At 67.5% G+C, this 461,373-nt stretch carries 421 protein-coding genes, 7 tRNA genes, 4 pseudogenes and 2 riboswitches (2 of these 434 only partly in view); of the genes and pseudogenes, 189 read left to right on the top strand and 243 right to left on the bottom strand.

Going from position 1 to position 461,373, the window contains the following annotated elements; all coding sequences use genetic code 11:
* Window positions 1–874, bottom strand: the 5' portion of a protein-coding gene (locus KV110_RS04080) for a sensor histidine kinase (protein WP_218473568.1). The gene continues 2,729 nt to the left of window position 1, outside the view; 874 of the gene's 3,603 nt are visible here — the first part of the coding sequence; it begins with the start codon at window positions 872–874; its stop codon lies beyond the left edge, outside the window.
* 318 nt (window positions 875–1,192) lie between these two features.
* Here KV110_RS04080 and KV110_RS04075 point away from each other — a divergent pair, with 318 nt between their 5' ends.
* From KV110_RS04075 to KV110_RS04055, 5 genes are all read left to right on the top strand, one after another.
* Complete coding sequence (locus KV110_RS04075) at window positions 1,193–3,256, top strand: AMP-binding protein (RefSeq protein ID WP_218473566.1); 2,064 nt, start codon at window positions 1,193–1,195, stop codon at window positions 3,254–3,256.
* A 223-nt stretch (window positions 3,257–3,479) separates the two neighbouring features.
* Window positions 3,480–3,866, top strand: coding sequence for a hemophore-related protein (locus KV110_RS04070; protein WP_218473564.1), 387 nt, complete (start codon window positions 3,480–3,482; stop codon window positions 3,864–3,866).
* Window positions 3,867–4,029: 163 nt separating this feature from the next.
* The gene (locus tag KV110_RS04065) at window positions 4,030–4,743 is read left to right on the top strand and encodes a response regulator transcription factor (protein WP_218473562.1); all 714 of its coding nucleotides are present in this window, start codon (window positions 4,030–4,032) and stop codon (window positions 4,741–4,743) included.
* A complete protein-coding gene (locus KV110_RS04060) occupies window positions 4,740–6,107 on the top strand; it encodes a sensor histidine kinase (protein ID WP_218473560.1) in 1,368 nt (455 codons plus the stop codon). Before KV110_RS04065 ends, KV110_RS04060 begins: the two co-directional genes overlap by 4 nt.
* A 72-nt stretch (window positions 6,108–6,179) precedes the next feature.
* Window positions 6,180–7,349: a YhgE/Pip domain-containing protein gene (locus KV110_RS04055; RefSeq protein ID WP_218473558.1), complete on the top strand. Its 1,170-nt coding sequence runs from the start codon at window positions 6,180–6,182 to the stop codon at window positions 7,347–7,349.
* Window positions 7,350–7,443: 94 nt separating this feature from the next.
* On the opposite strand, the gene KV110_RS04050 is transcribed toward KV110_RS04055, so the two are convergent.
* From KV110_RS04050 to pdxH, 4 genes are all read right to left on the bottom strand, one after another.
* Entirely contained in the window at window positions 7,444–7,803 is a 360-nt protein-coding gene (locus tag KV110_RS04050) for an FKBP-type peptidyl-prolyl cis-trans isomerase (RefSeq protein ID WP_218473556.1), read from the bottom strand.
* 42 nt (window positions 7,804–7,845) lie between these two features.
* Entirely contained in the window at window positions 7,846–9,159 is a 1,314-nt protein-coding gene (locus tag KV110_RS04045; RefSeq protein ID WP_218473554.1) for a citrate synthase, read from the bottom strand.
* 189 nt (window positions 9,160–9,348) lie between these two features.
* Entirely contained in the window at window positions 9,349–10,632 is a 1,284-nt protein-coding gene (locus tag KV110_RS04040; protein ID WP_218473552.1) for an MFS transporter, read from the bottom strand.
* 70 nt (window positions 10,633–10,702) lie between these two features.
* On the bottom strand, window positions 10,703–11,431 hold the full coding sequence (pdxH, locus tag KV110_RS04035) for a pyridoxamine 5'-phosphate oxidase (RefSeq protein WP_246634339.1): 729 nt from the start codon (window positions 11,429–11,431) through the stop codon (window positions 10,703–10,705).
* An 85-nt stretch (window positions 11,432–11,516) separates the two neighbouring features.
* Between pdxH and KV110_RS04030 the strand changes: the two genes are divergently transcribed.
* Both KV110_RS04030 and KV110_RS04025 read left to right on the top strand, forming a co-directional pair.
* Window positions 11,517–12,665 carry a citrate synthase 2 gene (locus tag KV110_RS04030; RefSeq protein WP_218473551.1) on the top strand — a complete coding sequence of 383 codons (1,149 nt, stop codon included), beginning with the start codon at window positions 11,517–11,519 and terminating at the stop codon, window positions 12,663–12,665.
* 99 nt (window positions 12,666–12,764) lie between these two features.
* Window positions 12,765–13,652, top strand: coding sequence for a polysaccharide deacetylase family protein (locus KV110_RS04025; protein WP_246634338.1), 888 nt, complete (start codon window positions 12,765–12,767; stop codon window positions 13,650–13,652).
* A gap of 39 nt (window positions 13,653–13,691) precedes the next feature.
* Here the strand turns inward: KV110_RS04025 and KV110_RS04020 are convergent, their stop codons facing one another.
* Window positions 13,692–14,363, bottom strand: a complete 672-nt coding sequence (locus KV110_RS04020) for a hypothetical protein (RefSeq protein WP_218473549.1) — start codon at window positions 14,361–14,363, stop codon at window positions 13,692–13,694.
* Window positions 14,364–14,531: 168 nt separating this feature from the next.
* On the opposite strand from KV110_RS04020, the gene serC reads away from it, so the two are divergent.
* The 3 genes from serC to KV110_RS04005 all read left to right on the top strand — a co-directional run bounded on the left by serC (window position 14,532) and on the right by KV110_RS04005 (window position 18,296).
* Window positions 14,532–15,656 (top strand): phosphoserine transaminase, encoded by a 1,125-nt coding sequence (gene serC, locus KV110_RS04015; protein WP_218473547.1) that lies wholly within the window; start codon window positions 14,532–14,534, stop codon window positions 15,654–15,656.
* 375 nt (window positions 15,657–16,031) lie between these two features.
* The gene (sepH, locus tag KV110_RS04010) at window positions 16,032–17,087 is read left to right on the top strand and encodes a septation protein SepH (protein WP_218473545.1); all 1,056 of its coding nucleotides are present in this window, start codon (window positions 16,032–16,034) and stop codon (window positions 17,085–17,087) included.
* Window positions 17,088–17,552: 465 nt separating this feature from the next.
* Window positions 17,553–18,296 carry a DUF6928 family protein gene (locus tag KV110_RS04005; protein ID WP_218473544.1) on the top strand — a complete coding sequence of 248 codons (744 nt, stop codon included), beginning with the start codon at window positions 17,553–17,555 and terminating at the stop codon, window positions 18,294–18,296.
* Here the strand turns inward: KV110_RS04005 and KV110_RS04000 are convergent, their stop codons facing one another.
* Window positions 18,297–18,581 (bottom strand): DUF2537 domain-containing protein, encoded by a 285-nt coding sequence (locus KV110_RS04000; RefSeq protein ID WP_218473542.1) that lies wholly within the window; start codon window positions 18,579–18,581, stop codon window positions 18,297–18,299.
* Entirely contained in the window at window positions 18,578–19,378 is an 801-nt protein-coding gene (locus tag KV110_RS03995) for a TrmH family RNA methyltransferase (protein WP_218473540.1), read from the bottom strand. Before KV110_RS03995 ends, KV110_RS04000 begins: the two co-directional genes overlap by 4 nt.
* Before the next feature lie 193 nt (window positions 19,379–19,571).
* On the opposite strand from KV110_RS03995, the gene KV110_RS03990 reads away from it, so the two are divergent.
* A complete protein-coding gene (locus KV110_RS03990; protein WP_218473538.1) occupies window positions 19,572–20,777 on the top strand; it encodes a GNAT family N-acetyltransferase in 1,206 nt (401 codons plus the stop codon).
* A 93-nt stretch (window positions 20,778–20,870) separates the two neighbouring features.
* Entirely contained in the window at window positions 20,871–21,272 is a 402-nt protein-coding gene (locus KV110_RS03985; protein ID WP_218473537.1) for a YccF domain-containing protein, read from the top strand.
* A 72-nt stretch (window positions 21,273–21,344) separates the two neighbouring features.
* Here the strand turns inward: KV110_RS03985 and KV110_RS03980 are convergent, their stop codons facing one another.
* Entirely contained in the window at window positions 21,345–21,782 is a 438-nt protein-coding gene (locus tag KV110_RS03980; protein WP_218473535.1) for an Rv0880 family HTH-type transcriptional regulator, read from the bottom strand.
* Window positions 21,783–21,844: 62 nt separating this feature from the next.
* Between KV110_RS03980 and KV110_RS03975 the strand changes: the two genes are divergently transcribed.
* Window positions 21,845–22,084: a DUF2530 domain-containing protein gene (locus tag KV110_RS03975; RefSeq protein ID WP_218473533.1), complete on the top strand. Its 240-nt coding sequence runs from the start codon at window positions 21,845–21,847 to the stop codon at window positions 22,082–22,084.
* A gap of 13 nt (window positions 22,085–22,097) precedes the next feature.
* Here KV110_RS03975 and KV110_RS03970 read toward each other — a convergent pair whose 3' ends face one another.
* Window positions 22,098–24,146 carry a neutral/alkaline ceramidase gene (locus KV110_RS03970; protein ID WP_218473531.1) on the bottom strand — a complete coding sequence of 683 codons (2,049 nt, stop codon included), beginning with the start codon at window positions 24,144–24,146 and terminating at the stop codon, window positions 22,098–22,100.
* A 125-nt stretch (window positions 24,147–24,271) separates the two neighbouring features.
* On the opposite strand from KV110_RS03970, the gene KV110_RS03965 reads away from it, so the two are divergent.
* Window positions 24,272–24,886 carry a TetR/AcrR family transcriptional regulator gene (locus KV110_RS03965; RefSeq protein WP_246634337.1) on the top strand — a complete coding sequence of 205 codons (615 nt, stop codon included), beginning with the start codon at window positions 24,272–24,274 and terminating at the stop codon, window positions 24,884–24,886.
* Between the two features lie 37 nt (window positions 24,887–24,923).
* Here the strand turns inward: KV110_RS03965 and KV110_RS03960 are convergent, their stop codons facing one another.
* Window positions 24,924–27,917, bottom strand: coding sequence for a sacsin N-terminal ATP-binding-like domain-containing protein (locus KV110_RS03960; RefSeq protein WP_218478157.1), 2,994 nt, complete (start codon window positions 27,915–27,917; stop codon window positions 24,924–24,926).
* Window positions 27,914–29,512, bottom strand: coding sequence for a DUF3027 domain-containing protein (locus KV110_RS41995; RefSeq protein WP_218473529.1), 1,599 nt, complete (start codon window positions 29,510–29,512; stop codon window positions 27,914–27,916). The genes KV110_RS03960 and KV110_RS41995 overlap by 4 nt, the downstream gene beginning before the upstream one ends.
* 17 nt (window positions 29,513–29,529) lie before the next feature.
* Between KV110_RS41995 and KV110_RS03950 the strand changes: the two genes are divergently transcribed.
* The 3 genes from KV110_RS03950 (at window position 29,530) to KV110_RS03940 (ending at window position 32,956) form a co-directional block, all read left to right on the top strand.
* Window positions 29,530–30,303, top strand: coding sequence for a glutaminyl-peptide cyclotransferase (locus tag KV110_RS03950; protein WP_218473527.1), 774 nt, complete (start codon window positions 29,530–29,532; stop codon window positions 30,301–30,303).
* Window positions 30,304–30,468: 165 nt separating this feature from the next.
* Window positions 30,469–32,379: an MFS transporter gene (locus tag KV110_RS03945; protein ID WP_246634336.1), complete on the top strand. Its 1,911-nt coding sequence runs from the start codon at window positions 30,469–30,471 to the stop codon at window positions 32,377–32,379.
* 64 nt (window positions 32,380–32,443) lie between these two features.
* Complete coding sequence (locus KV110_RS03940; RefSeq protein ID WP_218473525.1) at window positions 32,444–32,956, top strand: DUF2771 domain-containing protein; 513 nt, start codon at window positions 32,444–32,446, stop codon at window positions 32,954–32,956.
* A 237-nt stretch (window positions 32,957–33,193) separates the two neighbouring features.
* Here the strand turns inward: KV110_RS03940 and KV110_RS03935 are convergent, their stop codons facing one another.
* The gene (locus KV110_RS03935; RefSeq protein WP_218478155.1) at window positions 33,194–33,616 is read right to left on the bottom strand and encodes a cold-shock protein; all 423 of its coding nucleotides are present in this window, start codon (window positions 33,614–33,616) and stop codon (window positions 33,194–33,196) included.
* Window positions 33,617–33,901: 285 nt separating this feature from the next.
* On the opposite strand from KV110_RS03935, the gene KV110_RS03930 reads away from it, so the two are divergent.
* Together KV110_RS03930 and KV110_RS03925 are read left to right on the top strand one after the other, a co-directional pair.
* On the top strand, window positions 33,902–34,084 hold the full coding sequence (locus KV110_RS03930; protein ID WP_218478154.1) for a hypothetical protein: 183 nt from the start codon (window positions 33,902–33,904) through the stop codon (window positions 34,082–34,084).
* Window positions 34,085–34,501: 417 nt separating this feature from the next.
* A complete protein-coding gene (locus tag KV110_RS03925) occupies window positions 34,502–35,134 on the top strand; it encodes a resuscitation-promoting factor Rpf1 domain-containing protein (RefSeq protein WP_218473523.1) in 633 nt (210 codons plus the stop codon).
* 75 nt (window positions 35,135–35,209) lie between these two features.
* Here KV110_RS03925 and KV110_RS03920 read toward each other — a convergent pair whose 3' ends face one another.
* Window positions 35,210–35,398, bottom strand: a complete 189-nt coding sequence (locus tag KV110_RS03920; RefSeq protein WP_040731009.1) for a hypothetical protein — start codon at window positions 35,396–35,398, stop codon at window positions 35,210–35,212.
* A 107-nt stretch (window positions 35,399–35,505) separates the two neighbouring features.
* Between KV110_RS03920 and KV110_RS03915 the strand changes: the two genes are divergently transcribed.
* Complete coding sequence (locus tag KV110_RS03915; protein ID WP_218473522.1) at window positions 35,506–37,803, top strand: helicase-associated domain-containing protein; 2,298 nt, start codon at window positions 35,506–35,508, stop codon at window positions 37,801–37,803.
* Here KV110_RS03915 and KV110_RS03910 read toward each other — a convergent pair whose 3' ends face one another.
* Window positions 37,804–38,334: an LppU/SCO3897 family protein gene (locus KV110_RS03910; protein ID WP_218473521.1), complete on the bottom strand. Its 531-nt coding sequence runs from the start codon at window positions 38,332–38,334 to the stop codon at window positions 37,804–37,806.
* 296 nt (window positions 38,335–38,630) lie between these two features.
* Here KV110_RS03910 and KV110_RS03905 point away from each other — a divergent pair, with 296 nt between their 5' ends.
* Entirely contained in the window at window positions 38,631–39,455 is an 825-nt protein-coding gene (locus KV110_RS03905; RefSeq protein ID WP_218473520.1) for a hypothetical protein, read from the top strand.
* Window positions 39,456–39,461: 6 nt separating this feature from the next.
* Here KV110_RS03905 and KV110_RS03900 read toward each other — a convergent pair whose 3' ends face one another.
* The 5 genes from KV110_RS03900 to KV110_RS03880 all read right to left on the bottom strand — a co-directional run bounded on the left by KV110_RS03900 (window position 39,462) and on the right by KV110_RS03880 (window position 44,739).
* On the bottom strand, window positions 39,462–40,865 hold the full coding sequence (locus KV110_RS03900) for a M1 family metallopeptidase (RefSeq protein ID WP_218473519.1): 1,404 nt from the start codon (window positions 40,863–40,865) through the stop codon (window positions 39,462–39,464).
* A gap of 71 nt (window positions 40,866–40,936) precedes the next feature.
* Complete coding sequence (locus KV110_RS03895) at window positions 40,937–41,575, bottom strand: LysE family translocator (RefSeq protein WP_218473518.1); 639 nt, start codon at window positions 41,573–41,575, stop codon at window positions 40,937–40,939.
* A 53-nt stretch (window positions 41,576–41,628) separates the two neighbouring features.
* On the bottom strand, window positions 41,629–42,297 hold the full coding sequence (locus KV110_RS03890; RefSeq protein ID WP_218473517.1) for a DUF3239 domain-containing protein: 669 nt from the start codon (window positions 42,295–42,297) through the stop codon (window positions 41,629–41,631).
* 41 nt (window positions 42,298–42,338) lie between these two features.
* On the bottom strand, window positions 42,339–43,997 hold the full coding sequence (locus KV110_RS03885; RefSeq protein WP_218473516.1) for a DNA repair helicase XPB: 1,659 nt from the start codon (window positions 43,995–43,997) through the stop codon (window positions 42,339–42,341).
* Window positions 43,998–44,136: 139 nt separating this feature from the next.
* A complete protein-coding gene (locus tag KV110_RS03880; RefSeq protein ID WP_218473515.1) occupies window positions 44,137–44,739 on the bottom strand; it encodes a GNAT family N-acetyltransferase in 603 nt (200 codons plus the stop codon).
* Between the two features lie 105 nt (window positions 44,740–44,844).
* On the opposite strand from KV110_RS03880, the gene KV110_RS03875 reads away from it, so the two are divergent.
* From KV110_RS03875 to KV110_RS03865, 3 genes are all read left to right on the top strand, one after another.
* Window positions 44,845–45,750: a sigma-70 family RNA polymerase sigma factor gene (locus tag KV110_RS03875; protein WP_218473514.1), complete on the top strand. Its 906-nt coding sequence runs from the start codon at window positions 44,845–44,847 to the stop codon at window positions 45,748–45,750.
* Window positions 45,751–45,824: 74 nt separating this feature from the next.
* The gene (locus KV110_RS03870) at window positions 45,825–46,997 is read left to right on the top strand and encodes a pyridoxal phosphate-dependent aminotransferase (protein ID WP_218473513.1); all 1,173 of its coding nucleotides are present in this window, start codon (window positions 45,825–45,827) and stop codon (window positions 46,995–46,997) included.
* 43 nt (window positions 46,998–47,040) lie between these two features.
* Window positions 47,041–47,586, top strand: a complete 546-nt coding sequence (locus KV110_RS03865; RefSeq protein WP_218473512.1) for a dihydrofolate reductase family protein — start codon at window positions 47,041–47,043, stop codon at window positions 47,584–47,586.
* A 45-nt stretch (window positions 47,587–47,631) separates the two neighbouring features.
* On the opposite strand, the gene KV110_RS03860 is transcribed toward KV110_RS03865, so the two are convergent.
* The gene (locus KV110_RS03860) at window positions 47,632–48,330 is read right to left on the bottom strand and encodes a trimeric intracellular cation channel family protein (protein ID WP_218473511.1); all 699 of its coding nucleotides are present in this window, start codon (window positions 48,328–48,330) and stop codon (window positions 47,632–47,634) included.
* A gap of 98 nt (window positions 48,331–48,428) precedes the next feature.
* Window positions 48,429–49,073 (bottom strand): LysE family translocator, encoded by a 645-nt coding sequence (locus KV110_RS03855; RefSeq protein ID WP_218473510.1) that lies wholly within the window; start codon window positions 49,071–49,073, stop codon window positions 48,429–48,431.
* Between the two features lie 125 nt (window positions 49,074–49,198).
* On the opposite strand from KV110_RS03855, the gene KV110_RS03850 reads away from it, so the two are divergent.
* The gene (locus KV110_RS03850) at window positions 49,199–49,738 is read left to right on the top strand and encodes a class I SAM-dependent methyltransferase (RefSeq protein ID WP_218473509.1); all 540 of its coding nucleotides are present in this window, start codon (window positions 49,199–49,201) and stop codon (window positions 49,736–49,738) included.
* Between the two features lie 62 nt (window positions 49,739–49,800).
* Here KV110_RS03850 and KV110_RS03845 read toward each other — a convergent pair whose 3' ends face one another.
* Both KV110_RS03845 and KV110_RS03840 read right to left on the bottom strand, forming a co-directional pair.
* The gene (locus tag KV110_RS03845) at window positions 49,801–50,892 is read right to left on the bottom strand and encodes a 3-deoxy-7-phosphoheptulonate synthase (RefSeq protein ID WP_218473507.1); all 1,092 of its coding nucleotides are present in this window, start codon (window positions 50,890–50,892) and stop codon (window positions 49,801–49,803) included.
* Window positions 50,893–51,199: 307 nt separating this feature from the next.
* Complete coding sequence (locus KV110_RS03840) at window positions 51,200–51,670, bottom strand: carboxymuconolactone decarboxylase family protein (RefSeq protein WP_218473505.1); 471 nt, start codon at window positions 51,668–51,670, stop codon at window positions 51,200–51,202.
* 180 nt (window positions 51,671–51,850) lie between these two features.
* Between KV110_RS03840 and KV110_RS03835 the strand changes: the two genes are divergently transcribed.
* Window positions 51,851–52,015, top strand: coding sequence for a DUF5993 family protein (locus KV110_RS03835; RefSeq protein ID WP_218473503.1), 165 nt, complete (start codon window positions 51,851–51,853; stop codon window positions 52,013–52,015).
* A complete protein-coding gene (locus KV110_RS03830; protein WP_218473502.1) occupies window positions 52,015–52,644 on the top strand; it encodes a disulfide bond formation protein B in 630 nt (209 codons plus the stop codon). Before KV110_RS03835 ends, KV110_RS03830 begins: the two co-directional genes overlap by 1 nt.
* Window positions 52,645–52,659: 15 nt before the next feature.
* On the opposite strand, the gene KV110_RS03825 is transcribed toward KV110_RS03830, so the two are convergent.
* Both KV110_RS03825 and KV110_RS03820 read right to left on the bottom strand, forming a co-directional pair.
* A complete protein-coding gene (locus tag KV110_RS03825; protein ID WP_218473500.1) occupies window positions 52,660–53,538 on the bottom strand; it encodes an oxidoreductase in 879 nt (292 codons plus the stop codon).
* Between the two features lie 28 nt (window positions 53,539–53,566).
* Window positions 53,567–57,088, bottom strand: coding sequence for a non-ribosomal peptide synthetase (locus KV110_RS03820; RefSeq protein ID WP_246634679.1), 3,522 nt, complete (start codon window positions 57,086–57,088; stop codon window positions 53,567–53,569).
* A gap of 204 nt (window positions 57,089–57,292) precedes the next feature.
* Between KV110_RS03820 and KV110_RS03815 the strand changes: the two genes are divergently transcribed.
* Window positions 57,293–58,909 carry a (2,3-dihydroxybenzoyl)adenylate synthase gene (locus KV110_RS03815; protein ID WP_393538165.1) on the top strand — a complete coding sequence of 539 codons (1,617 nt, stop codon included), beginning with the start codon at window positions 57,293–57,295 and terminating at the stop codon, window positions 58,907–58,909.
* A 55-nt stretch (window positions 58,910–58,964) separates the two neighbouring features.
* Here the strand turns inward: KV110_RS03815 and KV110_RS03810 are convergent, their stop codons facing one another.
* Both KV110_RS03810 and KV110_RS03805 read right to left on the bottom strand, forming a co-directional pair.
* Window positions 58,965–60,281, bottom strand: a complete 1,317-nt coding sequence (locus tag KV110_RS03810; RefSeq protein WP_218473494.1) for a salicylate synthase — start codon at window positions 60,279–60,281, stop codon at window positions 58,965–58,967.
* 100 nt (window positions 60,282–60,381) lie between these two features.
* The gene (locus KV110_RS03805; protein WP_218473492.1) at window positions 60,382–61,146 is read right to left on the bottom strand and encodes a DUF2127 domain-containing protein; all 765 of its coding nucleotides are present in this window, start codon (window positions 61,144–61,146) and stop codon (window positions 60,382–60,384) included.
* A gap of 294 nt (window positions 61,147–61,440) precedes the next feature.
* Here KV110_RS03805 and KV110_RS03800 point away from each other — a divergent pair, with 294 nt between their 5' ends.
* The 3 genes from KV110_RS03800 to KV110_RS03790 all read left to right on the top strand — a co-directional run bounded on the left by KV110_RS03800 (window position 61,441) and on the right by KV110_RS03790 (window position 65,956).
* On the top strand, window positions 61,441–63,903 hold the full coding sequence (locus KV110_RS03800; RefSeq protein WP_218473490.1) for a glycerol-3-phosphate 1-O-acyltransferase: 2,463 nt from the start codon (window positions 61,441–61,443) through the stop codon (window positions 63,901–63,903).
* Between the two features lie 37 nt (window positions 63,904–63,940).
* Window positions 63,941–65,374 (top strand): HAD-IB family hydrolase, encoded by a 1,434-nt coding sequence (locus KV110_RS03795; protein ID WP_218473488.1) that lies wholly within the window; start codon window positions 63,941–63,943, stop codon window positions 65,372–65,374.
* Window positions 65,375–65,518: 144 nt separating this feature from the next.
* A complete protein-coding gene (locus tag KV110_RS03790; RefSeq protein WP_218473486.1) occupies window positions 65,519–65,956 on the top strand; it encodes a DUF6069 family protein in 438 nt (145 codons plus the stop codon).
* A gap of 66 nt (window positions 65,957–66,022) precedes the next feature.
* Here KV110_RS03790 and KV110_RS03785 read toward each other — a convergent pair whose 3' ends face one another.
* The 7 genes from KV110_RS03785 to KV110_RS03755 all read right to left on the bottom strand — a co-directional run bounded on the left by KV110_RS03785 (window position 66,023) and on the right by KV110_RS03755 (window position 70,242).
* Complete coding sequence (locus KV110_RS03785; RefSeq protein ID WP_218478153.1) at window positions 66,023–66,724, bottom strand: polyprenol monophosphomannose synthase; 702 nt, start codon at window positions 66,722–66,724, stop codon at window positions 66,023–66,025.
* A 280-nt stretch (window positions 66,725–67,004) separates the two neighbouring features.
* A complete protein-coding gene (locus KV110_RS03780) occupies window positions 67,005–67,190 on the bottom strand; it encodes a hypothetical protein (RefSeq protein ID WP_218473485.1) in 186 nt (61 codons plus the stop codon).
* A 178-nt stretch (window positions 67,191–67,368) separates the two neighbouring features.
* Window positions 67,369–68,622 carry a PucR family transcriptional regulator gene (locus tag KV110_RS03775; protein ID WP_246634335.1) on the bottom strand — a complete coding sequence of 418 codons (1,254 nt, stop codon included), beginning with the start codon at window positions 68,620–68,622 and terminating at the stop codon, window positions 67,369–67,371.
* 551 nt (window positions 68,623–69,173) lie between these two features.
* A tRNA-Phe gene (locus KV110_RS03770) sits at window positions 69,174–69,247 on the bottom strand.
* Between the two features lie 58 nt (window positions 69,248–69,305).
* Window positions 69,306–69,379: transfer RNA gene (locus KV110_RS03765), tRNA-Asp, on the bottom strand.
* A 29-nt stretch (window positions 69,380–69,408) separates the two neighbouring features.
* Window positions 69,409–69,481 (bottom strand) — tRNA-Glu (locus KV110_RS03760).
* A gap of 95 nt (window positions 69,482–69,576) precedes the next feature.
* Window positions 69,577–70,242: a TetR/AcrR family transcriptional regulator gene (locus KV110_RS03755; RefSeq protein ID WP_218473483.1), complete on the bottom strand. Its 666-nt coding sequence runs from the start codon at window positions 70,240–70,242 to the stop codon at window positions 69,577–69,579.
* A gap of 860 nt (window positions 70,243–71,102) precedes the next feature.
* Here KV110_RS03755 and KV110_RS03750 point away from each other — a divergent pair.
* From KV110_RS03750 to KV110_RS03730, 5 genes are all read left to right on the top strand, one after another.
* Window positions 71,103–71,175, top strand: a tRNA-Lys gene (locus KV110_RS03750).
* A gap of 193 nt (window positions 71,176–71,368) precedes the next feature.
* Window positions 71,369–71,962: a DUF937 domain-containing protein gene (locus KV110_RS03745; RefSeq protein ID WP_218473481.1), complete on the top strand. Its 594-nt coding sequence runs from the start codon at window positions 71,369–71,371 to the stop codon at window positions 71,960–71,962.
* 283 nt (window positions 71,963–72,245) lie between these two features.
* The gene (locus KV110_RS03740; protein WP_218473479.1) at window positions 72,246–73,217 is read left to right on the top strand and encodes an acyl-ACP desaturase; all 972 of its coding nucleotides are present in this window, start codon (window positions 72,246–72,248) and stop codon (window positions 73,215–73,217) included.
* Window positions 73,218–73,729: 512 nt separating this feature from the next.
* The gene (locus KV110_RS03735; RefSeq protein WP_218473477.1) at window positions 73,730–74,875 is read left to right on the top strand and encodes an acyl-CoA dehydrogenase family protein; all 1,146 of its coding nucleotides are present in this window, start codon (window positions 73,730–73,732) and stop codon (window positions 74,873–74,875) included.
* 151 nt (window positions 74,876–75,026) lie between these two features.
* Entirely contained in the window at window positions 75,027–75,893 is an 867-nt protein-coding gene (locus tag KV110_RS03730) for an SDR family oxidoreductase (RefSeq protein ID WP_218473475.1), read from the top strand.
* Here KV110_RS03730 and KV110_RS03725 read toward each other — a convergent pair whose 3' ends face one another.
* Complete coding sequence (locus KV110_RS03725; RefSeq protein ID WP_218473473.1) at window positions 75,894–76,895, bottom strand: AraC family transcriptional regulator; 1,002 nt, start codon at window positions 76,893–76,895, stop codon at window positions 75,894–75,896.
* A gap of 164 nt (window positions 76,896–77,059) precedes the next feature.
* Here KV110_RS03725 and KV110_RS03720 point away from each other — a divergent pair, with 164 nt between their 5' ends.
* The 6 genes from KV110_RS03720 to phoU all read left to right on the top strand — a co-directional run bounded on the left by KV110_RS03720 (window position 77,060) and on the right by phoU (window position 83,965).
* Complete coding sequence (locus tag KV110_RS03720; protein ID WP_218473471.1) at window positions 77,060–77,932, top strand: MaoC/PaaZ C-terminal domain-containing protein; 873 nt, start codon at window positions 77,060–77,062, stop codon at window positions 77,930–77,932.
* A 15-nt stretch (window positions 77,933–77,947) separates the two neighbouring features.
* Window positions 77,948–78,382 carry a type II toxin-antitoxin system Rv0910 family toxin gene (locus KV110_RS03715; RefSeq protein WP_218473469.1) on the top strand — a complete coding sequence of 145 codons (435 nt, stop codon included), beginning with the start codon at window positions 77,948–77,950 and terminating at the stop codon, window positions 78,380–78,382.
* A 29-nt stretch (window positions 78,383–78,411) separates the two neighbouring features.
* The gene (locus KV110_RS03710) at window positions 78,412–79,290 is read left to right on the top strand and encodes an SDR family oxidoreductase (protein ID WP_218473467.1); all 879 of its coding nucleotides are present in this window, start codon (window positions 78,412–78,414) and stop codon (window positions 79,288–79,290) included.
* Between the two features lie 189 nt (window positions 79,291–79,479).
* Window positions 79,480–80,622, top strand: a complete 1,143-nt coding sequence (gene dusB / locus KV110_RS03705) for a tRNA dihydrouridine synthase DusB (protein ID WP_218478151.1) — start codon at window positions 79,480–79,482, stop codon at window positions 80,620–80,622.
* A gap of 213 nt (window positions 80,623–80,835) precedes the next feature.
* Window positions 80,836–83,133 (top strand): LCP family protein, encoded by a 2,298-nt coding sequence (locus KV110_RS03700; RefSeq protein ID WP_218473465.1) that lies wholly within the window; start codon window positions 80,836–80,838, stop codon window positions 83,131–83,133.
* Between the two features lie 169 nt (window positions 83,134–83,302).
* Window positions 83,303–83,965: a phosphate signaling complex protein PhoU gene (gene phoU, locus KV110_RS03695; RefSeq protein WP_218473463.1), complete on the top strand. Its 663-nt coding sequence runs from the start codon at window positions 83,303–83,305 to the stop codon at window positions 83,963–83,965.
* Window positions 83,966–84,070: 105 nt separating this feature from the next.
* Here the strand turns inward: phoU and pstB are convergent, their stop codons facing one another.
* The 6 genes from pstB to KV110_RS03665 all read right to left on the bottom strand — a co-directional run bounded on the left by pstB (window position 84,071) and on the right by KV110_RS03665 (window position 90,074).
* Entirely contained in the window at window positions 84,071–84,847 is a 777-nt protein-coding gene (gene pstB / locus KV110_RS03690; protein ID WP_218473461.1) for a phosphate ABC transporter ATP-binding protein PstB, read from the bottom strand.
* Window positions 84,848–84,857: 10 nt separating this feature from the next.
* On the bottom strand, window positions 84,858–85,760 hold the full coding sequence (pstA, locus tag KV110_RS03685; protein ID WP_218473460.1) for a phosphate ABC transporter permease PstA: 903 nt from the start codon (window positions 85,758–85,760) through the stop codon (window positions 84,858–84,860).
* Window positions 85,760–86,731, bottom strand: a complete 972-nt coding sequence (gene pstC, locus KV110_RS03680) for a phosphate ABC transporter permease subunit PstC (RefSeq protein WP_218473458.1) — start codon at window positions 86,729–86,731, stop codon at window positions 85,760–85,762. The genes pstA and pstC overlap by 1 nt, the downstream gene beginning before the upstream one ends.
* An 88-nt stretch (window positions 86,732–86,819) precedes the next feature.
* The gene (gene pstS / locus KV110_RS03675; protein ID WP_218473456.1) at window positions 86,820–87,932 is read right to left on the bottom strand and encodes a phosphate ABC transporter substrate-binding protein PstS; all 1,113 of its coding nucleotides are present in this window, start codon (window positions 87,930–87,932) and stop codon (window positions 86,820–86,822) included.
* A 242-nt stretch (window positions 87,933–88,174) separates the two neighbouring features.
* Window positions 88,175–89,095, bottom strand: coding sequence for a mycothiol synthase (gene mshD / locus KV110_RS03670; protein ID WP_218473454.1), 921 nt, complete (start codon window positions 89,093–89,095; stop codon window positions 88,175–88,177).
* A 214-nt stretch (window positions 89,096–89,309) separates the two neighbouring features.
* Window positions 89,310–90,074, bottom strand: coding sequence for a winged helix-turn-helix transcriptional regulator (locus KV110_RS03665; RefSeq protein ID WP_218473453.1), 765 nt, complete (start codon window positions 90,072–90,074; stop codon window positions 89,310–89,312).
* A 196-nt stretch (window positions 90,075–90,270) separates the two neighbouring features.
* On the opposite strand from KV110_RS03665, the gene KV110_RS03660 reads away from it, so the two are divergent.
* The 6 genes and pseudogenes from KV110_RS03660 (at window position 90,271) to KV110_RS03635 (ending at window position 94,584) form a co-directional block, all read left to right on the top strand.
* Window positions 90,271–91,077 carry an LmeA family phospholipid-binding protein gene (locus KV110_RS03660; protein ID WP_218473451.1) on the top strand — a complete coding sequence of 269 codons (807 nt, stop codon included), beginning with the start codon at window positions 90,271–90,273 and terminating at the stop codon, window positions 91,075–91,077.
* A complete protein-coding gene (locus tag KV110_RS03655; RefSeq protein WP_218473449.1) occupies window positions 91,074–91,514 on the top strand; it encodes a thioredoxin family protein in 441 nt (146 codons plus the stop codon). The genes KV110_RS03660 and KV110_RS03655 overlap by 4 nt, the downstream gene beginning before the upstream one ends.
* Before the next feature lie 425 nt (window positions 91,515–91,939).
* Window positions 91,940–92,425, top strand: a pseudogene (locus KV110_RS03650) (DUF4395 domain-containing protein); the annotation flags it as partial.
* 115 nt (window positions 92,426–92,540) lie between these two features.
* Window positions 92,541–93,374 carry a sulfurtransferase gene (locus KV110_RS03645; protein ID WP_218473447.1) on the top strand — a complete coding sequence of 278 codons (834 nt, stop codon included), beginning with the start codon at window positions 92,541–92,543 and terminating at the stop codon, window positions 93,372–93,374.
* A 5-nt stretch (window positions 93,375–93,379) separates the two neighbouring features.
* Entirely contained in the window at window positions 93,380–93,685 is a 306-nt protein-coding gene (locus KV110_RS03640; protein ID WP_218473446.1) for a DUF1416 domain-containing protein, read from the top strand.
* 191 nt (window positions 93,686–93,876) lie between these two features.
* Window positions 93,877–94,584, top strand: coding sequence for a heme-binding beta-barrel domain-containing protein (locus KV110_RS03635; RefSeq protein ID WP_218473444.1), 708 nt, complete (start codon window positions 93,877–93,879; stop codon window positions 94,582–94,584).
* Between the two features lie 8 nt (window positions 94,585–94,592).
* Here the strand turns inward: KV110_RS03635 and KV110_RS03630 are convergent, their stop codons facing one another.
* The 6 genes from KV110_RS03630 to KV110_RS03605 form a co-directional block, all read right to left on the bottom strand.
* Window positions 94,593–95,459 (bottom strand): class I SAM-dependent methyltransferase, encoded by an 867-nt coding sequence (locus tag KV110_RS03630; RefSeq protein WP_218473442.1) that lies wholly within the window; start codon window positions 95,457–95,459, stop codon window positions 94,593–94,595.
* Window positions 95,460–95,751: 292 nt separating this feature from the next.
* Window positions 95,752–97,518: a thiol reductant ABC exporter subunit CydC gene (cydC, locus tag KV110_RS03625; RefSeq protein WP_246634332.1), complete on the bottom strand. Its 1,767-nt coding sequence runs from the start codon at window positions 97,516–97,518 to the stop codon at window positions 95,752–95,754.
* Window positions 97,518–99,332 carry an ABC transporter ATP-binding protein/permease gene (locus KV110_RS03620; RefSeq protein WP_218473441.1) on the bottom strand — a complete coding sequence of 605 codons (1,815 nt, stop codon included), beginning with the start codon at window positions 99,330–99,332 and terminating at the stop codon, window positions 97,518–97,520. Before KV110_RS03620 ends, cydC begins: the two co-directional genes overlap by 1 nt.
* Before the next feature lie 3 nt (window positions 99,333–99,335).
* Entirely contained in the window at window positions 99,336–100,367 is a 1,032-nt protein-coding gene (gene cydB, locus KV110_RS03615) for a cytochrome d ubiquinol oxidase subunit II (protein WP_218473439.1), read from the bottom strand.
* 9 nt (window positions 100,368–100,376) lie between these two features.
* A complete protein-coding gene (locus KV110_RS03610) occupies window positions 100,377–101,873 on the bottom strand; it encodes a cytochrome ubiquinol oxidase subunit I (RefSeq protein ID WP_218473437.1) in 1,497 nt (498 codons plus the stop codon).
* Window positions 101,874–102,086: 213 nt separating this feature from the next.
* On the bottom strand, window positions 102,087–103,007 hold the full coding sequence (locus tag KV110_RS03605; RefSeq protein WP_218473435.1) for an aminodeoxychorismate lyase: 921 nt from the start codon (window positions 103,005–103,007) through the stop codon (window positions 102,087–102,089).
* Window positions 103,008–103,190: 183 nt separating this feature from the next.
* Here KV110_RS03605 and ygfZ point away from each other — a divergent pair, with 183 nt between their 5' ends.
* The 4 genes from ygfZ to KV110_RS03585 all read left to right on the top strand — a co-directional run bounded on the left by ygfZ (window position 103,191) and on the right by KV110_RS03585 (window position 106,331).
* Window positions 103,191–104,303 carry a CAF17-like 4Fe-4S cluster assembly/insertion protein YgfZ gene (gene ygfZ / locus KV110_RS03600; RefSeq protein ID WP_218473433.1) on the top strand — a complete coding sequence of 371 codons (1,113 nt, stop codon included), beginning with the start codon at window positions 103,191–103,193 and terminating at the stop codon, window positions 104,301–104,303.
* Entirely contained in the window at window positions 104,303–104,998 is a 696-nt protein-coding gene (locus KV110_RS03595; RefSeq protein WP_218473431.1) for an MOSC domain-containing protein, read from the top strand. Before ygfZ ends, KV110_RS03595 begins: the two co-directional genes overlap by 1 nt.
* A complete protein-coding gene (locus tag KV110_RS03590; protein WP_218473430.1) occupies window positions 104,995–105,948 on the top strand; it encodes an asparaginase in 954 nt (317 codons plus the stop codon). The genes KV110_RS03595 and KV110_RS03590 overlap by 4 nt, the downstream gene beginning before the upstream one ends.
* A gap of 176 nt (window positions 105,949–106,124) precedes the next feature.
* On the top strand, window positions 106,125–106,331 hold the full coding sequence (locus KV110_RS03585; RefSeq protein ID WP_107653982.1) for a DUF3073 domain-containing protein: 207 nt from the start codon (window positions 106,125–106,127) through the stop codon (window positions 106,329–106,331).
* 194 nt (window positions 106,332–106,525) lie between these two features.
* Here the strand turns inward: KV110_RS03585 and purM are convergent, their stop codons facing one another.
* The 6 genes and pseudogenes from purM to purF form a co-directional block, all read right to left on the bottom strand.
* The gene (purM, locus tag KV110_RS03580) at window positions 106,526–107,602 is read right to left on the bottom strand and encodes a phosphoribosylformylglycinamidine cyclo-ligase (RefSeq protein ID WP_218473428.1); all 1,077 of its coding nucleotides are present in this window, start codon (window positions 107,600–107,602) and stop codon (window positions 106,526–106,528) included.
* A 159-nt stretch (window positions 107,603–107,761) separates the two neighbouring features.
* On the bottom strand, window positions 107,762–109,456 hold the full coding sequence (locus KV110_RS03575; protein WP_218473414.1) for an ABC transporter ATP-binding protein: 1,695 nt from the start codon (window positions 109,454–109,456) through the stop codon (window positions 107,762–107,764).
* A 167-nt stretch (window positions 109,457–109,623) separates the two neighbouring features.
* A pseudogene (locus KV110_RS03570) lies at window positions 109,624–110,484 on the bottom strand (ABC transporter permease); the annotation flags it as partial.
* Between the two features lie 92 nt (window positions 110,485–110,576).
* Window positions 110,577–111,587 (bottom strand): ABC transporter permease, encoded by a 1,011-nt coding sequence (locus KV110_RS03565; protein WP_246634676.1) that lies wholly within the window; start codon window positions 111,585–111,587, stop codon window positions 110,577–110,579.
* Between the two features lie 122 nt (window positions 111,588–111,709).
* The gene (locus tag KV110_RS03560; RefSeq protein ID WP_246634331.1) at window positions 111,710–113,326 is read right to left on the bottom strand and encodes an ABC transporter substrate-binding protein; all 1,617 of its coding nucleotides are present in this window, start codon (window positions 113,324–113,326) and stop codon (window positions 111,710–111,712) included.
* Between the two features lie 493 nt (window positions 113,327–113,819).
* Complete coding sequence (purF, locus tag KV110_RS03555; protein ID WP_218473403.1) at window positions 113,820–115,421, bottom strand: amidophosphoribosyltransferase; 1,602 nt, start codon at window positions 115,419–115,421, stop codon at window positions 113,820–113,822.
* A gap of 232 nt (window positions 115,422–115,653) precedes the next feature.
* Here purF and KV110_RS03550 point away from each other — a divergent pair, with 232 nt between their 5' ends.
* Window positions 115,654–116,922 (top strand): YhgE/Pip domain-containing protein, encoded by a 1,269-nt coding sequence (locus KV110_RS03550; RefSeq protein WP_218478148.1) that lies wholly within the window; start codon window positions 115,654–115,656, stop codon window positions 116,920–116,922.
* A 32-nt stretch (window positions 116,923–116,954) separates the two neighbouring features.
* Here KV110_RS03550 and KV110_RS03545 read toward each other — a convergent pair whose 3' ends face one another.
* From KV110_RS03545 to KV110_RS03530, 4 genes are all read right to left on the bottom strand, one after another.
* Entirely contained in the window at window positions 116,955–117,347 is a 393-nt protein-coding gene (locus KV110_RS03545) for a sterol carrier family protein (RefSeq protein WP_218473401.1), read from the bottom strand.
* A 44-nt stretch (window positions 117,348–117,391) separates the two neighbouring features.
* Window positions 117,392–118,855 carry a serine hydrolase domain-containing protein gene (locus KV110_RS03540; protein WP_218473395.1) on the bottom strand — a complete coding sequence of 488 codons (1,464 nt, stop codon included), beginning with the start codon at window positions 118,853–118,855 and terminating at the stop codon, window positions 117,392–117,394.
* 177 nt (window positions 118,856–119,032) lie between these two features.
* The gene (locus KV110_RS03535; RefSeq protein WP_218473393.1) at window positions 119,033–119,674 is read right to left on the bottom strand and encodes a CPBP family intramembrane glutamic endopeptidase; all 642 of its coding nucleotides are present in this window, start codon (window positions 119,672–119,674) and stop codon (window positions 119,033–119,035) included.
* Window positions 119,671–121,407 (bottom strand): alpha/beta hydrolase, encoded by a 1,737-nt coding sequence (locus KV110_RS03530; protein WP_218473391.1) that lies wholly within the window; start codon window positions 121,405–121,407, stop codon window positions 119,671–119,673. The genes KV110_RS03535 and KV110_RS03530 overlap by 4 nt, the downstream gene beginning before the upstream one ends.
* 267 nt (window positions 121,408–121,674) lie before the next feature.
* Here KV110_RS03530 and KV110_RS03525 point away from each other — a divergent pair, with 267 nt between their 5' ends.
* A complete protein-coding gene (locus tag KV110_RS03525) occupies window positions 121,675–121,965 on the top strand; it encodes a YiaA/YiaB family inner membrane protein (RefSeq protein ID WP_218473388.1) in 291 nt (96 codons plus the stop codon).
* Window positions 121,966–122,030: 65 nt separating this feature from the next.
* On the opposite strand, the gene KV110_RS03520 is transcribed toward KV110_RS03525, so the two are convergent.
* A complete protein-coding gene (locus tag KV110_RS03520; protein WP_218473386.1) occupies window positions 122,031–123,731 on the bottom strand; it encodes an alpha/beta hydrolase in 1,701 nt (566 codons plus the stop codon).
* A gap of 179 nt (window positions 123,732–123,910) precedes the next feature.
* Entirely contained in the window at window positions 123,911–126,205 is a 2,295-nt protein-coding gene (purL, locus tag KV110_RS03515; RefSeq protein ID WP_218473384.1) for a phosphoribosylformylglycinamidine synthase subunit PurL, read from the bottom strand.
* Between the two features lie 199 nt (window positions 126,206–126,404).
* On the opposite strand from purL, the gene KV110_RS03510 reads away from it, so the two are divergent.
* Complete coding sequence (locus KV110_RS03510) at window positions 126,405–127,709, top strand: glycosyltransferase 87 family protein (RefSeq protein WP_218473382.1); 1,305 nt, start codon at window positions 126,405–126,407, stop codon at window positions 127,707–127,709.
* On the opposite strand, the gene KV110_RS03505 is transcribed toward KV110_RS03510, so the two are convergent.
* The 4 genes from KV110_RS03505 to KV110_RS03490 all read right to left on the bottom strand — a co-directional run bounded on the left by KV110_RS03505 (window position 127,658) and on the right by KV110_RS03490 (window position 132,647).
* On the bottom strand, window positions 127,658–128,956 hold the full coding sequence (locus KV110_RS03505) for a M18 family aminopeptidase (protein WP_218473381.1): 1,299 nt from the start codon (window positions 128,954–128,956) through the stop codon (window positions 127,658–127,660). The two genes, KV110_RS03510 and KV110_RS03505, sit on opposite strands and share 52 nt — an antisense overlap.
* 27 nt (window positions 128,957–128,983) lie before the next feature.
* Window positions 128,984–130,354, bottom strand: a complete 1,371-nt coding sequence (locus KV110_RS03500) for a S1 family peptidase (RefSeq protein WP_218473379.1) — start codon at window positions 130,352–130,354, stop codon at window positions 128,984–128,986.
* A gap of 197 nt (window positions 130,355–130,551) precedes the next feature.
* The gene (locus tag KV110_RS03495) at window positions 130,552–131,772 is read right to left on the bottom strand and encodes an ABC transporter permease (RefSeq protein WP_218473378.1); all 1,221 of its coding nucleotides are present in this window, start codon (window positions 131,770–131,772) and stop codon (window positions 130,552–130,554) included.
* A complete protein-coding gene (locus tag KV110_RS03490) occupies window positions 131,769–132,647 on the bottom strand; it encodes an ABC transporter ATP-binding protein (RefSeq protein WP_218478147.1) in 879 nt (292 codons plus the stop codon). The genes KV110_RS03495 and KV110_RS03490 overlap by 4 nt, the downstream gene beginning before the upstream one ends.
* A 525-nt stretch (window positions 132,648–133,172) precedes the next feature.
* On the opposite strand from KV110_RS03490, the gene KV110_RS03485 reads away from it, so the two are divergent.
* Entirely contained in the window at window positions 133,173–133,559 is a 387-nt protein-coding gene (locus KV110_RS03485) for a hemophore-related protein (RefSeq protein WP_218473377.1), read from the top strand.
* 663 nt (window positions 133,560–134,222) lie between these two features.
* Here the strand turns inward: KV110_RS03485 and KV110_RS03480 are convergent.
* The 4 genes from KV110_RS03480 to KV110_RS03465 all read right to left on the bottom strand — a co-directional run bounded on the left by KV110_RS03480 (window position 134,223) and on the right by KV110_RS03465 (window position 138,620).
* Window positions 134,223–135,071: a class I SAM-dependent methyltransferase gene (locus KV110_RS03480; RefSeq protein WP_218473375.1), complete on the bottom strand. Its 849-nt coding sequence runs from the start codon at window positions 135,069–135,071 to the stop codon at window positions 134,223–134,225.
* Between the two features lie 265 nt (window positions 135,072–135,336).
* Complete coding sequence (locus KV110_RS03475; RefSeq protein ID WP_218473373.1) at window positions 135,337–136,362, bottom strand: alpha/beta hydrolase; 1,026 nt, start codon at window positions 136,360–136,362, stop codon at window positions 135,337–135,339.
* Window positions 136,363–136,669: 307 nt separating this feature from the next.
* Window positions 136,670–137,845 carry a lipase family protein gene (locus KV110_RS03470; protein WP_218473365.1) on the bottom strand — a complete coding sequence of 392 codons (1,176 nt, stop codon included), beginning with the start codon at window positions 137,843–137,845 and terminating at the stop codon, window positions 136,670–136,672.
* A 343-nt stretch (window positions 137,846–138,188) separates the two neighbouring features.
* Window positions 138,189–138,620, bottom strand: a complete 432-nt coding sequence (locus KV110_RS03465) for a MarR family winged helix-turn-helix transcriptional regulator (protein WP_218473363.1) — start codon at window positions 138,618–138,620, stop codon at window positions 138,189–138,191.
* Between the two features lie 51 nt (window positions 138,621–138,671).
* Between KV110_RS03465 and KV110_RS03460 the strand changes: the two genes are divergently transcribed.
* Window positions 138,672–139,748 (top strand): substrate-binding domain-containing protein, encoded by a 1,077-nt coding sequence (locus tag KV110_RS03460; protein ID WP_218473361.1) that lies wholly within the window; start codon window positions 138,672–138,674, stop codon window positions 139,746–139,748.
* A 223-nt stretch (window positions 139,749–139,971) separates the two neighbouring features.
* Here KV110_RS03460 and purQ read toward each other — a convergent pair whose 3' ends face one another.
* Both purQ and purS read right to left on the bottom strand, forming a co-directional pair.
* The gene (gene purQ / locus KV110_RS03455) at window positions 139,972–140,649 is read right to left on the bottom strand and encodes a phosphoribosylformylglycinamidine synthase subunit PurQ (protein ID WP_218473359.1); all 678 of its coding nucleotides are present in this window, start codon (window positions 140,647–140,649) and stop codon (window positions 139,972–139,974) included.
* Entirely contained in the window at window positions 140,646–140,882 is a 237-nt protein-coding gene (gene purS / locus KV110_RS03450; RefSeq protein ID WP_040730735.1) for a phosphoribosylformylglycinamidine synthase subunit PurS, read from the bottom strand. Before purS ends, purQ begins: the two co-directional genes overlap by 4 nt.
* Window positions 140,883–141,011: 129 nt before the next feature.
* On the opposite strand from purS, the gene KV110_RS03445 reads away from it, so the two are divergent.
* Window positions 141,012–141,656, top strand: coding sequence for an MBL fold metallo-hydrolase (locus tag KV110_RS03445; RefSeq protein WP_218473357.1), 645 nt, complete (start codon window positions 141,012–141,014; stop codon window positions 141,654–141,656).
* Between the two features lie 37 nt (window positions 141,657–141,693).
* Here the strand turns inward: KV110_RS03445 and KV110_RS03440 are convergent, their stop codons facing one another.
* From KV110_RS03440 to KV110_RS03430, 3 genes are all read right to left on the bottom strand, one after another.
* The gene (locus tag KV110_RS03440; RefSeq protein ID WP_218473355.1) at window positions 141,694–143,058 is read right to left on the bottom strand and encodes a dipeptidase; all 1,365 of its coding nucleotides are present in this window, start codon (window positions 143,056–143,058) and stop codon (window positions 141,694–141,696) included.
* A 294-nt stretch (window positions 143,059–143,352) separates the two neighbouring features.
* The gene (locus KV110_RS03435) at window positions 143,353–144,054 is read right to left on the bottom strand and encodes a DUF2334 domain-containing protein (RefSeq protein WP_218473353.1); all 702 of its coding nucleotides are present in this window, start codon (window positions 144,052–144,054) and stop codon (window positions 143,353–143,355) included.
* A gap of 158 nt (window positions 144,055–144,212) precedes the next feature.
* Window positions 144,213–146,387, bottom strand: coding sequence for a S9 family peptidase (locus KV110_RS03430; protein WP_218473351.1), 2,175 nt, complete (start codon window positions 146,385–146,387; stop codon window positions 144,213–144,215).
* A 159-nt stretch (window positions 146,388–146,546) separates the two neighbouring features.
* Between KV110_RS03430 and KV110_RS03425 the strand changes: the two genes are divergently transcribed.
* Window positions 146,547–147,461, top strand: a complete 915-nt coding sequence (locus KV110_RS03425) for an alpha/beta fold hydrolase (protein WP_218473349.1) — start codon at window positions 146,547–146,549, stop codon at window positions 147,459–147,461.
* Between the two features lie 13 nt (window positions 147,462–147,474).
* On the opposite strand, the gene KV110_RS03420 is transcribed toward KV110_RS03425, so the two are convergent.
* Window positions 147,475–147,708: a hypothetical protein gene (locus tag KV110_RS03420; protein ID WP_218473348.1), complete on the bottom strand. Its 234-nt coding sequence runs from the start codon at window positions 147,706–147,708 to the stop codon at window positions 147,475–147,477.
* Between the two features lie 174 nt (window positions 147,709–147,882).
* On the opposite strand from KV110_RS03420, the gene KV110_RS03415 reads away from it, so the two are divergent.
* Both KV110_RS03415 and KV110_RS03410 read left to right on the top strand, forming a co-directional pair.
* Complete coding sequence (locus tag KV110_RS03415; RefSeq protein ID WP_218473346.1) at window positions 147,883–149,088, top strand: sensor histidine kinase; 1,206 nt, start codon at window positions 147,883–147,885, stop codon at window positions 149,086–149,088.
* Window positions 149,085–149,750 carry a response regulator gene (locus KV110_RS03410; RefSeq protein WP_218473344.1) on the top strand — a complete coding sequence of 222 codons (666 nt, stop codon included), beginning with the start codon at window positions 149,085–149,087 and terminating at the stop codon, window positions 149,748–149,750. Before KV110_RS03415 ends, KV110_RS03410 begins: the two co-directional genes overlap by 4 nt.
* A 36-nt stretch (window positions 149,751–149,786) precedes the next feature.
* On the opposite strand, the gene KV110_RS03405 is transcribed toward KV110_RS03410, so the two are convergent.
* The 5 genes from KV110_RS03405 to KV110_RS03385 all read right to left on the bottom strand — a co-directional run bounded on the left by KV110_RS03405 (window position 149,787) and on the right by KV110_RS03385 (window position 154,865).
* Window positions 149,787–150,746 carry an alpha/beta hydrolase gene (locus tag KV110_RS03405; RefSeq protein WP_393537295.1) on the bottom strand — a complete coding sequence of 320 codons (960 nt, stop codon included), beginning with the start codon at window positions 150,744–150,746 and terminating at the stop codon, window positions 149,787–149,789.
* A gap of 157 nt (window positions 150,747–150,903) precedes the next feature.
* Window positions 150,904–151,326, bottom strand: coding sequence for an HIT family protein (locus KV110_RS03400; RefSeq protein ID WP_218473342.1), 423 nt, complete (start codon window positions 151,324–151,326; stop codon window positions 150,904–150,906).
* Between the two features lie 26 nt (window positions 151,327–151,352).
* Window positions 151,353–152,774, bottom strand: a complete 1,422-nt coding sequence (gene purB, locus KV110_RS03395; protein ID WP_218473335.1) for an adenylosuccinate lyase — start codon at window positions 152,772–152,774, stop codon at window positions 151,353–151,355.
* Between the two features lie 160 nt (window positions 152,775–152,934).
* Window positions 152,935–153,573 carry a TetR/AcrR family transcriptional regulator gene (locus KV110_RS03390; RefSeq protein ID WP_218473333.1) on the bottom strand — a complete coding sequence of 213 codons (639 nt, stop codon included), beginning with the start codon at window positions 153,571–153,573 and terminating at the stop codon, window positions 152,935–152,937.
* Window positions 153,574–153,701: 128 nt separating this feature from the next.
* On the bottom strand, window positions 153,702–154,865 hold the full coding sequence (locus KV110_RS03385; RefSeq protein ID WP_218473331.1) for a pyridoxal phosphate-dependent aminotransferase: 1,164 nt from the start codon (window positions 154,863–154,865) through the stop codon (window positions 153,702–153,704).
* Between the two features lie 54 nt (window positions 154,866–154,919).
* Here KV110_RS03385 and KV110_RS03380 point away from each other — a divergent pair, with 54 nt between their 5' ends.
* Window positions 154,920–155,897 (top strand): M23 family metallopeptidase, encoded by a 978-nt coding sequence (locus KV110_RS03380; protein ID WP_218473329.1) that lies wholly within the window; start codon window positions 154,920–154,922, stop codon window positions 155,895–155,897.
* A 63-nt stretch (window positions 155,898–155,960) separates the two neighbouring features.
* Here KV110_RS03380 and purD read toward each other — a convergent pair whose 3' ends face one another.
* Window positions 155,961–157,307, bottom strand: coding sequence for a phosphoribosylamine--glycine ligase (gene purD / locus KV110_RS03375; RefSeq protein WP_218473327.1), 1,347 nt, complete (start codon window positions 157,305–157,307; stop codon window positions 155,961–155,963).
* A 159-nt stretch (window positions 157,308–157,466) separates the two neighbouring features.
* Here purD and KV110_RS03370 point away from each other — a divergent pair, with 159 nt between their 5' ends.
* Both KV110_RS03370 and KV110_RS03365 read left to right on the top strand, forming a co-directional pair.
* Window positions 157,467–157,844: a PH domain-containing protein gene (locus KV110_RS03370; protein ID WP_218473325.1), complete on the top strand. Its 378-nt coding sequence runs from the start codon at window positions 157,467–157,469 to the stop codon at window positions 157,842–157,844.
* A 30-nt stretch (window positions 157,845–157,874) separates the two neighbouring features.
* Entirely contained in the window at window positions 157,875–158,300 is a 426-nt protein-coding gene (locus KV110_RS03365; protein WP_218473319.1) for an HIT family protein, read from the top strand.
* Window positions 158,301–158,367: 67 nt separating this feature from the next.
* Here the strand turns inward: KV110_RS03365 and KV110_RS03360 are convergent.
* The 3 genes from KV110_RS03360 to KV110_RS03350 form a co-directional block, all read right to left on the bottom strand.
* A tRNA-Thr gene (locus KV110_RS03360) sits at window positions 158,368–158,439 on the bottom strand.
* A 123-nt stretch (window positions 158,440–158,562) separates the two neighbouring features.
* Window positions 158,563–158,805, bottom strand: coding sequence for an MbtH family protein (locus KV110_RS03355; RefSeq protein WP_011207082.1), 243 nt, complete (start codon window positions 158,803–158,805; stop codon window positions 158,563–158,565).
* Window positions 158,806–158,975: 170 nt separating this feature from the next.
* The gene (locus tag KV110_RS03350) at window positions 158,976–159,809 is read right to left on the bottom strand and encodes an alpha/beta fold hydrolase (protein ID WP_218473317.1); all 834 of its coding nucleotides are present in this window, start codon (window positions 159,807–159,809) and stop codon (window positions 158,976–158,978) included.
* 165 nt (window positions 159,810–159,974) lie between these two features.
* Here KV110_RS03350 and KV110_RS03345 point away from each other — a divergent pair, with 165 nt between their 5' ends.
* From KV110_RS03345 to KV110_RS03330, 4 genes are all read left to right on the top strand, one after another.
* Window positions 159,975–160,145, top strand: coding sequence for a hypothetical protein (locus KV110_RS03345; protein ID WP_218473316.1), 171 nt, complete (start codon window positions 159,975–159,977; stop codon window positions 160,143–160,145).
* 86 nt (window positions 160,146–160,231) lie between these two features.
* Window positions 160,232–161,788 carry an alpha,alpha-trehalose-phosphate synthase (UDP-forming) gene (locus KV110_RS03340; protein WP_218478145.1) on the top strand — a complete coding sequence of 519 codons (1,557 nt, stop codon included), beginning with the start codon at window positions 160,232–160,234 and terminating at the stop codon, window positions 161,786–161,788.
* A 135-nt stretch (window positions 161,789–161,923) separates the two neighbouring features.
* Window positions 161,924–162,661, top strand: a complete 738-nt coding sequence (locus KV110_RS03335; RefSeq protein WP_218473314.1) for a response regulator transcription factor — start codon at window positions 161,924–161,926, stop codon at window positions 162,659–162,661.
* Window positions 162,658–164,124, top strand: a complete 1,467-nt coding sequence (locus tag KV110_RS03330; protein ID WP_218473312.1) for a sensor histidine kinase — start codon at window positions 162,658–162,660, stop codon at window positions 164,122–164,124. The genes KV110_RS03335 and KV110_RS03330 overlap by 4 nt, the downstream gene beginning before the upstream one ends.
* A gap of 12 nt (window positions 164,125–164,136) precedes the next feature.
* Here the strand turns inward: KV110_RS03330 and KV110_RS03325 are convergent, their stop codons facing one another.
* From KV110_RS03325 to KV110_RS03270, 12 genes are all read right to left on the bottom strand, one after another.
* Window positions 164,137–164,622, bottom strand: a complete 486-nt coding sequence (locus tag KV110_RS03325; protein ID WP_218473311.1) for a h domain protein — start codon at window positions 164,620–164,622, stop codon at window positions 164,137–164,139.
* Window positions 164,619–165,482, bottom strand: a complete 864-nt coding sequence (locus KV110_RS03320; RefSeq protein WP_218473309.1) for a hypothetical protein — start codon at window positions 165,480–165,482, stop codon at window positions 164,619–164,621. Before KV110_RS03320 ends, KV110_RS03325 begins: the two co-directional genes overlap by 4 nt.
* A 150-nt stretch (window positions 165,483–165,632) precedes the next feature.
* Window positions 165,633–167,060 (bottom strand): MCE family protein, encoded by a 1,428-nt coding sequence (locus KV110_RS03315; RefSeq protein WP_218473308.1) that lies wholly within the window; start codon window positions 167,058–167,060, stop codon window positions 165,633–165,635.
* Window positions 167,057–168,301 (bottom strand): MCE family protein, encoded by a 1,245-nt coding sequence (locus KV110_RS03310; RefSeq protein WP_218473306.1) that lies wholly within the window; start codon window positions 168,299–168,301, stop codon window positions 167,057–167,059. The genes KV110_RS03315 and KV110_RS03310 overlap by 4 nt, the downstream gene beginning before the upstream one ends.
* Window positions 168,298–169,554, bottom strand: a complete 1,257-nt coding sequence (locus tag KV110_RS03305) for an MCE family protein (RefSeq protein ID WP_218473304.1) — start codon at window positions 169,552–169,554, stop codon at window positions 168,298–168,300. Before KV110_RS03305 ends, KV110_RS03310 begins: the two co-directional genes overlap by 4 nt.
* Complete coding sequence (locus KV110_RS03300) at window positions 169,551–170,618, bottom strand: MCE family protein (protein WP_218473303.1); 1,068 nt, start codon at window positions 170,616–170,618, stop codon at window positions 169,551–169,553. Before KV110_RS03300 ends, KV110_RS03305 begins: the two co-directional genes overlap by 4 nt.
* Window positions 170,615–171,640, bottom strand: a complete 1,026-nt coding sequence (locus tag KV110_RS03295) for an MCE family protein (RefSeq protein WP_218473302.1) — start codon at window positions 171,638–171,640, stop codon at window positions 170,615–170,617. The genes KV110_RS03300 and KV110_RS03295 overlap by 4 nt, the downstream gene beginning before the upstream one ends.
* Complete coding sequence (locus KV110_RS03290; protein ID WP_218473301.1) at window positions 171,637–172,833, bottom strand: MCE family protein; 1,197 nt, start codon at window positions 172,831–172,833, stop codon at window positions 171,637–171,639. Before KV110_RS03290 ends, KV110_RS03295 begins: the two co-directional genes overlap by 4 nt.
* Before the next feature lie 4 nt (window positions 172,834–172,837).
* A complete protein-coding gene (locus tag KV110_RS03285; protein ID WP_218473299.1) occupies window positions 172,838–173,689 on the bottom strand; it encodes an MlaE family ABC transporter permease in 852 nt (283 codons plus the stop codon).
* A gap of 4 nt (window positions 173,690–173,693) precedes the next feature.
* Window positions 173,694–174,458, bottom strand: coding sequence for an MlaE family ABC transporter permease (locus KV110_RS03280; RefSeq protein WP_218473297.1), 765 nt, complete (start codon window positions 174,456–174,458; stop codon window positions 173,694–173,696).
* Between the two features lie 342 nt (window positions 174,459–174,800).
* The gene (locus KV110_RS03275; protein ID WP_218473295.1) at window positions 174,801–175,706 is read right to left on the bottom strand and encodes a 3-oxoacyl-ACP reductase; all 906 of its coding nucleotides are present in this window, start codon (window positions 175,704–175,706) and stop codon (window positions 174,801–174,803) included.
* Window positions 175,707–175,750: 44 nt separating this feature from the next.
* Window positions 175,751–175,939, bottom strand: a complete 189-nt coding sequence (locus KV110_RS03270) for a ferredoxin (RefSeq protein WP_218478144.1) — start codon at window positions 175,937–175,939, stop codon at window positions 175,751–175,753.
* Between the two features lie 156 nt (window positions 175,940–176,095).
* Here KV110_RS03270 and KV110_RS03265 point away from each other — a divergent pair, with 156 nt between their 5' ends.
* The 4 genes from KV110_RS03265 (at window position 176,096) to KV110_RS03250 (ending at window position 179,373) form a co-directional block, all read left to right on the top strand.
* Entirely contained in the window at window positions 176,096–177,289 is a 1,194-nt protein-coding gene (locus KV110_RS03265; protein WP_218473293.1) for an acyl-CoA dehydrogenase family protein, read from the top strand.
* Window positions 177,290–177,310: 21 nt separating this feature from the next.
* Window positions 177,311–178,414 carry an acyl-CoA dehydrogenase family protein gene (locus KV110_RS03260; protein WP_218473291.1) on the top strand — a complete coding sequence of 368 codons (1,104 nt, stop codon included), beginning with the start codon at window positions 177,311–177,313 and terminating at the stop codon, window positions 178,412–178,414.
* A gap of 144 nt (window positions 178,415–178,558) precedes the next feature.
* Window positions 178,559–179,023, top strand: coding sequence for a hypothetical protein (locus KV110_RS03255; RefSeq protein WP_218473290.1), 465 nt, complete (start codon window positions 178,559–178,561; stop codon window positions 179,021–179,023).
* On the top strand, window positions 179,020–179,373 hold the full coding sequence (locus KV110_RS03250) for a hypothetical protein (protein WP_218473288.1): 354 nt from the start codon (window positions 179,020–179,022) through the stop codon (window positions 179,371–179,373). Before KV110_RS03255 ends, KV110_RS03250 begins: the two co-directional genes overlap by 4 nt.
* Before the next feature lie 39 nt (window positions 179,374–179,412).
* Here KV110_RS03250 and KV110_RS03245 read toward each other — a convergent pair whose 3' ends face one another.
* Window positions 179,413–181,062: an acyl-CoA synthetase gene (locus KV110_RS03245; protein WP_218473286.1), complete on the bottom strand. Its 1,650-nt coding sequence runs from the start codon at window positions 181,060–181,062 to the stop codon at window positions 179,413–179,415.
* Between the two features lie 61 nt (window positions 181,063–181,123).
* Here KV110_RS03245 and KV110_RS03240 point away from each other — a divergent pair, with 61 nt between their 5' ends.
* Window positions 181,124–181,906, top strand: coding sequence for a crotonase/enoyl-CoA hydratase family protein (locus KV110_RS03240; RefSeq protein WP_218473284.1), 783 nt, complete (start codon window positions 181,124–181,126; stop codon window positions 181,904–181,906).
* 52 nt (window positions 181,907–181,958) lie between these two features.
* Here the strand turns inward: KV110_RS03240 and KV110_RS03235 are convergent, their stop codons facing one another.
* The gene (locus KV110_RS03235) at window positions 181,959–182,375 is read right to left on the bottom strand and encodes a VOC family protein (RefSeq protein ID WP_218473282.1); all 417 of its coding nucleotides are present in this window, start codon (window positions 182,373–182,375) and stop codon (window positions 181,959–181,961) included.
* Window positions 182,376–182,565: 190 nt separating this feature from the next.
* Between KV110_RS03235 and KV110_RS03230 the strand changes: the two genes are divergently transcribed.
* Window positions 182,566–183,564 (top strand): sigma-70 family RNA polymerase sigma factor, encoded by a 999-nt coding sequence (locus tag KV110_RS03230; RefSeq protein WP_218473280.1) that lies wholly within the window; start codon window positions 182,566–182,568, stop codon window positions 183,562–183,564.
* Window positions 183,565–183,916: 352 nt separating this feature from the next.
* Here KV110_RS03230 and KV110_RS03225 read toward each other — a convergent pair whose 3' ends face one another.
* On the bottom strand, window positions 183,917–185,476 hold the full coding sequence (locus KV110_RS03225; RefSeq protein ID WP_218473279.1) for an acyl-CoA synthetase: 1,560 nt from the start codon (window positions 185,474–185,476) through the stop codon (window positions 183,917–183,919).
* 22 nt (window positions 185,477–185,498) lie between these two features.
* The gene (locus KV110_RS03220; protein ID WP_218473277.1) at window positions 185,499–186,536 is read right to left on the bottom strand and encodes an LLM class F420-dependent oxidoreductase; all 1,038 of its coding nucleotides are present in this window, start codon (window positions 186,534–186,536) and stop codon (window positions 185,499–185,501) included.
* Window positions 186,537–186,678: 142 nt separating this feature from the next.
* Here KV110_RS03220 and KV110_RS03215 point away from each other — a divergent pair, with 142 nt between their 5' ends.
* The 5 genes from KV110_RS03215 to KV110_RS03195 all read left to right on the top strand — a co-directional run bounded on the left by KV110_RS03215 (window position 186,679) and on the right by KV110_RS03195 (window position 191,282).
* On the top strand, window positions 186,679–187,668 hold the full coding sequence (locus tag KV110_RS03215) for a Zn-ribbon domain-containing OB-fold protein (RefSeq protein ID WP_218473275.1): 990 nt from the start codon (window positions 186,679–186,681) through the stop codon (window positions 187,666–187,668).
* Between the two features lie 84 nt (window positions 187,669–187,752).
* Window positions 187,753–188,769, top strand: a complete 1,017-nt coding sequence (locus tag KV110_RS03210) for a thiolase domain-containing protein (protein WP_246634674.1) — start codon at window positions 187,753–187,755, stop codon at window positions 188,767–188,769.
* Window positions 188,766–189,932 carry a thiolase domain-containing protein gene (locus KV110_RS03205; RefSeq protein WP_218473271.1) on the top strand — a complete coding sequence of 389 codons (1,167 nt, stop codon included), beginning with the start codon at window positions 188,766–188,768 and terminating at the stop codon, window positions 189,930–189,932. The genes KV110_RS03210 and KV110_RS03205 overlap by 4 nt, the downstream gene beginning before the upstream one ends.
* 5 nt (window positions 189,933–189,937) lie before the next feature.
* Window positions 189,938–190,825 (top strand): TIGR03619 family F420-dependent LLM class oxidoreductase, encoded by an 888-nt coding sequence (locus KV110_RS03200; RefSeq protein ID WP_218478143.1) that lies wholly within the window; start codon window positions 189,938–189,940, stop codon window positions 190,823–190,825.
* Between the two features lie 34 nt (window positions 190,826–190,859).
* Complete coding sequence (locus KV110_RS03195; protein ID WP_218473269.1) at window positions 190,860–191,282, top strand: nuclear transport factor 2 family protein; 423 nt, start codon at window positions 190,860–190,862, stop codon at window positions 191,280–191,282.
* A 62-nt stretch (window positions 191,283–191,344) separates the two neighbouring features.
* Here the strand turns inward: KV110_RS03195 and KV110_RS03190 are convergent, their stop codons facing one another.
* On the bottom strand, window positions 191,345–192,646 hold the full coding sequence (locus KV110_RS03190; protein ID WP_423709999.1) for a cytochrome P450: 1,302 nt from the start codon (window positions 192,644–192,646) through the stop codon (window positions 191,345–191,347).
* Window positions 192,647–192,747: 101 nt separating this feature from the next.
* Between KV110_RS03190 and KV110_RS03185 the strand changes: the two genes are divergently transcribed.
* Window positions 192,748–193,911, top strand: coding sequence for a steroid 3-ketoacyl-CoA thiolase (locus KV110_RS03185; RefSeq protein ID WP_218473253.1), 1,164 nt, complete (start codon window positions 192,748–192,750; stop codon window positions 193,909–193,911).
* 362 nt (window positions 193,912–194,273) lie between these two features.
* On the top strand, window positions 194,274–194,690 hold the full coding sequence (locus KV110_RS03180; protein WP_218473246.1) for a helix-turn-helix domain-containing protein: 417 nt from the start codon (window positions 194,274–194,276) through the stop codon (window positions 194,688–194,690).
* Window positions 194,691–195,033: 343 nt separating this feature from the next.
* Here KV110_RS03180 and KV110_RS03175 read toward each other — a convergent pair whose 3' ends face one another.
* The 5 genes from KV110_RS03175 to KV110_RS03155 all read right to left on the bottom strand — a co-directional run bounded on the left by KV110_RS03175 (window position 195,034) and on the right by KV110_RS03155 (window position 199,593).
* A complete protein-coding gene (locus KV110_RS03175) occupies window positions 195,034–196,044 on the bottom strand; it encodes a hypothetical protein (RefSeq protein ID WP_218473244.1) in 1,011 nt (336 codons plus the stop codon).
* On the bottom strand, window positions 196,041–196,556 hold the full coding sequence (locus KV110_RS03170; RefSeq protein ID WP_218473242.1) for an ImmA/IrrE family metallo-endopeptidase: 516 nt from the start codon (window positions 196,554–196,556) through the stop codon (window positions 196,041–196,043). Before KV110_RS03170 ends, KV110_RS03175 begins: the two co-directional genes overlap by 4 nt.
* 11 nt (window positions 196,557–196,567) lie before the next feature.
* Window positions 196,568–197,683 (bottom strand): TrbL/VirB6 family protein, encoded by a 1,116-nt coding sequence (locus tag KV110_RS03165; RefSeq protein WP_218473240.1) that lies wholly within the window; start codon window positions 197,681–197,683, stop codon window positions 196,568–196,570.
* A gap of 177 nt (window positions 197,684–197,860) precedes the next feature.
* The gene (locus KV110_RS03160; RefSeq protein ID WP_218473238.1) at window positions 197,861–198,772 is read right to left on the bottom strand and encodes an SDR family oxidoreductase; all 912 of its coding nucleotides are present in this window, start codon (window positions 198,770–198,772) and stop codon (window positions 197,861–197,863) included.
* Window positions 198,773–198,804: 32 nt separating this feature from the next.
* Window positions 198,805–199,593: an SDR family oxidoreductase gene (locus KV110_RS03155; protein ID WP_218473236.1), complete on the bottom strand. Its 789-nt coding sequence runs from the start codon at window positions 199,591–199,593 to the stop codon at window positions 198,805–198,807.
* 100 nt (window positions 199,594–199,693) lie between these two features.
* On the opposite strand from KV110_RS03155, the gene KV110_RS03150 reads away from it, so the two are divergent.
* The 4 genes from KV110_RS03150 to KV110_RS03135 all read left to right on the top strand — a co-directional run bounded on the left by KV110_RS03150 (window position 199,694) and on the right by KV110_RS03135 (window position 203,259).
* Complete coding sequence (locus tag KV110_RS03150) at window positions 199,694–200,455, top strand: enoyl-CoA hydratase family protein (protein WP_218473228.1); 762 nt, start codon at window positions 199,694–199,696, stop codon at window positions 200,453–200,455.
* 91 nt (window positions 200,456–200,546) lie between these two features.
* Window positions 200,547–201,431, top strand: a complete 885-nt coding sequence (locus KV110_RS03145; protein WP_218473221.1) for a CoA transferase subunit A — start codon at window positions 200,547–200,549, stop codon at window positions 201,429–201,431.
* Window positions 201,428–202,201 (top strand): CoA-transferase subunit beta, encoded by a 774-nt coding sequence (locus KV110_RS03140; protein WP_218473219.1) that lies wholly within the window; start codon window positions 201,428–201,430, stop codon window positions 202,199–202,201. The genes KV110_RS03145 and KV110_RS03140 overlap by 4 nt, the downstream gene beginning before the upstream one ends.
* Window positions 202,198–203,259 (top strand): NAD(P)H-dependent flavin oxidoreductase, encoded by a 1,062-nt coding sequence (locus tag KV110_RS03135; RefSeq protein WP_218473214.1) that lies wholly within the window; start codon window positions 202,198–202,200, stop codon window positions 203,257–203,259. The genes KV110_RS03140 and KV110_RS03135 overlap by 4 nt, the downstream gene beginning before the upstream one ends.
* 58 nt (window positions 203,260–203,317) lie before the next feature.
* On the opposite strand, the gene KV110_RS03130 is transcribed toward KV110_RS03135, so the two are convergent.
* From KV110_RS03130 to KV110_RS03110, 5 genes are all read right to left on the bottom strand, one after another.
* Window positions 203,318–204,511 carry an acetyl-CoA C-acetyltransferase gene (locus KV110_RS03130; protein WP_393537309.1) on the bottom strand — a complete coding sequence of 398 codons (1,194 nt, stop codon included), beginning with the start codon at window positions 204,509–204,511 and terminating at the stop codon, window positions 203,318–203,320.
* A 10-nt stretch (window positions 204,512–204,521) separates the two neighbouring features.
* On the bottom strand, window positions 204,522–205,142 hold the full coding sequence (locus tag KV110_RS03125; protein ID WP_218473212.1) for a TetR/AcrR family transcriptional regulator: 621 nt from the start codon (window positions 205,140–205,142) through the stop codon (window positions 204,522–204,524).
* A gap of 59 nt (window positions 205,143–205,201) precedes the next feature.
* The gene (locus KV110_RS03120) at window positions 205,202–205,930 is read right to left on the bottom strand and encodes a hypothetical protein (RefSeq protein WP_218473210.1); all 729 of its coding nucleotides are present in this window, start codon (window positions 205,928–205,930) and stop codon (window positions 205,202–205,204) included.
* A gap of 180 nt (window positions 205,931–206,110) precedes the next feature.
* Window positions 206,111–206,914 carry an SDR family oxidoreductase gene (locus tag KV110_RS03115; protein ID WP_218473208.1) on the bottom strand — a complete coding sequence of 268 codons (804 nt, stop codon included), beginning with the start codon at window positions 206,912–206,914 and terminating at the stop codon, window positions 206,111–206,113.
* Window positions 206,911–208,116: an acyl-CoA dehydrogenase family protein gene (locus KV110_RS03110; protein ID WP_218478141.1), complete on the bottom strand. Its 1,206-nt coding sequence runs from the start codon at window positions 208,114–208,116 to the stop codon at window positions 206,911–206,913. Before KV110_RS03110 ends, KV110_RS03115 begins: the two co-directional genes overlap by 4 nt.
* 86 nt (window positions 208,117–208,202) lie before the next feature.
* Between KV110_RS03110 and KV110_RS03105 the strand changes: the two genes are divergently transcribed.
* The 8 genes from KV110_RS03105 (at window position 208,203) to KV110_RS03070 (ending at window position 216,505) form a co-directional block, all read left to right on the top strand.
* A complete protein-coding gene (locus KV110_RS03105) occupies window positions 208,203–209,756 on the top strand; it encodes a FadD3 family acyl-CoA ligase (RefSeq protein WP_218473207.1) in 1,554 nt (517 codons plus the stop codon).
* The gene (locus KV110_RS03100) at window positions 209,756–210,640 is read left to right on the top strand and encodes an enoyl-CoA hydratase (protein ID WP_218473205.1); all 885 of its coding nucleotides are present in this window, start codon (window positions 209,756–209,758) and stop codon (window positions 210,638–210,640) included. The genes KV110_RS03105 and KV110_RS03100 overlap by 1 nt, the downstream gene beginning before the upstream one ends.
* Complete coding sequence (locus KV110_RS03095) at window positions 210,641–211,825, top strand: acyl-CoA dehydrogenase family protein (protein ID WP_218473204.1); 1,185 nt, start codon at window positions 210,641–210,643, stop codon at window positions 211,823–211,825.
* Entirely contained in the window at window positions 211,822–212,853 is a 1,032-nt protein-coding gene (locus KV110_RS03090; RefSeq protein WP_218473202.1) for an acyl-CoA dehydrogenase family protein, read from the top strand. Before KV110_RS03095 ends, KV110_RS03090 begins: the two co-directional genes overlap by 4 nt.
* Window positions 212,850–213,905 (top strand): acyl-CoA dehydrogenase family protein, encoded by a 1,056-nt coding sequence (locus KV110_RS03085; RefSeq protein WP_218473201.1) that lies wholly within the window; start codon window positions 212,850–212,852, stop codon window positions 213,903–213,905. The genes KV110_RS03090 and KV110_RS03085 overlap by 4 nt, the downstream gene beginning before the upstream one ends.
* Window positions 213,906–214,021: 116 nt before the next feature.
* Window positions 214,022–214,480, top strand: coding sequence for a MarR family winged helix-turn-helix transcriptional regulator (locus KV110_RS03080; RefSeq protein ID WP_246634330.1), 459 nt, complete (start codon window positions 214,022–214,024; stop codon window positions 214,478–214,480).
* On the top strand, window positions 214,477–215,724 hold the full coding sequence (locus KV110_RS03075) for an MFS transporter (RefSeq protein ID WP_218473198.1): 1,248 nt from the start codon (window positions 214,477–214,479) through the stop codon (window positions 215,722–215,724). The genes KV110_RS03080 and KV110_RS03075 overlap by 4 nt, the downstream gene beginning before the upstream one ends.
* Before the next feature lie 28 nt (window positions 215,725–215,752).
* Window positions 215,753–216,505 (top strand): DUF427 domain-containing protein, encoded by a 753-nt coding sequence (locus KV110_RS03070; protein ID WP_218473196.1) that lies wholly within the window; start codon window positions 215,753–215,755, stop codon window positions 216,503–216,505.
* Window positions 216,506–216,510: 5 nt separating this feature from the next.
* Here KV110_RS03070 and KV110_RS03065 read toward each other — a convergent pair whose 3' ends face one another.
* Both KV110_RS03065 and KV110_RS03060 read right to left on the bottom strand, forming a co-directional pair.
* Complete coding sequence (locus KV110_RS03065; RefSeq protein ID WP_393538170.1) at window positions 216,511–217,359, bottom strand: aminoglycoside phosphotransferase family protein; 849 nt, start codon at window positions 217,357–217,359, stop codon at window positions 216,511–216,513.
* A gap of 62 nt (window positions 217,360–217,421) precedes the next feature.
* Entirely contained in the window at window positions 217,422–218,339 is a 918-nt protein-coding gene (locus KV110_RS03060; RefSeq protein ID WP_218473186.1) for an AraC family transcriptional regulator, read from the bottom strand.
* A gap of 95 nt (window positions 218,340–218,434) precedes the next feature.
* Between KV110_RS03060 and KV110_RS03055 the strand changes: the two genes are divergently transcribed.
* Both KV110_RS03055 and KV110_RS03050 read left to right on the top strand, forming a co-directional pair.
* Window positions 218,435–219,493 (top strand): saccharopine dehydrogenase NADP-binding domain-containing protein, encoded by a 1,059-nt coding sequence (locus KV110_RS03055; RefSeq protein WP_218473180.1) that lies wholly within the window; start codon window positions 218,435–218,437, stop codon window positions 219,491–219,493.
* 62 nt (window positions 219,494–219,555) lie between these two features.
* On the top strand, window positions 219,556–219,966 hold the full coding sequence (locus KV110_RS03050) for a cupin domain-containing protein (protein ID WP_218473178.1): 411 nt from the start codon (window positions 219,556–219,558) through the stop codon (window positions 219,964–219,966).
* Window positions 219,967–219,993: 27 nt separating this feature from the next.
* Here KV110_RS03050 and KV110_RS03045 read toward each other — a convergent pair whose 3' ends face one another.
* Together KV110_RS03045 and KV110_RS03040 are read right to left on the bottom strand one after the other, a co-directional pair.
* The gene (locus KV110_RS03045; protein WP_218473176.1) at window positions 219,994–220,323 is read right to left on the bottom strand and encodes a hypothetical protein; all 330 of its coding nucleotides are present in this window, start codon (window positions 220,321–220,323) and stop codon (window positions 219,994–219,996) included.
* Entirely contained in the window at window positions 220,323–221,537 is a 1,215-nt protein-coding gene (locus KV110_RS03040) for a 3-ketosteroid-9-alpha-monooxygenase, oxygenase component (protein ID WP_218473174.1), read from the bottom strand. Before KV110_RS03040 ends, KV110_RS03045 begins: the two co-directional genes overlap by 1 nt.
* A gap of 196 nt (window positions 221,538–221,733) precedes the next feature.
* On the opposite strand from KV110_RS03040, the gene hsaA reads away from it, so the two are divergent.
* The 5 genes from hsaA to KV110_RS03015 all read left to right on the top strand — a co-directional run bounded on the left by hsaA (window position 221,734) and on the right by KV110_RS03015 (window position 226,814).
* Window positions 221,734–222,897, top strand: a complete 1,164-nt coding sequence (gene hsaA / locus KV110_RS03035; RefSeq protein ID WP_218473172.1) for a 3-hydroxy-9,10-secoandrosta-1,3,5(10)-triene-9,17-dione monooxygenase oxygenase subunit — start codon at window positions 221,734–221,736, stop codon at window positions 222,895–222,897.
* Between the two features lie 89 nt (window positions 222,898–222,986).
* The gene (gene hsaD, locus KV110_RS03030) at window positions 222,987–223,865 is read left to right on the top strand and encodes a 4,5:9,10-diseco-3-hydroxy-5,9,17-trioxoandrosta-1(10),2-diene-4-oate hydrolase (protein ID WP_218473164.1); all 879 of its coding nucleotides are present in this window, start codon (window positions 222,987–222,989) and stop codon (window positions 223,863–223,865) included.
* On the top strand, window positions 223,865–224,770 hold the full coding sequence (gene hsaC, locus KV110_RS03025; protein WP_218473162.1) for an iron-dependent extradiol dioxygenase HsaC: 906 nt from the start codon (window positions 223,865–223,867) through the stop codon (window positions 224,768–224,770). The genes hsaD and hsaC overlap by 1 nt, the downstream gene beginning before the upstream one ends.
* A 20-nt stretch (window positions 224,771–224,790) precedes the next feature.
* The gene (hsaB, locus tag KV110_RS03020; protein ID WP_218473160.1) at window positions 224,791–225,357 is read left to right on the top strand and encodes a 3-hydroxy-9,10-secoandrosta-1,3,5(10)-triene-9,17-dione monooxygenase reductase subunit; all 567 of its coding nucleotides are present in this window, start codon (window positions 224,791–224,793) and stop codon (window positions 225,355–225,357) included.
* 164 nt (window positions 225,358–225,521) lie between these two features.
* Window positions 225,522–226,814 carry an NAD(P)/FAD-dependent oxidoreductase gene (locus tag KV110_RS03015; protein WP_246634673.1) on the top strand — a complete coding sequence of 431 codons (1,293 nt, stop codon included), beginning with the start codon at window positions 225,522–225,524 and terminating at the stop codon, window positions 226,812–226,814.
* Window positions 226,815–226,872: 58 nt separating this feature from the next.
* On the opposite strand, the gene dmpG is transcribed toward KV110_RS03015, so the two are convergent.
* Genes dmpG through KV110_RS02995 form a run of 4 tightly spaced genes read right to left on the bottom strand, consistent with a single transcriptional unit; the run spans window position 226,873 to window position 231,256 of the window.
* Window positions 226,873–227,910, bottom strand: a complete 1,038-nt coding sequence (gene dmpG, locus KV110_RS03010; protein WP_218473156.1) for a 4-hydroxy-2-oxovalerate aldolase — start codon at window positions 227,908–227,910, stop codon at window positions 226,873–226,875.
* Window positions 227,911–227,921: 11 nt separating this feature from the next.
* Window positions 227,922–228,833 (bottom strand): acetaldehyde dehydrogenase (acetylating), encoded by a 912-nt coding sequence (locus KV110_RS03005; RefSeq protein WP_218473154.1) that lies wholly within the window; start codon window positions 228,831–228,833, stop codon window positions 227,922–227,924.
* Window positions 228,834–228,843: 10 nt separating this feature from the next.
* Complete coding sequence (locus tag KV110_RS03000; RefSeq protein WP_218473152.1) at window positions 228,844–229,629, bottom strand: 2-keto-4-pentenoate hydratase; 786 nt, start codon at window positions 229,627–229,629, stop codon at window positions 228,844–228,846.
* A gap of 1 nt (window position 229,630) precedes the next feature.
* Entirely contained in the window at window positions 229,631–231,256 is a 1,626-nt protein-coding gene (locus tag KV110_RS02995) for an FAD-binding protein (RefSeq protein ID WP_218473150.1), read from the bottom strand.
* A gap of 104 nt (window positions 231,257–231,360) precedes the next feature.
* Here KV110_RS02995 and kstD point away from each other — a divergent pair, with 104 nt between their 5' ends.
* Window positions 231,361–233,076 carry a 3-oxosteroid 1-dehydrogenase gene (gene kstD / locus KV110_RS02990; protein ID WP_218473141.1) on the top strand — a complete coding sequence of 572 codons (1,716 nt, stop codon included), beginning with the start codon at window positions 231,361–231,363 and terminating at the stop codon, window positions 233,074–233,076.
* Window positions 233,077–233,084: 8 nt separating this feature from the next.
* A complete protein-coding gene (locus tag KV110_RS02985) occupies window positions 233,085–233,945 on the top strand; it encodes a MaoC/PaaZ C-terminal domain-containing protein (protein ID WP_218473132.1) in 861 nt (286 codons plus the stop codon).
* A 44-nt stretch (window positions 233,946–233,989) separates the two neighbouring features.
* On the opposite strand, the gene KV110_RS02980 is transcribed toward KV110_RS02985, so the two are convergent.
* The 8 genes from KV110_RS02980 to KV110_RS02945 form a co-directional block, all read right to left on the bottom strand.
* The gene (locus KV110_RS02980) at window positions 233,990–234,442 is read right to left on the bottom strand and encodes a hypothetical protein (protein WP_218473130.1); all 453 of its coding nucleotides are present in this window, start codon (window positions 234,440–234,442) and stop codon (window positions 233,990–233,992) included.
* Entirely contained in the window at window positions 234,439–235,713 is a 1,275-nt protein-coding gene (locus KV110_RS02975; protein WP_218473128.1) for a DUF58 domain-containing protein, read from the bottom strand. The genes KV110_RS02980 and KV110_RS02975 overlap by 4 nt, the downstream gene beginning before the upstream one ends.
* Before the next feature lie 67 nt (window positions 235,714–235,780).
* Window positions 235,781–236,743 (bottom strand): AAA family ATPase, encoded by a 963-nt coding sequence (locus tag KV110_RS02970; protein WP_218473127.1) that lies wholly within the window; start codon window positions 236,741–236,743, stop codon window positions 235,781–235,783.
* Window positions 236,744–236,772: 29 nt separating this feature from the next.
* The gene (locus tag KV110_RS02965) at window positions 236,773–237,270 is read right to left on the bottom strand and encodes a hypothetical protein (protein WP_218473125.1); all 498 of its coding nucleotides are present in this window, start codon (window positions 237,268–237,270) and stop codon (window positions 236,773–236,775) included.
* The gene (locus KV110_RS02960; protein ID WP_246634327.1) at window positions 237,267–238,175 is read right to left on the bottom strand and encodes a DUF4129 domain-containing protein; all 909 of its coding nucleotides are present in this window, start codon (window positions 238,173–238,175) and stop codon (window positions 237,267–237,269) included. Before KV110_RS02960 ends, KV110_RS02965 begins: the two co-directional genes overlap by 4 nt.
* 184 nt (window positions 238,176–238,359) lie before the next feature.
* Window positions 238,360–239,358, bottom strand: a complete 999-nt coding sequence (gene zapE / locus KV110_RS02955; RefSeq protein ID WP_218473121.1) for a cell division protein ZapE — start codon at window positions 239,356–239,358, stop codon at window positions 238,360–238,362.
* Window positions 239,359–239,477: 119 nt separating this feature from the next.
* Window positions 239,478–239,942, bottom strand: coding sequence for an NUDIX hydrolase (locus KV110_RS02950; protein WP_218473119.1), 465 nt, complete (start codon window positions 239,940–239,942; stop codon window positions 239,478–239,480).
* Between the two features lie 82 nt (window positions 239,943–240,024).
* Window positions 240,025–240,600 (bottom strand): TetR/AcrR family transcriptional regulator, encoded by a 576-nt coding sequence (locus KV110_RS02945; RefSeq protein ID WP_218473117.1) that lies wholly within the window; start codon window positions 240,598–240,600, stop codon window positions 240,025–240,027.
* A gap of 92 nt (window positions 240,601–240,692) precedes the next feature.
* Here KV110_RS02945 and KV110_RS02940 point away from each other — a divergent pair, with 92 nt between their 5' ends.
* Window positions 240,693–241,811 carry an agmatine deiminase family protein gene (locus KV110_RS02940; protein ID WP_218473116.1) on the top strand — a complete coding sequence of 373 codons (1,119 nt, stop codon included), beginning with the start codon at window positions 240,693–240,695 and terminating at the stop codon, window positions 241,809–241,811.
* A gap of 8 nt (window positions 241,812–241,819) precedes the next feature.
* On the opposite strand, the gene KV110_RS02935 is transcribed toward KV110_RS02940, so the two are convergent.
* From KV110_RS02935 to KV110_RS02910, 6 genes are all read right to left on the bottom strand, one after another.
* A complete protein-coding gene (locus tag KV110_RS02935) occupies window positions 241,820–242,998 on the bottom strand; it encodes a lipid-transfer protein (protein WP_218473114.1) in 1,179 nt (392 codons plus the stop codon).
* A complete protein-coding gene (locus KV110_RS02930; protein ID WP_218473113.1) occupies window positions 242,991–243,410 on the bottom strand; it encodes a MaoC family dehydratase in 420 nt (139 codons plus the stop codon). The genes KV110_RS02935 and KV110_RS02930 overlap by 8 nt, the downstream gene beginning before the upstream one ends.
* Entirely contained in the window at window positions 243,407–244,333 is a 927-nt protein-coding gene (locus tag KV110_RS02925) for a bifunctional MaoC family dehydratase N-terminal/OB-fold nucleic acid binding domain-containing protein (RefSeq protein WP_218478138.1), read from the bottom strand. The genes KV110_RS02930 and KV110_RS02925 overlap by 4 nt, the downstream gene beginning before the upstream one ends.
* Window positions 244,334–244,378: 45 nt before the next feature.
* The gene (locus tag KV110_RS02920; RefSeq protein WP_218473111.1) at window positions 244,379–245,539 is read right to left on the bottom strand and encodes an acyl-CoA dehydrogenase family protein; all 1,161 of its coding nucleotides are present in this window, start codon (window positions 245,537–245,539) and stop codon (window positions 244,379–244,381) included.
* Window positions 245,524–246,588 carry an acyl-CoA dehydrogenase family protein gene (locus KV110_RS02915; RefSeq protein ID WP_218473109.1) on the bottom strand — a complete coding sequence of 355 codons (1,065 nt, stop codon included), beginning with the start codon at window positions 246,586–246,588 and terminating at the stop codon, window positions 245,524–245,526. The genes KV110_RS02920 and KV110_RS02915 overlap by 16 nt, the downstream gene beginning before the upstream one ends.
* A 76-nt stretch (window positions 246,589–246,664) precedes the next feature.
* Window positions 246,665–248,818, bottom strand: coding sequence for an acyl-CoA dehydrogenase family protein (locus tag KV110_RS02910; RefSeq protein ID WP_218473107.1), 2,154 nt, complete (start codon window positions 248,816–248,818; stop codon window positions 246,665–246,667).
* 144 nt (window positions 248,819–248,962) lie between these two features.
* On the opposite strand from KV110_RS02910, the gene kstR reads away from it, so the two are divergent.
* The 5 genes from kstR to KV110_RS02885 all read left to right on the top strand — a co-directional run bounded on the left by kstR (window position 248,963) and on the right by KV110_RS02885 (window position 255,442).
* Window positions 248,963–249,607: a cholesterol catabolism transcriptional regulator KstR gene (gene kstR, locus KV110_RS02905; RefSeq protein ID WP_218473105.1), complete on the top strand. Its 645-nt coding sequence runs from the start codon at window positions 248,963–248,965 to the stop codon at window positions 249,605–249,607.
* Window positions 249,608–249,980: 373 nt separating this feature from the next.
* Entirely contained in the window at window positions 249,981–252,551 is a 2,571-nt protein-coding gene (gene otsB / locus KV110_RS02900) for a trehalose-phosphatase (RefSeq protein ID WP_218473103.1), read from the top strand.
* Window positions 252,552–252,735: 184 nt separating this feature from the next.
* Window positions 252,736–253,620, top strand: a complete 885-nt coding sequence (locus KV110_RS02895) for a metal ABC transporter solute-binding protein, Zn/Mn family (protein ID WP_218473102.1) — start codon at window positions 252,736–252,738, stop codon at window positions 253,618–253,620.
* Window positions 253,621–253,724: 104 nt separating this feature from the next.
* Window positions 253,725–254,576, top strand: a complete 852-nt coding sequence (locus KV110_RS02890; protein WP_246634672.1) for a metal ABC transporter ATP-binding protein — start codon at window positions 253,725–253,727, stop codon at window positions 254,574–254,576.
* Window positions 254,577–254,605: 29 nt separating this feature from the next.
* Window positions 254,606–255,442, top strand: coding sequence for a metal ABC transporter permease (locus KV110_RS02885; RefSeq protein ID WP_218478135.1), 837 nt, complete (start codon window positions 254,606–254,608; stop codon window positions 255,440–255,442).
* A gap of 46 nt (window positions 255,443–255,488) precedes the next feature.
* On the opposite strand, the gene KV110_RS02880 is transcribed toward KV110_RS02885, so the two are convergent.
* Complete coding sequence (locus KV110_RS02880) at window positions 255,489–256,010, bottom strand: hypothetical protein (RefSeq protein ID WP_218473094.1); 522 nt, start codon at window positions 256,008–256,010, stop codon at window positions 255,489–255,491.
* A gap of 212 nt (window positions 256,011–256,222) precedes the next feature.
* On the opposite strand from KV110_RS02880, the gene KV110_RS02875 reads away from it, so the two are divergent.
* Complete coding sequence (locus KV110_RS02875; RefSeq protein WP_218473087.1) at window positions 256,223–257,395, top strand: acyl-CoA dehydrogenase family protein; 1,173 nt, start codon at window positions 256,223–256,225, stop codon at window positions 257,393–257,395.
* A gap of 54 nt (window positions 257,396–257,449) precedes the next feature.
* Entirely contained in the window at window positions 257,450–258,259 is an 810-nt protein-coding gene (locus KV110_RS02870) for an enoyl-CoA hydratase/isomerase family protein (RefSeq protein WP_218473086.1), read from the top strand.
* Window positions 258,260–258,290: 31 nt separating this feature from the next.
* Here KV110_RS02870 and KV110_RS02865 read toward each other — a convergent pair whose 3' ends face one another.
* The 6 genes from KV110_RS02865 to carD all read right to left on the bottom strand — a co-directional run bounded on the left by KV110_RS02865 (window position 258,291) and on the right by carD (window position 262,838).
* Window positions 258,291–258,569, bottom strand: a complete 279-nt coding sequence (locus KV110_RS02865) for a DUF4190 domain-containing protein (RefSeq protein WP_218473079.1) — start codon at window positions 258,567–258,569, stop codon at window positions 258,291–258,293.
* Between the two features lie 113 nt (window positions 258,570–258,682).
* Window positions 258,683–259,657 (bottom strand): 23S rRNA (guanosine(2251)-2'-O)-methyltransferase RlmB, encoded by a 975-nt coding sequence (rlmB, locus tag KV110_RS02860; RefSeq protein WP_218473078.1) that lies wholly within the window; start codon window positions 259,655–259,657, stop codon window positions 258,683–258,685.
* A complete protein-coding gene (gene cysS, locus KV110_RS02855) occupies window positions 259,657–261,087 on the bottom strand; it encodes a cysteine--tRNA ligase (protein ID WP_218473077.1) in 1,431 nt (476 codons plus the stop codon). Before cysS ends, rlmB begins: the two co-directional genes overlap by 1 nt.
* A 64-nt stretch (window positions 261,088–261,151) precedes the next feature.
* Window positions 261,152–261,619, bottom strand: coding sequence for a 2-C-methyl-D-erythritol 2,4-cyclodiphosphate synthase (gene ispF / locus KV110_RS02850; protein ID WP_218478133.1), 468 nt, complete (start codon window positions 261,617–261,619; stop codon window positions 261,152–261,154).
* A gap of 2 nt (window positions 261,620–261,621) precedes the next feature.
* Complete coding sequence (ispD, locus tag KV110_RS02845; protein WP_218473076.1) at window positions 261,622–262,347, bottom strand: 2-C-methyl-D-erythritol 4-phosphate cytidylyltransferase; 726 nt, start codon at window positions 262,345–262,347, stop codon at window positions 261,622–261,624.
* Window positions 262,348–262,349: 2 nt separating this feature from the next.
* A complete protein-coding gene (gene carD, locus KV110_RS02840; RefSeq protein ID WP_011206964.1) occupies window positions 262,350–262,838 on the bottom strand; it encodes an RNA polymerase-binding transcription factor CarD in 489 nt (162 codons plus the stop codon).
* A 361-nt stretch (window positions 262,839–263,199) separates the two neighbouring features.
* Here carD and KV110_RS02835 point away from each other — a divergent pair, with 361 nt between their 5' ends.
* Both KV110_RS02835 and radA read left to right on the top strand, forming a co-directional pair.
* The gene (locus KV110_RS02835) at window positions 263,200–263,970 is read left to right on the top strand and encodes a hypothetical protein (protein ID WP_246634325.1); all 771 of its coding nucleotides are present in this window, start codon (window positions 263,200–263,202) and stop codon (window positions 263,968–263,970) included.
* Between the two features lie 100 nt (window positions 263,971–264,070).
* Window positions 264,071–265,483, top strand: a complete 1,413-nt coding sequence (radA, locus tag KV110_RS02830) for a DNA repair protein RadA (RefSeq protein ID WP_218473075.1) — start codon at window positions 264,071–264,073, stop codon at window positions 265,481–265,483.
* Between the two features lies 1 nt (window position 265,484).
* Here radA and KV110_RS02825 read toward each other — a convergent pair whose 3' ends face one another.
* Both KV110_RS02825 and KV110_RS02820 read right to left on the bottom strand, forming a co-directional pair.
* Window positions 265,485–266,174: a hypothetical protein gene (locus tag KV110_RS02825; RefSeq protein WP_218473057.1), complete on the bottom strand. Its 690-nt coding sequence runs from the start codon at window positions 266,172–266,174 to the stop codon at window positions 265,485–265,487.
* A 122-nt stretch (window positions 266,175–266,296) separates the two neighbouring features.
* Complete coding sequence (locus tag KV110_RS02820) at window positions 266,297–266,920, bottom strand: carbonic anhydrase (RefSeq protein WP_218473055.1); 624 nt, start codon at window positions 266,918–266,920, stop codon at window positions 266,297–266,299.
* A 90-nt stretch (window positions 266,921–267,010) separates the two neighbouring features.
* Between KV110_RS02820 and KV110_RS02815 the strand changes: the two genes are divergently transcribed.
* Entirely contained in the window at window positions 267,011–267,907 is an 897-nt protein-coding gene (locus KV110_RS02815; protein ID WP_281427737.1) for an HhH-GPD family protein, read from the top strand.
* A 77-nt stretch (window positions 267,908–267,984) separates the two neighbouring features.
* Here KV110_RS02815 and KV110_RS02810 read toward each other — a convergent pair whose 3' ends face one another.
* Complete coding sequence (locus KV110_RS02810; protein WP_218473053.1) at window positions 267,985–268,731, bottom strand: alpha/beta fold hydrolase; 747 nt, start codon at window positions 268,729–268,731, stop codon at window positions 267,985–267,987.
* A gap of 111 nt (window positions 268,732–268,842) precedes the next feature.
* Here KV110_RS02810 and KV110_RS02805 point away from each other — a divergent pair, with 111 nt between their 5' ends.
* The 4 genes from KV110_RS02805 to KV110_RS02790 all read left to right on the top strand — a co-directional run bounded on the left by KV110_RS02805 (window position 268,843) and on the right by KV110_RS02790 (window position 270,933).
* A complete protein-coding gene (locus tag KV110_RS02805) occupies window positions 268,843–269,157 on the top strand; it encodes an antibiotic biosynthesis monooxygenase family protein (RefSeq protein ID WP_218473051.1) in 315 nt (104 codons plus the stop codon).
* 70 nt (window positions 269,158–269,227) lie between these two features.
* A riboswitch (cobalamin riboswitch) is annotated at window positions 269,228–269,392 on the top strand.
* A gap of 34 nt (window positions 269,393–269,426) precedes the next feature.
* On the top strand, window positions 269,427–269,621 hold the full coding sequence (locus KV110_RS02800) for a CbtB domain-containing protein (RefSeq protein WP_218473050.1): 195 nt from the start codon (window positions 269,427–269,429) through the stop codon (window positions 269,619–269,621).
* The gene (locus tag KV110_RS02795) at window positions 269,612–270,406 is read left to right on the top strand and encodes a CbtA family protein (RefSeq protein WP_218473048.1); all 795 of its coding nucleotides are present in this window, start codon (window positions 269,612–269,614) and stop codon (window positions 270,404–270,406) included. Before KV110_RS02800 ends, KV110_RS02795 begins: the two co-directional genes overlap by 10 nt.
* Before the next feature lie 35 nt (window positions 270,407–270,441).
* Window positions 270,442–270,933 carry a hypothetical protein gene (locus KV110_RS02790; protein ID WP_218473046.1) on the top strand — a complete coding sequence of 164 codons (492 nt, stop codon included), beginning with the start codon at window positions 270,442–270,444 and terminating at the stop codon, window positions 270,931–270,933.
* A gap of 72 nt (window positions 270,934–271,005) precedes the next feature.
* Here the strand turns inward: KV110_RS02790 and KV110_RS02785 are convergent, their stop codons facing one another.
* From KV110_RS02785 to KV110_RS02770, 4 genes are all read right to left on the bottom strand, one after another.
* Window positions 271,006–271,446 (bottom strand): OsmC family peroxiredoxin, encoded by a 441-nt coding sequence (locus KV110_RS02785; protein ID WP_218473045.1) that lies wholly within the window; start codon window positions 271,444–271,446, stop codon window positions 271,006–271,008.
* A 254-nt stretch (window positions 271,447–271,700) separates the two neighbouring features.
* Window positions 271,701–271,823 carry an SMR family transporter gene (locus KV110_RS02780; RefSeq protein WP_246634324.1) on the bottom strand — a complete coding sequence of 41 codons (123 nt, stop codon included), beginning with the start codon at window positions 271,821–271,823 and terminating at the stop codon, window positions 271,701–271,703.
* An 81-nt stretch (window positions 271,824–271,904) separates the two neighbouring features.
* On the bottom strand, window positions 271,905–272,756 hold the full coding sequence (locus tag KV110_RS02775) for an ABC transporter permease subunit (protein ID WP_218473043.1): 852 nt from the start codon (window positions 272,754–272,756) through the stop codon (window positions 271,905–271,907).
* On the bottom strand, window positions 272,753–273,655 hold the full coding sequence (locus KV110_RS02770) for an ABC transporter ATP-binding protein (RefSeq protein ID WP_218473029.1): 903 nt from the start codon (window positions 273,653–273,655) through the stop codon (window positions 272,753–272,755). Before KV110_RS02770 ends, KV110_RS02775 begins: the two co-directional genes overlap by 4 nt.
* A gap of 161 nt (window positions 273,656–273,816) precedes the next feature.
* Here KV110_RS02770 and KV110_RS02765 point away from each other — a divergent pair, with 161 nt between their 5' ends.
* Window positions 273,817–275,274: a sensor histidine kinase gene (locus KV110_RS02765; RefSeq protein WP_246634323.1), complete on the top strand. Its 1,458-nt coding sequence runs from the start codon at window positions 273,817–273,819 to the stop codon at window positions 275,272–275,274.
* A gap of 88 nt (window positions 275,275–275,362) precedes the next feature.
* Entirely contained in the window at window positions 275,363–276,025 is a 663-nt protein-coding gene (locus KV110_RS02760; RefSeq protein WP_218473027.1) for a response regulator transcription factor, read from the top strand.
* Here KV110_RS02760 and KV110_RS02755 read toward each other — a convergent pair whose 3' ends face one another.
* From KV110_RS02755 to ftsH, 20 genes are all read right to left on the bottom strand, one after another.
* A complete protein-coding gene (locus KV110_RS02755; RefSeq protein WP_218473025.1) occupies window positions 276,026–276,673 on the bottom strand; it encodes a vWA domain-containing protein in 648 nt (215 codons plus the stop codon).
* Window positions 276,674–276,805: 132 nt separating this feature from the next.
* Window positions 276,806–279,361 carry an ATP-dependent Clp protease ATP-binding subunit gene (locus KV110_RS02750; RefSeq protein ID WP_218473023.1) on the bottom strand — a complete coding sequence of 852 codons (2,556 nt, stop codon included), beginning with the start codon at window positions 279,359–279,361 and terminating at the stop codon, window positions 276,806–276,808.
* A 418-nt stretch (window positions 279,362–279,779) separates the two neighbouring features.
* The gene (locus KV110_RS02745; RefSeq protein WP_218473021.1) at window positions 279,780–280,721 is read right to left on the bottom strand and encodes an esterase/lipase family protein; all 942 of its coding nucleotides are present in this window, start codon (window positions 280,719–280,721) and stop codon (window positions 279,780–279,782) included.
* 97 nt (window positions 280,722–280,818) lie between these two features.
* Complete coding sequence (locus KV110_RS02740) at window positions 280,819–281,415, bottom strand: anthrone oxygenase family protein (RefSeq protein ID WP_218473020.1); 597 nt, start codon at window positions 281,413–281,415, stop codon at window positions 280,819–280,821.
* Between the two features lie 128 nt (window positions 281,416–281,543).
* The gene (locus KV110_RS02735; protein ID WP_246634671.1) at window positions 281,544–282,104 is read right to left on the bottom strand and encodes an FHA domain-containing protein; all 561 of its coding nucleotides are present in this window, start codon (window positions 282,102–282,104) and stop codon (window positions 281,544–281,546) included.
* Window positions 282,105–282,385: 281 nt separating this feature from the next.
* Complete coding sequence (locus tag KV110_RS02730) at window positions 282,386–282,745, bottom strand: histone-like nucleoid-structuring protein Lsr2 (RefSeq protein ID WP_029900677.1); 360 nt, start codon at window positions 282,743–282,745, stop codon at window positions 282,386–282,388.
* A 115-nt stretch (window positions 282,746–282,860) separates the two neighbouring features.
* The gene (gene lysS / locus KV110_RS02725; protein ID WP_218478124.1) at window positions 282,861–284,360 is read right to left on the bottom strand and encodes a lysine--tRNA ligase; all 1,500 of its coding nucleotides are present in this window, start codon (window positions 284,358–284,360) and stop codon (window positions 282,861–282,863) included.
* 261 nt (window positions 284,361–284,621) lie between these two features.
* Window positions 284,622–285,044 (bottom strand): rhodanese-like domain-containing protein, encoded by a 423-nt coding sequence (locus tag KV110_RS02720; protein ID WP_218478123.1) that lies wholly within the window; start codon window positions 285,042–285,044, stop codon window positions 284,622–284,624.
* Window positions 285,045–285,055: 11 nt separating this feature from the next.
* Window positions 285,056–285,673, bottom strand: coding sequence for a cysteine dioxygenase (locus KV110_RS02715; RefSeq protein WP_246634322.1), 618 nt, complete (start codon window positions 285,671–285,673; stop codon window positions 285,056–285,058).
* A gap of 153 nt (window positions 285,674–285,826) precedes the next feature.
* Complete coding sequence (locus tag KV110_RS02710; RefSeq protein ID WP_218473017.1) at window positions 285,827–286,627, bottom strand: type III pantothenate kinase; 801 nt, start codon at window positions 286,625–286,627, stop codon at window positions 285,827–285,829.
* Between the two features lie 14 nt (window positions 286,628–286,641).
* Complete coding sequence (panD, locus tag KV110_RS02705) at window positions 286,642–287,061, bottom strand: aspartate 1-decarboxylase (RefSeq protein WP_218473015.1); 420 nt, start codon at window positions 287,059–287,061, stop codon at window positions 286,642–286,644.
* Between the two features lie 27 nt (window positions 287,062–287,088).
* Window positions 287,089–288,018 (bottom strand): pantoate--beta-alanine ligase, encoded by a 930-nt coding sequence (panC, locus tag KV110_RS02700; RefSeq protein ID WP_218473014.1) that lies wholly within the window; start codon window positions 288,016–288,018, stop codon window positions 287,089–287,091.
* Window positions 288,018–288,941, bottom strand: coding sequence for a Rossmann-like and DUF2520 domain-containing protein (locus tag KV110_RS02695; protein WP_246634670.1), 924 nt, complete (start codon window positions 288,939–288,941; stop codon window positions 288,018–288,020). The genes panC and KV110_RS02695 overlap by 1 nt, the downstream gene beginning before the upstream one ends.
* A gap of 199 nt (window positions 288,942–289,140) precedes the next feature.
* The gene (locus KV110_RS02690; RefSeq protein ID WP_218473010.1) at window positions 289,141–290,148 is read right to left on the bottom strand and encodes a DUF6779 domain-containing protein; all 1,008 of its coding nucleotides are present in this window, start codon (window positions 290,146–290,148) and stop codon (window positions 289,141–289,143) included.
* 70 nt (window positions 290,149–290,218) lie between these two features.
* A complete protein-coding gene (locus KV110_RS02685; protein WP_218478121.1) occupies window positions 290,219–290,689 on the bottom strand; it encodes a DUF3180 domain-containing protein in 471 nt (156 codons plus the stop codon).
* On the bottom strand, window positions 290,686–291,237 hold the full coding sequence (folK, locus tag KV110_RS02680; protein WP_218473008.1) for a 2-amino-4-hydroxy-6-hydroxymethyldihydropteridine diphosphokinase: 552 nt from the start codon (window positions 291,235–291,237) through the stop codon (window positions 290,686–290,688). The genes KV110_RS02685 and folK overlap by 4 nt, the downstream gene beginning before the upstream one ends.
* Before the next feature lie 73 nt (window positions 291,238–291,310).
* Window positions 291,311–291,745: a dihydroneopterin aldolase gene (folB, locus tag KV110_RS02675; RefSeq protein WP_218473006.1), complete on the bottom strand. Its 435-nt coding sequence runs from the start codon at window positions 291,743–291,745 to the stop codon at window positions 291,311–291,313.
* On the bottom strand, window positions 291,742–292,635 hold the full coding sequence (gene folP, locus KV110_RS02670) for a dihydropteroate synthase (protein WP_218473004.1): 894 nt from the start codon (window positions 292,633–292,635) through the stop codon (window positions 291,742–291,744). The genes folB and folP overlap by 4 nt, the downstream gene beginning before the upstream one ends.
* A gap of 11 nt (window positions 292,636–292,646) precedes the next feature.
* Window positions 292,647–293,252: a GTP cyclohydrolase I FolE gene (gene folE / locus KV110_RS02665; protein WP_218478120.1), complete on the bottom strand. Its 606-nt coding sequence runs from the start codon at window positions 293,250–293,252 to the stop codon at window positions 292,647–292,649.
* Window positions 293,253–293,548: 296 nt separating this feature from the next.
* Window positions 293,549–295,954, bottom strand: coding sequence for an ATP-dependent zinc metalloprotease FtsH (gene ftsH / locus KV110_RS02660; protein WP_218473002.1), 2,406 nt, complete (start codon window positions 295,952–295,954; stop codon window positions 293,549–293,551).
* Between the two features lie 436 nt (window positions 295,955–296,390).
* Between ftsH and KV110_RS02655 the strand changes: the two genes are divergently transcribed.
* The gene (locus KV110_RS02655) at window positions 296,391–297,338 is read left to right on the top strand and encodes a hypothetical protein (RefSeq protein ID WP_218473000.1); all 948 of its coding nucleotides are present in this window, start codon (window positions 296,391–296,393) and stop codon (window positions 297,336–297,338) included.
* 9 nt (window positions 297,339–297,347) lie between these two features.
* Here the strand turns inward: KV110_RS02655 and KV110_RS02650 are convergent, their stop codons facing one another.
* The gene (locus KV110_RS02650; protein WP_218472997.1) at window positions 297,348–298,184 is read right to left on the bottom strand and encodes a DUF1266 domain-containing protein; all 837 of its coding nucleotides are present in this window, start codon (window positions 298,182–298,184) and stop codon (window positions 297,348–297,350) included.
* Window positions 298,185–298,470: 286 nt separating this feature from the next.
* Between KV110_RS02650 and KV110_RS02645 the strand changes: the two genes are divergently transcribed.
* Window positions 298,471–298,731, top strand: coding sequence for a DUF2277 family protein (locus KV110_RS02645; RefSeq protein ID WP_218472995.1), 261 nt, complete (start codon window positions 298,471–298,473; stop codon window positions 298,729–298,731).
* An 18-nt stretch (window positions 298,732–298,749) separates the two neighbouring features.
* Here KV110_RS02645 and KV110_RS02640 read toward each other — a convergent pair whose 3' ends face one another.
* Window positions 298,750–300,084, bottom strand: a complete 1,335-nt coding sequence (locus KV110_RS02640; protein ID WP_246634321.1) for a PucR family transcriptional regulator — start codon at window positions 300,082–300,084, stop codon at window positions 298,750–298,752.
* Window positions 300,085–300,240: 156 nt separating this feature from the next.
* Between KV110_RS02640 and KV110_RS02635 the strand changes: the two genes are divergently transcribed.
* From KV110_RS02635 to KV110_RS02625, 3 genes are all read left to right on the top strand, one after another.
* Window positions 300,241–301,863, top strand: a complete 1,623-nt coding sequence (locus tag KV110_RS02635) for an aldehyde dehydrogenase family protein (RefSeq protein WP_218472991.1) — start codon at window positions 300,241–300,243, stop codon at window positions 301,861–301,863.
* Complete coding sequence (locus KV110_RS02630; protein WP_218472989.1) at window positions 301,860–302,693, top strand: SDR family oxidoreductase; 834 nt, start codon at window positions 301,860–301,862, stop codon at window positions 302,691–302,693. The genes KV110_RS02635 and KV110_RS02630 overlap by 4 nt, the downstream gene beginning before the upstream one ends.
* A 435-nt stretch (window positions 302,694–303,128) precedes the next feature.
* Complete coding sequence (locus KV110_RS02625; RefSeq protein ID WP_218472987.1) at window positions 303,129–304,022, top strand: LysR family transcriptional regulator; 894 nt, start codon at window positions 303,129–303,131, stop codon at window positions 304,020–304,022.
* A gap of 6 nt (window positions 304,023–304,028) precedes the next feature.
* On the opposite strand, the gene KV110_RS02620 is transcribed toward KV110_RS02625, so the two are convergent.
* Window positions 304,029–305,621, bottom strand: a complete 1,593-nt coding sequence (locus tag KV110_RS02620) for an amidase (RefSeq protein WP_246634320.1) — start codon at window positions 305,619–305,621, stop codon at window positions 304,029–304,031.
* 255 nt (window positions 305,622–305,876) lie between these two features.
* Between KV110_RS02620 and KV110_RS02615 the strand changes: the two genes are divergently transcribed.
* Genes KV110_RS02615 through KV110_RS02605 form a run of 3 tightly spaced genes read left to right on the top strand, consistent with a single transcriptional unit; the run spans window position 305,877 to window position 311,334 of the window.
* The gene (locus tag KV110_RS02615; RefSeq protein WP_246634319.1) at window positions 305,877–308,378 is read left to right on the top strand and encodes a serine/threonine-protein kinase; all 2,502 of its coding nucleotides are present in this window, start codon (window positions 305,877–305,879) and stop codon (window positions 308,376–308,378) included.
* The gene (locus KV110_RS02610; protein WP_218472977.1) at window positions 308,375–310,618 is read left to right on the top strand and encodes a serine/threonine-protein kinase; all 2,244 of its coding nucleotides are present in this window, start codon (window positions 308,375–308,377) and stop codon (window positions 310,616–310,618) included. Before KV110_RS02615 ends, KV110_RS02610 begins: the two co-directional genes overlap by 4 nt.
* Window positions 310,615–311,334 carry a cyclase family protein gene (locus KV110_RS02605; RefSeq protein WP_218472975.1) on the top strand — a complete coding sequence of 240 codons (720 nt, stop codon included), beginning with the start codon at window positions 310,615–310,617 and terminating at the stop codon, window positions 311,332–311,334. Before KV110_RS02610 ends, KV110_RS02605 begins: the two co-directional genes overlap by 4 nt.
* Before the next feature lie 24 nt (window positions 311,335–311,358).
* Here the strand turns inward: KV110_RS02605 and hpt are convergent, their stop codons facing one another.
* The 4 genes from hpt to KV110_RS02585 all read right to left on the bottom strand — a co-directional run bounded on the left by hpt (window position 311,359) and on the right by KV110_RS02585 (window position 315,756).
* Window positions 311,359–311,910 (bottom strand): hypoxanthine phosphoribosyltransferase, encoded by a 552-nt coding sequence (gene hpt / locus KV110_RS02600; RefSeq protein ID WP_069165896.1) that lies wholly within the window; start codon window positions 311,908–311,910, stop codon window positions 311,359–311,361.
* 54 nt (window positions 311,911–311,964) lie between these two features.
* Window positions 311,965–312,978 carry a tRNA lysidine(34) synthetase TilS gene (gene tilS, locus KV110_RS02595; RefSeq protein WP_218472973.1) on the bottom strand — a complete coding sequence of 338 codons (1,014 nt, stop codon included), beginning with the start codon at window positions 312,976–312,978 and terminating at the stop codon, window positions 311,965–311,967.
* A gap of 185 nt (window positions 312,979–313,163) precedes the next feature.
* Window positions 313,164–314,288, bottom strand: a complete 1,125-nt coding sequence (locus KV110_RS02590) for a zinc-dependent metalloprotease (protein ID WP_218472971.1) — start codon at window positions 314,286–314,288, stop codon at window positions 313,164–313,166.
* Window positions 314,289–314,301: 13 nt separating this feature from the next.
* Window positions 314,302–315,756 carry a D-alanyl-D-alanine carboxypeptidase/D-alanyl-D-alanine-endopeptidase gene (locus tag KV110_RS02585; RefSeq protein ID WP_393537335.1) on the bottom strand — a complete coding sequence of 485 codons (1,455 nt, stop codon included), beginning with the start codon at window positions 315,754–315,756 and terminating at the stop codon, window positions 314,302–314,304.
* A 158-nt stretch (window positions 315,757–315,914) separates the two neighbouring features.
* Between KV110_RS02585 and KV110_RS02580 the strand changes: the two genes are divergently transcribed.
* Window positions 315,915–316,406 carry an inorganic diphosphatase gene (locus KV110_RS02580; RefSeq protein WP_218472969.1) on the top strand — a complete coding sequence of 164 codons (492 nt, stop codon included), beginning with the start codon at window positions 315,915–315,917 and terminating at the stop codon, window positions 316,404–316,406.
* 61 nt (window positions 316,407–316,467) lie between these two features.
* On the opposite strand, the gene KV110_RS02575 is transcribed toward KV110_RS02580, so the two are convergent.
* The gene (locus KV110_RS02575) at window positions 316,468–319,530 is read right to left on the bottom strand and encodes an AfsR/SARP family transcriptional regulator (protein ID WP_218472959.1); all 3,063 of its coding nucleotides are present in this window, start codon (window positions 319,528–319,530) and stop codon (window positions 316,468–316,470) included.
* Between the two features lie 273 nt (window positions 319,531–319,803).
* Here KV110_RS02575 and KV110_RS02570 point away from each other — a divergent pair, with 273 nt between their 5' ends.
* Together KV110_RS02570 and KV110_RS02565 are read left to right on the top strand one after the other, a co-directional pair.
* Window positions 319,804–320,994 carry a serine hydrolase domain-containing protein gene (locus tag KV110_RS02570; RefSeq protein WP_246634318.1) on the top strand — a complete coding sequence of 397 codons (1,191 nt, stop codon included), beginning with the start codon at window positions 319,804–319,806 and terminating at the stop codon, window positions 320,992–320,994.
* Window positions 320,995–321,058: 64 nt separating this feature from the next.
* Window positions 321,059–322,582, top strand: a complete 1,524-nt coding sequence (locus KV110_RS02565; protein ID WP_246634317.1) for an alpha/beta fold hydrolase — start codon at window positions 321,059–321,061, stop codon at window positions 322,580–322,582.
* A gap of 45 nt (window positions 322,583–322,627) precedes the next feature.
* Here KV110_RS02565 and KV110_RS02560 read toward each other — a convergent pair whose 3' ends face one another.
* The 5 genes and pseudogenes from KV110_RS02560 to KV110_RS02540 all read right to left on the bottom strand — a co-directional run bounded on the left by KV110_RS02560 (window position 322,628) and on the right by KV110_RS02540 (window position 327,881).
* Window positions 322,628–323,272, bottom strand: a complete 645-nt coding sequence (locus tag KV110_RS02560) for a response regulator (protein WP_218472955.1) — start codon at window positions 323,270–323,272, stop codon at window positions 322,628–322,630.
* Entirely contained in the window at window positions 323,260–324,519 is a 1,260-nt protein-coding gene (locus KV110_RS02555; RefSeq protein WP_246634316.1) for a sensor histidine kinase, read from the bottom strand. Before KV110_RS02555 ends, KV110_RS02560 begins: the two co-directional genes overlap by 13 nt.
* Window positions 324,520–324,606: 87 nt before the next feature.
* Window positions 324,607–326,442, bottom strand: a pseudogene (locus tag KV110_RS02550) (MDR family MFS transporter); the annotation flags it as partial.
* A 22-nt stretch (window positions 326,443–326,464) separates the two neighbouring features.
* Window positions 326,465–326,971 carry a MarR family winged helix-turn-helix transcriptional regulator gene (locus KV110_RS02545; protein ID WP_218472951.1) on the bottom strand — a complete coding sequence of 169 codons (507 nt, stop codon included), beginning with the start codon at window positions 326,969–326,971 and terminating at the stop codon, window positions 326,465–326,467.
* An 88-nt stretch (window positions 326,972–327,059) separates the two neighbouring features.
* Complete coding sequence (locus KV110_RS02540) at window positions 327,060–327,881, bottom strand: crotonase/enoyl-CoA hydratase family protein (RefSeq protein WP_218472949.1); 822 nt, start codon at window positions 327,879–327,881, stop codon at window positions 327,060–327,062.
* Window positions 327,882–328,062: 181 nt separating this feature from the next.
* Between KV110_RS02540 and KV110_RS02535 the strand changes: the two genes are divergently transcribed.
* The 3 genes from KV110_RS02535 to KV110_RS02525 all read left to right on the top strand — a co-directional run bounded on the left by KV110_RS02535 (window position 328,063) and on the right by KV110_RS02525 (window position 329,601).
* The gene (locus KV110_RS02535) at window positions 328,063–328,383 is read left to right on the top strand and encodes a 2-oxo-4-hydroxy-4-carboxy-5-ureidoimidazoline decarboxylase (RefSeq protein WP_218472947.1); all 321 of its coding nucleotides are present in this window, start codon (window positions 328,063–328,065) and stop codon (window positions 328,381–328,383) included.
* A 53-nt stretch (window positions 328,384–328,436) separates the two neighbouring features.
* Entirely contained in the window at window positions 328,437–328,913 is a 477-nt protein-coding gene (locus tag KV110_RS02530) for a YbaK/EbsC family protein (RefSeq protein ID WP_218472946.1), read from the top strand.
* 136 nt (window positions 328,914–329,049) lie between these two features.
* A complete protein-coding gene (locus KV110_RS02525; protein ID WP_343224165.1) occupies window positions 329,050–329,601 on the top strand; it encodes a flavin reductase family protein in 552 nt (183 codons plus the stop codon).
* 19 nt (window positions 329,602–329,620) lie between these two features.
* On the opposite strand, the gene KV110_RS02520 is transcribed toward KV110_RS02525, so the two are convergent.
* Window positions 329,621–330,940 (bottom strand): aminotransferase class V-fold PLP-dependent enzyme, encoded by a 1,320-nt coding sequence (locus tag KV110_RS02520; RefSeq protein WP_218472944.1) that lies wholly within the window; start codon window positions 330,938–330,940, stop codon window positions 329,621–329,623.
* Window positions 330,941–330,987: 47 nt separating this feature from the next.
* Window positions 330,988–331,101: riboswitch (SAM riboswitch) on the bottom strand.
* Window positions 331,102–331,235: 134 nt separating this feature from the next.
* Between KV110_RS02520 and KV110_RS02515 the strand changes: the two genes are divergently transcribed.
* From KV110_RS02515 to KV110_RS02505, 3 genes are all read left to right on the top strand, one after another.
* Window positions 331,236–331,883, top strand: a complete 648-nt coding sequence (locus tag KV110_RS02515; RefSeq protein ID WP_218472942.1) for a LysE family translocator — start codon at window positions 331,236–331,238, stop codon at window positions 331,881–331,883.
* Between the two features lie 349 nt (window positions 331,884–332,232).
* Window positions 332,233–336,150, top strand: coding sequence for a Pls/PosA family non-ribosomal peptide synthetase (locus KV110_RS02510; RefSeq protein ID WP_218472940.1), 3,918 nt, complete (start codon window positions 332,233–332,235; stop codon window positions 336,148–336,150).
* Window positions 336,150–337,484 carry a M1 family metallopeptidase gene (locus tag KV110_RS02505; RefSeq protein WP_218472938.1) on the top strand — a complete coding sequence of 445 codons (1,335 nt, stop codon included), beginning with the start codon at window positions 336,150–336,152 and terminating at the stop codon, window positions 337,482–337,484. The genes KV110_RS02510 and KV110_RS02505 overlap by 1 nt, the downstream gene beginning before the upstream one ends.
* A gap of 5 nt (window positions 337,485–337,489) precedes the next feature.
* On the opposite strand, the gene KV110_RS02500 is transcribed toward KV110_RS02505, so the two are convergent.
* The 3 genes from KV110_RS02500 to KV110_RS02490 are packed head-to-tail and all read right to left on the bottom strand — an operon-like array spanning window position 337,490 to window position 338,671.
* Window positions 337,490–337,678: a hypothetical protein gene (locus KV110_RS02500; protein ID WP_218472935.1), complete on the bottom strand. Its 189-nt coding sequence runs from the start codon at window positions 337,676–337,678 to the stop codon at window positions 337,490–337,492.
* 57 nt (window positions 337,679–337,735) lie between these two features.
* Complete coding sequence (locus tag KV110_RS02495; protein WP_218472933.1) at window positions 337,736–338,200, bottom strand: DUF2752 domain-containing protein; 465 nt, start codon at window positions 338,198–338,200, stop codon at window positions 337,736–337,738.
* Window positions 338,201–338,254: 54 nt separating this feature from the next.
* Entirely contained in the window at window positions 338,255–338,671 is a 417-nt protein-coding gene (locus KV110_RS02490) for a glyoxalase superfamily protein (protein WP_246634315.1), read from the bottom strand.
* A 281-nt stretch (window positions 338,672–338,952) separates the two neighbouring features.
* Between KV110_RS02490 and KV110_RS02485 the strand changes: the two genes are divergently transcribed.
* Window positions 338,953–340,005, top strand: a complete 1,053-nt coding sequence (locus KV110_RS02485) for an alpha/beta fold hydrolase (protein ID WP_218472931.1) — start codon at window positions 338,953–338,955, stop codon at window positions 340,003–340,005.
* A 345-nt stretch (window positions 340,006–340,350) separates the two neighbouring features.
* Window positions 340,351–341,604, top strand: a complete 1,254-nt coding sequence (locus tag KV110_RS02480; RefSeq protein ID WP_218472929.1) for a lipase family protein — start codon at window positions 340,351–340,353, stop codon at window positions 341,602–341,604.
* 368 nt (window positions 341,605–341,972) lie between these two features.
* On the opposite strand, the gene KV110_RS02475 is transcribed toward KV110_RS02480, so the two are convergent.
* Window positions 341,973–342,048: transfer RNA gene (locus KV110_RS02475), tRNA-Thr, on the bottom strand.
* Window positions 342,049–342,164: 116 nt separating this feature from the next.
* The gene (locus KV110_RS02470; protein WP_393537341.1) at window positions 342,165–343,382 is read right to left on the bottom strand and encodes a DNA polymerase III subunit delta'; all 1,218 of its coding nucleotides are present in this window, start codon (window positions 343,380–343,382) and stop codon (window positions 342,165–342,167) included.
* A gap of 107 nt (window positions 343,383–343,489) precedes the next feature.
* Between KV110_RS02470 and KV110_RS02465 the strand changes: the two genes are divergently transcribed.
* Window positions 343,490–344,035, top strand: coding sequence for a DJ-1/PfpI family protein (locus KV110_RS02465; RefSeq protein WP_218472927.1), 546 nt, complete (start codon window positions 343,490–343,492; stop codon window positions 344,033–344,035).
* A 6-nt stretch (window positions 344,036–344,041) separates the two neighbouring features.
* Here the strand turns inward: KV110_RS02465 and KV110_RS02460 are convergent, their stop codons facing one another.
* The 3 genes from KV110_RS02460 to KV110_RS02450 all read right to left on the bottom strand — a co-directional run bounded on the left by KV110_RS02460 (window position 344,042) and on the right by KV110_RS02450 (window position 348,049).
* Window positions 344,042–344,545 carry a DinB family protein gene (locus KV110_RS02460; RefSeq protein WP_218472926.1) on the bottom strand — a complete coding sequence of 168 codons (504 nt, stop codon included), beginning with the start codon at window positions 344,543–344,545 and terminating at the stop codon, window positions 344,042–344,044.
* A 66-nt stretch (window positions 344,546–344,611) separates the two neighbouring features.
* Window positions 344,612–347,464 (bottom strand): type I DNA topoisomerase, encoded by a 2,853-nt coding sequence (topA, locus tag KV110_RS02455; RefSeq protein ID WP_218478112.1) that lies wholly within the window; start codon window positions 347,462–347,464, stop codon window positions 344,612–344,614.
* A 378-nt stretch (window positions 347,465–347,842) separates the two neighbouring features.
* Window positions 347,843–348,049, bottom strand: a complete 207-nt coding sequence (locus KV110_RS02450; protein ID WP_011206895.1) for a cold-shock protein — start codon at window positions 348,047–348,049, stop codon at window positions 347,843–347,845.
* Window positions 348,050–348,485: 436 nt separating this feature from the next.
* On the opposite strand from KV110_RS02450, the gene KV110_RS02445 reads away from it, so the two are divergent.
* Window positions 348,486–350,858, top strand: coding sequence for a DEAD/DEAH box helicase (locus KV110_RS02445; RefSeq protein WP_218472925.1), 2,373 nt, complete (start codon window positions 348,486–348,488; stop codon window positions 350,856–350,858).
* Window positions 350,859–351,171: 313 nt separating this feature from the next.
* Here KV110_RS02445 and KV110_RS02440 read toward each other — a convergent pair whose 3' ends face one another.
* The 7 genes from KV110_RS02440 to ssd all read right to left on the bottom strand — a co-directional run bounded on the left by KV110_RS02440 (window position 351,172) and on the right by ssd (window position 356,553).
* Window positions 351,172–351,552 carry an Rv3654c family TadE-like protein gene (locus KV110_RS02440; protein WP_246634314.1) on the bottom strand — a complete coding sequence of 127 codons (381 nt, stop codon included), beginning with the start codon at window positions 351,550–351,552 and terminating at the stop codon, window positions 351,172–351,174.
* A complete protein-coding gene (locus KV110_RS02435) occupies window positions 351,549–351,863 on the bottom strand; it encodes a TadE family type IV pilus minor pilin (protein ID WP_218472924.1) in 315 nt (104 codons plus the stop codon). The genes KV110_RS02440 and KV110_RS02435 overlap by 4 nt, the downstream gene beginning before the upstream one ends.
* A gap of 62 nt (window positions 351,864–351,925) precedes the next feature.
* Entirely contained in the window at window positions 351,926–352,126 is a 201-nt protein-coding gene (locus KV110_RS02430; RefSeq protein WP_218478110.1) for a DUF4244 domain-containing protein, read from the bottom strand.
* A gap of 135 nt (window positions 352,127–352,261) precedes the next feature.
* A complete protein-coding gene (locus KV110_RS02425) occupies window positions 352,262–352,885 on the bottom strand; it encodes a type II secretion system F family protein (RefSeq protein WP_218472923.1) in 624 nt (207 codons plus the stop codon).
* A gap of 303 nt (window positions 352,886–353,188) precedes the next feature.
* Window positions 353,189–353,980 (bottom strand): type II secretion system F family protein, encoded by a 792-nt coding sequence (locus KV110_RS02420; RefSeq protein ID WP_218478108.1) that lies wholly within the window; start codon window positions 353,978–353,980, stop codon window positions 353,189–353,191.
* A gap of 133 nt (window positions 353,981–354,113) precedes the next feature.
* On the bottom strand, window positions 354,114–355,298 hold the full coding sequence (locus KV110_RS02415; RefSeq protein ID WP_218472922.1) for a TadA family conjugal transfer-associated ATPase: 1,185 nt from the start codon (window positions 355,296–355,298) through the stop codon (window positions 354,114–354,116).
* A 142-nt stretch (window positions 355,299–355,440) separates the two neighbouring features.
* Window positions 355,441–356,553 carry a septum site-determining protein Ssd gene (ssd, locus tag KV110_RS02410; protein ID WP_218472921.1) on the bottom strand — a complete coding sequence of 371 codons (1,113 nt, stop codon included), beginning with the start codon at window positions 356,551–356,553 and terminating at the stop codon, window positions 355,441–355,443.
* Between the two features lie 473 nt (window positions 356,554–357,026).
* On the opposite strand from ssd, the gene KV110_RS02405 reads away from it, so the two are divergent.
* Entirely contained in the window at window positions 357,027–357,833 is an 807-nt protein-coding gene (locus KV110_RS02405; protein ID WP_218472920.1) for an HAD family hydrolase, read from the top strand.
* 551 nt (window positions 357,834–358,384) lie between these two features.
* On the opposite strand, the gene KV110_RS02400 is transcribed toward KV110_RS02405, so the two are convergent.
* The 5 genes from KV110_RS02400 to KV110_RS02380 all read right to left on the bottom strand — a co-directional run bounded on the left by KV110_RS02400 (window position 358,385) and on the right by KV110_RS02380 (window position 364,467).
* The gene (locus KV110_RS02400) at window positions 358,385–359,131 is read right to left on the bottom strand and encodes a Fic family protein (RefSeq protein WP_218472919.1); all 747 of its coding nucleotides are present in this window, start codon (window positions 359,129–359,131) and stop codon (window positions 358,385–358,387) included.
* Window positions 359,132–359,217: 86 nt separating this feature from the next.
* Entirely contained in the window at window positions 359,218–360,927 is a 1,710-nt protein-coding gene (locus KV110_RS02395) for a dipeptide ABC transporter ATP-binding protein (protein WP_218472918.1), read from the bottom strand.
* A complete protein-coding gene (locus tag KV110_RS02390; protein ID WP_218472916.1) occupies window positions 360,924–361,901 on the bottom strand; it encodes an ABC transporter permease in 978 nt (325 codons plus the stop codon). Before KV110_RS02390 ends, KV110_RS02395 begins: the two co-directional genes overlap by 4 nt.
* Complete coding sequence (locus KV110_RS02385) at window positions 361,894–362,820, bottom strand: ABC transporter permease (RefSeq protein WP_218472914.1); 927 nt, start codon at window positions 362,818–362,820, stop codon at window positions 361,894–361,896. Before KV110_RS02385 ends, KV110_RS02390 begins: the two co-directional genes overlap by 8 nt.
* Window positions 362,821–362,877: 57 nt before the next feature.
* Window positions 362,878–364,467 (bottom strand): peptide ABC transporter substrate-binding protein, encoded by a 1,590-nt coding sequence (locus tag KV110_RS02380; protein WP_218478106.1) that lies wholly within the window; start codon window positions 364,465–364,467, stop codon window positions 362,878–362,880.
* A 414-nt stretch (window positions 364,468–364,881) separates the two neighbouring features.
* On the opposite strand from KV110_RS02380, the gene acs reads away from it, so the two are divergent.
* From acs to KV110_RS02360, 4 genes are all read left to right on the top strand, one after another.
* Window positions 364,882–366,834: an acetate--CoA ligase gene (gene acs, locus KV110_RS02375; RefSeq protein WP_218472913.1), complete on the top strand. Its 1,953-nt coding sequence runs from the start codon at window positions 364,882–364,884 to the stop codon at window positions 366,832–366,834.
* 202 nt (window positions 366,835–367,036) lie between these two features.
* Window positions 367,037–368,254: a Na+/H+ antiporter NhaA gene (nhaA, locus tag KV110_RS02370; RefSeq protein WP_218478104.1), complete on the top strand. Its 1,218-nt coding sequence runs from the start codon at window positions 367,037–367,039 to the stop codon at window positions 368,252–368,254.
* Between the two features lie 39 nt (window positions 368,255–368,293).
* Window positions 368,294–368,800, top strand: coding sequence for a phage holin family protein (locus KV110_RS02365; protein WP_218472911.1), 507 nt, complete (start codon window positions 368,294–368,296; stop codon window positions 368,798–368,800).
* Between the two features lie 46 nt (window positions 368,801–368,846).
* The gene (locus KV110_RS02360; protein ID WP_218472909.1) at window positions 368,847–369,782 is read left to right on the top strand and encodes an alpha/beta fold hydrolase; all 936 of its coding nucleotides are present in this window, start codon (window positions 368,847–368,849) and stop codon (window positions 369,780–369,782) included.
* Here KV110_RS02360 and KV110_RS02355 read toward each other — a convergent pair.
* From KV110_RS02355 to nth, 4 genes are read right to left on the bottom strand one after another with little or no spacing between them, the layout of a single operon-like run.
* Window positions 369,775–370,968 carry a MarP family serine protease gene (locus KV110_RS02355; RefSeq protein ID WP_218472908.1) on the bottom strand — a complete coding sequence of 398 codons (1,194 nt, stop codon included), beginning with the start codon at window positions 370,966–370,968 and terminating at the stop codon, window positions 369,775–369,777. The genes KV110_RS02360 and KV110_RS02355 overlap by 8 nt on opposite strands.
* Window positions 370,965–371,681, bottom strand: coding sequence for an NUDIX hydrolase (locus tag KV110_RS02350; protein ID WP_218472906.1), 717 nt, complete (start codon window positions 371,679–371,681; stop codon window positions 370,965–370,967). Before KV110_RS02350 ends, KV110_RS02355 begins: the two co-directional genes overlap by 4 nt.
* Window positions 371,682–371,700: 19 nt before the next feature.
* Entirely contained in the window at window positions 371,701–372,336 is a 636-nt protein-coding gene (locus KV110_RS02345) for a TlpA disulfide reductase family protein (protein ID WP_218472905.1), read from the bottom strand.
* Entirely contained in the window at window positions 372,333–373,166 is an 834-nt protein-coding gene (gene nth, locus KV110_RS02340; RefSeq protein WP_218472904.1) for an endonuclease III, read from the bottom strand. The genes KV110_RS02345 and nth overlap by 4 nt, the downstream gene beginning before the upstream one ends.
* 106 nt (window positions 373,167–373,272) lie before the next feature.
* On the opposite strand from nth, the gene KV110_RS02335 reads away from it, so the two are divergent.
* Together KV110_RS02335 and KV110_RS02330 are read left to right on the top strand one after the other, a co-directional pair.
* The gene (locus tag KV110_RS02335) at window positions 373,273–373,500 is read left to right on the top strand and encodes a hypothetical protein (protein WP_218472903.1); all 228 of its coding nucleotides are present in this window, start codon (window positions 373,273–373,275) and stop codon (window positions 373,498–373,500) included.
* A 184-nt stretch (window positions 373,501–373,684) separates the two neighbouring features.
* On the top strand, window positions 373,685–374,359 hold the full coding sequence (locus tag KV110_RS02330; RefSeq protein WP_011206875.1) for a Crp/Fnr family transcriptional regulator: 675 nt from the start codon (window positions 373,685–373,687) through the stop codon (window positions 374,357–374,359).
* Window positions 374,360–374,431: 72 nt separating this feature from the next.
* Here the strand turns inward: KV110_RS02330 and KV110_RS02325 are convergent, their stop codons facing one another.
* The 3 genes from KV110_RS02325 to sp36 are packed head-to-tail and all read right to left on the bottom strand — an operon-like array spanning window position 374,432 to window position 375,908.
* A complete protein-coding gene (locus KV110_RS02325) occupies window positions 374,432–375,223 on the bottom strand; it encodes an MBL fold metallo-hydrolase (RefSeq protein ID WP_218472902.1) in 792 nt (263 codons plus the stop codon).
* Between the two features lie 44 nt (window positions 375,224–375,267).
* A complete protein-coding gene (locus KV110_RS02320; RefSeq protein WP_218472901.1) occupies window positions 375,268–375,735 on the bottom strand; it encodes a RidA family protein in 468 nt (155 codons plus the stop codon).
* Between the two features lie 11 nt (window positions 375,736–375,746).
* Window positions 375,747–375,908: a Sp36 family protein gene (gene sp36 / locus KV110_RS02315; RefSeq protein ID WP_014981181.1), complete on the bottom strand. Its 162-nt coding sequence runs from the start codon at window positions 375,906–375,908 to the stop codon at window positions 375,747–375,749.
* Between the two features lie 439 nt (window positions 375,909–376,347).
* Between sp36 and bagA the strand changes: the two genes are divergently transcribed.
* Both bagA and bagB read left to right on the top strand, forming a co-directional pair.
* The gene (bagA, locus tag KV110_RS02310; RefSeq protein ID WP_218478103.1) at window positions 376,348–377,367 is read left to right on the top strand and encodes an ATPase BagA; all 1,020 of its coding nucleotides are present in this window, start codon (window positions 376,348–376,350) and stop codon (window positions 377,365–377,367) included.
* Entirely contained in the window at window positions 377,364–378,494 is a 1,131-nt protein-coding gene (gene bagB / locus KV110_RS02305) for an ATPase BagB (protein ID WP_218472900.1), read from the top strand. Before bagA ends, bagB begins: the two co-directional genes overlap by 4 nt.
* Before the next feature lie 97 nt (window positions 378,495–378,591).
* Here the strand turns inward: bagB and KV110_RS02300 are convergent, their stop codons facing one another.
* The gene (locus KV110_RS02300; protein WP_014981178.1) at window positions 378,592–378,915 is read right to left on the bottom strand and encodes a WhiB family transcriptional regulator; all 324 of its coding nucleotides are present in this window, start codon (window positions 378,913–378,915) and stop codon (window positions 378,592–378,594) included.
* A gap of 431 nt (window positions 378,916–379,346) precedes the next feature.
* Between KV110_RS02300 and KV110_RS02295 the strand changes: the two genes are divergently transcribed.
* Window positions 379,347–381,644: a penicillin-binding protein gene (locus KV110_RS02295; RefSeq protein ID WP_246634669.1), complete on the top strand. Its 2,298-nt coding sequence runs from the start codon at window positions 379,347–379,349 to the stop codon at window positions 381,642–381,644.
* Window positions 381,645–381,704: 60 nt separating this feature from the next.
* Here KV110_RS02295 and KV110_RS02290 read toward each other — a convergent pair whose 3' ends face one another.
* A complete protein-coding gene (locus tag KV110_RS02290; RefSeq protein ID WP_218472898.1) occupies window positions 381,705–382,169 on the bottom strand; it encodes a GatB/YqeY domain-containing protein in 465 nt (154 codons plus the stop codon).
* 158 nt (window positions 382,170–382,327) lie between these two features.
* Here KV110_RS02290 and KV110_RS02285 point away from each other — a divergent pair, with 158 nt between their 5' ends.
* From KV110_RS02285 to KV110_RS02265, 5 genes are all read left to right on the top strand, one after another.
* Window positions 382,328–383,290 (top strand): metallophosphoesterase, encoded by a 963-nt coding sequence (locus tag KV110_RS02285; protein WP_218472897.1) that lies wholly within the window; start codon window positions 382,328–382,330, stop codon window positions 383,288–383,290.
* A 38-nt stretch (window positions 383,291–383,328) separates the two neighbouring features.
* Window positions 383,329–384,987 (top strand): DUF8017 domain-containing protein, encoded by a 1,659-nt coding sequence (locus tag KV110_RS02280; protein ID WP_218472896.1) that lies wholly within the window; start codon window positions 383,329–383,331, stop codon window positions 384,985–384,987.
* Window positions 384,988–385,070: 83 nt separating this feature from the next.
* Window positions 385,071–385,144: transfer RNA gene (locus KV110_RS02275), tRNA-Pro, on the top strand.
* Window positions 385,145–385,333: 189 nt separating this feature from the next.
* A complete protein-coding gene (locus tag KV110_RS02270; protein WP_218472888.1) occupies window positions 385,334–386,074 on the top strand; it encodes an SDR family NAD(P)-dependent oxidoreductase in 741 nt (246 codons plus the stop codon).
* A gap of 198 nt (window positions 386,075–386,272) precedes the next feature.
* Window positions 386,273–386,773 (top strand): GNAT family N-acetyltransferase, encoded by a 501-nt coding sequence (locus tag KV110_RS02265; RefSeq protein ID WP_218472887.1) that lies wholly within the window; start codon window positions 386,273–386,275, stop codon window positions 386,771–386,773.
* Between the two features lie 60 nt (window positions 386,774–386,833).
* Here KV110_RS02265 and KV110_RS02260 read toward each other — a convergent pair whose 3' ends face one another.
* From KV110_RS02260 to KV110_RS02250, 3 genes are all read right to left on the bottom strand, one after another.
* On the bottom strand, window positions 386,834–387,814 hold the full coding sequence (locus tag KV110_RS02260; RefSeq protein WP_218478102.1) for an SCO2521 family protein: 981 nt from the start codon (window positions 387,812–387,814) through the stop codon (window positions 386,834–386,836).
* A gap of 3 nt (window positions 387,815–387,817) precedes the next feature.
* Entirely contained in the window at window positions 387,818–388,831 is a 1,014-nt protein-coding gene (locus tag KV110_RS02255) for an SCO2522 family protein (protein WP_218472886.1), read from the bottom strand.
* A 172-nt stretch (window positions 388,832–389,003) separates the two neighbouring features.
* A complete protein-coding gene (locus KV110_RS02250; protein ID WP_218472885.1) occupies window positions 389,004–389,687 on the bottom strand; it encodes an arsenate reductase ArsC in 684 nt (227 codons plus the stop codon).
* A 159-nt stretch (window positions 389,688–389,846) separates the two neighbouring features.
* On the opposite strand from KV110_RS02250, the gene atzF reads away from it, so the two are divergent.
* On the top strand, window positions 389,847–391,568 hold the full coding sequence (atzF, locus tag KV110_RS02245; protein WP_218472884.1) for an allophanate hydrolase: 1,722 nt from the start codon (window positions 389,847–389,849) through the stop codon (window positions 391,566–391,568).
* A 100-nt stretch (window positions 391,569–391,668) separates the two neighbouring features.
* Window positions 391,669–392,907: an FAD-dependent monooxygenase gene (locus tag KV110_RS02240; RefSeq protein WP_218472883.1), complete on the top strand. Its 1,239-nt coding sequence runs from the start codon at window positions 391,669–391,671 to the stop codon at window positions 392,905–392,907.
* A 57-nt stretch (window positions 392,908–392,964) separates the two neighbouring features.
* On the opposite strand, the gene KV110_RS02235 is transcribed toward KV110_RS02240, so the two are convergent.
* Both KV110_RS02235 and KV110_RS02230 read right to left on the bottom strand, forming a co-directional pair.
* Window positions 392,965–393,555 (bottom strand): TetR/AcrR family transcriptional regulator, encoded by a 591-nt coding sequence (locus KV110_RS02235; RefSeq protein ID WP_218472882.1) that lies wholly within the window; start codon window positions 393,553–393,555, stop codon window positions 392,965–392,967.
* Entirely contained in the window at window positions 393,552–394,778 is a 1,227-nt protein-coding gene (locus KV110_RS02230; RefSeq protein WP_218472881.1) for a cytochrome P450, read from the bottom strand. Before KV110_RS02230 ends, KV110_RS02235 begins: the two co-directional genes overlap by 4 nt.
* Window positions 394,779–395,463: 685 nt before the next feature.
* Between KV110_RS02230 and KV110_RS02225 the strand changes: the two genes are divergently transcribed.
* Complete coding sequence (locus tag KV110_RS02225; protein WP_218472880.1) at window positions 395,464–395,874, top strand: hypothetical protein; 411 nt, start codon at window positions 395,464–395,466, stop codon at window positions 395,872–395,874.
* Between the two features lie 128 nt (window positions 395,875–396,002).
* Here KV110_RS02225 and KV110_RS02220 read toward each other — a convergent pair whose 3' ends face one another.
* Window positions 396,003–397,490, bottom strand: coding sequence for a catalase (locus KV110_RS02220; protein ID WP_218472879.1), 1,488 nt, complete (start codon window positions 397,488–397,490; stop codon window positions 396,003–396,005).
* Window positions 397,491–397,544: 54 nt separating this feature from the next.
* Window positions 397,545–397,982 carry a Fur family transcriptional regulator gene (locus KV110_RS02215; RefSeq protein ID WP_218472877.1) on the bottom strand — a complete coding sequence of 146 codons (438 nt, stop codon included), beginning with the start codon at window positions 397,980–397,982 and terminating at the stop codon, window positions 397,545–397,547.
* A gap of 295 nt (window positions 397,983–398,277) precedes the next feature.
* On the opposite strand from KV110_RS02215, the gene KV110_RS02210 reads away from it, so the two are divergent.
* The 3 genes from KV110_RS02210 (at window position 398,278) to KV110_RS02200 (ending at window position 402,378) form a co-directional block, all read left to right on the top strand.
* A complete protein-coding gene (locus tag KV110_RS02210) occupies window positions 398,278–399,525 on the top strand; it encodes an APC family permease (protein WP_246634312.1) in 1,248 nt (415 codons plus the stop codon).
* A gap of 76 nt (window positions 399,526–399,601) precedes the next feature.
* The gene (locus KV110_RS02205; RefSeq protein WP_218472876.1) at window positions 399,602–400,954 is read left to right on the top strand and encodes a serine hydrolase domain-containing protein; all 1,353 of its coding nucleotides are present in this window, start codon (window positions 399,602–399,604) and stop codon (window positions 400,952–400,954) included.
* Between the two features lie 65 nt (window positions 400,955–401,019).
* Window positions 401,020–402,378 carry a serine hydrolase domain-containing protein gene (locus tag KV110_RS02200; RefSeq protein WP_218472875.1) on the top strand — a complete coding sequence of 453 codons (1,359 nt, stop codon included), beginning with the start codon at window positions 401,020–401,022 and terminating at the stop codon, window positions 402,376–402,378.
* Window position 402,379: 1 nt separating this feature from the next.
* Here KV110_RS02200 and KV110_RS02195 read toward each other — a convergent pair whose 3' ends face one another.
* On the bottom strand, window positions 402,380–402,913 hold the full coding sequence (locus KV110_RS02195) for a PaaI family thioesterase (RefSeq protein WP_218472874.1): 534 nt from the start codon (window positions 402,911–402,913) through the stop codon (window positions 402,380–402,382).
* Window positions 402,914–402,989: 76 nt separating this feature from the next.
* On the opposite strand from KV110_RS02195, the gene KV110_RS02190 reads away from it, so the two are divergent.
* Window positions 402,990–403,619: a TetR/AcrR family transcriptional regulator gene (locus KV110_RS02190; protein ID WP_218472873.1), complete on the top strand. Its 630-nt coding sequence runs from the start codon at window positions 402,990–402,992 to the stop codon at window positions 403,617–403,619.
* Window positions 403,620–403,651: 32 nt separating this feature from the next.
* Here the strand turns inward: KV110_RS02190 and KV110_RS02185 are convergent, their stop codons facing one another.
* Complete coding sequence (locus KV110_RS02185) at window positions 403,652–404,566, bottom strand: aminotransferase class IV (protein ID WP_218472872.1); 915 nt, start codon at window positions 404,564–404,566, stop codon at window positions 403,652–403,654.
* Window positions 404,567–404,698: 132 nt separating this feature from the next.
* Between KV110_RS02185 and KV110_RS02180 the strand changes: the two genes are divergently transcribed.
* Window positions 404,699–405,313, top strand: a complete 615-nt coding sequence (locus KV110_RS02180) for a TetR/AcrR family transcriptional regulator (protein ID WP_218472871.1) — start codon at window positions 404,699–404,701, stop codon at window positions 405,311–405,313.
* Window positions 405,314–405,453: 140 nt separating this feature from the next.
* Window positions 405,454–407,895, top strand: coding sequence for a glycoside hydrolase family 3 protein (locus KV110_RS02175; protein WP_218472870.1), 2,442 nt, complete (start codon window positions 405,454–405,456; stop codon window positions 407,893–407,895).
* A gap of 73 nt (window positions 407,896–407,968) precedes the next feature.
* Here the strand turns inward: KV110_RS02175 and KV110_RS02170 are convergent, their stop codons facing one another.
* The 5 genes from KV110_RS02170 to KV110_RS02150 form a co-directional block, all read right to left on the bottom strand.
* Entirely contained in the window at window positions 407,969–408,226 is a 258-nt protein-coding gene (locus KV110_RS02170) for a Txe/YoeB family addiction module toxin (RefSeq protein ID WP_218472869.1), read from the bottom strand.
* On the bottom strand, window positions 408,223–408,471 hold the full coding sequence (locus tag KV110_RS02165) for a type II toxin-antitoxin system Phd/YefM family antitoxin (protein ID WP_218472868.1): 249 nt from the start codon (window positions 408,469–408,471) through the stop codon (window positions 408,223–408,225). Before KV110_RS02165 ends, KV110_RS02170 begins: the two co-directional genes overlap by 4 nt.
* 114 nt (window positions 408,472–408,585) lie before the next feature.
* On the bottom strand, window positions 408,586–409,620 hold the full coding sequence (locus KV110_RS02160) for an aspartate-semialdehyde dehydrogenase (protein ID WP_218472866.1): 1,035 nt from the start codon (window positions 409,618–409,620) through the stop codon (window positions 408,586–408,588).
* Between the two features lie 3 nt (window positions 409,621–409,623).
* Window positions 409,624–410,889 (bottom strand): aspartate kinase, encoded by a 1,266-nt coding sequence (locus KV110_RS02155; RefSeq protein ID WP_014981150.1) that lies wholly within the window; start codon window positions 410,887–410,889, stop codon window positions 409,624–409,626.
* Between the two features lie 83 nt (window positions 410,890–410,972).
* Window positions 410,973–411,434: an SgcJ/EcaC family oxidoreductase gene (locus tag KV110_RS02150; RefSeq protein WP_218472865.1), complete on the bottom strand. Its 462-nt coding sequence runs from the start codon at window positions 411,432–411,434 to the stop codon at window positions 410,973–410,975.
* 96 nt (window positions 411,435–411,530) lie between these two features.
* Between KV110_RS02150 and KV110_RS02145 the strand changes: the two genes are divergently transcribed.
* Together KV110_RS02145 and KV110_RS02140 are read left to right on the top strand one after the other, a co-directional pair.
* Complete coding sequence (locus tag KV110_RS02145; protein ID WP_218472863.1) at window positions 411,531–412,013, top strand: MarR family winged helix-turn-helix transcriptional regulator; 483 nt, start codon at window positions 411,531–411,533, stop codon at window positions 412,011–412,013.
* An 18-nt stretch (window positions 412,014–412,031) separates the two neighbouring features.
* On the top strand, window positions 412,032–412,448 hold the full coding sequence (locus KV110_RS02140) for a secondary thiamine-phosphate synthase enzyme YjbQ (RefSeq protein WP_218472862.1): 417 nt from the start codon (window positions 412,032–412,034) through the stop codon (window positions 412,446–412,448).
* Between the two features lie 11 nt (window positions 412,449–412,459).
* Here KV110_RS02140 and KV110_RS02135 read toward each other — a convergent pair whose 3' ends face one another.
* Together KV110_RS02135 and KV110_RS02130 are read right to left on the bottom strand one after the other, a co-directional pair.
* A complete protein-coding gene (locus KV110_RS02135; protein WP_218472860.1) occupies window positions 412,460–413,032 on the bottom strand; it encodes a dihydrofolate reductase family protein in 573 nt (190 codons plus the stop codon).
* 26 nt (window positions 413,033–413,058) lie between these two features.
* Window positions 413,059–413,634, bottom strand: coding sequence for a dihydrofolate reductase family protein (locus KV110_RS02130; protein ID WP_218472858.1), 576 nt, complete (start codon window positions 413,632–413,634; stop codon window positions 413,059–413,061).
* 58 nt (window positions 413,635–413,692) lie between these two features.
* Between KV110_RS02130 and KV110_RS02125 the strand changes: the two genes are divergently transcribed.
* The 4 genes from KV110_RS02125 (at window position 413,693) to KV110_RS02110 (ending at window position 416,619) form a co-directional block, all read left to right on the top strand.
* Window positions 413,693–414,280, top strand: coding sequence for a TetR/AcrR family transcriptional regulator (locus tag KV110_RS02125; protein WP_218472856.1), 588 nt, complete (start codon window positions 413,693–413,695; stop codon window positions 414,278–414,280).
* A 64-nt stretch (window positions 414,281–414,344) separates the two neighbouring features.
* Complete coding sequence (locus KV110_RS02120; RefSeq protein ID WP_218472855.1) at window positions 414,345–414,530, top strand: DUF1918 domain-containing protein; 186 nt, start codon at window positions 414,345–414,347, stop codon at window positions 414,528–414,530.
* Window positions 414,531–414,846: 316 nt separating this feature from the next.
* Window positions 414,847–415,317: an SRPBCC family protein gene (locus tag KV110_RS02115; protein WP_218472854.1), complete on the top strand. Its 471-nt coding sequence runs from the start codon at window positions 414,847–414,849 to the stop codon at window positions 415,315–415,317.
* Between the two features lie 90 nt (window positions 415,318–415,407).
* A complete protein-coding gene (locus KV110_RS02110; protein ID WP_218472853.1) occupies window positions 415,408–416,619 on the top strand; it encodes a low temperature requirement protein A in 1,212 nt (403 codons plus the stop codon).
* Here KV110_RS02110 and KV110_RS02105 read toward each other — a convergent pair.
* From KV110_RS02105 to KV110_RS02090, 4 genes are all read right to left on the bottom strand, one after another.
* The gene (locus KV110_RS02105) at window positions 416,597–417,439 is read right to left on the bottom strand and encodes an ion transporter (protein ID WP_218472852.1); all 843 of its coding nucleotides are present in this window, start codon (window positions 417,437–417,439) and stop codon (window positions 416,597–416,599) included. The two genes, KV110_RS02110 and KV110_RS02105, sit on opposite strands and share 23 nt — an antisense overlap.
* Window positions 417,440–417,531: 92 nt before the next feature.
* Window positions 417,532–419,178: a GMC oxidoreductase gene (locus tag KV110_RS02100; protein ID WP_246634311.1), complete on the bottom strand. Its 1,647-nt coding sequence runs from the start codon at window positions 419,176–419,178 to the stop codon at window positions 417,532–417,534.
* Between the two features lie 191 nt (window positions 419,179–419,369).
* Window positions 419,370–420,992 (bottom strand): alpha/beta hydrolase, encoded by a 1,623-nt coding sequence (locus tag KV110_RS02095; protein WP_218472851.1) that lies wholly within the window; start codon window positions 420,990–420,992, stop codon window positions 419,370–419,372.
* A gap of 93 nt (window positions 420,993–421,085) precedes the next feature.
* Entirely contained in the window at window positions 421,086–421,853 is a 768-nt protein-coding gene (locus tag KV110_RS02090) for a sulfite exporter TauE/SafE family protein (protein WP_218472850.1), read from the bottom strand.
* 268 nt (window positions 421,854–422,121) lie between these two features.
* On the opposite strand from KV110_RS02090, the gene leuA reads away from it, so the two are divergent.
* On the top strand, window positions 422,122–423,915 hold the full coding sequence (gene leuA, locus KV110_RS02085; RefSeq protein ID WP_218472849.1) for a 2-isopropylmalate synthase: 1,794 nt from the start codon (window positions 422,122–422,124) through the stop codon (window positions 423,913–423,915).
* A gap of 391 nt (window positions 423,916–424,306) precedes the next feature.
* On the top strand, window positions 424,307–425,941 hold the full coding sequence (locus KV110_RS02080; protein ID WP_218472848.1) for a MinD/ParA family ATP-binding protein: 1,635 nt from the start codon (window positions 424,307–424,309) through the stop codon (window positions 425,939–425,941).
* Window positions 425,942–425,969: 28 nt separating this feature from the next.
* Here the strand turns inward: KV110_RS02080 and KV110_RS02075 are convergent, their stop codons facing one another.
* Window positions 425,970–426,941, bottom strand: coding sequence for a LysR family transcriptional regulator (locus tag KV110_RS02075; RefSeq protein ID WP_218472847.1), 972 nt, complete (start codon window positions 426,939–426,941; stop codon window positions 425,970–425,972).
* A 154-nt stretch (window positions 426,942–427,095) separates the two neighbouring features.
* On the opposite strand from KV110_RS02075, the gene KV110_RS02070 reads away from it, so the two are divergent.
* From KV110_RS02070 to KV110_RS02025, 10 genes are all read left to right on the top strand, one after another.
* Window positions 427,096–428,046, top strand: a complete 951-nt coding sequence (locus tag KV110_RS02070) for an EamA family transporter (protein ID WP_218472846.1) — start codon at window positions 427,096–427,098, stop codon at window positions 428,044–428,046.
* Between the two features lie 192 nt (window positions 428,047–428,238).
* On the top strand, window positions 428,239–430,014 hold the full coding sequence (locus KV110_RS02065; protein WP_218472845.1) for a hydroxysqualene dehydroxylase: 1,776 nt from the start codon (window positions 428,239–428,241) through the stop codon (window positions 430,012–430,014).
* A gap of 41 nt (window positions 430,015–430,055) precedes the next feature.
* Entirely contained in the window at window positions 430,056–430,706 is a 651-nt protein-coding gene (locus tag KV110_RS02060) for a pyridoxamine 5'-phosphate oxidase family protein (RefSeq protein ID WP_393538180.1), read from the top strand.
* Window positions 430,707–430,786: 80 nt separating this feature from the next.
* The gene (locus KV110_RS02055; protein ID WP_218472844.1) at window positions 430,787–432,064 is read left to right on the top strand and encodes a MurT ligase domain-containing protein; all 1,278 of its coding nucleotides are present in this window, start codon (window positions 430,787–430,789) and stop codon (window positions 432,062–432,064) included.
* Window positions 432,061–432,771, top strand: a complete 711-nt coding sequence (locus KV110_RS02050; RefSeq protein ID WP_218472843.1) for a type 1 glutamine amidotransferase — start codon at window positions 432,061–432,063, stop codon at window positions 432,769–432,771. The genes KV110_RS02055 and KV110_RS02050 overlap by 4 nt, the downstream gene beginning before the upstream one ends.
* 183 nt (window positions 432,772–432,954) lie before the next feature.
* Window positions 432,955–433,644, top strand: coding sequence for a DUF2637 domain-containing protein (locus tag KV110_RS02045; protein ID WP_343224163.1), 690 nt, complete (start codon window positions 432,955–432,957; stop codon window positions 433,642–433,644).
* 58 nt (window positions 433,645–433,702) lie between these two features.
* The gene (locus KV110_RS02040) at window positions 433,703–434,137 is read left to right on the top strand and encodes a hypothetical protein (protein ID WP_135234392.1); all 435 of its coding nucleotides are present in this window, start codon (window positions 433,703–433,705) and stop codon (window positions 434,135–434,137) included.
* 143 nt (window positions 434,138–434,280) lie between these two features.
* Window positions 434,281–435,168: an ABC transporter permease gene (locus KV110_RS02035; protein WP_218472841.1), complete on the top strand. Its 888-nt coding sequence runs from the start codon at window positions 434,281–434,283 to the stop codon at window positions 435,166–435,168.
* Window positions 435,165–436,232: a taurine ABC transporter substrate-binding protein gene (locus tag KV110_RS02030; RefSeq protein WP_218472840.1), complete on the top strand. Its 1,068-nt coding sequence runs from the start codon at window positions 435,165–435,167 to the stop codon at window positions 436,230–436,232. The genes KV110_RS02035 and KV110_RS02030 overlap by 4 nt, the downstream gene beginning before the upstream one ends.
* Complete coding sequence (locus KV110_RS02025; RefSeq protein ID WP_218472839.1) at window positions 436,229–437,026, top strand: ABC transporter ATP-binding protein; 798 nt, start codon at window positions 436,229–436,231, stop codon at window positions 437,024–437,026. Before KV110_RS02030 ends, KV110_RS02025 begins: the two co-directional genes overlap by 4 nt.
* Before the next feature lie 12 nt (window positions 437,027–437,038).
* Here KV110_RS02025 and KV110_RS02020 read toward each other — a convergent pair whose 3' ends face one another.
* The 4 genes from KV110_RS02020 to KV110_RS02005 form a co-directional block, all read right to left on the bottom strand.
* Entirely contained in the window at window positions 437,039–437,413 is a 375-nt protein-coding gene (locus tag KV110_RS02020; protein ID WP_218472838.1) for a type II toxin-antitoxin system VapC family toxin, read from the bottom strand.
* Window positions 437,410–437,667, bottom strand: a complete 258-nt coding sequence (locus KV110_RS02015) for a type II toxin-antitoxin system Phd/YefM family antitoxin (RefSeq protein ID WP_218472837.1) — start codon at window positions 437,665–437,667, stop codon at window positions 437,410–437,412. The genes KV110_RS02020 and KV110_RS02015 overlap by 4 nt, the downstream gene beginning before the upstream one ends.
* 102 nt (window positions 437,668–437,769) lie before the next feature.
* Complete coding sequence (locus KV110_RS02010) at window positions 437,770–438,687, bottom strand: transglutaminase family protein (RefSeq protein WP_218472836.1); 918 nt, start codon at window positions 438,685–438,687, stop codon at window positions 437,770–437,772.
* Window positions 438,684–441,344 (bottom strand): circularly permuted type 2 ATP-grasp protein, encoded by a 2,661-nt coding sequence (locus KV110_RS02005; protein ID WP_425518167.1) that lies wholly within the window; start codon window positions 441,342–441,344, stop codon window positions 438,684–438,686. Before KV110_RS02005 ends, KV110_RS02010 begins: the two co-directional genes overlap by 4 nt.
* Window positions 441,345–441,635: 291 nt before the next feature.
* Between KV110_RS02005 and KV110_RS02000 the strand changes: the two genes are divergently transcribed.
* Window positions 441,636–441,842 carry a hypothetical protein gene (locus tag KV110_RS02000; protein ID WP_218472834.1) on the top strand — a complete coding sequence of 69 codons (207 nt, stop codon included), beginning with the start codon at window positions 441,636–441,638 and terminating at the stop codon, window positions 441,840–441,842.
* A 25-nt stretch (window positions 441,843–441,867) separates the two neighbouring features.
* Complete coding sequence (locus tag KV110_RS01995) at window positions 441,868–442,512, top strand: hypothetical protein (RefSeq protein WP_218472833.1); 645 nt, start codon at window positions 441,868–441,870, stop codon at window positions 442,510–442,512.
* 12 nt (window positions 442,513–442,524) lie between these two features.
* On the opposite strand, the gene KV110_RS01990 is transcribed toward KV110_RS01995, so the two are convergent.
* The 3 genes from KV110_RS01990 to KV110_RS01980 all read right to left on the bottom strand — a co-directional run bounded on the left by KV110_RS01990 (window position 442,525) and on the right by KV110_RS01980 (window position 444,182).
* Window positions 442,525–443,142 (bottom strand): LysE family translocator, encoded by a 618-nt coding sequence (locus KV110_RS01990; protein ID WP_218472832.1) that lies wholly within the window; start codon window positions 443,140–443,142, stop codon window positions 442,525–442,527.
* 69 nt (window positions 443,143–443,211) lie between these two features.
* A complete protein-coding gene (gene recR, locus KV110_RS01985) occupies window positions 443,212–443,820 on the bottom strand; it encodes a recombination mediator RecR (protein WP_218472831.1) in 609 nt (202 codons plus the stop codon).
* Window positions 443,821–443,840: 20 nt separating this feature from the next.
* Window positions 443,841–444,182, bottom strand: coding sequence for a YbaB/EbfC family nucleoid-associated protein (locus tag KV110_RS01980; protein WP_218472830.1), 342 nt, complete (start codon window positions 444,180–444,182; stop codon window positions 443,841–443,843).
* Window positions 444,183–444,475: 293 nt separating this feature from the next.
* On the opposite strand from KV110_RS01980, the gene KV110_RS01975 reads away from it, so the two are divergent.
* Genes KV110_RS01975 through KV110_RS01965 form a run of 3 tightly spaced genes read left to right on the top strand, consistent with a single transcriptional unit; the run spans window position 444,476 to window position 446,249 of the window.
* Window positions 444,476–445,012: a hypothetical protein gene (locus KV110_RS01975; protein WP_246634310.1), complete on the top strand. Its 537-nt coding sequence runs from the start codon at window positions 444,476–444,478 to the stop codon at window positions 445,010–445,012.
* Window positions 445,013–445,067: 55 nt separating this feature from the next.
* Window positions 445,068–445,883, top strand: a complete 816-nt coding sequence (locus KV110_RS01970; RefSeq protein ID WP_218472828.1) for a MerR family transcriptional regulator — start codon at window positions 445,068–445,070, stop codon at window positions 445,881–445,883.
* 15 nt (window positions 445,884–445,898) lie between these two features.
* Complete coding sequence (locus KV110_RS01965) at window positions 445,899–446,249, top strand: VOC family protein (RefSeq protein ID WP_218472827.1); 351 nt, start codon at window positions 445,899–445,901, stop codon at window positions 446,247–446,249.
* 174 nt (window positions 446,250–446,423) lie between these two features.
* Here KV110_RS01965 and KV110_RS01960 read toward each other — a convergent pair whose 3' ends face one another.
* Complete coding sequence (locus KV110_RS01960) at window positions 446,424–446,858, bottom strand: SRPBCC family protein (protein WP_218472826.1); 435 nt, start codon at window positions 446,856–446,858, stop codon at window positions 446,424–446,426.
* Between the two features lie 207 nt (window positions 446,859–447,065).
* Here KV110_RS01960 and KV110_RS01955 point away from each other — a divergent pair, with 207 nt between their 5' ends.
* Window positions 447,066–448,505 (top strand): FAD-binding oxidoreductase, encoded by a 1,440-nt coding sequence (locus KV110_RS01955; RefSeq protein ID WP_218478098.1) that lies wholly within the window; start codon window positions 447,066–447,068, stop codon window positions 448,503–448,505.
* Window positions 448,502–449,818 (top strand): class I SAM-dependent methyltransferase, encoded by a 1,317-nt coding sequence (locus KV110_RS01950; protein ID WP_218472825.1) that lies wholly within the window; start codon window positions 448,502–448,504, stop codon window positions 449,816–449,818. Before KV110_RS01955 ends, KV110_RS01950 begins: the two co-directional genes overlap by 4 nt.
* A 20-nt stretch (window positions 449,819–449,838) precedes the next feature.
* Here the strand turns inward: KV110_RS01950 and KV110_RS01945 are convergent, their stop codons facing one another.
* The 5 genes and pseudogenes from KV110_RS01945 to KV110_RS01925 form a co-directional block, all read right to left on the bottom strand.
* A complete protein-coding gene (locus KV110_RS01945) occupies window positions 449,839–453,402 on the bottom strand; it encodes a serine/threonine-protein kinase (protein WP_218472824.1) in 3,564 nt (1,187 codons plus the stop codon).
* 357 nt (window positions 453,403–453,759) lie between these two features.
* Window positions 453,760–454,860 (bottom strand): esterase-like activity of phytase family protein, encoded by a 1,101-nt coding sequence (locus KV110_RS01940; RefSeq protein WP_218472823.1) that lies wholly within the window; start codon window positions 454,858–454,860, stop codon window positions 453,760–453,762.
* Window positions 454,861–454,986: 126 nt separating this feature from the next.
* On the bottom strand, window positions 454,987–457,122 hold the full coding sequence (locus tag KV110_RS01935) for a 3-hydroxyacyl-CoA dehydrogenase NAD-binding domain-containing protein (protein ID WP_218478097.1): 2,136 nt from the start codon (window positions 457,120–457,122) through the stop codon (window positions 454,987–454,989).
* A 61-nt stretch (window positions 457,123–457,183) separates the two neighbouring features.
* Entirely contained in the window at window positions 457,184–458,398 is a 1,215-nt protein-coding gene (locus KV110_RS01930; RefSeq protein ID WP_218472822.1) for an acetyl-CoA C-acetyltransferase, read from the bottom strand.
* A gap of 1,842 nt (window positions 458,399–460,240) precedes the next feature.
* Window positions 460,241–461,373: pseudogene (locus KV110_RS01925) on the bottom strand (DNA polymerase III subunit gamma and tau); its annotated part runs 460 nt beyond the window's last position; the annotation flags it as partial.

Here is a 461,373-nt window from a genome sequence, read left to right as displayed (position 1 = left end):
TCGCGCTGTCGATGTCCTTGGTCGCCCTGCTCACCACGAGCTCGTAGACCGCGAGGCTGTCGGTCAGCGACTTCTTCAGCTCGCCGACCGGAATCTGACCGGCCTGCGACTGCGCGCTACTCAGCAGCGCCACTCGGGTGTCGATGCCCGCGCGCAGGTCGGCGATCGAGGTGTCGCCGTCGGAGAACCGGTGCGACAGCACGCCGAGCAGCGAGCGTTCGGTGTTGGCCGCGGTGAGGAAGCCCTGCACGCCGGTGCTCGGATTGCGCAACACCTCGGGGAAGGCGGCGACTTCACCGACCAGCGTGGCACGGGTGTTGAGCGAGTCGACGAGGCGCAACTTGGCGGTGTCGACCGCGGTATCGCTCACCTGGCCGACCGTCGTCTCGACGATCCGCACACTGTCGTTGCGGACCCGGTCGATCAGGCCGATGGCGTCGGAGGTCGGGCCCTTTCTTACGCCCTTGCCCTGCGCGCGAACGGCTTCCGCCTGGGTGAGCATGCTGTCCAGCGCCGCACGGGCGCCGGAAACACCATTGAGTCGGTCGGCCGACTTCTTCGCGTTGGCGATCGCCTTGTCGAGATCGGCGAGGTTTTGATCGGTCACCACGGACACGTCCTTGGCGACTTCGATCATCTGTGAACCGACGGTCGTCGCCGTCTGCGCACTCAGTGCGGTGACGGCAGGGATGGCCCCGACGTTCTCCGCGACTCCGGCAAGCCGACTCGAGTCGGCGAACTCCGATGAAATCCTGGACACGCCGAGCCCTACCGCGACTGCCAGCGGAACGGCAAGGACTGCCGTTACCTTCCAGCGCAGGTCCCAGTTGCCGAGCGCCCAGCGCCTTCTGCCGGACCTTGCGGCGTCACGCATCTCCCACTCACTTTCCAAACTGGCCCCAACCACGCGCCATCAGCGAACCTCCACACGCATACTGGCTCGACAGGCGGAGCGCTGGCCGAGAACTGCGGCTGGCCGAGAAATTGCGTCTACGACGGCCCAAATAAGTGACATCAGATTCTAACGGATCAATAACTTCTTGGGTGACTCCGAGTAAGCATGCGCCCCTTGACCTGCCCGTTCCAGGCAAAACCAATGGTCACAACACCCACCCGGGCGTCGCGTGAAGTCTGCCACAATCAACCAGATCTATCGAGGCGGGCATCGAGGCGAGGCTAGGGAGTCACGGGTTTGAACGTGCGGCACGAGTACCGACCGGTCTATCAGACCAGCTTGGTCGACCCCGCCGAGTTCTGGGCCGGGGCGGCTGAAGCGATCGACTGGGCGGTCCCGCCAACCCAGATCCTCGACCCCGCCACACGCCCGGTGGCCAGGTGGTTCACCGATGCTCGCCTCAACACCTCCTTCAATGCCCTCGACCGGCATGTGCACGGTGGCACTGCGACGGAGGGGGGCCTCGCGGATCAGCCCGCCTTAATATACGACTCCGCTATGACCGGCGCCAGAGGCGTTTTCACCTACGCCGAACTGCTGGAAAAGGTTGCCAGGTTCGCCGGCGCGATGGCCGGGCTCGGTGTCTCCGCGGGCGACCGCGTCGTCATCTACCTGCCGATGATCCCCGAAGCGGTGATCGCCATGCTGGCCTGCGCGCGGATCGGCGCGGTGCATTCGGTGGTGTTCGGCGGCTTCGCCGCACCCGAGCTCGCCGCCCGCATCGATGACGCCGAGCCAGTGTTGATCATCACAGCATCGGGCGGACTGGAACCGGGCAAACAGCTCGAATATCCGCCGATTGTGTTGCAGGCGTTGGACCTCGCCGAGACGACGGCGCCGCGCACGGTGATCGTGAAGCAGCGGCCGCAGTTCCCGACTATCCACTTCCCCGCGCCGCAGGCCGCGACCGAATCGCTGCCGAGTTCCACGCAGACGGTCGCGGCGCAATGGCTCGATTGGGACGACGCCGTCCGAGATGCGCCACTGGCCGAGCCGGTCTCGGTCGCCGCGACCGATCCGCTCTACATCCTCTACACCTCGGGCACCACCGGGAAACCGAAGGGCGTGGTCCGGGACAACGGCGGACACGCGGTTGCCCTCGCCTGGTCCATGCGCAATATCTATGACGTAGGCGTGGGCCAGGTGATGTGGGCCGCCTCCGATGTCGGCTGGGTCGTCGGCCACTCCTACATCGTCTACGCGCCGCTGCTGGTCGGCGCGACAACGCTGCTGTACGAAGGCAAACCGATCGGCACACCGGACGCGGGCGCCTACTGGCGGGTGGTCGCCGAACACGGGGTGCGGGTGCTGTTCACCGCGCCGACCGCGCTGCGCGCCATTCGCAAGGCCGACCCGGACGCCGCGCTGGCGCACGGCTACGACCTATCGTCGCTGCGCGCGCTGTTCTGCGCGGGCGAACGACTAGACCCGGCCACCTACGCGTGGGCCGACGAAGTCCTGCTCGCCGATCGATCGGACTGCCCCGTCGTCGACCACTGGTGGCAGACCGAGACCGGCTGGCCGATCTGCGCGAATCCGCTTGGTCTGCAACAACTTCCGGTCAAGTCGGGTTCGGCGTCGGTGCCGGTACCCGGTTACCGGCTGCGGGTGCTCGACTCCGAGGGCAACGCGGTGGCGCCGAATACCGAGGGCAACATCGTGATCGGGCTACCGCTGCCGCCCGGCACGCTCACCGGGCTGTGGAATGACGACGAGCGCTACAAGCGCTCATACCTATCCGCCTATCCCGGCCACTACCTAACCGGCGACTCCGGCTACTTCGACGAGGACGGCTACCTCTACGTCCTCGGCCGCAGCGACGATGTGATCAATATGGCCGGGCACCGATTGTCCGCGGGCAGCATCGAGGCGGCCATTTCGGGACACCCCGCGGTCGCCGAGTGCGCGGTGATCGGTCTGCCCGATGAACTCAAGGGCCACCGGCCGCTGGCGTATGTGGTGCTCAAGTCGGGGGTGGAGGTCGACCCCGCGCAGCTGCGCGATGAGCTGATCGAGCGGGTGCGCACGCAGATCGGCGCGATCGCCACGCTGCACGACGCGGTCATCGTGTCCGCGCTGCCGAAGACCAGGTCCGGCAAGATCCTGCGCAAGACGATCCGGCAGATCACCTCCGGCGATCAGTACGAGGTGCCGTCCACCATCGAGGACCCCGCCGTATTGGACGCGTTGGAGGCGCAGATTCGGGCGACCAGGCCGCTGCGGGAAGAACCGGTTGCGGGGAACCCGGACCAAGTGGCTGCGCCGGGCGTGGACGCCAGCCCCGCCTCGCCACGTAGTTAGGCCTCAGCAGCCGCGAACTGCGGCAGCGCGGTATGGGCAGGTCAGCCGGTACCCGGCGAGTTACCTGCGTGCTCACGAGATTGGTTGTCCTGCTGGATATTTCCGCTGCGCATCGCCGCATCAGGGTCGACTGCTCAGAGATTCCTTAGGGAACGTTCAAACGGGTGCCAGTGGGGCAGCCTAGCGTCGAGTCCACAATCGCTCGACAATCTGGAGGCACACCATGAAGCGTTCCGTAGCCCGTCCTGCCGTCGCCGCACTCGCCGCGGGCGGACTGGCCACCGTGGCCGTCTTCCTCAGCCCGGCGCTGGCCGCCGCCGACCCGATGCGGCTCGCCGAACCGTTGCTGAACTCCGACTGTTCGTTTGCTCAGGTCGACGCCGCGCTGCACGACAAGGCGCCGCAGCTGGCCGCCATGCTCGACGCCAACCCGACGCAGAAGGCCGAGCTGCAGCGCAGGTTCGATCAGCCGGTCGAGCAGCGCCGCGCGCAACTGCAGCAGGCCATCGACGAGAACCCGGACGCGGTCCAGCAGGCCCAGAACGACCCCCGCTACGCGCAACTGCGCGACACCATCCGCGTCGTCGCCGACAGCTGCCAGAACTACTGAGGGGCCTGACATCGCAGCAGTCGTTCAGACCGGCTGATCGCGTGAGCACATGGGTAACTCGCCGGGTACCGGCTGACCTGCCTGTTACCTCACCGCCGGGCGCCAACGCCACGGTCGCGACACACGAGTCTGGCTTGAAGTCGCGAAGAGGCGGGGGAGCACAATGAACGATGTGGCAGCCAACTCGACTCCGACCGTCCTCGTCGTCGATGACGACGAGGACGTGCTCGCTTCGGTCGAGCGTGGGCTGCGGCTGTCCGGGTTCCATGTGCTGGTCGCACGGGATGGGGCGCAGGCACTGCGCAGCGTGAACGAGCATGCGCCGGATGCGATCGTGCTCGATATGAACATGCCGGTGCTCGATGGCGCGGGGGTGGTGACCGCGTTGCGCGCGATGGGCAACGAGGTGCCGATCTGTGTGCTCAGCGCGCGGGCCTCGGTGGACGATCGGATCTCCGGGCTGGAGTCCGGCGCGGACGACTATCTGGTGAAGCCGTTCGTGCTGGCCGAACTCGTCGCACGGATCAGGGCGCTGCTGCGCAGGCGGACCGATACCCAGTCGCCCACTACGCCGGGCGCGATCACGGTCGGCCCGCTCGAGGTGGACGTCGCCGGGTATCGAGCCTTGCTCAACGGACGCGAAATCGAGCTCACCAAACGGGAATTCGAGCTGCTGTCCACGCTGGCGCGCAATGTCGGTGTGGTGCTGAGCCGGGAACGCCTGCTGGAACTGGTGTGGGGCTACGACTTCGCGGCCGACACCAATGTGGTGGACGTCTTCGTCGGCTATCTGCGGCGCAAACTGGAGGTGGACGGCGCGCCCCGGCTGCTGCACACGATCCGCGGGGTCGGGTTCGTGCTGCGGGCGCCCAAATGACCCAGTCCGCACCGAAAACCCGGCGGCGCCGGGCGTTTTCGCTGCGCACCCGGGTCGCGGGCGCGGCGGCGGCGGGCGCGATCGTGATCGTCTCGGTGATCAGCGTGATCAGTATTCGCGCGATCGAACGCAACAATGTGCAGCAATCCGATCAGCAGCTCGCGATCGCCGCGCGCATCGTGCTGATCGAACCGGTCATCGCGGTGCGGTTCGTCAGCTTGACGGGGCTCAACAACGACATGGCCGTCACGGTCCGGGACGACGGCCATGTCACGGCGAGCACCCCGACCCAATTGCCCGAGCTGGCACCGGGTTCGCGGACCGTCCCGGTCGGCGGCACGCCCTATCGGATCCTCTCGACGACCGAGAATCAGCCTGCGGGCCGGGTGGTTTCGATCGGCATCCCCGCCGCCTCGGCCGCCGAGGCGACCGCCGAGCAGCAACGCTGGGTGCTCGGCGGCGCGCTGCTCGCCATCGCCGCGGCGGCAGCTTTGGGGTGGCTGCTTGCCGGGCGTGCGGTGCGCCCGATCGTCCGGCTCACCCGGCAGGTGGGCGCGCGCAGCGGCCTGCCCGATCCGCAGAACCCGCCGACGCCGGTGGACGGGTCGGGCGTGCGGGAAGCGGAAAAGCTGGCAGACGCGGTGAATACGATGCTGCAACGGGTCGACCAGGCACAATCGGCGACCGCGGCCGCACTGGAGACCGCGCGCGATTTCGCCGCCGTCTCCGCGCACGAGCTGCGCACTCCGCTCACCGCCATGCGCACCGATCTGGAGGTACTGCGCACCCTCGACCTGGACGAGGCGCAGCGCGCGGAGATCCTCGGCGACCTGCAGCGCAGCCAGGGCCGGGTGGAGACCACCCTCGCCGCACTGGAGCGGCTCGCCACCGGCGATCTGACCAACGAACGCGACCACGTCGCCACCGACGTCGGCGACCTGTGCGATCAGGCCGCGCACGACGCCATGCGGCACTTCCCCGGTTTGGTCGTTCGCATCGACAGCGACGCCGAACTCGTCACCCGCGGCCTGCCCGCCGGGCTGCGCCTCGCGGTGGACAACGCGCTGGCCAACTCGGTCAAGCACGGCCGCGCCACCCAGGCACTCGTCTCCGCGCACCGCGCACCGAACGGCCACATCGTGATCACCATCGACGACAACGGCCGCGGCATCCCCCCGCACGAGCGCCAAGCCGTGTTCGACCGCTTCTTCCGCGGCAGCCAGGCCAGCAAGGGCGGCTCCGGCCTCGGCCTCGCCCTCGTCGCCCAGCAGGCCCAACTACACGGCGGCCAAGCCTATTTCGATGACGGCACGCTGGGCGGCATCCGCCTGGTCCTCGACCTCCCCGACCGCACCGCCCGCTGACCACCGGGTCCTTAACGAACTCTCATAGAAACGCCAGGGGCGGGGTTGGGGTGGGGTCCTAGGGTTTGGCTGGTGATTGGGAAACGCGCCCGGTGGGCACTTCTTGCCGTTGGTCTTGTTGCCGCGGGCGCGCTCGGCGCCGGGATTACCGCATGCGGTCGGTCGGATGGCGGGCCGACCGGTATTGCGCTGGTCAATGCCGATGCGGGGCCTACGGGGGCGCGGGTGGTGCAGGCGCTGAAGGAAGCGGGTGGGTACGAGTGGGCCGCGGTCAAGGCGGACGAGGCAAGTACCGATGACTATGCGGCAGTGATCACCCTGCCCGCCGATCTCACCGAATCCATGGGCACCCTGGCCGGTCCGCAGCCGCGCCGGGCCAAGGTCACCGTGACGACGAACAAGGATGCGGACGCCGAGCTGGTGAACGGCGCGGTGTCCGAGGTGACGCACCGGGTGGGTGCGTCGGGCGTCGACGCTGCGCTGGCCGCAGTCGGACAGGCGCGTAGCCAGATGTCGCAGGTGCAGTTCACCGCACAGTTGCTGAAGGCCGGGGTGAACACGGCGGCCGCGGGCACCGAACAGTTCAGCTCGGGCGCCGATCAGCTGCTCGGTTTCCTGAACTTCGCCAAAGAGGGTTCCGCGCAACTGACTTCGGCCATCGCGCTGCTGAACTCGACCGTCGATGGCGCGGCCGAGCAGGCGAATCAGCTTGCCTCCGCGTTGGATTCGACCGGCATCACGATCGCGCAGGTGGAGCAGACGGCGAATACGGTCAGCTCCGGCCTGGATCAGATCTTGCCGCTACTGCGTGCGCTGCCCTTCGCCAATGATCCGGCGCTGGCCGACATCATCAAGAAGCTCGAAGCGCTGCAAGGCATTTCCGGCCAGGCGGGATCGCAGCTCACCGGTCTCGGCGCACTGGTCGGCGGCGCGGTCGACCCGAACACCGACCTGGGCACCCTACTCCGCACCGTGGTCGACCGATTGACCAGTGCCAGTGCGCAATTGAACGAGGGCGCGAAACTGGCCGAGGGTCTGCCGAAGCTCGCCGATGAGGGCGGCGCCCAATTGGTCAGCGCCATCACCCAACTCACCGGCGGCGTAACCCAGCTGCAAACCATCGTCAACAACCTGAGCACACAGACCGACAAGGCCGTCGCAGCCCTCCCCCAACGCAGCTCGGCCCAGCAGTCCGCCCTCGCCCTCGCACTCACCGACCCGGTCGAAATAGTCCGCCAGTAGCACGACAGTGGCCCGTATTCCGTTAGTACGGAACACGGGCCACCAAGCCCAACCACAACGCGCGAGTCTTACGAGCGCCCGCGCGGCCGATAATTCAGCTGGCGTCCAGCAGGTCGATGACGAAGACCAGCGTCTTGCCCGCCAGTGGGTGCCCCGCACCGGTCGGACCGTAGGCCAGCTCCGGCGGGATGGTGAGCTGACGGCGGCCGCCGACCTTCATGCCGGGGATGCCGTCCTGCCAGCCCTGGATCAGGCCGCGCAGCGGGAAGTTGATGGATTCGCCGCGGTTCCAGGAGGAGTCGAATTCTTCACCGGAGTCGAACTCCACGCCGACGTAGTGCACCTCGACGTTGCCGCCGGGCACGGCTTCCTTGCCTTCGCCTTCGATGATGTCCTTGATCACCAGCTCGGCGGGCGCGGGGCCGCCCTGGAACTCGATCTCCGGCTTGGTCATTCGGCTATCCCCTTCGATAGGTGATGGTGGGTAACGGTGAAACTAACGGTTGGTGATCTCGCGGTAGTCGCGGGCGCCGTAGCCGGTGTAGATCTGCCGCGGGCGGCCGATCTTCAGTGGCTCGCTGTGCATTTCGCGCCAGTGCGCGATCCAGCCCGGCAGTCGGCCCATGGCGAACAGCACGGTGAACATGCGAGTGGGGAAGCCCATGGCCCGGTAGATGACGCCGGTGTAGAAGTCGACGTTCGGGTACAGGCGCCGCTCGATGAAGTAGTCGTCGGTGAGTGCGGCCTCTTCGAGCGCCTTGGCGATATCGAACAGCTGGTCGTCGCCGCCGAGCTTGCTGAGGATCGCGTCGGCGTGCTTCTTGGCGATCGAGGCGCGCGGGTCGTAGTTGCGATAGACGCGGTGCCCGAAGCCCATGAGCTTCACGCCGTCTTCCTTGTTCTTGACCTTGCGGATGAATTCCTTGACGTCGCCGCCGTTGGCCTTGATGCCGTCGAGCATCTCCAGCACGGCCTGGTTCGCGCCGCCGTGCAGCGGGCCCCACAGGGCGTTGATGCCGCCGGATACCGAAGTGAACAGGTTGGCGTCGGAGGAGCCGACCAGCCGGACCGTCGAGGTGGAGCAGTTCTGCTCGTGGTCGGCGTGCAGGATCAGCAGCATGTCGAGCGCCGCGGCGACCTCGGGGTCGACCTCATACGGCTCGGCCGGGAACCCGAAGGTCATCCGCAGGAAGTTCTCCACCAGGCTCAGCGAGTTGTCCGGGTAGAGGAACGGCTGGCCGACCGACTTCTTGTACGAGTAGGCCGCGATGGTGGGCAGCTTGGCCAGTAGTCGGATGGTGGACAGCTCGACCTGTTCGGGGTCGCGCGGGTCCAGCGAGTCCTGGTAGTAGGCCGACAGCGCGTTCACCGCGGAGGAGAGCACCGGCATCGGGTGTGCGTTGCGCGGGAAGCCGTCGAAGAATCGCTTCAGGTCCTCGTGCAGCAGGGTGTGCCTGCGGATCCGGTCGGTGAAGTCTTCCAGCTGGGTCTGCGAGGGCAGCTCGCCGTAGATCAGCAGGTAGCTGACCTCGATGAAGGTCGAGGACTCGGCCAGCTGGTCGATCGGGTAGCCGCGGTAGCGCAGGATGCCCGCTTCACCGTCGATGTAGGTGATCGCCGACTTGGTCGGGGCGGTGTTCATGAAGCCCGGGTCGTAGGTGACGTACCCGGTGCTGGCCAGCAGCTTTCCCAGCTCGATTCCGTCGTTGCCCTCGGCGGCTTTGGCGACCGTCATCGGGAATTCCCCGCCGGGATAGGAAAGGACCGGCTTGGCGTCTTCGTCGACGTTGATGATGTTCTCAGCGGGCACGGAAGGATCCCTCTCAGGCTAGAACCGTAGGCACCGTCGCGGTCGGCGCACGATGCACTTGTCTCAACGCTAGACGTTCACCGACGCGGACAACCACGGAGGGTAGTCCTGTGCGCCCTCACAAACACCTCGTGGCCAAGTGAGGTCGGAACCGCTCGCCGAACAGCAGTTGCCGGATATTCGCAGGCCTCATCGTGCCACTATTTCCGCATGTGCGCGGCCTACCCGGTATCGCACGAATGCCGGGAATGCCACGGCGGCGATCACCACACCGATCACTACCAGCCCACCGCCACCCGCCGCGGCAACAGCGGTACCCAGACTGGCCGCCGCGAAACCGTGGGCAACATCACCGATTCGCGGCCCACCTGCGACAACCACGATGAACACACCCTGCAATCGGCCGCGCATCTCGTCGGTGGCGACCTGCTGCAGCATGGTCATCCGCAGCGCGGCCGAGATCATGTCCACCGCGCCGCCGAAGGCCGAGCAGAGCAGCGCGAGCCACAGCCCGACGCCGAGGCCGAGACCGTGACCGGTGAATCCGACGGCCGCGCCGAAGCCGACCATCGCAAAACCCCACAGCACAATGCAGACGATCACAGCCAGGCCCTGACGCCGGATCCGCGGGATCCAGCCGGAGAACACCCCGCCGAGCACCGCACCCGCCGACATGGACGCGAACAGCAGACCGAGCGCGACACCGCCGGTGGCCGGATCGCCGAAGGTCTCGTGCGCGATCTGCGGGAACAGCGCCCGCGGCATGCCGAACACCATCGCGATCACGTCCACCGCGAACGAGGCGAGCAACACCCGCTGCGTCGCCAGATAGCCGAAACCGTCGAGCACCGTGCGGAATCCGGCCTTGCGCGCGGTCCCGGTCGGCGGCAACGCGGGCAGCCGCCACACCGCCCACACCGTGGCGAGCAGCGCGATGGCGTCGATCAGATAGAGGGTGGCCAGTCCGACCACCGGAATCAGCACGCCCGCCAGCACCGGCCCGGCGATGGCGCCGAACTGCATCACCGTCATGCTGAGCGAATTGGCCGCGGCGAGTTGGTCTTCCGGCAGCAGGCGCGGGATGGCCGCGCTGCGCGTCGGCTGGTTCACCGCGTAGAACGCCTGCTGTGCCGCGAACAGACCGAGCACCACCCACACGTTGTCCACGCCCGCGGCGGCCTGCGCCCAGAACGCCACCGCGGTGAGGCCGGTGCCCGCATTGGTGATGAGCATGAGCTTGCGCCGGTCCATCACATCCGCGAGCGCGCCGCCCCACAACCCGAACACGATCAGCGGCACCAGGCCGAAAAGACCTGCCAGACCGACATATCCGGAGCTGCCGGTGAGCTGGAAGATCTGCTGCGGCACCGCGACGATGGACAGCTGCGCACCGATCATGGTGACGATGCCCGAGGTCCACAGGCGCCGGAAGTCGCGATGTCGCAGTGGTGCGGTGTCGGCGAGCACTCTCACCGGCGGGAGCGTATCCAGTTGCACCCGTTCGGCTCGACCGGATATTCATCACCCGCCGGTCGGGAATATCTCAGGGCTGTAGTCGCTGCACCTTCATCGCACCGTCGGCGATGAGCACCCGAATCCGGTTGTGCAGTCTGCCGCGGCGGCCCTGCCAGAACTCCACCTCGTCGGGGCGCAACAGGAAACCACCCCAGTGCGGCGGCACCGGAATCTCGTCGACATCGTCGAAGCGCGCGATCGTCTCGGCCATCGTGCGGTCCAACTCGGCACGCGACCCGATCGGCGCGGACTGCCTCGAAGCCCAGGCACCGAGCTGCGAGTCACGCGGGCGGGAGCGCCAGTAGACCGCGGTGGTCTCGGCGGGGACCCGCTCGATCGCGCCGCGCACATGCACCTGCCTGCCGAGCGCGGGCCAGACGAAGGTGGCGGCGGCGAACGGCACCGCCGCGAGCTGGCGGCCCTTGTCCGAGTCGTAGTTCGTGTAGAAAGTCACACCCTCGGGGGAAAGACCTTTACACAGGACGGTCCTGGCGACCGGTCTCGGCGTGCCGTCGGCCAGTGACACGGTGGCCAGCACCATCGCGTTCGGCTCCGCGACACCGACCGCGGTCGCCTGCTCGATCCAGTGGCGCAGCAACGGCTCCCAGCCGCCGGCCAGCCAGGTTTCGTCCAGATCGACGTCTTCGCCACTACCGAAGGGGGCACCGCCGTACTCGGCGCGCATGCCCGCGAGGTCGCTGAGCGGCATGGAGTCGGCCGTTTCCTGGCCGCCGGGTGAATTGTCCAGGTCACGCATGGGCCAGACGTTACTCCGGGGTAGCAAGGAGCTAAGGTTTTGGTGATCGGCATGTGCTCGGCGAAGTGCAAGGAGAAGTCACAACATGACTACCAGCCCCGCGGCGCCCACTGGGCAGACCGCCGTACCCAGCGATTTCGTCAGCGGCCTGGAGGGCGTGGTGGCTTTCACCACCGATATCGCCGAACCCGACAAGGATGGCGGCGCGCTGCGCTACCGCGGCGTCGATATCGAGCACCTGGTCGAGGGCCAGGTGACCTTCGGCGATGTGTGGGCGCTGCTGGTGGACGGCGAGTTCGGTCGCGGCCTGCCGCCCGCCGAGCCCTTCCCGCTGCCCGTGCACACCGGTGACGTGCGCGTCGACGTGCAGGCGGGGCTGGCGATGCTCGCCCCGATCTGGGGTTACCAGCCGCTGCTGGACATCGACGACGAGACCGCGCGGGACAACCTGGCGCGTGCCTCGGTGATGGCGCTGTCCTATGTCGCGCAGTCCGCACGCGGCATCTACCAGCCCGCGGTCCCGCAGAAGAAGATCGACGAGTGCTCCACGGTCACCGAGCGGTTCATGACCCGCTGGAAGGGCGACCCGGACCCGAAGCACACCGAGGCGATCGACGCCTACTGGGTATCGGCCGCCGAGCACGGCATGAACGCCTCCACCTTCACCGCGCGGGTGATCGCCTCCACCGGCGCCGACGTCGCCGCCTCGCTGTCCGGCGCGATCGGCGCGATGTCCGGTCCGCTGCACGGTGGTGCGCCCGCCCGGGTGCTGCCGATGATCGAAGAGGTGGAAAAGACCGGCGACGCGCGGGCTTTGGTCAAGGGCATCCTGGACCGCAAGGAAAAGCTGATGGGCTTCGGGCACCGGGTGTACCGGGCCGAGGACCCGCGCGCCCGCGTGTTGCGCGCCACCGCCCAGCGGCTCGCCGCCCCGCGCTACGAGGTGGCCGCCGCGCTGGAGCAGGCCGCGCTGGCCGAGCTGCGCGAGCGTCGTCCGGACCGCGCCATCGAGACCAACGTCGAGTTCTGGGCCGCGGTGATCCTCGACTTCGCCGAGGTGCCCGCGCACATGATGCCCGCCATGTTCACCTGTGGCCGCACCGCCGGTTGGTGTGCGCACATCCTCGAGCAGAAGCAACTCGGCAAGCTGGTTCGCCCGGCCGCCATCTACACCGGACCGGCGCCGCGCCGACCGGAGGAAGTCGCGGGCTGGGCCAGCGTCGCCCACGCGTAATTCCGTCGAGAAGTAGCTGTACCGCGAGCCGAATGTCCTGCACCACCGGGGCATTCGGCTCGCGCCGCATCCGGACGACGTCGGAAGGGTAGCTAACGGATGCTGGAAAAACGAGTGTCGCGTCGGCAGGTGTTCGGCATCGGCGCCGCGCTGGCCGCCGGGTTCGCCGCCACCGGATGCGGCACCACGCAGCGCACTGTCGCGACCGACCAACCGAGTTCGACGACGACCGCTGCGGCCTCGGCCACCGGCGATCCCGTCATGGTTTCCCAGGCCGCGCCACCGCCACCGCCGGACAACTCCCCTGCCGCGGTGGTCGCCAGGCACGCGGCCGAACAACCGCAGCGGTGGGGCACGGAGATGCCCGGCATCATCAGCACTTTCGCGGCCACCGGCAAGCAGCTGGCACTGACCTTCGACGCGTGCGGCGGGCCGGGCAACAACGACATCGACGAGTCGCTGGTGAATTTCCTGATCACCCAGCAGATTCCGGCCACCTTGTTCCTGAACAAGCGCTGGATCGACGCCAACCCGGCACGGGCCGCCCAACTCGGCGCGAACCCGCTGTTCGAGCTGGCCAATCACGGTGTGGCGCACAAGCCGCTGTCGGTGACCGGCCGCGCCGCCTACGGCATCGCGGGAACCGGCTCGGCACAGGAAGCGGCGGACGAGGTCTGGGCCAACCATGAGCGGCTGACCGAACTGCTCGGCAGGCCGCCCCGCTTCTTCCGGGCTGGCACGGCGCACTACGACGATGTCGCGGTCGCCATCGTCAACGAATTGGGGGAAACCCCGGTCGGTTTCAGCATCAACGCCGATTACGGCGCGACCGCCAGCGCCGCCAAGGTGCGATCCGCGATGAACGCCGCCGCGCCGGGGGCGATTTCGCTCGCCCACATGCATCGCCCACAAGCGGGCACCGGCGCGGGCATGATCGCCGTTCTGCCTACCCTGCGCGCCATGGGCTTCACCTTCGTCCACCTCTGAACCGCTGCCGCACGTCGGCACCGCGGGCGGCGAACGCGGTCAGTCCTCGCCGAGCGAGGCGGGCCAGTCGACGGCCACCGATTCGCCGTGGTCGACGGTGAAGAAGGCGACCTCGAGGTGCTGACCGAGGTCGATCAGGCCGATCGCGGCCAGTGGGACCGGTTGGACGAGGCGGACGTGCCACGGGTTCGGCTCGTCCCAAGCGCGCAGTTCCAGGTCGAGGCGCAGTACCGGGTCGTCGTGGCCGGAGTAGTCCGCAGCGACCGGCGTCGCGGCGAGCACCGTGGCGTCGGCACGACGGCCGTCGGACAGGATCTTCGAGATGCTGGCCCGGCCGGTCTCCGCGAAATCGGGCACATACAGCACCAACCGATCCCGATCACCCGGGTCGATCCGGCAGCACACCACATCGCCGGGCTGCATCCACTCCAGGTTCGCCTCGGATACCCGCTGCCGCACCCTGGTCTCGTAGGGCGGCATCCCTTCGACCTCGACCCGAACCCAGAACACGTGCCCCGGCTCCACGCCGTTCCCGCCCGGCTCGGTCGCCTTCGAACTCGGCCGCACCCCGAGGACCGTCGCCGAACCAAGAGTTCCGCGCAGCAGCAACTCTCGGCGCGCCGCATCCGACATCGCGGTGATCCGCAACCCGAAGGTGCGTGGTCGTCGACCGAGCAATCGCCACCCCGAATTAGCCGACGCCATGTTCATGGGCGCAAAGGGTAGCTGGCGTGTGGTCGAGGACACAGCAATACCACCGCAACCCGACCGGACCATGATCGAATCGGCGGCGTCGGCCCGCGCGGCCGCCGGTGGCCGAGGGCACAGCTGCCGACCCACACGAACCGGGCTGGTCCGACACGCTTTACCCTGTTCGGCATGACCACTGCGTTCCCGACGATTCCCGACGACCTCAAGCCCGCCGACGGACGGTTCGGCTGTGGCCCCTCCAAGGTACGACCGGAGCAGTTGCAGTCTCTGGTGAATGTCGGCGCCTCGGTGTTCGGAACAAGTCATCGGCAGAAGCCGGTGAAAGATGTGGTCGCGCGGGTGCGTTCGGGCCTACGCGAACTGTTCGGGCTGCCCGACGGTTACGAGGTGGTACTCGGCAACGGCGGGACGACAGCGTTCTGGGACGCCGCCGCGTTCGGTCTGATCCGCGAGCGTTCGCTGCACCTGACCAACGGTGAGTTCAGCTCGAAGTTCGCCGCGGTGGCCAAGGGCAACCCGTTCATCGGCGACCCGATCGTCATCAAGGCCGAGCCGGGCAGCGCGCCGGAGCCGGTGTCGGATCCGTCGGTCGACCTGATCGGCTGGGCACACAACGAAACCTCCACCGGTGTCGCCATTCCGGTGCAGCGCCCGGCGGGTTCGGAAAACGCGCTGATCGCCATCGACGCCACCTCGGGCGCGGGCGGGCTGCCGGTGAACATCACCGACGCCGACGTCTACTACTTCGCCCCGCAGAAGTGCTTCGCCGCCGACGGTGGCCTGTGGGTCGCGCTGATGAGCCCGGCCGCGCTGGCCCGGGTCGAGGAGATCAAGGGCTCGGGCCGGTGGACCCCGGAGTTCCTGTCGCTGCCGATCGCGATCGACAACAGCACCAAGGACCAGACCTACAACACCCCCGCGCTGGCCACCCTGCTGCTGTTCGCCGACCAGATCGAATGGCTCAACGGCAACGGCGGCCTGGACTGGGCGGTCAAGCGCACCCTGGATTCGTCCTCGCGCCTGTACAACTGGGCCGAGTCCAGCGAATACGCCACCCCCTACGTCACCGACCCCGCGCACCGCTCCCAGGTAGTCGGCACCATCGACTTCGCCGACACGGTGGACGCCGCCGCCGTCGCGAAGATCCTGCGCGCCAACGGCATCGTCGACACCGAGCCCTACCGCAAACTGGGCCGCAACCAACTCCGCGTCGGCATGTTCCCCGCCATCGACCCGGAGGACGTCACCCAGCTCACCCGCAGCATCGACTGGGTGGTCCAGAACCTGGGCTGATCACCCGGGGGATCACACTTCGGGCGAGTCACGAACGCACCGTTCGCGACTCGCCCGACCGCGTGCGCCTCGAGTGATATCGGCCACTCCCACCCAACCACCACAGCGCGAGTCTTACGAGCGCCGTTCGCGGCCCGTCTCGCGTCCGAGTAGCCGAAGCGCACGCGCCGCAGGCGCAAGTCTCGGCTGCTCGGACGCGAGACTTCCAGGGGCCGCGAACACGCCGCGGCCACGCGGCCAATAGAGCAGATTAGCGGGGCGCGTCAGTGTCCGAAGTGATTTCCGCCCCGCGTGTCTTGCCCCACGGATCCCAGAAGTGCACTACTGTTTCGGAAAGTGGGCGGTGTCGCGAGTCGACGCGGTAAGGAGGTAACGGTGCGTGAACTTCGAGTGATCGGGGTGACGCCCGACTCCACGCACATCGTGTGTATCGACACCGAGTCCGGAGCGAAGTACCGGCTTCCCGCCGATGACAAGCTACGAGCCGCAGCACGCGGAGACCTTGCCCGATTCGGCCAGATCGAGATCGAAATGGAAGCAACTATGCGTCCTCGCGATATTCAGGCTCGTATCCGTGCAGGCGCCTCTGTCGACCAGGTCACCGAAGAATCCGGCATGCCGGCCAGCCGCGTCGAGCGGTTCGCCTACCCGGTGTTGCTGGAACGTGCCCGTGCGGCCGAACTCGCGCAGAAGGCGCATCCCGTTCGCCCCGACGGCCCCGCCGTGGAAACCCTCATCGATGTCGTCACCGCAGCCTTCACCGAGCGGGGCCACAACATCGAGGGCGCGGAATGGGATGCCTGGAAGGACGAGAAGGGCTTCTGGGTCGCCCAATTGCAGTGGCAGAACGGGCGTTCCGAAATCGCCGCGCACTGGCGCTACCAGCCGGACGCGCACGGTGGTTCGGTGTCGCCGCTCGACGACCCGGCTTCCGATCTGATCGATCCCGACTTCGGCCGCGCGCTACGCGGCCTGGCGACCATCCTGCCCGCCGAGCCCGAGGCGCCCGCGCCGCAGCCGGAGCCCGCGGTCGAGCCACGGCCGACGCCCCCCGCGGCCACGCCCGCGCGCACCACCGCACGGCAGCAGAGCCAGCCGACGCTGGACGAGTACTACGAACAGCGTGCCGTCGCGGCCGGTGGTGCGGGCACACCCGCCATCACCGCGGGCGCGAGCGCTACCCCTGCTGCCGCGACTACCGCCACGCCCACCGCGGCGAATCCGGCACCGAGCACGCCCGCACCGGCCCCCGCCACTCCCGCGGACACCGCCCCGCCCGCGCCCGCCGCGTCGACGAAGCAGGCCGCCGAGGAACCCGCCAAGCCCGCCAACGGCAAGGCGCCCGCCAAGCAGGCCCGCACCAAGCGCGGCAAGGCGCCCATGCCGTCCTGGGAGGACGTCCTGCTCGGGGTGCGCAGCTCAGGCCACTGAGGCTCGGCTAGCCCGCCTCTCCGCGTATCCAGGCCAGACATAGGCGCGCTGCCGGTTGCGTTGGCGGCTGGCGGTGAGGTGGTGGCTGGGTTAGCCGGTTCCCGGCGAGTTACCCCTGCGCTCGCGAAATCAGTTGGCACGCTGGGGATCCGCTGCGTGCCCAGGATGGTCCTGCGATAATCCTGATCTCCCTTGACTTTCCCCGCTTTGCCGATCTTCCGAGCGCTCAGCTCGACTGCGGCCGGTTCGCCGAGGGTGCGGTGGAAAGCGATTCCGAGGCTCGCTGGCGTGTTCAGGGGCGGAAGGTCCGCCGAGAGCGGTTCAGGGCGAGTAGATTTTTTGGTGTGTTGTCGACTGCGTGCGACGGCGTCCTGCGGTTCACGAACGCGGTGAATTGTTCGACACCGCAGTGCGTTGCTCGAAGTTCGCGGAGCTGATTCGTGCAACCATCGGGAGGTGCCGGAAATGCTATCGAAAGCTTCGTCCCTCTGGTATGTCGACGCACCCGATCCGTTGACGGTACTGCGGGCCAATCATGATCCGGATCCCGATGCCGCACTGGCGCTTGCGAAGCAGCTGTACAGCGACCGAGACGTGCTGCCGATCATGGTCGGCACCCTGGCCGGCTGTGCCGGTCCCGACCTCGACGAGGTCTACATCGGTTGCTACCCGGGCGTGACAGTGGTGTGTTCGGCGCAGGCCGCCCGCATTCACCCGACCGAGCTCCCCGAATTGCTGGTCCGTCCGCTCGCCTCCGAGCACACCTACCTGGTGTCGTTCGACACCGCGCACGGCTGGGGCGCGTTCGCCCATTGGGAGCGCGGCGAATTCCGCAGGGCATTCAGTTCCAGCCGGGTGAACATCTTGGAGGACGAGGGTCTGCCGCTGGTGTGGGAACGCCCGTACTGGGCGGGCGAACATCCGGTGCGCTGGCAGGCCGGGGAACTGCCCGACCCGCAGACGCTGCCGTTCGACCCGCCCGATTTCGCCGACGCCGCGAACAACGAATGGCTCGGCTTTCACTACCGCGCCCCGGCCGCAGAGGGCGCGCTGGTACCCGGTGATGTCGCGGTGTGCGGGTTCACGCTGTATCCGAAAGGCCAAGCGCCCGACCCGGCCACCCTCATCCCACCGGAGCACGAGCCGGACGGTGCTCGGCCCAAACGGGGCCTGTTCGGGTGGCTGCGCGGTCACGACCGTGTCTCCTGATCAACCTGCCAGACCGGTCATCAGCAGCGCCAGCCAGCCGAGCAGCACGCCTGTCGCGCTACCGCCGACCACCCATCTGGTCACCGGCGCCCACCGCATCCGCCAGGCGGTCGGCGCGGCACCGCCCGCCGCGACCAGGTTCACCGCCACCGCGACCAGCGGATGCACCTCGGCGAGCGCGCGGCCGAAGGCGAATACCGCGACCGCGACCAGCAGCGCGACCATGCTCGCGACGGTGATGCCCGCGCCCCACGGGGTCGGATCATGATGGGGCGAACAACTCATGTCCGCACCCGCTCGTAGAACGCCATCGCGGCCGCGGTGGCCACATTGAGCGAGTCGGTGCCCGGCGACATCGGAATGCGCGCCCGCACATCGGTGGCTCGCATCGCGTCCTCACTCAACCCCGGTCCTTCGGCGCCGAGCAATAGCGCCACCCGCTCCCCCGTCATCGCCGTGGCCAGCCGCACCGCCGCCGGGTTCGGCGTGAGCGCGATGATCTGGAACCCCTTGCGCCGCAGTATATCCAGACCTTCCGGCCAATCGGGTACCGAAGCGAACGGCACCCGCAGCACGTGGCCCATCGACACCCGCACCGCCCGGCGGTACAGCGGGTCGGCGCACCGATCCCCGAACAGGATCGCCGCCGCCCCCAGCCCCGCCGCATTGCGGAACATCGAACCGAGGTTCTCGTGATCGTTGACGCCCTCCAGCACGGCCACCGTCCTGGCCGGTTCGAGCACCTCGTCCAGGGTGAGCGGCGTGGGCCGCGGCGCCACCGCGAGCACGCCGCGGTTGAGGTGAAATCCGACCACCTCCGCCATCACCTCGGCGGACGCGCGGTAGTACGGCACCTCGACCTCGGCCAGCTCGTCCGCCAGCTCCAACCGACGTTTCTCCACGCCGAGCAATGCCGTCGGCGCGAACCGGGAGTCAAGCATCCGCTGCACGACCACCACGCCCTCGGCGATCACCAGTCCCTTGCGTCCCGGCAGATCGGGTCGGCGGTCGGCGGACTTGAGGTCGCGGAAGTCATCGACCCGCGGATCGGCGGGGTCGTCGATATCGATCACTTCGGCCACCGCTACATCCTGCCGGTTGGCGTCGCACCGTGCGGCGACCGGTGTTCGGTGCGCCGGTGCGAAGCCGCTCCGCGCGCACCGCATCCGCCCCAGCGTGCCGCGATGAGGCACACCGAACGGGGAAAGTCCTGGTAGCGCACGCGCGGCGGTAATTCGAGTGCGGCACGGCGTGACGGCGTGCGAAGGTCGAGCGATGACGCTGACGAACGGCATCACTATTCGATCCGCCACCCCCGATGACACGCCCGCGATCCGGACCCTGGTGGCTACCTCCTTCGGCGGTCGACCGGACGACGACGAGATCGCCCGCATTCGGCAACTGTTTCCGGTAGAGGACGCGATCGTCGCGGTCGACGGCGCGCGGATCGTCGGGCATGTGCAGTCCAGGACGATGACGGTGACCGTGCCGGGTGAGCGGGCGGTCGATGCCTGCGGGATCTCGGCGGTCGGGGTGGCGCCGACCCATCGGCGGCGCGGGATCCTGCGCGCGATGTACACCGAGCAGCATCGGCGCACCGAGGCCGCAGGGTTGCCGCTGACCATCTTCACCGCCAGCGAAGGAACCATCTACGGGCGCTTCGGTTACGGCCCGACGGTGCGGGAGAACTCGGTCACCATCGATCGCCGCTTCGCCGAATTCCTGCCGTCCGCACCGGATCCGGGTGGGGTGGAGCTGGCCGCGCCGGACGAGGTCATCGATCACATCAAGACCGTCTACGACCGGTGGCGCAGGTTCGTTCCCGGCGTGCAGGTGCGCCCGGATGCCTCCTGGGCCGCGCGGTTCGCCGACCCGGAACGCAACCGTGGTGGTGGCACAAGTCTTTTCGCGTTCACCCACCCGGACGGCTATGCGCTGTACCGGTATCACTATCGGGAAACCGGCATGACCGTCGATGTGGTGGAGCTGCGGGCGGTTACGACCGAAGCCCATGCCGCGCTGTGGCGGGCGCTGCTCGGGCTGGATCTGGTCACCGAAGTGGCAGCCGTCCTCAGCGACAACGATCCGCTGCCCTACCTGTTGACCAACACCCGCCTGGTTCGCACCAAGGCACGCTATGACGGACTGTGGTTGCGGCTCATGGACATTCCCGCGGCGCTCTCGGCTCGCTCGTATCAGCGCGACCTCGATCTCGTTCTCGCGGTGACCGATCCGTTCCGCGACGCGGGCGGCACCTTCGCCCTCACGATCCGCGACGGCGTCGCCGAATGCACCCCGACAACCCGAGCGCCCGACATCGAACTGGGCATCGACGTACTCGGCAGCATGTACCTCGGCGCCTACCCCGCCCGAGTGTTCGCCGCCGCCAACCGCCTGCAAACGAAAGCCGCCGCCCACCTCCATCCGCTGGAAGAAGCCTTCGCCACCGACCGCGACGCCGTCCTGGGCTGGTTCTTCTGATCCGACCGTCGAGTGGCGCGGCCATGCGCCACTCGACGGGATGTGATCGAGGAGAAATGTCCGGATCGGCGGGCGGCTGGCATGCTGGTTGGCATGAAGCCGATTCAGCTCGTCCTCAACATCCTCTGGCTGGTGTTCGTCGGGTTCTGGATGGCACTGGGTTACATCCTGGCCGGAATCATCTGCTGCATCCTGATCATCACCATCCCGTGGGGGATCGCGTCGTTCCGGATCGCGGCGTACGCGCTGTGGCCGTTCGGCCGGACCACGGTGGAGAAGCCGGGCGCGGGCACGGGGTCGCTGATCGGCAACATCATCTGGGTCGTCGTCGCGGGCTGGTGGCTCGCGCTCGGACACCTGCTGACCAGCATTCCGCTGTTCATCTCGATCATCGGAATCCCGTTCGGCTGGGCCAATTTGAAGCTCATCCCGCTCTCGCTGTTCCCGCTCGGCCGCGACATCGTCGACAGCGACCAGCCGTTCGGGGCGCGCTAGGCGAAGCCGACGGGGTGGGTGAACGCTAGGGGGATAGCAGGAGGCGAAGCCGACGGGGTGGGTGAATACGGTTCACTCGGATTCGGCGACGATCTGCTTCATGATGCCGACCGCGCGGGTGAGCACGGCGATCTGCTCCTCGGTGAGGTTGGAGAGCTGTTCGGTCATCCAGGCTTCGCGAGCATTGGTTTCGTCGGCGATAAGCGCGCAACCCGCGTCGGACAGCGAGACGATGATCTGGCGCCCGTCGGTGGGATGCGGTTTGCGCTCGACCAATCCCAGATCGGTTAGCGAGGCGATGACCCGGGTCATCGACGGCGGCTGGACGCGTTCCTTGGCGGCAAGCGCCCCGGGGGTCATCGCGCCGTCGCGAGACAGGGTCGCGAGGGCGGAGAGCTGGGTCAGCGAAATCTGGGCGTCGGCACGGCGACCGCGCAGATGACGCGTCAGTCGAACCACCGCCAGTGAGAGCTCACCAGCGAGGGCTCGGACATCGGATGGCGTTGTCACAGAGGTGAACGATACGGGACCGGTGCGCGTCGGACGCGTGTTCTCGCCCGTAGGCTATAGCTGTGACTCAGAAAGTGCCGCAGATCCCGCCGCGGCTGACCGATCCGCGCCCGGTGCTCGCGGTCGGCAGCGCGCTGTGGTTGCTCGCCACCGTGGTCGTCCTGGCCACCGGCGATCGGTGGGCATCAGTGCTGCCGGTTTGCCTGATGGGGATGGTGGTCGGCGTGCTGGCCCTCGGAATTTTTCTGATCCAGCGGCGCGGCGCGCGCCGGGGCGACAAGGGGGCGCAGACGGGGCTGTGAAGCCCGGTAGGCGTCAGCGCACCTCGAAGTCGTTGGTAGTTCCGGTGAACGGGTGCAACGCGCCGTCGGGGCGCAGGCTGTCGGCGTAGTGCTGGAACCGATACCGGCCCGGCGTGGCGTCGGCGGGGATGTGCCAGGTGAACCGCGCAACGGATTCGGCGGTGCCACGCTTGCTCCAGTAGAACTTCACCGCCCACTCGCCCTCGTTGGCCACCCGCACCCACGCCCCCGCGGCGTTCTGCCGCTGCACCTCCAGGAAGGTGCTGTTGCGGCGGGTGTTGTGTTTCGGGTGGGCGGAAACGAATTCGGCGGCGACCTGCGCACCGAGCGGGTAGGCGGCCGCAGGTTGGGTGAGGACATCGCCGAAGTCGCGACCGGGCGGGGTGGCGTCCGGGCCCGCTCCCGGCTGGAAGTTCGGCTGCAGGTTGGACACGTCGCGCGGGGCCGGGCCGCGCGGGACGAGTTGGCGCGCGGCGAATGCCGTTGCCAGCCGGGTGAATTCCTGCTGGTAGGCGCAGAGCGTGTAGCGGCCGAACAGGGTCGAGGCGCCCTCGTACTGCTGCGAATCGTATTCCTCAGGGGTGGTGACGTATTCGTGGTAGGCGTTCGCGTAACCCTGCATGAGCACCTGCTCCAGCGGCACGCCGAGCGCGTCCGCGACGGCACGGCGCACGCGCAGCCCGGAGGTGATGGTGAACTCCCCGCCTGCCGCGGCCAGGTAGAGCTCGCCGATCCGAACCAGCTGAATCGGCAGCACATTCGGCACCCACGCCACCGGCGGGAGCAGGCCGAGCGGCGCGGCAATGGCCTTGGGCGCCTGGGCATCAGCGAGCCAGGCGGGCGCTGGCGCCGCGGGGTCGCCCAGCGCCTGGAGGAACGGGTTGCGCACCCCCTCCGGGATGGGCACACCGGGCACGCCGGGTCCGTCCTCGATGCTGCCCGCGATGAGTGAGACGCCCGCGGCGGCGGGTGCGGTGTGCCTCGGCTGCCCGTCAGGGGTGAACCGGCCGTCCACGGCGACGTCGGCCAGGTCGACATAACAGAGCATCGCGTCGACCGGCCCGCCCATCGACCGGGCCTGGGCCAGCGCGGCTTTCGACGCCCAGTACTGGCGCTCGCCGATGATGCGGGTGTTCTCGAACTCGTCCTCGGTGGGGCCGGAGCCGGGCCGCAGGTTCAGGTTCGGGGACATGTCGCCCGCGTTGGTCTGCGCGAAGGCGGCGACGAAATCCGGTGCGCCGTCGAGGTAACGGACCCCGTGTTCGATGTGCTCGTAGGAGAACGACGCGTAACCCTTGTTGTCCGCGCTTATCAGCCGGTTCTCGTTGGTCATCGAGGTGTTGTGGGTGGCGAACCAGGTGATGGCGCCGACCTGCCGACCACCCTTGACAAGCGAAAGGACCGTCACCGCCGGGTCGATGGCCTCGGGAAAGTGTTGTTTGTCCGCAACCGGATTGAGCTCCCAGGCGACCCGCGACCGGTTGACGCTCGCGTTGTGCAGCTCACCGCGACCCAGCGCGAGCGAACCGGGGCCGAGGTCGGCGTGGGCCGCCGCGATGGCCTCGACGATGCCGTCCACCTCCGCGTCGTACACCTGCTGCTGAAAACCCAAGATGGACAGGTTGTATGCGTAATCGTTGCTGGAACCGCCGCAGGTCGCGTGCGAGTGCGTCGAGGTGAGCAGCACGTTCTGCTCGGTGTACCGATCGCCGAACCGGCGGGCCAACTCGGCGAGGACGCCGCGGTGGACGGACTGGAAAATCATGCCGTTCTCCGCCACCACGAACACGATGCGCTGCCCGGCGCTGCCGATGATGAAAGCCCTGGCCCGCGGGCGCAGGTGGATGCCGGCGGTCTGCTGTTCGAGCTGGGAATAGCCCATCATTCCGCATTCGGCGGCCGGGCCGGTGATGTCGGAAAGCCCGACACCGATCTCGTAGCCACCGGAACCGGGAGCGGCCGCCGCCCGCGCGCCGGACATCGCGGGCACCGCGGCCGCGGCGGCCAGCGTCGCCGAACCGACAACGGTTCGGGTAAGAACGGTTCTGCGCGACACCGACATACGCGTCTCCTTCGATCCTGATGGCAGCGAACCATACAACTGGTCACTCGTCCAGTCCAGATTTTTCGAGCGACGAATTGACTGCACGCTCCTCGGGCGCTTAACTCCCTTGGGTGTCCTCCCGATTGAGCGTCGAAGAAAGACGGGCCCACCTTATCGAGGCCGCGATCGGTCTTGCCGAAAAAAAGGGCGTAGCGGGCGTGACCACGCGCGATGTCGCCCAAGCGGCGGGCGTCTCGCTTGGTGTGGTGCATTACTGTTTCGAAAACAAGGACGCGCTGATGACCGAGCTGGTCAAGGCGTTGTCGATGGAATTACGCGATTCCGTCGACGCCAATGAAACGGTATGGCAAGACGTCGGAAGTGGAAAAGAAGCACTTCAAAAATTGATCCGCGCCGGGCTGGAACTGATGTGGCTCAACATAGAAGCCACTCCGGAACGCCAACTGCTCACTTACGAAACCACCACTTACGCGTTGCGCGAGGGTGAGCAAACTCCGGCGAAACTCGCGATCGCCCGCGAGCAGTACAACTTCAACGACTCCACCGTCGCCGACATCCTGGAACACGCGCGCGACGCGACCGCGAACCAGTGGTCGGTCCCGCTGACATCACTGAGCCGGTTCACCCTCAATGTGATCGACGGGGTCGTGCTGCGCTGGCTGGTGGACAACGACAGCGAAAGCGTGCGCGCACAGCTGGATCTGCTCAGCCAGATGATCGCGGAATACGCGGCTTGACCGTCGGCGGCGGTGCGGCGCATGCGGATTCGCCGAACTATTGCTGAATCTCGGGCACCCGGACGTGCACGGTGTTGCCGTCGCGCCACCACGGGACGGACGCCGTGACCGCTACCGCGCCGTGCAGGCGCACCTTCAGGTCGTCGTGCAGCACCAGATCGCCGTCCTGCGGGGGCAGGGAGAACAGTTGGCGCAGTATCACGCCGAGCGGTTCGGAGGACCAGGGGCCGCGACGGCCCGTGGTCAGCACCTCGGCGGTGACGGACTCCGAGACCAGCGGCAAGTCGAGCAGGGTCGCCAGCGCGGGCGCGGTGTCGGTGTCGCCGACTACCAGGCGATTCGGGGGCAGGGCGAAGCCGAACCAGGGTTGGTCGAGAACAAAAGCTGCCGCGGGGTCGACGACGGATCCGGATAAGGCACGCACCCGGTCGGGCAGGTCGAGATCGGTGAGGTCGAGATGATCCGCGGCGACGGCGGCGGCCAATCGTGCGTGCGTTCGCGAAACCACCTCGGGGGTGGGCGTTTTCGATGGATCCGCGAGCGCGTCGAGCAGGGTCGCGGCCAACTCCGGGGTGAGCACCACTGGATCGGCGAGTACCGCGCTGATCGCGGCTGCATCGTCCGCGAGACCGGGAACAGCGAATGTCGGTAGCAGACCAGCGAATTCGGTATCCGTGGGATGTCGAAACAAGCCGAGCGGGATGCCATCGATGCGCGCGTGGGTGCGCAACCACCACGCGGTGTAGCCGTCGCGGTCGGTGAGCAGGGGGCGGGTGCGTGGCGTGGAAGCCAACTGCCACAACGCCTCCGGCCATGCCGCATCGTCCACCAGGTCGAGATCGCGGACGGCGGCCAGCTCCGGCGGGTCTGCCGTCAGCGTCGACCACCAGCGGTCCTCGTCGTCCAGATCATGGTCCGGGCCGGTCGGGTCGACCTCGACGACCACGCTGAAGTCCCAGCCGACACCGACGGCCCGCAGTGCTTGTGCGCCATAGCGTTCCACCAGCGCGGGGTCGATCGAACTGAACGGTGAATCCTCGACCAGCAGCTCGCGCAGCGGCGCGTCGGGCAGCAGCAGTTCGTCGGCTGGGCGCAATTCGCCCTCGGCGTCGGGTAATTCGAGCAGCCCGAGCCAGGACGGCAGTGCGGCGGGGTCGGCGTGCGCGGCCAAGCGGAGCACGGCATCGGTGGTGTCCGGGTCGTCCGGGTGATCTTCCAGCTCGGCCTGTAAACCGGGCTCGCTCAACAGATCCGCCGCGGTCGCCGAACGCGCCCCCAGCCGGGCCAGCAGCGGGTGCGCGGCCTCGGGATGCACCAACCTGGCCCAGTGCACCGGAATCGCGACCTCGAGCTGATCGTCGAGCACCACCGTGCGCGGCCCGGTGACCAGCCGCCCGTCGGCCAGCGGCACCGCGAGCGCACCCAACTCCTCGGCGGCCAGCGGATCCACCACGAACGGCTCCAGCGCCGCATACAGCGAATACCACCACTGTGGCGCCCGCTCCAGGCCGCCAGACAGTTCCGCGAGCCGCGCCAACCCCAGCCGATGCACATCGAGCACACCCAACGCCTCGGCCTGCCCGCGCCCCGACAACTCCGGAATCACCAACGGCCCGACCACGTCATCGAGCAAGCGCGCCAACTCGTCGGTCAGCCCGGTCAGCGCACTCGCCCGCGTCGGCACCGCGACGTCGACGGTTGAGTCGCCGGGCGCGGCCGCGCGCGGTGGGTCGAATGAGCCCGAGTGGGCAAGTGCTGCAGCATCGTCCTCAGGCGCGGCCGACGCATCACCGGGCCACACCGCGGCGCTCGCCCCGCCGGACGAGGACGACGGTGCCACGTCTTCGGGGCTGTTCGCCGGTCCCGCGGGCGGGACGTGTTGCGGCATCGGATCGTAGAAATCCTCGGCCCCGCCCGCACCCGCGAAAGCCGTGGGGACGACCGGTAGCCAGGGGTGGGTTTGGAGTTCGCGGACGACGGCTTCGCGGAGCAGGCCATCGGCCTCGCTGCGAGCGAACGCCGGGGCGGGGACCAGGACCAGCCGGTCGCGGGCCGGTAGCGCGCGGGCGAAATCGGCGTAGCCGACAGCCAATTCGGCGAGGCGGGCACCCGGCAGGAGGCGGCGGCGGTCCGGCTGCATGGCGATGTCGGCGACCAGCAGGGCCGGGAGGGACAATTCCTCATCGGAGCGAGTCGGTGCGCGCAGCACGTCCGGGGCGGCGGCGGTCAGCCTGCCATTGCGAATCGGAAGGAGCCAGCGGGCGCGGGGTGCACGGTACTGCCACCAGACTCGATGCTCGTCCGGGCCGGTGATCCGCACCTCGTGCACACCGTTGCCGAGATCGGCGGTGATGCTGGTGAATTCGGCCGCCTCGATCGTGATGCTGTGCAGGGCGGGCAGTTCCAGCAGCAGGTCGACGGCTTCCGCGTGCATGCCCGCGAGCAGTGCGTCGGCGGCTATGTCGGGGCGCAGCCGCAGCACCACCTCGGTAGCGAAGGCCTCCGGTGGCGCAGCCTCGATCGGCCAAGCCATCCGCAGCACCGGCGGTGCGAATCCGTCGGCCGGGCTGTCCGGGATATGGATGTTGTTCTGCCGAAGCGCATCCCAGGTCAGCTCGCGGGAGAAGCGGAGTGACCCGGTGGACGAGCGCAGTTCGATCTCGTCACTGACCGAAAGCACCGCGGTAAAGCCGACACCGAACCGGCCGACCGCCGTGACATCCGACTTGCCGGATGCCCGCAGTGCGGTCAGCGCGTGAACTCCCGAGAGATCCAACGGCGCACCGGTATTGGCCAGCCGCAGATCGCGCCCGTCGAGCCGGACCACCAATCGGCCCGGGACACCCACCTTGGCAGCGGCATCCGCGGCGTTCTGCGCCAGCTCGGTCAGCAGCCGATCGCGGTAACCGGCACGCACCAGATCCGCCTCGGTCGCCGCGTCTTCACGCAACCGGGTCGGCGAATCACGCCAAGCGGCAATAACTCCCGCCCGCAACGCCGACGTGCCGAACGGATCGGCCGTCTCGGTCAGCTCTGTGGCGATGACTCGACCGCCCGGCCCCCGGCCGCCTCGGCCTCGCCACCGACAACCGGCTCGTCCGCCACGGCATCCGTACCTTCCGCGGCGACGTCGGAGCCACTGTCAGCGTCGATGGTTTCTGCCTCGCTCGGCTCAGCTGCCTCGACGCTCGACTCGGCTGCCGCCACCGCAGCACCGGCCGCCGCGTCCTGACCGGTCGACGCGGACTCGATTCCCGCAGCAGCGGCGGCACTCTCGCCACCGCCCCGCGCAGCCGCACTCAACGCGTCAGCAACGCCGGGCGCGACCTCGAGACCCTCGACAACGCTGCCGGTTTCGACGGCAGCCGCGGCATCCACATGCGGCACCTCTACGACATCTGCGGCATCGACCGACCCGGCGACGGTGTCGGACGCGTCCACATTCGATACAGCTTCCGAACCCGGCACAGCTGGAGCATCTGACGATTCGACGTCCGTGGACGACGCCTCGGTGTTCGGCGCCGCATCGGTATCGTTCGGGGCAACTGCTACATCGGTCGAGTCAACCTCGGCGGCAGGCGCTTCCGCAGCAGCGACCGCGTCGACATCCGGCGTAGCCGTCGCGTCTGCCGTCGCGGCGTCGGCGACAGCCACCTCCGCAGTCGGCGCAACCTGGGCAGCGGCTGCGGATTCGGCCTCGCCACCGGGCGCCTCCGCGGCGACATCCTGCGCGGCGGCAAGCTCAGTCGGCTCGACATCAGCAGCAGTGGCTGCCGCGGACCCGGTGTCCGGTGCGGCCGTCGCATCACTCGGCTCGACCGCGGCGGGGGTCGAATCGGCAGCGGGGGCCGCCTCGGCCGGTGCCTCCGGCGCGACCAGCGCCTCGGTCGGGATGATTTCCACTGCCGCGTCGTCGAACGCTTCGTACAGCGGCGAACCACCGCCGGTGGGGGCGACGGTGTCGGAATGGGCGCCGCAGCCGTATTCGGCGTGCACGACGTGTCCGTCGGCGCCCATGGCGTTGCCGCAGACACCGAAGGCCGCGCGCAGGGAACCGGCGAGCGGGAGGTAGAAGCCGCAGAGGCCGCAGGTGGACGGCGCCGCCTTGGCCATCTCGGTGTCGGGTCCGAACTCGGCGTACCAGCGCTCAGCGGCCGCCAAGCGGCCATCGAGGCTCATCACCTGGGTGCGGCCGAGGCCGATCTCTTGGGCGACCTCGTCGACAACCGGGTCGCCGGTGGCGACGTAGCCGGGCACCAGGCGCGGGTCGTTCGGCGGCGGGGCGAGCAGATCACCTGGCGCCAGATCACCGGGCCGGATCCGCTGATCCCACGGCACGAAGTCGGGCGCGACCAAGGCATCCGGGCCGGGTAGCAGCGCCGATTCACTCACCGTCGCATAGCCGGCGTCGGGTGCTGCCGCCACCACGACCGCCCACTGCCAGCCGCGATAGCCGGGCAGGGTGGCCTCGAAACGGTGGGTTGCCGCGCTGTCGTCCTCGGCAGCCACGCCGAGATGCGCCCCGACACCGGCTGGTTCCAACTCCAGGAGCGCACGGCGGGCCAGATCGACGGCATCGGCCAAAATCGGCCTGACACCGGACTCAGAAACAGAAACTGCGCTCACGGCCTACATTTTGCCGTATGAAACGCAATCGGCGTTCGTTGGCCATAGGTGTGCTGGTCGGTCTGGTCATCTGGAGCGGGTGCGGCGCCGCTGAAGAAGCGTCGCCCACGATGAATATCGAGGTCGTGGCCACCCGGTCGCACGATCCGCGAGCATTCACCCAGGGGCTGGAAATCGACGGGGATGTGCTCTACGAAGGCACCGGGTTGTCGGGCGCGTCGAGCGTGCGGGCGACGAACCTGCACACCGGCGTCGAACTCGCCAGGGCCGACCTGCCCGCGCCGTACTTCGGCGAGGGACTGACGGTGACGGAGGGCACGCTGTGGCAGCTGACGTGGCAGGACCACGTCGCATTCGCCAGGGACCCGGTGACCCTGGCCGAACGCGGCCGGGTGCCTTACGAGGGCGAGGGGTGGGGTCTGTGCACCCGCTCAGGTCGGCTGGTGATGAGCGACGGCACCGACACGCTGACTTTCCGTGATCCGGTGACCTTCGCGCCGACCGGCTCGGTCCGGCTCACCAGTCACCAGACCGCGCGGCTCAACGAACTCGACTGCGCCGAGGACGGTTCGGTGTACGCCAACGATTGGCCGACCAACAACATCCTGCGCATCGATCCGGACACCGGCGACGTGCTCGCCGTGATCGATGCGAGCCCGCTGGTCCCGCCGATCCCGCTGATGGGTGAGGACGCGCTCAACGGGATCGCCCAGATCCCCGGCACCGACCGGTTCCTGCTCACCGGCAAGAACTGGCCGACGACCTTCGAAGTCCGGTTCGTCCCCGCCTGATCGCGGGAACAGGTGACTCTCCGCACGCCGATTCGCATGCGATTCGCTGTGCGGGGAAGTCAATGATGCATGCACCGCCGTCTGCGACGCGATGAACGTCACCTTCCGCCGACACCTTCGAGAGCGAGTGAACGCCCAGCACCGAAGTACGACAGAATTGAGGACGTGACTACTCCGCGCGAACCCTCCGGTCCCGACCGTGATCGGTGGGACGGCGCGGCGTACCCGCCGATCGACCGGCATCCGGGCTTCGACCGATATCCGCCACCGAACGCGCCGTCCCCGCGCAGGCCGCTGCCGCCGTTGAACCCCGACCGGTCGGTACCGCCGATCGACCGGCACCAGCCCGACCTGTCGGATGCCGAAACGCGCCGCCACGCGGTGCCGCAGGCGCAAGCCCGGCAGCTGCCCGGCGGCCGTCATGAGCCCGACCCGGTACCCGCCAAGACGCCGCGACGGGTCTTCCCGCATCGCCCGCAACCGCCGCACCCGCCGGAGCCGGAATATTCGGCCCCGCCGCCCACCGAGCCGCTACCCGAGCAACCGGACATCGCCGATCCCGACGAATCCCCCGTTCCCCCTGGTAGCCAACGTGTTCCGCGCAAACTCACGGTCACCCGCGTCGCCGCCATGCGCGGGCGCGAGCTGACCGAACGAGGCATCGCCACCTTCCAGCGCGCGGCGAAGGCGGACGGCGCCGACAAATCCGGCCTCACCGCGCTGACCTACGCGACGATGGCGAACTTCGCCCTGGACGCCGCGGTCGCCGTCGCGCTGGCCAACACCCTGTTCTTCGCCAGCGCCACTGCCGAGAGCAAGACGAAAGTCGCGCTGTACCTGCTGATCACGATCGCGCCGTTCGCGGTGATCGCCCCGCTGATCGGCCCGATGCTCGACCGGCTGCAGCACGGCCGCAGGGTGGCGCTGGCGACCTCGTTCGCATTGCGCGCGGTGGTCGCGGTGGTGCTGATCCTCGAATTCGACAACTGGGCGCTGTATCCGCTCGCGCTGTGCATGATGATCGGCAGTAAGTCGTTCTCGGTGCTCAAGAGCGCCGTGACACCACGCGTGCTGCCACCCGATATCGACTTGGTGCGCACCAACTCTCGGCTCACGGTCTTCGGCTTGGTCGGTGGCACGATCGGCGCGGGCGCGATCGCCGGGATCGTCGCCATGCTCGCCGACTCCAAGGGCGCGCTGATCTTCGCGGCGCTGATCGCCTGCGCCGGTGCGTATCTCAGCCTTCGGATCCCGTCCTGGGTCGAGGTCACCGAGGGCGAGGTGCCCGCGACGCTGAGTTATCACGCACGCACCGAGGCGCTTTCGCCGGAAAAGGAAGCCGCGACGCCGCCGCGTAAACGCAGGCAGCCACTCGGCCGGTCGGTAGTGACCGCGCTGTGGGGCAACAGTGCCATCCGAGTACTGACCGGGTTTCTCACCTTCTACGTCGCCTTCGTCGCCAAGGCCACCGAGCACCGGCCGGTCCAGCAGGCCGCCATGCTCGGGGTGGTCGGCGCCGCCGCGGCGGTCGGCAACTTCACCGGTAATGCGACCGGTGCCCGGCTCAAGCTCGGCAAGCCGACGCTGATCGTGCTCGGCTGCACCGCGGCCTGTGCGCTGGTCGCGCTCTTCGCGACGTTCACCAACAATCTGCTCGGTGCGGCGCTGGCCACCCTGGTCGCGTCGGGTACCAGCGCGCTGGCGAAGGTGTCGCTTGATGCGTCGATCCAGGACGATCTGCCGCCCGAGTCGATCGCGTCCGGTTTCGGCCGTTCGGAGACCGTGCTGCAGCTCAGCTGGGTCGTCGGCGGCTCGGCGGGCGTACTGCTGCCGACCGACTACTGGAAGGGTTTCGGGGTGATCACCGCGATACTGGTGATCGGCCTGGTGCAGACCTTCGTCAGCTACCGCGGCCATTCGCTGCTGCCCGGGCTCGGCGGAAATCGCCCGCAACACGCGGAACAGGAAGTCCCCGCGACCCGTCCGATGCCACAGACTTCGACATACCGCCGACCGGGATCGAGCGGCGGCGACCCGACGCGTATCCAACGAGGGATAGGAGATCCCAGCCAGTGAGCGAGCGAACCATCGACACCGCGGCCGTGCGCCCGGCGGCGCCGAGTGGCAGCGAGGCGGCAGCATGAGCAAGCCCAAACCCCGCACGGTCGTCGCCCTGGTCGTAGCCGCATTGCTCGTGGCCACCGTCGCCTTCGTCGGCATCCTGGTGGTGCTGGTCCGCAACGCGGAGGAGCACGACCCCGTGATCACCGCCTACGCCCACGGCAAGACCGTGAACGTCACCCCGTACGTCTACTGCTCGGTGAAGATGGAGGACTGCCGCTACGGCAAGACCGTCCAGCTCATGGTGCCGCCCGACTACCCACTGCAACTGTCCCTGCCGAAGCAGATAGCCGACGCGCCGTGGCTCGCCCAACTCGTCTACGCGCTCCCCAACGGCGAGCGCATCGACCGCGTCATCAACCACACCAACTACCCCAAGGGCGCGATGGCCGTAACCATCGACTCACACCCCGAACCGGACCTACGCCTCGTCGGCCTCGAACTCCAGCTGCCGATCCTCGCCAGAGACCAAGACACCGGCAAAGAGTTCTACATCCCGCACGCAGCTTGGTCGATCAGCACGGCGGACTGAAGCCGGTACACCCACTCGCGACCGTCCCTCGCCACCCAACCACCACAGCGCGAGTCTTACGAGTGCGTTCGCGGCCCGTCTCGCGTCCGAGTGGCCGAAGCGCATGCGCCGCAGGCGCGAGTCTCGGCCGCTCGGACGCGAGGCCCACCCGTCGCCCGACCACCGCCCCTCATCGAATCGCTACGCGATGCTGACATTCAGGGGCCGCGAACACGCCGCGGCCACGCGGCCAATAACTCAGTGATCGAGTTCCCGCGCGACCGCGCGAACAACCTCTGAAATCCGCTGCGCCGTCTTACGATCCGGGTACTTCCCCTTACGCAGATCCGGCTGCACCGTCGCCTCCAACAGGGTGATCATGTCCTCGACCATCCCGTGCAGTTCATCCGGCGTGTGCTTACGCGCGACGGGCTCTTTGCGAACGCGCTCACGTTCCTGCCCCTGCCGCACCGACGGCGGCGCTTCGAGCAGCTTGAGGCTCAGCGCCTGCGGTCCGCGACGTCCCGCGGCCATGCCGAATTCGACGCGCTGCCCCGGCTTGAGTCCTTCGACACCGTCGGGCAGCGCGGACGAACGGACATAGACGTCCTCACCCTCGTCCTGGGAAAGGAAGCCGAAGCCCTTTTCGACGTCGTACCACTTCACCCTGCCGGTCGGCACTGCGCTCACCCGTTCATCATCGAAAACTCGGACCCCATCGGCCCGAGCACATTTGTTTGCGTAACCCGCTGCGGCACAACGCCGCGAACAGGTCCTTTTCTGTTTGCGAAAAGAACGCGCCCAGCAGAGATGCGGGACGCGATCGTCTATGAGTCTACCCCGGTGCGAATCACGCAAGCACATCAGTTTTACGGTCGTGCGGTGACGAACCCTTCCGCTTCACCGCCGCCCGAGGGCGGGCGTCCCGCGCCGACCGGCGGCGGGCAGCGCAGGCCGGGTGACTGGTTGCTGCGACTCGCGCTAGGCCTGTTCGCGCTGGGATTGCTGGCGATCATCGCGATCTTTCTGACGCCGGTGGTGTCCGACGGATCGCCGGGGCTGTGGCTCTACTTCACCGCACTGCTCGCCCCCCTCGGATTTCTGCTGGCGGTGGTTTTCGCGCTCCGCTCGGGTAGACGTTCGCGCTGATCCGTGGCGCGGTGACCCGGAGGTCGCGAGCAGGCTGCGAACCGGTTACCCGAGTCTGTCGTTACCAAATCCGAGTTGTGATCCTCGTCACATAACGGGAAGGTCACGAGCCGGTGACGGCCCGGCACGGGCCTGAGCGCACCGCTTCTAGCTGCGAGGAAGGGCTGACCCCTACACCGAGACCGCATCGAGACCCGTCCGTACACGCCGGTTACCAAATGGTGATTTTTCGCGGCGATCGTCGTACGGTTCTTACCGAGCCGGGACAACCGGCAACCACCGGCCCGCCGCACCGAACCTCGCCCCGCGGGACCCGGAAACCCGACGGAAACGTAGGGGCGAGGGCGGGCATGACGACCTCTCAGTCCAGCCCGACCGATGACCTCGCAGGTGCGTCGAGAGGAAGACGAACCCGATATGAGTGGACGCCATCGCAAGCCAAGCTCCACCGGGCGCACGGTTGCCAAGGTTGCCGTGACCGGCGCCATCATGGGCACCGCAGGTGTGGCCCTCGCAGGCAACGCCAGCGCGGCACCCGACTCCGACTGGGATCGCCTCGCACAGTGTGAGGCCGGCGGTAACTGGGGCATCAACACCGGCAACGGATACCAAGGCGGACTGCAGTTCTCGCCGAGCACCTGGAAGGCCCACGGCGGCGGCGAGTACGCGGCCAGCGCCAACCAGGCCACCCGGGAGCAGCAGATCGCGGTCGCCGAGAAGGTGCTCGCCTCCCAAGGCTGGGGCGCCTGGCCCAGCTGCTCGTCCAACCTCGGCCTGAGCAGCGCACCCACCCCGCGTTCGGCCCCCACCACCAACGACACCCCGCGCTGGAACCCCGCGCCCGCGCCGCAGGCCGCTCAGGCCGCGCCGGACAGCACCCAGCAGGTCTTCTCGGCCGTCGACCGCGCCCTCGAGGTCGTGCAGAACCAGGGCGTTCAGGTGCCCAAGGAAGCCTTCGACTTCTTCAACGCCGCCAAGGCCAGTGGCACCAAGCTCGATCCCGCCATCGTGAACTTCTACGAGGCGAACAAGGGTCTGCTGCCTTCCTGATCAATCACGAATAAGGGCCCCGCATCCTCGGATGCGGGGCCCTTATTCGTATCTTCGGACTTTTCCGTCCGGAAATCAGCGGTTGATCACCGTGTTCGGGTGCATGTAAGGCAGCTGATCTGCCGGGACCGGAAACTCGGTGTCCTCACCGTACGGCGAGAGCCCACCGGAACGGGTCGACGAGAGCTCGGTGACCGCGTGGTCTCCCTCGGCGACCTTCGGCCACCCGTTGTCGACATAAGGTTTCTTCGATTTGTTCACCACGCGCCCATGCTAGCTAACCCGCCGCCGGTTCCGCCTCTGGTGTGTCGTCAGGCCGGACGGATGCTCCGCACCGGCGGGCAACGATCCGGCACCGTAGGCTGGATCGGATGACCGCGACCGACTCCTTAGCCGGATGGCTCGGTGGACGTAGTGATGCCCAGTTGGTCACGCTGCTCGAACTGCGGCCCGATCTGGCCGTGCCGCTGCCGTCTTCGATGGCGGTGCTCGCCGCTCGCGCCGAGCAACGTGCCTCGGTGCTGCGTGCCACCGATGACCTCGATACGCTCGATTTCGCGATCCTGGAAACCCTTGCGGTGCACGGGGTGACGCGGACCGACAGCAATGGCGCCCCGCTGGGCCGCGACGAGTTGCACGTGCAGCTGCGCGACCGCGTGCCCGCCGCCGCGATCGATGCCGCACTGGCGCGCTTGTCCGCCCGGGCGCTGGTCTGGACCAGCGGCGACGACCTGCACCTCGTTACGGCCGCCGTCGAAGCGCTGCCATGGCCGATCGGCAGCACCACCGAGATCCCCGACTCGCTCACCGAACCGGAAGTCCGGGACGCGCTGCCCGAGCTGACCCCGGCCGCGCGGGCCCTACTGGACAAACTGGCGACCACCGGACCACGGGGACGCACCAGGGATGCCGCCCCCGGCACCCCGGCCGACCGGCCGATCCAGCAGTTGCTGGCCCGCAGGCTGTTGAACCGGATCGACGACGAGACGGTGGAACTGCCGGTCACCGTCGGCCAGGTGCTGCGCAACGAGCCGGTGACGCACCCACACGCACTGACGCCGCCCGCACCGAAGCCGAAGAAGCAGACTTCCGGCGAAGTGAACGCGGTAGCGGCGGGCGAGGTGGGCGAACTGCTGCGGCACTGCGCCGCCATCCTCGACGTCCTCGGTCAGGCACCCGCCCCGGCATTGCGCGCGGGCGGGCTCGGCGTGCGCGAGCTGCGCCGCATCACCAAACAGACCGGCATCGACGAGCCGCGAGCGGGTTTGCTGGTCGAACTGCTGGCCGCCGCGCGACTCATCGAAAAGGGTTTGCCGGACCCGCCGCCGGAGGTCGATTCGACCGAAGACTTCTGGGCGCCGACCCCGGCCGTGGATGCCTGGCTGGAGGCGCCGCCGGCCCGGCGCTGGGCCGCGTTGGCCATCGCATGGCTCGAATTGGACCGGATGCCATGGATGATCGGCATGCGCGACGCCAATGACAAACCGCTGGCGGCGCTCTCGCTGGAGCTACGCGCCCCGCACGCAGCGCGCGACCGGCACGCCATCCTCGGTCTGCTCGCCGAGTATCCGTCCGGCAGCGCGCTCACCCCCGCCGATATCGGCCGGGTGCTCGCCTGGCGGCAACCGCGCTGGCGCAGGCACTTCCGGCTGGAGGCGGTGGAAAACACACTCACGGAGGCCGCGGCGCTCGGCTTCATCGGACGCGGCGCCCTCGCCTCGCCTGCCCGCGCGCTGCTGCACGGCGCGCCGAACAGTGCCGCCGACGCCGAGGCGGAAATGGAGTCGGCGCTACCCGCGGCGGTCGATCATGTGCTGGTCCAAGCGGACCTGACGGTGATCGCCCCCGGCCCGCTCACCGCGGATCTACAGCAGCGGATCGCTTTGGTCGCCGATGTCGAATCCGCCGGTGCGGCAACGGTGTACCGGATCAGCGAAACCTCGGTGCGGCGGGCGCTCGATGCCGGGCTCACCGCGGCCGAACTGCACGCGCTGTTCACGAAGCATTCGCGGACCCCGATTCCGCAGGCACTGACCTACCTGATCGATGACGTCGCCCGGCGGCACGGGCAACTGCGCGCCGGGATGGCGCAGTCGTTCCTGCGCAGCGACGACCCGGCGCTGCTCGCCCAGGTGCTCGCCGCACCGGTGGCGGGGACGCTCGCGCTGCGCGCCATCGCGCCGACTGTGGCCATCGCCCAGGCGCCGCTCGGCGAGGTGCTCGACCAGCTGCGGGCGGCCGGTTTCGCACCGGCGGGCGAGGATTCCGCGGGCATCATCGTGGATCTGCGGCCGCGCGGCGCCCGGATCTCCGTGCGACCCAACGCCAGGCAGTCGTGGCGGCCGACGCCGCCCAGCACCGAACAGCTGCAACTGCTGGTCACGGAGCTACGCGCGGCCGAACGCGCCACCATCGCCCGCTCCGGCCAGTCGGTGCGGATGGACGGCACCCGGACCAATACCGCGGCGACCCTGGCCCTGCTGCAACTGGCCGCGCGGGTGCGGCGGTCGGTGAATATCGGCTACGTCGACGCTTCCGGCGTCGCGACGCAGCGCGTGGTGGAACCGCTGAAGGTCGGCAACGGCCAGCTGGACGCGCTGGACCCGGTGACGGGCGCGGTCCGGCACTTCACCTTGCACCGGATCGCGTCCGTCGCCCTGCTCGAATGATCAGGCCTTGGCCTTGGCCAAGCAGAAGGTGATCTTCGGGGCCTCGGAGATCAGGCGGAAGCTGTCCGCGTCCGCGCCACACAGCAGTTCGTCGGCTTCGCCATCGATCCGCTTCACCACCTTGAAAGTGGCCTCACTGGAGCCGCACTCCACGTGCTTGTAGCCGGTGGTGCTGCTCTCGTTGTAGCAGCTGCCCTGCTTGAAGTTGGGCGCCAGGCACAGGAACGCGGTGGTACCGCCGGCCAGGGTCTCCTCGTAGGACGTGTAGTCGGTGGCGCATTCGGTCTTCTTGTCGGACGACTGCACGATCTTGTAGACGGCCTTCTCCGACGAGCAGTCGACCGGCTCGGTCTTGGCATCGGTCGAGGAACCCTTGATGACATTGAGGCAGTCACCCACATTGGCCTTGGCCGAGTCGGACTTGCTCGCATCCTTGGCCGCCGAACACCCGACCACCGTGACCACCACCGCGGCCACCGCTACGAGGGCAAGCACCACGCGTGCCAGCAGCCTCGCTCCTGGAAACTTCACCTGAAAACCTCTCTCACCGAAGACATTCACGCCGCTCGCGAACGCGGTGAGGATACCCGGCCGCGCAACGCGACCGCATCAGCTCTACGGGTGATATCGAAGGGTCCGATCGGCTTACCAGTGGCCCCACAGGCCGAGCAGCGCGTACCCGAGGATGCTGGGAAGCAGACGGCCGAGCAGTTGGAATCCAAAGTTATTCACTAGCAATGCCTTTCGCGTATGACCCATAACGTGGACATTCGTCCAATACGTGGGTTCTTTCGCTTCCACCGACCATGTCGTTACGCTTGGCAAGTATGACGCTGGACGACGCTGCCCGCGACTTGTACGGACTCGCTCCGAGTGAGTTCGTCGCGGCCCGTGCCGCCAGGGTCAAGGAAGCCAAGGAAGCGGGCGACAAAGAACTCGCCACCGCCATCGGCAAGCTGCGTAAACCCACGGTCACCGCGTGGACGGTGAATCTGCTGGCCCGCGAGGCGCCCGACGACGTGGACGCGCTGCTGCAACTGGGTGCGGCACTGCGCTCGGCGCAGCAGAAACTGTCCGGTGACGAGCTGCGCACCCTCACCGGGCAGCGTCAGCAGGCGGTCAACGCGCTGGCGAAGAAGGCGGGCGCGCTGGCCGCCGAACACGGACATCCGGTGAACGAGGGCGTGCTGCGCGAGGTCGGGCAGACGTTGACCGCGGCACTGGCCGATCCGGACGTCGGCGAGCAGGTGCATGCCGGGACGGTGGCCACCGCGGCGACCTACGAGGGGTTCGGCCCCGCCGGTCCCGGCTTGGCCGCGGTCGCGGCGGCACCGAAGGACGACTCGCCGAAAGCAGACGCGCCAGCGGACAGCCCGCGCCAAGAACTGGACGACGCGCTGGAGGACCTCGAATCCGCGCGCGCGGCACGGGATTCCGCGCACGAGGAGGTCGAACGCGCGGAAGATCAGTTGGGCGACATCGACTCTCGGATCACCGAGTTGAAGGAACAGCTCGCGCATGCCGAGCAGGAGCGGCAGTTCGCTCGCACGGCCGAACGCGCGGCGCAGGACCAGTTGCGTTCGGCGCAGCGGCAACTCGACCGGGTCGAGCGGTGGGTGGAGCGGGCACGCGAACGCGTCGACGGCGAGTGAGGTAGGTCAGCCGCGCAGGCTGCCGGGGAAGAGATATTCGTCCGGCGGTGGCGTGGTCTGGTTGAGCCAAGCGTCGAAGAAGCCGGTCAGGTCGGTCGGCGACATGGCCTGGACGAACGCGCGGAACTCCGGCATGGACGCGTTGCCGTAGGCGTGGCGTGCGTTGAAATCCCGTACCGCCGTGAAGAATACGTCGTCACCGAGCTGCTTGCGCAGTGCGTGCAGGAACAGCGGGCCACGGTAGTAGACGGACGTGAATTCGCTACCCGCACCCGGATTTTCCAACGGCACATGCCAGAACTCGCTGTTGTCCAGGTACTTCCGGACGGTCGTGCGGTACTCCGCGTCGACGTCCCTGCCTTCCTTGTGCTCCGGCCACAGGTAGTCGGCGGTGTAGCTGGCGAAGCATTCGTTCAGGCAGATATCGGACCACTGGCGCACCGAGACCGAATCGCCCCACCACTGGTGCGCGATCTCGTGCACGACGGTCGGCAGGTCGGTCCACGGTGCGTAGATCGGACGGGTCTGGGTTTCCAGCGAAAACATGATGTCGGCGTCGACGTAGATGCCACCGGAAGTTTCGAACGGGTAAGGGCCGTAAAGGGATTCGATGAAGTCGAGGATTTCCGGCAGGCGCTGCTCGGTCTCCCGGTTGCGTTCCGCGTTCGGGGCGAAGGCGCTGATCAGCGGGGTGCCGTTGGCGCGCTGCTGGTCCAGGAAGCTGAACTTGTCGATCGCGATGGTGGTCAGGTAACCGAGCACCGGCTGGCGCACCTCCCAGCTGACGGTGCGGCGGTCGCCCTGCACCGCGTCCTGGGTGCGCAGGCCGTTGGAGACGACTTCCCATTCGGCGGGGACGGTCGCGTGCACCGCGAAGGTGGCCTTGTCCAACGGGGTGTCGTTGAGCGGGTACCAGGTGGTCGCGGAATGTGGTTCGCCCGCGGCGAACGCGCCGCCGCTGGGGGCGTACGTCCAGCCGTTGCCTTCGGTGTTGGCGGCGGCGCCCGCGTAGTCGACGGTCACCGTGAACGGCAGGCCGGGTAGCAGCGGCAGCATGGGCGTCACCGTGAGTTCGTGCTCGCCGTTGCGGTCGAACGCGGCGGGCAGGTTGTTCACCGACACCATCCGCACGTCCGGCCCCGCGAAGTCGAGGTTGAACGCGCGCAGTGCCTGGGTCGCGACGGCATCGATGCGGGTCGTCCCGTTGAGCTGGTGGCTCGGCGGGTCGTAGTCGATGGTGACGTCGTAGTGGCGGGCGTCGTAGCCGCCGTTGCCGTCCAGCGGGTAGTACGGATCGCCTAAACCGGCCGATCCGGTGAAGGGATCAGCGGGCGGGTCGGCGGCAGCGGGCACCGCGGCCACGACGAGCCCACCCACGATCGCGGCACACATCCAGCCGGACAACCTCATTCGACCACGACCCCTTCTCCGCCCCGCGATTTTCCAGTACACGCGTACCGCTTCGATGGATGGTAGTCGGTTCAGTCGGCGCTGCCGCTCAGCGCCACCGACGCGCCGAGGCCGACGATCATCATTCCGCCCGCGCCGCCCACCGCCTCCAGCCTGCGCGGCGAGCGAGCGAACCAGGCCCGCGCCGAGACCGCCAGCAGCGCCCACGCACTATCGGAGACCACCGCGACGGCCAGGAAGACAGAGCCGAGGATGAGGAATTGCAGCGGCAGCGACCCGGCGGCGGGCTCGGCGAAATGCGGCAGAATGGCCGCGAAGAAGATGGTCGCCTTCGGGTTGGTGAGCCCGACGATGACGCTCTGCCGCAGCACCTTGGCATCGGGTGTGCGCGGGATCTCGGTGCCCAGTGCCGCACGCAGCGACTTGCGCTCACGGATCGCCTGGATGCCCAGGTAGATCAGGTACAGCGCGCCGGCGAACTTGATCACGGTGAGCGCGAGCGACGACGCCATCAGCAGCGTGCCGAGCCCCACCGCGACGAGCAGCAGCACGATGAAGACGCCAACGCAGTGCCCCGCCACCGATAACAGCGCGGCGCGCCTGCCGAGGGTGAGCGCCCGCCCGATGGTGAACAACACACCGGGCCCGGGGACGATGATGATGACGATCGCCGCGGCGAGAAACGCCAGCAGGTTGGACAGCGGAACCATTTACGGAGTCTATGCGGCGGCGCAACGGGAAAAGGGCAAGATCGCCATCGGACTCAGGAGCCGAGATCGCCAGGCAACTGGTGCGGATCGAGCAGCAGGCGCTTTGCGGGCGCGCGCCGCACCTTGTCGGTGAGCGCGAGATTGTCGGTGAGCAAACGCCATTCGGCGTCGCTGATGGCGGCGCGGGCGCGTTCGATGACCGCTTCATCGGTGGTGCCCCACGCGATCGGCATGGCACTGACCGACTGCCAGCGCTCCCCGACCTGTCGCGGCGCCCGGTCGGTACGCACCGCGACCGCGGGTACCCGCTCCCCCGCCTCGGCCACATGGCCGGGCAGCGCGCGGACCCGGCGGATCACCAGCGCGTATCGCGAATCGGCAGTGCCCGGTTTGGACACGTCGACCAGGGCGAGCAGCACCACACTCGACGGATAGGTCTCCGAGACCACCGCGGGCACGAGCTCGCCGTCGGTGTACAGCTTGTCGATGCTGGCGTGCCGAGCGGTCCAGATGGCCACCCACAGCGCCACCACCGCACCGAGCACGAAGGCGACGGCCAGCAGATAGGCCCACGGATGGCGCAGCCAGATCAAATAGGCCGCGCCGGTCGTCGCGATCACCGCGGCGGCAATCGCCATGATGCGTAGTCGACGCTGGTCGGCGAAGACTTCGTTGACCGCGTGGGCATGTTTGCGGTCCACCGGGAATTCGAAGCGTCGCACGTCCCTATTCCTAGCACAGTTTGCGGAGGAAAAGCCTCCGCTTATCCGATGGTTGGGCCGAGCAAGTCGTCGGCATCCATAATGCGGTAGGCATACCCTTGTTCGGCGAGAAAACGCTGGCGGTGCGCGGCGTACTCGGCATCGAGCGTGTCCCGGGCCACCACCGAGTAGAAATGCGCTTGGCCGCCATCATGTTTCGGCCGCAGCAGTCGGCCGAGGCGCTGTGCCTCCTCCTGGCGAGACCCGAAGGTGCCCGAAACCTGCACCGCCACCGAGGCTTCCGGCAAATCGATGGAGAAGTTCGCCACCTTGCTCACCACCAGCACCGGGATCTCACCCTGCCGGAACGCCTCGAAGAGTTCTTCGCGCTCTTTGGTTTTCGTCGAGCCCTGAATCACCGGGGCGCTCAGCGCGACACCGAGCTCGTCCAACTGGTCGAGATAGGCGCCGATCACCAAGGTCGGCGCGTCCGCGTGGTTGGCAAGGATCGACTGCACGACCGGAATCTTCGTGCGCGCGGTGGAGCACAGCTTGTAGCGCTCCTCCGGTTCGGCGGTCGCGTAGGCCATCCGCTCGGCATCGGTCAGCGTCACCCGCACCTCGATGCACTCGGCCGGCGCGATCCAGCCCTGCGCCTCGATGTCCTTCCATGGCGCGTCGTAGCGCTTCGGGCCGATCAGCGAGAACACGTCGCCCTCCCGGCCGTCCTCGCGGACCAGGGTCGCGGTGAGGCCGAGGCGGCGGCGCGATTGCAGGTCGGCGGTCATCCGGAAGACCGGAGCGGGCAGCAGGTGCACCTCGTCGTAGATGACCAGGCCCCAGTCGCGGCTGTCGAAGAGCTCGAGGTGCTTGTATTCGCCCTTGGTGCGGCGGGTGATCACCTGGTAGGTCGCGATGGTGACCGGGCGGATCTCCTTGCGCTCGCCGGAGTACTCGCCGATCTCCTCCTCGGTCAGCGAGGTGCGCGCCAGCAGCTCACGCCGCCACTGCCGGCCCGCCACGGTATTGGTGACCAGGATCAACGTGGTCGCCTTCGCCTTCGCCATCGCGGCGGCGCCGACCATCGTCTTGCCCGCGCCACACGGCAGCACCACCACACCGGAGCCGCCCGCCCAGAACGAGTCGGCGGCCATCTCCTGATAGTCGCGCAGGTGCCACTTGTCGTCGGTGTAGTCCAGTTCGATCGGGTGCGCTTCGCCGTCGACGTAACCGGCCAGGTCCTCGGCGGGCCAGCCGATCTTCAGCAGCATCTGCTTGATCCGGCCGCGCTCGGAACCGTGCACGACCACCGTGTCGTCATCGAGGCGGGCCCCGAGCATCGGCGCGATCTTTTTGTGCCGCAGCACCTCCTCGAGCACCGCCCGATCCAGGCTGACCAGGGTGAGCCCGTGCGCCGGATGCTTGACCAGCTGCAACCGCCCATACCTGGCCATGGTGTCCACCACGTCCACCAGCAACGGCTGCGGCACCGCGTACCGCGAGTAGCTGACCAGCGCGTCCACCACCTGCTCGGCGTCATGCCCCGCCGCCCGCGCGTTCCACAGCGCCAGCGGCGTCACCCGATAGGTGTGCACATGCTCGGGAGCCCGCTCCAGCTCGGCGAACGGCGCGATGGCCTGCCGCGCCGCATCGGCCAACTCGTGGTCGACCTCCAACAGCAGCGTCTTGTCACTCTGCACAATCAGCGGACCGTCCGTCACAGCCCCTCCTCGCATCGGTTCCGGCCCATTCTCCCTGACCCCCCTGACACCCCCGCACGGCCGGTCCGCTGACCACGACAATCGATGCTCGACGAGGCGTCCGGCGCGCGATCCGGACCCGGCGCGCAGGTGCCCGGATTCAGCGCGGTCCCGGCGCTCGATGAAGGGCCCGGTCGAACTCGGCGGGCCAGCCTTCGGCGGGGCCGGGCGGGTCGGTCGGCAGGCGGGCCGCCAGCCAGTGGTCGCGGCGGATGCCGCGTTGCAGGCTGCCGAGCCGAGCCATGCCTTCGTAGCGGAAGCCGGTGCGGCGGGCCACGGCGGCGGAAGCGTAGTTGCCGACGAAGGCGCGCCAGCTGATCCGCTGCAGGGCCATGCCGTCGGGGCGGAAGCCGTAGTCGCAGACCAGGTTTACCGCCTGCGTCATCAGACCGCGGCAGCGTTCGGCCGGCGCCAGCCAGTAGCCGATCTCGGCGGCGGATTCATCGCGTTCGCCGAGGCCGATCATGCCGACGACGGGGCCGTTTTCGAACAGGCGCAACGCCCAGGTCGGGCTGTGGCCCGCCCAGCCGGGGCGGACGATGTCGTCGATGAAGGTTTTGGCGTTCTCCCGGGTGTAGGGCACCGGGATGGTCACCCACTCGCCGATGGACGGGTCCTGGCAACACTCGGTGATGGCGTCGACGTCGTCCGCGGTGGGGATCGATAGCCAGACTGTTCCGTTCGAGAGCGCTTGTGCGTCCATCGAGTCATGTTGTCACGAATCGCCCTGCCGGATCATCCTGTTTGCCGTGCGTTCAATCGGACGCCGTGGTAAACCGACCGGCGCGGAGATCGTAGAATCTTCCTGATGGTTGCCGCTCTGCTTGCCGGATTGTTCGAATCACATCGAGCGCATCTGCTCTCGGTCGCGTATCGGCTGACGGGCAGCGTCGGCGACGCCGAGGACGCGGTGCAGGAGAGCTGGCTGCGGTTGGCCGGCGCCCACCAATCCGAGATCGACGACCTGCGCCCCTGGCTGACGACCGTGGTGAGCCGCATCTGCCTGGACCGACTGCGCAGTGCCGCGGTGCGCCGGGAAAGGTATGTGGGGCAATGGCTGCCGGAGCCGGTGGTGACCAGTCGCACGCCGTCGAGCAGACCTGATCCGTTGGAAGCGGTGGCCCGCAAACCGGAGTGCCGACTCGCGGCCATGGTGGTACTTGACACGCTGACCCCGCCGCAGCGGGTGGCTTTCGTGCTGCACGACGGGCTTTCGATGTCGTTCGACGAGATAGCCGACATCCTCGATATTTCCGCCGATGCCGCGCGAGAGCTCGCGGTCGAGGCCCGCACGGCCGTCGCGGACACGCCACCACCGGTGCCGGATGCCGAACACGAGGCCGCCGTGCAATGCTTCCTCACCGCACTGCGCTCCGGTGACCTGAGCGCGGTTACCGCTGCGCTGCACCCGGATTCGGTGGTGATCGGCGACGCCGACGGCACCACGTCCACAGCCGAGAACATCCTGTCCGGCGCGGACCGGATCGCCCGCTTCTACTTGGGGCTCGTCCGCAAGTACGGGTTGGACAGCGCCGAGGTGGATCCGGCCTACAACTACGAATTCGCCTCTGTCAACGGGCAACTGGGCCTGGTGGTCACCGCCGACAGCGGCCGCGCCGCCCGCGTCATGGGCTTCACCATCCGCGACGGACTGGTCTGGGGCACCTACGACCTCGCGAACCCCGCCAAACTGACCGGCATTCGACTCGGCTGAGTCCGCGCGTACCACGTCGGTCTCCCGGCTAACACGGCGCGGCCCGCTCGCGGCGGCTGAGCTAGTCTCCGGATATGCCTCCGCAACCCGCCACCGTTGCCCGACTGCGCCCCTTCGCCTCCACGATCTTCGCTGAGATGACAGAGCTCGCGGTCCGGTACGACGCGGTCAACCTCGGCCAAGGGTTTCCCGACACGGACGGTCCGGCGAGCATGCTCGATGCCGCCAGGCAGGCCATCGCCGACGGTCTCAATCAGTACCCGCCCGGGCGGGGCATGCCGGTGCTGCGCCGCGCCATCGCCGACGACCGGGCCCGCCGCTACGGCACCCACTACGACCCCGATACCCAGGTGCTGGTGACGGTCGGGGCGACCGAGGCGATCAGCGCCGCCATGCTCGGCCTGGTCGAGCCGGGCGCGGAGGTCGTGCTGATCGAGCCGTATTACGACTCCTACGCCGCCGCCGTCGCCTTGGCGGGTGCGCGGCGGCGCACCGCGCGATTGGTAGCCGACGGTGATCGCTTCGTCCTCGACCTGGACAGCCTGCGCGCCGCGATCACCCCGGCGACCAGGATGCTGGTCGTCAATTCGCCGCACAACCCGACCGGCACCGTGCTCGGCCGCGCCGATCTGCAGGCGATCGCCGAAATAGCTTGCGAGCACGACATTCTGGTGCTCACCGACGAGGTCTACGAACACCTCGTCTACGACGGCGCCGAGCACATCAGCCTCGCCACCCTGCCCGGCATGGCCGAGCGCACCATCGTGGTGTCCAGTGCGGCAAAGACATTCAGCGTCACCGGCTGGAAGACCGGTTGGGCGTGCGGTCCGGCGGAATTGATCGACGGCATGCTCGCCGCCAAGCAGTTCATGACCTTCGTCGCGGGCGGACCGTTCCAGCCCGCGGTCGCGCACGCGCTGAACCACGAGCTCGATTGGGTCGCCGCGCTGCGGGACACATTGTCCGAGAAACGACTTCGCCTCGCCGCCGCGCTCACCGACGCCGGCTTCCTGGCCACCTCCAGCGCGGGCGGTTACTTCGTCTGTGGCGACATCACCCCGCTCGGCGCGTCCGACGGCCTCACCTTCTGCCGCGAACTGCCCAAGCGGCTCGGCGTCGTCGCCGTCCCGATCAGCGTCTTCGCCGACGACGCGGCCGCATGGAGCCACCTGGTGCGCTTCACCTTCTGCAAACGCGACGAAACACTCGACGAAGGCATGCGCCGACTGCGGGCGGGCGCACAATAAAACTTGACATACCCTGTCAGGGTTCGCTGACAGGGTGGTGTCCATGGCTACCCAATACTTCACGGCAACCAGCCTCGACGGCTACATCGCGGACGAGCACAACTCGCTCAGCTGGCTGTTCGAGGTCGACGACGACGGCACCAGCGAGCGCACCATCGCCGAGTTCATCAGCGGCGTCGGCGCGATGTGCATGGGAGCGACCACCTACGAGTGGATCGCGGCCAACGAACCGCCGGAGAACTGGCACAAGAGCTACGGCAACATCCCGTGCTGGGTCTTCACCCATCGGACGCTGCCCGCCATACCTGGCGCAAATCTGCGCTTCGTGTCCGGCGCGGTCGAGCCGGTGCACAAGGAAATGGCGGAAGCCGCAGGCGAACAGCACATCTGGGTTCTCGGCGGCGGCGAGCTGGCGGCCAAGTTCGCGGATGCCCGGCTGCTCGACGAGATCATCGCGAGCATCGCGCCGGTGACACTGGGCAGTGGTGCGCCGGTGCTGCCGCGCCGAATCCTGTCCTCGCGAATGAAACTCGTCGACGTCGCGCAGATGAATCAGTTCGCCCAGCTGCGATACCAGTTGGCGGACTAGCCACGACGCCGCACCGTTCTCCCGCGTACCCACGTGCGCGGGAGATCAGGACGGGTGCGGCAGTGTCGGATCGGCCGGTGGGCGGGTGCGGGAATACCGGCGGGCTTGCGGCGCATGCCAACCGAAACGGAGCGCGAGCAATCGGAAGGCGATCGCACCCGACGCGGCCAGCGCCCCGGTCCACGCCTGGTAGACGCCGAAATGCAGCAGCGCCGCCGTGGCGATGGCACCCGCCAGTGCGGGCAGCGCGTAAATCTGGTCGGGCCGAAGCACATTCGGCGTCTGACCGCCGAGCAGGTCCCGGATCACCCCGCCGCCGATCGCGGTGACCAGGCCGAGCAACGCCGCCGAGGGCGCACCGAGCCCGCGCGAATAGGCAATGACCGTCCCTGTCACACAAAACAATCCGAGGCCGAACGCGTCGGCGACCTCGAGCGGACCGCGAGTCAACCGCCGGGGCGGATGCCAGAAGAAGATGATCACCGCGGCAAGCACAGCCGTCCACAGATAACTGAGATCGACGAACGCCGCGGGCGGCGTGCGACCGATCACCAGGTCCCGGATGATGCCGCCACCGAGCGCGGTACTGCACGCAAGCACCACGATGCCGAAGATGTCGAAATCCCGCCGCACGGCGAGCAACGCCCCCGAACTCGCGAACGCGAACACCCCGAACAACTCCCCGACGCGCTGCACCGCATCCACCGCCGACCCGAACTGAGCAGCCCAAACCCCATCCACCATGGCGCTAACCGTCGCACACCCGCTGTCAACTGCCCGTGACTGGCACACGACCGCGGCAAACGCCGAGTAGCCCCGTCAGTGGTGTGCCGCTCGCGGCCTCAGGCCGGGGTTGGGCGGGCGCGATCCGTCGCGACCAGGACGGCGATGGTGCCGAGCATGGTGCCCATGAGGTAGCGCTGGGCGCGGAGCCAGAGGGGTCGTCCGATGAGGAAGGAGGTGACGCTGCCCGCGCCGAGGACGATCAGGCCGTTCACCGTTAACGCCACGGCGATCTGTACCGCGCCGAGGCAGAGGCTCTGCAACCAGACTTGCCCGTGGTCGGGCTGGACGAACTGCGGGATCAGTGCCATGTACATGATCGCGATCTTCGGATTCAGCAGGTTGGTGACGAACCCCATCATGAACAGTCGCCGGGTGGGATCCGCGGGCATGGCGGCGGGCGCGAAGACCGACACTCCGCCCGGACGTAACGCCTGCCAGGCCAGCCACAGCAGGTACGCGGCTCCTGCCAACTTCACTGCCAGATACAGACCGGGCACCACCGCGAACACGGCGGTGATCCCCACCGCGGCTGCCACCAGATACACCCCGAACCCCGCGGCGACACCGCCGAGCGACACCAACCCGGCCCGCCGCCCCTGCGCTACGGTCCGCGAAATCAGATACATCATGTTCGGCCCCGGCGTCAGCACCATTCCCAACGCCACGGCCGCTACTCCGAGCACCGCCGCCATCTCGATCACGCTGTCGATCCTCACCCGCCCGGGGTCGCCGCGTCTCGGTCCACTTACAGGTTGCTGGCCTCACGCGCAGCCTGCTGTCGATCGATAGCGCGGACACCGCGCCGGGTTCGTCGTACATTGCGGGGATGGTTGATGACCAGCGGTTCGCCTGGATGGTCGACATCATGGATGTGCGGCCGACCGACCGAATCCTCGAAATCGGTCCGGGGTCGAGTAATTCGATCGCCTACCTGACCGCAAAGCTGGACGGTGGGCTCGTCGTGGGTGTCGACCGCTCCGCCACCGCGATCGCCCGCGCCACGAAACGCCATGCCGCGCTGATCGATTCAGGACAGTTGCACCTGGAGCAGGCCGAGCTGGCGGACCTTGACCCGCAGCGGCTACTCGACCGGATCGGGCCGGGCGCAGCGGGTTTCGACAAGATGCTGGCCGTCAACGTCAACGTGTTCTGGACAAAGCGTCCCACCGCCGAACTGGCACTGATCCGCCGATTGCTCGCACCCGGCGGCACGCTGTACCTCTTCTACGGCTACGGCACCCCCGCGGCCGCCACCAGCCCGAAGCCCGCCCCGGGTCGTCTGAACGAATACCTGTCCGAAGCCGGATTCGCCGTCGAAATCGTCTCGTCCGGTGACCTACTCGGCGTAGTCGCCACTCCCGGGTAACTCCCGCATTTTCAGCCTCCCGCCCGGATCATCCGCGCGGGAAGCTGAAACCGGAACGGCGATCAGGGATTACGACGACGCTGGACCGCGTCGGCCAGCCGGTCGAGCTGACGGGCGGTGGTGTCCCAGTCCAGGCAGGCGTCGGTGATGGACTGGCCGTAAGTGAGTTCGTCGGCGTGGCCGAGGGTGAGATCCTGCCTGCCCGCGACGAGGAAGCTCTCCAGCATCACGCCGACGACGCCGGGTTCGTTCGCGGCCAGCCGCGTCGCGATGTCGGTGACCACATCGACCTGCTTGTTGTGGTCCTTGTTGCTGTTGCCGTGGCTGGCGTCGACAACGAGCCGCTGCGGCAGCCCGGCCTTCTCCAGCCGAAGGCACGCCTCGGCGACCGACGCCGCGTCGTAGTTCGGGCCAGCGGTGCCGCCGCGCAAAATGACGTGGCAGTCGGGGTTGCCGGTGGTGCGGATCAGCGCGGCGCGCCCGTCCAGGTCGGTGCCGGGGAAGACGTGGCTGGCCGCCGCGGCACGGACACCGTCCACGGCGACCTGCACATCGCCGTCGGTGCCGTTCTTGATGCCGACCGGCATAGATAGCGCGCTGCTCAGCTGGCGGTGCACCTGGCTGGCCGCGGTGCGGGCGCCGATGGCGCCGTAGGAGACCAGGTCGGCGATGTACTGCGGGGTGATCGGGTCGAGGAATTCGCAGGCCACCGGCAGGCCGAGCGCGGTGATGTCGACCAGCAGCTTGCGGCCGAAGCCGAGGCCGGTGTTGACGTCGAAGGAGCCGTCCAGGTGCGGATCGTTGATCAGCCCCTTCCAGCCCAGGGTGGTGCGCGGCTTCTCGAAGTACACCCGCATCACCACGTGCAGCCGGTCATCGAGCTCGGCGGCCTTGGCGGCCAGGCGGCGGGCGTAGTCGAGGGCGGCGGCCGGGTCGTGCACCGAGCACGGGCCGACGATCACCATCAGGCGGTCGTCGACGCCGTTCAGCACGTCGACGGTGGCCGCGCGACCCTTACGGACCGTATCCGCGAGCGGATCGGTGATCGGGTGCACGTGGCGCACCTCGGCAGGTGAGCGCAGCGGGCTCACGCTCAAGGTGCGTTGATCATCGAGATCGGAGTGCCGCGCGTCGACGTCGGCTGCGGTAGTCATGTCGTGGGTTCCTTTTCTTCGGCCGACCCACGGACGTGAAACCCGTCGAGCCGGTCCAATCCGGCTCGGGGTGGAATGTCGTCAGCGCAGGCGGTTGCCGCAGACCAGCCCACCCAGGGCCGGCTTGCTAAACCAGAAATACACGCGCTGCACGTCGGCGACTGTACCAGGCATGTACCAAGCGATGAATCGACCGTGCCGCATGCCACAGCGCGGGCCGGTCGGCCTGCCACGGTGCGCGCCGACCGTCATGCCGGTCGCCCGGCATGACGTCGTTCGCTCCCGAGGCATCGCTGACGTGGTGATCTCAGCCCCACTGACCCGGCACGTAGTCACCGGCCGGAGTGCGGGCGATGACGTTCATCCGGTTCCAGGCGTTGATCATCGCGATGGCGGCGATCAGGGCTGCGGTCTGGTCGTCGTCGTAGTGCTTGCGCACCTCCTGCCACACCTGGTCACTGACACCACGGCCGTCGCCGATCCGGGTGGCCTCCTCGGTCAGCGCGAGCGCGGCGCGCTCGGCCTCGGTGAAGACGGTGGACTCGTGCCAGGCGGCGATCAGGTTGAGCCGCACCGAGGTTTCGCCCGCGTGCGCGGCGTCCTTGGTGTGCATGTCGGTGCAGTAGCCGCAGCCGTTGATCTGGCTGGCGCGAATCTTGACCAGCTCGTAGGTGGCGGCGGGCAGGGTGGAGTCGTTGATGACCTTGGAAGCCATGGTGAGTCGCTTGACGAAGCTGCCCGCGACGGGGTTGGCGTAGAGGTTGATCCTGGCGTCCATGATGGGCCTTCCTAAGTGGTTGTTCTGTGTGTTCACAGAGAGGACGACACGGACCGCCGATGTGTGACTCGAATGTTGGAGTGACCTGTCTCTCACTTCCCCTGCGGGATCGTCAGTGCAGGTCAGGGCGCGGCGTGTCCAGGGCGAGCGTCGCAACACCCCAGGTAATGTCCGACCGCTATGGACACGCTCATCTTCGGCGGGTTGCTCGCGGTCTTGGTCGTCCTGTGCGGGCAACGTTCCCGGCGGGTGGTGCTCGGCGCTTGGTGGGTGCTGTTGATCGCGACGATCCTGCTGATGGCCCACCACATCACCAGCGGTCTCGGCCTCGGATTGAACTACTGATGGCCACCGAGGCCGTGCCGGCCCGCGCGGCGGGAACCGTTGCCGGACAGCTCCAGTACTGGCTTGCCGTCATTTTCGTGGTCGGCTGGACCGGGGTGATCTGCGGCGGGCTCGGCGTGCAGTTCGGCAGCTGGGACTATCCGTGCCCGCTGTGCATGGTGCAGCGCATGTTCATGGCCTTGGCCGCGCTCGGCGCCGCGGTCATCGTGCGCAAGGGCATGACGGGAGCGGTCGCCGCCCGCGACTACGCGATGGGCTGGGGCCTGGCCGTAGTCGGCTGTGTCGCAGGCGGATTCACCTCCTGGCGGCAGACCATGCTGCACATCCTGCCCGGCGATCCCGGCTACGGTGCGCCGGTGCTCGGGCTGCACCTGTACGTCTGGGCGTTGATCCTTTTCGTCGCCGCGATCGCGACCGTCGGTGCGGTGCTGTCGTTTTCGCACAGCACCGCCGCGCGGACGATCCCGGCGAGGCCGCATCGGATCATCGGGCTGATCGCGCTGTGGTTCCTCGGCATCGTGCTCGCGATCAACCTGGTGTCGGTCTTCTTGTTGGAAGGCTTTCACTGGTTCCTGCCGGACGACCCGAGCCGGTATCAGTTGTTCTACGACCTGCACATCCTGGGCTGACGCAGCAGGCGCGGCCTACTTCGTGAAGTGGTAGGTGACGCCGGTCAGCTTCTCCGACAGCTCCCACAGTTTGCGGGCGACGCCCTCGTCCCGCGACGCCTTCGACGAGCCCGAGACACCCGGATAGCCGCGCAGACCGCGCCAGCTGGTCGGTCCGTAGTAGCCACCCGGCTCGACCTGCGTGGTCGCGGCGTACAGCGTTGGCAGCGCGCCCATTTCGGCACTCTGCGCGATCAGTTGATTGCCGAGCCGCATCACCGTGTCCAGGATCGACTCGGTGTGCGACTGCAATTCGGTCGACGCGTAGCCGGGATGGGCGGCGACCGAGAGCTTCGATGAGCCCGCCGCGGTCAACTTGCGCTGCAACTCGTAGGCGAACATCAGGTTGGCCAGCTTCGCCTGTCCGTAGGCGGCCCAGCGCTGGTACTTGCGCCGCTCCCAGTTGAGGTCGTCGAGGTCGATCTTCCCCATGGTGTGCGCGCCGCTGGCGACGGTGACGATCCGCTCCGAAATCTTGTCCAGCAGCAGGCCGGTCAATGCGAAGTGACCGAGATGGTTGGTGCCGATCTGCATTTCGAAGCCGTCGGCGGTCCGCAGCTCCGGCAGCGCCATCACACCGGCGTTGTTGATCAGCACGTCGGCCCGGTCCGTCGCCTCGGCGAAGGCCCGCACCGAGGCCAGATCCGCGAGGTCCAGCTGCCGCACCGTCGCACGCTCGCCCAGCGGCGCGGCCACCTGCTCGCCCTTGGCCACGTTCCGGCAGGCCAGCACGACCTGCGCACCGGCTCCCGCCAGCGCGCGCACCGTGGCCGCCCCCAGTCCGCTGTTCGCACCGGTCACGATGAACGTGCGACCGGTCTGGTCAGGCAATTTCGAGGTGTCCCACCGGCTCATACCTGCGAGTCTAAGCCGAAATACCGGCTCACATCTGGGCCAGCACCTCGTCATCACTCATCGCGGCGACCTCGAGGTAGAGCTCGGCGACGGCGGCCAGGCGGTCGGGGGTGCCGAGTTCGGTTTCCCTGGCCACCAGCCGCTGCGCGAGGTCGGCGACGGTGCGGCCGATCAGGAGATCCGCGACCAGCGCGTGGTCCACGTCGAGCCATTCGCGCACCCGGGCGATGGCCGTGGTCGCCAGCACCGAATCGCCGCCCGCGGCGAAGAAGTCGTCGTGCACGCCGATGCGGTCGATGCCGAGCACTTCGGCGACGATGGCGACCAACGCGGCCTCGAGCGGTCCGCTGGGGTTCGCGTCCAGCGCCTCGGTGGCGGCCGGTTCGAGCAGGGCCAGTACGGCGCGCCGGTCCAGCTTGCCGTTGTCGGTCAGCGGCATTCGCTCGAGTATTTCGATGCGCGTCGGAATCATGTAGCTGGGCAACAGATCCGAGATCGCCGCGACGATCTCCTCGGCAGTGCCGGTGGCACCGGAGACGGCGGCAACCAGTTTCGGGGCCTCCGCACCGACCACCGCGGCGACGGCGTGCCGGACTCCAGGGGCCGTGCGCAATCCGCTCTCCACTTCACCGAGCTCCACCCGGTAGCCGCGGATCTGCACCTGATGATCCGCGCGGCCGAGGAATTCGATGGTGCCGTCGGGCCAGTACCGCGCCATGTCGCCGGTCCGATACCAGCGGATGTCGTTGTGCACGACGAAACGTTCGGCGGTCCGTTCCTGGTCGTTGCGGTACCCGGCGGCGACATTCGCACCGCCGACCCAGAATTCACCGGGCACCCAGTCCGGGCAGTCCCGACCGGCCGCGTTGACCACCCGGCAGCGCACGTTGCGCAATGGCACGCCGAACGGCACGGTCGCCCAGTGCTCCGGCGGGTCCGTGACCTCGCAAATGGTGTTGTGGATGGAGGTTTCGGTCGCACCGCCGAGTCCGGCGAATCGGCAGCCCGGCACCTGGCGGGCCAGCCTGCGCGCCAGCTCGGCGCCCACCCAGTCGCCGCCGAGGGTCACCGCGCGCAACGAATCGCCCAGCCGGTCGCCGCCGACCTCCAGGATCATGTCTAGCATGCTCGGCACACAGTTGAGGATCGAAACCCGATGCTGGCGAAGCAGTTCCACCCATGTCGTCGCTTCGGCGCGCTGGTCGGCATCCAGCGCAACCACGGCGCCGCCCACCGAGAACATGCCGAACATGTCGTAGACCGAGGCGTCGAATTCCAGCGCGGACAGCGCGAGTACCCGGTCGCTCGCGTCGACCTCGAACCAGATGTTCACCGCGTCGATGGTGTTCATCGCGCCGCTGTGCGGCACCTCGACACCCTTCGGCGTGCCGGTGGAACCGGAGGTGAACAGGACGTAGGCGATGGCATCGGTAGCGGGAAGCACGGGCTCCCGCAGCGGATTCGGATGACTTCGCGCCGCGGACAGCGGCAGGCAGGTGATCTCGGGGCGTCCCATGTCCGCACCGTCGACGGTGAGCGCCGCCACCACATCGCCGGTGCGCAGAATCTCCGCCCGCCGCCCGACCGGTTGGTCGAAGCCGATCGGGACGTAGCAGGCACCGGCGGCCAGCACACCGAGCACGGCCAAGATCTGGTCGGGCCCCTTCGGCAGCTGTACCGCCACCGCCTGCCCTTGGCGCACTCCGTTGTCCCGCAACGCACCCGCCACCGCGAGTGCCTGAGCGGCCAGCTCACGGTAGGTCCAGCCGCCGTCGACGCCGCCGAACTGCCACAGCACCGCCATGGCATCGGGGGTGGCTACCGCGTGCTCGAAAAAGCCTTCGTGCAAAGCGCGTCCGCTGACCGGCCCGTCCGTGGCGTTCACCGCGGCCCGCACCGCTGCCTGCGAAACCGGCAGCCGCACAGCGGCTTCGGCGCCCCACCCGGCCTCGCCCGCACCGAGCCTGCCGATCGCGTCGGTGTAGCTGGCGAACATCGCGTCGATCATGCCCGCCGGGAAGGCCGATTCCCGGACATCCCAGTTGAGCAGCAGACCGCCGCGAACCTCGGTGACCTGCGCGTCCAGCAGCACCTGCGGACCCTGCGAAATGATCCAGACCGGCTCGCCGAAGGTGTCGGTGACCGAGGTGGCGAACAATTCGCCCAGGTTGAGCGCGCTGGTGTAGACAATCGGGGCGAGCACCGGCTCGCCGCGCTGCCGCCCGAGATCCCGCAGCACCTCCAAGCCGGAATAGGCGGTGTGCGCGCCACTTTCGTGCATGGCGCGCTGTAACGCCTTGGCCCGCTCCGCGACCGTCACGTCGGCGCTGACATCGACCTCGAGCATGATCGATGAGGTGAAGTCGCCGATCACCCGGTCCACGTCGGGGTGCACCGGTTCCCGATGGAACAGCGGCACATTCAGCAGGAACCGGCTCTGTGCTGACCAACCGCCGATGGTCTCGGCGAACACCGCGGCCAGCGCCATCGCCGGGGTGATCCCGCGCGCATGGGCCGCGGCGAGCAGGCGCTGCTTCGCCTCCGGTGCGAGCCAATGGTCGTATCGGACGGTTCGGTGCGGGTCGGTGCGCTCGCTGACCGGAATCGTCGGCAGCTCCGGCGCTCCGGGCAGTTCGGGCAGTCGCTGCTGCCACCACTGCCGGTCGGCCTCCCACGCCGCGGTGTCCACCGGGCGTTCGGTGCGGTAGCGCCGATAGCTGTAGCCCTGCGGCGGCAGCGACGCACCGTGGTAGAGGTCGGCCAAGTCGGCGATCAGCACGCGATAGCTCATCGCGTCACCGGCCAGCATGTCCACATCGAGGTGCAGCCGGGTTCGATCGTCGGCGAGCAGGGTGAGCGTCACGTCCAGGACCTGGCCGTCCTCGACGGCCAACCGCTGATGCGTCTTGGTGTCGCGCAGGCGGGCCAGTTCCGCCTCGGCCGCGTCGGCGGCCTGCCCGCGCAGATCGACCACCGAGAAGACGGGACGACCGGGCGCGGGCATGGTCTGCTGGGTGCCGTCCGGCAGGAACCTGGTGCGCAGCATCGGGTGTGCGGCGACCAGGTCGTCGACTGCACTCGCCAACCGCACGGGATCGACAGCGGCGCCGTCGAATTCGACGTAGAGATGGGCGGCGACACCGCCGAGATCTTGCTCGTCGGAGCGGCCGATCCAATAGGCGTGCTGCATGGTGGCCAGCGGGAAGGGTGCGGATTCGTCCTCGGCTGTGGCGGGCACGTCCGATATTTCGGCGGCGCTGCCGTTCGCGGAGCCGTCGGCGGCGCTGCCGTTCGCCGAGCCGTCGGCGGCGCTGCCGTTCGCCGAGCCGTCGGCGGCACCGAGCAGGCGCGCCCACTCGGCGACCGTCGGAGCGGCCGCGAGCTGGGCGAAATTCACCTGGGCGCCCTGCTTGCGCCAGCCACCGGCCAGCTTCATCGTGCGGATGGAGTCCAAACCCAGCTGGATGAGGTCCGCGTCGTCATCGATCGTGTCGACGGCGACGCCGAGGTGCTCGGCGATCGCGGCGCGAATGGCGGCGCGCGCGATCATCGGCCCACCCGCTGTGCGTTCCTTGCGATCTGCCCCGTCCCCCGGTCGCTGTGCTGGCTCCATCTGGTGCTGTCACTCCTTGGTTGCCGCCGGGACCGGCGGATCGAGACTGCTCAGCCGTAGCATATCGCACTGAGATAGGGTTGCCTTACCTATGTTCAACAAGCTCGGCTCGAGTTATCTGTGAGGCAGACCGTGACTTCGATACCCACCACGTCGTCCACGCATCGTGACGGCTACGTGCCCTTCCCCGCCGAAGCCGCCGACGCCTACCGAGCCGCCGGCTATTGGACCGGCCGACCGCTGGACGACCTGCTGCGCGAAACCGCCCGGCGGCATCCGCACCGGCCCGCGCTGCTCGATGCCGACGGCGCACGCAGCTATGCGTGGCTGGACGCGGCCGCCGATCGGATGGCGCACGGGCTGCTCGCGCTCGGGATCGCGCCCGGTGACCGGGTGGTGGTGCAGCTGCCGAATGTGCCGGAATTCCTGACCGTGCTGTTCGGGCTGCTGCGGGCCGGAATCATTCCGGTGCTGACGCTGCCCGCGCACCGGCGGGCCGAAATCGAGCATCTGGCCGCGCTTTCCGGCGCCGTCGCCTACATCGCCGTCGACCGGCTCGGTGATTTCGACTACCGCGAGCTGGCCGCCACGGTGCGGACAGCGGTGCCGTCGCTGCGCCATGTGCTGATCCTCGGCGAGGCCGGATCCGACATCGAACTGAATTCGGTACCGCGCGAAGGTGGTTCGCTCCCGGCGATCGACCCGAGCGATATCGCGCTGATGCTGGTCTCCGGCGGCACGACGGGACTACCGAAGCTGATCGCCCGCACGCACGACGACTACCTGTACAACGCCACCGCGAGCGCCGAGGTGTGCGCACTCACCGAGGACGACGTCTACCTCGCGACGCTGCCCGCGGCGCACAACTTCCCGCTGGCCTGCCCCGGCATCCTCGGCACCGTGAGCGTCGGTGGCGCGATCACCTTCGTCACCGATCCGAGCCCGGAGAGCGCCTTCGCCGTCATCGAACGGCACCAGGTCACCGTCACCGCCGTGGTCCCGCCGCTGGCCCAGCTGTGGTGTGCGGCAACCGAATGGGAGGAAGCCGACCTGAGCTCGCTACGGCTGCTCCAAGTCGGCGGCGCTCGGCTGGCCGAGGTGAACGCCCGCGAGGTCACTCCCGCACTCGGTGCCACCCTCCAGCAGGTGTTCGGCATGGCCGAGGGACTGCTCAATTACACCCGGCTCGACGATGCGGCCGAACTGCTGCACACCACACAGGGGCGAGCACTGTCCCCCGCTGACGAGATCCGGGTGGTGGACGCGGACGGCAACGATGTCGCCCCGGGCGACGAGGGCGAACTGCTCACCAAGGGCCCGTACACCATTCGCGGCTACTACCGCGCGCCCGAGCACAACGCTCGCGCCTTCACTCCCGACGGCTACTACCGCAGCGGCGATCTGGTGCGCAGGCTGCCGAGCGGACATCTCGTGGTCTCCGGCCGGATCAAGGACGTCATCAACCGCGGCGGCGAGAACATATCCTGTGACGAGCTCGAGGAACATCTGCTCGCCCATCCGGCCGTCCGGCACGCCGCCGCCGTCGGACTGCCCGACGCCGCGCTCGGCGAAAAGGTCTGCGCCGTCCTGGTTGTCGACGATGCGATGCCGACCCTGGCTGAGATCAAGACCTTCCTGACAACGCGCGGCCTGGCCACCTACAAGCTCCCCGACGTGTTGCGCCAGGCCACCGAACTCCCGATCACCGCCGTCGGAAAGATCGACAAGAAGGCCCTGCGGGCCGTTGAGAGCGCCTGAATGCCGACGGGCGGCGCATCTTTCGATGCGCCGCCCGTCGGCATCGATCAGGTCGTTACTGCGCCCGCACCACGTAAGGCGCGATGCAACCGAGCTTTTCGCAGGTCTCTTCGAATTCCCGCTCCGGCCGGGACTGCCCGACGATGCCCGCGCCTGCACGCAGCCAGGCACCCTCGGTCGTCTGGTAGACCGCGCGCAGCACCAGCGTCGCCTCCAGCGCACCGGTAGGCGAAACGGTCACCACCGCACCGGAATACAGCCCGCGCGGGTCATGGTCGAGGCGGAATACCGAGTCGACGCCTTCGCGCTTGGGGATCCCGGACGCGGTGACCGAGGGGAACAGCACCTCGACCGCGTCCCAGCTGGATCGATCGGCGGCCAGCTTGCCCTGCACGGTGGAGGCCAGATGCTGCACGCTGCCGCGTTCGCGCACCGCCATGAAGTCCGAGACCACCGATGTGCCGGGATCGGCCACCGAGCTGATCTCCGCGAACGACGTCCGGACCGAAATCGCGTGCTCCACGATCTCTTTGGGGTCGCTGATCAGATCTTCCCGCGCCGCCATGTCGACCGCCGCACCACGGCCGAAGGCACGCGTGCCCGCGAGCGGTTCGGTGGTCACCACCCGATCGGCGTCGACGGCCGCGACCAGCTCCGGGCTGAAGCCCGCCGCCTCGAGCCCGCCGAGCCGCAGCAGGAACGACCGCGCCGGGGTGTTGTGCGCGCGCCCGAGCCGATAGGTCGCGGGCACATCGACCACGAACGGCAGGTCGACCTTCCTGGACAGGATGACTTTCTGGTAGCGGCCCGCCTGGATCTCGCCGACGGCCTCGGCCACCCGGTCCTGATAGCCGGTCGGGTCGAGCCGGACATCCGCCGGATATGGCTGCGGCAGTTCGGTTTCCTGCGATTCGGCGATGAGGTCGTGGATGTCGCCGGTCTCCGCCGGGGTGGCGCCGGACACCCGGATGCCGAATTCGCCGACCCGCACCTCGATCCGCGGAATCATCAACTGCACCAATGTGGTCCGCGGTTCCAGGTACTCGGTCGCGTCGAACGCCCAGGCGCAGAACTCGAAGCCGATCCAGCCGTAGGCATTCCGGCCGTCGAGCGGCAGCGCGGCGAGTGCGCGGTCGACCACGCCCGCCGGGCGGCCGTCCCATTTGGTCGTTGTGGTCTGACCCGCCCAGGTGACCCGCAGTTCCTCGACGTCCAGTTCGATCCCGCCGATCGGGTCGGCCGCGAACACCCACTCACCCGGACGCTCGTACATCACGTACTCGCCGAACCGGTCCGCCCCCGCCAGCCGGGACATCGCTGCCGCCGGATCGGTCACATACTCCACCCGCAAGCGTTCGTCCGTGGTCGACAACGATCCTCCAAAGTTCTAGCTGTCCCAACTTGGAGGTAAGGTTAGCATTACCTGATTAGCGCGGTACTGTGCGTGCAGACACAGCCCAGGCCGCACATGATCAGGTAGCCGGGACAGCCAGTGCCGACCGTTCGACGCTCAGCAAACTCTCCGCACTATGTTCCGCGTGATAGGCGGCGGCGCCACCGCGCAGGCCGAACAGCCGCTTCGAATAGAGCAGCCAGACCACCGCGGCAACATTCACCACCAGCGCGCCGATCCGCAACGCGGTCACCTTCTCGGTCAACTCGTAAATCTCCAGCGGCAGAAACAGACTCGTCGCCACCACCGCGAAATACTCGCCCCACCGCTTCACCAACCACAGGCCGAGCGCCTCGATCCCCTGCAAAAGCGCGTAAACGAAGATGCCGATGGCCACCCACAGCAAGGTCGTGTTCGACAGTGAGAACGCCTCATCGATCAGATGCACGATCTTGGACCGGTCGATATCCCAGCCGATCTGGTCGGCGAACGGGCGCAGCAGTGGCAGATCCTGATCGAAGGCGGCCCGCATGGTCTCCCGCGACGAACGGAACTTCACCACCCCCACCGCGGCGACCACCAGCAGCAGACCGCGCAGCAGCCGCTCGATCGCCAGCGCGCGCATCAGCCAGCGATCCCGCAGCAGCCGCCCGCGCGGCACCTCGGGCGCGTGATCGGCCGGACCGGACCCGACCGGCTCACCAGGCACGAAGGTCCCGCAACGCAGGCACCGCCACGCCACCCCCGCCACGGTGTCCACCCGCAACCGGTCGGCCAGGTCCGGCTCATCCGGTGCGTAGGTGTAGTGACCGTGCCAGCCGCACGCGCGTAAGGCCCAATCCATCTGCGCAGCGTAATTCGCGCACGCGGTGGAACGCGGGATTGACCTGGTGCCACGCGCCGCCCGCTTGATCCCGACAACTGATGATCCTGTCCGCCGCAACGCCTTATGATCAGGCAACAACCGATCCTGTCTAACGCAACTGCTGATTACGCGAGAACATGGGTAACTCAACGGGCACGGGCTAACCCGACCCACTCCTAACCGCAGGTCGCCAACGCAACCCGTGACGGCACCCGAGTCTGGCTTGAATACCCGGAGAGGCGGAACAGGATCGTCAGGCGGAGGGACTAAGTCATGATCGAGCACCGTGGCGGATTGCCCGCGGATATCCAGCGAGCGTCTGCACCGGGATCGGTGGTGGCGCTGGTCGACGCGGTGTCCGGGGTGGAGCGCGAACTCATCGGAAACTGGTTGACCGAGGGCGGAATCGCCAAGGAATTCGGCACCGACGCCCCCATCACCCAGTTGGATCTGGACGCGGGCGCCGTCGCTGCCCGACTGGTCGGCAGGCACGACGACCCACTCGTGGTACCGGTGCGGGTGCTCTGGCTGCCGCCCGAACGTGACGGCGTTCGCCGGATCACCTTCGCGGATTTGGCCCTACTCACCAACCCGCGCAAGCCGAACCGGCTGGCGCAGCGCAAGCTGGTCGGCCAACCCAACCGGCACGTGGTACTGACCGGGCAGCCCGCGCTGCTCAGCGAGTTGCGCACGAACCACCCGGAAGCGGCCGCGCTGGTCCGCAAGGGCACCGCCGAGCCGTTCGCCCGCGCCATCGTGCGCGCCGCGGTGGTGGCGCTGGAGCGGGCCGAACGCACCATCATCGGCGACCGCTACAAGGTTCCGCGACTGGTCGCCGAGGAGATCCTCGACTCCCCCGACTTCGTGCGCAGGCTCGAGCTCATCGCCGACCAGATCGGGGCGAGCCCGCACGAGGTGTATCGCCGCGCGGAGAAGGCGTTGAACGAACTCGTCGCCGCGCAAAGCAGATTGGTCTCCGATCTGTTCACCCAGGCGATGCGGCCGGTGCACGCCTCGACCTGGAAAGTGGACTCCGACGATTCGGGGCTGGCCGCGCTGCGTGACCTCAATCGCCGCTACCCGCTGGTGTTCCTGCCCTCGCATCGTTCCTACGTCGACGCGTTCGTGCTCGGTGACGTGCTGGCCCGCAATGACTTTCCGCCGAACCACGTGATCGGCGGCGCCAATCTCGGCTTCTGGCCGATGGGACCGATCGCCCGGCGCACCGGAACCGTGTTCATCCGGCGCAGTTTCGGCGACGACGAGGTGTACAAGGCGGTGGTCGAGGAGTACTTCGCCTACCTGCTCGCCAAGCGATTCAACCTGGAATGGTATTTCGAGGGTGGCCGCACCCGCACCGGCAAGCTGCGCCCGCCCCGCTACGGACTGCTGAATTACCTTGCGGCAGCGGTCCGTGCGGATCGAGTCGAGGACGTCATGCTGGTACCGGTGTCGATCACCTACGAGCGGCTGAACGAACTCGGCGCCATCGCCACCGAACAGGTCGGCGGCAAGAAGAAGCCGGAGGGACTCACCTGGCTGGCGCGCTACATCCGGAGCCAGCAGCATTCGGCCGGGCATGTGTATGTGCGGTTCGGCGCACCGCTTTCGGCGCGCGATCGGCTCGCGGCGCACGGCGATCCGCTCACCACGCCGCCGCTGACCATCCCGCTGCACCGCACCGAACCCGCGCCGCCCGGACGTACCGAGACCGGGCAGGGCGAGACCGAGGCGCCCGAGATCGCCGAGTTGGAGCGTAAGGCCGTGCAGCGGTTGGCGTTCGAGATCGCGGTCGGCATCAACACAGTCACTCCGGTCACGGTCAACGCGTTGGTCACCCTCGCGCTGCTCGGCGTGCACGAGCGCGCCCTGACGCTGGGCGAGGTGCGTACCGTGCTCGCGCCGGTGCTCGGCTATATCGAGAAGCGCGATCTGCCGCACGGTGAGCTCGCCGCGCTGTGCGACGACCAGGGGCTTGCCGTTGTGCTGGAACAACTCTCGCTGGCCAAGGTGGTGACGGTGTATCGCGGCGGGCTGGAGCCGGTGTACTCGATCGAGGCGGGCGCGCACCTGGAGGCCGCGTTCTACCGCAACAGCGCGGTGCACTGGTTCGTCAACCGCGCCATCCTCGAACTGTCCATCCTGGCCGCACTCGACAGCGACGGCGCGGACCAGCTGAGCACCGGCTGGGACGAGGCATTCCGGCTGCGTGACCTGCTGAAGTTCGAGTTCTTCTTCCCCGAGCGGGCCGAGTTCGCCGAGCAGATAACCGCCGAGATGCTGCTGCTGGATCCGCAGTGGCGCAGCCACACCCGGGACAACACCCTGGGTTCGGAGGTGATGGCCAAGCTCACCGACTCCGGATTCATGATGGCGCACCGCGTGCTCCGTTCGTTCTTCGACGCACAACTGGTGGTCGCCGAACGGCTGGCCGACCGCGACCCGGCGGCCGAACTCGACCGCAAACAGTTCATCGCCGAATGCGTTTCGGTCGGCAAGCAGATGATGTTGCAGCAGCGGCTGCACAGTCCGGAATCGGTTTCCACCGAATTGTTCACCAGTGCACTGAAACTCGCCGACAACTACGGCCTGCTCGAACCGGTGTCCCACGATTCGGCCAAGCGCAGGGCGGAACTGACCGAGCGCAGAGTGGAATTCGCGAATCGGCTGCGCGCCATCGGTGCCCGTATCTCGCAGGCGGCCGCGCTCGATCCGTCCAATCGGGCGACACGGTGAGGCGGAGTCCTGAACCCCGCTACCCACAGGAGGTTCCATGACGGTGCCCAGTGCCGATCTCGAGGCCGCGATCGCCGCGATCCGTTCCGGGCCGCAAGGTCCCGGGGTCGCCGCGATCTTCGACTTCGGCGGCACCGTCGTCGACGGATTTCCGCGACGCGGCCTGTTTCGGCGCCTGTTCCGCCATCGTGACACCGAGACTGTCCTGCTCGGCGGCATCCGCAACGGCACCACCGACGGCGCGTACGGCCGGTTCCTGCACCAGCTCACCGATGTGCTTGCGGGCAAGCCGGAGGGCGAACTGGACGCGCTGGGCGTGCGTCTGTTCCGGCGTGCCGTCTACGGCCGCCTGTATCCCGAAGCGTGGCAACTGATCCGGACACACCAGGCGGCTGGACACACCGTGGCGCTGGCCAGCTCACTGACCCGGTTCCAGGTGGCGCCTATGGCATCCGCGCTGGGCATCGAGCACATGCTGTGCACGCCGATGGCGGTCCAGGACGGCATCCTCACCGGGCACGTCGATGGGAAGACGTTGTGGCGCAATGGCAAAGCCGAGGCGGTTCGCGAATTCGCCGCCGACAGCGGCGTGGATCTGGCGCGTAGTTACGCCTACGCCGACAGCGCCGCCGATCGCCCGCTGCTGTCCCTGGTCGGTCGACCGGTCGCGGTGAATCCCGATCAGCAGCTCACCGCGATCGCCGCGGAACAGCAGTGGCCGACACTGCGCTTCCACCCCCGACAGCCGCCCCGCCCGGCCGACTATGCCCGCACCACAGCGGGATTCGCCGGACTGCTCGGTGGCGCGTTCTATGGCGTCGCGGTCAAAGCGCCGACCAGGGACCGCAGGCAGATGGCCGACGCGCTGTTGGCGCACGCGGCAGGCAACACCCTGCGCATCGCGGGCGTGCGGCTTCGGGTGACCGGCGCCGAGCACGCGCGCGCACCACGGCCCGCGGTGTTCCTGTTCAACCATCAGAGCCAGTTCGACATCATCATCGTCCCCGAGGTGCTCGGCGGCGGCGTCACCGGCATCGGCAAGAAGGAGCTCACCCGCAACCCGATCTTCGGGCCGCTCATGCGCTTCGTCGGCGTGACCTTCATCGATCGGTCGAGCACCGACAAGGCCAAGGCCGCGCTCGCACCGGTGGTCGAGACGCTGCGCAACGGCTTGTCGATCGCCGTCGCCCCCGAGGGCACCCGCTCTTACACGCCGGACGTGGGCCCCTTCAAGAAGGGCGCGTTCCACATCGCCATCCAGGCGGACGTGCCGATCATCCCCATCGTCATCCGCAATGCGGGCGAAATCTGTTGGCGCAACTCGATGGTCGCGCGCAAGGGCACCGTGGATGTCGCGATCCTCGAACCCATCGATGTGCGCGATTGGGATCCGAACGACATGGGCGACAAGGTGGCCGCGGTCCGTCAGCTCTACCTGGACACGCTGCTGAATTGGCCGAAGCCCGACTGACCGACGCGAACCCCGGCGCAGCGCGCCGAATTCCATTGCCGCTGAGTGATTCAGCCCATACCACTTCGAATTGACCTCAACAATTGTTCAGGTTTAACGATGTTCTCAGTACCGAAGCACACAGCTGCTGATGAGGAGAACATCATGACCGCCATCCAGGCCACCACCCCCGCCCTGCGCATCCCCGCCGTCAACCGTCCGGTCGCGATCATCGGCAGCGTCGCTGTCGCGGTCGTCGTCAACCTCGCCGTCTGGCTGCTCGGCGAAGCCGCAGGCGGCTCGTTCGAGGTGGTCGAGAAGGGTGTCACCAACTACGTCGGGGGCGTCGGGGTGATCCTGTCCTCCGCGGTGCCGCTGTTGATCGGCATGACCCTGGCCGCGCTGATCTCCTACCGCTGGGTGGGGGTGCTGCGGGTGGCTCAGGTCGTCGGCAGCGTCCTCGCCATCGCGACCATCGGCCTCACCGTCTCGGCCGCGTTCGATACCGCGAGCACCGTCGCCTTGTCCGTCATGCACGTGGTGCTGGCGCCGGTCCTGGTGATCGGACTGGAAGCGATGCGACGTGGACTGACCGCCAACTGAAGCACCCCCGAATGCCGCAGGGCCCCACATCCATCGCGGATGCGGGGCCCTGCGGGGCGTCGGGGTTCAGACGGAGCGGCCGAAGAGCAGCTTCCACGGCATCAGCGCCGATTCCAGCTGCACCTTCAGGCTCATCTTCGAAGCACCCAGGGTGCGTTCCTCGAAGCGGATCGGCACCTCGGCGATCTCGATGCCCTTCTTGACCGTCCGGTAGTTCATCTCCACCTGGAACGAGTACCCGTTGCTGCGGATCGAGGCGACGTCGATGGCGCGCAGCGTGTCCGCCTTCCACGCCTTGAATCCGGCGGTGGCGTCCTTCACGTGCAGTCGCAGGATCAGGTTCACATAGAAGTTGGCCCACGCGGACAGCGCCTTGCGGTACCACTTCCATTCGGCGGCGGTGGAGCCGCCGGGCACATAGCGCGAGCCGAGCACGACACCGGCGTCGGTGGTCGTCAGCTTCTCCAGCATTGCCGGAATCACCTCGGCCGGATGCGACAGGTCGGCGTCCATCTGGATCACCACATCGGCGCCCTCGTCGAGCGCCCGGGTGATGCCCGCGATGTAGGCCCGTCCGAGACCGTCTTTCTCGGTCCGGTGCAGCACGCCCACCACATTCGGCAGCTCGACGGCCAGCTTGTCGGCAACGTCACCGGTTCCGTCCGGCGAGCTGTCGTCGACCACGAGCACGTGCAGGTCGGGCACCGGCAGCGCGGTCAGCCGCTCCACCGCAACCGGCAGATTCTCCCGCTCGTTGTAGGTCGGCACAACAACGGTAACCCTCAAGGGTCGCCCTCCCTGCTGATCCTGGTCCAGCCCGCAGCCACGACAGGACCCCGAGCATTCGTCTGATTTCTGAGAAACCGTACTTGATCGAACTGAAGGAGGCTCCCCCGCCTCTCCGGGCCTCAGGCCAGGCTCAGGATGCGCTCGAGCAGCGTTGGCGACCGGCGGCGGGGTAGTGGATGAGTGAGCTGGTACCCGACGAGTTACCCATGTTCGCACGAAATCAGTAGGCACGCAGGAACACTGCTAGTTGCCAATTCGGTCACTCGCCATCATCGCGCCATGATTTATCCCCTGCATCCGCCTGCGCATTGCGCGCCTTGACGATCTCCAGCGCCCGCTCCGCGGTCGCCTGATCCGGATACGGCCCCATCCGATCCTGGAACCAGCACTGCCGCCCCTTCTCGGCCCGCTTGTGCTTCAAGCAGTAATACCAGCGCTCAGCCATACCCCCAGCATCCCATCCGCGCCGCCCGCCCAGGGCACTTTCCAAGGTCAACCGCCGCACTTGCCATCCCACAAGCCGCCCACCCACGTCCGCCGCCCACCCGAGCGCCTTTGGCTGCCGCGAGCGGGACATGACAGCGGGCCTACTCGCGATTTGCCGCAGCCAGGTCCCGCTCGGGCTATGACCCTGGTTTGCCGACTACCGAGAGGCGGGGCTCGGTGGCGGGTGGGACGTCGTTTTCGCGACGTTCGGCGCGGTAGGAGCGGGCTATCAGGGCGGAGCGGAGGTACCAGAGGCCGGAGGGTTGGGCGGGGTCGAAGCCGGTCAGCTGGCCGATCCGCTTGAGCCGGTAGTCGACCGTGTTGGTGTGCACGTGCAGGAGACGCGCGGTCCGCTGGCGGTTGAGGTTGTTGCCGATGTGGATTTGCAGGGTCTCCAGCAGTTCGGGATGCTCGTCGAGGGGCGTCAGCGCCGCGCCGAGGTGTTCCCGGCCGGGACCCGGCCGGGTGAGCTGGTATTCGAGGGCGAGTTGCTCGAATCGGTACAGGCCGGGCACCGACTGCAATCTCTGAACCATGTCCAGCAGTTCGTGCGCCTGGTCTACCGCGCGCGGAATCTCGTCCGCTGTCGCCGCCACGACTGCCGCGGTGATGCCGACCTGCGCCGCGTGCGAGAGACCGTCGACGAGTTCGTCGAGTGCCGTCTCGCCGTGCGGCTCGACGGGAATGAGGATCGTGCCACCGTCGACGCTCAGCAGCGAAAGCGCCTGGCCCCCACACCGAGCCGCCAGCTCGGCCTGCGCGCGGCGCAGCTTACGGCGGGCCACCACCTTTCCGTCGACGGCCGGGTTGCGTTCGTCGCTGTGCCGCGGAATGGCCACCGCCAGCACCAGATACGACTCCGCGATGGCAATGCCGCATTCGCGGGCCATCGTCGACGTCGGATAGCCGCCGAGCAGCGCCGAGGTCAGCGTGTGCACGGCCGTATGGTGTTCGCCGACAACCGATCGCAGTTCCCGGAAGTAGGCGCGCGAGATCGCCGTGGTCAGCGTGTCCAAGATCTCGATGTTCGTCTGCGACCCCTCGACGAAGCTGTCGAAATCCTTCACCGTCAGTTTCGACACGATCAACGCCATGCCCATCTTGAACCCCTCATGGATGGCATGCAGCACCGTATCGATCGGCACCCCCTCCCGCGCCCACGCCGCGGCAGCCTCCTCCACCTGCCCCAGCTTCTCCGGGATGTTCTCCCCATCCAGCATGCTCGCCGACAGCTCCAGGCAAACCCGAGTGATCGTCGTGATATCCCCGTTGATCGCGTCCCCCGGCATCGTCCCGCACGGCACCACGTTCTCCACGAAATGCCCCACCATCTGCCGAGATAAGGCTCGAAAGTCCCGCAACGGCGCGGACATCACTGAACTGTCGACCATGACAGCCCCTTTCCTCGGAACTACCTGAACCTTCGATTCACACTAACCACCCAGTAACCGCCCCATCCCCTTACCAGCGGATTTGTGAAAAGAAAGCCCCCCAGCAACCCATCCCCTGTGACCAATCACAGTCCCAACGCTCCACCCAAGAGAGTTGACGAACCAACCCCTACCGATCGGGAGGCGCCTCGCACAGCGACGATTCGAATAGCGAAGACCGTCAACCGGACAAGAAGGGCTTCCCCACGGGCACACGACACTCAGGGCAAACGCCGCCGAAAAGCGCGCCCCGTCAGGGGTACGCGCAGCGCAAAGCACCGCCGAGCGGGTTCACAACAGGGGGAAGATTCGGCGCGCAAACCCCCAACCAGCGAGTCCACAACGGCCAGACATTCGGAAGGCGAAGCCCGCCGAACGGGCACCCGTGGGACGGAGGGGGTTCGGGGGGCGAAGCCCCGCCGAGCGGGGCGTGGGGGTTGCACCCCCACAAGAAACGAACGAAACGAGCCCCGCACGCGCATTCCGCGTGCAGGGCTCGCCTACGAGTGGAGTGGCCAGGGCCGGGATCGAACCGGCGACCTTCCGCTTTTCAGGCGGACGCTCGTACCAACTGAGCTACCTGGCCGCAGGCACCCGAGTTGAATGCCATACGCGAAACGCCGGATTGCTCCGGCGCTCACTTGCGACCCTGACGGGACTCGAACCCGCGACCTCCGCCGTGACAGGGCGGCGCGCTAACCAACTGCGCCACAGGGCCTTGCTGTGCTTCCAACGATCCGAAGACCGTACCCCCTACGGGATTCGAACCCGCGCTACCGCCTTGAAAGGGCGGCGTCCTAGGCCGCTAGACGAAGGGGGCTCGTCTCCGGATTTCTCCGGAACCGGCTTCAACGGCTGTCCGTTGGGAGCCCGGTTAGCTTATGACAGACCGGACTCGATTCCCAAACCGGCTGGTCAGAGTCCCAAACTGAGCTCCTCGAGGCGCGCGTGGGTGCGCCAGCCATCGTTGCGGAACTTCTCGGTCCACTCCGGGGTTGCCATCGATTCGATGATCACCTCGAGCGCTTCCTCGAAGCGGGCCCGCAGATCGATGCCGCTGCCGTGTGCGTCGATCATGTATCGCTGGCCGGCCAGCGCGGCGGTCAGCGTGCGGGTGAACCGGTCGGCGTCCGCGTCGGCGCGCAGTTGCCCTTGGTCGATGGCGCGGACCGTGAGCGCGCGGGTGGCGCGCCCGAGGATCCGGCCGCCGCCGGTTTGCACGTCCCGGTAGAAGTCGGGCTCGATGATCAACCGGTATTCGGCCTGCACGATGATGTCGTGCTCGAGCCGTAATGCCATCTCGTCGATCATGCCGTGCATGATGTCCAGTGGTCCGAGATCCGTTCGGCCGACCCAACGCTCGGCCGAGGCGCGATAGCGTTCGACCGCCGTCTCCAGTACGGCGCGCGCGAGATCTTCCTTGGAATCGAAATGGAAGTACATGGCGCCCTTGGTGGCACGCGACCCTTCCAATATGCGGTTGAGCGATGCAGCGGCATAGCCGCTCTTCCCGAACTCAACGGCGGCGGACCTGATAATCGCCGCACGTGTCCGGCGGGCCCGCTCTTGCTGCCGTGCCATGCTCGAAACGCCTCCGAAGCCTACTCGCCGCCAAACAGCCACCCCCAAAGGAACGGGCCCTTGACGCGAAGTTATGAGTTTTATCAATACTTCAAACCGGGTTTTCGCCCAGTTTCAAACTTTCGGTACGAAAACTTGCGAAAAACCTGAAACACACCAGCTGGTATAGTTTTCCTGCCCGGGTGCGCCGCAGGGGGTGCGCACCCGGGTATTTCTTCGTCTCGGATCTGCCTCCCGCGGCGTCGTCTCCAGGTGAGCCACGATCGGCCGGACCGGTCGCGACACGTTCGGGCACATCAACGATAAGCCGAATTCCGAATCACCGGACGAGTCGGCGATTCTTCCGGAATTCATCAAGTGGTTACCGTACCCGGAAACCCCATCCGACACGCGGCAAACCGACGAGTCAGGTAACTGACCGAGCCGGTTTACTGTTACAGCAAACATCGCGCAACCAAGCTTCCCTGTCTGCTCGAGCCCCCAAATCGACAGCGTCCCAGCGTCGTTCACCCGAGTCGACCGGCCGACCGGAACACCGGCCATCGCCCGCAGCCCGCCCGCTCACCCCACCGGCGTGCGCCCCCGAGCTCGGGCCACTCACCCCCCGCAAATCCAAAGACATTGCTAGCCAACATGTTTCGATGATATCCAAATCTTCGTTCAATGAACAAAGTTGGGTACCAAATGTTTACCCGCAAGATCGCGTCCCACGCATCCCGCGTTACTAGGCGCGACAACAAGTCTCGGCGTCAGGTTGCCACTACCCGCCGACACCCGCGATCGGCGGGACACCTATCCCGCGCCGCGCCGCACTCCCCCATTTGGGTCATCGCGCCGCGCCTACTACACTGGCCCACCGCGCCCCTATAGCTCAGTTGGTAGAGCTACGGACTTTTAATCCGCAGGTCGTAGGTTCGAGCCCTACTGGGGGCACACCCATCGGGCGCCCGGTCTCACCGGGCGCCCGCACTCGTTTCCTCGGGCTATTGCACGCGCCATCGCGACGTTCATACTGACAACGCGCCCCCGGCGCGCGAGACTCGAAAGACCACACTCCATCCGGGCATTCCCCTACTGTGAGCGCGACACGGGCGATCCCGGGTCATCCCTCGACAAGGCGGAGCTGATGACTTCCTTCGATGATTTGCTCTCCCAGGTGCCCATCGCCCAGATCGCCGCGAAGCTCGGCGTCGACGAGAACACCGCGACGACCGCGGTCCAAGCGGCGCTGCCCACGCTGCTCGGCGGGCTGCAGGCGAACGCAACGAAACCCGAAGGCGCCGCCTCGCTGGTCGGTGCGCTGGACAACCACGGCGACCTGGTCGAGGGCGAGGGTGCGGTCGACATCGACAAGGTCGACGTCGCCGACGGCTCGAAGATCGTCGAGAACGTTTTCGGTGACGAGAAGAACACGGTGATCAGCGCGCTCGGCGCGACCGATGGCACCGGCGGCAGCGACCTGATCGCCAAACTCATGCCGATTCTCGCCCCGATCGTGCTCGCCTACCTGGCCAAGCAGATGACCGGCGGCAGCGGCAATACGGCCACGCAGCCGCAGCAGCAATCCGACGGCGGCGCACTCGGCGATCTGCTCGGCGGCCTGCTCGGCGGCAGCAGCAAGAGCGGTGGCATCGGCGGAGCGATCGGCGAGGCACTGGCCAAGAACGCCGGTGGCGCACTGGGGAACGTGCTCGGCGGGCTCTTCGGCGGAAAACGCTGAGCGGGGCGGCTCATGCGTTTCACCTCGGCATGTGCGGTGCGGCACGCCGAGCTAACACTCTCCGGCCGGTCGCGATATTCCCCTCGCTGCGGGCCGAAGTCATACACTCGAGGGTGGGCGCCGAACGCCGACGAGGGCGTATGACGTGCATCACGGGGCATGAACGGGCAATCGGATGCGCTTCGCATCACACCTACGGTGCCGTAAGGTATGGCCGCACGACATCGGTCTACCTTGGGGGGATGACCTGCACGACCGGACGCACAGACTGAAGGGTTCATACATGGCAAGGGATCTGACTCAACTCGAGCTTCTTACGGAGTTGGAGCCGGTTGCCGCAGAAAACGTCAACCGGCACTTCTCTTTGGCAAAGGAATGGCATCCGCACGACTACGTCCCGTGGGATGAAGGCCGCAATTTCGCCGCACTCGGGGGCATCGATTGGGACCCGGAGCAGTCCCGGCTGGGCGAGGTCGCGAAGGCGGCCATGATCACCAACCTGCTGACCGAAGACAACCTGCCCTCGTACCACCGCGAGATCGCCGAGAACTTCTCGCAGGACGGTGCCTGGGGCACCTGGGTGGGTCGCTGGACCGCCGAAGAGAACCGGCACGGCATCGTGATGCGCGACTACCTGGTGGTCACCCGCGGCGTCGACCCGGTCGCTCTCGAAGAGGCCCGGATGATCCACATGACCAACGGCTTCGCGTCGCCGACCGAGGCCGACGCGGGCTTCCTGCACTCCGTCGCGTACGTGACCTTCCAGGAACTAGCCACCCGAGTCAGCCACCGCAACACCGGCAAGGTTTGTGACGACCCGATCGCCGATCGCATGCTGCAGCGCGTCGCCGCCGACGAGAACCTGCACATGATCTTCTACCGCAACATGTGTGGCGCGGCCCTTGACCTGGCCCCCGACCAGACCATCGAGGCCATCACGCTGATCCTGGAGAACTTCCAGATGCCCGGCGCCGGCATGCCGAACTTCCGCCGCAACGGCGTCCTGATGGCCAAGCACGGCATCTACGATCTGCGCCAGCACATGGAAGAAGTGGTGCAGCCGGTGCTGAAGAAGTGGAACATCTTCGACCGCGAGGACTTCACCGCACGCGGTGAAGCCTGCCGCGAGCGGCTCGCCGCGTACCTCGACAAGCTCGGCAAGGACGTGCTGAAGTTCGAAGAGCAGCGCGACCGGATGCTCGCCCGCGAGGCCGCCAAGGCCGAACGCCAGATGGCAGGCAGCACCGCGAGCTGAGCTCGCACCCGATACACCTAGAGCCGCCGCCCGGTTACCCGGGCGGCGGCTCGCGTATGTCCGGCTAACGCCGAGTCCAGCTATTTCCTACTTCGAAGGTTTATTGCGTCGAAGATTCGCTTCGACGCGATAAACCGGCAAAGGGCCACTCACTTCATAGGCCCGCTTACTTCAACGGACCCCGCATTCCGCGCCGTCGCGCTGTTCGAGTTGACGAACGCATTCGCCTTGTAGATGTCGCCCTGCTCGAAAATGACCTTTGCGGTGACCGGCAAGCTGCCCGATGGTATTGGACTCGACCGGGTAATGAGTGGATATCTGCTCGGCCTTCCGCTCGTCGGCCGCTCGTGCAGTTTCGTTCGGCAGAATCGCCGCGTGCCGACCCGAGAAACCCGGCCTATGCGAGAGCGCTGCGGTCATCGGATTCGGGCGGCTCGGTCCTACCCGGACGACCTTGCGGTTCCTACCGTGAATGCACGACGACGGCGTCGGATGGGAAAGGGACTGGCGACATGGCAAAGCACCGCTCACGCTGGATGGACGCGGAGATGGACGCGCTGGCCGAGCTGTCGCGCGACTTCTTCGGCAAAGAATGCGCGCCGCACGAGGAGCGGTGGGCGCAGCAGCAGCACATCGATCGCGAGGTCTGGTTGCGGGCGGGCGAACTCGGCCTGCTGTGCCCCAGCATCCCGGAGGAGTACGGCGGCGGGGGCGGCGACTTCCGGCACGACGCCGTGATCGCCATCGAGCAGGTGCGCGCGCTGGCGCCCAGCTTCGGCGGGCCGGTGCACAGCACCATCATCGCGCACTACATCGCGGGCTACGGCACCGACGAGCAGAAGAAGACCTGGCTGCCGAAGCTGGCCTCAGGGGAGATCGTCGCGGCGATCGCGATGACCGAGCCGGGCACCGGATCGGACCTGCAGGCGATCCGCACCACCGCGACCGTGCAGGGCGACGAATACGTCGTCAACGGCGCCAAGACGTTCATTTCCAATGGTTTCCTGGCCGACCTGGTGCTGGTGGTCGCCAAGACGAACGAGCAGGGCGGCGCGGGCGGGCTTTCGCTGATCGCGGTCGAGACGAGCCGCGCCGGTTTCCGGCGTGGCCGCAATCTGCACAAGATCGGCCAGCACGGGCAGGACACCTGCGAGCTGTTCTTCGACGAGGTGCGGGTGCCGCGCGCGAACCTGATCGGCGAGGCCGAGAACATGGGCTTCATCCAGTTGATGCAGCAGCTCGCGCAGGAGCGGCTGATCATCGCGGTCACCGCGATGGCGACGATGGAGAAGACGGTCGAGTTGACACTGGAGTACACCAGGGAGCGAAGCGCCTTCGGCAAGCCGCTTTTCGCGTTCCAGAACACCAAATTCACGCTCGCCGAATGCGCTACGGCGGTCACCGTGGGCTGGAGCTTTCTGGACGATTGCATCGAAAAGCACGTCACCGGCGACCTGGACATTCCCACTGCGGCCAAGGCCAAGCTGTGGCTGTCCGAGCAACAGAACATCTTGGCGGACCGCTGTTTACAGCTGTTCGGCGGCTACGGGTACATGGCCGAATATCCGATCGCGCGGATCTTCACCGATTCGCGGATCCAGAAGATCTACGGCGGCACCAACGAGATCATGAAGGAGATCATCGCGCGTGGTCTCTGATCCGGCGAGTCCCGCTCCGCCGCTTCGTGATTGCCGAATCCGCCGACGATCCGCGCGGGAACGCCGACACTGAGGACAGTGCGCCGCGCCGGTCGGGGTATTCGCCGACCGGCCGTGCTCGCTCGGATCACGCAGCGGAAAGGCCGAGAACATGACCAGTGCACCGAAGGACGAGCACCCGCTCGCGGGGAAGGTCGTCGCGATCACCGGCGGGGCCCGCGGGATCGGCCGGGCCACGGCCGAGGCATTCCTCGGGGCGGGCGCCGCGGTCGCGATCGGGGACATCGACGTGGAACTGGTGGCCAAGACCGCGGTCGAGCTCGGGGCCGACCCGGCGGCCAGGATCATCGGCCTGCCGCTGAACGTCATCGACCGCGACTCGTTCGCCGCGTTCCTCGATGAGGTCGAGCAGCAGCTCGGGCCGCTGGACGTGCTCATCAACAACGCGGGCATCATGCCGACCGGATTGTTCGCCGACGAGGACGAGGCGATGACCGACCGGATCCTCGACATCAACCTGCGCGGGGTGATCCACGGGTCGCGGCTGGCCACCAAGCGCTTCCTGGCGCGTGGCAGCGGGCACCTCATCAACATCGCGTCCCTGGCTGGCACGCAAGGCTTTCCGGGCCTGGCCACCTACTGCGCGAGCAAGCATGCGGTGGTGGGCTTCACCTCGGCGCTTCACCTGGAACTGAAGGAGCACGGCGTGCGGGTCTCGGCGGTGCTGCCCGGCATCGTGCGCACCGAGCTGTCGGCCGGTGCGAACATGCCCGGCTGGATCGAGCCGATGACCACGGTGGATCCCGAGGACGTCGCGCAGGCGATCGTGCGGACGGTGGTCCGGGGCAAGCCGATGGTGACGGTGCCGCGCCGGTTGGCCGCGATCATCAAGTCCGCGCAGCTGCTGCCGTACCGGGCGCAGCTCGGCGTCGCGCGGATCACCGGGGCGACAACGGCTTACGCGCAACCCAACCCGGAGATCAGAGAGAAGTACCACCGGCGCCTGCGCGGCGAATAGCTAAGGCGCGGAACCACGATAGGAACCCGGCGGGCTGCCGGTCCAGCGACGGAACGCGCGCCGGAACGCACTGGGTTCGGAGAAGCCGAGCCGGGCCGAGAGCGCCTCGACCGTCTCGTCGCCGCGCACCAGGCTGGCCACGGCCGCGTCGCGCAGGATGTCCTCGCGGATCTGGGTGATCGAGGTGCCCTCGTCGCCGAGCTTGCGGCGCACCGTCTGCGGGCTCATGGCCAGTCGCCTGGCCACCTCGTCGGCGGTCGGCCAGTCACCACGCAACCCGCGAGCGAGGATCTTGCGCACCTGCTCGGCGAGCGAGGTGCCGTAGTCGCGGCGGGACAGCACGTCGGTCGGCGCGTTGCGCGTCCACGCGATCAGATCTTCCTCGGTGCGGGCGATCGGCGCGGCGAGTAGATCGCTGTCGAAGGTGATGGCCGCGGTGGCGGCATCGAAGACGAGCGGGGCGCCGAAGACCAGGTCGTAGTCGTCGATATTGCGTGGCCGTGGATACGGAAACTCCACCTGACGCAGGGCGACTCGGCGGCCGATGCCCCAGGAGATCATGCGGTGCACGCCCGCCAGCAGGAAGACGGTGAGCAGCTCTTCGCCCTCGTCGAGCACGCTGGTGTCGATCGTGTATCTGGTGAGTTCGCCGGTCGTGGTCACCGCCATCGGCGGCAGGCCGGGCAGCAGTCGCCGGTATTCGATGAACCGGTGGATCGCCGAGCCCAGATCGGGGCAGCCGACCACGCCGAAGCCGACCAGCCGAATCGACCCGCGCGGCACGGGTGCCGGGCCGAGGCCGAACAGTTCGTCGTCGCTGATCCGCCAGAGTTGGCGCACGGTCGCGGCCATCTGCTCGACGGTGACGCGCGCTCGATCCTGAGCCAGCAGCTCCGGTGCGACGCCGACGCTGCCGAGTAGCTGCTCGATGTCGACGCCTTGCCGCTCGGCGGTGGCGACGGCGGAACGCACGAAGTCGATCGGCACCGTCCTCGCCGTCACCGATACCTCCTGCGTCCCTGGTCGAGGCGAACCTACCAGGCCGGATGCGGTGAGCGCGGCGGTCACCGAACCTGCGCCGCGCGGTCATCCCGGCTGCCGCCGCCGGTTTCTAGCGTTGCGGTATCGGGCAACGACGCCGACCCAGGAGGCCGGGTGAAACACCAGTGACGGACGGGACGAGCTTCGATCTGGAGCGGTTGGGCAGCTGGGGTGCGCGCGGCACGTTCGAGGTGGATCGGCGGCGCACGATCGCCTATGCCGCCGCGACCAACGATCCGATCCAACAGCATCTCGACGGCGTTTACGCGCCACCGGTTTTCGCGGTCGTACCGGCCACGGTGCTGATGGCCGATGCCGCGATGTCGGTGGTACCCGATGAGCTGATGCTGCGGATCCTGCACGGCGAGCACGACTTCCGGTTCCACCGGCCGATCGAGCCGGGCGAGACGCTGGAGGTGCGCGCCCGGCCGACCGGGATCGAGGGCAAATCATCAGGCGTGGTCGTCACCGCACACCTCGAGACGCACAGCGTGAGCAACGGCGATCTGGTCAACGAGCAGTACTTCATCGGATTCTTCCGTGGTGGCCGATTCGACGGCGCCCGAGGCGAACCGAGTCCGGCCCACTTCTTCGACGAGAACCTGCGGGCCAGGGAACCGGACTTCACCGTGTCGCAGACCTTCGACGCGGACCAGACCTTCCGGTACGCCGAAGCGGCGGGCGATCCGATGCCGATCCACCTGGTCGACGAGTTCGCCAAGGCAATGGGGCAGCCGGGGATCATCATCCACGGCCTGTGCACGATCGCGTTCATCTCCCACGCACTGATCACCCGGATCAGCCCGGACGATCCGGCTCGGCTGAAAAGGCTTGCGGTGCGGTTGAGTTCGCCCGCATTCCCGGGGCAGACCATCACCACCGCGACGTGGGCGACGGGCAACCGGGATGGCAGGGACCGCTACGTCTTCGAAACCTGGTCCGACAGCGACCAATTCGTCATCCAGGACGGGCTCGCCGAGTTCGTCCCGGCAACCTGAGCAAGGAGCACCACCGTGGCACAAGCAAAGGTATCCAAGGAGTTTCCGGCCGCACCGGAGCAGGTGTGGTCGGTGCTGTCCGATCCGAACCGCTTCGAGGAGTGGCTGACGGTGCACACCAAGTGGAAGGAGCCACCGCCCGCACGGCTGTCCATCGGGGCGAAAATGACCGAGGTGCTCACCATCCTGGGAATGGCGAACACCATCACCTTCACCGTGGACGATTACGCCGCCCCGACCACGACGAAGTTCTCCGGCACCGGCCTGGCGGGCGCGACCATCAGCTTCACGCTGACCGTGCGGCCCAGCGGCGACCGGGCCGCGCTGGTCACCATCGACGCGGAGTTCATCAGTCAGATGATGGTCGGCGCCATCGGCGGCGCGATCGAACGCGCCGCCACCAAGGAACTCGACGCCTCCCTCGCCAACCTCGCCGGTCTGCTCGACTGACCGCCCTCACCCGAATCGAAAGGAACGACATGGGTTCGCTGGACGGACGCGTCGCCATCGTCACCGGCGCCGGCCGCGGCATCGGCAGGGCGCACGCGCTGCTGCTCGCCGCCGAGGGCGCCGCCGTCGTGGTCAACGACCTCGGCGGCAACAACGAGGGTGTCGGCGCCGACGCCGGGCCCGCGCAGCAGGTGGTCGACGAGATCATCGCGGCGGGCGGGCGCGCGGTCGCCGATACGGCTGACATCGCGGCTTGGGCCGGTGCGAAAGCCCTTGTCGAGCAGGTGATCACCACCTTCGGCGGGCTGGACATCCTGGTCAACAACGCGGGCATCCTGCGCGACGCGTTCATCGCCGCGATGGACGAGGCGCAGTGGGACGCGGTGATCGCGGTGCACCTCAAGGGCCACTTCGCGGTGCTGCACCACGCCGCCGCGTATTGGAAGGAACAGTCGAAAGCGAGCAGGCAGGTCGCGGCGTCGGTGATCAATACCGCCTCGGCGTCGGGCACCTTCATGCCCAACCCGGGCCAGGCGAATTACGGCGCGGCCAAGGCGGGGATCGCCGCGCTGACCCAGGTCGCCGCGCTCGAACTGGAGCGATACGGTGTGCGCGCCAACGCCATTGCCCCGGTAGCCCGCACCCGGCTCACCCTGGCCACGCCTGGCATGGGCGCCGTGTTCGCCGCCGAGGTTCCCGAGGGTGAGTTCGATGCCTTTGCCCCCGAGAACATTTCGCCGATCGTCGGCTACCTCGCCTCGGAAGAGTGCCCGATCACCGGCAAGGTCTTCGCGGTACAGGGCGGCGCGATCTCCGCACTCGACGGCTGGACCGCCACCGCGACCATCGAAACCGACGGTCCGTGGCAGCTGGCCGATCTGGCCGAGCGCCTACCCGGCCTCGGCTGACTCGACGCACTCGCCGACACCGGCACGCCACCCGCCGACGGCGCGGCCAGGTGAGGTACGCCACATCCGCCGCCCAACGGAGCGCTTCCGCATCGCTGCGGCCTGCACGGTTGCCCGGTACCGCTGTTCTCGGTCAACGACCCGAGCAGGCCCCTTACGTGCGGAAATGAGACACTGGACGGCGTGACGATGACTTCCGAGGCGACCACCGACCTGCGGATCGGACCGTATCCGGTCGATCCGGCGGTGGTGCTCGCGCCGATGGCGGGCATCACGAATCTGGCGTTCCGCAAGCTGTGCCGCGAATTCGGTAGCCCGACCTCCATCTACGTCTGCGAGATGATCACCGCGCGGGCGGTGGTCGAGCGCAACGAGAAGACGCTGCACATGATGTCGTTCGACGCCGACGAGAGCCCGCGGTCGATGCAGCTGTACGGCGTCGACCCGGCCACCCTCGGCGAGGCGGTGCGGATCATCGTCGGCGAGGGTTGGGCCGATCACATCGACCTCAACCTCGGCTGCCCGGTACCGAAGGTCACCCGGCTCGGCGGCGGTGCCGCGCTGCCCTACAAGCGGGCGCTGTTCAGCCGGATCGTGCGCGCCATGGTGCAGGCGGCCGAGCCCGCTGGCGTCCCGGTGACGGTGAAGTTCCGGATCGGCATCGACGACGAGCACCTGACCTACCTCGATGCCGGGCGCATCGCGGAAGCCGAAGGGGCGCAAGCGGTTGCGCTGCACGCCAGGACCGCCGCGCAGCGGTACTCCGGGCAGGCCGACTGGTCGGCCATCGCGCGCCTGAAGGAAGCCGTCCGCACGATTCCGGTGCTCGGCAACGGCGACATCTTCGCCGCCGCCGACGCGGTCCGGATGATGGACGAAACCGGCTGTGACGGTGTCGTGGTCGGCCGCGGCTGCCTCGGCCGCCCGTGGCTGTTCGCCGAACTCCAGGCGGCGCTGCGTGGCGAGCCACTGCCCGAGCCGCCGAACCTCGGCCGGGTCGGCGAGGTGCTCTACCGGCACGCCACGCTGCTGTCCGAGCACCTCGGCGAGGACAAGGCCATGCGCGACCTGCGCAAGCACATGGCCTGGTACCTGATGGGCTTCCCGGTCGGCGCCGACCTGCGCCGCGCGTTCGCCACGGTGTCGAGACTCACCGAGTTGGAAGACCTTGTCGGGCAATTGGATCCGACGGCGCCGTTCCCCAGGGACGCCGAAGGCCCACGCGGCAGGCAGGGTTCGCCTGGCAAGGTCGCGCTGCCACACGGCTGGCTGGACGATCCGGAGGACCCCGCGGTGCCGCACGGTGCCGACGTGATGCACAGCGGCGGCTGAGCTTCAGGCGCTGAAACATCCAGCCGCTGGGACATCCAGCCGCTGGAATATCCAGGCGCCGCGACCGAGATCCGGGTATCCAAACGACACGGTGGCCTATTCGATTTCGCACTCAGGTGGCTCGCCGTGGCGGAATCGTTATCATTGCGGAATCGGTCAAGCCGGTCGAGTTCGGCCCGAGGCGGCGACGAAGACGAAAAGCGAGGTTCGTTGGTGGGTGACGATCGGCACGGGCATTCGCCACGGCCCGGAGGTCGCGCCCCGTGGGAGCGCTATCCCACGGAGGATTACAGCGAACGAGACGGCTCCCGGTCGTCCCGACGGTCCCGGCATACCGACGCCACCGCGGACCCCGGTGCGGCCCCACTCACCGTGCAGGATCTGGTCGAGAAGGTGGACAACGAGCGCTCCGGCCGCCGGGGACGGCGCGCCGCCGCGCCCGACGACGCCGCCGCGCCGAGCCGGGGAACCCGGCGCGGTGAACCGGCACCGCCCGCCGCGGACCCCGCGCGCACGCGCCCCGCCGAGCAGTCCGCACGCCGCCCGGCCGACCAGCCCCGCCGTCCAACGGACCAGCCGCGCCCACCGGAGCAGCCGACCCGGCGCCAAGGCGATCCGGCCGCTCGACGCCAACCCGCACCCGGCCACCCGGCCGAGCAGGCTCAGCGCCGCCCGGCCGAGCAGACTCAGCGCCACCCGGCCGAGCAGACTCAGCGGCGCTCCGCTGACGGCCCACCGCCGCGCACGGCCGGTTCACCGGTAGTCCAGGACATCGCGGGCACCCCCGCCGCGCGAACCCCGAACCGGCGCGGTCCTGCCGAGGACAACAGGCAGGCCACCCCGGCCGCCCGCGCGAAGCAGGAAACGGCCGAAGAGGTCACCGATATCCTGCCGCCGCTCGCCGAGACCAGCCGGGCCAAGCGCAAGAAGACCGACTGGCCGACCAGCGAAGCCGGTGCCGCCCAACCCAAGTCGGTCGGCGCCGCACCACTGTCCCGGCTGGCTGCCAGCAAGCAGCGCCGCAACAAGCGGCTGCGGCTCATCGGGCGTAGCGCCATGGCGGTCTTCGCGGTGCTCTGCCTGCTCATCACCGGCGGCGGCTGGAGCTATCTGCGTTCCACCGGCAACGGGTTCACCCAGATCTCGGCGATCGACAACAACAGCGAAGACGTCGTCGACTCGAACGCGCAGCTCGGTGACGAGAACTACCTGCTCGTCGGCACCGACACCCGCGCCGGGGTGAACAGTCAGGTCGGCGCGGGCACGCTCGACGATGCCGAGGGCTCCCGCGCGGACACCGTCATGCTGGTGAACATCCCGAAGAACCGCTCCCGCGTAGTTGTCGTCTCGTTCCCCCGCGACCTCGATGTCACCAGGCCGCAGTGCAACGGCTGGGACAACGAGAAGGTCCAGTACACCAACGAGGTCTTCCCCTCGGCCATCGGCGACAAGCTCAACGCCGTCTACGCGCTCGGCGGCCCCAAGTGCCTGTTCACCACCATCCAGCGGATGACCGGCAGTGCGATCAATCACTTCATCGCGGTCGACTTCGCCGGCTTCGAGGCCATGGTCGATCAGATCGGCGGCGTCGAGGTGTGCGCGCCGAAGCCGATCACCGACGAAGTGCTCGGCACCGTGCTGGAGAACCCCGGCAAGCAGCGGGTGAACGGCTCGACCGCGCTGAACTACGTGCGCGCCCGGCACGTCTACGGCGAGGAGCGCAGCGATTACGACCGGATCAACCGGCAGCAGCGCTTCATGGCCTCGCTATTGCGCGGCGCGCTATCGAGCCGAGTGCTTTTCGATCCGGGCAAGCTGAACGGCTTCATCAACGAGTTCACCAAACACACCTGGGTCGACAAGGTGCAACCCTCCGATCTGCTGACCCTCGGCCGCTCGCTGCAGAAGCTGGACGCGGGCACCGTCACCTTCCTGACCATCCCCACCGCGGGCACCACCTCGTACGGCAACGAGATCCCCCGCGAATCCGACATCAAGGCCATCTTCAAGGCAATCCGCGACGACCAGCCACTACCTGGCGAGAAGAAGGTGTCCCCGGCCCCTGGATCCATCCCGTCGGCCCCGCCGACCCCGCCCAAGCTGACCGCGGCCGATCCGAGCACGGTGTCGCTGCTGGTTTCCAATGGCTCGGGTGTCGGGGGCGCGGCTCAGCGGGCGGCGACCAAGCTGGGCAACCAGGGTTTCCAGATCTTCAACACCGGCAACTACTCCGGCGGCCAAGAGGTGACCTCCAAGGTTCGCTATGGGCCAGGGCAGGAAGCCGCCGCGGCAACGGTAGCCAGCTCGATACCCGGCGCGCTGCTGGAGTCGGCGAACGATCTCGGCGGCATCGTCGAGGTCGTCATCGGCGCCGACTTCACCGGCACGGTGCGCGCTCCGGCGCCGGTCGGCGAGCCGATCTCGAACATGCCCGCCACTGCCGCTGCGACGCCGGTCACGCTGCCCTCGGATCTGGAGCACGTCAACGCCGCGGACGACACGTGTAAGTAAGCGCACCCTCGGCTTCGCTCCGCTATTCGCGGTCCGCAGCCGGACGCCGCCCAGCTGCGCCTGTCGGGCACCCGCCGTCACCTGCGGCAACACCCGCGCTAACCTTTGGCACCGGGCATTCACCCTCCGTTCGTGACTTGGTCAGCGCTGGGAACTAATGTCTGGTTTCATGCGTGTCATCTACAACGAGCAAATGGCGGATCTCGCCCACCTCTTGGGCGAGATGGCCGGTCTGGCTGGTTCGGCCATGGATCGGGCCACCCAGTCACTGCTCCAGGCCGACCTCACCCTGGCAGAGCAGGTGATCACCGAGGCCGACCGAATCGCCGAGCTGATCCAGGACGCCGAGGAGAAGGCGTTCGCACTGCTGGCGCTGCAGGCGCCGGTCGCGGGCGACCTGCGACAGGTGGTCAGTGCGATCCAGATCGTCGCCGACGTCAATCGGATGGGCGCGCTCGCGCTGCACGTGGCCAAGGTGACCCGGCGGCGCCACCCCAACCACGCACTACCCGAGGCGGTCAACGGCTACTTCGCCGAGATGGGCCGCATCGCGGTCAACATGGGCGCCGGCGCCAAAGAGGTGCTGGAGACGCGCGACCCGGAGCGCGCCGCGCAGCTCAACGAGGACGACGAGGCGATGGACGACCTGCACCGTCACCTGTTCACCCTGCTGATGGACCGCGACTGGAAGTACGGCGTGGCCGCCGCCGTCGACGTCACCCTGCTCGGCCGCTACTACGAGCGCTTCGCCGACCACGCCGTCGAGATCGGCCGCCGCGTCATCTTTCTGGTCACTGGCGTGTTGCCGCCGGACCCCGACGTCGAATCGTGAATGCCGACTGCCTGCCATCCGATCAGGATGGCAGGCAGTTTTATCTTGTCGAGCACACGAGAAAGGCCCGCGCTGCACAGCGCGGGCCTTTGCTGCCGAGACCGATTACCCGAAGCGGCCGGAGATGTAATCCTCCGTGGCCTTCTTGCCGGGGTTGGAGAAGATCTTCTCGGTGTCGTCGATCTCGACCAACCGGCCGGGCTTGCCCTGGGCCTCCAGGTTGAAGAAGCCGGTCTGGTCGCTCACCCGGGCAGCCTGCTGCATGTTGTGGGTGACGATGACGATCGTGAATTCCTTCTTGAGCTCGGTGATCAGGTCCTCGATCGCCAGCGTCGAGATCGGGTCGAGGGCCGAACAGGGCTCGTCCATCAGCAGCACGTCCGGCGATACCGCGATCGCCCGGGCGATGCACAGTCGCTGCTGCTGACCGCCGGACAGGCCGCCGCCCGGCTTGTCGAGGCGGTCCTTCACCTCGTTCCAGAGGTTCGCACCGCGCAGCGAGCGCTCGGCGACCTCATCGAGCTCCTTCTTGTTGCGTACACCCTGCAACTTCAGTCCGGCCACCACGTTGTCGCGAATCGACATGGTGGGGAACGGGTTCGGGCGCTGGAACACCATGCCGATGGTGCGGCGCACGCCGACCGGGTCGATCTGCGAGCCGTAGATGTCCTCGCCATCGAGCAGCACCGCACCCTCGACGCGGGCGTTCGGCGTCACCTCGTGCATGCGGTTGAGTGACCGCAGCACGGTGGACTTACCGCAACCCGACGGTCCGATGAAGGCGGTGACACTGCGCGGCAGCACGGTCAAGTCCACATCGGCGACCGCGTGGAACTTGCCGTAGAAGATGTTCAGGTCTTTGACGTCGATCCGCTTGGCCATCTGAGTCTTCCTATCGATTCCGCGTGAGCAGCTTGTTGACGACCGCGGCCGCCGCGTACAGCAGCGCGATGAGCAGGATCAGCGTCAGCGCCGCGCCCCACACCCTGGCCCGTCCCTCGGGCTCCGGGTTCGCCAGCTCCTGGTAGATCAACAGCGGCAGCGAGGCCATGTTGCCGTCGAAGAGGTCGGTGTTGATGGACTTGCTGTAGCCGACGAGCACCAGCACCGGAGCGGTCTCACCCATGACCCGGGCGAGGGAGAGCAGGATGCCACTGATCATTCCGGGCAGCGCGGTCGGCACCACGATCCTGGCGATGGTCTTCCACTTCGGGACGCCGAGCGCGTAGGAGGCTTCGCGCAGTTCGTCCGGCACCAGCTTCAGCATTTCCTCGGTGCTGCGCACCACCACCGGCAGCATCAGCAGCACCAATGCCAGCGACACCGCGAAGGCGCTCTGCGGTGCGCCGAAGGTGGCGATCCACAGCGCGAAGATGAACAGCGCCGCGACGATGGACGGCACGCCCGCGAGGATGTCCACCATGAAGGTGGTGGTCTTGGCCAGCCAGCCACGGCCGTATTCGACCAGGTAGATGGCGGCCATGATGCCGAGCGGCACCGCGATGACCGCGGCGATCGCCGACTGCACGATGGTGCCGTAGATGGCGTGGTACACACCGCCACCGGACTGGTCGGGCAGGATGCCCTTCTGCGACTTCTGCCACCAGTCCACCGAGACAACGGATTCGAAGCCCTTGCTCACCACCATGATGAGCACCCAGGCCAGCGGGATCAGCGCGATGGCGAAGCACAGCCAGACCGTGCCGGTCGCGATGTTGTTGCGGATCCGCCGCCCGGTGCTGACGTGCCGGAAGGTCGGCGCCTTGATCGGCTTGTCGAGTGTGGTCGAGGTCATCACCCGTTCACCCTTCCGCCGGCGGCGAGCCGGGCCAGCGCGTTGACGACGAAGGTCAGCGCGAACAACACGAAGCCTGCCGCGATGTAGGCGCCGGTCGGCAGCGGCGAACTGAATTCCGAAGCCGCGGAGGCGATCTTGGACGCGAACGTGTAGCCGCCGTCGAATACCGACCAGTGCCCGGCCTGCGCCGAGGTCCGCAGCACGACCAGCACCGCGATCGTCTCGCCGAGCGCGCGGCCGAGACCGAGCATCGAACCGGCGATCACACCGCTGCGGCCGTAGGGCAGCACGGTCATCCGCACCATCTCCCACTTGGTGGCGCCAAGCGCGTGGGCGGCCTCGATGTGCGCGGGCGGGGTGAGATTGAAGACCTCACGGGAGACCGAGGTGATGATCGGCAGAATCATCACCGCGAGCACCACGCCCGCGGTGAAGATGGTGCCGCCACCGGCGATCGAGACGTTGCCGTCGGAGAACAGGAAGAACCAGCCGAGTTTTTCGTTCAAGAACTTCTGCGCCGGTTCCAGCTGCGGTGCGAGCACCAGGAATCCCCAGAGACCGAACACGATCGACGGCACCGCGGCGAGCAGGTCGACCAGCGTCGCGAACGGCCGCGCCAGCAGCTTCGGCGCGTAATGGGTCAGGAACAGCGCGATGCCGACGCCGATCGGCACCGCGATCACCAGCGCGAAGATCGAGCTCAGCACCGTCACCATGAACAGGTCACGGATGCCGAAGCGCAGGTTGTCGGCGTTGGAGGTGTTGAACTCGGTGCTGGTGAAGAAGTTCGCGTCGTTCGCCATGACCGAGGGCACCGCACGGATCAGCAGGAATAGCGCGATCAACGCGATGGCGGCGACGATGGTAGCGCCCGCGGCGGTGGCAAGAGACCGGAAGATGATCTCGGCCCGATTGCTGTGGGCGGGGCGAGCCTTTTTGGCCGGCTCGGTGCTCGGTTCACTCGACATGGGTGGAATGTCTCCGGCCGCCCGCCGGCCCGTCGAATCCGACGAGCCGGCGGCGGTCACCTCAGGGTGCACGGTCATGGCGGTGCGATCAGGAGATGGCGTTGATCGCGGTGGTCAGGCGGGTCTTGAACTTGTCCGGGATCGGCACGTAGCCTGCCTCGTCCAAGCCCTTCTGGCCGTTGCTGACCGCCGAGGTCAGGAATGCCTTGACCGCCTTGGCGGTGTCGGCGTCCTGGTACTTCGAGCACACGATCTCGTAGGTCGGCAGGATGATCGGGTAGGCGCCCGCCTCGGTCGGCTTGTAGAACGAGCTGGTGTCCAGCACCAGGTCGTTGCCCTCGCCCTTGATCTTCGCGCTGTCGATGGCCTTGCCCGCGGACGCGGTGTCCAACTTCACCGGGGTCTTGGAGGCCGAGGTGATGATCTGCGCGATGGACAGGTTCTGCGCCTTCGCGAACGACCACTCGTTGTAGGTGATCGAGTTCTTGGTGTTCTTCACCGCGGCCGAGGAGCCTTCGTTGCCCTTCGCGCCCTCACCGACACCGCCGGTGAACGCCTTGCCCGCGCCCTTGCCCCAGGCGCCGTCGGACGCCGCGTCCAGGTAGAGCTGGAAGTTGTCGGTGGTGCCCGACTCGTCGCTGCGGAAGATCACCGCGATCTTGTCGGAGGGGAGCTTGGCGTTCGGGTTGAGCGCCTTGATCTCCGGGGCGTCCCAGGTGGTGACGGCGCCGTTGAACACCTTGGCGGCGGTCGGGCCGTCGAGCACGAGGTCGGTGACGCCGTCGATGTTGTAGGTGATGGCGATCGGGCCGAACACGGTCGGCAGGTTCCAGGCCGGGGCGCCGCAGCGCTCCTGTGCCTTGGCCGGCTCTTCCTTCTTGGTGCTGAGCGGGGAGTCGGAGCCACCGAAATCGGTCTGGCCGCCGATGAACTCGTTGACGCCCGCGCCCGAACCGCTCGACGTGTAGTTCAGCGTGTAGCCGTCGCAGTTGGTCTCGTACGCGGCGACGAAGCGGTCCATCGCGTTCTTCTGCGCCGACGAGCCGCTGGACTTGAGCGCCTTCTTGCCACCACAGTCGATGTCCGACTTGGCGGTGTTGCCATCGCTGCTGGACGTGTTGTCGTCACTGCCACAACCCACGAGCGTCATGGCACCAACGGCCAGCACACCCACGAGGGCGCTGCTGCGCTTCAGATTCACTATTCCTCCGACAAAGGCGTCCTACTCGTCCGGTCCCTCACCGGCCCGGACGGGTGATGTGGTGCTGTTCGCGGGGAACTTGCGCACCAGGCAGCCGTGGGCTGCCCACCACTCAACGTAAAGTCACGTGGTTGACAGTTGGACCGACCTGAGTGAACGGCGAGTGAACAGCCAAGCGCGATTGGGGCGTTATGTGTGACATTAGCCGCAGTTTTACTCGCACACCCCCGGCGCGGCCCCTGCTATTCAGCTGAGGACGCGGAATAGGCCACGTCGACGTGTGCCGGAGCGAACCCCAACCGGGTGTAGGTGTGCACGGCCGCGGTGTTGTCGGCCTCGGTGTAGAGCAACACTTCGGCGAGCCCGCGATCGCGTAAATAGTGCAGGCCGACCAGGGTCAGCAAACGGCCGAGACCGCGGCCCTGCGCGGCCGGATCGATGCCGACCACGTACACCTCGCCGACGGCCGGATTCTCCTCGTAATGCACCTTGGTCCAATGGAATCCGAGGACCCGGCCGGGATCGGTGGTGTCGGTCGCGAGGAACAGGCCCGCAGGGTCGAACCACGGCTCTTCGCGGCGTACCTCGATGTCGCGTTCGGTCCACCCGCCCTGCTCCGGATGCCAGGCGAAGGCGGCATTGTTCACGCGCAGCAACTCGGCGTCGTCGGCGGGGCCCGCGTAGGTGCGAACGGTCACCCGGCCGCGGGCACCCAACTCAGGTAGCTCGGGCGTTGCTAGTGCCCGGCGCATCTGCCAGAGCTCACGGGCGGTGAACAGGCCGAGCCGGGCCGAAACGGCCTTGGCGGCGGGCAGGTCGCCGTGCGCCCAGACCCGGGTGCCCGGCCCGCCCTCGGCGAGCGCGGCGGCGACCAAGCCGGTGCCGATGCCGTGCCCGCGCGCGGCCGGATCGACCGCGACCTCGGCCATCGCCGGGTGTTCGCCATGTGCCGGAACGAGATTCGCGTAGCCGGTGATCACATCGTCGCGCACCGTGAGCAGGTGCCGAACGGTCGGGTCATCGCTCGCGCTCAGCGACAGGACCGCCTGTTCGGAGACGGGGGCGACGCCGTCGGCGGCGGTCGCGCGTTCGAGCAGTTGCCGAACGGCGGCCGCCGCGTCCGAATCCAGCCGCCCGGTCCACTGTGTTGCCGCGCCGGTCATCGGGCTCCATTCCTCGCACTACGCGGAATCCCGGGTGGGATTCCTACCCGGACAACGTCATCGGGTAGTCCGGCATTTCGCGGCGGCGCGGGGTTCGCCCGCGCGCTTCGATGACCGCCGCGGACGTTCCGAACACCGTGCCCGACGTCTTGAACACGGCGCGAACACAAAATGACGCACCGGTATTTCGGATTGGGCGACAGGCCCGCCGAGGTCACTGCACGGAGCCGTTGACCGGAGCGAGCGGCGAGTCGTCCGTACCCTCCGTCTCGTCCTCCGGAAACGGGACCGCCTCACCCTTGGTCGCGGACCTGGACGGCCGCACGGCCTTATAACCGACATTGCGCACGGTGCCGATGAGCGATTCGTATTCGCTGCCGAGCTTGGCGCGCAGCCGCCGGACGTGCACGTCGACGGTGCGGGTGCCGCCGAAGAAGTCGTAGCCCCACACCTCTTGCAGCAGCTGAGCCCTGGTGAACACCCGGCCCGCATGCTGAGCGAGGTACTTGAGCAGCTCGAATTCCTTGTAGGTGAGATCGAGCGGACGCCCGCGCAGCCGCGCCGTGTAGGTGCCCTCGTCGATCACCAACTCGCCGAGGGTGATCTTGCCGGAGTTCTCCGGGCTGGCCACGCCGCCGTTGCGGCCGACGAGCAGCCGCAGCCTGGCGTCCAGCTCGGCGGGACCGGTGCCGGGCAGCAGGATGTCGTCGAGTCCCCAGTCCGCGTTGACCGCGACCAGACCGCCTTCGGTGAGCACGGCGACCACCGGCACCGACGATCCGGTGCTGCCGAGCAGGCGGCACAGACCACGGGCGGCGGCGAGGTCGGTGCGCGCGTCGACCAGGGCGACATCCGCGGTACCCGCCTCGAGCAGCGAAGAGACCTCGGTCGGCACCGGACGCACGTTGTGCGCCAGCAGCGCCAGCGAAGGCAACACCGCCTCGGGATTGGGGTCGGAGGTCAGCAGGAGCAGCTCCACAAGCTCTCCTCCCATCTCGTAGCTCCGAGGACAACAGCCGCACTGCCGGGGGCCACGTCGCTGATCACAGGTAATTCGGATGCAAGATTAGCGCGTGAACCCCGATGACCTCGCCATCCGGGTGGTCGAGTCACGTCGAGTGATATGTCTGATACCAGAAATACACCGTCAGCCGTAGGGCCGATAAGGTTCACGAATGCGCAAGCTCATCATCGGGCTGCTGATTCTCGCGGGACTCGCAGTAGTCATTGATTTCAGCGTCGCGGCCTACTCGGAATACCGGGTGTCGCGCGCGCTACGCGAGGGCGCCGATCTGCCCGCCGATCCCGCGGTGGCCATCGGCGGGATTCAATTCCTCGGCCAGGGCATCGACGGTCGCTACGACAGCGTGCTGATCAGGGCAAGCGGAAACCAACCGCATACGCCGGGCGAATACGAGCTCGAAGCGCTGCTGACCGGCGTGCGGCTGCCGCTGAGCGACCTGGTCGACGGCAGCCTGCGCAACGTGCCGGTGGAGCGGGTGGAGAGCTCGCTGCGGATCGGGCCGACCGAGCTCGGCAGGTTGTTCAACATCCCCGACCTGCAGGTGCAGGGCAGGGTGGCGGACAAATCCGATGGCACCGGCGGCTCGGGTGGCTCGGGGTTGACCGCGGCGGACGACGAGCCGCTGTGCCTGTTCGGCAAGCTGCCGGAGTTCTCCGGCACCCAGTACGGCGGCGGAAAGGTCGCCGTGCAGGCCGATCTGCTGCTCGACGGCGACCGGCTGAACGTCGTCGCGACCGGCTTCTGCCCCAAGACCGGGAACGAGAAGACGATTCCGGCCGCGGCGATCCCGGCGACCGAGCACCCGGCGGTGCTCGCGCGGTTCACCCGTACTATCGACATCAAGGAATTGCCGTTCGGTGTCCATCCCACCAAGGTCCGCACGGACGGCGGGTGGATCGTGGTGGAGGGCAAGGGTGTGAACGTGACGATCGACCTCGACCGATTGCAGCGACCATGATCGAAATCACAATTCTGGCAGTGGTGTTGCTGGCCGCCGTGGCGGTGGGCGTCGTGCTGCGCCGCCGCGAGGGCAAGGTCCGCGCCGCGGACGTGATCGAAACCCACTCGGCGCGTGCCGGTTTGCTCGCCTCCGTCGGCGTGACCGGAACCGGCCCCGCCGTGCTGCATTTCTCCGCCGACTGGTGCGGGCCGTGTGCCGCGGTGCGCCGCGTCGTCGCCGATGTCACCGGGCAGCTGGCCGAATCGGCGCAGCCGCCGCTGGACATCGAAGTCGACATCGATGCCGAGCCCGTGCTCGCCAAGGAACTGAACGTGCTCTCGCTGCCGACCACGTTCGTCTTCGATAGTGAAGGCCGCGAACGCTTTCGGATCTCCGGCGTGCCGAAGGTGACCGATCTGCGCTCCGCGCTAGAGCCGCTGACCATAGCCGCCTAGGCGTACCTCCGCATTCGCTCCGGCCATGCGCGGGCTGATGACGGACTGACGTCCGGCTGCGCCTGTTCTGCGTACCTCCGCATTCGCTCCGGCCATGCGCGGTCTGACGACGGACTGCGTCCGGCTGCGCCTGCTTAGGCGCCTTGACAAGTTCCCCGGACACCTGTGATCAACCCGGGGTCCAATTCTCCCGCCCGATTAGGTAAACTGCGTTCGTGCTTTCCAACCACGAGCTGATGCTCACCCGACGCCGCACAGTTGACCTGTGCCGCCTCGGTGGTTGTTGCTGCCTGTGCCGCTGAGCGGTCGGCTCCTTCAGATTTCCTGACGCCGACCTCTGTCCGCCGCGCGAGTGATCTCGTTGATCCCCCGGCGAACTGGCAATTTTCCAGCCAACAGACGCATCCAGCGCAGGAGTACGCACAATGCCCACCGAAATCGGTAATACTTCGCATAATCAGCCAATTCCCAACGGACAGGTCGACGTTCGCGGCCCGCGCTTCGCCGCGTGGGTGACCACCGCCGTCCTGGTCCTGGTGCTGATCGCCGCCATCTTCTCCCCCATCGCCGCCGCGGTGCTCATCGCCATTCAAGCCGTCGTCTTCGCGATCGGCGCCGCCTACGGACCGCGCAAGCATCCGTACGGCCGCCTGTACGCGAAGTTCGTCGCGCCGCGCGTGGCACCGACCACCGAGACCGAACCCGTGCCGCCGCTGAAGTTCGCGCAGCTGCTCGGCCTGGTCTTCGCGGCGGTCAGTCTGCTGGGCTTCGCGCTCGGCTCCACAGTTGTCGGCGTGGTGTTCGCCGGCTTTGCCCTGTTCGCCGCGTTCTTGAACGCGGCGTTCGGGATCTGCCTGGGTTGCCAGATCTATCCCCTGGTAGCCCGTTTCCGCCGGACTACTGCCTCCACTGGCGGTGTTCACGGGCCCTCCGTGGTTACGCAAGCTACCGCCGCCGGGCCTGACGATCACACCGCCGGGTCCCCGGCACCGAACTGATCCGCAAGTCATCTCTGAAAGGAACAACATGGCTCGCTCCGATGTCCTGGTCTCCGTGGACTGGGCCGAAGAGAACCTCAACGCCCCCGGCGTCGTCTTCGTCGAGGTAGACGAGGACACCTCCGCCTACGACGGTGGCCACATCGAGGGCGCCGTTCGGCTCGACTGGAAGAAGGACCTGCAGGATCCGGTTCGTCGTGACTTCGTGAATCAGGAGCAGTTCTCCGATCTGCTCTCGGCGCGCGGCATCGCCAACGACGACGAGGTAATCCTGTACGGCGGCAACAACAACTGGTTCGCCGCGTACGCCTACTGGTACTTCAAGCTGTACGGCCACAACAACGTCAAGCTGCTCGACGGTGGCCGCAAGAAGTGGGAGCTCGACGGCCGCCCGCTCTCCACCGAGGGCGTGAACCGCCCGGCCACCCAGTACAAGGCCGCGGCTCCCGATGTGTCGATCCGTGCCTTCCGCGACGAGGTCATCGCCGCCATCGGCAGCAAGAACCTGGTCGACGTCCGCTCGCCCGACGAGTTCTCCGGCAAGATCCTGGCCCCCGCGCACCTGCCGCAGGAACAGAGCCAGCGTCCCGGCCACATCCCCGGCGCCATCAACGTGCCGTGGAGCAAGGCCGCGAACGAGGACGGCACCTTCAAGTCCGACGCCGAACTCGCCGAGCTCTACAAGGAAGCCGGCCTGGACGGCGAGAAGGACACCATCGCCTACTGCCGGATCGGCGAGCGTTCCTCGCACACCTGGTTCGTGCTGCAGGAACTGCTCGGCCACAGCAATGTCAAGAACTACGACGGGAGCTGGACCGAATACGGCTCCCTCGTCGGTGCACCGATCGAGTTGGGAGCGTAATCAACATGTGTGCAGCACCTACCCAAGGCCAGGCCATCCCCGCGGGCGTCGATGTGGAGAAGGAGACGGTCATCACCGGCCGCGTCCTGAGCACCGACGGCCAGCCGGTCGGCGGCGCGTTCGTGCGCCTGCTCGACGGCAACGGTGACTTCACCGCCGAGGTCGTCGCCTCGGGCACCGGCGACTTCCGCTTCTTCGCGGCGCCGGGCTCGTGGACCGTGCGGGCGCTCTCCTCGGCCGGAAACGGTTCCGCGGAGGTTCGTCCCGACGGCGCGGGCATCCATCCCGTGGACGTCGCCGTCGCCAAGTAAGACGACCGTACGCAGCTAACGGCCCCGGGTTTCCCCAGTGTGGGGGGAAGCACCGGGGTCGTTTGCGTACGAAGGGCCGGATGTCGTTAGACTCCGAATGTGGTCGTCTTCTTCGAGATTCTGCTGGTGGCCGTTGCCATCCTCATCGGCTGGTTCGGCCTTTACGTCTTCTACCGGCTGTTCACCGAGTCATGAGCGAGCTCGCGAGCGAGGGTTCCGATCCAGCCGAGCGAGCGAGTGAACACATGAACGGCAACGCTCCGGCCGATTCGGCTGGTCGCCGGAGCGGCGATCAAGCCGTGTCCGAGGCCGTCGAGCGGGCGAAGGCGACCGGTGCCCGCAACATTCCGGTGCTACCCGATCTGCCGCTGCCCGAGGACACCGCCAACCTGCGGCTCGGGCCGGATCTGAGCTCCTCCATGCTGGCGCTGCTGCCGATGGTCGGTGTGTGGCGCGGCGAGGGCGAGGGCAATGACCCCGAGCGCGGTGACTACCGGTTCGGCCAGCAGGTCATCGTGGCGCACGACGGCGGCGACTACCTGTCCTGGGAGTCCCGGTCCTGGGTGCTCGACGCCGAGGGCAATTACGGCGGCCCCGACCTGCGCGAGAGCGGCTTCTGGCGGGTGGGCATCGACGGCAACGACGAGGTCATCGAACTGCTGCTCACGCACAGCACCGGCATCGTCGAACTCTTCTACGGCCAGGCGCTCACCCAGTCCTCCTGGGAACTCGCCACCGACGTGGTGATCCGCAGCCAGTCCGGCATCGTCGTCGGCGGCGCGAAGCGGCTGTACGGCATTGTCGAAGGTGGCGACCTCGCCTATGTCGAGGAACGTGTCGTCGCCGACGGGCCGTTGGAGCCGCGGCTGTCGGCTCGACTGCAGCGCTACATCGGTTAGGTCGCGGTTTACGGCACCCTGGCGTGTGCGATCGCGGAGAAGCTCATGATCGGGCGACGAGCTCCGGGCAGATGACGGGCAAGCTCCCGCGGTCCGGCGTTGTCGATGAGCCGTAGGCCACGTTCGGCCAGATGGTCGGCCAGGGTTGCCGGGTCGAGGCCGGATCGCGCTGGTTCGCCGCGTGCGGCCAGTCCGCGAAAGAATTTCTCCCCCTCGGGATATGGGCACGGTCGGTCGAAGACGTCCCGGTACCAGTAATCGAAGACCACACTGGAGCCTGTGGCGAAGCGGGCGATCGCGGACAGGGTCGCGTCGACCTCCGCCGATGTCAGGTAAGGGGTGACGCCCTCCCAGAGGAAGACCGTGGGAACAGCGCGGTCCACTCCGCCATCAGCCAATGCGTCGTCGAGGGTGCCGGTGCCGAAGTCGACCGCGACGAAACCGACGCGATCCCAGTGCGCGTCGGGCAGGTTGCGCAACCGTTCCCGCTTCCAGGCGCCGGTCGCGGGATGATCCACTTCGAAGACCTGAGCGTCACCGAGTGCATCGGACAGTCGGTATGCCCTGCTGTCCGCTCCGGCCCCGAGGATCACCACTTGTTTTGCGCCGCTTCGGGTTTCGGTGAGCAGCAGCTCATCTAGGTGTTTGGTGCGTGCCGTGACATAGGAGTACAGCCCCGGCATGCGGCGTTCGATCTGCCACAGCAGCACTGCCCGCATCGGCGGTATACGGGTGCCGAGGCGGTATCGCAGACCGATCAGGTGCTCGGCGAGATTGTCCGGGTTTCGTAGCGCTGGATCTCGCTCGCGCGCACCCGCGGCGCGCAATGCGGCCGCGCCTTCCGCCGTACGGCTCCGCTGCGAGTCCCCATCCACGCCACCGAGCTTAATCGCCGCCCGGCGAAATATGTTGCAGCGCAAGAATTACAAACACGCCTACAAAAAGGGACGACCCCCGAGCTGTAACCGGTGCGGGGTTAATCGCACGGTCCCGGTCGGACTAGACCGGGGGCTCGGGGGCCGGGTGGCTGCCTGGTATTCGCTCAGCGCTCGCGCGAACGGAAACCGTTGCAGCGGTGGCGCTAGCGGACAGCCACCTCACAAGTCCTATGAACATACATTCGTCGAACCACCTCCTTCCTTGTGTACTGACGAATCTAGCGAGGAGTCAGCGGGTCGGCAACGGAATTTCGCGGTGGGCGGAAGTGGGTATCGCCCGAGCCACGAAATCGGTCGTCACCTGCGCCGATGCGTCGACCCGGACGATTACGTCGGCGCGGTTGTCCGGCGGCAGCTGATGTGTGACGACCACCACAGTTCGATCGGGTTCGACCAGTCCGCTGTCGGCGTCGAGCAGGTCGCGCAACAGCTGTGCACCCGCCTCGGCCTCGAGATGCTCGGTCGGTTCGTCGAGCAGCAGCACCCGAGCCGGTGACACGAGTGCGCGGGCGAGCAGAATGCGGCGGCGCTGGCCGCCCGAGACGGCGGCCGCGCCACCGATCAGGTCGGTGTGCACTCCGTGCGCGAGGGTGTCCAGCCAATCGCCGAGTCCGACTGTGCGCAAAGCCTTTTCGGCCTCCTCCGCAGTGAGGTCACCGCGGGCCACCCGGAGGTTCTCCAGCACGGAGGTGCTGAACAGGTGGGCGTCCTCGGCGAAGAACGTGACGCCAGGGCGCGGGGTATCGAAGAGCCCGGCCCAGACCATGAGCAGGGTGGTTTTTCCGGCACCGCTCGGGCCGACCACCGCGATTCGGCGGCCCGGGGGTAGCTCTGGAAGTTGTTGCGCCAATGCGCTTTCCAATGCTCCAGCGTCCGTACGTGCGCCGAGATGGGGACGTACCGCATCCCCTGGTTCGACACCTTCGGTCGCGGCGCGGTCCCGGGCCGCACCGTCGAGCTGTGTCAGCCGATGCAACGCGGCGCGGGCGGTGGTCAGCGACTGAGCCGCCGCGGGCAGCGGGCCGACGGCTTCGAACGCCGACAGCGGGAGCAGAACCAGCACGGCGAGCGCCATGGGTGTCATGGCCCCAGGTGCGCCACCGGACGGGCCGTACAGGGTGATCCCGATGAGCAAGGCCCCCAGCACGCTCGCGCCGATCGAGAGCGGCGTCGCCGCGGCCGACCAGGCACTGCGTGCCGCTGCCGCGTCTTCCGCCGCGACCGCACGTTGTGCCGCCTTGGTGGCCGCGCCGAGCGCCGCGCCGAGCCGACCGGCGACGCGTAGTTCCGCCGCGTGGTCGAGCACCGTGAGTGCCTGCGCAGTGAACTCGGCACGGTCCGCGCGCACCGCCCGTTCGGCCTCCCGCGCGGCCTTCGCGGACAACCAGGGGGCCACGACACCGGACAGTGCCAGTGCCCCGGCCAGGATCGCGGCCGCGGCCACCGAAATCGTGCCGAGCAGGCCGATCGCAACCGCGGACAATATGACGGCGACCGCGACGGGGACGAACACCCGCACCACGACGGCACCGAGATCGTCGATGTCACTACCGATTCGGACGAGCAGGTCGCCGCGCCGCAGCGGCGCGGGAGCACCGCCACCCTCCGCTGCGGAAGCGGGCGACCGCCGCTCACCGGTGGGCCGACGCAGCCAGAGGTCCGAGCGGGCCAGCGTCCGATAGACCGTGGTGCGCGCCGTCGCCATCGCCCGCAGCGCGACGTCGTGGGTGGCGAGCCGCTCCAGATACCGGCACAGGCCACGCGAGATCCCCAGCGCCCGCACCGTCACCACCGCGATACTCAGGTCCAGCACCGGCGGCATCTGCCAGGCACGGGCGATCAGCCACGCGGCCAGCGCCGCCAGCCCCAGTCCGCTGCCGAGGGCAAGCACGCCCCACGCCACCGCCACGACGACCCGCCACCTGGACAGCGCGAGCAATGCCCACATCCGGCGCAGATCGCCGAGCAGGGTCGTGTTGCCCGCTGTCGTGGCCATCAGATCCCCACCTCGGTCAGATCGTCTGCTGTGGCGTGCACGGGAACAATATGATCGCCTGCGGCGAGAACCGTTGGGCGGTGGCCGATCACGATCACCGTCGCGCCGTCACGGGCACGCTGCTTCAGGGCGGTGAGCACGGCGGCTTCACTCTCGGAGTCGAGATGGGCGGTCGGCTCGTCGAGCAGCAGGACCGGACGGTCCGCGGCGAGCACCCTGGTCAGCGCGAGCCGTTGGCGCTGACCGAGCGAGAGGCCGACGCCGCCAGGACCGACCACGGTGTCCCAGCCATCGGGCAGCTCGGCCAGCACCGTATCGAATCCGGTGGCGACACAGGCGGCTTCGAGATCATCGACCACGCGGGCCGGTCCGTGCGCGGCCGGATACTCGGCCTTCGCGCCGAACAGTTCGAGGTTTTCGCGCAGCGTGCCCGGCACCAGGACGGGGCGCTGCGGCAGCCATGCCACGCGGCTCCACCATTCGTCCTGATCCACTTCGCGCACATCGATGCCGTCGACGGTCACCGATCCACGATCCGGCTCGAGCAAACCCAGAATGGCTTGCACCGCCGTCGATTTCCCGCTGCCGTTCGGACCGGAAAGCACCGTGACAGCACCGGGCCGCAACTGTGCCGTCAATGCCTCGGGCGCAAAGCCGTTGCGCGCTCGGACGGACAGGTCGCGCAGTTCGACGACCCCCGCGAATCGCGGTGCCGCTGTGCCACCGGACACTGTTGTTCCCGGTGCGGACTCGAGGACGGCAAAGGCCTTGTCGGCGGCCGCCATTCCGTCCTGTGCGGCGTGGAATCGCTCCCCCACCATCCGCAGCGGCAGATACACCTCGGGGGCCAGCACCAGGGCAACCAGGCCCGCGTACAGGCCCATCTCGCCGAACACCAACCGCAGTCCGATGGACACCGCGATCAGCGCCACGCTCAACGTCGCGAGCATTTCCAGCACCATCGAGGACAGGAACGCGATCCGCAGCGCCCGCATGGTCCGCTGCCGCAGCGCGTCGCCGAGCTCGCGCACGCGTGGTGCCATCGTGCCCGGCCGCGCGTCCGCCGAATTCGCCACGCCCGTCGCGGAACTTGCCGTGGCAGTACCGCTTCCGGTCCCCGAGTCCGTACCCTCGCGCCCAGATTCCGCCGCACCCGTCTCGCGGCCGAGGGCTCGCAGTGTCGGCATCCCCGCGAACAGGTCGAGCAACTGATCCGAAAGCCGGGTGGTGGCAGCGAGCGTGGCCTCGGCACGCCCCTGGGTCAGCAGGCCGATCAGGATCATGAAGATCGGAATCAGCGGCAACGTGACAACCACGATGAGCCCGGAAATCGGATCGTGCATCGCGATGACCGCGAGCACGATCGGCGGCACCAGCAGGGCGAGCAGCAGGGCCGGAACATAGCCGACGAGGTAGCCGCGCAGTCCGGACAGGCCGGTGCCGACCACGACCGCGAGTTCGGTTCTGCGGGTTTCGAGTTCGCGTGGCGTCAGCCGGGCGCCCGCGGTGAGCACGGCGGTTTCGAGCTCCGCCACCACGCCCGCGCCCGCCCGGTGCGCGAGCCGCGATTGCAGCCAGGTGGCGAGCACCCGGCAGCCGATGGCGAGCGCGAGCACCAGCAGTTCCGTCGTCCACGCACCGAGCGTGCGCCGGCCGGGATCGGTGACGACCCCGGCCAGCACCCGGGCCAGCATGACCGCCGCGACCACGATCGAGCCGGTGATCACCAGCGACAGTGCGACACTCAGCGCCAGGTAGCGGCGGGCCGAGTGGGCGTACCGCCACAGGCGCGGGTCGACGGGCGGGCGGGCCATGCCTCAGTCCTGCACGGGGCCAAGTGGCAACCCCACCGGGGCCGGAATCTGTTCGACCGTGATCCGCTTGCGGAACACCCAGTACGTCCAGCCCTGGTAGACCAGCACGACCGGGGTGACGAGCACCGCCGCCCAGCTCATCACCTTCAGCGTGTACGGCGTGGACGAGGCGTTGTGAATGGTCAGGTCGAACGCGGCATCGATGGTGGACGGCAGCACGTTCGGGAACAGCGACCCGAACAGCAATGCGGTCGCCGCGGCCACGGCGAGGGTGGTGCCGGTGAAGGCCCACCCGTCGCGGTCGGCGAACACCGCGACGGCAGCGGCGACGAGGCCGAACACCGCGAGCCCCAACGGAATCCACGTCCACCCGGTGCCGTAGGCCAACTGGGTCCAGAAGCCGAACACACCGACCACGACGGCGGTCGGCGCGAGCAGCAGCTTGGCGGTGCGCTGCGCGTCGTCACGCACCTCACCACCGGTCTTCAGCCCCAGGAAGATCGCCCCGTGCAGGGCGAACAACAGTCCAGTGGTCAGCCCGCCGAGCAAGGCGTACGGGCCGAGCAGATCCCACACCGACCCGGCGAACTGCTTCTTCTCGTTCAGCGGTACCCCGCGCACGATATTGGCGAAGACCCAGCCCCAGGCGAGTGCCGGTATCCAGGAACCGATGCCGATGCCGAGGTCGCACCGGGCCCGCCAGCGCGGGTCGTTGATCTTGCCGCGATATTCGATGGCACAGATGCGCAGGATCAGCGCGACGAGCAGCAACAGCAGAGCCAGGTAGAAACCGGAGAACATGCTAGCGTACCACTCGGGGAAGGCCGCGAACATGGCGCCACCCGCGGTGATCACCCACACCTCGTTGCCGTCCCACACCGGGCCGATCGTGTTGAGCACCACCCGCCTTCGGGTGTCCGAGCCCTTGCCGAGGATCGGCATCAGCATGCCGACCCCGAAGTCGAAGCCCTCCAGCACGAAGTAACCGGTGAACAGCACCCCGATAAGCACGAACCAGAACTCTTGCAAACTCATCGTCGGCTCCTAGTAGGCGAACGAAAGTTGTTCGACGGCAGGCTCTTCGGCGCGATGCCGACCCGGACCACCGGTATCGTCCTGCTCGACATCGACGGCGGCGGGCTTGGCCGGATCCGGTCCGTGGATCACGTAGCGCCGCATCAGGTAGAACCACACGACCGCGAGCGCGCCATACAGCAGCGTGAAGACGACCAGCGAAAAGAGCACCACGCCTGCCGAATGGTTCGAGACGCCCTCCTGCACGGTCAGCCGCAGCGCGAGATCTCCCGTCGGGTTCGGCGCGACAATCCAAGGCTGCCTGCCCATTTCGGTGAACACCCAGCCCGCGCTGTTGGCCAGGAACGGCGTCGGAATGGCCAGCAGGCTCAGCCAGGAGAACCAGCGCTGGTCCGGCACCCGGCCGCGCCGGGTGAACCACAGCCCGGCGAGCGCCAGCAGCATCGATCCAGCCGACAGGCCGATCATCGCCCGGAACGACCAGTAGGTGACAAAGAGATTCGGCCGGTAATCACCGACGCCGTACCGCTCGTTGTACGTCTTCTGCAGATCGACGACGCCATCCAGGGTGACTCCGCTGAATTGGCCCTTGGCCAGCCACGGCAACACGCCGGGCACGTCGATGACGTGGGTGACGCTGTCGCAGTTGTTGTGCGTGCCCACGGTCAGCACGGAGAACTCCGGGTCGGTCGCGGTGTGGCACAACGATTCCGCCGAAGCCATCTTCATCGGCTGCTGCTCGAACATCAGCTTGCCCTGGACGTCGCCGGTGTACACCAGCGCCGCCATCGACACCACACTGAGCAACATGCCCACCCGGGCCGCGGGACGCCACATGCTGCGCGCCTCGGCGAGCTTGCCCTGGTCGCCGCTGCGCGCGTTGCGGACCATCCACCAGCCCGCGATGCCTGCCACGAAAGTGCCTGCCGTCAAGAAAGATCCGGCGACGACGTGCGGAAAGGCGGCCAACAACGTGTTGTTGGTGAGCAGCGCGACGATGCTCTCGAGCTCGGCGCGTCCGGTCTCCGGGTTGAACCGCGCCCCGACCGGATGTTGCATGAACGAGTTCGCGGCGACGATGAAGTACGCCGAGGCGTTCACGCCGATGGCCACCATCCAGATCGCCGCGAGGTGCGCCAGTTTCGGCAGCCGGGACCAGCCGAAGATCCACAGTCCGAGGAAGGTCGATTCCATGAAGAAGGCCACCAGGCCTTCCAGCGCGAGCGGCGCGCCGAACACATCACCGACGAAGCGGGAGTACTCGCTCCAGTTCATCCCGAACTGGAACTCCTGCACGATGCCGGTGGCGACGCCGAGCGCGAAGTTGATCAGGAACAGCTTGCCGAAGAACTTGGTCAGCCGGAGCCAATGCTCCTTCCCGGTGATCACCCACGCCGTCTGCATGGCGGCGACCAGCGGCGCGAGGCCGATGGTCAGCGGCACCAGCAGGAAGTGGTAGACCGTCGTGATGCCGAACTGCCACCGCGAGATGTCGAGCGCGTTCAACCCGGCCTCCTAGTCGTCTACGACGTGACGTAGTAATACTACGTCGGAGGCCGGTGCCAACAATGAGTCCTACGCCACGACACACCGGGCCTTCAGGCCCTCAGCAGCGGTTTTCCGAGCTCACAACCGCCGCGCGGCCGGGCGAGTAGGACGCAGATCACGAGGCGGGGTTTCACTGCGAGGGCCATGGCAGATCAAGTCACCGCGGTCCCCTCACCACTCGTGTACGGCGCCCGCCCGCTCGATGCCGCGATCGACCAGATCGATGATCTCCTGGGCGTTGTCCGGCGCGGACATCCGCAGCCCGTCCAGCGAATTCACCCGCGCCGCCAGCGAGACGCTGGACATCATCCACACGCTGTCGCAGGTGAGCAGGTCGGCGGTGAACAGCGACTTGTAGATACACTCCCACCCGGCCTTCTCGGCCTCGATGAACAAGGCGCGCTGGGTGACTCCCGGCAGCACACCGTTCTTCGCGGGCGGCGTGATCAGCTGCTTGTCCCGCGCGATCACCACCGACGAACGCGGACCCTCCAGCACCCGGTTCTCGGTGCTGGTGAAGATCACGTCGTCGGCGCCCATCCGCGCCGCGAACCGCAGCGCCGCCATGTTGGACGCGTAGGACAACGTCTTGGCGCCGAGCAACTGCCACGGCGCCGCCTGCGCCAGGTCGATCGAGATGCCGCGCGAGAGGGTCACCACCGCAACGCCTTCGGTCCGCGCCTTCTGCACCCGAGCCGGCACCGGCAGCACCAGCACGTAGGCGGTCGGCACCGGCACGGCGGCCGCGAGATCACCGGTGGTCACCTTCTCGGCCACCCCCGAGAGCTCGGAGTCGCGCCCCCGGGTGAGCACCAGCCGCATCAACCCTTCGCGGTCGCTCCCCCATTCCTTCGCGGCCCGCTCGACCGCCTCCCGCCACCGCCCCAGTTCGGGCTCGGGTAGATCCAACGCCTGCGCCGAACGACGCAGCCTGCCTAGATGAAATTCGATCGCGCACGCGTTCCCCGCGCGCACCAGCACCGTTTCGAAAATACCGTCGCCGCGCAATACACCGATATCGTCGGCATACAACAACGGCGCGTCCGGATCCCGGACCGCGCCGTCGAGTGAGACAAGAACCCGATCTACCATGCGTCGAGAGTAGGCGGTGTTGCTGCGCCGCGCCTACGTCACGGCAGACTTCGCGGCATCTTTTACCGCCCGCTGCTCGAGGTTCACTCGGGAGTCGGTCCGACGTCTCGCACCGGACATAGCGAAGGGCTCCCCGTAGCCCCGGTTCGGACACCCGACTCCGGCCCCGCCTACAGTGGAAACGTGTCCGTGGTCGTTGCGCCCAGCCCTGTCCTCGCTGTTTCGGGAGCCGTCGCGGGAGCGCCGGAGTCACCCGACGCCGCCGTCGCGTGGCACTACGGTGATCCACTCGGTGAACAGCGCGCCGCGGTGGAACGCGCGGCGGTGGTCGATCGCTCGCACCGTTTCGTCCTGAGCATCACCGGCGCCGAGCGGCTGACCTGGTTGCACACCATCACCAGCCAGCACATCGCCGAGCTCGGCGACGGGCAGTCGGCGGAGAACCTCGACCTCGATCTCAACGGCCGGGTGCTGAACCACTTCGTGCTCACCGAACTGGCAGCCACGGTGTGGATCGACACCGAGGGCGACCGCGGCCCGGCCCTGCTGGACTTCCTGCGGAAAATGGTCTTCTGGGCCGACGCGCAGCCGACCGAGGCCGAGTACGCGGTGCTGAGCCTGCTCGGGCCGAAGGTCGCCGAAGTGCTTGCGACGCTGGGCATCGCGAGCCTGCCCGGCACCTACCAGGCGGTGGCACTGCCCGGCGGCGGGTTCGTGCGCCGGATGCCGTGGCCGACCGCGGACTCGTTCGATCTGCTCATCCCCCGCGCACAGCTCATCGAATGGTGGACCCGGTTGACCGAGGCCGGTGCCGAACCCGCGGGTATGTGGGCCTTCGAGGCACTGCGGGTCGCCGCGGTGCGGCCGCGGATCGGGCTGGACACCGACGAACGCACCATCCCGCACGAGGCACGGTGGATCGGTGGGGTGACCGAGTACGGCGCGGTTCATCTGGACAAAGGGTGCTATCGCGGCCAGGAGACCGTGGCGCGGGTGCACAATCTCGGCAAGCCGCCGCGCCATCTGGTGCTGTTGCATTTGGACGGTTCGGCCGACGAGCGTCCCGCGATCGGCGACGACATCACCGCGGGCGGCCGCACGGTCGGCCGCCTCGGCACCGTCATCGACCACTACGAACTCGGGCCGATCGCGCTCGCCCTGATCAAGCGCACCGTCCCGACGGACACCGCGCTGACCGCCGGACCCACCGCCGCCGCCATCGACCCCGATTCGGTGCCGGCCAACGACGCACCGCAGGCCGGCCGGCTCGCGGTCGATCGGCTCCGCGGCCGCTGATGCGACGCGGTGATAGCGGCCAGGTGCTGGCCGTGTGTGTGGTGCATGCCGAGCTCGAAGTGCCGACCAGGGTCGGCCGGACCGCGATCGACAAGCGGCCGCTGCCGGGCCGGGTGCCGGTGCGCACCCTCGGCCTGGACGGAGACCACGTGTGCGACGTCAAGCATCATGGCGGCGTGCACCAGCCGGTCTACGCCTACGCCGAGGAGGATGCTCGGCGCTGGGGCAGCGAACTCGATCGGGAGCTGCCCGCGGGCTGGTTCGGTGAGAACCTGCGCATCGCCGGGCTCCCGGTCAGCGACGCGGTGTTCGGTGCCCGCTTGGCCATCGGCGACACCCTGCTCGAGGTGAGCGCGCCCCGGGTGCCGTGCGCCACCTTTCAGCACTGGAGCGGAGAAGCCCAGTGGGTCAAGCGATTCGCGCGGCAAAGCGATACCGGCGCCTACCTGCGGGTGCTGACCGAGGGCACGATCGGCGCCGGCGACGAGGTGTCGGTGGTGCATGTCCCCGACCACGGCATCACCGTCCGTGACCTGTTCACCGGCAACGACCCGGAGTTGCTGGCGACCCTGCTCACGGCGGAGCCGACCATCTCCGACGACGTGCGGATGCAGATCGAACGCCATGCCCGCAGGCACGCGAAGAATCCGGCCACTCGACGTGGCGCCGAACTCGACATGGGAGCGCAACTGTGAGTGTGGAACTGGTCGAAGTAGTCCGCTCCGGCTTCCGCGAGTGCGTGCACCGCGGCTCGGCCGTCATCCTCGATTCCCAGGGCGAGCCGATGCTCGAACTCGGTGAGGTGCACCTGCCGATCTTCCCGCGCTCCACCAACAAGCCCATGCAGGCGATCACCCTGCTGCGCCACGGGTTCGAGCCGCTCGACGACGCGGAGCTGGCCATCGCGACCGCGTCGCACTACGGCGAACCGGATCACGTCGCACTGGTGCGCCGTCTCCTCGACCGCTTCGGTTTCGACGAGAAGTCGCTGGAATGCCCGCCGGATCTACCGGTCGACGACAAGGCGCGCGCGGCCGTGCTCTCGGGTTCGCAGGAACCGCGCCGGATCTACATGAACTGTTCGGGCAAGCACGCCGCGATGCTGGCGACCTGTGCGATCAACGGCTGGCCGACCGAAGGCTATCTGGACGAGGCACATCCGTTGCAGCAGGCGATCATCGCCACCGTCGCCGATCTCACCGGCGAACCGGAGACCGATCTCGGCATCGATGGTTGTGGCCTGCCGATCATTCCGGTCTCGTTGATCAACCTCGCCCGGGTGTTCGCGACCATGGCAACGGCCGCGCCCGACGCGCCGGAGCGCCGGGTCGCCGACGCCATCCGCGCCCATCCGCGAGTGATTTCCGGCACCAACGCACCCGATCTGCTGGCCATGCAGGCCACCCCGGGACTGGTCTGCAAGATCGGCGCGGACGGCGTGCACGCCGGTGCGCTGCCCGACGGAACGGCGTTCGCATACAAGATCGACGACGGGCACGACCGTGCCCGAATGCCCCTGACGCTGGCCATTTTGCACCGGATCGGAGTGGACTGGAGCGATGCGCACGCGGAGCTCGCGGCCCCCGCGGTGCTCGGCGGCGGTGCCCGGGTCGGCGTGATTCGCGCGATCCCCGGGGTGCTCTAGCCGGACCGGCCGAGGGCGACAACCGGGCAAACGGAACCTCTTCAAGAGTTCTTCACCCACTCCTGGAAGCGAGACCGCCGGACACACGCTAAAGTGTCTGTCAGGAAGAGTATTAATTCGAACGGGGCCGCCAACCAAACCCCAGGCCGCCCCGCAGTGACGCGAGGGGGTCAGCCATGGGCCGTGGCCGGGCTAAGGCAAAGCAGACCAAGGTCGCACGCGAGCTGAAATACAGCAGCCCGCCGAGCGACTTCGCGAGCCTTCAGCGCGAGCTTTCGGGAAGCCCCAACTCTCAACGGAGTGGTGTGCTGTCCGATGAGCACGACGCGGACAAGTCCTCATCCAAGTGGGAAGAGGACGACTACGACGACTGGCGCCGCTGACTCGGAGCAACGTCTGAAGGGGGAGGTCGACGTACCTCCCCCTTCAGGCGTTGCCGCGCGTTGACGGATACCGCCGAAAAGGCTTACAACGCACCAGCGTCCCGCATCTGAACGATGCGGGACGCTGGTGTTATTTGCCGCGCGGGCGCGGCGTGTTCGCAAGACTCGCGCTGTGGTGGGTGGGTTGTGCTGGACTAGAACCTCGGGTGTTCGCCGACGAGGACGGCGCGTAGGGCGTCGGCGTCCTTTGCCTTCTTGACGGTGCCGAGGGTCCAGCATTCGATGTGGCGCGCGGTCAGCACGGCCAGGGCTCGGTCGACGTCTTCGGGGGCGACGATGGCTACCATGCCGACGCCCATGTTGAAGGTTTTCTCCATCTCGACGCGTTCGACCCGACCGCGCTGGGCGATCATCTTGAAGACCGGGGCCGGGTTCCAGGTGCCGCGATCCAGTTCGGCCACCATGCCCGCGGGCAGCACTCGGCCGAGGTTGGCGGCGAGTCCGCCGCCGGTGACATGGGCGAAGGTGCGCACGTCGGTTTCGGCGATCAGGGCCAGGCAGTCCTTGGCGTAGATCCGGGTCGGCTCCAGCAGCTCCTCGCCGAGGGTGCGGCCGAACTCCTCGATATGCCCGGTGAGGGACATGCGATCGATGTCGAGCAGCACCTTGCGGGCCAGGCTGTAACCGTTGGAGTGCAGGCCGGACGAGCCCATCGCGATCACCACGTCACCGGGACGCACCCGGTCGGGACCGAGCACCGCGTCGGCCTCCACCACGCCGACACCGGTCGCGGACAGGTCGTAGTCGTCCGGGTCCATCAGGCCGGGATGCTCGGCGGTCTCGCCGCCGAGCAACGCGCAACCGGCCCGGACACAGCCCTCGGCAATGCCGGAGACGAGTTCGGCGACCTTCTCCGGCACGACCTTGCCGATGGCGATGTAGTCCTGCAGGAACAGCGGCTCGGCGCCGCACACGACGAGATCGTCGACGACCATCGCGACCAGGTCGAGTCCGACGGTGTCGTGCTTGTCCATCGCCTGCGCCACCGCGATCTTGGTGCCGACCCCGTCGGTGGAAGCGGCGAGCAGCGGTTCGCGATAGCCGCCCTTGAGCGCGAACAGTCCGGCGAACCCGCCGAGGCCACCTTGGACCTCGGGTCGGCTCGCCTTCTTCGCCAATGGCCCGAACAACTCGACTGCGCGGTCACCTGCCTCGATATCCACGCCTGCCGCGGCGTAGGAGGCACCACCACTGGGGGTCTGTTCAGTCATTTTCGGGGAAAGCTCCAAACCGAATCGGCGGATAGATGCCTGCTCACGCTACCGGAACCCGATAACGACCCTGCAGCTTGTCCCGCCTCCCCGCGCCTTTTGCCGGGCGCGAGTACCGCGAGACTTGTCAACCGGGCTGGGCGTAAGTTGCCGCTGCCCTTATCCGCTCCGTTCGGTAGCGAACAAAGCCGCGGTTTCCGCCCGGCGTCTGCGCTGCTCCACCGGATCGGGCACGGGCACCGCGGCCACCAGACGCTGCGTGTACTCCTCTTGCGGAGCGCGCAGGATGCGATCCCGATCGCCCTGCTCGACCACCGCGCCATTGCGCAGCACCACGATTCGGTCGGCCAGCTGATCGACGACCGCGAGATCGTGACTGATGAACAGGCAGGCCCAACCACATTCGCGTTGTAGCTGCCCGAACAGTTCCAGCACGGCGGCCTGCACGGAGACGTCGAGCGCACTGGTCGGCTCGTCGGCGACCAGCAGATCCGGGTCCAGGACCAGGGCCCTGGCCAGGCTGGCGCGCTGGCGCTGACCACCGGACAACTCGTGCGGATACCGCCGCTCGGTGCCCTCGGGCAGTTGCACATCGTCGAGCAGTTTGCGCACCCGCGCCTTGATCTCCGCGGTGCTGCCCATCTTGTGCACGATCAGCGGCTCCGCGACACACTCACCGACGGTGAGCCGCGGATTCAGCGAGCTGGCCGGGTCCTGGAACACGAACCCGAAGCGCCGCCGGATCGGCCGCAGCTTGCGCCCGGACAATCCGGCGATGTCTTGCCCGCGCACCTTCACCACACCCGAGGTCGGCCGTTGCAGCGCGGCGACACAGCGGCCGATGGTCGACTTGCCCGACCCGGATTCGCCGACCAGGCCCAGGGTTTCACCGGGCCCGATCCGGATGTTCACGTCGTCGACCGCGCGGAACGGCGGCCTGCCGAACGAGCCAGGGAATTCGACAACCAGGTCGCACACCTCGAGCACCGGCTCGGCGGACGGCGCGACCTCTTCGGCCGGGCCGTGCGCCAGTTGCTCGGTGCCGAGGTGCGGAACGGCCGCGAGCAGTGCCCGGGTGTAGTCCGCCTTGGGACTGGCGAACAACTCGTCCACCGGCGCCTGCTCGACCACCCTGCCGTTGCGCATCACCACGACCCGGTCGGCCAGGTCGGCCACCACGCCCATGTTGTGCGTGATCAGCACGATGGCGCTGCCGATCCGGTCGCGTAGGTCACGCAACAGCTCAAGGATCTCCGCCTGCACCGTCACGTCGAGCGCCGTGGTCGGCTCGTCGGCGATGATCACCTTCGGCTCGCAGGCGATCGCGATGGCGATCACCACGCGCTGCTTCTGGCCGCCGGAGAGCTGGTGCGGGTAGTAGTTCACCCGATGCTCGGGGTCGGGAAGGCCGACCATGCGCAGCAGTTCGATCGCGCGAGCCTTCGCGTCCTTCTTGCTCATCTCCGAATGCGCGCGCAGCGCCTCGCCGATCTGGAAGCCGACGGTGAACAGCGGGTCGAGCGCGAGCCCGGGCTCCTGGAACACCATCGAGATGGCACCGCCGCGCACCGCGGTCAGCTGCCGCTCGTTCATCGAGGTGATGGTCTCGGTGCCGAGGGTGACCAGACCGCGCACCCGCGCGGTCAGCGGCAGCAATCCCATCGCGGTGCGCGAGCTCACCGACTTGCCGGAGCCGGACTCGCCGACGATGGCGAGCACCTCACCCGGGAACACCTCGTAGGAGACGTCGGAGACCGCGTAGACGGGTCCGGCGTCGGTGGCGAAGGTGACCGACAGCGATTCGATGGACAGCGCCGGTTTGCTCCGGTCGGCCACCGCGGATGAGTTGATCATGTGGTCTCCTTCCCGGCAGTGCCGTCCTTCACCAGATCGACATCGTTTCCGGCGGGCTTCGCGCCCGCGGACTCGACATCGGCTGTGTCGGTGCCACTCTCGAGTTCGGTCGGGGCGACTTCGATGCCTGCGACGGTGATCGCGTCGCCGGGTGCCGCCGCGACCGAGCGGCGGGTACGCAGGATCGGGTTGAGCACCTCGTTCAGGCTCTCGCCGACCAGGGTCATGCCGAGCACCACGAGCACGATGGCGAAACCGGGGAAGATACCGGTCCACCAGATGCCGTTGGAGACATCGGACAGAGCCTTGTTCAGGTCGTAGCCCCACTCGGCGGCCTGGGTCGGCTCGATACCGAACCCGAGGAAGCCGAGCCCGGCCAGGGTGAGGATGGCTTCGGACCCGTTCAGGGTGACGATCACCGGCAGCGACTGGGTGACGTTGGCGAAGATGTGCCGGAACAGGATTCGCGTGGTGGACGCGCCGGTGACCCGGGCGGCATCCACGTACGGTTCGTTCTTCACCGCGATGGTGGCGTTGCGCACCACCCGGAAGTATTGCGGCACAAAGACGGCCGTGATCGCCACCGCCGCCGACAGCACGCCGCCGAAACTGGTCGACCGGCCGCCCGAGACCACGATGGACACCACGATCGCCAGCAGCAACGTCGGGAAGGCGTACATCGCGTCCATGAACAGCACCAGCACGCGGTCAAGCCAGCGGCCGATGTAGCCGGACACCAAGCCGAGCGGCACACCGATAAACAGTGAGAGCACCAGCGAGATCGCGATCACGAACAGCGCGGTGCGGGCACCGAAGATCACCCGGGAGAACACGTCCTCGCCGCGTACCGAGGTGCCGAACCAGTGGTCCGCCGACGGCGCCTGCTGTCGCGCGAAATCGACGCCGTCGGCGGCGCTTTGCGCGAAATCATAGGGCGCGATCAGCGGCGCGAAGATCGCCGCGAGCACGAAGATCGCGACCAGGGTCAGGCCGAAGATCAGGGTCACCCGTTGCAACCCGGCGGTCATCGAGAACAAGCGCAGACCGGGCACGCCCCGGCGAACCGCGGGCGGTACCGGCGGCACGATCACCGGCTCATTGAGCAATTCCGGTGCGGTCATCAGAACCTCACCCTCGGATCAATCAGTGCCACCAGGGCATCCACCAAGAAGCTCATCACAGCGACGACCAGCGCGATGAACGCGACAATGCCCTGCACGGCGATGAAGTCACGCGCCGACAGATACGTCGCGAGCTGATAGCCGAGACCCTTCCATTCGAAGGTGGTTTCGGTCAGCACCGCGCCGCCGAGCATCATGGCGATCTGCATACCCATCACGGTGACGATCGGAATCATCGCGTTGCGGAAGGCATGTCGTCCGGTGACGACCCGCTGGGAGAGGCCACGCGCCCGCGCGGCATCCACGTAATCGGCACGCAGCGTCTGGATCAGGTTGATCCGCACCAGCCGCAAGAAGATCCCGGCAGTGAGCAGACCGAGCGCGATCGCCGGTAGCACAGCGTGTTCCAGCACATCGAGCAGATATCCCGCGTCACCGTAGAGGATGCCGTCGATCAACATGATGTTGGTCTTCGGCGAAACATGTTGCAGCTGCAGCTCGACATTGGTGCTGGCCCGGCCCGCCACCGGCAGCCAGCCCAGCTTGACCGCGAAGACCAGCTTGAGCAGCAGACCGACGAAGAACACCGGCGCCGCGTAGGCCAGGATGGCGAACAACCGCAGACCGGTATCGGTCGGCGAATCACGCCGGGTCGCGGCGTATCTGCCCAGCGGTACACCGACGGCGAAGGCCACGATCAGTGCCCAGAACATCAGCTCGAGCGATGCGGCGCCATAGGTCATCACCACTTCGCTGATCTGCCGATTGTCCTGCGATTTGCCGAAATCCCCGCTCAGTAGACCGGTGATGTACTCCCAGTACTGAGACAGGATCGGCCGGTTCAGCCCCGCCGCCTCCTTGCGAATCTCGATCTGCTCCTGGGTCATTCGCCCACCCATGGCAGCGCTGATCGGATCACCGGCCACGCGCATCAGGAAGAACACGACGGTGACCAGAATCCACGCGGTCACCGGAATCAGCAGCAGCCGCACGCCCAAGTAGCGCAGCAGTGCGAGCTGGCGAGAATCGCTCCCGCCCTTCCCTTTCCGTGGCACGCCGAAGCGCCGGGCCCGGGCCGGCGCTGGCTTCGTTTCTGGAGCAGCTATCGTCCCGGGCCCGGCTTCGCCGGATGTCACTTGCTCAGCACCGTGTAACGGAACTTGAACGAAGCGTCGAGAGTGTCCTCCACTCCCTGCACGTTCTTACCCGAGACGGCGATCTGCTTGCCGGACAACAGCGGAACGATCGGCAGGTGGTTCTGCGCGAGGTCACGCTGCACCGTGGCGAGGAGCTGGAGCCGCTTGGCCTTGTCGCTTTCGGTGGCCTGGCCGATCAGCTGAGCGTTGATGCTCGGGTCCTCGAAGTGCGACTCGAGGAAGTTGTTCGGGCCGAAGAACGGGCTCAGGTAGTTGTCGGCGTCCGGGAAGTCCGGGAACCAACCGAATTGGTAGAGCGGGTACGAATCGCGCGCCCGTTCCCGCTGGTAGCTCACCCATTCGGTGGACTGCAGGTTCACCCGGAACAGCCCACTGGCTTCCAGCTGCGACTTGATCGCGGCGTATTCCTCGGAGCTGCTCGAACCGTAGTGGTCCGGGTTGTACTGCAGGTTCAGCTCGACCGGCGTCGCGACGCCGGCGTCGGCGAGGAACTTGGCGGCCTTGTCCTTGCTCGGATCAGCGCCGTAGATCTCCTTGAACGGCTCCGTCGCACCCGGAACACCCTGTGGCACCGACGAATACGCCGGCGTGTAGGTCCCCTTGTACACATTCTTGGCCAGCGCTGCCCGGTCGACCGTGGACGCGAGGGCCTTGCGCACGGCCAGCTTCTGCTCCGGGGTACCGCCCGGCATGGTGTTCATGTTGAACACGATGTACCGCAGCTCGCCGCCGGGGCCCTCGTGCACGGTGACCTTGCTGTCGCCGCGCAGCGAATCGATATCGGTGGGCGTCAACGAACGGTAGGCAACATCGAGCGACCCGTTCTGCAGGTCGAGCTTCATGTTGTCGGTGGTGGCGTAGTACTTGGTCGACACCGTCTTGGTCTTCGGTGTACCGAGGATGCCGTTGTAGTCCGGGTTCGCCCGGTATTCCACCAGCTTGTTCTTGTCGTAGCTGGCGATGGTGTACGGGCCCGAGTAGCCCTTGTTCTTGACCACTTCCTCGTCGGCCATCACCCGGTCCGGCGCGTACACCTTCTCGTCGACGATCGGACCCGCCTGGGTCGGCAGGATCGCCGGGAAGGTCTGGTCGTTGGCGACCTTCAGCGTGAAGTTGACGGTGCGGTCGTCCGGGGCATCGGTCTTCTCGAGGTTGCTGAGCAACGCCGCGGGACCGTTCGGATCGTTGATCTTGACCAACCGGTCGAAGGAGAACTTGACGCTCTTGGCGGTCAACGGGTTTCCGTTGGCGAACTTCAAGTTCGGCTTCATGGTGCAGCTGTACACCGTCGGGCTGGTGAACTCGCACTTCTCCGCGGCGTCCGGCTTCGGCGTCGCGTCGCCGGGCGCGAAGTTCAGCACGTACTGATAGAACTGCGTTTCCGCGACCAGGGAGCCGTTGTCGTAGGCGGCTGCCGGGTCGAGCGAGAAGATTTTGTCCGTGGTGCCGGCCAGCAAGCCGCCACCGTCACCACCATCACCGGTCCGGCCGGAACCGCAGCCCGCCAAGGCGGACGCCACCAGCGACGCCAGGCCGACGGCCGCGATAGTTCGCGTCCGGGTCCGGCCCCCAGGTGTCCTTGAAACCAACATCAGGGCCCCACTTCTCGAGCGCCGCACCGCGTTGTCCTGGATCGCAGGCCCGGTGCGGACACAATGAACTTCCGATCTGACGGGCACCGTACCCACGAACCATTTCCTGCACGTTGCGTTTTCACAGAAAAAATCACCGGGGTGTTAGCAGGCGTTGCAAATAGCGCACCAGGGGGGCCGGATCACCGGACGAATGTCCAGGATTGCACTAGATCATCAGCTGTAGTGTCCCGAGGACGCCATGGCACGTCACCGGACAGGAACCCGCTCGCACCGGCGACGCGCACGCTCGACCCGCCGTACGCATCCATGTTCCGGGCGTGACTCAGCGCCCTGAATCGGTGATCACCAAAGAGAAGTATTCGCCCCACGTTCGAATCGGCGGGGCATATTCTCCGGCCATGACGCGGCTACAGACCGCATCCGACTGCGCGCAAGGGATGTCGGGGTTCCCGGCATTTATGGACGGTGATGAATCATGGACGAGCCATGATCACGGACGGCTCAGCGCGCTCGCATTCGCGTTCTCGCCCAGCAGCATTGCCTCGGGCTGCCCGGTGAGCATGCCTTCCAGCAGGTTCTTGCCGATGGCCGCCTCGGTGGGCAGCGCGATCGGGTAGCTGCCGTCGAAGCAGGCGCAGCACAGCCGGGAGCGCGGTTGTTCGGTGGCGGCGATCATGCCCTCGGTGGAGATGTAGCCGAGGGTGTCGGCGCCGATCGAGCGGCGTACGCCCTCCACCATCTCGTCGAAGCTGCCTTCGGCACCTGAACCGTTGGCGATCAACTCGGCGGGCGAGGCGAAGTCGATGCCGTAGAAGCACGGCCACTTCACCGGCGGCGACGCGATCCGGACGTGGATCTCCAGCGCGCCCGCCTCGCGCAGCATGCGGATCAGCGCGCGCTGGGTGTTACCGCGAACGATCGAATCGTCCACCACGATCAGTCGCTTGCCGCGAATGACCTCGCGCAGCGGGTTGAGCTTGAGCCGGATGCCGAGCTGACGGATGGTCTGGCTCGGCTGGATGAAGGTGCGCCCGACATAGGCGTTCTTCATCAGGCCCTGGCCGTAGGGCACGCCGGAGCCCTGTGCGTAGCCGACGGCGGCCGGGGTGCCGGATTCGGGCACCGGGATCACCAGATCGGCCTCGACCGGATGCTCCTTGGCCAAACGGCGGCCGATCTCGACCCGGGTGGCGTGTACCGAGCGGCCTGCGATGGTGCTGTCCGGCCGGGCCAGGTACACGTACTCGAAGACACAGCCCTTGGGCTCGGGGTTGGCGAAGCGCATCGACCGCACACCGTCGGCATCGATCGCCAGCAGTTCGCCGGGTTCGATCTCACGGACGAACGCGGCGCCGACGATGTCCAATGCCGCGGTTTCGCTGGCAACAACCCAGCCACGGTCCAGCCTGCCGAGGCACAGCGGGCGGACACCGTGCGGGTCGCGCGCGGCGTAGAGGGTGTGCTCGTCCATGAAGGTCAGGCAGAACGCGCCACGCAGCGTCGGCAGCAGCTCCATCGCCGCCTGCTCGATGCTCGAATCCGCGGACGCGTGCGCGAGCAGCGCGGTGATCACGTCGGAGTCGGAAGTCGCGGCGATCGGCTGCGGGCGGCCGTTCGCGACGGTGGCGCCGATGAGTCCGAGTTCCCGTGCGCGACCGGCCAATTCGGCGGTATTGACCAGATTGCCGTTGTGGCCCAAGGCCAGTCCGGAACCGACCGAGGTGGTGCGGAAGATGGGCTGGGCATTTTCCCAGGTCACGCCGCCGGTGGTGGAGTAGCGGCAGTGACCGACGGCGATGTGGCCCGGCATGGCGGCCAGCGTCTGCTCGTCGAATACCTGACTGACCAAGCCGAGATCCTTGAAGACCAAGATCTGCGAACCGTCGGATACCGCGATGCCCGCCGCCTCCTGCCCGCGGTGCTGCAGCGCGTACAAGCCGTAGTACGTGAGCTTCGCCACGTCCTCGCTCGGCGCCCAGACTCCGAACACGCCACACTCTTCGCGTGGCTCGTTCTCGACCTGATCGGGGGTGGCGGTTGAGCCATTGACATCGGAGATCGGGCTGTCGACCGGCAGTTCGGCGTTGGTCACCGTTTGCTCCCTGTTCGGGCGGGCTGGGGGCACGTTTCATTCTACGGGTGAAACTTCGTTCGCGATCACCGCTACCGCATACGAGCAGCAATCGGCGCGGCGCACGGGTCGGGACGTCGGCGCGCCAGCTGTTACGGTGCGAGCCGTGACGACTACCGACAGCGCGGACACCGGCAGCGGGGCGGGATCGAACACAGGAGCAGCGGCGCCGCAGCGCCGACCATGGGCTCGCATGGTGCTGTTTCCCATCGGAGTGCTCACCCTCCTGACGGCTCTGCTCGGCATCATGTACCTGGATTACGTCGTCGATCCGGAGAAGAATCTGCACGATTTCCCCATCGCGCTGGTGAACCAAGATGTGGGCGATGTCATCGGCACGGCCGATCGGGCGCAGCAGGTGAATTCCGGTAACCAGATCACCGACGCGCTCGTCAAGGGGGTGCCGTCGGACAAGGTCGACCTGCATGTGATCAGCATCAGCGAGGCCGAGCGGCAGATGCAGTCCGGTGAGGTCTACGGCGCGATCGTCATCCCGAGCGATTTCAGCAAGCGGCTCGGCATTCTCGGCGTCGGCAGTGTGATTCCCGGCGACATGGAGCGCCCGATCATCACCCTGCAGACCAATCCGCGGACCGGCGCGTTCGGCACCCAGATCGTGCTCCGGGTTGGCAATCAGGCGCTGACCGAGGTGAACAAGCAGGTCGGCAAGCAGCTCACCGACCAGGTGACCGAGCAGCTGAAGCCGCAGCCCGGCGGGCCGCCCGCGCCCGAGCTGTCCGGTGCCAGCAGGGTCGCTCTGGCCGATCCGGTGAAAGTTGTTGTCCAGCAGTATCATCCATTGCCCGATGGCACCGGCCAAGGCCTCACCGCGTTCTTCTACGCGCTGCTGTTGCTGCTCGCCGGGGTGGTCGGCGCGATGGTCATCCACACCATGATCGACGCCCAACTCGGCTTCATCCCCACCGAATACGGGCCGTGGTTCGTGCACTACCCGCCCACACCCATCTCGCGTTTCCGCACCCTGCTGATCAAGTGGGGCGTCATGGTGGTGACCGCGAACATCGTCTCGGCGGTCTTCCTCATCGTCGGCAAGGCCCTGGACATGCCGATCGACCACCCGCTGGCACTGTTCCTCTACAGCGCGCTGGCCATCATCGCCGTCGGCATCACCGGCCTGTCCACGCTGGCCGCGATCGGCTCGGCCGGCCTGCTGGTCAACCTGATCCTGTTCATCATCCTCGGCCTGCCCTCCTCCGGCGGCACCGTCCCGATCGAGGCAACCCCCCAGTACTTCGGCTGGCTGGCCTCCTTCGAACCGATGCACCAGGTCTTCCTCGGCATCCGCGCCATCCTCTACTTCGACGCCAACTTCGAGTCCGGCCTCGCCCGCGGCGTCTGGATGGCCCTCGCAGGCCTAGCCATCGGCCTCACCTTCGGCGCCCTCATCACCCGCTTCTACGACCGCAAGGGCCTGCACCGCAGCAACCGCGTGACCACCTGACCGCAAGTGGGCCCGTGCGTGGTGCGGGATCGTCAGTCGGGGGTTGGGCGGGTTATGGGGAGCCAGTGGGCTACTTCGGGGGCGCGGCTGCCGGAGGCGGTGAGGGTGCCGGAGTCGAGGGCGGTGGTGAAGTCGAGTAGGCCGGTGGCCAGGAGGAGCCAGGTGCGGGGGTCGGTTTCTACGACGTTCGGTGGGGTGCCTCTGGTGTGGCGGGGGCCTTCGATGCATTGGACCGCGACGAACGGGGGGACGCGTACCTCTACCGAATGGCCGGGGGCTGAGGCGGCCAGGGTTCGGGCGGTGGTGCGGACGGCTGCGGCGAGTTCGGTGCGCGTGGGGGTGGGTGCCGACTCGTCCAGCAGCCAGTCACTCACCGCATCCACCGCCGACCTGAGATCGGCCGGGCTCACTGTTTGTCGCGCCACGTCGCCGAGATTACCGGGGGCCCGGCCCTATATTTCGCGGACGATCAGTTGGTGGCCTGTTTCGGGGTAGCGCGCATGCCGACGTAGCAGGCCTCGGTGCCGTCGGCGAGGGTGGCGAAGACGATGGGCATGTAGTCCTCGCTGAAGGAGGGGCCAGCGCCGGAAGCGGCGAAGACCGTCTCCGAGACGGGGGTGAGTTCCATGCTCAGCGGCGGGGACATGTCCTTCATGTCGTCGACGAATTCGTACAGCATGTGACCGGAGCCGTCGTCCTGCTTGCTGACCGTGATGACGACGCCAGCCCGCTGGTATGTGCCGACGAACGGCGCGATGTCCACGGGGACCGGCGGAACGGCGGGGCCGAACGGGTCTGGCATCCGCACCCCGGCCAGTTCGGCGAGCAGTTCCCGGAACAGCGCCGCGTAAAGTTGGCGCGCGCCACCGCCATTGGTGAGCAGTGCGACGGCGACACCGGCTTCGGGGATGGCCCGCAGGTAGCCGTACTGGCCGATCGCGGCGCCGTCGTGGCCGAAGCCCTTGATGCCGTTCCAGTCGTACAACGTCCAGCCGAGGCCCCAGCCGTCGGCGCTGACGGTCCACTTGTCCGGCACGTCGATCGCTCGATGCTGCATTGCCGCAACGGATTCGGCGGACAGCACGGTGGTGCCGTCGGCGGCGCGACCACCCTCCAGGTGCATCCGGGCGAAGCGCACCATGTCACCGGCCGTGCTGATGACCCGTGCCGCGGGCGCGACGGAGCGCGGCATGATGTCCCACTCCGGCGCGGGATCCGGGTACTGCCCCGGTGCGCCGAGATGGCTCATCGCGGTGCGGAACCGCAGCGCCTGCTCGGGCAGCGTCACCAGATGGTCGAGACCCAAGGGGACGGCGAGCAAGTCCCGCACCGCCTCGTCGAAGGTCTTGCCGGTCAGCACCTCGATGACCCGACCGAGCACCACATAGCCGAGGCTGCCGTATGACATCGCCGTGCCCGGTTTACAGTCCAGCGCGACTTCCCTTGCGGCCCGGACATATTCGGCGAGACAGTTGTCGCCGCGGCCGCCGTCGTAGTTGAAGTCGTTGGTCACGCCGCCGGTGTGGCTGAGCAACCGCCGGACCGTGATCTGCTGCGTGGCTTCCTCATCCGGCGTGGCGAACTCGGGCAGCACCTCGACGACGGGCGCGTCGAGATCGAGCTTGCCCTCGTCGACGAGCCGCATGATCAACGTCGCGGTGTAGACCTTGGCGATCGAGCCACACAGGAACACCGAGTCGGTGGTGACCGGCACGCCCGTGCCCCGATGCAGGACACCGCTAGCGATTTCGTAGACCTTGCCGTCGACCAGAATCGCCAGCGCCGCGCCGGGCACATGGTGGGCGGCCCGGAGTTCGTCCAGCCGCTGCTGCCAGCGAGCCAGCGCGAATTCCCGACCGGTCGAATCGGTGGTGCCCCAGTCGCCCTGCACCTTCCAGTCGCCGTTGGTATCCCAGTTCACGTTGTTCGACATGCTCTTTCTCCTGCTCGATCCCGTTGGGGCGTACGCCGTTCTCTCGTTGCGAACACTGTACGCAGACAGGAACGCTGTGCGCAAGTGGGCAGGTTTCAGCCACTCCGGTCCTGCAACAATGGGCGCGACCGCTACAGACAGCCGATGAGCCCGAACCTGGGCGTGACGCCGCCCCGGTCAGGCTTGCGTGCGCGGGGTTCCGAAGAGCCTGGCCAGGCGCGGCGCGATAGCACCGCCCGCATTGGTGGCGAAGTGAAGCAAGGCCGGGGCGGTGACGCTCCCGGTGCGGCGGCGCAGCCAGCCGAGCACAAAGCCACCCGCAGCGGTGGCGGCGACCGTGGCCGGGACACTCTCACCCGCCGCGCGAGCCGGGTGGATATGCCATAGGCCGAATGTCAGTGCACCGAGCAGCGATCCAGCACGGGAGCCGAAAGCGTTGTCCAGCAACGGATCCAGTGCAGCGCGGAAGACCATCTCTTCGCTGTAGACAGTGCCGATCGGGATGTGCACCGCGATCCATTCGGCGTCGGACACCTCCGGCCCGCGGTCGGCGAACTCGCGCAACCCCTCCCGCACCGGCGGAATAGCGAGGGCCACACCGTAACCGGCTGCAACAAGCGCAGCGGAAACTATGCCGTACCGAAATCCCCTCGCTGAGAACCAGTTCGGATCGTCATCGAAGACGAGCGCGTAGGCGGTGGCGAATCCCGCATTGGCGGCTGTCCTACCCCGGACACCGAGTCCAAGCCCGGGCAGCAACCAATTGCTCCATGCCAGTGGAATGCCAACGGCGACAGCAACTTCCGGAACTCTACTCACTTGGTCTTCCGCTCGAAATCCTCGGCTACTTCCAGCTCCGCCCTGACCCGGTCGGACAGGCCGGCGGTCCAGTCCGGCGGCGCGGCGATTGCCGCCCACCCGTCGAGCACGAGACTGCCGTAACGGTGCCCGTGTCCATCGGTGACCGCTTGGGCATTGGTGAGGTCGGCGGCCACCTGCCAGAAGGTGACGAACGGCCACCATCGCATCTGTGACGACACATCCGCGCCGCGCGGCTCGGACAGCCAATCCGGTTGCGAGAAAATGAGATCCGTCGACCACCAAACGATCGGGTCCGACGCGTGCTGCAGGTAGGCAATCCTCGGCGGCCGCCACTCGGTGGACGGGCGCGCGAGATCGGCACTGTCGGAGGCGAATCGCACGACCAGCCCGTCGGCGTACACCGGCTGGATCTCCCGCGAGCCGGGATCGCGCCGCGAAACGAACTGCTTCCACAGTCGATTCGAGTTCGGCGGACCGACCCACAGCGCGCCGTCCACCTTCGTCCGCAGATCGGCGAGCCCGTCGAAGGCCGCTTCGGAACCCTGCGAGCCGAGACTTTCCCCGTATACCAGCAGCTTCGGCCGCTGCTCCCGCGGCCGCGCCGCCCAGTGCCGGTGGATCGCGTCGAACATCGCCCGGCCCGCGGTCATCGCCTTGCTCCGGTCCGCGAGGAACGACAGCACGCTGGGCAGGTACGAATACTGCGAGGCGACGATCGCGCTGTCGCCGCCGTACATGTATTCGATGGCCCCGGCGGCCATGGCATTCACCCACCCGGTGCCGGTGGTGGTCATCACCACGAGCACCTTGCGATCGAACGCGCCGGTCCGCTCGAGTTCCGCGGCCGCGAGTTCCGCCGGGTCCTCGCCTGGCTCGACCGATTCCAAGCCGACGTAGGCGCGGATCGGTTCCCGAGCCGGTCGGCCGGTCACCTCACCGATCTTGCTCGCGGTCGGCCCATGCGAAACGAACCACCGGCCCTCGTAGCCGAGGGTTTCCCATTTGGCCAGCGAGGCGGGGCTGCCGGAGCGTTCGGGTTGGACGGGCTGGATCGCGTTCACCGAGGTGTGGTCGTTGCGCACGCTGAACGCCGAGTTGGCGACGGCAAAGAAGGCCCGCGAGGCGACGCCGTTGAAGATGGTCACGGCCAGCACGACGAGCACGAGGAACCCAGCGGCCGGTGCCAGCTCCCGCGGCACCCGCACCCAGTGGTTGAGCAGCCGGGCCAGAAACCGGATGGTCTCGCGCACCGTCCGGTACACCGCGACCACCGCCGCGCCCACCGCCAAGCTGAGCAACCCGGTGCGCAGGTAGGCGGGCGTCGTCGTGCCCGCCATCCCCATCAGCGCGGTGATCTCCCGCTGCCAGCGCGCCGACTGGACGAGCATCAATGCCGCACTCAACGCGGCGGTGAACAGGACCGCGGACTTCACTGCGTAGCGCACCCAGGTGGGCGGCGGCGCAATCCTGGTCAGCCGCGGCCGCACCCACAACCGGAACAGCCACTCCAGCACACAGCCGACGCCGTAGCCGAGCGCGGCGTTGATCCCGCTGATCAGCCCCTGGAACAGCCAATCGCGCGGCAGCAGCGACGGGGTCACCGACAGCGCGAAGAACACCGTCGCGACGACGAGCCCGACGTAATTCAGATCGATGATGTCTTCCACGCGCCGCACGATGACGATGCCGCGCGCACGCAGCTTCGTCAGGGTGGTGGCGGTCTCGAGCACGAGAACTCAGCGCGGGCGGGGGTCGGGCGCGGACGGCGTCGGCGGGTCCGTAGCGATCATCACCCGAACAGTATGGCGGTCCGGTACGGTCGGCGGCGCGTTGCCCGGGCCGCCGCGCGGCGCATCGCCGCGCACCGCCATCGGCGGCACCGCGGCCCGGCGGCACCGCTGAATCGGCCAGGTTTCGGCGGCGGTCGGCAATTACCCAGACCGCTCGAGTAGTTGTACGCGGTTGCGCGCGAACGCGTGTCGGCAGACTTCTTACCCATGAGCACTCCCAACGCACAGCCGAAAACCACTTCGGCGTTCATCGCGCAGGCCGCGATCGCGTTCGGCGTCAGCTTCCTCGGGGTGGGCGTCGGAATCTGTTATCTGCCACTGGATATGTGGCAGCGAGGCTTTCTCGCCATGTCCATGCTCTTCCTGGTGACCAGCACCTTCACCTTGGCGAAGGTGGTGCGTGACCAGCACGAAGCCGCGACCGTGCACGGTCGCATCGATCAGGCGCGGATGGAAAAGCTGCTCGCCGAGCACGATCCATTCAATTCCGTCGCCTGACGACGCTCCTGGGCGGGCCTTGTGCACGAGGGGTCCTGGCCCGCCCAGGTTCGCGTCCTATCCACTCACTTGAGTGAGCGTTCCCGAACGGCCGACTGTTCCAAGTAGTTTCGGATCCGGTCCGACAGTTCGGCCGACCAATCCGGCGGCTCGGCGAGGGCGGCCCAGGCATCGAGCACCAGCGTGCCATAGCGGTGGCCGTGCCCGTCGGTGACGCCCTGCGCGTTGGGCAGGTCCGCGGCGACCTGCCAGAACGTGACGATCGGATACCACGCCATGGTCGGCGACACATCCGGTCCGCGCGGCTCGCGCAACCAATCCGGTTCGTCGAACAGCAGATCCGGCGACCACCAGACCACCGGGTCGGACGCGTGCTGCAGGTAGGCGATGCGCGGCGCGAGCCAGGTGCCCGGCGGCCGCCACAGATCGCCGCGGCTGTCGGCGAACCGCACCACCAGGCCGTCGGCGTAGGTCGGCAGCACCTCGGGTGAGCCGGGGTCGCGCCGGGCGACGAATTCGCCCCACAGCCGATTCGAGTTCGGCGGACCGACCCACAGCACCCCGTCGGACTTCGTTCGCAGATCGGACAGGCCGGTGAAGGCACCCTCCGACCCCTGCGAGCCGAGACTCTCGCCGTAGACAAGCAGCTTCGGCCGCGCCTGCGCCGGCCGTGCCGACCAGTGCTCATACACCTTGTCGAACACCAGCTTTCCCATCCGCGTCGCCTTCTCCTTGTCCGAGAGGAAGGACAGCACGCTGGGCAGATACGAGTACTGGGTGGCGACGATCGCGGTATCGCCGCCGTACATCATCTCGACGGATTCGGCGCTGGTGGAGTCGACCCAGCCGGTGCCGGTGGTTGTCACCACGACCAAGGCCTTGCGGTCGAAGGCACCGGTGCGCTCCAGTTCGGCGACGGCCAGCTCGGCCTGGGCTTGCGGACCGTCCGCCGATTCCAGGCCGGTGTAGACGCGAATGGGTTCGCGCGCGGGTTTGCCGGTGACCCTGGCGATGTCGGCGGCGGTCGGCACATAGGAGACGAACCAGCGCCCTTCCGAGCCGAGCGTCTCCCACTTCGCCAGCGAGGCCGGGCTGCCTGACCGTTCCGGCAACTGCGGCTGGGTGGCATTGGGTGAGGTGTGGCTGTTGCGCACGCTGAACGCCGAATTCGCCACCGAGAAGAACGCTTTGGCCAGCACGCCGTTGAACAACGTGACGGCGACGATGGTGACGATCAGGAAGCCGATGGGCAGCGCGAGTTTGCGCGGGATGTGTACCCGCTCGATGAGTTCGTTCGCGACCCACCGCACCAGCCACCGGACAGCACGGAAGACCCCGATCACCACCGCGATCACGGCGGCGCTCAGCGCACCGGTGCGCAGAAAGCCCGTGGTCGTGATGTCGTCCATCCCCATCAGCGCGGTGATTTCGCGCTGCCACCGCGCCGACTGAATCAGCATCACTATCGCGACGATCACGCAGGCGACCACCACGAGCACCTTGATCGCGCCCGGCAACCAGGTGGGCAGCTCGGCGAATGTCTCTGTCACAGCAGCGGGCAGCCGCACCCGGGGCCGAATCCATCTGCGGTACGCCCACTCCAGCAGGCAGCCGACGCCGTAGCCGATCGCCGCGTTGATCCCGCCGACGAGCCCTTCGAACAGCCAATCCCGCGGCAGCAGCGAAGGAGTCAGCGATAGCGCGAAGAACAGCGTGGCGACTACCACCCCGAACAGCGAAAAGGACAACTGATTTCGCACGAACATGGGTAACTCGCCGGGTATCAGCTGACTCAGCCGAATCCCAGCCGCCGGACGCCGACGCTCCTCTCCCCGCACCTAGGCCTGGCCTGAATACGCGGAGAGGCGGGGGAGCTCGGCGGCGCCGACGATTCGGCCGGCGCCGCCGCGCTCAACTACTGAGACCGCTCCAGCCCCAGGCGGCATCAGACCGCACTTGCTCCGAACAACTTCGGCAGCGTGCCCTCGTGTGCGGCACGCAGCTCGTCCATGGGGACGGAGAACTGCCCTTGCACCTCAATGGAATCCGTACCCTGGTCGACCACACCGATGCGCGTCCACGGCAATTCGCGGGCGGTGCACATCTTGGTGAACCGGGTCTCCTCCGAGCGCGGCACCGCGACGAGTACCCGTCCGGCCGACTCGGAGAACAATGTCACGAACGGGTCGGCATCCTCGGGAAGCAGGATGCGGCAACCGGTTTCGCCGGCCAGCGCGGCCTCGACGACGGTCTGGACCAGCCCGCCCTCGGAAAGGTCGTGCGCCGCACTGATCATGCCGTCGCGCGAGCCAGCGGTGAGCACCTCGGCGAGCAACTGCTCGCGGGCGAAGTCGACCTTGGGCGGCACGCCGCCGAGGTGGTCGTGCGCGACCTGCGACCAGATCGAGCCACCGAATTCGTCGTGCGTCTCGCCGAGCAGGATCAGCGTCTCCCCCGGCTCCAGGCCGAGCCCGGTCGGGATGCGCCGGTGCACGTCGTCGATCACGCCGAGCACGCCGACCACCGGGGTCGGCAGGATGGCCGTCTGCCCGGTCTGGTTGTAAAAGCTGACGTTGCCGCCGGTGACCGGGATGCCAAGGGCCACACAGCCGTCCGCGAGACCGCGGACAGCCTGCTGGAACTGCCACATCACGCCGGGATCCTCGGGGGAACCGAAGTTGAGGCAGTTGGTGACGGCCTTCGGGGTGGCGCCGGTGGTGGCGACATTGCGGTAGGCCTCGGCGAGCGCGAGCTGCGCGCCGGTGTACGGGTCCAGCTTCGTGTAGCGGCCGGACGCGTCGGTGGCCAGCGCGATGCCGCGGCCGGTCTGCTCGTCGATCCGGATGACGCCCGCGTCGGCGTGCTCGGCGAGCACGGTGTTGCCGCGCACGTAGCGGTCGTACTGCTCGGTGATCCACTTGCGGCTGCACAGCTGCGGGCTGGCCAGCATTTGCAGCAGCGTCGCGCGCAGCTCGTCGCCGGTCTTCGGGCGGGTCAGCTTGTCGGTGCTGTCGGCGATCAGCGCGTCCTGCTCGTCCGGTCGCCGCACCGGCCGTTCGTACACCGGGCCCTCGTGCGCGACGGTGCGCGGCGGCACGTCGACGACGGTTTCGCCGTGCCAGGTGACGATCAGCCGGTCGCCGTCGGTGACCTCACCGATCACCGTGGCGAGCACGTCCCACTTGCGGCACACCGCCATGAACGCGTCCACGTTCTCCGGCGTCACGACCGCGCACATGCGCTCCTGCGATTCGCTGGAGAGCACCTCGGCTGGGGTCATGCCGGTGGCGCGCAGCGGTACCCGGTCCAACTCGATGTGCATGCCGCCATCGCCCGCGGCCGCCAGTTCGGAAGTGGCGCAGGACAACCCGGCGCCGCCGAGGTCCTGGATGCCGACCACCAGCTTGGCCGCGTACAGCTCGAGACAGCACTCGATGAGCACCTTCTCGGTGAACGGGTCGCCGACCTGCACACTGGGCAGCTTCTTGCGACCGGTGCCCGACTCGTCACCGGAGAAGGTGTCCGAGGCCAACACGGAGACGCCGCCGATGCCGTCGAGGCCAGTGCGCGCGCCGAACAGAATGATCTTGTTGCCGGTGCCGGAGGCGAAGGCGAGGTGCAGGTCCTCGACCCGCATCACGCCCGCGCACAGCGCGTTCACCAGCGGATTGCCTTGGTAGGACGCGTCGAACACGGTCTCGCCGCCGATGTTGGGCAGGCCGAGCGAGTTGCCGTAACCGCCGACGCCGCGCACCACACCGTCGACCACGCGCCGGGTATCGGCAGCGTCCGCCGCGCCGAAGCGCAACTGGTCCATCACCGCGATCGGCCGTGCGCCCATCGCCATGATGTCGCGCACGATGCCGCCGACACCGGTGGCCGCGCCCTGATACGGCTCGACATAGGACGGGTGGTTGTGGCTTTCCACCTTGAAGGTGACCGCCCAGCCGTCGCCGACATCGACGACGCCCGCGTTCTCCCCGATGCCCGCCAGCATCGAGGCCCGCATCTGCTCGGTGGTGGTCTGGCCGAAGTAGCGCAGGTGCACCTTCGACGACTTGTAGGAGCAGTGCTCGCTCCACATCACCGAGTACATCGCCAGTTCGGCGTCGGTCGGCCGACGGCCGAGGATTTCCTTGATGCGGGCGTACTCGTCGTCCTTCAGACCCAGCTCTTTATAGGGTTGCGGCACGTCGGGAGTTGCTGCGGCTGCGCTGACGGTGTCGACCTGCGAAGTCACGGGATACCAGGGTCCTTTCGGGCCGGGAGCGCGAAGCTGGGGATTCGCCTGGAAGTTTAGCCGTGACGGTTGGTGGGCACCGGGCCGCATAGGCGTCTCGCCCGGTTCGCCGGATTCCTGTGCGCCCGGTCACAAGCCGTGCTAGTGACCGCGCGCGCCGACGGCGGTCACATCGAGGCACACCGATACTCTGGGCCCCGTGAACGAACGATCGGGGTTTGCGGATTCCGCTGAGCCGGTTGCCTCGAAGCACCCGCGCGCCGCCGCGAGCTCCGAGCCGACCGCCCCGGCACGCATTCCGATGTCCCGTGAGCAGCTGCGCTGGCTGCTGATCGCGGTCGGCCTGTTCATCGCCTCGGCGATCCTGTCGCTGCTGGCCCACTGGTGGTCCGGGTACATCGATCTACAGGTGTATCGCAACGGCGCCCGGGTCTGGCTCGACGACGGCGAGCTGTACGGGCCGATGCCGCCGGTCGCGGGCATCGGATTACCGTTCACCTATCCCCCGCTCGCCGCGCTGTTCTTCGCGCCGCTCGCGCTGATGCCGTTGCTGCTTGCCGAGGTGCTGGTGCTGGTGACCTCGCTGGCGAGCCTGGCCGTCACGCTGTGGGTGGTGCTCGCGCGGATCCGCCCCGAGCTGTCCCGGCTGAGCACCCTGACGATCGTCATCGGCGCGGTCGCGCTGCTGCAGACGTTCGAGCCGTTGCGCCAGACCTTCGGCTTCGGCCAGATCAATCTGGTGCTGATGGCCGCGATCACGCTGGATTGCCTGGTGCGCAAGCCGTTCTGGCCGCGCGGCATGCTGATCGGCATCGCGGTGTCGGTGAAGCTGATCCCCGGCGGGTACCTGCTGTACTTCCTGCTGCGTAAGGACTGGAAGGCGGCGGGCACGCTGATCGTCTCCGCCATCGCGGCGGTCGGCCTCGGTTTTCTGCTGTTCCCCAGCGATTCGACCGAGTACTGGTTCCACACGCTCGCCGATACCGGCCGGATCGGGCCGCCGTACTTCGCGGGTAACCAGTCGATCAAGGGGATGGTTTTCCGGCTCGGCGTCGCCGACTCGGTGGCCACCCTGCTGTGGATCGCGCTGTCCCTGGTGGCGATCGCCCTGGCGGCCGTCTGGATGCGCAGGCTGATCGACGCGGGTGCCACGGTGGCCGCGCTGTTGGTGAATGCCGCGGTGGTGCTGCTGGTTTCGCCGGTGTCCTGGTCGCACCACTGGGTGTGGATCGCACCCGCGCTGGTGGTGACCGCGGACGTCATCGTGCGCGGCAGGCGCAGCCCGCTGTTTCTCGGCTGCGTCGGCGCGCTGACCCTGATGTTCCTGATCGGACCGCAGTGGTTGCTGCCGCACGCCGCGGACAAGGAGCTCGGCTGGGCCTGGTGGCAGCAGCTCATCGGCAGCAGTTACGTGCTCGCCACTCTCGCGGTGTTCGTCGTGGCGGTGGCGACCTATCGCCCGGTGACGGCGGGCGTGAGGAAGGCGGCCAGCGCCGCGGCGTAGGCCGGAACATCTGCGGCGCCCATCATTTCGCGCGCCGAGTGCATCGCCAACTGGGCCGCGCCCACATCGACCGTCGTCATGCCGGTGCCCGCGGCCGTCATCGGGCCGATGGTCGATCCGCACGGCAGATCGGCGCGATGGACGTAGCGCTGCAATGGAACTCCCGCCTGTGCGCACGCCAGCGCGAACGCCCCCGCGCCCACCGCGTCGGTGGCGTAGCGCAGATTCTGGTTGACCTTCAGTACCGGCCCGCCGTTCACCTCGATGCGGTGCGCGGGCTCGTGCCGGTCGGAGTAGTTGGGGTGCGTCGCGTGCGCCATATCGCCGGAGGCGCAGACCGAACCGGCCAGCGTGGCAAGGAATTCGGCGCGATCGCCGCCGCGGGTGAGCACGATCCGCTCCAGCACCGTCGGCAGCAGATCGGACTGGGCGCCGCGGTCGGACTGGCTGCCGACCTCTTCGTGGTCGAACGTGGCGAATACCGGAATGGCCGCGCCGGGCTCCTCGACGGCGGCGAGGAAGGCCTGCAGGCCCGCGTAACAAGTGCCCTGGTTGTCCAGCCGAGGCGCGCTGACCAGATCCTGGTCCCGGCCCACTATCCGGCTGGGCGCCAGATCGTGCGTCATCAGCTCCCAGCCGAGCACCGCGGCCGGATCGAGCTCCGCATGCTCGGCGACGAACGCGAGGAATGAGCGCGGTTCGCGGCCGACCCCCCAAATAGCGTTGACGTGGCGCTGCGGATCGAGCGTGACGCCCTTGCGGTCATCGGACAGGTGAATGGCCAGCTGCGGCACCCGCAGGATCGGCTCGTCGATGCGAACCAGCTGCTCGCGCACCGCGTCTCCGTCGAGAACGCTCAGTCGCCCGGAGATGCCGAGCTCGCGATCCAGCCAAGAATTGAGCCAGGCGCCGCCGTAGGGCTCGAGGCCGACCAGCTGCCACCCGGCCGACGCCAGATCGGGGTGCTGTTTCACCCGCAGGTTCGGGCTGTCGGTATGCGCGCCGACCACCCGGAACGGTGTGCTGCCCGCCGCGTCCGCCGTCGCCCAGGCGATCAGCGATCCACCACGCACCACGTAGTGCTTGCTCGGGCCGTCCGCCGGCCACGGCTGCGATTCGGTGAGCCGGGTGAAGCCGTTGGCCTCGAGTTCGCCCGCCACCGTGCGGCAGACGTGGAAGGGCGAGGGCGACGCATCGATGAACGCGCACAATCCGGTGGCGGTGGCGGCGGTGGCGGAAACGGGCATGATCGCGATCTTAGGGGCACCGGCAGATCAGCTGGTGCGGACTTTCAAGCCCGGGTGCTCCCGCAGCACCGTGCTGAGCGGCTGACCGAGCAGCACCGGCAGGTGCCCGCAGGCGCCGTCCAACAGCGTGGTGGTAGTGACGATGGAGCTGTTGATGCCGACCGCCTTGGTGCCCGCCATGATCGGACCGCCGCTGTCACCCTGGTGACCGCACAGGGTGGTGAGGAACATTTCCTCGAACCGGACCGGCGTATCGCCGTGGCCGGGCACGTCGTTCAGCCAGGCGGTCTGGCCGGACGCGAGCACCATGCCGCAGGAGTAGCCGGACCGGAATCCGGCCTTGCACACCACGCTGCCGTCGATCGGATCGGCGGTGCCGTCGATGCGCACGACATCACCCTGCCGTGCGGCTTCCGGCGCTGAGCCGGGGCTGCTGCCGGTATCCAGCGTGGGCGGCACGATCGACGGGGTCGGCGGCGAGAGCTGTCCGGCCGAGACCAGGTTGTTCCGGAACCGCGGCGCGGCCGCCTCGTTGATCCGCAGGATCCCGTAGTCGTGCGGGCTGAAGCTGGACGCGTCGAAGTAGCCGAGTTCGGCGCCCAGCTTCGGCTTTTCACCGGGCACGTACCGTTCGTCGGAGGTGCCACGCACGGTAAAGATGCGCTGTGGTTCGCGCGTTCGCTTCGCCTGCACGACAAGGTTGTTTGGGTCGCAGTGGCCGGCGGTGATGTTGACCGCATTGCCCTTTTCATCGGTGGCGTTGAAGCCGAACGAGCACCGGTGGGCCTCGCCGTCGACCTGGAAGGCGTAGGACTGGCCGCCGACGATGGCGCCGTCGGGCTCCTCGGCCGCAATCGACCGCACCTCGTCGGTGCTGTTGTCGGGCCGCGTTTCCGGCATCGTCGCCGTGATCGATCGAACCGGCCCCACCTCGGCGGGCAGTTGGATGTCTTTGGCGACGCGCACCGCGAAACTGTTGTGCGCCACATCGATTCCGTACCCGAAGATCGACTGGGCGACCGCGCGGGTCTGCCCGGCCAGCCAGCGCTCGAACGCGGCTCGTCGCTCCCGCAGGGTGGCCTCGCTGACGGAGACCGTTTCCACGGTGAACCCCGCCGCCTCGGCGGCCGCCCGCGCGTGCCCGGAACTCACCCCGTCGGTGAGCGAGACGACCGGGCGGGCGCCGTCCATCCGGATACCGGCGAAAGCTGCCGGGTGTGCGATCCGGGCCGACCTGGCGTAGTCGGACAATCGATGCGCCACCTCGACCCGGTGCAGGTATTCGTCGGCGTCGATGCCGAGGTCGCGCCGTAAGGCTTCGATCAAGCTCGGCGGCAGGATGGCTGCCTCGGCAGGCGGGGCGGCCGAGGCCGGGATGGTGACCGACCCCGCGGCCATTGCGACACAGCACATCACTACTGCACGTCGGCAGCAACGTAGTGCTGTGCCGCCACGTAGTGCTGTATCGCGTAGACGGGGACCGAACGCCATCGAGATGCCTCCTGACCGAACAGACAGTGGGTGCAGTCGCCGATGTTATAGTCACACCAGTCACAAAACGGACTATCCGGTCCGGTCGCGTGTCTATCGACGTTTCACTTTGCGTTCGCGCGAAGGGCGGTGCGCACCGAGACTCGGCTGCCGGTGAGCAGGATGGCGTTGCCGTAGATCCGACCGGCCAACCGGGCCACCACCGCGATGGTCAGCACCATCGCGACCAGTGCGCCCGTCATCTGCCAGCCGGGCACGTCGTAGGCCACCCGCATCGGCATCACCACCGGAGACAGCAACGGAATCATCGACAGCACCGTCGATGAGGTGCCGTGCGGATCCGCCGGAACGATGGACTGTCCGATCAGATAGGCCGCGATCACCACAACGGAGATCGGAACCGCCACCGACGCGAGATCCTCCTGCCGCGACACCAGCGACGCGGCCGCCGCGATCACCAGGGCATACAGGAAGTAGCCGAGCAGATACCACACGATCGCCCACCCGACGACGCCGCTGACCATCGCGGTCGAAAGTTCCAGCACCCCGGTGGCAAAGGCGCTGGTCATCCCGGCCACGGCGACCACCGCGACCTGGATGATGGTCACCAGCCCGATGCCGACCACCTTGCCTGCCAACAGCTCCCACGGACGGATCGTCGCGAGCAGCAGCTCGACAATGCGATTGGCCTTCTCCTCGACGACACCCTGCCCGGTCAGCTGGATACTGATCAGCAGCATCACGTAGCTGAGCACACCGATCACCGCCGCCATGCCGACGCGCGCACCACGATGCTCGTCGACCGGTTGCAGCGGTTGCACATCGACCTTCGCCTCGGCGATCGCGCGCTCCACCGTGGCCGGATCGCCACCGAGCCAGGTGATTTCCTGATGCATCGCGGCCTGGCGGACGACCAGGCCGAACGCGGTGCGCAGGCCGTCCGGCAGCGCGGATTTCACCACCACCTGCAGCTGCCCGTTTGCCGCGCCGACGAGTAACGCCGTCAGATCGCCCTGCTGGACCTGCTGCTCACCGGCGTTCCGGTCGACCACGGTGGTCTCGATCGGCTGCCCCGACGCCGCTCCTGCGGCGACGAGCAGCTGCTGGAACTGAACCGTATCCGGCGTCACCCCAACCTTTTCCGCCTCGGCGGTCGCGCCCTTGTCGAGGAAATGGAACAGCAGCACCGTGCCGACGACGGCGAGCACCAGGACGGCTGTGATGGCGGCAAAGGCCTTGGATCGGAGCCGGACCTCGATCTCCCGCGCCGCGACGATTCGCATCGCCTGCGCCGACGAGAGGCGCTCGGCGGTTCGCTCCCTCATGCCGCCGCCTCTACGGACGCGACCGTCGCGTCATCGACCGTCGAATCGACCGTCGCGTCTCGGAACAGATCGGTCAAAGTGGGTTGTACCCGGCCGAATTCACGTACCGGCCCGGCCGCGAGCGCGGTGGCGAGCACCAGATGGTCGTCGACGTGATCCTCCAGGCGCAGGACCCACCGGGACTCCTCGCGTCCGTCCACGGAGACACCGGGCATTCGGGTGATCCAGTCGTCGTCCAAGCCGGGCGCATCGATGGCGATCAATGCCGGTCCGCGACCGCGCAATTCATCAACTGCCCCACAGGCCACCATGGTCCCATTACGGACGATTCCGACACGGTCGCATAACCGTTCGACCAGATCGAGTTGATGCGAGGAGAACAGCACCGGGCTGCCCTTGTCCGCACTGCGTTCGCGCAGCACCGAACTCATCACGTCGACCGCAACGGGATCCAAACCGGAGAACGGTTCGTCCAGCACCAGCACGTCCGGGTTGTGCACCAGGGCCGTCGCCAGCTGCACGCGTTGCTGATTGCCGAGACTGAGCTTCAGGACGTCGTCGTCGGCGCGCTGTTCGATACCGAGCCGCATCATCCACAGCTGTGCGGCGGCCGACGCCTCGAAATCCGAAAAGCCGTGTAGCCGAGCGAAATATTGCAGCTGCGCACCCACCTTCATCCGCGGGTACAGGCCGCGCTCCTCCGGCATGTAGCCGATGCGCCGCCGCGTCACCAGATCCACTGGACGGCCATCGAACCGGACCGAACCCGCATCGGCAGCGATCACCCCCATGATGATTCGCATCGTGGTCGTCTTGCCCGCGCCATTGGAGCCGACAAACCCGAACAACTCCCCCGGGCGCACATCGAACGTCATGTCGGACAACGCGACAACGTCACCGTAGCGCTTGGTCAATCCCGAAATTTCCAACACGTGAGATTCGTACCTTCCACTCGTCGCACGATCGTCTTCGCGTACACGAGGCAGCCCGGCCGGCCGGATCGAACTCCGGCGAACGCCGCTCAGGGCACGGCGACACCATGCCAGAAACGACGTGATCCGCCCGCTCAACACACCGAAAGGCCGGTGCGCTCGTGAATCCACTTCTTTGCCTGCGGTTTCGCGAGCACCCCGCAGACGTGCCGGATGCGCTTATGCCGCACATTCTTCCGACTAAATACAACAACCGCTCAGGCTGTCGCGGAACGCGACGGCCTACCGTACTCCGTACCGCCATTCTTTCGTCACGGTGACGTCGCCGGATCGCGCATTCGTCCCTTGCGCAAGAACTTTCGACACAATCCACGCGGTTCGTTCTCGTGATGTCGGCACTTTGTTGAGTAGCATCACCGCCGGGTCACCGACCCTGGCAGCCAGACCAACTATACGAAGGGTCACTACATGAAGATGCGTAAAACCCGATACACGATCGCCGCTCTCGCCATCGGCGCGGTTTCCGCGGGCACCGCATTGCTCGGGGCCGGCACCGCCGCCGCCAATCCGATCGATGACATGGTGGGCCTGTTGGTGACGAAATGCTCGTTCAGTCAGTTCGACACAGCACTGCACGACGTGGCACCGGAAGCAGCAGCCAAGCTCGACGCCTCGCCGATCCACAAGACAGCACTGCAAATGACGCTCTCAGCGCCTGCCGATCAGCGCGCGGCGATTTTCGGGATGCTTACCAACCACCGGGCGCAGATCGAGGCGATGACCGACACCAGTGCCGCCAATGCCGAATCGGGCGCGGTGATGAGCAAAGTCGCGGCCTCCTGCCACCGTTACTGAGCTCGACCGCACCACCCGCCGGTAATCCTTGGCACGACCGGCTTTTCGACGATGCCGGTTGAACGAATGTCCAGCGTGGAAATCGAGCGATTGAACGGTTGCTTAGAAAGGTCAGATGTCGCGAAATTTCCGACACGCCGGAACAGTTCAACGTCTGCCAGGCCACACTTGGCATGATCTCTCTTGCTAGACCACACTCAACCGACCAACGAAGGAGTACCTCGTGCTGCTTTCCGTTACTCTCCCCCTCGGCCTCGGCGTCGGCCTCACACTCGCTCTGGTTGTCTCCGCGCTGGGCTTGCTCTAACAGCAGCCGACGGGAACTCGGAATCTGGCGTACGCAGGAGGAACGCCAGACTCCGTTTTTCTCGAATTCCACGAATCCGCTGAGGCGGATTCAGGTCGTTTTTACTGGACACACCCACCCGACTAAAAAGGAGTACTACCATTATGCTGCTCTCCGTTACCCTCCCCCTCGGCATCGGCCTGGGCGCCGTCGTAGCGATCGCCGTCTCCGCGCTGGGCCTGCTGTAAACCCAGACCTAGAAAATGCGGGGCCGAGCGACTGCAGACGCTCGGCCCTGCATTTCGTTTATGCCAGGCTTTACCGGAACTATCCGGTGGCCGCACCGATCGGCCCGGCCACCGACAGATGTCGCTACGTCACGACGGGGACAACCGGAGCACACCGGCCCACGGCCGGCCCGCGGTATTGCGAGGGTCCGGCTCGAGCAGCGGAGCGAGCAACCGCATCTTGAGCGGCAGGCGACCCGCGCGGCGCGCTGTGGTGTACACGGATTCCACGTCCGTTGCCGCCCAACCCCGTTCTTCCAGATATGCGATCGGATCATCCGAGACGAATCGGAACGGCGCATTCTCGAACATGGTTCCGTAAGACTTCTCCATGCCGGTCTGCATCGTCGTATTCATGACGTCCACGATCCACCAGGCGACGTTCGCGGCGCGCAGCGCGGCGGCCAGCTCGTTCACCTGCTCGTCCTCGAGGTACTGGATGAGCCCTTCGGCAATGACCAGGGTGTGGGCGGGATCCACCACCGCGGAATCCAGGAACGAGCGCATGGTGGCCCCATCGGACAGGTCCACCTGATGCCGTTCCAACCGGCACTTGGGCGTCTCGTCGGCCAGAAGTTGCTCCTTCTCGGTGAGCAACCGGGGCAGGTCGGCTTCGATCCAGGTCAGCTCAGCGGGCAGATCGAGGCGATACGGACGGGTGTCGAGGCCGGCGGCAAGGTTCAGCACCCGAGTGCAACCCCGCGCCAATGAATCCTGGATAAGGTCGTCGATGATCTTTGTCCGGACAATGACGCCGAGTCCGCTCCGCACTTTCTTCGGAGCCGCGTTGATTATCTCGTAGCCACTGGGTCCGGCCATGCGATCGGCGAATGGATCACAGATTAGCGCGTCTTTTCGGGACGATTCTATGGCCCGATATGCTGCTGCCCATCGTGCCGTGTCGGAAACATCGTTGATCAGGGGCTCTGTAGATACCATGCAGGCAGGATATACGGCCGATCGGCCGGGTCCCTGAGCAACGCGGCGTGTCCATCGGGCGAATAACGGCGTAAATGTTACCTATTTATACTTCGCATTTTCGTGCCGCCGCGCCGATCTTCGCTGAGTCACCGAGTAGTACATTTCGGACAACCAGCGGACAAATCGCAGCTGTATCACACGTCGAAATACCGAAGCGGGGCCGACGGCTATCCGGAGATAACCATCGACCCCGCCACGAACACCGCAGACCGACCGAGGTTCGCTACTCCGACAAACCCATGCTGCGGGACAGGAACGCCCAGGACCGCTTGAACTCGTCCTGCCAGTAACCCCACGAATGCGTACCGGAGGCGTAGCGGAAAGTCGCCGGAATACCGAGCGACTCCAGCCGCTGCTGCATGTTGCGGGTACAGAAGTTGGTGACGGCCTCGATCGCGCCGCCGACCGCGATCTGATTGATCAGCGTTTCGATGCCGAGCTGATTGTCGTCCCCATCGATCTGGGTCCGGCCGCCGCCGAGCTGTTCGGCCCGTCCGTCGATCGTGTCGTATTTGCCCGGGCTGCCGTCGCCCGACGACAGGTACAGATCCACTCCGCGCAATTTCTCGGCATTGATGTATGCGTCGTTTTCCAGCCATTCGGGCGAGCCGGGTGGGCCCCACATGTTCTCTACGTCGCCGCCGCCCATGCCGACCACCGACTTGACAAAAGCCGTGCCGAGTTTGTCGCTGGTCTGCGCGCAGCCACTGTAGGCGGCCACGGCCTTGTAGAGGCCCGGCTTCGCCATGGGGATCGTGAGCACGCTGGTGCCCGCGGTGGAAATTCCCGCGATGGCATTGACGCCATTGGTGCCGAGTGCCGCATCGATCAGCGGTGGCAACTCTTCGGTCAAATATGTCTTCCATTTGTTGCGACCGAGTACCGGATCATCCTTGATCCAGTCCGCGTAGTAGCTGAACGGCCCGCCCACCGGAATTACCAGGTTGGCGTTCTTGTCCGCCATGAACTTCGGAATATCGGTCTGCGCCTGCCACGACGCCAGGCCTTCGCCACCGTCGGCGCCATTCAGCAGATAGAGCGTCGGCCGGGGCCGGGAGTTATCGGCCGGGCGGACGACGTCGACCGGAAATGTCTTGTCCATCGCCGCGGAGTGCACCTGGAGCCGGATGCTGTGGTCATCGATTTGTTCGACACCGGTAATACGCGAACCATCCGGGGACACCGCGTTCGTGGGAATCCCGGATACGCTCGGCGCCGCCGAAGCGGACACCGCGCCGAATCCGGTCATAACACCGACAAGCAGCCCTGCTACCGCGGTACCGGCCACAAATGTGCGGCGGGGCCCACGCCTTTCTACGCTCGGGGAAGTCGATTCCATGGGCACCAGCATCGACCATAGCGGTCGTCTATCGATGCAACGACACACCTTCTTATCGCACTGACCATGCATAACCGGAACCCTTCTGTTTCTACAGATTTCGCCGATTCGGCGCGCACTGGCACCACGCGTTCGGCCGGTATCTCACTGCACTCACGCATTTGTCGCACAGAAACTCGGTGGTGCGCGGTACACCTCGCACCACTGTCTGGAAACGCTAGTTCTGGCCCGTCGTGGCGGGTTCGATCCGAGCAAGAAAGGTATCGATGGCCGCGAGCATCTCCCGGTTGATCTGGAGGTGCCGGCCCGTACCGACGATCATCTTATAGTCCACTCGATTGGCGGCGAAACGGGCTGCCAATGCCGCGTGCAGCGGCGAGGGTACCGAGATGTCGGTCGCGTTGACGAGCAACAAGATCGGCGCATCGTAACCACTGGTCGGCAGGCCGAGGTACGCGGCGAGCACCTCGTGAAAGTGCCTGTTGGTCAACGGCTTCGACAGCAGCTGGCTGAGCCGGACGGCACCGACGTGGTCGATCATCCGGTCCTGGCACAGCTGGCCGACGGTATCGAGAACGTCCCGGCCGCGCGGCGTCAGGTAGCTGTCCATGTTCGCGTCCGGCCGGGCGGCCCGCAGTCCCGCGAGCACGCTGGAGACGAACACGGTGAGGGCCTGACCGACTTCGCTGGGCAGGTCGGGACCCCACGGTCCGGCCATCGGCAGCAGGTTCTCCGCGTCGGACGCGGGGTCGATCGCGATCGCGCCGCGGAAGTCGAGCTCCGGGGCATAGGTCCGTTGCAGGTGGGCGGTCCCCAACGCGGCGTGCCCGCCCTGCGAACCACCGAGGACCACCCAGGTCCGGGACAACTCGGCAAAGTGCGACCTGGCCGCCCTGACGAGATCGATGGTCGCGGTGGCCTCGGTCTTCAGTTCGAGGTAGGGATGCGGGCCGGTGTCGAACCGGCCGAGCCCGAGATAGTCCGGCGCCACCACGGCGAACCCCTTGGACAGAAAGCTCGCCACGAATTTGTCCTCGGCCACACGTAGCTCGGGCCAGGGGCCGCGGGCCGGATCCGACTGGGCGCCGCAGCCCGGACCGAGGCCGAAGCTGCCATGGTCGAAGGCGAGAATCGGCCAGCCGCCCCGCGGTGCCGGACCGGGCGGAATGAGTACCGCACCGCTGGCGGGTTTCGGGGTGCCGTCCGAACCGGTCATCCAGTATTCGACGACCGAGCCATTGCTGACGCCGCGCCAGCCCTCGGGCTGCGGCAGCACCGAGATCATCGTTCCCACGGTCGCCGCGTGCGCCGGTGCCGTGATCACGCCGGACACGAAACAGACCGCCACCCCTGCCGCCAGGGCCGCGCGTTGCGAAGAACCGAACAATCGCATCGGACACCACTTTCCGTTTCGGCGGAGACGAACGTGCGCGATGGTGCAGATCGAGATCTTGGTCCGAGCGGAACGATAGTACGCGGCAGGAGTCACGGCTTGCGACGCACCAGGCGAGCCGCGAAGCGCCTCGGACACGCGGGAGCACCTCTGCTGTCGAGCTGCGGCCACGGCGGCTACACAGACGCCACAGAGCGGCCGCGCATAGCAAAGTTCAGGATTACCAGTACTTCGGATTTACTATGACGGGCGGCCACATTAATTCCATTTGGCACCGTGCATAGATGGCCGCACGAGCGGCCGGGGAGGTACCGGACTTCGAAAATCGTCGGACGAATTCCGCCTACTCAGGGTTCGCGGAAACCAGTTCCAGTAAACGCATGAGTTCGGTATAGCGGCGCGCACCGATTCGCGTCCGCAGTTCCTGCTCCGCCCGTGCCTCCTCGGCGCGCACCGACGAGACCAGCTCCGCGCCGAGTCTGCTCAGGCCGATCAGGATCCGCCGGCGGTCGTCCTGGGCCGCGAGCCGGAAGATCAGACCGCGCTCGGCCAGGTAGTCCGCGTGCCGGGTCGCGGAGGACGGCGCAAGCTGTGACCTGGCCGCGAGCTCGCTCATGGTGATGCCGGTCTCACTGGAGAGGTTCGACAACATCGACCACTGGTCGGCCGTGAGCTGCCTGGCACACAGTGCGGCATCCAAGTGACGCAGCCAACCGCGTTCCGCGGCACGCAGCGCACCATGCAGCGTCGAATATCCGCTTACAATGGTCGTCATTGTTATTCCTGCCTGCCATGAATTTCGCTCGAACGAGAAGAAGAGTACCGAATGTCAGCGTTCGGCGAGAGCCCAGAGGGCACTATCGAGATCCTGAACATAGTTCCGATGCAGGGTCCTGGCGGCATCGTGGCTCCTTCCTGCGATGCCGCGATTTCGCTTGCCGTCGACGAAATCAACCGGGGCACAGGAATTCTCGGGCGCGAAATTCGTACTACGAATATTGATGGCGGGCGTCCGCCGCACGAGGTGGCGAGCGAGGTTTCGGCACTACTGGCGACCGGCATGGTGGACGCGATCACCGGCTGGCACACCTCCGCGGTGCGGCTGGCGGTGGCCCGTGCCACCGCGAGCCGGGTGCCCTATTTATTCGCCACCGGACACGAGGGTCTGACCAACGAACTCCCCGGTGTCCTGATGCTCGGCGAGCACCCGGCGGGCCAGACTTTGCCCGCCCTGCGCTGGCTGGAGCGCGAGCACGGCGTGCGGCGCTGGGCCATCATCGGCAACGACTACATCTGGCCGCGGGAGTCGGCCAAGGCGATCCGCAACAGCCTGACCGACCCGGATGCCATCGTGCTCGAGCGGTTCGTGCCGCTCGGCGCGCCCGACTTCGGCGACTTCCTGTCCCATCCGGCGCTGGACCGGGCCGACGGCGTGGTGATCCTGATGGTCGGCGCGGATGTGTCCCGGTTCAACCGGCAATTCGCCGCCACCGGACGGGCCGCGTCCCAGCTGCGGATCAGCCCGGCGGCCGACGAGAACGTGTTGCTGGCCGGCGGTCCCGGCGCCAACCACAACTTCTATGCGGCATCCAGCTTCTTCATCGACGAACACACGCCGGACGGCCGGGAGCGGGTGTCGCGCTATCGCAAGCTGCACGGTGAATTCGCGCCCGCACTCACCAGTTTCAGCAACATGACCTACGAGGCCATCCACACACTGGCCGGGCTCGCGCACGCGGTGGGCTCACTGCGGGTGCCCGACGTCCTCGGCGCGATCGACCACGGCGTGCTGCTCGAAACCCCCGGTGGGCAGCGCGCTTTCCAAGGCAACCAGGCCATCCAGCACGGCTACATCGCCCGCGCCAACGGCGTCGAGTTCGACATCGTCGCCAGAATTACCTGAGTTTTTGGCCGCGTGGCCGCGGCGTGTTCGCGGCCCCTGAATGTCAGCATCGCGTAGCGATTCGATGAGGGGCGGTGGTCGGGCGACGGATGGGCCTCGCGTCCGAGCGGCCGAGACTCGCGACTGCGTCGCATGCGCTTCGGCCACTCGGACGCGAGACGGGCCGCGAACGGCGCTCGAAAGACTCGCGCTGTGGTGGTTGGATGGCGAGTGATCGGCTCGATCAGGCTGTGACCAGGGTGTCCAGCACCGAGAGGAACAGGCCGAGGCCGTCGTCGCTGGGGCCGGTGAGGGGTTCGGTGGCGTGTTCGGGGTGCGGCATGAGGCCGACGATGCGGCCGTCGGCGGAGGCGATGCCGGCGATGCCGCGCTGTGAGCCGTTCGGGTTCTCGCCCGCGTAGCGGAAGACCACTCGGCCTTCGCCTTCCAGCTCGTCGAGGACCGCGGTGGTGGCTTGGAAGCGGCCCTCGCCGGACTTGAGCGGGACCAGGATCTGGGCGCCTGGCTCGTAGCGCGAGGTCCACACGGTCGAGGCCGATTCCACCCGCAGCCATTCGTCGCGGCAGATGAAGTGCAGGCCCTCGTTGCGGGTGAGTGCGCCGGGCAGCAGGCCGGCCTCGCACAGCACCTGGAAGCCGTTGCAGATGCCGAGCACCGGCAGGCCGGTCTTCGCGGCGCGCACGACCTCGCCCATCACCGGCGCGAACCGAGCGATGGCACCGGCGCGCAAATAGTCACCGTAGGAGAAACCGCCGGGCACGACGACCGCGTCGACCTGCTTCAAATCGGCGTCGGCGTGCCAGAGGCTGACCGCCTCGGCCCCCGCCAGCCGCACCGCCCGTGCCGCGTCGACATCGTCGAGCGTGCCGGGAAAAGTAATGACCCCGATACGCGCAGTCATGGCAGCCGGGTTACCTTCCACTCCTCGATCACCGTGTTGCACAGCAGCGATTCGGCGATCTGCTCGAGCTCGGCGTCCCCGACACTGTCGTCGACGTCGAGTTCGAATCGCTTGCCCTGCCGTACATCCGAGATGCCCTCGAATCCCAGGCGCGGGAGCGCACCGACGATGGCCTGTCCCTGGGGGTCCAGGATCTCGGCCTTCGGCATCACCTCGACCACGACTCGTGCCACGCGTTGCTCCTCATGTGGTGGTGGGGGGTTACCTGAGCAGCGTAGTTGTGCAGGTTGCCCGCGGCGTCTCCGGGGTCGGCCAAAATTCTGCTCCGTGCCCGAATTCCGGTCGCGCAATAACATGGCTGGATGCGCATAGCTCACTTCGGCCACTCCTGTCTGCTCGTCGAGCTACACGGCAAGAAGGTGCTGTTCGATCCGGGCACCTTCTCGCACGGCTTCGAGGGCCTCACCGGTCTGGACGCCATCGCGATCACCCACCAGCATCCCGACCACATCGACCCGAACCGGATCGAGGCACTGGTCCAGGCGAATCCCGGCGCTCGCCTGCTGGCCGACCCGCAGACCGCGCAGCAGCGCGGCGAGCCGTGGGAGGCGGTGCACGCGGGCAACGTCCTCACACTCGGCGACCTGCGGATCACCGGGGGCGGTGGCAGGCACGCGGTGATCCACCCGGAGCTGCCGGTCATCGACAACACCGTGTTCCAGCTGGGCACCCCGGACGATCCGGCGCAGCTGGTGCATCCCGGCGACTCGCTGTGGGTGCCGCCGGTCCCGGTCGGCGTGCTCGCCATTCCGGCGGCGGCGCCGTGGATGCGGATCAGCGAGACGGTGGACTACCTGCGGGCGGTCGCGCCGCGCACCGCGCTGCCGATCCACTACGGCATCATCACGCCGGAGGCACAGGGCATCTACTTCGGCAGACTGTCCGAAATGGGCCCGGCCGGTACGGAATTCACCGTCGTGGAACCGGAAGACCAGCGCGAGTTCTAGCGCGTCCGCGGCGGGAGCTACCCGGGTCGCGCGGTAGCTACCAGGGTTGTTCGGCGTAGTTCTGCAAGAACAGCGCCTCGGCGAGCGCCATGTGCTCGATTTCGGCGGGATCCACGCTCTCGTTGGGAGCGTGGATCAGGCACTTCGGTTCCTCGACACCGAGCAACATGATCTCGGCGGCCGGGTAGGTGTCGGCGAAGACGTTGCACAGCGGAATCGATCCGCCCTGGCCCTGGGTGGTGGCCGCGCGGCCGTACGAGGCCGCCAGCGCCGCCTCCATCGCCTCGCGGGCCGGACCGCCGCTGCCGGAGCGGAACGGCGCGCCGCTGCCCTCCAGTTCGACGGTGAGCTCGGCATTCCAGGGGGTGTTCGCCTCGAGGTGCGCGACCAGTGCCTTGTGCGCCTGCACCGGATCGGTGCCCGGCGGAATACGCAGATTGAGCCTGGCGCGTGCCGACGGCTGGATGGCAGCGGCCGAGCCGACCACCGGCGGTGCATCGATGCCGAGGACGGTCAACGCCGGTCGGGCCCAGAGCATGTCGGCGATGGAGCCGTCACCGGTGAACTCGACGCCGCGCAGCACACCCGCGTCGGTGCCGAACTGGTCCTCCGGGTACTGCACACCCGGCCAGCGCTGATCATTGGGCAGCCCGGCCACCGTGGTGTTGCCGTGTTCGTCGCGCAGCGTGGCGAGCAGGTGAATCAGCGCGGCGAGCGCGTCCGGTGCCGGTCCGCCGAACATGCCGGAATGCAAAGGGCCCGCGAGGGTTTGCACGGTGACGATGACATTCACGTTGCCGCGCAACGTTTCCGTCAGCGTCGGTACGCCCGCGGCGAAGTTTCCGCAGTCACCGATCAGAATGGCGTCGGCGCGCAACAACTCCGGGTTGGCCTCGACGAAGCGCTCCAGCCCGCCGGTGGACTGTTCCTCGGATCCCTCGGCGACCACCATGACGCCCAACGGCAGCTCGGGACCCAGCGCGCGCAGCGCGGTCAGGTGCATGACGATATTGCCCTTGCAGTCGGCGCTGCCGCGGCCGTACCAGCGCCCGTTCTTCTCGGTCAGCTCCCACACCGGCGTGCGCCAAGCCGCGCTGTCCAGCGGCGGCTGCACGTCGTAGTGGCAGTACAGCAGCACGGTCGGCGCGCCAGCGGGGGCGGGATTGGCGGCGATGACGGCCTTGCTGCCGTCCGGCGTCTCGTGCAGCCCGACCCTGGTCAGTCCGGCCGCGACGAACGCGTCGGCGACCCACTGCGCGGCCCGCTCGCACTCCTCCGGCGGGAACTGGCGCGGGTCGGCCACCGACTTGAACGAAACAAGCTGCGCCAGATCGGTTTTCGCCTGCGGCATGAGCGCGGCCACCTTCGCGCGTAGCTCGGCGGTGCGGGAATCGTCGGTCATTGCCAGCGCCTCACTTCTTCGTGTTGTCGCACACCTGGTCAAGGATGCCGAGACGGTCCGGACAGGGCGGCGGCAGCGCCGCTCGTCCACTGTGGCACAAACCGATCAGTACGAAGGTTGAAATGTAGTCGACCGAACGGTCCGTGTCGCCCGAGTTCGGCCAAGCGCCCGGCCTGTCGCCGCGCGCCGCCGCCCGATTACGCCATTCACGAGCGGCGACGCCGATCGGCCACGCTCGGCGGTGCCGATCACCACCCGGCCGCGGTGCCCGACCACACCACGCCGCGGCGTCCTTCAGGCCGCACGCGCGATGGCGGGCGGCTCCCAGCGGTATACCTGACCGAGCGCACCATGGAACAGAGCGAGGTCCACCGCGTCGAGCATCGCCTGGTGCGGTCCGGAGCGCTCCAACTGTGCGGCCGAAACCGCAAGGCGCAGTAGACCACCGCGCCGCGCGGTGCGCGCGGCGCCCATCACCAGGGCCCGGCACCACCACGGTTCGGCGCGAAAGCCCTCGCCGATGCCGTACACCCGGACCTTCTGCGCCACATTGTGTTCCAGGTCCAGGATGGAGGTCAGGCCGAGCGCGACCCGGAAACCGACCTCGGACAGCGCCTCGATGGCGCCCGCGGAGGCGTCCCAGCGCGGGGCGGCGAACAGCCTGGTGCGCAACTCGACCTGCTCCATCACCCGATCCGCCGCAGTGAGCCGCAACCGGGCCTCATGCCTGGGCAGTGTGGCGAATTCGGCGCGGCGACGTTTGGTCGCCGCCTGGTCGTAGCCGTGCAGCACGATCGCGTCGCCGCGGGCCCGGCGCCCGCGCAGCCACGCCTGCGTCGCGGGGTCGTCGACCAGCCGGTACTTGCCTTTCAACCGGGGCGCCACGAGCAGCGACAGTGGCACGCCGCGCTGATCCATCTCGGCGGCGAACTGGATCGCCGCGTCCCGAGTGGTGTCCCTGATCCCGGAAATCGATACGATCAGCTCAGCGTTCATGAACTCACGGTGCCAGCGGCAGATGTACTGGGCGTGCAGGTGGGATGACCGTGCGACGAACACCCTGACACACGTTCTCTCCGCATCATCACAAATGCGCTATGGCAGCGTGCCGGGGGAACTGGTGGCCGGTCAGCGCGACCGGCCACCAGTGGAGATCAGGCGTCGGCGAGGCCGACCCGGTCCAGCACCCAGGCGTACTCGAAGGCGACTTCCTTCCACTTCTCGTACCGGCCGCTGACGCCGCCGTGGCCCGCGCTCATTTCGGTCTTGAGCAGCAGCGGTGCGTCACCGGTCTTGGTCGCGCGCAATTTCGCGACCCACTTGGCCGGTTCGACATAGAGCACCCGGGTGTCGTTGAGGCTGGTGATGGCCAGGATGGCCGGGTAGTCCTTGGCTTCGACGTTCTCGTAGGGGGCGTAGGACTTCATGTAGTCGTAGACCTCCTTGTCCGCCAGCGGGTTACCCCACTCGTCCCATTCGATGACGGTCAGCGGCAGGGACGGGTCAAGAATCGAGGTGAGCGGATCCACGAACGGGACATTCGCCAGGATGCCCGCGAACAGCTCCGGGGCCAGGTTCGCCACCGCGCCCATCAGCAGGCCGCCCGCGCTGCCGCCGTCGGCGATCAGCCGGTCCGCCGAGGTGACGCCGGTGTCGATCAAATGCTTTGCGCACGAGACGAAATCGGTGAAGGTGTTCATCTTGGTGAGAGTCTTGCCGTGCTCGTACCAGAGCCGGCCCATCTCGCCACCGCCACGCACGTGCGCTACCGCGAACACCATGCCGCGATCCAGCAGCGACAGCCGCGAGACGGAGAAGGATGGGTCCATGCTGGCCTCGTAGGAGCCGTACCCGTAGAGCAGCAAGGGCTTCGGCGCGTCCACCGCGACGTTCTTCTTCCACACCAGCGAGATCGGGATCCGGGTGCCGTCCTCGGCGACCGCCCAATCCCGGTGCTGCTCATAGTCGTTCGCGTCGTACCCGCCGAGCACCGGCTGCTCCTTGCGCAGCAGCAGGTCGCCGGTGGCGGGCACGTAGTCGAACACCTGGACCGGGGTGATGAACGAGGTGAGCCCGATGCGCAAGGTGGGCTGCGCCCACTCGGGATTCGCGCCCGCACCGACCGCGAAGAGTTCCAGATCGAATTCGAGTTCGCTCCGTTCGCCGTACCCGTCCTTGGTCAACGGCCAGATCGCGACGCGGGTCAGTGCTTCCCGCCGGTAGCTCAGCACCAGGTGGTCGGCGAAGGCGTCGATGTCCTCCAGCCGCACGTCGTCGCGGTGCCCGATCAGCAGCGTCAGGTTCGACGGATCGGCGACCGGGGCGTCGGCGAGCACGAAGTTCTCCGCCTTGACGCCGTCGACGACGTCGTTGTGCAGGATCAGGAACCGGTCCTCGCCGCCGACCACAGCGTGCTCGGCCGAGTATTCGACACCTTCGCGGCGCGGCAGGATGACCCGGAATTCGCCCTCGGGGTTGTCGGATTCGAGCACCCAGCCCTCGGTGGTGATCTTGGAGCCGACCCAGATCATCAGATACCGCTCCGAGCGGGTCGAGGTGATGCTCACCCAGTAGCGCTCGTCGGGCTCGTGGAAGACCTTCACGTCGGTGTCGGTCGGTGCACCGAGGCGATGCCGCCACACGGTGTCGGGCCGCCAGGATTCGTCGACCGTCTGATAGAAGACGTGGGTGCCGTCCAGCGACCACGTCGCGCCCGGCGCGGTCTCGGTGATCTCGTCCGGCAGCATCTCCCCGGTGCGCAGGTCCTTGAAGCGCAGTACATACCGCTCGTCACCGACGGTGTCCACCGAGTAGGCGAGCAGGTTGCCGTCATGGCTCAGCGAGAAGGCACCGAGTGCGAAGAAATCGTGTCCCTCGGCGACCTCGTTGCTGTCCAGCAGCACCTGTTCACCCGGCACCGCTGTCCCGGCCTCTAGCTGCGGCGGGGTCCACGCATCGATGCCATCGGCATCGGCCGCGATCGGACACCGGCAGTGCACGCCGTACTGCTTGCCCTCGAAGCTGCGCGAGTAGTACCAGTAGTCGCCCATCCTGGTCGGCACGGACAGGTCCGTCTCCTGGGTGCGCGACTTGATCTCGTCGAAGATCGTGTCGCGCAGCTGCGCCAGGTGTGCGGTCTGTGCCTCGGTGTAGGCGTTCTCCGCCGCCAGGTGCGCGATGACCTCGGGGTTGTCCTTGTCCCGCAGCCACTCGTACTCGTCGACGAACACATCGCCGTGATGCACGCGTTCGGTGGGCACCGTCTTGGCGATCGGCGCCGCCACCCCGTCCAGGTTCGAAATCGTTCCGGTACCGCTGTCGAGAGCCATGCGCTCCACCGTAGCCGCGGGCACCGCACCCGTCCCAGCAGGACCCGGCAACGCCGCTGATCAGCTGCCGCACCGCGGGATCACGGTCCAGCCGCCCGTGGTGGCGGCCAAGCGAAAATCCGGTGCGCCCGGGCCCGCAGCATGATCATGATGGTGTTCATGAGCGTGTCTGTTGATGAGCCCGCCCGGCTCGGCACGACCGAGCTGCCCGACGGTCGGTTGCTCGGGTGGGCCGAGTGGGGGCCGCTGGACGGTGTGCCGGTACTGCTGTGCCCAGGTGCCGCGACGAGCCGGTGCCTCGGGTTCGGTACCGATGTGCTCGAACCGCTCGGGGTCCGGCTGGTTTCGGTCGACCGGCCGGGCCTCGGTGCCTCGACACCGGCGCCGGGGCGGACGTTCGTCGATTTCGCCGAGGACATGCGCGCGCTGGTGACGGCACGCGAATTGGGTCTCCCGGCGGTGGTCGGCAATTCGCAGGGAGCGCCGTTCGCGCTGGCGTGCGCGGAGGCGGGCCTGGCCGCGGCGCTGGCCATCGTCTCCGGTGCGGATGAGGTTGCCGCGCCGGAGTTCGCGACCGCGTTGCCTGCGGCACTGCGCGACATCGTCGACAAGGTCGCGCAGGATGCCGCGGCGGCGGAGCGATTCTTCGCCGGGTTCACCGCGGACGCCATGTGGGACATGGTGGTCGGTGGGAGTCCGCCGTCCGACGTGGCCGTGTATCGACTTCCGGCGTTCGAAGCCGCCTATCACCGGGCGTTGACCGAGGCGTTCGCACAGGGTTCAGCCGGGTACGCCCGCGACACCGTGCTGGCCATGAGTCGGTGGCCCTTGCGCCTCGGGGAAATCGCTGTACCGGTGGATATTTGGTACGGCGCGCTGGACACTAGCCACTCGCCCGACAACGGTGCCTGGCTGGCCACTCGCATTCCCGGCGCACACCGCCACATCGTCCCCGAGACGGGCGGCGCGCTGCTGTGGACGCATGCCGAACAGGTGCTGAGCACCCTGCTCGACCGGCTCGCGGCCGGAACCAGCGCGGTCCGACCCGCACCGAGCGATGTCGGCCGCGGGTAGCGCGGCACCCGGTTCACTCACCGAAGGCCTTCGCCTTGTTGTTGGCGCGGTCCGCGAGCACCGCGCCTACGGCCGCTATGCCGATAAGGACCGCGAGTTGGCCGGTCCAGCCGCCCGGCACCCAGTCGAGCAGGCCCCAGACCTGGGATTTGCGGTGGTCGATGAGCAGGCGGATGACGGCTTGGGCCGAAGCGACCAGCAAGACTATGCCGACGACCTGTAGTCCGACCCAAACGTTCTTGCCCATCACATTCTCCGTTTCGTGTTGCCCGGTGGGGTGTTGCCTGTCGCTTCCCATCGTTGCTCCGGCGCACGTCACGGCACATCGGCCAGCGGTCGACGGTCGGTTCATCCTTTGGTCGATCCGAATTCGCCCTGGCGGCCGATGCGCGGGTGGACAGCCGCCACCTACAGTCGCGGCATGTCCACCGCACCGCTGTCGTCGGCGCCGCCGCTGCGGCCGTGGTCGCACGCCTGGCGGCTGGCGGCCGCGGCCGCCATCGGTCTGCTCGCCTGGTCGGGCGTCAACGCGGAGATGGCGCCGCTCGACGGGGCGTTGCTGACCTGGTTCCACGTCGGCGACCCGCTGCTCGGTGTGGCCTGCATCCTGCTCACGCTGTGGCGGCGCAGGTATCCGGTGCCGATCGCGGTGATCGTCATGGTGGTGTCCACCGCGTCGGTGAGCGCCAACGGCGCCGCGGCGCTGGTGCTGTGTTCGCTGGCTACCCGGCGGCGCTATCCCGAGACGATCGCGCTGTCGATCGTCTGCATCGGCACCGGCTTGCTCACCGACAGCTTGGTCTATCCGAAACGTCCTGGTGCGCAACCGGATTGGTATGGCCCGTCAGTGCTGACGGTCAGTGTCGCGGCAATTGTCGCGATCGGCTTCGCGGTCGGTGCGCGGCGAGACCTGGTGTGGTCGTTGCGCTCTCGCGCCGAGACCGCCGAACGTGAGCAACACGCCAGGGCTGCCGAGGCGCGGCTGCTGGAACGCAATCGCATCGCGCGGGAAATGCACGACGTACTGGCGCACCGGATTTCGGTGGTGGCGATGCACGCGGGTGCGCTCGGTTTCCGCACCGACCTGACCAGGGAGCAGACCACCGCGACCGCGAAGACCATTGCCGAGAACGCCCATCTCGCGCTGCAAGAGTTGCGTGAGGTACTCGGTGTGCTGCGCACCAGCGACGACACCGCGCTCACCGACACCCCGGAACCGCCACAGCCCACGCTTGCCGATCTCACCCGGCTGGTCGACGAGGCACGCGCCGCGGGCATGGACGTGTCGATGACCGACACCACGACGGCCGACCTTCCGGCGACGAGCGCGCGCACGGCGTACCGCATCGCCCAGGAGGGGCTGACCAACGCGCGCAAGCACGCCCCCGGCGCCTCGGTCCGGGTGCGCGTCGACGGCGGGCCCGGCCACGATTTGATCGTCGACGTGGGCAACGCCGCCCCGGTGCACGCCGGTCTTTCGCTGCCGTCCTCCGGCTACGGGCTGCTCGGACTCACCGAACGCGCCGAATTGGTCGGCGGCACACTCGATTACGGTCCCGATCCGGCGGGCGGATTCCAGCTGCGCGCCACGTTGCCGTGGCCGGTTGATGTGGAGAGCGACCGGTGAATGCCCGCATCCGTGTGGTCGTCGTCGACGACGAGCCGCTGGCCCGCTCGGCGCTGACGCTGATCCTCGGCGGTGACCCGGAGTTGGAACTGGTCGGCGAGGCCGCCGACGGCGAGCAAGCGCAGGCGGTGGTCCGCGAACAATCCCCCGACGTCGTGCTGATGGATATCCGGATGCCGGTGCGTGACGGGCTCGACGCCACCCGCGAGCTGCTGAGCCGGGCCGATCCGCCGCGCGTGCTGGTGCTCACCACGTTCGACGCCGATGACATGGTGTTGCGCGCGCTGCGGATCGGAGCGCACGGATTCCTGCTCAAGGACACCCCGCCCGCCGATATCGTCGCCGCGGTCAAGCAGGTGGCGGCGGGGCGCCCGATGCTCTCGCCGAGCGTTATCGCGCAACTGATCTCGGTCGCCACCGCCGCGCCGAGCGAGGACGACCAGGCCCGCGAACACGCCCGCCGCGCCCTGAGCACGCTCACCGATCGGGAACGCGATATCGCCGAGGCCATCGGCCGCGGCTTGGCCAACTCCGAGATCGCCAAGGAACTGCATCTCAGTGTCGCGACGGTGAAATCGCATATCAGCAGGCTGCTGGCCAAGCTCGACGCCGAAAACCGGGTCCAGATCGCGATACTCGTGCTGAACGCGGGCCGCGACTGACGGAATCCGCTGTGCCCGTGCGGGGCTCGGCGCCGGTCAGGCTCCGATGGCGGGTGCGATGGTCGGCCAGGACGCGTGCAGGGTGTCCTGCCAGTAGGACCACGAGTGAGTTCCGGTGCCGCTGTAGTCGACTCGGGCCGGGATGCCGAGGCCACGTAGGCGCTGTTCGAACGCGGCCACGCAGGTGTTGACGCCGACCTCGACCGGGCCGCCGAGGAAGATGTTCTCGGCCAGTTGAGGTTTGATCTCCGTCTCGTGCGGGCCGGGAATGCCGGTGCCCGAGGACAGATAGATTGTCTTGCCGCGCAAACGTTCTGCCAGCTGTGCTGGATCGTGTTCGGCCCAGGCCGGGCTGCCGGGTGCGCCCCACATATTGAGCGGGTCGCCGCCGCGATTGGCGATGGAGAACATCACCGCGCCCATGGCAAGACCGGTGTCGGGGCAGGCACTGTAGCCTGCGACGGCTCGGTACAGCCACGGATTGCGGGCGGCCAGGATGAAGGCCGCGTTGCCGCCCATCGAGAGTCCGCCGATCGCGTTGACGCCGTTGCCGTTGAACCAGCCGTCGATCAGTGGTGGCAGTTCCTCGGTCAGGAAGGTCTCCCACCGGTAGCGGCCGAAGCGGGGGTCGTCCTGCTGCCAGTCGGTGTAGTAGCTGGCCTGGCCGCCGACGGGCAGCACGACGTTGACGTTCGAACCGGCGAAGAATCGTTCCGCGTCGGTGGCGTTGGTCCAGGTGCTTTGGCTGAGGCCCGGATCGAGCCCGTCCAGCAGGTAGTAGGCGGGGCGCGGACCGCCGCCCGCCGGGTGCAGCACCTGAACCTGAATGGTGCGGCCCATCGCCGGTGAATAGACGAACATCGCCGAACGTGTCGGGGTCAGGCGATCGAGCCGTTCGATCTGCGCGGCGGACGCCGGGGCCGGTGCGATCATCGCCGAGCCGAGCAGCGCAAGCGCAAAGGTCAGCACCGCAACAGCAACCTTGGTTCGCCGCACGTCCCCACCTCCATTACCGCATGCCAATGGGTTTCAACATAGCTCACCGAGAGTATGCGCGGAAGAGTTTTCTACGTCTCGGCGCTCGCTCAGCAAACTATCCTGAAGGCAACTCGGCTCCCACCAGCCTCAGCAGCCCCATGGCGAACCGGCTGATTCAGCGAGCGAGCGCACCCCGGATCGACCCTGCCAGATAGTCCAGATCGGCCCGCCGCGGACTGGTCGGCCGCCCCCGCAACCCGAACCCGTCGCCAACCGTCCGCGGAATGACATGCAGATGCACATGGAACACCTCCTGCCCCGCCGTCACCCCATCGGCCAGAAAGAAGTTCACCCCATCACACCCGACCTCACTGTCCCGCAACGCCGCCGCCACAAGCTGCCCCACCTGAAACAACTTCCCCCCGACCACCGGATCCAGCTCCGCCAAACTCCGCGCAACCACCTTCGGCACCACCAGCACATGCCCCGGCGTCATCGGCCGAATATCCATGAACGCCAACACATCATCGTCCTCATACACCCGACTGGCAGGCGCCCGCCCAGCAATGATGTCAGCGAAAATCGAATACGGATCCACGGCCGAAACCCTAACGGCTGCTCCCGCTAGAGGATTGGGGATGGGGTGTAGTGGGCGGCTTCGGGGTATTGGTCGACGAGTTTTTGGACTGCGGCGATGACGTCGGAGACCTGGGCTTCGGCGGCGCCGATGAAGGCGGACTTGTCGGCGAGTGCGGTGTCCAGGGCGGCTCGGTCGAGGGGCAGCCGGTCGTCGGCGGCGAGGCGGTCGAGGAGGTCGGGTTCGCGGCCCTGTTCGCGCATGGCGAGGGCTACGGCTACGGCGTGTTCCTTGATGACCTCGTGGGCGGTTTCGCGGCCTACGCCGGTGCGGACCGCGGCCATCAAAATGCGGGTGGTGGCGAGGAAGGGGAGGTAGCGGTCCAGTTCGCGGGCGATGACGGCGGGGTAGGCGCCGAATTCGGCGAGCACGGTGAGGAAGGTTTCCATCATGCCGTCGATGGCGAAGAAGGCGTCCGGCAGCGCGACGCGGCGGACCACCGAGCAGAAGACGTCGCCCTCGTTCCACTGCGCGCCGGCCAGTTCGGCGGCCATCGAGGCGTATCCGCGCAGCACCACCTGTAGACCGTTGACGCGCTCGCAGGAGCGGGTGTTCATCTTGTGCGGCATTGCCGAACTGCCCACCTGGCCGGGCTGGAAGCCCTCGGTGACCAGCTCGTGCCCGGCCATCAGCCGGATGGTGTGCGCGAACGACGACGGACCGGCACCGACCTGGACCAGGGCGGAGAGCACGTCGTGGTCGAGCGAACGCGGATACACCTGGCCGACGCTGGTGAGCACGGTCGCGAAGCCGAGATGCCTGGCGACCTGCTGTTCCAATGCCGAGAGCTTGGCCGGGTCGCCGCCGAGCAGGTCGAGCATGTCCTGGGCGGTGCCCATCGGCCCCTTGATGCCGCGCAGCGGGTACCGGTCGATCAGCTCACGCACCCTGGCGAGGGCGATCAGCAGTTCGTCGGCGGCCGAGGCGAACCGCTTGCCCAGTGTGGTGGCCTGCGCGGCGACATTGTGCGAGCGACCCGCCATCACCAGCGTTTGGTACTCGGCGGCCCGCTCGGTGAGCCGCGCCGCGATCGCGACACCGTGTGCGTGCACATGCTCGAGCGAGAGCCGGATCTGCAGCTGCTCCACGTTTTCGGTGAGGTCGCGGCTGGTCATCCCCTTGTGCACATGCTCGTGCCCGGCCAGCGCGTTGAATTCCTCGATGCGCGCCTTCACGTCGTGCCGGGTGACCCGTTCGCGCTCGGCGATGGAAGCCAGGTCGACCTGGTCGATCACCCGCTCGTAGTCGGCGAGCACGCCTGCGGGCAGGTCGATTCCGAGTTCCGACTGAGCCCGCAACACCTCCAGCCAGAGCCGCCGCTCGAGCACGATCTTGTTCTCGGGCGACCACAGCCGCACCAGTTCCGGGCTGGCGTATCGGGTGGCCAAGACATTCGGGACGATGCTCACGACTGCGCCTCGCTAACGCTCGGCTCCGTCGTGCCCATGGGCGCTGTGTCTATGGTTCCCTCGCTGCGCTCGCTCACGACTGCGCCTCGCTAACGCTCGGCTCCGTCGTGCCCATGGGCGCTGTGTCTATGGTTCCCTCGCTGCGCTCGCTCACGTTTGGTCAGTCTAATGCGCGGAAACGGTCCACTTGCTGGGGCGTCGCGGGTGCGACGATGTCGATGACCTCGAGCAGTGCGCCGCGCGCCATTCGGCGGGGTTCGGGCTCCAGTTCGGTCAGTGCCGCGACCACCGCACCGTCGACCACCGCGACCAACCTGCGTAGTTGCTCCGGTCGCACCAACCTGTCGGAGCGGCGCAGCACGTCGGCGAGCAGTTCGTCGAGCTGAGCGCGCAGTCGCAGCTGCACCTCGCGCAGCTCGGGGTGCCGCGCGGACGCCACCGACCGCTCGTACCGGGCGATCAGCTGCCCGCGCGCGCCCTCGTCGTGCCCGTCGGTGCCCACCAGCAGATCGAGGACCAGGTCGACGGTCGCCTCGGCGCCGCGGCGGCGATGGCTCACTTCGCCGACCCGGCGGCGCATCGCCTCGAGTTCCACATTGCCGCTGAACTCGACCGCCCGCGCGATCAGGTCTTCGAGCGATTCGAAGTAGTAGGTGGTCGACGCCAACGGAAGGTCGGCGCGGGTAGCGACCGACCGATGCCGCACCGCCTCGAACCCACCTTCGAGCAACAACTCGGCGGCGGCAGCTACCAGAGCTTGGCGACGCCGTTCGCCTTTCGGGGTGGTCGCGGTGATCACCGTGCCATCGTGCCAGTCGTCATCAGTTCTTCCAGGGGAAATCAGCGAGGAAAAGCAACCATCGATGTTCTACCGTATCCGCGCCGCCACGGTGCCGAACTGCGGAAAGTTGTTGCCGGACACGACGATCAAACACCCAGATAGTGCCCTAGACGAACCAGCGCCGCCTCGATGTCCGCGGTGGCCCCCGCGAAGGAGAAGCGAACTGTCCGATTTCCGTGCACGGTGTCGAAGTCGATGCCCGGCGCGAGCGCGACGCCGGTGTGGTCGAGCACGTCGGCACACCACTTGCGCGCGTCGTCGGTGAGGTGGCCGATATCCGCGTAGGCGTAGAAGGCACCGTCGGCGGGGGCGAGCTCGGTGATGCCGATCTTCGGCAGTCCGTCGAGCAATAACTGCCGGTTGACGGCATAACGGCGGACGTGGCCGTCGAGTTCGGCCTTCGCCTCGGCGCCGAACGCGTGCAGCGCCGCGTACTGCGAGATCGCGGGCGGGCACACGGTGAGATTGGAAGCCAGCCGCTGCAGCGCGGGACGCAAACCGCTCGGCGCGAGCATCCAGCCGAGCCGCCAGCCGGTCATCGAGAAGTACTTGGATACCGAGCCGATGACCACCGATTCACGGGAGGTCTCCCAGGACGAGGAGGTCCCGGTGTCCGAACTGGCGTAGGTGATGCCGTGGTAGATCTCGTCGGAGATGAGCAGGGTGCCGTGCGCATCGCACCAGCGGGCCAGCGCGGCCAGTTCGGTGGGCGCGATCATGGTGCCGGTCGGGTTGGCCGGGCTCGCGACCACCAGTCCGTCCGGCGGTTCGGGCAGCGCGTCGAGCATGGCGACCGTCGGCTGGAACCGGGTTTCGGCGCCGCAGTCCAGTTCCACCACCCGGCAGCCGAGCGCGGTGAGCGTGTTGCGGTAGGCGGGGTAGCCAGGGCGGGCCACCACCACGGTGTCGCCGGGGTCGAAGGCGGCGAGGAAGATCAGCGAGAACGCGCCGGACGATCCGGTCGTGACCACCACGTCGTCCGGCTCGACGGCGTAGCCGTAGGTTTCGGTGTGGTGCGCGGCGATCACTTCACGCAGCGGCAGGATGCCGAAAGTTTCGGTGTAACCGAGCAATTCGGACTCGATCGCGGTCTTGGTCGCCCGCAACACCGGGATCGGCGCCGGCGTCGAGGGCTGTCCCGCGGCGAGGACCAGCACATCCCCGTGGGTCCTTGCCCGTTGCGCGGCAGCTTTCCAGACGTCCATCACGTAGAAAGGTGGAATGGTCGACCGGCGAGATTCTCTGGACACCCGACAGACGGTAGACGGTGTCACACCCCGCCCGCCGGGGTTATGGTCGGCTTGATGCTCGAGAATGCTCGACGGGCTGGACTCGACCGAGTGCGCGGAGTGGGTGGCATCGGGGTCATTCCGCGGGATTGGCGTGCCCAGCTACCCCAACGACCGACCCACGTCCTGCTCGATCGGCTGAACGTCCAGGAGCTACTGCGACGACGCCCCGATCCGCGGGAACTGTGGCGGCGGCGCGCCGAGCTGCGCGCCAGATGGGAAAAACGACCGGACCGAGACGAACTCCTCGCACTGCTCCGCAAGCATCGCGTGCTGCTGGCCGGGCTCGCCGCGACCGCCGTCTTCGCCGCGGGTGACGCCACTTACGCGGGCGCGATCAGCTATCGCGTTCCTGACCCGGATCACGTGCAGCGCGTCGCCGTGGCCTATCCGCTGCAGGTGCAGGCCACCCCGCCGTCGGTGCGCCGGTATCTGAACGCCATCGCCAACGGCGAACGCCTGCGCGAACAGGCAGTGGTCGCGGCCGCCGCGCGCGCCACCCTGGAACGCGCCAAGGCCGAGGCCGCCGCCGCGGCCGCGGGCGAATGGCAACCGTGGATGTCCGGCGGCACGACGACGCCACCGGGCGCGGTCCTGCCGGGCCGCACCGGTTTCGCCATGCCCGCGCGCGGCATCTTCACCTCCGGGTTCGGTTCCCGCTGGGGCACTTTCCACAACGGCATCGACATCGCGGGGCCGATCGGCACGCCGATCTACGCGGTCGCCAACGGTACCGTCATCGACGCGGGCCCGGCCGAGGGTTTCGGGCTATGGGTGCGGATCCGCCACGACGACGGCAGCATCACCGTGTACGGCCACATGTACGACTTCTTCGTCTCGCGCGGCGAGCGAGTCCCGGCCGGAATGCAGATCGCCCGCATGGGCAACCGCGGCGACTCCACCGGCCCGCACCTACATTTCGAGGTCATCGTCGGCGGCCAGCACGTAGATCCACGGCAGTGGCTGGCCCTACATGGCCTCAACTTCGGCTAGACCTTGCTCGACGCAACAACTGATTTCGCCAGCACATCGGTAACTCACCGGGTACGAGCTAACTCAACCGACTACGTCGCCGTCGGCCGCCGACGCCACCGTCACGGCTCCTGAATCTGGCCTGAATTCCCGGAGAGGCGGAACCGTGATGCGATCTTCGACGGCGGCGAGGCCGATGTCGGTGCGGTAGTGGCTGCCCGGCAGTTTGATCGAGTCGATGCGCGCATAGGCGTGCGCACGGGCCTCGGCCAGGTCGGCGCCGACACCGACCACATTGAGCACGCGGCCACCCGCGGAAACCAGAGCGCCGTCCTCGCGCAACGCGGTGCCCGCGTGCAGCACCGCGGCGGAATCATCGATGGCACCTTCGCCCGCGCCGGAGATCACGTCGCCGACCCGCGGGCGGCCCGGGTAATTCTCGGCGGCGACCACCACGGTGATCGCGGAACCGTCGCGCCAGCGCGGCGGAGCCACCTGGTCGAGCGTGCCGGTGGCGGTGGCGTTGAGCAGCTCGCCGAGCGGACTTTCCAGCAGGGCGAGCACGGCCTGCGTTTCCGGATCGCCGAAGCGGCAATTGAATTCGACGACCGCGGGTCCGGCGGCGCCCATCGCGAGGCCGGCGTAGAGCAGGCCGGAGAATCCGCTGCCGCAGCGAACCAGTTCGGCCGCAACGGGTTTCACCACATCCTCGACGATGGCGGTGACCGCTTCGTCGGACAGCCAGGGCAGCGGCGTGTAAGCGCCCATGCCGCCGGTGTTCGGGCCGGTGTCGCCGTCACCGACCCGCTTGTGATCCTGCGCGGGCAGCAGCGGCACCACCGTCTCCCCGTCGACCAGGCAGAACAGCGAGACCTCCGGCCCGTCCAGGAACGATTCCAGCAGCACCGGGTGGCCCTGCTCGAGCAGTTCGGCGCCGTGATCGCGGGCGGCGGAACGGTCGGCGGTGACCACCACACCCTTGCCCGCGGCGAGACCGTCGTCCTTCACCACCCAGGTGGGGCCGAACCGGCTCAACGCGGCATCGAGGTCGGCCGGGGTGTCCACGATCTCACTGTGCGCGGTCCGCACTCCCGCCGCGGCCATCACGTCCTTGGCGAACGCCTTCGAGCCTTCGATCCGTGCGGCCGCGGCCGACGGTCCGAAACAGGCGATCCCGGCGGCCCGCACCGCGTCGGCGACGCCGAGCACCAGCGGCACCTCGGGCCCGATCACCACCAGGTCGGCCGCCGTCTCGGTGGCCAGCGCGACCACCGCCTCCGCCGAACACGGATCGACCGGCCGGGTCTGCGCGTGCTGCGCGATGCCCGCGTTGCCCGGAGCGGCCACGATGGCGCGCACCGCGGGGTCACGGCGCAGCGCAAGGACGAGGGCATGTTCACGGGCTCCGGAACCGATGACGAGTACGCGCACGGCAGACAGCTTAGGTGAAGCCGCAGGAAGACATGCCTCGGCCAGGAACCTTGGCCGACCATCGAATATCGGTCTCGCGGCATGGATGATGGAAAGGGATGGTTCGGGCATACCGCAGCCGGACCACGCCACCCACACCGCGCGAAGGATGTGCACACGATGGGTCTGATCGACGGACTGATGGGCAATGCCGGGCGGATCGATCCCGGCCAAGCGCAACAGGAATACGCGAAACTGATGGGCAACGGCGAACAGATCTACGCCGCTTATCTTTTGGTCCGCGACGCGATCCTGTTCACGAACCGGCGGCTGATCCTGGTCGACAAGCAGGGCATGACCGGCCGCAAGGTGAGCTATCACAGCGTCCCCTACCGCGCGATCACCCACTTCGCGGTGGAAACCGCGGGCACCTTCGATCTGGACGCCGAACTCAGCATCTGGATCTCGGGTAGCAACGAGCCGATCCAGAAGCGTTTCAACCGCCAGGTCGACATCTACGAGGTGCAGGGCATCCTGTCGCACTTCGCGGCGGTGTAGCCGGCGGCGGCCCGGACTAGTCTGCGAGACATGGCTTCCGTATTCAGCGCGATCATCGCAGGTCAGATTCCGGGTCGATTCGTCTGGGAGGACGACGAATTCGTCGGCTTCCTCACCATCGCACCGGTCACCCCCGGGCACACGCTGGTGGTGCCGCGCAAGGAGATCGATCAGTGGCAGGACGTGGACGCCGAGACGTTCGCGCGCCTGACCGGTGTCGCACAGAAGATCGGGCAGGCCGTGCGGGCGGCGTGGGACGCGCCGCGGGCCGGTCTGCTGATCGCCGGTCTGGAGGTGCCGCACCTGCATGTGCACGTCTTCCCGGCGTTCACCATGGGTGACTTCGACATCTCCGGCGCCGACCCGAATCCGAGTCCCGAATCGCTCGACGAGGCGCAGTCGAAGATCAAGCAGGCACTGCGTGACCTCGGCCACGGAGCGAACGTCCCCGACTGAACTCTGGTCCAGCACATAAGAAAACGGGTGGTCGGACCGATTCGGTCCGACCACCCGTGCTGACCGGAGCCCCCTGTCAGGATTGAACTGACGACCTTTCGCTTACAAGGCGAGTGCTCTACCACTGAGCTAAGGAGGCGGGTGCCTGCTGGAAAGCGGTTGCCATCATAGCCGGGCACACCGACTGCGTGACACCGGCTTTACGGCATCACGCAGTCGGCGGTCGTTCGAGTGTCCCGGCGCAGTATTCAGCTACCGCGGTTCAGGACTGGGCGCCCTGACGGGCCGCGTCGTCCGCGGCCATCGCGTCACGCAGGCTCTTCGGACGCATATCCGTCCAGTTCTTCTCGACGTATTCGACGCATGCGGCGCGGCTGTCCTCGCCGAACACGACTCGCCATCCGGCCGGGACCTCCGCGAAGGCAGGCCACAGGGAGTGCTGTTCTTCGTCGTTGACCAGGACGAAGAAGCGGCCGTCCTCATCATCGAAGGGGTTGGTGCTCAATTTCACCTCACTGGATACTGGCGCTATGTACGGGATCGCTCATGGATCGCCCGGCGCCGGTCCGACGAACCGAGGTTCCACGGACTTGCGCGCCGTTTGGAGTCCCGAGCGTTGTTTCGACCCTAGCAAGGGAGACGTTACGCCTGGGCGGTTACCTCGGGCCGGGAAACTCAGCTCGCGAAAAAATCGAGCAGAATCTTGTTCACCGTCTCGGGTCGTTCCAGGTAGCCGAAGTGGCCGGCGTCCGGAACTTCCTGGTAGCGCGCGCCGGGGATGACCTCGGCGATCTCCCTGGACAGGTAAGGCGGGATCATCCGGTCGTCGGCGAACCCTACGGCCAGGCACGGCACGGTGATCGCGCGGTAGGCCTGCACCCGTTCGAAGTCGTGGTCCATCCGCCGCTGCGCGCGAATGCCCGGCGGCACCGGGCCACCGGTGAACTCGAACAGGTCCAGCCAGTCGCGGGCCGAGTTCGGTTCGGCCATCGTCGCGGGCGAGAGGTTCATCACCGCGGTCAGCGCGGCCTCGTACTTCGCGGGCAGCTTGATTCCGCTGGCGTCGAGTTCGTGTTCGCCGAGCGAGAGCGTCTTCTGGAACTGGTCGAGGCGCCCGTGACCCGCCATGAAGACGGCTTTGCGGACCAGTTCGGGCCTGGCCAGCGCGAGTTCCTGCGCGACCCGTGCGCCCATCGAGGTGCCGACCACCAGCGCGGGACCTTCGTCCAGGAACTCGATCAGCGCCGCGGTATCGGCGACCAGCTCATCGAGGGTCATCCCGGAGGCGGCCTCGTAGGAGGGCGCGATCCCGCGATTGTCGAAGGTGCACACCCGGTATCCCGCGGCGACCAGTGCGGGCACCTGATGCAATTCCCAGACCCGCCCTGGGCTGCCGGTGCCCATGATCATGACCACAAGCGGCGCCGAACCCTTGACATCGGTACCCCGCGCGCGGTCACCTTTGACCTGGTAGTTGAGGGAAATTCCGTTCACCGTGGCCAGCGGCATATCGACCCTTTCGTGGAGTTGATGCTAAGTCCCACGGTATAGGGACGGATGGGGTCGGCACACCGGCCGGGGGCCCGTGCGACGCGGGTGCCACCCGGCCTCGGCGGCGCCAGATACCATTGACTATTCGCACGTACGAGCGTAGTGAACCGGGAGGACTTGAAGATGGCCGCGAAGGGCAGCGCGAACGACATCGCGGACGACGATCTGGAACCACTCGCCGACGAAACCGCGCGTCAGGCGCAGCGCGTTGTCGCGGCCTACGCCGAGGACGCCGACGAGTGCCGGATGCTGTTGTCGATGCTCGGCATCGGTCCGAGCTCCCGGGGCGAATAGAGCAAGCCTTTCGACGCCAACGGCGACGTCGACACCAGATTTCCTGGGGGACCCAGCGACGCGCAAAGGATGCGTGAGTGGACCAGATGACTTCGTCCGACGACTCCGAGCCCGCCCTAGACACACCGACCGACGAGAGCACGAAGACGACCACCGGCCCGGCCGAAGCCGGCTCCGGCTTCGTCGTCGTGGCCAACCGGCTGCCCGTCGACCTCGAACGCCTGCCCGACGGCACGACCCGCTGGAAACGCAGCCCCGGCGGTCTGGTCACCGCGCTGGAGCCGGTGCTGCGCAACAACAAAGGCGCCTGGGTCGGCTGGGCGGGAGTCCCCGACGCGGACGTCGATCCGATCATCGAGGACGGTCTCGAACTGCATCCGGTGCCGCTGTCCGCGGACGAGGTGGCCGACTACTACGAAGGTTTCTCCAACGGCACGCTCTGGCCGCTCTACCACGACGTGATCGTGCGCCCGGTCTACGACCGCAAGTGGTGGGCCGCCTACGTCACGGTGAACCGCCGCTTCGCCGAGGCGACCGCGAAGGTGGCCGCCGAGGGCGCCACCGTGTGGGTGCAGGACTACCAGTTGCAGCTGGTGCCGAAGATGCTCCGGATGCTGCGGCCCGATCTGACCATCGGTTTCTTCCTGCACATCCCGTTCCCGCCGGTCGAGCTGTTCATGCAGATGCCGTGGCGCACCGAGATCGTCGAGGGGCTGCTCGGCGCCGACCTGATCGGCTTCCACCTGCCCGGCGGCGCGCAGAACTTCCTGTACCTGGCCCGCAGGCTGGCCGGTCAGCCGACCTCGCGCGGCACCGTCGGGGTGCGCTCCAAGCTCGGCGTCGTGCAGGTCGGATTCCGCACGGTCCGGGTCGGCGCTTTCCCGATCTCGATCTCCTCGGCCGAACTCGACGAGCACTCGCGGCGCCGGTCGATCCGCGAACGGGCCACGAAAATCCGTGCGGAACTGGGCAATCCGAAGAACATCCTGCTCGGCGTCGACCGCCTCGACTACACCAAGGGCATCGACATCCGGCTCAACGCGCTGGAGGAGCTGCTGCTGGACGGCCGGGTCGATCCGTCCGAGACCGTCATGGTCCAGCTGGCCACCCCGAGTCGTGAGCGGGTGGAGAGCTATATCCAGATGCGCGGCGACATCGAGCGTCAGGTCGGCCGGATCAACGGCGAGTTCGCCAGGGTCGGCTACCCGGTGGTGCACTATCTGCACCGCCCGATCCCCCGCGACGAACTGATCGCCTTCTTCGTGGCCGCCGACGTGATGTTGGTGACGCCGCTGCGTGACGGCATGAACCTGGTCGCCAAGGAGTACGTCGCCTGCCACAGCGGCCTCAACGGCGCCCTGGTGCTCAGCGAATTCACCGGTGCCGCAGCCGAATTGCGCCAGTCCTACCTGTGCAACCCGCACGACCTGGACAGTGTCAAGGACGCCATCGTCTCCGCCGTGGAAGACGATCGCGACACCAAACGCCGCCGCATGCGCTCACTGCGCCGCCAGGTCCTCGCCCACGACGTTGACCGCTGGGCCCGCGCCTTCCTCGAGGCGCTGGCCCAGGGCCAGGTCGCGGGCAGCGCCCTACTCACCGACGACGACGTATACCCGGAGGACAGGCAACCGTCCCGCTGAAATCGCAGCTCTACGGCCCTGAATGACCACCACGCGCGAGTCTTACGAGCGCCGTTCGCGGCCACGCGGCAGATACACAGGAATCGCCCAGGGTTGGTCCAGCAAGTTCGCAGGCGGATGGCGGACCATGAAGCCATGAGTGGTGCGCCTGCGGAGCAGGCACCCGAGGCGCGGGTGCTGGTGGTCGACGACGAGCCGATGATCGTGGAGCTGCTCGCGGTGAGTTTGCGCTACCAGGGCTTCGCCGTGGACACCGCCGCCGATGGGGCGCAGGCGCTGGACAAGGCGCGCAGTTTCCGGCCGCAGGCGCTGATCGTCGATGTGATGATGCCGGGCATGGACGGCTTCGGCCTGCTGCGCCGTCTGCGAGCGGACGGCATCGATGCCCCCGTGCTGTTCCTGACCGCACGCGACGAGGTGCAGGACAAGATCACCGGCCTCACCCTCGGCGCCGACGACTACGTCACCAAGCCGTTCAGCCTGGAGGAGGTGGTCGCCCGGTTGCGGGTGATCCTGCGTCGCGCCGGGCACACCGCGCCGGAGCGGGAGAGTTCGCGAATCCGGTTCGAGGACATCGAACTCGACGACGACACCCATGAGGTGTGGAAGGCGGGCGAGCCGGTCGCCTTGTCCCCCACCGAGTTCACGCTGCTGCGCTACTTCATGGTCAACGCGGGCACCGTGCTGAGCAAGCCGCGCATCCTGGATCACGTGTGGCGCTACGACTTCGGCGGCGAGGTCGGCGTCGTCGAAACCTACGTCTCGTATCTGCGCAAGAAGGTCGACACCGGCGACGAGCGCCTCATCCACACCCTGCGCGGCGTCGGTTACGTCATGCGCGCACCGAGCCGCAGCCGGTCGGCCGGGAAATGAGCGGGGGGCGGGTCGCGACGATCCGCGCCAAGGCCTCCGACGTGCTGTCGGCGATCCCGTTGCGGGTGACGCTGATGGTGGTGCTGGTCCTGACCGCAGGGCTCGGGCTGCTGATCTCCGGGATGGTGGTCACCTCCAGTTTAGAGCAGTCGCTGACCGACCGCACCGACCAGCAACTGCGCGAGGGCGTGCTGGAGTGGTCGCGGCGGGCGCGGATCCAACCACCGCCGGTGCCGCCGCCGGATCCGCGGCATGCGCCGAGCCAGTTCTACGTCCGCTCGGTGGGGACGACGGACGGACCGACCTTCTTCCTCAATGCCTTCGGCGTGGATGCCCAACCCGCCCTACCGGATTCGCCCGGCCCCGTCCCGGTGACCGTCGGTTCGGTGGGTGGCGGGCCGATCGAGTGGCGAGCGTTGACACTGCGCACCCCGGACCGCATCACAACCGTGGCGCTACCGCTCAACCAGAACAATGACACGGTCAATCGGTTGATCATGCTGCAACTCGTCGTCGGACTGGTCGTGCTCGCCGCGCTCGCGGTGGTCGCCTACTTCGTTATCCGGCGCAGCCTGCGTCCGCTGCGCCGGGTGGAGAACATCGCCGCGGCCATCGCCCGCGGCGAGATGTATCGCCGAGTTCCGGTGCGCGGCAACAATACCGAGGTCGATCGCCTGTCCCAATCCTTGAACGGCATGCTGGCTCAGATCCAGCAGGCGTTCGCGAAGACCGAGGCGTCCGAGGCGGCCGCGAAGAGTTCGGAGGCGAACATGCGCCGGTTCATCGCCGACGCCAGCCACGAATTGCGCACCCCGCTCACCACCATCCGCGGCTTCGCCGAGCTCTACCGCCAGGGCGCCACCACCGATCCCGACCTCTTCATGGACCGCATCGAACGCGAGTCCCAGCGGATGGGCATCCTCGTCGAGGACCTACTGATGCTGGCCCGCCTCGACGCCCAGCGCCCGCTGGAACAGGGCCAGGTCGACCTGCTGGCGGTGGCCAGCGATGCCGTGCACAGTGCCCGCGCCATGGCGGCGGCCGCCGACCCGGACGCGCCCTGCCGCCGCATTCAACTCGAAATTCGTTCTGGTGAAGGCACGTTGGAGGTAATCGGTGACGAGACCCGACTCCGGCAGGTCCTGACGAACCTGCTCAACAACGCGCTCACGCACACTCCGGCCGACGCCTCGGTCACCGTTCGCCTCACCCCCGCCGACGATGAAGTGCTGCTCGAGGTCGCCGATACCGGCCCTGGTCTACCTCCCGAGGAGGCCGACCGCATCTTCGAACGCTTCTACCGCACCGACAGCTCACGCACTCGCGCCAGCGGCGGCACCGGCCTCGGGCTGTCCATCGTGCAAGCCCTGGTCACCGCGCACGGCGGCACGGTGAACGTGCGCAGCGTCGAAGGCGAAGGGACCACCTTCACCGTCCGACTGCCGCGCGAACACGCTGCGTGACAGCCTCTTTCGTCAGACCGGCGTGACCTGGTCGACCAGCCAGCGGTCGCCGTCCTTGTCCAGGGTGGCGCGGACGCGGCTGCCGGTGGTGGTGCCCTCGGGTGAATCCTTGCTGGTGGTCACCTGATTCAGGAACAGCAGGACCACCACATGGGACTTGTCGGCGGAGACGACACCGCCCGCCTGGGTGGTGGCCTTGACGGAGAGTTGCTTGTCCTTGGCGCCCGGGGCGATGGCCTGCTCGATCAGCTTCAGGTAGTCGTCACGGAACTTCGGCGAGAGGTTGTCGGCCGCCTTGGGCAGTTCGGTGTCCACCGTTTGGTAGTCGTAGGTGAACATGGCCGAGACCGTGCGGTCGGCGGCGGTCAGCGCGTCCTTGCGCGCCTGTTCGGCTTGTTTGTCGTCCCAGATCCGGAATCCGCTGACGCCCAACACGATCAAGGCCGCGAGGGTGACCACGCTCAGGGCCGCCAGCAGGATCTTGCCACGCGTTTTCATGCCACGAACTCCACTTTGGATACGGACAGCCCGGAGTCGCCGCGGCTCACGGTCACCCGGAAGCGATAGAACCGCGTCTGCGGTCCCTCCTGCCCGGCGTTGGTCAGCGTCTGCTTGGCGGCCACCAGCACCTTCGCGGAATCCTTGTCGTCGCTTTCCACCGCCGCCTCGACGATCTCGCCGTGGGAGACGACCTTGGCCTGCTGCACGATGTTCATGAATGGGTCGACCCGGCCGTCGAATTCGTTTTTGAACTGGCCGGAGGCCACCGCGAGGATCCGGTCGATGTCTTCCTTGGCCGAATCGGCGCGGATGGTGGTGAGATTCAGGATGGCCTGCCGGGCGGTCTGCACGTACTCGGTGCGGCGGGCGTCGCGGGTGTCGATCGAGTGCGCCTGTACCGCGGCGAGGCCCGCGCCGGCCAGCAGTGCGAGGACGAGGACCGCGGCGGCGGCCATGGCGGCGATGCGCCCGGCCCCGACCCGTTTCTTCGGATCCGTCGAGTTCTGTGCGTCGGCGTCCTGCTCGTCGGCAGCTGGCACGGTCGGTGTCTTGGCGAGGTCGACAGTCTTGTCGTCCGCCGCCACGGGTTCGACAACGTCGTCGGTCCGCGCCGCGCTCGCATCCGGTGCGGGGGCGGCCACCTTTTCAGCGTCGGTGTCCGACTGCGCGGCCGAGACCACGGCACTTTGCTCGTTGCCCGGCTGCTGCTCCGGTTCCGCGGTACTCGCCTGCCCAGCGCCCACGCTATCGGCCGGAACCGACGTCACACCGAGGCTCGCCGTCTCCTCGGCCGGTGGCCCGACCGAGCGCACCGCACGTCGTCGCGTGCGGCGGTGATCCGTGTTGCTATCACTCATGACTGCGCCTCGCTGACGCTCGGCTCCGTCATGCGCGATGCACGCTGCCACATGGCTCGCTCACTTCGTTCGCTCATGACTGCACCTCGCTGGCGCTCGGCTCCGTCATGCGCGATGCGCACTGCCACATGGCTCGCTCACTTCGTTCGCTCACTGTTGCTGCTCCTCGAGCATTGCCTGCCAGCTCGACGGTACCGTGCCCGAACCGCCCGGTCCGATATCGCCCTGTCGGTAGGTGCGGCCGTCCGGGCCGATGTACTGGCCGGTGGACGGGTCATAGGATCTCGCGGCAGCCGGCGTGCCGGTGCCGTACGCGGCGGGTGCCACCTGCGCCGGACCGGGCGCGACCGGCGCGGACGCGGGCGCAACCGGTTGCGGCGGGCCGAACGGGGGGTTGTTGCCTTCCGGGACATAGCCGGTCCGGCACAGCTCGGGCGTCGGCGCCCGCACGCCGGGGAACTCCGCGCACGGCGTATTGCGAATGCCGCGCACCTCGATCGGCGAATCCTGCGGCACCTTGCAGTACAGACCCGGCGGGGTACCGACCGAGTCCAGCTCGCTCGGCGAGCGCCGCTCGTTCGGCGGCAGGAACCCGGTCGTACACGCGGGCGGGTCGTTGACCACGACCATGAAGTCGACCATGGCGCCGTACTCCGCGGGTCCGCGGATGACCGTCTTCAGCGCCGCGATCAGCGGCGGGAAGACCACCAGGAGTTGTTCCAGCCCAGCGTGATAGGTGACGCCGACCTGTCCGACGCTGACCAGGTTCGTCAGCAGCAGCGGCAACGTCGGACGCAGCGATTCGAACTGCGCGTTCACCCGCTGCATCGCGGAAGGGCCGTCGCGCAACACGTTGCGCAGCGACGGATCGTGCGCGCGCAGCTGATCGGTCACCGTGGCCAGATCGCTGGTCCACGACCGGATGGCCGCGTCGGACCGGATCTGCGTGTCCAGCAACGGCCCGATCTGGTCCAGCAGCTTCTTCGTCGGTTCCGCGCTGTTCTGCGCCTCCTGCACCAGCAGCGCTGCCGAATCGATGAACCGCTGCAAATCCGGACCCGCGCCGTTGAACGCCTTGAACGCCTCATCGATCACCTGCCGCAGCCGCGTGTCGGCCACGCTGGACAGCAGCCGGTCGGACTGGTCGAGCAACGAGCCGACATCCTGCGGCAACTTGGTGCGTTCCACCGGGATCACCGCGCCGTCGGCCAAATTGCCGCCGGTGGGGCGGTCGGCCGGAATCAGGTCGACGTACTGCTCACCCACCGCAGAGACGCTGCGCACCCACGCCGTCACATCCGCGGGAACCTTGTAGTCGCTATCGATGGACAGCTTCGCCTCGACACCGGTCGAGGTGAGCAGAACATCCTGCACCACACCGATATTCGTGCCCCGGTAGGCGACATTGGCCGTCGGGTAGAGACCGCCCGTCGCCGCCAGCTGCACCGTGACGTCGTACCGGCCGATGCCGAACATGGCGGGCAGCTTCACATACACCCCGCCCATCACCGCCAGGCCGATCACCGTCAACACGGCGAAGATCGACAGCTGGACGCGGACGAATCGGGTGAGCGTCATCGGCCCGGACCCCCTTGTGGCGCAGTGTCTCCCGGCATCGGCACGGTCAGCCCGGGAATGGCGGGCAAGCCGGGAATCGGCGGCAGACCGGGAATGGTCGGCGTCGGCTGCGCATCGGCGGCGGGCGGTGGTTGCAGCGGGCCGGTTGCCGGGTTGCCGCTCTGCGCGGCGGTATCGGGCGCGAAACTGCCGATCACGCCCTCGACACCGCCGAACCGGCCGCCGAGTGGCGTGCCGGTCAGCCAGTTGCTGTCCAGCCGCTTGCCGGTCAGGTCGACCGTGATGAACAAGTTGAGGTAGTCGCCCTTGATCGCCTTGTCCAGGTTCTTCATCGGGAACGGGAAAGTCGGGATGATCTTCATCGCCTCGATCAAATTGACCCCGGTGTCGGCCAGCGTCTGCAGCACCGGCGCGAGACTGCGCAGGTTCGCCTTCAGGTTGTCGCCGCTGGTGGCGATGAGCCGATCCGTGACGTTGCTGAGGTCACCGAGCGCGTTGATCGCCGCGGTGATGTTCGCGGTGCGGTCGGCGAGCACGGTGAGCGCGGGATGGATCCGCTCGATGGCAGCGGCCACCACGTCGCGCTGCCGCACCAACTGGCCGCCGAGACGATCCAGCCCGCTCATCGCCGCGATGATGTCGTTGCGCTGCTTGTCCAGGTTCGTGGTCAGCTCATTGAGCTGCGGCAGCAGATCACGAATATCGTTCTCCCGGCCGACCAGCGCGGAATTCAGTTCGCGGGTAATCGTTTCCAGCTGCGAGATGCCGCCGCCGTTCAGCACCACCGACAGCGAGGACAGCACCTGCTCCGTGGTCGGGTAGGCCCCGGCCCGCTCCAGCGGGATGACATCGCCACCCTTCAGCTGTCCCTGCGGCGCGGTGTCCGTCGGCGCGGCCAGTTCGACGTGATTACTGCCGAGCAGACTGGTCTGCCCGATCTTGGCGACGGCGTTGGCGGGCAGCCGCACACTCGGGTTCAGCGTGACCGTGACCAGCGCGTGCCAGCCTTCCACCTCGATATTCGACACCGTCCCGACCGTGACGTCGTCGACCCGCACCGGTGAATTCCTGGTCAGCGTGGTCACATTCGGCATCTGGATGCGCACCCGGTACGCGCCGTCCATGGTGCCTTCGGTGCCCGGCATGGGCAGTGAGTTCAGGCCGTCCCACTCGCAGCCGGAAATTCCCAGCGCCACTGCGAGTCCCACTACCAGGGTTGCCATCCGGCGAGGTCGTGTCATCGCCCTCCTCCCGGGATAGCGAGTCCGGCAATGCCATTCGGCACCGTCACCGGCGGCGGCCCGGGCGGCGCCGCCTGCTCGGCCAGACTCGGCGGGCTGAACTTCAGCTGGTCCGGGAACGCGTGCACCCCGGTGGCCGGATTCAGCATGATCGGCGCGTAATTCATGGCCAGCGAACTGATCACCGGCGCGAGATACTGCGCGCACAGATCGGCGGAGCGATCGGAATCGTTGGTCTCCAGCGCCCGCACCGAGCCGCAGAGGAAGCTGAGCGGATCGGCCGTGTTGTTCAGCGCGACCGCGCCGCTGAGCGTGCCCTGAGCCGGCTTGTAGATCTGATAGAAGTTCACCAGCGCCGTCGGTCCCGAGTGCAGCACCCGCTCCAGTTCGGGGCGCTTGTCCACCAGCTGCTGCGTTACCTCGGCCAGCCGCTGCACACCCTCGGTGAGCTCGGCGCCGCTGCCTTCGAGGAAACGCTTCACATCACCCAGCGCGGTATCCAGATTGTCCAGTCCCGCACCGAGTTCCTCCGACGTATTGGCCAGCACCGAGGACACCGATGCGAGCCTGCCACCGAACTGCACGATCTGTTCGTTGCTCGCCGACAGCACGTCGACGAACTTCTGCAGATTGCGGATGGTGCCGAACAGATCGGTGCGCCCGTCCGACAGCGTGTTCAGGGTGGCGGACAGCTCCCGCAGCGTGTCGCGCAGTTTCTGCCCGTTGCCGTCCATATTGTCGGCGGCGGTGTTGACGAAGCGGCCGAAGGAGCCCTGCGTGTCGTCGCCGACCGGTCCCAAAGTGGTTGCCAGCTTGGACAGTTCGGCCTTGATGTCGTCCCACTCCACCGGCACGGCCGTGTGCTCGAGCGGAATCTCCGCGCCGTCGGCCATTTTCGGGCCGCCGGTGTAGGCCGGTGCCAGCTGGATGAACCGCGCCGACACCAGCGACGGCGAAATGATCACCGCGCGTGCGTCGACGGGTATGTCGATCCCGCGGTCCAGGGTCATCTTGACCTGCACCCGGTCCTTGCCCGGATCGATCGAATCGATGCGGCCGACGCTCACGCCGAGCACCCGAACCTCGTCACCCTTGTACAGGCCGGAGGTCGACGGGAAATACGCCGTGATCGTGGTTTTCCCGAGCCGGGTGACACCGCTGTACCCGGCGGCCAGCACCAGCGCGGCGACCAGCACGCCCGCGACCGCCAGCACCCAGCGCGGTAGGTTTCGAGCTCGTTCCAGCATGTTCATCGCGGTGGCTCCTGAAGGGCGGGCCCGATCGACGGCGGTGCCGGGTTGGTGAAGACGTTGCGGAGGTCTTCGGGCAGATGCTCCGGCCACACCAGCGCATCGACCAGCGGCTGCAATTCCGCGCTGCTGGCGTTGACGACGTAGGCGTTGAACCACGGGCCGTTGCCGACCTGCTCACCGAGCGCCGCCGCATAGGGGCCCAGGTTGTCGAGCGCTTCGGAGATGTTCTGCTTGTTGCGCTGCAGCAGGGCCAGCACCGAATTCAGTTTGTCCAGTGCGGGTTTGAGCAGCGGCTCGTTGTCCGATACCAGGCCGGACAGCTGCTTGGACACCTCGTTCACGTAGACGATCAGCTGGCCGATCGCGGCGCGGCGCCGGTCCAGCTCGCCGAGCAGGTTGTTGCCGTCCAGCAGCAGCGCGTTGATCTGGTTGCTCCGGTCGGCCAGGATCTTGGTGACGTTCTGCGCCCGGACCAGCAAGTCGGACAGGGCTTGGTCGCGCGCATTGATGCTGCGCGACAACGCCGTTACCCCGTCCAGCGCCGCCCGCAGCGGAGCGGGAGTGTCGGCGAAGGTCGCCGAGAGCGTATCCAGCGTCTTGTCGACCTGCGCCAGATCCAGTCCCTGCACCGTGCGGCCGAGATCACCGAGCGCTTCGTTGAGCGAATACGGAGAGGTGGTGCGGTCCAACGGAATCGTGTCGTCGCGCCGCAGCGCACCCGATCCGGTCGGCGTCACCTCCAGCGACTTGCGGCCGAGCACGGTGTTGGTCTTGATCGCGGCGGAAGTCTTCTCGCCGAGCACAATCGACTCATCCAGGGTGAAGCGGACCAGCACCCTGGCACCGTCCAGTTGGACATCGTCCACCCGGCCGGTCCGCACCCCGGCCACCTGGACCGGATCGCCCGGCACCAACCCGCCCGCGTCGGCGAAGTGCGCGGTGTAGGTCGCGCCGCCGCGGATGAACGGCAGCCGGTCGAACTGCAGGGCCGACAAGGCCACACACACCGCGAGCACCAGGCCGACGATGCCGATGGTGACGACACGTGATCGCTGCTCGTTCATTCGGGTGCGCACCTTCCGGTCGTCTGCTTACCCGGCAGGTTCACTTGCAACGGCTGCCCGTTCGGGCCGTCCACCACCAAATTGGTGCCACAGATGTAGAGCTGGAGGAACGAGCCGTAGGCGCCGATCCGGATCAGCTTCTTGTAGGTCTCCGGCAGCCGGTCGAGCACCCATTGCAAGGTGTCCGAGCCGTTGTCCAGGTTGGTGGACAATCGCCCCGTCTGCTCGATGGTGGAGCGCAGATCCGGGCGCGCCTGCGCGAGCAGGTCGGTCAGGTCGCGGGTGGCGCCCGCGATCCGCGGCAGCGCGTCGCCGATCGGATCACGGTCGGCGGCCAAACCGCTGACCAGCCGCTGTAATTCGTCGAGGGTGGTGGCGAACTGGTCACCGCGTTCATCGATGGTCTGCAACACCGTGTTCAGGTTGTTGATCACGTTGCCGATCAATTCGTCGCGGTCGGCCAGCGTCTTGGCAAAGGAGCCGCCGCTGTTGAGCAGCGACACCAGCGTGCCGCCCTGGCCCTGGAAGATCTGCAGCAGCGCACTGGTCAGGTCGTTCACCTGCGCGGGATCCAACCCGCGCAGCAGCGGGCGGAACCCGCCGAGCAGCATGTCCAGGTCGAGTGCGGGCGCCGTCTTGTCCTTGCCGATGGTGCCGCCGTCCGGCAGCACATCCGCCGAGCCCGGGCCCTCCAACAGCTCCAGATACCGGTCACCGACCAGGTTTTCGTATCTGATCGTGGCGCGGGTGCTGGTGAGCAGCCGGTACTTGCGGTCGACATCGAACTCGACGTGCGCGAGATGGTCCTTGCCCACCTTCACCGAGGAGACCGAGCCGACCGGCACGCCGGCGATGCGCACCTTCGAGCCCGGCAGCATCCCCGACGAACTGGTGAACACGGCGTGGTATCCGTACTCCCTGGCGAAGCGCATCTGGCTGAACACGATCGTCAGCCCGGCGAAGACCAGCGCCATCACCAGCGTGAAGATGGCCAGTTTGACGGTCGTCGCGGTGTTCTTCACAGCCTTCCCACCCCCGGCAGCCCGGCGAACAGCAGCTGGAACACCTTGGGCGCCTCATTGGGCTTCGTGAAACCCGTGTTCGGCACGTACGGAGCTCCCTCGTTCGTGTCGGTGACGACATAGTCGGCGTGACTGCCCGGCACCCGATCCACCACGCCAGCGCAGTGCGGGCCGCCGGTCGCGTTCACCTTGGGCAGGTCGTCCGGATAGGTGTACGGCTTCGCGCCGAACATGAAGTTGGTGTTCATCCCGATGCCAGGCAGCACCCCGCCGAACACGTCCTCGGCGAGCGGCATCATCGGGCCGAGGCCGTCGATCAAACAGCCGAGCGCGGGAGCGTACTCGAACAACAGGCTCGTCGTCGGCCGCAGCAGATCGAGCGCGGTGCTGAAATCGCCGGTGTTGTCCCGCAATACCGAGCCGGTGGTGTCGGCGAGGCCGACCACGTTGGCCAGCACGTTGTCCAGGCTCTGCTGCTCGTCGACCAGGCTGGCGCTGGTCACGGTGGCGTTGTCGACCGTGCGCAACAGATCGGGGACGGTGTCCGCGTACAGGTTGGTGACCTCGCCGGTCTGCACCAGATCCTGTTGCAGCGTCGGCAGATACGGGTTGATGTCGCGTAGGTAGGCGTCGCTGCGGGCGAGCAAATCGCCCAGCTTCTCGCCGCGGCCCTGCAGCGCCGTGCCGAGCGCGGACAGCGTCGCGTTCAGCTTCTCCGGCTCCACCTTGGCCAGCACATCGGACAAGTGCTGGAACAGCGTGTTGAACTCGACGGTCACCCGCTGCGCCGTCACCGTCGCACCCGGTTGCAGCGAGGTCGGCGAAGGTTGTTCCGGCACCGTGAAGTTCACGTACTTCGCGCCGAACACGGTGGTGGACCGGATATCGACGCCCGCGTTGGCCGGAACCAGTTTCAGCTGTTCTGGATTCACCGCCAGCTTCAGGCTCGCGCCGTCGGGTGTCTGATCGATCGCGACGACCCGGCCGATCTCCACCCCGCGCACCTTCACCTTGGCGTCGGGATCGAGCACGAGCCCGCTGCGCGGCGCGTCCACCGTGACGGTGGCCGTCGACGCGAACCCGCCGACGAACATGATCAGTGCGATGGCGACGACGGCGACCAGTGCGAGCACCATCGCGGCACCGGCCAGTTTGAGACCAAGTGCAGCGCGCAATTGCTTCGAATCCGCCATTCGCTTACCCGGAGAGATGGAAGTTGCCGGAGGTGCCGTAGATGGCCAGCGAGATCAGCAGGGTCACCGTGACCACCGCGACCAGCGAGGCCCGCACCGCGTTGCCGACCGCGACGCCGACCCCGACCGGTCCGCCCGCGGCATGGAAGCCGTAATAGGTGTGGATCAGCATGACGGCCAGCGCCATGAAGATCGCCTGCGCGAACGACCAGAGGATGTCGCTCGGGATCAGGAAGGTGGAGAAGTAATGGTCGTAGACGCCCGCCGACTGCCCGTAGATGACGACCGTCGCGAACCGGCTGGCCAGGAACGACGCGATCACCGCGAGCGCGTACAGCGGCACGATCGCGATCATCCCCGCCAGCACCCTGGTCCCGACCAGATACGGCACCGGCCGAATCGCCATCGACTCCAGCGCGTCGATCTCCTCGGCCACCCGCATGGCGCCGAGCTGCGCGGTCGAACCCGCCCCGATGGTGGCGGCCAATCCGATGCCGGAAATCACCGGCGCCGCGATGCGCACATTGATGAATGCCGCGAAGAAGCCGGTAAGCGCCTCGACGCCGATATTGCCGAGCGAGCTGTAACCCTGCACGGCGATGGTGCCGCCGGCGAACAGCGTGAGGAAGCCGACGATCACCACGGTGCCACCGATCACCGCCAAAGCACCGCTGCCCATGCTGATTTCGGCGATCAGCCGAATGGTTTCGGTTCGATAGTGCGTCATGGCGCGCGGAATGGCCCCAAGAGCCTGGGCGTAGAACACAGCATGTTTACCGACAGAATCGAGCGAGTCCGACATCCGACGCACTCGTCGCACGGTACGCGGGAAGCGGGATTCGATCACGAAGGCCATGCGGTCACCGCGCCGTGAACTTGATGCCAACCGCGGTGACCACCACGTTCACCACGAACAAGGCCATAAAGGCGAAGACAACGGTCTGATTCACCGCGTCACCGACACTCTTGGGACCGCCTTTGACATTCAGACCCAGATAACAAGCCACCAGCCCGGCGATCAGCCCGAACAATCCGGCCTTCACCTCGGAGATGACCAATTCGGGCAAATGGGTCAGCAGCGTGATGCCGTTGACGAACGCGCCCGGGTTCACGTCTTGCAGAAACACCGAGAACAGAAATCCGCCGACGATGCCGATAGTGCACACCAGGCTATTGAGCATCAGCGCGACGAACATCGAGGCGAGCACCCGCGGCACCACCAGTCGTTGCACCGGGTTGATGCCGAGCACCCGCATCGCGTCGATTTCCTCGCGAATGGTGCGAGCGCCCAGGTCAGCGCAGATCGCGGTGGCACCGGCCCCCGCGACGATCAGCACGGTGACGATCGGACCCACCTGGGTGACCGCGCCGAATGCCGCGCCCGCGCCGCTGAGGTCGGCCGCGCCGATCTCGCGCAACAGGATGTTCAGCGTGAAGCTCACCAAAACGGTGAATGGAATCGCGACCAACAGCGTCGGCACGATCGAGACTCGCGCGATGAACCACGACTGGTCGATGAACTCGCGCCATTGAAATGGCCTGCGCACGCTGGAGCGTGCGACTTCGGCGGTCAGTTCGAAGAACCCGCCAACGGCCCGCAATGGCACGGCAAGGACCTCGTTCATCAGCGAACCTCCTTGCTCAAACCTGCGTACAAGCTCACGGCACGATTCTTCACCGAGGCCGCACCGCCTCCACGATTAGAACACGTTCATTGCGTTGCCGGAAGATGTTTGCCACTTTTGAGCTGCACTTTTTCTTTGCATCGGCATATGAATTTGAAACGAGTGTCAGCGAGATTGATCCCACCTTTGTGCGGCGGCACACATCTCGACCACCAATGTCTACCAAGTGCCAGACCCGTGATCAACAGTTGGACAGTCGATCAGCAGCTCCGTGTCACCGGGCCTTGCAGTTGTCGATCCTCGCTGAGCTTGTTTCGCTCGCCCGGTCGAGCTCTTCCGGACTCAGCCCAGATCCAGCAGGGCCGAGGCCGAGAATGTCTGCCCCGCAGGGCGTTCGGCGAAATAGCCGCCGAGGGTCGCGGCTAGATCTCCGGCGGACCACTGGCCACCAGCGGCGTCGAAGCGTTGCTCGACAACCGGTGCCGCCATGAGCGCCACCATCCCGCCGTAGACCACGAACAGTTGACCGTTCACCGCGTCGGCGGCCGGCGAGGCGAGGTAGGCGACCAGCCGGGCCACATGATCGGGCGAGAGCGGGTCGACCTCGCCCTCGGGCGCCGCACTGAACACGGCCTCGGTCATCGCCGTCCGCGCGCGGGGCGCGATCGCGTTGGCGCGCACGCCATACCGGGACAGTGCGCGGGCGGCCGACAGGGTCAGGGCGGTGATGCCCGCCTTGGCGGCGCCGTAGTTGGCCTGCCCCTCCGGCCCGAGCAGTCCGGCCTCGGACGAGGTGTTGATGAGCCTGCCGTAGATCGGTGCGCCCGCCGCTTTGGACTTGCCGCGCCAATACGTCGCCGCGTTGCGGGACAACAGGAAATGTCCGCGCAGGTGGACCGCGACGACCGCGTCGAAGTCCTCGTCGGACATGTTGAACAGCATGCGGTCCCTGGTGATGCCCGCGTTGTTCACCACGATGTCGACGCCGCCGAAGGCTTCGTCGGCGGTGCGGATCAGCGCGTCCGCCGTCGTGCGTTCGGCGATGCTGCCCGCGACGAACTCGGCCTTCGCGCCGAGCGCACGGATCTCGGACAGGGTGTCGGACACCGCAGCCGATTCCGACAGGTCGTTGACCACCACCGAAGCGCCTGCTCCGGCCAGCGCGAGCGCCTCTGCCCGCCCCAGCCCGGCACCGGCTCCGGTCACGATCGCTACCCGGCCCGCCAGACTCACATCGTCATCACTCACGAGCCGACCCTAGAACGTGTTCCAATCTATGGCAAGGCCCGGTCTCACTGGAGTCGCAGGGCCGCTTTCGGGCATTGCGCCACCGCGTCCTCGACGTCCGCGAGGCGGTCGGCCCGCACGTCGGCTTCGAGGATGTGCAACTGGTCCTCATCATCGAGTTCGAACACGTCGGGGGCGATTCCGACACAGATTCCGTTCGCTTCACACTGGTCCAGATCGACGCTTACCTTCATCAGAACTCCTTTACCGCGATCCTGGTCGAAGCCTAACAAGCCGATGCCGCCTCGCGCGGCGCCATCGACCGGATTCAGCAGCAATACTGGAACATGTTTCAGTCGATATGCAATGATCGGTGCAACCCACCCCGACGAAGGCCTGAGGTATTTGCCATGCGCATTGCGTACACGCCGCAGCAGGAGGAGCTACGCGCGGAGCTGCGCGACTACTTCGCGCGACTCATCACCCCCGAGCGCAGGGCCGCGCTCAGCGCGCAGACCGGCGAGTACGGCCAAGGCAACGTCTACCGCGAGGTCGTGCGGGAGATGGGCCGCGACGGCTGGCTCACGCTGGCCTGGCCGAAGGAGTTCGGCGGCCAGGACCGGCCGACGATGGACCAGCTGATCTTCACCGACGAGGCCGCCATCGCGGGCGCCCCGGTGCCGTTCCTGACCATCAACTCGGTCGCGCCGACGATCATGCACTACGGCAGCGAGGAGCAGAAGCGCTTCTTCCTGCCCAAGATCGCGGCGGGCGAGCTGCACTTCGCCATCGGCTACTCCGAGCCGGGGGCGGGCACCGACCTGGCCAGCCTGCGCACCAGTGCGGTGCGCGACGGCGACGACTACGTGATCAACGGCCAGAAGATGTGGACCAGCCTGATCGCCTACGCGGACTATGTCTGGCTCGCGGTGCGCACCGATCCGAATGCCAAGAAGCACAAGGGCATCAGCATGCTCATCGTGCCGACCACGGCCGAGGGCTTCTCCTGGACGCCGGTGCACACCATGGCCGGGCCCGACACCAGCGCGACCTATTACCAGGACGTGCGGGTACCCGCGAGCGCACTGGTCGGCCAGGAGAACGGCGGCTGGTCGCTGATCACCAACCAGCTCAACCACGAGCGCGTCGCGCTGACATCGGCCGGGCCGCTGGGGCTTGCCGTGAGTCAGACGGTCGAGTGGGCGCGTAACACCAAGACAGGCAACGGCACCCGGGTGATCGACCAGGAGTGGGTGCAGCTCAACCTTGCTCGCGTATACGCCAAGGTCGAGTACCTGAAGCTGCTGAACTGGGAGATCGCCAGCCGTGCCGACGCGGGCGGTGACGCGGCGCCACGGCCGTGGGATGCCTCCACCTGCAAGGTGTACGGCACCGAGCTGGCCACCGAGGCTTACCGGCTGCTGATGGAGGTGCTCGGCCCACAGGCATATCTGCGGCAGGACTCCCCCGGCGCCGAGCTGCGCGGACGGCTGGAGCGGATGCACCGGGCCGCGCTGATTCTCACCTTCGGCGGCGGCACCAACGAGGTGCAGCGCGACATCATCGCCATGACCGCCCTCAAGCAGCCCGCCGCGGCGCGCTGAGTTGGAAAGCAGGTAGCAGACATGGATTTCACCCCTACCGAAGCGCAACTCGACCTGGCCCGGTTGACCGGCGAGGTGTGCGGCAAGCTCGTCACCGCCGACCGGCTGCGTGAGCTCGACACCGCGGCTGAGCGATTCGACGAAGCCCTGTGGAGTTCGCTCGCCGAGACCGGTGTGCTCGCGGCGGCGCTGCCGGAGTCCGTGGGCGGCAACGACTTCGGCGTGCTCGAGCAGACCGCCGTCCTGCGTGAGCTCGGCAAGTACGTCGCCGCGGTGCCGTACCTGTGGTCGATCGTGGTCGGCGCGGGCGCACTGGCCCGGTTCGGCGATGCGGCGCAACAGGATCGGGCCACCCAGGCCGGTGCGGGTCGGGTGATCCTGACCGCGGCGCTGTCCGAAGAGCACAATTGGGAGCCTGCCCGGCCGACCACCACCGCCGTCGAGGCGGATGGCGGCTGGCGGCTCACCGGCGCCAAGACCACCGTGCCGTTCGCCAACCGGGCCGACCGAATCCTGGTCCCGGCCACGGTGTCCGGCGCTGCCGCGGTGTTCCTGGTCGATCCGGCGGCGGCGACGGTGACCGCGCAGCAGGTGGTCGACCGCAGCCCCGAGTACGCCGTCGAATTCGCCGACACCCCAGCCGAACTGCTCGGCACCGTCGATAACGGCGCCGAGATCCTGGACTGGATCCTCACCCGTGCCTGGCTCGGCCTCAGCGCCCTGCAACTCGGCACCGTGGAGCGGGCCCTCGACCTGGTCGCCGAATACGCCCGCGAGCGTGAACAATTCGGCAAGGCCGTCGGCAGTTTCCAGGCCGTGGCCCAGCGCCTCGCCGACGCCTACATCGACGTCCAGGGCCTGCGCCTTGCCGTCACCCAGGCCGCCTGGCAACTCTCCGAAGACCTCCCCAGCGCCGCAGCCGTACACACCGCCAAGTTCTGGGCCGCCGACGCGGGCCACCGAGTCGCCCACACCGTCGTCCACATCCACGGCGGCGTCGGCATCGACCGCGACCACATCGTCCACAACTACTTCACCGCGGCCAAACACCACGAATTCGCCCTCGGCGCAGGCACCGACCACCTCCGCGCCCTCGGCGCCCTACTCGCCGCCACCCCATCCTGAACAACCCCAACCCAATCGGCCCGCCGCTCCAATCGGCGGGCCGATTGCTGTTAGGGACCTACCACGTCCGCGTTCACCATCGCGAACTGAGCTGGGCCGTTGACGACTACTGAACTAATTCAGAACTACCTGTAGAATGGGCGTATGAGCTCGAAGACCTTCCCGTTCAGTGACCTGATCCGCAAGCAGACCTCGGTGTTCCCGGCCCTCGATGACGCCGATGTGATCCTCGAGCGCCGCGACGCGGAGAACCTGGTGCTGTCGCGGTCCGAGCGATTCGAAGCCAAAGAGACGGCTATCCGGCTGCTCGCCCGGACCATCGCCATCATCGCCAAGACGAATCGGAACCTGGCGGAGGAAGTCTTCTCGGAGGAACTGCCCTGGCTGAAGTGGCTACCGGAGACCGGACGGACCGAGGCCGTCACCGAACTGCTCGATCACCTGATCGCCGGAGCCGATACGGGCCTGTTCACTCCCTTCGCCCGCGACCTGATCGCGTGGCAGCACACGGCCGAGATCTACGCTCAGCCGGAATTGGCGCGCCGCCTCGCTGGCCCGTTCGAGCCCGACGACTTCACCGAGGTGACCCGCCCCGGCGGCACGGAATGAAGCTCCGCAAAGGCGATGAGGTTCCACGCCCGCGCCCTTGGCGAGTGGTCGTGCACAACCTCAATGCGGCGCGCGGATGGGCCGAATTGCTCGCCCAAGCACCCGGCAATCTCGATCGCGCGTGGGTCGACATCACCAGCGACCCACGCAGCGTTGCGAACCCATCCCGGCAGCATCGCCTGAAGTACGAGTTGAAGTCGATCAATCTAGGCGGCTCCGAACTAGAGCAATGGCAATACGAGATCACTGGCGGTGGCCGGATCTGGTACGCGATCGATGACGCGAAACGGACCCTGTACTTGACCCTGGCAGGCACGGGGCATCCTCGACAGACCGATCGTCGACGCTGATTCGGCTGACCGGGCAGGCAAAGCCGAAGGGCAGTGGCTCTACTTCGAGCTCGCTTCGACGTGCTCGTCGGCTGGGCGGTCCTCGGTTTGCGCTTTGGCCCAGCGGTAGTCGGGCTTGCCTGCGGGGTTGCGCTTGATCTCGTCGACGTACCAGAGGCTGCGGGGGAGTTTGTAGGGGGCGATTTCCTGGGTGAGTACGGGGCGGAGTTCGTCGAGGGTGGGGCGTTTGTCGCCGCGGCATTGGACTACCGCCGCGACGCGCTGGCCCCAGCGCTCGTCGTCGACGCCGACGACCAGGGCGTCGAAGACGTCGGGGTGACACTTCAGGGCGCCCTCGACCTCCTCGGGGTAGATCTTTTCGCCGCCGCTGTTGATGCTGACCGAGCCGCGGCCGAGCATGGTGACCGTGCCGTCCTCCTCGACCCTGGCGTAGTCGCCGGGGATCGAGTAGCGAATGCCGTTGAGCACCTTGAATGTTGCGGCGGTCTTGGCCTCGTCCTTGTAGTAGCCCAGCGGGATATGACCCTTGCGGGCGATGAAGCCGACCTGACCGGAGCCGGGCACCACCGGGTTGCCGTCCTCGTCGAGCACCGCCGTAGCTGCGTCGATCTTCACCCGCGGTCCGCCGGTGTGGTTCATGCCCTTGGCAACGACGGACAGTCCGCCGAACCCGGTCTCCGAGGAACCGATGGAGTCGGTGATCATCCGGGTCGGCAGTAGTTCGAGGAACTTGTCCTTGAGCGTCGGTGAGAACAGCGCAGCACTGCTGGCGATCACGTACAGACTCGAAAGATCGTACGGCGCACCGGTTTCCGGATTGCCTTCGAGCAACGCGTCGACCATCGGCCGCGCCATGGCGTCGCCGGTGATGAAGATGAGGTTGATCTTGTGCCGATCGATGTGCTGCCACACCCCGTGCCCGGTGAACTCCGGGATCATCACGGCCTTACCGCCGTCGAACAGGCTGTGGAAGGTGGCCGTCTGCGAGCCACCGTGGATCATCGGCGGAATCGGGAACCGCACCATCTGCGGATTACCGGCACCCAGCTTGGACTGATGCCATTCGTCCTGCACGTATTCCCCGTTGAGGAAGTTGATGCCGCCGCCGAGCACCCGCCACCAATCCTCGTGCCGCCACATCACGCCCTTCGGCAGGCCGGTGGTGCCGCCGGTGTAGAGCATGAAGATGTCGTCGGGCGAACGCTCGCCGAAGTCCCGCTCACCGGACGAGGCCGCCAGCGCCGCTTCGTACTCCACCGAATCCGCTGCGGTGGGAACGGTGCCGGTCGTATCGTCGTCGATGACGATCACGGTTTTCAGCAACGGCGTATTCGGGCGGACCCCGGCCACCCGGTCGCTGTAGCGGCGCTCGTGGATCAGCGCGACCATGTCCGAATTGTCGAAGATATATTGCAACTCGTTCTCGACGTATCGGAAGTTCACGTTGATCATCACCGCGCGCGCCTTGAACACCGCGACCATCGCCTCGACGGCCTCGATCGTGTTGCGCGAGTAGATGCCCACCTTGTCACCCGGCTTGACGCCGTGTTCGAGCAGGTAGTGAGCCAACTTGTTGGCGCGCTCCTCCAGCTGTGCGTAGGTCACCTCGCGGCCGTCGTCAGCGAGCGCGACGCGGTCGGGCATCAGGTCGATGGAGTGTTCGACAAGGTCCGCTATGTTGTAGCTCACAAGGCTAAAAATAGAACGTGTTACTGTTCCTGGCAAGGCTCAGAAGTCAGGAGATTCGCCAATGCCACATTGCCTCGTCGAGAAGCGCGACCACGTCCTGATCGTCACGATGAATCGCCCCGAGGCGCGCAACGCGCTGTCGGCGGAGATGATGGCGATCATGCGCGACGCCTGGGATCAGGTGGACAGCGATCCGGACATCCGGGTGGCGATCCTGACCGGCGCGGGCGGCGCGTTCTGCGCGGGCGCGGATCTGAAGGCGATGACCGCGCAGCACCCTGGCGATTCGTTCGCGGGCGGCGGCTGGGACCTGTCGAAGATCGAGGCGCTGCTCAAGGGCCGCAGGCTCACCAAGCCGTTGATCGCGGCGGTCGAGGGCCCTGCCATCGCGGGCGGCACCGAGATTTTGCAGGGCACCGACATCCGGGTGGCCGGCGAAAGCGCGAAATTCGGTGTCTCCGAGGCTCGGTGGGGGCTGTTCCCGCTCGGTGGGTCCGCGGTGCGGCTGGTCCGCCAGATTCCCTACACCGTGGCCGCCGATATCCTGCTGACCGGCAGGCACGTCACCGCCGCGGAGGCCAAGGAGATCGGCCTGATCGGGCACGTGGTGCCCGACGGCAGCGCCCTCGACAAGGCGCTGGAACTCGCCGCGCAGATCGCCGCCAACGGCCCGCTGGCGGTCCAGGCCATCCTGCGGACCATCCGGGAAACCGAGGGCATGCACGAGGAAGAGGCGTTCCAGATCGACGCGAAACTCGGCACGGCCGTCTTCCGCTCCGCCGACGCCAAAGAGGGCCCCAAGGCCTTCGCGGAGAAGCGCAAGCCGACCTTCACCGGCAGCTGAAAACGCAACGCCCCCGGCACCTTCCGGTGCCGGGGGCGACCCCTCGTCGGGCTCAATTGCCCGCGTAGTCCATCCAGAACGGCTCCCACTGGTGGCCGTCCGGATCGAGGAAGGTGCGGCTGTACATGCCGACCTGCTCCTCCTGCGCCCGCTTGTCCTCGTTGACCTCCTCGGTGGCGCCCGCGGTCAGCGCCGCCGTCACGAGAGCGTCCACCTCCGCGACACTGGCCAGCGCCAATCCATAAGTGGCGCCGACTTTCTCGGTGGTAATGGCGACCGGCCGCTTGCTGAAGGTGGTGAAGAACTGTCTGGTCAGCAGCATGATGCAGATGTTGTCGTCGATCACGATGCAGGCCGCGTTGTCGTCGGTGAACTCCTGGTTGACCTTCCAGCCGACCGCCTCGTAGAAGTTCTTCGACCGTTTGAGGTCGGCGACGGGGAGATTGAGGAAAATCATCCGGCTGGTCATCTCGGCACCTTTTCGTAGTCCGCCTGTTTAGTTGCGCACCAATAGAGACGAATCGCGGCCGCGGAACTCATCGCCACAGCCCGCGGATGTGACCGCACCCACCGCGGCGAACCCGTCGATGATCTTGCCGCCGCAGGTAGCAGGCTTTTGGGTCTGGGATGTGTCGGTGGCCTGTGGCAGGGTGACACCCATGAACGACCCGTCCGGCCAGTCCGCCGGCCTCGCCCCCGATGTGCTCGAATCCTTCGAGAAGCACCGCAGGGAATTGTGCGCTTACGCCTACCGCATGCTCGGCTCGTCCTTCGAAGCCGAGGATGCCGTCCAGGAGACCTTCACCCGCGCGTGGAAGTCCTACGACTCGTTCGAGGGCCGCGCGAGTCTGCGCTCCTGGCTGTATCGGATCGCCACGAACGTCTGCCTCGACATGCTCGACGGCCCGCAGCGGCGGGCCAGGCCGATGGACCTGTCCGGGCCGTCGCGACCGGACTCACCACTACCCGCGCCGCAGCCGGACTACGTCTGGATCGAGCCGATCCCGAACGCCCTCGCGTTCGGCGCCGACCCGGCCGACCACGCCTCGGCCAAGGACACGCTGCGGCTCGCCTTCGTCGCGGCCTGTCAGCACCTGCCCGCCACCCAGCGCGCCATCCTGATCATGCGTGAGGTGCTGCGGTTCTCCGCCAACGAGACCGCCGAAGCCCTCACCATGTCCCCCGCGTCGGTGAACAGCGCACTGCAACGCGCCAGGGCAACCATGTCGAAGGTGCAGCCGACGACCACCGACAACTACGACGAGTCCAACGAGGACCAGCGCAAGCTGGTCGACAACTTCGTCAAGGCGTTCGAGGCCTACGACATGGACACCCTCACCACGCTGCTCAAAAAAGACGTGGCCCTGTCCATGCCGCCGATCGAACTGTGGATCTCCGGCCCCGAAAACGTGGCCGCGTTCATGCTCGGCACCGGCAGCGCCTGCCGCAACTCCCGCATGGTCCGCCTGCCCGGCGCCAACGGCCACCCCGCCTTCGGCCATTACAAGCCGAGCGGCGAACCGGGCGTGTGGATTCCGTGGTCGATCACCGTGCTGGAACTCGACGGCGACGCGGTGTCCGGGCTGAACTTCTTCCTGGATACGGAGAAGCTGTTTCCGTTGTTCGGGCTGGAGCCGGAATTGCGCGAGGCGGTCTGACCGGTCCCCGGCCCGCCTGCCGGAAAGGTTTGGCAGGCAAGGCAAGCGACGCTTGGGAGGAGAGCTCGCAGACGTCGTGTGCGGCCCACAGAGAGTGCATACGGTTCACAGGGGTCAGAGCCCCTGTGAACCGTATGCATGGTCTGTGGGTGCCGCTCGAATCCGCACCTCGCACCCCTCCTGGAGGGCTCGACGACGCCACCACAGCCAGATGACCACGCCGGAACCCGACACCGAGCACCTGACTCGAGGTGAAAGCCGGGTACGGCACCCGACGCGCCCAGCACTACTCACGAGAAAACCTGGGTAGGTCTTCAGCTCACCGGATTGATCACCTTGGGCGTCCGAACACTCAGGACGCCGGAACGTACCGCTCACGAAGTTTGCGCTTGTACAGCTTCCCATTGGGATCCCGGGGCAGTTCGGAGAGATAGTCGACCGACTTCGGCATCTTGTACTTCGCCAACTGCGTTGCGGCAAAGGCCAGCAGCTCGGCGGTGAGCTCATCGGTGCCTTCGACGCCCTCGGCAGGCTGCACGACCGCCTTGACCTCGGCGCCCCAATCCGGGTGCGGGATACCGAAGACCGCGACGTCGGCGACCTTCGGGTGGGTGATCAGCACGTTTTCGATCTCGGCCGGGTAGATGTTCACGCCGCCGGACAGGATCAGGTCGGAGCGGCGGTCGTGCAGGTACAGGTAGCCGTCCTCGTCGAGGTGCCCGATGTCGCCGACGGTGAACAGGTCGCCGACGCGGGAATCCTCGGTCTTGGCCTTGTCGTGGTGGTACTCGAAACTCGAAGCGCCCATGCGCATGTAGACCAGGCCCGGCTCACCGACGGGCACCTCGGAGCCGTCCTCTTCGCTGAGCACCTTGATCACCGACCACGGCCACGCCTTGCCGACCGAGCCGGGCTTGCGCAGCCACTCGGTTCCGTTGATCACCGTGCCGCCGCCCTCGGTGGCCGCGTAGTACTCGGTGACCGTAGGTCCCCACCATTCGAGCATCTTCCGCTTGGTCTCCTGCGGGCACGGGGCGGCCCCGTGCACCATGCTGCGCAGCGAGGACACGTCGTACTTGGCGCGCACCTCTTCGGGCAGCGCGAGCAGTCGGTGGAACTGGGTCGGCACCATGTGGCTGTGCGTCACCCGGTACTTGTCGATCAGCCGCAACATCTCCTCGGCGTCCCAACGATCCATCAGAACGAGCTTGTGCCCCAACTGGATCGAGATGGTCGCGAAGTTCAGCACCGCGGTGTGATAGAGCGGTGAGCCGCAGATGTGCACGTGATCGTCGTACGGCGCCAGCTCGAACAGACCGAAGAACGCGGTGGTGTGCGGCGGAACGACATCCGGGTCGGCCCCGGTGAGCGGGCGGCGAACGCCCTTGGGCCGCCCCGTGGTTCCGGAGGTGTAGAGCATCGGCGCCCCGGTGCTGCGGTCCGTCGGGCGCCCGGTATCGGCCGCGCCGAGCCAGGACACCGACTTGAAGCCCTCGATTTCACCGACCGAAAAGCGCGCCGTCGCAGGCAGTTTCGCCTCGTCGGCGGCGGCCTTGGCGGTGGCGGCGAAGCGATCGCTGGCCAGGAACGCCTTCGCCTCGCTGTCCTGCAGGATGTAGGCGACCTCGGGGCCGGTGAGGTGCCAGTTCACCGCGACGATGTACAGCCCGGCCTGATACGCCGCGAAGTAGGCGGCGATCGCCTCGACGCAGTTGTGCACCATGCTCACCAGCACGTCGCCGGTTTCCAGGCCGAGCCCGCGCAGGCCGGTGGCGTATCGGTCGGCCAGCGTGGCCAATTCGCGATACGTCACCTCCCGGCCCGCCGGATCGACCATGGCGATCCGATCGGGTTCGGCTTCGGCGATGTTCCACAGACCGAGAATGTTTACTGACTCCTGCGTCGTCGTCACAGTATTGAATCTAGAACGTGTTCTACATATCGACAAGGGGTGCGAGCCGACGTAATTGCGCGACATCGGGGACCGACACCAGCAGCATGGTGACACCGGCCGCCGACCAGACCCCGAGTTGCTTACGGACGTGTTCCTCGTCGCCGATGATCGCGGTGTCGAGAATCAGCTCATCCGGCACCACGGCGGCCGCCTCCGCCTTCTTGCCCGCCTGGAACAGCCTGCCGATCTCGTCGACCTCGCGCTCGTAGCCCATCCGCCGGTAGACCTGGGCGTGGAAATTCTGCTCCGGCGCACCCATACCGCCGATGTAGAGCGCCATGATCCAGCGCAACCGTTCGATCTCGCTCGCCGCATCGTCGGTGATCACCACCTGGCAGCTCGCGGCGATCTCGAAGTCCGCCCGCGACCGGCGCGCACCCGCCCTGGCAAAACCTTCGTCGAGCCAGTCGTTGTACATGTTCGCCAGTCGGGGCGCGTAGTAGATCGCGAGCCAGCCGTCCGCGATCTCCGCGGTCAGCGCCACGTTCTTCGGGCCCTCCGCGCCGAGCCAGATCGGCAAATCCGCACGTAGCGGATGCACTATCGGCTTGAGCGGCTTGCCGAGACCGGTAGACCCCGGCCCCTGATAGGGCAGCGGATAATTCGGCCCATCATTGGTGACCGGCGCCTGCCGCTCGAGAATGCGCCGGATGATCCCGACGTACTCCCGGGTGCGCTGCAACGGCTTGGCGAACGGCTGCCCGTACCAGCCCTCCACCACCTGCGGCCCGGAGACGCCGAGCCCGAGGATGGCCCGGCCGCCGCTGAGATGGTCCAGCGTGAGCGCGTGCATGGCCGTCGCGGCGGGCGTGCGGGCCGACATCTGCACAACGGAAGTACCGAGCCGCACCCGCTGCGTCGACGATCCCCACCAGGTCAGCGGGCCGAAGGCATCCGATCCCCAAGATTCCGCGGCGAATACGGCGTCGAACCCCGCATCCTCGGCCGCGATCACCAGCTCGCCCGCATTCTGCGGCGGCTGCGCCATCCAGTACCCGAGTTGCAATCCGAACTTCATGCGCCACCCTTTCCGAGCCAACTGCTTGCCAGCAGAATAAGAACCTGTTCTACTCGACATTGTGACTCAGGGGAATACTGCATCCGGCGTAATCGCCGATGAGAGAGGGGCGAAATTGAACACAGCGTCGCGCAGTGACTCCATGAGGGGCGGCGGCCGGGCGGCAGATGTGCACACCGCACCCGATGTACTCAGTGCGCCCCTGCGAATGCGATTCGACTACACCCGGTCCGTCGGGCCGACCATCGGCAATTTTCTGACCAACCTGCGCGCCCGCAAGCTCGTCGGCGCGCGCGGCTCGGACGGGCGGGTGCTCGTCCCGCCGCCGGAATACGATCCGATCACCGCCGACCCGCTCACCGAGTTCGTCGACGTCGCCGACACCGGCACCGTCGAATCGTGGACCTGGGTGCGCGAACCGCTGCCCGGCCAGCCGTTCGACCGGCCGTTCGCGTGGGCGCTGATCCGGCTGGACGGCGCGGACACCACGCTGCTGCACGCCGTCGACGTCGCCACGCCGGATGCCATCCACACCGGCATGCGGGTGACCGTCCGGTGGGCCGCCGAGACCACCGGCAGCATCCACGACATCGCCTGTTTCGAACCGGGCGAAAAGTCCGGCGCACCCGCTGAATCCGCGTCCGACGGCGAACCGATCACCATGATCACCACGCCGGTCGACCTCGCCTACAAGCACACCGCGTCGCCGCAGGAAACCGTCTACCTGCGCGGACTCGCCGAAGGCAAACTGCTCGGCGGACGCACCGACGCCGCGGGCAAGGTGTACTTCCCACCGCGCGGCGCCAACCCCACCGACGGCAGGCCCACCGATGAGATCGTGGAGCTGCCCGACCGCGGCACGGTCACCACTTTCTGCATCGTGAACGTGCCGTTCCTCGGTCAGCGGATCAAGCCACCGTATGTCGCGGCGTATGTGCTGTTGGACGGAGCGGACATTCCGGCGCTGCACCTGGTACTCGGTTGCGAGGCAAGCGAAGTGCGGATGGGCATGCGGGTGCAAGCCGTGTGGAAGCCGCGCGAGGAGTGGGGCTTCGGGCTGGAGAACGTGGACCACTTCCGCCCCACCGGCGAGCCGGATGCCGACTACGAGACCTACAAGCACCACCTCTGAGAGAGGCGCACGTTGACTGACAAAGCTCCGTCTACCCGCCCCGCCGTCTCCGCGGGCTCCGACGGCTACCGTCCCCCTAGTGACATCGCGGTCGTGGGTTTCGCCCACGCGCCGCACGTGCCGGAGACCTTCGGCACCACCAATGGCGTGGAGATGCTGGTGCCCTGCTTCCAGCAGCTCTACAGCCAGCTCGGCATCACCAAGTCCGATATCGACTTCTGGTGCTCCGGATCCTCTGATTACCTTGCCGGACGCGCTTTTTCGTTCATCTCCGCAGTCGATGCGATCGGCGCGGTGCCGCCGATCAACGAATCGCATGTCGAGATGGACGCCGCATGGGCGCTGTACGAGGCATGGGTGAAACTGCGCTCCGGACAGGCGAAGACCGCACTGGTGTACGGCTTCGGCAAGTCGTCGGCGGGCACGCTGCGCCAGATTCTCACCATGCAGCTCGATCCGTACCTGGTCACGCCGCTGTGGCCGGACGCATGGTCCATCGCGGGCCTGCAAGCCAGGGCCGGACTGGACGCGGGCCGCTGGACCGAACGCGATATGGCGGCGGTGGCCGCAGGCGAGGGGGGCGACGTCGAAAGCCTGCTCGACACACCGTATGTCGCCGATCCGCTGCGGGCCCACGATATCGCGCCGATCACCGATGGCGCCGCCGCGATCGTGCTCGCGGTCGGCGACCGGGCGCGCGAACTCTGCGAACGTCCGGCGTGGATCACCGGGATGGCGCATCGGGTGGACACCCCGACGCTCGGTGCCCGCGATCTCACCGTCTCCCCGTCGACTTCGGCTGCGGCACAAGCGGTTACCGGCGGCAACACCAGCTTCGATATCGCCGAGCTGCACGCGCCGTTCAGTCATCAGCAGCTGATTCTCGCCGAGGCGATCGGCTTGACGAATGGCACCAAGGTGAATCCGTCGGGCGGCGCGCTTGCCGCGAACCCGATGTTCGCCGCCGGTCTGGAGCGCATCGGTTTCGCGGCCGAGGCCATCATGGCTGGTTCCGCGAATCGCGCACTCGCCCATGCCACCAGCGGCCCCGCGCTGCAGCAAAACCTTGTGACTGTCTTGGATTCGGAGGCGCGCCGATGAATTTCCCCGCTGCGGTGCTCGGCACCGGACAAACCCATCACGTGACGAAACGAACCGATGTGTCGATGGCAGGCATGTGCCGCGAAGCCATCGATCGCGCGCTCGTCGACGCCGGCCTCACCATCGCCGATATCGACGCGGTGGTGGTCGGTAAGGCGCCGGATCTGTTCGAGGGCGTCATGATGCCCGAGTTGTATCTGGCGGATGCGTTGGGCGCCACCGGAAAACCGCTGCTGCGGGTGCACACCGCCGGTTCGGTCGGCGGCTCTACCGGCGTGGTCGCCACGAATCTGGTGCAGGCTGGGGTGCACAAACGTGTCCTCGCGATCGCCTGGGAGAAGCAGTCGGAGTCGAATGCCATGTGGGCGTTGTCGATTCCGGTGCCGTTCACCATGCCGGTCGGCGCGGGTGCGGGCGGCTACTTCGCCCCACACGTGCGTTCCTACATCCGGCGCTCGAACGCGCCGAGCCATATCGGCGCGATGGTCGCGGTCAAGGATCGCCGCAACGGCGCCAAGAATCCGCTGGCCCACCTGAAGCAGCCCGACATCACGCTGGAATCGGTGCTGGCCTCACAAATGCTGTGGGACCCCATTCGTTTCGATGAGACCTGCCCGTCATCGGACGGCGCGTGCGCCATGGTGATCGGCGACGAAGAAGCCGCTACCGCCGTCGAAGCCACCGGCAAGAAGGTCGCCTGGGTGCACGGCACCGCGATGCGGACCGAGCCGACCACCTTCGCCGGCCGCGATCAGGTCAACCCGCAGGCCGGGCAGGACGCGGCCGCCGCGCTGTGGCGAGCGGCGGGAATCAGCGACCCGCTCAACGAAATCGACGTGGCCGAGATCTACGTGCCGTTCTCCTGGTTCGAGCCGATGTGGCTGGAAAATCTCGGCTTCGTGCCGCAGGGTGACGGCTGGAAGCTGACCGACAAGGGCGAAACCGAGATCGGCGGCATTCTGCCGGTCAACCCGTCCGGCGGCGTGCTCTCGTCCAACCCGATCGGCGCATCCGGGCTCATCCGCTTCGCCGAGGCCGCCAAGCAGGTGATGGGCCGCGCCGGTGCCTACCAGGTCGAAGGTGCCCGCAAGGCCTTCGGCCACGCCTACGGCGGCGGCTCCCAGTACTTCTCCATGTGGGTTGTGGGGTCGGAAAAGCGATGAGTCCGCTGAAGTTCACCCTCGGCATCGCGCTGAGTCCGCTGGATCAGTTGCCCGAGCTGGCCAAAACGGCTGAGGAGTGCGGTTTCTCGTCGATCGCCCTGCCGGATTCGCTGTTCTATATGAAGTCCGCGGCGGCGAAGTATCCGTATACCGCGGACGGTAGCCGGTTCTGGGGGCCGGAGACGCCCTGGGTGGACCCGCTCATCGGGACGACCGCCATGGCCATGGTGACCAGCCGGATTCGGTTCTACACCAACGTGCTCAAGCTCGGTTCGCGCAATCCGCTGCTGCTGGCCCGGCAGGTGGGTTCGGTGGCCAATCTGTCCGGTAACCGCTTCGGATTCGGTGTCGGGATCGGCTGGGCACCGGAGGAATTCGAATGGTGTGGTGTGCCGTACGCACGGCGCGGCGCTCGGGTGGACGAGATGATCGAGGTAATCAAGCTGGTGCTGGGCGGCGGCATGGTCGAATACCACGGCGAGTTCTTCGATTTCGAGCTGCTGCAGGTGAGCCCCGCGCCGACCGAGCCGGTGCCGTTCTACATCGGCGGGCACACCGAGGCGGCGCTGCGCCGGGCCGCCCGCGTCGGCGACGGCTGGACCTCGGCGATGATGACCTACGACGAGCTGTGCCGCACCATCGGCAAGCTCGACGCGCTGCGTGCCGAATTCGGCCGGGGCGATGCGCCGTTCGAGATCCAGGCGGTGTGCGTCGACCGGTTCGGCCGTTCGGGTTATCAGGAGCTGGCGGATGCGGGCGTGACCGACGCGATCGTGGTCCCCTGGCTCACCGAAGGCATCGGCTTCGACGGCGAGCTCGCCGCCAAACAGGACTCGCTGCGCCGATTCGCCGCGGCGCACATCGAGGATCCGATCGTCGCCGCCGCGCGGTGAACGCCGACTCCCCCGCAGACCACAAGGAGCGACCATGACCGCTACCACCACCGACCATCCGGCCCGCGCGGCCGGACTGGCTTCGCAGGCCGCGGTGCGGGCTCGGGACAAGCAGGCGTGGGTGGCCCTGTTCGCCGAGGACGGCATCGTCGAAGATCCCATCGGCCCTTCGGGTTTCGACCCGGAAGGCAAGGGACATCGCGGCAAGGCGGCGATCGCGGAATTCTGGGACAAGGCGATCGCGCAGACGACGGCGATCGAGTTCCTGTTCGGCGACTCGTTCGCGTGCGGGAACGAGGTGGCCTTCACCGGCACCATCCGCAGCACGCTCGGCAGCCATCAGATCGACGCCGATGGCGTATTCACCTATCGGGTGGACGAGTCGGGCAAAATCGCCGCTCTGCGGGCCTTTTGGGAGGTCGACCGCGCAATGGCCACCGCCAAGAAAATCAGCTGAACCAACGGGCGAAAGGCCCTCGAACCGGCGTGGGGACTGCCGGGACGAGGGCCTTTTCGTGGTCAGTGGGCGACAGGACAGGTCTTGTAGTCGACCGGAAACTCTTTGATCCCGTTGAGCCAGCCGGACCGGAGCCGCTTCGGCTCACCGATCTTGGTGATATCCGGCAGATGATCGGCGATGGCGTTGAAGATCAGGTCGACCTCCAGCCGGGCCAGGTTCGCACCGACACAGAAGTGCGCGCCGGTACCACCGAAGGACAAGTGCTGGTTGTCCTTTCGCATGATGTCGAACTTCTCCGGATGCTCGAATACGTCCTCGTCGAAGTTGGCCGAGCGGTAGAGCATGACCACCCGCTGCCCCTTCTTGATCTGCACGCCACCGAGTTCGGTGTCTTCCAGCGCGGTCCGCTGGAACGAGGTGACCGGAGTGGCCCACCGGATGATCTCATCGGCGGCGGTGGCCGGGCGTTCCTTCTTGAACAGCTCCCACTGGTCCGGGTTCTCCATGAAGGCGTTCATCCCGTGCGTGATGGCGTTGCGGGTCGTCTCGTTGCCCGCCACGGCCAGCATGATCACGAAGAAGCCGAACTCCTCCTCGCTGAGCTTGTCGCCGTCGACGTCCGCTTCGATCAAGGTGGTGACCAGATCGTTGGCCGGACATTCCTTGCGCGCCGCGGCCATTTGGTATGCGTAGCCGAGGATTTCGGCCGAGGCCATGACCGGATCGGCGTCGTTGTCCGGGTCGTCGTAGCCGGTCATGTCGTTCGACCAGGTGAAGACCTTCATCCGGTCTTCCTGCGGGACGCCGATCAGCTCGGCGATCGCCTGCAGCGGCAGTTCGCACGCGATTTGTGCGACGAAGTCGCCGGTCTCGGACTCGGCCGCCGCTTTGACGATCGACTCGGCCCGGGCCGAGAGTTCGGCGCGCAGACCGTTGATCGCGCGCGGGGTGAAGCCGCGGGAAATGATCTTGCGCAGCTTGGTGTGTTCGGGGGCGTCCTTGTTGATCAGGACGAACCGTTGCAGTTCGATCTGCTCGCGGGTGATGTCGTCGTTGAAGCGCGGGATGGCGGTGTTCTCGAAGGTGGAGAACACGTCGCTGCGCCGGGACACCTCTTTGACATCGGCGTGCTTACTGACCACCCAGAAGCCCTCGTCACGGAAGCCGCTGACCTCGGCGGGCTGCGGATTCCACCAGATCGGGGCGGTGCGGCGCAGCTCGGCGAACTCTTCGACCGGAACCCGCTCGGCGTAGATGTCGGGGTCTGTGACATCGAATCCGTCCGGCAGATTCGGCCGGATATTCCGAGGGTCTACCACCAGATGTCTCCTTCGACAAACTGAAACACGTTCTATAATCATTGAAGCATAGGCGGCAGTATGAGGAAAGAAACCGGACAGAACCGCCTTCGAAAATCATGGAGAACTCGTTTCAGTTTTCTGTCCCATACGAAAGGTTGGACATGGGCACACCCGTCATCGTCGAGGCCGCGCGCACTCCCATCGGCAAGCGCGGCGGCTGGCTGGCCGGACTACACGCCGCCGAACTACTCGGCTTCGCCCAGCGCGGGCTGCTCGAACGCGCCCATCTGGACCCGGCGCAGGTCGAGCAGGTCATCGGCGGCTGCGTCACCCAGGCGGGCGAGCAATCCAACAACGTGACGCGGGTCGCCTGGCTGCACGCCGGACTGCCCTGGCAGGTCGGCGCGACCACCATCGATGCGCAGTGCGGCTCGGCACAGCAGGCCAACCACCTCATCGCCGGACTCATCGCCACCGGCGCGATCGACATCGGCGTCGCCTGTGGCGTCGAGGCGATGAGCCGAGTTCCGTTGGGCGCCAATGTCGGCGAGCACGCCGGTCCGCGCAGGCCGGCGTCCTGGAACATCGACCTGCCAAATCAGTTCGAGGCGGCCGAGCGGATTGCCAAGCGGCGCGGCATCACTCGCGCGGACGTCGACGAGTTCGGCGCCCGTTCGCAGCGCCTGGCCGGGCAGGCGTGGGCGCAGGGGCACTTCGACCGCGAGGTGCTCACCGTCACCGCGCCCGCCGTCGACAAGGCGGGCAAGCCGACCGGCGAGAAGCTGGACGTGTCGCGGGACCAGGGACTGCGCGAGACCACCGTCGAGGGCCTGGCCAAGCTGAAGCCGGTACTGGAGGGTGGCGTCCACACCGCCGGGAGTTCATCGCAGATCTCCGACGGTGCCGCCGCGGTGCTGCTGATGGACGAAAAGGCCGCGCAGCGAGCAGGTTTGCGACCAAGAGCACGAATCGTCACCCAAACGTTGGTCGGCGCGGAACCGGAATTTCACCTCGACGGGCCGGTGCAGGCGTGCTCCCGCCTGCTGGAGCGGTCCGGAATGACCATCGGCGACATCGACCTGTTCGAGATCAACGAGGCCTTCGCGTCGGTGGCGCTGTCCTGGGCCGCGGTGCATCAGCCGGACCTGGACCGGGTCAACGTCAACGGCGGCGCGATCGCGCTGGGCCATCCGGTGGGCGCTACCGGATCCCGGCTGATCACAACGGCTTTGCATGAGCTGGAGCGAACCGGCCGCAGCACCGCCATGGTACTGATGTGTGCCGGTGGCGCATTGGCGACAGGGACGATCATCGAGCGGCTGTAGGGCCCTCGACTCCCGAAAACCGGATTGTTGAACGTTCATCCCCCAGGCCCCGAAACGTGTCGTACGCCACATCTTCCGGAGGACCGACAACTAGATGAGACGTCAGCTATCTTTCCGCTATCAAGCGTGTATCGTAGAAGACCTCCAGGACGGGCCAGAACCGGTCCGTACCTCGGCTTCTCGAGAGCCGTTGGGGCGACCCGCAAACGCAACGGTCCCAGTACCTTCGCCGGACTGGCACCTAGAAGCTTCAAGGAAATCCGGAATCAGGCGTAGGTTTTCAGTTACTGAGCCGCTAATATCAATGATACGTATCCGAGATAACGACTGTTAGTACAGCGAAGGGAATTGGGCGGCTCACAATGGCTGATTTCGCGGCGCGGCTGAACAAGCTGTTCGAAACCGTGCATCCCCCGGGGCGTAAGCCGCACACCAACGCGGAGGTTGCGGCTGCGCTGACGGCCTCCGGACATCCGATCTCGAAACCGTACCTGTCGCAGTTGCGGTCGGGACAACGGACGAACCCGTCCGATGAGACGGTGGCCGCCCTGGCGAAGTTCTTCAAGGTCAAGCCGGACTACTTCTTCAACGACATCTATGCCGCCAAGATCGATCACGATCTGGAGTTGCTGTCCCAGCTGCAGGGCTACGGACTGCGACGGCTGTCGAGTAGAGCGTTCGACCTGCCCGAAGAATCTCAGAACCTCCTCACGTCCATGGCGGAGAAGTTGCGGGCAAGCGAAGGCTTGCCCGAAATTCCTCCGGATGGCACCGAATAGGTTCTCTTGCACGGAAGCACAGTGCGACCCACAGGGTCGCACTGTGCTGTGTTATGTGCGCGTCCGGCCGGGCAATGCGCATAGGCGGTACAGCCGTGCCCAGGGAAATAGGGGCTTGTCCGTCAAGGGGTACTGACAACGCCCGATCACCGGCTGATGCAAGCACATTCGAGAATTTTGGAACTAGTCGACGCACAAGGGTTTTCTCGGACAACTGATTTCGTGAGTACATGGGTAACTCATGCCGGAGACCCGGAACTCAGACGCCCGCTCGCTGTCGGCCAGCAACGCACATCTCGCGGCACTCACTAGTGCGCTGAATACCCGTCAGCGGCGCAACAGCTCAATTTCGAGCGGGTTCGAGTGTTGTCGCGTCATAGGCCCTAGCGATGGCCTGGACCCAGCCGCGCGGACTAATCCCCTCCGGCGGAGCAATCCACCGTGCGTCGAGCACCACATCGCCCAAGGGATTTCGCGCCCACTGCGCCACGACGTCCGCCCGCTCCGCGATCGACGGTGGCGGCGACGCCACTGCGGCGAGCACCACACCACCGCCGGACTGGAGGTAGAGGGCGTCCATGATCTGCGCCACTTGATCGGACGCGCGCAACTGAGTCGACGTACCGGTCTGGTCATGCGCGACCACTTCAGGAAACCGACCGATCATGATGCGGTGCAACAGCCGAATCTGGCGCAGTAGCACCCGCGCTCGCACCCACAGCTCCACCACGATCCACACCGCGCCGAACGCGATCAGCAGGCTCGCCACTTCCCATGCCTGCCATGCCCAGTTCGGTTGGCCAGGAGCCACCGGCGGCGCCTCGGTGAACGCGCGCCGGATCTCCAACATCGCGAGCCCGGCGACGACCGCGGTGCCTGTGGTGTAGATCGCAATGCCCCGACCGAGCGTGGTCCAGTCGAGGTTGCGGAGACCGGTGACGATGATGAAAACCGCGCCGAGCGTGACCACCTCCCAGCCGAAGGTGAACGACCAGGCGAGGGTGGCGACCACCGTGACGACACCGAGGCTGTAGATGGCCATGGCGACCTGACGCAGGTTCTGCCGGGAGCACACCGGCCAAGCGGCGAAGGCGACCACCGAGGTGGCCGTGACGAAGGTGACCCAGGCCGAGACCACCACGCCGTCGGACAGCCAGCCGGCCCGCACGCCCTGCGGACGCAGGTTATCCAGCGCCACCGCGATCTCGGGAACCGCGACGGTGGCGGCCAGCGCGACCGCGGCGACCGCGATCACGATGGCCACCCGCGCCGTTGTCGCGGGTTTGACCAGCACGCGCCCGACCCGCGCGCCTGCCGCCATCCAGACCAGCAGAGCCGTCAACCAGAGGGTCATCCCAACGCCTCATCGAATCGAAGGACCGAGACGCCTGCGCCCCGGGAGTTGAACACGCGCAGTCGGGTCATCAGCATGGCGGCGAAGGTCTCGGCCTCCCACTCGGCGAGCTCGTCCGCGCCGTCGTCGAGGATCTGCTGGTGCGCCCGCTGGCTCAGCATGTAGGCGATCAGATCGTCACTGGCCTCGATCGTCACCTCATCCGCCGGCGCGCCCTCGTGGTTGAACACGATGTGCCCCAACTCATGTGCGAGGGTGTGCTCGCGGCTCGGCAGCGATTCGGCGAGCACGATCACGTCCCGATCGGGATAGAGCCTGCGCTGGCCGCATACGCCCGGACCCAATTGCGCACTGGCGATTTCGATTTCGCGATGCCGCTCGCTCGCGATGGCGAGCACCACCTCGTCGAGGGTGGTGGCGTCGAAGTCCGCGGCGACGGCGCACACGGCGTCGACCGCGGCGGCGACCCTCCGGTAGGACCGCGAGCTGTTCTGAGTCTTGCTCTCACTCATGCCATCACCCCTCACGGCCTCGGGAAGAACATGGCACGGGCGGCGTCGACTCTGGCCTGCGCGGCCGCGGCGCTCTGGAAGCTGACCGCGCCGGAACCGGCTCCCGCCAACCCGAGGGCGATCAGACCGCCGATCACCGACAGCAGCTTAGGTTTCGGGAGCCCGTCGTCGGCGCTGGTGGGCCGCACGTCGGGGTTCGGATTGGCGGGTGCCGCCTGCACCGAGGGTGGTGGCGGTGACGGCGGAGGTGGCGGCGGAGGTGGCGCAGCGGGAACCGCCGCCGGAACCGGCACGAGTACGGGGAGCGCCGGAATGGCCGGGACCGCCGGAGCAGACGGAACCGGAGGGATCGTGACCGGCGGAACCACGGGAGTCGGCGGCGCGGGAATGGGGATCAGGAGCAACAGCAGCGGAGCGGCCGAGCCGACGGCTGCCGAGCCCACCGCAGCGGAACCCACTGCGGCTGAACCTGTTCCGGCCGAACCGACACCGGCCGAACCGACCCCAGCGGAACCGACACCAGCGGAACCCACTCCGGCCGAACCGACGCCCGCGGAACCGACGGCCGCCGAACCCGTTGCGCCGACACCGATCCCAGCGGATCCCACCGCCGCGGAACCCGTTGCCAAGGCACCGATCCCGGCGGAACCCACCGCGGCGGAACCCGTTGCCAGGGCACCGGCTCCCGCGGAGCCGGTGAGGCCGAGCGCGGCCGAACCGGAGCCGAGGACGACGCCTAGTCCGGCCGAGCCGGTACCGAGCGTCACCCCGAGCCCGGCGGAACCGGTACCCAAGAGCGCACCGAGCCCAGCCGAACCAGCGGCGGCCGCCGAACCCGCCGCGGCGGAACCACCGGCCGCGGCGGAACCTCCCGCAGTGGATCCTGCGGCAGCGGATCCTCCGGCGGCCGCCGAGCCCGCCGCGGCGGAACCGGCCGCCGAACCCGAGCCGATAGCGGGGTTGGTCGGCACGGCGCTGACGTCTGAACGTTGCCCGGGGACGGACAGCGGATACCAGGGTTCTCCGGTGTCGTAGGGCGGCGGAGCGGGGTCCGCGGCACACTGCGGGCAGCCGCCTCCGGGCTGCGCCTCGGCCGCGACAGGACCGAGTAGCGCAAAGCCGGCCACAGTCCCAGCTACTGCAACCACACGGATTGTGCGACCAATGGCCATGCGCCGAGCCTTCCCCTCAGTTGTAAAGCGCAGATCTTGCCCGGTCGCGACTCTCACACGGGACTTTTAACGGATAAGGGCCCATGTTAACCCCCGTCCGTTATCGGCGCAGGAAGAAGGTCGGATGCCCGGTCAGGCCCCGTACACCGGCTCGGGCGGCATACCCTTGGCTACCAGGTCAGCTACCACCGGGCCGAGCTCGCCCGGCGACCACCTGGCACCGCGATCGACCGCGACGCCGTGCCGCCATCCGTCGGCCAGCGCGATCTTGCCGCCCTCGACTTCGAACATGCGTCCGGTGACCGCGGCCGATTGTGGGCTGCCGAGCCAGACGACGAGTGGGGAGATGTTCTCCGGGGCCATCGCGTCGAAGCCCTCGTCCGGCCGGGCCATGGTGTCGGCGAAGACGGTCTCGGTCATCCTGGTGCGGGCGGCGGGGGCGATGGCGTTCACCGTGACGCCGTAGCGAGCGAACTCCGCGGCCGCCGTCAGCGTAAGTCCGGCAATACCTGCCTTCGCCGCGCCGTAGTTGCCCTGGCCGACGCTGCCTTGCAGACCAGCGCCGGAACTGGTGTTGATGACGCGGCCATCGACCGGACGACCGGCCTTGGACTCGCCGCGCCAGTATTCGATCGCGTGCCGCATGGTGACGAAATGACCCTTGAGGTGCACGCGGATCACCGCGTCCCATTCCTCCTCACCGAGGTTGACCAGCATCCGGTCGCGCACGAAACCGGCATTGTTGACCAGCACGTCCAGCCCGCCGAAGGTGTCCACGGCCTGGCGGATAAGCCGTTGGCCGCCTTGCCAATCCGCGACGTCGTCGCCGTTGGCCACGGCCGTGCCGCCGAGTGCCTCGATCTCCGCGACGACCTGTGCCGCGGGGGTCTCGGCGGTCGCCGCGCCGTCGAGCGCCGAACCGAGGTCGTTGACCACCACCTTGGCCCCGGCCGCGGCGAAGGCGAGCGCGTGCGCGCGGCCGATGCCACGGCCCGCGCCGGTGACGATGACGACGCGGCCTGCGCAGATCTGCTCGGAATCCATACCTGTGTCCTCTTCGTGTGTGTCCGGTGTGTTCAGGACTGCTGCCCGGCGGCCGCGGTGGACGCGGCCAGGAAGGCGGGCCGCTCGCCACCGCCGTGCACCAGCAGCGAGGCGCCGCTGACGTAGGATGCCAGCGGGGAGGCCAGGAAGGCGGCGCAGCGGCCGATGTCGTCCGGGTGGGCCATCCTCCCGAGCGGGATCGTCTCGCCCACTGCGTCGACGCCGTCCTGGTCGCCGTAGTGCAGCTGGCTCAGCTCGGTGTCGACCGGGCCGACGACGAGGGAGTTGACCCGGACCTTGGGTGCCCATTCCACGGCCAGCGAGGCGGTCAGGCTGTCCATCCCGGCCTTGGCGGCGCCGTAGGCGGCGGTACCGGGCGACGGCCGGTGACCGCTGACGCTGGAGATGTTGACGATCGAGCCGCCGTCCGGCTGTCGCTGCATCACCGCATTGGCCGCTTGCGAAACCAGTAACGGCGCAAGCAGATTCAGCTCGACGATCTTGGCGTGAAAATTCTTGCTCGCGGTGGCCGCCAGGGCGAACGGTGCGCCGCCCGCGTTGTTGACGAGGTGGTCGAGGCGGCCGTGGCGTTCGACGACCGTTTCGATCAACGCCCGCACCGCGTCGGCGTCGCGAATATCACAGGACAGGAATTCGATGGCACGGCCGTTCACCTCGATCGGTGCGTCGGCGGGCCGCCGGGCACACGCGATCACGGTCGCCCCCGCCGCGAGGAATGCCCTGCTCACCCCGGCCCCCACCCCGCGCACGCCGCCGGTCACCAGAACGACGCGGTCGGCCAGATCGATTTCGAGTGCCACCGTGCTAACCTACCAAGCAACTGCTTGCTTTGCCAACGCTGGGCTTATGCCGAGCCGGATTGATCACGATCGGGCTGGGGCCATCACGAAGGGATAGGCGATGGGGATCAACCGTCACTCCGAATCCACCGGTATCACCGTGGTCACGGTCGACTATCCGCCGGTCAACGCCATACCGACCGACGGCTGGTTCGATATCGCGGACGCGATCCGCGCGGCGGGGCGGGACAAGGAGACGCGAGTCGTGGTGCTGCGCGCCGAGAATCGCGGTTTCAACGCGGGCGTGGACATCAAGGAGATCCAGAGCAAGCCGGGCCATCAGGCGCTGATCGACGCGAATCATGGCTGCTTCGAGGCATTCGCGGCGGTATACGACTGCCCGGTGCCGGTGATCGCGGTGGTCCAGGGGTTCTGCCTCGGCGGCGGCATCGGCCTGGTCGGCAACGCGGACGTGGTGATCGCCTCGGACGACGCCACTTTCGGCCTGCCGGAGGTCGATCGCGGCGCGCTCGGCGCGGCCACCCACCTGTCCCGGCTGGTGCCGCAGCACCTGATGCGGGCGCTGTTCTACACCGCGAGCACCATCACCGCGCAGCAGTTACAGCACTTCGGCTCGGTGTATCAGGTGGTGCCGCGGGCCGAACTCGACGCCGCCGCAATGGAAGTCGCCAAGAACATCGCCGCCAAGGACGGCCGGGTGATCCGCGCGGCGAAGCGGGCCCTCAACGGCATCGACCCGCAGGACGTGCACCGCAGCTACCGGTACGAACAGGGATTCACCTTCGAACTCAACCTCGCCGGTGTCGCCGACGAGATCCGCGCCCGGTTCGACGACGATCTGGCGGCGCGTAAGGCCGAGTAGTAACGGCGGCGTGAGCGCAGGCCCGGAGGCGGCAGCTTGCGTAACCACGGAGGGACCGGGAACGCCGCCAATTAGACAGGGATCAGAAGTCATGCGAGACAAGCGAATGTCGCTGGACGAGGTCGTCGGCGAGTTGCGCAGCGGAATGACCATCGGCATCGGCGGCTGGGGGTCGCGGCGCAAGCCGATGGCGCTGGTACGGGCCATCCTGCGGTCGGACCTCAGCGATCTGACGGTGGTCAGTTATGGCGGGCCGGACCTCGGGTTGCTGTGCTCGGCAGGCAAGGTGAGCAAGGCCTACTACGGGTTCGTATCACTGGATTCGCCGCCGTTCTACGACCCGTGGTTCGCGCACGCGCGTACCTCCGGTGCGCTGGTGGCGCGCGAGATGGACGAGGGCATGCTCAAGTGCGGGCTGGAGGCGGCCGCGGCCCGGTTACCGTTCCTGCCGATCCGGGCGGGGCTCGGCTCGGATGTGCCGAATTTCTGGGACGGCGAACTGCGCACGGTCACTTCGCCTTACCCCGATGCCGAGGGGCGGACGGAAACGCTGATCGCGATGCCCGCGTTGAAGCTCGATGCCGCGCTGGTGCATCTGAATATCGGCGACCGGCACGGCAATGCCGCTTACACCGGTGTCGACCCCTATTTCGATGACCTGTACTGCCTGGCGGCCGAGCGCCGGTACGTGTCGGTGGAGCGAATCGTCGAGACCGACGAGTTGGTGAAAACCGTTCCCCTGCAATCGCTGCTGCTCAACCGGATGATGGTGGACGGCGTTGTCGAGGCGCCCGGCGGAGCCCACTTCACGCTGGCCGGGGACAGCTACGGCCGGGACGAGAAGTTTCAGAAGCACTACGTGCAGTCGGCGAAAAGCCCGCAGACTTGGCAGGAGTTCGTGGACAAGTATCTGGCCGTTTCCGAAGACGAGTACCAGGCCGCTGTTCGCGAGTTCGCAGAGGAGGCGCAGAAATGACAGCGACGGGCGGGCACAGTACCGAAACCATTACCCGGGCCGAGGTGTGCGCCGTCGCCTGCGCGGAGATCTTCAGTGGCGCGGGCGAAATCATGGCGAGCCCGATGTCGCCGATGTCGATCATCGGTGCGCGCTTGGCCAAGCTGACCACCGAACCGGATCTGCTGCTCTCCGACGGCGAGGCGCTGTTCTTCGCCGAGACGCCCCCGCTGGGCGGCAAAGGCCCGATCGAGGGTTGGATTCCGTTCCGGCGGGTGTTCGATGTCGTGGCCTCCGGCCGGCGGCACGTGGTGATGGGCGCCAACCAGATCGACCGGTACGGCAATCAGAATCTTTCCGCGTTCGGTGCGCTACAACAGCCGACCCGGCAGATGTTCGGGGTACGTGGCGCGCCGGGTAACACGATCAATCACGCCACCAGCTATTGGGTTTCGCGGCACACCAACCGGGTGTTCACCGACCGGGTCGACATCGTCTCGGGTGTCGGCTACGACAAGGTGGATCCGGCCAACCCGGCGTTCCGGTTCCACCACCTGCACCGGGTGGTGACCAACCTGGGCGTCTTCGATTTCGAGGGCCCCGGCCACACCATGCGCGCCCGCAGCCTGCACCCCGGCGTTACCGCCGCCGAGGTGGCCGAGAACACCGCGTTCGAGATCGACGGACTCGCCGATGCGCCGGAAACCCGGCTACCCACCGCCGAGGAACTGCGACTTATTCGGGAAGTGCTCGATCCCAAGAAGATTCGGGAAACGGAGGTGCCGTCATGACCGCCCGGCTGCGCACCCCGCTGACCGATCTCGTCGGTGTCGAACACCCCATCGTGCAGACCGGAATGGGCTGGGTGGCGGGCCCGAGCCTGGTCGTCGCCACCGCAGAGGCGGGCGGGCTGGGCATTCTGGCGTCGGCCACCATGACCTACGCGGAGCTGGCAGCGGCGATCGCTAAGACCAAGGCGCACACCAGCAAACCGTTCGGTGTGAACATCCGCGCCGACGCGTCCGACGCTCCTGAACGCATCGACCTGTTGATCCGCGAGAAGGTGGCGGTCGCGTCGTTCGCGCTCGCGCCCAAGCAGGATCTCATCGCAAAGCTGAAGGATGCTGGCGTGGTGGTGATTCCATCGATCGGCGCGGCCAAGCACGCGGTGAAGGTGGCGTCCTGGGGCGCCGACGCGGTCATCGTGCAGGGCGGCGAGGGCGGCGGGCACACCGGCCCGGTGGCCACCACCCTGCTGCTGCCGTCGGTACTGGACGCGGTCGATATCCCCGTGGTCGCCGCGGGCGGCTTTTTCGACGGCCGGGGCTTAGCCGCGGCGCTGGCCTACGGGGCGGCGGGTGTCGCGATGGGCACCCGGTTTCTGCTCACCAAGGAGAGCACCGTGCCCGAGGCCGTCAAGCAGGAGTACCTGCGCAGGCAGTTGCAGGACACCGTGGTCTCCACCAAGGTCGACGGCATGCCGCATCGGGTGCTGAACACCGAACTGGTGCAGCGGCTGGAGCATTCGGGCCGGGCCCGCGGTCTCGCCGCGGCGGTGGCCAATGCCGCCAAGTTCAAGAGCATGACCGGCATGAAGTGGTCCACCCTGGTCCGCGACGGGCTGGCCATGCGAAAGACCAAGGGCCTCACGTGGTCTCAGGTCGTCATGGCGGCCAACACGCCGATGCTGTTGCGCGCCGGTCTGGTCGAGGGCAACACCCAGGCGGGGGTGCTCGCCGCGGGTCAGGTCACCGGCATCATCGAGGACCTGCCCAGCTGCCAGGAACTCATCGACCGCATCGTCACCGACGCGATAACCCGCATCGAGGAGCTGCGGAAGGTGCTCTGAACACCAAGGCTGATGCCCCGCTCCATCCAGGGAGCGGGGCATTTCGCGTTTGCGCTACTCAGCTGCCGAGACGCTCGATGATGGTGACGTTGGCCGTGCCGCCGCCCTCGCAGATGGTGAGCAGACCGTAACGGCCGTTGATCCGCTCGAGTTCGTTCAGCAGCGAGGCGAAAAGCTTTGCGCCGGTGGCGCCGAGCGGGTGGCCGAGCGCGATGGCGCCGCCGTTGACGTTGACCCGCTCCGGGTCCGCGCCGGTCTCCTTCAGCCAGGCGAGCACGACGGGGGCGAAGGCCTCATTGATTTCCACCACGTCGATGTCATCGATGGTGAGACCGGTCTTTTCGAGCGCCCACTTGGTCGCCGGGATCGGCGCGGTGAGCATGAAGATCGGATCGGCGCCACGCGCGCTCACGTGATGGATGCGCGCTCGCGGCGTCAAACCGTATGCCTCGACGGCCCATTCGGAGGCGAGCAAGGTGGCGCTCGCGCCGTCGGATATCTGACTGGCCACGGCCGCGGTCAGGGGGCTGCCCTCGGCGAGCGGGGGCAGCGACGCCATCTTCGCCAGGCTGGTCTCGCGCGGTCCCTGATCGATCCAGAAGTCACCGACCGGAACGATCTCCCGATCGAAGCGGCCGTTCTTGATGGCATCGCGCGCCCGCTCGTGGCTGCGCAATGCCCAGCGCTCCATGTCTTCCCGGCTGATCCGCCACTTCTCCGCGATCAGCTGGGCGGCGTGGAATTGGGTGACCTCGGCGGTGCCGTAGCGATGATCCCAGCCCGCGGAACCGACGAACGGTGAGTCGAATCCGTACTCCTTGCCCGCGTACATGGCGGCGGAGATCGGGATGGCGCTCATGTTCTGCAGCCCGCCCGCCACGATCACCTCGGCCGTGCCGCTCATGATGGCCTGCGCCCCGAAATTGATGGCCTGCTGGCTGGATCCACACTGCCGGTCGACGGTGACGCCGGGCACCGCTTCCGGGTATCCGGCGGCCAACCACGCGGTGCGGCCGACGTTTCCGGCCTGCGGACCGACATTGTCGACGCAGCCGATGATCACGTCATCGACATTGCCGGGATCGATCGGGCTGCGGTCCAGCAGTCCGCGCAGCGCGGCGGCGCCGAGGTCGGCGGGGTGCACGGCGGCCAGCGCGCCGCCGCGCTTGCCGACCGGGGTGCGCACCGCATCGATCACGTAGGCGTCCCGCAGCGGGGCGTACGGGCGGCGGGGTGTGGCTGGTACTGACATCGAAGAACTCCTACGTGGTGCGCTGTTCGGACACGGTGAGCCCGTCGAGCACGATGGTCAGGTACTGCTTGGCGAGGTTGTCTACGGTGATCGGGCCGCCGGGCTGGTACCAGCGCACCGCGACCCACACGGTGTCGCGCAGGAACCGGTAGGCCAGTTCGACGTCGATTTCGGGCCGGAAGCTGCCGTCGGTCACGCCGTTGGTCAGTACGCGGTGCCAGAGCTCGCGGAATTCGCGGTTGTAGTCGGCGATGTAGGTGAACCGCTCGGCGGTGCGCAGCCGTTTGGCCTCGGCCTGGTAGATGGCCACCGCCGCGTGGTGCCGATCGAACGACTGGTACGACGCGATCACCAAGGCCTCCAAGGTGTCTCGCGAGCTGAGCCCGGCGGCGACGATCTCGCGGTAGTGCCCGAACAGATCGTCGAGGAAGCCGCGCAGGATCTCGTCCACCATCGACTCCTTGGAATCGAAGTGGTGATAGAGGCTCCCCGATAGGATCCCGGCCGCGTCGGCGATATCGCGCACGGTGGTGGCGCGCAGGCCTCGCTCGGCGAAGAGTTCCGCCGCCAGCGTGAGCAGTTCATTGCGCCGTGCTGATTTCGAAGCGTCGGGTGTGGTCACATCGGCCATAATACAACCAAGCATTTGCTTGGTACAGGGCCGCAGGTGGTATGTCCTGCTTCAGCTGCTCAGCGGACCGAATATCGCAGCGGCGAGGACATGGATAGGTCGGCTAGCAGCCGGTCACAGATCACCACGGGGGCGACGCCGGCTCTGGCCATCCGCGCCACCAAGGCAAGACGTCTTTCGCAGCTGTCCCATTCGACGGTGAGCTGACCGCGGCCGGGCCCGGCATCCACCGTCGCCATCACCCGCGGCGGGCCGTAAGCCACCGGCTCTTCCTTCAGCTTGAGCACCATGCCGCGCTGCCACGCCTGGTAGGTGTCCATGTCCGCGCCGATCACCAGCTTGTCGGTGGCGGCGCACAGGCCCTGGGCGATCTCTTCGTCGAAGGCGACGCGGTCGAAGCGGAACTTCCGGCATTTCGCCACCACGTCGAGCAGGTCCGCCCGCACCTCGCACAGCAGGGCGGTCTGCCGATGTCGGCGCCGGTCCTGCTCGGTCTCCTGGCAATCCGAACCGAGCCCGATCTGCTTGGCTCGCGCCCGATCTCGCGCCATATCGGCACGTAGCGCGGCGCGTGGGTCACGCGCGACCTCGCGCTCGTCGACGGCGTACTGCTCGAGAATTTGGGCGGCGCGCATCGCGGTCGCGCATTCGGAGGTGTGCTCGATCAGTTCGGCGCCGAGCGTCAGCGCGGCGAGCACCATGCTGTCCAGTCTGCGCCGGGCCAGCACGACTTCGCGCACCAATTCGAGTTCCAGTTGTTCGCGGGCAGCTGGGCTATCCAGGCCCATAGCTATCGCCCCTTTGGAGAGTGCGGGATCCGATGTCACCCAGCATGGCACACCCCGGCGATATCTGGCGCGGCCTTTTCTACCTGATCAGCCGCCCATTTGCTCGATATATGCGGGATGCTGGATGGCGATCGCACTCTGGCGCGACGGTTCGGCGTGGTCCCGGTAAACCGAACCGCCTCAGGCGCGTTGACTGCTGACCGAGACCACCTCGCCGGTCAGATACGAGGTGTAATCACTGGCCAGCATGGCGATGGTGGCGGCGACCTCCCACGGCTCGGCGGCCCGGCCGAATGCCTCCCGCTCGGACAGCCGGTCGAGCAGTTCGGTCGAGCTGACCTTGTCCAAAAAGGCGTGCCTGGCGATGCTCGGGGCCACCGCGTTGATCCGCACGCCGAGTTCGGCGGCCTCGACGGCACTGCACCGGGTCAGCGCCATCACGCCCGCCTTGGCCGCGGCGTAGTGCGCCTGGCCGTGCTGCGCGCGCCAGCCGAGCACGCTGGCGTTGTTGACGATCACGCCACCGTGGCCCGCGTCGCGGAAGTAACCGAGGGCGGCGCGGGTGCAGCGGAAGGTGCCGTTGAGGGTGATGTCGAGAACGCGGTCCCACTGCTCGTCGGTCATGTCGACCACCGGCGTCTCGCCGCCGAGACCGGCGTTGTTGACCATGATGTCGATCCGGCCGATTGCGTCGGCCGCGCCGCGCACCAATGCGTTGACCTGTTCGGTGCTCTGCACGTCGCAGACGATCGAGCCGATCTTGCGGTCCGGGAATTCGGCCGCGAGTTCGGTCGCCGTCTCGGCCAAACGCCGCTCGTGCCAATCGGAAACGACCACGTCGGCGCCCTCGGCGAGCAGCCTGCGCGCGGTGGCCGAGCCGATGCCGGTGCCCGCGGCCGCGGTGATGACGGCGGCACGTCCGGTCAGCAGGCCGTGCCCGGGAATCGGCTGCGGCGCAACAGACAGATCGGCTCGCTCACTCATGGCCGCGCCTCCCGCGGTAGGCCGAGCACGCGTTCGGCGATGATGTTGCGCTGCACTTCGTTCGAACCTCCGTAGATGGTGTCGGCGCGGGTGAACAGATACAGCCGCTGCCATTCGTTCAAATCGTCCGCGTCGGCCACCAGACCCGACGGGCCGAGCACGGCCATCGCCAGTTCGCCGAGACCGCGATGCCAGTTGGCCCACAACAGTTTCGCGACCGAGGCCTGTCCCCCGTCGTCCACGCCCGCACCCTCCATGGTGCGGATGGCATGCGCGCGCAGCACCCGCAGTCCGACCCAGGCGCGGTCGATCCGGTCGGCGATCAGCGGGTCGTCGGCGGCGCCGGTCCGGCGGGCCAGCGCCTCGACATCGGCCAGTTCCCTGGCGAACCTGATCTGCTGGCCGAGGGTGGAGATGCCGCGCTCGAAGGTCAGCGTGCCCATGGCGATCCGCCAGCCGTCGCCCGGCGCGCCGATCACCAGATCCGCTGCGGTGCGCGCGTTGTCGAAGAAGACCTCGTTGAACTCCGAGGTCCCGGTGAGCTGGATGATCGGGCGGACGTCGATGCCCGGCTGTTTCATCGGGACCAGCAGGTAGGACAGGCCCTTGTGCCTGGTCGAGCCGCGCTCGGTGCGTGCGATGACGAAGCACCAGTCGGCGACGTGGGCCAGCGAGGTCCAGATCTTCTGGCCGTTGATCGACCATTCGTCGCCGTCGAGGTGCGCCGCGGTGGTGATCGCGGCCAGGTCCGAGCCCGCGCCCGGTTCCGAATAGCCTTGGCACCACAGCTCGCTCACCGTGCGGATGCCGGGCAAGAAGCGGTCCTTCTGCGCCTGCGTGCCGAAGGCGAGCACGGTCGGGCCGAGCAGTTCCTCACCTACGTGCGAAACTCGGGCCGGCGCGTTCGCTTTCGCGTACTCCTCATGGAAGATCACCTGCTGGCGCACGGTCGCCTCGCGGCCGCCGTACTCCGTGGGCCAGCCGAGACAGGTCCAGCCCGCGGCGGCCAAGTGCCGGTCCCAGGCAAGGCGCTCGTCGAATGCCTCGTGTTCCCGGCCAGGCCCACCGAGACCGCGCAGGTCGCGGAATTCGCCGTTCAGGTTCTCCGCCAGCCACTCGCGCACTTCGGCGGCGAATTGCGCGTCTTGCGTCGCGGAAAACCGCCCGCCGGCCGCGACGGTGTCGGATTCTGAGGTCTGGATCGCACCCACGCCGGTAGGATAACCTACCAAGCACTTGCTTTGTAGGGCGCTTGCATAAGTGCCCGCCACAGACGGTAAGGACAACCGTGACAACCCCTGCACAGACGACACCGCTGGCACTGCAGCACGCCGCGCGCACCTTCGGCGCCGCCCCCGCCCTCGCCGACGGCGCGGTCCGGCTGGACTGGACGCAACTGCTGGCGGCGGTGCAGGAGGTGGCGCGGGCGCTGATCGCCCGCGGCGTGCAAGCGGGCGATCGAGTCGCGATGTGGGCGCCGAACACCCACCACTGGGTGGTCGCGGCGCTCGCCGCGCACTATGTCGGTGCGGCGTTGGTGCCGTTGAACACCCGCTATGTCGCCGACGAGGCCGCCGACGTGCTCGGCAGGGTCGACGCGCGGGCACTGTTCATCGCCGGAACCTTCCTCGGCCGCGACCGGCTCGCCGAATTGCGCGCGGCCGCACCGGCACTCGACATCGAGACGGTGGTCGTCATCCCGGTCGAGCCGGACACCACGACCGGCGACGCGACCGCGTTCAACTGGTCCGAGCTCGCCGGAGTCGCCGAGAAGGCCACGCTCGCCGAGGCGGAAGAGCGCGCGGCGGCCGTCAGCCCGGAAGACGTTTCCGACATCCTGTTCACGTCCGGTACCACCGGGCGCAGCAAGGGCACGCTGGTGGCCCACCGGCAGGCGCTCTCGGTCGTCCGGGCTTGGGCGGAGTGCACCACGCTGAACGGCGACGACCGCTATCTGGTGGTGAGCCCGTTCTTCCACAACTTCGGCTATAAGGCGGGCATCCTCGCCTGCCTGGTCACCGGGGCGACGATCATTCCGCAGGCGGTGTTCGACGTACCGGCCACCATGCGGCTGGTGAGCGCGGAAAAGATCACCGTGCTGCCCGGGCCGCCGACGATCTACCAGACGATTCTCGACTACCCGGACCGCGACAAGTTCGACCTCAGCACGCTGCGGGTCGCGGTGACCGGAGCGGCGACTGTGCCGGTGGTGCTGGTCGAGCGGATGCGGTCGGAACTCGAATTCGATGTCGTCATCACCGGTTACGGCCTCTCCGAGGCGGCCGGTTTCGGCACCATGTGCCGTGCCGATGACGACGCCGAGACCATCGCGGGCACCTGCGGCCGTCCGATCGCCGACTTCGAACTGCGGCTGGCGGACAACGGCGAGGTGCTGCTGCGCGGGCCGAACGTGATGCTCGGCTATCTCGACGATCCCGAAAGCACCGCGGCGGCCATCGATTCCGACGGCTGGCTGCACACCGGCGATGTCGGCACGGTGGACGAGCGTGGGTACCTGAAGATCACCGACCGGCTCAAGGACATGTACATCTCCGGCGGCTTCAACGTGTACCCGGCCGAGGTCGAGCAGGCCCTGGCCCGGTTGGACGGTGTCGCCGAGTCCGCCGTGATCGGCGTGCCGGATACCCGAATGGGCGAGGTGGGCAAGGCATTCGTGGTCCGCAAGCCGGGCGCGACGCTCACCGAGGACCAAGTGCTCGCCCATGCCACCACCGTGCTGGCCAACTTCAAGGTGCCGCGGTTCATCGAGTTCCGCGACCAGTTGCCCTACAGCGCCGCCGGGAAAGTGCTCAAGCGTCAACTACGTGAGGAGATTTCGTAATGTCGGAACCGATCCCGGACGAGGGTGACGTCGTCACGTACGAGGTGCGTGGCCGCACGGCGATCGTCACGCTGAACCGGCCGGACTACCGCAACGCGCAGAACTCGGTGATGACCTACGCACTGGACGCCGCCTTCGAGCGGGCCGTCGAGGACCCCGAGGTCGGCGTGATCGTGCTGGCGGGCAACGGCAAACACTTCAGCGCCGGGCACGATATCGGCACCCCGGGCCGCGATCATCACATCCACTATCCGAACAAGGCCGCGCTGTGGTGGGACCACGTCGACAAGGTCGGTGGCGACCAGCGCTTCGCTCGTGAGCTCGAGGTCTATCTCGGCATGTGCCGCCGCTGGCGGGAAATCCCCAAGCCGACCATCGCCATGGTGCAGGGCGCCTGCATCGCAGGTGGGCTCATGCTGGCCTGGGTGTGCGATCTGATCATCGCCGCCGACGACGCGTTTTTCTCGGATCCCGTTGTGCGCATGGGCATTCCGGGCGTCGAGTACTTCGCGCACCCCTGGATGATGGGGCCGCGCGCGGCGAAGGAGTTCCTGTTCACCGGGGACCGGTTCGGTGCGGCGCAGGCCAAGGAGTGGGGCATGGTCAACCGGGTCGTGCCGCGCGCGGAGCTAGAGGCAGAGACGCTGGCATTGGCCGAAAAGATCGCCACCATGCCGCAATTCGGCCTCGCGCTGACCAAAAAGGCGGTGAACCAGGCCGAAGACCTGATGGGCATGCGCAGCGGGATGGACTCGGTGTTCGGCCTGCACCACTTCGCGCACGCACACAATGCCGAGGTCGGCGCCGACTCACTGGGCGGCATGAACGCCAAGACGATGAAGGCACAGGCGACCGGCGAGGCTACGCAGAACGGGGCGACCTAGGTGGATCTCGATATCGATCAGGCGACGCGGGAATTCCAAGCCGAAGTCCGCGAATTCCTGGCCGCCAACAAGCCCGCGCAACCGCTGCCCTCGATGGACACCACGGCCGGATTCGAGGCACATCGAGCCTGGGAGCACACCCTCGCCGACGCCCGCCTCTCGGTGGTCGCCTGGCCCGAGGAGTACGGCGGCCGCGACGCCTCGCTGCTGGAATGGGTGCTGTTCGAACAGGAATACTATGCGGCGGGCGCACCGGGACGGGTGAGCCAGAACGGCATCTTCCTGCTGGCGCCAACGCTTTTCGAGCACGGCACCGCCGAGCAGCTGGACCGGATCATGCCGCGGATGGCGCGCGGCGACGACATCTGGGCGCAGGCCTGGTCGGAACCGGAGGCAGGAAGCGACCTCGCGGGCATCCGGTCGACGGCCCGGCGTACCAACGGCGGCTGGTTGCTGAGCGGGCAGAAGACCTGGAGTTCGCGAGCGGCCTACGCGGACTGGGCCTTCGGGCTGTTCCGCAGCGATCCGGAAGCCGAGCGGCACAAGGGACTGACCTATCTGATGTTCCCACTGACCGCGGATGGCGTTTCGGTGCGCCCGATTCCGCAGTTGGACGGCGAGCCCGGCTTCGCCGAGATCTTCCTCGACGAGGTGTTCGTGCCCGATCGCGATGTGATCGGCGCGCCCGGAGAGGGCTGGCGGGTGGCGATGAGCACGTCGAGCAACGAACGCGGCCTGTCGCTGCGCAGCCCCGGCCGGTTCAGCGCCACGGCACAGCGGCTGATCGACCTCTGGCTCGACACCGGCGACCGGACCAACACCGCGCAGCGCGATGCCGTGGTGGACGCGTGGATCGGCAGCGAGGCGTACCGGCTGCACACCTTCGGCACGGTGACCCGGCTCAACGAGGGCGGCAAGCTGGGCGTGGAATCCTCGATCACCAAGGTGTTCTGGTCCGAGCTCGATATCGCGATGCACGAGACGGCACTGGAGGTGCTCGGCGCGGCCGCCGAGCGGTCCGGGCCGTGGACCGACGGCTATCTGTTCTCGCTGTCCGGCCCGATCTACGCGGGCACCAACGAGATTCAGCGCAATATCATCGCCGAGCGGCTGCTCGGACTACCTAGGGGGTCGGCAGCCGGCGAAGCCGGCGGGGTGGGTAAGCACAGAGGGAGCAGCCGATGAGATTCGCGCTCAGTCCGGAACAACTCGACTTCGGCACCAGCGTGCGCAAGCTGCTGGACGCGGGCCGCACCCCCGGCGCGGTGCGCAGCTGGGCGACCGGCGATCCCCGTCCGGGGCGCGCCCTGATCCGCCAACTGGCGGGTGCGGGCGTGCTCGGTCTGGCCATCGAGGAAGAGCACGGCGGGGTCGGTGCGGAGCCGATCGATCTGGTGGTGGCGTTCGTCGAGCTGGGCCGGGCCGCCGCGCCGGGCCCGCTGGTGGAGACCGCGGCCGCGATACCCGCGCTACTGCAAGCACTGCCGGACAAGCGCCTGGCCGCGCGCTGGCTGCCGGGCTTCGCCGAAGGTGCCGCGATGGGCACCATCGCTTTCGCGTCACCGGATCAGCACAGCGTGGCGTTGGACGCCGATTCGGCCGAAGTGGTGCTGCTCGCGGACGGCGCGCAGCTGTACACCGGACAGCGGGCCGGACTGGTGCGGTCGATCGATCCGGCTCGCCGACTGTTCGCGGTCACGGCCGACGAGCCGATTGCCGAGGGCGACGAGGTACTGGACGCCATCGCTGTCGCGTTCGACACCGGCGCACTGGCCGGTGCGGCGCAAGTACTCGGCGCGGGACGCGCGCTGCTCGACGCCACCACCGGATATGCCAAGCAGCGCAAGCAGTTCGGCAAGCCGATCGGTGAGTTCCAAGCCGTCAAGCAGAAGCTCGCCGATGTGCTGATCGCGCTGGATCTGGCCGAACCGCTGCTCTTCCGCGCCGCGCTCACCATGGATGAACCGACGCGCAGCCGGGATGTGTCGGCCGCCGTGATCGCCTGTGGCGATGCCGCTTACCGGGCGGCCAGGGCCGCTCTCCAGGTGCACGGCGCGATCGGCTATACCGCCGAATACGATTTGTCGCTGTGGTTGAGCAAGGTGACCGCGCTCCGTTCTGCTTGGGGCACAACGGATCTGCACCGCTCGCGGATCGCCCGCGCGCTCCGCGACGAAGCGGTGCTTGCCCGCCAATTGCGGGGGACGGCATGACGAGTACCGAACATCAGGAGTTCACCGCCTCGGTTCGCGCACTGCTCACCAAGCACGCCGGGTCCGCCTCGGTGCGCGCGGCAATGGACACCGACCTCGGTTACGACCCGGCGCTGTGGCGGCTGCTGTGCGAGCAGATCGGCGTGGCGGCGCTGGCCATTCCCGAGGAGTACGGCGGCTTCGGCGCGAGTCTGGTCGAATCCCTCGTGGTGGTCGGTGAACTCGGCCGGACCCTGGCCGGTGTTCCCATGCTCGGGTCCGCTGTTCTCGGTGCACAGGCCGTGCTGCTGTCCGCCGATCCGGAAGCGTGCGCCCGGATACTCCCCGAGGTCGCGGCGGGCACTCGCACGCTCGCGGTGTGCTGGGCGAGCGAAAGCGGCTGGGAAGCACCGGGTGTGCACGAGTCGAGCGGAACACTTACCGGCACAGCCCATTACGTTCTCGACGGCCACAATGCCGACACACTGATCGTGGTTACCCCGACCGGTTTCTTCGAGGTCGACCCCACCGCGACCGGAGTTGCCCGGCACGTCGTGCGGACCATGGATCCCACGCGCAAACTCACCCGGATCACCTGTACGGCTGCCGTTGCCCGCCGTCTCGGCACCGGCGATCACGCTTCCGCGATCACGCGGCTGCGCGAAATCGCCTGGGCCGCAGTCGCCGCCGAACAGGTCGGTGCCGCCGAGCGGTGCCTGGAGATGACCGTTGAATACACCAAGTCCCGAGTCCAGTTCGGCCGCCCGATCGGCAGCTTCCAGGCCCTGAAGCACCGCATGGCCGACATGTACGTGCTGCTGGAATCGGCCAAGTCCGCCTCGGCCGCCGCCACCGTCGCGGTAGCCGAGAACAGCCCCACCACCGCCGAAGACGTCTGGGTCGCCCGCCTGCACTGCTCGGACGCACTGACCACGATCGTGGCCGAAACCGTCCAGCTGCACGGCGGCATCGCCATCACCTGGGAGCACGACGCCCACCTGTTCTTCAAACGCGCCCACGGCACCGCGCACCTCTTCGGCACACCATGCCGCCCGGTGCCGCTCAACGCCTGAACACCGGTTCAAAGCCCCGGTATGCCCTGCGTACCGGGGCTTTGGCGTTCCGTGATCGAGTTCACGAGATATAGATAGTTAGCTTATGTAATAATATCTGAGTGCAGCAGGTCCCGGTGAACACAGCGGATGACATCGTCGTCGATCTACTCGTCACCGCGGGCAGGCTCACTCGGCTGGCCGGGGTGATCAGCGGCGACGATTTGCCGCGTGCGGTGTTGCGGGCACTGGCGGTGCTCGACGAACACGGCGCCGTGCGGGTCAGTGAATTCGCCAGGATCGACCGTTGTTCCCAGCCGGCGGCAACGACGCTGATCGGCAGGTTGGTCGCGGACGGTTTCGCGACCCGACGCAAGGACTCGGCGGATTCCCGGGCCGTCGTCGTCGAACTCACCCCGGCCGGACGCACCCGGCTCACTCAGGCGCGTCAGGCCTTCGCCGCCGCGCTCACCACGCGGCTGGACGGCTTCGACATCGCGCGCCTCGCGCGCCTGGACACCGATTTGAACGAACTGCTGGAGGCCCTGAAAACGGCTACCCGACAGCACAATCCGATATCGAGGGAACATCGATGAGCACTACGGCTCCGCAACGCGCCGCGGGCGCGGACACCAGCGAGACGACCCGGCAACCGAAAGCCGTGTGGGCCGTCGCGTTTGCCAGCGTCATCGCCTTCATGGGCATCGGGCTGGTAGATCCGATTCTGAAACCCATCGGTGAACAGCTGAACGCCTCGCCTTCGCAGGTTTCGCTGCTCTTCACCAGCTACATGCTCGTCACCGGCGTCGCCATGCTGATCACCGGCGTGGTGTCCAGCCGGTTCGGCGCCAAGAAGACATTGCTGGCCGGCCTGGCCATCATCATCGTGTTCGCGGCATTGGCGGGGTTGTCGGACACCGTCACTCAGATCGTCGGATTCCGGGCGGGCTGGGGTCTCGGCAACGCCCTGTTCATCGCCACCGCGTTGGCCACCATCGTCGGCGCGGCCAGCGGCGGTGTCGCCCGCGCGATCATCCTCTACGAGGCCGCGCTGGGCATCGGCATCGCCACCGGCCCGCTGCTCGGCGGCGTGCTCGGCGGAATCAGCTGGCGTGGACCATTTTTCGGTGTCTCGGTATTGATGGCTGTCGCGTTGGTCAGCATCGTCGTGCTGCTGCCCGAGGGGCCGAAGCCGACGCACCACACCTCGATCGCCGCCCCGTTCCTCGCGCTGCGCCATCGTGGGCTGCTGACCGTCAGCCTCACCGCGCTGCTGTACAACTTCGGTTTCTTCACGCTGCTCGCCTACACCCCGTTCCCGCTGGACATGGGCACCTACGCGATCGGCTTCATCTTCTGCGGCTGGGGCGTGCTGCTCGCGCTCGCGTCGGTGTTCCTGGCGCCGCGATTGCAGCGCCGGTTCGGTTCGCTGCCGATGATGGGGTTGTCGCTGGCGCTGTTCGCCGCGGACCTCGCGGTGATGGCGGCGTTCGCCGAGCACAAGCCGGTGCTGATCATCGGTACCGTGCTGGCCGGGCTGTTCCTCGGGGTGAACAACACCCTGATCACCGAGGCCGTGATGATCTCCGCGCCGGTCGAACGGTCGACCGCTTCGGCGGCCTACAGCTTCGTCCGCTTCGCCGGTGGCGCGGCCGCGCCGTACCTCGCGGGCAAGCTCGGTGAGCACAGCATCGCGCTGCCGTTCTGGGTCGGCGCCGCCTGCACCGCGGCCGCGGTACTCGTCCTGCTGACCGGTCGCACGGCGCTCGCGCACATCGACGACCACGATCCCGCGCCGCACAGCATCGACGAAGCGACAGCGATCACCGTGGGCGACTGAGCCGATGGCGGGAGTACCGTCGAGTGGTATGGGCGATGCGCAGCGCGGGCGGGTAAAGGTCGAGGCCAGCCAGAAGCGAGTACGGGTATTTCTCGGTGGCCGCGTGGTGGCCGATACGGCACGGCCGGTGCTGGTGTGGGAGAGCCCGCACTATCCGACGTACTACATACCCGCCGCGGATCTGCACGCGAAACTCGAGCCGACCGGCAACACCCGCCACTCCCCCAGTCGCGGTGATGCGACGGAATACGACGTGGTCGTCGATGGCGCCACGGCCGCCGCTGCCGCACTGCGCTACCACGATTCACCGCTGACCGAGCTGAACGAGCTGGTGCGGCTCGAATGGAACAAGATGGACGAGTGGTTCGAAGAGGACGAGCCGGTCTATGTCCACCCTCGCGACCCCTACTCCCGGGTCGACATCCTCGCCAGCTCCCGGCACGTGCGGGTGGAGATCGACGGTGTCACCGTCGCGGACTCGCACTCTCCGCACATTCTCTTCGAAACCGGGCTGCCCGCAAGGTATTACCTCCCGATGACCGACGTTCGGATGGAGCTGCTGCAGCCGTCCGACACCCACACCAGCTGTCCCTACAAGGGCACCGCCGACTATTGGGCCGTCCGCGTGGGCGACAACGAATACCGGGACTATGTGTGGGGCTACCGCACGCCGCTGCCGGAGAGCCAGAAGATCGCCGGGCTGGTCTGCTTCTACAACGAGAAGGTCGACACCTACGTCGACGGCGAACTTCAGGAACGTCCGCACAGTCCGTTCAGCTGAGTGGTTCAGCGGTAGCCGGTCAAGCCGTCCGCGAGCTCTTCGTCGTCGCCGTCGCGGTAGGCGGCGAGGGCCTGCTGGAGGGCGAAAGTGCCTTGGATAGCAGCTATTCGGGCGACGAGGTCGCCAGTTGGGCCGTCGGTGTGCGCCAGCACCCTGCGCAGTACCTCTGGGCCGTAAGCGCCGACGGCAGCGAAGTCCTCGGCCGGGTCACCGAGACAGACATCGTCCCAGTCGACGACGCCGCGCAAGGCGGGTAATCCATCGACGTTGTCCCACAACAGGTTTGCACCGCCGAGATCGCCGTGGACAACCGCGCTGCTCAGCTGCGGGAGAGCTTCGAGCGCCGTCAATTCGCGCTCGGCGCGGGTCCGCCCGCTGGCATGCATGAGTGGATACAGCTCGGCACGGACACCGTCGGCGAACTGACGCCATCGATCGGCAGGGGCGGGCGGGATCGATTCGCGTATCGCTTGGTCGCCCCCTGCCGCGAACAGCCTGGACAACAACGCATGGCATTGCCGAGCAACAACTTCCGCGACCTCGGGACCGCTGACCGTGCCTTCCACCAAGGGCGCACCCGGAACCCGGGTCAGCACCACATAAGGAACCACGTCGTCAGGCCCCGCCACCGCCAGCGGCTCAGGGACCCGCACACCGAGATCGAGCCCGGACAGCACACGCAGCACCGCCACCCGAGACGGCAGGCGCGCCGCCGCCGCATCGGTGCGCGCCAGGCGGACGACTCGCTCCGAACCGATCACCACATAGTGGAACTGTCCTTCACACACCGTGAGCTCTGTTGGCGCATCGCCGGGCAACAGGCGGCCGAGCAGTTCTCCGTGTGCCCCGAGCAGCGCGTCCGCATCCACCGTTTCCACATCTGTGTTTCTACCGTGCCGACCGGCAGCAGCCGGCCTCAGACCGCGACGAGTGGCGGCTTGTCTTCGGCGCGCCGGTATTGGCCTGGGGCAAGACCGTATTCGCGCTTGAAGGCTTTGGCGAACGCGAATTCGGAGGTATAGCCGACCTTTCGGGCCACCGCACCGAGGGGGCTGTCGGTTTCGCGGAGCAGCCGGGCCGCGGTGAGCATGCGCCAGCGGGTGACGTAGGCCAGCGGCGGTTCGCCGACGGTGGCCGTGAAGCGGCGTGCGAGGGTGGCCCTGGAGACGCCGGCGACCTCGCTGAGATCGGGGACGGTCCAGGTGCGCGCGGGTTCCTCGTGCACGGCCCGCAGCGCGGCGGCCACCGCCGGATCGGCGAAAGCGCCTGCCCAGCCGGTGGATCGATCGGTGGCCTGTTCGTCCAGCCAGGCGCGCAGGACGAAGAGCAGCAGCGTTTCCAGCAGGGCGGGAACGGCGGCGTCGCTGCCGGGACGGGGTTCGGCGATTTCCGCGGCGAGCAGGTCGACGGCGCCGCGCAGTGCCGGGTGCCTGCCGGGACGGGCCGGAAGATGAATGAATTCCGGCAGCTCGTCGAGCAGCGGGTGGCTGCGCTGCCTGCCGAGTTCGTAAGCGCCACAGAGCAATGCCGCGCGCACGCCGGGGCCGGTGACTTCCCTCGGTTCGCCCGGCTGCGCCAGCTCGGTGACCGGCGTGTGGAGGCTGTCGAGGAGGTCGTGATCGGCCCCACGCGGCATGAACACGACATCGCCGACACCGAGGGCCATCGGGGTGCCGCCCGGCGGCACCAGCCAGCAGGAACCCTGCAACACCACGTGGAACCCGGCACCCGGCACCACGGGGTAGCGGCGACCCCACGGCGCGTGCCGGATGAACATCCCGGAAGTCGGGCTGCCCGTGCGGATGGCTGCGATGGTCTCGCTGAGAATGTCCACCCGTTCACCATAGCGCTTGATGTTGAGCGTTTGAGACATACCGACGAGCAATACGACCATTGGTTTACTCATCGAACAGCCATAGATTTTTAGTCATGACATCGACGAGCACTACCGAATCCAGCAAGACCATCGCCATCTACGGCGCCACCGGCATCACCGGCGGCTACGCCCTCACCGAACTGCGCCGACGTGGCTTCACGCCGATTCTGGTGGGCCGCAACGCGGAACGCATCCGCGCCGCGGCGGTGGCCGCCGACCTGCCCGACGCCGCGATCCGGGTGGCCGAGCTCGGCGACCACGACGCGCTGGTGGCCGCGTTCACCGGCGCGGATGTGGTGATCAGCAGCCTGCCCGCGTACGTGGAACACGGTCCCGCGGTGCTGGCGGCGGCGATCGACGCCGGGGCGCACTACACCGACATGTCCGGCGAGCAGCTGTTCCTGAAGCGGGTGTTCGACGAATTCGGCCCGCGTGCCGAGGCCGCCGGGGTGACCCTGGTCTCCGGTGTCACCGACAGCAATCTGCCCGGCGACCTGCTCGGTTATCTGACCACCCGGCGAGTGGCCGGGCCGGCCGAGGTGGTGCTCAGTCATCTGAGCAAGAGCAGCGGCAACGGCTCCAAGGGCAGCGCGAAGACGGTGTTCGCCAGCCTCGACTGGTTCCGCAGCGGAGGCTGGAACTATGCGGACGGCGAATTCCACACCGGCGCAACGGCTAAGCACTCCTCGATGACCTTTCCCGGTGATACCGAATCGACCTCGGTCGCGAAATTCCCGCAGCCGCCGGTGCTCACGATCCCCCGTCATTCGAACGTCTCCTACGTCGAGGGGGTGCTGGCCACCTCGATTCTCGACACGCTGAGCGGTTTCACCGAGGAGATCATCGACTCGCTGCCGGACGCACCCAGTGCGGATCTGCGCTACGACCTGGTCGTCGACGCGTTCGGGGCGGACGGCCGGACGGTCCGCGGCGTGGTGAGTGGTGTGCACTCCTACCGTGATTCGGCACTGATGGCGGTCGAGGCCGCCGCACGACTGATGGACGGCACTCCGAAGCCGGGGGCGCTGGCCGCGGCCGAGGCATTCGACGCGGCCGACTTCCTCGACGCGCTCGCGCCCTTCGACATCACCTGGCGCATCGAAGAACTCTGATCGGGCCGTGCGAAAGGCGCCGCACCGGCGCCTTTTCGCTACGAATCAGGCATAGTCGAGTGATGACCGAGACCCGACCCGCGCTCGCCGCCGCCCTCGACCTGGCCCCACATCCGGAGGGTGGCTGGTTCCGCGAAACCTGGCGCAGCGCCGTAGAATTCACCCCGGACGGCTATGACGGCGCACGGTCCAGCGCAACCGCGATCCACTTCCTGCTGCTGCCCGGTGAGCAGTCCGCGCCCCATACGGTCCGCTCCGATGAACTGTGGCTCTGGCATCGCGGCGGTCCGCTGCTGCTGAACATCGGCGGCGAGGAGATCGTCCTCGGCCCCGACGTCGAAGGCGGTCAGCTGCTACAAGCCGTCGTGCCCGGTGGAGTCCGCCAGGCCGCACGGCCAGCGGGCGACGAGTACGTCCTGGTGAGCTGCCTGGTCTCCCCCGGCTTCGACTTCGCCGACTTTGAAATGAACTGACCCGCACACTCCCCGATGTATTGACCATTACTCCGGGACTTCGAGGACGCCCTCGTCCACCGCCCATTTGATGGTCTTCTCCAGCTGCGGACAGGAGTCCGGGCGGCCGGGGCCACCACCGTTCCTGCTGAGTTCGGCGAAGACGGGGCAGTGCGTTTGCGGCGGTTCGGTCCACTGCACCGAGGTCTGGTGGGAACTGCTCTTGCGCACCAGCACCTGACTCTGGCAGGCCTGACACCGCAGCGGTGTCAGGCCGTGCTCCAGATAGCGCTGCTTGTCGACCACCGTCTGGGCGCGCACTTCGGCCTGCCGCGCCGGCTGGTCGGCGAAGTCGGGTGCTTTAGCCCAGGTGACCATCAGACTCCGGCCTCCGCTTCCGCTTCCTTGGCCTCGTCGGATTCCCGCTTGCGCCGGAGGTTCTCCGCGACCTCGGCTTCCCATGCCTCGTTGGCCTTGGTGGTGTCCACCTCGAACTCGAAGCGCTGGGTCATCTTCTCGGTGACGTCGGCCGCGTCCACATAGAACTGGTCGTACCAGCGACGCAGCTGGTAGACCGGGCCGTCTTCCTCACAGAGCAGTGGATTCTCCACCTTGGACTTGTGCTTCCAGATCTCGACGTCCTGCAGGAAGCCGACGCTGATGCCCTCGGACATCTTCGCGGCCAGCTTGTCCGCCATCTCGCCCTCGACGCCCTTCGGCTTCTCCAGCGTGATGCCCCACTGCAGGACGAACGAATCCTGGGTCACCGGGTAGTGGCAGTTGATCAGGACGCTCTTGACCTCGTAACCGCTGTAGATATTGATCAGTGGATTGATCATGTAGGACGGCCCGAAGTAGGACGCCTCCGACTTCAGCAGGGTGTCGCCGCCGTATTTGGACGCCATCCCGATGTCCGGCCTGCCCTTGGTCTCCAGGAACTGAGTGGCGATGTGGCCCTCGAAGACGTTCTTGAAGTAGGTGGGGAAGGCGAAGTGGATGTAGAAGAAGTGCGCCATGTCGACCACGTTGTCGATGATCTCGCGGCAGTTGGCGCCCTCGATCAGCATCGAATTCCAGACCCATTCGGTCCAGCCGCTGTCGAGTTCTTCGGTCGGATTGCCGTCCGCGTCGGTGTAGGGACCCTCGATGTGCGGGATGGTCACCTCGGGCGGCGGCTGGCTGCCCTCGACGTCGTGCCAGACGAACAGCTGGCCATTGCGCTCGAGCGTGGTCCATTTCCTGGTACGCGCCAGCGGCGGCACCCGCCGCCCATAAGGAATCGCGGTGCACTTGCCGTTCACGCCGGACCAGCGCCAGTCGTGGAACGGGCAGGCGATGTCGTCACCCTTGACCTCGCCCATGCTCAGATCGCCACCCATGTGCCTGCAGTAGGCGTCGAGCACGCGCAGCGCGCCGGCGCTGTCGGCCCAGATGACGAGCTTGGTGCCGAACACATTGACGGCGTGTGGCTTGCCGTCGCGGAACGACTTGGCCAGACCGAGGCAATGCCATCCCCTCGCATACCGGGTGGGCACGGTACCGACATCTAGCTCCCGGACCTTCGCACCGCTCCCCTGTGGGGTAACTGCCATCGCGAATCCTCCTCCTTCTGTACTAGAACACGTTACAAAAATGTCGCGTTCCATGCCAGCGATTCCGGTCACTTCCTGCACATGTCCGTCAATGACCCGGGTTCGGCACCGGTTCTCGACAGAAATAGGAACCTGTTCTAGTCTCAGAGGCAATGAGTACCGGTTATCAATCGACCAGGCAGGAGCAGGTCCCGAGATGACGCAAGAAGTGACCGAACGGGTCGACGCGCTGTTGCCGACGCTGCGCGAGCGCGCGCAGGAGGCCGAGGACCTGCGGCGTATCCCCGACGAATCCATGAAGGCGTTGCAGGAGACCGGTTTCTTCCGGCTGCTGCAGCCCAAGCAGTGGGGCGGTCACGCGGCCGACCCGGTGGTCTTCTACGACACGGTGCGCAAGATCGCGAGCGCGTGCGGGTCCACCGGCTGGGTGGCAGGCATTGTCGGCGTACACAATTGGCATCTGGCGCTGTACTCGCAGCAGGCGCAGGAAGACGTCTGGGGCGAGGACACCGAGGTGCGGATCTCCTCGTCCTACGCGCCGATGGGCGCGGGCCTCGCCGTCGACGGTGGATACCTCGTCAACGGCGCGTGGGCCTGGTCGTCCGGCTGTGACCATGCCACCTGGGCGGTGCTCGGCGGGCCGGTGATCAAGGACGGCAAGCCGGTCGACTTCGGCAGCTTCCTCATCCCGCGCGACGACTACCGCATCGACGACGTCTGGAACGTGGTCGGCCTGCGTGGCACCGGATCCAATACCGTTGTGGTGAAGGACATTTTCGTTCCATCGCACCGGTTCCTGAGTTTCCGCGCGATGAGCGAGATGAAATCGCCCGGCCTGGAACAGAACACCGACCCGGTGTACAAGATGCCTTGGGGCACCGTTCATCCCACGACCATCTCGGCCCCCATCGTCGGCATGGCCTACGGCGCGTACGAGGCGCATGTCGAACATCAGGGCAAGCGGGTGCGCGCGGCGTACGCGGGCGAGAAGGCGAAGGACGATCCGTTCGCCAAGGTGCGGATCGCGGAGGCGTCCAGCGATATCGACGCGGCCTGGCGGCAGCTGTCCGGCAATGTCGCCGACGAGTACGCATTACTGGTCGCGGGTAAGGATGTCCCGTTCGACCTGCGGGTACGGGCCCGGCGCGACCAGGTGCGGGCCACCGGTCGTTCGATTGCCGCCATCGACAAGCTCTTCGAGAGTTCGGGTGCTACGGCGTTGGCGAACGGCACTCCGCTGCAACGCTTCTGGCGTGACGCGCACGCGGGCCGGGTGCACGCCGCCAACGATCCCGAGCGGGCCTACCTCATGTACGGCACGCACGAGTTCGGGCTGCCCGTCACCGACGGCATGGTGTAGGAGCTTGCTGTGAACGAGCGTCAGCGAGTGAACCGAAATCACAGCCGCCCAGAGGGCACGGCGGAGCCGAGCGACAGCGAGGTGGAGTCGTGACCTCTACCGTGGAACTGACCGCCGAGTCGACCTCTCGCTACGCGCAGGTGCGGCCGGACCTGCGGCTGCACTACCACGAAGCGGGCGAAGGCAACGGGCCGACGATCGTGCTGCTGCACGGCGGCGGGCCCGGCGCGTCGTCTTGGTCGAACTTCGCCCGCAACATCCCGGTGCTGGCGCAGAATTTTCATGTGCTCGCCGTGGATCAGCCCGGGTACGGTCGCTCGGACAAGCCGACCGAGCATCCGCAGTACTTCGTGCACAGCGCTTCGGCGCTGAAGGATCTGCTCGATCACCTGCAGATCACCTCGCGGGTACATCTGCTCGGCAATTCCCTCGGCGGCGGCACCGCCGTCCGGTTCGCACTGGACTACCCCGATCGGGCAGGCAAGCTGGTGCTGATGGGCCCGGGTGGGCTGAGCACCAACCTGTTCTCGCCCGATCCCACCGAAGGCGTGAAGCTGCTCGCCAAGTTCAGCTACGAGCCGACCAGGGAAAACCTGGAAGCGTTCCTGCGGATCATGGTCTTCGATCAGTCACTGATCACCGACGAGCTGATCGACGAACGGTTCGCCTCGGCCAGCACGCCGGAATCGCTCGCCGCGGCCAGGGCGATGGGAAAGTCCTTCGCCGGTGCGGATTTCGAGAAGGGCATGCTCTGGCGGGACGTCTACACGCTGCGTCAGCCGGTGCTGTTGATCTGGGGACGTGAGGATCGGGTCAACCCGCTCGACGGGGCACTCGTCGCGACCAAGTCGATCCCACGGGTGCAGCTGCACGTGTTCGGCGGCTGCGGGCACTGGGCACAGTTGGAGAAGTTCCACGAATTCAACCGGCTGGCAATTGATTTCCTCGCCGGTACCAAGGAGAAGTGATGGGGATTCGATCACTCGCTTATCTGCGCATCGAGGCGACCGATATGGCCGCCTGGCGCGAGTATGGGCTCAAAGTGCTCGGCATGGTCGAAGGCAAGGGCGGGAATCCGGACGCGCTGTACCTGCGGATGGACGAATTCCCGGCTCGGCTGGTGATCGTGCCCGGTGAACAGGACCGGCTGCAGATCTCGGGCTGGGAAACCGCCAATGCCGCAGAGCTGCAAGACATCCGGAGTCGACTGGAGGCGGCGGGCGTGCCCTACAAGGAGGGTACCGCCGCGGAACTGGCCGATCGGCGGGTGCACGAGCTGATCCGGTTCGATGATCCCTCCGGCAACACCCTCGAGGCGTTTCACGGTGCGGCGCTGGAACATCGGCGAGTGGTGAGCCCGTACGGTCACCGGTTCGTCACCGAGGAGCAGGGGCTCGGGCACGTGGTGCTCAGCACCAAGGACGACAAGGCCGCGCTGGAGTTCTATCGCGACGTACTCGGCTTCCGGCTGCGCGACTCGATGCGACTGCCACCGCAGATGGTCGGGCGTCCCGCCGACGGTGAACCCGCTTGGCTGCGCTTCTTCGGCTGCAACCCGCGGCACCACTCGCTCGCCTTCCTGCCGATGCCGACACCGAGCGGCATCGTGCACCTGATGCTCGAGGTCGAGGAAGCCGATGATGTCGGGCTTTGCCTCGATCGCGCGCTGCGCAAGAAGGTGCGCATGTCGGCGACCCTCGGCAGGCACGTCAACGACAAGATGCTCTCCTTCTACATGAAGACGCCGGGCGGCTTCGACGTCGAATTCGGCTGCGAGGGACTCGAAGTCGACGACAATGACTGGATTGCCCGCGAATCCACCGCCGTGAGTCTGTGGGGCCACGACTTCACGGTCGGGCAGCGCCAGCAGTGACTGAGAGGGCGAGCGAAACGATGACCCAATCCGCCATCGATGGCAGGCAATTCCGCAATGTGCTCGGTCAGTTCTGCACCGGCATTACCGTCATCACCACCTTCGATGATGCCGAGGCGCCGATCGGTTTCGCCTGCCAATCCTTCGCCGCCCTCTCCCTCGACCCGCCCCTGATCCTGTTCTGCCCCACTAAAACTTCCCGCTCCTGGGCGGCCATCGAACAATCCGGCCGCTTCTGCGTCAATGTCCTCGCCGAAGAGCAACGCGACCTGTGCGCCCGCTTCGGCTCCCGCGAACCCGACAAATTCGCCGGCGCCCCCTGGCACACCTCCCCCCTCGCCCTCCCCGTCCTCGACGACGCCCTCGCCACCATCGAATGCACGGTGGAAAGCGTCGTAGACGGCGGCGACCATTACATAGTCATCGGCCGAGTCCAAGCCCTCACCGAATCCACCACCTCCGGCCGCCCCCTCCTCTTCTACCGAGGCCAATACACCGCCATAGAACCCGACAAAACCACCCCCGCCCCCTGGCGCGCCGACCTCGAACACTTCCTCACCACCACCACCCTCGACACCTGGCTGTAGCCGCCGAACGGGCGCACGATGCGTCGAAACACCAGTATCGGCTCGGTGATGTCCCGCTCAGTACCTGCCCCGTTTCGGATGGGGGGATGGGGGAATGGCGAGTTGGGGGCGATTCTGAGGAGGTGGCCGTGGTTGAGGACAACGGGGCTGGTCGGGAACGGGTGGTGATTGTTGGTAGCGGGTTTGCCGGGTTCGCTTGCGCCAAGAGGTTGTGCCGGATTTTGGGGCGGACGGGGCGGGCTACCGAGGTCTTGCTGGTTACGCCCAATGACTACATGTTGTATACGCCGTTGTTGCCGGATGTGGCCGGTGGATTGATCGATCCGCGGTTTGTGGCGATTTCGCTGGCCGATGCGCTGCCGCGGGTTCGGCTGGTGATCGGTAAGGCGGAAGCGGTCGATCTGGGGAAGAAGACGATCACCGTGAGTAGTGAGCATCAGCCGGAGCGGGAATTGTCTTGGGATCGGCTGGTTCTGACGCCGGGGTCGGTGACGCGGCTGTTCGACGTGCCCGGTGTGGCCGAGCACGCGCACGGCCTGAAGACGGTGGCGGAAGCGCTGTACCTGCGCGAACAGTTGCTGCGGCAGCTGGAGCTGGCCGACTTCGAGGACGACCCGGAGGTGCGCCGGGCCCGGCGGACCGTCGTTGTGGTCGGCGCGTCCTATGCGGGGACCGAGCTCATCGCGCAATTGCGGGCGCTGGCCGACACCTACGCGGCCCGGCGCGGCTTCGACCCGGCCGAGATTCGCTTCGTGCTGCTCGACATGGCCGAACGGGTGATGCCGGAGGTGGGTGATCGGCTGAGCGACAAGGTCCTGAGCGTGCTACGCGAACGCGACATCGACATCCGGCTGAAAACCTCGCTGAAGGAACTGACGGACAGCCAGGCGGTGCTCACCGACGGCACCGTCGTCCCGACCTACACCTGCGCCTGGGTGACCGGAGTAACCGGTGCACCAATGCTCGAAACGCTCGACCTGCCGATGGAACGGGGACGCTTGGTGGTCGACGCGAAGCTCGGCGTACCCGGTCACCCAGACGTCTTCGCGGGCGGTGATGCGGCGGCGGTGCCCGACCTCACCAAACCCGGCAAGATCACCCCGCCGACGGCGCAGCACGCGTCCCGGCAGGGCAAGGCGCTCGCCAGGAATGTCGCCGCCAGTCTCGGCATCGGCGTTGCCGCACCGTACAAACACCGCGATATGGGTCTGGTCGTCGATCTGGGACCGCACTTCGCGGTGGCGAACCCGTTGGGCGTCAACCTGTCCGGCTTCCCCGCCAAGGCGGTGACGCGCGCGTACCACACCGTCGCCGTGCCCCGGCCGGTCAACCGCTGGGCGATCTCGCTGGGCTATCTGACCAACTCGGTCACCCCGCGCCCACTGTCCCTGCTGGGACTCGTCAGTCCGGAAGAGGCGAGCTTCGGCAGCAGCGAAGGCATTCCGAGCCGTCGGTGAGCAGCCACGAGAACGGGCCGCGAACAGTACTCCGTTCGCGGCCCGGCTTTTTCGCTGATCAGGCGGAGACTGCCGACTGCTCCCGCTCGAGCTCGAGGGCAATGTCGATGAGCTGGTCTTCCTGGCCGCCGACGAGCTTGCGCTTGCCAGCGCGAACCAGCATTTCGGCGGCGGAAACGCCGTAACGTTCGGCCTGCCGCTCGGCGTGCTTGAGGAAACTGGAGTAGACGCCCGCGTAACCCATCATCAGGGACGAGCGGTCCAGCAGGCATTCCTGCGGCATGGCCGGACGGACGACATCTTCGGCGGCGTCGGCGATCGCGAAGAAGTCGATGCCCGTCTTGATGTCGAGTTTGTCGCACACGCCGACCAGCGCTTCGACCGGCGTATTGCCCGCGCCCGCACCGAAACGCCGGGCACTACCGTCGATTTGGGTAGCGCCCGCGCGAATGGCGTAGATGGAGTTGGCGACCGCGAGATCCAGGTTCTCGTGACCGTGGAACCCGACCTGGGCATCGGCACCGAGTTCGGCGACCAGGGCGGCGACACGATCGGTGACCTGCTCGAGCACAAGGGCTCCGGCGGAATCGACCACGTAGACGCACTGGCAGCCCGCATCGGCCATGATGCGGGCCTGTTTGGCCAGCACCTCCGGCGGTTGACTGTGCGACATCATCAGGAAGCCAACGGTTTCCAGCCCGAGTTCGCGGGCCAGGCCGAAGTGCTGGATGGAGACATCGGCTTCGGTGCAGTGGGTGGCGATGCGGCAGATGGACGCGCCATTGTCCTGGGAGATCTTGATGTCTTCCTTGACACCGACACCGGGCAGCATCAGGACCGCGATCTTGGCCTGCTTCGCCGTCTCCGCCGCGATCTTGACCAGTTCCTGCTCAGGGGTTTTGGAGAAGCCGTAGTTGAACGACGAGCCGCCGAGGCCGTCGCCGTGGGTGACCTCGATGACCGGCACACCCGCGCCGTCCAGGGCGGCGACGATGTCCCGTACCTCGGTGGCGGTGAACTGGTGGCGCTTGTGGTGCGATCCGTCGCGCAACGAGGTATCGGTGACGCGGATGTCGAGTTCTGCTGAATAGGCCATGGTTTCGCTCCTTACACCCGTGCCGAGACGATTTGACCGGCGATAACCTCGCCGACTTGGGTGGCGGCGGCAGTCATGATGTCGAGGTTGCCCGCATACGGCGGCAGGAAGTCACCCGCGCCTTCCACCTCGACGAACACCGAAACCTTCGCCATCCCACCCGAGATCACCGACGGCGGGTCGAACTGGGGATCGTTGAGCAACCGGTAGCCCGGCACATACTGCTGGATGTCGGCCACCATGCGATGAATGGAATCGGTGATGGCGTCGGTGTCCGCGTCCTCGGGGATGGCGCAGAAGATGGTGTCGCGCATGATCATCGGCGGTTCGGCCGGGTTGAGGATGATGATCGCCTTGCCGCGCTGCGCGCCGCCGATGGTTTCGACCCCACGACTGGTGGTTTTGGTGAACTCATCGATATTGGCGCGCGTACCGGGACCCGCGGACACCGACGAGACGGAGGCGACGATTTCCGCGTAAACGACTGGCACGACGCGCGATACCGCCGCCACGATCGGGATGGTGGCCTGGCCACCGCAGGTGATCATGTTGACGTTCGGCGCATCCAGATTCGCACCGAGATTCACCGGCGGCACCACCGCGGGCCCCACGGCGGCGGGCGTGAGGTCCACCGCGCGGATACCCGCTTCGGCATACTTCGGAGCGGCGGCACGATGCACATACGCCGAGGTCGCCTCGAAAATCAGCTCGGGCAGCTCGGATCGGCCCAACAGCCAGTCCACCCCCTCGGCAGAGGTTTCCAACCCCAGCCCGCGGGCCCGCTTCAAACCCTCACTGTCCGGATCGATCCCGATCATCCACCGCGGCTCGATGGCCGTAGAACGCAACAGTTTGTAGAGCAGATCGGTACTGATATTGCCGGACCCGACGATCGCGGCGGTGACGGTCCCGTTCTCGGACACCACAAGCCTCCTAAATGAATTGCAAACGGACAGAACCGAGCCCAGCGAACTCGGCATGAAACCCATCGCCCGGCCTGGCGTCGATGGCGCGGGTGCACGAGCCGGGCAGCACGATGTCGCCCGCCTTCAGCCGGACCCCGAAGCTCGCGACCTTGCGGGCGAGCCAGGCGACCGCGATCACCGGATCACCGAGCACGGCGTCGCTGCGGCCCTCGGCCACCACCTCGCCGTTGCGGGTGAGCACCGCGTCGATCGCCTTGATGTCGATGTTCTCGGGCGCTACCCGCTCCGGGCCGAGCACGTACCCCGCGGAGGACGCGTTGTCGGAGATGGTGTCCATCAACCCGATATTCCAGTCCTTGATCCGCGAATCGATCAGCTCGATGGCGGGCGCGAAAGCCACCGTCGCGGCGAGCACGTCGGCCTCGGTGCAATCCGCGCCGGGCAGGTCGGCGCCGAGCACGAACCCGACCTCGACCTCGACGCGCGGAAACAGGTAGCGACCGGCCTCGACCGGGACGTCTTCGTAGACTTCCATTTCCGCGAGCAGATGACCGTAGTCGGGTTCATCCACACCCATCATCTGCTGCATGGCCTTGGACGAGAGCCCGACCTTGTGCCCCACCACCCTGGCGCCGGTGTCGAGCCGGCGCCGGATATTGATCAGCTGGATCTCGTAGGCATCGACCACATCGATATCCGGATACCGGCTGACCAGCGGGTCGATCGGCACTCGGTCGCGCTCGGCGCGCTCGAGTTCATCGGCCAGTTCGGTTCGTACCGCGTCGGACAGCACGCTAGTTTCCTTCCACAGTTGCTTGCTCGAGTGCGGGGACCTGTTCGCCCGCCGCGGACCGACCGGCCCGGCGGCCGGAGAAGATGCAGTCGGACAGCGAAAGCCCGCTGACATAGGATTCCGAGCAGATGCCGACCGCCGTCCGTCCGGCGGCGAAGAGACCCGGAATATCAATTCCGGCAGTCGATTTCACCGCGCCGGTGCGCTCGTCCACGACGACTCCGCCGAGGGTGAGCATCGGACATGGATTGCTCAGGCTCGGTTTGATGCCCACATCCAGCAACCAGAAGGGCCCGGTGCGCAGCGGTTTGGTGAACTCGGCCGGCTTGCCGACCGGATCCGGCGTGCCGTTCGCGATCGCGGCATTGTGCGCGTCCACCGTCGCCCGCAGCCCGGCGATATCGATGCGCGCCTTCGCCGCGACGGCTTCCAGCGTTGCACCGCGAATCGCGGTGCGCCGCATGGCCTCGAACTGACCGCGCTGGAACCAGGCGCCCTGCTTACCGATCTGGTCGATGGCGGTGCGCATCAGCTCGTCGTCGGCGAGCAGCCAGCCCTTGCCGTCGTGTTCGGCGATGAGCGCGTGACCGACCGCCGCACCGTACCGGGTTTCGTCGATGACCCGACGACCCGCCGCATCGACCAGCACCGCGCCGGTAAAAGCGCTGGGCGGCAGAAGGAACCGCCAGGCGGAGACATTGCCCATCCGGTCGGTGGCCGCGCCGACCTGTTGCGCGAGCAGGATGCCGCTCCCGTCGTCGCCGGTGGTGCCGAGTGCGAGCCCGCCGCGGTAGGCCGGGGCGTATTCGCGCAGCATCGCGCGATTGGCGATGAAGCCACCGGCGCTGAGCACCACGCCGCGCCGGGCCAGCACCCGAATTGTCCGGCCGTACTGGCGATCCAGCCGGGTCAACCGCTTCTCCAGCGCGGCACGTAGCGGCGGATAGTAGATCCCTGGCTTGGCAGCGACTTTCGCCAAGCGGGTGTAGCGATCACGGATCCGACCCGGTGCGTCGCGTAAGGTGCGGCATTCGACACCGAGCACCGTGCCCGCGTCGTCGGTGATCAATTGCGTCGCCTGGGTGAGGGTTTCGAGCCGGACGCCAAGCCGGGACGCGGCGGCGGCGAGCGGAGCGGTCAGCTGCTTGCCGGAGGTGCCACGCCCTTTGACCCGATGCCCGCGCTGCGCCGCCGGAATGTCGCGGAACGCGCCGGAGATCTCGCTGCCCGAGTAGTACAGGTAGTAGCTGTCGTTCGGGTACGACGTCTTATACGGGCACAGCGAGGCCTCGAACGGAACGCCGTGCCCCTTCAACCACTCGATCATCGCCGGGCTCTCGGCCACGAAACGGCGCAATGTCTCCGGCGACACCGCGGCACCGACCTCGCGCTCGAGATAGGCGAGCATCGCCTCGGGCGTATCGGCGACACCGGCCTCTTGCTGCACCGATGTGCCGCCGCCCGCGTAGATGATGCCGCCGGACAACGCCGAGGCCCCGCCGCCGGCGAACCGGTCCAGTGCCAGCACCTGCGCGCCGTCGGCCGCCGCCTCCAGTGCCGCGGCGGCGCCCGCCGCGCCGAATCCGACGACGACCACGTCGGTGACCAGGTCCCAATCGAACCCCATGTACTTCACTCCGGTCTGAAACTGAAACGAGTTTCTCGGTGGATGGAAAGCCGAGTAAGTCTTCTGCCACACAACATAGACCAATGGCGGGATCATTCTATAACGTGTTCTACATGATTGATCGGGAATACGACGTGGTGGTGGTCGGCAGCGGCGCCGCGGGCATGACCGCCGCCCTCACCGCCGCCCACCACGGGCTCAGCGTGGTGCTCATCGAGAAGGCCGCGCACTATGGCGGGTCGACCGCCCGCTCCGGCGGTGGCGTCTGGATCCCCGGCAACAAGGCGCTGCGCGCGTCCGGGCGACCCGACGACCGCGAGGCGGCACGCACCTATCTGCACAGCATCATCGGTGACGTGGTGCCCAAGGACCGGATCGATACCTACATCGACCGTGGCGCGGAGGCCTTCGACTTCGTGCTCGACCACACCCCGCTGAAGATGAAGTGGGTGCCGGGCTACTCCGACTACTACCCCGAGGCGCCCGGCGGGCTCGGCGAGGGCCGCTCGTGCGAGCCCGCTCCGTTCAATGCCAAGGTGCTCGGCGTGGAGCTGGCCAATCTGGAGCCGCCCTACGCCAAGGCGCCGCTGAACGTCGTCGTCATGCAGGCCGATTTCGTCCGGCTCAACCTGATCCGCAGGCACCCGAAGGGCATGATGCGCGCCATGCGGGTCGGCGCGCGTACCTACTGGGCCAAGCTCACCGGCAAACACATCCTTGGCATGGGCCAGGCCATCATCGCCGCGATGCGCAAAGGACTGCTGGACGCGAATGTGCCTGTCCTGCTGAATACCCCACTGACGGGGCTCGTGGTGGAGAACGGCGTGGTCACCGGGGTCGAAGCTAAGCATGAGGGCGAACCGGTCACCTTCACCGCGCGCTACGGCGTGGTACTCGGCAGCGGCGGTTTCGAGCGCAATGCCGAGCTGCGCACCAAGTACCAGCGTCAGCCCATCACCACCGAATGGACGACCGGTGCGGCCGCCAATACCGGCGACGGCATCATCGCGGGCATGGCGGCAGGTGGCGACGTCGGGTTCATGGAGGACGCCTGGTGGGGTCCGACCGTCTTCAAGGGCGGGCGGCCGTGGTTCGCGCTGGCCGAGCGTAATCTGCCGGGCACCATCATGGTCAACGCCGAGGGCAAGCGCTTCGGCAACGAGTCCGCGCCTTACGTCGAGGCCGTGCACACCATGTACGGCGGCAAGTACGGGCAGGGCGAGGGGCCGGGCGCGAACATCCCGGCCTGGCTGGTCTTCGATCAGCGCTACCGCAACCGCTACATTTACGCCGGGTTGCAGCCCGGCCAGCGCTTTCCGTCGCGCTGGATGGAGAACGACAACATCGTCAAGGCGGACACCCTCGACGAGCTCGCCGCGAAGATCGGCGTTCCCACGGCCAACCTCACTGCCACGGTGAACCGCTTCAACACCTTCGCCGAGACCGGCAAGGACGAGGACTTCGGCCGCGGCGACAGCCACTACGACCGGTACTACGGCGATCCGACGGTCAAGCCGAATCCATGCCTTGCCGCGCTGGTGCAGGGCCCGTTCTACGCCGCCAAGATCGTGCCCGGCGATCTGGGCACCAAGGGCGGCCTGGTCGCCGATACCGCGGGCCGGGTGCTGCGCGAGGACGGCACCCCGATCGAGGGCCTGTACGCCTCGGGCAACTGCTCGACTCCGGTAATGGGCCACACCTACGCGGGCCCTGGCGCGACCATCGGCCCCGCACTGACCTTCGGCTACCTGGCCGTGCTCGACATCGTCGAGAAGAAGTCCGCGCAGCCTGCCCAGGCCGTCCAGCCGCCGACCAACTAGGAGAATTGATGCCCATCGATCCGAAAGTCGCGCTGGGGGCCGAACTTCCGAGCCGGGAGTTCACGTGGACGCCGTCCGACGTGCAGCTGTATCAACTGGGGCTCGGCGCGGGCACGCGGTGGACCGATCCGGCCGAGTTGCGCTACCTCGACGACCGCGTGCCCCAGGTGCTGCCGACCTTCGCGACCGTCGCGCCGACCCTGCACGAGACCGAGCCGCCGCGCGTCCGCTTCCCCGGTATCGACATAGATCTGGCGAAGGTGGTGCACGGTCATCAGGAGGTGGAGGTGCATCGCCCGATCCCGGCCACCGGCACAGCGACCAGCACAGGTCGGATCACCGAACTGTGGGACAAGGGGTCCGCGGCGGTGGTGGTGCAGGAGCAGACCGTCACCGGTGCGGACGGTCAGCCGCTGTGGACCGCGCGCTCCTCGATCTTCGCGCGCGGCGAAGGCGGCTTCGGCGGCGAGCGCGGGCCGAGTACCAAGTCCGAACTGCCCGACCGCGCACCGGATTTCGACGTGACCACGCCGACGCTGCCGCAGCAGGCGCTGCTGTATCGCATGTGTGGTGATCGCAACCCGCTGCACTCGGATCCCGAATTCGCCCGCGCCGCCGGGTTTCCCGCGCCCATCCTGCACGGACTGTGCACCTACGGCATCGTCTGCAAGACGGCCACCGACACCGTGCTCGGCTCGGCGGCCGAGCGGGTCACCGGATTCCGCGCCCGCTTCGCCGGCGTGCTCTACCCGGGCGAGACGATCCGTACCCGCATCTGGCAGCAGGGCAACGAATTGACCATTGCCGCAACGGTGGTCGACCGCGAGGACGCCCCCGTCCTCGGCGACGTGACCCTGCGCTTCGCCTGAGCTGACGGCGCTGTACACCCCCTCGTCCACCGCACTCGGGTGGTTCAGGGGGCGTGCGGTGCCGTATTGACGCGGGTGCGGCGGACGGCTACGCCCTGGACGATCAACGCGTACAGCACGATCACCAGAATCGGGGCGGCGAGCGGCGCCCAGGCCAAGCGCAGCGGGAGCAGGGCGGCGCCGACCGCCACGGCGGCAAAACCGACCGCGCCCGCGACCGAGGGCACCGTGGTCGGCACCACCCCGCGCGGCGCGGTGACGGTCGCCGCGTTCAGCAGATAGGTGGTGGCGACCAGTCCCATTGCGGCGGAAGCGAGTACGCCGGGATTCGCGACGGCGAGCACGCCAACCGCCAACAGCACCGCGGCGACCGCCAACGGCCGGAACCACCAGCCGAGGGCGACCAGGACGAGGGCCGCGATGGCGGCCCATGGTTCCAGCAACGCCACCGACGTCACCAGCAGCACGCCCGACAGGACAGCGAGGAATCGGGTCATCGGCGCACCCGGACGGTCCTGCGGTGTTCCGGCAGCACGCGCATGATCTGATCGAGCCGGGTCGCCTCGGGCCAGGCCACGATGTCGACGCCGACGGTGCCCATGTCGCGATACATCGAGGCCCGCTCCAGCTGCCACATCTTGGCCAGGGTCGGGTCGAGATGCTCGCGAAACGGTGTGCCGCGCAGGACATCCACCACCACGACAACGTGTCCGCGCTTGCGCAGGTCGATCAGCGCGAGCGCGAACTGAGTGTCCAGCAGCGTGGAGAAGGCGACGACGATGGCGCCGAGCGGCACGGCCGAGTGCGGCGCCAGGGTGCCGGTGGTGGGTATGTACTCGTCGCCGACGTCCAGCACGGTATCGACGATCCGGTAGAACTGGCGGCGGCCGATATCCGGTCGCAGCCAGCGCGGTCCCTCGCCGAGGCAGACGACGGCGGTGCGGTCACCGGCTTGCAGCGTCGACTGCACTACCTGCGCCGCGCCACGCACGGACAGTTCGAGGGAATCGGTAGCGGGGCCCGGCGCCTGCTGTGAGGTATCCACCAGCACAACGACATCCGCGGAGCGGTTGGTCAGTCGCTCGGTGACGTACAACCGGCCGCGCCGCGCGCTCACCGGCCAGTTCACGATGCGCAGCTGGTCACCCGGCGCGTAGGCGCGGATGTCGGCGTACTCCACGCCGGGTCCGTGCCTGCGGGTGAGGTGGGTGCCGAGGCGCTCGGGCAGTTCGGTGCGCGGCAATCGCATGCGCTGCGGGTCGGTGATCGGGTAGACGAACAGTTGCCCCGCGGGCAGTACCGCGGTGGCGACGGCGAGGCCCGCCGGGCTGAGCGCGGAGACCCGCACCGACACCGGATAGCGACCCCACCGATCCGCGGTGAGTGCCAGCCGCAGCCCGGCGGGTGCGGCGCCGGAATCGCTGGACTTCTCGACTTCGATACCCAGTGCCGCTACCGCTTCCGGCTTCAGTCGCAGCAACGCGTGCCCGCGCTCGACGAATGCGGCGACGGTCAGCACCACCTCTTCGGATTCGAAGCACCGCAGTGTGCCGCCGCCGTCGACCTGGATCTTGGTCGAGGACTGCTGCCACGGCGCGGTGGCCAGCACGCCCAGCAGCGGCGCGGCGAAGACCACCAGCTGCCACCGGCCGAGCACGACCGCGAGTACCAGGGCCGCCCCGGCACAGATCGCGAGCATGAAGACCAACGGCGCTGGGCGCCATCGCAATTCGGCCTCGACCGCGGTGCTCGCGTCGCGATGCCTCATGACCGCGCCTCGCTGGCGCTCGGCTCCGTCATGGGCATAGCGCGCTGGCACATGATTCGCTCACTGCTCATGTCACGGTGGCGCGCGGGACCGGGAGACGGCGCAGCAGCTCGGTGATCACGTCCTCGCCGCGGATCCGGCGCACCCACATCTCGGGTCGCAGGGTGATCCGATGCGCCATGGCCGGAATCGCCAGCGCCTTAACGTCTTCCGGAATCACGTAGTCCCGGCCGAGCAGTAGCGCCCGCGCCCGCGACATCTGCACCAGGTCCAGCTCCGCGCGCGGGCTGGCACCGACCTCCACCTGCGGGTGCGCCCGGGTGGCCGCGGCGAGCGCGACCACGTAGCTCACCACATCCGGATGCACCGTGACGTACTCGACCGATTGGCGCATCTCCAGCAGGCCTTTGGCATCGACGACCTGGCCGACCTGCGGTATCGTCGCGCCCCGCTCCAGCCTGCGCCGAATCATCTGCGTCTCATCGTGTTCGGACAAATAGCCGAGCCGCAACTGGATCGCGAACCGGTCCAGCTGTGCTTCCGGCAGCGGATAGGTGCCCTCGTACTCGATCGGGTTGTCGGTCGCCAGCACGATGAAAGGCTGTGGTAGCGGGAAGGTTTCGCCGTCTATGCTGACCTGCCCCTCGGCCATCGACTCCAGCAGCGCGGCCTGCGTCTTCGGCGGCGTGCGGTTGATCTCGTCCGCGAGCAGCACATTGGTGAATACCGGCCCGCGGCGAAAGGTGAAGCGGCCGGAGGACATGTCGTAGATGGTCGACCCGAGCAGATCGGCGGGTAGCAGGTCGGGGGTGAACTGCACGCGGGTGAATTGCAGCCCGAGGGCCGCGGCGAACGATCTGGCGATCAGCGTTTTCCCCAGACCCGGTAGGTCTTCGATCAGGACGTGACCACCGGCCAGCACCGCGACCATGATCAACCGCATTTCTTCCTGCTTGCCGACCACGACCCGGGACAGCTCCCGGAGCACGGCGTCACTGCGTTGGACGGTGGCGTCCATCGGCATCGTCATGTGTGTACCCGCACTTGCCTCAACCCATTTCACATTCTTTGCAGGCGGCTCAGGATCTCGTCCAGCGCCGCCCGTCCCGGTGCCCTAGTGGTCTGATCACGCAATGCCGAGTTGGCCGGGTCCACCCAGCGCCACAGTTCCGGTCCGAACAGATGAATGCCTGCGGCCTCGGTGGCCCTGCGGTTCTTCGCGACCCGCTGCCCGCTGGACAACTCGAACTCCTTGGCCAGCAGCGGACGTAGGTGCCGGTCCCAGTCGGCGCGGGTGCCGTCGGCGCGGTCGGCGAGCATCTGCGCCCTGGCGTGCCAGCGGCGCAGCATCTCGGCGGGACCGTTCTCGATCTCATCGATCTCGTCGTAGCCGCGTGCTTCCGAGCGTTCCAGCAGCGACCAGACCAGCCAGGCCACCGCCAGCGCCACCGGGACCGCGGTGACCGCTAACATCACCCCGCGCGCCTGGTCGAAGGTGATCAGCTCGATCACCGCGATGACGATCGCGGCACTGATGACGATGGCCGTTCGGTTCAAGCTGCCGCCTCTCCCTGCAGGTCCGCGAGAACGATCCGCAAAAGCTGCTCGGCGCGCATCCGCTGCCACTCGAGCATCGCGTGCGGACTGAACCGAGCCTCCTCGAACAGCGCGACCAGCTCGCGCGCGGAGGCGTCATGCAGCGCGCCGCGTTCGAAGGCGCGGGCGAGCACCTCCATCGGGGTGTCCGAAACCAGCGGTGCGGCAGCACGATCGAAGGCGAGGCCGCGTTCCATCGCGACGTAGCAGGCGATGATGGCGGTGCGTGGCTCTTGACCGGGCACATTCATCGCGGCCAAACCCATTTCGGCCGCCCTGGCTAGCGAGTCCACCGCGGTGGGCGGCACCGCGACCGGCGGCAACGGCGGCGGAGCGGGCTTGCGGCGGGACGCGATGGCGACCACGATCAGTCCGATCATGGCCACGGCGACCAGTGCGATCGCGGCGATGACGGTGAGCAGGAAGGCGGTGCCGGTCAGCTCGGTGGGGGTGGAGCCGGGGTCGGGCGTACCGGTGGCGAACTCGTCCGGCGGCTGTCCGGTCGTTTGCGCGGGTGCTGCTGGGAGTGGCGCGCTTTCGCGGCCGACCCCGACGAAGAACACCGCGGAGACGGCCGCGAGAACCAGTGCGAGCGCCGCGAGTCCGGCCAGCACCAGCAGGCCGATCCGGCCGAGGCGCCACTGCTGCCGGTCGCTGTCGCGGTCCGGCTCTGGCATGGCCAGCGGCAGCCGGTGCTGGCTGGCGATCACGCCTGCCAGCAGGATCACCATGGACACGGTGAGCAGGACCGGCATCAACGCCACCGACAATGCCGAAGGCGCCGAACGGTTATCGCGGGATTCGGTCACTCCTGGGATGTATCCGTGCAGCGCGATCGCGGCAAACGCCAGCAGCGTGATCAGCACGATCACGCACAATATCGGCGCTCGCGCCCCGGCCACGTATTACCACCAAATCTGAGTACTGCACAAAACAGCCACATAGTTACATGCCGAGCGGTCCGCTCGGGATGGAATCGAATACTTCGGAATTCATCCTCTTTATCCGAGTACGGCGCCGCTCCGAACCGGTCGTTCCCATGTTGCCCAACTAGCCGACACGGGTAGGCACGAATTGGGAAAGTTCACAAAGGCGACTGGCGAGTCGCGAAATATCGGGCACGCCGTGGACGCCGTCGACCAACTCCGCCAACGGGACCCGGGCCAGCACGGTGAGTTCACGATCCGCGTCGTACAGCACATCGACCAGGTTGACGAAACGCATCGCCCAGTCGGCCGGGACCTCGCTCAGGGGAGGTACGTCGGCTATGGTCCAGCGCGGAAAGCGTTGAGCCAGTTCAACATAGTCGGCGGCCGAGGTGGGGGCGCCGCACAGGGCGGCGAATTCGATGGTGAACGCGTCCCCCTCGATGGACCGGGCGCGCAGTTGGCGGGCACCGATCCGGACCGGCACCGCAGCTCCGTTGTCGCGGCTGCCCATGCCGTTCGGTATGCGTTCGTCAGCGGATTCGACATGGTAGCTCCCAGCAGCGAAACCTGTGCGGCGGGTGCGTGTTCCATGATCCGCCCGGGTGCGGTAGTCGAGCGGCCCGTCCAGCGAGACCACATCCAGATTCGCGCCGATGCGGGCGATCGTCGGCAGGAAGCGGTCGTGAAACAGCGGGTTCGGCAGCAGTTCCTCGGGCGGGTAATTCGACGTCACCACCAGCGTGATGCGGCGAGCGAACAAAACGTCGAGCATTCGAGCGATGAGCATCGCGTCGCCGATGTCGTGCACGTGGAATTCGTCGAAGCAGACCAGGCGTGCATCGCCGAGCAGGGCGGCGACGGCCGTATCGATAGAACCGGACGCATGGGCAGCCGCGTGCAGCCGGACAAAGAACTGATGAAAGTGAAAGCGGCGCTTACTATCCGACGCGACTCCGGCAAAGAACCGATCCATCACCATGGTCTTGCCCCGCCCTGGCCTGCCGTGCAGATAAATCCCCCGGTGCCGCCTGATCGGCCTACCCCGCCGATCCAGCAACCCCCGCAACCGCTCCGCCACCCGCACCTGATCCGGGTCCATCAGGACCTCACCGGCCTCCATGGCAACCTCCTCGTCCTCCACGTTTGTAGAGGCACCGAAGTGCGCGAAGCCAGAAAACGTGACACGGTCGACAGCCTCGGCGACCGCCCCGAATCAGTCGGCCTTACCGTGCTCGGCTGTCAACCCTCCGCGGAGGCCGTTGGGGTAACGGCGGGCCAGCCGCGTTCGCTGTAGGGGGTGCCGGTGAAGTGGGCGCGGATGCCTGCGGCGGGGTAGGGGATTATGGCGTCAGGGAGGGCGTCTAGTGGGAACCAGCGGAGTTCGTGGCAGCGGTCGGGTTCGCGGTTGGTGGGGGTGCCGGTCCAGTGGCTGGCTTCGAAGAAGAGGCCGAGGCGGGAATCTCGGCCGGCGGCGACCACGTGGGAGGTGTGGATGTGGCGCAGGTCGGCGGGGTCGATGTGGACGCCGGTTTCCTCGTTCGCCTCGCGGACCGCCGCGGCGGTCGCGGATTCGCCTGCCTCGAGTTTGCCGGCGGGCAGGTGCCAGAGGCCGTCGAATTCATCGTCGCTGCGGCGCTTGCTGAGCAGCAGGCGGCCGTCGCGGATGAGCAGGACGTGGACGTCGACCAGGTGCCGAGCGGTCATGGAGCTCCTCAGGTACGGCGATCGTGCCGAGACAAACTTACGCCGGGCGACATAGCGAACCGAATGCCGCGCACCCGCGGCCTCAGGACCGCAGGCCGAGTTCCAGCGGGACTGCGCCGCGCACCAATTCGCGGGCCCGGGCGAGTTCGAGGGTGCCGCTGAGCCAGCGCATGCTCACACCCTCGACCAGCGCGGTGAGGCGTTCGGCGGCATCGGCGGGCGCGATTTCGGCGGGGACGGCGCCGCGCTCCTTGGCGTCGCGGATCAGTTCGCTCAGATAGCCGGTCCAGCGGGCGGTGGCACCGCGGAGCTGGTCGCGCAACTCGGGCTGGAAGACGGCGGAGGCGCAGAATTCGCCCCACGCCGCGCTGTTCTCGATGACCAGCGGCGTGTCCTGAAGTTCGAGCAACAGCAGTTGTTCGAGATGGCCGACCGGGTCGACGTCGGGGTCGATGCCGGATTCGGTGTAGCGCTCGGCCCTGGCATTGATGAAATCGAGAGTCTGCGCCAGCAGTCCGGCGCGGTCCTTGAAGTGGTAGTAGATCAGCGAAGTGGACACACCGGCCGCCTCGGCCAGCTCCTCCACGCGTAAGCCACGGACACCGCGCTGCGCGACCACGCGAGCGGCCGACTCCAGGATCGAATCACGACGAGACATGCGGTCAATGGTACCGTGAGATCCTGACTGAAATTTCAGTCAGGATTTGCCGCCAGCATCATCGACTACCGGAGCCCGTGATGGAGAACCTCATGTCTCGCCGATCCGTCTTCAGCGTCCTTGCCGGAGCAGGCTTGCTCGCCGCGGGCGCCTCGGCATGCGGATCGGCCGAGCCGCCTGCCCCTGAGCAGGCGGGGCCCGGTGGTCGATTCGGCGCCGAGTGGGAGAGCCACGCGCGCACCTACATGGCGTGGCCCGCGCAGGAGGCGGTCTGGGGTCCCTACCTCGGCGATGTTCGTGCGGACATCGCGGGGCTGGCGCGCGCGATCGCCGAGTACGAGCAGGTGGTCATGCTGGCCAGGGACGACCAGCGCGACGCGGCTCAGCGTGCGTGCGGCAACGGCGTCGAAGTGATTCCGCTCGCGGTGGACGATCTCTGGGCCCGCGACACCATCCCCGTCTTCGTCGAGCAAGCGGGCAAGGTCGTCGGCGTCGACCTGAACTTCAGCGGCTGGGGCAACAAGCAGCCCCACGACAATGACGGCCCGCTCGGCCAGAAGCTGCTGTCGCGCTACCAGATTCCCCGCTACCAAGCGCCCTTCGTCTCCGAAGGCGGTGCGCTGGAAACCGACGGCCAGGGCACCCTGCTCGTCACCGAGAGCTCGATCGTCAACGACAATCGCAATCCCGGCAAGAGCCGCGACCAGCTCGAAGCCGAGTTGAAGCAGACCCTCGGCATCGAGAAGGTGATCTGGTTCGCCGGTGTCCGCGGCGAGGACATCACCGACGCCCACATCGACTGCCTGGTCCGCTACGTGGCACCCGGAATCGTGCTGCTGGACACCGCGTTTCCGGGGTCGCCCGCCGACTCGTGGTCACGCTCGGGTGACCAGGCGAGGCAGGTGCTCGCGCAGGCCACCGACGCGCGCGGACGCAAGCTCGAGGTCATCGACCTGCCCCAGCCCGATCCGGACCGGATCACCGGCGAGGGCGATGAGTTCGTGTCCAGCTACGCGAACTTCTATATCGCCAACGGCGCGGTGTTCCTGCCCGAATTCGGTGACCGGCGGGCCGACGACCGTGCGCAGGGCATCCTGCGGGATCACTTTCCGGGCCGGGACGTCGTCCCGGTTCCGATCGACGATATCGCCGCGGGCGGTGGCGGAATCCACTGCGCCACACACGATCAGCCGGGAACGCCGATCCGCTAGCTCACTCCTCAGTTCGCGCTGAGCACCAAGCCCGATGTCGGTACGCCGGTGCCCGCGGTGACCAGGATGTTCGCCAAGTTGTCCACAGGGTTCACGGAGGTACCGCGAATCTGCCTGACCGCCTCGGCGATTCCGTTCATCCCGTGGATATACGCCTCGCCGAGCTGTCCACCGTGGGTATTCAGCGGAAGCCTGCCGCCGACTTCGATCGCACCGTCGGCGATGAAGTCCTTGGCCTCGCCGCGGCCGCAGAAACCGAGTTCTTCCAGCTGCATGAGGACGAACGGGGTGAAGTGGTCGTAGAGGATGGCGGCTTGCATATCGGCTGGGCGCAAACCACTTTGCGCCCAGAGTTGGTCACCGACCAGGCCCATCTCCGGCAGTCCGGTCATGGCATCGCGGTAATAGCTGGTCATGACGTATTGGTCGGCGCCGGAACCCTGGGCGGCGGCGGTGATGACCGCGGCACGCTGTGGCAGATCGCGGGCCCGTTCGACACTCGTGACGACGATGGCGACACCACCGTCGGACTCCTGGCAGCAGTCCAGCAGGTGCAGGGGTTCGGCGATCCACCGGGAATTCTGATGGTCCGCCAGGGTGATCGGCTTGCCGTAGAAGAAGGCGGCCGGATTCACCGCGGCATGCTTGCGGTCGGCCACCGCGACTCGGCCGAAATCCGCACTGGTGGCGCCGTATACGTGCATATAGCGCCGCGCCACCATCGCGACCTGTGCGGCGGGAGTACCCAAACCTTGGGGATAAGACCAGCCCGCGTCGATCCCCGAGGAGGTGGGCGCGGTGGCAAGCGCGGTGGAGAACTGCCCGAACCGGGACACCGAGCGTTCGTTGAAGGCGCGGTAGGCCACCACCACATCGGCGACGCCGGTGGCCACCGCCATGGCGGCCTGCTGGATGGTGGCGCAGGCCGCGCCGCCGCCATAACCGATGTGGCTGAAGAACTTCAGCTGCGGGATGCCGACCGCGCGGGCGACGGCGGCCTGGGTGTTGGTGTCCATCGTGAAGGTGGTCAGGCCGTCGACATCGGCCGGTGTCAGGCCCGCGTCGGCCAGCGCGGCGGTGACCGCTTCGGCGGCCAGGCGCAATTCGCTGCGCCCGGAATCCTTGGAGAAGTCGGTGGCGCCGATGCCGACAATGGCCGCGCGGCCCGAGATGCTCGGCTCACTCATGCGAACTCCGGTACGCGATAACGGCTTTCGCCGTGATGTGGTCGCCGAGACGGTCCTTGCCGACCACGTCGATGTGGATGTCGTCGCCCTCGATGGCGCTTACCGTGCCGGTCAGCGTAAGCGTGTCACCGGCATACAGCGGCACGCCCAGGCGCAGCGCGATCGACTTCACCCGGGCGCGCGGCCCGGCCCAATCGGTGACGAACCGCTGCACCAGGCCGGTGTCGGTGAGGATATTGACGAAGATGTCCTTGGAACCGCGGGCGACCGCCTTGTCCCTGTCGTGGTGCACGTCCTGAAAGTCCCTGGTGGCCAGGGCCGTACTGATCACAAAGGTCGGATCGGCGGTGATCACCAGGTCGGGTAGCGTGGTGCCGATCTGGATCGAGGTCGGCTCGACAATCGCCGTCATGCCGTCACCTGCCAGAACGGCAGAGTGGCCGCGTCGTCGAGTTTCTCGAAACCCACCTGGACCGGGAGCCCGACCTGTACATCGGCGGGTTCGATACCGCGCAGTTCCCCGAGCATCCGCACCCCTTCTTCCAATTCGACGAGCGCGACGACGAACGGCAGTTGCCGCCCGGGCACTTTCGGCGCATGGTGCACGACGTAGCTGAATACCGTGCCGCGTCCCGAGGCAACCACGTAGTCGGTCTGTTCCGACTTGTCCTTCCACAGGGCCGGAATCGGTGGATGCCGCAGCGAGCCGTCCGGTAACCGCTGGATCCGCAGCTCCCCCGCTTTCGTTCCCGCCCAGAAGAACTCGGTATCCAACGAGACCAGCGGCGTGACCCGTTCCCCCGCAGGCGCTTCCGGCGCGGGACCGGTGCCGGGTGCGAATTTCAGCAACCGGAACAACATTTCGGCGACGACCTCGTCACCGACTTGCCAGCTGGTCTGGAAGGTGATGAACCAGCCCTCCCCCAGCGCGGTCCGCTTCGGACCGCGGATGTCGGACAACCGGCTGGTCACCGACACCTGCTCGCCGACGTTGAGGTACCGGTGATAGGTCTGCTGACAATCGGTCGCGACGACCGAGGTGTACCCGGCGGCATCGAGCAGCTCGGTCGCCTTGCCCATCGGATCGTCGTCCGGGCGGAAACCGTTGAGCCCGAACATGGTCCATACCTGCGCCATCGCGGGCGGCGCCACGATGCCGGGGTGCCCGGCATCCCTGGCGGCCGCCTCGTCGACGTAGATCGGATTGGTATCGCCCAGCGCCTCCACCCAGTTGTTGATCATCGGCTGGTTCACCGGGTCGCGCCCGAGACGCGGCGCGCAATCACCGGCCGCCTTGATCCGTTCGGCCTCGGCGACTATCGCTTCCGGACTGATGGTTTCCGGCACGCGCGGCTCCTTCTCGACTTGCACTGCCTGTAGCTATCTAGGTACTCGCGGCAACCGCAGCCCGGCCGTGGCGACCAGTTCGCGCATCACCTCGTTGACGCCGCCGCCGAAGGTCACCACCAGGTTCTGTTTGGTCCGCCGATCCAGCCAGGTGAGCAGCTCGGCGGTGCCCGGTTCGGCGGGATCGCCGTAGCGCCCGACGATCTCCTCGGCGAGCCGACCGGCTTCCTGCAGCGATTCGGTGGAGAACACCTTGGTGGCCGACGCGTCGGCGATCACGCTGGACTGATCGCCGTCTACGGTCGCGGCCACCTGCCAGTTCAGCAGCTCGTTCAACCGGACCATGGCGTGGATGCGGCCGAGTGAGCGGCGCACATCGGTTTCGCCGAGCACGCCGCGCGGCTGCGCCCAGTCGCGCACCCGATCGTAGAGCTGCTCGATCTTGCCGGACGGGCCGAGGCTGACCCGCTCGTGGTTGAGCTGGGTGGTGATCAGCCGCCAGCCCGCGTTCTCCGCACCGACCAGCATGTCCGCGGGCACCCGGACGTCGTCGAAGTAGGTCGCGTTGGTGTGATGCGCACCGTCGCAGGTGATGATCGGCGTCCACGAGTAGCCGGGATCGGTGGTGTCGACGATCAGGATGGTGATGCCACGGTGCCGGGACTCGACCGATCCGGTGCGGCAGGCCAGCCAGATGTAATCGGCCTCGTGCGCGCCGGTGGTGAAGATCTTCTGCCCGTTGACAACCCAGTCACCGGAGTCGTCACGCACGGCCGAGGTCCGCAGCGAGGCGAGGTCGGTGCCCGCCTCCGGTTCGGAGTAGCCGATCGCGAAATGGATATCGCCGGACAGGATTCCGGGGAGAAACTTGTCCTTCTGCACGTCGGTGCCGAACTGCTGCAGGGTCGGGCCGACCGTCAACAGGGTGACCAGCGGCAGCGGCACATCCGCCCGCACCGCCTCGTTGAAGAAGATCTGCTGTTCGACGGGGCCGAAACCCTGTCCACCGTACTGCTTGGGCCAGCCGACGCCGAGCCAGCCGTCGCGACCCATCCGGCGCACCACCTCGCGGTAGGCGTCGCCGTGCCGGTTCACCGCCATCGCGGCTTCCTCGTCGGGTGTGACGAGATCGGCGAAGTAGGAGCGCAATTCGTCGCGTAGCCGACGCTGCTCGGTGGTCAGGTCGATGAACATCTGGCCCCCAATCGATCTAGTCGGAACGATGCGCCGCCGAGCCAGCGAGCGATGTCCTTGGCTTGTGAGTAGTAGCGGTGCATCGGGTGGGTGATGTCCACGCCGAGACCGCCGTGCAGGTGATGACACTTCTGCATGGCGGCGGGTAGGTCCGCGGCCACGCTGTAGGCGAGGACGTCGAGATCGTCATCGATCCGGGCCTGGTGCTCCGGGCTGGAATCCTGCTGTGCCAGCGCCCAATTCGCCGACACGGCGGCGACATGCAGGGTGCGCGAGACGACGTAGAGGTCGGCGATCTGCTGGGCGACGGCCTGGAATTCGGCAAGCGGCCTGCCGAATTGGCGCCGCGTTCGCAGATGCTCGGCGGTCAGCACGAGCGCGCCCTTCAACAGACCGTCCGCGACGGCGCCGATCGATGCCAGTGCCAACCGGTGTAGCTCCGCGAGCCCACCGGGCAGCAGCTGATCGGCCGGGATTCGCACCCGATCGAGTCGCACGGTGCATTCGGGAATACCGCCGGACACCGGGGACGGTACCCGGATCAACCCCTTGGCATCCGAATCGATCAGCGCGATACCGGAATTGGTCGGGATCAGCAGCCAACGGGCCTCCTCCGCGTAGGGCACCGCGACCTTGTGACCGGTGATCCGCACCGAATCGCCGTCCGCGACGGCCGCTGTCTCCGGCTTGACCGCGAACGGCGCGGCCGGTTCGCTCAATGCCGCGGTGAGCACCGCGCCCTTGGCCACCTCGGGGAACACCCGCTCGGCGACGCTGTCCGGCAGCAGCGACAACAGCGGCAGCAGCCCGAAGCCCAGCGTCGGCAGGGCGGGCACCGCGACGGCGTCGGTCGCCAGCTCGGTCAGCAGCACCGACACCTCGGGCAAGCCCATGCCGTCGCCGCCGAAGCGTTCCGGCAGTGCGACCGACAGCAGCCCGCTCTCGACCAGGCTCGGCCACAACGCGATATCGCGTGCCGGTTCCCGCTCCAATAAACTCACGACGACCTCGGCCACCGCGTCCTGGCCCTCGTCCCTGGTGAAGTCCACGCTTACTCCAATTGACTCAGTATCGCTCCGCGATTCGATGGGGGGTGGCGGTCGGGCGGCGGGGGGGCTTGGTCGACTAGCTGTTGGTGTCGCGTGGTAGCCCGAGAATCCGCTCGCCTGCCACGGTCAGCAAGATCTGTTCGGTACCGCCTGCAATCGATAAACAGCGTGTGAGCAGGAATTCTTTTACCACCTCGGAGTCCTGTGCACCGGCGGGACCTGCCGTCTCCACGGCGAATTCCGCAACCGCCTGACGATGCCGGACGCCGACGAGTTTGCGCACGCTGCTCTGTGCGCCGGGGTCGCCGCCCGCCAGCATCTTGACGGCGGCGCGCTGCTCGAGCAGCAGACCGGCGATGGCTTCGGCGACGAACCCGCCGAGCCGGTCGTTCAGCAGTTCCGCACCCGGTCCGGTGGCGGGCGACTTCGCGATCAGTTCCTCCAGCACCGGCCCGATGCCGTTGCCGCCCATGGCCACTCGCTCGGTCGACAGCGTGGAGCGCGCGATCTTCCAGCCATTGTTCAGCGCACCGACCAGGCAGTCGTCCGCGACGAAGACATCGTCGAGGAACACCTCGCTGAATCGCGCCTCGCCGGTGATCTGTACCAGCGGACGCACTTGCAGGCCCGCACTGCGCATGTCGACCAGGAAATAGCTGATGCCACGATGTTTCGGCACGTCGGGGTCGGTGCGTGCCAGGCAGATCGCCCAATTCGCCCGGTCGCCCAGCGAGGTCCATACCTTCTGACCGCGAAGCAACCAGCCGCCGTCCACCTTCTTGGCGGTGGTGCGCAACGCGGCGAGATCGGACCCGGCTTCCGGTTCGCTGAACAGCTGACACCACACGACCTCACCGCGCAGCGTCGGCCAGGCGAAGCGGTCGATCTGTTCCTGCGTGCCGTGCTGTAGCAGCGTCGGCACGGCCCAGCCGCCGATCGCCAAGTCGGGCGCGGTCAGCCCGGCGCGCCGCAGTTCTTCCGAAATCAGCAGGCCGGTCATCGGATCAGCGCCGCGACCGTACGGCGGCGGCCAGTGCGGAGTCGCGAGACCCGCTTCGACCAGCGCTGTCCGCTGCTGGTCGGCGGGCAGCGCGGCGATCCGCGCGACCTCCGTCGCCAACTCGTCGACACTGCTACCGTCCACGGCCGCAACACCTTCGGCGGCGAAGACCCGATCGGCGCCGGTGGTGCGCCGCTGACCCGCGCGGGTCAGTTCGGTCACCCTGGCGCGCCAGCGCGCGGACCCACCGAGCAACTGCCGCAACGCCACCGCCCGGCGCAGGTACAGGTGCGCGTCGTGCTCCCAGGTGAAGCCGATGCCGCCGAGCACCTGAATGCAGTCCTTCGCGGTATCGACCGCGGCATCCAGCGCGATCGCCGCGGCGATCGCCGCAGCGACCGGCAGTTCCGCGCCACCCTCGTCCACGGCGGCCGCGGCGTCGGCCGCGACGGCACGGATCAGCTCGGCCCGGCAGAGCATCGTGGCGCAGAGATGCTTGACCGCCTGGAACGCGCCGATCTTGCGCCCGAATTGCTCACGCACCTTGGCGTATTCGACCGCGGTGTCCAGGCACCAGCCGGCCAGCCCCGCCAGCTCGGCGGCGGCCAGCACCACGACCAGATCCTCGACCGCGTGCGGTGCCGTGAATATCTGATCGGCGGATACGCGGACGTCGGCGCAGTGCACCCGAGCTATCGGCGTACTCAGGTCGAGCGGCGAAAGGGGTTCCACCCGAAGCCCTTCGGCGTCCGGCGCGACCACCACCCATCGCTGACCCTGCGGTAAGGAAACCGGAAGCAGCACGGCTGTTTCCGGTGCCGCGCCGAGCACGGAATCCCAGGTACCCGTGAGCAACAACTCGTCGGCTGCGGCGGGTACGCTGACCTCCGCTCCGACAACGAAGTCGAGCGCGACGCCGCACGGTAGTTGCTCGTCGAGCCGTCCCGCGGTGATCAGATTGGCCAATGCCGTGGTCAGCACGGGCCCGCCGACCAGGTCGTGCGCGGCCTGCTCGACCAGCACGGCGAGATCGGCCACCGACCCGCCCGCGCCACCGGCGTCCTCGGCGACGGCGACGCGGAAGATGCCGAGCTCGGCGAGGCCGGGCCAGTACGCGCGCCAGAAGGAACTCGGATCGGTTCGCATTGTTGCAATTGGACGCACCGAACCGGCCCATCCGCGCATCGACTCCTGGACGGCTTTATGCTCGTCAGTGGTGGCGATGGTCACACTCCGTACCGCCTTCCCGGCGTGACTCCCACACCTAGAACATGTTCTAATATCCTAGCTGTGCGGAAGTCAAGAGACGACCGCCGAGCCGAACCGATACTCGGGCCAGTACACGAACGACGTTTCCGGAAAGGACTCTCATCAATGGCCAGTCCCTCCCGATCGCAGCCGGCCGACTCGACCGCTCCGGCTACCGCGACGGTCACGACGCTCAGCGAAGACGAGTTGAGCTCTGCCGCGCAGCGGGAACGGCGTAAGCGCATCCTCGATGCGACGCTGGCGCTGGCCTCGAAGGGCGGCTACGACGCGGTGCAAATGCGCGCGGTGGCCGAACGTGCCGATGTCGCAGTCGGGACGCTGTACCGGTATTTCCCCTCGAAAGTGCACCTGCTGGTCTCCGCGCTGTCCCGGGAATTCGAGCAGATCGAAGGCAAGCGCAAGCCGCTTGCCGGCCAGTCGCCGCAGGAGCGGATGCATCTGCTGCTCACCCAGATCACCCGGATGATGCAGCGCGACCCGCTACTCACCGAGGCGATGACGCGGGCGTTCATGTTCGCCGACGCATCGGCGGCGGCCGAGGTGGATCGGGTCGGCAAGGTAATGGATCGGGTCTTCGCCCGCGCCATGAACGACGGCGAACCCACCGAACGTCAGCTGGCCATTGCCAGGGTGATCAGCGATGTCTGGCTGTCGAACCTGGTCGCCTGGCTGACCCGACGCGCCTCCGCGACCGACGTGACCGAGCGCCTTGAACTGACCGTCGACCTTCTGCTCGGCGACCGCGCTTAGTATTCGGACACCCAGCGCATACCCGGCAAATTCGGGTCGCCTGTCGCCGCGGTGCCGAAAATCACAATCGCACCGGCAGCACGGCAGTCCCGCTGAATTCATGGCCGCACCGGACGCGCGCCGAGACCGGGTAACACGAGTTTTGCACGCTGCCCGCGACCCGGCCCGCGTCGGCGTGCGCGCAGCGCAGCCACCGAACTGACCAGTCCTGGCCGCTCGGACGCGCGATCGGTGCGCCAACGCGCGCGCCGACGGGAAGTCACGAAGAATTGGACGCAACGCACGCACAGCGGCGGGCGTCGGTGCGGCGAATTCAACCCAGTATTGTTCTGCCCGCCCCTGAAAAAACTCCTCCGATCACTAGGTTGGATGCGTGAGCGCACAGGATCTGCCACTGGAACTTCGTCGTGCACTGTCGACGGTCGCGCGCGTGCCACGACTCTTGGTCGCATCGGACTACGACGGGACGCTTGCGCCCATCGTGTCCGACCCGGCGAAGGCCTTTCCGCACCGGGAATCGGTGAGCGCGTTACGCGCGCTCGCCGGTCTCACCGGCACGACCGCCGCGGTCATTTCCGGCCGCGCGCTGCGGGACCTGGCCGCGTTGTCGCGACTGCCGGTCGAGGTGCAGCTGATCGGTAGCCATGGCTCGGAATTCGACGTCGGTTTCGTGCACGCCATCGACAACGACGCCAAACACCTGCTGCAAGAGGTGCAAACCGCGCTGACCCAGGTCGCCGCGGACAACCCCGGCGTCACCGTCGAGATCAAACCGGCCAGCGTCGCGCTGCACGTGCGCAACGCCAGCCCGGAGATCGGGCACCGGGCGTTGACCCAGGTCCGGCAGGGTCCGGCGTGCTGGTTCGGCGTGCAGGTGACCGAGGGCAAGGCCGTCATCGAACTGGCCGTGGTGCAGACCGACAAGGGGACCGCCCTCGACACCATCCGGCATCAGGCCGGCGCGTCGGCCGCGGTGTTCTTCGGTGACGACGTGACCGACGAGAAGGCCTTTCGTGTGCTGTCCGGTCCCGACCTCGGCATCAAGGTCGGCGACGGCGACAGCCTGGCCAAGTTCCGGGTGGAGAGCACCGAGGCGGTGTCCTGCGCACTGGCGTTCCTGCTGGAGGAGCGGCGCACCTGGCTGGCCGGTGCGAGCGCGCCCCGGATCGAGCGACTGACCATGCTGGCCAGCCCGCGCTCGGTGGCGCTGCTCACCCCCGACGCGACGGTCACCTGGTTCTGTCACCCGGAGCCGGATTCGGCCGCGGTGTTCGCGCACCTGCTCGGCGGACCGCAGGCCGGGCACTTCACCATCGAGCCGGAACGGCCGGGCCTGCCGCTCTCGCAGCGCTACATCGACAGCACCATGACCGTCGAAACCCGTTGGGCCAAGCTGCAAGTGGTCGACTACCTGCCGCACGATGTGTCGCCGACCCGCACCGACCTGACCCGGGTGATCACCGGTGACGCCAAGGCCGTCGTAACCTTCGCGCCGCGACCGGAATTCGGTCAGGTGCCGGTGAGCATCGAGGCAACGGAGAACGGCCTGCGGGTGCTCGGCACCAACGATCCGACGGTGCTGCGCTCCCCCGGACTGTCCTGGGAGATCATCAGCGACGGCACCCACGATTCCGCGCGCGCTGTGGTCGACCCGTCGAAGGGCCCGATCGTGCTGGAAATGCGGTGCGGCACCGCCGATCTCAAGCCCGCGAAAACCAGTGAGCTGGAGCGTCGGCGGCAGGCGGAGAGTTACTGGTCGCAGTGGGCGAGCACGTTGCAGCTGCCGCCGCTGAAGCCGGATCTGATGAAGCGCTCGGCGCTCACTCTGCGCGGCCTGGTGCACGCCCCCTCCGGTTCCATCCTGGCCGCTGCCACCACATCGCTGCCGGAAGACATCGGCGGCGTGCGCAACTGGGACTACCGGTACTGCTGGCTGCGCGACGCGTCGCTGACCGCGCAGGCACTGGTGTCGCTCGGCTCGCTCGACGAGGCCGAGCAATTCCTGGACTGGGTGCACACGGTGCTGGAAACGCTGCCCGGCCCGGAGCGGCTGCACCCGCTGTACACGCTGTACGGCGAGACGCTGCCGCCGGAGGCCGTGATCGACCAGCTGCCTGGGTACGCGGGTTCGCGCCCGGTGCGCGTCGGCAACGCGGCCAACATGCAGGTGCAGCTGGACGTGTTCGGTCCGATCGTGGATCTCATCGCCAGCCTGTCGCACGCCCGCGAGCTCCAGGGCGTCACCGATCCGGCCGCGGCGCTGCCGGACGCGGACTGGGAACTGGTGCGCGCCATGGTCGCCGCGGTGCAGCGGCGCTGGCAGGAACCCGACCACGGCATCTGGGAGATCCGCGGCAACCCGCGCCACCACGTGTACTCGAAGGTGATGGGCTGGCTGACCGTCGACCGGGCGATCACGCTGGCGCAGAAGTTCGCCCGCGAGGTCGACCCGGCCTGGACGGTGCTGCGCGACACCATCGCCGACGAGGTGAAGTCCAAGGGTTGGAACGACGAGGTCCAGTCGTTCACCGCCGCCTACGACGGCACCGACCTGGACGCGGCGACCCTGCACATCGGGCTGAGCGGACTGATCGATCCGTCCGATCCGCGCTTCGCCGCGACCGTCGTCGCGACCGAGGCCGAATTGCGCAGTGGCTCAACGGTGTACCGGTACCACCACGACGACGGCCTGCCCGGCGGCGAGGGCGGCTTCCACCTCTGCGCGGCCTGGCTGGTCGAGGCGTACCTGCTGATCGGCAAGCGCTCGGACGCCGAGGCGCTGTTCGCCCAGCTGGTCGATGTCGCGGGGCCGACCGGTCTGCTCAGCGAGGAGTACGACCCGGTTGCCGAACGTTCGCTCGGCAATCACCCGCAGGCCTACAGCCACCTCGGTCTGCTGCGCTGCGCCCAGCTGCTGAGCCATCCGGTGGAGGCGCTGGTCTAGAAGGTTCCATAACTTGTCCCGGGCCCGTCGACGGCCGCGCGCACGCGCGTCCCGGTCGGCGGGCCCGGGCTCGTCTCCGCTGCGTGCGCTTGCTAAAGTAAAACAGAAACCATTTCCATTAAGCTGCGTTGTGTCACCCGCTCGAGTGCGTCACCAGCTGTTGAGCGCCACAGGAGTACCCCGCGTGAAGACAAGCCTTGCCATTCGGTTAGCCGGCGTCGCCGTGGGGGCCGTTGCCACACTCTCGCTCACCGCCTGCGGCAGCAGCTCCGGTGATTCGGGGAAACCCTCCGTCGTCGCCTCCACCGACGTCTGGGGCAATATCGCCGCCACCATCGCGGGACCGGACGCCGAGGTCGAGTCCATCATCACCGACCCGTCCGCCGACCCGCACTCGCACGAGACCTCGGCGGTAGAGTCCGCCAAGCTGCGCGACGCGGATCTGGTCGTCTACAACGGCGGCGGCTACGACGAGTTCGCCGAGAAGGCCGTGGCCGGTCGCGACAAGCGCACCGTCGATGCCTTCGAATCCCGTCCGAACAAGGACGACGAGAACGAGCACGTCTTCTACGACATCAACACCGTCGCCGCGGTCGCCGATCGGATCGCCACCAGCCTCGGCGAGCTCGCCCCCGATTCCGCCGCCGCCTTCACCGAGCGCGCCACGACCTTCAAGACCCAACTGGCCGGGATCACCGCCATTGCGGGCAAGCTCGCCGCCGAGCACCCGAAGACGCCGGTGCTGCAGACCGAGCCGCTGGCGCACTACCTGCTGCTCGCCGCCGGTGTCGAGGATCGGACGCCGCACGAGTTCCAGGAGGCGGTCGAGCAGGAGACCGATCCGGCCCCCGCCGCGGTCGCCGCGACCCGGGAGTTGCTGACCGGCAAACAGGTTCGCGCCCTCGTCTACAACGTGCAGACGCAGGACAAGATGACCAAGGAGCTGCGCTCGGTCGCCCAGTCCAGCGGCCTTCCCATTGTCGAGGTGACCGAAACCATGCCCATCGGGGTCGATTACATTCAGTGGCAGACCAAGAACGCCGAGGCGCTCGCCGCGGCGTTGCGTTGACCAGTACCGCAACGAACCAGGGAGCCGCGCTGACCGAACACACCGAACGGGCGCGGCAGGCACTCGCGTACGGCACTTCGGCGGTCCGGCTCGACGGAGGCCGGTTGTCGTTCGGCGACCGCACGCTCTGGCAGGACTTGGACCTCGACGTGGCGCCGGGCGAATTCGTCGCGATCCTCGGGCCCAATGGCTCCGGCAAGACCTCGCTGTTGAAGGTGCTGCTCGGTCAGCTCGGACTCAGCGCGGGCACCGCCGAGATCGCGGGAGCGCCCGCGCGGACCGGCAACCCCGATATCGGCTATGTGCCGCAACAGAAGACGATCGACGCCGGGGTGCAGTTGCGCGGCGTCGATCTCGTCGGCTTGGGCTTCGACGGCCACCGCTGGGGTCTCGGGCTCCGGGCACGGGCCGAGCGCAGGCGCCGGGTCGCCGCCGCCATCGCCGATGTCGGCGCGGAGCAGTTCGCCGATGCTCCGTTGGAGACCATGTCCGGCGGCGAGCAGCAGCGGCTGCGGGTGGCCCAGGCGCTTGTCGGTGATCCGAAGGTGCTGCTCTGTGACGAACCCCTGCTCAGCCTGGACCTGGCGAACCAGCGGCTGGTCGCCGAGCTGATCGACCAGCGCCGGCGAAGCCATGGCACCGCCGTGCTTTTCGTGACACACGAGATCAATCCCATTCTGCCGCTGGTGGATCGGGTGCTGTACCTGGTGGACGGCAAGTTCCGGATCGGCACTCCCGAGGAAGTGATGACCTCGGCGGTGCTGTCGGAGCTGTATCAGACCGAGGTCGATGTGCTGCGGGTACGCGGGCGGCTGGTGGTCGTCGGGACCGGGGACACGATGGACGCCCTCGGTACCGCGGGGGCGCACTGCCACGGTGACGCGGGCGACGGGTATCGCGCCGAAGCCCCGGTGGTCACCGGCGTCGAATCGGATCCGCGTGGGGTTCGCCAGTGATCGACAAACTGTCCGGCGTCGTCGAGAAGATGTTCGATTTCACTACCACCGCGAACCTGTTGTCCTACGACTTCGTGCAGCAGGCCGTGCTCGCCGCCGCGCTACTCGGGTTGCTGTCCGGGGTGATCGGGCCGCTGATCATCAGCAGGCAGATGTCGTTCGCGGTGCACGGCACCAGCGAGCTGTCGCTGACCGGCGCCGCCGCGGCCCTGCTCGCGGGAATCGGCGTCGGCGTCGGCGCCATCGCCGGGTCCGTGGTGGCGGCCGTGCTCTTCGGATTGCTGGGGACGCGTGCCAGAGAACGCGATTCGGTGATCGCGGTAGTGCTGTCGTTCGGGCTCGGACTGTCCGTGCTTTTTCTGTGGCTCGGCCCGGACCGGGCCGGGTCGAAGTTCTCGCTGCTGACCGGACAGGTGGTCAGCGTCGGCAACAGCGGCATCACGCTGCTCGCGGTGTGCACCGTCGGCGTGCTCGCGGTGCTCGCGATCGTGTACCGGCCCTTGCTGTTCGCCAGTTCCGATCCGGAAGTTGCGGTGGCACGCGGCGTTCCGGTGCGCGCCCTCTCGATCGTCTTCGCGGTGTTGCTCGGTATCACGGCGGCGTTCGGGGTGCAGATCGTCGGCGCGTTGCTGGTGCTCGCCCTGTTGATCACGCCTGCCGCCGCGGCCGCGCAGCTGACCGCGAATCCGGTGCGGGCCACCATGCTCGCGGTGGTCTTCGCCGAAATCGCCGCGGTCGGCGGCATTCTGCTGTCGCTGGCACCGGGCGTTCCGGTGTCGACCTTCGTCACCACGATCTCGTTCCTGATCTATCTGGTCTGCCGAGTCGTCGGTACGCGGCGTCGCCAGGTGGCCCGCGCGCGTTGACAATTCAGCAGGCCCGGTGTCCGTGGGGACACCGGGCCCGTTCGAATCAACCTGCGAGTAGTGCGATCAGGACCAGCAGCGAGCCGCCGAAAACAACTGCGTGCCTGGCGTTCTGCAGGTAAGGCATGACCCAGCGCGGGAAGGCGCCTTCGGCCGCCGCGAGCAGGGCGCGGGCGTCGACACGGCGCAGTTCGGGGTCGTTCTTGCGCTGGAAGGCGGCCTGCACCGACTTCGCCGCGGTCACGTTGGTGTACAGGATCACGACGTTGCCGAGCAGCACGATCGACTGGAAGACCCAGGACAGGGTTGCGCCCCACTGGTTTCCGGCCAGGTTCAGCGCCGCCAGGACGGTCATGACCAGGGCGACGGCGACCGGAACGGCGGTCTCGTGGCCGCCAGCGTCGAACCGCATGTTGTGCTCCGCCAGCACCGTGGTGCGCACGCCCTGGCGAGACAGTTCGGCCTCGGCGGCGGCCTTCGCGGCGGCGCCGTACCGGTGGCGCACCATCGGGATGCTGACGAAGGCGAGGGCGATCAGCAGCTGGGCGAAGGCGGCGGCGGTCATCATTGCGGTTCTCCTCATCGGGTGGTTCGGCGAGGTCCGGTAGGTCCCTCGTTCGCGTTGACCCAACGATGTCGCGCGCCGCTGACACGGGGCTGATACGTGCTTCGCCGCAGGCGACCCGCGACTGACAGGTTGCTGAGGGCGGGTGCCGTCAGTCAGGTGGCGGCGGTTTCGTATGCTCGACGCACGCACCCCCGAACGATTGGTGACCACCGATGATCGACTTCTCGATTCCCGCCGAGCTCGCCGCCGAACGCGATCGAGTACGCCAGTTCGTCGTCGACAAGATCGTCCCGTACGAGCGGGATCCGCGACTCACCGCACACGGGCCGACCGATGAGCTGCGGCAGGAACTGGTCGAGCTCGCGCGGGCGGAGAAGCTGCTGACCGTGCAGGCGCCGGAGTCGCTCGGCGGGCGCGGGCTGACCCACCTAGAGCAGGCGGTGATCTACGAGGCAGCGGGCTGGTCCACCCTCGGCCCGATCGCGATGAACTGCGCGGCGCCCGACGAGGGCAATATGTTCCTGCTGTCCAAGGTCGCGAACCCGGAACAGGTCGAACGCCACCTCGCTCCGGTGGTCGCCGGGCATCATCGCTCGGTCTTCGCCATGACCGAGCCGGACGGGGCCGGCTCCGACCCGGCCCAACTGGCCACCGCCGCCACCTTCGACGGCGAGAACTTCACCATCAACGGCCGCAAGTGGTTGATCACCGGAGCCAATGGCGCCAAGACCTGGATCATCATGGCGCGGCTCGCGGAGAACCCGCATCTGCCCGCGGGACCGACGCTGTTCCTCACCGACGGCGATCAGCCGGGCATCGTCATCGAACGCACCATGAACACGATGGACCGCAACTACGTGGCCGGGCACGGCGTCGTCCGGTTCGACAACCTCACGCTGCCGAAGTCGGCGCTGCTCGGCGAAGCGGGTCAGGCATTGCGCTACGCCCAACTGCGACTGGCCCCGGCCCGGCTGACGCACTGCATGCGCTGGCTCGGCGCGGCCGAGCGCGCACAGCGCATCGCGGTCGAGCACGCGCGCACCCGCACCGCGTTCGGCAAGCCGATCGGCGAGCACGAGGGTGTGTCGTTCATGTTGGCCGACAACGAGATCGCGCTGCACCAGTGCCGCCTGACCATCTGGCACGCCTGCTGGCTGATGGACAAGGGCGAGAAGGCGCGGCACGAGAGCTCGATCGCGAAGTCGTTCGTCTCCGAGGAGTTGTTCAAAGTGGCCGACCGCTGCGTGCAGGTGCTCGGCGGCATCGGCATCAGCGACGAGACGGTCGTCGAAATGATCTTCCGCGATATCCGGGCTTTCCGCCTCTACGACGGCCCGACCGAAGTGCACAAGTACGCCATCGGCCGCAAGGTACTACGTGGTTGAGCGAGGTTTTTCGGCCCGGAGTCAGGGCGGCTCCGGTGCACTAACATCGCTGGCATGAGTTCGGAATTGCACGTCGATGTCGCCTCGGGCATCGCCGTGCTCACGCTCAATCGGCCCGCTCAGCAGAACGCCTTCACCCCGACGATGGCCGCCGAACTGAGTGCCGCGCTGCAGCGTTGCGATGTGGAAGACACCGTCCGGGTTGTCGTGGTGACCGGCACGCCGCCCGCGTTCTGCGCGGGCGCGGATCTGTCCAGCCGGGTCGGCGATGTGAGTGCGACCATCGAACCCGCGCCATGGCGGGTGCGCAAGCCGGTGATCGCCGCGGTGAACGGGCACGCGGTTGGCATCGGGCTCGCGCTCGCCCTGCAGTGCGACCTGCGGTACATGGCGCGGGATGCGGTCTACGGGCTCAATCAGGTTCGGCGCGGGGTGCTCGCGGACGGCTACGCGCACTGGACGCTGCCCCGGCTGGTCGGCATGGCCAATGCCGCGGACATCATGCTGACCGGCCGCACCTTCGACGGCGACGAGGCCAAGGCGATGGGCCTGGCCAACAACTGCCTGCCCGGCGGCGAGGTGCTGCCGATGGCGCTGGCCGTCGCGCACGACATCGCCAACGGGTCCGCCCCGCTGCCGGTGGCGATGTCCAAGCGGCTGCTGTGGGAAGGGCTCGGGATGAGCCCGGCCGTGGTCGGGCAGCTGGAGACCGACCTGAACGAGCATGTCAGCAAGAGCATCGACGGCGGCGAGGCGATGGCGGCGTTCAAGGAACGCAGACAACCCCAGTGGACCGGCAGCGTCAGCGAGGAATGGCCGGCCTGGGACGACCAGGGTGACCCGCAACGACCCAGCCTCGATTGACTGGTAGCGCGCGAGCCGACGGCGGACCGCGTCAGGCGTTGCCGCCGAGCAGGATCATCAGGTAGAGCAGCGCGAAGACGATCATCAAGATGGTGCCGATGATGCCGAGGATGTACCCGACCACCACCTGCACCCGCCCGCCGTAACCACCGTTGGATTCCTCGATCTGATCCAGCGCGCGCTTGCCCATCGCCCACGCCACCGGTCCGAGCACGCCGCAGCAGAGCACGCTCGCCGCGCCGAGAAACAGCACCGCCGTCGCCCTCGGATGCTCGACCGGCTGACCGATGGGCTGGTTGGGTATGACCACGAGCCGAATTCTACGGGGCTTGCCCGCCACTGCGCGGCTATCGCCATGCGGCAAGGGGCGTTTCATGCCCGACAGCCGCACACCCGCAGATCATCGGGTGCGGCTGGGCTAGCTCAAACCCTGCGCTGGCGGGCGATTTCGGCGAGGACGACGCCCGCGGCGACCGAGGCGTTGAGGGATTCGACCGGTCCCGCCATCGGGATGCCGAGGATCGAGTCGCAGTTCTCGCGGACCAGGCGGGACAGGCCCTTGCCTTCCGAACCGACCACGATGACGGTCGGTTCGCGGCCGTCGAAGTCGTCGAGGGTGGTGTCGCCGCCCGCGTCGAGGCCGACGATCTGGATGCCCTGGGCGGCCCAATCCTTCAGTGTGCGAGTCAGATTCGTCGCGCGGGCGACGGAAAGCCGAGCAGCCGCCCCTGCGCTGGTCCGCCACGCGACCGCGGTGACGCTCGCGCTGCGACGCTGCGGGATCAGCACACCCTGACCGCCGAAGGCGGCGACCGAGCGGATCACGGCGCCGAGGTTGCGCGGGTCGGAGATGTTGTCCAGCGCGACGAGCAGGGCGGGTTCCGCCGAATTGCGGACCTCGGCGAGCAGGTCGTCCGGGTGGGCGTAGCGGTACGGCGGCACCTGCAGGGCGACACCCTGGTGCAAACCGTTGGCGCTCAACCGGTCCAGGTCGGTACGCGGCACCTCGAGAATCGAGATGCCCGCATCGGCGGCCATCTTCACGCTTTCGGTGAGCCGCTCGTCGTTCTCGGTGCCGACGGCGACATACAGGGCGGAGGCGGGCACGCCCGCGCGCAGGCATTCGACCACCGGGTTGCGGCCGAGCACCATCTCGGGGCCGTCGTCGTTCTTGCGTCCGGCCGTCCGGCCGCCACCGCGCTGACCCGCCGTCGCGGCCTTGGCCTTGGCGGCGGCAGCGGCCCGCTTGGCCGCGGGATGCTTGGTGCGCGCCTCGGCGGGCGGGGTCGCGCCGCGACCCTCTAGCCCGCGCCTGCGCTTACCGCCGGAGCCGACCACGGCGCCCTTTTTGGTTCCGCCCTTACGGATCGCACCACGACGCTGCGAATTGCCTGCCATTACTTGGCCTTTCCAGGTTGTGGCGCGTCCGGCGCAGAGCTCTGCGCAGCGCCAAGGGCCCATTCCGGCCCATTTTGCGTGTCGGTGACCTCGATTCCGGCTGCCTGCAATCGATCGCGGGCGGCATCGGCGCTCGCCCAATCCTTGTCTGCTCGCGCCTGTTGACGGCGGTCGAGCTCGGCGCGCACCAGCACGTCGAGCGCACCAAGTGCCGCCGATGAGTCGCGTGGGGTGAACCAGTGCGGATCCAGCGGGTCGACACCGAGGATACCGAGCATGGCTCGGACCTGTCCGGCCAGGCCCCGTGCGCTGTCGAGCGCGCCCGCCTCGAGCGCCTTGTTGCCCTCGTGCACGACATGGTGGATCTCGGCCAGCGCCTTCGGCACGGCGAGGTCGTCGTCGATGGCCGCGGCGAACCCGTCGGTCCACTTGCCCACCGGGATCTCGCCCGCGCGGTCGACGGTCCGATACACGAAAGCTTCGATGCGCTGGTAGGACTGGGCGGCATCGTGCAGTGCCTTGTCCGAGTACTCCAGCTTCGAGCGGTAGTGCGCGCTGCCGAGATAGAACCGGAGTTCCACGGCGCGAACCTGTTTGAGCACGTTCGGCACCGAGAGCACATTGCCGAGCGACTTGGACATCTTCTCCCCGCCCATCGTCACCCAGCCGTTGTGCAGCCAGTAGCGGGCGAAACCGTCGCCAGCCGCCTTGGACTGGGCGATCTCGTTCTCGTGGTGCGGGAACACCAGATCCATACCGCCGCAATGGATGTCGAACTCGGGGCCGAGGTAGAACTCGGCCATCGCGGAGCATTCCAGATGCCAGCCCGGCCGACCGGGGCCCCAGGGCGACGGCCAGGTCGGCTCGCCGGGTTTGGCGGCCTTCCACATGGTGAAGTCGCGTGGGTCGCGCTTGCCTTCGCCCGCGCTCTCACCCTGGTGCACGTCATCGAGCCGGTGGCCGGACAGGCTGCCGTACTCGGGGTAGCTGAGCACGTCGAAGTAGACATTGCCTTCGGAGGCGTACGCGTGCCCGCGTTCGATCAACCGCTGCATCATGTCGATCATCTGGGTGATGTGGCCGGTGGCGCGGGGCTGCACGGACGGCGGTAGCACGCCGAGGGTTTCGTAGGCGTTGTCGAAGGCGCGCTCGTAGGTGGCTGCCCACTCCCACCACGGCCGGCCCGCCTCGGCGGCCTTGGTCAGGATCTTGTCCTCGATGTCGGTGACATTGCGGATGAACCACACGTCGTAGTCGTGCGCGAGCAGCCAGCGGCGCAGCACGTCGAAGGCGACGCCGCTGCGCACATGGCCGATGTGCGGTGCGCCCTGCACAGTGGCGCCACACAGGTACACCGAGGCACGGCCGGGGACCAGGGGCGCGAAGTCGCGCATGGTCCGCGTGTCGGTGTCAAAGAGGCGCAATGTCACGGCGTTCGATCCTAGTCGGTAGATAAGCCTGTACCCGGACCGGCTCAGGTCCGTCGGAGCGGGGTCAGCGACAGGCTTGTAGCAGGGCGGTCGCTATCGCGGCGACGCCCTCGCCGCGGCCGGTGAGGCCGAGGCCGTCGGTGGTGGTGCCGGAAACCGAGACCGGGGCGTCGAGCAGTTCGCCGAGCACCTGCTGGGCTTCACCGCGGCGCGGTCCGATCTTGGGTCGATTGCCGATCACCTGGACCGCCGCGTTGACGATCTCGAAGCCGGCCTCGCCGAGCAACCTGCGCACTTCCTTGAGCATGGCGGCGCCGGAGACGCCTGCCCATTCCGGGCGTCCGGTGCCGAATACCGCGCCGACGTCGCCGAGCCCGGCCGCCGAGAGCAGCGCGTCGCAGAGGGCATGGGCGGCGACGTCGCCGTCGGAGTGTCCGGCACAGCCGTCGTCGCCGTCGAAGTGCAGTCCCGCCATCCAGCAGGGGCGGCCCGGTTCGATGGGGTGTACGTCGCTGCCGATGCCGACGCGCATGGTCACTGCGCCACCGCCCGGCGGAAGTCCGCGCCGTCCAGCACCGCGTGCGCGAGCAGCAGGTCGAGCGGGGTGGTGATCTTGAAAGCCAATGGGTCGCCCTGGATGGTGTGCACCTGGGTGCCGAGCAGTTCGACCAGCCCGGCGTCGTCGGTGGCTTGGACGCCCTCGGACAGATAGGCGGCGCGCAGTAGTTCGGCCGCGAAGCCCTGCGGGGTTTGGATGGCGCGCAGTTGCGCGCGGTCCGGCGTGCCGGTCACCGCACCCGCCGCGTCGACGGTCTTGATGGTGTCGGCAACCGGGAGCGCGGGGACCACGGCGAGATGTCCGGCGCGCAACTCGGCGGCGACCCTGGCGATGAGCCCGGGTGGCGTGAGGGCGCGCGCGGCATCGTGCACGAGGAAGTAGGCGGCCTCGGGTGCGGCGGCGATGCCTGCCCGCACCGAGTCGATGCGTTCGGCGCCGCCGACGACCACGTGTACCGAATCCGAGGGCGGCAGCAGGGCAACGGCGCTCTCGACGAATTCGGCGGGAACCATAACGATGATCCGGTCGACCGCGCCGGAGGCGATCAAACCTTCGACAGCGAGCCGGACCATAGCGCTGCCGCCGACCGGGACGAACGCCTTGGGCGTGGTTTCACCCAGGCGGACGCCGCGACCGGCGGCAGGCACCAAAGCAACGACGGTTCCGTCGGTGAGACGAGCACCGTTGTCGAGTTTGTTCACGGTCAGGAAGCCGCGGCGAGGACCTCGTCCAGCAGCGTCTCGGCCTTGCCGTCATCGGTGCCCTCGGCGAGCGCGAGTTCACCGACGAGAATCTGACGGGCTTTGGCCAGCATCCGCTTCTCACCGGCGGACAGGCCGCGATCCTGCTCCCGACGCCACAGGTCGCGGACGACCTCGGCCACCTTGTTCACATCGCCGGAGGCGAGCTTCTCCAGGTTGGCCTTGTAACGGCGGGACCAGTTGGTCGGCTCCTCCGTGTGCGGCGCGCGCAGAACCTGGAAGACTCGATCGAGACCCTCCTGGCCGACGACGTCACGAACGCCGACGTATTCGGCGTTCTCAGCGGGAACCCGAACAGTCAGATCGCCTTGGGCGACCTTCAGGACCAGATACTCTTTTTGCTCACCCTTGATGGTGCGAGTCTCGATAGCTTCGATCAGCGCCGCTCCGTGGTGGGGGTAAACGACGGTGTCTCCGACCTTAAAAATCATGTGTCCCGTGCCCCTTTCGATGTTCACAGTTTAACATGCGACTCGGTAACGGCGCGATCAACTGTGCAGGTCAGGGCCACAACGAGGCAGCGGTGGGGCTTGACAGAACCCGCCCGGTGTGCATTACGTTGTGCCAGAACGGGTTACCTCCCCGCACTTCCCCCGTACCAGCCCCCGGCCCCGACCGGGCGGGACGCCCGCGATCTGTCGGCACTCGACCGATCTGTTATCTACGACCCGCGAGTCGCGAGCCCGGACTCTCGGTCTGTAATGGGAACTACTACGCTGCCTAGTTACTACTCTCCCTAGCGGAGTGAGCCCGGTCGACATGGAGGGACAACCCGTGACTGCCCTGAAAGCTGTGACCGCCTTGAAGAGGGCGCGCCGTCGCATGGTGCCGGTTGCCGCACTCGCCGCCGGAGCGGCGATCGCACTGACCGGCTGTAGCTCGGGCCAGATCTCGCAGACCGCGGACCAGGTGGCCGCGATCAACGGCAATCACGCCGATGTCGGCAAGATCGCGCTACGCAATGTGCACATCGTCTACCCGCACCAGGGCAGCGAATACAACAACACCAAGGGTGGCAAGGCGCTGATCGCGCTGTCGATCATCAACAACAGCCCGTCGCTCCCCGACGAGCTGAACAGCATCACCACCGACCTGGGCACCGTGAAGATCATCCCGGCGGCCGGTAAGTCCGCCGTGCAGCTGGCACCACAGCAGACCGTGGTCGCCGCGGCCAAGCCGGTCAAGCACGACGCGTCCGCGGATGATTCGCACGGCGCGGCTCCGACCTCGGCAGCAGCCCCGACCTCCGCAGCAGCTCCGACCTCGGCGGCATCGCCGACCTCCGTCAAGCCGTCCCCGTCCGCGGCCCCCGACGCACACGGCACCGGCGATCACGCCGCCGAGCCCGCACCCTCCGACGACCCGGCGGCCAATCCGATCCTGATCGAGATCACCGACCTGGCCAAGGACATCACCCCCGGTCTCACCTACACCGTGGCATTCAACTTCAAGCAGAACGGCACCGTTCAGGTTCAGGTGCCGGTCGACGCGGGCCTCGCCGCCGAGCGGCACGAGTCCGACAAGTCCGGCGCGGCCGAGGTCGAGCACAAGGGCGGACACTGATCGTCTAGCCCCCTTACGAAAACGGCTGCCGCACCCGACGGTGCGGCAGCCGTTCGCGTTGGCGGCGGTGTTTGTCGGATGCGGTACGTAAGGTGCGCGTGTGGCAAAGACCAGGTCGATCTTCCGGTGCTCCGCCTGCACGCACGAGGTCGCCAAGTGGGTAGGCAAGTGCCCCGACTGCGGGGCGTGGGGCACCGTCGACGAGGTGGCCGTCGCCGCGACGGGTGCGGGCGCTCCCGCCCGGCGCGCGATGCTGCCGAGCACCGCCGCCGCCCCCATCTCCACCATCGATTCCCAGATCACCAGGGCGCAGCCGACCGGGGTCAGTGAACTGGACCGGGTGCTCGGCGGCGGTGTGGTCCCCGGCTCGGTGGTGCTGCTGTCCGGCGAGCCCGGTGTCGGCAAGTCGACCCTGCTGCTCGAGGTCGCCCACCGGTGGGCCCGGCAAAACGCGGCGAAATCGCTGTATGTCACGGCGGAGGAATCGGCCGGACAGGTGCGGCTGCGCGCCGACCGCACCGGCGCGGTGCACGAGCGGGTGTATCTCGCCGCCGAATCCGATCTCTCGATCGTGCTCGGGCATGTCGAGCAGGTGCGGCCGACGCTACTGGTGGTCGACTCCGTACAGACCATGCTCGCGCCCGAGGTGGACGGCGTGATCGGCGGCGTCACCCAGGTGCGCGCGGTGACCTCCGCGCTGACCTCGCTGGCCAAGGCGAGCGGCATCGCCGTGCTGCTGGTCGGGCACGTCACCAAGGACGGCAATGTGGCGGGCCCGCGCACGCTGGAACATCTCGTCGACGTGGTGTTGCAGTTCGAGGGCGACAAGAACTCGGCGCTGCGCATGGTGCGCGGCATCAAGAACCGGTTCGGCAGCGCCGACGAGGTCGGCTGTTTCGAGCTGCACGAGGACGGCATCGCCTGCGTCGACGACCCGTCCGGGCTGTTCCTGCACCACCGCACCGATTCGGTGCCAGGCACGGCGGTCACCGTGGCGATGGACGGCAAACGGCCGCTCGTCGCCGAGGTGCAGGGCCTGACGGTGGAAACCGAGATTCCGAACCCGCGCCGCGCGGTCAGCGGCCTCGACTACAACCGGGTGGCAATGGTGCTCGCCGTGCTGCAGAGCCGAGGCAAGGTGTTCCTCGGCAAGTCCGACGTGTACGCCGCGACGGTCGGCGGCATGCGGCTGCTGGAGCCCGCCGCCGACCTGGCCATCACCCTCGCCATCGCCAGCGCCAACTCCGAGGTGGCGATTCCGGCGGGCTGGGTGATCCTCGGCGAGGTCGGCTTGGCCGGTGAGGTACGCAAGGTCACCGGACTCGAACGCAGGCTGGCGGAGGCCGAACGCCTCGGCTTCACCACCGCGTTGGTGCCGCCCGGTTACGCACCGCTCAAACGTGGCGGCATGAAGATCCACGAGGTCGCCGACGTCCGGTCGGCCATCCGGATCTCCGGCACGAGAAAACGCCGGGTGCCGAAGGAGGCGAAGGAAGTGGCACCGGATTTCTAGCTCAGGCGGGTGTCAGGTTGAACGGTTCGGGCGAGCTGTGCAGGGAGCCGAACTGAGCCGTGACCTGATAGGCGCCAGCGGGAACGGGCACCCGCTCGCCGACACAGCCCTGCTGCGAGGTCGTGCCCGACCAGCGCACCGTGAACAACGCCTGCTCACCGGGTTTCAGGTTGCGCGCGTTCGACTCGTCGACGGGCGAGCAATCCGAACTCGTCCAGAACTTGCGCTGGCCGTCCAACGACAACACCGAGGCCTGGATCTGCGCCAGGTTCATATCCCGCTGGCACTGCACGCTGGAGATATTGGTGATGACGATCCGGAAGTTCGGCTGTTCGCCGACCCGATAGGTCGGCTGGTCCACACTGATCTTGATAGCCAGCGACTGATCGGGACACTGCCCCGCCGCCGCGACCGGTTCGGCCGAGGTCGATGTGGCGCTGCTCGACGGGGCCTGCGTGCTGGATTCGCTGGTACCCGCGGCCTTCGCCGTCGAGACCTCGGCGGCCTTGCTCGTCGTCGTGGACGACGCACCGGCCGCGACGGGCTTGGAGTCACCGGGCGAGTCACCGCCGCGGGAGACCGTCAGCACCAGCCAGACGACCAGCGCCAGCGCCACGACCAGGGCGCCGAACGCCAATGCGCGACGACGCCAATAGATCTCCGGTGGCAGCGGTCCATTCGGTTCCAGCACGCCTCAACGGTAAGGGCACGATCGGGCGCAACGACTCATGCTCCCGGCGTGTCGGACCGGAATACGCGATTGTGGCGAGTAAATTCCGGCCCGCACGCTGGGGAAACTCCGACGACCCCGGTTCAGGCCAGCTCGCCGATGTTGCCGACGACACGCTGCAACTTCACCCTGCCATCGGCGAGCTTGTATGTGACACAGGCGATCGCGCAATCACCGGTCGCGACGCGCTGCGAGATGATCATCGACCGCTGCATGAGCAGCCTGCTCGTCTCCACCACGTGCCTGGCCTCCAAATCGTCCACGGTGGACAGACCCTCCCTGCGGCCGATCAGAATGGACGGCGTGACCCGCTCGACCACGCTGCGAATGAAGCCGCCGGGCACTTCCCCGCCGTCCAGCGCGTCGATGGTGGCCTTCACCGCGCCGCAGCTGTCGTGCCCGAGCACCACGATGAGCGGGACGTCGAGCACCTGCACGCCGTACTCGATCGAACCGAGTACCGAGCTGTCGACCACGTGGCCGGCGGTGCGTACCACGAACATGTCGCCGAGACCTTGGTCGAAAATCAACTCGGCGGCGACCCGAGAGTCACCGCAGCCGAACAGGATCGCGGACGGTTCCTGGCCACCGACAAGCTTGGCTCGGTCGACGGCGCCCTGGCTAGGATGCAGCAGCGTGCCGTTGACGAAGCGCTCGTTGCCTTCCCGCAAAGATTTCCAGGCACTGATCGGGTTGGAAGCTCGCATACCGACCATTGTGCACAACGCCTGCGTTACCAGCGAGTTCGCATGGTTACAGCTCGGCAAATCTCAACCGGCAGCAGTAGGACAGGAACAGTGAGGAAAGCACCGAACAGCGTCGACGCCGACGTGTTGCTCGACTGGTATCAGGAGACCGCGCGCGACCTGCCGTGGCGCCGCCCCGGAGTCAGCGCGTGGCAGATCCTGATGAGCGAGATCATGCTGCAGCAGACGCCGGTGGTCCGGGTCGAGCCGATCTGGCGGGAGTGGGTGGCGCGCTGGCCGGTGCCGTCGGCGATGGCGGCGTCGTCGCAGGCCGAGGTGTTGCGCGCGTGGGGCAAGCTCGGCTATCCGCGTCGCGCGCTGCGGTTGCACGAGTGCGCGCGGGTGCTCGCCGCCGAGCACGGCGATGAGGTGCCCACCGATGTCGATGTGCTGCTGAGTCTGCCCGGCATCGGGGCGTACACGGCGCGGGCGGTGGCGTGTTTCGCCTACGGGCAACGGGTTCCGGTGGTCGACACCAATGTTCGCCGCGTGGTCGCCCGCGCCGTGCACGGGCGGGCGGAGGCGGGCAACCCGTCGGCACGCGATCTGCCGGAGACGGAAGCTCTACTGCCGCAACAGATCGACCGGGCCGCGGTGTTTTCCGCCGCGCTGATGGAACTGGGTGCGACGGTATGCACCGCCCGTACGCCGGACTGTTCCCGCTGCCCGCTGCCGAGCTGCGCGTGGGTCACCGCGGGCCGCCCGGTCTCCGAGGTGGTGCGCCGCACGCAGAAATACGAGGGCACCGACCGCCAAGCTCGCGGCCGCCTGCTCGACGTCCTGCGCGGCGCGACCGGTCCCGTCGAGCGAGTTCGCCTCGACCTCGCCTGGCCGCGCGACCCCGGCCAGCGCGCCCGCGCCCTCGACTCGCTACTCGTCGACGGCCTGATCGAGCAGACCGTCGACGGACTCTTCGCCCTCGCAGGCGAGGGCGGCACCGCGCTCTGACCCGAAGAGCCGCAAAGCTTTTCGGCTTTCCGCGGACGGGATCATCTGAGATCTGGTGCGCGCGAGGGCAAAAGCGGCTAGGGGTTGAGCACGCGGCGGAGGAAGCGCTCGACCTCGGCGCGGTAGCGCTCGGGTTGGTCGTCGTGCACGAGATGTGCTGCGCCCGAGACGAGTACGTGCTCGGCGTCGGGATGCGTTTCGGCCATCCGGCGCATCTGACCGGGCGGGGTGATGGTGTGTTCACCTTCGAGCAGCAGCGCGGGTACCCGGACGGCATGCCACTGTGGCCAGAAGTCGCGACTCCCCCACTCCTCCGAGATGTCGCGGAACGTCGCGACCGAGCCGTGTAGCCGGTAACCATCCGGACCGTGCTCGAACGAGTTGAGGAAGTACCGACCGGCGACCGGACCGAAAAAGTCGAGCACGGCGTCCGCGTCCGGAAACGGTTGCGGCCACGCCTCGATCATCGCCGCCCAGTTCGCCGCCGTGCGGCCGGTGAAATCCGGGGCGATGTCCTCGACCACCAGCGCGCGCACCCGATCGGGATGGGTCGCGGCGAACACCCAGCCGTGCAGCGCGCCCATCGAATGCCCGATCACCACCATGGGTTCGGTGATGCCCGCGGTCGCGGCGGCCAGGTCGGCAACAAATGCCTCGGTGGTCAACTCGTCCGGCGCCGGTCTGCCGTGCCCGGCGGCGTCGAACGTGTAGATGTGGCCGTACCCACGCAGCCAGGCCAGCTGATCGTGCCAGGTCCGGGCACTGCCCATCAGTCCGTGCAGCAGCAGGATCGGCACTCCCGCTCCGCCTTCGTCGTGCAACACCGTGTTGATTGTGCCGCGCCGCCGCGCGCCGTGTTCGCGGCCCCCTCGATCTCGCACGGTGCTCGACGGCCTCGCGCTCCGCGGTCGCCCGAGCGCCGTATTGTCGAGCCCATGGCTGTTGTGAAGATCAACGCGATCGAGGTTCCCGAGGGCGCTGGCCCCGAATTGGAAAAGCGGTTCGCCCACAGTGCGCACGCTGTCGAGGGTTCGCCGGGGTTCCTCGGCTTCCAGTTGCTCCGGCCGGTCGCCGGTGAGAAGCGGTACTTCGTTGTCACCCAGTGGGATTCGGAAGAAGCGTTCGCCGCGTGGCGGGACGGGCCCGCGCGCGAGGCACACGCGGGTGAGCGGCAGAAGCCGGTCTCGACGGGCGCGTCGCTGCTGGAATTCGAGGTCGTCCTCGACGTGACCGCGAAGTCTGCGGACTGACGAAACCGACGCCAGCCAGGAAGTTCATCCGCGTCGGCGACTCGCCCGACGCCGGGACGCGATACCCGCTGGTCATGTTGACGGCAGGTGCCTCCAGGTGTCACAGTTCGAAGGACAAAACGCGAGGGTGATGCGGTAATCCGGTGTGATTCCGGAGCGGTCGCGCCACTGTGTTCCATGCATCGAGTTCGTGGGTGCCGGACAGCCAGACACCGGCACCTTCGCGCCCACCATTCGACGGGGACGCGCATCCCCTCAGGAGGACTCGCATGGCTATCGCGCATTCGCCGAGCCGGGCAACCGATTCACTCGCCACTGTGCTGGTCACGGTAGGTGTCGTTCTTCTCGCACTGCTCACGCTGTACCTGGTCGGCTTCGATCAGGGCGCCATCTCGCGCAGCGGGATGTACATGCACGAGCTGATGCACGACGGACGCCACCTGCTGGGGCTCCCGTGCCACTGATCGGTTCACTGAAAACCCTCCTACTCCGCGGACTCCTGGCAGGCCTCATAGCGGGTCTGCTCGCCGCGACAGTCGGCTACTTCATCGGCGAACCGAAGGTCGATGCCGCCATCGCCATCGAGGAAGCCGGTTCCGCTCCCGCGGATCATCCGCACGGCGCGGAACCGGAGGCGACAGGCGGACATTCGCACGGCGACGAGGAAGAACCACTGGTCAGCAGGACCGGCCAGAAGGCGGGCCAGTTCCTCGCGCTCGGTCTCGCTGGCCTTGCGCTCGGCGCGATCTACGCCTCAATCGCGCACTTCGCGCGGCGCTACACCACGCTGTCCGGGCCGAAGCTCGCGCTGGCCCTCGGAATCGGCGGCTGGGCGGCGATCGTCGCGGTGCCGTTCTTCAAATATCCAGCTAACCCGCCCGCGGTCGGTGATCCGGACACGATCAATGAACGCACCCTGCTGTGGGTCGCGGCGGTGCTGCTCGGCCTCGCGGCCGTCGGTGCGGGCGTGTACGTCTACAAGCTGTTGCGCGCTCAGCTGAGCATGCTGCGACTGATCGCCGGGATCGCCGCGTTCGTCCTCGTCACCACGGTGGGCTACATCCTGTTGCCCGGCGTGAACGAGGTGAAGGCGGACTTCCCCGCCAGTCTGCTGTGGGAGTTCCGGGTGTCGTCGCTGGCCGAGACCGCGACGCTGTGGGCCTGCCTGGCCCTCGGCTTCGCCGCGCTCACCGAATTCGCCACGCGCACTGATACTCCGGTACGAGAGTCGATCGCTACCGCGGGCTGATCCGCGTCCGGAAGACGAAGGGCAGTGTCGGTGGCATGACCGACACTGCCTTTTCCGTCTGGCCCGCACCGCTTCGTTCCGGCGCTGCGCGTACGCCGCCGCGCGCCGTCCACGTCGCCTTCGTCGGCCTCGTCGTCGCGCTGCTCGCCGGGGTCGGCGAGGCAATCGTGCGGGCGGCCGCGATGCTGGAACGCGCGGAGGCCGACATCGCCGGGCTGAGCACCGGGCTCGCCATGCGGCTCGGCATCTACCTGGTTGTGCTCTTCGTCGCCATCCGGATGACGCACGGCGCGCGCTGGGCCCGCATCCTGCTCACCTTCGGCATCGGCGTGCTCGGCCTGCTGTCTCTGATCATCGAACCGTTGGCGGCACTGCTGTCCGCCGACAAGTTCGGCGACCTCTTCACCGGCCTCACCGCCGAATCCGCGGTGATCGGACTGTTCCGGACGATCCACATCGTCGCGGTGCTGATCGCCATCCCGGCGATGTACCACCCCGCTGCCCGCCGCTACTTTCGCCAGCGGTAATGCCCGGCCCCTCGCGCGCTGAACGAGAGACCGGGCATCAAAGATCCAGCCGAGAACTGGACGGTTCCGGCGCTACGCGAGAGCCGCGTCGAGGGTGATCTGGTCGACTCCGGCGAGGGCCTTGCTGACCGGGCAGCCCGCCTTGGCGGCCTCGGCCGCGGCGGCGAAGGCGTCGGCGTCGACGCCGGGGACCCGGCCGCGCACGGTCAGCTTGATGTCGGTGATCCGGAAGCCGCCCGCCGGGTCGGGGCCGAGGGTCACGTCGGCGGTGACGTCCAGGCTCTCCGGGGTGCCGCCGGCGTTGCCGAGCTGCGCCGAGAGGGCCATCGCGTAGCAGGACGAGTGCGCCGCCGCGATGAGCTCCTCCGGGCTGGTGGTGCCGTTGGCCTCCTCGGCGGAACGCTTCGGAAACGACACGTCGTACTTGCCGACGCCGGAACTGGCCAGCTCGACCTGTCCCGAGCCCTCCTGCAGAGTGCCGGTCCAAGCAGTACGCGCGGTACGAGTAGGCATTACGGTCCTTTCGCTGATGAGCAATGTCACGATGCAGCACCGAGCCTAGCCAGTCGGGCAGCGCGCGTCTTCGGGTCGGACTCGAGTGCCGTCATAGCAACCTTGGCGGCCGGGCGGGCAACCCCCAAATGGGTTGCCGGTGCCCCGCGCGTCACCCAGGTGGGCTCGAAATAGGCTGTTGCCTTTGCGCATTGGGCAATGACGTCATTCCGGATTGGTGACCCGGGCCCTCACGATGCCGCCGACGATCAGTGCTAGCGCGAGCACCCGCCCGCGCTGAGCGGGTCCTTGTTGACCACGATGCCGAGGCCGATGGCACCGACCGCACCGATCCCGGTGAATACCGCGTACGCCGTGCCGACCGGCAGCGTCTGCATAGTCTCGATTGAGACGCCCCTTCATCGAACACCGCGAAAGCCGTTGGCAGGTTGCCCGCCAACGGCTTTCGCGTTCACAACTCAGATCAGATCACGCCTGCGCATCAACCACGCCGTGCCAACCACGAAGAGCACGATGTAGGTCCCGAGCACGATCAGCGCCTCGGTGCGCGACAGGATATCGAGCACGCCGGGCGCCCCGGCCCCGACCGTCCGCATCGCCCCGGCCATCGACCCGGCGGCCGTGCCGGGCAGATGATCGGTGATGACCGTGATCGGCGAAAAGATCGCCGCGACGCCACGCAGCAGATTTTCCACCACCAGCACCCACACCAGGCCGAGGCCGACGGCGAGCGCCGGACCGCGTGCGACCGCGCCGATCAGCGCACCCGCCAGCGTCCACATGCCCAGAATTACCGTGCCGGTGAGGATCCCGAGCACCGACTGACGCAGCGACGGCAGCGCGAGCGATTGCGACTGCGTCGCCCCGATCAGCGATGCCACGCCGATATCCACCACGAACGCGGCAAGAACCAGCGCGACCACCACGACAACCAAGCTCACCACCACCCCACCGACCGCACTGATCCGTGACGGACCTTGCGTGAACACGGCTTTCCAAGTGCCCCAGCCGTAGCCGCTGCCGGTGGTCAGCGCGCCGAGCACCAGCATCAGCGCGCCACCGAACATGGCCATGCCCTGGGTGAACACCTCCGGCACCGCCGCGGGCAGCATCTGCTGCAGCAGCGTGTCTTTCGGCAGGCCGTTCGACATCCGACCCGACTCGCCCGAGGTGTAGGCGAGATAGTTGAACAGGTAGGAGAACGTGAGATTCAGCAGAATCCAGGTTCCCAGGATTATCCAGAAGGCGGGCCACTTACGCAGCCGAAGCGCCTCCGCTTTCGTGCTCGCCACCATGTCTTTCACGGTCATTTCGCCACTTCCAGCTGAGTCATTTCGAAAAACACTTCTTCCAGGGACTTTTCGTCGATCCGCAGTTCGAGCAGAGCTGCCCCCGCCTCGACGACCGCCCGCGCGACAGCGGGTGCGGTGCCGGTACCGGCCTCGATCCGGATGCCGCTGGAGGTCAGCATCGCGGCACGCTCACCGACCACTCCCCGCACCGCCGGGAACGCCACCTCCAACGGTTCGGCGCGCAGCAAAATCGAAGAGCCGCCGCGCAATTCCGCGACGGTCGACTCGACCAGCAGCTTGCCCTGCGAGATCACCCCGACCCGATCGCAGATCTCCTGCACCTCGCTGAGCATGTGGCTGGACAGCAGCACCGTGTGCCCGTCCGCGGCGAGAGTGGTGATCAGCTCCCGCATTTCGGCCATGCCCTGCGGGTCGAGGCCGTTCGTCGGCTCGTCCAGGATCAGCAGGTCGGGCCGGCCGAGCAGGGCGGCGCCGACCCCGAGCCGCTGCTTCATGCCGAGCGAGTAGGTGCGGAACTTGTCGTCGGCCCGGTTGGCCAGCCCGACCCGGTCCAACGCGTCCTCCACGTCGGTGCGGCCGATGCCGCGATATTTCGCGAGCACCCGCAGGTTGTCCCGGCCGGAGAGGTATGGATAGAACCCCGGTCCCTCGATGAGAACCCCGATCCGGCGCACCACCACCGGGTCGCCCGGCGCGTGCCCGGCCACCAACGCCATGCCCTCGCTCGGCCGGATGAGCCCGACCAGCATGCGTAGCGTGGTCGTCTTACCCGCCCCGTTCGGACCGAGGAACCCGTAGATCTCCCCGGCGGCGACACTCATGCTCACGCGGTCGACGGCGGTGTGTTCGCCGTAGCGTTTGGTCAACCCTCGGGTGACCACGATCAAATCTGTCATGCATCGAGAATCCGCTGCGGACCACATCGGCCACATCCGTCGCGCAGCGACGTTCGGTGTACGTACTCCGGCATACGCGAGTGGGTTACCTGAGTAATACGTAGCGAGGCGGACGCGGATCTGCGGTGAAGCCGAATAGGCTGCTGTGGGTGAGGGCAGCAATGACGAGTCGGGGCTCGCTGGGATGGGACTGGGGCGTGGCGCTTGTCGTGGCCGCGCTCCAGATCGTCGGTGGCACGTTCGCGAACATGAGGACGGGTGAGAATTCGCTCGACGTCCTCGGTTACCTGCTACTACTCGCCGGTCCGGTTGCCCTGATCTGGCGGCGGGCCAAGCCGGTGCCGGTGCTGCTTGTCGCGCTCGGTGCCTGTGCCGCGTATCTGGCGCTCGGCTACGGATACGGGCCGATCTTCTTCTCGCTGATCATCGCCTTCCTTACCGCCGCAAGCACCGGATCGCGCTGGTGGACTTACCCACTTGTGCCGCTCGGTTATTCGGCGCTGGTCTGGCCGCTGCCCGAACTACTCGGACGCGGCGCCGATGTGTGGAAGATCTTCGCGCTGATGGCCTGGCTCGTCGTGCTGCTGTGCGTGGCGGAGGGCATTCGGCAGCGCAAGGCCGTGCTGGTGGCGCGTAGGCAGCGGGCCGAGGCCGCGCGCCGCGACGAGGAGGCGCAGCGGGAGCGGCGGGCCAGCGAGGAGCGCCTCGCCATCGCCCGCGAGCTGCACGATGTACTGGCGCACAGCCTTTCGCTGATCAATGTGCAATCGTCGGTGGCGCTCGAACTGTTCGACCGGAAGCCGGAGCAGGCCGCCACCGCGCTGGACGCGATCAAGACGGCCAGCCGGGACGCGCTCGCGGAGGTGCACACGCTGCTGCACTCGATCCGCACCGGAGGCACCGTCGCAGGCGAATCCGACGCCTCGGCAGCAGAATTCACCGACGAGCCGAGCGCGCCGAGTCGCCGTCGTCCGCGCGGCTGGGGTACTCGCAATTCAGCAGGCACCGAGCGTGTTTCCGCGGAAGACGAGCAATCTGCCAGTGCCGGCGCCGAATCCGCCGAGGCCGTCCCGCGTCCGGCGGCACCGCGGACTCCCGCGCCGAGCATCGCGGATCTGGACAACCTCCTCCAGCGGGCCCGCGCGGCCGGATTGACGGTGCAGACCAAGGTAATCGGCGAACCCGAGCAGCTGCCCAGCGTGATCGACGTGGCCGCCGCGCGGATCATCCAGGAAGCACTGACCAACGTCGTGCGGCACGCACCGGGCGCGGAAGCCTCGGTGACCGTGCGATACACGGCGCAATCAGTGGATCTCACCGTTGACAACGCCCGCCCGACCGCGCAGGCGGCGCGGTCGGGGACGAGCGGGGGCAATGGGATCATCGGTATGCGGGAGCGGACACATGCCCTCGGCGGCGCACTCACCGCTGGTCCCCGCCCGAGCGGCGGGTTCCGGGTCGCGGCCCGACTGCCATTGCGCCCGATGGCGCCGAGCGAACGAAAGCCGTTGCCGCCGACTCGTTCCGACGATGCGGTCCGGCCGGACAACGTGCGGCCGATCCGGCCGGACGACAAGGCGGCGCACCAGTCCAGCGCGCCCGGCCCGGTAACGCAGTAGGAGATGCCGTGAGCGACCGTCAGGGAGTGAACCGAAAACACCGCACGCCGATGCGCACGACGGAGCCGAGCGTCAGCGGGGTGGAGTCGTGAGTATCCGAGTCCTGGTGGCCGACGATCAGGCGCTGGTGCGCGCCGGTTTCGTCGCGCTGCTGGCGGCGCAGGACGGCATCGAGGTGGTCGGCGAGGCGGACAATGGCGAGCAGGCCGTGCGGATGACCCGCAGCCTCGTCCCGGACGTGGTGCTGATGGACATCAGGATGCCGATCCTGGACGGGCTCGCCGCCACCAGGATGATCGCCGAGGATGCCAAGCTCGCCGAGGTGAAGGTGGTCGTGCTGACCACCTTCGAGCTCGACGAGTACGTCTTCGAGGCAATGCGTTCCGGCGCGACGGGCTTCCTGGTGAAGCACACCGAACCGGCCGATCTGGTGCGGGCCGTCCGGGTGGTCGCGGCCGGTGACGCGCTGCTGTCCCCCAGCGTCACCCGCAGGCTGATCGCGGAATTCTCCGCCCACGCCAAAACTCCGCCGCCCGCGACACTTTCCGAACTCACCGAACGCGAGCGCGAGGTGATGGTGCTGGTCGCCGAGGGGCTGACGAACGCCGAAATCGGCGAGCGGTTGTTCATGAGCCCAGCCACCGCCCGCACCCATGTCAGTCGCATTCTGATGAAACTCGGCGCCCGCGACCGCACCCAATTGGTCGTGATGGCCTATGAATCCGGCTTGGTGCGGCCGGGCTGGCAGTGATTACGCGCTACCGGGATTCGACTGTTCGCGTTCCGCATCGGTGAATCCGCTGCGCGCCGACCCCGGCGGTGCGGCTTGCAGCCGGGCCGAGCTCGCCGAGGCGGCCCGGAATACGCCCGAAACACCCTGCGGCGCAGCGGCATACGTGATCGAGTTGCGCGGGTCGAAGCCCATTTCGGTGCCGATCGCGACCGCGTCCATGTTGGCGCCGAGGAACAGGAAGTTCCAGCTGTAGACGTCCTGCTGCTGGGTGATCAGCGATTTCACCGCGGTATGCGACCATTCCTTGCTGGAATTCTCGTGACCGTCGGTGAGCACGACGACGATGACCGTGCTCGGCCGTTCGTGTTCGGGCCGTTTCGCCAGTTCCGCGCCGACGTCGGTGACCAGCCTGCCCACGGCGTCGTATAGCGCGGTCATGCCGCGCGGCTGCAGGTCGAGCGGCGGTACCTGTGCGATCGGCCGGTTCGAGTAGAGGCATTCGTATTCGGTATCGAACTGCGCCAGCGTCACCTCGATCATCTTCGGCACTTTGCGCTGCTCTTCGATGAAGGCGCTGAACCCGCCCTCGGTGTCGGATTTGATCGACTGCATCGACCCGGATCGGTCGAGTAGTACCGCGATCAGGGTCAGGTCCGGATTCGTCATGCGCACCCCCGGGTCGGCTCGGTGAACCCCATCCAACGTACCCCCGTGCGGGGCGTACCGCGCGAACTGCCCATGCGCTGAACAACGAGAAAGGCCCGCCCCCAAAGGGAGCGGGCCTTCCACGTGTTGCTCTTACTCGCCGGACGCTTCCGCGGTGCCTTCAGCGGCACCGGTCAGCACGACCTCGGGCTTGTCCTCGGTCGAGTCCGCCTTGGTCAGCTTCGTCTTACCGGTGAAGGTGAACTTGGCGTCCTCGCCGGAGCCCTCGCCGTCCCAGCCTTCGACATCGACGAAGACGGTCTGACCGGGGCCGATCTCGCCGAAGAGGATCTTCTCCGACAGCTGGTCCTCGATCTCGCGCTGGATGGTCCTGCGCAGCGGCCTGGCCCCGAGCACGGGGTCGAAGCCACGCTTGGCCAGCAGTGCCTTGCCCTGCTCGGACAGCTCCATCGACATGTCCTTGTTCTTCAACTGGACACCGACGCGGCCGATCATCAGGTCCACCATCTGCACGATCTGATCGGTCGTGAGCTGGTGGAAGACGATGACGTCGTCGATACGGTTGAGGAACTCGGGCCGGAAGTGCTTCTTCAGCTCGTCGTTGACCTTGAGCTTCATCCGCTCGTAGTTCGAGCCCTGGATGTTGGACTGGGTGAAGCCCAGGCCGACCGCCTTGGAGATGTCCGACGTACCGAGGTTCGAGGTGAAGATCAGCACCGTGTTCTTGAAGTCCACGGTCCGACCCTGGCCGTCGGTGAGCCGACCGTCCTCCAGCACCTGCAACAGGGTGTTGTAGATCTCCTGGTGGGCCTTCTCGATCTCGTCGAACAGCACCACGGAGAACGGCTTGCGGCGCACCTTCTCGGTGAGCTGACCGCCCTCTTCGTAGCCGACGTACCCGGGAGGGGCACCGAACAGCCGCGATGCGGTGAAGCGGTCGTGGAACTCGCCCATGTCGATCTGGATGAGCGCGTCGTCGTCGCCGAACAGGAAGTTCGCCAGCGACTTGGCCAGCTCGGTCTTACCGACGCCGGACGGACCGGCGAAGATGAACGAACCGGACGGACGCTTCGGATCCTTCAGGCCGGCCCGAGTGCGGCGGATCGCCTTGGAGACGGCCTTGACGGCATCCTCCTGGCCGATGATCCGCTTGTGCAGCTCGTCCTCCATGCGGAGCAGACGGGTGGTCTCCTCCTCGGTGAGCTTGAAGACGGGGATGCCGGTCCAGTTGGCCAGCACCTCCGCGATCTGCTCGTCGTCGACCTCGGCAACCACGTCGAGATCACCGGAGCGCCACTGCTTCTCCCGCTCGGCGCGCTTGGCGACCAGCTGCTTTTCCTTGTCGCGCAGCCGTGCGGCCTTCTCGAAGTCCTGCGCGTCGATCGCGCTTTCCTTCTCCCGGCGCGCATCGGCGATCTTGTCGTCGAATTCGCGCAGGTCCGGCGGGGCGGTCATGCGACGGATGCGCATCCGCGCACCGGCCTCGTCGATCAGGTCGATCGCCTTGTCCGGCAGGAACCGGTCGTTGATGTAGCGGTCGGCCAGGGTCGCCGCGGCCACCAGCGCGCCATCGGTGATGGAAACCCGGTGGTGTGCCTCGTAGCGGTCACGCAGACCCTTGAGGATGTTGATGGTGTGCTCGACCGTCGGCTCGCCGACCTGCACCGGCTGGAACCGGCGCTCCAGCGCGGCGTCCTTCTCGATGTACTTGCGGTACTCGTCGAGTGTGGTCGCGCCGATGGTCTGCAGCTCGCCACGGGCCAGCTTCGGCTTCAGGATGGACGCGGCGTCGATCGCGCCCTCGGCGGCACCCGCCCCGACGAGCGTGTGCAGCTCGTCGATGAACAGGATGATGTCGCCGCGGGTGTTGATCTCCTTGAGCACCTTCTTCAGGCGCTCTTCGAAGTCACCGCGGTAGCGGCTGCCCGCGACCAGGGAACCCAGGTCGAGGGTGTACAGCTGCTTGTCCTTCAGCGTCTCGGGGACCTCGCCGTTGACGATGGCCTGCGCCAGGCCCTCCACGACCGCGGTCTTACCGACACCGGGCTCGCCGATCAGCACCGGATTGTTCTTGGTACGGCGGCTCAGCACCTGCATGACCCGCTCGATTTCCTTCGAGCGGCCGATGACCGGGTCGAGCTTGCCCTCGAGCGCGGCCTGGGTCAGATTGCGGCCGAACTGGTCGAGCACCAGCGAAGTGGACGGCGTGCCCGCCTCACCGCGCGAGCCGGACTCGACCGGCTCCTTGCCCTGATACCCGGACAACAGCTGGATAACCTGCTGGCGCACCCGGTTGAGGTCGGCGCCCAGCTTGACGAGCACCTGCGCGGCGACACCCTCACCCTCGCGGATGAGACCGAGCAGAATGTGCTCGGTGCCGATGTAATTGTGGCCGAGTTGCAACGCTTCGCGCAGACTCAGCTCCAAGACTTTTTTGGCCCGCGGGGTGAACGGGATGTGACCGGACGGAGCCTGCTGGCCCTGACCGATGATCTCCTCCACCTGGCTGCGCACGCCCTCCAGCGAAATGCCGAGCGATTCCAGCGACTTGGCCGCGACACCCTCACCCTCATGGATCAGCCCCAGCAGGATGTGCTCGGTGCCGATGTAGTTGTGGTTGAGCATCCGGGCCTCTTCCTGGGCCAGGACAACGACACGCCTCGCGCGGTCGGTGAACCTCTCGAACATCGCTCCCTCACTCTCCTGCTTCCGACATTCTGGCAACAGACGCCGCAGTGTGCTGTGTTACAACCGTGGGCGTCAGCCTGCCATGAAGCCCGGGGGTCGTGGCCCCCGCCTCCACTCTAGTTGGCGGGGGATACTGCCGCCGCCAGTCCACCCTATTGGCGACCAGCGTCAGCACGGTCATTCACTCATAACGTGAGCGTTGCAGGATTCGTTTCCGAATACCGTTTAGCCCTGAGCTGAATTTTTTGCCGCGCGGGCGCGGCGGGTTCGCGGCCCCTGGAAGTCTCGCTTCCGAGCGGCCGAGACTCGCGCCTGCGGCGCATGCGCTTCGGCCACTCGGAAGCGAGACGGGCCGCGAACGGCGCTCGTAAGACTCGCGCGTGGTGGTCGGTTGGTCAGTAGCTCTCGGACAGGGGTCCTACCCGGTGAAGGGGGCGACAAACACGCATGGGGCTTCGCGTGGGTGGGTTGGGTCGAGGGCGTTGAGGACGTAGGCGGCGGCGCGGGGGCTGCCTGCGATGCCTGCGTGCTCGGAGAAGTCCTGGGCGCATGTGTCTTGGACCACGATGTTCGTGACGTTCGGGCCTGGGACCAGGCCTGCGGTGTAGGGGACGACGAGCTCGTCGAGGCGGGTGGCGATGTTGGTGTAGGTGACGGACGGGTGATAGACGCCGTCGGCGTTCAGTGCCCGCAGGAAGTCGGAGCCCTCGACGACCTGGCGGCAGGCTTGGCACAGGGAGCCGACCAGGGCGTCGAAGGCGGGGCCAGCGCCGAGGCGCTGACTGAAGGCCGCTATCTGGGCTGCGCCCGCGACGTTCGAACCGAGCCAGGGTGGGGCGATGGCGACGAGTTTGTCCACTTTGTCCGCGCCGCCGAGCCGCTTGACGAAATAGTTGCCGATGAAGTTGCCCTGGGAGTGACCGACGATGTCGACCCGCCGCGCGCCGGTCGCGGCGAGCGCCCGGTCCACGAACGCGGCGAACTGGGGTGCGCTCTGCTCCATCGGCAGCATGCCGCCGATGGCGGAGATCGGCCATGGCAGGTCGTAGGCGCCGTAGGTCATCGAGTACACGCAGTAGCCCTGATTGGCCAGCAGCGGCGCGTATACGCCCCAATTCGTCTGTGCTCCACCGCCGGTGCCGTGCGCGAGCACCACCGGGTTGGGATGGGCGTCGCTCGGACGGCACGACCAATCGTTGGCGCCGGGCAGCGAGCCGCCCGGATTCGTCAGCTCGTTGGGGATGCCCGCGAAGAAGTTGTAGTCGACCGGGTACTGCTGCGCTTGCGCCGGACCTGCCGCGGCGGTCCATAGCGCGGCCAGTACGAGGACGAGAAACGAAAAGCCTGGAACACGCCGCACGGTAGCCTCCAAATCTGGAACGTGTTCCAGAAACTACCGCAGGGGTGTCCCAGGCGGGGGCGAGTCGCGAAATCGCTTGTGGCGGTTGGTGCCAGCGCTAGCGGTAGACCGCGACACCCGGCTGACCGGGGAACTGTCCCGGATGGCCCTGCGCCACATACTGATCGGGGGTGGCCGCACCGGCGGCATTCGCCTTGCCGTGCTGCGTACCGGCGACGAACAGCGCGCCGCACAGCACCAGGAAGGCCAGCGTGTGCAGCACCGCCCGGACGATGTTCCAGCGCACCCAGACGGCTTCGAAATCGGCGCGCACGGCAGCAAGGTCGGCGATCCGCGACGGATCACCCGCGGCCGCCAGCTGATTGTTCAACGGCACGTTCAGGCCGGAGGTGACCGCGAACGCGATCACATTGATCGCCAAGGCAATGCCGATCCAGATCAGCGTGCTGCGCTGGTCCTTGCCCAGGTGCAAAGCCGCCGCGAGGATGGAAAAGCCGACGGTGCCGAGGAATCCGATCATGAACACCGGGTTGATGATGACCACGTTGATCTTCTGCATCACGTCGATCATGGTGCGGTCGTCGGTGCGATTCAGCGCCGGCATCACCGAGTTCGCGTAGCCGTAGAACAGGCCCGCGATCAGCCCGGTGGCCAGCGTGGCCAGGACCAGGGCGATGAGACGTGCGGCGGTCATATTTCCTCCTGAGGGAAACCCGACCGGAGCCCTCATCGCTCCGGTTCGTGGATATCAGTCAAGCCGGTTTCGGCACGGCTCTCCATGGCCGAGACACTCGGCCGGCTAAGCGATCGTCTACCGGAGCGTCACAAATCCCGGTCGGAGATGAGTCCGCTTTGAATCGCCAGGAAGGCGAGCCGGACCCGCTTCGCGTTCTGCGGCAGGTCCTCCACCCCGAACTTGGCGAACAGCGCACGCAGGTGCGTCTTGATCGCATCGACGCTCAGGAACAGTTCCTCGGCGATCTGCTGATTGGAGGCGGGCGTGGCGAAGGCCGCACCGTTCTTGTACGGGCGGCACAGCGCGATCAGCACCGAGCGCTGAGTTTCGGTGAGCTGCCGCAATGTTGGGATCGAACCGGTGGAGGTGCGGGTGATGTCGTCGGCGACACCGCCGAAATCGTGGAAGGACACCCGCGAGGTGCCGACCCGGATGACGTCACCCGCGATCAGCCTGCGCCTGCCGACCAAGCGGTCGCCGTTGACGAAAGTGCCGTTGCGCGAAAGCCCGTCGTCCACGATGGTCCACTGCGCACCGAGATACTCGATCGCCGCGTGCAGCCGGGACACCTCCGCGTCCCATGGCAGGGCGAGGTCGGCCTGCGGCGAGCGCCCGATCGTCACCCGTTCGCGCTCGGCGGTGAGCATGAACTCCTGCTGACGACCCGTGTCATCCTGGAAACGCAAGAAAGATCCGACGAATCCAGTCACTGCGCCGATACCTCGTCTCTCCATACCGCCAGTGACCATCGCACGTTTCCATGGTGCCGCGTCCTGGAACCACGAGCAAGATCGATCCGCGCGCCACATCGGGCAGCGTGTCATCGTGCCGAACAGTTATATCCAGCGCCTATGGGCCCCCGGAGAAAGACAAAACCGCCGCCCCTGCGTCGCACGATTCGCGGGGGCGGCGGGCGAAAAATATGAAACTAACCCTTCGCGGCCTTGTTGTACGCGTCGGTGATGTCGGCGGAGATACGACCCCGCGCGGACACCTTGTGTCCATTCCGACGTGCCCACTCGCGAATTGCTGCACTTTGTTCCCGGTCGATCGAGACCCGACTCTTCGGGGCACCCGTCGCGGTCGCGGCGGCCTTGACCCGGCGCCGGCCACTCACCCGACGCGCGCTCGAAACCCACTCTTCCAGCCCGTCGCGCAGCTTCGCCGCATTTGCCGACGACAGGTCGATCTCGTACGACACACCGTCGATCGCAAACTCGATGGTCTCGTCCGCGATGGACTCCCCATCGACATCGTCGATCAGGCTAACGGTGACCTTCTTTGCCATGAGATGAACGTCCTCTCGAAATCGTGCGACCCGCATACTAGGCCGATTACCCGAGGCAAGAATACCTCGAATTCCAAAATTTCCAAGACGGGGCGGAGATTTAGCAATCAACCAGTCAGCGAGTGACCGGTCGCACAATTGGGAACAGTATTGTTTCCCGGATTCCGAGACCCGTCAACGCCATCAACAGACGATCGATTCCCATACCGGTACCGGTGGTCGGCGGCATACCGTGCTCCATCGCGGCAAGGAAGTCCTCGTCCAGCGCCATCGCCTCGTCGTCACCTTGCGCGGCCAGTCGCGCTTGATCCACGAACCGCTCGCGCTGGATCACCGGATCGATCAACTCCGAATAGCCAGTAGCCAACTCGAAGCCACGGACATAGAGGTCCCACTTCTCGGTGACCCCCGCCTTGCTCCGATGCTGCCGGGTGAGCGGTGAGGTCTCCACCGGGAAGTCACGAACAAAAGTCGGTGCGTAGAGCTTGTCGCCGTACTGGTGTTCCCACAGTTCCTCGACGAGTTTGCCGTGGCCATAGCCCTTGTCCTCGGGAATTTCCAGACCGACCCGATCGGCGAGCTCGCGCAATTCGGCGATCGAAGTTTCCGGTGTCACGGAGACGCCGAGGGCGTCGGAGAGCGACGGGTACATCTCGACGGTCGCCCACTCGCCGCGCAGGTCGTATTCTGTGCCGTCGGCGAGCGTCACCACCTGGGTTCCGAACACCTCCTGGGCTACTTCCTGCACCAATTCCCGGGTCATCCGCGCTGAGTCGTCGTAGGTGCCGTACGCCTCATACGTTTCGAGCATCGCGAACTCGGGCGAATGGGTGGAGTCCGAGCCCTCGTTGCGGAAGTTGCGGTTGATCTCGAAGACCTGCTCCAGCCCGCCGACCACGCAGCGCTTCAGGAACAGCTCGGGCGCGATACGCAGGTAGAGATCCATATCGAGCGCATTGGAATGGGTGACGAACGGCCGGGCCGCCGCGCCGCCGTGCAGAGTCTGCAGCATCGGCGTCTCCACCTCGAGGAAACCGCGGCGTTCCAGCGCATTGCGCAGCGCGCGCACCACCGCGATCCTGGTCCGTGCCATTTCCCTGGCTTCAGGGCGCACGATCAGATCGACATAGCGCTGCCGGACCCGCGACTCCTCGTTCATCTCCTTGTGCGCCACCGGCAGCGGTCGCAGCGACTTGGCCGCCATGAACCAGGAATCGGCCATGACGCTCAATTCGCCGGTCCGCGACGAGATCACCTCGCCGTGCACGAAAACGAAGTCACCGAGGTCGACATCGGCCTTCCAGGCCGCGAGCGCGTCGGCGCCCACGCCGTTCAGGCTGATCATCGCCTGCAGCTTGGTGCCGTCACCCTCCTGCAGCGTCGCGAAACACAGCTTGCCGGTATTACGCATGAATATGACGCGACCAGCGACACCCGCCTGCAGCCCGGTCTGGGTGTCGGCTGCGAGATCGGGATATGCGGCGCGAATTTCGGCAAGGGTATGCGTGCGCGGCACGACCACGGGATACGCGTCACCGCCGTCGGCGAGCAACCGCTCCCGCTTCTCCTTACGAATCCGTATCTGCTCCGGGGCGTCGTCGGCGTCGGACGCCACGGCAGGCCGCGAATCCGATGCAGGATCGCTGGACGAGGGAGTGTTGCTGGTGCTCACATCCAACAACCCTAGCGTGCACCGGAAATCGTTTTGCGGGCCGCCCGGGCTAGTTCACGGAGTAACGAATCGGTCTCGGTTCCCGGCGCTGCCAGGTGCCGGATTTGCGCGGTGCGGTATCCCCGGAAATAGCGGGCACCGGCCGACCCGCACACGAAACCGCTTGTGCGACCTTATGTTTCGAGATGGAAGCGATACCGGAAATTACAGCGAGGCGAGCGCGTCGACCTCGCGGGCGAAGTGCGGCGCCCGGATTCCGATGTGCAGTAGACCCGCCGCCTTCAATGCGTGGAAGCCCCCGACGAGATCGGTCGCCCGGTGCAGCCCGAGTTGCTGCAACGCGGCTGCCGCCAGGCTGGAGGTATAGCCCTCGGAGCAGGCGACGATCCATTCCACGTCGTGATCGGTGGCCAGTGCCAAGCGCGCGGAACTGGTCGGGTCGAGCCGCCATTCCAGCACATTCCGCTCGATCACCAGGGCACCCGGCAACGCGCCTTCCCGCACGCGCTGCGCCTGCGGCCGAATGTCCACCAGAATCGCGCCCCTGGCGAGCGCCTCCGGCAATTCGAAGGCATAGATCCGCTTCAGCTGGGCGCGCGCGTTCTCGAGCATCTGATCGATGGTCAAACGTTCGCTCATTACATATCACCTTCGGGCTGGTCGGTGAGAACGGTTCGGGTGCGCCGCAGGGTGCCGTGGCCGGTGACCTCGTAATAGGACATGGCGGTGAGCGGCGGGGAATAGGCATGCACGCTGAGCGTGGGTTCGAGCAGTGCGGGATCGAAGGCCGGTTCGGTACTCGCCACGGACTGGGCCGGGGCCCGCATCACGTCGTGCACCCAGCCGATCGGGAACGACGCCTGATCACCCGCGGCGAGCGTGCGGCGGCGCAGTTCGCTTCCGTTCCAACGGAATTCCGAGAGGGCGCCGCTGAGCACGGTCAATGCGCCGAGCGAGCCGGCGTGGTCGTGCAGTTCGGTGGATTTCCCCGGTGTCCAACTGATCAGCCAGACATCGACTTCGTCATCGGTGAGCAGCCGCGCCGCCCAGCGTTCGTCGGCGGGCCAGACGCCATTCGAGGGAAGGAGGTGGTCATACCGCCCGGCCAGTACGTCTTCGGCGCCCTCGTCGGTCAATCGCAGTAAATCGGCGGGACGCAGGCGGGTCGGCAATGCGGAAGCCACGGCGCGTTCCAGCGGCGGGGTTGCCGAAAAAGCGTCACGTGCGGAAGAGAGGGAAAGAACGGAAGAACGCATGAGCGAATCTCCAGGAGTATGTGAACGGTCGAGGGCGGTGGTCAGCCTCGATCGGTCGAGGCCAGGTCAGCCTCGACAACACTCCTGGGTGCGCACGCGAGAATTCACAGCGGTGAGTGTATCAGCGCCGACGCACAGTGCAAATGGCATACCTCACGCGCCCACTCCCTTGCGGCGTTGGTTTCGCTCGTATACGAGGCGCAAACCGGTCAAGGTGAGGTACGGGTCGTGGTCGTCGATGGTCTCCGATTCCGGGACGATCAGCGCCGCGCTCGGTCCGGTGGCGACCACCGCGACATCGTCGCCGGCAAACGCCTCGAACTCGTCGCGAATCCGGTCGATCAGCCCGTCCACCATCCCGGCGAAACCGAAAACCGCGCCGGACTGCATGCATTCCATGCTGTTCTTCCCGAGCACCGAGCGTGGCCTGGTCAGTTCGGCTCGGCGCAGCGCACTGCGCTCCACCAGGGCTTCCATCGAAATTTCCACGCCGGGCGCGATGACTCCGCCGAGGAACTCACCTTTCGCCGAGACCAGGTCGACGCAGATCGCGGTGGCGAAATCGACAACGATCGCCGCGGACGAATAATGCTGATAGGCGGCCAGGCAGTTCACGATCCGGTCGGCGCCCACCTCTTTCGGGTTATCCACCAGCAGCGGAATGCCGGTGCGGACCCCGGGCTCCACCAGTACATGCGGCACGTGACCCCAATACTGGTTCAACATCGTCCGCAGTTCACGCAGCACCGGCGGCACCGTGGACAGTGCGGAAACTCCGATCACTTGGTCGAGCTGCGTGCCGACCAGGCCGCGCACCTGGCTGGCGAATTCGTCGGCGGTGAGCAGCGGATTGGTGTGTATCCGCCAGTGCCGCACCAGTTTCGAATGCGCGCCGCTGCCCGAGAAAAGACCGATCACGATATTGGTATTGCGGACGTCGATTGTCAGCAGCATGTCCGGCTCGGTGCTCAGGCGAACGACAGCGAGCGCGGTGAGGTGAGGCCGGAGCCTTCCGGCGCGTGCGCGGGATCGGAGCCGAGTTCCACCGGGCGATTGCGCTCGTCCACGAAAACGACCTTCGGGTCGTATTCCGCGATTTCCTGCTCGTTCAGCTGGCCATAGGCGATCAGGATGACCAGATCGCCGGGGTGCACCAGGTGGGCGGCGGCACCGTTGATGCCGATCACGCCGGACCCGCGTTCACCCGCGATGACATAGGTCTCCAGGCGGGCGCCGTTGTCGATGTCGACGATGCAGACCTGCTCGCCTTCCAGCAGATCGGCGGCATCGAGCAGATCCTGGTCGACCGTCACCGAGCCGACGTAGTGCAGGTCGGCGTGGGTCACCGTGGCGCGGTGGATCTTCGACTTCATCATGGTGCGCAACATTGCGTCGCCCTTTCGTTGGTTCGTGGCCTAGGCAGGCTGGGAGGTCCGCGCGGCGGAGACGTTGGGGTGGCCGTCGATCGGTGCGCCGAGGGTGACGGCGACATTGTCGATCAGCCGGGTCGGGCCGACCCTGGCGGCCACGAGCAGCCGGGCATTGCCGGTGGCCGGGGCGGGGTCGAGATTGGCGGAGCGCAGTTCGAGGTAGTCGACGTCGATGCCGGGCACCGCGTCGAGCACCTGCCGGGCGGCGGCGAGTACCGCGTCCGGACCGAGGCCGCCCGCATGCTTGCCCGCGGCCAGCGCTGCGGACAGGCCGAGCGCCGATTCCCGTTGTGCCGCATCGAGAAACCGGTTCCGCGAGGACATGGCGAGCCCGTCGTGTTCCCGCACGGTGGCGACCGGCTTGATCTTGACGTCGAAGTTGAGGTCTCGAACCATTTGCCGGATCAACGTGAGCTGCTGGTAGTCCTTCTCGCCGAAGTACGCCTCGGTCGGCCGCACGATCTGCAGCAGCTTGGCGACCACGGTCAGCATGCCCGCGAAATGCGTTGGCCGGCTGGCGCCTTCGAGCTCGGCACCGATCGGGCCCGGGTGCACGGTGGTGCGCGGGCCGTCCGGGTACATGTCGGACACGCTCGGCGCGAACACCAGACCGACGCCCTCCTCGCGCAACAGGGCGACATCGGCGTCCAAGGTGCGCGGGTATTTGTCGAGGTCCTCGTTGGCACCGAACTGCAACGGATTCACGAAGATCGAGACGACCACGACCTGGTTGTTCCGTTTGGCCAGGCGCACGATTTCCAGGTGGCCTTCGTGCAGCGCGCCCATGGTCGGCACCAACGCGACGGTGCGACCGACGCTACGCAGCGCGTTGCACACCTGGGTGACCACCGCCGGGTCGTGATGCACGGTCAACCCACCGGGTGAATAGGCGCCACGCAATTTCGGATCGAACATCAGCGCCCCTTCAGCAGCTCGATGACAGCGGGATTGGTACCCGCTCGTTCGGCGGTCCGCAGCGACAGCGCGCGATAGCCCTCGGCCAAGCGGGTGTCGACGGATTCCAGTGCGGCCAGGTGCGCGGCCACCGCATCCGCGTCGCCGCGCGCCACCGGACCGGTCAGCGCGGACTGCCCGCGCCGCAACGCGTTGTCCAGCGCGGCCGACGCGAGCGGGGCGAGCAGCCGCTCGGCCAGCCCGTTCGGCTGATCGTCGACGATCTGCTGCCCGAGCAGGCCTGGGCCGTCGAGCGCGACGCGTAGTGCGGCAAGGGCATCCACGATCACCGTGACCAGGTGATTGCTGCCGTGCGCGAGAGCGGCGTGGTAGAGCGCGCGATTGTGCTCCTGCACGCGGACCGGCTCACCGCCCATCTCGATCACCAGCGCCTGCCCGATGGCGTAGCCGATCTCGTCGGCGGCGGTGATGCCGAAGCACGCGTTGCTCAGTCGGGTGATGTCCTCGTCGTGGCCGGTGAAGGTCATCGCGGGATGAATGGCCAATGGCAGGACGCCGCTTTCGGCGAGCGGGGCGAGCACGCCGACCCCGTTGGCTCCGGAGGTGTGCGCCACGATGGTGCCCGGCCGGACCACCTTCGCGCTCGCCAGGCCGCGCGCCAAACCGGCCAGCTCGGTATCGGGCACGGCGAGCAGCAGCAGCTCACTGCGGGCCGCTACCTCCTCGACCGGCAGGATCTCGGAGTCGGGCAACCGGGTGCGCGCGCGCCGCACCGAGGCATCGGAAATAGCGGCGACGCCGAACACCACGTGTCCGGCACGCTCCAGTGCCGCGCCAAGTGCCGAGCCGACACGTCCCGCCGAGACGATGCCCACCGTCAGGCGTGCGGGTGCGGGGTCACCGCTGTGCTGGTCGCTCGATATGGGGTAGCCCGAAGTCGCGTCGTCAGGATTCACGCTTCTCGAGGTCAACAGTGTCCTCTCGATGTCGTTCCAGTCCCGCCTTGCGGGTACCGGACGTTTCGTCATCGAGGATATCGGCCCGATGTTTGCCAGTGCCACGGACCCGGGCAGTGATTTACACCGCAATGCCCGATTTGCCGTTTACCAGGCCCGATAGCGATCACCGCCGGTCGCGGCTCTTCTCCTCGGACTGCAGGTTGGCCATGATCTCGGCGACCGACAGCCTGCGCTCGGGCACCTCGGAGTCGGCATCGGCTTCGGCGCGGCGTCGCCTGCGCGAGCTCGCGGTACCGATCGTCGGCGACTCCGTCGTCGGCCAGGCCGAGGGGCGGGTCGACGGGTAGGACGAGGCGGGCTTGGGCTTGGGCTTCGGTGCGGGAGCCGGCGTCGGCTCGGGCGCGGGTTGAATGACCGGCCCCTCGGTGAACGCGTCGGACCAACCCGACGAGGACTGCGTTCGATCGTCGCGGTCGCTGAGGTCGACATCGGTGACTTCGAATTCGTCTTCGTCGTGTTCGACGGGAACCGCTGAGGTCTCGGCGGTGACCGGGTCGTCGAAGGGGCTGGCGAAGGCGGGCGGCTCGGGATGATCGGGGACGAACACCGGGGTCACGCTGCTGCGCGGTTGCTGGTTCGGCGGGACGGCCCAGGGTCCGGCATTCGCGGAGCTATTATTCGCCGGGTCGGCTACCGCGCTGGTCAGCTCTTGAATCCGGGTCGCGTCGGCGCGCAACGCGGGCCGATCCATCGGCAGATCGCCGTCGAAGAGCCGCTGCAGACTCTGCCGGAGCACGGTGAGTTCGGCGCGCAACGCGGCCAGCTCGGTGGCATCGGCGCCCACTTCCTCGCGCACCCGGGCCTCGATCCCGAGCTCGAATTCGCGCCGGGCGGTGACCTCGCGCTCCAGCTGCAACTCGTAGACCGTCTGCAGATCGCGAACCTTGGCCTTGTCGATCGTCGCTTCCTTGCGATATCTCGTCGCAGCTAACGCGCCGATGACCGCCGCCCACAGGGCAGCGACCAGACCGATCCGTACGAACTGCAAGCTGTTGCTGAATACCAGGAAAACGCTGGCAACCAGCCCGAGCAGAATCAATACGCCGATGAACAATTTTCCCGCGTCGTCCCGCCGTCGACGGGAAGTGCTGGTACGGGAGGGTGAAACCATGCAAGCCAGGGTAGCTTGATCGACTCGCCACGCCCACAACTCGGTGCGACAATTCCGGACGGCTTATTTGCTATGTGGTTGCCGGATCGTCGGTGGGGTCGTCGGGAGCCCGGCAGCAATACTCGAGCCATAGGGCCGCAGCAACCAAAGCCACCCCCGCCAGCATCCCGACAATGGCACCCGGACTGTCGGCGGCGGCCGCACCGAGCGTGCCCCGCTGCGGGAAGACCCAAAACAGGAAACCCAGCCACACACCCGCCGCGATCGAACCGACTTGCAGCGACGCCTTGGCCAACGCGACCGCGCGGGCCGCAGTGATCGGATGCAGTTGATGCCTGCCATCGCCGAGCTGGTTGTCGTTGACCTTCGCCCGGATCACGAACGCCAGCACCGCCTCGATGGCCGCGACCGGATACAGCGAGGCACCCGCGTAGGTGGAGATCGGCGGAAAGCTGTTGTAGGCCATCCGGGTTGCGACCCACGCGACGACCGCGGCGATCACCACATTCGCCACCAGGTCCAGGATTCGAGTGGGTTTCAGCTGCACGGGGCCGATCCTTCGGCGGATGGCAGGGACAGCTCGGTCCGTTGCACGCCGGTGCGTTCGGCGACCGGGAGTTCATCGAGCAGGTCCGTGATCGCCTGCGCGCGGCCGTCGACCTCGAGCACCGCGTCCGGTTCCAGGTCCAGCCACGGGATCAGGACGAACGCGCGCCGATGCGCCTGCGGGTGCGGCAGGGTCAGCTCCGGGTCCTCGCTGCGGCAGGCCACCAGCTCGCCGTCCGCGCGCTCCGCGCACCAGATCACGTCGACATCGAGGGTCCTGGCGCCCCAGCGCACCTCGCGGACCCGATCCGCGGCTTGCTCGAGCCGCTGGCCCTCGCGCAGCCAATCGGCGCAGTCGAACGCCGGCTCTTCCACCACGACAATGGCATTGAGGTAGTCGTCCTGTTCGACCCCGCCCCACGGCGCGGTCGAATACACCGGCGACACCGCGATGACCCGAGTACCGAAGCCGTCGACCACACTGCGCAGATGCGCCAGCCGGTCACCCAGATTCGAACCGATGGACAGCACGGCACGAGTCACGACGCCACCTCGCTGACGCTCGGCTCCATCGTGCCTCGGGGAGCGGTGCCGATGGTCCGCTCGCTGATCGGGCTCACAGCGGCTCCCCGCGATGGCGCGAGGTGACGACTCGGACGTCGGCGAAGGTGTGCGGAATCGGGGCGGCGGGCTTGTGCACGACCACCTCGACCGAGCTGATGCGCGGGTCGGTCATTACGTCGTCGGCGATCTCGGAGACGACGGTCTCGATGAGGTTGCGCGGCGGGCCTTGGATGATTCGCACGGCGTTCTCGGCGAGTTGGCCGTAGTCGACGGTGGCGACCAGATCGTCGGAGGCCGCGGCGACGGAGAAGTCCACCCACACGGTCAGATCGACGACGAACTCCTGGCCGTCCCGGCGTTCGTGATCGAACACGCCGTGATGGCCGAACGCTCGCAGGCCGCGCAGCTCGATGCGGTCGGCACCGCGCCGGATCGACGAATTCTCCTGCGACGCAACATGCTCAGCGTCGGCCGGGGTCGGACTCATCGGTGTGCTCCTCGCGAGCTCGGCGTGGCGGTGTGCGGCCGGGCAGCGGCCTGCCAGGCATCGGTAACGGTGATGGCGTCCAACGAGGCGCGCACGTCGTGCACGCGCACGCCCCAGGCACCGTGCAGAGCGGCCAGCGCCGAAACGGTCGCGGTGGCGGTCTCGCGACCGTCGGGCGGTCGAGGGCCCGAGTCGTCAGCCAGCAGCGCGCCGAGGAAGCGTTTGCGGGAGGCGCCGATGAGAATCGGTAGTCCGTTGGCCACGAGTTCGGGCAGCGCGCCGAGCAACGCCCAGTTGTGCTCGGCGTTCTTGGCGAAGCCTAGACCGGGATCGAGAATCAGCCGGGACGGGTCGACACCCGCGGCCACGGCCAGGTCCACCTGGGCGGTCAGTTCGGCGAGCACCTCGGCGACCACGTCGTCGTAGTGGTCGGCCGGGCCGGTGTGCCGGTAGTCCGCGCCCGCGCGCCAGTGCATGAGGATCCACGGGACATCAGCGGCGGCAACGACTTTCACCATGTCGGGATCGGCGCGGCCGCCGGAGACGTCGTTCACCACCGAAACACCCGCTGCGAGGGCCGCCTCGGCCACCGCGGCGCGCATGGTGTCGACGCTGGTCGGTACGCCCGCCGCGACCAATCCGCGGATCACCGGGACCACCCGGGCCGCCTCGGTCTCGGGATCGATCCGCACCGCTCCCGGCCTGGTCGACTCGCCGCCGACGTCGACGATGTCGGCGCCCGCCGCGTACAACTCGACGCCGTGCGCGACCGCGAGGTCGGGGTCGAGGTAGCGCCCGCCGTCGGAGAAGGAGTCACTGGTGACGTTGACAACGCCCATCACCACACAGGAGCGCCCGCCGCGCGCGAAGCTGCTCCTCTCTGCGCTCATCGGATCCTCGTTCACTTCCGCAGAATGAGATCGAGGGCCTCGGAGCGCGAGGACGGACTGGACTGCAGCAGGCCGCGCACCGCCGAGGTGGTGGTACTCGCGCCCGGCTTGCGGATGCCGCGCATCGCCATGCACAGGTGTTCGGCCTCGACCACCACGATGGCGCCGCGCGGATCCAGCTTGCGCATCACCGCGTCGGCGACCTGGCTGGTCAGGCGCTCCTGCACCTGTGGGCGCTTGGCGTACAGATCGACCAGGCGGGCCAGCTTGGACAGTCCGGTCACCCGGCCGTGCTTGCCGGGGATATAGCCGACGTGCGCGACACCGTGGAACGACACCAGGTGGTGTTCGCAGGTGGAGTACAGGGGGATGTCGCGGACCAGCACCAGTTCCTGGTGACCCTCGTCGAAGGTGGTGTTCAGCACGTCTTCCGGCTCGACATAGAGCCCCGCGAACATCTCCCGATAGGCGCGGGCGACCCGGGCGGGCGTATCGATCAAACCGGGCCGGTCGGGATTTTCACCGACAGCGAGCAGCAACTCCCGAACCGCGGCTTCGGCCCGGTCTTGGTCGAACGCTCGTCCAGTTTCAAGAGCGATGAGCTCCGGCCTGGTCATGCCATTGCCGGAACCGTTCTCCGCGGTACCGTCCGAATCGGCGAGCGCGTGGCCGCCGACGTGATTGTTGGCCGACAATCGAGGACACCTCCAAAATCTCGGATGCCGGCAATTACTCGGCACCCCGATGGTCGAGCCTAATCGTCACCGGCGCGGTGCGAGCGACAGGCCCGGAGGCGGCAGCCCGCGTCACCGCGACGGGCCCGTGCGCGCCGCCGATCGAACAGCGCGGCACGGGCGATAGACCCGGAGCCGATGCTCACGTGCCACTACGGACACGAGAGCACCGGCCTGGTTCAGCGTCGACCGTTCGGTCCATCCCACTCGCGATTGTCGGTGTCGCCCTCGCCGTTCGGGTTCGCCCGGCCTGGCTCTTCGTAGCCGGGCTGGTCGCCGTAGTTGCCGCGGTCGTAACCGCCGTCCTGCGCGCCCGGCTGCGGACCCCACGGCTGGTAGCCGTGGCGCTGTTGCGGCTCGGTCCAGCCACTGGGCTGGCTCGGCTGCTGCTGCTCGTCGCGCGGCGGCCAACCCGGGGCCGACCAACCGGCGGGAGCACCGTAGTCCGGACGTGAGCCGTGCGTGCCACCGCGCTGCGGGTAGCCCTGAGCGGGCGGCTGCGCCGGGTACCCGGACGCGGGCGGTGCGGGATAGCCGTACTGCGGTGCGGCGGTGTAACCACCCTCCTCCGGATAACCGTTGGCGGGCTGGTTCTCCCTGGCCGCACCCGCGGGCAACGGCGCCGGGATCTGCTCCGGCGGCGGCCACGGCTCACCGCGCTCGAGCGCCAGCTCGCCCGGCGTCTTCACCGGCGGCTTGGTCGAGGGAACGCGGTCACCGAAGTCGTTGAACGCGGTGATCCTCGGCCGCTTCTCCACCGAGGCGAGCAGTCCTTCGAGCTCCTTGCGGTGCAAGGTCTCCCGCTCGAGCAGCGCCGTCGCCAGCACGTCGAGCACGTCGCGGTACTCGTTGAGAATGGCCCACGCCTCGGTGTGCGCGGCCTCGATCAGGTTGCGCACCTCCTCGTCGATGGCGCCCGCGACCTCGTGCGAGTAATCCGACGCCTGGCCCATCGAGCGGCCGAGGAACGGGTCGCCCGCCTCCTGGCCGTAGCGCACCGCGCCGAGGCGCGAGCTCATGCCGTATTCGGTCACCATCGCGCGAGCGATCTTGGTGGCCTGGTCGATATCCGAGGACGCGCCGGTGGTCGGCTCGTGGAACACCAGTTCCTCGGCCGCGCGGCCGCCCATCGCCATCACCAGGCGGGCGATCATCTCCGAGCGGGTCATCAGGCCCTTGTCGTCCTCGGGCACCGTCATGGCGTGGCCACCGGTGCGGCCGCGGGCCAGGATGGTGACCTTGTAGACGGGCTCGATGTCGGGCATCGCCCAAGCGGCCAGCGTGTGGCCACCCTCGTGGTAAGCGGTGATCTTCTTCTCGTGCTCGCTGATGATCCGGCTCTTGCGGCGCGGACCGCCGACGACGCGGTCCACCGACTCCTCGAGCGCGTCGCCGGTGATGACGGCGCCGTTCTCCCTGGCGGTGAGCAGCGCGGCCTCGTTGATCACATTGGCCAGGTCGGCGCCGGACATGCCGACGGTGCGCTTGGCCAGACCGTCGAGGTCGGCCTCGGGTGCGATCGGCTTGCCCTGCGAATGCACCCGCAGGATGGCACGCCGACCCGCCAGGTCGGGGTTGCCGACCGGGATCTGCCGGTCGAACCGGCCGGGGCGCAGCAGCGCGGGGTCAAGGATGTCGGGGCGGTTGGTCGCGGCGATCAGGATGACGCCGGTGCGATCGCCGAAGCCGTCCATCTCGACCAGCAGCTGGTTCAGCGTCTGCTCACGTTCGTCGTGGCCACCGCCGAGGCCCGCGCCGCGCTGGCGGCCGACCGCGTCGATCTCGTCGACGAAGATGATGCACGGGCTGTTCTGCTTGGCCTGCTCGAACAGGTCGCGCACCCGGGAGGCGCCGACACCGACGAACATCTCGACGAAGTCCGAACCGGAGATCGTGAAGAACGGCACGCCCGCCTCGCCGGCCACGGCGCGCGCGAGCAGCGTCTTACCGGTACCGGGCGGGCCGTACAGCAGCACGCCCTTCGGGATCTTGGCGCCGAGGGCCTGGTAGCGGACCGGGTTCTGCAGGAAGTCCTTGATCTCGTAGAGCTCTTCGACCGCCTCGTCGGCGCCGGCCACATCGGCGAACGTGGTCTTCGGCATGTCCTTGGACAGCTGTTTGGCCTTGGACTTGCCGAAGCCCATCATCCCGCCGCGACCACCGCCCTGCATGCGGGCCATGACAAAGACGAACAGCCCCAACAGGATCACCATCGGCAGCACGAACAGCAGGATCTGGGTGAGCCAGCTCTCCTGCTTGACCACGGTGTTGTAGGGAGCGCCGGAATTCTTGACAGCGTCGAAGACCTGTCCGGACGTCTCGCTGCCACCGGGATACTTCGCGATGATCTTGCTCTGGCCACCGGTCGCATCGTTGCCGTTCTTCAGCTCGATGCGTAGTTGCTGTTCACGATCATCGATCTGAACGTTCTTGACGTTGCTCTTATCGTTCAGCTGGGTCAATGCGACGGACGTATCGACGCTCTTCCAGCCGCGCGTGTCATTGCCGAAGTAGCTGAACGCATAGATCACGAGCAAGATGCCCGAGACTATGGCCAGGGTGCGAAACACTGTCTTGCGGTTCATAGAGCGTCGGCCGGCCGGCCAGTCCTTTCCGGTGTCTCCGGGTTCTTGCAAGCGATGCGTCGGGCGCGTCCGGCTCCGGGAGGGTTCGGATGCGGACATGCCACGTTACCGCGTACGGTCTAGTCGATACATCGCGCAGTTCGGCTGCAGGTGCAGTTAAAGAGGTAAACGGCCAAGGGACCTCGGTGGTTCCCGAAGTCCCCGGTCCGGGTTACTCCAAGTGGTCACAATCATGGCATGTTCGGCCTATCGTGAGCGACGACACAACACCGCGGCGCGAGCGACAGGCCCGGAGGCGGTAGCTTGCGTAACCACGTAAGGCCCCCTGAGCACCGCAAACAGACACCGCGGTGCGAGCGACGGGCCCGGAGGAGGCAGCGAAGCGTAACCACGGAGGGCACCGCGAACACCGCAAATCAAGCAGAGCGCAGGGGGTATGGACATAGTTGAGCTACGGACACCCACAGCGATAGTGCGTCACGGCCGCGGGCGGTTGATCGTCCTGCGTCCTGGCTCCGATGGCGAGCGGGTGCTCGACGTACCGGTTACCGACCTGTTGAAGGTTCGGTTGAATCGGCGCGCCGACGACGCCGTTGTCATCGAGATATACCTGAGATACCCGACCCCGGTGCTGACCGGCGTACCCGCGGACCGTACCCCGCTGCCGGTGCTGATCGCCGAGCACGACGTGCCCGCCGCTACCGAGATCGTGGACCGGATCAACAGCCAGATCCTGGCGACCCAGCGCATCGACGTGGCCGCCCCCGATCTGCATCCGCCCGCCCCCACCTGGGGCAAGTCCGGCCCGACCCGCGCCGACGTTGACCGCGCCGTGCGCCGGATGGCCCCGCACCGCGAAGCGAAGTCGGCGATCGCCGCGCTGCACCGATACGTCACACCGGACGAGTACGTGCTGGAGACCGCGATCGCGCACGCGCACCCGCCCGCGGGCAACGGCCCCGGCCTGCTCGCCGCGACGACCGGGCGGCTGCTGTTCATCTCGATCGGCACCGGCACCCGCTACGCGCACGAGCTACCCATCCCCGCGGTGCTGTGGGCCCGCAACACCGACGGCACGCCCGTGGTGGCAGGCGAGATCGGCGCGGTCCGCGGCGAGGCGAGCATGGAAGTGCACGACGGCAACATCACCTTGCGTTTCACCGGCACCGATCGAGCCGACACCGAGCGCGTCACCTGCGCGGTGAACTTCGCGGTGCGCCGCGACTCCGCCGACGGCGCTGCCGGCCCGGCCGATCCAGGTGTGTCGCAGCTGTATTCGGAATGGGAACTGCTCGTCGAGCGCCATTCCCTCGGCATGGTCGACGACGCGCAGTTCCAGCGCTACGGCCGCGGCATTCTTCGCTCCCTGCCCGACGGCGGATAGTTCACGACGTCAGGGCTGCACCACCGGCGGCACGGTCAGGCTGATCCGCCGCCACGGACTGGTCGGGCGCATCCACAGGCGCAGCAGTTCCATCCGCCGGTCGACGCCGCCGTTCTTCAGTTCGGCGAGGTCTTCGCAGGCCTGCCAGTAGGTCCAGCCGGTGAGATAGGCGTCGCCGAACTGCCGCCAGTTGCGGTACTTGGCCTGCGCGATGGGCAGCGCGCGGGCCAGATAGTCCCAGGCCAGATCCGCGTCGAGATATCCAGCGGTGAAGGCCATCCGCGCGACGGCGACCACGCGGGCCAGATCCCAGGCGTGGATGTCGCTGGGCAGCGGGCGCGCGAGATGATCGGTGAAGCCGATCTTGATGGCCTGTGACCAGATGTCGTAGTCGCGGACCAGCGCCTCCGGATTGTCCATCCCGCGGAACGAGCCGACCTGGCGCAGGAACGCCCGGTGCCGGTCGGCGCGCTCGCCGAACCTGTCCCGTTCACTGGCATTGACCGAGGCCATCACCAGCGGATGGACCAGCGCGTACAGCGGCGCGTGCATACCGTCCAGCAACTGCTCCATCGACGCCTGCGCCTCGGTCCCGTCGGTGATGCCCCAGGCGCCGGTGAGCGTGTCGATGGCGAGCTCGCGCCGGTCGCCGAGCGGATGCTCGCGCTCAGGGCCGAGCAGCAGCGCGTCGTGGAAGGCATCCCAGCGGGCGGAGTAGAAAGCGCCGAGCGCGAGCGCGCGCAATTCGTCATCGGCTACGGCTGCGCCGGACCAGTGGTCCTCTTCGCGCTGATCCAGCTCCTCGTACGGGAAGGTCGTCAACGTGGGTACACCGCGGGCAGGCATGAGCTGAGTCTATTGGCCGCGCCTGCGGCGCGGCGTGGTTCGCGGCCCCTTGGTCTCGTGTCCGAGCCGTCGCGACTGGCGACTGCGTCGCATGCGCTGCGACGACTCGGACACGAGACGGCCGCGAACCGGCGCTCGAAAGCCTCGCGCGTGGGGGTCCAGTGTGCTCGAAAAGTCGGCGCCGATCGCTGAACGCCACCCGCTTGCCGGGCATGGCGAACAGCGATTTTCGCATCAGGACTTTCTTGCCCTGCCGCATGGCGTGCTCGAGAGCTACTGTGCTCGCATGAGTAGCAACATCACCCTCCTTCGTGGCCTGGAGCCTGCCGCTACCGAGCAGGAAATCTATGCTGCCGCACTGCAGTACGTGCGCACGGTCGGTGGTGTGTCCGGCCTGAGCTCCACCACCAAAGTGGCGGTCGACAAGGCCGTCGCGGCCATCGCCGCGGCCACCACACAGCTGCTGGCGGACCTACCTGACCGACCGGCCGCCCCGCCGACCGAACCGCCGTTGCGGGTCGCCGCACGCGAAGCGTCGGCCGACTGACCGCGGATAACGCACAGCTCAAGCACTGATTCCGGGCAGCGCGTCTACACCGTAGACAGCGACGCAGGCGAGGGCGAGCTCCAACGGCAAGCTGCGCTGCTCGATCGGATAACCCAGCAGTTCCTCGATCCGCTGGATGCGGTAGCGGACCGTGTTCTTGTGCACCCCAAGCAGTTTCGCCGTCGCCTCGGGGCTGCGATGACTTTTCAGGTAGGCGTGCAGCGTCTCGCGCAGCCGCGCCGCGTTCGGGTCCGAGCCGGACAGCGCCCGCAATTCCCGCCCGATCAGGCCACGCATCGCCGTGTCGTCGGCGCCGGCCAAATAGGCGATCTCCACCTCGCGATAACCGATGACGCGGGCCGCACCCGCCGGTCCGCGCTCGGCGACATGCCTGGCGGCCACCGCTTCGCGATGACTCTGTCGGAACCCCGCGACGTGCCCGGCGGGCACCCCGAAGGCGATCCGGACCGGCGGTTCGACCAGACCGGCCGCGACTCGCTCGACCGCGCCGGGTTCGCCCGCACCCTGATCGGCCCGGCCGTTCTGGCTCGCATCGGCACCCGGTAGGTCATCCAGTCCGGCCCACGCCCACATGCCGCTCGACCCGGACGCGACGGTGAGCACCCTGCCGTTGCCGATTTCGGTCGCGACCCGGGTTGCGACCCGTTCGAGCAGGCCGATGACTTCGCCGTCGCCACTGCCGGATTCGCCCTCGTCGGTCCACAGCACGAAGGCGACGTGTCGTTGACCGAGCCGATAACCGAGCCGGGCCGAGGCCTGGTCGGTGTCCAGCTCGTCACCGGCCAGCAGCGCGCGGATGGTCTCGGTGCGCCGATTGAGCGCGGCCCGCAGCACTCGCTCGCGTTCCTCCATGTAGGTGTCGGTCAACATCTCGACCGACATGCTGACCCACTTCGTCGCCCGCTCGAACAGCCGCAGCATCACCGCGCGCTCGATCTCCTGCGGGGCCTGCCGTTGATCGATGGCCTCGGTCATGTAATCGAGCACCGCTTCCATGCCGACGTGATAGGTCCGCAGCAGCATTCGCAGCTCGAAGCCGCGGCGGGCGATCGTCCGCGCGAAGGCGTGTGCCTCTTCGGGCAGCGTGTATTCGAAGGTGTCGCTGGTGATTCCGCTCAGCATCACCCTGGCATGGGCGCGCGTGCTCGCGGCGAGGTCACGGCGCAGGTCGCGGTCGGCGAGTTCTGGGATGCGCGCGATGATCGCGCTGTCGAGGCGGTCGACGACCTGCTCGAGCGTCTCGGTCCGCATCGTCTCGTAGACGTACTCCGCCAGCCAGTCGCGGACCACTTCGGAGTTGGGGCCGATCCGGTCGGGTGATGCGGTGGTCACAGCGCCTCCGATTGTTCTCTGAGCACAAATTCTCGCGGCTCGGTTGACAAACTGAGCCAAGAATCTCCCCCGGCATTGTGCCACGATCATAGTTCAGTGGCCTGATTCACACTCAGCCCACGCGGCTCACAGCACAACGTCAGTGGGAGAACAGCAGTGACCAACACCGAACCAGCGCCCGGCGCGGCAAAGAAGGCACCGGCGCGCAAGACAACCGCGCGGAAGACAACGGCAGCGGACAACGCCCCCGCCGTCATCGAGGTGCGCAATCCCGGCACCGGTGCGGTCGTCGGGACGGTGCCGGCGGTGACCGCGGACGAGGTCGCGGCCAAGGTCCGCGAGCTACGGCTGTACCAGCCGGAGTGGGAGGCCATCGGCCCGAACGGCCGCAAGGAATGGCTGCTGAAATTCCAGGACTGGCTGATCGACAACACCGAAACGATCGCCGACGTGGTGCAGTCCGAAACGGGCAAGCCGCGCGTCGACTCGCTCATTGATCCCGCCTTCGCGACCGACCTGGTCGGCTACTACGCCCGGCGCGCGGCCAAGTTCCTCGCCGACGACCACCCGTCCCCGCACAGTCCACTGGCCAGGGTGAAGAAGCTGACCACCGCGTACAAGCCGTACCCGGTGGTCGGCGTCATCACGCCGTGGAACTTCCCGGTGGCCATGCCCGCGCTGGATGTGTTCCCCGCGCTCGCCGCGGGTGCCGCCGTCATCCTGAAGCCGTCCGAGGTGACGCCGCTGTCCGCCCTCGAAATGGCAAGGGGCTGGGCCGAAATCGGCGCTCCCCCGATCTTCGCCGTGGTCACCGGCGCGGGCGCGACCGGCGGCGCCGTCGTCGAGAACGCCGACTACATCCAGTTCACCGGTTCGACCGCGACCGGTCGCAAGATCGCCGTGGCGTGTGCGGAGCGGATGGTCCCGTACAGCCTGGAGCTGGGCGGTAAGGACCCGGCCATCGTGCTGGCCGACGCCGATCTGGATCGCGCCGCGCACGGCATCGCGTTCGGCGGAATGTTCAACTCGGGTCAGGTGTGTATCTCGGTGGAGCGGGTGTACGTCGAGGCGCCGGTCTACGACGAGTTCGTCGCCAAGCTGACCGCGAACGTCAAGGCGCTGCGCCAGGGCATCGACGGCCGCGAGTCCAAGCACGATGTCGGCGCGCTGGCCAACGAGAACCAGACCAGCATCGTGCAACGCCACGTCGACGAGGCCGTCGCGGCCGGCGCGAAGGTGCTCACCGGCGGCAAGCGGGCCGGGTTCGGCACCGCGTTCGAGCCGACCGTGCTGGTCGATGTCGACCACACCATGTCGTGCATCACCGAAGAGACCTTCGGCCCGACCCTGCCGGTGATGAAGGTGGCCGACGAGGCGGAAGCCATTCGGCTGGCCAATGATTCGATCTACGGGCTCTCGGCGACGGTGTGGACCGGCGACAAGGACCATGGCGACCGAGTGGCCAGGCAGCTGAACGCGGGCGCGGTCAATATCAACGATGTCTTCAGCAATCTGTTCAGCTTCGCCCTGCCGATGGGCGGCTGGGGCATGTCCGGCACCGGCGCTCGCTGGGGCGGCGCCAACGGCGTCCGCAAGTACTGCCGTCAGCAGGCGATCACCACGCCGATCCTGCCGACCCAGCAGAAGGAACTGTTCTGGTACCCGTACTCGATGCCGAAGCTGCTCTTCGCACTCGGCGCCATGCGGGCCGCGGGAGCCCGCGGCCTGCGCAGGCTCGATATTCCGGCCGTTCTGAAACTCAAGGGAGACAACAAGTGAGTGACGTTTCGAAGATTCGCGGCAAGGTCGTCGTCATTACCGGCGGCGCCCGCGGCATCGGACTGGCCACCGCGACCGCGCTACAGGCGCTCGGCGCCAAGGTCGCGATCGGCGATATCGATGAGGCCACCGTCAAGGCGTCCGGCACCGCCCGCGGTTTCGAGCTGTACGGCAAGCTCGACGTCACCGATCCCGTCTCGTTCGAGAGCTTCCTCGACGAGGTGGAGCGCACCGTCGGCCCGATCGATGTGCTGGTCAACAACGCGGGCATCATGCCGACCGGCAAGCTGGTCGACGAGCCGGACCAGATCACCCGCCGGATCCTCGACATCAATGTCTACGGCGTAATCCTGGGCTCCAAGCTGGGCCTGGCCCGGATGCTGCCGCGCAGCAGCGGGCACGTCATCAATATCGCCTCGCTGGCCGGTGAGACGCACATCCCCGGCCTGGCCACCTACAACGCGAGCAAGCACGCGGTGCTCGGCTTCACCGACACGCTGCGCGAGGAGTACCGGGATTCCGGCGTGCGCTTCTCCTCGGTGCTGCCCACGTTGACCAACACCGAGCTCGGCGCGGGCGTCACCGCGCCGAAGCTGCTGCGCCCGGCCGAGCCGGAGGAGATCGCCGACGCCATCGTCGGGCTGATCACCGCACCGAAGTCCAAGGTCCGGGTGACCGCGGTGGCGGGCATCATCTCGCAGCTGGTCGGGCTGCTGCCGGAGGCGGTCGGTGACGGCATCGCCAGGGCGCTCGGCGCGGGGCACGCGTTCCTGGACGACGTCGACGCCGACAAGCGCAAGGCGTACGAGGAGCGGGCGCGCAGCGTGTAGCTCGTTCGCTCACCAGGCGCTGCGGTCGTGGATTCGTCCCGGCCGCAGCGCTTTTGCGCGTCCGGCGAAGACTCGACAGCCGATCCAATCGGCAATACAAAACCATATTGTGATGAAAATCACTATAGAGGGTGCAAATGACCGCAGGTCGGCCATAAGCGGGCCCCCAGCGGACGATCGGCAATCACACAGACCGCCAGTTCTCCGCCCGTCGTGACGCCATAGATGATCATCACTGCTGGTCACACGCCCAGATGTACTTCATTGGAAAGATCGACCCCCGCATGCCGAAGATTCGCGGAGTCGATGGTGCGTCCCACCATGACAAGCAATATGCTGTCCCTAACAAACCTGTCGAATGTTTTGGTACCCGTATCCAGACTTTCCGGCCTGATAAGGCTGGAAATTCAGGACTGATTCTGATAGCAAGGGGCTATGGACCCGCATTTGCGCGACCTGCGGTATTTCGTCGCCGTCGCTGAGGAACTGCACTTCACCAACGCCGCTCAGCGGCTGCACATCGCTCAACCCACCCTCTCGCGTCAGATCCGTCAGCTGGAACGCCAGCTCGACGTGGTCCTGTTCGACCGCAACCAGCGCAGCGTCGCCCTGACCGTCGCCGGTAAGGAACTGCTCGAGGGCGCCCGCAAGATCCTGGAGCTGTGGGAGGTCACCAACGTCTCGCTGCAGGAGGCGGGCGAGGTGCTGCGCGTCGGTATCCAGTCCGCGCTCGGGCGCGGCCTGTTGAACGACCTGGAGAGCGCGAGCGGCCATCGGCTCGCACTGCACGCGGCCTCCTGGACCGACCCGTCCAGCGGCCTGGCCGGTCGGCAGGCGGATCTGTCCCTGGTGTGGCTGCCGCTGCCCGATCCGAACCGCTACCGCTGGCAGGTGCTGCGCACGGAGCCGCGCTGGGTGCTGCTCCCGGAGAACCACCCGCTGGCCGACCGGGAAACCATCGACTTCACCGACCTGCTCGACGAGCCGTTCATCGCGCTGCCCACCGAAGCCGGTGCGGTGCGCGACTTCTGGCTCGGCAACGACGCGCGCAACGGACGCCAGCCGAAGATCGGCGCCGAGGCGGCGACGCCGGAGGACAAGCTGGAGGCCGTGAGCCTCGGCCTCGGCGTCTGTTTGCTCGCCGAGAACAACGTGCCGATGTACCGGTGGCCGGGCCTCACCGCGCGACCGGTGGCCGGTCTCGCGCCGTGCGAGCTTGCCGTCGCGTGGCGGGCCGATGACACTCGACCCACCATCCTCGAATTCGCGGGACGCGCGGTCGACGGCGGGTTCTCGGTCCAGCAGCAGCAACCCGCCGTCAGCGCGTAATCCTGGTCAGTTGATAGTGCGCCGCCACGGGTGCAGCGATTCCACTTGCGCGGCCAGCCGTAGCAGGGTGGATTCGCTGCCCGGCGGGCCGGCCAGCTGAGCGGCCACCGGCGTTCCGACATCGGGGTGCATGCCCATCGGGATGGAGGCGGCGGGCCAGCCGACCAGATTCCACAGCGGGGTGAAGGGCGAAAACCGGGCGCTGGCAAGCACATTGGCCAGCCAACCGCGGCTGTGCCAGGCCCGCGCCTTTGGCGGCGGGCCGGCGAGCGTGGGCGTGATCACCACGTCGTAGCGTTCGAAGTATTCGAGCAGTCGCGCCTCGACCCGATCGACCTGGGACGGGCGGACGAGCCGTAGTCGGGCCACCTTGCGGCCGAGTGCAAGATGGCGGCGGGTGCGCGGTTGCAGGAGCTCGGGGTGGGGTAGCGCGGCGGCGTCGCGGCAACCAACGGCCAACCAGCGCAAGAAGATCGACAGCATCGCGTCGCCATAGGGCAACGTGGTCGGCTCGACCAGATGGCCGGCCGCCGCGGCGACCGAGGCCGCTGTGCGCGCGGCGTTGGTCCAGTGCCGATCGACCGGAAAGAAGCGAGACGGCGGAGCCACGGCTAGACCGATGCGTAGTCGGCCTGGCGGCTCCACCTCGGCTAGGTCCGGCCGGGCGGCCAGCACCGATAGCGCGAGCGCCGCATCGCCGACTGTCGTTGCCAGCACGCCGTTTTCGGCCATGCCGGACCAGGCGTCGAGGCCGATCTCCGCGGGCACCGTGTGCCTGCCCGGCTTGATGCCGAAGACCCCGCAGCAGGCGGCGGGGATGCGGATCGAACCGAGCCCGTCGTTGCCGTGCGCGATCGGCACCAGTCCGGCCGCGACCGCCGCCGCCGAACCGCCGGACGAGCCGCCCGCGCTGCGCGCGACATTCCATGGGTTGCCGGTGATCCGGTCCGGGGTGTCGGTGGTGCCCCACAGTCCGAGTTCCGGCACGGTGGTGAGCCCGACGACCACCGCGCCCGCGGCGCGCAGCCTGCGCACCACCGGATGATCGTCGGCGACCGGACGGGTGTCCGTCGCCGCGGAGCCGCACCGCATGGTCTCGCCCGCGACCGCGAGGTTGTGTTTGATCGCGATCGGCACACCGGCCAGCGGCAGCACGTCGAGGTCGGCGCGCTGCTCGAGCAACGCTGCCTCCGACCGTGCCTTGTCGGTGCGGATAACGCTGAAGGCATTCGTATTCCGGTGCTCGGCGACGATTCTGGCGAGGGTGGTCTCGACCACCTCCGTCGCGGTCAGCGAACCGTCCCGGACGCCCGCCGCGATCGCCGCGGCCGGGCCCCGTGAATTGTCCTGGCCGGCGGCGATTTGGTCGTTCGCGTCCACCGGACTATCTTGAGCGGGCGCCGCCGCCGCGACGGCCGATCGGGTAGGCGGTGACTGCGCGACGTCGGCCTGCACGACCGTCGCCTGCGTTAGTGATTTCGAAGTAGCCGGAGCCTGCGGGACCGCCGTGTGCTTGGTCGGCGGCTGCGCTGCTGCTTCCGTGACGGTGGTTTCGGTTTTTGCCGAACCGTCCGCCACAGCTGTGGACTTGTTGTGCATGTGCTGGTCGTCCCCCGTCGCATCGTTGTCGAATTCGGGTGATCGCTGTTGAGCCGCAAGTTATCATTCCGAATACTGCTCGGGGGACGATGACGTCGGGTGTGGCGGGAATTTCTCCGGCACATCCATCGACCGACCAGTGCGGATTCTCTGACGTCCGCCGAGCCACTAGGTCCTGGAATGAGTGCCGACTCCGATAGAAGTTCCGATTTCGCCCCGGGTTTCGATGCCGTGGCCGGTTATGGCGGGCCTCCCATGCGCACCGAATTCAGCGCCGTGGCAGCCTTCTCCGCGGCATGGGAAGACACTGCTTTTCAATCCGCGCGCCGCCCACCCGAGATCGCCGAGTATCTGCCCGACGCGCAGACGCTGCGGACCGAGGCGCTGATCGAGCTGATCCGGGTCGACCTGCGACATCGCTGGCTGCGCCGGACCGTGCTCGGCGCGACCGAGCAGGCGCGGCCTGGACCGGAGACGCGCAAACGGCTCGCCGAATACTGCGCCGAATTCCCCGAACTCGAATCCGGAAGTATCCCGGCCGGTCTGGTGTACGAAGAGTTCGTCATCCGCAGGCACAGCGGCGAACGGGTGGATCCACGCGAATGCCTGCGCGAATATCCGCACCAGGCGAGTGAACTGCGTGCCATGCTGAACGCGGATGATCTCGATCAGAGCACCCGGCGGGCGGCGCTGGAGGATTTCACACTGACCGCGCTCGCGCGCACCAGAGCCGCCTTCGTCGATAGCGAATTGAACCGGACCGCCGAGTCCACTCGTAGTTCAGAAGTGACCCGAGCGACCACTGATCTGACGGGAACGGCGACCGCCGTGCCCACCACGATCGGCACCGGGCCGGACCGCTTCGACGCGCTCGACCGCATCGAAATCGGCCAGCGAATCGATGATTTCGACCTGCTGACCGGCTTGGGCAGCGGCGCGTTCGCCCGCGTCTTCCTGGCCAGGCAGCGCTCATTGCAGCGGCTGGTCGCGGTGAAGATCTCCGCCGACCACGGCACCGAGCCGCAGACCCTGGCCCAGCTCGACCACGACTACATCGTGCGCGTCTTCGACCAGCGGCTGCTCGACGCGGACGCCGGTCGCTCGCGCCGGTTGCGATTGCTCTACATGCAGTTCCTGCCCGGCGGCACGCTGCTCAGCGTGCTGCGCTGGGTGCGCGCCACCCCGCCCGCCGAACGCAGCGGTCGGCTGCTGCTCGACGCGGTCGACGCGGCCATGGAGGAGAAGGGCGAGATCCGGCCGACGGATTCGAGCGTGCGCGCCGAGATCGCCACGCTCAGTTGGCCGGAGACGGTCGCGTGGCTCGGCCGCAGACTGGCCGAGGCGCTCGACTACGCCTCGGCACACGGCGTGCTGCACCGCGATGTGAAACCGGCGAATGTGCTGCTCACCGCCGAGGCGGTGCCCAAGCTCGCCGACTTCAACATCAGCTTCAGCCGCAATGTCGATGGCACGAGTCCGGTCGCCTATTTCGGCGGCTCGCTGGCGTACATGTCGCCGGAGCAGCTGGAGGCCTGTCATCCCGGCTTCGGGCGCAGCGCGGCGGATCTGGACACCCGCGCGGACATCTACTCACTCGGGGTGGTGCTGTGGGAATTGCTCACCGGCGCCAAACCCTTCGACGACAGCACCGCGGGCGCGGGCGAGCACAGTGACGACACGACACTGGAGGCGATGCTGGAGCGCCGCAGCGCGGGGGTGGACGCGGCCGCGCTGGAGCGGGTGCCGCCCGATTGCCCGGCGGCGCTGCGGCGAGTGCTGCTGAGCTGTCTTTCGCCGGAGCGGACGATGCGCTGGGCGAACGGGTCGGTGCTGGCCAGGCAGTTGGAGCTGTGCCTGGACGCGCGGGCGAGGGAACTGGTCGATCCGGCGCCGCACAGCTGGCGCCTGCGGCTGCGGCCGTGGCTGGTGCTGGTCACGCTGCTGTCGGTCGGGCTGCCGAATGTCCTTGCCTCGCTGTACAACATCCAGCACAACCAGCACCTGATCATCAGCAGGCTGACCGAGGAGGCCCAGCACAGCTTCGTGATCGTCACGGGCGTGGTGAACGCGGTGTTCTTCCCTGTCGGCATCGCGCTGGTGGTGTACATGTCCCGGTCGCTGTTGACGGTGCCGCGCGGGCTCCGCAAGGGAAAACGCTACGACCTGGACACGTTGTGTCATGCCAGACGCGATGCTCTGCTGCTCGGCGATCGCGCGGTGGCCGTGGCGTTTTCGCTGTGGGTGCTGTCCGGCTTCACCTTCCCGCTCACGCTGCAATTGGTGACCGGCGACCTGCCCGCACGGGCGATCGTGCACTTCCTCGCGTCGTTGGTGGTGTGCGGCGCCATCGCGGTGGCGTATCCGTTCTTCCTGCTGACGTTCTACATGGTGCGCTGCATCTATCCGCTGTTCCTCCGGCACGGTGACATCAGTCCGGAGGATGCGATCTGGTTGCGCGGGTTGGACCGTCGCTGCAACGGATACCTGGCGGTCGCGGCATCGGTGCCGTTGCTCGCCGTGGCCGGGGTGACTTTTCTGCCGCCGTCCGATATTCCGATGGTGATCTTCGCGGTCCGGGTGTTGTGTGTGGGCGGCATCATCGCGTTCGTGGTCTCCTATCTGCTGTTCCGCGCGCTGGAGGCCGACCTGCGCGCGCTGGAGCGGGTCGTCGCGCCGGCCTCGGCGGGCGCGAATACCGTTGCGGCAGCAGCCGAACCCCAGGAGAGCGAACCTAGCGTGACGGAGACGCGCAGGTGAGGTCCGTGCGCGCCGACGTCGTCGCCCGGTTCGCCGCCGATTGGCAACGCAACCTGCGCAGTGACCAGTTCACGCCGCCGCGCATCGCGGACTACGTGCCCGACGGCACCCAGGTGCGCCTGGCCGTGCTGACCGATCTGCTGCGCATCGACCTGCGCGAGCGCTGGGCCAGGGCCGCCGACCTCGGCAAGCGGGTTGCCGAGTACCGCAAGGAGTTTCCGGAGGTCGAGCACAGCCCGGAGCTGGCGGACCTGATCTGCGCGGAGTTCCTGGCCCGGCGGCGCCATGCCCCACTGGCGGTCGCCGAATTCCTCACCGAGTACCCGGAGTTCGCCGACGAGATCCGAGAACGGCTCGACGCCTTCGATATCGATGACAGCACCGATGACTTCGGCACGGCCGAGTCGAGCGAAGCCGTTGCCGCACTGGCCGAACTGGCTCCCGGCCGGCGAATCGACGACTTCGACCTGATCACCGATCTCGGCAGCGGCGTACTCGGCCGGGTCTTTCTCGCCAGTCAGCGCTCCATGCAACGGCTTGTCGCGGTGCGGCTTTCGGCGGGCCGCGCCGGTGCGCCCCACACCATGGCGCAACTCGATCACGCTCATATCGTTCGAGTCTTCGACCAGCGGCTGTTGAGTACCGACACCGCCGAGGACGTGTTCGGTGCCGCCGCACCCCGACTCGTCTACATGCAGTACCTGCCTGGTGGTACCGCGGTCGGCGTGCTCGATCAGCGGCGGCGCGGGGCGGAGTCCGATGGTGGCGCGCTGCTGCTGCGCGCGGTCGACGCGTCGATGGAGACGAAAGGCGAGATCCGGCCGTCGGATTCGAGTGTGCGGGCCGAGATCGCGACGCTCAGCTGGCCGGAGACGGTGGCCTGGGTCGGCAGGCGGCTGGCCGACGCGCTGGATTACGCGGAGCACCACGGCGTGCTGCATCACGGCATCAAACCCGCGAACGTACTGTTCACCGCCGAGGGTATTCCGAAGCTCGCCGATTTCGCGCTGAGTGAGTCGGGTGCGCGCCGGGCCGTGGTAAATCCCGATGAGCTCACCGATGATTCGTTGCCGTACCGGTCACCGGAGCAGCTTGCCCGATTCCTCGATCCGGCCGCGCCCGCACCTGGAACGCGCAGCGACCTCTACTCACTCGGCGTATTGCTGTGGGAAATGCTCACGGGCGCAAGCCCGTTCGATGAGACCGCGCCGACAAACGAAGCACCTGCCGCGGTCTACGCGCGCATGCTCGCCATACGTCGTGCGGGTATCTCCGCAACCGCGCTGTCCCGGCTGCCCGCAGATACCCCGGCGGCGCTGCGCCGGGTGCTGCTCGATTGCCTGCACGCCGACCCGAAACGGCGCTGGCGCAACGGCGCCGAGTTGGCCGGTCAACTCGAGCTGTGCCTCGACGCACGCGCTCGCGACCTGGTCGATCCGCCGCCGACCAGCCTGGCCTATCGAGCCCGTGGCTGGCTGATCCCGGTCGCGGCGCTGTGCATCGGCGTGCCGAACGCGCTGGCGAGCTGGTACAACATCCAGCTGAACCAGTCGCTGATCATCGATCGGATGTCGGCGGCCGATCAGCACAAGTTCGCCACCGTCGGCTTGGTCAACAACCTGATCGCCTTCCCGGTCGCGGCGCTGCTGCTGATCTTTCTGACGCGCCGACCGCTGACCATCGGATTCCGGCTGGCCCGCGGCCGCGAGTATTCCGCGCGCACGCTGGCCAAGGCGCGCCGCGACACGTTGTCGATGGGTGATTGGGCGGTGTTGGTGCCGTTCGGTTTCTGGCTCGTGGCAGGCGTCATCTGGCCGTTGGGCCTGGCGTTCACCGGTGTCGATCTGCCGCCGGGGACCTTCCTGCATTTCTTTGCGGCACAGGTCGTTTGCGCCGCCATCGCGCTGGCCTATCCGTTCTTCCCGATCATGGTGTACGCGGTGCGCTCGGTGTATCCACAGTTGTTGGTGCGCGGCGGAATCGGGCCGGGCGATGAGCGCCAGCTGCGAAATCTGGCTCGGCGGGGCAACTTCTACCTCGGTGTCGCCGCGTCGGTTCCGCTGCTCGGCGTGGCGGGGGCGACCTTTGTCGACCCAGCGGATCTGGAGTTGGTGATCGTTCCGGTGCGCGTGCTCAGTGTGGGTGGCATTCTGGCTTTCGTGGTTACCTACCGGTTGTTTCGCTGGCTAGAGGCGGACCTGCTCGCGCTCGCGCGGGCCATCCCGCAGCGGACGCGATGATCTCGCCCCGGCCGTTCCAACGGCTGGTCAGCCTGTCGCATGTGCACGATCCGGCCACCACCCCCTTGTTTCCCGGGGACCCGGAGTTCCACACCGACATCGTCGCGACGGTCGCCAACGACGGCTACTACCTGCGCTACATCCAGCAGGGTGAGCACACCGGAACCCATTGGGGCGCACCGATTCATTTCCACTCCGACGGCCTCGCCGCCGATGAACTCGACCTGGATGATCTGCTGCTGCCCGCGGTAAAAGTCGATGTGCGTGAGCAGTGTGCCGGTGACCGTGACTACGCGGTCACCGTGGCCGATCTGAAACAGTGGGAGGGACGGCACGGTCGCATCCCGGATGGCGCCGCGGTGATCGCCTGGACCGGGTGGGACGCCAAGTGGGGCACACCGGAATTCATCGGTACCGGCGAATCCGCGGGCCATCAGCCGGGTTTCGCGGTCGAGACCGTCGAGTGGTTGCTGCGCACCGGACGGCTCGGCCGCCGTGGCGCGCTCGGCATCGACACCTTCGGCCCCGATCTGGGCACGGACGACACCTACGCGGTATCGAAACTGCTCTACCGGGACCACCGGATCAGCCTGGAATGCCTGGCCAACCTCGTCACTGTCCCCGCGACGGGTGCCTGGATCCTGGTCGGCGGGCCGTTGTACAGCGGCGGCTCCGGCTCCCCCGCAACGATTTTCGGCATTCTGCCCGATCGTTGACGAACGGGTGGCGAGCCGCGAGGGTCAGGAGTAGACCTTGGGGTCGAGGGTGCCGATGTAGGGCAGGTCGCGGTACCGCTCGGCGTAGTCGAGGCCGTAGCCGACGACGAATTCGTTGGGGATGTCGAAGCCGACGTGCGCGACGTCGACGTGGGTGCGCAGCGCGTCCGGCTTGCGGAGCAAGGTGACCACCTCGAGCGAGGCCGGATTGCGCGTGGATAGGTTGCGCTTCAGCCAGGACAGTGTGAGGCCCGAGTCGATGATGTCCTCGACGATCAGCACATTGCGCCCGGCAATGTCCTTGTCCAGGTCCTTCATGATGCGGACCACGCCGGACGACGAGGTGGACGACCCGTACGACGAGACGGCCATGAACTCCATCTGGGTCGGGATCGGCAACGCCTTGGCCAGGTCGGTCATGAAGAAGATCGCGCCTTTGAGCACACCAACCAGCAGCAGGTCGCCCTCGGGAGCATCAGCGGGATAGCGCTTGGCGATGAGCTCGGCCAGCTCTTTGGTCTTGGTGGCGATCTCTTCCTCGGTGATCAGCACCGACGCGATGTCGTCCCCGTACACGTCAGCTGTTCCCTTCTGGTTTTCGCTCCCGGACGGCCGACCCATTATGTGTCATCAGCCGCTGCGCAGACGCAGTGTCAGCCTGCCATGTTCGCGCGCCGCGACCAACCTGCTACCCGACCGTCCGCCGCCGACCGCGACCCCGCCCTGCCCACGCCACGCGGTGATCAACTCGTCCACCGCGTGTAAATGCTTGCCGGTCAGCGCTTTCGCACCGCCCGCGAGCAGCCAGGCCCGGATCGCCCGTCTGCGCAGTGCGGCGGGCGCAGTGGCGAGCGTCTCGATCGAGAGTGTCTCGCCATCACTCGCGGTGTGCAGCAGCTCACCCGCGAGGGCGTCGAGCACCGCGCCGTCGGCACGCAACTGCTCGGCCGTACGCGCGAGCGCGGCGGCCACGCCACCCCCGAGCACGTCCTCCAGCAGCGGCAGCACTTCGGTACGCAGTCGCACCCGAGTGAACTCGGGCGCAGCGTTGTGCGGATCCTCGTGCGGGGTGAGGTCCAGATCTGTACAAAGCTGTCGGGTAACCACCCGCCGTACCCCGAGCAGCGGCCGACCCCACGGCTCGGCCCATGGCGCCATCCCCTGAATAGAGCGCCCGCCGGATCCGCGCGCCAGCCCGAGCAGCACCGTTTCCGCCTGATCGTCAAGGGTGTGCCCGAGCAACACCGGAAGCCCGGCCCGCGCCTCATCCAGCGCCGCGTACCGAGCGCGTCGCGCCGCCGCCTCCATTCCCCCCTCGCCCGCCACATCGACCGCAACCACCCGAGCCGACCGGCACCCGAGCGCCAGTGCGGTCGCCGCGGCATCAGCCGCAACCACATCCGATCCGGCCTGCAATTGATGGTCGACCACGAGCGCATCGACCGCGCCCACCTCGACAACGGCCGCGGCAGTGAGAGCCAGCGAATCCGCCCCGCCCGACAACGCGACCGCAACCCCCGTCGCAGCATCCGACACGTACTCCCCAACCCAGTCCCGAACGGCCCGCCGCACCTCCAGCACCGCCACCGTCTCAGGCAACCGACGCGGCGATACCTTCCCACCATCCGACCCCGCGCGCCTCATATCCGCAGCGTACCGACCCCACCCCCACCAGCATCCGCACCCGCAGATGCCCCCGCTCTCGCCATCCGCGACCGATCTCACAGTCCGTCCACACCCTTCACCGGGTCTGCCACCCCTGTGAGACGTACGAAGGCTCTGTGAGATCAGCCCGAAGCGGCCCAGAAGGTTCGGCAGGCGGGAACGCGCTAGCCGAGGACGCGGGTTACCCAGCGGTCGGGGTGCTCGATTTCGTGTGTGCGAGGGAGGGTTTCGGCTTCGGTCCAGATGGTGTTGAAACGGTCCATGCCTACTCGGCCTACGACGTCGTCGACGAATGCTTTGCCGCGGACGTACTGTGCGACCTTCGCGTCCACGCCGAGCAGGGCGCGCATGATGCGCTGGACCGGGTTGGTCGGGCGCTTGCGGCGCTGGTCGAAGGCGGAGCGGATCTGTTCGACCGAGGGGACGACGGCGGGGCCGACGGCGTCCATGACGTGGTCGGCGTGGCCTTCGAGGAGGGTGCCCAGCATGAGCAGGCGGTCGAGGGCTTCGCGTTGCGGCGGGGCCTGGGTGGCGCGCAGCAGACCGACGACGCCGCGGGCGGCGGGGTCTTCGGAGGCGGTGCCGCGGCGGCGGTCACGTACCTCCTCGATCAGTCGGGAGAGCATCTCGTTGACCGGTTCGTCACCGACCTCGCCGAGCACCTCGACATTGGCACGCATGTAGTCGGCCAGCCATGGCGCCGAAGAGAATTGCACCCGGTGGGTCACCTCGTGCAGGCAGACCCAGAGCCGGAAATCGCTCGGCGAGACGCCGAGTGCGCGCTCCACCGCCATGATGTTCGGCGCGACCAGCAGCAGCGTGCCGTCCGGGCCGGTGAACGGGTCGTACTGACCGAGGATCGCGGTGGACAGGAACGCGAGCATCGCGCCCGCCTGCACGCCGGCGGGCTTGCCTTGTAGTAGTCCGCGCTCGCCGGTGTCGCGTTCGGTGCCGGTCAACTGGGCCATGGAGTCGGCGGCCGCCCCGATCCACCCTGGCCGGTCGACGATCCTGGCGGCGGGCACCGGCTGGTCGTCGAGCAGCCCGCTCACCTCCCGGACCGGGCCCTCGGATCGCACCGAGGCGGTGGCCAATTCGGCGACGACCTGCTCGGCCGAATAGCGCGAGGTGCGCGGGCCGGACGGCACCAGCGCGGCGCCGGTCTTCGCGGCCAGCCGCCAGTCGACAGCACCGGAGAACCCGGAACGGCCCTTGGACCGCTCCACGACACCCTCGGCCGCTGAACCCACCGCGCGGGAATCAGCTGGGTCGGAACTTTCTCGGTGCATTGTCAACCACCCGTCAGGAGCATCCACAGTTGCGCAGCGTGCCTGCGATCGCGTCCAACGCGGGCCTGCTCACCTCCGGCGGTCGATCGTTCGACATCAACGCGAAAGTCAGCACCCGCCCGTCGGCATCGAGCACATACCCAACCAACGCGCTGGACACCGACAGAGTTCCGGTCTTGGCCCGCACCCACCCGGCGGCGGCCCGGTCCCTGAGGACATATCGGCTGCTCAGCGAGCCGGTCGCGCCCGCGACCGGCAGGTCGTCGAGCAGCGGCGCCAATGTGGTGGCGAGCCGGTCGTTTTCCGGCCTTGCCTTGGTGCCGGTCGGTTGCACGGCGGTCGCCCCGTTCGGCTTGGCCGCCGTCGCGACGATCCGATCCAGCAGCCGCGGCGGGATCCGGTCGTCGACCGAGAGCCCGCTGTTGTCGTGCATGCTCACCCCGGCCACGTCGAAACCGGCCTTGGCCAGCGCGGCGTTCACCGCCGCGACCGCGCCGTCGAACGAGGCCGGGCCGCCGGTCGCCACCGAGATCTCGCGGCCGACCGTTTCGGCGAGCACATTGTCGGAATAGACCATCAGGTCACGCAGTCGGTCGCGCAGCGGCGCCGAGCGCACGCTCGCGACTTCGGCGGCGCCGGGTGCGGCGGTCGCGATCCGGACCCGGGCGGGATCGAGGCCCAGCTCGATGGCCAGCCTGCGCCCGGCATCCAGCGCAGGTGTCGTGGTGCGCGGCGAGTATTCGACCAGCGGCTGCAGCCGCCCGCCGTCGATCATGACCGGTTCGATCGGGGCGATCGAACCGTCCCGGATGTCCACCGGGTCCCAGCCCTTGGCGAAGTTGGGGCCGGTGTAGGCGGAGGTGTCCACCAGGATCGTGTCGACCGCGCGACCCGAGTTCTTGATCTGCGTCACCAGATCCGACAGCCGGGGGCCGTTGGGGTAATACCCCTTGCCCTCGGGTTCCGCGGTCAGCGTCGGGTCACCGCCGCCGACGAGCACCAGCTCATTGGGCGCGTTCCCGGCCACCACCTTGGTGCTCACCCGGTGGTCCGCGGGCAGCGTGAGCAGCGCGGCGGCGGTGAGCAGGATCTTCGCGGTGGACGACGGGATCATCGCCTTGTTCGCGTCACCGCTCCACAGCACCGTCGCGCTGTCGGCGTCGGTGACCTGTCCGGCGAAGGCACCGAGATCGGGATTGCCGATCACCGGCGCGAGCGCGGCGGCCACCCCGGCCGGGCTCGGCGCGGGGGCGTTCGAGGGCGCGGGGGCGACCTGCGGGAACGGCCGGACCGGCGCGGGCGGGGCGGCCGTGGTCAGCCCGCCGTGCCGGAATTCGTCGGTCCACGGCTTGACCGTGAACAGCACGCCCGCTCCCGCCGCGAGCAATACGGCGAGCGTGGTGCCGAGTCCGATCCAGAGATTGCGGCGCCGCCGGGCAGCCAAGCCACCGATGTTCTTACCAACCACTGCCCGCAGCTCTCCTCGACTGATTCCCGCAGCAGCCGCCTGCCGCACCCATGTCCCCGCCGACCACACTATCCTCGTTGCGCAACCGTTCCCCCGAACAACCTGGCGAGTCGGCAGTCCTGACTGCTCATGCTCATAGATGCACCGAAGGAGATGGCGTGGAGTTCGACGTCACCATCGAGATCCCCAAGGGTTCTCGGAACAAGTACGAGGTCGATCACGAGACCGGCCGAGTCCGGCTCGACCGGTTCCTCTACACCTCCATGGTCTACCCGGCCGACTACGGCTACATCGAGAACACCCTCGGCGAGGACGGTGACCCGCTCGACGCGCTGGTCCTGCTGCCCGAGTCGGTGTTCCCCGGCTGCCTCATCGAGGTGCGTCCGGTGGCGATGTACAAGATGGTCGACGAGGCGGGCGGCGACGACAAGGTGCTGTGTGTGCCCGCGGGCGACCAGCGCTGGGATCACATCCAGGACCTGAAGGATGTGCCCGAGTTCGAGCTGGCCGCGATCAAGCACTTCTTCGAGCGCTACAAGGATCTCGAGCCCGGCAAGTACGTCAAGGGCTCGGAGTGGGTCGGCCGCGCCGAGGCCGAGGCCGAGGTCGAGGCCTCGCTGCAGCGACTGAAGGACAACGGCGGGCACTGATCCGGCCGCACGGTCAGGAAAAGCGGGAAGTCCGGCGAAACCGGCTTCCCGCTTTTTGCGGCTATGCGCCGCCGGCGGCGCGGTCGCGCCGCTGATTGCGTTCGGCGATCACCTCGTCCAGGTGCTCGGCCAGCAGCGCCAGGATCGGCGCCTCCACCTCGTGATCGAGCCGTTCGTGGGTGAAGTGCGCGTCCTCCATCGGCGCGAAAGCTTCTGCCGCGCAACGGTAGACGCAGTACGCCTGATGGGTGCGGCCGAGCGCCTGCAGGATCAGTCCGTGCATCACCAGCACCCGCGCCCTGGTCAGCGGGCCGATCTGGCGGTTGAGCAGCCGGACGGCCGCGTCGGCGATGGGTTCCGCCTCTGCCAACTGCCCCGCCATCATGTGCACATGCGCCAACCGCGCCAGCGCCCAGCCTTCGCGCAGTTCCACCCCGCTGAGCCGGGCCAGCTGGACCGCCTCACCGCACAGCTCGATCGCTTGCGCATGGTCGCCCTGAAATCCGAGACTCACCCCGAGTTCGTGGGTCGCCATCGCTTCCAGTGCGGCATTGCCGATCTTGGCGGCGAGCGTCTTCGCCTCGGTCGCCCGGTCCTGTGCCGCTTCGAATTGCCCGCCGTCCGAGAGGGTTTTGGACATGTGCACCAGGCTGGCGCATTCCACCGCCGGGTCCTCGACCTGGCGCGCCAGGCGGATCGCGCGTTCGGCGTGCGCGACCGAGGCCGCCGTCTCGGTGCCCATTCTGGTCGAGGAGGAGAGCAACTGCGACGCGAAAGCGACCAGTCGCACGTCACTCGGCGAGGTCGGCGGCAGCGACAGCGCGATGCGCTGATGATCCCGGCCTTGCCGCAGGGTGCCGAGCGAGTAACTGAAGATCGCGCCGAGGGTGACCCGAATCCGGCATTCGGCGCCGCGGTCACCGGCCCGCACCGCCGCGTCGAGCAACTTGCTCAGCGCCCGCGACAACTCCTGGCAATGCGGCCCGCCGTCGATCAATTCCGCTGTGGCCCAGGCGATATCGGCCGCCCGTGCGAGCGCGGGACCACCCACTCGCGCGGTCTGTTCGTACAACGAGATCAAGTTCGGACGTTCCACGTCCAGCCAGTACTGCGCGGCGATGCTGTCCATGAACGACAAACCGTTCGCGGCGGTGGAACCGAGATGTTCCGGCAGCCGCGATCCCGGATTGCACACCGCCATCAGGTTTTTCATGGTGGCCAGGTAGAAGTCGAGCAGGCGGAGCAGCGCACCGGACACCGGCTCGGCGACATCGGACCCGAGGTGTAGCTCGCGTGCGAACAAGCGCGGCAGATCGTGATAGGTGTAGCGCCCGGACGCGCTGGTCTCCATCAGGTTCAGGTCGACGAGGGACTCACACAGTTCCTCGACGAGCATCCGATCCGCGCCGAGGATCGCGGCCGCCGCGTCCAGCGAGATCTCGGCGACCTCCGGCACGGCCAGCATCCGGAAGGCCCTGGCCTGAGCGCAATCGAGCTGGTCGTAGCTGAGCCGGAACGCCGCCTCGACCGCGAGGTCGCCACTGCGCAGCGTGCCGAGCCGCTGCTTCTCGTCGTCCAACCGCTCGGCCAGGCTGCTGATGCTCCAGTTCGGCCGGGCCGCCAGCCGCGCCCCGACGATCCGGACGGCCAGCGGCAGCCCACCGCACGCGGTGAGCACGCTGTCCACCGCGGCGGGCTCGGCGGCGACCCGCCGCAAGCCCGCGATCCCGGCGAGCAGGGTGCGCGCCTCCACCCGGGCGAGCACGTCGAGCCGCACGCCGAGAACGCCTACCACGCAGGGTAATTCGGGCATGGACGAGCGGCTGGTGATCAGCACCGCCGAGCCGGGCGTGCCGGGAATCAGCGGGGCCACCTGGTCGACGTCTCGCGCGTTGTCCAGCACGACGAGCACCCGTTTGCCGTCGAGGAAGCTGCGGAACTGGGCCGAGCGCTCGGCGAGCGTCGGCGCGATCTCGCCCTCCGGAATGCCGAGGGCACGCAGGAAGTCGCCCAGTGTGTCGGCGGCCGGGGTGCCGGACCGGTCGGCCAGGTTGCGGCCGCGGGCCTGCGCGAAGCCGTGCAGATCGACGTGTAACTGTCCGTCCGGGAAGTGTTCCCGGATGCGATGACCGACGTGCACCGCGAGCGCGCTCTTGCCGATGCCGCCCATGCCGCCGATCACACACACCGGCACCGCGAAACCATCTGTGCGGGTGAGCCATTCGCTGATCCGGCGGACCGTCTCAGTACGACCGGTGAAGTCGACGACATCGGCGGGCAACTGCGCGACCCTGGCGACGGCACGACGCGGCGGGCGAACGATAACCGGTTGTTTATCGGTATCCCGTTGTGGCGCGGGCAGATCCGCACGCAGAATGCGCTGGTGCAGTTCGGCCAGCTGCTGTCCGGGTTCGATGCCGAGCCGCTCGATGAGCACCTTGCGGGTGTCGGCGTACACCGCGAGCGCTTCGGCTTGGCGGCCCGCGTGATACAACGCGGTCATCAACAGGCCGCGGATCTGTTCCCGCATCGGGTGCTCGGCGCACAGCGGCGTCAGCTCGGCGATCACCTCCGGGTAGCGGCCGAGGCGCAGGTCGAGTTCGATCCGCTGTTCCAGCAGCGCCACCCGTCGTTCGATCAGCTGGGTGCGCTGGCGATCCGCGTAGGGTCCTGGCAGTCCCGCCAGCGGCGTGCCCGACCATAACCGCAGCGCGGCGTCGAGGCGTTCGCGGACCAGCTCGACCGCGTGCGACGGCTCCGCGCCGATCCGGTCCGGCTGGACCTCGAGCAGCATGTCCTCGACCATCTCCACATCCACCGCGCCGGGCGCGAGCCGCAGCGCGTAGCCGCCGCCGAACCCGACCAGCACGGTGGCGGGCGCGCCGGACGGGCGCTCCGGCTCGAGCGCGCGGCGCAGATGCAGGATGTGGTTGCGCAGCGCGCCGATCGCACTCGGCGTCGGATGCTCGCCCCAGACACCGTCGATGAGTTCCGGCACCGTCGCCGAACGTCCGCTGCGCAACAACAATGCTGCCAGCAAGGCTCGGCGCTGCTTGGAGCCAAGATCGAGCTCCAGCTCATCGCGCCACGCACGCACCTCACCGAGCACAGCGAACTTCAGCATTCGGTCCCCTCTCTGACCGTCGGACCTTCGGCTACGAACGTAGACAATCGTCAGGCCGAGTCGGCACACTCGCCCTTCGACGTCACCGATGAGCCACTGATGATCTGACGTCATCGATACCGGCCGTGGTGCTAGCACCACCATGCCACTCCAGCAGGCGGTACCGGGCATTCGGGTGCGCGCGGCATGGGCTGGGCAGCGCCGGATTCCTAGGCTCGAATCGTCGGGGACGCACCCATGCCGACCGGCTCGAACAGGAGGAATCGACTGCTCATGAACCCATTTCGGCGCAATTCCGGAAAGGCCGCCCTTTCGGCCGTCGTGGTCGGCGCGGTGCTCGCGGCGGCCGCGTGTGGCGGTGAGACGTCGGTGGCAAGGCCGGACGACTCGCCCAAAACCGCTCCGCCCGCCATTGCCGCCGCGATGGATCAGGTGGTGCGGAACGGGTTTCCCGGTGTCCAGGTGGTCATCGACGGGCCAGGCGGGCATCGCACCTTCACCGCGGGTGTCGGCGATGTAAGCACCCGCGCTCCGTTCCCCGACGACGCGCGGGTCCGGATCGGCAGCAACACAAAGACGTTCGTCGCGACGGTGGTTTTGCAGCTGGTGTCCGAGGGCAAGGCCGACCTGGATGCCCCGATCGAGCGCTACCTGCCCGGCGTGGTGCAGGGCAATGGCAACGACGGCAACCGGATCACGGTGCGCCAGCTGTTGCAGCACACCAGCGGCCTGCCGGATTACCTGGGGCGTGGCAATGGCAACGGCATCGACCGAGAGCATGCCGAGCAGTTGAATCCGGAGGAGGAAGCGCTGCGCTGGCAGCACTTCGAGATGGCCGATCTGGTCCGCAATGCGATGACGATGCCGCCGAACTTCGAACCCGGCGCGAAATCGGTCTACACCAATACCAACTATCTGCTGCTCGGCCTGTTGATCGAGCGGGTGACCGGTCACTCGGCCGCCGACGAGATCCAACGCCGGATCATCGAGCCGCTCGGCCTGCGGGACACCTACGTGCCCGCCGCCCGCGAATCGACCATCCGTGGCCCGCATGTCCGTGGCTATCACGTAAGAGACGGCAAGCCGGTCGATTTCACCGACTTCGACCCGTCGTGGGCGGGCACCGCGGGCGATATGGTCGCCACCGGCGCCGATCTGAACCGGTTCTTCGCCGCGCTGCTGGCCGGAAAGCTCTTGCCGTCCGCGCAATTGGCCGAAATGAAGCGCACCGTGCCGTTCGACCGTGGGCCGGGCGCGGGTTACGGGCTCGGCCTCATCCACCAGCCCGTGCCGTGCGACAAAGAGGTGTGGGGGCATGGCGGCAGCATCCCCGGCTTCGAGACACGCAACGGCGTGACGGCCGATGGCACCGCGGTGACCGTCACGGTGAACCAGCTGCCGACTTCCGAGCAAGCCTCCGACGTGGTCGAAGGTCTGCTCGACGCCGCCCTGTGCACCCCGTGATCGGCCGGCGCGCGGCTATCCAGTACCGCTCCGATTTCGGGTGCGGCCGAACCACATCGGAGGGATGACAGTGAAACGCACAAGAGGGCTCACGGCGGCGTTGGCCGGCATCACCGGCCTGGTGGCCTGTGCCGGTCTGGTTGGCTGTGCCGGGCCCGAGGCCAACGCGAACACGGAAACACCTGCGCTGGAGCGCTTCTACAGCCAGCAGCTGGACTGGAAGGCGTGCGGAGAGCCCAAGCTCGACGAGGCAGGCGCGCAGTGCGCCGATGTCACCGTGCCACTCGACTACGCCGAGCCGCAGGGACCAACACTCACGGTGGCGATCTCGCGGATAGCCGCCGATCCCGCGCGGAAGCACGGCGTCATGCTGTCCAACTCCGGCGGGCCGGGCGGTGCGGGTCTCGACTTCATGGTCGATGTCGGCAAGGCGATGACGCCCGACGTGCGCGCTCGCTATGACCTGATCGGCATGGATCCGCGCGGCGTCGGGCGCTCCTCCCCCGTCGACTGCCACTGGCCGCGCGGCATCGGGCTGCACTCGGCGGGCGTCGACGCGACGAGCTTCGCGGAATCCGTTGCGATGCAAGGCGACCTGGCCGCCCGCTGCGCGACGACCGAAGCGGCCCGGCTGCCGTACATCACGACCCGCAACACCGCGCGGGACATGGATGTGATCCGCGGCATTTTCGGCGTGGACCGGATCAGTTACTACGGCACCTCATACGGCACCTATCTGGGTGCGGTGTACACCCAGATGTTCCCCGAGCGCAGCGATCGGTTCGTACTGGACAGCGCCGCGGATCCGGACCAGTACGGCGTGGTGGGGATGATGCAGGCGATGGGACCGGCCAATGAGGCCGCCCTCGACCTGTGGGCGGATTGGGTGGCGGCTCGCGACGGCGAGTACCACTTCGGCTCCACCCGCGCCCAGGTCCGCGACACCGTCCATGGCCTGATCCGCCGGGCCGCGGACAAGCCGATCCGGTTGGGCGAGTATGAGATCGACGATCACTGGCTGCCCATGGTGCTGTTCGTCGGGTTGGACTCCCCGGACCAGTACGAGATGCTCGCCGGTCAGGTGCGCAAGATCGCCGACGCCGCCGATGGGAAACCCGTCGAGGTCGACGAGACGTTGGATGCCACGCTCGGCTTCGCGTTGCGGGCACGACCGAGGGACAATTCGTCACAGATGGCCATCATGTGCGGCGATGTCGCCGCGCCGCGGGATCCCCAATTCTATTGGCGCAACATCGAAGCGGCCCGTGCCGACCAACCGGTGTTCGGCGCGTTGGCCAACAACATCACGCCGTGCGCGTTCTGGGCGCCGCCCGCCGAACCCCTTACGGTAGTGCGCAATTCGGTGCCCGCCCTGATCGTGCAGTCCACCGGTGACACCCGCACCGCCTACCAGGGTGCGGTCGCCATGCACAACGACCTGAGCGCGTCCCGAATGGTCACCCTTGAGGATGTGGCCATCCACTGGATATTCGGGCGCTACCAGAACAGCTGCGTGTACTCGGCGGTGAACACCTACTTCCGCGACGGCACCCTGCCCGCCACGGATATCACCTGCCAGGCAGACTGACCCGGAACCGCGTGTGCAGGCCTGAGCCCCAACGGGTTCAGGCCTTCACGCGTTCAGATAGGCGAGCACCGCGAGTACCCGGCGGTGCCCGACATCCTCGGTGGACAGGCCGAGCTTGGCGAAGATGCTCCGAATGTGTTTGTGCACAGCGCCTTCGCTGACCACCAGCCGCTCGGCGATGGTCGCGTTGTTGTGGCCCTCGGCCATCAGCGCGAGCACCTCACGCTCGCGGGCGGTCAGCGCGGCCATCGGATCATCGGCCTTGCGTCGCACCAGCAGTTGCGAGATCACCTCGGGGTCCATCGCGGTGCCACCCGCGGCGACCCGGCGCAGCGAATCCAGGAAACGGTCCACCTTGCCGACCCGTTCCTTGAGCAGATAGCCGACACCGCCCGCGCCGTCGCCGAGCAGTTCGGCGGCGTAGCTGTCCTCCACCCACGACGACAACACCAGCACCGGCAGGCCGGGATGCAGCTTGCGGGCGCTGACAGCCGCGCGCAACCCGTCGTCGGTGAAGGTCGGCGGCAGCCGGACATCAACGACGATCGCGTCGGGCCGGTCGGCGGCCACCGCCGCGAGGAAGTCGTCCGCGTTGTCCACGGCGGCGACCACCTCGATACCCGCGGTGCTCAGCAACAGCACCAGCCCCTCCCGCAGGAGGGCGTCGTCCTCGGCGATCATGACCCGCACGGCAACTCCACCCGCAATACAGTAGGGCCACCAGGCGGGCTGGTCAGCATCATCCTGCCGTCCAGCGCCTCGGCCCGGCGGCGGATACCGGCCAGGCCGCCGCCGTAGGTCTCCACGGCGCCGCCGACGCCGTCGTCGCGGATCTCGATCGTCAACAGCTCGGGCGCCCCGCCGAGCACCAGCGAGATGCCCTCGGCGCGGGAATGCTTGGTGGCGTTGGTGAGTGCCTCGGTGATGACGAAGTAGGCCGCCGCCTCCACCGCGGCGGGTCGCCTGCCCACCTCGCTGAGGTCGAGCACACACGGGATCGGATTACGGGCGGCGACCGCCGTGATCGCGCTCGCCAGGCCGCGATCGGAGAGCACCGGCGGATACACGTTGCGCACCACATCGCGCAGTTCGGCCAGTGCGTCGGTCGCGGTGTCCTGGGCCTTGCGCACCAGCCGCTGCGCCGTTTCCGGATCCTGGTCGTGCAGTTGGTCGGCCAGCCCGAGTTGCATGATCACCGCCGCCAGCCGCGCCTGCGCGCCATCGTGCAGGTCACGCTCGATCCGGCGCAGCTCCGCACCGTGTGCGTCCAATGCGGCGGCCCTGGTCGCGGTGAGCGCCGCGACCCGGTCGGCTAGCCGGACTCCCTTGGGCGGCTGGAGCAAAGCCCGGGCCGCCAGCGCCTGCCAGCGCGCGGCCACCGGAATTTGCAGCGACACCAGCGCGACGGGGAACGCGATGACGAAGCTGAGCGCCGCCATGGGCCACGAGTCGACCGTGAACCCGTAACTGCTGAACTCCTGCCCCGGCGGCAGATACTGCCAAAATGCGGGGAGCGTCAGCTGAACGAGTGCGCTCACCGGCAGCGCGACGGCGAAGATCGCGATATAGATCCCGGTCAGAGCGTGTGCGACCAGCCAGCCGAAGTCGCGGCGGTTCGCCGGATCGGTGAACACCGTCGCGACCCGCTGCCGCAGCCCACCAGTGAACGGTTGATAGGCCTCCTCGATCGGTTCACCGAGTAACCGTGCGGCCCTGCGCCGATCGAACGACACCAACGGCCGGACCAATCGGACCGCCTCGGGCAGCGCGGGTATCCCCACCCCGATCAGACAGAACGCGCCGACGAGCAGCAGCACGACCACCGCGAACAGCGCGAGCACCGAGGTCACGCCGCCGACCACCAGGTAGCCGAGCGCACCCGGTAGGCGCCACAACTTGTCGCGCGCGGATCGCAAAGCCACCATCACCCTGGTCATGGTGTCAGAACAGCATGCGTCCGCAGCGTGCGGTGCCCACCGGGCCCGAAGCGGTCGTCGCCCCGGGCCCGGCCGGACCGAATTCGCTCACGCCGAACCGGAGCCGTCCGTCGATCTACCGGACGCACGGTCGCCGGGATCACTGCCGTTCCGTGGGCTCACCGCCTCACCACCGCCGAGCAGCAAACCGGTCTGGTCCAGCACGTGCGCTCCGGATTTCGGCTCGTCGGACGCTTCGGCCGCTTCGGCGTTGGCCGCCTCGATGCCGCCGGTCAACCGCAGCGGCACCTCGCGCCAGAACAGCACCAGGATCAGCGCGAGCAGCGCGACACCGGTGGCCGACAGGAACACGGTGGACATGGAGTCCGCGAAGCCGACCTTGAACGGGCGGGCCAGGTCCGGGCTCAGCTGCTGGATGATCGAGCTGTCCTTCAGCACCTGTCCGGCAGCCGAAGTGTCCTGCGCGAGCAGGCCTTTCGCCAAGGCGGCGTCGGTGGGGTTGCTGCTGCGCGCGCCCTCGACCACCGCGTGCTGGAACTGCGGATCGGTTGCGGCGCTGCGCATCTCCTCGGAGATGTTCGGGGTGAGTTGCGCGAACAGGATCGAGAGGAACACCGCGACACCGAGCGTGCCGCCGATCTGCCGGAAGAAGGTGGCGGCCGCGGTGGACACGCCCATGTCCTTGGGCGGCAACGCGTTCTGCAGCGCCAGCGTGAGCGGCTGCATCAGGTTGCCGAGCCCGAAACCGGTGCACGCCATGAAGATCATCGCGAGCCACAGCGGGCTGTCGGCGTTGAGAAAGTGCAGCAGGAACAAGCCGAGCGTCAGCATGCTCGCGCCGATGATCGTGAAGGTGCGATAGCGGCCGGTCCGCGCGATCAGCTGGCCGGACACCACCGAACCGGTCATCAGCCCGAGCACCATCGGCAGCATCTGCAAGCCCGCCAGCGTGGGGCTCGCCCCACGCACCACCTGCAGGTACTGCGGCAGCAGCGAGATGCCGCCGAACATTCCGGCACCGACAACGAACGAGATCACCACGCCGAGCGCGAAGGTCCGGTTCTTGAAGATGCGCAGCGGGATCAGCGCGGCATCCCGCAGCGCCTTCTCGACGAAGACGAATCCGATGATGCCCGCCACCCCGATCACATAGCAGGCAATGGAACGCCCACTGGCCCAGCCCCATTCGCGTCCCTGCTCGGCGACAATGAGCAGCGGGACGAGTCCGATCGCCAACACGAGCACACCCCACCAGTCGACCCGGTCGGTGGAATGCGGCCGCTTCGGCAGCTTCAGCACCCGGTACACCACCGCGAGCGCGATCAGGCCGATCGGCACGTTCACCAGGAACACCCAGCGCCAGCCGCTGACACCGAGAATCGTCTCCTGCCCGGCGAGCACGCCGCCGAGCACCGGGCCGATCACACTGGAGGTGCCGAACACGGCGAGGAAGTAACCCTGGTACTTCGCGCGCTCTCGCGGCCCGACGATATCGCCGAGAATGGTCAGCGCCAGCGACATCAGTCCGCCCGCGCCGATGCCCTGGACGGCCCGGAACGCCGCCAGCTGATACATCGATTGGGCCAGCGTGCACAGCAGCGAGCCGACGATGAAGATCGCGATCGCCAGCATGAAGAACTGCTTGCGGCCGAACATGTCGGACAACTTGCCGTACAGCGGCGTCGCCAGCGTGGCGGTGATCAGGTAGGCGGTGGTCGCCCACGCCTGCATCGAGTAGCCGTTGAGATCGTCGGCGATGGTGCGGATCGCGGTGGACACGATGGTCTGGTCGAGCGCGGCGAGCAGCATGCCGAGCATCAATCCGCTCAGGATCACCAGGATCTGGCGGTGGCTGAACGCGGGGGGCGCTGCGACGGTCTCCGATGTCGTCACGACCGCGCCTCGTCGCCGGTCGTGGTGCCGATGGTTCGCTCGCTGCGTTCAGTCACGTGTCGTTCTCCGTCCCAGTAAAGGTCTCATCCCAGTTGCGGCGCATCGCGGCGATCATCTCCGGCCTGGTGCGCTCGAAGTCGTCGACGAACCGCCGGAGCAGCTCGGCGAAGTCGGCCCTGGACTGTGGCGCCCAGTCGGCCATCACCCGGGTCAGGTTCTCGTTGCGGCGCCTGCGGATCTGTTCGGCGATGGCCCGGCCGCGGTCGGTGACGACGAGTACGGTGGCCCGGCCGTCCGCCGGGTCGGCCTGTCGCTCGACCAATTGCCGGCCGACCAACTGCGCCACCTGGCGGCTGACCGTCGACGCGTCCGCGTGCAATGCGCCCGCGAGCGCGCCCGATCGCATCGGTCCGTCGCAGCACAGCCGCAACAGTGCGCCGAATGCGGCGGGATCGAGGCCGTCCTTGGTCCAGGTGCCGATCTGGGCCGCCGTGCGGTCGCGAATCCGCTGCAATCGAGTGAGCTGCACCGCGATCGTGTCGATCGTTTCGTCGTCCACACCCTCATCCTTGCTTGCATCAATCAATTAGTTGTGCGATGCAAGTATGCGGACGAGCCTGGTACTGGGGCAAGCGGTAAACGACGCTTTACTCGCCCTTGAACTCCGGGGCGCGCTTCTCGAACACCGCTTTGAGCGCCTCGGTGAGGTCCTCCGACGGCAGGAACGCGGCATTCCAGGCGGACACATAGCGCAGTCCGGCGGCCACCTCGTCCTTGCGCCGTTGATCGAGCACGTCCTTTACACCCTGCACCACCAGCGGCGGGTTCGCGGCGATCTCGCGTGCCGTGGCGTGTGCGGCATCGAGCGCCGCGTCCTGGTCCTCGAACACGTCGTTGACCAGGCCGATCTTCTCGGCTCGCACGGCGTCGATGTCCTTGGCGGTGTAGGCGAGCTCGCGCAACTGGCCCTCGCCGATGATGCCGGGCAGCCGGTGCAGCGACCCGATGTCGGCGACGATGGCGACCTTCGCCTCGCGCAGACTGAACTTGGCGTCGGCGCTCGCGTAGCGGATGTCCGCGGCGGCGATCAGGTCGAGCCCGCCACCGATGCACCAGCCGGAAATCGCGGCGATCACCGGCTTGCGGCTGTCCGCCACCGCGGTCACCGCCGCCTGCATCTTGCGGACCTCGGTCAGGAACTCGGTGCGCGGCGCGGCCAGCGCCCGGTCTCCCATCAGCGGACCGAACGTGCCGCTCATCGCGGGCAGATCGAGGCCGTAGGAGAAGTGCTTGCCCGAGCCGGTCAGCACGATCGCGCGCACCTCGGGGTCGGCGTCCAGCGCCTGGAAGATCTCCGGCAGCTCGCGCCAGAAATCGGGGCCCATCGCGTTGCCCTTGCCGGGACCCGTCAGGGTCACCTGCGCGACGTAGTCCTTGGTTTCGACGGTAAAAGCCTGCCAATCAGTCATCTGACCAGCGTAGAGGTGTCTACTTCGCGGCGCTCACAAGGCTGCCGGGAGGCCGCCGACCGATGGTGACCCGGCATGTAAATCCTTCGCAAAATTGATGCGGCGCACTGGTTCCGGCCGAGCTGTCGAGCGGATCATTAATCGAGTCAGCAAACCTCAATTCATCGGCTCGGAGGCCATCATGCTGATGCATCAGGGAATCGGCCTTGATCGGTTCAACCAAATCTCGCGCGCCCGTGCGATACACGCGCTCTTCGACTGCTGCTGCAATGTCACCTGGGCCGCCAAGCTCGCCGACGCCCGACCCTATCCGGATCGGGACGCGCTGCTGGCCAAGGCCGATGTCGAACTGCTCGCGTTGTCCCAGGCGGATCTCGATCGAGCACTCGAAGTAGTTGTGCACGAACCGGTCTCGGGGAGCAGGGTGACCGAGCTGGCACACGTCACACGCGCCAGGATCGCACGAATGCTCGGGCCGAGCGAGGGGTATCCGGAATACTGACGCATTCGCCGAGTAGCCGGGCGCACCACCCGCAATCGCTCTACTCTGGTGACATGCGCAGGTCGACATTGCCACCGATCGCCTGCCGAGTCGCGGACACCCTCATCGCCCGAGGGCATCACGGTGTCATCGTGACCCAGCCGGCACCGACGCCCACTGTCGCGGATGCCGCGCGAACGCTCGGGGTCGACGTGGGTGCCATCACCACCTCGCTGGTGTTCCTGTTGGACGAGGATCCGGTGCTGCTGCTGGTTTCCGGCGCGCACGAGGTGGACCTCGAGTCCACCGGAAAGCGGCTGGAAGGGACGCTGACCATGGCCCCCGCCGACCTGGTTCGCGAGGTGACCGGGCAGCCGATCAACGGTGTCGCACCGGTCGGTCACCCCACCAACCTGCCCACCTGGGTGGACACCGCGCTGTCCCGTCATCGCGAGGTGTGGGCCGCAGGTGGGCACCCGAACACGGTGTTCCGCACCTCTTTTCAAGAACTGGTGCGGATCACCGCCGGTCTGCCGATCGACGTCGACTGAATCACGCGAGCCCGCCGCTCCGCGTATTCAGGCCAGACCTAGGTGTCGCAACAGTGACGTCGGCGACCGGCGGAATCAATTTTCCGCAGGCGACGCGATCACCCGTCGCAGCCGACCACGGCGTAGTTTCGGACGTGTGACCGAAGCACAACGGCCCGCCACGGATTTCCAGATCCCCGACGATCTGAGCGGCATCACCGCCGAGCAGTTCCGCGCCTCGATGCGCCACTATCCCGCCGGTGTCACCGTCGTCACGCTGGACTCACCGCAGGGCCCGATCGGTTTCACCGCGACCTCGTTCGCGTCCCTGTCGCTGGCGCCCCCGCTCGTCTCCTTCAACATCTCGCACACCTCGTCCAGTCTGGCGGCGCTGGTCGATGCCGACTCCGTGGTCATCCACTTCCTCGGCGAACACCAGCACGACCTGGCCCAGCGCTTCGCCCGCACCGCCGAGAACCGCTTCACCGACCGCTCGCTGTGGACCACCCTCGACACCGGCGAACCAGTTCTGCACGGCACCCCCATCTGGGTCCGCGCCACCATCCACCAACTCATCCCCATCGGCGACCACACCCTGGTCGTAGGCCTGGTGACCCGAGTCCACGACAACACCAACGAAACCCCCACCGCCGCCCCCCTCCTCTACTACAACGGCCAATACCACCGCCCCACCAAACTCGGCGACTAAACCCCCTGCGAGCCCCGACTCAGCCGACAAGGCAGGGCGCGGCGCCGGTCGGGGCTTGGGAAGTGAACGGCCGGGTCTCGGGGGTGGGGTTCCAGAGGCCGTTGGTGCTGGCGTAGTTCCAGGTGGGGCCGGTGTGGACGAGGGTGGCTACGGCCTGGACGAGGCGGTCGATGTCGGCCGAGGTGGTGCCGAGGCCGATGCTGGCGCGCAGGGCACCGTCGAGCTCGAGGCGGGCGAGCAAGGGGTGGGCGCAGAAACGGCCGTCGCGGACGCCGATGCCGTGTTCAGCGGACAGGTAGGCGGCGACGTGGCCGGGGACGAAACCGTCCAGGGTGAAAGCGACGATGCCGACGGTGTCGGGGGCGTCGGTCCAGATGCGGAGCAACCGCACGCCGGGGATGGCGGCGAGACCGGCGCGGAGCCGGTCGGCGAGGTGATGTTCGTGAGTGGCGAGGGTGTCGGCGTCGATCTCACAGAGCGCGTCACAGGCGGCGGCGAGTGCGGCGGCCCCGAGCACGTTCGGCGAACCGCCCTCGTGCCGCTGCGGTGCGGGCGCCCACTCCGCGCCGGAGGTGGTGACCTCGCGGACCGCGCCGCCACCGGCGAGGTACGGCTCCGCGTTGTCCAGCCAATCCCGGCGACCGACGAGCACGCCGGCACCGAACGGCGCGTACAACTTGTGCCCGGAAAATGCGACATAGTCGATACCCGTGTCGCGCAAGCTGATTCGCCGATGCGGCGCGAGCTGCGCGGCATCGACCAGGATGCGTGCCCCGCACTGGTGGGCGATGGTAGCGAGGCGCTCCAACGGCAACACCTCGCCGGTGACATTGGACGCGCCGGTCACCGCCAGCAGCGCGGCGGGCTTGCTGCACAACTCGGCGACCAAGCGGCCGATGGTCTCCTCGACGGTGGCACCGGCCTGGACCACCCGGCGGCCGTGCCTGGTCCATGGCAGGAAGTTGGCGTGATGTTCGATGTCGAGCACCACGGTGTCGCCCGGCACGCAGGAGGCGAGCAGGTTCAGCGAATCGGTGGTGTTGCGAGTGAACACCACCACCTGGTCGTCGGCCGCGTCGAGGAAGCGGCTCACCGAACCACGGGCAGCCTCGTAGCACTCGGTGGAGATCCGCGAGGCATAGCCGGCGCCGCGGTGCACGCTCGCGTAGAACGGCAACAACTGCTGCACCCGGTCGGTGACCTGGGCCAATGCGGGTGCGCTCGCGGCGTAGTCGAAGTTTGCGTAGGTGGTCGTCCCGCCCTGGACGAGCGGCACCTGAAGGTCATCGCCGGACACCCGAGCAAGAGCGGCACAGTTACGATCCACAACAACAGTCATCAGATAAATCCCATCGGCTCTGGGACCCGCAATCAGATGATTCGTCGAGTCCGCGCTTGCCGCACCCGGTCGGGCGTCGGCCTGGTCGTCACCCGGAGCACCCCACCGCGGAGGAGGGTTGCCGACCAGCAAGCCGGGGCTGAACGCTGGTACTCATGACCTGACCCGAGATTGGCAGAAACAGCCCGACCCTGTCAACTGTGTCGTCGGCGTGGCCGCGGCGCGTAGTGGTCGGGTTGGGCGGGCGGGGCGGAAATGCGTTGCTTATTCGGGGGTTCTGGGATCACATTGCGGGGTGTCGGTTTCCCTGCTGCTCAGCTTTATCGGGGTGTGCGTCCTGCTGTCGATCACGCCTGGGCCGGATTCGTTCCTGGTGCTGCGATTCTCGCTGGTGGACGCGCGACCGGGGATCGCCGCCGCGATCGGGTCGGCACTGGGCGGCATTCTGTGGGCGGTGGTGGTCGCGGCCGGTGTCGCGGCGCTGCTGGAGCAGTCGGCGACGGCTTACCGCGTGCTCAAGGTGGTGGGTGGAATCTACTTGGTGTACTTGGGTGTTCGCGCGCTGCTCGACCAACGGCGGCAGCGGCGGGCTGCGCGGGAAGCCGGCGACTCCGACGGCCTGGCGCACACCGGCACGGGCACCCGTACCTCGGTTCGCTCGGCGTTCACCGCGGGGATCGTCTCGTGCATGTTCAACCCGAAGGTCGGCCTGTTCTATCTCGCCGTGCTACCCCAGTTCCTCACCGAGGTCACCTTCGTCAACACCCTCGCGCTCGGCGCCATCGAATCGCTCATCGCCGCGGTAGAGATGGTGATCCTGGCCTTGGTCGCCTCCCGCGCGGTCGCGCTGCTGCGCCGCCCGAAGATCCGGGAACGGCTGGAACAGGCCAGCGCCGCCATCCTGGCCACCCTCGGCATCGGCACCGCCGCCTCAGCGGCCTGAATCCCACCGCCGCGGCGGTGCTCGAAACGCCCTGAGCTGCAATATCACCGGGGCGATGAGCGGAATCACAACAGGGCGAACCCACCGACCCAGCGACTATCTGGCGAACCTGCCGCGGAACCCGCCCACCAGGCCTTGCTTCGGCGCGCCCGCAAGAAATCGCCACGACCTGCAACGACTCGGCCCGCGTTCGGGAGCCCCGCAACCGCGCCGGTGAACAACAAACGTCGACAACCCCGAGTACCGTGGACAACTGGTCACCAGGGTGTTTGCCCACTGGTAACCCAGCTATGACACAACAACACCAGGGAAGTGCGAGGCAGGTCGAATGGGAGGTGGGCAGGGCGTCATGCTCCAGCCACAGGTTGACGCGACGGTGGATCCGCTCCTACGGACCCCGCACACGCCACCGGCCCGGACTCTCGTCGACATCCTGACCGCCACCGCGCTGACCCACCCCGATGCACCCGCCATCGATGACGGCGACACGGTGCTCACCTACCTCGAACTCGTTGCCGAGATCGAGCAGACCGTGGCCCGGCTGGCCAAGGCGGGTGTGCGGCCGGGTGACCGGGTCGGCGTGCGCATGCCGTCGGGCTCCCGAGACCTCTACCTCACCATCCTTGCCGTGCTCTACGCGGGCGCCGCCTATGTGCCGGTCGACGCCGATGACCCGGACGAACGGGCCCAGCTGGTCTTCGGCGAGGCTCAGGTCACCGCGATCGTGACCGCGGCGGGCATCGAGACGACACCGGTGGGAATCCGTGCCGCAGCGGACAACTCACCCGACGCGAGCACAAGTTCCGCGCCGACCCCGGCCGACGACGCCTGGATCATCTTCACCTCCGGCTCCACCGGGACGCCGAAAGGTGTTGCGGTGACCCATCGCAACGCCGCCGCCTTTGTCGACGCCGAGGCCAGGCTCTTCCTGCCGGACGCCCCGATCGGCCCCGGCGACCGGGTGCTCGCCGGACTCTCGGTCGCCTTCGACGCCTCCTGTGAAGAGATGTGGCTGGCTTGGCGCAACGGCGCCTGCCTCGTCCCCGCCCCGCGCGACCTGGTCCGCACCGGCGCCGACCTCGGCCCATGGCTGGTACGCCGGGAGATCAGCATCGTCTCCACGGTGCCTACGCTGGCCGCCACCTGGCCCGCCGAGGCGCTGGACGCGGTCCGGCTGTTGATCTTCGGCGGCGAGGCGGTGCCGCCGGAACTCGCCGAACGTCTTGCCGGGAATGGAGATACGGAGCGCGAGGTCTGGAATACCTACGGCCCCACCGAGGCAACGGTGGTCGCCTGCGCCGCGCTGCTCGACGACACGTGGCCGATCCGGATCGGGCTCCCGCTCGACGGCTGGGACCTGGTGGTGGTCGACGCGGCCGGAAACCCGGTGGGCGAGGGCGAATCCGGCGAGCTGGTGATCGGCGGCGTCGGCCTGGCCCGCTATCTCGATCCCGCCAAAGACGCGGAAAAGTACGCGCCGCTGCCCTCGCTCGGCTGGGAACGCGCCTACCGCAGCGGCGATCTGGTGCGTAACGACCGCGCGGGGCTGGTCTTCCTCGGCCGCGCCGACGATCAGATCAAGCTCGGCGGCCGCCGCATCGAACTCGGCGAGATCGACAACGCGCTGCAACACCTGCCCGGCATCACCGGCGCCGCCGCCGCGATACGAACCACCAAGGCGGGCAACAAGATTCTGGTCGGCTACCTCACCGGACCCGGCCCCGATTTCGACGCCAAGGCCGCGCGGGCCCAACTCGCCGAACAACTTCCGGCGCCACTGGTCCCCCGGCTCGCGGTGGTCAACGAACTGCCCACCCGCACCTCCGGCAAGGTGGACCGCAACGCCCTGCCATGGCCGTTACCGAACAACACCGACGACGATACCGAAAGCGAACTCACCGGCACCGCGCAATGGGTTGCGCGACTGTGGGATTCGGTCCTCGGCGGCGAGGCCACCGACCTCGATGCGGACTTCTTCGAGCTGGGCGGTGGTTCGCTGGCGGCGGCCCAGTTGGTCACCGCGCTGCGCGAGCGCTACCCGCAGGTCACCGTCGCCGACCTCTACGACCATCCGCGCCTCGGCGCGCTGGTCGAACTGCTGGAGCAGAGCACACCGGCCGTCGCCGTCGAGGAGCGCGTCGTGCGCCCGACACCGCGGCTCGCGCAGTGGACGCAGGTGCTCGCCACCATCCCGCTCACCACGCTCACCGGCCTGCAATGGCTCACCTGGCTGGCGATCGTCGGCAATATCGCGGGCTGGTCCGGCTCGCTGCCGTGGCTACCGCACCTGTCCTGGTGGTGGACGCTGGCCGCGTTCCTGCTCTTCATCTCGCCGCCCGGCCGGATGGCGATCTGCGTCGCGGGCGCTCGACTACTGCTGCGCGGGGTTACGCCCGGCCGGTATCCGCGCGGCGGTTCGGTGCATCTGCGGCTCTGGGCGGCAGTCCGGCTATCCGAGGCCAGCGGCGCCGAAAACCTCTCGGGCGCACCGTGGATGGTCCCATTCGCCAGGGCGCTCGGCGCGAAGATCGGCAAGGGCGTCGATCTGCACACCCTCCCGCCGGTGACCGGCATGCTCGAACTGGGCGACGGGTGCAGCGTGGAACCCGAGGTCGACCTGTCCGGCTACTGGATCGACGGCGACGTCGTGCACCTCGGCCCGGTCACCGTCGGCGCGGGTGCGGTGATCGGCGCCCGCTCTATCCTGCTGCCCGGCACCAGGATCGGCAAGAACGCCGAGATCGCTCCCGGCTCCGCGGTATCCGGCAAGGTCAAAGCCGAGCAGGAGTGGGCGGGCTCGCCCGCCTCGAAAGTCGGTAAGGCACACCATCGCTGGCCCGGCCACACACCCGCTCGGGCGGCGCACTGGGTGGCGATCTTCGGCGTCACCTCGATGGCGTTGGCCGCCGTGCCCATCCTCGGGCTCGGCTCGGGCGGCATCTTCATCGCCTGGTTCATCCGCGATACCCGCACCCTCGCTGGCGGTTTGGGCCGCGCCTTCGCGATCCTGCCGGTCGCGACGCTGCTCAGTTTGGCGGTGTACGCGGTGGTCACCATCCTGGCGGTGCGGCTGCTCAGCATCGGACTGACCGAGGGCTACCACCCGGTGCGCAGCCGGGTCGGCTGGCAGGTGTGGTCCACCGAGCGCCTGCTGGACGCGGCACGCACCTTCCTGTTCCCGCTCTACGCCAGCCTGCTCACGCCGGTCTGGCTTCGCCTGCTCGGCGCGAAGATCGGCAAGAGCGTCGAGGCGTCGACGGTGTTGCTGCTGCCCAAATTCACCACGGTCGCGGACGGCGCGTTCCTGGCCGACGACACCATGATCGCCAGCTACGAACTCGGCGGCGGCTGGCTGCGGATCGGTGAGGCGAAGGTCGGCAAGCGAGCCTTCCTCGGCAACTCCGGGATGACCGCGCCCGGTCGGCGGGTTCCGAAAAATGGCCTGGTAGCGGTTCTTTCGGCCGCGCCGTCCAAGTCGAAGGCTGGCTCGTCCTGGCTGGGCAGCCCGCCGGTCCGGTTGCGCCGCGCGCCGGAAAGCTCCGACACCGCACGCACTTTCGACCCACCGCCGAAGCTGCGGCTGGCGCGCGGCATCGTCGAAACCTGCCGCCTGGTCCCGGTGCTGGTCACCTTCAGCATCGGACTCGGTGTGCTGTTCACCCTGGCCTGGCTCGCGCGGAGCATCGGCCATCTGCCCACCGCGCTGCTCAGCGGCCTGGTGCTGCTGGCCGCCGGTGCGGTCGCCGGCGCGAGTTCGGTGGCCGCGAAGTGGTTGCTGGTCGGCCGGATCCGGGCCGAGGAGCATCCGCTGTGGAGCTCGTTCGTGTGGCGCAACGAGGTCTCCGATACCTTCGTGGAAACCGTTGCCGCGCCGTGGTTCGCGCGCGCCGCGACGGGTACGCCGGTGCTGAATCTGTGGCTGCGCGGACTCGGTGCCGAGATCGGCCGCGGGGTATGGTGCGAATCCTATTGGCTACCTGAGGCGGACCTGGTGACACTCGGTGACGGCGCGACCGTGGAACGCGGCTGCGTCGTGCAGACCCACCTGTTCCACGATCGAATCATGGCCATGGACACCGTCACCCTCGGCGCGGGCGCCACCCTCGGCCCGCACTGCGTCGCGCTGCCCGCCTCGACCATCGGCGAGGGCGCGACGATCGGTCCCGCCTCACTGGTCATGCGTGGTGACACCGTGCCCCCGTCCACTCGCTGGTGGGGCAACCCGATCGCGCCGTGGTTCGGAGGCGACCCGGGGGCGGCCCGCTGATGCCGGGCAAGTTCTACGAGGCGCCGATCGATGAGTACCTGCCGCAGAACGGGAATCGGGGCTACCGGGTATCGCGGTACGAACTCGACCTGATCTACAAGGTGGCAAGCAACCGGTTGGCGGGCCGCGCCGAGATCACCGCGGTGACCACCGCCGTGCAGCCGCGGTTCTCGCTGGATCTGGCCCAGGCACTCACCGTGTCCAAGGTCTTCGTCAACGGTGCCAAGGCCGCGAAATACGTGCACCAGCGTGGCAAGTTGATGATCACGCCGCAGCAGCGGATTCCGGCGGGCGGCGTGCTGTCGATCGTCGTCCAATACGGTGGCGTCCCGCGGCCGGTGCGTGGGCCGTGGGGCGCGGTCGGCTGGGAGGAGCTCACCGAGGGTGCGCTGGTGGCCAGCCAGCCGAACGGCGCCGCGTCCTGGTTCCCGTGCGACGACCATCCGAGTTCCAAAGCCAGCTACCGGATTTCGATCACCACCGACAGCCCGTACTACGCGCTGGCCAACGGCACGCTGCTGCGCAAGCAGGTCAAGGCCAGCCAGACCACCTGGGTGTACGAGCAGGCCGAACCCATGTCCACCTATCTGGCAACCGTCCAGATCGGGCCGTATCACAAGCACCGCATCGTTTCGCCGCCCAGCGCGGTGCCGATGCATGCCATCGCCCCACCCCGGCTGCGCGCCAACTTCGAGCACGACTTCGCCCGCCAGCCGCAGATGATGGAGATCTTCACCGAGCGCTTCGGTCCGTACCCGTTCGACGCGTACACCGTGGTGGTCACGGACGACGATCTGGAGATTCCGATCGAGGCGCAGGGCATCTCCATCTTCGGCGCGAACCACTGCGACGGCAGGCGTGGCGCCGAGCGGCTGGTCGCGCACGAGTTGGCGCACCAGTGGTTCGGCAACAGCCTGACCATCGCCCAGTGGCGCGATATCTGGCTACACGAGGGTTTCGCCTGTTACGCCGAATGGATCTGGTCCGAGTCGGCGGGCGGGCCAACCGCCGACCAGCTCGCCCGCGCGGCCAGGCACAACCTGTCCAGGCAGCCGCAGGACATCGCCGTCGGCGACCCTGGCCCGCTGCACATGTTCGACGATCGGGTCTACAAACGCGGTGCGCTCACCCTGCACGCCTTGCGGCTGGAACTGGGCGACCTGGCGTTCTTCGATCTGTTGCGGGAGTGGACGATTCGCTATCGCCACGGCTCGGTCAGCACCGAGGAGTTCACCGATCTGGCCGGGCATTACAGCCGGTTCCCGCTCCGGCCGCTATGGGACGGCTGGTTGGTCGAGAAGTCGCTCCCCCAGCTTCCGCCGTCGACGGTGTAGCTCCGTCAGAACACCAGATATCGCGCGGCCAGCTCTTCGATGAGGGGGTCGTCGTCGGGGACGCTGTTGAGTGCCTCGAGGTCGGATTCCACCGAGATCTGGCGCGGATCGTCGTGCTCGGCGTCCGGTGCACCGTCCTCTTGCAGCTGGCGCAGTAGCTTCATCCGGATACGGTCCTTCAATGAATCACTCATGCTTGCAGCTTGCCCGGTCTGCGGCGGGCGAACCGCGCGTGGCGCGCCGGATCCGGGCTAGACCGGGGCGAGCCAGGTGCCCCATGGGGTATTGCGCAGCACGGTGTAGATCGTCAGTAGCGCGAAGAAGGTCCACATCGTCGGCCCGTTGATCGAGGGCAGGCGCATACGCCGGCCACGCCAGGCGCGCAGCGTCCAGTCACTCACCCACAGGACGAAGGCCAGCACCAGCGGGATCGCAAGCAGGTTGCTGTGCAACGAATCCAGGATGTTTCCGTCGGTCAGGTTGTGGATCGCCCGCATTCCGCCGCAGCCGGGACACCACCATCCGGTCAGCGCGTACACCGGGCACACGCCATAGGAGCCCTCGACATGTGGATCGCGCACGTGCAACAGCACACCCACGCCGATGCCGACACCCGCCACCAGCAGCGGGACTCCTACGCCGCGCCAACCGGACCGGGTAGGGGGCGCCGGTTCCTGATGCGCCGCCGGTTCCGGGGCAACGTGCGTGCTCTCCACAGCATCAACCGTAACCGTGGCCGACAGGTCGTCGCCACAGGATGACCGTGCCCGTCACTCGTCCTGGTCGGGCTGAGCGAAACGCAGGGTGTTGCCGGAAGGATCCACCAGTTCGAAACCGGGGCCGCCCGGACCGTCCTCTGGGCAGCCGGGCTTGGCATAGCGGTAGTCCTTACCCGCCAGCTCGGCGTGCCAGGCCTGAATGTCGTCCACCGCTATCCACACGACGGTGCCGGGGGTGCCGTCACCGTGGTGTTCGCTGAGATGGAGGGTCGCCGAGCCGCGGGAGAGCTGCGCGTACAGCGGGAAGTCGTCGCCGAACCGGTGTTCCCAGTCGACGGTGAAACCCAGGTAGTCGCGGTAGAACTCGTACGCCCTGGCGACGTCGAACATGCGAAGTACGGGGATGGGTGCTGCGAAGCCGATCTCATCGGAAGCCACACCACCGATCATGGCACTGGGGACCGACATGATCGAAGGGTGTCCGCGATCGCCGCGCCTTCCTCCGGTGCGGACGTTCGCGGAAACCGTTACTGGATCGCCACTTTCGCGGGCTAACGCGGCCGTGCACGCCGCGATGAACTCAGCAGAACGGCTATCTCGATCGCGTTTCTTTGTGAAGAGAGACAGTGTCACTGCACCGAAATCAGGGTACCCACACCGATGAGCCAGGAAGATCCGCTACGACGCGCTTGCACTAGCAAGCACCCAGCTTGCACTGTACTGTGGCGGAAGACACAAAGGAGTGCTCGATGCTGGTGAAGTCGATGAAGACGCTGGCGGACGCGCGTAATGGCGCCCTGACCGCCGCTTATCGTGCCGGGTTGCGATCACGCACCTTCCGGACCGCGTCGTTGAACGCCCCCACCGCCCCCCATGAGGTCATCCCGGTCACCACCGTGGACGGCGCCCGGCTCCGGGTGCACGCCTACGGTCCCGCCGACGGCGCGGTCATCGTGCTGATCCATGGCTGGAGCTGCAGCATCGAATACTGGAACCCGCAGATCAACGCCTTCGCCGATCGGTACCGGGTGGTCTGTTATGACCAGCGCGGCCACGGCGCCAGCCAACTCGGCACCCGGATGCCGAGCCGGGAAACCCTCGCCGACGACCTGTCCGCCGTGCTCGACGCCACCCTGCGCCCCGGCCAGCGCGCCGTGCTCGCCGGGCACAGCATGGGCGGCATCACGGTGCAGGCATGGGCGGCTCGCTATCCCGAGCAGGTCCGCACCCGTGCCGCCGCGGCCATCCTGTTGAACACCACCTCGGGCAACATCCGCTACGACACCGACCTGCTTCCGTTGCTGAACAAGCAGCTCACGGTGCAGAACAAGCCGGTCACCGTGCTCGGCGCGCCGGTCCGGCTGCCCACGTTCGTCTCCGAGACGGTGCTGACCACGCCCGTGCCGCTGCCCGGCGGCTGGCTGATCGGCACGGTGTTCAAGAGTCGGGTGATGGGCAGGGCGGCCACCGCCGACGAGGTGAACTTCTCCCTCGGCATCGTCCGCTCCTGCCGTCCGCTGACCCGCGGGCGGCACGCTGCGGCGCTGGCCGATCTCGATGTCAGCGATGGCGCCGCCCATCTCACCGTTCCGACCACCGTCATCGCGGGCAGCCATGACCGGCTCCTGCCGGAGCGGATGTCCCGCCGGATCGCCGACGTGCTCGCCCGCACCGGCCACCTCGCCGCCTATCACAGCTGGCCCACCGGCCATCTCGGCAATATCGAGGCCGCCGACCGCTTCAACGCGGAACTAGAGCTGGTCGCCCAGCAGGCCGATCTCCGCACGGCCGCCGCGGGCTGACCCCTACTGTTCTCCTGGGCTGGTCAACGGCGCCCGGCCCAGGAGCAACATCTAGCCGATCAATTCACCGGCCCCGCCCACCCTTCGGCTGAGTACGCCGACAGTGGCGGTCAGTACTCCAAATCAGACCACGAGATCTGGATTCGGGGAGGTCCGGCCGCGATGCTCGGGACAGACCTGCCGCCATGGTGGTTCCGAGCCGTCCACGGTAGCCCCGGAGCAGCGAGCGGGCGAAACGAATTCGCCCCCCACCAGAAATGTGGTCATGTCGCTGACCGGAAAGGCTGTTAGCGTCGCGAAGGGTCGAGATGGCTTGGGGGACAACCGGATGAGAGATATCCAGTGATGCACGAGGTAGCGGGCTCGGGTTCGCCGTTGCGGCGGGTCGTGGCGGTGTTGGCGATGGTGGTTGCGCTGCCGATGTTTTCATTCGCCGCGGAAGCGGCGGCAGAGGCTGATACCGCCCTGCTGTTTCCGACCGAAGATCCGTTCTACCGAGCCGAGGGTTCGCTGGCCGATATTGCACCCGGCGCCGTGCTGAAGACGCGGACCGTCGGGCTCGCCCCCACGGGCGCGCGGCTGCCGGTCGAGGCCACTCAGGTGCTGTACCGGACAACCGGCCAGCTCGGTGAGCCCGCCGCGACGGTGACCACCATCATTCGACCGCCCACGACCTCAGGGCCGCTTCGAATCGTGTCGTACCAGGGCGCCTACGATGCGCTCGGCGCGCGCTGCGATCCGTCCTACACGCTGCGCGGCGGCGGGTCGCTCGCGGTGGCGGACACCCCGCTCTTCGCCGCCTACCTTGCGGCCGGATTCACCGTCGTCACCAGCGATTACGAGGGCACCGAGCTGGCGTACGGGGCCGGCCGCAAATCGGGATACGCCACGCTGGACAGCATCCGCGCGGCGTTGCACATCCTCGACGCGCCGTCCTCGACTCCGGTCGGCATGTCCGGTTTCTCCGGCGGTTCCATCGCCACCGAGTACGCAGCCGAGCTGGCGCCGACCTACGCGCCCGAACTCGACATCGTCGGGGCCGCATTGGGCGGCTATCCGGTCGATCTCGTCAACACCGTCTCCTATATCAACGGCAAGCAGGAGTGGGCGACGCTCATACCCTACGTACTGTTGGGTTCGGCCCGCGGATTCGGCATCGATTTGACCCCCTACCTGTCGGATTACGGCAAGCAGGTGGTCGCTCAGGTCGCCGACCAGTGCGCGGCCGACGGCCCCAAATTCCCCGGCCTCCGGATCGAACAGCTCCTGCAACCGCAGTATCAGGATTACCGCTCCATCCCGGCGTTCGCGCCGATGATCGAACAGGGCCGGATGGGCAATTCGGGCACCCCGAAGGGCCCGCTGTTCCTCGGTGGCGGCAACTCCGACGGGATCGGTGACGGTGTCATCGTGGCCGCGGACGAGCGCGCACTGGCCGCCGAATACTGCCGCCGCGGCGTCCCGGTCCGCTACCAGGAATACCCGGGCGCCGATCATTTCCTGAGCGGCATCCTCTTCACCCCCGCGACAGTGCCCTTCCTACAGGCCCGGTTCGACGGCCTGCCGTTCGACAACGGTTGCCCCTCCCTCACCCAGTAAATACCGCGCCTCTCCACTGAATACCGCAGGGTCCGAACACGATCCGGTTCGGTCCCTGCGGCCGAAACGCACCTGACGACGTGACCGCGCACCGGTTTCCGTGGGGCATAGCGACGATCCTGGACAACGCGGGCCTGTCGGCGCGCGTGACAGCGGATGTGCTCGGGCACGTTGATCCTGCGATGACCCAGCGGTGGTCTATGGCACGTAGTCGGGTGCATCACGCGACGACGGATACCTTGACCCGGGCGGTGAGCAATCCCGGCCGGTCAGAGGGCGAGTGCGGCGACTTTGTTGGGACTTAGTCGGGAGTTCAGCCAGAAAGGTTGAACTCCGGTGAGGCCGAAATCGGCCCTCAACTGGGAGTATGGAGCCGCCTGCGAGAATCGAACTCGCGACCTTTTCATTACGAGTGAAGCGCTCTACCGACTGAGCTAAGGCGGCGTGCCTTTCGGCGTGGCGAGTCTATCGTCTCGGGGGGTGGATCGCGAAAACGGGTGGTCACGGGGGCACGAGGCGGCGGGCGCTGCGGCGGGGGCGACTGGGCGGGGGCGCCGGTACTAACCGGATTGCGCGGCCATCAAGGCGGCGGCCAGGGCGGCTAGGGCGAAGCGGGGTTTGACGTTGACGTCGAGTGCTTCGCGGCAGGCGAGGACGGCGTCGATGGATTTGAGTAGGCCCTCGGGGGGGACGCGCTTCGCCAGGTCGTGGATCTGGTCGGACATGTCGGGGTGGGTGAGGGCTACGCCGGAACCGTTGCGGGCGGCGCCGAAGCGGACGGCGAGGGCGTCACGGTAGACACCGGCGACGTCGATGAGGGCGCGGTCGAGGGAGTCGCGGCCGGTGCGGGTTGCGCGCGACTTCTGCCGTCGTTCCAGGTCTTTCAGCACGCCGGCGGAACCACGGGTGGCGCCCGCGGCGCCCTTGCCGGTGCCACCGGCGCCCATCGCGGTGGCCAGTTCTTCGCGCTCGCGGTCGTCGCGGGTGGCGCTCATCTGTTTGGCTTCGTCGTCGGCGGCCTTGACCAGTTCGTCGGCCGCGGCGTAGGCGGCGCCGGGTTTCGCGGCCGCGGCGACCAGGGCCAGCGCCCGCTGGCGGCGGGCCCGCGCCTCCTCGTCGGTGGCCAGGCGGCGGGCGCGGCCGACGTGTCCGCCGCTGATCGAGGCGGCCCAGTTCGCGGTTTTCTCGTCGAGCTTGTCGCGCTCGCGCAGCACCTGTGCGATGGCGGGCACCGAGGGGGTCACCAGGTGCACGTGCCTGCAGCGGGAGCGCAGGGTCACCGAGATGTCCTCCGGGTCGACCGACGGCGCGCACAGCAGGAACACCGTCCGCTCCGGCGGCTCCTCGACCACCTTCAACAGCACGTTGCCCGCGGCCTCGGTCAACCGGTCGGCGTCCTCGATGACCACCACCTGCCAGCGTCCGGTGCTCGGGCGGCGCGAGGCGATCTGCACGATCTCGCGCATTTCCTTGGTGCTGATGCTCAGCCCCTCCGGGATCACCCGGCGCACGTCACCGTGCGTGCCCGCCATGGTGGTCGTACAGGCATGGCAGTGCCCGCATCCCGGCGTACCGGGATCGGTGCACTGTAGTGCGGCCGCAAAGCACAGTGCCGCAATGGATCTCCCCGATCCGGGCGGCCCGGTGAACAGCCACGAGTGCGTCATCGCGCCCTGGACCACCTCCGCACGCGCCGCGACCGAGGCAGCCGTCAGCGCGGACTCGACCGCATCCTGGCCGACCAACCGATCGAAGACACCCGCCACGCCGTACACCATAGCCGTCCGCACCGACACGGATCGCCGGGTCGCGTGGGCCCGACGCACCCGCCGCTATTGACCGCGCCGACGGCCCGGCGGATCCTCGAGGAGGAGGTGGAATCACCGTGAAAATTCTGTTGATCACCGGCGATGCGGCCGAAGACCTCGAGGTCATGTACCCGTATCAGCGCCTACTCGAAGAGGGCCACGAGGTGGACATCGCGGCCCCGGCCGTCAAGCAGCTCCAGTTCGTGGTGCACGACTTCGTCGACGGCTTCGACACATACACCGAGCAGCCAGGGCACAGCTGGCCTGCCGACATCGCGTTCGCCGATGTCGATCCGGCGTCCTACGACGCACTGGTCGTGCCGGGCGGTCGCGCGCCGGAGTATCTGCGCAACAACCCGGACTGTCAGCGCCTGGCGCGGCACTTCGCGGAGGCGGGCAAGCCCATCGCCGCGCTCTGTCACGGACCGCTGATCCTCGCTGCCGCAGGCGTTCTGGTCGGCCGTTCGTGCAGCGCGTACCCCGCGTTGGCCCCGGACATCGAGGCGGCCGGGGCCAAGTTCGTGGACAGCGAGGCCTACGTCGACGAGAACATCGTCACCGGCCGCGCTTGGCCCGATCACCCGGCCTGGATGCGTGAATTCCTCAGGGTGCTCAGCAAATAGCGCGAATCACGAGATCCGTGAGTACGTGCTGTTCGCGCCGTCGAGTTCCTCGCGGATGATGTCGGCGTGCCCGGAGTGGTGCGAGATCTCGCGCAGGATGTGCAGCAGCGTGTAGCGCACCGTCCACCAGATCCGTTCCGGCGACCAGGGTGTGGTCGGGGTCGGGACCGAGGTGTCCAGGCTGTCCACCGTGCGGATCAGATCGGCGGTCGCCGCGGCGACCTTGTCCCACTCGGCGAGCAATCCCTCGACGGTCTCGCCTTCGGCCATCACGTATTCACCCTCGAAGCGCGACGCGTCCAGCTCCGCGGTTTCGTCCCGCTCGGCGAGGACGGTGACCCAGTGGCGTTCGCAGCTGACCAGATGATGCAGCAGACCGCCGAGGGTCAGTTCGCTCGCGGTGGTGCGCTGCCGCGCCTGCTGGTCGTCGATGCCGCGCACCGTGATCCGGAACAGTTCTCGCTGATCGGCGAGAACCTTGATCAGCTCTTCGCGTTCCTGGTCGGCCATGGGAAATCCTTTCGCGGGTCGTGCACTTCGGACCGTAGGCTACGGCCATCCGCTCGACCCGCGAACTCAGGATTTCCCGACGCCCGTTTTCTTGGCCGCCGCCTTCTTCGCGGCGGTCTTCTTGGCGACCGTCTTGGTGGTCGTGGATTTGGTGGCCGTCGCCTTCTTGGCGGCGGTCTTCTTGGCAGCGGTCTTCTTCGCGGGAGCCTTCTTGGCGGCGGCCTTCTTCTTCACCGGCCCGCGTGCCCGCCGGTCCGCGAGCAGTTCCATCGCCCGCTCCGGGGTGATGGACTCGATCTCGTCACCCTTGCGCAGCGTGGCATTGGTCTCGCCGTCGGTGACGTACGGACCGAAGCGACCGTCCTTGATCACCATCGGCTGACCGGAGGCCGAGTCGTTGCCCAACTCACGCAACGGCGCCGCGGCGGACGCCTGCCGCCCGCGCCGCTTCGGCTCCGCGTAGATCTTGAGCGCCTCTTCGAGCGTCACGTCGAAGATCTGGTCCTCGCTGGTGAGCGACCGAGAATCGGTGCCCTTCTTCAGGTATGGGCCGTATCGCCCGTTCTGCGCGGTGATCTCCTCGCCGGAAGCCGGGTCGGCGCCGACCACCCGCGGCAACGACAGCAGCTTGAGCGCGTCGTCGAGGGTGACGGTCGCCAGGTCCATCGACTTGAACAGCGACCCGGTGCGCGGTTTGGGCGCGGTCGCCTTCTTCGCGGTCTTCTTGGCCGGTGCCGACGTTTCCTCGGCGGCGGGCTCGGGCAGCACCTCGGTGACGTAGGGGCCGAAACGTCCTTCCTTGGCGACGATTTCGTGCCCGGTTGCCGGGTCGATGCCCAGCGAACGTCCCTCCTGCGGGGTGGAGAACAGCTTCTCGGCGACCTCGGGGGTCAGCTCGTCCGGCGGCAGATCGTCGGGTAGGTTGGCCCGCTGCGACACCGAATTGCCTTCGGGGTCATCAGGATTCGAGACCATCCGCTCCAGGTACGGCCCGTACCGGCCGACCCGGACGACGACGTCGCGTCCCTCCTCGTCGGCAAAGAGCTTGATGGAGTTGATTTCTCGCGCGTCGATGTCGTCGAGCCGCTCGCCGACCATCTTCTTCAGTCCGCCGGACCGGGCAACCGAACCCTCGGCGCCCTTGTCGCCGCCGAAATAGAAGCTGGACAACCAGCTTCCGCGCTGCTCGCGCCCGCCCGCGATGGCGTCGAGGTCGTCCTCCATGCCCGCGGTGAAGTCGAAGTCGACCAATCGGCCGAAATGCTCTTCCAGCAAACCGATTACGGCGAACGCCACCCACGACGGCACCAGCGCGCTGCCGCGCTTGTACACGTAGCCGCGGTCGAGAATCGTCTTGATGATCGACGAGTACGTCGAAGGACGGCCGATGCCGAGCTCTTCGAGCGTCTTGATGAGCGAGGCTTCGGTGTATCTGGCGGGCGGATTCGTGCTGTGCCCATCGGGATTCAGCTCGACCGCGGTGACGCCCTGGCCCTCGTCGAGGGCGGGCAGCCGGGATTCGGCGTCGTCGGATTGGCCGCCCGCCTCCTCGTCCACGCTCTCCACGTAGGCCTTGAGGAAGCCGGCGAAAGTAATGGTGCGGCCCGAGGCGGAGAACACGCATTCCTCGCCGGTGGCCGCGACGCCGGTGATCCGCAGGGTCAGCGTGGTGCCCCTGGCGTCGGCCATCTGCGAGGCGACCGTGCGCTGCCAGATCATTTCGTAGAGGCGGAACTCGTCGTTGTCCAGCCGCGCGTGCAACTGGCCGGGGGTGGCGAAGGTGTCGCCCGCCGGGCGGATCGCCTCGTGTGCCTCCTGCGCGTTCTTCACCTTGCGGGTGTATTGGCGCGGGCTGGGGTGCACGTATTCGGCGCCGTACAGCTGGGTCGCCTGCGACCGGGCCGCGGCGATCGCCGACTCCGACAGCGTGGTCGAGTCGGTACGCATGTAGGTGATGTAGCCGTTTTCGTACAGCCGCTGCGCGACCCGCATCGTGCGCTCGGAGTTGAAGCGCAGCTTGCGCCCCGCTTCCTGCTGCAGCGTCGAGGTCATGAACGGCGGGTACGGCTTGCGGGTGTACGGCTTGGCCTCCGCGGAGGAGACCACCAGGTCGGCTCCGTCCAGGGCCTGGGCCAAGCGGTGCGCGTAGGCCTCGTCCAGCACGACCACACCGGAGGCGGTCTTGAGCTGACCGTCCGAGCCGAAGTCACGACCGGTCGCGACGCGCGCACCGGCGACGTTCACCAACCGCGCTCCGAAGGTCCGCGGGTTGCTGGTGTCGCCGTCTTCACCCGGTCCCGCGTCGAGTTTCGCGGCGATGTCCCAGTATTCGGCGGACCGGAACGCCATCCGCTCGCGCTCGCGCTGGACGATCACCCGGGTGGCGACCGACTGCACCCGGCCCGCCGACAAACGCGGCATGACCTTCTTCCACAAGACCGGACTGACCTCGTAGCCGTACAGCCGGTCCAGAATGCGGCGGGTCTCCTGCGCATCGACCAGGTCGTTGTCGAGATCCCGTGTGTCGGCGGCGGCCGCCTGGATGGCGGGCTCGGTGATCTCGTGGAACACCATCCGCCGGACCGGGACCTTGGGCTTGAGCGTCTCCAGCAAGTGCCAGGCGATGGCCTCGCCCTCGCGGTCGGGGTCGGTGGCGAGATAGAGCTCGTCGGCGTCCTTCAGCAAGCTCTTGAGCTCGGCGACCTTGGCCTTTTTATCTGGGCTCACCACATAGATGGCCTCGAAGTCGTGGTCCACGTCGACGCCGAGGCGCGCCCAGGACTCACCCTTGTATTTGGCGGGAACATCCGCCGCACCACGCGGCAGGTCCCGGATATGCCCCACCGAGGCCTCGACCGTGTAGTCATGGCCGAGATAAGGGGCTATCTTGCGGGCCTTGGTTGGGGACTCGACGATCACGAGACGACGCAGGGGACGGCCCTGGTCGGCTGCACCGCGGTCTCGTGTTGCCACCGGCGAATACACCTTTCCTGTCGACCCGCGCGGGCGCTTTTCGGCGCTGTGCGCGGCTGGGGCAAGCGGGGACGACGGCTGGGCGTCGCCACCAGACACGTTTATACCTTGACGCTACGTGTGGCCGAGTGCTTGCGACTTGAACCACAGAGCGTACGCGCGTCACTGCGACTCAGTATGCCTTGTCTTTTACCCGCCGCTGCGCCACCGGCGTGTTCGCAGCGGGTTCGGCCTGATCCGCGCGGGTTGTGCCTTGCCCCGGATATAGCTCGTCCCTCACCTCCGGTAACCCGGCGGTGAGGGACGAGTGGTGGATTGCGACGCTCAGCTGAGCGCGCGAACTCCGGTGGCCTGCGGGCCCTTGGTGCCCTGGCCGACCTCGAACTCGACCTTCTGGTTCTCTTCGAGGGTACGGAAGCCCGACCCCTGAATTTCGGAGTAGTGGACGAAGACGTCAGCGGAGCCGTCCTCGGGCGCGATGAAGCCGAACCCCTTCTCCGCGTTGAACCACTTCACAGTTCCCTGTGCCATTCTGTTCCTTCTCTTTTCTTACCGGAACGGCGGACAACTGGGTTCGTCCACCGGGTCCGTTCCGACCGCTGTACTGTTGGTTCCCCCTGCAGGAAAGCACCAAGCACACCGTTCGCAACATCGATCCTGCTGACGGTTTGGACTTTGGATCCGTCCCTCGAACACAGAAGCTTGCGACCAGGAACCAGTGAACCATGTCTTCGAGCAATTCAACAGTCGAGTTACCGACAATTTGCAAAAAAGTTGATCTTGCGAATGCGCAGGTGAGGGACACAATGCCAGAATCCAGACTTGAGGTTCGTTTGCCTCCCGATAACCGAGTGGGCGTATGGCAAACAGCCTGTGACCCAGGTCGCTATTGGGTATCGAAATGGCAGGTAGGCCTTCCTAACCGCACACGTTTCACACTTTCTCAGCGTGTCGCGGTGCGCGTCGCATGAATCCGACGACCTCGACCGCCCGGACAGCGCTTCCCACCGGCCTCGGCTATGGGACATCGTTGCTGAATCGTGTCCTAGTCGGCGCGCCCTCCGACGACCCCCGACTAACCCATGTCGTCGAGCTCCCCGCGCGGGCCGCCGAGGTCACCACCTGGCCTGATTGGACATCGCCTGAAGTGGTCGCCGCATTACAGGAGACCGGAGTCAACGCGCCGTGGAGTCATCAGACCCGCACCGCCGACCTCGCCTTCGGCGGAGCGCACGTGGTCGTCAGCACCGGCACGGCATCCGGCAAGTCGATGGGATATCAGCTGCCGGTATTGACCGCGCTGCGCGAAGACCCGAGGGCCACTGCCATTTATCTGGCACCCACCAAGGCGCTGGGCGCGGATCAACTGCGTGCCGTCGGTGCGCTGACCCATGAGGGACCGCTGCGCGATATCCATCCGGCAACCTATGACGGCGATACGCCTGCCGAGATCAGGCAGTGGGTGCGAGCCAACGCACGCTGGGTTTTCACCAACCCCGACATGCTGCATCTTGGCATCCTGCGCTCGCATCAGCGCTGGGCGCGGGTGCTGCGCAGGCTGCGCTACGTGGTGGTCGACGAATGCCACGCCTACCGTGGCGTTTTCGGTTCGCACGTGGCGCTGGTGCTGCGCAGGCTGCGGCGGATCGCCGCGCGCTACGGCGCCGACCCGGTGTTCGTGCTGTGCTCGGCGACCACGGCGGAGCCCGCGGCCGCCGCGTCCCGGTTGATCGGAGCGCCGTGCGTCGCGGTCACCGAGGACGGGTCACCGCAGGGTCCGCGCACCGTCGCGCTGTGGGAACCACCTCTGCTCACCACGGTGACCGGCGAAAACGGCGCACCGGTCCGGCGGGCGGCCACCACGGAAGCCGCCAGGATCATGGCGGACCTGGTGGTCGAGGGCGCGCGGACGCTGACCTTCGTCCGCTCGCGCCGGGCCGCCGAGCTCACGGCGATGGACACGCGGCGGCTGCTGAGCGAGGTCGATCCGAGCCTTGCCGAGCGCGTTGCCGCCTATCGGGCGGGTTACCTCGCGGAGGATCGGCGCGATCTGGAGACCGCGCTGTCGGACGGTTCGCTGCTCGGCGCGGCCACCACCAATGCGCTCGAACTCGGGGTCGATATCGCGGGGCTCGATGCCGTGGTGATCTGCGGTTTTCCCGGCACCGTCGCCTCGTTCTGGCAGCAGGCGGGCCGGGCGGGACGGCGCACGCAGGGGTCGTTGGTGCTGCTCGTGGCCAGGGACGATCCGCTGGACACCTACCTCGTGCACCATCCGGAAGCGCTGCTGGACAAGCCGGTCGAGGCCACGATCACCGATCCGCGCAACCCTTATGTCCTTGGTCCGCAATTGCTCTGCGCCGCATTGGAACTACCCCTCACCGACGCCGAGGTGGACGAGCTCGGTGCGCGCCAGGTGTTGACCGACCTCGCGGAGAAAGGCCTGATCAGACGCCGCGCCGTCCCGGGCGCCGAGGAGCGCGGGCGCTGGTACGTCACCGCGGAGACGCAGCCGCACGACGCCGTTGACGTGCGCGGCGGCATCGGCACGCCAGTGGCCATCGTCGATGGCGAGACCGGCCGGTTGCTCGGCACGGCCGACGCCGGACGAGCGCCGGCGACACTGCATCAGGGCGCCGTTCACCTGCATCAAGGCGATACCTACGTGGTCGACGAGCTGGATCTCGAGGGGGGCGTCGCGTTCGTGCACGCCGCCGAGCCGGGCTGGACCACCAGTGCCCGCTCGGTCACCTCGATCGCCATCGACACGATGACCGACCACCGCCGCCACGGCCGCGTGACGACGGCGTTGGCGCAGGTGCGGGTGACCAGCCAGGTGGTCGGGTATCTGCGCACCCTGGTCACCGGCGAGGTCCTGGACCTGGTCGAACTCGATATGCCCGAGCACACGCTGCCCACCAGGGCGGTGCTGTACACGGTGCGCCCGGAGTTGTTGGCGCTGGCGGGAATCGACGTGGCGGATGTGCCCGGTGCGCTGCATGCCGCCGAGCACGCGGCGATCGGGCTGTTGCCGCTGGTGGCGACCTGCGATCGGTGGGATATCGGTGGCGTCTCCACCGCCGAACACCCGGACACGGGGCTGCCGACGGTCTTCGTCTACGACGGTCAGCCCGGCGGGGCGGGCTTCGCCGAGCGTGGGTTCGCCCAGCTGCACCGCTGGCTCTCGGCGACCCTGGCCGTGATCGAGTCCTGCGCCTGCGCCGCGGGCTGTCCGTCCTGCGTTCAGTCACCCAAGTGCGGGAACGGAAACCACCCGCTCGACAAGGCCGGCGCGGCCAGGCTGCTCACGGTGGTGCTGGCCGAGCTGTCGGTCGGGTGACGACGCCGAGCTCGGTTCGTGACGGACCCGCGCCCGGCGCGTGACCGAACATCCACCTGACCTGCGCGTTCACCGGGAACGCTGAGGCGCGCCCGGCAGCCCGGCGGCGGGTTCCGGGCGGCCGAATAAAGAGGAATGTATTCAGGTTAACTGCGCTATTGCCACAGCGACGCCTGCGTACATGCGCATTCATTCGTTTCTTTATCCGCGCCAATGCGGACAATTGTCCAGTTGGAATTATTTGGCCTGGGGAATTACCGATTTCCGCTACTCGCAAGAACGGCTGGAGTGCGAGTGCGCGCACCAGTCACACTCACTCATCAACGGGTCCGGCGCGGGCGACCGCACTCACCATCCGCACGCCTAACAGACCTATTGGTACATTCCTTTCCACAATCACCGTTGCATCCCACTCAACGACTTCGCACCCCTGCAGCCGCGTCCCCATCCGACGCGCAACCACCCCCGCCTCGGCACATCCGGACTCCGCGCCCTCGACCAAAGTTCCCGCGGCCGCGAGCGCCGCCAAGTCGGCTGCGGCCTGCGCACGGTGCCGAGTGACAACCACCACACCGACCTGTCCGATCAGCAGCGTTGCGGCGATCAGTCCGGTCAGTGCGAGACACGCGAAGACCGTCGCCGCTCCCGCCTCCGTCCTCAGCCCCGTCACCAGCTGGTGGTTCCCCTCGCTCACGGTGCCGTCCCCGGCTCGAGCGCGGCGATGGCATCGGCGCGGAGGGTCAGCAGGGGTAGGAGTGGGGCGCGGGAGCTGACGCGGGCGATCACGCGGTCACCTTCGGTGCGCACCGAGATGTCCGCAGCCGGAGGTGCGACGCGGCGGGCCGCCGAGATCGCGTTCGCCTCGTCGCCGCGGGCGGACAGCCGGGCCGCCTCGCGGGCGGCATCGACACAGCGCACCTGCGTCGACGCCGCCAGCAAGGCTCCGATACACAGCACGACCGCGACGACGAGGGTGGCGAGTGCGATCGCCGCCTCGACCGTCACCGAACCCCGGTCAGCACCGAGAACTGTTGCAGCCCAGTTCTTTATCGAATTCGGCCAGGCAGCTACACGGCGGTGTTGAGGGCCCGATCGATGATCTTCGTCAGCGCGTTCACGATGCTGTCGCCGGTCACCACCCCGTACAGCACGGCACCGAACGCCGCGGCGGCGATCGTCCCGATCGCGTACTCGGCCGTGCTCATCCCGTCGTCGGCGGTCACCGCGTGCAGGATTCGCGAACGCAGCTCCGTATATACAGCCCTCAGTTCGTGGATTGCGTGGCTCGCCACTCGCTCGACTCGCACCTGATTCCCCTCTCACTCCGGTCCGCGCGGCGGATCCGCGCGGGCACGTTCCGTTGGGTGGGGCGGACACGGCGGTAGTGCCAACGACTCGCTCGCTCACAGCAGTCCACCGCCGAGCACCCGGCCTGCCAGGCCGACCACCACCGGCACGATGCCGAGGCAGACGAACGCGGGAAGGAAGCAGAGCCCGAGCGGACCGCCGATCAACACCCCGGCCCGCTCGGCCCGCGCCGCGGCCGCATCCTCGACCGCACCCCGGCGTTGTTCGGCCAGTTCCGCTACCGCGACCGCCAGCGAGGCACCTGACCGCGCGGATCTGCGTGCCATCCGCGCCAACGACTCGACGTCCTCGGCGCCCGGCCGTCCGGCGCCACCTTCCGCCGCCCGCTCCCATGCGGTGGCGGCATCGGCGCCGAGAGCGAGCAGATCCGCCGCCCGACTCAGTGCCTCGCCCAACAGTTCCGGCGCGCTTGGCGCCACCGCCCGCGCGGCACCCGCCATCGGCAGTCCGGCCCGCAGACACGCTGCCAACAGGTCGAACACCGAAGCGGATGCCAGCGGGTCGAGCTGCTGCCGCGATGCGGGCTCGGCGGTGCGTGCCGCCCCCGGCTGCCGAAGAGTTCGCAGCCGTCGGCGCACCGCCACCCGGCCGGGCAACAGGAGCAGCGCGACCGCGAGCAACAAGGTCGGCAGCGACGGATAAGTCACGGCCAGTTCCATCCTGAGCCTCCTCACCCGGGTCAGTGCACGAATGCGTCGCGCATGGAGTGCAGTCCGCACCTCCCGAACCGACATCCCCTGCACACACCGCATCCACTGGCCGCGGTCCACAGCAGTGTCGAACAAGCGAGCCAACCGCGAATCCCGCATCCGACCAGGTGTGGCCGACACGGTCCAACTCCAACTCCGGCACCGACTTCGACACCCACTCAGACCTGCGTACGGACCCTGGAGGTAACAGCACCGGAGCCGAAACCGCTTGGCGCGCAGAGGATCGGCCGCATATGAGGCAGCGAGTTTGTTTCATACGAGCACCTTTCGCGTGATGGCATCGGTCCATAGCAGGCCCGCGCAGGCCAGGGCGGCGCCGAGTGGCAGCAGCACCGTGCCCGCCGAGGAGGCGAAGAGGACGTGCAGCGGGGCGGCGCCCATCATGTGGCCGAGGCCGATGCCGAGGAGGGGCAGGCAAGCCAGGACGGCGGCGGTGGCCCGGGCACCGGCGAGGGCGGCGGTGGTGCGGCCGTGGAACCGGATGCGGCCCACCAGGTCCGTGCGTGCTGCGGACAGGAGTTCGGCGAGCGCGAGTCCGTGCTGCTCGGCGACCTGCCACGCATCGGCGATCCGCGCGAGTTCCCCGGCGACAATGGAATCCGGCTGCCGCAACCCGGCCGCCGCGGAACCACCCAGCCTGCTGCGACCGGCACTGACCGCGAACGCCAAGGCGGATTCACCCCGCGCCTCGCCCGCCGCGACCTCGGCGGCCGCACTCGGATGCGCACCGACCCGCAACTCCCCGATCACCGCTTCCAAGGCATCCAGCAGGTAGGCGCATTCGACGTGTCTGCGACGATCCCGACCGGCCCGGCGCATCCGGAACCACACCGTCCCCACCACCATCGCCGCAGCAAGGAACGGACCCGGCCCGAACATCAGCGCCGCTAGCACGCCGACTACACCCGCGAGTCGAATCAAGTTGTCCTTACGCATTTTTCGAACAGTGGCCGGTTCTGCGAACAGGTCGGAGAATCGACGACGTGACGAAGCGGCCGGTGCCGCGAGCAGCGCAAGTGCGAGACACATCAATGCCGCGGTCATCGGCTGCCTCGGTCGGCTGGCGGCGCGAAATGCCCACCGCACCGGCTTCTCGGCAGCTGCCCCCACCCGGCAAGCATTGGCCCGGATCGCTGTACAGCCTGCGAGTCCCAGCGCAGCGCCGCACCGGTGATGCTCATCGGTCGAGCCTTTCGCTGAGTAGGCGGGCCAGGTCGGCGGCGGCAGGTGCCGGGGCGGACGCGTGCCAGGCGGGGGCGATGTGGACGCGACCGTTGTCGTTTCGGTGAACAAGGCCGATTTCGCGGAGTCCACGGGAGCCGTCCGCACGACGATGAACATGCAGGACGACTTGCACAGCCGCGGCCAGTTGGCTGTGCAGTGCGGCGCGGTCCATGCCACCAAGGGCGGCAAGGGCTTCCAGCCGAGCGGGTACTTCCTGCGGCGAGTTCGCGTGGACTGTTCCCGCGCCGCCGTCGTGGCCGGTGTTGAGTGCCGTCAGCAGGTCGACGACCTCGGCGCCTCTGACCTCGCCGACCACGATTCGGTCCGGTCGCATGCGCAGGGCCTGGCGAACCAGGTCGCGGACGGTCACCTCGCCGACACCCTCGACATTCGCGGTGCGTGCGACGAGCCGCACCACATGCGGGTGTGGTGGCGCGAGTTCGGCGGCATCTTCCACACAGACGATCCGTTCGCTCGGACCGATCTTGGCGAGCAGGCCGGACAGCAGCGTCGTCTTACCCGCCCCGGTGCCACCCACCACCAGAAAGGCGAGGCGCGCCTGAATAATTCGCTCCAGCAGGTGCTTTGCGTCGCCGGGTACCGCGCCGGCAGCCGCCAGTGCGTCCAAGCCCTGCGTGGCGGGCCGCAGCACTCGCAGCGATAAACAGGTGCCACCGTGCGCGACCGGTGCGAGCACGGCATGCAGTCGCACACCGAACGAATCACCCAGCGCCGCTCCAGTTCCGGACAGTCGGCCGTCCACCCACGGTTGGGCATCGTCGAGTCGGCGTCCGGCCGAGAGGGCGAGCCGCTGCGCGAGTCTGCGGACCGCCGCCTCGTCCGGAAAGGTGATCGAGGTTTTCTCCAGACCGTGCCCACGATCGATCCACACCGCATCCGCACCGGTCACCAGCACATCGGCGACCTGTGGATCGTGCAGCAGCGGCTCCAGTACACCGGCCCCGGTCATCTCGGTCTGCAACAACCGCAGTGCCCGTAGCAGATCCGTGTCGCCGAGCACCCCGCCTGCCTCCGCCCTAATGGCGGCGGCAACCTGAGCCGGATCCGGATCCCCCGCTGCACCGGACAGCCGCTCTCGCACCCGATCGAGCAGCTCGGACGTCACCAGCGCACTCATCGCCGTCCCCGCCCCGCCGCGCGTCGGCGCCAGACCTCCGCCGTCTGGGTCCCGCGGACCAGGCACCCGCGCTCTTCCATGCTCGGGCGGCAATTCGTTGCGCTGCCCGGCCGGTCGTTGTGACCACCCGCGCCCCGTTGCCTCATCGCCGCTGTCCCGCCGGTGCGCTGAGCACATCGAGCACCGCATCGGCCGCGTCCCGCAACGGGCCGCGGCGCTGTACGGTCAACCCGCCGCGTTCCAGTCGAGCGGCCAGGCCGGATTGGGCGCGGACGGCCGCGAGCAGCGGGAGGTCGAGCACCTCGGCGACCTCGGGGCCGCGCAGCCCGCCTGGTGCGGGGCCGCGGACTATCAAGCCCTGGTTGGGGTTTCGGCGGGCGATGTGGGCGGCAACCGCTTCGGCGGCGGCGACCGCGCGCAATCGCGCGGGAACGACCAGGACGACGAGGTCGGCGGAGTCGAGCATCTGGTCGGCGTGCGGGCCACGCTCGCCGGATATGTCGCAAATCACCAAATCGCCTGCGGCACGGCCTGCTTCGATCACCGCACGGACGGCGGCGGGACCGATCTCGCGTGGCAACCGGCCCGCACCGCAGCGCCCACAGGCCAGCACGGCCACCCCGGGGGCGGCGGTTGGCAGCGCGGAGTGCAGCGCGGCCGCCGCCACCCTTCCGTCCTCGACGACCAGGTCCTGCCAGCGCAGTCCGGCGCTGTTTTCGATGCCGAGCAGCAGGTCGAGACCGCCGCCGAGGGGTGCGCCGTCAACCAGAATGGTGTCGCGCCGGAACCCTTCGGCGGCGGATCGCAGCGCCACCGCAGCGGCCAGAGTCGACGCTCCCGCTCCCCCGGCAGCACCCGCCACCGCGACGACAACCCCGTCTCCTTGGCGCTGTTCACCGTACTCAGCAAACATCTCGATAAGTCCTACGGCGGCCCCGGGCAGCGCGGTCACCCGCTCGGCGCCGATTGCCGCAGCTGCTTGCCAATCGAGCAATCCGGGTTCGCCATCGGTGACCAGAACGACGCCGAGACGGCGCAGATAGCCCGCTTCGGCGGCCTCGCCGGCCGTGACTGTGTCCAGGATCACCAGCGGGGCACCCGTCCACGCGTGTCTGCCGATGGGCAGCTGCCGTTCATCGAGACCGCGTTCGGCCGCGGCGGCGACGCGGCGCACTTCGTCGCGCAGCCGGGGGTCGCGGATGAGCACGAGTGCCGGTGGCGGGCTGCTGTTGTCCGGCGCCACTTCAAGATTCATGCGGCTGAGCGTGGCCGAAACCGGGCGACGGCAGAAGAGGCGATGCGCCGAATGTGGATAACTCGGGGGTGTGCAGAACTTTTCAGTTCCGAGAAGGGGCCGCGAGCCGTCCCCGAAATAGAGGACGGCCCCAGCCGGGGGGGGAGGAGGCTGGGGCCGTCGGGTTCAGCCCCGGGGGGTCGGGCTGAACGCGCCTGGACTATGTCCAGGTGCCAGCAATACTACACCCAAGCACCGCCCACAACGCAAGTCTGTCGTCGGAGAACTTTGTGGCTGTGACGGGCTCCGCGGCGGCACGGCAAACTCCCCGCTCGCGGCGGCGGTTCCGGCCCGGAAACCGCCGTCATCGACACCAACGCCATCCCCAGTCCACCCCCCAGTTCGACAGCGGTCGAGCACGGCTGCGGCCGGTGCCGGGACGCGGTCCGCCGCCGGGCCGGAGCGGGCCGGGAGACAGCGCCTAAGCTGGTCGGGTGGACGCACCCCCCGCGGACGGCCGCGTCGCCGCCTTCTTCGACCTCGACAAGACCGTGATCGCGAAATCGAGCACGTTCGTCTTCAGCAAGCCCTTCTACGCGCAAGGCCTGTTGAATCGCCGCGACGTGCTCGAAAGTAGTTATGCCCACTTCCTGTTCATGCTGTCCGGCGCCGATCACGACCAAATGGAGCGGATGCGCGCCCATCTGACGAACATGTGCGCGGGCTGGGACGTGGAGCAGGTGAAAACCATTGTGGCCGAGACACTTCACGAGCTGGTCGATCCGCTGATCTACGCCGAGGCGGCCGATCTCATTGCCGACCACAAGATCCGGGGCCACGACGTGGTGATCGTGTCGGCTTCGGGTGAGGAGATCGTCGGCCCGATCGCGGCGGCGCTGGGCGCCTCGCACACCGCGGCGACCCGCATGGTCGTGGCGGACGGCAAGTACACCGGCGAGGTCGACTTCTACTGCTACGGCGAGGGGAAGGTCGCGGCGATCGAAAAGCTCGCCGCTACTGAGGGTTACGATCTTTCTCGCTGTTACGCGTATTCCGATTCGGTGACCGATCTGCCGTTGCTGAACGCGGTAGGCCATCCGACAGTGGTCAATCCGGATCGCACTCTGCGCCGCGAGGCGGCGGCCAAGGGCTGGCCGATCTTGACCTTCTCCAGCCCGGTCTCGCTGTGGGCCCGCTTCCAAGCGCCCTCGTCCACCACCCTTGCCGCGACCGCTGCGGTCGGTTTGAGCGCGGTGCTCGCCGGCGCGATCAGTTATCGATTGCTGCGCCGACGCAGCTGAGCCTTAGCCAACACCGGCGCCGGACCGGCCCGCGCTGTTGGAGAGGAAGCCGGGTGCTTGCCGAAGGGTTTGCTGGACGTCAGCTCGAGAAGCCGCGACGAAGCATTGAACCACGAAACGCCGATCGACACGCCGAATATGGAATGTCTTCCCAGGTCTTGATGTGAGCGCCGTCACGGGGTAAAAAGGTAACTACGGAAGGTCGGAAGGCCAAGGCAGGACCAGAAGAGAAGGTTCCGTCTCCCATCCAGCCTTCCCAGCACGGACACCAGGCACCCACGCGGAGCGCGCCGCGACAAGGGCAGAAGCGTTGTGGGCCTGCGAAATCCGGGTCTTCGTCGGCGAGGGCCTCGCACAGGTTGCGGGGATGAACCGTCGGAGTTCGGACTATCGCCGAGGCCGTAGAACACAACCCACCCAGCACGCTTGGTAACCGGGTAGTCCGTGCTACGCGGGCGGTGAGGTCGACAACGGCAACGCCGCCCGCTCTGACGTGTACGGGTCTGACGTGTACGGGTCTGACGTGTACGGGTCTGACGTGTACAGCGCCGTTATCCCGACGCCGAATCGGCGATCGACGTGGCTTCCCGCGCACCATCCTCGAATGCGCCGCAGCACAGCAGCACCCAGCTGCCGACGGCGTCCGCGTCTCCTCCCCCGAACGCGGCGGCGGCATCGAAATACGCCTGCTTACGCCGCAGCCAGAAAACCTCGGGCACTCCCAAACTGTGTGGGTCCAGACCGCTGGACACCGCGACCAGCCGCGATGCGGCCCGCGCCACCACGCCGTCGGCAGACCCGAACGGCCGCAACGCGAGCAGCTCTCCATGGACCACCGCCGCGAGCACCGGCGCGGGTGCACTCGACCCGAGCACCGTCTGGACCAGCAGGTCCAGCCGCTCCGCCACACCCGCGTCGCCGCGCGGCCGGCCGAGCAGCTCGGCATCGGCCACGAGGTCAGCCGCGGCTAGCAGATGCAGCCTGGCCAGCGCCTGCAACGGCGCCCGCTGCCAGGTGCCGACCAGATTGCGTAGCGCGTCCCCGTCCAACGCCTGGCCGACCCGTAGCGATCCGGCCAGAATCGGATCGCCGACCTCCCCGTCAGCCGGCAGCTCGGTACTGCCGCCGTCGATGGCGGCCGACGACCGCGCCGCGCGCACCGCCGCCTCGGCGGCCGTGGTCGGCCAGCCGCGCCGGTTCGCCCGGTGCCGATGCACCTCGGCGAGCGCGTCGCGGGCACGGTCGGCCGCGGCACGCACACCGGGCAGATCGACGAGGGGCTGTAGCGGATCGGTCACGGCTTACGAGGCTACTTGCGGCCGCCCGGCCCACCCCATTCAGGAGCGCGCCGAGCGGTGCGGCCGCCTCAGCCGGCCAGCAGGTCTCAGCCCGCCGCCAGCAGGTCTCGGCCGGGGATGGCGTCCAGCAGCCGCCGGGTGTACTCCTCTCGCGGATTGCCGAAGACCTCTTCGGTGGACGCCGCCTCGACCACCTTGCCGGTCTGCATGACCAGCACGTCGTCGGCGATCTGGCGGACAACGGCCAGGTCGTGGGTGATGAACACATACGACAGGCCCAGTTCGGCCTGCAGATCGTTCAGCAGCCGCAGGATCTGGGCCTGCACCAGCACGTCGAGCGCGGAAACCGCCTCGTCACAGACCACGACCTCAGGCGAAAGCGCGAGGGCGCGGGCCACGGCGACGCGCTGACGCTGGCCACCCGACAACTCGTTCGGGTACCGGCGCATCACGGTGGATGGCAACGACACCTTGTCGAGCAGCTCCCGCACCGTGGCCTCGCGCTCCTTCGGGGTGCCGATGTTGTGCGTGCGCAACGGCTCCTCGATGGTGCGGTAGATCGAGTACATCGGGTCCAGCGAGCCGTACGGGTCCTGGAAGATCGGCTGCACCCGGCGCCGGAACGCGAAGGCGCCCTTGCGATCCAGCTTCGCCACCTCTTGTCCGTCGAAGGTGACCTTGCCCGAGGTCGGCTCGAGCAGACCGAGGATCATCTGCGCGACCGTCGACTTACCCGAACCGGATTCGCCGACGATGGCGGTCGTGGTGCCGCGCCGGAGCCGGAACGAAACATCCTGCACCGCAAGGAAGTCGGTCGACTTCCACGGGACGCTGCCGCGGATCTTGAACGCCTTGGTGAGATTATCGACCACCACCACGTCGTCGGGCACCACGGCCAGCTCGGTGTCGGCCGCCGCGATCTGCTCGGCCACCTGCACCGCTTGCTCGCGAATCTCGATGCGCTGCTTCACCGAAGACAACCGCTGCGACGCCAGCGAGGGCGCCGAGTTCACCAGCCGCTTGGTGTACAAGTGCTGCGGTTCGCGCAGAATCTGCAGGGCCGGACCGGATTCCACGACTCGGCCGCGATACATCACCACCAGATGCTCCGCGCGCTCGGCGGCGAGGCCGAGGTCGTGGGTGATCAGCAGTACCGCGGTGCCGAGCTCGTTGGTGAGGCCGTCGAGGTGATCGAGGATCTGCCGCTGCACGGTGACGTCGAGCGCCGAGGTCGGCTCGTCCGCGATCAACAGCTTGGGCCGGCACGCCAGGCCGATGGCGATGAGCGCACGCTGACGCATACCGCCGGAGAACTCGTGCGGATACTGGTTCACCCGGCGCTCGCCGTCGGACATGCCCGCTTCGTGCAGCAGTTCGATGGCCCGCTGCTTGGCCGCCTTACCCTTGGCGATGCCGTTGGCCTCCAACGTCTCCCGGATCTGGAAGCCGATCTTCCACACCGGGTTCAGGTTCGACATCGGATCCTGCGGGACCAGCCCGATCCCGCTGCCGCGAACCGTGATGACGTCCTTCTTCGACGCCTTCGCGAGGTCCTTGCCGTCGAACAGGATCGAGCCGGAGGTCACCTGCCCGGTGCCGGGCAGCAGATCGATGATCGCGTGCGCGGTGGTGGACTTGCCCGAGCCGGATTCGCCGACGATCGCGACGGTCTGGCCCGGGTACACCGACAGGTTCACATCACGGACGGCGGGTATTTTCTTGCCTTCGGAGGTGAAACAGACGTTCAGGTCCTTGATTTCGAGCAGGGGCGACTGTGCGCTGCGGAACTCACTCATCGCTTCCTAGCCTTCGGGTCGAGGGCGTCGCGCACCGCGTCGCCCAGCATGATGAAGCTCAGCACCGTGAGCGCGAGTGCCGTGGCCGGATAGAACAAGATCGCGGAGGTGCGAATCTCTTTCTGCCCCGACGAGATATCGGCGCCCCACGATACGATCGTGCGCGACAGCCCGACACCGAGGTAGGACAACGTCGCCTCGGTGACGATGAAGACGCCGAGCCAGATCGTGGTGACCACGATCAGCGGACCCGCCGCGTTCGGCAGCACATGACGTAGCAGTGTGCGTATTCGGGAGACGCCCAAAGCCTTTGCCGCCGTGACGTAATCGCTGTTCTTGGCCTGGATCACCGCGCTGCGCGCGATCCGCGCCGCCTGCGGCCAGGTGAACGAAGCGAGAATGAGGATCACGGTCCAGATGGTCCGCGAATCGAGCAGCTGCATGATCACGATCGCGGCCAGCATCAGCGGGATCGCGTAGAAGATCTCGGCGATGCGCGACACGATCGAGTCGAGAAGCCCGCCGTAGAAACCGGACAGGGAACCGAGGATGCCGCCGATCAGCACGAACAAGACGGTCGAGCCGACGCCCGCCATCACCGACGCCCGCGCGCCGTACACCGTTCGGGCGTAGATGTCACAGCCCTGTTTGTCGAAGCCGAACGGATGACCAGGACCGCGCGGATCCATGCTGAAGTCGCCGTTGCAGTAGCGCGGATCCTGGCTGGTGAACAGTCCCGGCCAGATGACGACAATGAGCACGAACGCGATCATCAGCACGGCGACGATGAAGATCGGGTTGCGCCGCAGCTGTCGCCAGGCGTCCTGCCAGACGCTGGTCGGCGAGCCCGCGTCGACGACCATGTCGGTGGCGAGCACCTCGACCTCGTCGGGCGGTGCGACGAAGTAGACCTGCCTGCCGCGGGCCGCGCTTTCCGCGAGGTCGATTCCTTTTCCTTTGTCGAGGTCAGGCATAGCGAATCCTCGGATCGAGTGCGGCGTAGAGGAGGTCTACGACCAGGTTGGAGACCAGGAAGATGATGATCAGCACCGTCACGAACGACACGACGGTGGGCGGTTCGCCACGGGTGATCGCCTGGAACAACGTGCCGCCGACGCCGGGAATGTTGAAGATGCCCTCGGTGACGATGGCGCCGCCCATCAGCGAGCCGAGTTCGGCGCCGAGGAAGGTGATCACCGGGATCATCGAGTTACGCAGGATGTGCACCGTCACCACCCGGGGCCTGCTCAGCCCCTTGGCAGTCGCGGTCCGGACGAAGTCGGCGGACATGTTCTCCGCCACCGAGTTCCGGGTCAACCGCAGCACGTAGGCGAACGACAACGAGCCGAGCACGAAAGCGGGAACCAGCAATTCGGTGTAACTCGCCTTACCGGTGACGGTCACCGGTGCGATCCCCCACTTCACCCCGAGCAGGAACTGCGCGAGGAAGCCGACGACGAAGATCGGGACCGCGATCACGATCAGGCTGACGACCAGCATCGTCGAGTCGAACAGCTTGCCCTTGCGCAGCCCGGCCACCAGGCCGAAGATGACGCCGAACACGGCCTCGATGCACACCGCCATGGCGGCGAGTTTGATGGTGATCGGGAAGGCTCGCGCCAGCTCGTCGCGCACCGGCCTGCCGGAGAAGGCGGTGCCGAAGTCGAACGTGACAATGCCCTTCAGATACAGCAGATACTGCATGATGAAGGGCTGGTCGAGGTGATACCGCGCGCGGAGTTGCGCCTCCACCGCGGGGGTCATCGGTTTGTCGCCGGCGAGGGCCTGAATCGGATCGCCGGGAATGAGGAATACCAAGGCATAGATGAGCAGCGTCGCCCCGAGGAACACGGGGATCATCTGAAGCAGACGCCGCACGACATACCAGGCCATTTCGCCTCCTGGGTCAGTGATGAGCCGCGCCGCCTTCGCGACGCGGCTGATCAGCGGCTACTTCTCGATGTTTTCGAAGTCGAACAGACCGTTCCAGGCGAGTTCGGCCTTCTTCACCTTGTCCGAGCGGCCCGCGGCGGCGACGTAGTCGAACACCGGAATGTCGGCCATCGACTGCAGCATCAACGACTGCGCCTGACCGACTAGCTTGTGGGACTCCTCCAGCGTCGGCGCGGCCAGTGCGGCGTTGAGGAGCCGATCGAACTCGGGGTTGTTCCAGTCGACGTTGTTGGTCTCGGAGTGGCTGTAGTAGTTGGACGTGAGGAACTGCAGCATGGTCGGGTAGTCACCCTGCCAGCCGTAGCGGAACGCCTTGCCGATGGTCTTGGCGTTCACCAAGTCCCGGATGTTCTTGAAGGTGGGGTACGGGGTGGCGATGGCTTCGATGCCGAGGGTGTTCTTGATGCTGTTCGCGGCGGCTTCGATCCAGGCCTGGTGGCCACCGTCGGAGTTGTAGGCGATCTCGAATCGGCCCGACCAGGGGGAGATGGCATCGGCCTGGGCCCACAGCTTCTTGGCCTCTGCCGGGTTGTGATTCAGGAACTCCGAGCCGGGCAGGTTGCCGTTGAACCCGGGAAGGGTGGAGGCGGTGAAATCGCGGGCCGGGTTCCTGGTGCCGTGGAAGATGTTCTGGCAGATCTGTTCTCGATTGATCGCCATCGAGATGGCCTTGCGGCGCAACGCACCTTCCTCGCCCGCGAAGTGCGGGACGTTGGCCTGGATGCCGAACTTCTGGTTCTGCGCGGTCGGCTTGGTGATCGCGCGGTCACCCAGATCCTGCTTGTAGGAGCTCAGCGCGCTGTCCGGGATGGTGTCGAGGGCGTCCAGGTTGCCCGCCTGCAGGTCTGCGTAGGCCGTGTCGAAGGACTGGTACATGACGAAGCGCAGGCCCTTGTTCTTGGCCGGGCGGCCACCCTTGTACTCCGGGTTCGGCACCAGATCGATCTGCGTGTTGTGCTGCCACGCACCGTTGCTCGCGAACTTGTACGGGCCGTTACCGATCGGGTTCTCACCGAACGCCTTGATGTCCTTGAACGCCGCCTCGGGCAGCGGGTAGAACGGCGCGTAGCCGAGCGCGGTCTCGAAGTCGATCGACGGCTGTACCAGTTCCACCGTAAAGGTCCGGTCGTCGACTACCTTCAGACCCGACATGGTCTGGGCCTTCGGCGGAGCCTCGGACACGTCCTTGAAACCGACGATTTCGGTGAACACATAGCTCTGCAACTGAGCGTTCGTGCCGAGCGCGCCGTAGTTCCAGGCATCGACGAACGACTTCGCAGTCACCGGTGTGCCGTCGCTGAACTTCCAATCCGGCTTGATGGTGATCCGGTAGTTCTTGCGATCGGTGGTCTCGATCGACTCCGCCACCTCGTCGTGCGCCTTGCCGTTGGCGTCGTAGTACTTCAACCCCGCGAACAACCGGTCGACGACGCGACCGCCCCAGAACTCGTTGGTGTTGGTTGGCACCAACGGGTTCTGCGGTTCACCACTGTTCGTGGTGACGATGCTGGCGTCAGCACTGTCCTCTGATGAACACGCGGCCAGTCCCAGGCTGGTAGCCAGCAGTACTGCCGCGGTCAGCGCCATTGCTCTGTTGAATCTCAACGCGTTCTCCCGATTTCGAGAAGGGCGGAATCTGTGGCACGCGCGTGAGGTCACCAGGCGCATGCCGGCACAAACCGCCTTGGGTGCCTCGGAGATTAACCACTCTGGTGAGCTCTGTCATCGGATTGACCAAGGTTCGTTCCACTTGTTACCAGTACGGCAACATGGCCGAAACACGAAAAACATCGCGCGAAAACGACCTATCCACCGGAACATTGCCTCCGAAGAGTCCATCCGGCGTCTCCCGGTATCGGCCACTCCGTTGCGGATTACGCGACGGCGCGCCGGTACCGAAACCCGGTGGACACACCGGACGCGGCGTAGGTCACAGTTGATTACTGTCGAACTGGCTGCGTTTGAATCGTGGGCTCAGGCTACGTGGAAAGAAGAAGCGAGATGACCGAAACCGCCGACCACAGGGATTCGTATCCGCCGACCGCGGAGTTCGCCGCCGCGGCGAACGCCGATGCCTCGCTCTATGCGCGGGCGTCGGCCGATCGCGACGCGTTCTGGGCCGAACAGGCCGGTCGGTTGCACTGGCACCAGCAGTGGCGCCAGGTGCTGGACTGGAGCGACGCGCCGGTGGCGAAATGGTTCGTCGACGGCAAGCTCAATGTCGCGTACAACTGCGTCGACCGGCACGTGCTTGACGGGCACGGCGAGCAGGTCGCCATCCACTGGGAGGGCGAGCCTGGCGACTCGCGCGACGTCACCTACCGCGAGCTACTCACCGAAGTCAGCCGTGCCGCAAACTATTTCACCGAACTCGGCCTCGTGGCGGGCGATCGCGTCGCCATCTACATGCCGATGGTGCCCGAGGCGATCGTCGCGATGCTGGCCTGTGCCCGGCTCGGGCTCACCCACTCGGTGGTTTTCGCCGGGTTCTCCCCCACCGCGCTGCGTCAGCGGGTCGATGACGCGAGTGCCAGGCTGATCGTCACCACCGACGGGCAGTGGCGACGCGGTAAGGCCGCCCCGCTCAAGGAGGCGGTGGACGAGGCGCTGTACGCGAACGGCGACGTGCCGCACAGCGTTGAGCATGTCTTGGTGGTGCGACGCACCGAGATCGAGGTGCCGTGGACCGAAGGTCGCGACCTGTGGTGGCACGAGACTGTCGCGCAAGCTTCACCGGAACACGAGGCGCAACCGTTCGATGCCGAGCACCCGCTGTTCATCCTCTACACCTCCGGTACCACCGGGAAGCCGAAGGGCATCCTGCACACCTCCGGCGGTTACCTCACTCAGGCGGCCTACACCCATCACAACGTCTTCGATCACAAAGCGGGACGGGACGTCTACTGGTGCACCGCCGACATCGGCTGGGTCACCGGGCACAGCTACATCGTCTACGGCCCGCTCGCCAACCGCGCCACCCAGGTGGTCTACGAGGGCACCCCGAACTTCCCGGACGAGCACCGGCACTGGCAGATCGTCGAAAAGTACGGCGTCAGCATCTATTACACGGCGCCGACGCTGGTGCGCACGTTCATGAAGTGGGGCCGCGAGATCCCGGCCGCGCACGACCTGTCCAGCATCCGGCTGCTCGGCTCGGTGGGTGAGCCGATCAATCCGGAAGCCTGGCGCTGGTACCGCGAGGTGATCGGCGCGGGCACGGCGCCCGTGGTGGACACCTGGTGGCAGACCGAGACCGGCGCGATCATGATCTCGCCGCTGCCCGGCGTCACCGCGACCAAGCCCGGTGCGGCGATGGCACCGCTGCCCGGCATTTCGGCGCTCGTCGTGGACGAGGAGGGCAAGCCGGTCCAGCGCGGCGAGACCGAGGCCAACGGCTATCTCGTGCTGGACCAGCCGTGGCCGTCGATGCTGCGCGGCATCTGGGGCGACATGGAGCGGTACCGGGCCACCTACTGGGAGCGCTACGCGGCGCAGGGCTGGTACTTCGCCGGTGACGGCGCCAAGCTCGACGCCGACGGCGACCTGTGGGTGCTCGGCCGGGTCGATGACGTGATGAACGTGTCCGGGCACCGGATCTCCACCGCCGAGGTGGAGTCGGCGCTGGTCGGGCATGCCGGGGTCGCCGAGGCCGCGGTGGTCGGGGCCACCGACGCGACCACCGGTCAGGGCATCGTCGCCTTCGTCATCCTCACCGCCGAAGCCAAGGACACCGGCTCGGCGCTGGTGGACGAGCTGAAGGCGGAGGTGTCGAAGGAGATCAGCCCGATCGCCCGGCCGCGGGAGATCCACGTGGTGCCGGAGCTGCCCAAGACGCGCAGCGGCAAGATCATGCGCAGACTGCTGCGCGACGTGGCCGAGGGGCGGGAACTCGGCGACACCTCGACGCTGGTCGACCCCAACGTCTTCGAGGCGATTCGGGCGAGCAAGGCGTAACTCCGCAGCCAGGCGCATGGCCGGTGGCGTGCTTCGCCAGCGGCCATGCGCGGTATGCGGACGGACTTCGTCCGGCTGCGCCCGTTAGGATTGCGTAAGGTGTGCCGGGAAGTCTGGTCGGCGTGCGGTCGTGTACCTGACAGCCGAATCGTTGGGATGGTGCGGTCGCAGCCTTGACCACCCGGCCGAAAGGTTCCCCGTGATCACGCAGGTGCGCTCGGAACTATCCCGCTTTCTACGGACCGAAACCGTCGGCGGCACCATCCTGCTTATCGCGGCAGCTGTGGCGTTGCTGTGGGTGAACTCGCCATGGGGCGAGAGCTATGTGACGATGACCGAGACGGTGCTCGCCATCCCACCGCTGCACCTGGACCTCACCCTGGCGGACTGGACCAAGGACGGCCTGCTCGCCATCTTCTTCTTCGTTGCCGGGCTCGAGCTCAAACGCGAGCTGGTCGTCGGCGAGCTCGCCGACCCGAAACGCGCTGCGCTGCCGATCATCGCCGCGATCGGCGGCGTGGTCACCCCGGCGCTGATCGCGCTCGCCATCGGTTTCGGCGCGCCAGGGATGGACCGCGGCTGGGCCATTCCGGTGGCCACCGATATCGCGTTCGCGCTGGCCGTGCTCGCCATGACGGGATCGCGCATTCCGGCGAGTGCGCGGGTGTTCCTGCTCAGTCTCGCGGTAGTCGACGATCTGGTGGCCATCATTCTGATCGCCGTCCTGTTCACCACCACGTTGTCGCTGCTGTGGCTGCTGGCCGCCGTGGCCTGCTTCGCGGGTTGGGCACTGGCGCAGCACAAACGGATCAGCACGCCGTTGGTCTATCTGCCGCTGGCGCTGGTGTCCTGGTACGCACTGCACGAGGCGGGCATCCATCCGACCCTGGCCGGTGTAGCGCTCGGCCTGCTCACCAGGGTGCGGCCGGACCCGGGTGAGGCGGAGGCACCCGCCACCCGGTTGGAGCACCTGATCCAGCCGATCTCGGCCGGGTTGTGTGTGCCGCTGTTCGCCCTGTTCGCCTCCGGAGTTCCGTTGGACGGCAAGGTGTTCGGCGAATTGTTCAGCGACCGGCTGGCGCTGGCCGTGATTCTCGGATTGCTGCTCGGCAAAACCATCGGAATCTTCGGGATCAGCTGGCTCGCAATCCGGTTCGGCGTGGCGAAGCGTCCGGCCGAACTCGGCTACCGCGACGTGTTCGCCCTGTCGGTGCTCGGCGCGATCGGCTTCACCGTTAGCCTTCTGGTGGCAGAACTCGCACTGGCAGACGTCGGCGACGGCTCCGCCGTCGAATTGGCGAAGGCCGCCGTGTTGGTCACATCAATGGCGGCGTCGCTCGCCGGTTCGGCGCTACTGTTGCGGCGTGGGCGTGTCCACCAGGCGCGGCAGGACGCCCGTGCGTTACAACGAGAAGAGTGAGGCCGAAGCAGTGCCGGGACAGGGAGAAGGGTCGACCAAGTGAGTTTCACAAACGGCGGTAACGGGAGCGACGCACAGCGCGGTCGTACGGTGACCTCCATTCCCTTGTCCGACGCCAATCCCGCGGGCAGCGCGAGCTTCGGCAGCCTGGTGCGCGACGCCACCGAACAGATGTCGACCCTGGTCCGCGCCGAAGTCGCGCTGGCCAAGGCCGAGGTGACCGGCGAGATCAAGAAGGGCCTGCAGGGCAGCGTCTACTTCATCCTCGCGCTGACCGTCCTGCTGTTCAGCACCTTCTTCTTTTTCTTCTTCCTCGGTGAACTGCTCGACGTGTGGCTGGCCCGCTGGGCCGCGTTCCTGATCGTGTTCGCGCTGATGATCGTCGCGACCGCGCTGCTGGCCTTCCTCGGCTATCTGCGGGTGAAGAAGCTGCGCGCGCCGGAGAAGACGATCGACTCGCTCAAGCAGGCCCGCGCCGTGCTGCCGCACGGACTCGGGGCAGCCGCGCACGAGGACCACCTCTCGCTGGAAAAACCCGCTTCGTAACCGCTCGCTCGCGCGCGGATACCCCGAACTATTAGGCTGCATCGGCGTGTCGTCGCACATCATTCCGGATCCGTCCAGCGTCCGTTACGACGGCCCATGGGCGCATCGGGACGTTCATGCCAACGGCATCCGATTCCACGTCGTGGACGCGGCACCCGACCGCACCGACGCACCGCTGGTCGTGCTGTTGCACGGCTTCGCCGACTTCTGGTGGTCCTGGCGGCACCAGCTGACCGGGCTGGCCGAACTCGGCTACCGCGCGGTGGCGGTCGACCTGCGCGGCTACGGCGACAGCGACAAACCACCGCGCGGCTACGACGGCTGGACCCTGGCGGGCGATATCGCCGGGCTCATCCGCGCGCTCGGCTACACCGACGCGACGCTGGTCGGGCATGCCGACGGCGGGCTGGTGTGCTGGGCGACCGCGGTGCTGCATCCGCGCCTGGTCCGTTCCATCGCGGTGGTGAGTTCACCGCATCCGGCGGCGCTCAAGAGCGCGGTGCTGCGCAACCGCAGGCAGCGCGCGACCTGGCTGCCGAATTTCCTGCGCTACCAGCTGCCCCGCTACGGCGAGCGGCTGCTGACCACCGGTGACGGGTTCGAGGTCGAGCGGATCCTGCGCCAGCGGGTGAGCGGGTCCTGGTCCGGCACCACCGAATTCGTCGACACGGCACGGCGCATGCGCTCGGCCATCCAGATTCCGGGCGCCGCGCACTGTGCGCTGGAATATCAGCGCTGGGCCTTCCGCAGCCAGTGGCGCCCGGACGGCCGCCGCTTCATGGCCACCATGCGCGAACCGATCCACATCCCGGTCCTCGCCATCCGCGGCGACCTGGACCCCTACGTGCTCAGCGGCACCTTCCGTCGCGGCAGGCACCTTTCGCCCAACCGCCGCCTGGCCACCATTCCCGCCGCGGGCCACTTCGCCCACCAGGAGAACCCGGACGTGGTGACCGCCGAGCTGGGAAAACTGCTCAGCTGAGGACGCAGGCCCCGGTGCCGACCGGGGCGGCGGAGCCGGACGCGGCGTCGAGCTGAGCGCGGACCTCGGACAAGGTGAGGACATAGCCCGTGTCGTCGTCGGTGACGGCCGCCCCGAAGACGACACCGAGCACCTCGCCGTCGGTATCCACCAGTGGTCCGCCGGAATTGCCCGCGCGGACCTGACCGCGGACGGTGTAGACCTCACGTTCCACCGTGCCGTTGCGGTAGATGGTCGGGCCGGTGAGATCGAGGGTCTCGCGCACGCGGGCCGCGCTCGCCGTGTACGGACCACCGCCGGGGTAGCCGAGCACGATGGCGCTGTCGCCCGATCGGGCGGGCGCGGGCGCCTGCGGCACCACCGGTGCGGTCAGTCCGGGCACCGCGAGCACCGCGATGTCCTTGGACGGGTCGAACAGCACCACGTTCGCGTCCAGCGGACCACGCACGGTGTCCACCTGCACGCTGGTGGTGCCCGCGACCACGTGGGCGTTGGTCATGATCCGCTCGGGGGCGATCACGAAACCCGACCCCTCCAGCGCCCGCTGGCAACTCGGTGCGACGCCGCGGATGCGCAGCACGCTCTGCTGCAGCGAGGCGGCGACCGGGCTGGCCAGCACGCTCGCGTCCGGCGGCTCGACGGCCGCGATCGGGGCGCGGCCGAAGGGGCCGATCACGTCCGGCAGGCCGGAGGTGTTGAGCAGCTTGGAGAATTCGTTGGGCAGGCGGCGCAGCCAGTTCGGCGCGACCTCGTTCACGTCGGTGAGCACGCGCGAGCCGTTGATCGCGGTGGCGATGGCCGGCTGCGACGAGGTGGCCAGCGGCAGCGCCAGCAACCACGCGGTGACCAGCACGGCGACCGCCTGCAGCACCGCGCCGACCACGCTGTCCACGCTGCGGGTGAACGGATGTCGCATGCCGCTGCGCGCGGCGCGACCGAGCACCATGCCCGCCACTTCCCCGATGATCACCAGCAGCACGATCAGCAGCACGCCGGTGAGCACCCTGGTACGGCCCTCGTCGACATGGACCAGGATGTGCGGCGCGATCAGGATGCCCGCGACGGCGCCGAGCACAACGCCGAGGAACGCGAGCGCGGACGCGACCGCGCCCTGCCGCCACCCCGATGAGGCGGCAAGCAGCGCGAGCAGTACGACCGCGATATCGAGCCAGGCCGACGAGCTCATAATGTCGTTCCGACATCGGCCAGCGCGGATTCCAGATCGCGAACGTCCTCGCGATCCCAATCCTGTTCCCAGCCCGCGGTAGTGAAGATTCCGGCGAGGATGCCGCCGGTCAGACCCCACACCAGCATGCCGTCCACCAGGAAGGCTGGGCTCTGGTAGCCGAGGCTGCCGCGGACCAGGAAGCGGTTCGCCGGATCGAGCAGCGTGGCCAGCGGCACCCGCACCACCCGTTCGGTCTCGCTCTGGTCGACCACCCGAACCTCGCTCGGCGTGCGCCAGTAGGCGACCACCGGCGTCACATCGAAACGCGACGGCGGCACGAACAACTTCGGCAGCACCGCAAGGGGTTCCACGCCGGAACGGTCCAGCCCGGTCTCCTCGCAAGCCTCGCGCAACGCGGTGTCGATCGGGCCGGTGTCACCGGGATCCACCGCACCGCCGGGGAACGCGATCTGACCGCGGTGCTGCCGCATGGTGGCGGCACGCTGAGTGAGCAGCACCTCCGCGTCGGCGGGCAGGCCGCCCGGCGCGTCCGGATCGGCCTCGGGCGAGCCACCGAACAACACCAGCACCGCCGCCTGCCGCGGGGTCGACGTGATGGACATGGCGCGGCGCAACGTACGCGCCAGCGTGAGCGTGTCCGAGGTGTCCGCCGCAGGCTCGGTCGCTCGGCTCAACCATTTCGGAATGTCTTGGGGCACAGGGATGGTCATGCCGCGACTCCTGGATAACTCATGCGGCCACGCCCAGCTCCCGCGCGACCGTGTTCGCGATGTCGTCCACCCCGCTGAACGCCCGCACCAGCACCTGCGCCACCGAACCGTCCGCCCGCAGCAGCACCGAAATCGGCAGCACCGCGGGAGCGCCGACGGCGGTGCGCACCCGCGCGTCGGCGTCGAGCACACCAGGAAGTTTCACGTCCAGTCCAGTCAGCCGTGAAATCGCCTTGGCCTCGTCGGGGTCGCTGTGCACGGTCAGCACGGTAATCGCGTTTCCGGCGCGTTGGGCGAACTGCTGCAAATACGGCAATTCTTGCGCACACGGTCCACACCAGTAGGCCCAGAGGTTCAGCAGCGCAGGCTTACCCGCGAGCGCGGCGGACAACTCGACGGTCTTGCCATCGGCCAAACAGCCGACGGTGATGCCCGCCAGCGGACTCGGCCCGACAGCCCCCGGGACAGGCAGCGGGCACGCCGCGAGGTCCGCCGCGACGCGTTGCTGTTCGGATACCCCGGCACTACGTGCCTGTTCCCCGTTGTCCGCGGTGGTGTCGGTGTCGCGGCCGCGCGGCCACAGGGCAACCGCCAACGCCACCACAGCGATCAATCCCGCCAGTGCCCATCGCCAGGCGACCGGGAGTTGTCTCACCGGCCCACCAGCTCGAGCAGATGCTCCTTTTCCGGGCCCTTCACCAGCGCGGCGGCGATGTCCGGGTCGGTGGGCCCGGCCCCGAACGACGGGCAGTCCTTGGCGAGCACGCACACGCCGCAGGCCGGTTTGCGGGCATGGCACACCCGGCGCCCGTGGAAGATCACCCGGTGCGACAGCATCGTCCAGTCTTTGCGCTCGATGAGCTCGCCGATGGCGTGTTCGACCTTCACCGGATCTTCTTCGGTGGTCCACTGCCAGCGGCGCACCAGGCGGCCGAAATGCGTGTCGACCGTGATGCCCGGCACGCCGAACGCATTGCCGAGAATGACGTTGGCGGTCTTGCGGCCGATGCCGGGCAATTGCACGAGTTCGGCCATGGTGTGAGGCAATTCACCATCATGGCGCTCCAGCAGCGCCTGGCCGAGGCCGATCAGCGAACTGGCCTTGTTCCGATAGAAACCGGTCGAGCGGATGTATTCCTCCAGCTCGGCACGGTTGGCCTCGGCGTAGGCGCGCGCGTCCGGGTACTTGGCGAACAGGGCGGGCGTGGTGAGATTCACTCGCACGTCGGTGGACTGCGCGGAAAGTATTGTCGCGACCGCCAATTCGAGCGGTGTGGTGAAGTCCAGTTCGCAGTGCGCGTCCGGGAAAGCAGCCTCGAGCGCGCGGTTCATCCGGCGTGCTCGGCGGACAAGTCCGAGCTGGGTTTCCGCCTGTCGCGCGCGGGATTTCCGTTTCGGAGCGGCGGCCGCCGCGGGTTGCGCGTCGGTCGCCTCGGGGGCAGACGCACGCCCGTTTCCGGCGGCTGTAGAGGGGGTGACACGCACCTGTCCACCATACGGAACCGTCGGGCAACGTTGCCCGGCCAGTTCGGTTGCCGTGTTCCATCTGAGACCTAGACCGTGTTTACTCCTCCGTATGCAAGGACTCGCTGTGGTGCTCTTCCCAGTGCTGTTGATGCTGTTCGCACTGGGTATGGAGCGGGTCGAGAACCGGCTCCGCAAACTTCTCGAACCCGACGAAGAGGTTCAGCAGTACCTGGACAAGGCAAGCAACGCAGAAGTGAAAGAGCTGACGAGGCTCGGCCTGCCCGCGGCCGTGGCCCGGATGCGCAGGCGCCGTGCTCGCGGCGAGGAGCTGGATGTGGCTCGGGCGAGTTAGCGCTCGACCGGGGTAGGGACCGGCGAACACCGCCATCAGAGACTGGTACGGTTCTTCGCTGCGCCACGCAATCCACTCGTTACGTGGTGTCTGTCACTACGCTGTCATCATGCCGCGTAGACTGCGCTGTTGGCCGAGTCGCTTTCGGTCCAGTTCGGAGCCATTTCCCATAAGGAGCACATAAGTGGACGAGGCCCTCGCCAGAGCAGGCATCTTCCAGGGCGTCGAGCCCACTGCGGTGGCCGCCCTCGCCAAGCAACTGCAGCCGGTGGATTTTCCGCGCGGCCATGTCATCTTCAACGAGGGTGAGCCGGGAGACCGGCTCTACATCATCACCTCGGGCAAGGTGAAGATCGGTCGCCGATCGCCGGACGGCCGGGAGAACCTGCTGACCATCATGGGCCCGTCGGACATGTTCGGCGAGCTGTCGATCTTCGACCCCGGCCCGCGTACCTCCACCGCGACCACGGTGACCGAGGTCCGCGCCGTCACGATGGACCGCGACGCGCTGAAGTCCTGGATCGATCAGCGGCCCGAGATCGCCGAGCAGCTGCTCCGCGTGCTCGCCCGTCGCCTGCGCCGCACCAACAACAACCTGGCCGACCTGATCTTCACCGACGTCCCCGGCCGGGTCGCCAAGGCGCTGCTGCAGCTCGCACAGCGGTTCGGCACCCAGGAGGCCGGTGCGCTGCGGGTCACCCACGACCTGACCCAGGAGGAGATCGCCCAGCTGGTCGGCGCCTCCCGCGAAACCGTGAACAAGGCGCTCGCCGACTTCGCGCACCGCGGTTGGCTGCGGCTGGAGGGCAAGAGCGTGCTCATCTCCGACTCGGAGCGACTGGCGCGCCGCGCGCGCTGACGCTCGACTGAGCAGACCGAACAACACGCTGGGCTCGGAGCTCCACAGCCCAGCGTGTTGTCGTGTCCGGGACTACCCTTCGGCGCGCAGGTACTCCAACTGCGCCTGCACCGAGCTGCGCGCGGCGAGCCACAGTCGCTTGTCGACATCGGCGTAGACCCGCCGGACCACCGCCATCGCGCCCGCGTCCGGCCCGAGCACCCGCAACGCTTCGCGCACTTGGTCGAGGCGCTCCTGCCGGTGTGCGATGTAGTAGCGGGCAACCGGTTCCAGATCGGGATGATCCGGGCCGTGCGCGGGCAACAGCGCCTTCCCCGCCCCGATCTCCACCAGTCGGTCCAACGACGCCAGATAATCGGCCAGGGCCCCGTCGCTCGAATCGAGCACGGTGGTTCCGCTGCCGAGGATCGTGTCGCCGGTCAGCACCGCGTCATCGAGCACGAAACTCATCGAATCACCGGTGTGGCCGGGAGTGGCCAAAACGGTGAGCCGCAGGCCAGCGGCCTCGATCACCTCGCCGTCGACCAGCGGCGCGCCCGAACCGCGCAAGAACTCGGATTCCTTGGCACGCACCGGAGTTCCGGTCAGCTTCACCAGGTGATCGATGCCGCCGGTGTGATCGTGATGCCGGTGCGTGATCAGGGTGAGCGCGATATCGCCCCCGGTGACCTCGGCGATCTTCGCGCCGTGCGCCTTGTCCTTCGGACCGGGATCGATCACCACACAATCCGAGCGCCCCGGCGCGCGCAGGATCCAGGTATTGGTTCCCTCCAGCGTCATCTGGCCCGGATTGTCCGCCAGCAGCACCGCTGCCGTCGGCGTGACCTGCCGTAATTGCCCGTACGCGGGATGAGTCAGCGTCATCGATGTACCCCAGTCGATCGAATCCCAGTCCGGGACCTTGTGTTCTAACGCACCTCGGCGATGATCTCGACCTCGACCGGGGTGTTCTTCGGCAATTCCGACACGCCTACCGCGGAGCGCGCGTGCACACCCGCGTCACCGAAAACCTCGGCGAGGAACTCCGACGCGCCATTGATCACGATCGGCTGATCGTTGTATCCCGGTGCGGACGCGACGAAACCGACCACCTTCACGATGCGCACCACCGCGTCCAGCCCGACCAGCGCGTGCACGGCCGCCAACGCGTTGAGCGCGCACAATCGCGCGGCATCCTTCGCCTGCTCGGTGCTCACCTCGGCGCCGACCTTGCCGACCGCCGACAACGCACCGTCCACGAACGGCAACTGGCCGGAGGTGTAGACCAGCGAACCGGTCCGGATCGCCGGAATGTAGGCCGCAACGGGCGCCGCGACCGGCGGCAGCGTCAGGCCGAGCCGGGCAAGATTGCTCTCCCACTGGGTCACTGCGGTCATCGGCTTCTCCTCTACTTCGGACGCTTCAGGTACGCGACATGCTGCTCGCCGGTCGGCCCGGGCAGCACGGTCACCAGCTCCCACCCATCGGCGCCCCACTGATCGAGAATCTGCTTGGTCGCGTGCGTCAACAACGGCACGGTCGCGTACTCCCACAAGCTCGCTTCACTCATGTGGCAGAGCGTAGCTGTGTTGGATTTGCGTCGCCTGCGGCGCCGCGTGTTCGCGGCCCCGGGAAGTCTCGCGTCCGAGCGGCCGAGACTTGCGACTTCGTCGCGTGCGCTTCGGCCGCTCGGACGCGAGACGGGCCGCGAACGGCGCTCGTAAGACTCGCGCTGTGGTGGGTAGGTGAGGGGGTGAGTGGGCCTGCGGGGTGTGCTTCGGACGGGGGGCGCGCGAAGGCGGTCTCGGTTCGCTCGAAATTTGGGGTTGGGCCGAGGGGTGCTGTGTGGGGTTTGGGGGCAGGATGTGGCTGAACTGTTGATCTTTGCTCGGCGTGGGATGATCGGCTGTCTGGTACAGACACGCGCCCTGGACCAGGGGGTTGGCATATCCCTCGGGCACGATCTCAGAACGGGTTATAGGCTCGCGAGCGTGGGAGTACCAACAGCAGTGCCGCTTTCGGCGGAGCCGGGACTGGAAACAGGGTGGCCGAAGCGCGCGGAGAAGGCTCGCCTGCACTATGTGTCCGGGAAGGGCGGGACCGGCAAGTCCACGGTGGCGGCGGCGCTCGCGCTGGCGTTGGCGGCAGGTGGGCGCCGGGTGTTGCTGGTGGAGGTGGAGAGCAGGCAGTCCATTGCCCAGCTGTTCGATCTGCCGCCGCTGCCGCCGACGGAGACCAGGATCGCGACGGCCGATGGTGGTGGCGAGGTGGTGGCGCTCGCGCTGGACATCGAGCACGCGTTCCTCGAATACCTGGACATGTTCTACAACCTCGGTTTCGCGGGCCGGGCGATGCGGCGGATGGGCGCCATCGAGTTCGTCACCACGATCGCGCCCGGTCTGCGGGACGTCATCCTGACCGGCAAGATCAAGGAGACCGCGGTTCGCGTCGACAAGGCCGGTAAGCGGGTTTACGACGAGATCGTGGTGGACGCGCCGCCGACCGGCCGGATCGCCAGCTTCCTCGACGTCACCCAGGCCATGCTGGAGGTGGCCAAGGGCGGGCCGATCGCCTCGCAGGCCGAGGGCGTCTCGAAGCTGCTGCATTCGGATCAGACGATGATCCACCTGGTCACCCTGCTCGAGGCACTGCCGGTGCAGGAGACCGCCGACGCCATCGCGGAATTGAAGGCGGCGGATCTGCGCATCGGCACGGTGATCGTGAACCGCGCCACCGAAGGCCAACTGCCCGCCGAACTGCGCGCCAAGGCCGCGCAGGGCGATGTCGACACCGACGCCGTCCGCGCCGGACTCGAAACGGCGGGGATCACCCTGCCGGACAACGACTTCCAGGGCTTGATCACCGAAACCATCGAGCACGCGGCCACTTTGCAGGCACAGGACGACAGCGCGGCCGAGCTCGCCAAGGTCGACGTCTCCCGCCTGTACCTGCCCGCCCTGCCGGAAGGCATGGACCTCGGTGGTCTGTACGAACTAGCCGAACACCTCAGCAAGCAAGGGGTCCGATGACTACACCGAATGTGGCTGTGCCACTGAATGTTTCGGACATCATCGAGGATCGGACGGCCCGGGTGGTGGTCTGCTGCGGTTCCGGCGGGGTCGGCAAGACGACCACCGCGGCCGCGATCGCGTTACGCGCGGCCGAGAAGGGGCGCAAGGTCGTGGTACTCACCATCGACCCGGCGCGCAGGCTGGCCCAGTCACTGGGTGTCGCCGATCTGGGCAACTCACCGCAGCGGGTGCCGCTCGGCCCGGAGGCCAAGGGCGAACTGCACGCGATGATGCTGAACATGCGGCGCACCTTCGACGACATGGTGCTCGAGCACACCAGCCCGGACAAGGCCGAGCAGATCTTCGCCAACCCCTTCTATCAGACCGTTGCCTCCTCGTTCGGCGGAACGCAGGAGTACATGGCGATGGAGAAGCTCGGTCAGCTGGCCGCGCGTAAGGAGTGGGACCTGATCGTGGTCGACACGCCCCCGTCGCGCAACGCGCTGGACTTCCTGGACGCGCCGAAGCGGCTCGGAAACTTCTTGAACGGCAGGATGATCCGGGTCATCATGGCGCCGGGTCGCGGCGTCACCCGGCTGGTCACCGGCGCGATGAGCCTGGCAGTGCGCGGGGTGTCCACCATCGTCGGCGGCCAGATGCTCAAGGACGCGTCGAACTTTCTGCAGTCGCTGGACTCGCTGTTCGGCGGCTTCCAGGATCGGGCCGACCGCACCTACGCCATGCTCTCCAAGCCGGGCACCCATTTCCTGGTGGTCGCGGCCGCGGAGCCGGATGCGTTGCGCGAGGCGTCGTTCTTCGTCGACCGGCTCTCCACCGAGCGGATGCCGCTGGCGGGCCTGGTGCTGAATCGGACGCACCCGGCGCTGAGCTCGCTGTCGGCCGATCACGCGTTGACCGTGGCGCAGCAGGTGGCGGACGCCGATCCGCTCACCTCGGCCGTGTTGCGCATCCACGCGCGACGGGTCGCCACCGACAAGCGCGAACAGCATCTGCTGCACCGGTTTACCGGCGCGCACCCGCGGGTACCGATCGTGGCGGTGACCGCGTTGCCGTTCGAGGTGTCGGATCTAGAGGCGCTGCGCGCCGTTGGTGATCAACTCACCGGCACCCGAGCATCTGCTTGATACATAGACGCATCGGCTATAGGTCCAGACGGAAGTAATTGTCCCCAAACGGGACTGAGCCCGCTTTCGCAGGCTCAGTTCCGAATGTGTGCGGGGGCTACATTGCCACCTGATGCTGGCGTTGGGCCTGGAAGAAGTCGGCCCAGGAGGTCACCTCCGGGTGCTGCTTGAGCAGCGCGCGACGCTGCCGCTCGGTCATACCGCCCCACACGCCGAACTCCACGCGATTGTCGAGGGCGTCGGCACCACACTGCATCAACACCGGGCAGTGCCTGCAGATCGTCGCGGCTTTGCGCTGCGCAGCGCCGCGGACGAACAACTGATCGGGATCCACTTCCTTGCATCGGGCCTGGGCTACCCAGGCGATCCTTGCTTCGGCCTGCTCCACGTCCAATCGAGCGATGGGGGTTGTCATGTGCATTTGGTGTGCCCCTTTGCAGTCCGAACACCGGGTCAACGGCGCTCCAGAATCGCGTGTCAGCGTCGCAGCAACCCAAACCCCGCTGCGAACTGCACCACATTCCACTTTGAGTGTTAGCTCTATCACACTGGGTTCTCAATCTAGGTAAAGGTATGGGCCTAGCGCAAGACCGTCCCGTGATTTTTTGGTACGTCCGTCCCTGCAAAATGGCGGGAGCGGCGGCGGGTCCGGCACATTCGCGGCGCGCCGTCCCGCGACACGCCAGACTCGCCCTCGCGACACGCCCAATCGCACATCCGAATCGCCTTCGGGTAAACGCACGGAAGAGCGCGCGGACCCCACCCCGTAGGCTGGGGATCGTGCCGATCACACATACGCTCGCGAGGCTGGCCGGCAGTTGCGCGCTGGCCGCCGTGCTCGTCGCCGGGTTGATGTTCCCGCTCGCAGGTGGCTTCGGATTCATCTCGAACCGCGCCGCCGACGCCGTCGACAACGTGTCCTCGGAACTGGTGGAGGGCACCGCGCCCGCCGTCTCGACGATGGTCGACGCGAGTGGAACACCGATCGCCTGGCTCTACGAGCAGCGCCGCTTCGAAGTTCCCAGCGACAAGATCTCCAACGACATGAAGCTGGCGATCGTCTCCATCGAGGACCGGCGCTTCGCCGAGCACGAGGGTGTGGACTGGCAGGGCACGTTGCGCGCGTTCCTCACCAACACCACCAGCGGTGAAGTCCAGCAGGGCGCATCGACGCTCGACCAGCAGTACGTGAAGAACTTCCAGCTGCTCGTCGTGGCCAAGACCGACGCCGAGCGCAGGGCCGCCATCGAGACCACCCCCGCGCGCAAGATCCGCGAGATCCGGATGGCGCTCACCCTGGACCGGGAGCTGACCAAGGACGAGATCCTCACCAGGTACCTGAACCTGGTCCCGTTCGGTAACTCCTCCTACGGCATCCAGGACGCGGCGCAGACCTACTTCGGCATCGACGCCGCCGAGCTGAACGTGTCGCAGGCGGCGATGCTGGCCGGCATGGTGCAGAGCTCGTCGAAGCTGAACCCGTACACCAATGCCGATGGCGTGCTGGCTCGACGCAACACGGTGCTGGACACGATGATCCAGAACATCCCCAGCCGCGCCGACGAATTCCGCGAGGCCAAGACCAAGCCGCTCGGTGTGCTGCCGGAGCCGAAGGGCCTGCCGCGCGGCTGCATCGCCGCCAACGATCGCGGCTTCTTCTGCGATTACGCCATTCAGTACCTGGCCAACGCGGGCATCAGCAGGGAGCAGATCGACAAGGGCGGCTACCTGATCAAGACGAACCTCGACCCCGCCGTGCAGGATTCGGTGAAACGCTCGGTGACCGAGGCGGCCAACCCGAATCTCGACAACATCGCCCAGGTGATGTCCGTCGTGGCCCCGGGCCAGGATTCGCATCCGCTGCTCGCGATGGCCTCCAGCCGCACCTACGGCCTGAACCGCGACGCGAACGAGACCGTGCAGCCGCAGCCGTATTCGATGGTCGGCGACGGCGCGGGCTCGATCTTCAAGGTCTTCACCGCCGCCGCGGCCATGGAGAAGGGCCTCGGCATCAACGCCCAGCTCGACGTGCCGGGCCGGTTCGAGGCCAGGGGCATGGGTAACGGTGGCGCCCGCGGCTGCCCGCCCGCCACCTACTGCGTCGAGAACGCGGGCAAGTACAAGTCACCGATGTCGGTGACCGAAGCGCTGGCCACCTCGCCGAACACCGCGTTCGTCAAGCTGATCCAGGCCGTCGGGGTGACGCCGACCGTCGACATGGCGGTCCGGCTCGGCATGCGCTCCTACACCGAGCCGGGCAGCTCGGGGCACGGCAACCAGAGCCTCGCCGACATGATCAAGGAACAGAACCTCGGTTCGTTCACCCTCGGACCGGTCGCGATCAACCCGCTGGAGCTGTCGAACGTCGCCGCGACGCTCGCCTCCGGCGGCAAGTGGTGCCCGCCGAACCCGATCAAGGAGGTCGTCGACCGCCAGGGCAAGCAGGTGCCGCTCACCCAGCAGGCCTGCGAGCAGGTCGTCGAGCCGGGCCTGGCCAATACGCTGGCCAACGCGATGAGCAAGGACGACATCAGCGGCACCGCGGCGGGCGCGGCCCAGTCGACCGGCTGGAACGCTCCGCTGTCCGGCAAGACCGGAACCACCGAGAGCCACCGCTCGTCGGCCTTCGTCGGTTTCACCAACTCGCTGGCCGCTGCCACCTACGTCTACGGCGACAGCCCGACGCCCGGCGAGATCTGCTCGTTCCCGCTGCGCAACTGTGGCGACGGAAACCTGTTCGGCGGTAACGAACCCGCGCGGACCTGGTTCAACTCCATCAAGCCCGTGCTCAACCACTTCCCGCCGCCCGCGCTGCCGCCGCTGGACGACAAGTACGTGCGTGGGTCGAACAATGCCCAGGTGCCCGACGTGGTCGGGATGACACAGGGCGCGGCGACGGCGGCACTGGTCGGCGCCGGCTTCCAGGTGACACCGGTGACCGGCCCGGGCGCTCAGGCGAAGGGCACGGTAATGGGGACCGCACCCAATGGGTCGGCGATTCCCGGCTCGGTGATCACGCTCTACATCAGTGACGGCACGCAACGCGCGGCCCCGCCGCCCGGACCGCCACCGGCGCTGCCGGGGATCCCCGGGCTGCCACCACCACCGCTGTTGCCGCCCATCCCGATCCCGATCCCCATCCCACGCTGACAAAAAGGGGCCGCGAACCTGAATGGTTCGCGGCCCCTCTTCGTAGCTCGGCTGGTGCCGTCAGAGTCTGGCTTTGACCGCTGCCGAGATCCGGGAGCCGTCGGCCTTGCCCGCCGCCAGCTCGGAGGCGATCTTCATGACCTGGCCCATCTGGCGCATGCCGGGCCGCTCGCCGATTTCCTCGGCGACCTGCGCGATGGCGGTGTCGGCGAGGTCGGCGATCTCGGCCTCATTCAGCTGGGTGGGCAGGTACTCGTCGATGATCCGCGCCTCGGCGTGCTCGTTGGCGGCCAGCTCGCCGCGACCGTTCTGGGTGTAGATCTCGGCCGACTCGCTGCGCTTCTTCGCCTCTTTCTGCAGCACGGCGATCACCTCGGCATCGGAGAGTTCACGCGCCTCGGAGCCTGCGGTCTCGGCCGTCTGGATGGCGGCGAGCAGCATCCGCAACGTGGCAAGGCGCAGCGTGTCCTTGGCTTTCATCGCGGCGGTCATGTCCGTCCGCAGTTGCGCTTTGAGTTCCGACATGAGGCTCACGGTAGCCGGTCCTTCGCAACCCGCCCACCACATTTGCGCCGCCACGGCGAATCGCGGCGCTGTTTTGCGGGGCGGTCAGCGGCGGGTGCGCAAGCGTTTGTGCGTAAACACACTCGGCGTTCCGCAACGGGGTCACCTATGCTGGGCAAATGCCCGTAATCTCGACCTCTGCTGTCCGCACGACCGCGTTGGGAGCCGCCGGGGCGGCGGTGGCCGGAATCGGCTACGCCTCGCTGGTCGAACGCAACGCCTTCGTTCTGCGGGAGACCACCATGCCGGTCCTCGCGCCGGGGTCGTCGTCGCTGCGGGTGCTACACATCAGCGATCTGCACATGACGCCCGGCCAGCAGCGAAAGCAGCAGTGGCTGCGCGAACTGGATCGGCTGGAGCCGGATCTGGTCATCAACACCGGCGACAACCTCTCGCATCAGAAGTCGGTACCCGCGGTAGTCCAGGCCCTCGGCGGATTGCTTTCCCGCCCGGGGCTTTTCGTTTTCGGGAGCAACGACTACTTCGCGCCGGTGCCGAAGAACCCGATGAAGTACTTCAAGAAGGATCACCGCCGCGTCTACGGCGCCCCGCTGCCGTGGAAAGACCTGCGCGCGGCCTTCACCGAGCGTGGCTGGCTGGATCTGACGCACATCCGCCGCGACCTCGAGGTGGCCGGCATCCGGATCGCCACCGCGGGCGTCGACGACCCGCACCTGCACCGCGACCGCTACGACACCGTGGCGGGCGCCCCGAACCCGCTGGCGGACTTGCGCATCGGCCTGACCCACTCGCCCGAGCCGCGCGTGCTGGACCGCTTCGCCGAGGACGGCTACGACCTCGTCATGGCCGGACACACGCACGGCGGCCAGCTGTGCCTGCCCGGATACGGCGCGCTCGTCACCAATTGCGGCATCGACCGGTCCCGGGTGAAGGGCTCGTCCAAGTGGGGCGCGCACACCCAACTCCATGTCTCCGCTGGCGTCGGCACGTCGCCGTGGGCGCCGTACCGCTTCTGCTGCCGCCCGGAGGCCACGCTGTTGACGCTGGTCGCCGCGCCCCCGAAGCGACCGTCGGCCGACACGGGCCAGGGCGTGTCCACATCGGAGGCCGTCGCCCGCTAAGGTCGCGTGCCGAGACGTGTGTCAGGCAGGGGACAACTGTGAGTGGATTCGACGACCGGCGCAACGACCCGACGGTTCTGGGGCGGCCCGGTGCGGCGCACCCATACCAGCAACAGTCATCCGGCGCGGCGCAATTCGGCCCCGCCGGGTCCGATGACGAGACCGCCGAGCAGGCGGTCCCCGCCCGGCCGTGGAAGCGGGATTCCGGCTTTCATGAGCAGGTCGCGTGGCCGTCGCCGACAGCAGGACCGGGACAACCCGATCCCACCGTCCAATGGCAGCCAGGAGCGAGCGCACCTCGAGCGGCCGGGTCGGCGGTCCAACCGGAACAGGCGCAACCCGCCCCTAACTACCAATGGCAGCCGAGTCCGACCGGGTCGGGGCAACCTGACCCGACCTTGCAGTGGCAGCCGAGCAGTCCCGCTCCCACCCCGCAGGGGCAGCCCGGCAGCAGTGGTCAGGCGCCGCCCACCCCGCAGTGGCAGGCACCGACAGCCGGGCGGGCAGACCCAACGCTGTTGGCGCAGCCCCTATCCGGCGCACCGGCTCAGCCCGCGCCGTGGCAGCCACCCCCGGCAGCACCGGGTCAGGCGGACCCAACTCTGTTGGCGCAGCCGCACTCCGGCGAGCCGGCCGGGCTCTGGCAGCCGAGCCTCGGAACGCCCGAACCGAGCCAGCACGGGCCGGGCGAGGCGGCGCCGACACTGCTCGGCTATCCCAACGCCACCCGACTAGGCCAGCCCGATCCCACGCCGCAATGGCAACCCGCGCCGGCTCAGTACGGCGAGGTACCGCCGATCGAGCAGTACCGGGCGCCCACCCAGGCCGCACCGCAGTATGGACAGCCGGTAGCCGGGTTGTACGCGCCACAGAGCGGCTTCGGCGGCCCGCCGCACCAGGTGCCGCCGAACCACGGCGCGAGCGGCCCACCGCCCAGTGGGCGCGGCAAGACCCTGCTGCTGATCGGACTGGTGGTGTTGCTGGTGGCCGCGGGCGCGGTGACCGCGGTGACGCTCGCGCAGCGCGGTTCGGACAACGCCGACGCGCAAGGCAGTTCGCCTTCCATGGTGAGCGCACTGACCACCAGTGCGAACGCGGAACCGACACCGTCGAAAACGACTTCGGCGCAACCGACCCCGAACGGCCATGGCCGCAACGAAACCCCCGTCATCCCCGGCTACCAGGTGGTGGTCGCCCCCGACCGCGGTGCCGCCTACGACGTGCCCGCAGGCTGGACCATCGCACCGGAGACCGCCATCGGCGGCTTCGGTGAACCACCGAACGCGGTCGCGGGCAAGGGCTATGCCAGCCACGGCAAGGGCTACTGCCCGGGATCGACCCGCACCGTCTCCTTCCTCACCGGCTCGAAGGACCCCGATACGGCAGCCGCCGCAACCGAACTCGGCACCAGAACGGCCAAGCTCGCCTACACGGCGTCGTCCGACGGCCACCCGGCCCCGCCCGTCCCGCTCGAATCACTGGACGGATCGCAGCGCGGCATGTTCGTCGAAACCAAGGGCACCGTGACCAAAGCCAAGCCCGGCTGTGCCACGGAGTACTCCGTCTACACCGTCGCGTTCCCCACCGAGAACGGCAGCTTCGTCATGGTGATCGCGGCCGACACCGGCGTCCCCGAGGCCATCGACACCGAAACCGCCAAGCGCATCTTCACCAGCATCCGTCCGCACGACAACTGACCGACCCGCCCGGGTTACCCCCTCTGAACTGGTGGTTTAACGTCTAGACCGTCCCTGTTGTAAGCTACTCCAGGTTCGATTCACGGGGTGTGGCGCAGCTTGGTAGCGCGCTTCGTTCGGGACGAAGAGGTCGCAGGTTCAAATCCTGTCACCCCGACTCGTGGTTGAGACGAACGCTCCGCCCCCGGCCTGCCAAGGCCGGGGGCGGAGTTGTTTTCCGGCAGTCGGCGATCTGTCTACTCCTCTTCACGAACTATCGAACTCGGATCGGCAAGCCAGTTGTCCAGCCGTCGATCCACTCGAAGTGGTTGCGCCGATATCGCTGTGGACCGGCAGAATGAAGGTCATGACCAAGACCGGCCCGCTGACCGGAAAGACGGCGCTGATCACCGGCGCCGACACCGGAATCGGCAAGTCCATCGCCAAAGCCCTTGCCGGACAAGGGGCTCAGGTGGTGATCCAGCATCCACACAGCCCGGAATCGGCCGCCGATGTGGTGAAGGAGATCACCGGGGCCGATGGTTCGGCATCGGCACTCGCGGCCGACCTCGGTGATCGTGCCGAATACGAGGAACTGGTGCAGGCCCTCCTCGACGAGTTCGGGCACTGGGACGTGCTGGTCAACAACGCCGCGGCAATCGCGACACCACTGCCGGACATCACCGGTGAAGAGTTCGATTCCGGCTTCGCGGCCCAGGCCAAGGCCGTCTTCCACGGCATGCAGCTCGCTTGGCACCACCTGGCCGACGGCGGCCGCATCATCACGGTCGCGGGCGCAACCACGCCATCGCCGGGCAGCGCCGTCGCCGACGCCACAGCGGGCGCCATCGCGGAATTCACCCGCGCGCTTGCCGCGGACTTCGCACCGCGGCGCATCGCTGTCACCGCCGTCAGCCCCGGCACGGCCGAACCGAACGGCCGAGGTCAAGCCAACAGCGGGCAGGGGACGAGCTACGAAACGGGCACGAGCGGGCTCGATCGACTCGACGAGGCGACCGAGATCACCGATGTGGTGGCGTTCCTGGCGAGCGACGAAGCCGACGAACTCACGGCCCGGCACATCCGGTTCCGTGCTCCTACCGACTGAAAAGATCTCGCTACCGACGCAAACTGGTCGCAAATCCGAAGCAACGGCATCAGCGGGGTCGATTCGGGGTAGAACGGACACCGGGAGGACGCGATTTCCGCCGGGCAGTGCGGCTCGGCTCGCTTAAACTACCTCGATCCGGACGGCGCACGCCTGGTGCGCCTCGACCGACCGAGCTAACGCCTACGCTTTGGGGTTATGACCCGCGTCACCGCGCAAGGGAGCACATTGGACATCGCGACGACGTCACCGACGCCCGTGTACCGGATTGCCGCGCTTTCCGATCTCGAGGACGTCGCGGCGATCGAGACGGAGCGCTTCGGCGATCAGTCGTACCCCTACTTCGCGTTGCGCCAGCTCTTCGACCTGCACGGCGACAACTGGCTGATCGCGGAGGCCGACGGCATGGTCCTCGGCCACGTGCTGGTGGCCCTCACCCCCGATCGGCGGGCATGGCTGCTCAGCCTCGCGGTGACCGCGGACCGCTGCGGCCGCGGCTACGGCTCGACCCTGCTCGAAGAAGCGATCGACCTGTGCAGGCAGCACGCGATCCGCAGCGTGCTCATCACCGTGCGTCCGACCAACCAGTCGGCATACAACCTCTACAAGCGGCTCGGCTTCGAATGGACGGCCTACGAAGAGTGCTACTTCGGCATCGGTGAACCCCGCGACGTGCTGGAATACAAGCTCGACCAGTGAAACGGCCGAGTCCGCTCGCCGCTGGTTCCGGCCATAACCCTGTGCCGCAAGCGACTTCGCTCAACATTCGGTAGTGCCTACGCGAATACCGCGGGACAAATTCCACTGCGCGACCCGCAGTCGGTCACGCACCTGCCCGGTTCGCGCGGTCCACTGTCTACTGAACCCCGGATCGCGTTGCAGATCCTTCCACAGGCCGCGCAGCTCGGGCGGGGTGTGCGCGCCCGGCATCCACAGGTGCGCAAGGCATTCCAAAACCGCGGCCAGGATCTCCAGCTGCTCGCGACTGGCCGGTGGAAAACGATCGGCCTCCTCGATGGCCGCGTCGCCGACCGTCAGCAACCAGTCGTGCGCCGCGAGATCCTCACAGAACCGTTGCGCCGCAACAAGGTCCGCCTCGGTGCGCACGGTGAGCCGGGCCGACCGCAGGAAATCGTCGTCCAGCCGCAGGTGCAGCTTCGGGCCCGCGGTGCCGCCGATCTTCGCCGCCCAGCGCAGCCGGGTGGTGCCCGCCCGCAGCGGTGCTTGCTGGTCGAGCCTCGGGTCGGCGCGCAGCCGCGCGAGCAGCCGCTCACTGATCGAGGCCAAGTCCAGGGTCTCCGGTGCGGGCCGACCGTTCAGGTAGCCGTTGACCAGCGCGTCACATGCTTGGGCGCGGTCGCCGATCCGGTCGATCAGCTCGGTCACGCCGACCCTGCCCATGTAGTGCGACCAGGTCTGCCGCCGCCGCTCGGCTGCCCGGACCACCTGGGTGCGCACCGAACTCTGCAATATTCGACCACCCGTCACCACCGCCCGGCCTGCGACCGTACCGACCACACGCACCGGCGCGGCGCCATCCATCACCATTTCGCAGTCGACGCCGACCGGCGTCACCGGCGAAACAGCGAGGGTCTCCGGGCGTTGCCGCCACAGCACGCGCCGACCCGGCACCAGCGCGAGCAGTTCGCTCGCTTCGGCGCGGTGCAGGGTGACGGACGCGGGGACCAGGCAGGTACGCACCTCGCCGAGGGCGATCAACGGTGTGCTGGACGGCCCCATCACTCAGGATCCGTCGAGCAATAGGTGGGAAAGGCGCTCGGTGACCTTGCGCGACACCTTGACCGGCACCTCGTCGCGGATGCCGCGGGTGATGATCTGGTCGACCACATCGCCGTCGAGGTCGACGTGATCCAGGATCAGTCGCACCGAATGTTCGATGCTCAGATAGCGTTTGGGCAGCATCGACAGCGTCTTGTACGCCGCGAACGGCGCCGCGTCCGGATTCAGCTGCACCACAGCGGGAATCTCGCGCCACCGGCTCGGCCAGCCGTCGCCTGCGTGCCACGGCTGCGGTACCACGACCGCCGCACCGTCGTAGCGCAGCATGCCGAGCCGCAGCAGATGCCAGACCGAGGCGAGAAAAGCGCACGACCACTTGGTGTGGACTTCGGTGTGTCCGTTGACGATCTCGGTGCGCTTACTCCACAACTGCACGTCGAGGAAGATCGAATGCTCGCGCCTGCCGAACTCCTCCGGCGGCCGATACGGCTGCACCCGCATGGCCTGGGCCGGCTCGTCCAGCGACGAACGCCGCCCGTTGCACAGCCATCCGGACTCCGCCGTCGGCGGACGGCGCCCGGTCGACGACGAAATCTCCGGCTCGGCAACGATTCTGGCGGCCACCATCTCGGCGAGTCGGATCGTCTCGTCCGACGGGGCCCCGTCGACGAACGGCTCCGCCTCCCAGCACCCCGATTCGCGGGCCAAATAGTCGATGCGCAAACCGGTTTCGTCCGCGGCGGTGAGCAGCTTGCCGAGAATTTCGCGCGGATCGGTATCGGGCTGGAAATAGTCGTCGATCAGATAGCAGGTGCTCACCCGCGCCCGCGGGCCGAATTGCACCCGGGTGGCGGCGATGAAGGCCTCGACCAGCGGCGCGATCCGGCGGAACTCGCGGACCACCCGACCCACGTCGTCGGCGATCTCGTTCAGGCAGAAATGCCCGGTCTCGATCGACAGGTGCGACAGCGGCACCTGGTCGATCCGCGCCCGTTCGGCCTCCTCGCAGTAGCCCACTACGTCCCCTCACCGCAGATCAGAACCTCGCCCAGGTCGCGGCGTCGAGCAGGCGCCTGGCCAGCTCGGTGTACGCCACGGTGGTAGCCGGTTGCACACTGACAGCTAAAGTGTGCGCCCGTTCCGGGGTTTTACCAAGGGTGTTGGCCGACAACGCGATCGGCGGACCAGGCTAGACGGGGACGCCCAGTTCGGTGAGCAGGTGGGCTACCCGGGTACGGATATCGTCGCGGATGGGGCGGATCTGCTCGACGGGCAGGCCCGCGGGGTCGTCGATGAACCATTCTTCGTAGCGGGGGCCGGGAACCAGCGGGCAGGTGTCGCCGCAGCCCATGGTGACGATGACGTCCGCGGCGCGGATGATTTCGTCGGTCCAGGGTTTGGGGTACTCGTTCGCGATGTCGACGCCGATTTCGGCCATGGCGGCCACCGCGGCGGGGTTGAGGGCATTGCTCGGGTCGGAGCCGCCGGACCAGGCGACGGCGCGGCCCTTGGCGAGCTGGGCGAAGAAGCCGAGGGCGATCTGCGAGCGGCCCGCGTTGTGGGTGCAGAGGAACAGCACGGTGGGGCGGGGGCGGGCGACCTTGCCCTGGAGTTTGGCCAGCGCCTGCAGCCGCTGGCGGCCGAAGCGTTCGGCGAGCAGCGGGAGATAGAGCGTTACCGTTGCGCGAGAGGCGAATCGGTCGTACGACGAATGCAGATAGCGGTGGATGACTTCGAGGTCGAAGGTGGTGGCGAACTCCTCGCGCAGGCGCGCCTCGGCGCCGTCGAGTGCCGCCTCGTGATCGAGGGAAACCAGACGAAGTTCGGGTGTCGCGGAGCTTTCGGTCGTACCCGACTGTTCAGGCTGAGACACTCCTCCAGGGTCTCAGTTGCCGCTGACCTGGGCAAACGAACACCCTGTGAACCAAGCCACACCGGGCAGGTGAACAGGGTGCCGCGCGAGCGATTCGGCAGGCGGCGCCGGGTGCCAAGGTAGAACCTGGAACCGCACCGGCAGTGAGGAGTCGACTCGATGACCACCGGCGACCTTGGCACCAGCGCACTACCCACCGAACGGGTGGCCGCCGCGTATCGGCGGATCGCCGAGGTGGATCGACCCGAGGTGTGGATCACGCTGCGCCCGGAGAGCGAGGTCACCGCCGACGCGGCGGTGGTCGAACAGCGGCTCGCCGACGGTGCGTCCCTGCCGCTGGCCGGTGTGCTGGTCGCGGTCAAGGACAACATTGATGTGGCCGGACTGCCGACGACGGCGGGCTGCCCCGAATTCGCCTACACCGCCACGGCGACCGCAGCCGCGATCGAGCGGTTGCTGGCGGCGGGCGCGATCGTGCTCGGCAAGACCAACCTCGACCAGTTCGCTACCGGCCTGGTCGGCACCCGCAGCCCATACGGTGCGGTGCGTAACGCGCACGATCCCGCGCTGATTTCCGGTGGTTCCAGTTCGGGCTCGGCCGTTGCGGTCGCGCTCGGCCTCGCCGATATCGGAATCGGCACCGACACAGCGGGTTCGGGTCGCGTCCCGGCGGCGCTGCACGGAATCGTCGGCATCAAACCGACTTTGGGCATCATTCCGGTGCACGGTGTCGTGCCTGCCTGCGCGGACTACGACGCGGTCACCGTATTCGCCGCCGACCTCGAACGAGCCGTAGCGGCGGCGGCGGTGATGTCCGGACCCGAGCCGCGTGATCCGCGCAGCCGCACCTGGCCCGCCGATGTCCGACTTGCCGCACCGCTCACGCCACGTATCGCGGTCCCGCGCGCCGCGGACCGCACCGCGCTGAGCGAGCCGTACCGGGATGCGTTCGCCAGAACCATCACTGCCGTCGCGGATTCCGGCGCGAAGATCGAGGAGATCGACATCTCCGGCCTGCTCGAGGCCGCCCGATTGCTCTACGACGGCGCGATCGTCGCCGAGCGCTACGCCGCGGTCGGCGCGTTCCTGGACACGGGACCCGCCGGTGCCGACCCCACGGTCGCCGCGATCATCGAATCCGCGCGTGCCACAACGGGTCCCGCGTTCGCTGCCGACCTGGACACACTGACCCGTGCCCGCGCGTCCGCCACCGAATTGCTCAATGGCTTCGACGCGCTACTGCTGCCGACGACCACCGAACACCCGAGTATCGCTGCGGTACAAGCGGACCCGCTCGGCATCAACCGCCGACTCGGTACCTACACCAACTTCTGCAATCTGCTCGACATGGCGGCGCTCGCGATTCCCGGCGAACCCACCGCCGACGGCGCACCCTTCGGGGTCATGTTGGTGACGCCGCGCTTCGCCGATCAGGTCGCCATCGACCTCGCCGCCCGCGTCCTCGGCACCGAAACCGCCCCGTTACTGGTCGAGCGCGGCGTCGAACTGGCCGTCTTCGGCGCGCACCTGCGCGGACAACCGCTGCACTGGCAGCTCGAACAGCTCGGCGCCCGCTTCAGCGGCGTCATCCACACCACCGACGCCTACCGGCTGACCGCATTGAACACCATTCCCCCGAAGCCGGGACTCGTTCGCCACGGCGACGGACTCGGCGCTCGCATCGTCGGTGAACTGTTCCGCATCGCCGAGGCCGGACTCGGTGGCTTCCTCGCCGACTTGCCCGCGCCCATGGCGCTGACCAGCATCGAATTGTCCGACGGCCGTTCGGTGATCGGCTTCGCCTGCACCTATGACGCCGCTGTCGCGGCCACCGACATCACCTCCTTCGGCGGCTGGCAGGCCTACCTCGACCGCTCGTAGCCGCCCAGCACGACCGTCTTACACATTTGTTCTAGACAAATGTGTAAGCCTTGTGTAGACATATGTCTAAGACATTCGAGTCAAGCAAGGGACCCAGATCATGAGCACCAACCATTCCGCCGCCCAGCCGAGCGTCCTGATCGCCGGCGGCGGCATCGGCGGCAATGCGGTTGCGCTGCAACTACTTCGGGCAGGTATCCGGACCACCGTGGTGGAGCGCGCCGCGGCACCGCGGCCGGGCGGGCAGGCGGTCGATCTGCGTGGCCCGAGCCGCGAAGTGGCGGAGCGGATGGGCCTGATGCCCGGCATCCGGAAGTATCAACTCGACGAGCGCGGCATGAAATTCGTCGACGCCGAGGGCCGGGACATTGTGCGCATGCCCACCGAAATGTTCGAGGGCAAGGGTGCCGTCGCCGAAATCGAGCTCAGCCGCGGCGACCTCAACCAGGTGCTGCTCGACGCATTGGCCGAGGCGGGCGGGGTGGACTACCGCTACGGCGAGTGGATCAGCGAGATCCAGCAGGACGAGACGGGCGTGGACGTCACCTTCGCCGGTGGCTCGACGCAGCGTTTCGACCTTGTGATCGGCGCGGACGGCCTGCATTCGGGGACCCGCCACATGGTGTTCGGCCCGGAGGAGCAGTTCTCGACGTACCTCGGCGGCTACATGTCCTTCTTCACCCTGCCATCGCCGGACGGCGTGGAGGACAACTGGCTCGCGATGCACTCACTGGTCGGCGCGACCAGCATCGGACTGCGTCCCGATGCCGACCCGGCGACATCGAAGGCCTTGATCATCATGCGCTCCGCCGCCGATCCGGCACTGCGTCGCGAGATCTCCGCCCAGCAGGACATGATCCGGCGGCGGCTGGCCGGGGGCGGCTGGGAATCGGCCGCGATCGTCGCGGCCATGCCCGGGGCAACCGACTTCTACTTCGACGAACTGGCCAGGATCGACATGCCGAACTGGTCGAAGAGGCGCGTAGTGCTGCTCGGCGACGCGGCGTACTGCGGCTCACCGCTCACCGGCCAGGGCACCGCGATGGCGCTGATCGGCGCGTATGTGCTCGCCGGTGAAATCGCAGCGCACGCAAGTGATCCCGAGCCCGCACTGGCGCGCTACGAAGAAGTGCTCCGCCCGTTCATCGCCAAGGCGCAGAGCCTTCCGCCCGGCGGGCTGAGGGCCATGACGCCCAAGTCCCGCTTCGGTATTCGCGCCGGCCAGACCGTCAGCAAGCTGATGGCATCGAAGGCGATGAAGCCGCTGATGATGAAGATGCTCAGCAAGACCGAGTCCTACGAGTTGCCCGACTACGCCGTCCAGACCGTCAGTCAGTAGCCACAACGACCGGACCGTCCAGCACGGCCCGGTCGTTGTCGTCCGACACCGATCCGATCACTCGATCGTGATCCGTTGATCGAGGAGAAACGGAAGCGCGAAATTCCGGAGCATCGCCCGCTCTTCCGCCTCGTCCGCGCCGGGCAAAGTCAGCAAAGACACCATCACCCGCACGAACCACTGCCCCAGCCGTTGCGCCGCGCGGGTGGCCAGGTCGGGGCGGAAACCGCTGACGAAGTTCGTCGCGAGCGCATCGACCACCTCTGACGAATTCGATAGTTGTGCAACGATTCCCGCGTTGTCCGGGGCGAACCACACAGCCAGGTACGGAGTCTTACGCACCTCCGCGAGCAAGGCGGTGAGTCCGTCCAGCAGTTGCTCGCCCGGTTCGGTGGCCGCGCCGACCGCCCCGTCCCGCCACACTCGTTCGACCACCTTGCGCGCCTCGCGCCCGGCGAACGCGACATACAGGGCCTGGCGATTGTCGAAGTAGCGGTACAGCGTCGCCCTGGAACAGCCCGCGGCTTCGGCGACTTCGGCCATGCCGACCCCGCTCACACCCTTGTCGATGAACAGCGCGCGGACCGCGTCCAGGATGCGCTCGCTCGCCAGTTCGGCGCGGCCGTCGGCCAGCCAGTCGCCGGTCACGCGGCACACCGGAACGGAACGGTAGTTGGCCGCCGAACATAGGGCCCCGGTGCGTATTCGACCGCGTCGATGTCCACCACGTAGTTCGGGAATCGGTCGAGCAGTTCCTCCAGCGCGACCCTGGCCTGCATCCTGGCCGCGGCGGCGCCGAGGCAGTGATGCGGGCCGTGTCCGAAGGTGAGGATGCGCTGCGGGTTCCGATCGATATCGAGTTCTGCCGCGTCGGCGCCGAAGGCGCGTTCGTCACGATTGGCGGATCCGAACACCAGCAACACCTTGCGCCCCGCCGGAATCGTTGTGCCGCCCAACTCGACGGCGCGCGTCGCCGTGCGCGCGAGACACTGCACCGGCGCAGTCAGCCTGGCGAATTCCTCTACGGCCGTGCGGATTCGGTCCTTGTCGGCGACAAGTGCCGCTCGTTGGTCCGGATGTTGTTGCAGCAGTTGCACGGCACCGCCGAGCAGACCCGTGGTGGTGTCGTTGCCACCGGCGACCATCGTCCAGGTGTAGGCCAGAATCTGTACCAGGCCACGCACATCCGCGTCGTCCGCCGCCAGGCCCGCCCGGACGAGCAGCGACACGGTGTCCTCCCCCGGGTCGGTCCTACGCCGCTTGATGAGTTCGGCGAAGTAGCCCATCATCGCCATCGAGGCGGGCATGGCTTGGGTTCGGGCGCGGTCGGTGCTGCCCGCGACCACCGCCTCGGTCCAGCCGTCGAACCGATCCCGGTCCTCGTCGGGCACCCCGAGGTAGTAGGCGACCACCATGCTCGGCAGCGGTTTGAACACCTGCTCGACAATGTCCCCGCCACCCGCCGCGGCGATCCGGTCCAGCCGTTCGCGGACGAATCGGCGCACCACCGGCTCCACCTCGGTGACCTGGCGTGGCGTGAACCCGCGGGCGACGAGCTTGCGAAAGTCGGTGTGCTCCGGCGGATCCTGCATCACCAGCGGCGGATTGTCGGTGAGCCCGATCTGGGCCAGCTCGCCGTACTCGACGGTCAACCCGTCGCGGGAGGAATAGGTTTCGGTGTCGCGGGCCGCCGCATACACATCCTCGTGCCTGGTCAATACCCAGTAGTCGTTGCCAGGCCGAGCCGGCGGCACCACGTGGTGCACCGGATCTTGTTCGCGCAGAGCGGCATACATCTCCCACGGCGATGTCCAGGTCGGGCCGGAGCGGAGCTCGAACACGGGAGCGGCGCGATACGCATCGATCGACATGTAGTGACGGTAAGACAATTTAACGATTGTGTCTAGAACAGGTTCTCATTCGATCCGCCGGACCGATCACCCTCCGAAACCGGTCCGGCCGCCTTGCCGAGTCGGGACCGTCGTCGCGCACCCGTGGTTACCTTCGGCAGTGGCAACACGATGATCGTTGCCGGTCAGCTCCCGGAAGAGCCAGCGAAGTGTGTCCGGTGTCCCGAGTGACTTGCCAGGCCGGTCACCCCTCGAAGACCGGCCCGGCAAGCACCCCTCCCCCGAGGCCGACCTGTCAACCCCTCGAAGACAGGTCGCGCCCCGTTCCCACCCCCGGTGGTGGCTTAACCCCGTCAACCGGAGCGCCCGGTGTGTTCGGTGTTGACACAAACAATGCACGCGCGGGCTTAGCGCGCCCTTAAGAACACCTTGTAGGCGCGAAATCGCTGGTCATCACGCCTCGAGGGCGGCGAATGTGCCGAGTTTGTACCACCCGGACCCGAATAGCGGATGATGGAGACAAGTGCGCCAAGGAGAGTGGGAGCGACGATGGAAACCGTGGTGGTCTGGGTACTGGCCTGCCTGCTTTATTGGTGGGGCCTGCTGTAGCCGTGCCGGAAACCTGGCCGGAATCGGCCAGGTCTACTACACTCGGTCGTAGATTGGTTGCGTAGCCGCAACCACCGCTCGCCCGATGGGGGTCACCATGGCTCACCCGACCGGTTCCGTCGAATTACGCTGGACCGCCGCCGTGTTCGCGGTCGCGTTGCTCACCCATGGCGCCGATCATCTCCGGCGTGGCATGGATACCGTGTCCAGCACCGTAATGGTGCTCGGCACAGTGCAATTCGTTCTCGCGGTGGTGACGATCGCACTGGTGTTCACCGGACACCGATGGGCCGCGCTCGCCGCCGTTCTCATCGGCTTCGCCAGTGCGGCCGGGTTCGTCCTGGTGCATCTATTCCCTGATTGGTTCGGCCCCTTCAGCGACAGTTTCATCAACCCGCCCGCCGCCGCGAAGGTCACCGGATTCTCCTGGTTCGCAGCGATTTTCGAGATCATCGCGGATCTTCTCATCGGCGTCGCCGGACTCCGGGCCCGGCGCACCACGGCCTAGAGGCGAGTTGTTCATCCGGCAACTGGAGCTGATCCTCGACGGCTTGGATCGCGCCGTATTCATCTGCGGCAAAGCATCGAGGCAGGTGCACACCCGGACGGGCACGCACCTGCCTCGGTGTCGAACTATCAGCCCTGCGAAGGCGGCGGTGTCGGCGCGCCCTCGAGGCCGGACCGGACGCCTTCCTCGACCCGCTTGCCGAGATCGGGGTCCACGTTGGTCCAGTACTCGAAGACCCGGCTCAGCACCGGTTCTCGCACCCCGCCGAGCACGTGCCCGACGATGTTGTTCACCAGGCGGTCCCGCTGCTCGTCGTTCAGCACCTCGCGCACCATGGTGCCCGCCTGGGTGAAGTCGCCGTCCTCGGGATGCTGGATGTAGCCGGCCCGCACCATGGTCGGATCGAACTCCCACAGGCCGCCGTCGGGCGCCTGCGACGCGTCCGCGTGCGGACCGCCGAAGGAGTTCGGCGCATACACCGGAACGCTGGCGTCGTTGTAGAAGTACCGCATGGCGCCCTCCTTGGAGTAGGAGTTCACCTCAGCGGCCCGCGGCAGGTTCGGCGGCAGCTGCGCGTAGTTGGTGCCGATCCGGTAGCGGTGCGCGTCCGCGTAGGCGAACACCCGGCCGAGCAGCATCTTGTCCGGCGAGAAACCGATGCCTGGAACGACATTCGACGGCTCGAAGGCGGCCTGCTCGATGTCGACGAAGTAGTTGCCCGGGTTGCGGTTCAGCGTCCACTTGCCGACCTCGATCAGCGGGTAGTCCTTGTGCGACCACACCTTGGTCAGGTCGAACGGGTTGAACCGGTAGCTCTCCGCCTCGGCGACCGGCATCACCTGCACGTGCAACGTCCAACTCGGGAAGTCGCCGCGCTCGATCGCGTCCCACAGGTCCTTGCGGTGGTAGTCGGCGTTCTCGCCTGCGATGCGGTCAGCGTCGGCCTGGGTCAGGTAGTCGATGCCCTGGTCGGTCTTGAAGTGGTACTTCACCCAGAAGCGCTCGCCCGCCGCATTGATCCACTGGTAGGTGTGCGAGCCGTAGCCGTTCATGTGCCGATAGGTCTTCGGGATGCCGCGGTCACCCATCAGCCAGGTCACCTGGTGCGCCGTCTCCGGGCGCAGCGTCCAGAAGTCCCACTGCATGTTGTGGTCGCGAAGTCCGTTGCCGGGCAGGCGCTTCTGCGACCGGATGAAGTCGGGGAACTTGATCGGATCCTTGATGAAGAAGATCGGGGTGTTGTTGCCGACGAGGTCGTAGTTGCCGTCTTCGGTGTAGAACTTCACCGCGAAACCCCGTGGGTCGCGCCAGGTATCGGGGCTGCCCTGCTCACCGGCGACGGTGGAGAACCGGACCAGCGACTCGGTCCGCGCACCCGGCTGGAACAGCTTGGCCTTGGTGTAGCGGCTGACATCGTTGGTCACAACCAGCTCACCGTACGCACCCGCGCCCTTGGCGTGCACGATCCGTTCCGGCACCCGTTCCCGGTTGAACTGGGCGAGCTTCTCGATCAGGTAGTGATCGTGCAGCAGGATCGGGCCTTGGGTACCGGCGGTGAGCGATTCGTTGTCGCTCTCCACCGGGGTTCCGGTGTTCGTGGTTGTCGGCTTGGTCATATCGAAGCCTCCTCGGCTGATGAACAACTTCCCCGGGTGGGCTGACCCGGGCTGTCAGGATGTCTGCCGGCGCGAACGGCAGGTCGGGCACAGACCCCAGAAGACGACCTCTGCCTCGTCGACCGCGAACCCGTGGTCGTCATCGGGTTCCAGGCAAGGGGCTCTGCCCACGACACAGTCGACGTCGACGACCGTGCCGCAGCTGCGGCACACCAGGTGGTGATGGTTGTCCCCGGCGCGGGTCTCGTACAGCGCGGCCGAACCGGCAGGCTCGATCCGCCGCAGGATTCCGGCGTTCACGCAGGCCCGCAATACGTCGTAGACGGCCTGCGTGGACACCGAGCCGAGGGTTTCCCGAACGGTGGCGGCCACCCGGTCCGCATCGACATGCGGGGCGGCCGCGACCGCGTCCAGCACCGCGACCCGCGGGGCGGTGACCCGCAGGCCGGCCGCGCGCAACTGCGCTCGCGGATCGGTGTGGTTAGTGTGCATGACACCGATCCTCCACCTTTTCTGGAATTAGTCAAGAAAAGGAATCGATCGGGTCATGCGTTGCGCACATCACATCCGGCCGCGCGGAATACTTCCGGACGGATGGTCGTTGATGCTCACTGTCGGCGTCCGGACAGCCCCGGGCCTCACCCCTTTGTCGCTACGAGCGACCACCCGCCGAGAGGCGCTTGTGGGACGTCGACTCGACTCAGCGCCGCCAGTTTTAGCGACCTGGCGGCGTTTGTGTTTTCCGGGCCGAGTCGCGGCGGTCGAAGTGGTCACGCAGGATGCGGGGGTGACGACAGACAGCGACGCGCTGCGACGGCGACTCGGACTGACCGATGCGGTGGTCATCGGCTTGGGATCGATGATCGGGGCGGGGATCTTCGCCGCGCTCGCGCCCGCGGCAGGCGCGGCCGGTAGTTGGCTGTTGCTCGCGTTGGCGGTGGCCGCGCTGCTCGCCTACTGCAACGCGACCTCCTCGGCGCGACTCGCCGCGTTGTATCCGGTTTCGGGTGGCACCTATGTGTACGGCCGCGAACGTCTCGGGGCTTTCTGGGGCTATCTCGCGGGGTGGGGTTTCGTCGTGGGGAAGTCGGCGTCGTGCGCGGCGATGGCGTTGACGGTCGGCAGTTACGCGTGGCCGGAGCACGCACGGGTGGTCGCGGTTGGCACCGTTGTCGCGATCACCGCGATCAATTACACGGGCGTGCAGAAGTCGGCGACGGCCACCAGGATCATCGTTACCGGGGTGCTCGTCGTGCTGGCGACCGTCGTGATCGTCGGGTTCTTCGGAAAGCATTCGGCGGCAACGGCTTTACCGGACAAGGTCGGGGTGCGCGGTGTGCTGGAGGCGGCCGGGCTGCTGTTCTTCGCCTTCGCCGGGTATGCGCGGATCGCGACACTCGGCGAGGAGGTGCGGGAGCCGCGGCGCACCATCCCTCGGGCGATCATGATCGCGCTGGGCGTGGCGCTCGCGGTTTACGCGCTGGTGGCGATCAGCGCGTTGACCGTGCTCGGCTCGGCGGGGTTGACCGCCGGGAGCGACCCGCTGGCCCGGCTGGTCTCAGCCGCGGGCGCACCGGGATGGGCGCCGGTGGTCCGGGCGGGTGCGGTACTCGCCGCGGCCGGGTCGCTGCTCGCGCTGATCCTCGGCGTCTCCCGGACGGTGCTCGCCATGGCGCGCGACCGCTATCTGCCCGGCGCGCTGGCGGCGGTGCATCCGCGGTTCGGTGTGCCGCATCGCGCGGAGCTGGTGGTCAGTGCCTGCGTCGCGGTGATCGCCGGAGTGTTCGATCTGCGTGCGGCGATCGGGTTCTCGTCGTTCACGGTGTTGTTCTACTACCTGATCGCCAATGTCTCGGCGGCGACGCTCGGCGCGGCGGAGGGTCGACCGGCGCGGTGGGTGCCGATCGTCGGTGCGGTCGGCTGCGTGATCGTGGGGTTGTCGCTGCCGTTGGGTTCGGTGGCGGCCGGACTCGCGGTGCTTGCGGTGGGCGTCGCGGTGTTCTGGGCAGTGCAGGCTCGCCATCGGCGCGACTGAACTCGCCCACAGATTGCCCGCGCCACGCTCCGCCTGTTGCCACGGCCATCGCGACCTCCCGCGATAGCCTCTGAACATGGGGCGTTTCGGTGGGTTCCTGGCTGGGTTCGCTGCGTTATCGCTGCTGGCGGGGAATGTTTTCGCCGGGAACGCGCAAGCGGCACCGGGCCGCGCGGCCGAGGAAGTGCGGTGCACGCCGCAGTCCGGCCGCGAGTTCGCGCGGGCGAAGCCGGAGCAGGTCGGGCTGGATAGCAAGCGGCTCGCGGACGCATTGACCTTCGCCGCCACCCGAAACCGATTGAATGTGCAGGTGTTCCGGCGCAACTGCTTGATCGGCGAGGGCCCGTCGAACGACATCACCGGGAATGTGGCGTGGAATATCTGGAGCTCCACCAAGAGCGTTGTTTCGGTGCTCGCCGGAATGGCATGGGATCGGGGCAAGCTCGATATCTCCGCGCCGATCGGCCGGTACCTGCCGCCAGGACTCGGCGACGCCGAACATCGCGCGATCACCGTCGAGCACCTGCTCACCGAAACATCGGGTATGAAGGTCGGCGCGCTCACCGAGGGCATCACGGGAGTAGTCCCGATCGACCCGAACAGTGCCGTGCAAGCGTTGGGCATGCCGCTGGAAAACCCGCCGGGCACCATATTCAGTTACAGCCAGCGCAATGTCGACCTACTCACCTACGTCCTCGAACTGGCTGTCGGCGAACCACTCCAGCAATTCGCCCAACGTGAACTCTTCGACCCGCTCGGCATCAAGCGCAGCGACTACTACTGGGCCCGCGACCGAGCCGGACACACCTACGGCTACGCGCACCTGCTGATCCCGCCGAACGACTTCGCCAAACTCGGTCTACTGGTGAGCAACGACGGACGCTGGGGCACACAGCAACTCGTCTCCGAACGTTATCTTCGGAAAGCACGCCAGCCCACGAAAGCCAATGAATGCTACGGGTACCTGTTCTGGCTCGGGCCCGAGTGCGCGGCACCGCTCTACGGCGTGCCCAACGACCTCTACATGATGGATGGCCTCGGGATGCAGAACATCTTCGTCATCCCGAGCCTCGACCTCACGGTGGTCTGGACCGGATTCTTCGGCAATCGGAGCAGTCACGGCCTGACCGGCACCCTGCAGAACCAGGCGGAACTGCCGTACGAGTTCTTCCGCAAGGTATTCGCCGCGTTCCACGACCGGCCAATGCCGGACCCGGGCCCGTGGGTCGAGCCGCCGGTGCGCCTCGATCCGCGAAAATACGTCGACCCGAGCATCCTGCTCGCCGTGTTCGGCATCGGCCCGGGCGCCTATCCGGGCTGCAATGTCTTCTCCTGTCTGGACTATCCGCTGGCCCCGCCCTTTTGGGACACCCCGCCTGGCTGCGCGATCCTGGTGTGCCTCGGCCCCGGCGCCCCGGGTATCCGATGAATCTCGGGCGCGCCATAACGCCGCATTCGTCCATCGTCGGCGACCTTGCGCGATAGCCTCTGAACATGGGGCGATTCGGTGGGTTCCTGGCTGGGTTCGCTGCGTTATCGCTGGTGGCGGGGAACGTATTCACCGGGGTCGCGCAGGCGGCACCGAGCCGCGTGGCCGAGGAGGCGCGGTGTGCGGTGAATTCCGGCCGCGAGTTCGCTCGGGCGACACCGGAACAGGTCGGCCTCGACAGCGACCGTCTCGCGGACGCATTGACCTTCGCCGCCACCCGAAACCGGTTGAACGTCCAGATCTTCCGGCACAATTGCCTCATCGGCGAGGGACCGACCAATAAGCACACCGGAAACGTGGCATGGAATATCTGGAGCGCCACCAAAAGCGTTGTTTCGGTGCTCGCCGGAATGGCATGGGATCAGGGAAAACTCGATATCTACGCGCCGATCGATCGCTACCTGCCGCCTGGACTCGGTGACGCGCAGCATCGTTCCATCACGGTGGAGAACCTGCTCACCGAGACATCGGGCATGAAGGTCGGTGTGCTGACCGAGGGAGTTACCGGCGTCATCCCGATCGACCCGAACAGCGCGGTACAGGCGCTCGGTGTGCCCCTGGACAACCCGCCCGGCACCGTATTCAGCTACAGCCAACGCAATGTCGACCTGCTCAGCTATGTCATCGAATTGGCGATCGGCGAGCCGTTCCAGCAGTTCGCCCAGCGTGAACTGTTCGACCCACTCGGCATCCACCGTGGCGACTACTACTGGGCCCGCGATCGCGCCGGGCACACCTACGGCTACGCGCACCTGCTGATCCCGCCCAATGACTTCGCCAAACTCGGTCTGCTGGTGAGCAACGACGGACGCTGGGGTGAACAGCAACTCGTCTCGACGCAATACTTGCGACAAGCACGCCAGCCTTCGCGGGCGAACAAATGCTACGGCTATCTGTTCTGGCTCGGCCCCGGATGCGCGGAGTCCGCGAGCATATTGCCGACCGACGTCTACATGATGGCCGGACTCGGCATGCAGAATGTCTTCGTCATGCCGAGCCTGGACCTCACGGTGGTGTGGACCGGTTTCTACGGCAATATCAGCAGGCACGGACTGACCGGCACCATCCAGAACACGGCCGAACTGCCCTACCAGTTCTTCCGCAAGGTATTCGCGGCATTCCAGGAACCGCCCTTTCCCGATCCGGGGCCGTACGTCGAGCCACCGGTGCGGCTGAACCCGGGCCAGTTCGTCGATGTCAACTTCGTGCGCGCGGTGTTCGGCGACGGACCGTTCGCGTATCCCGGCTGCAACGTCCTCACCTGCCTCAATTACCCGCTGGCAGCACCCTTCGCCGACACAGCGCCGGGTTGCGCGATCCTGGCCTGCCTCGGCCCCGACCCACGCACCCCCGGCATCCGCTGAATCACACGCCGAAGAACGGCAGCTCACCCTCCTTCGCGCCGTGTGCGAAGAAGTGGTCCGGGGAGACGACGACGAACAGCGCGTTCGCCTCGGCGACGAGTTCGCCGTCGAGCTCGAGCCGCGCGTGGATGTGCAGCTTGCGCTCCCCCTCGCGGCGATCGAGGATCGCGGACACGATCATCGGCCGATGCAGCGGCGCGGGCTTGGCGTAGTTCACCTCGAGTTTGGCGGTGACCGCGGGGACGCACATGGTGGTCGGCACGGTGCCCGACGCCTCGTCCAGCACGGCCGCGACCACCCCGCCGTGCGCCAGACCCGGTGCGCCCTTGTGCCTTTCATCGAAGGTGAAGCGACCGACAATACGATCGCCGATCAGCTCGAGGGTCATCCCGACACCCGCGTAATTGTGCTGCCCGCAGCCGAAGCAGCCGTCGACGTGCGACGGCAACGGGCCCTGCGGCATCGGACTGTTCAACGGCACCGGTTGCCGCACCTGCTCGGCGCCGCGATCGGATGCTTCGGCAAGTCCGGTCATGCGCACCCCTAAATCAGGAATCAGTTGTCTCCCGAATGAAGCTAGATTTAGGAAACATCCGTGTCAAGATTGCGGGGTGGCCAAGCAAGCACGAACCTACGGCGGTGTACCCGCCGATCAGCGCCGCGCCACCCGGCGCGAGCAGCTGCTGGAGGCGGCGTTCGAGGTGATGGCGCTGGACGGACCCGGCGGGCTGACGATCCGGACCGTCGCCAAGCAAGCGGGCCTGTCCACCCGGTTCGTCTACGAGAGCTTCACCGATCTCGACGACCTGGTGGTCGCGGCGTTCGAACTGGCCTTCCGGCAGATGGCGGCGGCCGTCGACGGTGCGGTCGCGGCGGCCGGACCGGACCGCCGCGACCAGGTGACCGCCCTGGTCGAGGCGCTGGTCGATTTCTTCCTGCAGGCACCGGCCAAGGGAAAGCTCTTGTCCACCAAGGCTTATGGTCACCCCGCCGTAGCGACGCGCCGACTCGCGCGGGCCGAGGACGTCTCGCGGACCTACGGCGCACTGCTGCACGGGCTGCTGACCGACCGCGCTCCGGACGATCCGGCCATCGATCTGACCGCCCGATTCCTGGTCGGCGGCTTCGGGGAGACGACCACCGCGTGGATCCAGCAGTCGCTCCCCTATCCGCGGGACAAATTCGTGCACGACAATGTCGAGTTGTTCCTCGGCACCATCGCCGCGCTCGAACGCCTCTGAGCCGCGCTCGAACGCCGCTGAGCGATGCGGCGTCAGGCCAGCGTAGTGAGCCAGCCGTGCAGGGTGTCGGTACGCAGTGCGGCGCTGTGGCGTTTGCGCAGCGCCTGCGAGACAGGGCCGGGTCGGCCGTCGGCGACCACCCGCCCGTCCACCTCGATGACCGGAGCGGCACCCGCGGACGTGCCGGTGACGAAGACCTCGTCGGCGATGTACAGCTCGGTCAGGTCGACGGTGCGTTCGACGACCGGGATGCCGTCCTCGGCCGCCAAGGTGAGGATGGTGCGGCGATTGATGCCGTCGAGGATGTCGCAGGAGACATCGGGGGTGATCAGGGTGTCGTTGCGGACGAGGAAGATGTTGGCGGCGCTGAGCTCGCAGACGTGGCCATTGCCGTCGAGGAACACGCAGTCGTCGTAGCCGCTGTCGATGGCGTCCTGTTTGGCCAGCACCGAATTGACGTACGCGCCATTGACTTTGGCACGCGACGGAATAGCGTTGTCCGGAATGCGCCGCCACGGGCTGGATTTCAGGCGCATGCCGTCCTGCGGGACGATCGGTACCGCGTCGTAGACGAACATGCTCAGCCGAATCGCGCAGCCCCGCACCTTGGTACCGGGGATCGACTCGACGACGTGCACGGTGGCGCGGACGAATACATCGGTCGTCGGCATGTTCCGGCCGATCAGCTCGACCACCGCGGCGTAGAACCGGTCGAAGTCCCATTCCGTGGCGAACCGATCGATGCCGATGATCTTGCAGGACTCCTCGATCCGCCGGAAGTGATCGTCCAGCCGGAACGCGGTGTGCGCTGCCCCTGCCACATGTACGGGGAAAACGGTGTAGACGCTGAGTCCGTACAACACCGCCGACGATGCGACGCTGACCGTGGCCTCCTCGGCCGCAACGATCCGGTCACCTAGGTACACATGGGGATAGGGGTTCGCCATCGGCGGAGGCTAACAGCCGCGACGGCGACGGAGCGAACGTATTTTCCGCCGCGCTCCGCTCGGTGCGCGACGATGCCGACCCGCTGCGCCGCGACGACAGCCCGGACACCGGAGCGCATTACGCTCGACCGGGTGACTCAGGAACAGCGAGGTGGACGGGCGGCGCAGGCCGCCGAACGCCGCGCGGCCATCCTCGAGGCCGCCAGAGAGGTGATCGCCGAGCGCGGCTATCGCGGCACCTCGCTCGCCGCTGTCGCGGAGCGCGTCGGGCTCACCCAACCCGGACTGCTGCACTACTTCCCGAGCAAAGAACATCTGCTGGTCGCGGTGCTCGAGGCGCGGGACCGCTGGGATACAGCGGCGTTTCTGGCCGGACCGTCGGACAGTTGGCGGCTGTCACATCTCGAGCAGCTGGTCGAGTACAACGCGATGCGGCCCGGTGTTGTGCAGACGTTCACGGCGCTGGTCGGCGAAAGTGTGACCGGCGGGCACCCCGCGCGGGAGTATTTCGTCGAGCGCTACGCCCACGCCAGGGCGAGACTAGCCGACCTGCTGCGGGCGGAGTTCGGTGATCGGCTGGCCGGGGGTCGGACACCTGAGCAAGTGGCACCGCTGTTGATCGCCGTGCTGGACGGCTTGCAGACGCAATGGTTGCTCGACCCGGCCGTCGACATGAGTGCCGCGTTCCGGGACTTCGTCGCTTTGCTCGGACCGGCTGACGACACCGCGGCAAGTCCTCGCTCATAGATAACGAGATGATAACAACACCTACCATTGATTAGGTGAGTTCAGCGGAATCAGCGGACGCCCGCCGCCTGCCCTCCGGGGCTTTTGCGGGCACCCGCCCACCGTGTCCGCAACTACATTGGTAGACAAAGGAGTTCATCATGAGTCAAGCCGACGTGGTCCGCGAGGAAGCCGTGACGGCGGCCCTCGGGAAGCTCGACCTCCCGACCAAGGCCAGGCTGCTGATGGGGCAGGACATGTGGTCGCTGCCCGCGCTGCCGGAGATCGGGTTGCGGTCGCTGGTGATGTCCGACGGCCCGATCGGGGTGCGCGGGGTGCGTTTTTCCGCCGACGATCCGTCCATCGCGCTGCCATCGCCCACCGCGCTCGCCGCGACCTGGGATCCGGAACTGGCCAGGCGCGCAGGCCTGCTGCTCGCGCAAGAAGCACGCCGCAAAGGTGTGCAGGTGCTGCTCGCGCCGACCGTCAACCTGCATCGGTCGCCGCTCGGCGGCAGGCATTTCGAGGCCTACTCGGAGGATCCGTACCTCACGGGACGCATCGGGACCGGCTATGTGCGCGGCGTGCAGGACGGCGGGGTCGGCACCACGGTCAAGCATTTCGTCGCCAATGATGCCGAGACCGAACGCTTCACCGTGAACAATGTCGTCTCCCCCCGCGCGCTGCGCGAGTTGTACCTCGCGCCTTTCGAAGCGATCGTCCGCGAGGCGGGCCCCTGGGGCATCATGGCCGCCTACAACCAGGTCAACGGCACCACCATGACCGAGCACGCCGCCCTGCTGAACGGGGTGCTGCGCGACGAATGGGGGTACGACGGCGTGGTCGTCTCCGACTGGATCGCCGCGCGGTCGACAGTCGGCGCGATCACCGGCGGGCTCGACATCGCGATGCCGGGACCGCGCGGCGTCTACGGCGACGCGCTCGTCGCCGCGGTGCGCAACGGCGAGGTCGAGGAGTCCGTGGTCGACGCAGCCGTGCGACGGGTGCTGCGCCTCGCCGCCCGGGTGGGCCTGCTCGACGGCGCGGAGCCCGCGGTGACCACGCCGCCCGCGAACATCGACGGCATCGCGCTGGCCCGTGAAATCGCCGGTCGCTCTTTCGTTCTGGTGCGAAACGCCGCGGTCGCGGACCGTACGGCGCTCCCCATCGACGCCGCCGACAAGGTCGCGCTCATCGGTCTCGCCGCCAGGGACGCCCGTATTCTCGGCGGCGGTTCGGCCACCGTGTTTCCCGAGTCCGTCGTCTCCCCGCTCGACGGCCTGACCGCCGCGCTGCCGGAAGATGCGTTGACCTTCGCGGTAGGCGCCACGCCGAGTGACGCTTTGGGCGCAGCCGACCAGGGATTCGAGTTGCAGGTCCGCGTGCTCGATGCCGATGGCGAGGTGCTCGGAATCAGCTCGCTGCCCAATGGAATGGTCGAGTGGATCGGCGAAATGCCCGACGGCATCAGCTACGACGCGCTGCACACCGTCGAGATCCATGGCACCTTCACCCCACGGGAAAGCGGTGCGCATGTCTTCGGCACCAAGGGTTTCGGCGAGTTCCGCCTCGTCGTGGCGGATACCGTGCTCTTCGATGGCAGCGAAACACCCTCCGGCGCGGACCTTTTCGAGGCATTCTTCGGCACCCCCGTCGAGCGCGGCACGGTCGAGCTGACGGCTGGGCAGCCGGTCGAGGTGCGCATGACGCATAGCCCGATGAAGTTCGCGGACGCACCCATCCAAGCGGTCAACGTCACCCTCGCGCACGGGGACCCGCGACGCGACCCCGACGAGCTGATCGCGGAGGCGGTCGAGGCGGCGCGAGCGGCCGATGTCGCCGTGGTCGTCGTCGCCACCACCGAGCAGGTCGAGTCGGAGGGCTTCGACCGCAAGACGCTGAAACTGCCCGGCCGCCAAGACGAATTGGTCAGCCGGGTCGCCGCCGTCAATCCGAATACGGTGGTGGTCGTCAATGCGGGATCGCCGGTGGAGTTGCCGTGGCGCGAGGAGGTCGCGGCGATCCTGTTGAGCTGGTTCCCCGGCCAGCAAGGCGGGGCCGCACTCGCTGACGTGCTACTCGGCCACACCGAGCCGGGCGGGCGGCTGCCGACCACTTGGCCCATCGCACTGGCCGATTGCCCGGTCACCGAGGTCGTCCCGACCGATGGTGAACTCGTCTACCGGGAGGACGTGTTCATCGGCTATCGCGCGTGGGAGCGGGCGGGCACGACTCCGGCGTACCCGTTCGGACACGGATCCGGTTACACCACATGGGATTACGAGTCGATCGAGCGCGATGCGACGACCGTGACCGTCCAGCTGCGCAATACCGGTGCCCGCCGCGGTGCCGAGGTGGTGCAGATTTACATTGCGCCGGTAGCGGATTCGGCGATCCGCCCGTCCCGCTGGCTGGCCGGTTTCACCCGAGTCGAAGCCGACCCAGGTGAGCAGGTCGCGGCGCGCATCCGAATTCCACAGCGCGCGTTCGAGATCTGGGACGAAGAGCGCAACACCTGGCGATCAGTACCCGGAACCTACGAAATTCAAGCAGGCCATTCCTCCGCCGATCGCCGCCTGGCAACCCGCTACGAAACGAAGTGAGCGACCGAGGCCGTGGTTCCGACCGCGGACCCGCGGCCTCGCCGCTCTGCTAACGGCCCCGCCTAGCCACGAGTCATTCGTAGTGCTTGCCACCCTTGGCAATCCACAGCGCATCCTCGACGACCTTGTAGACGATGCGGTGCTCCTGGGTAATCCGGCGGGACCAATAGCCAGCCAGGTCATGCTTCAGCGGCTCCGGCTTGCCGATCCCCTCGAACGGATCGCACATGATCGCCTTGATCAGCACGTTCACCTTCTTCAACACGGTGCGGTCGCGCTGTAACCAAGCGGTGTATTCCTCCCAAGCGGATTCGGAGAAAATGAGCCTCATTCGATGAGCTCGCGGCCGGTGCCGCCACCGCCCTCGAGCTCCTGGATCGACCGACGTAGGCGTGCACCATCAGGCCCACTGAGCAGTTGGACCGTCGTCATCAGCGAGTCATAGTCTTCTTTGGACATCAGCACGGCATTGCCCCCCTTCGACACGATCTCGATCGTGTCATGATCCTCATTCACCTGCTTGACCAGAGGAAATAGGTGCTTGCGCGCCTCACTTGCCGTAATTGCCGCAGCCATGAGCCCTCCTGAAACCGGTACGACATATGGTACCAGTTTCGGGAAGCGGATTCGACCGGATGGGTCACTCCGACCCACAGGCAAATCGGCACGGCTAGTCCGCCGGGGACGGTGTCAGCGGTTCGCGAGCAGGACCTCGGCGATCTGAATGGTGTTGAGCGCGGCGCCCTTGCGCAGGTTGTCACCGGAGATGAACAGCGCGAGACCGCGGCCGTCGGGTACCCCGGGATCCTGCCGGATGCGGCCGACGAGCGAGTCGTCGGCACCGGCCGCCTGTAGCGGCGTCGGCACGTCGACGAGCTTGACGCCGGGCGCCTTGGCCAGGATCTCCTTGGCCTGCTCAACCGAAAGCGGCTCGTCGAACTCGGCATTCACCGACAGCGAGTGCCCGGTGAACACCGGGACGCGCACGCAGGTGCCGCTCACCAGCAGATCGGGCAGGCCGAGAATCTTGCGGCTCTCGTTGCGCAGCTTCTGATCCTCATCGGTCTCGCCGGAGCCGTCGTCGACCAGCGAACCGGCCAGCGGCAGCACATTGAACGCGATCGGCGCGACGTACTTGTTCGGGGCGGGGAAGTCGACGGCGCGGCCGTCGTGGGTCAGCTTCTCGGCATCGTCGATCACCGCACGCGCCTGCGTCGCCAGCTCTTCCACACCGGCCAGGCCGCTACCGGACACGGCCTGGTAGCTGGACACGATGAGGCGGCGCAGCCCGGCCAGGTCGTGCAGCGGCTTCAGCACCGGCATGGCGGCCATGGTGGTGCAGTTCGGGTTGGCGATGATGCCCTTGACCAGGTTGCGGGTCTGCTCGGGGTTGACCTCGCTGACCACCAGCGGGACGTCGGGGTCCTTGCGCCAGGCGGACGAGTTGTCGATCACGGTGACGCCCGCCGCGGCGAAGCGCGGAGCCTGCACGCGCGACATGGTGGCACCGGCCGAGAACAGCGCGATGTCCAGTCCGGACGGGTCGGCCAGCTCGGTGTCCTCGACGACGATCTCGCCGCCACGCCACGGCAGCTTCGTGCCCGCCGAGCGAGCCGACGCGAAGAAGCGCACCTCGTCGGCCGGGAAGTTACGCTCCGCCAGCAGTTTTCGCATGACCGCGCCGACCTGTCCGGTCGCGCCGACAACGCCTACTCGAATTCCCATGGCTTAACGTCCTGTTCCCGCGTGCACCACGGCGACCTCGTCGCCGCCGAGCTCGAAGGCCCGGTGCAGCACCTTGACGGCCTCGTCCAGTTCGGTGTCCTTGACCAGCACCGAGATCCGGATCTCGGAGGTGGAGATCAGATCGATGTTCACGCCCGCGTCGGCCAGCGCCTCACAGAACTTGGCGGTGACGCCGGGGTGGCTCTTCATGCCCGCGCCGACCAGCGACACCTTGCCGATGTGATCGTCGTAGAGCACCTGCGAGAAGCCGATCTCGTCCTGCTGCTTGGTCAGCATCTCGACGGCGCGCGCGCCGTCGGTCTTGGGCAGGGTGAAGGTGATGTCGGTCTTGCCGGTATCGATCTTGGAGATGTTCTGCAGCACCATGTCGATATTGATCTCGGCGTCGGCGACCGCCCGGAACACCTTGGCGGCGTAGCCGGGCACGTCGGGTAGTCCGACCACGGTCACCTTGGCCTCGCTGCGGTCGTGCGCGACGCCCGTGAGGATTGCTTGCTCCAAGGGGATGTCCTCCATCGATCCGTAAACGTAGGTGCCCGGCTTGTCGGTATAGGACGAGCGCACATGCACAGGCACGTTGTATCGGCGCGCGTATTCGACGCAGCGCAGCATCAGCACCTTCGCGCCGCAGGCCGCGAGTTCCAGCATCTCCTCGTAGGAGACCTGCTCGAGCCGCTGCGCGTCCGGCACGATCCGCGGGTCGGCGGTGAAGACGCCGTCCACGTCGGTGTAGATCTCGCAGACGTCGGCCTCCAGCGCCGCGGCCAGTGCGACCGCGGTGGTGTCGGAGCCGCCACGGCCGAGCGTGGTGACGTCCTTGCTGTCCTGGCTGACGCCCTGGAAGCCGGCGACGAGCACGATCTGCCCGTCGTCCAGCGCCTGCCGGAGCCGGCCCGGGGTGACGTCGATGATCTTGGCGTTGCCGTGTGCGCCGGTGGTGATCACCCCGGCCTGCGAGCCGGTGAACGACCGGGCCTCAGCGCCGAGCGAGTGGATGGCCATGGCGACCAGCGCATTCGAGATGCGCTCACCGGAGGTGAGCAGCATGTCCATTTCCCGGGCCGGCGGCGCGGGCGCCACCTGCTGGGCCAGGTCGAGCAGCTCGTCGGTGGTGTCACCCATGGCCGAGCAGACGACCACCACGTCGTGGCCCTGCTTCTTGGTCTCGACGATCCGTTCAGCGACGCGCCGGATGCGCTCGGCGGTAGCCACCGAGGATCCTCCGTACTTCTGAACAACGAGAGCCACGACAGGGTCCTCCAAGATCGACTACCAGCTGCTAACAGCCACTCAGCGTACCGGCCGTGGTCCAGCGGATTACCCCTGCCTCCTCAGCCGACGGCCGCGGCGGCCTCGACGCGCTGGTCAGCCTTGGCCGCGAACCTGGCGAGCAGCCAGTGGTATTTGGTGTTCTGGAAGGCCGCGATCCGCCATCCGTCGTTAGTGCGCACCACCACTGTCGTCTGCACTTTGGTGTTGCGGCGATTGCGCCGCCGCCTGCCTTTCAGCACAGCGCCCAGGCCGTGGACCAGCGCGACGTCGGGGCCGAGGAAGCGGAAGCCGGTGATCTCCCCGTCCAGCCGAGTGTTCTTCAGGTATTTCTCGAAGACCGGGACGTGCGACTCGTAGATCGCCTGCCGACCCCTGCTGTGCGTGCCGAACCAGGTGATGTAGTCGGCGTCCTCGGCGAACTCCGCGGCGAAGGCGGCGGCATCGCCGTCGTTCCATGCCTTGGCCTGACGTTCGAACAACGCGTGGATGGCGGCCTCGTCGGCGTGCTGGTCGATGGTCATGACTTACCCCTCGATACAATCTGATCAGCTCATCAACTGAGTCAGTAAATAGTTGAGTGAGTAAGATATTGTCCGAGTCAGACGAAGGTGTCAAGCATGCCGAAGAATGCCGAGCCGAAGCGGGTGGAGTTGGGTGCCGCGCTGACCCTCGCCGCACAGCGCAGCGCCACCGACGCGGTGATGATGCACCAGGCCGTCGCGGACCGACTTGGCCTGCACGTGACGGATCTGCGCTGCCTGAACATGCTGCGACTCGGTGGCCCCGCCACCGCAGGGGAACTGGCCGCCGCCGCTGGACTGACCACCGGCGCCATCACCCGGATGATCGACCGGCTACTAAAGGCTGGTTACGTGCGGCGTGAACACGACGGACAGGACCGGCGGCGGGTGATCATCACGGCCGTCCAGGAGCGGATCGACGAGATCGCCCCGCACTATGAGCTGCTGGCGCGGGAATTCGGCACGGTGGCCGCCGACTACACCGACGACCAGCTGGCGCTGATCCTGGAACTGTTCAACCGGCTGCACGAGACATCACTTCGGGTAACCAAGGCATTGCGCGCCGACGAAACCGAGTGAATGACGCACGATGGAGTCATGAAGAGCACGGTATTCACGGTGACCACGGGACAGACCGAAGTCGTGCAGGACATCACCGGGCAGTGCACGTCGTTCGTGCGCGAAGCGTCCGGTGGCGGCGACGGACTACTGAATGTGTTCGTGCCGCATGCGACGGCCGGCATCGCGGTAATGGAGTTGGGGGCGCGCAGTGACGACGATCTGCTCGCCGCCCTGCGCGACCTGTTGCCCGCCGACGATCGGTGGCGACATGCGCACGGCTCGCGCGGGCATGGTCGCTCGCACGTCATGCCCGCGATGATCGCGCCCTACGCCACCATTCCGGTGATCGACGGGACGATGGCCTTGGGCACCTGGCAGTCCGTCGCGTTCGTCGACCTCAATGTCGACAATCCGGATCGCCAGGTGCGCTTGTCCTTCCTTTCGGACGGGTGAGCGACGAGCAGTCAGGCTCGGGTGAACCAGGTGACCTGACTGCCGTTGCCGAATTCCTTGCGCTCGGTCGGCGTGAACAGCGTCGGCTGGAACTCCCCCGCGAAGGCGGGCGTGCCTGCGCCCGCGACGACCGGGTAGCTCTTGATGACCAGCTCATCGATCTCGCCGAGCAACGCGGCCGCGAGCTTGCCGCCGCCCAGCCAAATATCCATGCCCTCTTCTTGTTTGAGTGCACGCACCAGGCCGACCGGATCGCGCTCGACCAGTTCGACAGCCGGGTCATCGATCCGGCCGAGGGTGCTCGACACCACGTACTGCCGCATGTGCCCGAACGGGCTGGTCACGCCGATCGCCAGGGCCGGGTCGTAGGTACCCCGCCCCATCACGAACGTGTCGAACTTCTGATTGGGCGCGTCGACGGCGAGCCCGAAGTGCGGCCGCGCGTGGGTCGGCAGCGTCTCCGGGTATTCCCGCGCGATCCACGCGCCCATCTCGTCGGACACGGGATAGAAGTCGATCGTGCCGCCGGGTCCGGCGATGTAGCCGTCCAGGGACATGCCGACGAAGTAGACAAGTTTTCGCATAGCAGAACTTCTTTCGTGCGGAGTTGTCAGGCGCGGGTGAACCAAGTGACCTGGGTGCCGTTGCCGAATTCTTTGCGTTGTGCGGGCGAGAACAGGGTCGGTCGGAACTCCCCCGCGAACGCGGGGATGCCGCCGCCCGCGACGACCGGGTAGCTCTTGATGATCATCTCGTCGATCTCGCCGAGCAGCTGGGCGGCGAGGTTGCCGCCGCCGCAGAGCCAGATATCCAGCCCCTCTTCCTTTTTCAGCCGCCGCACCAGGTCGACCGGGTCGCCCTCGACCAATTCCACCGCCGGGTCATCGATCCGGCCGAGCGTGCGGGAAACCACGTACTGCTTCATATGCGCGTACGGACTGGTCACGCCGACGGACAGGGCGGGCTCGTAGGTGCCGCGGCCGCTGATCACGGTGTCGCACCGCGTGTTCGGCTCATCCAGCGGCACACCCACGTGGGGCCGAATATGCGTCGGGACGAAGTCCGGGTACTGGCCGGTGATCCAGGCGGCCATCTCGTCGTCGGTCGGATAGAAGTCGAACTCCCCGCCCGGACCTGCGATGTAACCGTCGAGGGACACGGCGACGTAGTAGACAAGCTTTCGCATTCCGGTACCGCCCAATCTGTTGTACTGTGCTTGTAGTGGTGGAAATGTAGTACTACGGATGGAGTGGTGTCAAGTGCGAACGAATCCCGAGCGTCGGCAAGCGCTGCTCGACGCGGCAATCGAGGTCCTGGCCAGGGACGGCGCTCGCGGCCTCACCTTCCGCGCGGTGGACAAGGAGGCGGCCGTGCCCGCGGGTACGGCGTCGAACTACTTCGCCAACCGGGACGACCTGCTCACCCAAGCGGGCAGCCGCTTCTACGAGCGGTTGCAGCCGACCGAGGAAACCATGGCCAAGCTGGCCGAGGGGCCGAAGAGCCTGGCGCACATCGTCGAGCTGATGAAGGAGACGGTCGGGCGCATCGAGTCGTTCCGCACCGGCTACCTCGCCCTGCTCGAACTCCGCCTGGAGGCGACCCGGCGACCGGAACTGCGGGCCGTGCTGACCGAGCGGGTGCGCGCGGACATCGACTTCAATGTGCGCAACCACCTCGACGCGGGCCTGCCCGGCGACGAGAAGTCCGTACTACTGCTCTATTTGGCGCTCAACTGGCTGATCGTGGATCGGCTCACGCTGCCGGACGTGTTCACCGAAGAGCAGGGCCAGGAACTGATCGAGGCCGCGGTCGATCGCGCCATCGGCGAATAAAGACCGCACGGTCTCAATCCCCGAACCCTTGTGACCCGCATCACTCGCATTCGATAATGAAGTGATGATGGCGAATGTCGGAGACCGACTCCACGTGCACGGACACGTTGTGGGCCAAGGTGATCGCCACGGGCAGATCATCGAGGTCCGCGGACCCGACGGGTCACCGCCCTACCTGGTGCGGTACCCCGACGGACACGAGTCGCTGGTATATCCCGGGCCCGACGCAACAGTCGAACCGGCCCACTGACGCCGAACGCTGCCGCACCCGGCGACGGGGCAGCGTTCGGGAGACCCGATCACCGTGCCCGCACGGCCCGAGAGCAGTGCCCGCACGGCACGCACTGCGCAGTGGCTTTTCTGTGACAGTCCCGCGGGATGCTACTTCCGAGATGTCCCAAACCTTCCACTCGGAAGTTGTTCGCGCAGTTCCCGCTCACTCTTTCGAGTACATCGGTCCACGTCGACCACGCCCGCGGACTATGGACCGGGGGCCAAAGGTTGACGGACGGATAACCGCTGGAGAGAATCGGCCGAGTTGTCCATCGGGGGTCGGAAGGTTTTACATGCGCACGAGAACCGATATTCGATTCGTCGTCGACGCCGATTCCGCGCAGGTGATGGATGCGCTGGCCGCGGTCGAAATGCTCCCGGAATGGTCGCCGGGATATACCGATGCCCGAGTCGCCTCGCGTGACGAAGCAGGAAGGCCGCGTCGAGTTTTCGTCAAGACCGAACTGTTGGGTAGCACGGATCTGCAAGTGCTGGAATACGATTGGACAGAAGTCCGGTCGTCCTGGCAGGTCACCGACAGCACGCGGGGCGTCAAGGGCGGCGGCTGGTTCGAAGTTTCCGACGGCACGGACGGCACCGACGTCTGGTTCCACACCGAGCTCTACATGCCCATCCCCGTTCCCGGACTTCTGCTCAAGCGAACCGTACGGAAGACGAACGAGATCGCCGTGCAGAATTTCATCGAGTTCGCCGAGCGATTTCCGGAACCGGAAACTATGAAGCCGTATAGCTATAACGAATAACAACCGGTCGACGTACGCTCGCCGCGAAATCGCGCGACGCGCAACGCAGCAGCCACGCGCCGAGCCGATCGGGGTGCGACGATGTGCACCATGATCGGTTCCAAACGGGTTCGGCTCCAACCGGTGGCCGAAGGTGCGTCGGTGACGCAGCTCGAGCTGTTCTTCGATTTGGTGCTCGTCTTCGCCTTCACCATGGTCACCGACCTGGCGGCGGAGGAGACCAGCGCCAAGAACATGCTGCGCGCATTGCTCGTGCTCGCGGTGATGTGGTGGCTGTGGATCGCCTACTCCTGGCTCGGCAACGTGATCCGCGCCGACGAGGGCTTTGCCAGGGTCGCGATGTTCACCGCGATGGGCGGCGCCTTCCTCGCCGCGCTCACCATTCCCGAGGCGTTCCACGATCTGCCCGGCGGCTGGTACGGCCCGCTGGTCTTCGCCATCGCCTATCTCGTCGTGCGGGTGGTGCACGTCGTGATGTTCTGGCTGGCCAGCGCCGAGGACGCGCAGTTGCGCAACCAGGTGCTGCGCTGGTCGATCGGCTCGATCACCATCGGCACCACGCTGCTGGTGATCGCCGCGATGACGTCCGGGGCGCTGCAGATCGGGCTGTGGATCGCGGCGATCGCGGGCGACTATCTGTGGACATTGCTGGCCGGCACCGACTGGCGATTGAATTCGGCGACCCATTTCGCCGAACGGTACGGACTGATCATCATCGTGGCGCTCGGCGAATCGATCGTCTCGATCGGTATCGGGGTGGCGGGGCTGCCGATCTCGTGGCCGATCGCGGTCGGCGCGCTGCTCGGACTCGCGGTATCCGGGCTGCTGTGGTGGACCTATTTCGATGTCGCCGCGTTGTCGATCGAACACCAGCTGAAACATGCCGACGGCGCGCGACAGATCAAGATCGCGCGGGGCGCCTACACCTTTTGGCATTTTCCGATGATCGTCGGGATCATCGGGCTCTCACTGGGATTGAAGAAAGTCCTCTACTATGTCGGCGACTCTTCCCAGCACACGCTGAAAGACGCGCTGTACGGAATTCCGTTGTTCGCCTTGTACGGCGGGGTCGTGCTCTATCTGATCGCGCTGGTCGGCGCGAAACACTATGCGACAGGGGCGGTCAGCATACCGAGGGTGGTCACCATCGTGCTGCTGCTCGCGCTGATCCCGCTGGCGGCCGCACTGCCCGCGCTCGCCTCACTCGCCATCCTGTGCGCCATGCTCGGTGCGCTGATCGTGTGGGAGACAATCCGATTCGCACAGCCCCGCGAGGAGATCAGGCACGGGGCACCCGCGTGAGGTGATGCCGGACGCTGTGTTCAGTAGGCGTCGGACCGTACGCGGACGGCGGCACCCGGACGTCGTTCTGCACCGCGTGCCGGATCTGATCGATGTTCTCGCGCAACACATCCGAGACCAGTTCGTCGGTCCGCGGATCATCCAATACCTGGAACAGGATGCGGAATGTGGTGTCGGCGATCAGCCGGATGATGTCGTCGTGGAACGGGATATAGCGCACCCGGCCCGCCTGCGGATCCTTCTTGATCAGCTCCAGGATCATCTCGTCCAGCTCGGCGCGGTTCTCCTGCAGCGCCGCCGCGATATTGCGGGTGTAGTGGCCGGACCGCATCACGTGAGCGACCTCGTCCATCACCGCGATGGTCATCGGGCGCTTGATCGTCTCGACGATGGTCAGTACGAACCGGTTGACCAGCGCGGCGGTGACGCGGTCGCCGAACACGCGGTCGGCAACGCGACCGAGCCTGACCACGATCACCACGATCCGCAGCAGCCGGAATCCGCGGAAGAACGGACTGGTCACCGGGATCATGCCGAGGACCTCGTACCAGTAGACGAACGGGAACGTCCACGGCCAGCCCGCCCGGCGCCAGCGCCACAGGAATTCGACGGCGAACACCGCGCACACCGTCCAGTCGACGATCACGATCGCGCGATAGGTCTGCTCGGACACCGTGAAGAAGGTGATCCAGGCGACCAGCGCCACCGATACGACGGCCAGCGCCAGCATCACGAAGTCGGTCCACAACGCGGGCGGCTTACGCGGGTAATCGCCTTCCGGGAGTTCCTCGCCGACCGGAGTGGCGCTCGCAGCTGTCACCTGGGGTATCCCTTCAACGCTGAACGGTCAGGCCGACAGTAGTACGCGGTTCGGTCGGTGGCACGGACTCCAGCGCAGGGCTCGAATCCGGCCTACCTACCGGCCCGGATGATCGCCTCGATATTGCGCTCGGCGAGCGCGGCGATGGTCAGCGACGGGTTCACCGTGCCGGTACTGCCCGGAATGGCCGCACCGTCCATCACGTACAGACCCGGGTGCCCGTGCACTCGCCCGTAACTGTCGGTGGCCTTGCCGAGCACCGCTCCGCCCAGTGGGTGCGCGGTGAACAGGGCGTTCGCGTCGTAGCCGAGGGCGCCGTATTCGAGGACGGCGTCGGCCCGTTCGGCGATCCGATGGTCGACCGCGCGGGCGGCGGCCACCATGTCGTCCCGGTTCCTGGTCGGCCAGGACAGACCGACCCGGTTCGAGGCCGCGTCGTAGCCGAACCGGGTGCGGGCCGGGTCGAGGACCATGCCCAGCGAGGCGAGCGCACCCGTCTCGAACGGAATGCCGGGGATGTACCAGCTTTCCAAGCTGAGCGGCAGGCCCGACTCGTCGAAGATCCGGCTCGCGCTGGGGACGCCCTGGCCCAAACCGGCCAGCGCACTCGCGCCACGGCCGAGCACCACGTCGCCATTGGTGCCCCAGCCGTCGCCGATGTGCTCGTTGAGGTTGGGCAGCGTGCCGGTGGCCTGGGCCCGGACCAGCAGCTCCGAGGTGCCCACCGAGCCGGCGCCGAGGAAGAGCTGGTCGCAGGTGAGGGTCCTGGTGCCGAGCACCTCGCCGGTCGGCGCCAGCTTGGTCACCCGGACCGAGAAGCGGCCGCCGGGCTCCTGGGCGATGGACTCCACCTGGTGGCCCGGGAAGATCGCGGACCGGCCGGTGCCCTCCGCGTACTTCAGATAGTTCTGATTCAGATCGAACTTGGCGCCGTTGGAATTGCCGAGGTTACTGCGCGCGGCAGTGGCCGACGGCCGGGTGGTGCCCGCCAGCTCGCCGCGCAGGATGTCCCAGTTGAAGACCGAGTCGTTGGGCATCGGCTGGTAGCCCGCCATGCGCACCTGGTCGTCCCACGCCCTGGAGTGCGCGAACGGCTTGGCGGCGTAGATGTCCGGCGGCATCGAACTCAGCCGCAGCATTTCCCGCACCCGCGGGTAGTAGACGCGGTCCAGCTCGCCGTACTCGACCGTGCCGCCGAAGAGGTGGTCGAAGAAGCGCCGCTCCGGGGCGACCATCGCGCCGGTGAAGATCACCGAGCCGCCGCCGACCGCGGCCGCCCGCCACACGTCGATGCCGGGGTAGTTGGTGCAGTCGAGCACGCCACCGAAGCTCGCGAACTGCATCGGCACCTTGCTGACGCCGGTGAATGTGGTGCGATGCCAGAAGCCGCGGCCGTCGGGCAGGTCGTCGCCGGTGAAGATCTCCCGCCATGGATCGTTGGGCCAGCGCGAACCGCGCTCCAGCACCGTGTTCGCGATGCCCGCCTCGGCGAGGCGCAGCGCGGTGACCGCGGCGCCGAAGCCGGAGCCGATGACGATCGCGGGCGTGTGCTCGGGCGGATCAGGCAGTGGCGCAAAGATTTCCGGCACCCACGCCTGGAAAAGCAGGTTCCAGACCGGGTCCGCGGACGCCGGTCCGGTAACCGACGACGAACCAGCGACAGCGCCGAACAGCGCGGCCGCACCCGCCGCCTTGAAGAAGGCGCGTCTACGCACCAAGCCACCTCCCTCATCACGCATGGCCGAGCGAAGATTACCGGTATTCCCACTCGCTGAACAGTCGTTGCCGCGTCGTCATCCGTTGTCCCCCTTCCGTTGTCCCAGCGGACCGTCCCTCGGGTGGTCCCGATGGCGGGAAAGCGGGGATGACGAACAGGCCACGGGACGGGGTCGCCGATGGACAACAGGGGCGCGGCACCGCAGTCCGCGGCTCAGTCGGCGAAGGGTGCTCGATCGGGTTTGCAGGTCGCGCCGGGCGCCGGAAGTTGCTGGTCGATGAGGTAACGCTCCTGTAGACGCCGGGTGCAGTCGACGGTGGTGTCGTGCCCGTAGCCGGCGTCGACGACGACCAGGCGCGCGTTGACCAGGGCCTGCTGCGCCTTACGAGCGGCGGGCAGCGGTGTCACCGGGTCGAACCGGTTGTTGAACAGCAGCGCGGGCACGTCCGAGCGCAGGATCCACGGGCCCGGGTGGCGCTGCGGATAGCCGCCCTGCGGGGACGGCCACGAGGCGCACGGCTGGCGCAGGTACAGCCAGAACGCGCTGTAGGGGGATCCGTCCGCACCCAATTCCTTGGCCAGCGTGGGCCATTGCTCCGGCTCCCGCGGAAAAGTGTTGTCCGCGCACGAGATTGCGGTGAACGAGTCGAGGAAGTCGGGGCGCATCGCACCCGCATCGAGAATCTCGCGCACGACTTCCGGATTGCCTGCCGGGCCGCGCTCCAGTTGGGTGAGCAGTTGCGCGAGGGCGGGCCAGCCTTCCTCGGGGTCGTACAGCATCAGCGTGTGCGACGCGACGACCTCGGCGTAGGTGACCTGGTGAGCGCGCTCCCCCTCGCCGACCACCACCGGCCCCTGCCGCAGCCGCTCCAGTAATGCCGTGTCGCGGGCACGCAGATCCTCACCGCCGCTGGGCTTTTGATCACTGCGGATCTGCCCGACGGGGTCGGCGGCCTGCTTGCCCGCACCGGCGAAAGCGCAGCGCGGCTGCCCGGCCTGGGCGCACAACCGGAAGAACTCCGACAGCACCTCCTCGGTGCCCGCCGCCGCGGTGGAGACCTCGGTGCGGGTGTCGGCGGTGTAGGCGTCCGGGTCGATCATCGAGCTGAGACTCAGCGCGCGGACCCGGTCGCCGAAGACGGCGCCGTACACCTCGCCGAGGTAGCTGGCGTACGAACCGCCCTCGTAGGTCAGCTGCTTGTCACCGACGGCGCGGCGCAGCAGATCCAGGTCGCGAGCGGTGTCGACGGTGGTGAGATGGGGCAGCAGGGCGGGATTGTGCGCGGCACATCCGGCGGACAGCTCGCGGCTGAAGCGTGCCTGCTCTTCCTCCTGCTGGGCGTTCACCGGCGGAATCCATACCCCGGACCAAAATCGTTTCTGCTCTTCGGGATTCGCGAAACAGCGCACCTGCGAGCTGCGACCGATACCGCGCTGGTCGAAGGTCACCACGTCGAACCGGCGGGCGATCTCGCCCGGAAACATCACGTCATCGCCCGCCCACCGGATGCCCGAAGCGCCGGGTCCCCCGGCCGCGGTGAAGAGGGTGCCGATGCGGCGGGATGGGTCGGTCGCGGGCTGGCGGACCACCGCCAGCGCGAGCGTGGCACCGTCGGGCCGCGCGTAGTCCACCGGAACCGTCGCGGTCGCGCATTGCAGCCGACTCAGGGTCTTCTCCTGGCACGGCGCCCAGTCCAGCCGCGGCGTCGGCACCGCGTCGGCCTGGGCGACCAAGTCGGCCACGGCCTGCTCATGCTTGCCCGGCGTGCCGCAGCCGGTCAGCGGCAACAGCGACGCGGCCAGCGCGGCAACAACGACGATCCTCCACCCACGCATACCGATTATCTTGTGCCGCAACGGCGCAGCCGTCGTCCCCCGGAGGGATGAATTGCACCCTGAGATCGCCTCGTCAACGCCACCCGCCACCTCCTACGTCATCAACAGCCGGACCACCGCGATGGTGCCGACCACGACGATGACCACCCGCAACGCGGTCGGCGGCAACCGCCTGCCCATCTTCGCACCGAGCTGGCCGCCGATGATCGAGCCGAGCGCGATCAACAGCACCGCCCGCCAATCCACGTCGGCGACCACGATGAAGATCACCGCGGCGACCGCGTTCACGATCAGCGCGAGCACGTTCTTGATGCCGTTGAGGCGCTGGATGTCCTCGTGCACGAACACGCCGAGCAGCCCGAGCAGCAGCACGCCCTGCGCGGCGCCGAAGTAGCCGCCGTAGATGCCGGTCGCGAAGACCGCGACGAAGAGGATCGGGCCACCGTGTTTCGGCGCCGGGCTGTCGCCGTTCGCGCGCTGCTCCTTCACCCAGCGCGCCAGTCGCGGCTGCACCACGACGAGCACCAGCGCCGCGATGATCAGCACCGGCACGATCGCCTTGAACGCCTGCGCGGGCATGACGAGCAGCAGCACCGCACCGGTGATGCCGCCGAGCAGCGACGCGGTGCCAAGGCGCAGCAGCCGTTCGCGCTGCCCGGCCAGTTCGCGCCGATAGCCGTGCACGCCACTCATCGCGCCGGGGACCAGGCCGATCGTGTTCGACACGTTCGCGGTCACCGGCGGCAGCCCGAAGGCGAGCAGTACCGGGAAAGTGATCAGGGTTCCCGAACCCACGATCGTGTTGATGCCGCCCGCCGCGATGCCCGCACCGAAGACGGCCAGCTGTTCCAGCCAGGTCATATGTGAATCCGTTCGACGTCCCGTCGGACCAGTGGTCCGTACAAGCGTTTGCTTCTGATCGGAACGCTAGCCGCAACGTCGGATGACCCGACGACGGGACCGGGCTTTCGGCGGTGTAATGCCACACGGTAAACTCGCCGGCATCATGCAGCGGGCACTTCTTCTCAGCCGCCGCGACGGGGTCTGATCGGACCGGCTCCCGTCGCGGGGTATTGCCGCGCCGGTCGACCCACCCTTTGGGAAACACCACACCCTCGGAGAAATCGCCATGTCCCCTGCTGACGCCTTCATATCCGGCTCGCGCACCATCACGCCGCCGTCCAAACCGGCCCCGGCCGACCAACCCGCCTGGAACGCGCAGAAGAACTCTTCGATGCCGACCTTCCGGTACCGGCCGTTCGCCGAGGAGGTCGAGCCGATCTCGGTGCCCGACCGCACCTGGCCGGACAAGATCATCGACGTCGCACCCGGCTGGTGTGCCGTCGACCTGCGCGACGGCAACCAGGCCCTGATCGACCCGATGAGCCCGGCCCGCAAGCGCCGCATGTTCGACCTGCTGGTGCGGATGGGCTACAAGGAGATCGAGGTCGGCTTCCCGTCGGCCAGCCAGACCGACTTCGACTTCGTCCGCGAGATCATCGAAGACGGCGCGATCCCCGACGACGTCACCATCCAGGTGCTCACCCAGTGTCGCGCCGAGCTGATCGAGCGCACCTTCGAGGCCTGCGCGGGCGCGCAGAACGTGATCGTGCACTTCTACAACTCCACCTCGATCCTGCAGCGGAAAGTGGTGTTCCGCGCCGATCGGGCCGCGGTGCGGAAGATCGCCACCGACGCGGCGACCCTGTGCCTGGAGATCGAGAAGCGTTACCCCGACACCAACTGGCGCTATGAGTACAGCCCAGAGTCCTACACCGGCACCGAACTGGAATACGCCAAAGAGGTGTGCGACGCGGTCTCGGAGATCATCGCGCCGACCCCGGCGAAGCCGCTGATCATCAATCTGCCCGCGACCGTCGAGATGGCGACGCCGAACGTCTACGCCGACTCGATCGAGTGGATGAGCCGCAACCTGGCCCGTCGCGACTCGATCGTGCTGTCGCTGCACCCGCACAACGACCGTGGCACCGCGGTCGCCGCCGCGGAACTGGGCTACCAGGCGGGTGCGGACCGGATCGAGGGCTGCTTGTTCGGCAACGGTGAACGCACCGGCAACGTCTGCCTGGTCACCCTGGGCATGAACCTGTTTTCCCGAGGCATCGACCCGCAGATCAACTTCTCCGACATCGACGAGATCCGCCGCACGGTCGAGTACTGCAACCAGCTGCCGGTGGCCGAGCGCCACCCGTACGGCGGCGACCTGGTGTACACCGCTTTCTCCGGCAGCCACCAGGACGCCATCAACAAGGGCCTGGACGCGATGAAGGTCGCGGCCGACAATGCGGACGCCGACGTGGACGACATCGTCTGGGCCGTGCCGTATCTGCCGATCGACCCGAAGGATGTCGGCCGCACCTACGAGGCGGTCATCCGGGTCAACTCGCAGTCCGGCAAGGGCGGCGTCGCCTACATCATGAAGACCGACCACGGCTTGGTGCTGCCGCGCCGGCTGCAGATCGAGTTCTCCCAGGCGGTCCAGCGGATCACCGACGGCGAGGGCGGCGAGGTCACCCCGAAGGAGATGTGGGACGTCTTCGCCGACGAGTACCTGAGCCCGATCCGGCCGCTGGAGCGGATCCGGCAGAAGGTCACCGCGTCGGAGACCGACGGCGGGACCGACACCATCTCGGTGGTGGTGAAGGTCGACGGCGTCGAGCAGGAGATCACCGGCACCGGCAACGGCCCGCTCGCCGCGTTCGTCGACGCGATCGCCACCGTCGGCTTCGACGTCCGGGTGCTGGACTACTCCGAGCACGCCATGTCCGCGGGCGACGACGCACAGGCCGCCGCCTATGTGGAGTGCGCGATCGGCGACAAGGTGGTGTGGGGTGTCGGCATCGCGACGTCCATCACCACCGCGTCATTGCGTGCGGTGGTCTCCGCGGTGAACCGGGCGCACTGATCACAACCGCGTCATTGCGTGCTGTGGCCCGCTCGGGTAACCGCACGCAATGACCGGCGGGGCTCCGACTTCGGTCCGGCCGTACGCAATTGCGGAGGATTGTCGTCCGGCCCCACGTGGGTTGCAGGTCGAGTACGGTGAGAGCCGGGCGTGCGGTTGTTGTTCGCCCCAGCGTCCGGCTCTCGATCTTGCTGTCGGAGACCACATATCGGCGGCGTGTCATCGGGGCACTTCCGGCGTACATACGGTGACGCGAGCTGGCGAACCCCGTGCTAGCGTTGGTTTCGCACTCAAGCGCCGAGCTCTCTGCTCGAAGTCCCGAGCAGATGGGGGAACTGTGACAACAAACGACCACAACCCGACCTCACCGCCCTGGCTGCAGAGTCAAACGGTGGACACGGCCGATGCCACCGAGTCGGAGCAAGCCGCCGACCAGCCGGCGGAGCAGACCGGTGACGTGGAAGTGACGGACTCCGAGGCAGCGGAAGCGCCGGACCAGCCGGATCAAGACCCGGCCGAGCCCGAATTCGGCGGCTCGACGGACCAGACCGTGTCCTACCCGCAGGCAACGATGCCGCCGCAGTCCTACGGCCCGCCCGAAGGTTTCCCGCCGCCCGGTCCCGCCGAGCAATACGGCGGGTACGCCCCGCCGAACGCGAGCGCGTTCGCCCCGACCGGCGCATATGAGCCGTATCAGACCGGCACGTACCAGTCGGCGTCCGGTCACAGTGGTAGCCACCAGATCGCAGGCATGCAGGAACAGCAGGGTTACGGCGACTACCGGCAGGAGATCGGCCCCGACGGGCTGGTCCGGCGGGTGCCGCAAGAACATTCCGAAGCCGGTGCGCCACAAGCCGATCAGCCGAGCGGGCCGATCTACAGCTGGGCGCCGCCGCCACCGCCGGTGACCCACCAGCCGCCGCCACCGCCCGCGTACCAGCCGCCCGCACCGATGGGGCAACCGCCCGCGTCGCCGATGGGCCAGCCGCCCGCGCCGAGCTGGCAGGGCGGGCCGAACCCGCACCAGCCCGCGCAGCCGTTCCAGCCGCAGCACGTGCCCGCGCCCGGCCAGCCCGGCCACTCGGTCAACGACCTGAACCTGCTCAAGCGGGCCCGGCGGGCGCCGCGTAGCGGGTGGCGCCGTGCGGTGCACAAGGCCACCGGTGGCGTGCTCAACCCGGGCGAGTCCGCGGCCGACATCGTCTACCGCGACCTCGTCGACCGGGTGAATCAGCCGGTGCGCGGCGACTATCGGATCGCCATCCTGTCGCTCAAGGGTGGCGTCGGCAAGACCACGACCACGGTCGGCCTCGGTTCGACGTTCGCGTCACTGCGCGGTGACCGCGTCATCGCGATCGACGCCAACCCCGACCTCGGCACGCTCGCGCACCGGGTGCCGCGGCAGACCCGCTCCACCGTGCGCAACCTGCTCGAGGACCAGCACATCAGCAGGTACTCCGACGTGCGGGCACACACTTCACAGGCGCCAAGCCGCCTGGAAGTGCTTGCCAGCGAACAGGATCCGGCGGTCTCCGAGGCCTTCAGCGAGGCCGACTACCGCAAGGCCATCGGCATCCTGCAGTCGTTCTACAACATCATCCTGACCGACTGCGGCACCGGCCTGATGCATTCGGCCATGGCAGGCGTCCTGGACATGGCCAGCTCGCTCGTGCTGGTCACCTCGCCCGCCATCGACGGCGCCCGCAGCGCCTCGGCCACCCTGGACTGGCTGGACCACCACGGCTACAACAAGCTCGTCGAGCGCACCGTCGTCGTCGTGAACGCCTCCCGCCGTGGCGCATCCACGGTCGACCTGGACCAGCTCCGCAAGCTCTTCCTCGACCGCACCCGCGCGGTCCAGGTGGTGCCCTTCGACGATCACCTCGCCGAAGGCGCGGAAATCGATCTGGAACTGGTGAGCAAGCCGACCCGTCGCGCGCTGCTGGAACTGGCCGCGATGGTCGCCGACGACTTCGGGTACGTGGGCGCCCAGCAGTACCACCACCCCGGACCGCTCGGTCACTAGAATTCGAAAGCCGTTGCGGCCCCGGTGCTTACGCGCCGGGGCCGCGCTGTTTTCCGCTGGCCGCACGGCTGCCTCGACCGCGCGTGGCAGATCCGGTTGGTGGCGGTTCGGCAGTGACATTCTCCGCGGCCGCACGGAATGCCTCGAGTACCGCCGCGATGGCGGGACGATGTTCGGCGCGCGGGCGGGTGGCGAGTTCGTAGCTGCGGGCGGCGCGGACGCCGGTGAGGCGTAGGACGGACAGGTCGGGGTGGGCTACCGAGTAGCGCGGCATGAGGGCGACGCCGTAGCCGGTGACGACAAGCGTTTCGATAAGGCGGAACTCGTTGAGCCGCTGCACTATTCGGGGTTGGACGCCGGTCAGGGTGGCGATCGAGCGCAGCACGTCGTCGACCGGGAAACCGCCGCGCACGCTCAGCCAGGTTTCGTCGGCCAGTTCCGCCGGGGTCACCGCGGCGTGGCCCGCGAGCCGATGGGTCGGTGCGACAACAACATCGATGGGTTCGCGCATCAGGACACGCACGGTGACCCGAGGGTCGGCGATCGGTGCGGCGCGCTCGTCGCGATGGGTGAGCACCACGTCGTAGTCGGCGAGCAGCCGGGACACCTCGGACGGCGGCAGGTCCACGTCGCTGGCGACGATGTCGACGCCGCTGTCCTGCATCGCGGGCAGCACCAGTGGCAGCAGTAGCGCGCCGCCGGAGGGGAACACCGCGACGCGAACGCGGCCGCGCGGCGAACCCCGGTAGTGCGCCATCTCGGCGACGGCCCGATCCATCGCGGCCAGCACTTCGTCGGCCCGCACGACCAGCGCGTGGCCAGCGTCGGTGAGGCGGACGCGGCGGCCGTCGGGTTCGAGGAGGGCGACGCCCGCTTCCCTGGCCAGCACCTTGAGCTGCTGCGAGACGGCCGACGGCGTCATCGAGAGGGCGGCGGCGACAGCGGCGATGGTGCCGCGATCGGCGAATTCGCGCAGTACGCGTAGCCGTTCGACCGACATCGGCGGCCCTATCGACTGGTCAACCACGGGTTCGCCCGTCAGCGAGGACACCGTAATCCGGCGTGCGACGGGTTCGGATCATGAAGCAAAACTACATCAATAGTGCACATTAATTCGATTGTTCTGATGGTTCGCTGACCTCACGATTGGAGGCGTGACCACTCGTGACCGCCTGCTCGGACTGACCGTCGTCCTGCTCTGGGGACTGAACTTCCTCGCCATCCGCATCGGGCTCGACCACTTCCCGCCCTTCTTCTTCGCGGCGTTGCGCTTCGCGGTCATCGCGGTCCCCGTGCTGCTGTTCATTCCGCGCCCGCAGGTGCGGATGCGCTGGATCCTGTTGTACGGCATCGGGTTCGGCATCCTGCAGTTCGCGTTCCTGTTCACCGCCATGCGGGTGGGCATGCCGACCGGCCTTGCCTCGCTGGTGCTGCAATCCTCCGCACCGTTCACCGTGCTGCTCGGCACGCTGTTCCTGCGCGAACGCATCCGGCCGCTCCAGGTCGCTGGCATCGCCGTCGCGATGGCCGGTATGACGGTGATCGGCTGGGACCGGCTCGAACACGCCACGCTGGCGCCCGTGCTGCTCACGCTGGCGGGCGGGCTCGGCTGGGCATTCGGCAATATCGGTGCCCGGCAAGCCACTACCGAATCCCCCGGCATCAATCCGCTGCATCTGATGCTGTGGACGACGGCCATCCCGCCACTGCCGATGTTCGCGCTGTCCGCCTTCGCCGAAGGCCCGACCACCGGGGTACACGCTCTGGTCGAGTCGTTCTCCTCGACCGGCTGGCCTGCCCTGGCGGCCCTCGCTTACATCGTGGTGCTCGCGACAATCGCGGGCACCGGTCTGTGGACCTACCTGATGAGCCGCTACCCCGCTGGCATCGTCGCGCCGTTTTCCCTGCTCGTTCCGGTCGTCGGCATCGCCGCCGCCTGGGCGTTCCTCGACGAAACCCCCACTCCGCTATCGCTTGTCGGCGGGGTCGTCGTCATCGCGGGCGCCTTCGCCGCCACCTCGGGCAAACGCCGAACTGTCGCTCCCGACCAGGCCATCGAGTTGGACGCGGCGGCAGGGCAGCCAAAGCAACTGGCCAAAGCCTGAACGAGCCCGTCAAAGAATCCACAGACCCGCCACTCGGTTCACAGACGCTACATGCCCTGTGAACCGTATGGCAGGTCTGTGATCACGTGCGGTGGCTAGCTTGGGGGTGGCGAGTGAAGCGGGGTGGACCTGGCGCTTTACAGTAGTGACAGCGTGTAACAAAGGTTTCCGAGGCTAGGCACAGAGCGGCGCATGGCAGAAAATCGGTGGGCCGTTTCGCGGAGGGCAGTACTTCGCGGAACGGCTGCGGCGGGGGTAGTGGCATCGGGGGCACTGATCGGTGGTGCGCTGAGACCTGGGCCTGCCGCGGGCAGTGCGGGCGGCAGACGGGTCGCGGTGCTCGGCGGTGGTGTCGCGGGCTTGACCGCGGCGCACGAACTGGCCGAACGCGGTTTCCAGGTAACGATTTTCGAGCGACGCGCCTGGGGCGGCAAGGCACGCAGCGTGCCGGTGCCCGGCACCGGATCCGCGGGACGGCCGGACCTACCCGGTGAACACGGTTTTCGCTTCTTCCCCGGCTTCTATCAACATGTGCCGGACACCATGCGGCGAATCCCCTTCGCGGGCAACCCGAATGGCGTATGGAACAACCTGATCGCGGTGCCGGAGGCGCGCTTCGCCCGGCGCGACGGCGACGACTTCCGGCTGCCACTCGGCCCGCGTTCCCGAATGGCGTTCTCGCCGGACACCTTTCGCGAAACCCTCGGTGCCACGCTCGCGACCGCGTTGAAAATGCCCGCCAACGAAGGCCTCTATTTCGCCGACCGCCTGCTGGTGTTCAACACCAGTTGCGACGCCCGCCGGTTCGGCCAGTGGGAGCACACCTCCTGGCGTGCGTACGTCGGCGGCCACGCGCGTTCCCACGAATTCCGCGCGCTGCTGTCCCGCACGCTGACCAGCATCATGGTCGCGGCGAAGGAGGACGTCGCCAGCGTCCGCACCATCGGCAACATGGGTGAACAGTTCCTCGGCAACCCGGCCGAGGTCGGCAACGACGGCGGCCTGGACCGCGTCCTGAACGGGCCGACCAACGCCGTCTGGATCGAGCCGTGGCTCCAGCGGATGCGCGAGCTAGGCGTGCGATTCGTGCTCGGCGCCGAGGTGCGCGAGCTCGAGCTGCGTGATCGCCGGATCATTGCGGCCCGCATCGTGGACCAGACCGGCGCGCAGCGCAGCATCGACGCCGACTATTTCGTGGTCGCCATGCCCGCCGAGCAGGCACGTGCCCTGTGGTCGTCCGACGTGCTCGCCGTGCGCCCCGAATTGGCCGGTATGGACCAACTCGTCACCGACTGGATGAACGGCATCCAGTTCTATCTGCGCAGGCCCGCCGATATCTCCAAGGGCCACACCGCCTACATCGACGCACCGTGGGCGCTCACCTCGATCACCCAGAACCAGTTGTGGACAACCAAATTCAGCGAGTTCGGCGACGGCACCGTGCAGGATTGCCTGTCGGTCGACATCTCCGACTGGAACACGCCGGGCATCCTGTTCGGCAAGCCCGCCAAGGAATGCACCCATGAGGAGATCGCCCGCGAGGTATGGGCCCAGATCACGGCACATCTCGACGACCGCGGCGAGCTGCTGCACGACGCCGACCTGCACTCGTGGTTCCTCGACCCCGGCATCACCTGGCAGCCTGGCCAACGCCGCAACGCCAACGCCGACCCGCTGCTGATCAACACCGCGGGCTCGTGGGACTTCCGGCCGGAACCGCACGGCGCCCTCGAAAACCTGTTCCTGGCAGGCGATTACGTCCGCACCAACGTTGACCTCGCCACTATGGAGGGCGCCAACGAGTCCGCACGGGCGGCGGTGAACGCACTGCTCGACGTGGCGGGCTCGAACGCCGAACGCTGCCGGATGTTCACGCTGTACCGCGCGACCGAGCTGGAACCGCTGCGCCGGATCGACGCGGATCGCTACGCCGCGGGCCAGCCCAACCTGTTCGACGTCCCGATCTGAGGTGCTCGATCTCCCGGCGGCGGAACGGGTTCCGGGTGACGATGCTTGAATCGGGTATGCGTGCGAGCAGCGATCAGATCACCGACCCGGCCGAACTGCGGCGACTACTCGGCGAGGTGCCACCCCGCGCCGTGAGCAAGGAACGCGTCACGCTGCACCCGAGGGATCGCGAGTGGATCGCCGCGACCCCGTTCCTCGTCATGAGCACCAGCGACGCCGAGGGTAATTGCGACGCGTCACCGAAGGGCGACCCGGCGGGTTTCGTCCGCGTGCTGGACGACCGGACCATCGCGATCCCCGAACGCCCGGGCAACCGGCGCGCCGACGGCTACCTGAACATCCTCGCCAATCCCCACGTCGGCCTGCTGTTCGTCATTCCGGGCCGCAGCCAGACGCTACGGATCAACGGCCGCGCCCGGCTCGTCCGCGACGCTCCGTATTTCGACGACATGGTGGTGCGCGGCCACCGCCCGATCCTCGCCGTCGAGGTCGACATCGAGCAGATCTTCTTCCACTGCGCCAAGGCATTCCTGCGCAGCCACCTGTGGGAGCCCGACCAGTGGCCCACCGACAACCTCCCCAGCTGGGCCCGGCTGGTCAAGGAGGTTCAGTCGGACGTGACCGAAACCATCGAAGAACTGGAACATCACTACACCCCCGCCAACTACAACGCCAAGCTCTACCAGGGCTGACCGCCCCCTCGGCGGTCCGGGTGGGCTACACCACCGGGCCGGGGCGCGCCGGGCGGCCCGGTCGAACATAGACTCGCGGCGTGGCAGACATTTCGGTGCGCGGGCGTATCGCACTGCGGGCCGCGGCGGCAGCGTCGTGGGCCTCGCAGAAGGCGGGACGAGGCAAGGGATCGATGATCGGCGGGCTCATCGCCCTGCAGATCGATAAGACGATCATGGACCAGCTCGGCCGCGGCAGGCGCACGGTGCTGGTGACCGGCACCAACGGCAAATCCACCACGACGCGGATGACCACCGCGGCGCTCAGCACCCTCGGCGAAGTGGCCACCCAGGCCGACGGCGCCAACATGGACGCGGGCATCGTGGCCGCGCTCAGTGCCCATCGTGGCGCGCCGCTCGCCGCGATCGAGGTGGACGAACTGCATCTGCCGCACGTCACCGACGCGCTGAACCCGGCCGCGGTGGTGCTGCTGAACCTGAGCCGCGACCAGCTGGACCGCGTCGGCGAGATCAACATGATCGAGCGCAAGCTGCGCGCCGGTCTGGCCCGCCACCCCGACACCGTCGTGATCGCCAACTGCGACGACGTGCTGGTGACCTCGATCGCCTACGACCACCCGAATGTGGTGTGGGTGGCGGCGGGCAGCGGCTGGTCGATGGACGCCACCAGCTGCCCGCGCAGCGGTGAGCCGATCGTTTGGGAGGGTGAACACTCGGGGACGGCAGCCGGCGGAGCCGGCGGGGTGGGTGAACACTGGCGCAGCACCGGCGCGGATTTCGAACGGCCCGAACCGAATTGGTGGCTCGACGGCGAAGACCTCGTCGGCCCCGACGGACTGCGACTGCCGCTGAAGCTGGCCTTGCCCGGCCGGGCCAACCGGGGCAACGCCGCGCAGGCGGTCGCCGCGGCGGTCGCGCTCGGTGCGGACCCCGCCGAGGCAGTCGCGGCGACCGGCACGGTGCGCGAGATCGCGGGCCGCTATCGAACGGTGCAGGTCGGCGAGCATGCCGCGCGACTGCTGCTGGCGAAGAACCCGGCGGGCTGGCAGGAAGCGTTGTCGATGATCGAACCCTCCTCGGCCGGACTCGTGATCGCGGTGAACGGACAGGTTCCCGACGGCGAGGACCTGTCCTGGCTGTGGGATGTGCGGTTCGAACATTTCGAAGGCGTCCAGGTGGTCGCAGCAGGCGAGCGGGCCACCGATCTCGCGGTGCGCCTGACCTACGCGGGCGTCGAACACACCACCGTGCCGAACCCGTTGCGCGCCATCGCCTCCTGCCCGGCCGGGCACGTCGAGGTGCTGGCCAACTACACCGCGTTCCGGGACCTCAACCGCGACCTCGAGGCCAAGTCATGAGTGAATCGACCGTGCGCATCGGACTGGTGCTGCCCGACGTGATGGGTACCTACGGCGACGGCGGCAACGCGCTGGTGCTGCGGCAGCGGTTGCGGCTGCGCGGCTACGACGCCGAGGTCGTCGAAATCACCCTGGCCGACCCGGTTCCCGAGTCGCTGGACATCTATACCCTTGGCGGCGCCGAAGATTCGGCGCAGCGACTGGCTACCCGGCATCTGCAGCGCTACCCGGGCCTGCAGCAGGCCGCCGCGAAAGGCGCTCCGGTGCTGGCCATCTGCGCCGCCATCCAGGTGCTCGGCCAGTGGTACGAAACATCGTCGGGCGAGCGCGTCGACGGCGTCGGGATGATCGACGTCACCACCGCCCCGCGCACCGAGCGCGCGATCGGCGAGGTGACCACCACGCCCATGCTCGCCGAGCTCACCGCGGCCCTGACCGGCTTCGAAAACCACCGTGGCGGCACGAAACTCGGTGGCGCAGCGACCGGGCTTGCGCGGATCACCCGCGGCGTCGGCAACGGTGTCGGGGACGGTCTCGAAGGCGTGGTGCAGGGTTCGGTGATCGGCACCTACATGCACGGCCCCGCGCTGGCCCGCAATCCCGAACTCGCCGACCTGCTGCTTGCGCGCGCGCTCGGTGTGGCGGAGCTGGCCCCGCTCGCCATGCCGGAAGTCGAGCAACTTCGGCGCGAACGCCTGCGGGCGTAGCAACTCCGCCGCAGCGCGATACGCGGCCGGTGTCGGCATAATTGACCCGCCTGCCTTTTCAGGTGGAACTGTGTCGATCGTGTGCGATTGTTGTCCCCACTGTTCGGCAACAATGTCGATCCGACGCGACTCGACCCGATCGGCTCCGGCGCGTAGAGCTATTCGCACGCTACGCTCGCCGCTATGACGACGATCACGCCGGGCTTATCTGCCGAATCAATGGAGCAGCCGGTATTGCCACGCCGTCCTCTGGTTTGGACGCGCTGGCGCAGCATCCTACGACCGCGCCCGTTATACCTGTCGCTGATCGTTTCGTCGGTGGTGGCGTTCAAGGCGTTCGAGATGTCTTTTGCCGCACTACACCACCTGGCCGTGCGCAACCTGGTCGAAGCCGAGCTGGCGGCGAATGTGCCGATCGCCATCGACGGCCTGGTGGTCGGCGCCATTGTCGCTACCGCCTCATTCCCGAAACGCAGTGCCGGCTGGTGGTATGCGACGGCGCTTTTCGTCATTTCGACAATGGTGTCGGTGGCCGGAAATATCGAGTACGCGCGGGAGATCGGCGGTGGGCCGGTGTCTTTGATCATCTACGCCGGGATGCCGCTGACCCTGCTGTTCGCCGTCCACCTCACCCTGATCCTGCTGGCCCGCAGCACCGGGTCACGATCGATCTTCGCTCCCGCGGCAGTGGCGCAGCCCGCGGCGGAGGAGGTACCGGAGATGGTGACGTCGCCGCAGCTCAATGGGCACGATCACGCCAAGCCGACCCCGCAGGCCGCGGCGCCCTTCAGTACCGGACCGAATACACCGATGCGCTTCAACACTTTCGACGCCGCCGACGGACGCAAGCTCGTCCCGCTCAATCACCGTTAGTCCGGCGGCGGCACCCACGTAACTCATCCGCGCTCGACTACTTCGATGGAGAAAACGCATGTCTCTCACAGTCTGGCAGGACCAGGACGTCGATCAGTTTCGGGAAGTAGCGAGCAGGCTAGCCTCGGTGATCCAAAGCAGTGTCGACCGGTCGGGCGCGCTGAGCCAACTCACCGAGGCGGTGGAAAGCGGCGACGCGTTCACCGATCTGCTGATCGAATTCGCCGGTCGCTGGTTCCACGAGACCGGCGGGCAATCGGTGTTGATCGGGCCGGAATTGTTCTGGTTGTTGTCCGAGCCGAACCTGCGTAAAGGCATCTCCAGCGCGTTGCGCGGTCCGGAGGCCGCGCCCGATCTCGAGTACTCGGTCAGCAGGCGCAGCCGTAAGTTGCTGCTGATCTGTGTTTTCGAGACCTTGGCGCAGAACCAGTGGCTGGCGGGGAACATCGGGGAGCACGTCGGCATGAACGGCAGCGTCAACGGAATAGGTTGATCGGGCCGCCGTGCGCCGCGGCGGCGAATTAAGTTCACGGCGTTCTTAACTCTCCTTCGATCCAGTCGGCACCGATAGCGTCGAGGTTTGCCGAATTACGAGGAGAGTGCCGTGCCCGACGTGGGCCTTCACCGGAGCGCCGGATGACCGCTGTTACCACGCCGGAAACGCCGACAGTCGGTGTAGACACGCCTGCCGAGGCACCGCGGCGTCCGAGGAACTATCGTCGCCTGCTGGTTCCGGCACTGACCCGTGTCGCGGCGCTGTTGCTAGTGCTCGGCCTGTGGGCGGTGATCACCGCGGCCCACCTGGTCGATCCGCTCTATCTGCCGTCGCCGCATGCGGTGTGGGACGCGTTCGTACGGGCCAACTCCCGGCATCGGATCGCGGCGGGTGTGGATCGCACGGTGATCGGTGAGCAGAACTATTACCTGTGGGAGCATCTGCTGGCCAGCCTGCAGCGGATCGGCGCCGGGGTCGGCATCGCGATCGTGGTGGGCCCGTTGGTCGGGTTCGTGATGGGCATGCTCACGCCGGTGCGGCTGGTCACCGAGCCGATTTTGAACTTTCTGCGGTCACTGCCGCCGCTCGGCTATATCGGTCTGCTGATCGTCTGGTTCGGCATCGGCGATCTGTCGAAGATCTGGCTGCTCTTCCTCGCCGCGTTCCCACCCATCGCCGTCGCCACGCTGAGCGGCGTTACCGGGGTGAAGCAGGACTACCTGAATGCCGCCCGCTCGCTGGGCGCCGGTCGGGCCCAGGTCATTTCGCGCGTTGTGCTGCCCGCGACGCTGCCGGAGGTGATCGGCGGCATCCGGATCGCCACCGCGTTCGCCTGGACCACCGTGGTGGCCGCCGAGCTCAACAACGGCATCCCCGGCATCGGCGGCCTCGCGTATATCGCGGGCACGCAGCTGAATACGCCGCTGACCATCGCCTGCATCATCGTGATCGGCTGCGCCGCACTGGTGCTCGACTCGGTCATCAAGTTCGTCGGCGCCAAGGCGGTTCCGTGGAAAGGCAAGGTATGAAATCCGCAGTCCGCCGGGTCGTCACGACCGCCCTCGCCATTGCGGCCGTTGCCGCGACGATCACCGGGTGCGTGGAATCCGGCCGCGGCGACACCGGAGCCACGGGGACACCGGCGACCTGCCCGTTCGCCCCCGACCCGAGCGTCACCACGGCGGCCAGACTCGGCTTCCAGGCGATCCCCAATGCCGATCTGTTCGTGAAGGATCGCGGCCTGCTCGCCGCCTGCCTGCCGAACGCGAAAATCACCTGGAGCCAGTTCTCCTCGGGTGCGGACGTGGTCCAGGCGTTCGGCGCGGGCAGTCTCGACATCGGCACCATGGGGTCGAGCCCGGCGACCAAGGCGCTGTCCGCGCCGTTGCACCTGCCGGTGCGGGTGCTGTGGATCCACGATGTCATCGGCACGTCGGAATCGCTGGTCGCCAAGGACAAGTCGGTCACCGCAGTGCCAGCGCTGCGGGGCAAGCGCATCGCGACACCGTTCGGCAGCACCGCGCATTACAGCCTGCTCGCCGCGCTCGGCAAGGCGGGGCTGGCCGATGATGTGCAGCTGATCAACATGAAGCCGGATGCGATCCCCGGTGCCTGGAACGGCGATCAGATCGACGCGGCTTGGGTGTGGGATCCGACCCTGTCGAAGCTCATCGAATCCGGCGGGCACATCGTCACTTCCAGTGCCGACACCGCCGCCGCGGGCGCGCCCACCTTCGATCTGGCGGTCGCGCGTACCGAGTTCCTCGATGACAACCCGCGATTCGCGGTGGTCTGGGCGCAGTTGCAGGACTACGCGGTACATCAGCTGCGAACCGAGCCGGAGGCCGCGGCGGTCTCGCTCGGCGCGCAGCTCGGCATCGAGCCGACCTTGGTCGGACCGCAGCTGGCCGGATACACCTACCTCCGCGCGGCTGAGCAGGCCGACGTGAAGTATCTGGGTGGCGGGTTCGGCGGCGATCTGCGCAAGACGGCCGAATTCCTGTTGAGCCAGGGCGGCATCGACGCGGTCGGTGACGAATCCGCCTACCGGAACGGTATTTACGCCGACGCGGCCGAAGGGGCGACCTCGTGACGGCGGGCGACGAGCTCGTCCGGCAGCGCGTCGTCCTTGCCGGGGTGAGCAAGACCTACCGCGGCGATGCCGGTCCGACGCCGGTGCTCGCGCCGACCGATCTGACCATCGAGGGCGGCGAATTCGTTTGTGTCGTAGGCCCTTCCGGCTGCGGAAAGTCGACGCTGCTGAACATACTCGCCGGGTTTCTCGAGCCGAGCGAAGGCACGGTGCGGGTCGGCGGTCGCCAGGTCACCGGACCCGACCCGGACCGCGGCGTCGTCTTCCAGCAGTCCAATCTCTATCCCTGGCTGTCGGTCCGGCAGAACGTCGAGTTCGGCCCGAAAGTCCGTGGCGTGCCGCGTGATCGGCGCACCGCCGAGGCCGAACGCATGCTCGCCCTGGTCGGCCTCGACCACCTCGGCGGCCGCCGACCCTACGAACTGTCCGGCGGCCAGCAACAACGCGCCCAGATCGCCCGCGTTCTCGTCAACGATCCCCAGATCATCCTGATGGACGAACCTTTCGGCGCCCTGGACGCACTCACCCGCGAAAAACTGCAAGGCGAACTGCTCACCCTGTGGCGCGACCGCCGAAAAACAGTCCTCTTCGTCACCCACAGCATCGACGAAGCCCTACTCCTCGGCACCCGCGTCCTGGTCATGGGCACCCGCCCCGGCCGCATCATCTACGACAAACCGACCTCCTTCAAAGCCGACCTCCCCACCCCCTCCTTCGCCACAACCCGCGCCCACCCCGCCTTCACCACCATGCGCGACGAAGTCTCAGCCCACATCTACGCCGCCCATGGCTGAGGGATCCAGCACTCACACGGCGAGGACAGCGACCTCATACTTCTGACACCACGCATCATGCGTCACCAGCGTGAGACTCTCGCATTGCGCCTGTGCCACTAGGATTCGGTCGAACGGATCGCGGTGGATCAGCGGCAGCCGGGCGGCGACGATGGCGTGCTCGTAGTCGATAGGCAGCGGAGCAAACCCGCTGCCCCTGATGTGCTCGGGCAGATCGACCGGCCCGACCAACTTGCCGAGGGCTTGTTTGATGGCGGCTTCCCAGACCGTCGCCGCACTCACGTAGATGTCCGGGTCGTGATCGAGCCGCTCCTTCAGTTCGTCGGACAACGCTGGGTCGTCGGTCAGCCACCACAGCACCACGTGGGTGTCCAGCAGCAAGCTCACGACGTGGTACCGAAGTCGTCAGCGATCTGGGCATTTGTCTCATCCGAGTCCCAGTCCGGAGCCAGCACGAGCCTGCCACGAAGGGAGCCTCGTCCGCCACGGTTCACCTTGCGGATCAGCGGGACCACCTTCGCGACGGGGTGACCAGCACGACTGATGACAATCTCCTCGCCACGCTCGACGCGCTCGATGATTCGTGACAGGTTCGTTTTCGCATCGTGGATGTTGTACTGCTCGGCCGCGCCTCCGGACATGGCCACCTCCTTAGCTAAGAGGTTAGTCCACTTAGCTCGACGTAGCCAGTACGTTCCCCCGCCCGACTACCGGTGACTCGGACAAGCGGAAACCCGCACGGGCTATTGCGCCTGCACCGGGGAGACGTCGACCGAGACGGTGATGGTGCTGTCCTTGGCGTCTGTGTAGATGATGCCGCGTAGTGGGGCGACGTCGGCGTAGTCGCGGCCCCAGGCGACGGTGACGTAGCGCTCGTCGGCGAATTGGTCGTTGGTGGGATCGAAGTCGATCCAGTGACCGGTTCGGTCGTGCTGGTCGCTGCCAGGCACCCAGACGGCGGCCCAGGCGTGGGTGGCGTCGGCGCCGACCATGCGCTCCCGGCCCGGCGGAGGATCGGTGGCCAGGTAGCCGGAGACGTAGCGGCCGGCCAGGCCGTGTGAGCGCAGGCAGGCCACCGCGATGCGCGCGAAGTCCTGGCAGACGCCGTTGCGGGCCGCGAACACGTCGGCGACCCGGGTGGAGACGGTGGTGGAGCCGGACCGGTAGGTGAAGTCACGGTAGATGCGGCTGTTGAGTTCGGCCACCGCCGCCAGCAGCGGGCGGCCGGGCGTCAACGATTCCGCCGCGTACGCCGTGACCTCGGGGGTGATCTCGGGCGGGTACAGGTCGAGGGTGAACTCCACGGCCAGCGGGCCCGTCGCGCCGGTCGGGCGCGCGTTCTCCCACGGCTGGGCCGCCGGGCAGACGGCGGTGTGGTCCGGACGATCCACCTCGACAATGGATTCGCCCGCGACAACCAGGGCCCGGTGCTCGTCGGTGACATGGAAGTAGGAGGTGGTGTTGCCGTACACATCCGAGCCGATGGACTGATCCGAGGGCGCGGGCTCGATCGAGATGTCGTGCGCGAGCAGCCGCTGGCCGGGGAATTCGCGCGGCGTCAGGTAGGCGCGCCCGTAGGAACTGTGCACGTCGTCGGAGTAGCAGTAGGTGGTGCGGTGTGCCACCCGATAACGCCGGGCGCGACCGTCCTGGCCGCTCATCCGACCACCCGCGTGCTACCCCACAGCGGTTGAAAACCTTCGGGCAGCGACAGTTTCGAGGTTTCGAAGGAGTCGGACAGCTTGCGCAGCCGCAGGTGCACACCCTCGAGCAGGTCGGCGAGTTCGGTGCGGACACCCGCGTCGTCGGTCACCTCGAGATCGTCCGAATCGAGCCGGCGCAGCATGCGTTGGGCGTCGGCGAGCAAGCGTTGCGGCCGCGTCGATCCCGACGCACCGGGCAGCGCCTGGAAGTCGGCATCGATGCACTCCAGCTGGTAGGCCAGCGAGCGCGGGTTGGCGGTATCGAACAGCAGCAGCCCGGCGACCGCGGCGACCCGCACCGAATCCCGGTGCCTGCGACGGTAACTCACCTGGGACTCGGCCGCCCGCAGCACCGACTCGGTGACCACCCGTTCGGCCTCCTCCGGGAATTCCTGAGTCAGCGCCGCCGACAGCAACGCCGTCAACGCCAATCCCCGCTCGATCCGCTTACCGATATCCATGACGTACCAACCGGAATCGCGAACCAGCGACTCGGCGCCGATGCCGGACAAAGCGAGCAGCGCCGCCAGGGTCAGCGAGTGCACCGCGGCCAGCTCACTCTCCCGGTCGCCCTCGCCACCACGGAACTCCGCGAGCGCTCGATCCACCGCACTCAGGATCATCCAGGTATCGCCGGACAACTGGTCACGCACCGCACGCGCGGCGTTCTCGTACCGATCGATCGCGAAAGCCAGGGACCCGGGCAGTTCTCGGTCGATCGTCAACGCCACCAGGTAGTCGTGCCCCGCGCGCGACACCGCCGCTCCGGTAGCCGGACCGAGTCCCTGGTCTGCGATCGAATCACCCTGCTCTACAACGGCTTCCGCGTCCGCCGCGGCGCTGACATCGGTCAGCTCGGCAGCCGGGGCGACGGTCGAGGTCGTCCGCGCCAGCGCCCGCATCAGGACCGGCAGCGCCTCGGCACCGTCGAGCCAGGGCCGGTAGCGGTAGTCCCGGTAGCGGTCATGGGTGGCGATGAGCAGGCGAGCGGCGGCTTCGGCGCGTTCGCCGTACCGGCCCATCCAGTACAGGTCGTTCAGCACACGCGGCGAAGTGACGGCAGCCGCGCCCGCGACGGTGCGCTGTTCACGTTCCTCGCGCGGCGCCTCGGTGCCCATCGCTGGAACGGCACTCGGTGCTGCCCTGACCCAGATGTCCTTCGCGGCCACCTTGACGATCGAGTCGTCCGGCTCGATGCGCTGACCCAGTTGACCGAGACCACCGGTCATCGCCGTGTAACCGCCGCGCCGGGCCAGCGAGAACAACCGCATGCCGACCGGTGCCGGGGTGAGTCCGCCGTACCCTTCGACGGCCGGTGCCACGGAGAACTGCGCGGGTTCCTGTCCGACCCACTGCCAGCCGGTAACCTCGATCCTGGCCCGCAATTCCGCGCACTGCGCGGCCGACAATTCGGGGCCGAACACGGTGGCGCCGTCCACCACCGACCGAATGATCAGCCGGTCCAGGTTGCGCACCAGATGCGCCCGCTCGGTGTCGTCACCGCCCCAGTACGACGGCGCGCTGTCGAGCAGCAGCTCCTCGCCGAGCAACGTCCTGGACAGTTCGGGCAGGAACCGTGCCAACGCGGGGTTCTCCAGCAATCCGCTGCCGAGGGTGTTCACCACGGTCACCGCGCCACGGCGCAGCACCTCGACCAAGCCGACCACCCCGAGCCGCGAATCCGGCCGCAGGTCAAGCGGATCGGCGAATTCCGCGTCCACGCGACGCAGCACCACATCGACCCGTTTCAGGGTGCCGAGCGACCGCATCCACAGCGCGCCGTCGCGCACCACCAGGTCCGCGCTCTCCACCAGCGGGAACCCGAGCATCGACGCCAAATAGGCCTGATCGAAGGCGGTCTCGGAATGCACGCCGGGGCTCAGCACCACCACGACCGGATCATCGTCCTCGACCGCCTGCGCGGATTCGATGAGCATCAGGCGCATCGCCCGGACGAACGGCGTGAGCGGCTTCGGATTGGAATGTTCGAACGCCTCCGGGATGGCCGTCGACACCACCCTGCGGTCGGCGAGGGCGTACCCGGCGCCCGATGGTGCCTGCGCCCAATCGGCGACCACCCGGAACTGGCCGTCGCTCCAGCGGCTGACGTCGCAGGCATGCAGAAACAGCTGGTGCCGCCCCGGCACCGTGATGCCGTGCGCGGCACGCACATAACCGTTACTGCCGAAGATCACTTCGGGTGGCAGCAGCCCCGATGTGAGCATCCGGCGCGGCCCGTAGATATCGGTGAGCACTTCGTCGAGCACCCGCGAGCGCTGCACCAGCCCCGCCTCCAGCCGGCTCCAGTCGTCGACGGAGACGAGCAGCGGAATGGGGTCGAGCCGCCACGGCGCGTTCTGTGTTTCCCCCGACTCGCCGAATTCGGTGTAGGTGATGCCGTCGTCCTCGACCAGCCTGCGCACCCGGCTGTGCAACCTGCCCAGCCCGGCGGTGCCGATCTCGACGAAATCCGCGGACAGCTCCGACCACATCCGGCGCACGGTGCCGTCGGGGGCCACCAGCTCGTCGTAGTAGCCCTCGGTGGGCCTGCCGCATTCGTCGCGGGCGCCGGACGCGGCGCTCTCGGCGCGGTAGCGGGCGAACTGCTCGATCACCTGCTCGCGGACGTCTGCCCCGGCAGTAGATTCGGGTCGCGCGTCCTCGCGGATCGTCACCGCCCCGCCCGCGCTTCCAGCGGGCGCACTCGCCGCCGATCGACGGCGTGGCGGGTCCGGTGGTCGAGCGACACCTCGATGCCCATGCAGCAAGTTCACCACACCAGCGCAGACATGGCCCGGCAGCCTGCGCACCGAGACCGCGACGCGACACACATCGCCGATCTCCCGCAGCGCGGAGCGCGGGAGTGGTAGACAAAAGATAACGAACCGATCTCGTCGGGAGGTCACATGCGTGCGCCGGATTGTTCATCCTGCGAATCCGCCGTCGACCACTGTCACGGCACCCTCATCGTCCATGCGGGCAGGCTCACCGAGTGCACCGAGGGCGACTGCGTAGATCTCGATTACGTCCGGCACACCTTCGTCGTCGACTGCGCCGACGTGGCGGGCGGCTGCGCCTGCGCCGAGCCGGACACGGCCCGTCGCCTGGCCTGAACCGGACCGTACGTACCCTGTCCGGGTGAGCTATGACCACGTCTTGCTGCCGTCCGGTGTCGCGTCGTCGATCCCCGAGGTCGATGCTTACCTGAGCACTCAGCAGGGAGTTCCCGAGACGGGCATGGTTACCCGGATCGCGGCCGAACTGAACACCGCCAACGCGGAACTGCCCGAAGACGACAGCTTCCTCAGCGCCGCCCCGGTGGGCGGTGGCGCGACCGGCGCTGCGCTGCGGGTGTCGTGCCCGTACGACGCGATCGGCTTCGTCCGGCAGCTGCTGTTCTCGATCGCGACGCCGCTGGACTACGCGGTCTACGACCCGCAGCTGGCGTGGCTGATCGACCCGGCGGGGCACGTGCCAGCCACGGTCACCCACGGTGGCGCGGGTGAGTTCCCCTACTTGACCAAACCCCTTGCCGATCAGTGGGTTTCCGAGCTGGCCCCGCCGAACCCATACCTGGTGGTGGAACGCGACGACCAGGTCTACATGCAGACCTACCGGGAAAAGACCGGCGCGTTCACCCTCGAATACCGAGATGGCTCGCCGGACAAGCACTTCGGCACCACGGTGCTGGACGCGCCGACGGTGTCCGCGGTCATCTGGGACTGGGCCACCGACGACCGCAGCCGCATGCACACGCTGCCGTGGTCCCGCGTCGAACTCTGATTGCCTTGCCGCCTACTGGTTTTGCACGGCGAGGCGACCGGCCAGCGCGATGAAGGAGGCGCCGAACACCCGGCGCATCCAGGTCACCACGGCGGGCCGGGAGATGACATGGCTGCGGACCGCCGCCGCGCACGCACCGTAGATCGCGAACACGACGAACGTGGCGAGCATGAAGATGGCGCTGAGTTCGAGCATGCGCGCCAACGCATTCGGTGACCCGTTCGGCACGAACTGCGGCAGGAACGCGAAGAAGAAGATGGTCAGCTTGGGGTTGAGAATATTGAGCAGCACCGCCGAGATGATCACCTTGCGGGCCGACTGGGTGGTCTGCTCGCTCTCCTCGGGCACGGTGAGCACACCCTTGTCGCGGAAAATGCTCCACGCCATGTAGATCAGGTAGGCGACGCCGAGATACTTCAACGTCTGGAACGCGACGGCGCTCGCATTGAGCAGCGCCGCGAGGCCGGTGATCGCCGCGATCATGTGCGGGACGGTGCCGAGAGTGCAACCGAATGCAGCGATCATGCTTGCCTTCGTGCCCCTGGAAAGACCTGCCGCCAGCGTGAACAGCGCGCCGGTGCCGGGGGTGGCAACGATGACGAGCGTGGTCAGCATGAATTCGATGCTCATCTCCGACACAGTAACTCGTACCCGGCGTACCGCAACCCCCGCGGATTCGGGGCTGGACCTGGCGCGGAACTAGAGCGCGCGCCGTCCGGAGAGCGCGCGGCCCAACGTCAGTTCGTCCGCGAATTCCAGATCGCCGCCCATCGGCAGTCCCGATGCCAGCCTGGTCACGCTGAGTCCGGGGAAGTCGCGCAGCATCCGCACCAGATAGGTGGCCGTCGCCTCGCCCTCGGTGTTCGGGTCGGTCGCGATGATCACCTCGCTGACATCGATGCCGTCCTCCTGGTTACCGATGCGCGCCAACAGCTCCCGGATCCGCAGCTGGTCCGGCCCGATGCCGCTGAGCGGGTCGAGCGCACCGCCGAGCACGTGGTAGCGACCACGGAACTCACGGGTGCGCTCGATCGCCTGCACGTCCTTTGGCTCCTCGACCACACAGATCATGGTGCGGTCGCGGCGCGGGTCGGCACAGATGCGGCACATCTCGCCGTCGGAGACGGTGCCGCAGACCACGCAGAACTGCACGCCGTCGCGCACCTTCTGCAAAGCGGCCTGCAGCCGGTCGATCTCCGGCGGCTCCACCTGCAGGAGGTGAAAAGCGATGCGCTGCGCGCTCTTCGGACCGACGCCGGGCAGCTTGCCCAGCTCGTCGATCAGATCCTGAACCGGACCCTCGTACAACTGCTATGTCCTCGTGGCTATCAGAAGTTCGGCAGACCGGGCAGCGCGCCGCCGCCGAGTCCACCCGAGAGTGGGCCGAGGCGCTCGGCCGCCAGCTGCTGCGCGTTGGTCATCGCGTCGTTGACCGCGCCGATCACCAAGTCCTGCAGCGTCTCCACGTCCTCCGGGTCGACCGCCTTGGGGTCGATGGTCAGCGAAACGACCTCACCGGACGCCTTGATGGTGACCTTGACCAGCCCACCGCCTGCCTGGCCTTCCACCTCGGCCGCGGCGAGCTCGGCTTGAGCTTCCATCACCGCCTGCTGCATCTGCTGGGCTTGGGCGAGTAACTGCTGCATGTCGAACTGACCACCGGGCTGCACGGCATATTCCTCTCTGCGGAAAGTGTCACTGATCAGCCTAGTCCTGAGGCGCGGGCGGGCCGGAGCCGCCTGGACCGATCGGACTGCCGTCGGCACCGAGATCTACCCGCCGACATACGTCCCGACCGGTCGTTATGTCTTCGATGCATGGCCGGTAACAGGTTGGGTAGTTCTGCAGGCAGAGCCGCAAGATCGACTTACCATCGGAAGTGAGTCGGGAGACCGGTGCGGCAGTTCGGGAGATAGCTATGCACGCGATCCGAGTACGTTTCCTGAGCACTCTGGTGCTTTCCGTGGGAATCCCCAGTCTTTTCCTCGGCGTGACCGGTCCGACGGCCGCCGCCGATTCCGGTATCACCGAGGCAGCCGCGGACTACGGCGGCGGCTGCGTCCTCTACCCGGACAACAAAGCCGCCACGATCGACTCACTGCGATTCCGATGTTCGGCCGAGCAGCAGGACGCCGTCTTCCGGGACGCACCCCGCGGTGATGTCCCGATGGGTGTGAAGAACGGCTGGGTGACCAGGCCACCGACGATCCAAGGCATCGCCTCCGGCTTGTGGATCGGCAAGACCTTCTACACCGGCCCCGATGGCGGCCACCTGATGAACCGCGTCACCGGCGCCGGTGTCGAAGCCTGGCCCGCGCACGTCTACACCGCCCCCGCACTCCTGGACGGCAGACCGACATGGGCCCTGAACTACGCCCCATCCCCCACACCCCCGGTCTACGACGAAATCCGAGAAGTCACACCCGGCGTCTGGTTCGGCTACTCCTGGTGGCGCGGCGCCTTCCAACACACCATCCTGCTGACTTTCGTGCTGGCCTGAGTCTTCTCACCGAAAAGTTGACTCTCCCCCCGCTGGAGGGTGTTCGCTGGGAGGCATGACAGCGACCGTCTCCATCGGGGAGTTCGCCAGGCTGACCTACCTGAGCGTGAAAACGCTCAGGTACTACCACGACATCGAATTGCTCGAGCCCGTCGCGATCGATACGGGGTCGGGGTACCGGCGGTACTCGACAGACCAAGTGGCGCAGGCGCATCTGATCCGGCGCCTGCGCCAGCTCGATATGCCGCTGCCGGAGATCAAGGCCGTGCTCGGCGCGCCCGATGACGACACCCGCAACGCGGCACTGCGCGCCCACCTGGAACGTATGGAAGCCGAGTTGGCCCGGACCCGTTCGGTGGTCGCCTCGCTGCGGTCGCTGCTCACGCCCGGCGCGCCGATCGCCGTCGAATATCGTTCGATCCCCGCCTTTTCCGCGCTCGCGGTCACCGACCTGGTCAGCCGGGAAGAGATCGGTCCATGGTGCCAAGCGTCGTACCCCCTGCTGCACCAGACGCTGATCGCGGCGGGCATCGCGCCCGCCGGCGTCGACGGCGCCACCTATTCCATGGAGTTCTTCGAGAACGACCTCGGCGAGGTGGTGGCCTACGTTCCGATCCCGGCCGACGCCAAGGTCGAACCGTTCGACCGGGTATCGATGATCGAGTTACCGGCGCGGCGCTTCGCGATCGCACTGCACCAGGGGTCTTTCGACGACTTCGACCGCACCTACGGCGCGCTGGGCAGCCACGTCGCCGAGCACGGCACCGCGCTCGCCGAACCGGTCCGGGAACGGTACCTGCGCGGCCCCGGCGACACCGACGACCCGAGCGCCTACCGCACCGAAGTCTGCTGGCCGATCGGCCCGCTCTGAGAAAGTGGAGACAATATGACCCTGTCGCTCGCGCACGTCACCGTCGACTGCACCGATGCCGCCGCCCTCGCCGGATTCTGGTCCGAGCTGCTGGACCTGCCCGTCGACCAGGGGGCGTCCAAACAATTCGCCACCATCGGCCGCGAGGCGGGGGCGTCGCCGGTGCTGATGTTCATCAGGGTGCCGGACAAGACACCGGGCAAGAACGTGATCCACCTCGACCTGATCGCCGAGGACTGGCATCAGCACATCGAGCGCGCGGTCAGCTTGGGCGCCAAGCGCATCGGCGACTTCGACGAGTACGGCGCGAAGTGGACCACGCTGGCCGACCCCGAAGGAAATCTCTTCGACATCGGCGCGAAGTAGCCGAGACGAGCGCAGCCCGGCACTCAGGTGCCGGGCGGCGCTAATGCGTCAAGCGCTGGTGCGCGTGCGTCAAGCGCTGGTGCGCGCGCGTCAAGCGCTGGTGCGCGCGCGTCAAGCGCCGGTGCGCGCGCGTCAAGCGCCGGTGCGCGCGCGACAGACGCTGGTCCTCGTGCCTCAGGCGAGTTCGCGCTGCAGGTTGCCGAGCACCTCGGCCTGGATCTTCTTCAGTCCGAGCGGCGCGAAGATCCCTTCGAAGATGCCCGCGATGCCGCCCGCACCCTGCCAGGTGGTGCGTAGCGTGACCTGCGAGCCGGCGCCGTCCGGCGTCACGGTCCAGGTGTTCACCATGGTGGAATTCGAATCACGTTCGGTGACAATGGAATCCGAGACGGTGACGACGGCGTGCACGTTGCGCGTGCGCTTCTCGGTTGCCTGCAGCGTCCACTCCGCCACGGTGCCCGCGCCCTTGCCACCCTCGACGACCTTGTAGTCGCGGTAATGCGAGGAAAGAATGCGCGGCCGCACCGTCTCGTAGTCCGAAATGGCCTCGAGGGTGCGCTGCGGATCCGCCGCCACGGCGATCGAACTACTGGCGCTGACCTGTCCCACAATGAGCTCCTTGTCCGGGTACGGTATCTCGACCGGTGTCCATCCTGCCCTGTAGCGGCCGCCGCGCGGCACAGCGGTCGAGTCGTGTGGCGAACTTCTCCGGTCGGGCCGATATTCCGCCTTGCAACATATGCGTGACATTTCTCCCGAGACGGTGCCCTCGTGGTGGTCTCACACAACGGTGCGTACTAGCGTCGAGGGGTGGCAGTGAGTCTGTTGGGGAAGGCCGGACGCGCACCGGCCGCACGCGAATCCGGGTTTGCCGCGCATCGGGCTGGGGTGGATCGACTCCTGGCCAGTTATCGCGCTATTCCCGGCGACGCCAATGTGCGGCTGGCGAAGAAAACGTCGAACCTGTTCCGGGCCAGGGCCAAGAACCCCGCGCCCGGCCTCGACGTATCCGGGCTGGCCGAGGTGATCGCGGTGGACCCGGTGGCGAAGACCGCCGACGTGGCCGGGATGACCACCTACGAGAACCTGGTCGCCGCCACCCTCCCGTACGGCCTCGCACCCCTGGTGGTGCCGCAGCTCAAGACGATCACCCTCGGCGGCGCGGTCACCGGCCTCGGCATCGAGTCGACCTCGTTCCGCAACGGCCTGCCGCACGAGTCGGTGCTGGAGATGGACATCCTGACCGGCGCGGGCGAGATCATCACCGCCACCCCGGACAACGAGCACGCCGACCTGTTCCGCGGCTTCCCGAACTCCTACGGCACCCTCGGCTATTCGGTCCGGCTGAAGATCGAGCTGGAAGCCGTGCAGCCCTATGTGGCCATGCGGCACCTGCGCTTCCACGACCTGCGCGAGCTGGAGCGGACCCTCGCCACGATCGTCGACGAGAAGTCCTACGACGGTGAACGGGTGGACTACCTCGACGGCGTGGTGTTCACCGCCGACGAGAGCTACCTGACCCTCGGCCGCCAGACCGACGAGCCGGGCCCGGTCAGCGACTACACCGGAATGGACATCTTCTACCGCTCCATCCAGCACGATTCCGCCGAACCGAAACGCGACCGGCTGACCATCCACGACTACCTGTGGCGCTGGGACACCGACTGGTTCTGGTGCTCGCGCGCCTTCGGCACGCAGAACCCGAAGATCCGCCGGTTCTGGCCGAAGCGCTACCGGCGCAGCAGTTTCTACTGGAAACTGATCGCGCTCGACCACAAGTACCACATCGCCGACAAGCTGGAGGCCCGGCAGGGCAACCCGCCGCGCGAGCGGGTGGTGCAGGACATCGAGGTGCCGGTCGAACGCACCGCCGACTTCGTCGAATGGTTCCTGCGCGAGATTCCGATCGAGCCGATCTGGCTGTGCCCGCTACGGCTGCGCGACACCGGCGCGCCCGAGACGTCCGAGCGCACCTGGCCGCTGTATCCGCTCGAGCCGAACCGCACGTATGTCAACGTCGGTTTCTGGTCTGCCGTCCCCACCGTGCCCGGACAGCGGGAAGGAGCGGCCAACCGGGCGATCGAGCGCACCGTGACCGACTTCGACGGACATAAGTCGCTGTACTCGGATTCCTATTACGACAAGGATGAGTTCGCGGCACTGTACGGCGGCAATATCTACACCGAACTGAAGAAACGCTACGACCCAGACCAGCGGCTGCTGGATTTGTATTCGAAGGCGGTGCAACGCAAATGACGACATTCAAGGACCGTTCCGACGTCTTAGCGGATCTAGGAACCAAACTCAGCATTGCCGAGATATTCGAGACCCTGATCGACGGCGAGGTGCCGATCCGGCTGACCGCGTACGACGGCAGCACGACCGGCCCGGCGGACTCGAAGTACGGGCTGGAGATCAAGACGCCGCGTGGCATCAACTACCTGGCCACCGCGCCGGGCGACCTCGGCATGGCCCGCGCGTACATCGCGGGCGATATGACCGCCAGCGGTGTCCATCCCGGCGACCCCTACGACATCCTCCGGGCGATGGACGGGCTGAAGTTCCACCGCCCGTCCGCGTTCGCGCTGGTCACCATCGCCCGCTCGCTGGGCTGGGAGCGGCTCAAGCCGGTGGCGCCGCCGCCGCAGGAGACGCTGCCACGCTGGCGCCGGATCGCGCTGGAGGGCCTGCGGCACTCCAAGACTCGCGACGCCGAGGCCATCCACCACCATTACGACGTCTCCAACAAGTTCTACGAATACGTGCTCGGCCCGTCGATGACCTACACCTGCGCGTGTTACGGCGACGAGGACTGGACGCTGGAGCAGGCACAGGAGAACAAGTACCGCCTGGTCTTCGAGAAGCTGCGGCTGAAGGAAGGCGACCGGCTGCTCGACATCGGCTGCGGCTGGGGCGGCATGGTCCGCTACGCGGCCAAGCGCGGCGTCAAGGTGATCGGCGCGACGCTGTCGGCCGAGCAGGCCGAATGGGCGCAGCAGAAGATCGCCGAGCAGGGCTTGGCCGATCTCGCCGAGGTGCGGCACTCCGATTACCGGGACATCCCGGAGAGCGGCTTCGACGCCGTGTCCTCGATCGGGCTGACCGAGCACATCGGGGTGCACAACTACCCGTATTACTTCGACTACATCAAGGGCAAGCTGCGCGATGGCGGCCTGTTCCTGAATCACTGCATCACCCGTCCGGACAACACCCGGACCACCAAGGCCGGTGACTTCATCGACCGCTACGTGTTCCCGGACGGCGAACTGATCGGCTCCGGCCGGATCATCTCCGAGATCCAGAACATCGGGCTTGAGGTGCTGCACGAGGAGAACCTGCGCGAGCACTACGCGCTCACCCTGCACGAATGGTGCAAGAACCTGGTGCGGAACTGGGACGCGTGCGTCGCCGAGGTCGGCGAGGGCACCGCGAAGGTGTGGGGCCTGTACATGGCGGGTTGCCGACTCGGCTTCCAGCGCAACGTGGTTCAGCTACACCAAGTGCTCGGCGTGAAGCTGCCCGAAGACGGCGACTGGACGGTGCCGTTGCGCCCATGGTGGCAGCCCTAGTTATCGCTTGACTGCCCGCTCTAGTCCAGGAGTTCATCCAGGAATAGGGCGGGCAGTTCGATGTCTCCGGTATGGGCTGCGGCGCTGGGCATTTCGGCGCGCAGCACGCGCAGGATGGAGACGACGCCGGGGCCCGCGTCGAGCAATGGTCTGGTCCAACCCAGTTCGGCGCAGGTGGCGGCCGCTGGCAGCAGCAGGCCGGTCGCTTCGCCGACCCAGCCGGATGCGGCGAGGCATTCGGCGAGCAGCAGGGCCGCGTCCAATTGTGCTCGAGGGCGGTGCTTTTCGAGCATTCGCCCGTGCAGTGCGCGGGAGCGGCGGACGGCGCGATCGTCCGAGCCGAGCCTGCCCTGGGCCAGCAGCGCGCGGATCGCGGCGACCTCCTCGGCCTCCGCGGCGAGCACGGCGGCACCGGTCATCCGATGGCCAGCGTGCAGCGGCGCGGACGGCGATTCGGGGCCGGTGAACTGGGTGTCGGTGGTGTCCAGCGGCAAGCCGAGGCGCAGCCGTTCGGCGCGAATATGCGCGGCCAGCCGGATCAGCCGCTTGTCGTTCGCGATCCGGGCGCCCTCGTCGAGCCGGGTAGCGGCGGTGAACAGGTCACCGCGCACCGCCTTGACCCGGGCGCCGATGACGAACGTCGAGATCAGAAAGTCGACCGGGCCGACCCTGGCGGCCAACTGATGGCTCTCGTCGAGCAGGTGGTCGGCGGTGACCAGATCACCACGGCGGTAGTTCAATTCGCCGAGCATGGCGGCGGCCACCCGCACCGCGTGCGAGCGCGGACCCGACCGCGACTTCGCGACCTCCCACGCCTGCTGGAAACATTCCGTCGCCGTGCGGATGTCGAGCTGCTCGTAGGCGGCGGCGCCGCGCCCGCACAGCCCGAAGACCTCGCCGAGCGGATCCTTCGACCGGGCATGGTATTCCGCCGCCCAGTCCTGGATCTCGCGGGCGCCGTCGAAGTCGAACTCGCACAGCCGCACGAACGAGGTCAGATTCGCCGCGGTCGACACCGTCCAGGCGGGCAGCTCGTCCGGCTTCTCCAGGCAATCCGCGACCCGGTCCAGCACGCCCTCGGTGTGGTCGCGGGCGATCTGATCGGCGGCACCGAGCACGGCGGCCTGGCAGCGTTGCTGGTTCACATCCTCATCAGTCGACGAGCCGCGCGCGAGAATGTTCGACAGCCTGCCGAGCGCCGTGCGCGCCGCACCGGACTGTTGCAGGTTCACATTGGCCCGCGCCACCGCCATCAACAGCTTCGATCGCGAAGCCACCTGCTGCATCGGCAGTTTCGATACCGTGCCGAGCAGCGTCGCCAGCCGGGACCGGTCGATCAGGTCCATGCCGCCGGTCTCCAGCAGGTCCAGCGCCATCTTGAAGTCGGTGGCCGCCAGCGCGTGGTCGACCGACTTGCGCAGCAGCTGGTGTTCGGCGTACCAGCGCGCCGCCTTGCGGTGCAACGACTTCAACCGGCCTGGTTGGGCACGTTCCAACCGGGCGCGCAGATGCTCGGCGAACAGCGGCTGGATCCGGAACCACTCCGGGTCGTGCTCGATCCGCCGGACGAACAACTCGCGCTGCTCGGCCTGCTCCAGCAGTTGTTCGGCGTCCTCGTCCTCCGACAGTGCCGCGGCCAGCGAACCGCACACCCGCTCGGTCACCGCGATCGACGTCAGGAATTCGAGCATCCTGGGTTCCAAGGTGGCCAGCACGTTTTCGGCGAGGTACTCGCGAATACCGTGGTTTCCCTCGGACAGATTGGCGATCAGCTGGGCCGGGTCGGCATTGCCCCGCAGCGAAAGGCTGACCAGCTGGATGGCGGCGGGCCAGCCGTCGGTGGCGGCGTGGATCTGCTCCAGTTGGGTGTCGGTGAGCGGAAAACCGTGCCGCTGCACCAGGATCTCCCTGGTCTCCTCGGTGGTCAGGCGCAGCGCGGCCGAGCCGATCTCGACCAGCTCGTCGTGCACCCGCATCCGGCTGGTCGGCAGGCCGGACTGTTCCCGGCTCGTCACCACGAAGCGCAGATGGTGACATCCGTTGTCCAGCAACGCGTCCATCGCCCGGTGCGCACCCGCGTCGGTGACCCGATGCCAGTCGTCCACGACAACCACCAGGGTGCTGCCGCTGGAATGAATCTCGTCGATCAGCGTCGAGATCACGAAAGCGGCTGCGTCGGCGGGCCTTTCCTCGAGCACCTGGTCCAAGCCGGTGCCCACGTCCGGGCGGACCCGGCGGATCGCCTGGATGAGGTGGGCGAGAAACCAGATCTCGTTGTCGTCATCGTGATCCACGCCGATCCAGGCGACGGGGATGCCGCGCTCGGTCAGATCGGCCCGCCACTGGGCGGCCACGGTGCTCTTACCGAAACCGGCAGGTGCGTGGATCACGGCGAGCCTGCGTCGGCCGCCCGCGCGCAGGATGTCCAGCAGGCGCGGGCGCGGCACCGGCTCGCGAGCCGGGGTCGGCGGCCGGAACTTGGTCGCCGCGGTCGGCGGCAAGGTCGCCGATCCGCCCGCGCCGGTGTGCTGGGACACCGCGGGCCGCAGCGTCAGCGGCCAGCTGCGCCGAGCGGTGACGGCGGGGCGGGAACGAGTCGATGCCGAAGATTCGGCGGGATGCTCGATCGGTTCGGGCGCGGAGACGGTTTCCAGCAGCGCCATCTCGTCGGGCATCTGGCCGTGGTCGCGTTGCACGTTGCGCAGCAGTTGGCCGAAATCGTAGGCCGACGGCGGGCGGTCTTCGGGGTCGGTGGCCATGGCGCGCTGGATCGCGTCGGCCACGTCCGGCGGGATGTCGTGCTCGCGCAGGTCGGGCACCGGCTGGGTGGTGATCCGCAGGAACTGCGCGACCACCTTCTCCCCCGCCTGCCGCTCGAACGCCGCGTGCCCGGTGAGCAGCGCGAACAGCGTCGCGCCGAGGCCGTAGACGTCCGAGCGGATGGTCGGCTCCTCGCCCTTGAGTACCTCCGGCGCGGTGAACGCGGGCGAACCGGTGATCATGCTGCTGGAGGTTTGGAAACCACCGGGAATCCTGGCGATGCCGAAGTCGGTCAGCTGCGGCTCGCCGTAGCCGCTGAGCAGGACGTTCGCCGGTTTCACGTCCCGGTGCAGGATCTGGGCCCGATGCGCGCTCTCGATCGCGCCCGCGAGCTTCACCCCGGCGCGCAGCGAATCCGACCAGGTGAGCGGCCCCTGATCGCGGATCACCTGTTCCAGCGAGCCTCGCGTGCAGTACGGCATCACGATGAACGGCAACCCGCTCAAGGTGACATCGACCTGCAGGATATCGACGATATTCGGATGCCCGGACAGCCTGCCCATGGCTTGTTCCTCGCGCAGGAAACGCTCGCGGCTTTCCAGCTCGATTTCCGAGGAGAGCACCTTCACCGCGACGACTCGATCCAACGTTCGCTGGACGCAGCGATAGACCACCCCGAAGCCGCCTCGGCCGATCTCCTTCGCCTCCGCCAGGCCCATCGCCTCCAGCTCGTCGGCGATCCCGATGAGCGGGTGGCGCTGGGTGTCCGAGTCGGCCGGAGACGGCTCGGGACCGACCTTGCCCGAACGCGTCCGTGGATTCATGTGACCACCTCGAACTCACATCGAATCGGCGCAAACGGCAACCAATAAGCGCGCTGGCGCACGAACATCACCTGAACCCCGCGCGATGTCCGATATGTCTGCGCATACTCCAACGTAGCGCGGCTGGGCATCCGGTGGGCGGAGTTTCGAAACAGGATGATTTCCACATCGACCTCCGGATGTTTGTGGCCGCTCAGGAACGAGATCCGCCCCATCACATTCTCGCGCTTGGTGCGGTGGAAGGCGGCGATTTGCCAGCGACCGTCCTTGGGACCGGGGTGTCGCCTCGGCTGGTCGCCAGCGCGGTGTCCGGCCGTGGCAGCCTGTGCGGGACCACCGCTCGCGCGGTCGCCGAACCTAGCGGACGGCGAGGGCGATGAACTGGGTGAGCTGGGTATCGGCGAAGTTGTTATCGCTCACCAGGGCCAGGGTGCGCTCGCCGGAGGGCAGGCGAGGACCCCAGGTCATGCCCTCGACATTGTCGATGTGCGGCAGGCCGACGTCGGCGAGGTCGACCAGCAGCCGCTTGGCGACCGGGCGGGCGTTGCCGAGCGGGGCGTCGAGCACATTGGTCGCGGCGCCGAGGTCGGCCTCGTAGATCCGGATCTTGTTGCCCATGCCGACGACGAAGGAGCGTTCCAGGACGAGGAGCTTCGTCGGGTCGAGTGGGTCGGCGGCGAGGATCGAGGCGATGCCGTTCATGCCGAGGCCGGGCTGCGGGCGGGACTCGGCGAAGACCGGATCCATCGGGTAGGCGTACTGCGTGAGCAGTTGGCCGGACCGCGCCCGCACGGTGAGCCGCGCGGTCGCGCCTGCCATCGTGGTCGCCAGCGGGCCGTCCTGCAGCAGCGGCCCTTCCATCGATGTCACGTACAGCGACCCACCGGCGGCGAACGTCGCTCCTTCCAGCGCCATGTTCTGCCGCGGGCCGGAATCCGGCCGCATTCGTTCGTTGTCCGGGATCGGCAGCTCACCCGCGAAAATGCCGTCGGGACGGCTGATCCGGACCGACGGATCGGTGAGCGCCGAATCGGTGCGCTCACCCTCTTGCGTCCAGTAGTAGTCACCGGTCCACGGGTCGACCCGAATCTCCTCCGGGTCTACCGACTTCGGGCCGTAAACGGAACCATCGACGGTCAGCAGCGGATGAGTTCCGGTGAATTCCACTGGGCCCACGCCGTTTTCGCCCACCGGAAATCGGGCGGTATAGAACCGCGCGGGATCGCGCTCCGAGCGGTCGTCACTGATCAGCACGTAATCGCCGGTGCGCGAATCGAAGTCGATCCCGGACAGGCCGCCCACCGTCGTGCCCTGGTAGTCCATGTTGTACGGCACGACCTGCTCGCCGAGCAATCGAACCGCGGAACCCGGCTCGGCGCTCGCCGTCGGTGCCACCCCGAGCGCCACCGCGATGCTCGCGACCACCAGTGTTCGCCAACGCCTTACCTGTCCACGCACGCGCCTCACGTTATCCACAGTGCGGTACCAGCAGGTGAACAGCACCCGAATCGACCGTACCGACAACCCGGGAAACGGCGAAAGCCCGCCACCGCGAAACACGGTGGCGGGCTTTGCCGTTGATGACTACTTGCGCAGCGAGGCGGGAACCTCGAAGCGATCGCCGTAGGTCTTGGCGAGGTAGTCGGCGCGCTCGACGAACGCGGCCTGCCCACCCGGGTAGCCGACAATGAACTGGTGCACACCACCGGTCCAGGCCGGGAAACCGATGCCGAAGATCGAACCGATGTTGGCGTCGGCGGTGGTCTCCAGCACGCCCTCGTCGAAGCACTTCTGGGTCTCGATCGCCTCCGCGAACAGCATGCGGTCGATCAGATCCTGCAGCGGCACGGTGAAGTCCGCCGTGGTCTTGAAGTGCTCACGCAGGCCCGGCCACAGGCCGGTGCGCTTGCCGTTCTCGTCGTACTCGTAGAAGCCCGCCTTCTCGAGGCGACCCGGACGACCCTCGCCGACCATGTAGTCGATGACGTCCTGCGCCGGGTGGCGCTTCTTGCCCATCGTGGTATCGCCCTGCTGGGCGGCCTCGATGGTCTCCTTGGCGATCTTCTGCATGAGCTTCATGTTCAGCTCATCCGACAGCTGCAGCGGCGCGGCCGGGTAACCCGCCTGCAGACCGGCCTGCTCGATGGTCGCGGGCTCGATGCCCTCGGTGAGCATGGCGATCGCCTCGTTGACGAAGGTGCCGATCACCCGCGAGGTGAAGAAGCCACGGCTGTCGTTGACGACGATCGGGGTCTTCTTGATCGCGAGGGTGTAGTCGAACACCCGGGCCAGCGCCTCGGGCGAGGTCTTCTCACCCTTGATGATCTCCACCAGCGGCATCTTGTCGACCGGCGAGAAGAAGTGGATGCCGATGAAGTCTTCCTGGCGCTTCACACCGGCCGCGAGACCGGTGATCGGCAGGGTGGAGGTGTTCGAGCCGAGCAGCGCGTCCGGAGTGACGATGTCCTCGATCTCCTGGAACACCTTGTGCTTGAGCTCGGTGTTCTCGAAGACGGCCTCGATCACGAAGTCGACGCCGTCGAAGTCCTTGGCGTCGGCGGACGGCTTGATCCGATCGAGCAGCGCCTTGGACTTCTCCTCGGTGGTCTTGCCCCGGGACAGCGCCTTGGCCTCGATCTTCTCCGAGTAGTTCTTGCCGCGCTCGGCTGCCTCGATGGTGACGTCCTTGAGCACGACGTCGTAGCCGGCCTTAGCGGAGACGTAGGCGATGCCAGCGCCCATCATGCCCGCGCCGAGCACGCCGATCTTCTTGATGTCCTTCTTCGGCACGTCCTTCGGCCGCGAGCCACCGTTGTTGATGGCCTGCAGGTCGAAGAAGAACGCCTGGATCATGTTCTTCGCGACCGGGCCGGTGAGCAGGTGCACGAAATAGCGCGACTCGATGAGCGAGGCGTTGTCGATGTCGACCTGCGAGCCCTCGACCGCGGCGGCCATGATCGCCCGCGGGGCAGGCATGTTCGCGCCCTTGAGCTGCTTGCGCAGGTTGGCCGGGAAGGCGGGGAGGTTGGCCGCGAACGCCGGGCTGGACGGGGTGCCGCCGGGGATCTTGAAGCCCTTGACGTCCCAGGGCTGCACGCCCTTGTCCGGGTTGGCCTTGATCCACGCCTTGGCGGCCGGGACCAGCTCGTCGACCGAGCCGACCAGCTCGTTGACCAGGCCGATCTCCTTGGCCTTGGCCGGCTTGTTGCGCTGGCCCTGCAGCAGCACCTGCATCAGGGCGTTCTGCAGGCCGAGCATGCGCACGGTGCGGATGACACCGCCGCCCGCGGGCAGCAGGCCGAGGGTGACCTCGGGCAGACCGATCTGCGAACCGGGCACGTCGGCCGCGATCCGGTAGTGACAGGCCAGCGCGATCTCCAGGCCACCGCCGAGCGCGGCGCCGTTGATGGCGGCGACGACCGGCTTGCCGAGGGTCTCCAGGCGACGCAGCGCACCCTTGATGGTGGCCAGCTCGTCCATGAGGGCCTGGCCGTCTTCCGGGCCGACCTTCATCATGTTCTTCAGGTCGCCGCCGGCGAAGAAGGTCTTCTTCGCGGAGGTGACGACAACACCGGTGATGTTGTCCTTCTCCGCCTCGAGCCGCTCGACGGTCGCGGTCATCGACGTCTTGTACAGCTCGTTCATCGTGTTGGCGCCCTGGTTCGGGTCGTCCATCGTCAATACGACGATGCCGTCCGAATCCTGCTCCCAACCGATCATGTTGGTTTCGGTGCTGGTCACAGCTATGTGTCTCCCTTGAATTCTCAGCTGTCGGTTGGGATTAGACGCGCTCGATGATGGTGGCAACGCCCATGCCGCCGCCGATGCAGAGGGTGATCAGCGCGTAGCGGCCGTTGCGGCGCTCCAGCTCGTCGACCATGGTGCCGGTGATCATCGCGCCGGTGGCACCCAGCGGGTGGCCCATGGCGATCGCGCCGCCGTTGACGTTCAGCTTCTCGTCCGGGACGTTGAGGTCCTTCTGGAACTTCAGCACCACGGAGGCGAACGCCTCGTTGATCTCGACCAGATCCATGTCTTCGATGGTCAGGCCCGCCTTGGCCAGCGCCTTCTTGGCGGCCGGGGTGGGACCGGTCAGCATGATGGTCGAGTCGGCGCCGCTGGTCGCGGTCGCGACGACGCGCGCACGCGGGGTCAGGCCCGAGGCCTTGCCCGCCTCTTCGGTACCGACGAGCACCAGCGCGGCACCGTCGACGATGCCGGAGCTGTTGCCGCCGTGGTGCACGTGGTTGATCTTCTCGACGAAGTAGAACTTCTGCAGTGCGACGGCGTCGAAGCCACCCATCTCACCGATTACGGCGAACGACGGGTTGAGCTTGGCCAGGTCCTCGGCGGTGGTGCCCGGACGCATGTGCTCGTCCTTGTCCAGCACGACGATGCCGTTCTGGTCCTTGACCGGGACCAGCGACTTGGCGAAGTAACCGCCGGTGGTGGCCTTGGCGGCCAGCTCCTGCGAGCGCACCGCGTAAGCGTCGACATCGTCGCGGCTGAAGCCCTCGATGGTGGCGATCAGGTCGGCCGAAACACCCTGCGGGACGAAGTAGGTGTCGTAGTTGGTGGCGGGGTCCAGTGCCCACGCGCCGCCGTCGGAGCCCATTGCCACGCGCGACATCGACTCGACGCCACCGGCGATGACCAGGTCGTCGAAGCCGGAGCGCACCTTCTGCGCGGCCAGGTTGACGGCCTCGAGGCCGGAGGCACAGAACCGGTTGAGCTGGAAGCCGCCGACGGTGTCGGGCAGGCCGGCCACGGTCACCGCGGTGCGGGCGATATCCATGCCCTGGTCGCCGACGGGGCTGACGACACCGAGGATCAGATCCGAGATCCGGTCTTCGTCGAGGTTCGGAAAGCGGCCGCGCAGCTCCTGGATCAGACCAACAGTCAAGTCGATCGGCTTGACCGAATGCAGCGAGCCGTTCTTCTTGCCGCGGCCGCGCGGAGTGCGGATGGCCTCGTAAATGTAGGCCTCTGTGGTCATATCGGAGTGTTCCTTCCTTAAAGGTGCGGCGGCCGGACGTCGTCCGTCCGAGCGCTCTGTGCGGCTACTCCGCGCGATGCGGGGTAGCTGCGGGTAACCTCGCCGACCGGCCCTGCGACCGACCGTCCTGACGCTGTACAAAACGCGGCATGCGACGGCGGACGCAGGTTCCGATCGCCCATACGCCTGGGCATACCATAGAACCTCGTCGTACCGGAGCTCACGGCCACCCGTTCATACTACCGTGGTGTGCGAACTCCGGTTAACTTAACGTCTTGGCGGCGGTGGTTGTCAACCATTCAGCTGTGTGGCCCCGAGCTCACTCTTCAGCAATTCGAGGGCGACCTCGTCGGGGTCGCGCCGATCTTCCGGCGCCACCGGAACCGCCGCGGCCCGGATCATCTCCTCTTCGTCCTCGGCGGTGGACGGTGGTACCACTCCGTCGGCAGCCCAGCCGCCGTTGCTACCTGGCTCATTGCCGACCGGGGGCTGCGCCGACTCGGGCGGCGCAGAATCAAAAGGGCCGGGATCATCCGGTAGATCGGGAAAATCGGGCGGGGGAATGTCGTCATAGCCGCCGAACGAGCGCGGCTTGTTCGCACTGGCGGCCTTATCCGCCGCCGCGTTCTTGGCCTGGCTCGGCCGCGAGAAGCGCGGTGCGGCGGGCGCATCGGTGCCGCGCCCGGCCACGTTGCCGGATTCACGCCCCGCCGGTTGCCCGGCGCCGCGCTGAGGTTTGCCCTGCCCACCGGCCCGAGGCGTCGCCGCGGGTCGTTGCGCGGCGCCCCCCGCTTCCCAGCGCACGTCGTGGTCGCGCCCGAGCACGGCACGGACCGCCGAACGCACGGCATCCAGGTTGCGCGGGTCGGACAACCGCTGCGCCAATGGCGCGTGCTGATGCGCGAACACGATGACGTCACCTTCGATCCGCGCCACCGAGGCACCGGCGAGCATCGCCTGCACGGCGGCACCGAACTCGCGCACCTTGGTGCGGATGTCCGCCCAGGCAGCCTCGACCTCGCGCAGCAGATCAGCGTTCGGCTGGGCCGGGGTTGCCGACTGCTCCGCCCCACCGGCCGCGTCAGGCTGGGCGTTCGTACCAGCTTGAGCGGCCGGACCCGGCTGAGCGGCCGAGCCTGGCTGGGGGGCCGGACCCGACTGCACGGCCGAACCCGACTGAGCGGCCGAACCCGACTCAGCGGCCGAACCCGACTGAGCGGCGGAGCCTGGCTGAGCGGTCGGATTTGACCGGGTGGCCGAACCCGATTGCACGGCCGGGCCAGCTTGGGCGGCCGAACCTGACTGCACGGCCGAGCCCGACTGCACGGCCGAACCCGACTCAGCGGCCGAACCCGACTGCACGGCCGAACCCGACTCAGCGGCCGAACCTGGCTGAGCGGCCGGATTTGGCTGGGTGGCCGAACCCGATTGCACGGCCGGGCCAGCTTGGGCGGCCGAGCCTGGCTGGGCGGAAGATGATCGTGGTGCGGCTGCCTGCCCTGCGCCAGCGGCGGTCGATGCGGCAGCTGGTGCTTGCGGCGCGGCGGACTGCTCGGCGGAGGCAGCGGTATGTGACGGTTGCGGTGCGGCAGCTTGTCCGGCGGTACTCGACGCGGGCGCGGCGGCTTGCCCCGAGGGGCCGGACAGCTGCTCGGCAACCTCTTCGCCAACTTCGGCTGCGGGAACCTGGTGCGGTGCTTGGGGTTCCGGCACGGCCGTCGTCGAATCCTGGTCGGCCGAACCCGCCGGACCGTGGCCCGCAGCGGGAACGGACGATGCCGACTCGGGCGGCAGCGCGGAACCAACAGATCCGGCCGCCGAAGTAGAACGGTCGACAGCGGCACCCGAACCGACGGCCGACGCGACGGTTCCGGCTGCCGCCATATCCGCATCCGCGCCGACATCAGCGCGACCCGTGGTGTTGCCCGGTGACCCGGCTCCGGCGGCGTCCGCAGAACCGCGTGCGGCGGGTGCGATGCTGTCGGCCGCAGCAGCATTCGCCGATCCGGCACCCCCGGCCTGGTCCTGACCGCGTCCCGCCGAGGTATCGCCCGGAGCTGCAGCCGATCCGGAAGCTCCCCCGCGAGCTCCCGGCACAGCGCTCGCACCGGTGCCGGACACGGCGGCACCGCCCGAGCCCGACGTCTCGCGGCGGATCGCGGCCAGCGCCTCCGCACCACGTCGGCGAGTCGATTCGGCAGACGTTCCACTGGCGGCAGCGGGCCTGAGTGGTGCGGCCGCGGCAGGCGCCGAACCCGAAGCGGCGGGTGCGATTGTGCCGCTGGCGAATCCACGTTCGAGTCGTTCCAACCGCTGCAATGTGGCGGATTCGGCGTCGGACACCGACGGCAACAGCATGCGGGCGCAGACGACCTCCAGCAGCAGCCGTGGTGACGTAGCGCCGCGCATTTCACCGAGCGCCTCGTGCAGCAGCTCGGCATAGCGCGCCAAGGTGGCCGGGCCGAGCCGCCCGGCTTGTTCGCGCATCCGATCGAGCACGTCGCCGGGGCCGGAGACCAAGCCGCGGTCCACCGCGTCGGGGACGGCGCGCATCAGGATCAGGTCGCGCAATCGCTCCAACAGGTCGACGGCGAAGCGGCGCGGATCGTGACCCGCCTCCATCACCCGGTCGACAGTGCCGAACAATTCGGCGCCGTCATTGTCGGCCAGCGCCCCGATCGCGTCATCGATCAGCGCGACATCGGTAACACCGAGCAGCGAGACGGCCCTGGAGTAGGTGACGCCGTCCGGACCCGCACCGGCAAGCAGCTGGTCGAGCACGCTGAGGCTGTCGCGCGGCGAACCACCACCCGCGCGAATCACCAAGGGGTACACCGCTTCTTCGACGGCGACCTGCTCCTGTTCGCAGATCTTGCCGAGCAGTCCGCGCATGGTGTTGGGCGGCAGCAACCGGAACGGGTAGTGGTGGGTGCGCGAGCGGATGGTCGGCAGCACCTTGTCCGGCTCGGTGGTGG

The organism is Nocardia iowensis (assembly GCF_019222765.1).
GTDB classification, from domain to species: Bacteria; Actinomycetota; Actinomycetes; order Mycobacteriales; family Mycobacteriaceae; genus Nocardia; species Nocardia iowensis.
This window is presented reverse-complemented; position numbering and strand designations above follow the sequence as displayed.

What these genes read in the sequence shown, in the direction of transcription:
- KV110_RS03730 (WP_218473475.1), top strand. Translation starts at nt 75,027, where the DNA reads ATGACCAGTGCACCGAAGGACGAGCACCCGCTCGCGGGGAAGGTCGTC.
- KV110_RS02730 (WP_029900677.1), bottom strand. Translation starts at nt 282,745, where the DNA reads ATGGCAAAGAAGGTCACCGTTAGCCTGATCGACGATGTCGATGGGGAG.
- KV110_RS03525 (WP_218473388.1), top strand. Translation starts at nt 121,675, where the DNA reads ATGAGCACTCCCAACGCACAGCCGAAAACCACTTCGGCGTTCATCGCG.
- KV110_RS02650 (WP_218472997.1), bottom strand. Translation starts at nt 298,184, where the DNA reads ATGCCTGCCCGCGGTGTACCCACGTTGACGACCTTCCCGTACGAGGAG.
- KV110_RS02130 (WP_218472858.1), bottom strand. Translation starts at nt 413,634, where the DNA reads ATGCGAAAGCTTGTCTACTACGTCGCCGTGTCCCTCGACGGTTACATC.
- KV110_RS02065 (WP_218472845.1), top strand. Translation starts at nt 428,239, where the DNA reads ATGGCAGAAAATCGGTGGGCCGTTTCGCGGAGGGCAGTACTTCGCGGA.
- KV110_RS04050 (WP_218473556.1), bottom strand. Translation starts at nt 7,803, where the DNA reads ATGACCAAGCCGGAGATCGAGTTCCAGGGCGGCCCCGCGCCCGCCGAG.
- KV110_RS03500 (WP_218473379.1), bottom strand. Translation starts at nt 130,354, where the DNA reads ATGGCCGCGGGGTCGGTCACCATCCCGGCCTCGGCCGCCCCGCCTGCC.
- KV110_RS03175 (WP_218473244.1), bottom strand. Translation starts at nt 196,044, where the DNA reads ATGACCCTCTGGTTGACGGCTCTGCTGGTCTGGATGGCGGCAGGCGCG.
- KV110_RS03420 (WP_218473348.1), bottom strand. Translation starts at nt 147,708, where the DNA reads ATGGGCAAGAACGTTTGGGTCGGACTACAGGTCGTCGGCATAGTCTTG.
- KV110_RS03620 (WP_218473441.1), bottom strand. Translation starts at nt 99,332, where the DNA reads ATGGCCCGCCCGCCCGTCGACCCGCGCCTGTGGCGGTACGCCCACTCG.
- KV110_RS03660 (WP_218473451.1), top strand. Translation starts at nt 90,271, where the DNA reads ATGCGCAAGCTCATCATCGGGCTGCTGATTCTCGCGGGACTCGCAGTA.
- KV110_RS03755 (WP_218473483.1), bottom strand. Translation starts at nt 70,242, where the DNA reads ATGGCACGGCAGCAAGAGCGGGCCCGCCGGACACGTGCGGCGATTATC.
- KV110_RS03550 (WP_218478148.1), top strand. Translation starts at nt 115,654, where the DNA reads ATGGTGCTGTTTCCCATCGGAGTGCTCACCCTCCTGACGGCTCTGCTC.
- hsaC (WP_218473162.1), top strand. Translation starts at nt 223,865, where the DNA reads ATGGGGATTCGATCACTCGCTTATCTGCGCATCGAGGCGACCGATATG.
- KV110_RS04070 (WP_218473564.1), top strand. Translation starts at nt 3,480, where the DNA reads ATGAAGCGTTCCGTAGCCCGTCCTGCCGTCGCCGCACTCGCCGCGGGC.
- folP (WP_218473004.1), bottom strand. Translation starts at nt 292,635, where the DNA reads ATGAGCGCAGAGAGGAGCAGCTTCGCGCGCGGCGGGCGCTCCTGTGTG.
- KV110_RS02260 (WP_218478102.1), bottom strand. Translation starts at nt 387,814, where the DNA reads ATGGGGCCGTCCAGCACACCGTTGATCGCCCTCGGCGAGGTGCGTACC.
- KV110_RS03840 (WP_218473505.1), bottom strand. Translation starts at nt 51,670, where the DNA reads ATGGACGCCAGGATCAACCTCTACGCCAACCCCGTCGCGGGCAGCTTC.
- KV110_RS02165 (WP_218472868.1), bottom strand. Translation starts at nt 408,471, where the DNA reads ATGGCTGCGGCAATTACGGCAAGTGAGGCGCGCAAGCACCTATTTCCT.
- KV110_RS02230 (WP_218472881.1), bottom strand. Translation starts at nt 394,778, where the DNA reads ATGTCGATCGATGCGTATCGCGCCGCTCCCGTGTTCGAGCTCCGCTCC.
- panD (WP_218473015.1), bottom strand. Translation starts at nt 287,061, where the DNA reads ATGTTGCGCACCATGATGAAGTCGAAGATCCACCGCGCCACGGTGACC.
- KV110_RS03135 (WP_218473214.1), top strand. Translation starts at nt 202,198, where the DNA reads ATGACCGCCCGGCTGCGCACCCCGCTGACCGATCTCGTCGGTGTCGAA.
- KV110_RS03370 (WP_218473325.1), top strand. Translation starts at nt 157,467, where the DNA reads ATGGGTCTGATCGACGGACTGATGGGCAATGCCGGGCGGATCGATCCC.
- KV110_RS02570 (WP_246634318.1), top strand. Translation starts at nt 319,804, where the DNA reads ATGAACCCATTTCGGCGCAATTCCGGAAAGGCCGCCCTTTCGGCCGTC.
- KV110_RS03040 (WP_218473174.1), bottom strand. Translation starts at nt 221,537, where the DNA reads ATGGCAGTTACCCCACAGGGGAGCGGTGCGAAGGTCCGGGAGCTAGAT.
- KV110_RS03255 (WP_218473290.1), top strand. Translation starts at nt 178,559, where the DNA reads ATGAGCTCGAAGACCTTCCCGTTCAGTGACCTGATCCGCAAGCAGACC.
- KV110_RS03475 (WP_218473373.1), bottom strand. Translation starts at nt 136,362, where the DNA reads ATGACCGGATTCGGCGCGGTGTCCGCTTCGGCGGCGCCGAGCGTATCC.
- KV110_RS02120 (WP_218472855.1), top strand. Translation starts at nt 414,345, where the DNA reads ATGATGGCGAATGTCGGAGACCGACTCCACGTGCACGGACACGTTGTG.
- KV110_RS03085 (WP_218473201.1), top strand. Translation starts at nt 212,850, where the DNA reads ATGACGAGTACCGAACATCAGGAGTTCACCGCCTCGGTTCGCGCACTG.
- KV110_RS02030 (WP_218472840.1), top strand. Translation starts at nt 435,165, where the DNA reads ATGAAATCCGCAGTCCGCCGGGTCGTCACGACCGCCCTCGCCATTGCG.
- KV110_RS02320 (WP_218472901.1), bottom strand. Translation starts at nt 375,735, where the DNA reads ATGACCGCAGTGACCCAGTGGGAGAGCAATCTTGCCCGGCTCGGCCTG.
- KV110_RS03495 (WP_218473378.1), bottom strand. Translation starts at nt 131,772, where the DNA reads ATGAGGGAGCGAACCGCCGAGCGCCTCTCGTCGGCGCAGGCGATGCGA.
- KV110_RS02095 (WP_218472851.1), bottom strand. Translation starts at nt 420,992, where the DNA reads ATGCGTGGGTGGAGGATCGTCGTTGTTGCCGCGCTGGCCGCGTCGCTG.
- folE (WP_218478120.1), bottom strand. Translation starts at nt 293,252, where the DNA reads ATGACCAGGCCGGAGCTCATCGCTCTTGAAACTGGACGAGCGTTCGAC.
- KV110_RS03315 (WP_218473308.1), bottom strand. Translation starts at nt 167,060, where the DNA reads ATGACGCTCACCCGATTCGTCCGCGTCCAGCTGTCGATCTTCGCCGTG.
- KV110_RS03300 (WP_218473303.1), bottom strand. Translation starts at nt 170,618, where the DNA reads ATGAACGAGCAGCGATCACGTGTCGTCACCATCGGCATCGTCGGCCTG.
- KV110_RS03050 (WP_218473178.1), top strand. Translation starts at nt 219,556, where the DNA reads ATGACCGAGACCCGACCCGCGCTCGCCGCCGCCCTCGACCTGGCCCCA.
- KV110_RS03100 (WP_218473205.1), top strand. Translation starts at nt 209,756, where the DNA reads ATGTCGGAACCGATCCCGGACGAGGGTGACGTCGTCACGTACGAGGTG.
- KV110_RS02185 (WP_218472872.1), bottom strand. Translation starts at nt 404,566, where the DNA reads ATGGCGAACCCCTATCCCCATGTGTACCTAGGTGACCGGATCGTTGCG.
- KV110_RS03645 (WP_218473447.1), top strand. Translation starts at nt 92,541, where the DNA reads ATGGCTCGCTCCGATGTCCTGGTCTCCGTGGACTGGGCCGAAGAGAAC.
- KV110_RS03195 (WP_218473269.1), top strand. Translation starts at nt 190,860, where the DNA reads ATGACCGCTACCACCACCGACCATCCGGCCCGCGCGGCCGGACTGGCT.
- KV110_RS03115 (WP_218473208.1), bottom strand. Translation starts at nt 206,914, where the DNA reads ATGAGTGAGCGAGCCGATCTGTCTGTTGCGCCGCAGCCGATTCCCGGG.
- KV110_RS02395 (WP_218472918.1), bottom strand. Translation starts at nt 360,927, where the DNA reads ATGAGTGAGTTCCGCAGCGCACAGTCGCCCCTGCTCGAAATCAAGGAC.
- KV110_RS02755 (WP_218473025.1), bottom strand. Translation starts at nt 276,673, where the DNA reads ATGACGAATCCGGACCTGACCCTGATCGCGGTACTACTCGACCGATCC.
- KV110_RS02520 (WP_218472944.1), bottom strand. Translation starts at nt 330,940, where the DNA reads ATGACTGTTGTTGTGGATCGTAACTGTGCCGCTCTTGCTCGGGTGTCC.
- KV110_RS03735 (WP_218473477.1), top strand. Translation starts at nt 73,730, where the DNA reads ATGGCAAAGCACCGCTCACGCTGGATGGACGCGGAGATGGACGCGCTG.
- KV110_RS02015 (WP_218472837.1), bottom strand. Translation starts at nt 437,667, where the DNA reads ATGTCCGGAGGCGCGGCCGAGCAGTACAACATCCACGATGCGAAAACG.
- KV110_RS01945 (WP_218472824.1), bottom strand. Translation starts at nt 453,402, where the DNA reads ATGAATCCACGGACGCGTTCGGGCAAGGTCGGTCCCGAGCCGTCTCCG.
- KV110_RS03285 (WP_218473299.1), bottom strand. Translation starts at nt 173,689, where the DNA reads ATGGCCTTCGTGATCGAATCCCGCTTCCCGCGTACCGTGCGACGAGTG.
- KV110_RS03745 (WP_218473481.1), top strand. Translation starts at nt 71,369, where the DNA reads ATGACTTCCTTCGATGATTTGCTCTCCCAGGTGCCCATCGCCCAGATC.
- KV110_RS02265 (WP_218472887.1), top strand. Translation starts at nt 386,273, where the DNA reads ATGACCCGCGTCACCGCGCAAGGGAGCACATTGGACATCGCGACGACG.
- KV110_RS03635 (WP_218473444.1), top strand. Translation starts at nt 93,877, where the DNA reads ATGAGCGAGCTCGCGAGCGAGGGTTCCGATCCAGCCGAGCGAGCGAGT.
- KV110_RS04025 (WP_246634338.1), top strand. Translation starts at nt 12,765, where the DNA reads ATGCTGGAAAAACGAGTGTCGCGTCGGCAGGTGTTCGGCATCGGCGCC.
- KV110_RS03820 (WP_246634679.1), bottom strand. Translation starts at nt 57,088, where the DNA reads ATGATCGCGCGCGCCGCCATTCGCGCCGCGATCGCCGAGCACCTCGGC.
- KV110_RS02800 (WP_218473050.1), top strand. Translation starts at nt 269,427, where the DNA reads ATGGCTATCGCGCATTCGCCGAGCCGGGCAACCGATTCACTCGCCACT.
- KV110_RS03830 (WP_218473502.1), top strand. Translation starts at nt 52,015, where the DNA reads ATGGCCACCGAGGCCGTGCCGGCCCGCGCGGCGGGAACCGTTGCCGGA.
- KV110_RS02765 (WP_246634323.1), top strand. Translation starts at nt 273,817, where the DNA reads ATGACGAGTCGGGGCTCGCTGGGATGGGACTGGGGCGTGGCGCTTGTC.
- KV110_RS03415 (WP_218473346.1), top strand. Translation starts at nt 147,883, where the DNA reads ATGTCCACCGCACCGCTGTCGTCGGCGCCGCCGCTGCGGCCGTGGTCG.
- KV110_RS03130 (WP_393537309.1), bottom strand. Translation starts at nt 204,511, where the DNA reads ATGTCAGTACCAGCCACACCCCGCCGCCCGTACGCCCCGCTGCGGGAC.
- KV110_RS03790 (WP_218473486.1), top strand. Translation starts at nt 65,519, where the DNA reads ATGACCGCCATCCAGGCCACCACCCCCGCCCTGCGCATCCCCGCCGTC.
- KV110_RS02160 (WP_218472866.1), bottom strand. Translation starts at nt 409,620, where the DNA reads ATGGGAATTCGAGTAGGCGTTGTCGGCGCGACCGGACAGGTCGGCGCG.
- KV110_RS01935 (WP_218478097.1), bottom strand. Translation starts at nt 457,122, where the DNA reads ATGATCGGTTGGGAGCAGGATTCGGACGGCATCGTCGTATTGACGATG.
- tilS (WP_218472973.1), bottom strand. Translation starts at nt 312,978, where the DNA reads ATGAGGCGCGCGGGGTCGGATGGTGGGAAGGTATCGCCGCGTCGGTTG.
- hsaB (WP_218473160.1), top strand. Translation starts at nt 224,791, where the DNA reads ATGACCCAATCCGCCATCGATGGCAGGCAATTCCGCAATGTGCTCGGT.
- KV110_RS02150 (WP_218472865.1), bottom strand. Translation starts at nt 411,434, where the DNA reads ATGACCATCGACCAGCACGCCGACGAGGCCGCCATCCACGCGTTGTTC.
- KV110_RS03235 (WP_218473282.1), bottom strand. Translation starts at nt 182,375, where the DNA reads ATGACCAGCCGGATGATTTTCCTCAATCTCCCCGTCGCCGACCTCAAA.
- KV110_RS02285 (WP_218472897.1), top strand. Translation starts at nt 382,328, where the DNA reads ATGCCCGTAATCTCGACCTCTGCTGTCCGCACGACCGCGTTGGGAGCC.
- KV110_RS03270 (WP_218478144.1), bottom strand. Translation starts at nt 175,939, where the DNA reads ATGAAGGTAAGCGTCGATCTGGACCAGTGTGAAGCGAACGGAATCTGT.
- KV110_RS01950 (WP_218472825.1), top strand. Translation starts at nt 448,502, where the DNA reads ATGACGACATTCAAGGACCGTTCCGACGTCTTAGCGGATCTAGGAACC.
- KV110_RS03865 (WP_218473512.1), top strand. Translation starts at nt 47,041, where the DNA reads ATGGCTACCCAATACTTCACGGCAACCAGCCTCGACGGCTACATCGCG.
- KV110_RS02205 (WP_218472876.1), top strand. Translation starts at nt 399,602, where the DNA reads ATGGGGCGTTTCGGTGGGTTCCTGGCTGGGTTCGCTGCGTTATCGCTG.
- KV110_RS03710 (WP_218473467.1), top strand. Translation starts at nt 78,412, where the DNA reads ATGGGTTCGCTGGACGGACGCGTCGCCATCGTCACCGGCGCCGGCCGC.
- KV110_RS02270 (WP_218472888.1), top strand. Translation starts at nt 385,334, where the DNA reads ATGACCAAGACCGGCCCGCTGACCGGAAAGACGGCGCTGATCACCGGC.
- KV110_RS01965 (WP_218472827.1), top strand. Translation starts at nt 445,899, where the DNA reads ATGACCCTGTCGCTCGCGCACGTCACCGTCGACTGCACCGATGCCGCC.
- KV110_RS03180 (WP_218473246.1), top strand. Translation starts at nt 194,274, where the DNA reads ATGGCTGATTTCGCGGCGCGGCTGAACAAGCTGTTCGAAACCGTGCAT.
- KV110_RS02200 (WP_218472875.1), top strand. Translation starts at nt 401,020, where the DNA reads ATGGGGCGATTCGGTGGGTTCCTGGCTGGGTTCGCTGCGTTATCGCTG.
- KV110_RS03330 (WP_218473312.1), top strand. Translation starts at nt 162,658, where the DNA reads ATGAGCGGGGGGCGGGTCGCGACGATCCGCGCCAAGGCCTCCGACGTG.
- KV110_RS01990 (WP_218472832.1), bottom strand. Translation starts at nt 443,142, where the DNA reads ATGAGCATCGAATTCATGCTGACCACGCTCGTCATCGTTGCCACCCCC.
- KV110_RS03850 (WP_218473509.1), top strand. Translation starts at nt 49,199, where the DNA reads ATGGTTGATGACCAGCGGTTCGCCTGGATGGTCGACATCATGGATGTG.
- KV110_RS02460 (WP_218472926.1), bottom strand. Translation starts at nt 344,545, where the DNA reads ATGGCCGACCAGGAACGCGAAGAGCTGATCAAGGTTCTCGCCGATCAG.
- KV110_RS02450 (WP_011206895.1), bottom strand. Translation starts at nt 348,049, where the DNA reads ATGGCACAGGGAACTGTGAAGTGGTTCAACGCGGAGAAGGGGTTCGGC.
- KV110_RS03125 (WP_218473212.1), bottom strand. Translation starts at nt 205,142, where the DNA reads ATGGCCGATGTGACCACACCCGACGCTTCGAAATCAGCACGGCGCAAT.
- KV110_RS03445 (WP_218473357.1), top strand. Translation starts at nt 141,012, where the DNA reads ATGCGCATAGCTCACTTCGGCCACTCCTGTCTGCTCGTCGAGCTACAC.
- KV110_RS02390 (WP_218472916.1), bottom strand. Translation starts at nt 361,901, where the DNA reads ATGCCTGACCTCGACAAAGGAAAAGGAATCGACCTCGCGGAAAGCGCG.
- KV110_RS02480 (WP_218472929.1), top strand. Translation starts at nt 340,351, where the DNA reads ATGCACGAGGTAGCGGGCTCGGGTTCGCCGTTGCGGCGGGTCGTGGCG.
- KV110_RS03265 (WP_218473293.1), top strand. Translation starts at nt 176,096, where the DNA reads ATGCGCATTGCGTACACGCCGCAGCAGGAGGAGCTACGCGCGGAGCTG.
- serC (WP_218473547.1), top strand. Translation starts at nt 14,532, where the DNA reads ATGACCACTGCGTTCCCGACGATTCCCGACGACCTCAAGCCCGCCGAC.
- KV110_RS03740 (WP_218473479.1), top strand. Translation starts at nt 72,246, where the DNA reads ATGGCAAGGGATCTGACTCAACTCGAGCTTCTTACGGAGTTGGAGCCG.
- KV110_RS02950 (WP_218473119.1), bottom strand. Translation starts at nt 239,942, where the DNA reads ATGACCGCTCGGCACCTGGTCGACGTCCACGTCCTGCTCATCCGCGAC.
- KV110_RS03365 (WP_218473319.1), top strand. Translation starts at nt 157,875, where the DNA reads ATGGCTTCCGTATTCAGCGCGATCATCGCAGGTCAGATTCCGGGTCGA.
- KV110_RS02505 (WP_218472938.1), top strand. Translation starts at nt 336,150, where the DNA reads ATGCCGGGCAAGTTCTACGAGGCGCCGATCGATGAGTACCTGCCGCAG.
- KV110_RS02490 (WP_246634315.1), bottom strand. Translation starts at nt 338,671, where the DNA reads ATGTCGGTCCCCAGTGCCATGATCGGTGGTGTGGCTTCCGATGAGATC.
- KV110_RS02655 (WP_218473000.1), top strand. Translation starts at nt 296,391, where the DNA reads ATGGACATAGTTGAGCTACGGACACCCACAGCGATAGTGCGTCACGGC.
- atzF (WP_218472884.1), top strand. Translation starts at nt 389,847, where the DNA reads ATGACCACCGGCGACCTTGGCACCAGCGCACTACCCACCGAACGGGTG.
- KV110_RS03605 (WP_218473435.1), bottom strand. Translation starts at nt 103,007, where the DNA reads ATGGTAGATCGGGTTCTTGTCTCACTCGACGGCGCGGTCCGGGATCCG.
- KV110_RS03150 (WP_218473228.1), top strand. Translation starts at nt 199,694, where the DNA reads ATGGGGATCAACCGTCACTCCGAATCCACCGGTATCACCGTGGTCACG.
- KV110_RS04020 (WP_218473549.1), bottom strand. Translation starts at nt 14,363, where the DNA reads ATGAACATGGCGTCGGCTAATTCGGGGTGGCGATTGCTCGGTCGACGA.
- KV110_RS02780 (WP_246634324.1), bottom strand. Translation starts at nt 271,823, where the DNA reads ATGCAGACGCTGCCGGTCGGCACGGCGTACGCGGTATTCACCGGGATC.
- KV110_RS02590 (WP_218472971.1), bottom strand. Translation starts at nt 314,288, where the DNA reads ATGCACCGAGAAAGTTCCGACCCAGCTGATTCCCGCGCGGTGGGTTCA.
- KV110_RS02540 (WP_218472949.1), bottom strand. Translation starts at nt 327,881, where the DNA reads ATGACTGATTGGCAGGCTTTTACCGTCGAAACCAAGGACTACGTCGCG.
- KV110_RS03075 (WP_218473198.1), top strand. Translation starts at nt 214,477, where the DNA reads ATGAGCACTACGGCTCCGCAACGCGCCGCGGGCGCGGACACCAGCGAG.
- KV110_RS03435 (WP_218473353.1), bottom strand. Translation starts at nt 144,054, where the DNA reads ATGAACGCTGAGCTGATCGTATCGATTTCCGGGATCAGGGACACCACT.
- KV110_RS03335 (WP_218473314.1), top strand. Translation starts at nt 161,924, where the DNA reads ATGAGTGGTGCGCCTGCGGAGCAGGCACCCGAGGCGCGGGTGCTGGTG.
- KV110_RS02225 (WP_218472880.1), top strand. Translation starts at nt 395,464, where the DNA reads ATGGCTCACCCGACCGGTTCCGTCGAATTACGCTGGACCGCCGCCGTG.
- KV110_RS03055 (WP_218473180.1), top strand. Translation starts at nt 218,435, where the DNA reads ATGACATCGACGAGCACTACCGAATCCAGCAAGACCATCGCCATCTAC.
- KV110_RS03305 (WP_218473304.1), bottom strand. Translation starts at nt 169,554, where the DNA reads ATGAACATGCTGGAACGAGCTCGAAACCTACCGCGCTGGGTGCTGGCG.
- KV110_RS03310 (WP_218473306.1), bottom strand. Translation starts at nt 168,301, where the DNA reads ATGACACGACCTCGCCGGATGGCAACCCTGGTAGTGGGACTCGCAGTG.
- KV110_RS03775 (WP_246634335.1), bottom strand. Translation starts at nt 68,622, where the DNA reads ATGGTCGACAGTTCAGTGATGTCCGCGCCGTTGCGGGACTTTCGAGCC.
- KV110_RS03320 (WP_218473309.1), bottom strand. Translation starts at nt 165,482, where the DNA reads ATGAGTGATAGCAACACGGATCACCGCCGCACGCGACGACGTGCGGTG.
- KV110_RS03170 (WP_218473242.1), bottom strand. Translation starts at nt 196,556, where the DNA reads ATGAGTGAGAGCAAGACTCAGAACAGCTCGCGGTCCTACCGGAGGGTC.
- KV110_RS04005 (WP_218473544.1), top strand. Translation starts at nt 17,553, where the DNA reads ATGCTATCGAAAGCTTCGTCCCTCTGGTATGTCGACGCACCCGATCCG.
- KV110_RS02000 (WP_218472834.1), top strand. Translation starts at nt 441,636, where the DNA reads ATGCGTGCGCCGGATTGTTCATCCTGCGAATCCGCCGTCGACCACTGT.
- KV110_RS02040 (WP_135234392.1), top strand. Translation starts at nt 433,703, where the DNA reads ATGTCTCTCACAGTCTGGCAGGACCAGGACGTCGATCAGTTTCGGGAA.
- KV110_RS02645 (WP_218472995.1), top strand. Translation starts at nt 298,471, where the DNA reads ATGAGTAGCAACATCACCCTCCTTCGTGGCCTGGAGCCTGCCGCTACC.
- purQ (WP_218473359.1), bottom strand. Translation starts at nt 140,649, where the DNA reads ATGACTGCGCGTATCGGGGTCATTACTTTTCCCGGCACGCTCGACGAT.
- KV110_RS04060 (WP_218473560.1), top strand. Translation starts at nt 4,740, where the DNA reads ATGACCCAGTCCGCACCGAAAACCCGGCGGCGCCGGGCGTTTTCGCTG.
- KV110_RS02995 (WP_218473150.1), bottom strand. Translation starts at nt 231,256, where the DNA reads ATGGGGTTCGATTGGGACCTGGTCACCGACGTGGTCGTCGTCGGATTC.
- cydB (WP_218473439.1), bottom strand. Translation starts at nt 100,367, where the DNA reads ATGAGTTTGCAAGAGTTCTGGTTCGTGCTTATCGGGGTGCTGTTCACC.
- KV110_RS02355 (WP_218472908.1), bottom strand. Translation starts at nt 370,968, where the DNA reads ATGAGCTCGTCGGCCTGGCTCGATATCGCGGTCGTACTGCTCGCGCTG.
- KV110_RS02195 (WP_218472874.1), bottom strand. Translation starts at nt 402,913, where the DNA reads ATGACCGGACTTGCCGAAGCATCCGATCGCGGCGCCGAGCAGGTGCGG.
- KV110_RS02380 (WP_218478106.1), bottom strand. Translation starts at nt 364,467, where the DNA reads ATGGCGCTGACCGCGGCAGTACTGCTGGCTACCAGCCTGGGACTGGCC.
- KV110_RS02735 (WP_246634671.1), bottom strand. Translation starts at nt 282,104, where the DNA reads ATGCTCACCGCCGAGCGCGAACGGGTGACGATCGGGCGCTCGCCGCAG.
- KV110_RS02445 (WP_218472925.1), top strand. Translation starts at nt 348,486, where the DNA reads ATGAATCCGACGACCTCGACCGCCCGGACAGCGCTTCCCACCGGCCTC.
- KV110_RS02885 (WP_218478135.1), top strand. Translation starts at nt 254,606, where the DNA reads ATGTTCGATTTCACTACCACCGCGAACCTGTTGTCCTACGACTTCGTG.
- KV110_RS03895 (WP_218473518.1), bottom strand. Translation starts at nt 41,575, where the DNA reads ATGGTTCCGCTGTCCAACCTGCTGGCGTTTCTCGCCGCGGCGATCGTC.
- KV110_RS03205 (WP_218473271.1), top strand. Translation starts at nt 188,766, where the DNA reads ATGAATTTCCCCGCTGCGGTGCTCGGCACCGGACAAACCCATCACGTG.
- KV110_RS02050 (WP_218472843.1), top strand. Translation starts at nt 432,061, where the DNA reads ATGAGTGAATCGACCGTGCGCATCGGACTGGTGCTGCCCGACGTGATG.
- KV110_RS03260 (WP_218473291.1), top strand. Translation starts at nt 177,311, where the DNA reads ATGGATTTCACCCCTACCGAAGCGCAACTCGACCTGGCCCGGTTGACC.
- KV110_RS03520 (WP_218473386.1), bottom strand. Translation starts at nt 123,731, where the DNA reads ATGTTCGTGCGAAATCAGTTGTCCTTTTCGCTGTTCGGGGTGGTAGTC.
- KV110_RS02975 (WP_218473128.1), bottom strand. Translation starts at nt 235,713, where the DNA reads ATGAGGCATCGCGACGCGAGCACCGCGGTCGAGGCCGAATTGCGATGG.
- KV110_RS02415 (WP_218472922.1), bottom strand. Translation starts at nt 355,298, where the DNA reads ATGAGTGCGCTGGTGACGTCCGAGCTGCTCGATCGGGTGCGAGAGCGG.
- KV110_RS03900 (WP_218473519.1), bottom strand. Translation starts at nt 40,865, where the DNA reads ATGAGGTTGTCCGGCTGGATGTGTGCCGCGATCGTGGGTGGGCTCGTC.
- KV110_RS02775 (WP_218473043.1), bottom strand. Translation starts at nt 272,756, where the DNA reads ATGACCGTGAAAGACATGGTGGCGAGCACGAAAGCGGAGGCGCTTCGG.
- KV110_RS02115 (WP_218472854.1), top strand. Translation starts at nt 414,847, where the DNA reads ATGCGCACGAGAACCGATATTCGATTCGTCGTCGACGCCGATTCCGCG.
- phoU (WP_218473463.1), top strand. Translation starts at nt 83,303, where the DNA reads ATGCGTGTCATCTACAACGAGCAAATGGCGGATCTCGCCCACCTCTTG.
- acs (WP_218472913.1), top strand. Translation starts at nt 364,882, where the DNA reads ATGACCGAAACCGCCGACCACAGGGATTCGTATCCGCCGACCGCGGAG.
- KV110_RS02875 (WP_218473087.1), top strand. Translation starts at nt 256,223, where the DNA reads ATGATCGACTTCTCGATTCCCGCCGAGCTCGCCGCCGAACGCGATCGA.
- KV110_RS04065 (WP_218473562.1), top strand. Translation starts at nt 4,030, where the DNA reads ATGAACGATGTGGCAGCCAACTCGACTCCGACCGTCCTCGTCGTCGAT.
- KV110_RS04000 (WP_218473542.1), bottom strand. Translation starts at nt 18,581, where the DNA reads ATGAGTTGTTCGCCCCATCATGATCCGACCCCGTGGGGCGCGGGCATC.
- KV110_RS02295 (WP_246634669.1), top strand. Translation starts at nt 379,347, where the DNA reads ATGTTCCCGCTCGCAGGTGGCTTCGGATTCATCTCGAACCGCGCCGCC.
- KV110_RS03220 (WP_218473277.1), bottom strand. Translation starts at nt 186,536, where the DNA reads ATGAAGTTCGGATTGCAACTCGGGTACTGGATGGCGCAGCCGCCGCAG.
- KV110_RS03120 (WP_218473210.1), bottom strand. Translation starts at nt 205,930, where the DNA reads ATGGGCCTGGATAGCCCAGCTGCCCGCGAACAACTGGAACTCGAATTG.
- dusB (WP_218478151.1), top strand. Translation starts at nt 79,480, where the DNA reads ATGACTTCCGAGGCGACCACCGACCTGCGGATCGGACCGTATCCGGTC.
- KV110_RS03925 (WP_218473523.1), top strand. Translation starts at nt 34,502, where the DNA reads ATGAGTGGACGCCATCGCAAGCCAAGCTCCACCGGGCGCACGGTTGCC.
- rlmB (WP_218473078.1), bottom strand. Translation starts at nt 259,657, where the DNA reads ATGGCAGGCAATTCGCAGCGTCGTGGTGCGATCCGTAAGGGCGGAACC.
- KV110_RS02125 (WP_218472856.1), top strand. Translation starts at nt 413,693, where the DNA reads ATGGAGTGGTGTCAAGTGCGAACGAATCCCGAGCGTCGGCAAGCGCTG.
- leuA (WP_218472849.1), top strand. Translation starts at nt 422,122, where the DNA reads ATGTCCCCTGCTGACGCCTTCATATCCGGCTCGCGCACCATCACGCCG.
- carD (WP_011206964.1), bottom strand. Translation starts at nt 262,838, where the DNA reads ATGATTTTTAAGGTCGGAGACACCGTCGTTTACCCCCACCACGGAGCG.
- KV110_RS02510 (WP_218472940.1), top strand. Translation starts at nt 332,233, where the DNA reads ATGCTCCAGCCACAGGTTGACGCGACGGTGGATCCGCTCCTACGGACC.
- KV110_RS03290 (WP_218473301.1), bottom strand. Translation starts at nt 172,833, where the DNA reads ATGGCGGATTCGAAGCAATTGCGCGCTGCACTTGGTCTCAAACTGGCC.
- KV110_RS02135 (WP_218472860.1), bottom strand. Translation starts at nt 413,032, where the DNA reads ATGCGAAAACTTGTCTACTTCGTCGGCATGTCCCTGGACGGCTACATC.
- KV110_RS02045 (WP_343224163.1), top strand. Translation starts at nt 432,955, where the DNA reads ATGACGACGATCACGCCGGGCTTATCTGCCGAATCAATGGAGCAGCCG.
- KV110_RS02075 (WP_218472847.1), bottom strand. Translation starts at nt 426,941, where the DNA reads ATGTCGGTCGAACGGCTACGCGTACTGCGCGAATTCGCCGATCGCGGC.
- KV110_RS02555 (WP_246634316.1), bottom strand. Translation starts at nt 324,519, where the DNA reads ATGACCAGGGTGATGGTGGCTTTGCGATCCGCGCGCGACAAGTTGTGG.
- KV110_RS03540 (WP_218473395.1), bottom strand. Translation starts at nt 118,855, where the DNA reads ATGTCGAACAACGTGAACTGGGATACCAACGGCGACTGGAAGGTGCAG.
- KV110_RS03805 (WP_218473492.1), bottom strand. Translation starts at nt 61,146, where the DNA reads ATGGATTGGGCCTTACGCGCGTGCGGCTGGCACGGTCACTACACCTAC.
- cydC (WP_246634332.1), bottom strand. Translation starts at nt 97,518, where the DNA reads ATGGCCACGACAGCGGGCAACACGACCCTGCTCGGCGATCTGCGCCGG.
- KV110_RS03655 (WP_218473449.1), top strand. Translation starts at nt 91,074, where the DNA reads ATGATCGAAATCACAATTCTGGCAGTGGTGTTGCTGGCCGCCGTGGCG.
- KV110_RS02790 (WP_218473046.1), top strand. Translation starts at nt 270,442, where the DNA reads ATGACCGACACTGCCTTTTCCGTCTGGCCCGCACCGCTTCGTTCCGGC.
- KV110_RS03090 (WP_218473202.1), top strand. Translation starts at nt 211,822, where the DNA reads ATGAGATTCGCGCTCAGTCCGGAACAACTCGACTTCGGCACCAGCGTG.
- KV110_RS03070 (WP_218473196.1), top strand. Translation starts at nt 215,753, where the DNA reads ATGGGCGATGCGCAGCGCGGGCGGGTAAAGGTCGAGGCCAGCCAGAAG.
- KV110_RS02740 (WP_218473020.1), bottom strand. Translation starts at nt 281,415, where the DNA reads ATGACCGCCGCACGTCTCATCGCCCTGGTCCTGGCCACGCTGGCCACC.
- KV110_RS03145 (WP_218473221.1), top strand. Translation starts at nt 200,547, where the DNA reads ATGCGAGACAAGCGAATGTCGCTGGACGAGGTCGTCGGCGAGTTGCGC.
- KV110_RS03640 (WP_218473446.1), top strand. Translation starts at nt 93,380, where the DNA reads ATGTGTGCAGCACCTACCCAAGGCCAGGCCATCCCCGCGGGCGTCGAT.
- KV110_RS02100 (WP_246634311.1), bottom strand. Translation starts at nt 419,178, where the DNA reads ATGCGTGATGAGGGAGGTGGCTTGGTGCGTAGACGCGCCTTCTTCAAG.
- KV110_RS02140 (WP_218472862.1), top strand. Translation starts at nt 412,032, where the DNA reads ATGAAGAGCACGGTATTCACGGTGACCACGGGACAGACCGAAGTCGTG.
- KV110_RS04030 (WP_218473551.1), top strand. Translation starts at nt 11,517, where the DNA reads ATGACTACCAGCCCCGCGGCGCCCACTGGGCAGACCGCCGTACCCAGC.
- KV110_RS02035 (WP_218472841.1), top strand. Translation starts at nt 434,281, where the DNA reads ATGACCGCTGTTACCACGCCGGAAACGCCGACAGTCGGTGTAGACACG.
- zapE (WP_218473121.1), bottom strand. Translation starts at nt 239,358, where the DNA reads ATGGAGGCCGGTGAGGTCCTGATGGACCCGGATCAGGTGCGGGTGGCG.
- KV110_RS02935 (WP_218473114.1), bottom strand. Translation starts at nt 242,998, where the DNA reads ATGAGTGAGCCGAGCATCTCGGGCCGCGCGGCCATTGTCGGCATCGGC.
- KV110_RS03230 (WP_218473280.1), top strand. Translation starts at nt 182,566, where the DNA reads ATGAACGACCCGTCCGGCCAGTCCGCCGGCCTCGCCCCCGATGTGCTC.
- KV110_RS03345 (WP_218473316.1), top strand. Translation starts at nt 159,975, where the DNA reads ATGGCCGCGAAGGGCAGCGCGAACGACATCGCGGACGACGATCTGGAA.
- bagB (WP_218472900.1), top strand. Translation starts at nt 377,364, where the DNA reads ATGACTACACCGAATGTGGCTGTGCCACTGAATGTTTCGGACATCATC.
- KV110_RS02770 (WP_218473029.1), bottom strand. Translation starts at nt 273,655, where the DNA reads ATGACAGATTTGATCGTGGTCACCCGAGGGTTGACCAAACGCTACGGC.
- KV110_RS02010 (WP_218472836.1), bottom strand. Translation starts at nt 438,687, where the DNA reads ATGAGCGGCCAGGACGGTCGCGCCCGGCGTTATCGGGTGGCACACCGC.
- KV110_RS03575 (WP_218473414.1), bottom strand. Translation starts at nt 109,456, where the DNA reads ATGATCAACTCATCCGCGGTGGCCGACCGGAGCAAACCGGCGCTGTCC.
- KV110_RS03595 (WP_218473431.1), top strand. Translation starts at nt 104,303, where the DNA reads ATGCGACGCGGTGATAGCGGCCAGGTGCTGGCCGTGTGTGTGGTGCAT.
- KV110_RS03875 (WP_218473514.1), top strand. Translation starts at nt 44,845, where the DNA reads ATGGTTGCCGCTCTGCTTGCCGGATTGTTCGAATCACATCGAGCGCAT.
- KV110_RS03190 (WP_423709999.1), bottom strand. Translation starts at nt 192,646, where the DNA reads ATGATTATAGAACGTGTTTCAGTTTGTCGAAGGAGACATCTGGTGGTA.
- KV110_RS02945 (WP_218473117.1), bottom strand. Translation starts at nt 240,600, where the DNA reads ATGTCTCGTCGTGATTCGATCCTGGAGTCGGCCGCTCGCGTGGTCGCG.
- KV110_RS03140 (WP_218473219.1), top strand. Translation starts at nt 201,428, where the DNA reads ATGACAGCGACGGGCGGGCACAGTACCGAAACCATTACCCGGGCCGAG.
- KV110_RS03585 (WP_107653982.1), top strand. Translation starts at nt 106,125, where the DNA reads ATGGGCCGTGGCCGGGCTAAGGCAAAGCAGACCAAGGTCGCACGCGAG.
- KV110_RS03800 (WP_218473490.1), top strand. Translation starts at nt 61,441, where the DNA reads ATGATCGAGCACCGTGGCGGATTGCCCGCGGATATCCAGCGAGCGTCT.
- KV110_RS03905 (WP_218473520.1), top strand. Translation starts at nt 38,631, where the DNA reads ATGACGCTGGACGACGCTGCCCGCGACTTGTACGGACTCGCTCCGAGT.
- KV110_RS03340 (WP_218478145.1), top strand. Translation starts at nt 160,232, where the DNA reads ATGACTTCGTCCGACGACTCCGAGCCCGCCCTAGACACACCGACCGAC.
- KV110_RS03860 (WP_218473511.1), bottom strand. Translation starts at nt 48,330, where the DNA reads ATGGTGGATGGGGTTTGGGCTGCTCAGTTCGGGTCGGCGGTGGATGCG.
- KV110_RS02420 (WP_218478108.1), bottom strand. Translation starts at nt 353,980, where the DNA reads ATGACCGCGGCATTGATGTGTCTCGCACTTGCGCTGCTCGCGGCACCG.
- KV110_RS02530 (WP_218472946.1), top strand. Translation starts at nt 328,437, where the DNA reads ATGCGCAGGTCGACATTGCCACCGATCGCCTGCCGAGTCGCGGACACC.
- KV110_RS02715 (WP_246634322.1), bottom strand. Translation starts at nt 285,673, where the DNA reads ATGCGTTCTTCCGTTCTTTCCCTCTCTTCCGCACGTGACGCTTTTTCG.
- KV110_RS02930 (WP_218473113.1), bottom strand. Translation starts at nt 243,410, where the DNA reads ATGACGGCGATTGTCGAGCCGACCTCGATCCAGATCGGCACCACGCTA.
- KV110_RS02485 (WP_218472931.1), top strand. Translation starts at nt 338,953, where the DNA reads ATGCTGGTGAAGTCGATGAAGACGCTGGCGGACGCGCGTAATGGCGCC.
- KV110_RS03045 (WP_218473176.1), bottom strand. Translation starts at nt 220,323, where the DNA reads ATGGTCACCTGGGCTAAAGCACCCGACTTCGCCGACCAGCCGGCGCGG.
- KV110_RS02220 (WP_218472879.1), bottom strand. Translation starts at nt 397,490, where the DNA reads ATGACCAAGCCGACAACCACGAACACCGGAACCCCGGTGGAGAGCGAC.
- KV110_RS03985 (WP_218473537.1), top strand. Translation starts at nt 20,871, where the DNA reads ATGAAGCCGATTCAGCTCGTCCTCAACATCCTCTGGCTGGTGTTCGTC.
- pstC (WP_218473458.1), bottom strand. Translation starts at nt 86,731, where the DNA reads ATGTCGAGTGAACCGAGCACCGAGCCGGCCAAAAAGGCTCGCCCCGCC.
- KV110_RS03845 (WP_218473507.1), bottom strand. Translation starts at nt 50,892, where the DNA reads ATGACTACCGCAGCCGACGTCGACGCGCGGCACTCCGATCTCGATGAT.
- KV110_RS02920 (WP_218473111.1), bottom strand. Translation starts at nt 245,539, where the DNA reads ATGTTCATCGACCTGACCACCGAGCAGCGTCGGCTACGCGACGAATTG.
- KV110_RS02170 (WP_218472869.1), bottom strand. Translation starts at nt 408,226, where the DNA reads ATGAGGCTCATTTTCTCCGAATCCGCTTGGGAGGAATACACCGCTTGG.
- KV110_RS02940 (WP_218473116.1), top strand. Translation starts at nt 240,693, where the DNA reads ATGTCTCGCCGATCCGTCTTCAGCGTCCTTGCCGGAGCAGGCTTGCTC.
- purM (WP_218473428.1), bottom strand. Translation starts at nt 107,602, where the DNA reads ATGACTGAACAGACCCCCAGTGGTGGTGCCTCCTACGCCGCGGCAGGC.
- KV110_RS02535 (WP_218472947.1), top strand. Translation starts at nt 328,063, where the DNA reads ATGCTGATGCATCAGGGAATCGGCCTTGATCGGTTCAACCAAATCTCG.
- KV110_RS03560 (WP_246634331.1), bottom strand. Translation starts at nt 113,326, where the DNA reads ATGTTGGTTTCAAGGACACCTGGGGGCCGGACCCGGACGCGAACTATC.
- KV110_RS02110 (WP_218472853.1), top strand. Translation starts at nt 415,408, where the DNA reads ATGATCGGTTCCAAACGGGTTCGGCTCCAACCGGTGGCCGAAGGTGCG.
- KV110_RS03425 (WP_218473349.1), top strand. Translation starts at nt 146,547, where the DNA reads ATGAGCGTGTCTGTTGATGAGCCCGCCCGGCTCGGCACGACCGAGCTG.
- KV110_RS02620 (WP_246634320.1), bottom strand. Translation starts at nt 305,621, where the DNA reads ATGCACAACAAGTCCACAGCTGTGGCGGACGGTTCGGCAAAAACCGAA.
- KV110_RS02240 (WP_218472883.1), top strand. Translation starts at nt 391,669, where the DNA reads ATGAGCACCAACCATTCCGCCGCCCAGCCGAGCGTCCTGATCGCCGGC.
- KV110_RS02325 (WP_218472902.1), bottom strand. Translation starts at nt 375,223, where the DNA reads ATGACGCTGACTCATCCCGCGTACGGGCAATTACGGCAGGTCACGCCG.
- pstA (WP_218473460.1), bottom strand. Translation starts at nt 85,760, where the DNA reads ATGACCTCGACCACACTCGACAAGCCGATCAAGGCGCCGACCTTCCGG.
- KV110_RS02615 (WP_246634319.1), top strand. Translation starts at nt 305,877, where the DNA reads ATGCGCACCGAATTCAGCGCCGTGGCAGCCTTCTCCGCGGCATGGGAA.
- KV110_RS02290 (WP_218472898.1), bottom strand. Translation starts at nt 382,169, where the DNA reads ATGTCGGAACTCAAAGCGCAACTGCGGACGGACATGACCGCCGCGATG.
- KV110_RS03350 (WP_218473317.1), bottom strand. Translation starts at nt 159,809, where the DNA reads ATGCCGCTGGCCACGGTGAACGGAATTTCCCTCAACTACCAGGTCAAA.
- KV110_RS02565 (WP_246634317.1), top strand. Translation starts at nt 321,059, where the DNA reads ATGACAGTGAAACGCACAAGAGGGCTCACGGCGGCGTTGGCCGGCATC.
- KV110_RS03835 (WP_218473503.1), top strand. Translation starts at nt 51,851, where the DNA reads ATGGACACGCTCATCTTCGGCGGGTTGCTCGCGGTCTTGGTCGTCCTG.
- KV110_RS03795 (WP_218473488.1), top strand. Translation starts at nt 63,941, where the DNA reads ATGACGGTGCCCAGTGCCGATCTCGAGGCCGCGATCGCCGCGATCCGT.
- KV110_RS02300 (WP_014981178.1), bottom strand. Translation starts at nt 378,915, where the DNA reads ATGCACATGACAACCCCCATCGCTCGATTGGACGTGGAGCAGGCCGAA.
- pdxH (WP_246634339.1), bottom strand. Translation starts at nt 11,431, where the DNA reads ATGCGTGACCTGGACAATTCACCCGGCGGCCAGGAAACGGCCGACTCC.
- pstB (WP_218473461.1), bottom strand. Translation starts at nt 84,847, where the DNA reads ATGGCCAAGCGGATCGACGTCAAAGACCTGAACATCTTCTACGGCAAG.
- KV110_RS03825 (WP_218473500.1), bottom strand. Translation starts at nt 53,538, where the DNA reads ATGAGCCGGTGGGACACCTCGAAATTGCCTGACCAGACCGGTCGCACG.
- kstR (WP_218473105.1), top strand. Translation starts at nt 248,963, where the DNA reads ATGGCCAGTCCCTCCCGATCGCAGCCGGCCGACTCGACCGCTCCGGCT.
- KV110_RS03325 (WP_218473311.1), bottom strand. Translation starts at nt 164,622, where the DNA reads ATGAAAACGCGTGGCAAGATCCTGCTGGCGGCCCTGAGCGTGGTCACC.
- KV110_RS02175 (WP_218472870.1), top strand. Translation starts at nt 405,454, where the DNA reads ATGAGTCAAGCCGACGTGGTCCGCGAGGAAGCCGTGACGGCGGCCCTC.
- hsaA (WP_218473172.1), top strand. Translation starts at nt 221,734, where the DNA reads ATGACGCAAGAAGTGACCGAACGGGTCGACGCGCTGTTGCCGACGCTG.
- ftsH (WP_218473002.1), bottom strand. Translation starts at nt 295,954, where the DNA reads ATGAACCGCAAGACAGTGTTTCGCACCCTGGCCATAGTCTCGGGCATC.
- folB (WP_218473006.1), bottom strand. Translation starts at nt 291,745, where the DNA reads ATGAGTCCGACCCCGGCCGACGCTGAGCATGTTGCGTCGCAGGAGAAT.
- KV110_RS03160 (WP_218473238.1), bottom strand. Translation starts at nt 198,772, where the DNA reads ATGGATTCCGAGCAGATCTGCGCAGGCCGCGTCGTCATCGTCACCGGC.
- ssd (WP_218472921.1), bottom strand. Translation starts at nt 356,553, where the DNA reads ATGAATCTTGAAGTGGCGCCGGACAACAGCAGCCCGCCACCGGCACTC.
- KV110_RS01930 (WP_218472822.1), bottom strand. Translation starts at nt 458,398, where the DNA reads ATGACCACAGAGGCCTACATTTACGAGGCCATCCGCACTCCGCGCGGC.
- KV110_RS02805 (WP_218473051.1), top strand. Translation starts at nt 268,843, where the DNA reads ATGGCTGTTGTGAAGATCAACGCGATCGAGGTTCCCGAGGGCGCTGGC.
- KV110_RS02710 (WP_218473017.1), bottom strand. Translation starts at nt 286,627, where the DNA reads ATGCTGCTGACAATCGACGTCCGCAATACCAATATCGTGATCGGTCTT.
- KV110_RS03460 (WP_218473361.1), top strand. Translation starts at nt 138,672, where the DNA reads ATGTCAGCGTTCGGCGAGAGCCCAGAGGGCACTATCGAGATCCTGAAC.
- KV110_RS02605 (WP_218472975.1), top strand. Translation starts at nt 310,615, where the DNA reads ATGATCTCGCCCCGGCCGTTCCAACGGCTGGTCAGCCTGTCGCATGTG.
- KV110_RS02350 (WP_218472906.1), bottom strand. Translation starts at nt 371,681, where the DNA reads ATGACCATCCCTGTGCCCCAAGACATTCCGAAATGGTTGAGCCGAGCG.
- KV110_RS03465 (WP_218473363.1), bottom strand. Translation starts at nt 138,620, where the DNA reads ATGACGACCATTGTAAGCGGATATTCGACGCTGCATGGTGCGCTGCGT.
- KV110_RS03490 (WP_218478147.1), bottom strand. Translation starts at nt 132,647, where the DNA reads ATGACGTTCGATGTGCGCCCGGGGGAGTTGTTCGGGTTTGTCGGCTCC.
- KV110_RS03505 (WP_218473381.1), bottom strand. Translation starts at nt 128,956, where the DNA reads ATGCCCGTTTCCGCCACCGCCGCCACCGCCACCGGATTGTGCGCGTTC.
- KV110_RS02385 (WP_218472914.1), bottom strand. Translation starts at nt 362,820, where the DNA reads ATGGCCTGGTATGTCGTGCGGCGTCTGCTTCAGATGATCCCCGTGTTC.
- KV110_RS02060 (WP_393538180.1), top strand. Translation starts at nt 430,056, where the DNA reads ATGCTTGAATCGGGTATGCGTGCGAGCAGCGATCAGATCACCGACCCG.
- KV110_RS02870 (WP_218473086.1), top strand. Translation starts at nt 257,450, where the DNA reads ATGAGTTCGGAATTGCACGTCGATGTCGCCTCGGGCATCGCCGTGCTC.
- KV110_RS03440 (WP_218473355.1), bottom strand. Translation starts at nt 143,058, where the DNA reads ATGACCGACGATTCCCGCACCGCCGAGCTACGCGCGAAGGTGGCCGCG.
- KV110_RS02820 (WP_218473055.1), bottom strand. Translation starts at nt 266,920, where the DNA reads ATGCGAGCTTCCAACCCGATCAGTGCCTGGAAATCTTTGCGGGAAGGC.
- KV110_RS03780 (WP_218473485.1), bottom strand. Translation starts at nt 67,190, where the DNA reads ATGGCTGAGCGCTGGTATTACTGCTTGAAGCACAAGCGGGCCGAGAAG.
- KV110_RS03970 (WP_218473531.1), bottom strand. Translation starts at nt 24,146, where the DNA reads ATGTCGGTGTCGCGCAGAACCGTTCTTACCCGAACCGTTGTCGGTTCG.
- KV110_RS03215 (WP_218473275.1), top strand. Translation starts at nt 186,679, where the DNA reads ATGAGGGGCGGCGGCCGGGCGGCAGATGTGCACACCGCACCCGATGTA.
- KV110_RS02625 (WP_218472987.1), top strand. Translation starts at nt 303,129, where the DNA reads ATGGACCCGCATTTGCGCGACCTGCGGTATTTCGTCGCCGTCGCTGAG.
- KV110_RS02215 (WP_218472877.1), bottom strand. Translation starts at nt 397,982, where the DNA reads ATGCACACTAACCACACCGATCCGCGAGCGCAGTTGCGCGCGGCCGGC.
- KV110_RS02145 (WP_218472863.1), top strand. Translation starts at nt 411,531, where the DNA reads ATGCCGAAGAATGCCGAGCCGAAGCGGGTGGAGTTGGGTGCCGCGCTG.
- ispF (WP_218478133.1), bottom strand. Translation starts at nt 261,619, where the DNA reads ATGCGCGTCGGCATCGGCAGCGACGTACACCCCATCGAACCGGGCCGC.
- KV110_RS03940 (WP_218473525.1), top strand. Translation starts at nt 32,444, where the DNA reads ATGAGCAAGCCCAAACCCCGCACGGTCGTCGCCCTGGTCGTAGCCGCA.
- dmpG (WP_218473156.1), bottom strand. Translation starts at nt 227,910, where the DNA reads ATGGCCTATTCAGCAGAACTCGACATCCGCGTCACCGATACCTCGTTG.
- KV110_RS02985 (WP_218473132.1), top strand. Translation starts at nt 233,085, where the DNA reads ATGCCCATCGATCCGAAAGTCGCGCTGGGGGCCGAACTTCCGAGCCGG.
- KV110_RS02970 (WP_218473127.1), bottom strand. Translation starts at nt 236,743, where the DNA reads ATGACGATGCCGATGGACGCCACCGTCCAACGCAGTGACGCCGTGCTC.
- KV110_RS03430 (WP_218473351.1), bottom strand. Translation starts at nt 146,387, where the DNA reads ATGGCTCTCGACAGCGGTACCGGAACGATTTCGAACCTGGACGGGGTG.
- KV110_RS01970 (WP_218472828.1), top strand. Translation starts at nt 445,068, where the DNA reads ATGACAGCGACCGTCTCCATCGGGGAGTTCGCCAGGCTGACCTACCTG.
- KV110_RS02470 (WP_393537341.1), bottom strand. Translation starts at nt 343,382, where the DNA reads ATGGTGTACGGCGTGGCGGGTGTCTTCGATCGGTTGGTCGGCCAGGAT.
- KV110_RS02500 (WP_218472935.1), bottom strand. Translation starts at nt 337,678, where the DNA reads ATGAGTGATTCATTGAAGGACCGTATCCGGATGAAGCTACTGCGCCAG.
- KV110_RS03990 (WP_218473538.1), top strand. Translation starts at nt 19,572, where the DNA reads ATGACGCTGACGAACGGCATCACTATTCGATCCGCCACCCCCGATGAC.
- KV110_RS03880 (WP_218473515.1), bottom strand. Translation starts at nt 44,739, where the DNA reads ATGGACGCACAAGCGCTCTCGAACGGAACAGTCTGGCTATCGATCCCC.
- KV110_RS03250 (WP_218473288.1), top strand. Translation starts at nt 179,020, where the DNA reads ATGAAGCTCCGCAAAGGCGATGAGGTTCCACGCCCGCGCCCTTGGCGA.
- KV110_RS02425 (WP_218472923.1), bottom strand. Translation starts at nt 352,885, where the DNA reads ATGGAACTGGCCGTGACTTATCCGTCGCTGCCGACCTTGTTGCTCGCG.
- KV110_RS02785 (WP_218473045.1), bottom strand. Translation starts at nt 271,446, where the DNA reads ATGCCTACTCGTACCGCGCGTACTGCTTGGACCGGCACTCTGCAGGAG.
- KV110_RS02090 (WP_218472850.1), bottom strand. Translation starts at nt 421,853, where the DNA reads ATGACCTGGCTGGAACAGCTGGCCGTCTTCGGTGCGGGCATCGCGGCG.
- KV110_RS03950 (WP_218473527.1), top strand. Translation starts at nt 29,530, where the DNA reads ATGAAACGCAATCGGCGTTCGTTGGCCATAGGTGTGCTGGTCGGTCTG.
- KV110_RS03480 (WP_218473375.1), bottom strand. Translation starts at nt 135,071, where the DNA reads ATGGTATCTACAGAGCCCCTGATCAACGATGTTTCCGACACGGCACGA.
- KV110_RS03280 (WP_218473297.1), bottom strand. Translation starts at nt 174,458, where the DNA reads ATGAACGAGGTCCTTGCCGTGCCATTGCGGGCCGTTGGCGGGTTCTTC.
- mshD (WP_218473454.1), bottom strand. Translation starts at nt 89,095, where the DNA reads ATGACCGGCGCGGCAACACAGTGGACCGGGCGGCTGGATTCGGACGCG.
- KV110_RS03380 (WP_218473329.1), top strand. Translation starts at nt 154,920, where the DNA reads ATGCTCGAGAATGCTCGACGGGCTGGACTCGACCGAGTGCGCGGAGTG.
- panC (WP_218473014.1), bottom strand. Translation starts at nt 288,018, where the DNA reads ATGTTCGATCCGAAATTGCGTGGCGCCTATTCACCCGGTGGGTTGACC.
- sp36 (WP_014981181.1), bottom strand. Translation starts at nt 375,908, where the DNA reads ATGAGTGAAGCGAGCTTGTGGGAGTACGCGACCGTGCCGTTGTTGACG.
- KV110_RS02980 (WP_218473130.1), bottom strand. Translation starts at nt 234,442, where the DNA reads ATGACCCGATTCCTCGCTGTCCTGTCGGGCGTGCTGCTGGTGACGTCG.
- KV110_RS03470 (WP_218473365.1), bottom strand. Translation starts at nt 137,845, where the DNA reads ATGCGATTGTTCGGTTCTTCGCAACGCGCGGCCCTGGCGGCAGGGGTG.
- KV110_RS02880 (WP_218473094.1), bottom strand. Translation starts at nt 256,010, where the DNA reads ATGATGACCGCCGCCGCCTTCGCCCAGCTGCTGATCGCCCTCGCCTTC.
- KV110_RS03915 (WP_218473522.1), top strand. Translation starts at nt 35,506, where the DNA reads ATGACCGCGACCGACTCCTTAGCCGGATGGCTCGGTGGACGTAGTGAT.
- KV110_RS02750 (WP_218473023.1), bottom strand. Translation starts at nt 279,361, where the DNA reads ATGTTCGAGAGGTTCACCGACCGCGCGAGGCGTGTCGTTGTCCTGGCC.
- KV110_RS02690 (WP_218473010.1), bottom strand. Translation starts at nt 290,148, where the DNA reads ATGGTTTCACCCTCCCGTACCAGCACTTCCCGTCGACGGCGGGACGAC.
- KV110_RS02575 (WP_218472959.1), bottom strand. Translation starts at nt 319,530, where the DNA reads ATGCTGAAGTTCGCTGTGCTCGGTGAGGTGCGTGCGTGGCGCGATGAG.
- KV110_RS03185 (WP_218473253.1), top strand. Translation starts at nt 192,748, where the DNA reads ATGGGCACACCCGTCATCGTCGAGGCCGCGCGCACTCCCATCGGCAAG.
- KV110_RS03240 (WP_218473284.1), top strand. Translation starts at nt 181,124, where the DNA reads ATGCCACATTGCCTCGTCGAGAAGCGCGACCACGTCCTGATCGTCACG.
- KV110_RS03870 (WP_218473513.1), top strand. Translation starts at nt 45,825, where the DNA reads ATGCCTCCGCAACCCGCCACCGTTGCCCGACTGCGCCCCTTCGCCTCC.
- KV110_RS03485 (WP_218473377.1), top strand. Translation starts at nt 133,173, where the DNA reads ATGAAGATGCGTAAAACCCGATACACGATCGCCGCTCTCGCCATCGGC.